The organism is Pseudomonas sp. 02C 26, assembly GCF_002843585.1.
Taxonomy (GTDB): Bacteria; Pseudomonadota; Gammaproteobacteria; order Pseudomonadales; family Pseudomonadaceae; genus Aquipseudomonas; species Aquipseudomonas shirazensis.
Genome location: NZ_CP025262.1, coordinates 112,970 through 574,342 on the forward strand (window position 1 = coordinate 112,970; position 461,373 = coordinate 574,342).

General features: G+C 63.4%; 396 protein-coding genes, 2 tRNA genes, 5 pseudogenes and 2 riboswitches (1 of these 405 running past the window's edge). Of the genes and pseudogenes, 186 read left to right on the forward strand and 217 right to left on the reverse strand.

The window, feature by feature from the left end; all coding sequences use genetic code 11:
- Both CXQ80_RS00535 and CXQ80_RS00540 read right to left on the reverse strand, forming a co-directional pair.
- Entirely contained in the window at positions 1-1,365 is a 1,365-nt protein-coding gene (locus CXQ80_RS00535) for a GTPase/DUF3482 domain-containing protein (RefSeq protein WP_101315410.1), read from the reverse strand.
- Positions 1,358-2,749, reverse strand: coding sequence for a DUF2868 domain-containing protein (locus CXQ80_RS00540; protein WP_178080738.1), 1,392 nt, complete (start codon positions 2,747-2,749; stop codon positions 1,358-1,360). Before CXQ80_RS00540 ends, CXQ80_RS00535 begins: the two co-directional genes overlap by 8 nt.
- 54 nt (positions 2,750-2,803) lie before the next feature.
- Here CXQ80_RS00540 and CXQ80_RS00545 point away from each other — a divergent pair, with 54 nt between their 5' ends.
- Positions 2,804-3,319, forward strand: a complete 516-nt coding sequence (locus tag CXQ80_RS00545) for a dihydrofolate reductase (RefSeq protein ID WP_101315414.1) — start codon at positions 2,804-2,806, stop codon at positions 3,317-3,319.
- Between the two features lie 33 nt (positions 3,320-3,352).
- On the opposite strand, the gene CXQ80_RS00550 is transcribed toward CXQ80_RS00545, so the two are convergent.
- Together CXQ80_RS00550 and ilvD are read right to left on the reverse strand one after the other, a co-directional pair.
- The gene (locus CXQ80_RS00550; RefSeq protein WP_101315415.1) at positions 3,353-4,744 is read right to left on the reverse strand and encodes an L-cystine transporter; all 1,392 of its coding nucleotides are present in this window, start codon (positions 4,742-4,744) and stop codon (positions 3,353-3,355) included.
- Between the two features lie 247 nt (positions 4,745-4,991).
- The gene (gene ilvD / locus CXQ80_RS00555; RefSeq protein ID WP_101315417.1) at positions 4,992-6,833 is read right to left on the reverse strand and encodes a dihydroxy-acid dehydratase; all 1,842 of its coding nucleotides are present in this window, start codon (positions 6,831-6,833) and stop codon (positions 4,992-4,994) included.
- Between the two features lie 491 nt (positions 6,834-7,324).
- Here ilvD and mgtE point away from each other — a divergent pair, with 491 nt between their 5' ends.
- A complete protein-coding gene (gene mgtE / locus CXQ80_RS00560; protein ID WP_101315419.1) occupies positions 7,325-8,380 on the forward strand; it encodes a magnesium transporter in 1,056 nt (351 codons plus the stop codon).
- Positions 8,381-8,434: 54 nt separating this feature from the next.
- Here mgtE and CXQ80_RS00565 read toward each other — a convergent pair whose 3' ends face one another.
- On the reverse strand, positions 8,435-9,631 hold the full coding sequence (locus CXQ80_RS00565; RefSeq protein ID WP_101315421.1) for a class I SAM-dependent rRNA methyltransferase: 1,197 nt from the start codon (positions 9,629-9,631) through the stop codon (positions 8,435-8,437).
- Between the two features lie 252 nt (positions 9,632-9,883).
- Between CXQ80_RS00565 and CXQ80_RS00570 the strand changes: the two genes are divergently transcribed.
- Positions 9,884-10,702, forward strand: coding sequence for an HDOD domain-containing protein (locus tag CXQ80_RS00570; protein WP_178080808.1), 819 nt, complete (start codon positions 9,884-9,886; stop codon positions 10,700-10,702).
- Positions 10,703-10,705: 3 nt separating this feature from the next.
- A complete protein-coding gene (mutM, locus tag CXQ80_RS00575) occupies positions 10,706-11,518 on the forward strand; it encodes a bifunctional DNA-formamidopyrimidine glycosylase/DNA-(apurinic or apyrimidinic site) lyase (protein WP_101315427.1) in 813 nt (270 codons plus the stop codon).
- Between the two features lie 6 nt (positions 11,519-11,524).
- On the opposite strand, the gene ggt is transcribed toward mutM, so the two are convergent.
- From ggt to CXQ80_RS00595, 4 genes are all read right to left on the reverse strand, one after another.
- Complete coding sequence (gene ggt / locus CXQ80_RS00580) at positions 11,525-13,207, reverse strand: gamma-glutamyltransferase (protein WP_371918893.1); 1,683 nt, start codon at positions 13,205-13,207, stop codon at positions 11,525-11,527.
- Positions 13,207-13,458 carry a YfhL family 4Fe-4S dicluster ferredoxin gene (locus CXQ80_RS00585; protein WP_101315429.1) on the reverse strand — a complete coding sequence of 84 codons (252 nt, stop codon included), beginning with the start codon at positions 13,456-13,458 and terminating at the stop codon, positions 13,207-13,209. Before CXQ80_RS00585 ends, ggt begins: the two co-directional genes overlap by 1 nt.
- A gap of 110 nt (positions 13,459-13,568) precedes the next feature.
- Positions 13,569-14,048, reverse strand: coding sequence for a pantetheine-phosphate adenylyltransferase (coaD, locus tag CXQ80_RS00590; RefSeq protein ID WP_101315431.1), 480 nt, complete (start codon positions 14,046-14,048; stop codon positions 13,569-13,571).
- A 126-nt stretch (positions 14,049-14,174) separates the two neighbouring features.
- A complete protein-coding gene (locus CXQ80_RS00595; RefSeq protein ID WP_101315433.1) occupies positions 14,175-15,605 on the reverse strand; it encodes a coniferyl aldehyde dehydrogenase in 1,431 nt (476 codons plus the stop codon).
- A 146-nt stretch (positions 15,606-15,751) separates the two neighbouring features.
- Between CXQ80_RS00595 and CXQ80_RS00600 the strand changes: the two genes are divergently transcribed.
- Together CXQ80_RS00600 and CXQ80_RS00605 are read left to right on the forward strand one after the other, a co-directional pair.
- Positions 15,752-16,417 carry a TetR/AcrR family transcriptional regulator gene (locus tag CXQ80_RS00600; RefSeq protein ID WP_101315435.1) on the forward strand — a complete coding sequence of 222 codons (666 nt, stop codon included), beginning with the start codon at positions 15,752-15,754 and terminating at the stop codon, positions 16,415-16,417.
- A 31-nt stretch (positions 16,418-16,448) separates the two neighbouring features.
- A complete protein-coding gene (locus tag CXQ80_RS00605; RefSeq protein WP_101315437.1) occupies positions 16,449-17,303 on the forward strand; it encodes a sulfurtransferase in 855 nt (284 codons plus the stop codon).
- Positions 17,304-17,315: 12 nt separating this feature from the next.
- Here the strand turns inward: CXQ80_RS00605 and CXQ80_RS00610 are convergent, their stop codons facing one another.
- The 6 genes from CXQ80_RS00610 to CXQ80_RS00635 all read right to left on the reverse strand — a co-directional run bounded on the left by CXQ80_RS00610 (position 17,316) and on the right by CXQ80_RS00635 (position 24,610).
- Entirely contained in the window at positions 17,316-18,308 is a 993-nt protein-coding gene (locus CXQ80_RS00610) for a hydrolase (RefSeq protein ID WP_101315439.1), read from the reverse strand.
- Between the two features lie 61 nt (positions 18,309-18,369).
- Positions 18,370-19,737: a pitrilysin family protein gene (locus tag CXQ80_RS00615; RefSeq protein WP_101315441.1), complete on the reverse strand. Its 1,368-nt coding sequence runs from the start codon at positions 19,735-19,737 to the stop codon at positions 18,370-18,372.
- Positions 19,730-21,052 (reverse strand): pitrilysin family protein, encoded by a 1,323-nt coding sequence (locus CXQ80_RS00620; RefSeq protein ID WP_101315443.1) that lies wholly within the window; start codon positions 21,050-21,052, stop codon positions 19,730-19,732. Before CXQ80_RS00620 ends, CXQ80_RS00615 begins: the two co-directional genes overlap by 8 nt.
- Before the next feature lie 93 nt (positions 21,053-21,145).
- On the reverse strand, positions 21,146-21,748 hold the full coding sequence (rsmD, locus tag CXQ80_RS00625; RefSeq protein WP_101315445.1) for a 16S rRNA (guanine(966)-N(2))-methyltransferase RsmD: 603 nt from the start codon (positions 21,746-21,748) through the stop codon (positions 21,146-21,148).
- Positions 21,748-23,262: a pitrilysin family protein gene (locus tag CXQ80_RS00630; protein WP_101315447.1), complete on the reverse strand. Its 1,515-nt coding sequence runs from the start codon at positions 23,260-23,262 to the stop codon at positions 21,748-21,750. Before CXQ80_RS00630 ends, rsmD begins: the two co-directional genes overlap by 1 nt.
- Positions 23,255-24,610, reverse strand: a complete 1,356-nt coding sequence (locus CXQ80_RS00635; RefSeq protein ID WP_101315449.1) for a pitrilysin family protein — start codon at positions 24,608-24,610, stop codon at positions 23,255-23,257. Before CXQ80_RS00635 ends, CXQ80_RS00630 begins: the two co-directional genes overlap by 8 nt.
- 232 nt (positions 24,611-24,842) lie before the next feature.
- Here CXQ80_RS00635 and ftsY point away from each other — a divergent pair, with 232 nt between their 5' ends.
- The 4 genes from ftsY to rpoH all read left to right on the forward strand — a co-directional run bounded on the left by ftsY (position 24,843) and on the right by rpoH (position 29,036).
- Positions 24,843-26,387, forward strand: coding sequence for a signal recognition particle-docking protein FtsY (gene ftsY, locus CXQ80_RS00640; RefSeq protein ID WP_101315451.1), 1,545 nt, complete (start codon positions 24,843-24,845; stop codon positions 26,385-26,387).
- A complete protein-coding gene (gene ftsE / locus CXQ80_RS00645; RefSeq protein WP_101315453.1) occupies positions 26,384-27,055 on the forward strand; it encodes a cell division ATP-binding protein FtsE in 672 nt (223 codons plus the stop codon). Before ftsY ends, ftsE begins: the two co-directional genes overlap by 4 nt.
- Positions 27,052-28,077 carry a permease-like cell division protein FtsX gene (gene ftsX / locus CXQ80_RS00650; protein WP_101315455.1) on the forward strand — a complete coding sequence of 342 codons (1,026 nt, stop codon included), beginning with the start codon at positions 27,052-27,054 and terminating at the stop codon, positions 28,075-28,077. The genes ftsE and ftsX overlap by 4 nt, the downstream gene beginning before the upstream one ends.
- A 104-nt stretch (positions 28,078-28,181) precedes the next feature.
- Positions 28,182-29,036 carry an RNA polymerase sigma factor RpoH gene (gene rpoH / locus CXQ80_RS00655; RefSeq protein WP_101315457.1) on the forward strand — a complete coding sequence of 285 codons (855 nt, stop codon included), beginning with the start codon at positions 28,182-28,184 and terminating at the stop codon, positions 29,034-29,036.
- 79 nt (positions 29,037-29,115) lie between these two features.
- Here rpoH and mtgA read toward each other — a convergent pair whose 3' ends face one another.
- Positions 29,116-29,826 (reverse strand): monofunctional biosynthetic peptidoglycan transglycosylase, encoded by a 711-nt coding sequence (gene mtgA, locus CXQ80_RS00660; RefSeq protein WP_101315459.1) that lies wholly within the window; start codon positions 29,824-29,826, stop codon positions 29,116-29,118.
- Positions 29,827-29,891: 65 nt separating this feature from the next.
- On the opposite strand from mtgA, the gene CXQ80_RS00665 reads away from it, so the two are divergent.
- The 4 genes from CXQ80_RS00665 to trmB all read left to right on the forward strand — a co-directional run bounded on the left by CXQ80_RS00665 (position 29,892) and on the right by trmB (position 32,142).
- Positions 29,892-30,263 (forward strand): DUF423 domain-containing protein, encoded by a 372-nt coding sequence (locus CXQ80_RS00665; RefSeq protein WP_101315461.1) that lies wholly within the window; start codon positions 29,892-29,894, stop codon positions 30,261-30,263.
- A gap of 102 nt (positions 30,264-30,365) precedes the next feature.
- Positions 30,366-30,566 carry a sulfur carrier protein ThiS gene (gene thiS / locus CXQ80_RS00670; RefSeq protein ID WP_101315463.1) on the forward strand — a complete coding sequence of 67 codons (201 nt, stop codon included), beginning with the start codon at positions 30,366-30,368 and terminating at the stop codon, positions 30,564-30,566.
- A 49-nt stretch (positions 30,567-30,615) separates the two neighbouring features.
- On the forward strand, positions 30,616-31,410 hold the full coding sequence (locus CXQ80_RS00675) for a thiazole synthase (RefSeq protein WP_101315465.1): 795 nt from the start codon (positions 30,616-30,618) through the stop codon (positions 31,408-31,410).
- Positions 31,411-31,419: 9 nt separating this feature from the next.
- A complete protein-coding gene (trmB, locus tag CXQ80_RS00680; protein ID WP_101315467.1) occupies positions 31,420-32,142 on the forward strand; it encodes a tRNA (guanosine(46)-N7)-methyltransferase TrmB in 723 nt (240 codons plus the stop codon).
- Positions 32,143-32,296: 154 nt separating this feature from the next.
- Here trmB and CXQ80_RS00685 read toward each other — a convergent pair whose 3' ends face one another.
- The 9 genes from CXQ80_RS00685 to CXQ80_RS00725 all read right to left on the reverse strand — a co-directional run bounded on the left by CXQ80_RS00685 (position 32,297) and on the right by CXQ80_RS00725 (position 38,880).
- Entirely contained in the window at positions 32,297-32,623 is a 327-nt protein-coding gene (locus CXQ80_RS00685; protein ID WP_101315469.1) for a DUF3392 family protein, read from the reverse strand.
- A 9-nt stretch (positions 32,624-32,632) separates the two neighbouring features.
- Positions 32,633-33,832, reverse strand: coding sequence for a radical SAM family heme chaperone HemW (hemW, locus tag CXQ80_RS00690; RefSeq protein WP_101315471.1), 1,200 nt, complete (start codon positions 33,830-33,832; stop codon positions 32,633-32,635).
- Positions 33,829-34,425: an RdgB/HAM1 family non-canonical purine NTP pyrophosphatase gene (gene rdgB, locus CXQ80_RS00695; RefSeq protein WP_101315473.1), complete on the reverse strand. Its 597-nt coding sequence runs from the start codon at positions 34,423-34,425 to the stop codon at positions 33,829-33,831. Before rdgB ends, hemW begins: the two co-directional genes overlap by 4 nt.
- The gene (locus CXQ80_RS00700) at positions 34,422-34,856 is read right to left on the reverse strand and encodes a DUF4426 domain-containing protein (protein WP_101315475.1); all 435 of its coding nucleotides are present in this window, start codon (positions 34,854-34,856) and stop codon (positions 34,422-34,424) included. The genes rdgB and CXQ80_RS00700 overlap by 4 nt, the downstream gene beginning before the upstream one ends.
- A 27-nt stretch (positions 34,857-34,883) precedes the next feature.
- The gene (gene metW, locus CXQ80_RS00705; protein WP_101315477.1) at positions 34,884-35,504 is read right to left on the reverse strand and encodes a methionine biosynthesis protein MetW; all 621 of its coding nucleotides are present in this window, start codon (positions 35,502-35,504) and stop codon (positions 34,884-34,886) included.
- A gap of 7 nt (positions 35,505-35,511) precedes the next feature.
- Positions 35,512-36,651 carry a homoserine O-acetyltransferase gene (locus tag CXQ80_RS00710; RefSeq protein ID WP_101315479.1) on the reverse strand — a complete coding sequence of 380 codons (1,140 nt, stop codon included), beginning with the start codon at positions 36,649-36,651 and terminating at the stop codon, positions 35,512-35,514.
- An 86-nt stretch (positions 36,652-36,737) separates the two neighbouring features.
- Positions 36,738-37,328: a YggT family protein gene (locus CXQ80_RS00715; RefSeq protein ID WP_101315481.1), complete on the reverse strand. Its 591-nt coding sequence runs from the start codon at positions 37,326-37,328 to the stop codon at positions 36,738-36,740.
- A gap of 10 nt (positions 37,329-37,338) precedes the next feature.
- Positions 37,339-38,157, reverse strand: coding sequence for a pyrroline-5-carboxylate reductase (proC, locus tag CXQ80_RS00720; RefSeq protein ID WP_101315483.1), 819 nt, complete (start codon positions 38,155-38,157; stop codon positions 37,339-37,341).
- Positions 38,158-38,193: 36 nt separating this feature from the next.
- On the reverse strand, positions 38,194-38,880 hold the full coding sequence (locus CXQ80_RS00725) for a YggS family pyridoxal phosphate-dependent enzyme (protein ID WP_101315485.1): 687 nt from the start codon (positions 38,878-38,880) through the stop codon (positions 38,194-38,196).
- A 65-nt stretch (positions 38,881-38,945) separates the two neighbouring features.
- Here CXQ80_RS00725 and CXQ80_RS00730 point away from each other — a divergent pair, with 65 nt between their 5' ends.
- On the forward strand, positions 38,946-39,944 hold the full coding sequence (locus CXQ80_RS00730; RefSeq protein WP_101315487.1) for a type IV pilus twitching motility protein PilT: 999 nt from the start codon (positions 38,946-38,948) through the stop codon (positions 39,942-39,944).
- A 41-nt stretch (positions 39,945-39,985) separates the two neighbouring features.
- On the opposite strand, the gene CXQ80_RS00735 is transcribed toward CXQ80_RS00730, so the two are convergent.
- Complete coding sequence (locus tag CXQ80_RS00735; RefSeq protein WP_101315489.1) at positions 39,986-40,618, reverse strand: C40 family peptidase; 633 nt, start codon at positions 40,616-40,618, stop codon at positions 39,986-39,988.
- Positions 40,619-40,783: 165 nt separating this feature from the next.
- On the opposite strand from CXQ80_RS00735, the gene CXQ80_RS00740 reads away from it, so the two are divergent.
- Positions 40,784-41,203, forward strand: a complete 420-nt coding sequence (locus tag CXQ80_RS00740; protein WP_101315491.1) for a TM2 domain-containing protein — start codon at positions 40,784-40,786, stop codon at positions 41,201-41,203.
- A gap of 71 nt (positions 41,204-41,274) precedes the next feature.
- On the opposite strand, the gene CXQ80_RS00745 is transcribed toward CXQ80_RS00740, so the two are convergent.
- From CXQ80_RS00745 to CXQ80_RS00755, 3 genes are all read right to left on the reverse strand, one after another.
- A complete protein-coding gene (locus CXQ80_RS00745; RefSeq protein WP_101315493.1) occupies positions 41,275-41,964 on the reverse strand; it encodes an SPOR domain-containing protein in 690 nt (229 codons plus the stop codon).
- Between the two features lies 1 nt (position 41,965).
- Positions 41,966-43,702 carry an arginine--tRNA ligase gene (gene argS, locus CXQ80_RS00750; protein ID WP_101315495.1) on the reverse strand — a complete coding sequence of 579 codons (1,737 nt, stop codon included), beginning with the start codon at positions 43,700-43,702 and terminating at the stop codon, positions 41,966-41,968.
- A gap of 123 nt (positions 43,703-43,825) precedes the next feature.
- Positions 43,826-46,045 (reverse strand): primosomal protein N', encoded by a 2,220-nt coding sequence (locus CXQ80_RS00755; RefSeq protein ID WP_101315497.1) that lies wholly within the window; start codon positions 46,043-46,045, stop codon positions 43,826-43,828.
- A 179-nt stretch (positions 46,046-46,224) separates the two neighbouring features.
- Between CXQ80_RS00755 and rpmE the strand changes: the two genes are divergently transcribed.
- From rpmE to CXQ80_RS00770, 3 genes are all read left to right on the forward strand, one after another.
- Positions 46,225-46,440: a 50S ribosomal protein L31 gene (rpmE, locus tag CXQ80_RS00760; RefSeq protein ID WP_101315499.1), complete on the forward strand. Its 216-nt coding sequence runs from the start codon at positions 46,225-46,227 to the stop codon at positions 46,438-46,440.
- Positions 46,441-46,442: 2 nt separating this feature from the next.
- Entirely contained in the window at positions 46,443-47,264 is an 822-nt protein-coding gene (locus CXQ80_RS00765) for a thermonuclease family protein (RefSeq protein WP_101315501.1), read from the forward strand.
- A 180-nt stretch (positions 47,265-47,444) separates the two neighbouring features.
- Entirely contained in the window at positions 47,445-48,713 is a 1,269-nt protein-coding gene (locus CXQ80_RS00770; protein ID WP_101315503.1) for a malic enzyme-like NAD(P)-binding protein, read from the forward strand.
- A 522-nt stretch (positions 48,714-49,235) separates the two neighbouring features.
- On the opposite strand, the gene CXQ80_RS00775 is transcribed toward CXQ80_RS00770, so the two are convergent.
- Positions 49,236-51,686, reverse strand: coding sequence for a penicillin-binding protein 1A (locus tag CXQ80_RS00775; protein ID WP_101315505.1), 2,451 nt, complete (start codon positions 51,684-51,686; stop codon positions 49,236-49,238).
- 160 nt (positions 51,687-51,846) lie between these two features.
- On the opposite strand from CXQ80_RS00775, the gene pilM reads away from it, so the two are divergent.
- The 11 genes from pilM (at position 51,847) to CXQ80_RS00830 (ending at position 67,058) form a co-directional block, all read left to right on the forward strand.
- Positions 51,847-52,743 (forward strand): type IV pilus biogenesis protein PilM, encoded by an 897-nt coding sequence (gene pilM, locus CXQ80_RS00780; protein ID WP_101315507.1) that lies wholly within the window; start codon positions 51,847-51,849, stop codon positions 52,741-52,743.
- On the forward strand, positions 52,743-53,279 hold the full coding sequence (locus tag CXQ80_RS00785) for a PilN domain-containing protein (RefSeq protein WP_101315509.1): 537 nt from the start codon (positions 52,743-52,745) through the stop codon (positions 53,277-53,279). The genes pilM and CXQ80_RS00785 overlap by 1 nt, the downstream gene beginning before the upstream one ends.
- A 32-nt stretch (positions 53,280-53,311) precedes the next feature.
- Complete coding sequence (locus CXQ80_RS00790; RefSeq protein WP_157831725.1) at positions 53,312-54,286, forward strand: pilus assembly protein PilP; 975 nt, start codon at positions 53,312-53,314, stop codon at positions 54,284-54,286.
- On the forward strand, positions 54,207-55,478 hold the full coding sequence (locus tag CXQ80_RS00795; RefSeq protein WP_101315513.1) for a type IV pilus secretin PilQ: 1,272 nt from the start codon (positions 54,207-54,209) through the stop codon (positions 55,476-55,478). The genes CXQ80_RS00790 and CXQ80_RS00795 overlap by 80 nt, the downstream gene beginning before the upstream one ends.
- 4 nt (positions 55,479-55,482) lie before the next feature.
- Positions 55,483-56,001 (forward strand): shikimate kinase AroK, encoded by a 519-nt coding sequence (gene aroK, locus CXQ80_RS00800; protein ID WP_101315515.1) that lies wholly within the window; start codon positions 55,483-55,485, stop codon positions 55,999-56,001.
- A 97-nt stretch (positions 56,002-56,098) separates the two neighbouring features.
- Positions 56,099-57,196 carry a 3-dehydroquinate synthase gene (gene aroB / locus CXQ80_RS00805; RefSeq protein ID WP_101315517.1) on the forward strand — a complete coding sequence of 366 codons (1,098 nt, stop codon included), beginning with the start codon at positions 56,099-56,101 and terminating at the stop codon, positions 57,194-57,196.
- A 15-nt stretch (positions 57,197-57,211) separates the two neighbouring features.
- The gene (locus tag CXQ80_RS00810; RefSeq protein ID WP_101315519.1) at positions 57,212-58,819 is read left to right on the forward strand and encodes an AAA family ATPase; all 1,608 of its coding nucleotides are present in this window, start codon (positions 57,212-57,214) and stop codon (positions 58,817-58,819) included.
- A 374-nt stretch (positions 58,820-59,193) separates the two neighbouring features.
- Positions 59,194-63,639 (forward strand): glutamate synthase large subunit, encoded by a 4,446-nt coding sequence (gltB, locus tag CXQ80_RS00815; protein WP_101315521.1) that lies wholly within the window; start codon positions 59,194-59,196, stop codon positions 63,637-63,639.
- 123 nt (positions 63,640-63,762) lie between these two features.
- Positions 63,763-65,181, forward strand: a complete 1,419-nt coding sequence (locus CXQ80_RS00820; RefSeq protein WP_101315523.1) for an FAD-dependent oxidoreductase — start codon at positions 63,763-63,765, stop codon at positions 65,179-65,181.
- 154 nt (positions 65,182-65,335) lie between these two features.
- A complete protein-coding gene (gene hemE, locus CXQ80_RS00825) occupies positions 65,336-66,400 on the forward strand; it encodes a uroporphyrinogen decarboxylase (RefSeq protein ID WP_101315525.1) in 1,065 nt (354 codons plus the stop codon).
- A 310-nt stretch (positions 66,401-66,710) separates the two neighbouring features.
- Positions 66,711-67,058, forward strand: a complete 348-nt coding sequence (locus CXQ80_RS00830) for a YgiW/YdeI family stress tolerance OB fold protein (RefSeq protein WP_101315527.1) — start codon at positions 66,711-66,713, stop codon at positions 67,056-67,058.
- A gap of 37 nt (positions 67,059-67,095) precedes the next feature.
- Here the strand turns inward: CXQ80_RS00830 and CXQ80_RS00835 are convergent.
- Positions 67,096-68,384, reverse strand: a pseudogene (locus CXQ80_RS00835) (MFS transporter).
- A gap of 74 nt (positions 68,385-68,458) precedes the next feature.
- Between CXQ80_RS00835 and CXQ80_RS00840 the strand changes: the two are divergent.
- The gene (locus CXQ80_RS00840) at positions 68,459-69,346 is read left to right on the forward strand and encodes a LysR family transcriptional regulator (RefSeq protein WP_101315531.1); all 888 of its coding nucleotides are present in this window, start codon (positions 68,459-68,461) and stop codon (positions 69,344-69,346) included.
- Positions 69,347-69,356: 10 nt separating this feature from the next.
- Here CXQ80_RS00840 and CXQ80_RS00845 read toward each other — a convergent pair whose 3' ends face one another.
- The 21 genes from CXQ80_RS00845 to CXQ80_RS00945 are packed head-to-tail and all read right to left on the reverse strand — an operon-like array spanning position 69,357 to position 87,779.
- A complete protein-coding gene (locus CXQ80_RS00845; RefSeq protein WP_101315533.1) occupies positions 69,357-69,803 on the reverse strand; it encodes an excinuclease in 447 nt (148 codons plus the stop codon).
- A gap of 26 nt (positions 69,804-69,829) precedes the next feature.
- Positions 69,830-71,056, reverse strand: a complete 1,227-nt coding sequence (locus CXQ80_RS00850) for a beta-ketoacyl-ACP synthase (protein WP_101315535.1) — start codon at positions 71,054-71,056, stop codon at positions 69,830-69,832.
- A complete protein-coding gene (gene fabG / locus CXQ80_RS00855; protein WP_101315537.1) occupies positions 71,056-71,784 on the reverse strand; it encodes a 3-oxoacyl-ACP reductase FabG in 729 nt (242 codons plus the stop codon). Before fabG ends, CXQ80_RS00850 begins: the two co-directional genes overlap by 1 nt.
- Positions 71,777-72,247, reverse strand: coding sequence for a hotdog family protein (locus CXQ80_RS00860; RefSeq protein WP_101315539.1), 471 nt, complete (start codon positions 72,245-72,247; stop codon positions 71,777-71,779). Before CXQ80_RS00860 ends, fabG begins: the two co-directional genes overlap by 8 nt.
- Complete coding sequence (locus CXQ80_RS00865) at positions 72,244-73,437, reverse strand: beta-ketoacyl-[acyl-carrier-protein] synthase family protein (protein WP_101315541.1); 1,194 nt, start codon at positions 73,435-73,437, stop codon at positions 72,244-72,246. Before CXQ80_RS00865 ends, CXQ80_RS00860 begins: the two co-directional genes overlap by 4 nt.
- On the reverse strand, positions 73,434-73,919 hold the full coding sequence (locus CXQ80_RS00870; RefSeq protein ID WP_101315543.1) for a hypothetical protein: 486 nt from the start codon (positions 73,917-73,919) through the stop codon (positions 73,434-73,436). The genes CXQ80_RS00865 and CXQ80_RS00870 overlap by 4 nt, the downstream gene beginning before the upstream one ends.
- Positions 73,916-74,647: a class I SAM-dependent methyltransferase gene (locus CXQ80_RS00875; RefSeq protein WP_101315545.1), complete on the reverse strand. Its 732-nt coding sequence runs from the start codon at positions 74,645-74,647 to the stop codon at positions 73,916-73,918. The genes CXQ80_RS00870 and CXQ80_RS00875 overlap by 4 nt, the downstream gene beginning before the upstream one ends.
- Positions 74,644-75,891, reverse strand: coding sequence for an NAD(P)/FAD-dependent oxidoreductase (locus tag CXQ80_RS00880; RefSeq protein WP_101315547.1), 1,248 nt, complete (start codon positions 75,889-75,891; stop codon positions 74,644-74,646). Before CXQ80_RS00880 ends, CXQ80_RS00875 begins: the two co-directional genes overlap by 4 nt.
- Positions 75,878-77,035: a sodium:proton antiporter gene (locus CXQ80_RS00885; protein WP_101315549.1), complete on the reverse strand. Its 1,158-nt coding sequence runs from the start codon at positions 77,033-77,035 to the stop codon at positions 75,878-75,880. The genes CXQ80_RS00880 and CXQ80_RS00885 overlap by 14 nt, the downstream gene beginning before the upstream one ends.
- Positions 77,032-79,392, reverse strand: coding sequence for an MMPL family transporter (locus CXQ80_RS00890; RefSeq protein ID WP_371918894.1), 2,361 nt, complete (start codon positions 79,390-79,392; stop codon positions 77,032-77,034). The genes CXQ80_RS00885 and CXQ80_RS00890 overlap by 4 nt, the downstream gene beginning before the upstream one ends.
- Complete coding sequence (locus CXQ80_RS00895; protein ID WP_101315553.1) at positions 79,343-79,942, reverse strand: outer membrane lipoprotein carrier protein LolA; 600 nt, start codon at positions 79,940-79,942, stop codon at positions 79,343-79,345. The genes CXQ80_RS00890 and CXQ80_RS00895 overlap by 50 nt, the downstream gene beginning before the upstream one ends.
- Positions 79,939-80,364, reverse strand: a complete 426-nt coding sequence (locus tag CXQ80_RS00900) for a thioesterase family protein (protein ID WP_101315555.1) — start codon at positions 80,362-80,364, stop codon at positions 79,939-79,941. Before CXQ80_RS00900 ends, CXQ80_RS00895 begins: the two co-directional genes overlap by 4 nt.
- A complete protein-coding gene (hutH, locus tag CXQ80_RS00905) occupies positions 80,357-81,895 on the reverse strand; it encodes a histidine ammonia-lyase (protein ID WP_101315557.1) in 1,539 nt (512 codons plus the stop codon). The genes CXQ80_RS00900 and hutH (CXQ80_RS00905) overlap by 8 nt, the downstream gene beginning before the upstream one ends.
- The gene (locus CXQ80_RS00910; RefSeq protein WP_101315559.1) at positions 81,882-82,820 is read right to left on the reverse strand and encodes a glycosyl transferase; all 939 of its coding nucleotides are present in this window, start codon (positions 82,818-82,820) and stop codon (positions 81,882-81,884) included. Before CXQ80_RS00910 ends, hutH (CXQ80_RS00905) begins: the two co-directional genes overlap by 14 nt.
- A complete protein-coding gene (locus CXQ80_RS00915) occupies positions 82,817-83,551 on the reverse strand; it encodes a glycosyltransferase family 2 protein (protein ID WP_101315561.1) in 735 nt (244 codons plus the stop codon). Before CXQ80_RS00915 ends, CXQ80_RS00910 begins: the two co-directional genes overlap by 4 nt.
- Positions 83,544-85,223, reverse strand: coding sequence for an AMP-binding protein (locus CXQ80_RS00920; RefSeq protein WP_101315562.1), 1,680 nt, complete (start codon positions 85,221-85,223; stop codon positions 83,544-83,546). The genes CXQ80_RS00915 and CXQ80_RS00920 overlap by 8 nt, the downstream gene beginning before the upstream one ends.
- A complete protein-coding gene (locus CXQ80_RS00925) occupies positions 85,220-85,765 on the reverse strand; it encodes a hypothetical protein (protein ID WP_101315564.1) in 546 nt (181 codons plus the stop codon). Before CXQ80_RS00925 ends, CXQ80_RS00920 begins: the two co-directional genes overlap by 4 nt.
- On the reverse strand, positions 85,762-86,016 hold the full coding sequence (locus tag CXQ80_RS00930) for an acyl carrier protein (protein WP_101315566.1): 255 nt from the start codon (positions 86,014-86,016) through the stop codon (positions 85,762-85,764). Before CXQ80_RS00930 ends, CXQ80_RS00925 begins: the two co-directional genes overlap by 4 nt.
- 8 nt (positions 86,017-86,024) lie before the next feature.
- On the reverse strand, positions 86,025-86,297 hold the full coding sequence (locus tag CXQ80_RS00935) for a phosphopantetheine-binding protein (protein ID WP_101315568.1): 273 nt from the start codon (positions 86,295-86,297) through the stop codon (positions 86,025-86,027).
- Positions 86,272-87,084, reverse strand: a complete 813-nt coding sequence (locus CXQ80_RS00940) for a 1-acyl-sn-glycerol-3-phosphate acyltransferase (protein ID WP_101315570.1) — start codon at positions 87,082-87,084, stop codon at positions 86,272-86,274. Before CXQ80_RS00940 ends, CXQ80_RS00935 begins: the two co-directional genes overlap by 26 nt.
- Positions 87,060-87,779, reverse strand: coding sequence for a beta-ketoacyl synthase chain length factor (locus CXQ80_RS00945; protein ID WP_256585649.1), 720 nt, complete (start codon positions 87,777-87,779; stop codon positions 87,060-87,062). Before CXQ80_RS00945 ends, CXQ80_RS00940 begins: the two co-directional genes overlap by 25 nt.
- A 316-nt stretch (positions 87,780-88,095) precedes the next feature.
- On the opposite strand from CXQ80_RS00945, the gene CXQ80_RS00950 reads away from it, so the two are divergent.
- The gene (locus CXQ80_RS00950) at positions 88,096-88,869 is read left to right on the forward strand and encodes a ParA family protein (RefSeq protein ID WP_101315573.1); all 774 of its coding nucleotides are present in this window, start codon (positions 88,096-88,098) and stop codon (positions 88,867-88,869) included.
- Here the strand turns inward: CXQ80_RS00950 and trxC are convergent.
- The 4 genes from trxC to CXQ80_RS00970 form a co-directional block, all read right to left on the reverse strand.
- Entirely contained in the window at positions 88,866-89,300 is a 435-nt protein-coding gene (gene trxC / locus CXQ80_RS00955; RefSeq protein ID WP_101315575.1) for a thioredoxin TrxC, read from the reverse strand. The two genes, CXQ80_RS00950 and trxC, sit on opposite strands and share 4 nt — an antisense overlap.
- Before the next feature lie 171 nt (positions 89,301-89,471).
- Positions 89,472-90,932, reverse strand: coding sequence for a protein adenylyltransferase SelO (gene selO / locus CXQ80_RS00960; RefSeq protein WP_101315577.1), 1,461 nt, complete (start codon positions 90,930-90,932; stop codon positions 89,472-89,474).
- Positions 90,933-91,007: 75 nt separating this feature from the next.
- On the reverse strand, positions 91,008-94,325 hold the full coding sequence (gene mscK / locus CXQ80_RS00965; RefSeq protein ID WP_101315579.1) for a mechanosensitive channel MscK: 3,318 nt from the start codon (positions 94,323-94,325) through the stop codon (positions 91,008-91,010).
- Positions 94,326-94,372: 47 nt separating this feature from the next.
- Positions 94,373-96,115 (reverse strand): potassium/proton antiporter, encoded by a 1,743-nt coding sequence (locus CXQ80_RS00970; protein ID WP_101315582.1) that lies wholly within the window; start codon positions 96,113-96,115, stop codon positions 94,373-94,375.
- A 160-nt stretch (positions 96,116-96,275) separates the two neighbouring features.
- On the opposite strand from CXQ80_RS00970, the gene CXQ80_RS00975 reads away from it, so the two are divergent.
- Positions 96,276-98,429 (forward strand): dermonecrotic toxin domain-containing protein, encoded by a 2,154-nt coding sequence (locus tag CXQ80_RS00975; RefSeq protein ID WP_101315584.1) that lies wholly within the window; start codon positions 96,276-96,278, stop codon positions 98,427-98,429.
- A gap of 36 nt (positions 98,430-98,465) precedes the next feature.
- Here CXQ80_RS00975 and betA read toward each other — a convergent pair whose 3' ends face one another.
- From betA to betI, 3 genes are all read right to left on the reverse strand, one after another.
- Positions 98,466-100,163, reverse strand: coding sequence for a choline dehydrogenase (gene betA, locus CXQ80_RS00980; protein ID WP_101315586.1), 1,698 nt, complete (start codon positions 100,161-100,163; stop codon positions 98,466-98,468).
- A gap of 77 nt (positions 100,164-100,240) precedes the next feature.
- Positions 100,241-101,713: a betaine-aldehyde dehydrogenase gene (gene betB, locus CXQ80_RS00985; RefSeq protein WP_101315588.1), complete on the reverse strand. Its 1,473-nt coding sequence runs from the start codon at positions 101,711-101,713 to the stop codon at positions 100,241-100,243.
- A gap of 30 nt (positions 101,714-101,743) precedes the next feature.
- Positions 101,744-102,409, reverse strand: a complete 666-nt coding sequence (gene betI, locus CXQ80_RS00990) for a transcriptional regulator BetI (protein WP_101315590.1) — start codon at positions 102,407-102,409, stop codon at positions 101,744-101,746.
- A gap of 423 nt (positions 102,410-102,832) precedes the next feature.
- Between betI and betT the strand changes: the two genes are divergently transcribed.
- Both betT and CXQ80_RS01000 read left to right on the forward strand, forming a co-directional pair.
- On the forward strand, positions 102,833-104,836 hold the full coding sequence (betT, locus tag CXQ80_RS00995) for a choline BCCT transporter BetT (protein WP_101315592.1): 2,004 nt from the start codon (positions 102,833-102,835) through the stop codon (positions 104,834-104,836).
- Between the two features lie 167 nt (positions 104,837-105,003).
- The gene (locus tag CXQ80_RS01000; RefSeq protein ID WP_101315594.1) at positions 105,004-109,665 is read left to right on the forward strand and encodes a dermonecrotic toxin domain-containing protein; all 4,662 of its coding nucleotides are present in this window, start codon (positions 105,004-105,006) and stop codon (positions 109,663-109,665) included.
- Positions 109,666-109,668: 3 nt separating this feature from the next.
- Here the strand turns inward: CXQ80_RS01000 and CXQ80_RS01005 are convergent, their stop codons facing one another.
- From CXQ80_RS01005 to gpmI, 4 genes are all read right to left on the reverse strand, one after another.
- Positions 109,669-110,433 carry a divergent polysaccharide deacetylase family protein gene (locus CXQ80_RS01005; protein ID WP_101315596.1) on the reverse strand — a complete coding sequence of 255 codons (765 nt, stop codon included), beginning with the start codon at positions 110,431-110,433 and terminating at the stop codon, positions 109,669-109,671.
- 7 nt (positions 110,434-110,440) lie between these two features.
- Complete coding sequence (locus CXQ80_RS01010; RefSeq protein ID WP_101315598.1) at positions 110,441-111,757, reverse strand: S41 family peptidase; 1,317 nt, start codon at positions 111,755-111,757, stop codon at positions 110,441-110,443.
- A gap of 74 nt (positions 111,758-111,831) precedes the next feature.
- A complete protein-coding gene (locus CXQ80_RS01015) occupies positions 111,832-113,133 on the reverse strand; it encodes a murein hydrolase activator EnvC (protein WP_101315600.1) in 1,302 nt (433 codons plus the stop codon).
- 118 nt (positions 113,134-113,251) lie between these two features.
- Positions 113,252-114,784 (reverse strand): 2,3-bisphosphoglycerate-independent phosphoglycerate mutase, encoded by a 1,533-nt coding sequence (gene gpmI / locus CXQ80_RS01020; protein WP_101315602.1) that lies wholly within the window; start codon positions 114,782-114,784, stop codon positions 113,252-113,254.
- A 204-nt stretch (positions 114,785-114,988) separates the two neighbouring features.
- On the opposite strand from gpmI, the gene CXQ80_RS01025 reads away from it, so the two are divergent.
- From CXQ80_RS01025 to secB, 3 genes are read left to right on the forward strand one after another with little or no spacing between them, the layout of a single operon-like run.
- Entirely contained in the window at positions 114,989-115,402 is a 414-nt protein-coding gene (locus CXQ80_RS01025) for a rhodanese-like domain-containing protein (RefSeq protein WP_101315604.1), read from the forward strand.
- Between the two features lies 1 nt (position 115,403).
- Positions 115,404-115,658, forward strand: a complete 255-nt coding sequence (gene grxC, locus CXQ80_RS01030; RefSeq protein ID WP_101315605.1) for a glutaredoxin 3 — start codon at positions 115,404-115,406, stop codon at positions 115,656-115,658.
- 38 nt (positions 115,659-115,696) lie between these two features.
- Positions 115,697-116,182, forward strand: a complete 486-nt coding sequence (gene secB, locus CXQ80_RS01035) for a protein-export chaperone SecB (protein ID WP_101315607.1) — start codon at positions 115,697-115,699, stop codon at positions 116,180-116,182.
- A gap of 51 nt (positions 116,183-116,233) precedes the next feature.
- Here secB and trmL read toward each other — a convergent pair whose 3' ends face one another.
- Positions 116,234-116,689 (reverse strand): tRNA (uridine(34)/cytosine(34)/5-carboxymethylaminomethyluridine(34)-2'-O)-methyltransferase TrmL, encoded by a 456-nt coding sequence (gene trmL / locus CXQ80_RS01040; protein WP_101315609.1) that lies wholly within the window; start codon positions 116,687-116,689, stop codon positions 116,234-116,236.
- Between trmL and CXQ80_RS01045 the strand changes: the two genes are divergently transcribed.
- A complete protein-coding gene (locus CXQ80_RS01045; protein WP_101315611.1) occupies positions 116,688-117,125 on the forward strand; it encodes a hypothetical protein in 438 nt (145 codons plus the stop codon). The two genes, trmL and CXQ80_RS01045, sit on opposite strands and share 2 nt — an antisense overlap.
- 359 nt (positions 117,126-117,484) lie before the next feature.
- Here the strand turns inward: CXQ80_RS01045 and ntrC are convergent, their stop codons facing one another.
- From ntrC to glnA, 4 genes are all read right to left on the reverse strand, one after another.
- The gene (gene ntrC, locus CXQ80_RS01050; RefSeq protein ID WP_101315613.1) at positions 117,485-118,921 is read right to left on the reverse strand and encodes a nitrogen regulation protein NR(I); all 1,437 of its coding nucleotides are present in this window, start codon (positions 118,919-118,921) and stop codon (positions 117,485-117,487) included.
- On the reverse strand, positions 118,918-120,003 hold the full coding sequence (gene glnL / locus CXQ80_RS01055) for a nitrogen regulation protein NR(II) (RefSeq protein WP_101315616.1): 1,086 nt from the start codon (positions 120,001-120,003) through the stop codon (positions 118,918-118,920). Before glnL ends, ntrC begins: the two co-directional genes overlap by 4 nt.
- A gap of 262 nt (positions 120,004-120,265) precedes the next feature.
- Positions 120,266-120,799, reverse strand: a complete 534-nt coding sequence (locus CXQ80_RS01060; protein ID WP_101315618.1) for a chorismate mutase — start codon at positions 120,797-120,799, stop codon at positions 120,266-120,268.
- A gap of 156 nt (positions 120,800-120,955) precedes the next feature.
- Positions 120,956-122,362, reverse strand: a complete 1,407-nt coding sequence (gene glnA, locus CXQ80_RS01065; protein WP_101315620.1) for a type I glutamate--ammonia ligase — start codon at positions 122,360-122,362, stop codon at positions 120,956-120,958.
- Between the two features lie 502 nt (positions 122,363-122,864).
- Here glnA and thiI point away from each other — a divergent pair.
- Together thiI and typA are read left to right on the forward strand one after the other, a co-directional pair.
- The gene (gene thiI / locus CXQ80_RS01070; protein ID WP_101315622.1) at positions 122,865-124,319 is read left to right on the forward strand and encodes a tRNA uracil 4-sulfurtransferase ThiI; all 1,455 of its coding nucleotides are present in this window, start codon (positions 122,865-122,867) and stop codon (positions 124,317-124,319) included.
- A 127-nt stretch (positions 124,320-124,446) separates the two neighbouring features.
- A complete protein-coding gene (gene typA / locus CXQ80_RS01075) occupies positions 124,447-126,267 on the forward strand; it encodes a translational GTPase TypA (protein ID WP_101315624.1) in 1,821 nt (606 codons plus the stop codon).
- Positions 126,268-126,845: 578 nt separating this feature from the next.
- Here typA and CXQ80_RS01080 read toward each other — a convergent pair.
- Positions 126,846-127,250 carry a YkgJ family cysteine cluster protein gene (locus tag CXQ80_RS01080; protein ID WP_101315626.1) on the reverse strand — a complete coding sequence of 135 codons (405 nt, stop codon included), beginning with the start codon at positions 127,248-127,250 and terminating at the stop codon, positions 126,846-126,848.
- A gap of 183 nt (positions 127,251-127,433) precedes the next feature.
- Here CXQ80_RS01080 and CXQ80_RS01085 point away from each other — a divergent pair, with 183 nt between their 5' ends.
- From CXQ80_RS01085 to CXQ80_RS01095, 3 genes are all read left to right on the forward strand, one after another.
- Positions 127,434-129,884, forward strand: coding sequence for a glycogen/starch/alpha-glucan phosphorylase (locus CXQ80_RS01085; protein WP_101315628.1), 2,451 nt, complete (start codon positions 127,434-127,436; stop codon positions 129,882-129,884).
- A gap of 333 nt (positions 129,885-130,217) precedes the next feature.
- The gene (locus CXQ80_RS01090) at positions 130,218-131,228 is read left to right on the forward strand and encodes a class 1 fructose-bisphosphatase (RefSeq protein ID WP_101315630.1); all 1,011 of its coding nucleotides are present in this window, start codon (positions 130,218-130,220) and stop codon (positions 131,226-131,228) included.
- A 3-nt stretch (positions 131,229-131,231) separates the two neighbouring features.
- A complete protein-coding gene (locus CXQ80_RS01095; protein ID WP_101315633.1) occupies positions 131,232-131,828 on the forward strand; it encodes a DUF924 family protein in 597 nt (198 codons plus the stop codon).
- Positions 131,829-131,881: 53 nt separating this feature from the next.
- On the opposite strand, the gene CXQ80_RS25165 is transcribed toward CXQ80_RS01095, so the two are convergent.
- Both CXQ80_RS25165 and CXQ80_RS25170 read right to left on the reverse strand, forming a co-directional pair.
- Positions 131,882-132,712: a methyl-accepting chemotaxis protein gene (locus CXQ80_RS25165; RefSeq protein ID WP_371918905.1), complete on the reverse strand. Its 831-nt coding sequence runs from the start codon at positions 132,710-132,712 to the stop codon at positions 131,882-131,884.
- 24 nt (positions 132,713-132,736) lie between these two features.
- Positions 132,737-133,774, reverse strand: a pseudogene (locus CXQ80_RS25170) (cache domain-containing protein); the annotation flags it as partial.
- Between the two features lie 222 nt (positions 133,775-133,996).
- Between CXQ80_RS25170 and bamE the strand changes: the two are divergent.
- On the forward strand, positions 133,997-134,251 hold the full coding sequence (bamE, locus tag CXQ80_RS01105; protein ID WP_101315637.1) for an outer membrane protein assembly factor BamE: 255 nt from the start codon (positions 133,997-133,999) through the stop codon (positions 134,249-134,251).
- Positions 134,248-134,820, forward strand: a complete 573-nt coding sequence (locus CXQ80_RS01110; protein ID WP_101315639.1) for a lipocalin family protein — start codon at positions 134,248-134,250, stop codon at positions 134,818-134,820. Before bamE ends, CXQ80_RS01110 begins: the two co-directional genes overlap by 4 nt.
- Positions 134,821-134,824: 4 nt before the next feature.
- On the opposite strand, the gene CXQ80_RS01115 is transcribed toward CXQ80_RS01110, so the two are convergent.
- Positions 134,825-136,189, reverse strand: a complete 1,365-nt coding sequence (locus CXQ80_RS01115) for a formimidoylglutamate deiminase (RefSeq protein ID WP_101315642.1) — start codon at positions 136,187-136,189, stop codon at positions 134,825-134,827.
- Between the two features lie 145 nt (positions 136,190-136,334).
- On the opposite strand from CXQ80_RS01115, the gene hutC reads away from it, so the two are divergent.
- The 15 genes from hutC (at position 136,335) to CXQ80_RS01190 (ending at position 153,820) form a co-directional block, all read left to right on the forward strand.
- Positions 136,335-137,045 carry a histidine utilization repressor gene (hutC, locus tag CXQ80_RS01120; protein WP_178080811.1) on the forward strand — a complete coding sequence of 237 codons (711 nt, stop codon included), beginning with the start codon at positions 136,335-136,337 and terminating at the stop codon, positions 137,043-137,045.
- Positions 137,042-137,614, forward strand: coding sequence for a HutD family protein (locus tag CXQ80_RS01125; RefSeq protein ID WP_101315646.1), 573 nt, complete (start codon positions 137,042-137,044; stop codon positions 137,612-137,614). Before hutC ends, CXQ80_RS01125 begins: the two co-directional genes overlap by 4 nt.
- Positions 137,615-137,781: 167 nt before the next feature.
- Complete coding sequence (hutU, locus tag CXQ80_RS01130; protein ID WP_101315648.1) at positions 137,782-139,455, forward strand: urocanate hydratase; 1,674 nt, start codon at positions 137,782-137,784, stop codon at positions 139,453-139,455.
- Positions 139,456-139,527: 72 nt separating this feature from the next.
- Complete coding sequence (gene hutH / locus CXQ80_RS01135) at positions 139,528-141,060, forward strand: histidine ammonia-lyase (protein WP_101315650.1); 1,533 nt, start codon at positions 139,528-139,530, stop codon at positions 141,058-141,060.
- Positions 141,061-141,215: 155 nt separating this feature from the next.
- Complete coding sequence (locus CXQ80_RS01140; protein ID WP_101315652.1) at positions 141,216-142,619, forward strand: amino acid permease; 1,404 nt, start codon at positions 141,216-141,218, stop codon at positions 142,617-142,619.
- A gap of 15 nt (positions 142,620-142,634) precedes the next feature.
- Positions 142,635-143,840 (forward strand): imidazolonepropionase, encoded by a 1,206-nt coding sequence (hutI, locus tag CXQ80_RS01145; protein WP_101315654.1) that lies wholly within the window; start codon positions 142,635-142,637, stop codon positions 143,838-143,840.
- Positions 143,841-143,850: 10 nt separating this feature from the next.
- On the forward strand, positions 143,851-144,654 hold the full coding sequence (gene hutG, locus CXQ80_RS01150; RefSeq protein ID WP_101315656.1) for an N-formylglutamate deformylase: 804 nt from the start codon (positions 143,851-143,853) through the stop codon (positions 144,652-144,654).
- Positions 144,655-144,679: 25 nt separating this feature from the next.
- Positions 144,680-144,868 (forward strand): hypothetical protein, encoded by a 189-nt coding sequence (locus CXQ80_RS01155; RefSeq protein WP_157831726.1) that lies wholly within the window; start codon positions 144,680-144,682, stop codon positions 144,866-144,868.
- A gap of 165 nt (positions 144,869-145,033) precedes the next feature.
- Entirely contained in the window at positions 145,034-146,005 is a 972-nt protein-coding gene (gene pip / locus CXQ80_RS01160) for a prolyl aminopeptidase (protein ID WP_101315661.1), read from the forward strand.
- Positions 146,002-146,439 (forward strand): D-aminoacyl-tRNA deacylase, encoded by a 438-nt coding sequence (gene dtd, locus CXQ80_RS01165; protein WP_101315663.1) that lies wholly within the window; start codon positions 146,002-146,004, stop codon positions 146,437-146,439. The genes pip and dtd overlap by 4 nt, the downstream gene beginning before the upstream one ends.
- A 263-nt stretch (positions 146,440-146,702) precedes the next feature.
- Complete coding sequence (locus CXQ80_RS01170) at positions 146,703-148,418, forward strand: glucan biosynthesis protein G (protein ID WP_256585655.1); 1,716 nt, start codon at positions 146,703-146,705, stop codon at positions 148,416-148,418.
- Positions 148,411-150,975 (forward strand): glucans biosynthesis glucosyltransferase MdoH, encoded by a 2,565-nt coding sequence (gene mdoH / locus CXQ80_RS01175; protein WP_101315667.1) that lies wholly within the window; start codon positions 148,411-148,413, stop codon positions 150,973-150,975. Before CXQ80_RS01170 ends, mdoH begins: the two co-directional genes overlap by 8 nt.
- Positions 150,976-151,253: 278 nt before the next feature.
- Positions 151,254-152,051, forward strand: coding sequence for a transporter substrate-binding domain-containing protein (locus CXQ80_RS01180; RefSeq protein ID WP_101322924.1), 798 nt, complete (start codon positions 151,254-151,256; stop codon positions 152,049-152,051).
- A 79-nt stretch (positions 152,052-152,130) separates the two neighbouring features.
- A complete protein-coding gene (locus tag CXQ80_RS01185) occupies positions 152,131-153,093 on the forward strand; it encodes an amino acid ABC transporter permease (RefSeq protein ID WP_101315669.1) in 963 nt (320 codons plus the stop codon).
- A complete protein-coding gene (locus CXQ80_RS01190; protein WP_101322925.1) occupies positions 153,086-153,820 on the forward strand; it encodes an amino acid ABC transporter ATP-binding protein in 735 nt (244 codons plus the stop codon). The genes CXQ80_RS01185 and CXQ80_RS01190 overlap by 8 nt, the downstream gene beginning before the upstream one ends.
- Positions 153,821-153,861: 41 nt before the next feature.
- Here the strand turns inward: CXQ80_RS01190 and CXQ80_RS25175 are convergent, their stop codons facing one another.
- From CXQ80_RS25175 to ubiE, 13 genes and pseudogenes are all read right to left on the reverse strand, one after another.
- Positions 153,862-154,734, reverse strand: a complete 873-nt coding sequence (locus tag CXQ80_RS25175) for a methyl-accepting chemotaxis protein (RefSeq protein WP_371918906.1) — start codon at positions 154,732-154,734, stop codon at positions 153,862-153,864.
- A pseudogene (locus CXQ80_RS25180) lies at positions 154,717-155,805 on the reverse strand (methyl-accepting chemotaxis protein); the annotation flags it as partial. The gene CXQ80_RS25175 and the pseudogene CXQ80_RS25180, both read right to left, overlap by 18 nt.
- Before the next feature lie 151 nt (positions 155,806-155,956).
- Positions 155,957-156,829 (reverse strand): methyl-accepting chemotaxis protein, encoded by an 873-nt coding sequence (locus tag CXQ80_RS25185; RefSeq protein WP_371918907.1) that lies wholly within the window; start codon positions 156,827-156,829, stop codon positions 155,957-155,959.
- Positions 156,812-157,873, reverse strand: a pseudogene (locus CXQ80_RS25190) (methyl-accepting chemotaxis protein); the annotation flags it as partial. The gene CXQ80_RS25185 and the pseudogene CXQ80_RS25190, both read right to left, overlap by 18 nt.
- A 100-nt stretch (positions 157,874-157,973) precedes the next feature.
- The gene (locus CXQ80_RS01205) at positions 157,974-158,681 is read right to left on the reverse strand and encodes a 16S rRNA (uracil(1498)-N(3))-methyltransferase (protein WP_101315675.1); all 708 of its coding nucleotides are present in this window, start codon (positions 158,679-158,681) and stop codon (positions 157,974-157,976) included.
- Positions 158,678-159,469: a twin-arginine translocase subunit TatC gene (gene tatC / locus CXQ80_RS01210; RefSeq protein ID WP_101315677.1), complete on the reverse strand. Its 792-nt coding sequence runs from the start codon at positions 159,467-159,469 to the stop codon at positions 158,678-158,680. Before tatC ends, CXQ80_RS01205 begins: the two co-directional genes overlap by 4 nt.
- Positions 159,466-159,882, reverse strand: coding sequence for a Sec-independent protein translocase protein TatB (gene tatB / locus CXQ80_RS01215; RefSeq protein WP_101315679.1), 417 nt, complete (start codon positions 159,880-159,882; stop codon positions 159,466-159,468). Before tatB ends, tatC begins: the two co-directional genes overlap by 4 nt.
- A gap of 3 nt (positions 159,883-159,885) precedes the next feature.
- Positions 159,886-160,170 carry a twin-arginine translocase TatA/TatE family subunit gene (locus CXQ80_RS01220; protein ID WP_101315681.1) on the reverse strand — a complete coding sequence of 95 codons (285 nt, stop codon included), beginning with the start codon at positions 160,168-160,170 and terminating at the stop codon, positions 159,886-159,888.
- 124 nt (positions 160,171-160,294) lie between these two features.
- On the reverse strand, positions 160,295-160,630 hold the full coding sequence (locus CXQ80_RS01225; protein WP_101315683.1) for a phosphoribosyl-ATP diphosphatase: 336 nt from the start codon (positions 160,628-160,630) through the stop codon (positions 160,295-160,297).
- A 1-nt stretch (position 160,631) separates the two neighbouring features.
- Positions 160,632-161,024, reverse strand: a complete 393-nt coding sequence (hisI, locus tag CXQ80_RS01230) for a phosphoribosyl-AMP cyclohydrolase (protein WP_101315685.1) — start codon at positions 161,022-161,024, stop codon at positions 160,632-160,634.
- A gap of 73 nt (positions 161,025-161,097) precedes the next feature.
- Positions 161,098-162,708 (reverse strand): ubiquinone biosynthesis regulatory protein kinase UbiB, encoded by a 1,611-nt coding sequence (ubiB, locus tag CXQ80_RS01235; RefSeq protein ID WP_101315687.1) that lies wholly within the window; start codon positions 162,706-162,708, stop codon positions 161,098-161,100.
- Positions 162,705-163,328: an SCP2 domain-containing protein gene (locus CXQ80_RS01240; RefSeq protein WP_101315689.1), complete on the reverse strand. Its 624-nt coding sequence runs from the start codon at positions 163,326-163,328 to the stop codon at positions 162,705-162,707. Before CXQ80_RS01240 ends, ubiB begins: the two co-directional genes overlap by 4 nt.
- The gene (gene ubiE / locus CXQ80_RS01245; RefSeq protein ID WP_101315691.1) at positions 163,328-164,098 is read right to left on the reverse strand and encodes a bifunctional demethylmenaquinone methyltransferase/2-methoxy-6-polyprenyl-1,4-benzoquinol methylase UbiE; all 771 of its coding nucleotides are present in this window, start codon (positions 164,096-164,098) and stop codon (positions 163,328-163,330) included. The genes CXQ80_RS01240 and ubiE overlap by 1 nt, the downstream gene beginning before the upstream one ends.
- A 124-nt stretch (positions 164,099-164,222) precedes the next feature.
- On the opposite strand from ubiE, the gene CXQ80_RS01250 reads away from it, so the two are divergent.
- Positions 164,223-164,498: a polyhydroxyalkanoic acid system family protein gene (locus tag CXQ80_RS01250; RefSeq protein WP_101315693.1), complete on the forward strand. Its 276-nt coding sequence runs from the start codon at positions 164,223-164,225 to the stop codon at positions 164,496-164,498.
- 98 nt (positions 164,499-164,596) lie between these two features.
- On the opposite strand, the gene CXQ80_RS01255 is transcribed toward CXQ80_RS01250, so the two are convergent.
- Entirely contained in the window at positions 164,597-169,327 is a 4,731-nt protein-coding gene (locus CXQ80_RS01255) for a DUF6543 domain-containing protein (RefSeq protein WP_101315696.1), read from the reverse strand.
- A gap of 200 nt (positions 169,328-169,527) precedes the next feature.
- On the opposite strand from CXQ80_RS01255, the gene CXQ80_RS01260 reads away from it, so the two are divergent.
- Both CXQ80_RS01260 and CXQ80_RS01265 read left to right on the forward strand, forming a co-directional pair.
- Positions 169,528-169,947 carry a phasin family protein gene (locus tag CXQ80_RS01260; RefSeq protein ID WP_101322926.1) on the forward strand — a complete coding sequence of 140 codons (420 nt, stop codon included), beginning with the start codon at positions 169,528-169,530 and terminating at the stop codon, positions 169,945-169,947.
- 10 nt (positions 169,948-169,957) lie between these two features.
- Positions 169,958-170,716 (forward strand): phasin family protein, encoded by a 759-nt coding sequence (locus CXQ80_RS01265; RefSeq protein WP_101315698.1) that lies wholly within the window; start codon positions 169,958-169,960, stop codon positions 170,714-170,716.
- A 121-nt stretch (positions 170,717-170,837) separates the two neighbouring features.
- Here the strand turns inward: CXQ80_RS01265 and CXQ80_RS01270 are convergent, their stop codons facing one another.
- The 14 genes from CXQ80_RS01270 to gshB all read right to left on the reverse strand — a co-directional run bounded on the left by CXQ80_RS01270 (position 170,838) and on the right by gshB (position 184,796).
- Entirely contained in the window at positions 170,838-171,452 is a 615-nt protein-coding gene (locus tag CXQ80_RS01270; protein ID WP_101315700.1) for a TetR/AcrR family transcriptional regulator, read from the reverse strand.
- A gap of 4 nt (positions 171,453-171,456) precedes the next feature.
- A complete protein-coding gene (gene phaC / locus CXQ80_RS01275) occupies positions 171,457-173,139 on the reverse strand; it encodes a class II poly(R)-hydroxyalkanoic acid synthase (protein WP_101315702.1) in 1,683 nt (560 codons plus the stop codon).
- A gap of 87 nt (positions 173,140-173,226) precedes the next feature.
- Complete coding sequence (gene phaZ, locus CXQ80_RS01280) at positions 173,227-174,078, reverse strand: poly(3-hydroxyalkanoate) depolymerase (protein WP_101315704.1); 852 nt, start codon at positions 174,076-174,078, stop codon at positions 173,227-173,229.
- 55 nt (positions 174,079-174,133) lie between these two features.
- Positions 174,134-175,813: a class II poly(R)-hydroxyalkanoic acid synthase gene (gene phaC, locus CXQ80_RS01285; RefSeq protein ID WP_101315706.1), complete on the reverse strand. Its 1,680-nt coding sequence runs from the start codon at positions 175,811-175,813 to the stop codon at positions 174,134-174,136.
- A 352-nt stretch (positions 175,814-176,165) separates the two neighbouring features.
- Positions 176,166-176,543 (reverse strand): gamma-butyrobetaine hydroxylase-like domain-containing protein, encoded by a 378-nt coding sequence (locus CXQ80_RS01290; RefSeq protein WP_101315708.1) that lies wholly within the window; start codon positions 176,541-176,543, stop codon positions 176,166-176,168.
- A gap of 144 nt (positions 176,544-176,687) precedes the next feature.
- On the reverse strand, positions 176,688-178,034 hold the full coding sequence (hslU, locus tag CXQ80_RS01295) for an ATP-dependent protease ATPase subunit HslU (RefSeq protein ID WP_101315710.1): 1,347 nt from the start codon (positions 178,032-178,034) through the stop codon (positions 176,688-176,690).
- Between the two features lie 73 nt (positions 178,035-178,107).
- Complete coding sequence (gene hslV, locus CXQ80_RS01300; RefSeq protein WP_101315712.1) at positions 178,108-178,638, reverse strand: ATP-dependent protease subunit HslV; 531 nt, start codon at positions 178,636-178,638, stop codon at positions 178,108-178,110.
- Positions 178,639-178,932: 294 nt separating this feature from the next.
- A complete protein-coding gene (locus tag CXQ80_RS01310) occupies positions 178,933-180,204 on the reverse strand; it encodes a dihydroorotase (RefSeq protein ID WP_101315716.1) in 1,272 nt (423 codons plus the stop codon).
- Positions 180,201-181,205 carry an aspartate carbamoyltransferase catalytic subunit gene (locus tag CXQ80_RS01315; protein ID WP_101315718.1) on the reverse strand — a complete coding sequence of 335 codons (1,005 nt, stop codon included), beginning with the start codon at positions 181,203-181,205 and terminating at the stop codon, positions 180,201-180,203. The genes CXQ80_RS01310 and CXQ80_RS01315 overlap by 4 nt, the downstream gene beginning before the upstream one ends.
- Positions 181,206-181,217: 12 nt before the next feature.
- Positions 181,218-181,736: a bifunctional pyr operon transcriptional regulator/uracil phosphoribosyltransferase PyrR gene (pyrR, locus tag CXQ80_RS01320; RefSeq protein ID WP_101315720.1), complete on the reverse strand. Its 519-nt coding sequence runs from the start codon at positions 181,734-181,736 to the stop codon at positions 181,218-181,220.
- Positions 181,737-181,787: 51 nt separating this feature from the next.
- A complete protein-coding gene (gene ruvX / locus CXQ80_RS01325; protein WP_101315722.1) occupies positions 181,788-182,219 on the reverse strand; it encodes a Holliday junction resolvase RuvX in 432 nt (143 codons plus the stop codon).
- Positions 182,219-182,788 carry a YqgE/AlgH family protein gene (locus CXQ80_RS01330; RefSeq protein ID WP_101315724.1) on the reverse strand — a complete coding sequence of 190 codons (570 nt, stop codon included), beginning with the start codon at positions 182,786-182,788 and terminating at the stop codon, positions 182,219-182,221. The genes ruvX and CXQ80_RS01330 overlap by 1 nt, the downstream gene beginning before the upstream one ends.
- Positions 182,789-182,857: 69 nt before the next feature.
- Positions 182,858-183,757 (reverse strand): energy transducer TonB, encoded by a 900-nt coding sequence (locus CXQ80_RS01335; protein WP_101315726.1) that lies wholly within the window; start codon positions 183,755-183,757, stop codon positions 182,858-182,860.
- Between the two features lie 85 nt (positions 183,758-183,842).
- Positions 183,843-184,796 carry a glutathione synthase gene (gshB, locus tag CXQ80_RS01340; protein ID WP_101315728.1) on the reverse strand — a complete coding sequence of 318 codons (954 nt, stop codon included), beginning with the start codon at positions 184,794-184,796 and terminating at the stop codon, positions 183,843-183,845.
- Positions 184,797-185,032: 236 nt separating this feature from the next.
- On the opposite strand from gshB, the gene CXQ80_RS01345 reads away from it, so the two are divergent.
- Genes CXQ80_RS01345 through CXQ80_RS01375 form a run of 7 tightly spaced genes read left to right on the forward strand, consistent with a single transcriptional unit; the run spans position 185,033 to position 194,537 of the window.
- The gene (locus tag CXQ80_RS01345; protein ID WP_101315730.1) at positions 185,033-185,434 is read left to right on the forward strand and encodes a PleD family two-component system response regulator; all 402 of its coding nucleotides are present in this window, start codon (positions 185,033-185,035) and stop codon (positions 185,432-185,434) included.
- A gap of 45 nt (positions 185,435-185,479) precedes the next feature.
- Positions 185,480-185,845: a twitching motility response regulator PilH gene (gene pilH, locus CXQ80_RS01350; RefSeq protein WP_101322927.1), complete on the forward strand. Its 366-nt coding sequence runs from the start codon at positions 185,480-185,482 to the stop codon at positions 185,843-185,845.
- Positions 185,842-186,390 (forward strand): chemotaxis protein CheW, encoded by a 549-nt coding sequence (locus tag CXQ80_RS01355; protein ID WP_101315732.1) that lies wholly within the window; start codon positions 185,842-185,844, stop codon positions 186,388-186,390. The genes pilH and CXQ80_RS01355 overlap by 4 nt, the downstream gene beginning before the upstream one ends.
- Positions 186,391-186,400: 10 nt before the next feature.
- Positions 186,401-188,461, forward strand: a complete 2,061-nt coding sequence (locus tag CXQ80_RS01360) for a methyl-accepting chemotaxis protein (protein WP_101315734.1) — start codon at positions 186,401-186,403, stop codon at positions 188,459-188,461.
- Positions 188,462-188,471: 10 nt separating this feature from the next.
- Positions 188,472-193,433 (forward strand): Hpt domain-containing protein, encoded by a 4,962-nt coding sequence (locus CXQ80_RS01365; protein WP_101315736.1) that lies wholly within the window; start codon positions 188,472-188,474, stop codon positions 193,431-193,433.
- The gene (locus CXQ80_RS01370; protein WP_101315738.1) at positions 193,426-193,887 is read left to right on the forward strand and encodes a chemotaxis protein CheW; all 462 of its coding nucleotides are present in this window, start codon (positions 193,426-193,428) and stop codon (positions 193,885-193,887) included. Before CXQ80_RS01365 ends, CXQ80_RS01370 begins: the two co-directional genes overlap by 8 nt.
- Positions 193,888-193,919: 32 nt before the next feature.
- Positions 193,920-194,537, forward strand: coding sequence for a hemolysin III family protein (locus tag CXQ80_RS01375; RefSeq protein ID WP_101315740.1), 618 nt, complete (start codon positions 193,920-193,922; stop codon positions 194,535-194,537).
- Positions 194,538-194,544: 7 nt separating this feature from the next.
- Here CXQ80_RS01375 and CXQ80_RS01380 read toward each other — a convergent pair whose 3' ends face one another.
- The 3 genes from CXQ80_RS01380 to CXQ80_RS01390 all read right to left on the reverse strand — a co-directional run bounded on the left by CXQ80_RS01380 (position 194,545) and on the right by CXQ80_RS01390 (position 197,095).
- Positions 194,545-195,264 (reverse strand): 16S rRNA (uracil(1498)-N(3))-methyltransferase, encoded by a 720-nt coding sequence (locus tag CXQ80_RS01380; protein ID WP_101315742.1) that lies wholly within the window; start codon positions 195,262-195,264, stop codon positions 194,545-194,547.
- Between the two features lie 82 nt (positions 195,265-195,346).
- Positions 195,347-196,753, reverse strand: a complete 1,407-nt coding sequence (locus CXQ80_RS01385; RefSeq protein WP_101315744.1) for an adenosylmethionine--8-amino-7-oxononanoate transaminase — start codon at positions 196,751-196,753, stop codon at positions 195,347-195,349.
- An 81-nt stretch (positions 196,754-196,834) separates the two neighbouring features.
- Positions 196,835-197,095, reverse strand: a complete 261-nt coding sequence (locus tag CXQ80_RS01390; RefSeq protein ID WP_101315746.1) for a hypothetical protein — start codon at positions 197,093-197,095, stop codon at positions 196,835-196,837.
- Positions 197,096-197,227: 132 nt separating this feature from the next.
- Here CXQ80_RS01390 and CXQ80_RS01395 point away from each other — a divergent pair, with 132 nt between their 5' ends.
- The 3 genes from CXQ80_RS01395 to CXQ80_RS01405 all read left to right on the forward strand — a co-directional run bounded on the left by CXQ80_RS01395 (position 197,228) and on the right by CXQ80_RS01405 (position 200,467).
- Entirely contained in the window at positions 197,228-199,102 is a 1,875-nt protein-coding gene (locus tag CXQ80_RS01395) for a flavin monoamine oxidase family protein (RefSeq protein ID WP_101315748.1), read from the forward strand.
- 203 nt (positions 199,103-199,305) lie between these two features.
- Entirely contained in the window at positions 199,306-199,857 is a 552-nt protein-coding gene (locus tag CXQ80_RS01400; protein WP_101315750.1) for a cytochrome b, read from the forward strand.
- Positions 199,858-199,888: 31 nt separating this feature from the next.
- Entirely contained in the window at positions 199,889-200,467 is a 579-nt protein-coding gene (locus CXQ80_RS01405; RefSeq protein ID WP_101315752.1) for a YceI family protein, read from the forward strand.
- Between the two features lie 60 nt (positions 200,468-200,527).
- Here the strand turns inward: CXQ80_RS01405 and CXQ80_RS01410 are convergent, their stop codons facing one another.
- The 4 genes from CXQ80_RS01410 to ahcY form a co-directional block, all read right to left on the reverse strand.
- Positions 200,528-202,444, reverse strand: coding sequence for a DEAD/DEAH box helicase (locus CXQ80_RS01410; protein WP_101315754.1), 1,917 nt, complete (start codon positions 202,442-202,444; stop codon positions 200,528-200,530).
- A 220-nt stretch (positions 202,445-202,664) separates the two neighbouring features.
- Entirely contained in the window at positions 202,665-203,450 is a 786-nt protein-coding gene (locus CXQ80_RS01415) for an ABC transporter substrate-binding protein (RefSeq protein WP_101315756.1), read from the reverse strand.
- 241 nt (positions 203,451-203,691) lie between these two features.
- Complete coding sequence (gene metF, locus CXQ80_RS01420) at positions 203,692-204,537, reverse strand: methylenetetrahydrofolate reductase [NAD(P)H] (protein ID WP_101315758.1); 846 nt, start codon at positions 204,535-204,537, stop codon at positions 203,692-203,694.
- A gap of 147 nt (positions 204,538-204,684) precedes the next feature.
- Positions 204,685-206,094 carry an adenosylhomocysteinase gene (gene ahcY, locus CXQ80_RS01425; protein ID WP_101315760.1) on the reverse strand — a complete coding sequence of 470 codons (1,410 nt, stop codon included), beginning with the start codon at positions 206,092-206,094 and terminating at the stop codon, positions 204,685-204,687.
- A 21-nt stretch (positions 206,095-206,115) separates the two neighbouring features.
- A riboswitch (S-adenosyl-L-homocysteine riboswitch) is annotated at positions 206,116-206,212 on the reverse strand.
- A 179-nt stretch (positions 206,213-206,391) separates the two neighbouring features.
- On the opposite strand from ahcY, the gene CXQ80_RS01430 reads away from it, so the two are divergent.
- The gene (locus CXQ80_RS01430; RefSeq protein ID WP_016489524.1) at positions 206,392-206,793 is read left to right on the forward strand and encodes an acyl-CoA thioesterase; all 402 of its coding nucleotides are present in this window, start codon (positions 206,392-206,394) and stop codon (positions 206,791-206,793) included.
- A gap of 32 nt (positions 206,794-206,825) precedes the next feature.
- Here the strand turns inward: CXQ80_RS01430 and CXQ80_RS01435 are convergent, their stop codons facing one another.
- Positions 206,826-208,061 (reverse strand): sodium:proton antiporter, encoded by a 1,236-nt coding sequence (locus CXQ80_RS01435; protein ID WP_101315762.1) that lies wholly within the window; start codon positions 208,059-208,061, stop codon positions 206,826-206,828.
- Between the two features lie 208 nt (positions 208,062-208,269).
- On the opposite strand from CXQ80_RS01435, the gene CXQ80_RS01440 reads away from it, so the two are divergent.
- Both CXQ80_RS01440 and CXQ80_RS01445 read left to right on the forward strand, forming a co-directional pair.
- Positions 208,270-209,103, forward strand: coding sequence for a DMT family transporter (locus tag CXQ80_RS01440; RefSeq protein WP_101315764.1), 834 nt, complete (start codon positions 208,270-208,272; stop codon positions 209,101-209,103).
- Positions 209,104-209,134: 31 nt separating this feature from the next.
- Positions 209,135-209,521, forward strand: a complete 387-nt coding sequence (locus CXQ80_RS01445; RefSeq protein WP_101315766.1) for an MAPEG family protein — start codon at positions 209,135-209,137, stop codon at positions 209,519-209,521.
- A gap of 151 nt (positions 209,522-209,672) precedes the next feature.
- On the opposite strand, the gene CXQ80_RS01450 is transcribed toward CXQ80_RS01445, so the two are convergent.
- On the reverse strand, positions 209,673-210,824 hold the full coding sequence (locus tag CXQ80_RS01450) for a murein transglycosylase A (RefSeq protein ID WP_101315768.1): 1,152 nt from the start codon (positions 210,822-210,824) through the stop codon (positions 209,673-209,675).
- 115 nt (positions 210,825-210,939) lie between these two features.
- Here CXQ80_RS01450 and CXQ80_RS01455 point away from each other — a divergent pair, with 115 nt between their 5' ends.
- Complete coding sequence (locus CXQ80_RS01455) at positions 210,940-211,386, forward strand: cytochrome c (RefSeq protein WP_101315770.1); 447 nt, start codon at positions 210,940-210,942, stop codon at positions 211,384-211,386.
- A 51-nt stretch (positions 211,387-211,437) separates the two neighbouring features.
- Here the strand turns inward: CXQ80_RS01455 and CXQ80_RS01460 are convergent, their stop codons facing one another.
- From CXQ80_RS01460 to CXQ80_RS01475, 4 genes are all read right to left on the reverse strand, one after another.
- Positions 211,438-211,830 (reverse strand): DUF1090 domain-containing protein, encoded by a 393-nt coding sequence (locus CXQ80_RS01460; protein WP_101315772.1) that lies wholly within the window; start codon positions 211,828-211,830, stop codon positions 211,438-211,440.
- 60 nt (positions 211,831-211,890) lie between these two features.
- Entirely contained in the window at positions 211,891-213,564 is a 1,674-nt protein-coding gene (ligB, locus tag CXQ80_RS01465) for an NAD-dependent DNA ligase LigB (protein WP_101315774.1), read from the reverse strand.
- 145 nt (positions 213,565-213,709) lie between these two features.
- A complete protein-coding gene (gene metK, locus CXQ80_RS01470) occupies positions 213,710-214,900 on the reverse strand; it encodes a methionine adenosyltransferase (protein ID WP_101315776.1) in 1,191 nt (396 codons plus the stop codon).
- Positions 214,901-214,912: 12 nt separating this feature from the next.
- On the reverse strand, positions 214,913-215,914 hold the full coding sequence (locus CXQ80_RS01475) for a metalloregulator ArsR/SmtB family transcription factor (RefSeq protein ID WP_101315778.1): 1,002 nt from the start codon (positions 215,912-215,914) through the stop codon (positions 214,913-214,915).
- Between the two features lie 239 nt (positions 215,915-216,153).
- On the opposite strand from CXQ80_RS01475, the gene tkt reads away from it, so the two are divergent.
- From tkt to CXQ80_RS01540, 13 genes are all read left to right on the forward strand, one after another.
- Entirely contained in the window at positions 216,154-218,151 is a 1,998-nt protein-coding gene (gene tkt / locus CXQ80_RS01480) for a transketolase (protein WP_101315780.1), read from the forward strand.
- 140 nt (positions 218,152-218,291) lie between these two features.
- Positions 218,292-219,353, forward strand: a complete 1,062-nt coding sequence (epd, locus tag CXQ80_RS01485; protein WP_101315782.1) for an erythrose-4-phosphate dehydrogenase — start codon at positions 218,292-218,294, stop codon at positions 219,351-219,353.
- A 12-nt stretch (positions 219,354-219,365) separates the two neighbouring features.
- Complete coding sequence (locus tag CXQ80_RS01490) at positions 219,366-220,529, forward strand: phosphoglycerate kinase (RefSeq protein WP_101315784.1); 1,164 nt, start codon at positions 219,366-219,368, stop codon at positions 220,527-220,529.
- Between the two features lie 32 nt (positions 220,530-220,561).
- Positions 220,562-220,780 (forward strand): hypothetical protein, encoded by a 219-nt coding sequence (locus CXQ80_RS01495; protein ID WP_101315786.1) that lies wholly within the window; start codon positions 220,562-220,564, stop codon positions 220,778-220,780.
- 158 nt (positions 220,781-220,938) lie between these two features.
- On the forward strand, positions 220,939-221,268 hold the full coding sequence (locus CXQ80_RS01500; RefSeq protein ID WP_101315788.1) for an MliC family protein: 330 nt from the start codon (positions 220,939-220,941) through the stop codon (positions 221,266-221,268).
- A 97-nt stretch (positions 221,269-221,365) separates the two neighbouring features.
- Complete coding sequence (fba, locus tag CXQ80_RS01505) at positions 221,366-222,430, forward strand: class II fructose-bisphosphate aldolase (protein WP_101315791.1); 1,065 nt, start codon at positions 221,366-221,368, stop codon at positions 222,428-222,430.
- A 177-nt stretch (positions 222,431-222,607) separates the two neighbouring features.
- Positions 222,608-224,728, forward strand: coding sequence for a bifunctional diguanylate cyclase/phosphodiesterase (locus CXQ80_RS01510; protein WP_101315793.1), 2,121 nt, complete (start codon positions 222,608-222,610; stop codon positions 224,726-224,728).
- Between the two features lie 39 nt (positions 224,729-224,767).
- Complete coding sequence (locus CXQ80_RS01515) at positions 224,768-225,268, forward strand: M48 family metallopeptidase (RefSeq protein WP_101315795.1); 501 nt, start codon at positions 224,768-224,770, stop codon at positions 225,266-225,268.
- Positions 225,269-225,279: 11 nt separating this feature from the next.
- Positions 225,280-225,576, forward strand: coding sequence for a helix-turn-helix domain-containing protein (locus CXQ80_RS01520; protein ID WP_101315797.1), 297 nt, complete (start codon positions 225,280-225,282; stop codon positions 225,574-225,576).
- A gap of 93 nt (positions 225,577-225,669) precedes the next feature.
- The gene (locus CXQ80_RS01525; RefSeq protein WP_101315800.1) at positions 225,670-226,305 is read left to right on the forward strand and encodes a transcriptional regulator; all 636 of its coding nucleotides are present in this window, start codon (positions 225,670-225,672) and stop codon (positions 226,303-226,305) included.
- A gap of 116 nt (positions 226,306-226,421) precedes the next feature.
- Complete coding sequence (locus CXQ80_RS01530; protein WP_101315802.1) at positions 226,422-227,396, forward strand: threonine/serine dehydratase; 975 nt, start codon at positions 226,422-226,424, stop codon at positions 227,394-227,396.
- A complete protein-coding gene (locus tag CXQ80_RS01535) occupies positions 227,393-228,340 on the forward strand; it encodes an ornithine cyclodeaminase family protein (RefSeq protein WP_101315804.1) in 948 nt (315 codons plus the stop codon). The genes CXQ80_RS01530 and CXQ80_RS01535 overlap by 4 nt, the downstream gene beginning before the upstream one ends.
- A gap of 187 nt (positions 228,341-228,527) precedes the next feature.
- Positions 228,528-229,265 carry an ABC transporter substrate-binding protein gene (locus CXQ80_RS01540; RefSeq protein WP_101315806.1) on the forward strand — a complete coding sequence of 246 codons (738 nt, stop codon included), beginning with the start codon at positions 228,528-228,530 and terminating at the stop codon, positions 229,263-229,265.
- A gap of 9 nt (positions 229,266-229,274) precedes the next feature.
- Here the strand turns inward: CXQ80_RS01540 and yccS are convergent, their stop codons facing one another.
- The 8 genes from yccS to putA all read right to left on the reverse strand — a co-directional run bounded on the left by yccS (position 229,275) and on the right by putA (position 244,826).
- Positions 229,275-231,458 carry a YccS family putative transporter gene (gene yccS / locus CXQ80_RS01545; protein WP_101315808.1) on the reverse strand — a complete coding sequence of 728 codons (2,184 nt, stop codon included), beginning with the start codon at positions 231,456-231,458 and terminating at the stop codon, positions 229,275-229,277.
- 60 nt (positions 231,459-231,518) lie between these two features.
- Positions 231,519-232,700: an NAD(P)/FAD-dependent oxidoreductase gene (locus CXQ80_RS01550; protein WP_101315810.1), complete on the reverse strand. Its 1,182-nt coding sequence runs from the start codon at positions 232,698-232,700 to the stop codon at positions 231,519-231,521.
- Positions 232,701-232,773: 73 nt separating this feature from the next.
- Positions 232,774-234,159, reverse strand: a complete 1,386-nt coding sequence (gene dbpA, locus CXQ80_RS01555; protein WP_101315812.1) for an ATP-dependent RNA helicase DbpA — start codon at positions 234,157-234,159, stop codon at positions 232,774-232,776.
- 64 nt (positions 234,160-234,223) lie between these two features.
- The gene (mdtD, locus tag CXQ80_RS01560) at positions 234,224-235,651 is read right to left on the reverse strand and encodes a multidrug transporter subunit MdtD (RefSeq protein WP_101315814.1); all 1,428 of its coding nucleotides are present in this window, start codon (positions 235,649-235,651) and stop codon (positions 234,224-234,226) included.
- A 30-nt stretch (positions 235,652-235,681) separates the two neighbouring features.
- Complete coding sequence (locus tag CXQ80_RS01565) at positions 235,682-237,013, reverse strand: TldD/PmbA family protein (protein ID WP_101315816.1); 1,332 nt, start codon at positions 237,011-237,013, stop codon at positions 235,682-235,684.
- Complete coding sequence (locus tag CXQ80_RS01570; protein ID WP_101315818.1) at positions 237,013-238,455, reverse strand: TldD/PmbA family protein; 1,443 nt, start codon at positions 238,453-238,455, stop codon at positions 237,013-237,015. The genes CXQ80_RS01565 and CXQ80_RS01570 overlap by 1 nt, the downstream gene beginning before the upstream one ends.
- A gap of 31 nt (positions 238,456-238,486) precedes the next feature.
- Entirely contained in the window at positions 238,487-240,289 is a 1,803-nt protein-coding gene (locus CXQ80_RS01575; protein WP_101315820.1) for an acyl-CoA dehydrogenase, read from the reverse strand.
- 583 nt (positions 240,290-240,872) lie between these two features.
- Entirely contained in the window at positions 240,873-244,826 is a 3,954-nt protein-coding gene (putA, locus tag CXQ80_RS01580; RefSeq protein WP_101315822.1) for a trifunctional transcriptional regulator/proline dehydrogenase/L-glutamate gamma-semialdehyde dehydrogenase, read from the reverse strand.
- Between the two features lie 357 nt (positions 244,827-245,183).
- On the opposite strand from putA, the gene putP reads away from it, so the two are divergent.
- On the forward strand, positions 245,184-246,662 hold the full coding sequence (gene putP / locus CXQ80_RS01585; protein WP_101315824.1) for a sodium/proline symporter PutP: 1,479 nt from the start codon (positions 245,184-245,186) through the stop codon (positions 246,660-246,662).
- A gap of 126 nt (positions 246,663-246,788) precedes the next feature.
- Here putP and CXQ80_RS01590 read toward each other — a convergent pair whose 3' ends face one another.
- The gene (locus CXQ80_RS01590) at positions 246,789-247,046 is read right to left on the reverse strand and encodes a hypothetical protein (protein WP_101315826.1); all 258 of its coding nucleotides are present in this window, start codon (positions 247,044-247,046) and stop codon (positions 246,789-246,791) included.
- 167 nt (positions 247,047-247,213) lie between these two features.
- On the opposite strand from CXQ80_RS01590, the gene CXQ80_RS01595 reads away from it, so the two are divergent.
- The 8 genes from CXQ80_RS01595 to CXQ80_RS01630 all read left to right on the forward strand — a co-directional run bounded on the left by CXQ80_RS01595 (position 247,214) and on the right by CXQ80_RS01630 (position 256,302).
- Positions 247,214-248,050, forward strand: a complete 837-nt coding sequence (locus CXQ80_RS01595; protein ID WP_101315828.1) for a 23S rRNA (adenine(2030)-N(6))-methyltransferase RlmJ — start codon at positions 247,214-247,216, stop codon at positions 248,048-248,050.
- Positions 248,051-248,198: 148 nt separating this feature from the next.
- Positions 248,199-249,956 carry a carbamoyltransferase gene (locus CXQ80_RS01600; RefSeq protein WP_101315830.1) on the forward strand — a complete coding sequence of 586 codons (1,758 nt, stop codon included), beginning with the start codon at positions 248,199-248,201 and terminating at the stop codon, positions 249,954-249,956.
- Complete coding sequence (locus CXQ80_RS01605; RefSeq protein WP_101315832.1) at positions 249,940-251,070, forward strand: glycosyltransferase; 1,131 nt, start codon at positions 249,940-249,942, stop codon at positions 251,068-251,070. Before CXQ80_RS01600 ends, CXQ80_RS01605 begins: the two co-directional genes overlap by 17 nt.
- Positions 251,070-251,966 (forward strand): antimicrobial resistance protein Mig-14, encoded by an 897-nt coding sequence (locus tag CXQ80_RS01610; RefSeq protein WP_101322928.1) that lies wholly within the window; start codon positions 251,070-251,072, stop codon positions 251,964-251,966. Before CXQ80_RS01605 ends, CXQ80_RS01610 begins: the two co-directional genes overlap by 1 nt.
- Before the next feature lie 2 nt (positions 251,967-251,968).
- Entirely contained in the window at positions 251,969-253,396 is a 1,428-nt protein-coding gene (locus CXQ80_RS01615) for a PIG-L deacetylase family protein (protein WP_101322929.1), read from the forward strand.
- Positions 253,393-254,349, forward strand: a complete 957-nt coding sequence (locus CXQ80_RS01620) for a glycosyltransferase (RefSeq protein ID WP_101315834.1) — start codon at positions 253,393-253,395, stop codon at positions 254,347-254,349. The genes CXQ80_RS01615 and CXQ80_RS01620 overlap by 4 nt, the downstream gene beginning before the upstream one ends.
- A gap of 29 nt (positions 254,350-254,378) precedes the next feature.
- Positions 254,379-255,146: a hypothetical protein gene (locus CXQ80_RS01625; protein ID WP_101315836.1), complete on the forward strand. Its 768-nt coding sequence runs from the start codon at positions 254,379-254,381 to the stop codon at positions 255,144-255,146.
- Between the two features lie 79 nt (positions 255,147-255,225).
- Complete coding sequence (locus tag CXQ80_RS01630) at positions 255,226-256,302, forward strand: O-antigen ligase domain-containing protein (protein WP_256585665.1); 1,077 nt, start codon at positions 255,226-255,228, stop codon at positions 256,300-256,302.
- A 171-nt stretch (positions 256,303-256,473) separates the two neighbouring features.
- On the opposite strand, the gene CXQ80_RS01635 is transcribed toward CXQ80_RS01630, so the two are convergent.
- Positions 256,474-257,112 (reverse strand): toluene tolerance protein, encoded by a 639-nt coding sequence (locus tag CXQ80_RS01635; RefSeq protein ID WP_101315840.1) that lies wholly within the window; start codon positions 257,110-257,112, stop codon positions 256,474-256,476.
- A 113-nt stretch (positions 257,113-257,225) separates the two neighbouring features.
- Between CXQ80_RS01635 and msbA the strand changes: the two genes are divergently transcribed.
- Both msbA and hldE read left to right on the forward strand, forming a co-directional pair.
- Positions 257,226-259,028 (forward strand): lipid A export permease/ATP-binding protein MsbA, encoded by a 1,803-nt coding sequence (msbA, locus tag CXQ80_RS01640; RefSeq protein ID WP_101315841.1) that lies wholly within the window; start codon positions 257,226-257,228, stop codon positions 259,026-259,028.
- A 127-nt stretch (positions 259,029-259,155) separates the two neighbouring features.
- Positions 259,156-260,577, forward strand: a complete 1,422-nt coding sequence (gene hldE, locus CXQ80_RS01645) for a bifunctional D-glycero-beta-D-manno-heptose-7-phosphate kinase/D-glycero-beta-D-manno-heptose 1-phosphate adenylyltransferase HldE (protein ID WP_101315843.1) — start codon at positions 259,156-259,158, stop codon at positions 260,575-260,577.
- A gap of 183 nt (positions 260,578-260,760) precedes the next feature.
- On the opposite strand, the gene CXQ80_RS01650 is transcribed toward hldE, so the two are convergent.
- The 4 genes from CXQ80_RS01650 to CXQ80_RS01665 form a co-directional block, all read right to left on the reverse strand.
- Positions 260,761-261,723, reverse strand: a complete 963-nt coding sequence (locus CXQ80_RS01650; RefSeq protein ID WP_101315845.1) for a metal ABC transporter ATPase — start codon at positions 261,721-261,723, stop codon at positions 260,761-260,763.
- A 39-nt stretch (positions 261,724-261,762) separates the two neighbouring features.
- Entirely contained in the window at positions 261,763-262,575 is an 813-nt protein-coding gene (locus CXQ80_RS01655; protein WP_101315847.1) for an aldo/keto reductase, read from the reverse strand.
- Positions 262,572-263,747 (reverse strand): FAD-dependent oxidoreductase, encoded by a 1,176-nt coding sequence (locus tag CXQ80_RS01660; protein WP_101315849.1) that lies wholly within the window; start codon positions 263,745-263,747, stop codon positions 262,572-262,574. Before CXQ80_RS01660 ends, CXQ80_RS01655 begins: the two co-directional genes overlap by 4 nt.
- A 76-nt stretch (positions 263,748-263,823) precedes the next feature.
- The gene (locus CXQ80_RS01665) at positions 263,824-264,156 is read right to left on the reverse strand and encodes an SMR family transporter (protein WP_101315851.1); all 333 of its coding nucleotides are present in this window, start codon (positions 264,154-264,156) and stop codon (positions 263,824-263,826) included.
- A 133-nt stretch (positions 264,157-264,289) separates the two neighbouring features.
- On the opposite strand from CXQ80_RS01665, the gene waaA reads away from it, so the two are divergent.
- Positions 264,290-265,561: a lipid IV(A) 3-deoxy-D-manno-octulosonic acid transferase gene (gene waaA, locus CXQ80_RS01670; RefSeq protein WP_101315853.1), complete on the forward strand. Its 1,272-nt coding sequence runs from the start codon at positions 264,290-264,292 to the stop codon at positions 265,559-265,561.
- A 44-nt stretch (positions 265,562-265,605) separates the two neighbouring features.
- Here the strand turns inward: waaA and CXQ80_RS01675 are convergent, their stop codons facing one another.
- Positions 265,606-267,042, reverse strand: a complete 1,437-nt coding sequence (locus tag CXQ80_RS01675) for a TolC family outer membrane protein (RefSeq protein ID WP_101315855.1) — start codon at positions 267,040-267,042, stop codon at positions 265,606-265,608.
- Positions 267,043-267,198: 156 nt separating this feature from the next.
- A riboswitch (TPP riboswitch) is annotated at positions 267,199-267,305 on the forward strand.
- Positions 267,306-267,460: 155 nt separating this feature from the next.
- On the opposite strand from CXQ80_RS01675, the gene thiC reads away from it, so the two are divergent.
- The gene (thiC, locus tag CXQ80_RS01680) at positions 267,461-269,347 is read left to right on the forward strand and encodes a phosphomethylpyrimidine synthase ThiC (protein WP_101315857.1); all 1,887 of its coding nucleotides are present in this window, start codon (positions 267,461-267,463) and stop codon (positions 269,345-269,347) included.
- Positions 269,348-269,493: 146 nt separating this feature from the next.
- Positions 269,494-270,777 carry a putative hydroxymethylpyrimidine transporter CytX gene (cytX, locus tag CXQ80_RS01685; RefSeq protein ID WP_101315859.1) on the forward strand — a complete coding sequence of 428 codons (1,284 nt, stop codon included), beginning with the start codon at positions 269,494-269,496 and terminating at the stop codon, positions 270,775-270,777.
- On the opposite strand, the gene CXQ80_RS01690 is transcribed toward cytX, so the two are convergent.
- Complete coding sequence (locus CXQ80_RS01690; RefSeq protein ID WP_101315861.1) at positions 270,746-271,492, reverse strand: RsiV family protein; 747 nt, start codon at positions 271,490-271,492, stop codon at positions 270,746-270,748. The two genes, cytX and CXQ80_RS01690, sit on opposite strands and share 32 nt — an antisense overlap.
- Before the next feature lie 184 nt (positions 271,493-271,676).
- Here CXQ80_RS01690 and CXQ80_RS01695 point away from each other — a divergent pair, with 184 nt between their 5' ends.
- From CXQ80_RS01695 to CXQ80_RS01735, 9 genes are all read left to right on the forward strand, one after another.
- Positions 271,677-272,294 carry an NUDIX domain-containing protein gene (locus tag CXQ80_RS01695; RefSeq protein WP_101315863.1) on the forward strand — a complete coding sequence of 206 codons (618 nt, stop codon included), beginning with the start codon at positions 271,677-271,679 and terminating at the stop codon, positions 272,292-272,294.
- The gene (locus tag CXQ80_RS01700) at positions 272,285-272,737 is read left to right on the forward strand and encodes a DUF1249 domain-containing protein (RefSeq protein WP_101315865.1); all 453 of its coding nucleotides are present in this window, start codon (positions 272,285-272,287) and stop codon (positions 272,735-272,737) included. Before CXQ80_RS01695 ends, CXQ80_RS01700 begins: the two co-directional genes overlap by 10 nt.
- Before the next feature lie 85 nt (positions 272,738-272,822).
- Complete coding sequence (gene cpdA / locus CXQ80_RS01705) at positions 272,823-273,632, forward strand: 3',5'-cyclic-AMP phosphodiesterase (RefSeq protein WP_101315867.1); 810 nt, start codon at positions 272,823-272,825, stop codon at positions 273,630-273,632.
- A 134-nt stretch (positions 273,633-273,766) separates the two neighbouring features.
- A complete protein-coding gene (locus CXQ80_RS01710) occupies positions 273,767-274,375 on the forward strand; it encodes a YqiA/YcfP family alpha/beta fold hydrolase (protein ID WP_101315869.1) in 609 nt (202 codons plus the stop codon).
- Between the two features lie 34 nt (positions 274,376-274,409).
- Positions 274,410-276,314, forward strand: a complete 1,905-nt coding sequence (parE, locus tag CXQ80_RS01715; RefSeq protein ID WP_101315871.1) for a DNA topoisomerase IV subunit B — start codon at positions 274,410-274,412, stop codon at positions 276,312-276,314.
- Positions 276,314-277,297: an esterase-like activity of phytase family protein gene (locus CXQ80_RS01720; protein WP_371918908.1), complete on the forward strand. Its 984-nt coding sequence runs from the start codon at positions 276,314-276,316 to the stop codon at positions 277,295-277,297. Before parE ends, CXQ80_RS01720 begins: the two co-directional genes overlap by 1 nt.
- On the forward strand, positions 277,294-277,812 hold the full coding sequence (locus CXQ80_RS01725) for a TIGR02281 family clan AA aspartic protease (RefSeq protein WP_101315875.1): 519 nt from the start codon (positions 277,294-277,296) through the stop codon (positions 277,810-277,812). The genes CXQ80_RS01720 and CXQ80_RS01725 overlap by 4 nt, the downstream gene beginning before the upstream one ends.
- Before the next feature lie 10 nt (positions 277,813-277,822).
- Positions 277,823-280,081 (forward strand): DNA topoisomerase IV subunit A, encoded by a 2,259-nt coding sequence (gene parC / locus CXQ80_RS01730; protein ID WP_101315877.1) that lies wholly within the window; start codon positions 277,823-277,825, stop codon positions 280,079-280,081.
- A 173-nt stretch (positions 280,082-280,254) separates the two neighbouring features.
- Entirely contained in the window at positions 280,255-280,965 is a 711-nt protein-coding gene (locus CXQ80_RS01735) for a membrane integrity-associated transporter subunit PqiC (RefSeq protein WP_101315879.1), read from the forward strand.
- Between the two features lie 114 nt (positions 280,966-281,079).
- Here CXQ80_RS01735 and CXQ80_RS01740 read toward each other — a convergent pair whose 3' ends face one another.
- The gene (locus CXQ80_RS01740; RefSeq protein WP_101315881.1) at positions 281,080-282,552 is read right to left on the reverse strand and encodes a histidine kinase; all 1,473 of its coding nucleotides are present in this window, start codon (positions 282,550-282,552) and stop codon (positions 281,080-281,082) included.
- 135 nt (positions 282,553-282,687) lie between these two features.
- On the opposite strand from CXQ80_RS01740, the gene serB reads away from it, so the two are divergent.
- Positions 282,688-283,902, forward strand: a complete 1,215-nt coding sequence (serB, locus tag CXQ80_RS01745) for a phosphoserine phosphatase SerB (protein ID WP_101315883.1) — start codon at positions 282,688-282,690, stop codon at positions 283,900-283,902.
- Positions 283,903-283,994: 92 nt separating this feature from the next.
- Here the strand turns inward: serB and asd are convergent, their stop codons facing one another.
- The 3 genes from asd to CXQ80_RS01755 are packed head-to-tail and all read right to left on the reverse strand — an operon-like array spanning position 283,995 to position 287,259.
- Positions 283,995-284,858 carry an archaetidylserine decarboxylase gene (gene asd / locus CXQ80_RS24885; protein WP_218195357.1) on the reverse strand — a complete coding sequence of 288 codons (864 nt, stop codon included), beginning with the start codon at positions 284,856-284,858 and terminating at the stop codon, positions 283,995-283,997.
- A 9-nt stretch (positions 284,859-284,867) separates the two neighbouring features.
- Positions 284,868-285,677, reverse strand: a complete 810-nt coding sequence (locus tag CXQ80_RS24890) for a rhodanese-like domain-containing protein (protein ID WP_218195358.1) — start codon at positions 285,675-285,677, stop codon at positions 284,868-284,870.
- Positions 285,678-285,723: 46 nt separating this feature from the next.
- Entirely contained in the window at positions 285,724-287,259 is a 1,536-nt protein-coding gene (locus CXQ80_RS01755; protein ID WP_101315885.1) for an HDOD domain-containing protein, read from the reverse strand.
- 130 nt (positions 287,260-287,389) lie between these two features.
- Here CXQ80_RS01755 and motA point away from each other — a divergent pair, with 130 nt between their 5' ends.
- Both motA and motB read left to right on the forward strand, forming a co-directional pair.
- On the forward strand, positions 287,390-288,241 hold the full coding sequence (gene motA / locus CXQ80_RS01760) for a flagellar motor stator protein MotA (RefSeq protein ID WP_101315887.1): 852 nt from the start codon (positions 287,390-287,392) through the stop codon (positions 288,239-288,241).
- 3 nt (positions 288,242-288,244) lie between these two features.
- Positions 288,245-289,267, forward strand: coding sequence for a flagellar motor protein MotB (motB, locus tag CXQ80_RS01765; protein WP_101315889.1), 1,023 nt, complete (start codon positions 288,245-288,247; stop codon positions 289,265-289,267).
- A 98-nt stretch (positions 289,268-289,365) separates the two neighbouring features.
- On the opposite strand, the gene rsgA is transcribed toward motB, so the two are convergent.
- The gene (gene rsgA / locus CXQ80_RS01770) at positions 289,366-290,397 is read right to left on the reverse strand and encodes a small ribosomal subunit biogenesis GTPase RsgA (RefSeq protein ID WP_101315891.1); all 1,032 of its coding nucleotides are present in this window, start codon (positions 290,395-290,397) and stop codon (positions 289,366-289,368) included.
- 186 nt (positions 290,398-290,583) lie between these two features.
- Between rsgA and orn the strand changes: the two genes are divergently transcribed.
- Positions 290,584-291,126 (forward strand): oligoribonuclease, encoded by a 543-nt coding sequence (orn, locus tag CXQ80_RS01775; protein ID WP_101315893.1) that lies wholly within the window; start codon positions 290,584-290,586, stop codon positions 291,124-291,126.
- Positions 291,127-291,220: 94 nt separating this feature from the next.
- Positions 291,221-291,832, forward strand: a complete 612-nt coding sequence (locus tag CXQ80_RS01780; protein WP_101315895.1) for a trimeric intracellular cation channel family protein — start codon at positions 291,221-291,223, stop codon at positions 291,830-291,832.
- A gap of 4 nt (positions 291,833-291,836) precedes the next feature.
- Here CXQ80_RS01780 and queG read toward each other — a convergent pair whose 3' ends face one another.
- Positions 291,837-292,919, reverse strand: a complete 1,083-nt coding sequence (gene queG / locus CXQ80_RS01785; RefSeq protein ID WP_101315897.1) for a tRNA epoxyqueuosine(34) reductase QueG — start codon at positions 292,917-292,919, stop codon at positions 291,837-291,839.
- 65 nt (positions 292,920-292,984) lie between these two features.
- Between queG and CXQ80_RS01790 the strand changes: the two genes are divergently transcribed.
- The 12 genes from CXQ80_RS01790 to CXQ80_RS01845 all read left to right on the forward strand — a co-directional run bounded on the left by CXQ80_RS01790 (position 292,985) and on the right by CXQ80_RS01845 (position 307,367).
- Positions 292,985-293,845 carry an NAD(P)H-hydrate dehydratase gene (locus CXQ80_RS01790; RefSeq protein ID WP_256585675.1) on the forward strand — a complete coding sequence of 287 codons (861 nt, stop codon included), beginning with the start codon at positions 292,985-292,987 and terminating at the stop codon, positions 293,843-293,845.
- Positions 293,833-294,306 carry a tRNA (adenosine(37)-N6)-threonylcarbamoyltransferase complex ATPase subunit type 1 TsaE gene (gene tsaE, locus CXQ80_RS01795; RefSeq protein ID WP_101315901.1) on the forward strand — a complete coding sequence of 158 codons (474 nt, stop codon included), beginning with the start codon at positions 293,833-293,835 and terminating at the stop codon, positions 294,304-294,306. The genes CXQ80_RS01790 and tsaE overlap by 13 nt, the downstream gene beginning before the upstream one ends.
- The gene (locus tag CXQ80_RS01800; RefSeq protein WP_178080739.1) at positions 294,307-295,752 is read left to right on the forward strand and encodes an N-acetylmuramoyl-L-alanine amidase; all 1,446 of its coding nucleotides are present in this window, start codon (positions 294,307-294,309) and stop codon (positions 295,750-295,752) included. It abuts the gene before it with no gap.
- Positions 295,749-297,638, forward strand: a complete 1,890-nt coding sequence (gene mutL, locus CXQ80_RS01805) for a DNA mismatch repair endonuclease MutL (protein WP_101315905.1) — start codon at positions 295,749-295,751, stop codon at positions 297,636-297,638. The genes CXQ80_RS01800 and mutL overlap by 4 nt, the downstream gene beginning before the upstream one ends.
- Position 297,639: 1 nt before the next feature.
- Positions 297,640-298,611 carry a tRNA (adenosine(37)-N6)-dimethylallyltransferase MiaA gene (gene miaA / locus CXQ80_RS01810; protein WP_101315907.1) on the forward strand — a complete coding sequence of 324 codons (972 nt, stop codon included), beginning with the start codon at positions 297,640-297,642 and terminating at the stop codon, positions 298,609-298,611.
- A gap of 93 nt (positions 298,612-298,704) precedes the next feature.
- Positions 298,705-298,965, forward strand: coding sequence for an RNA chaperone Hfq (gene hfq / locus CXQ80_RS01815; RefSeq protein ID WP_060480687.1), 261 nt, complete (start codon positions 298,705-298,707; stop codon positions 298,963-298,965).
- Positions 298,966-298,978: 13 nt separating this feature from the next.
- Positions 298,979-300,280, forward strand: a complete 1,302-nt coding sequence (gene hflX / locus CXQ80_RS01820) for a ribosome rescue GTPase HflX (RefSeq protein ID WP_101315909.1) — start codon at positions 298,979-298,981, stop codon at positions 300,278-300,280.
- A 96-nt stretch (positions 300,281-300,376) separates the two neighbouring features.
- Complete coding sequence (hflK, locus tag CXQ80_RS01825) at positions 300,377-301,570, forward strand: FtsH protease activity modulator HflK (RefSeq protein ID WP_101315911.1); 1,194 nt, start codon at positions 300,377-300,379, stop codon at positions 301,568-301,570.
- Positions 301,570-302,439 carry a protease modulator HflC gene (hflC, locus tag CXQ80_RS01830; RefSeq protein ID WP_101315913.1) on the forward strand — a complete coding sequence of 290 codons (870 nt, stop codon included), beginning with the start codon at positions 301,570-301,572 and terminating at the stop codon, positions 302,437-302,439. The genes hflK and hflC overlap by 1 nt, the downstream gene beginning before the upstream one ends.
- Before the next feature lie 267 nt (positions 302,440-302,706).
- Complete coding sequence (locus CXQ80_RS01835) at positions 302,707-303,894, forward strand: ATP phosphoribosyltransferase regulatory subunit (protein ID WP_101315915.1); 1,188 nt, start codon at positions 302,707-302,709, stop codon at positions 303,892-303,894.
- Between the two features lie 62 nt (positions 303,895-303,956).
- The gene (locus tag CXQ80_RS01840) at positions 303,957-305,249 is read left to right on the forward strand and encodes an adenylosuccinate synthase (RefSeq protein ID WP_101315917.1); all 1,293 of its coding nucleotides are present in this window, start codon (positions 303,957-303,959) and stop codon (positions 305,247-305,249) included.
- A 183-nt stretch (positions 305,250-305,432) separates the two neighbouring features.
- Positions 305,433-307,367 carry a methyl-accepting chemotaxis protein gene (locus CXQ80_RS01845; protein WP_101315919.1) on the forward strand — a complete coding sequence of 645 codons (1,935 nt, stop codon included), beginning with the start codon at positions 305,433-305,435 and terminating at the stop codon, positions 307,365-307,367.
- A 190-nt stretch (positions 307,368-307,557) separates the two neighbouring features.
- On the opposite strand, the gene CXQ80_RS01850 is transcribed toward CXQ80_RS01845, so the two are convergent.
- The 14 genes from CXQ80_RS01850 to CXQ80_RS01915 all read right to left on the reverse strand — a co-directional run bounded on the left by CXQ80_RS01850 (position 307,558) and on the right by CXQ80_RS01915 (position 326,533).
- Positions 307,558-309,123 (reverse strand): iron ABC transporter permease, encoded by a 1,566-nt coding sequence (locus tag CXQ80_RS01850; RefSeq protein WP_101315921.1) that lies wholly within the window; start codon positions 309,121-309,123, stop codon positions 307,558-307,560.
- The gene (locus tag CXQ80_RS01855; protein WP_101315923.1) at positions 309,123-310,136 is read right to left on the reverse strand and encodes an extracellular solute-binding protein; all 1,014 of its coding nucleotides are present in this window, start codon (positions 310,134-310,136) and stop codon (positions 309,123-309,125) included. The genes CXQ80_RS01850 and CXQ80_RS01855 overlap by 1 nt, the downstream gene beginning before the upstream one ends.
- A gap of 135 nt (positions 310,137-310,271) precedes the next feature.
- Positions 310,272-311,330, reverse strand: a complete 1,059-nt coding sequence (locus CXQ80_RS01860) for a glucuronyl hydrolase (protein ID WP_101315925.1) — start codon at positions 311,328-311,330, stop codon at positions 310,272-310,274.
- Positions 311,314-312,492: a CynX/NimT family MFS transporter gene (locus CXQ80_RS01865; RefSeq protein ID WP_101315927.1), complete on the reverse strand. Its 1,179-nt coding sequence runs from the start codon at positions 312,490-312,492 to the stop codon at positions 311,314-311,316. Before CXQ80_RS01865 ends, CXQ80_RS01860 begins: the two co-directional genes overlap by 17 nt.
- Entirely contained in the window at positions 312,489-313,697 is a 1,209-nt protein-coding gene (locus CXQ80_RS01870) for an acyl-CoA dehydrogenase family protein (RefSeq protein WP_101315929.1), read from the reverse strand. The genes CXQ80_RS01865 and CXQ80_RS01870 overlap by 4 nt, the downstream gene beginning before the upstream one ends.
- 3 nt (positions 313,698-313,700) lie before the next feature.
- On the reverse strand, positions 313,701-315,350 hold the full coding sequence (locus tag CXQ80_RS01875) for a class I adenylate-forming enzyme family protein (RefSeq protein ID WP_101315931.1): 1,650 nt from the start codon (positions 315,348-315,350) through the stop codon (positions 313,701-313,703).
- Entirely contained in the window at positions 315,347-317,155 is a 1,809-nt protein-coding gene (locus CXQ80_RS01880) for a CoA transferase (RefSeq protein ID WP_101315933.1), read from the reverse strand. Before CXQ80_RS01880 ends, CXQ80_RS01875 begins: the two co-directional genes overlap by 4 nt.
- A 57-nt stretch (positions 317,156-317,212) precedes the next feature.
- Positions 317,213-317,485 carry a MoaD/ThiS family protein gene (locus CXQ80_RS01885; protein ID WP_101315935.1) on the reverse strand — a complete coding sequence of 91 codons (273 nt, stop codon included), beginning with the start codon at positions 317,483-317,485 and terminating at the stop codon, positions 317,213-317,215.
- A 53-nt stretch (positions 317,486-317,538) separates the two neighbouring features.
- A complete protein-coding gene (locus CXQ80_RS01890; RefSeq protein WP_101315937.1) occupies positions 317,539-317,949 on the reverse strand; it encodes a Mov34/MPN/PAD-1 family protein in 411 nt (136 codons plus the stop codon).
- Between the two features lie 10 nt (positions 317,950-317,959).
- Positions 317,960-319,135 (reverse strand): molybdopterin-synthase adenylyltransferase MoeB, encoded by a 1,176-nt coding sequence (gene moeB / locus CXQ80_RS01895; protein ID WP_101315939.1) that lies wholly within the window; start codon positions 319,133-319,135, stop codon positions 317,960-317,962.
- A gap of 178 nt (positions 319,136-319,313) precedes the next feature.
- The gene (locus CXQ80_RS01900) at positions 319,314-321,833 is read right to left on the reverse strand and encodes an aminotransferase class III-fold pyridoxal phosphate-dependent enzyme (RefSeq protein ID WP_101315941.1); all 2,520 of its coding nucleotides are present in this window, start codon (positions 321,831-321,833) and stop codon (positions 319,314-319,316) included.
- Positions 321,833-324,208, reverse strand: a complete 2,376-nt coding sequence (locus CXQ80_RS01905; RefSeq protein WP_101315943.1) for a thiamine pyrophosphate-binding protein — start codon at positions 324,206-324,208, stop codon at positions 321,833-321,835. The genes CXQ80_RS01900 and CXQ80_RS01905 overlap by 1 nt, the downstream gene beginning before the upstream one ends.
- The gene (locus CXQ80_RS01910) at positions 324,205-325,485 is read right to left on the reverse strand and encodes an MFS transporter (RefSeq protein WP_101315946.1); all 1,281 of its coding nucleotides are present in this window, start codon (positions 325,483-325,485) and stop codon (positions 324,205-324,207) included. The genes CXQ80_RS01905 and CXQ80_RS01910 overlap by 4 nt, the downstream gene beginning before the upstream one ends.
- 4 nt (positions 325,486-325,489) lie before the next feature.
- Positions 325,490-326,533, reverse strand: coding sequence for a class I SAM-dependent methyltransferase (locus CXQ80_RS01915; RefSeq protein WP_101315948.1), 1,044 nt, complete (start codon positions 326,531-326,533; stop codon positions 325,490-325,492).
- Between the two features lie 220 nt (positions 326,534-326,753).
- Between CXQ80_RS01915 and CXQ80_RS01920 the strand changes: the two genes are divergently transcribed.
- The 4 genes from CXQ80_RS01920 (at position 326,754) to CXQ80_RS01935 (ending at position 333,436) form a co-directional block, all read left to right on the forward strand.
- Positions 326,754-327,716 (forward strand): AraC family transcriptional regulator, encoded by a 963-nt coding sequence (locus tag CXQ80_RS01920; protein ID WP_101315949.1) that lies wholly within the window; start codon positions 326,754-326,756, stop codon positions 327,714-327,716.
- Between the two features lie 144 nt (positions 327,717-327,860).
- The gene (locus tag CXQ80_RS01925; protein ID WP_101315951.1) at positions 327,861-330,986 is read left to right on the forward strand and encodes a TonB-dependent receptor domain-containing protein; all 3,126 of its coding nucleotides are present in this window, start codon (positions 327,861-327,863) and stop codon (positions 330,984-330,986) included.
- A gap of 58 nt (positions 330,987-331,044) precedes the next feature.
- The gene (locus CXQ80_RS01930; protein WP_101315953.1) at positions 331,045-331,869 is read left to right on the forward strand and encodes a Slam-dependent surface lipoprotein; all 825 of its coding nucleotides are present in this window, start codon (positions 331,045-331,047) and stop codon (positions 331,867-331,869) included.
- A 73-nt stretch (positions 331,870-331,942) separates the two neighbouring features.
- Positions 331,943-333,436 (forward strand): porin family protein, encoded by a 1,494-nt coding sequence (locus CXQ80_RS01935; protein ID WP_101315955.1) that lies wholly within the window; start codon positions 331,943-331,945, stop codon positions 333,434-333,436.
- 89 nt (positions 333,437-333,525) lie between these two features.
- Here the strand turns inward: CXQ80_RS01935 and CXQ80_RS01940 are convergent.
- Positions 333,526-333,612 (reverse strand) — tRNA-Leu (locus tag CXQ80_RS01940).
- Between the two features lie 80 nt (positions 333,613-333,692).
- Positions 333,693-333,779: transfer RNA gene (locus CXQ80_RS01945), tRNA-Leu, on the reverse strand.
- Positions 333,780-334,048: 269 nt separating this feature from the next.
- On the opposite strand from CXQ80_RS01945, the gene rnr reads away from it, so the two are divergent.
- The 8 genes from rnr (at position 334,049) to CXQ80_RS01985 (ending at position 343,713) form a co-directional block, all read left to right on the forward strand.
- Positions 334,049-336,703 carry a ribonuclease R gene (gene rnr / locus CXQ80_RS01950; protein WP_101315957.1) on the forward strand — a complete coding sequence of 885 codons (2,655 nt, stop codon included), beginning with the start codon at positions 334,049-334,051 and terminating at the stop codon, positions 336,701-336,703.
- A complete protein-coding gene (gene rlmB, locus CXQ80_RS01955) occupies positions 336,700-337,446 on the forward strand; it encodes a 23S rRNA (guanosine(2251)-2'-O)-methyltransferase RlmB (RefSeq protein WP_101315960.1) in 747 nt (248 codons plus the stop codon). Before rnr ends, rlmB begins: the two co-directional genes overlap by 4 nt.
- 258 nt (positions 337,447-337,704) lie before the next feature.
- Positions 337,705-338,127, forward strand: a complete 423-nt coding sequence (rpsF, locus tag CXQ80_RS01960; protein ID WP_101315962.1) for a 30S ribosomal protein S6 — start codon at positions 337,705-337,707, stop codon at positions 338,125-338,127.
- Between the two features lie 28 nt (positions 338,128-338,155).
- Entirely contained in the window at positions 338,156-338,386 is a 231-nt protein-coding gene (gene rpsR, locus CXQ80_RS01965) for a 30S ribosomal protein S18 (RefSeq protein ID WP_101315965.1), read from the forward strand.
- Between the two features lie 33 nt (positions 338,387-338,419).
- Positions 338,420-339,310, forward strand: a complete 891-nt coding sequence (locus CXQ80_RS01970; RefSeq protein WP_101315967.1) for a hypothetical protein — start codon at positions 338,420-338,422, stop codon at positions 339,308-339,310.
- Positions 339,311-339,330: 20 nt separating this feature from the next.
- Positions 339,331-339,777, forward strand: a complete 447-nt coding sequence (gene rplI / locus CXQ80_RS01975; protein WP_101315969.1) for a 50S ribosomal protein L9 — start codon at positions 339,331-339,333, stop codon at positions 339,775-339,777.
- 111 nt (positions 339,778-339,888) lie between these two features.
- On the forward strand, positions 339,889-341,286 hold the full coding sequence (dnaB, locus tag CXQ80_RS01980; RefSeq protein ID WP_101315971.1) for a replicative DNA helicase: 1,398 nt from the start codon (positions 339,889-339,891) through the stop codon (positions 341,284-341,286).
- 129 nt (positions 341,287-341,415) lie between these two features.
- Positions 341,416-343,713, forward strand: coding sequence for a YgiQ family radical SAM protein (locus CXQ80_RS01985; protein WP_101315973.1), 2,298 nt, complete (start codon positions 341,416-341,418; stop codon positions 343,711-343,713).
- 146 nt (positions 343,714-343,859) lie between these two features.
- Here the strand turns inward: CXQ80_RS01985 and CXQ80_RS01990 are convergent, their stop codons facing one another.
- The gene (locus CXQ80_RS01990) at positions 343,860-344,447 is read right to left on the reverse strand and encodes a TIGR00730 family Rossman fold protein (RefSeq protein WP_101315975.1); all 588 of its coding nucleotides are present in this window, start codon (positions 344,445-344,447) and stop codon (positions 343,860-343,862) included.
- Between the two features lie 346 nt (positions 344,448-344,793).
- On the opposite strand from CXQ80_RS01990, the gene azu reads away from it, so the two are divergent.
- Positions 344,794-345,243 carry an azurin gene (gene azu / locus CXQ80_RS01995; RefSeq protein ID WP_101315977.1) on the forward strand — a complete coding sequence of 150 codons (450 nt, stop codon included), beginning with the start codon at positions 344,794-344,796 and terminating at the stop codon, positions 345,241-345,243.
- A 65-nt stretch (positions 345,244-345,308) separates the two neighbouring features.
- On the opposite strand, the gene nadE is transcribed toward azu, so the two are convergent.
- Together nadE and pncB are read right to left on the reverse strand one after the other, a co-directional pair.
- Positions 345,309-346,136 (reverse strand): ammonia-dependent NAD(+) synthetase, encoded by an 828-nt coding sequence (gene nadE / locus CXQ80_RS02000; RefSeq protein ID WP_101315979.1) that lies wholly within the window; start codon positions 346,134-346,136, stop codon positions 345,309-345,311.
- A 3-nt stretch (positions 346,137-346,139) separates the two neighbouring features.
- On the reverse strand, positions 346,140-347,345 hold the full coding sequence (pncB, locus tag CXQ80_RS02005) for a nicotinate phosphoribosyltransferase (RefSeq protein WP_101315981.1): 1,206 nt from the start codon (positions 347,343-347,345) through the stop codon (positions 346,140-346,142).
- Between the two features lie 663 nt (positions 347,346-348,008).
- Here pncB and CXQ80_RS02010 point away from each other — a divergent pair.
- From CXQ80_RS02010 to CXQ80_RS02035, 6 genes are all read left to right on the forward strand, one after another.
- Positions 348,009-349,145, forward strand: a complete 1,137-nt coding sequence (locus tag CXQ80_RS02010; protein ID WP_101315983.1) for a branched-chain amino acid ABC transporter substrate-binding protein — start codon at positions 348,009-348,011, stop codon at positions 349,143-349,145.
- A gap of 154 nt (positions 349,146-349,299) precedes the next feature.
- A complete protein-coding gene (locus tag CXQ80_RS02015) occupies positions 349,300-350,214 on the forward strand; it encodes a branched-chain amino acid ABC transporter permease LivH (protein WP_101315985.1) in 915 nt (304 codons plus the stop codon).
- Positions 350,215-350,216: 2 nt separating this feature from the next.
- Positions 350,217-351,506, forward strand: a complete 1,290-nt coding sequence (livM, locus tag CXQ80_RS02020; RefSeq protein WP_101315987.1) for a high-affinity branched-chain amino acid ABC transporter permease LivM — start codon at positions 350,217-350,219, stop codon at positions 351,504-351,506.
- Positions 351,503-352,378: an ATP-binding cassette domain-containing protein gene (locus CXQ80_RS02025; RefSeq protein WP_101315989.1), complete on the forward strand. Its 876-nt coding sequence runs from the start codon at positions 351,503-351,505 to the stop codon at positions 352,376-352,378. Before livM ends, CXQ80_RS02025 begins: the two co-directional genes overlap by 4 nt.
- Entirely contained in the window at positions 352,375-353,091 is a 717-nt protein-coding gene (locus tag CXQ80_RS02030) for an ABC transporter ATP-binding protein (RefSeq protein ID WP_101315991.1), read from the forward strand. The genes CXQ80_RS02025 and CXQ80_RS02030 overlap by 4 nt, the downstream gene beginning before the upstream one ends.
- Positions 353,092-353,801: 710 nt before the next feature.
- Positions 353,802-354,569, forward strand: coding sequence for an SDR family oxidoreductase (locus CXQ80_RS02035; protein ID WP_101315993.1), 768 nt, complete (start codon positions 353,802-353,804; stop codon positions 354,567-354,569).
- Between the two features lie 48 nt (positions 354,570-354,617).
- Here the strand turns inward: CXQ80_RS02035 and CXQ80_RS02040 are convergent, their stop codons facing one another.
- From CXQ80_RS02040 to CXQ80_RS02050, 3 genes are all read right to left on the reverse strand, one after another.
- Complete coding sequence (locus CXQ80_RS02040) at positions 354,618-355,727, reverse strand: AGE family epimerase/isomerase (protein ID WP_101315995.1); 1,110 nt, start codon at positions 355,725-355,727, stop codon at positions 354,618-354,620.
- Positions 355,728-355,785: 58 nt separating this feature from the next.
- The gene (fabR, locus tag CXQ80_RS02045; RefSeq protein ID WP_101315997.1) at positions 355,786-356,418 is read right to left on the reverse strand and encodes an HTH-type transcriptional repressor FabR; all 633 of its coding nucleotides are present in this window, start codon (positions 356,416-356,418) and stop codon (positions 355,786-355,788) included.
- Between the two features lie 123 nt (positions 356,419-356,541).
- Positions 356,542-356,907: a hypothetical protein gene (locus CXQ80_RS02050; RefSeq protein ID WP_101315999.1), complete on the reverse strand. Its 366-nt coding sequence runs from the start codon at positions 356,905-356,907 to the stop codon at positions 356,542-356,544.
- Between the two features lie 328 nt (positions 356,908-357,235).
- Between CXQ80_RS02050 and CXQ80_RS02055 the strand changes: the two genes are divergently transcribed.
- Positions 357,236-359,299, forward strand: coding sequence for an AsmA family protein (locus CXQ80_RS02055; protein WP_101316000.1), 2,064 nt, complete (start codon positions 357,236-357,238; stop codon positions 359,297-359,299).
- Between the two features lie 60 nt (positions 359,300-359,359).
- Here CXQ80_RS02055 and CXQ80_RS02060 read toward each other — a convergent pair whose 3' ends face one another.
- A complete protein-coding gene (locus CXQ80_RS02060) occupies positions 359,360-359,890 on the reverse strand; it encodes a bacterioferritin (RefSeq protein ID WP_101316002.1) in 531 nt (176 codons plus the stop codon).
- Positions 359,891-359,933: 43 nt separating this feature from the next.
- On the reverse strand, positions 359,934-360,275 hold the full coding sequence (osmE, locus tag CXQ80_RS02065) for an osmotically-inducible lipoprotein OsmE (RefSeq protein ID WP_101316004.1): 342 nt from the start codon (positions 360,273-360,275) through the stop codon (positions 359,934-359,936).
- A gap of 123 nt (positions 360,276-360,398) precedes the next feature.
- Here osmE and CXQ80_RS02070 point away from each other — a divergent pair, with 123 nt between their 5' ends.
- From CXQ80_RS02070 to CXQ80_RS02080, 3 genes are all read left to right on the forward strand, one after another.
- Positions 360,399-361,289: a triacylglycerol lipase gene (locus CXQ80_RS02070; RefSeq protein WP_101316006.1), complete on the forward strand. Its 891-nt coding sequence runs from the start codon at positions 360,399-360,401 to the stop codon at positions 361,287-361,289.
- 78 nt (positions 361,290-361,367) lie between these two features.
- Entirely contained in the window at positions 361,368-361,640 is a 273-nt protein-coding gene (locus CXQ80_RS02075; protein ID WP_101316008.1) for a PsiF family protein, read from the forward strand.
- 71 nt (positions 361,641-361,711) lie between these two features.
- Positions 361,712-362,719 (forward strand): AI-2E family transporter, encoded by a 1,008-nt coding sequence (locus CXQ80_RS02080; RefSeq protein WP_101316010.1) that lies wholly within the window; start codon positions 361,712-361,714, stop codon positions 362,717-362,719.
- A 51-nt stretch (positions 362,720-362,770) separates the two neighbouring features.
- On the opposite strand, the gene CXQ80_RS02085 is transcribed toward CXQ80_RS02080, so the two are convergent.
- Positions 362,771-364,042, reverse strand: coding sequence for an Hsp70 family protein (locus CXQ80_RS02085; protein ID WP_101316012.1), 1,272 nt, complete (start codon positions 364,040-364,042; stop codon positions 362,771-362,773).
- A gap of 164 nt (positions 364,043-364,206) precedes the next feature.
- On the opposite strand from CXQ80_RS02085, the gene cbpA reads away from it, so the two are divergent.
- Positions 364,207-365,169 carry a curved DNA-binding protein gene (gene cbpA, locus CXQ80_RS02090; protein ID WP_101316014.1) on the forward strand — a complete coding sequence of 321 codons (963 nt, stop codon included), beginning with the start codon at positions 364,207-364,209 and terminating at the stop codon, positions 365,167-365,169.
- Between the two features lie 2 nt (positions 365,170-365,171).
- Entirely contained in the window at positions 365,172-365,477 is a 306-nt protein-coding gene (locus CXQ80_RS02095) for a chaperone modulator CbpM (RefSeq protein WP_101316016.1), read from the forward strand.
- A 144-nt stretch (positions 365,478-365,621) separates the two neighbouring features.
- On the opposite strand, the gene CXQ80_RS02100 is transcribed toward CXQ80_RS02095, so the two are convergent.
- The 17 genes from CXQ80_RS02100 to cbiE form a co-directional block, all read right to left on the reverse strand.
- Positions 365,622-366,131: a GNAT family N-acetyltransferase gene (locus CXQ80_RS02100; protein WP_101316018.1), complete on the reverse strand. Its 510-nt coding sequence runs from the start codon at positions 366,129-366,131 to the stop codon at positions 365,622-365,624.
- A gap of 31 nt (positions 366,132-366,162) precedes the next feature.
- Positions 366,163-366,861, reverse strand: coding sequence for an urea ABC transporter ATP-binding subunit UrtE (gene urtE / locus CXQ80_RS02105; protein ID WP_101316020.1), 699 nt, complete (start codon positions 366,859-366,861; stop codon positions 366,163-366,165).
- Positions 366,862-366,911: 50 nt separating this feature from the next.
- Complete coding sequence (gene urtD / locus CXQ80_RS02110; protein WP_101316022.1) at positions 366,912-367,769, reverse strand: urea ABC transporter ATP-binding protein UrtD; 858 nt, start codon at positions 367,767-367,769, stop codon at positions 366,912-366,914.
- The gene (gene urtC, locus CXQ80_RS02115) at positions 367,766-368,845 is read right to left on the reverse strand and encodes an urea ABC transporter permease subunit UrtC (RefSeq protein WP_101316024.1); all 1,080 of its coding nucleotides are present in this window, start codon (positions 368,843-368,845) and stop codon (positions 367,766-367,768) included. Before urtC ends, urtD begins: the two co-directional genes overlap by 4 nt.
- On the reverse strand, positions 368,845-370,332 hold the full coding sequence (gene urtB / locus CXQ80_RS02120; RefSeq protein ID WP_101316026.1) for an urea ABC transporter permease subunit UrtB: 1,488 nt from the start codon (positions 370,330-370,332) through the stop codon (positions 368,845-368,847). Before urtB ends, urtC begins: the two co-directional genes overlap by 1 nt.
- Before the next feature lie 99 nt (positions 370,333-370,431).
- The gene (gene urtA / locus CXQ80_RS02125; protein WP_101316028.1) at positions 370,432-371,697 is read right to left on the reverse strand and encodes an urea ABC transporter substrate-binding protein; all 1,266 of its coding nucleotides are present in this window, start codon (positions 371,695-371,697) and stop codon (positions 370,432-370,434) included.
- 195 nt (positions 371,698-371,892) lie between these two features.
- Positions 371,893-373,296 carry a D-serine/D-alanine/glycine transporter gene (cycA, locus tag CXQ80_RS02130; protein WP_101316030.1) on the reverse strand — a complete coding sequence of 468 codons (1,404 nt, stop codon included), beginning with the start codon at positions 373,294-373,296 and terminating at the stop codon, positions 371,893-371,895.
- 134 nt (positions 373,297-373,430) lie between these two features.
- Positions 373,431-374,795, reverse strand: coding sequence for a PepSY domain-containing protein (locus CXQ80_RS02135; RefSeq protein ID WP_101316032.1), 1,365 nt, complete (start codon positions 374,793-374,795; stop codon positions 373,431-373,433).
- A gap of 49 nt (positions 374,796-374,844) precedes the next feature.
- Complete coding sequence (locus CXQ80_RS02140; protein ID WP_101316034.1) at positions 374,845-376,902, reverse strand: TonB-dependent copper receptor; 2,058 nt, start codon at positions 376,900-376,902, stop codon at positions 374,845-374,847.
- Positions 376,903-376,968: 66 nt separating this feature from the next.
- A complete protein-coding gene (locus tag CXQ80_RS02145; protein WP_256585757.1) occupies positions 376,969-377,421 on the reverse strand; it encodes a DUF2946 domain-containing protein in 453 nt (150 codons plus the stop codon).
- A 25-nt stretch (positions 377,422-377,446) separates the two neighbouring features.
- Positions 377,447-377,929 carry a copper chaperone PCu(A)C gene (locus CXQ80_RS02150; protein ID WP_101316037.1) on the reverse strand — a complete coding sequence of 161 codons (483 nt, stop codon included), beginning with the start codon at positions 377,927-377,929 and terminating at the stop codon, positions 377,447-377,449.
- A gap of 48 nt (positions 377,930-377,977) precedes the next feature.
- Positions 377,978-378,367: a DUF2946 domain-containing protein gene (locus CXQ80_RS02155; protein WP_101316039.1), complete on the reverse strand. Its 390-nt coding sequence runs from the start codon at positions 378,365-378,367 to the stop codon at positions 377,978-377,980.
- Positions 378,368-378,496: 129 nt separating this feature from the next.
- Positions 378,497-379,348: an SPFH domain-containing protein gene (locus tag CXQ80_RS02160; RefSeq protein WP_101316041.1), complete on the reverse strand. Its 852-nt coding sequence runs from the start codon at positions 379,346-379,348 to the stop codon at positions 378,497-378,499.
- 25 nt (positions 379,349-379,373) lie between these two features.
- On the reverse strand, positions 379,374-379,811 hold the full coding sequence (locus CXQ80_RS02165) for an NfeD family protein (RefSeq protein WP_101316043.1): 438 nt from the start codon (positions 379,809-379,811) through the stop codon (positions 379,374-379,376).
- A gap of 127 nt (positions 379,812-379,938) precedes the next feature.
- Positions 379,939-380,658 carry a cobalt-precorrin-6A reductase gene (locus CXQ80_RS02170; protein WP_101316045.1) on the reverse strand — a complete coding sequence of 240 codons (720 nt, stop codon included), beginning with the start codon at positions 380,656-380,658 and terminating at the stop codon, positions 379,939-379,941.
- Positions 380,655-381,749 (reverse strand): cobalt-precorrin-5B (C(1))-methyltransferase, encoded by a 1,095-nt coding sequence (locus tag CXQ80_RS02175; protein ID WP_101316047.1) that lies wholly within the window; start codon positions 381,747-381,749, stop codon positions 380,655-380,657. Before CXQ80_RS02175 ends, CXQ80_RS02170 begins: the two co-directional genes overlap by 4 nt.
- A complete protein-coding gene (gene cbiE / locus CXQ80_RS02180; protein ID WP_101316049.1) occupies positions 381,742-382,953 on the reverse strand; it encodes a precorrin-6y C5,15-methyltransferase (decarboxylating) subunit CbiE in 1,212 nt (403 codons plus the stop codon). Before cbiE ends, CXQ80_RS02175 begins: the two co-directional genes overlap by 8 nt.
- 131 nt (positions 382,954-383,084) lie before the next feature.
- On the opposite strand from cbiE, the gene cobG reads away from it, so the two are divergent.
- From cobG to CXQ80_RS02215, 7 genes are all read left to right on the forward strand, one after another.
- Positions 383,085-384,416 (forward strand): precorrin-3B synthase, encoded by a 1,332-nt coding sequence (gene cobG / locus CXQ80_RS02185; protein WP_371918895.1) that lies wholly within the window; start codon positions 383,085-383,087, stop codon positions 384,414-384,416.
- Complete coding sequence (locus CXQ80_RS02190) at positions 384,409-385,035, forward strand: precorrin-8X methylmutase (RefSeq protein WP_101316053.1); 627 nt, start codon at positions 384,409-384,411, stop codon at positions 385,033-385,035. The genes cobG and CXQ80_RS02190 overlap by 8 nt, the downstream gene beginning before the upstream one ends.
- Positions 385,032-385,766 carry a precorrin-2 C(20)-methyltransferase gene (locus tag CXQ80_RS02195; RefSeq protein ID WP_101316055.1) on the forward strand — a complete coding sequence of 245 codons (735 nt, stop codon included), beginning with the start codon at positions 385,032-385,034 and terminating at the stop codon, positions 385,764-385,766. The genes CXQ80_RS02190 and CXQ80_RS02195 overlap by 4 nt, the downstream gene beginning before the upstream one ends.
- Positions 385,754-387,460, forward strand: coding sequence for a precorrin-3B C(17)-methyltransferase (cobJ, locus tag CXQ80_RS02200; protein WP_101316057.1), 1,707 nt, complete (start codon positions 385,754-385,756; stop codon positions 387,458-387,460). Before CXQ80_RS02195 ends, cobJ begins: the two co-directional genes overlap by 13 nt.
- Positions 387,461-387,554: 94 nt before the next feature.
- Complete coding sequence (locus tag CXQ80_RS02205) at positions 387,555-388,244, forward strand: hypothetical protein (protein ID WP_101316059.1); 690 nt, start codon at positions 387,555-387,557, stop codon at positions 388,242-388,244.
- Positions 388,245-388,304: 60 nt separating this feature from the next.
- On the forward strand, positions 388,305-388,988 hold the full coding sequence (locus tag CXQ80_RS02210) for a hypothetical protein (protein WP_101316061.1): 684 nt from the start codon (positions 388,305-388,307) through the stop codon (positions 388,986-388,988).
- Positions 388,988-389,611 carry a hypothetical protein gene (locus CXQ80_RS02215; RefSeq protein WP_101316063.1) on the forward strand — a complete coding sequence of 208 codons (624 nt, stop codon included), beginning with the start codon at positions 388,988-388,990 and terminating at the stop codon, positions 389,609-389,611. Before CXQ80_RS02210 ends, CXQ80_RS02215 begins: the two co-directional genes overlap by 1 nt.
- Here the strand turns inward: CXQ80_RS02215 and CXQ80_RS02220 are convergent.
- The 14 genes from CXQ80_RS02220 to CXQ80_RS02285 all read right to left on the reverse strand — a co-directional run bounded on the left by CXQ80_RS02220 (position 389,608) and on the right by CXQ80_RS02285 (position 408,164).
- Positions 389,608-390,204 (reverse strand): MarC family protein, encoded by a 597-nt coding sequence (locus tag CXQ80_RS02220; protein ID WP_101316065.1) that lies wholly within the window; start codon positions 390,202-390,204, stop codon positions 389,608-389,610. The two genes, CXQ80_RS02215 and CXQ80_RS02220, sit on opposite strands and share 4 nt — an antisense overlap.
- A 95-nt stretch (positions 390,205-390,299) precedes the next feature.
- Complete coding sequence (locus tag CXQ80_RS02225; RefSeq protein ID WP_101316067.1) at positions 390,300-393,077, reverse strand: hybrid sensor histidine kinase/response regulator; 2,778 nt, start codon at positions 393,075-393,077, stop codon at positions 390,300-390,302.
- 139 nt (positions 393,078-393,216) lie between these two features.
- Complete coding sequence (gene purD / locus CXQ80_RS02230) at positions 393,217-394,509, reverse strand: phosphoribosylamine--glycine ligase (RefSeq protein WP_101316069.1); 1,293 nt, start codon at positions 394,507-394,509, stop codon at positions 393,217-393,219.
- Between the two features lie 172 nt (positions 394,510-394,681).
- Positions 394,682-396,289 carry a bifunctional phosphoribosylaminoimidazolecarboxamide formyltransferase/IMP cyclohydrolase gene (gene purH, locus CXQ80_RS02235; protein WP_101322931.1) on the reverse strand — a complete coding sequence of 536 codons (1,608 nt, stop codon included), beginning with the start codon at positions 396,287-396,289 and terminating at the stop codon, positions 394,682-394,684.
- Positions 396,290-396,368: 79 nt separating this feature from the next.
- Positions 396,369-396,689 carry a DNA-binding transcriptional regulator Fis gene (gene fis / locus CXQ80_RS02240; protein ID WP_101316071.1) on the reverse strand — a complete coding sequence of 107 codons (321 nt, stop codon included), beginning with the start codon at positions 396,687-396,689 and terminating at the stop codon, positions 396,369-396,371.
- Positions 396,686-397,699, reverse strand: a complete 1,014-nt coding sequence (gene dusB / locus CXQ80_RS02245; protein WP_101316073.1) for a tRNA dihydrouridine synthase DusB — start codon at positions 397,697-397,699, stop codon at positions 396,686-396,688. The genes fis and dusB overlap by 4 nt, the downstream gene beginning before the upstream one ends.
- 173 nt (positions 397,700-397,872) lie before the next feature.
- Positions 397,873-399,234 carry a DUF3426 domain-containing protein gene (locus CXQ80_RS02250; RefSeq protein ID WP_101316075.1) on the reverse strand — a complete coding sequence of 454 codons (1,362 nt, stop codon included), beginning with the start codon at positions 399,232-399,234 and terminating at the stop codon, positions 397,873-397,875.
- Positions 399,235-399,263: 29 nt separating this feature from the next.
- Positions 399,264-400,157, reverse strand: a complete 894-nt coding sequence (gene prmA / locus CXQ80_RS02255; RefSeq protein ID WP_101316077.1) for a 50S ribosomal protein L11 methyltransferase — start codon at positions 400,155-400,157, stop codon at positions 399,264-399,266.
- A 165-nt stretch (positions 400,158-400,322) separates the two neighbouring features.
- Positions 400,323-401,678 (reverse strand): acetyl-CoA carboxylase biotin carboxylase subunit, encoded by a 1,356-nt coding sequence (accC, locus tag CXQ80_RS02260; protein WP_101316079.1) that lies wholly within the window; start codon positions 401,676-401,678, stop codon positions 400,323-400,325.
- A gap of 17 nt (positions 401,679-401,695) precedes the next feature.
- Positions 401,696-402,154 (reverse strand): acetyl-CoA carboxylase biotin carboxyl carrier protein, encoded by a 459-nt coding sequence (accB, locus tag CXQ80_RS02265; protein WP_101316082.1) that lies wholly within the window; start codon positions 402,152-402,154, stop codon positions 401,696-401,698.
- Between the two features lie 100 nt (positions 402,155-402,254).
- Positions 402,255-402,707, reverse strand: a complete 453-nt coding sequence (gene aroQ / locus CXQ80_RS02270) for a type II 3-dehydroquinate dehydratase (RefSeq protein ID WP_101316084.1) — start codon at positions 402,705-402,707, stop codon at positions 402,255-402,257.
- Positions 402,708-402,885: 178 nt separating this feature from the next.
- Entirely contained in the window at positions 402,886-404,655 is a 1,770-nt protein-coding gene (locus tag CXQ80_RS02275; RefSeq protein WP_101316086.1) for a protein-disulfide reductase DsbD, read from the reverse strand.
- A gap of 78 nt (positions 404,656-404,733) precedes the next feature.
- Positions 404,734-406,695 carry a methyl-accepting chemotaxis protein gene (locus CXQ80_RS02280; protein WP_101316088.1) on the reverse strand — a complete coding sequence of 654 codons (1,962 nt, stop codon included), beginning with the start codon at positions 406,693-406,695 and terminating at the stop codon, positions 404,734-404,736.
- A gap of 131 nt (positions 406,696-406,826) precedes the next feature.
- Positions 406,827-408,164: a diguanylate cyclase gene (locus CXQ80_RS02285; RefSeq protein ID WP_101316090.1), complete on the reverse strand. Its 1,338-nt coding sequence runs from the start codon at positions 408,162-408,164 to the stop codon at positions 406,827-406,829.
- Positions 408,165-408,409: 245 nt separating this feature from the next.
- On the opposite strand from CXQ80_RS02285, the gene CXQ80_RS02290 reads away from it, so the two are divergent.
- From CXQ80_RS02290 to speA, 4 genes are all read left to right on the forward strand, one after another.
- Entirely contained in the window at positions 408,410-409,477 is a 1,068-nt protein-coding gene (locus tag CXQ80_RS02290) for a DUF2333 family protein (protein WP_101316092.1), read from the forward strand.
- 2 nt (positions 409,478-409,479) lie between these two features.
- Positions 409,480-410,016 carry an NUDIX hydrolase gene (locus CXQ80_RS02295; protein WP_101316094.1) on the forward strand — a complete coding sequence of 179 codons (537 nt, stop codon included), beginning with the start codon at positions 409,480-409,482 and terminating at the stop codon, positions 410,014-410,016.
- A 213-nt stretch (positions 410,017-410,229) separates the two neighbouring features.
- On the forward strand, positions 410,230-410,601 hold the full coding sequence (locus CXQ80_RS02300; protein WP_101316096.1) for a translation initiation factor Sui1: 372 nt from the start codon (positions 410,230-410,232) through the stop codon (positions 410,599-410,601).
- 151 nt (positions 410,602-410,752) lie between these two features.
- Entirely contained in the window at positions 410,753-412,666 is a 1,914-nt protein-coding gene (gene speA / locus CXQ80_RS02305; RefSeq protein ID WP_101316098.1) for an arginine decarboxylase, read from the forward strand.
- Positions 412,667-412,869: 203 nt separating this feature from the next.
- Here speA and CXQ80_RS02310 read toward each other — a convergent pair whose 3' ends face one another.
- Complete coding sequence (locus CXQ80_RS02310; protein WP_101316100.1) at positions 412,870-414,207, reverse strand: MATE family efflux transporter; 1,338 nt, start codon at positions 414,205-414,207, stop codon at positions 412,870-412,872.
- Between the two features lie 178 nt (positions 414,208-414,385).
- Here CXQ80_RS02310 and CXQ80_RS02315 point away from each other — a divergent pair, with 178 nt between their 5' ends.
- Positions 414,386-419,287, forward strand: a complete 4,902-nt coding sequence (locus CXQ80_RS02315) for an alpha-2-macroglobulin (RefSeq protein WP_101316102.1) — start codon at positions 414,386-414,388, stop codon at positions 419,285-419,287.
- 162 nt (positions 419,288-419,449) lie between these two features.
- Here CXQ80_RS02315 and CXQ80_RS02320 read toward each other — a convergent pair whose 3' ends face one another.
- Positions 419,450-419,743, reverse strand: coding sequence for a hypothetical protein (locus CXQ80_RS02320; RefSeq protein ID WP_101316104.1), 294 nt, complete (start codon positions 419,741-419,743; stop codon positions 419,450-419,452).
- Between the two features lie 59 nt (positions 419,744-419,802).
- On the opposite strand from CXQ80_RS02320, the gene pbpC reads away from it, so the two are divergent.
- Positions 419,803-422,163 (forward strand): peptidoglycan glycosyltransferase PbpC, encoded by a 2,361-nt coding sequence (gene pbpC, locus CXQ80_RS02325; RefSeq protein ID WP_101316106.1) that lies wholly within the window; start codon positions 419,803-419,805, stop codon positions 422,161-422,163.
- Between the two features lie 50 nt (positions 422,164-422,213).
- Here pbpC and CXQ80_RS02330 read toward each other — a convergent pair whose 3' ends face one another.
- Positions 422,214-422,621 carry a response regulator gene (locus CXQ80_RS02330; RefSeq protein WP_101316108.1) on the reverse strand — a complete coding sequence of 136 codons (408 nt, stop codon included), beginning with the start codon at positions 422,619-422,621 and terminating at the stop codon, positions 422,214-422,216.
- 52 nt (positions 422,622-422,673) lie between these two features.
- Positions 422,674-422,856: a Flp family type IVb pilin gene (locus CXQ80_RS02335; RefSeq protein WP_101316110.1), complete on the reverse strand. Its 183-nt coding sequence runs from the start codon at positions 422,854-422,856 to the stop codon at positions 422,674-422,676.
- A 286-nt stretch (positions 422,857-423,142) separates the two neighbouring features.
- Here CXQ80_RS02335 and cpaB point away from each other — a divergent pair, with 286 nt between their 5' ends.
- From cpaB to CXQ80_RS02375, 8 genes are read left to right on the forward strand one after another with little or no spacing between them, the layout of a single operon-like run.
- On the forward strand, positions 423,143-424,078 hold the full coding sequence (gene cpaB, locus CXQ80_RS02340) for a Flp pilus assembly protein CpaB (protein WP_101316112.1): 936 nt from the start codon (positions 423,143-423,145) through the stop codon (positions 424,076-424,078).
- An 18-nt stretch (positions 424,079-424,096) separates the two neighbouring features.
- Positions 424,097-425,329 (forward strand): type II and III secretion system protein family protein, encoded by a 1,233-nt coding sequence (locus CXQ80_RS02345; protein ID WP_101316114.1) that lies wholly within the window; start codon positions 424,097-424,099, stop codon positions 425,327-425,329.
- Positions 425,326-426,516, forward strand: a complete 1,191-nt coding sequence (locus CXQ80_RS02350) for a pilus assembly protein (protein ID WP_101316116.1) — start codon at positions 425,326-425,328, stop codon at positions 426,514-426,516. Before CXQ80_RS02345 ends, CXQ80_RS02350 begins: the two co-directional genes overlap by 4 nt.
- Entirely contained in the window at positions 426,513-427,769 is a 1,257-nt protein-coding gene (locus tag CXQ80_RS02355) for a CpaF family protein (RefSeq protein ID WP_101316118.1), read from the forward strand. The genes CXQ80_RS02350 and CXQ80_RS02355 overlap by 4 nt, the downstream gene beginning before the upstream one ends.
- Positions 427,766-428,647 carry a type II secretion system F family protein gene (locus CXQ80_RS02360; protein WP_101316120.1) on the forward strand — a complete coding sequence of 294 codons (882 nt, stop codon included), beginning with the start codon at positions 427,766-427,768 and terminating at the stop codon, positions 428,645-428,647. The genes CXQ80_RS02355 and CXQ80_RS02360 overlap by 4 nt, the downstream gene beginning before the upstream one ends.
- Positions 428,644-429,537 (forward strand): type II secretion system F family protein, encoded by an 894-nt coding sequence (locus tag CXQ80_RS02365; RefSeq protein WP_178080740.1) that lies wholly within the window; start codon positions 428,644-428,646, stop codon positions 429,535-429,537. Before CXQ80_RS02360 ends, CXQ80_RS02365 begins: the two co-directional genes overlap by 4 nt.
- A gap of 11 nt (positions 429,538-429,548) precedes the next feature.
- Positions 429,549-430,220, forward strand: a complete 672-nt coding sequence (locus tag CXQ80_RS02370) for a tetratricopeptide repeat protein (RefSeq protein WP_101316122.1) — start codon at positions 429,549-429,551, stop codon at positions 430,218-430,220.
- Between the two features lie 49 nt (positions 430,221-430,269).
- Complete coding sequence (locus tag CXQ80_RS02375) at positions 430,270-430,530, forward strand: DUF3613 domain-containing protein (RefSeq protein WP_101316124.1); 261 nt, start codon at positions 430,270-430,272, stop codon at positions 430,528-430,530.
- Here the strand turns inward: CXQ80_RS02375 and CXQ80_RS02380 are convergent.
- A complete protein-coding gene (locus CXQ80_RS02380) occupies positions 430,527-431,324 on the reverse strand; it encodes a response regulator transcription factor (protein WP_101316126.1) in 798 nt (265 codons plus the stop codon). The genes CXQ80_RS02375 and CXQ80_RS02380 overlap by 4 nt on opposite strands.
- Positions 431,325-431,420: 96 nt before the next feature.
- Positions 431,421-431,891 carry a prepilin peptidase gene (locus CXQ80_RS02385; protein ID WP_101316128.1) on the reverse strand — a complete coding sequence of 157 codons (471 nt, stop codon included), beginning with the start codon at positions 431,889-431,891 and terminating at the stop codon, positions 431,421-431,423.
- A gap of 75 nt (positions 431,892-431,966) precedes the next feature.
- Here CXQ80_RS02385 and CXQ80_RS02390 point away from each other — a divergent pair, with 75 nt between their 5' ends.
- Both CXQ80_RS02390 and CXQ80_RS02395 read left to right on the forward strand, forming a co-directional pair.
- Positions 431,967-432,410 carry a TadE/TadG family type IV pilus assembly protein gene (locus CXQ80_RS02390; RefSeq protein WP_101316130.1) on the forward strand — a complete coding sequence of 148 codons (444 nt, stop codon included), beginning with the start codon at positions 431,967-431,969 and terminating at the stop codon, positions 432,408-432,410.
- Entirely contained in the window at positions 432,407-435,043 is a 2,637-nt protein-coding gene (locus CXQ80_RS02395; protein ID WP_101316132.1) for a PAS domain-containing sensor histidine kinase, read from the forward strand. The genes CXQ80_RS02390 and CXQ80_RS02395 overlap by 4 nt, the downstream gene beginning before the upstream one ends.
- Here the strand turns inward: CXQ80_RS02395 and CXQ80_RS02400 are convergent.
- The 7 genes from CXQ80_RS02400 to CXQ80_RS02430 all read right to left on the reverse strand — a co-directional run bounded on the left by CXQ80_RS02400 (position 435,028) and on the right by CXQ80_RS02430 (position 441,679).
- Positions 435,028-436,977 (reverse strand): pilus assembly protein TadG-related protein, encoded by a 1,950-nt coding sequence (locus CXQ80_RS02400; protein ID WP_256585677.1) that lies wholly within the window; start codon positions 436,975-436,977, stop codon positions 435,028-435,030. The genes CXQ80_RS02395 and CXQ80_RS02400 overlap by 16 nt on opposite strands.
- Before the next feature lie 126 nt (positions 436,978-437,103).
- Entirely contained in the window at positions 437,104-437,673 is a 570-nt protein-coding gene (locus CXQ80_RS02405; RefSeq protein ID WP_101316134.1) for a DUF4136 domain-containing protein, read from the reverse strand.
- A gap of 20 nt (positions 437,674-437,693) precedes the next feature.
- Positions 437,694-438,326, reverse strand: coding sequence for a DUF4136 domain-containing protein (locus CXQ80_RS02410; protein WP_101316136.1), 633 nt, complete (start codon positions 438,324-438,326; stop codon positions 437,694-437,696).
- Between the two features lie 22 nt (positions 438,327-438,348).
- Positions 438,349-439,098 (reverse strand): methyltransferase domain-containing protein, encoded by a 750-nt coding sequence (locus tag CXQ80_RS02415; RefSeq protein ID WP_101316138.1) that lies wholly within the window; start codon positions 439,096-439,098, stop codon positions 438,349-438,351.
- Positions 439,095-439,400, reverse strand: a complete 306-nt coding sequence (locus tag CXQ80_RS02420; RefSeq protein ID WP_101316140.1) for a MazG-like family protein — start codon at positions 439,398-439,400, stop codon at positions 439,095-439,097. Before CXQ80_RS02420 ends, CXQ80_RS02415 begins: the two co-directional genes overlap by 4 nt.
- Before the next feature lie 60 nt (positions 439,401-439,460).
- Positions 439,461-440,324, reverse strand: a complete 864-nt coding sequence (locus CXQ80_RS02425; RefSeq protein ID WP_101322934.1) for a MaoC/PaaZ C-terminal domain-containing protein — start codon at positions 440,322-440,324, stop codon at positions 439,461-439,463.
- Positions 440,325-440,326: 2 nt separating this feature from the next.
- A complete protein-coding gene (locus CXQ80_RS02430; RefSeq protein ID WP_101316142.1) occupies positions 440,327-441,679 on the reverse strand; it encodes a 3-oxoacyl-ACP reductase in 1,353 nt (450 codons plus the stop codon).
- A 117-nt stretch (positions 441,680-441,796) separates the two neighbouring features.
- Between CXQ80_RS02430 and CXQ80_RS02435 the strand changes: the two genes are divergently transcribed.
- Entirely contained in the window at positions 441,797-443,074 is a 1,278-nt protein-coding gene (locus tag CXQ80_RS02435) for an acetyl-CoA C-acetyltransferase (RefSeq protein WP_101316144.1), read from the forward strand.
- Positions 443,075-443,138: 64 nt separating this feature from the next.
- Complete coding sequence (locus CXQ80_RS02440; protein ID WP_101316146.1) at positions 443,139-443,930, forward strand: helix-turn-helix transcriptional regulator; 792 nt, start codon at positions 443,139-443,141, stop codon at positions 443,928-443,930.
- Positions 443,931-443,965: 35 nt separating this feature from the next.
- Here CXQ80_RS02440 and CXQ80_RS25195 read toward each other — a convergent pair whose 3' ends face one another.
- The 5 genes and pseudogenes from CXQ80_RS25195 to CXQ80_RS02460 form a co-directional block, all read right to left on the reverse strand.
- Entirely contained in the window at positions 443,966-444,733 is a 768-nt protein-coding gene (locus CXQ80_RS25195) for a methyl-accepting chemotaxis protein (RefSeq protein WP_371411600.1), read from the reverse strand.
- Positions 444,734-444,823: 90 nt separating this feature from the next.
- Positions 444,824-446,149 (reverse strand): annotated as a pseudogene (locus tag CXQ80_RS25200) (cache domain-containing protein); the annotation flags it as partial.
- The gene (gene cueR, locus CXQ80_RS02450) at positions 446,088-446,492 is read right to left on the reverse strand and encodes a Cu(I)-responsive transcriptional regulator (RefSeq protein WP_101316150.1); all 405 of its coding nucleotides are present in this window, start codon (positions 446,490-446,492) and stop codon (positions 446,088-446,090) included. The pseudogene CXQ80_RS25200 and the gene cueR, both read right to left, overlap by 62 nt.
- Complete coding sequence (locus tag CXQ80_RS02455) at positions 446,489-448,687, reverse strand: cation-translocating P-type ATPase (protein ID WP_101316152.1); 2,199 nt, start codon at positions 448,685-448,687, stop codon at positions 446,489-446,491. Before CXQ80_RS02455 ends, cueR begins: the two co-directional genes overlap by 4 nt.
- 52 nt (positions 448,688-448,739) lie before the next feature.
- The gene (locus CXQ80_RS02460; RefSeq protein WP_101316154.1) at positions 448,740-449,126 is read right to left on the reverse strand and encodes a hypothetical protein; all 387 of its coding nucleotides are present in this window, start codon (positions 449,124-449,126) and stop codon (positions 448,740-448,742) included.
- Between the two features lie 145 nt (positions 449,127-449,271).
- On the opposite strand from CXQ80_RS02460, the gene CXQ80_RS02465 reads away from it, so the two are divergent.
- Positions 449,272-449,469, forward strand: coding sequence for a heavy-metal-associated domain-containing protein (locus CXQ80_RS02465; protein ID WP_101316156.1), 198 nt, complete (start codon positions 449,272-449,274; stop codon positions 449,467-449,469).
- Positions 449,470-449,620: 151 nt separating this feature from the next.
- The gene (locus tag CXQ80_RS02470) at positions 449,621-450,802 is read left to right on the forward strand and encodes a multidrug effflux MFS transporter (protein WP_101316158.1); all 1,182 of its coding nucleotides are present in this window, start codon (positions 449,621-449,623) and stop codon (positions 450,800-450,802) included.
- Here CXQ80_RS02470 and CXQ80_RS24920 read toward each other — a convergent pair.
- Positions 450,753-450,950 carry a hypothetical protein gene (locus CXQ80_RS24920; RefSeq protein WP_101316160.1) on the reverse strand — a complete coding sequence of 66 codons (198 nt, stop codon included), beginning with the start codon at positions 450,948-450,950 and terminating at the stop codon, positions 450,753-450,755. The genes CXQ80_RS02470 and CXQ80_RS24920 overlap by 50 nt on opposite strands.
- A gap of 521 nt (positions 450,951-451,471) precedes the next feature.
- On the opposite strand from CXQ80_RS24920, the gene CXQ80_RS02480 reads away from it, so the two are divergent.
- Positions 451,472-452,188, forward strand: a complete 717-nt coding sequence (locus CXQ80_RS02480) for a helix-turn-helix transcriptional regulator (protein ID WP_101316162.1) — start codon at positions 451,472-451,474, stop codon at positions 452,186-452,188.
- A 21-nt stretch (positions 452,189-452,209) separates the two neighbouring features.
- Here CXQ80_RS02480 and CXQ80_RS02485 read toward each other — a convergent pair whose 3' ends face one another.
- The 6 genes from CXQ80_RS02485 to CXQ80_RS02510 all read right to left on the reverse strand — a co-directional run bounded on the left by CXQ80_RS02485 (position 452,210) and on the right by CXQ80_RS02510 (position 458,068).
- On the reverse strand, positions 452,210-453,157 hold the full coding sequence (locus tag CXQ80_RS02485) for an adenosine deaminase (protein ID WP_101316164.1): 948 nt from the start codon (positions 453,155-453,157) through the stop codon (positions 452,210-452,212).
- Positions 453,158-453,237: 80 nt separating this feature from the next.
- Entirely contained in the window at positions 453,238-454,593 is a 1,356-nt protein-coding gene (locus tag CXQ80_RS02490) for an 8-oxoguanine deaminase (RefSeq protein WP_101316166.1), read from the reverse strand.
- Between the two features lie 120 nt (positions 454,594-454,713).
- Entirely contained in the window at positions 454,714-455,400 is a 687-nt protein-coding gene (locus CXQ80_RS02495) for an SDR family oxidoreductase (RefSeq protein ID WP_101316168.1), read from the reverse strand.
- Positions 455,401-455,824: 424 nt separating this feature from the next.
- Entirely contained in the window at positions 455,825-456,406 is a 582-nt protein-coding gene (locus CXQ80_RS02500) for a YigZ family protein (RefSeq protein ID WP_101316170.1), read from the reverse strand.
- A 9-nt stretch (positions 456,407-456,415) separates the two neighbouring features.
- Positions 456,416-457,078 carry a TetR/AcrR family transcriptional regulator gene (locus CXQ80_RS02505; RefSeq protein ID WP_101316172.1) on the reverse strand — a complete coding sequence of 221 codons (663 nt, stop codon included), beginning with the start codon at positions 457,076-457,078 and terminating at the stop codon, positions 456,416-456,418.
- A gap of 72 nt (positions 457,079-457,150) precedes the next feature.
- Positions 457,151-458,068 carry a LysR family transcriptional regulator gene (locus CXQ80_RS02510; RefSeq protein WP_101316174.1) on the reverse strand — a complete coding sequence of 306 codons (918 nt, stop codon included), beginning with the start codon at positions 458,066-458,068 and terminating at the stop codon, positions 457,151-457,153.
- Positions 458,069-458,187: 119 nt separating this feature from the next.
- Between CXQ80_RS02510 and CXQ80_RS02515 the strand changes: the two genes are divergently transcribed.
- Both CXQ80_RS02515 and CXQ80_RS02520 read left to right on the forward strand, forming a co-directional pair.
- Positions 458,188-459,534 carry an aspartate aminotransferase family protein gene (locus tag CXQ80_RS02515; RefSeq protein WP_101316176.1) on the forward strand — a complete coding sequence of 449 codons (1,347 nt, stop codon included), beginning with the start codon at positions 458,188-458,190 and terminating at the stop codon, positions 459,532-459,534.
- A gap of 69 nt (positions 459,535-459,603) precedes the next feature.
- Complete coding sequence (locus CXQ80_RS02520) at positions 459,604-461,097, forward strand: CoA-acylating methylmalonate-semialdehyde dehydrogenase (RefSeq protein ID WP_101316178.1); 1,494 nt, start codon at positions 459,604-459,606, stop codon at positions 461,095-461,097.
- Positions 461,098-461,277: 180 nt separating this feature from the next.
- Here CXQ80_RS02520 and CXQ80_RS02525 read toward each other — a convergent pair whose 3' ends face one another.
- A protein-coding gene (locus tag CXQ80_RS02525) for a hypothetical protein (protein ID WP_101316180.1) crosses the window boundary here: on the reverse strand, positions 461,278-461,373 show its end. The gene runs 261 nt beyond the window's last position; 96 of the gene's 357 nt are visible here — the last part of the coding sequence; its start codon lies off the right edge, out of view; it ends in the stop codon at positions 461,278-461,280.

Consider the following 461,373-nt stretch of genomic DNA (forward strand, 5'->3'; position numbering starts at 1 on the left):
TCAAAGCTGCTCGAGCAACTGCTCCAGTTGCTCCTGGCGCTCGGCCTGGTTGAGCCGCGCGCCAGGGTTGAGCGACGACCACTGCGGGTGTGCCCGGGCCTTGTGCAGGGCTTCGGGCAGCTTGCCCTCGCGCCAGGCCTTGTCTTCCCCCGCCTGCAGCTGAATGCTCTGCTGCGCCGCATGGCCGCGGCTGTCCAGGGCCTTGAGAAGCTGCTGCTGACGCAACGCCAGCAGCCGCAGCACAGCGTCATCCACCGTCAATTCCCGCTGGCCCTTGAGCTTGCCGAGCAAGCGCGAGCCGTAGCTGCGTGCGGTTTGCAGTGCGCCGCCAGCGATTGCCCCGGCCAGCGCAGCGGCGCCCAGGGTCAGCCCGCCCACCAGCAAATCAACGCCGGCGCCCGCGGCTGCACCGGCAGCAACGCCGCTGCCCAGGCGCACACCAAGCAGTTTCAAGGTTTCCGGGTTGAACAGATCATCGCCCCAGCGCCCATCCAGCAACGGCAAGTCGCCTGCGCTGGCGTCTTCGCGGCGGAACGCATACAGCTTGAGCAACCCCTCGACACAGCGTTGCTCGCGCTGGCGCACTGCTTGGCGCAGGGCTTCGATCGCCTGCGCTTCGGCCGCCGCTTGGGCCTCGACGCTACGCCGGCAGGCGGCACAATCGAGCAACAGTTCGGCGATCAGGCGCTTGGCGCTGTGCTGGCGGGCCAGACGCTGCGCCTGCTGATCCTCGATCAGCCGTTGCAGGGCGGGACGTGACTCTTCCAGCAACAGCGCGAGGCTTTCATACAGGCGGCGCTCGCCGTCTTCCGGCGGGGCCACGCTATCAAACCGCACCAGTGCATGCAGGCCCAACCGTGCCAGGGCTTCGCGCCATTCCGGCTCGCGGTGCTCGCTGCTGGCGACAAAGTTGAGCACCGGCAGCAGCGGCCGCCCGCAGCTGGCCAGCACTTCCAGTTCATCACGGTATTTGGCCAATACCGGCTCACGGGCATCGATCACGTACAGCCCGGCATTGCTGGCGAGCAACTGGCGCAGCACCTTGGCTTCCTGTTCGAAACGCTGACGGGCTTCGCTGCCTTGCAGAAAGCGCTCGAGCCGGGCTGGGCCATCCAGCCGTTCGCCGGGCCGTTCCAGGCGTTCGAGATAGTCGAGCAGGGCGATGGCATCTTCCAACCCTGGCGTGTCGAACAGGTCCAGCAACGGCTCGCCATCCACCGACAGCCGCGCACCTTCGACGTGGCGGGTGGTGCTGGGGCGATGCGAGACTTCGCCGAAACCGACGTCACGGGTCAGCGTGCGCAGCAGCGAGGTCTTGCCGACATTGGTGTGGCCGACCACGGCCAGTTTCAGCGGCTCAGTCATGGCCTTGCTCCAACCAGTTCAAAGGGGCACTGTCGGCATAGGGCAGGCCGAGGCGGTCGAGGGCTTCGTGCCAGTCGCTCAGGCGCGCGCTGTCCAAGGTCTGCCCGGTAAGCGCCGGCAGCAGCCAGATCCGCGTTGCGCCTGCGTTGCGCGCCAGTTCGGCGAGCAGCGCCAGGCTGCCACGGTCTGGAGAGCGGCGTGGGTCGCAGGCGATGGCCAGGCGGGCCGGCGGGAAGCGGCTGAGTTGCTCAAGCAGCTTGTTGCGCGACTCGCGGCTGTCGAGCAGGCCGGCGTCGCTCACTCCAGCCGGCAACGCTGGCGGCCAGGGGCGTTGATCATCCAGTTCCAGGCCCACCAGCACTGCACCGCTGGCGCTGGCGTCCAGGTGCCCGGCGTGAAACTCCGGCAGTAATTGCGGTGCTGCGTCCTGCACGCCCAGCCGTTCGCTGCTGGGCATCAGCGCTTCGCGCAAGTGCGCATAGCCGGGCAGGCTCACGTCCAGTTGCAGGCGGTTACGGCCCTGGCGCCAGCGCCACAGGCACAGCAGCGCCAGCAGCAGGCGCGGCAGCAGGCCATACACCAGTACCACCCCAAGCAACCAGCTGGCCCAGGCCTGGCGCGCTACATCCAGCGCCGGCAGGGTCGCGCCGCTGGCGCGGATCATCGCTTCGTCCGGCACGGCAAAGCCGAGCAGCGAGGGCAGGGCGCCAAGGGTGTGGGTCAGGGTAATGAACGGCTCGGCGGCGAGCAGGGTAGTTTCCCAGACAAAGCCGTAACGGCGGGTTGCCAGCAATGCCAACAGCATGACTACGGCGGCAATCATCGCCAACAGCCACAGGCCATGCACCAGGGCACCGAGCAACCAGCGGTTGAGGCGCTTACGTTGCAGCAGCACCACCAGCGCCGGCGCCAGGTGCGCGGCCTTGGCGTCGCGGGCGAAGCGCTCGCTCAGCCACAGCCACAGCCGGCCGAGGGTTGCCCCTTGCTCGCCGGCGAACAGCAGGCCGCCTGCCCAGCCGATCAGCATCAGCAGGTTGAGCCCGAGCAGGCTGCCAAGGGCCCAGAACACATTGACCGGGCGTTGACCATCGCCAAGCGCGGCCAGTCCGAGGCCGGCGCCGCTGACTACCGCCAGAATCATCATTGCCAGCAGGGCCAGCCGTGCGCCTTGTTTCCAGTGGCGCAACGCCTCGGCCAGGCCATCGCGTTCGGCCAGCCACAGGGCGCGGGTTTCGATCCGCGCAGCAAGGTCGCCGCCCTGCTGGCGGGCGCGGCGGTTGGCTTCCTGATCTTCCAGAGGGCCGGCGTGTTCCTCGCGCAGGCGGACCGCTTCGGTGAGCCAGCGCTTGTCGAGTGGAGTGGGTGCAGTCACAAGGTCTTCCAATGCACAGGTCAGGGCACAAGCTTAACCCAGCCGCGGTTTGCTATCCTCGTCGGCATGAAGACATCTCTCCCCCTCAGCCTGATCGCGGCCTGCGCCAGCAACCGCGTGATCGGCATCGACAACTCCATGCCCTGGCACCTGCCGGGGGACTTCAAATACTTCAAGGCAACCACCCTCGGCAAGCCGATCATCATGGGCCGCAAGACCTGGGATTCGCTGGGCCGGCCGCTGCCAGGGCGGCTGAACATCGTCGTCAGCCGCCAGCCTGGCTTGCAGCTGGAAGGCGCCGAGGTGTTCCCCTCGCTGGAGCAGGCGCTGGCACGTGCCGAGCAATGGGCGCACGAGCAGGGCGTCGATGAGCTGATGCTGATTGGCGGCGCGCAGTTGTACGCGCTGGCGCTGGAGCAGGGGCTGGTCAGCCGCATGTACCTGACCCGGGTCGAACTGTCGCCGCAGGGCGATGCGTGGTTCCCGGAGTTCGACGCGCAGCAGTGGACACTGGATTCGAGTGAAGCCCAGGCGGAAGACGGCAAGCCTGGCTACCACTTCGAGGTATGGAACAAGCGTTGATAGACAAGGGCCGCGATGCGGCCCTTGTGCGTTTCAGGTGTGGCTCAGCTCGGCGTGCTGGTCATCGTCCAGCACGGCCTTGTCGGTACTCTTGAGCAACTGGCTGGTGACCACGCCTGCGGTCATCGAGCCATTCACGTTCAACGCGGTGCGGCCCATGTCGATCAGCGGCTCGACCGAGATCAACAGCGCCACCAGCTCGACCGGCAGGCCCATCGCCGGCAGCACGATCAACGCGGCGAAGGTCGCGCCGCCACCCACACCTGCGACACCCGCCGAGCTCAAGGTGACGATGGCGATCAAAGTGGCAATCCACAGCGGATCGAAGGTATCGATACCCACCGCCGGCGCCACCATCACCGCCAGCATGGCCGGATAGAGGCCGGCACAGCCGTTCTGGCCGATGGTTGCGCCAAACGATGCGCTGAAGCTGGCGATCGATTGCGGCACGCCCAGGCGCCGGGTCTGCGCTTCGATATTGAGCGGAATGCTCGCCGCACTGGAGCGGCTGGTGAAGGCGAAAGTCAGCACCGGCCAGACCTTGCGCAGGAAGCGCAGCGGGCTGACTCCGGTGGCGGCCAGGATCAGGCCATGTACCACGAACATCAGGCCCAGGCCGAGGTACGACACCAGCACGAAGCTGCCCAGCTTGAGGATGTCTTCGATGTTCGAGCTGGCGACCACCTTGGTCATCAACGCTAGCACGCCGTACGGGGTCAGCTTCATCACCAGGCGCACCAGGCGCATGACCCAGGCTTGCAGGGTGTCGATGGCCGACAGCGCGCGTTCACCTTTTTCGCGGTCATCCTTGATCAGTTGCAGTGCCGCCAGGCCAACGAACACGGCGAAGATCACCACGCTGATGATCGAGGTCGGCTTGGCCTTGGCCAGATCGGCAACCGGGTTGCTCGGCACGAATGACAGCAGCAGCTGCGGGATATTCAGATCGGCGACCTTGCCGGCATAGTCGCTCTGGATCGCCTGCAGCCGCGCCGCTTCGGGGATGCCCGCGACCAGGCCCTCGGCGCTGAGGCCGAACAGGTTGGTCAGCAATACGCCAATCAAGGCAGCGATGGCAGTGGTCAGCAGCAATGTGCCGATGCTCAGCACACTGATCCGGCCCAGCGCCGAAGCATTGTGCAGGCGCGCTACTGCGCTGAGGATTGAGGCAAAGATCAGCGGCATGACGATCATCTGCAACAGCCCGACATAGCCGTTACCGACCAGATCGAGCCAACCGATGGTGGCCTTGAGCACCGGATGCCCTGCGCCGTAGACAGTGTGCAAGGCCAGGCCGAACCCTACGCCCATGACCAACCCGAGCAGGACCTTCTTGGCCAGGCTCCAATCGGTGCGGCGGGTTTGCGCCAGGCCCAGCAGCAGGGCCAGAAACGCCAGCAGATTAAGTGACAACGGCAGGTTCATTACAGCTCCGGGATCGAAAAAGGGGGCGTCGCGTCTGGGCGCGATTGCGAACTCAAATGCTAACAGCTTGAAAACAAACGAATTTATATCTGAATGGAATGTGCTTAGGTCGGTATGGAATAACAACGGCTTCGACGTCGCAATAAACAAACCGTTTCACCTGATGAGCGCTGTCTGAGCGGGCAGGCTGGCTACAGGCGAAAAAAAACCGGCGCACCAGGCGCCGGTCTGTTTTTGCCGAAAAGTCTTACAGCCCGTCGAGCAACGTCTTGTCGCGCACAGCGCCTTTGTCGGCGCTGGTTGCTAGCAGCGCGTAAGCCTTCAGCGCCGTGGTGACTTTGCGCGGACGCACTTCCACCGGCTTCCAGCCCTTCTTGTCCTGCTCGGCGCGGCGGGTGGCCAGCTCCTCATCGCTGACCAACAGGTTGATCGAGCGGTTGGGGATGTCGATCAACACCTTGTCGCCATCGCGCACCAGGCCAATCGCGCCACCGGCAGCGGCTTCAGGCGAAGCGTGGCCGATCGACAGACCCGAGGTACCGCCGGAGAAGCGGCCGTCGGTGAGCAGTGCGCAGGCCTTGCCCAGGCCTTTGGACTTCAGGTACGAGGTCGGGTAGAGCATCTCTTGCATGCCCGGGCCGCCTTTCGGGCCTTCGTAACGGATGATCACGATATCGCCGGCCTGCACTTCATCGGCCAGAATGCCGCGTACGGCGCTGTCCTGGCTCTCGAAGATCTTCGCGTTGCCTTCGAACACGTGGATCGATTCGTCAACACCGGCAGTTTTCACCACGCAGCCATCAAGGGCGATGTTGCCGTACAGCACGGCGAGGCCGCCTTCTTGCGAATAGGCGTGCTCGAAGCTGCGGATGCAGCCGTTTTCACGGTCGTCGTCGAGGGTTTCCCAACGGGTCGATTGGCTGAACGCGGTCTGCGTCGGGATGCCACCAGGGCCGGCCTTGAAGAAGGTGTGCACAGCTTCATCGTCGGTCTGGGTGATATCCCATTTGGCGATGGCTTCTTCCATGCTCGGGCTGTGCACGGTCGGCAGGTCGGTGTGCAGCAGGCCGCCACGGGCCAGCGAGCCGAGGATGCTGAAGATGCCGCCGGCGCGGTGGACGTCTTCCATGTGGTACTTCTGAATGTTCGGCGCAACCTTGCACAGCTGCGGCACCTTGCGCGACAGCCGGTCGATATCACGCAGGTCGAACTGGACCTCACCTTCCTGGGCTGCAGCGAGCAGGTGCAGGATGGTGTTGGTCGAGCCGCCCATGGCGATGTCGAGCATCATGGCGTTTTCGAACGCCTTGAAGTTGGCGATGTTGCGCGGCAGCACCGAGGCGTCGTTGTCGCCGTAGTAGCGTTTGCACAGCTCGACGATGGTACGGCCGGCAGTGAGGAACAGCTGCTCACGGTCGGAGTGGGTGGCCAGGGTCGAACCGTTGCCAGGCAGGGCCAGGCCGAGTGCTTCGGTCAGGCAGTTCATCGAGTTGGCGGTGAACATGCCGGAGCACGAGCCACAGGTCGGGCAGGCGCTGCGCTCGTACTCGGCGACTTTTTCATCGCTGGCGGTAGAGTCGGCGGCGATGACCATGGCGTCGACCAGGTCCAGGCCGTGGCTGGCGAGTTTGGTCTTGCCGGCTTCCATCGGCCCGCCGGAGACGAAGATCACCGGGATGTTCAGGCGCAGTGCAGCCATGAGCATGCCAGGGGTGATCTTGTCGCAGTTGGAGATGCACACGATGGCGTCGGCGCAGTGGGCGTTGACCATGTACTCGACCGAGTCGGCGATGATCTCGCGGCTGGGCAGCGAATAGAGCATGCCGTCGTGGCCCATGGCGATGCCATCGTCGACCGCAATGGTGTTGAACTCTTTGGCCACGCCACCGACGCGCTCAATCTCGCGGGCGACCAGTTGGCCCAGATCCTTGAGGTGCACATGCCCCGGGACGAACTGGGTGAACGAGTTGGCGATGGCGATGATCGGTTTCTTGAAGTCTTCGTCCTTCATCCCGGTTGCGCGCCACAGGGCACGGGCACCGGCCATGTTGCGGCCGTGGGTGGAAGTCTTGGAACGATAATCAGGCATGAAGCACTCCTGGCGGCTGAATCAGGTCAGAAAAAAGGGAAGTGAGCTTCTCTTGTCCTTTGCACCGCAGGCCGGTTGCCACTGGCACGGATGAGGTCGAAAACACTACGGGATCGCCGCAAGCTCGACCAGAGCTCATAAACCCGCCGGGGATGACTGGCGATGAATAGGCCGATTCTACACCGCTGCGGCCGTGAAGGGAGGCCGATGTGCCGGGTGGATATTGGCTAGGCATTGGCCGAACTGTCGTAGGAACCTTCCTAAATGCGCTCGAACGGGCAATTGCTGGCTGACGTGCCCTCGCCAGCTGCCTATTATCGCCGCGCCGCATGTGCGGCTCGACGAGACACACCCTCAATGGACCTTCCCAGTTTTCAGTTCATCACGAACCTGCATTCTGGCACTGAGCGCGCTGGCGCCAGGGCTGCCGAAGGCTTGCACCTGAGAGGGTGAGGGCTGCAGGCGCCCGCGTCGGCGCCTGGAGACAACACATGCACTACTCCCCCGATTATGTAGACGCGCAAGCCAAGCAGCGCCGCGACGCCCAGGCTCGACGTGACCATCTGTTGCAGTCGCAGCGCCATCCTGCCGGCACCGCCGGTGCGCTGATGATCAGCCAGTACTCAAGCCTGGAGAGTGGCTTGAGCGCCAGTCAGGCGATCGACATGCTGCGCCGCGAGGCGGCTGATGCCGAAACCATCTACCAGTCCTATGTGCTCGATGAGCAGCGCAACCTGCTCGGCACCATGTCGCTGCGCGAGCTGATCCTGGCAGCGCCCGATACTGCCATCGAGCAGGTCATGGTCCGCGATATCATCTGCGTCACCGTGCATACCCTGCAGGAAGAAGTGGCGCGGCTGATCCGCCTGCATGACTTGCTGGCAGTGCCGGTACTCGACGATGTTGGCCGGCTGGTCGGGCTGGTGACCTGCGACGAGGCGCTGGATGTGGTGGTGGAAGAGGCTACCGAGGACTTCCACAAAGGCGCACTGATTGCCAATCACGTCGGCAACCTGCGCGATGCCACGCTGGGGCTGCTGTACCGCAAGCGCGTGCTGTGGCTGGTGTTGCTGGTGTTCGGCAACCTGTTCTCGGGCGCGGGCATCGCCGCGTTCGAGGAAACCATCGCTGCGCATATCGCCCTGGTGTTCTTCCTGCCATTGCTGGTCGACAGCGGGGGCAATGCCGGTGCGCAGTCGGCAACCCTGATGGTACGAGGCCTGGCGACGGGCGAAGTGGTCATGGCGGACTGGCTGCGGATGCTTGGCCGCGAGTGCGGCGTGGCCCTGGCGCTGGGTGCGACCATGGCAGTGGCGGTAGCTTCGCTGGGGATGTTGCGCGGCGGTGCGGATATTGCCTTTATCGTCGCCAGCAGCATGCTGGTGATCGTCTTGATTGGCAGCCTGATCGGCATGAGCCTGCCGTTTCTGCTCAGCCGGATCAACCTTGATCCAGCCACGGCGAGTGGGCCGTTGGTGACGTCGGTGGCTGATGCAGTGGGGGTGTTGATCTACTTCGGCATTGCTTCGCAGGTGCTGGATATCTGAGCAGCAGCGATGACAGCGACCAGGCGTCGCTGTCATCGCGCTCAGGCCAGCGGCTTAGCTGTTGGGCAGCAAGCGGCAGGTGATGCTCTTGATGTAGCGGGTTTCAGGGATCGCCGGGTGCACCGGGTGATCAGGGCCCTGACCGCCGCGCTCGAGCAACTGCAGGTTGCGGTCGAGGTGCCGGGCGCTGGTCAGCAGGATGTTGTTGAGGTCGTCTTCGGGCAAGTGCATCGAGCACGAAGCGCTGACCAGAATGCCGTCCTTGTTGAGCAGGCGCATGGCTTGCTCGTTCAGGCGACGGTAGGCGCCTTCGCCGTTTTTCAGGTCTTTCTTGCGTTTGATGAAGGCGGGTGGGTCGGCGATGATCACGTCGAAGCGCTCTTCAGCGGCCTTCAGCTCGCGCAGTGCTTCGAACACGTCACCTTCGATGCAGGTCAGCTTGTCGCCGATGCCATTGAGTGCTGCGTTGCGCTCGACACCGTCCAGAGCAAAGCTTGAGGCATCCACGCAGAACACTTCGCTGGCGCCGAACACGCCGGCCTGCACGCCCCAGCCACCGATGTAGCTGAACAGGTCGAGTACGCGCTTGCCTTTGGCATACGGCGCCAGGCGGGCACGGTTCATGCGGTGGTCGTAGAACCAGCCGGTCTTCTGCCCTTCACGCACCGGGGCTTCGAACTTGACGCCGTTCTCTTCCAGGGCGACCCAGTCCGGCACTTCACCGTAAACGGTTTCGACATAACGCTGCAGGCCTTCGGCATCGCGCGCGGCGGAGTCGTTCTTGAACAGGATGCCGCTCGGCTTGAGCACCTGCACCAGGGCGGCGATCACGTCGTCCTTGTGCTGCTCCATGGTCGCCGAGGCCAGTTGCACTACGAGGATGTCGAAGAAACGGTCGACGACCAGCCCTGGCAACAGGTCGGAATCGCCGTAGACCAGGCGGTAGCACGGCTTGTCGAACAGGCGCTCACGCAGCGACAGGGCTACGTTGAGTCTGTGCACCAGCAGCGATTTGTCCAGCTGCAGCTTGATGTCACGCGACAACAGGCGCGCGCAGATCAGGTTGTTCGGGCTCAGCGCGACGATGCCCAGCGGTTTGCCGCTGGCGGCCTCGAGCACAGCCTGCTGGCCGGCTTGCAGGCCTTGCAGTGGCGTCGCGGCAACATCGATTTCGTTGCTGTAGACCCACAGATGGCCGGCGCGCAGGCGGCGATCGGCATTGGCTTTGAGGCGTAGGCTGGGCAGGGACATGACGTCGCTCCGGAAAAAAGAGCGGGATTATAGCCTGTTGCCAGGCCCGTCGGTGCGGTGGATGACGAAGCGCTGCGGGAGCTGCAAGGGTGGCTGACACCTGGGGTAGCAATCTTGGGTCGTGCTGCAATGATGCAGTGGTTGGTGCGTTGGGGGGCGCCGGGGTTAGAATCGGCTGACCTTATCGAGTATGTACGTATGTCCCAGGAACTCACCGCCGAACAGATCCAGCACGCCTTGCAGGGCATCACCATTCCGCCGCAGCCGCAGATCATGGTCGACCTGCAGTTCGAGCAGTACATGCCCGACCCCGATCTGGAAACCATCGCCAAGCTGATCGCGCAGGATCCGGGGCTGTCGGGGGCCTTGCTCAAACTGGTCAATTCGCCGCATTTTGGCCTGAGCAACAAGATTGGCTCGATCCAGCGTGCGGTCAACCTGCTCGGCAGCCGCTCGATCATCAACCTGATCAACGCGCAGTCGATCAAGGGCGAGATGAGCGATGAGACCATCGTTACCCTCAACCGCTTCTGGGACACCGCCCAGGACGTTGCGATGACCTGCCTGACCCTGGCCAAGCGGGTCGGCATTCAGGCAGCGGACGAAGCCTACACGCTGGGCCTGTTCCACGATTGCGGCGTGCCGTTGATGCTCAAGCGCTTCCCCAACTATATGGAAGTGCTCGAAGAGAGCTACGCGAAAGCCGATGAGCAGACCCGCGTGGTCGATACCGAGAATCGCGCGTTCAACACCAATCACTCGGTGGTGGGTTACTTCACCGCCAAGTCCTGGCGCCTGCCCGAGCACATCAGCGCGGCCATCGCCAACCACCACAACGCGCTGGCGGTGTTCCGCGACGAAACCTCGCGCAATACCCAGAACCAGCTGAAGAACCTCTTGGCAGTGCTGAAGATGGCCGAGCACATCTGCTCGTCGTATCAGGTGCTGGGCAATCAGTCGGTCGATCATGAGTGGAACGCGATCAGCGCGCTGGTGCTCGATTACATCGGCCTGTCCGACTACGACTTCGAGAACCTCAAACAGACCATTCGCGAATTGGGCGGGCGCTGACCGATGCCTGAATTGCCAGAAGTCGAAACCACCCGCCGGGGCATTGCGCCGTATCTTGAGGGCCAGCGCGTCAGTCGCGTGGTAGTGCGCGAGCGGCGGCTGCGCTGGCCGATCCCGGATGACCTCGATGTGCGGTTGTCCGGGCAGCGTATCGTCAGCGTCGAGCGGCGGGCCAAATACCTGTTGATCAACGCCGAGGTCGGCACGCTGATCAGCCATCTGGGCATGTCGGGCAATCTCAGGCTGGTCGAACTGGGTTTGCCGGCGTCCCGCCATGAACACGTCGATATCGAACTCGAGTCCGGGCTGGCGCTGCGCTACACCGACCCGCGCCGCTTTGGTGCGATGCTCTGGTCGCTTGATCCGCTCAAGCATGAACTGCTGCTGCGGCTGGGCCCGGAGCCACTGACCGAGCTGTTTGACGGCGACCGCCTGTTCAAGCTGTCACGTGGGCGGGTGATGGCGGTCAAGCCGTTCATCATGGACAACGCGATCGTGGTCGGGGTGGGCAACATCTACGCCACCGAAGCGCTGTTCGCCGCTGGCATCGATCCGCGCCGCGAGGCGGGCGGTATTTCCCGTGGGCGTTATCTGAAGCTGGCGCTGGAGATCAAACGGGTGTTGGCAGCGGCCATCGAGCGTGGCGGCACCACCTTGCGCGACTTTGTTGGCGGCGATGGCCAGCCGGGCTATTTCCAGCAGGAGCTGTTTGTCTATGGTCGCGGCGGCATGCCCTGCAAGGTATGTGGCACTGACCTGCGCGAACTCAAGCTGGGCCAGCGGGCCAGTGTGTATTGCCCGCGCTGCCAGCGCTGACGCCGCTCAGGGCAGCACCAGTGCCTGGCCAACCCCGCGCGGGTCGCTGGCAGCTTCAACGCTGCCAGCCTGCTTGTTCCAGTACAGCACCTGCTGGTTGCCATAGCTGCGACCAAGATCCTTGAGGCGATAGCCGCGCGCTTCCAGCTGGGCTTGCTCGGCAGCACTGAACGCCCCCGGCTCGTGCTCGACTACATCCGGCAGGTATTGATGGTGATAGCGCGCAGTTGCCGGCCAATCCTGCACCGGTTGGCCCTGTAGAAAGCCCATCATCGACAGCAGCACCATGCTCGGAATGCGGCTGCCGCCCGGCGTGCCAAAGCTGGCGAACTGGGTCGGGCTCTCGATAAAGCTTGGGCTCATGCTCGACAGCGGCCGCTTGCCCGCCGCCACGGCGTTGGCCTGGCTGCCGGCCAGGCCGTAGCTGTTGCTGCCACCTGGGTCGGCGGCAAAGTCGTCCATTTCGTTGTTCAGCACGACGCCGGTGCCGGCTACGGTGAACGCCGCACCAAACGGCAGGTTGACCGAAAGCGTCGCGGCGAGGGCATTGCCCTCGGCATCGATCACTGCAAAATGCGTGGTGTGATCGCCTTCGCGCCAGGCCGGCGCGGGCGGCAGGGCACTGCTTGGGGTGGCTTGATAGACGTCGATACCGTCGGCCAGACCGGTCAGGTAACTGCGTGCCAGGAGCTTGTTGATTGGGTTGCTGACGTAATCGGGATCACCCAGCAGGCCGCGGTCGCGGTAGGCACGGCGCAATACTTCGAGTACATAGTGGCTGCGCTGGACCGGCTCGGCGCTCTGCCACGGCAGGCGTTGGAGCATCGCCAGGCTTTGCGCCAGAGCAACACCGCCGGCCGAGGGCGGTGGGCTGCTGATCAGCTCGCGCTGGTCGGCCAGCTTGAAGCGCAAAGGCTCGCGCCAGACGCTGCGATAGCTGGCCAGGTCGTCGAGGCTCCAGATACCGCCCGCCTGGCGTACACCCGCCACCAGCCGCTGCGCCATCTGGCCGCGATAGAAACCGTCGCGGCCGTGCGCGGCAAGCTGTTGCAGGGTAGCTGCCAGTTCGGGCTGGCGGATCAGTGTGCCCAGTGCCGGCACCTGATTGTCACGCAGGAACAGCCGCGCGCTCTGCGCATCCTCACGCAACGCTGCAAGACGCATCTGCGCCCGGTCGCGATAGACCCGATCAACGGCAAAACCTTCATTGGCAAGGCGAATGGCCGGCGCCAGGCTGTCCTTGAGCGGCAGTTTGCCGTGGGCGTTGGCCAGATCAGCCAGGGCTTGCGGCAGGCCAGGGATGGCAGCGGCCAATGGACCGTTGATCGACAGGCTCGGGCTGAGCTTGCCATCTTTCAGGTACATGTCAGCGGTTGCTGCGCCGGGCGCACGCTCGCGGGCATCGAGAAAACGGTAGGGTGGCGTCTCGCCGGCTTCACGCAGCAGGAAGAAGCCACCACCGCCCAGCCCGGAGCCGTAAGGCTCGACCACGGCCAGCGCAGCGCTGACGGCAATCGCGGCATCGAAGGCATTGCCGCCCTGTTCGAGAATCAAGCGGGCGGCAGCGGTCGCGTCGGCGTGTGGGCTAGCAATCGCAGCGCGGCCAGGCACCTGGGCCTGGGCGGCCGTCGCCAGCAGTGTGACAACCGCACCAAGCGCCGCCCGGCGCAAACCGCGCAGGCTGATCACTAGGCTTTGCCGGTGATCCGCTGATATTTGGCCATCAGCTCGTCGGTGGTTTCCGGGTGCGCTTCATCCAGCGGGATGCAGTCGACCGGGCAGACCTGCTGGCACTGCGGCTCGTCATAATGGCCAACGCACTGGGTGCACAGGTTCGGATCGATCACGTAGATCTCTTCACCTTGGGAGATGGCAGCGTTCGGGCACTCGGGTTCGCAGACGTCGCAGTTGATGCAATCGTCGGTGATGATCAGGGACATGGGGGCTCCGGCCGGGGCTCTGGGCCCGGGCATGTTTCAGACCTAATGGCCGCAATTGTGCCGCAATCGCGCCCGCAGTGCACGCGGGCGCGACGTTCAGGCGCTGCAGATCACTTCTTGAAGCGTTCGGTGAGGGCCTCGGCCACTGCTGGATGAACGAACTTGGTGATGTCTCCGCCCAGCGCGGCGATCTCCCTGACCAGGGTCGAGGAGATGAACGAGTAACGTTCCGAAGGCGTCAGGAACAGGCTTTCAACGTCGGGCGCCAGTTGCCGGTTCATGTTCGCCAGCTGGAACTCGTACTCGAAGTCCGACACTGCACGCAGTCCGCGCAGGAACACATTGGCGTTCTGCTCCTTGGCGAAATGCGCCAGCAGGCTGGAGAAGCCGATGACCTCGACATTGGGCAAGTGGCTGGTGACTTCACGCGCCAGAGCGACCCGTTGTTCCAGCGGGAACAGTGGGTTTTTCTTGGGGCTGGCCGCCACGGCGATGATCACATGATCGAACAGACGCGAAGCGCGCTCGACCAGGTCGCCATGGCCCTTGGTAATCGGGTCGAAAGTACCCGGGTACAACACTCGGTTCATCGCGTCATCCTGGCTGGAGTGCGTTGGGGAGTCGGATGGTAGCGCAGCGACTGCGCCCGGCCAAGTCGCACGGCCTGACCAAGGCACTATAGACAGTCCGGGCAGGGCTTGTCATGCGCGCGCGAGTCAGCGAATGAACAGCTTGTAGACCAGTCGTTGCAGTGCTTTGCCGTACGGCGGATAGATCAGCCGGGCCAGGTTGAGCCGCTGCTTGCTCAGTACTGCCCTGGCGTTGCTGAAGGTCAGGAAGCCGTCGTGACCGTGATAGCGACCCATGCCCGAAGGCCCGACGCCGCCAAAGGGCAGGTCATCCTGGGCAACATGCAGCAGGGTGTCGTTGATGCACACCCCGCCCGAGTGGCTGTGCTGCAGTACCAACCGCTGCTGCGCGCGGTCCTGGCCGAAGTAATACAAAGCCAAAGGCCGCGGCCGCTGATTGATGTAGGCGAGCGCATCGTCGAGCTTGTCATACGGCACCAGCGGCAGCAGTGGGCCGAAGATTTCGTCCTGCATGATCTGCATGTCATCGCTCACATCCAGCAGCAGATGCGGCGGCAGGCGGCGACCTTCGCGGCTTTCATGCGGATACAGGTCTAGCACCTGAGCACCTTTTTCGCTGGCATCCGCGAGCAAGTGCACGAGCCGCTGCAGTTGCTGCGGGTTGATGATCGCGCTGTAGTCGCGGTTGCCGGCGATGCTCGGGTACAGGCGGCGCACGGCCTGTCGGTAGGCGTCGGCAAACGCGCCGACACGATCACGCGGTACCAGCACATAGTCGGGCGCGACGCAGGTCTGGCCGGCATTGAGCAGTTTGCCAAAGGCGATGCGCTCGGCGGCACCGGCCAGGGCCGCGTCGGACGAAACGATGACCGGCGACTTGCCGCCCAGCTCCAGCGTTACCGGAGTCAGGTTGTTGGCCGCCGCCAGCATCACCCGCCGGCCGATGCTGGTGGCACCGGTGAACAACAGGTGGTCGAACGGCAGGCGGGCAAATGCCTGGCCGACCTCGACCTCCCCCAGCACCACGCTGACCAAGTCCTCGGGAAACACCCGCGCCAGCAGCGCTTGCAGGGCGATTCCGCTGGCCGGGGTGGCCTCACTGAGTTTGAGCATGACCCGGTTGCCCGCCGCCAGCGCTCCGGTCAACGGGCCAATGGCCAGAAACAACGGGTAGTTCCACGGCACGATAATGCCGACCACACCCAAAGGCTGGTATTCCACCCGCGCGCTGGCCGGTTGAAAGGCCAGACCGACCTTGCGCCGCGAGGGCCGCATCCAGCGCTGCAGCTGGCGCTCGGCATCGCGCAGGCCTTGCACCGTGGGCAGCAGCTCGGCCAGCAGGGTTTCGTCGGCGCTACGCCCGGCAAAGTCGGCATCGATCGCCTCGATCAAGCGCTGTTGGTCTGCCAGCAGCGCTTCGCGCAGGCTTTTCAGCCATTGCCGGCGCTGCGCGGCAGGGGGCGACGGGTTGCCGGCGAACGCCTGTCGCTGCAGGGCGAACGTCGCTTGCAGGTCGAGGTCGGAATGCACAGGAGGCGCGCTCAGGGTTGAAGACATCACAGGCTCCGCGAGGCCGGACAGGTGCTAGAGCTTGTACTCTAATTCGATCAGGATTTCGACCCGTCAGCAGCCTGCAATCGTGCAACCGTGGCTGGATTGACCGTAAGATGCGGTATCGAACTGCCCGTAACCTGGAGCTGAGCATGGCCCCACGCATCAATACCCGTGAGCGCATCGTGCAAAACAGCCTGGAGCTGTTCAACCAGCAGGGCGAGCGCAGCGTCAGCACCAACCACATCGCAGCGCACATGGAAATGTCGCCCGGCAACCTGTACTACCACTTCCCCAACAAGCAGGCGATCATCGCCGTGCTGTTCAGTCAGTACGAAGAGCTGGTCGACAGCTTTCTGCGCCCGCCCCAGGGCCGCGCGGCGACCGTCGAAGACAAACGCTTCTATCTCAAGGCACTGCTCGCGGCGATGTGGAACTACCGCTTTCTGCATCGCGACCTGGAGCACCTGCTTGAGAGCGATCTGGAGCTGGCGGCCCGCTATCGGCGCTTTTCCCAGCGCTGCCTGGTGCAGGGCCAGGCGATCTACCGCGGCTTTGTCGATGCAGGCATCCTCGCCATGGCGCCGGCGCAGATCGAGTCGCTGACCATCAATGCCTGGATCGTGCTGACTTCGTGGGTGCGCTTTCTCAGCACCACCCGCGAACATTCGGCGCATCTGGGTGAAGAAGCTTTCAAGCGCGGCGTCTATCAAGTACTGGTGCTGGAGCTGGGCTTCGTTACGGCCGATGCGCGCGCTGCCGTCGACGCCTTGTGCGATGAATTTCACATACCTCTCAACCAGGCCCTGGCGCACTGACGCCTTGCTGCCATTCGATCAGGAGATTGCCATGCCCCTCGCGCAGTTGATCACCCCACAGCAGTTGGCCGAGCGTCTGGACTCGCCTCGGCTGGTGATTCTGGACTGTCGTTTTGCTCTGGAGGACGTCGATTACGGCCAGCGCAGCTATGCCGAAGGGCATATCGCCGGCGCGCACTTTGCCGATCTTGAGCGCGACCTGAGTGGCAAGGTGGTCAGGGGACAGACCGGCCGGCATCCGTTGCCGGACCCGCAAAGGCTGATTGAGCGGCTGCGCGAGTGGGGAGTGGACAACGACAGCGAGGTGGTGCTGTATGACGACGGCCCTGGCGCCTTCGCCGCACGCGCCTGGTGGCTGCTGGTGTGGCTGGGCAAGCGCGACGGTGTGGCGATACTCGATGGCGGGCTCAAGGCCTGGCATGCCGCGCAACTGCCGCTGAGCCTGGATCCGCCACCCAAGCGCGAGGGCGGCTTCAGCGGTGAGGCCGATACGCAGCTATTGATCGATGCCGAGGAATTGCTGGCCGAGCTGGACAAACCTGAGCTGACCTTGCTCGACGCCCGCGGCTTGCCGCGTTTTCGTGGCGAAGTGGAGCCGATCGATCCGGTGGCAGGGCACATTCCCGGAGCCAGATGCGCGGCATTCACCGACAACCTAGGCGCCGATGGCCGTTTTCTGCCGGTCGAACAGCTCAAGCAGCGCTTTGCCGAGCAGTTGGCCGGGCGCGCGCCAGAGCAGCTGGTTGCCTACTGCGGCTCGGGGGTGACGGCGTGTCACAACCTGTTTGCCCTGGCGCTGGCCGGCTATCCGTTGGGCCGCTTGTATGCAGGTTCCTGGAGTGAGTGGATCAACGACCCGCAGCGCGGCGTGGCCACTGGCGACTGAGGCCGTGAGCGCTTAACCGCGCTCGGCCAGCCACTGCGGAATGCGCCGCTCAAGGTAATACCCCGGCTTGCGCAGGCTGCCTTCGACAAAGCCTACATGCCCGCCGCGGGCATGCAGTTCGAATTCGGTCTGCGCCGGCAGCTCTTCAGGCGTCGGCAGGCTATGGGTGAACACGAACGGGTCGTCGCTGGCGTGAATGATCAGGGTCGGTGTGCGGTTCTCGCCCAGGTAATAGCGGCTGGATGCTCGCCGATAGTAATCGTGCGCATCGGCAAAGCCGTGCAGCGGCGCGGTGACCTTGCCGTCGAAATCCCAGAACGTGCGCATTTTGCCCAGCGCGCCTAACTGCTCGATCTGGTCCAGCCCCTGCTGCTGGCCGGTGGCGCGAAAGTACTGCTGCTTGTGTTGCACGTAGGCCAGCATCTCGCGCATGAAGTGCGCTTGATAGATTTTCGAAAAACCCAACCCGATGCGGTCGGCGCATTGATCCAGGCGAAACGGCACCGATACCGCGACCGCTGCCTGCAACTGACTGGCGGCGCCGCTTTCACCCAGGTACTTGAGTAGCACGTTGCCGCCCAGTGAGTAACCGACCGCATACAACGGCGCCAGCGGCCGCTGCGCACGCAGGTGCTGGATGATTTCGGCAAGGTCTTCGCTGGCGCCGGAGTGATAGCTGCGCGCAAGCAGATTAGGCTCACCCGAACAGCCACGCCAGTTGACCGCAACACTGGCCCAGCCGAGCGCCTGCAAGGCATGCTGCAAACCCTTGACGTAGGGCGAGCTGGACGAGCCGGTGAGGCCATGCAGGACCACCACTAACGGCGTGTCGAGCTGATGCGGCCCATACCAGTCGAGGTCGATGAAGTCGCCATCGGTCAGCCAGAGCCGCTCGCGACTGCGGGCCAGCTCCGGCAATTTGCGCCAGAGCGGGCCCCACAAGGTTTGCAGGTGAGGGTTGGTCAGGCCGGTGGCCGGGCGGAATTGGGCAGTGTGGCTGGGCATGCTGGGGCGGCTCGTGATGTGCCTGCCTAGAGTGCCATGAAACGGCGCCGCTGTACCTGTGCTATCGGTCGCTGTGTGGCAGCGGCGGCAAGGGCTGCTGCGGTTGGTCCGAGCCCAGGCTGACGGTGACCATGCGACTCAGGTCGAGGTGCTCCTGCAGTGCCTGGCGTGCGCTGCGTGCGCTGACTGCGCTCAACTGCGCCTGGTAGGTGACCAGGTGATCGGCGGGCAGGCCCTGATGGCTGCCTTTGCTCAACAGCTCCACCAGCCCCCTGTTGGTTGCCACCGAGCGTACTAACTGGCCAGACAGCTGCCGACGGCATAGCTCCAGTTCGGCGTTGGTGGGGCCCTCATTTACCATCGCTTCGAGCATGCCCGCGACCAGTTCACGGCTCGCCTCGCGGTATTGCGGGGCGCAGTCCCAGCCGATGGCGAGCACGCCGCCGGCCTTGAGCGGGGATGGCCGGCAGCTGATGTGATAAGTCAATCCGCGACGTTGCCGCAGCTCCTGCATCAGGCGTGATTCGAATCCTGAGCCGAGGACGTCGGCGGCCAGAACCAGCGCCGGATAGTCTGCCTGCGACGGCCGCCCGCTCATGGGTACCGCAAGCAGGAGGGTGTTGTTTGCAGCAGGGGTTGGCACATGTGCGCTGGCGGCGCTGGTGGGCGAAACCGGCGGCAGCTCGGCAGCGGCCCAGCCTTGCGGCAGAGCCTCGGCGAGATGCTCGACCAGCGCCTCGGCTTGCGCCCGCGACAGATCGCCGACGATCGACACCTGCAGATTGTTGGCCGAGTAAGCGCGCTGATGGAAATCACGCAAATCCTGGGCGGTCAGAGCCTGAATGCCCTGCTCAGTGCTACCCAATGGGGTGGCATACGGGTGCCCAGCATACAAGCGGCTGAACAGTTCACTCTGGGCGCGGGTTGGCGCAGCGTTGTAGCGAGAGCTCTGGAATGCCCGTAGTTGCTGCTTGACCTTGACCAGTTGCTGTTCGTCGAAGGCGGGCCGTGCAAGCATCTCGGTAAACAGCGCCACGGCCTGCGCCAACACCACCTCGCTGCTCAGACAGCGCAGCGACAACGAGGCATGCTCCAAGCGGATCTGCGTGCTGAGGATCGCGCCCAATCGCTCTGTCTGTTCGGCAAATTGCTCGGCGTTCAAGCGCTCGGTGCCTTCATCGAGCATATACATCGTCAAGGCTGCCAGCCCGCTGTGTTCGGCATCCACGCTGGTGCCGGCATTGAACCGAACGATCAGGTCAACCATCGGCAATTGGCGCGCCTCGACGAACCGTACCTGGGTGCCATGGCTGGTCTGCCAGGCCTGTACCTCAGTGCGAACCTGTTCGAACTGGCTCAGGTCGATGCCTTCGGCTGAGGACAGGTTGGCGGTAACGGCGGTGGGTGCGATGCTTGTCGAATCAGTCATGGGTTTGCTCCTCTGGCATCATGTAGGTAATGCTCAGTCGATCCCGGGTCAGGTAGCTGAGGGCTGCGTGGCGCACAGCGTCTGCGCTGACCTGCTCGATGGCGTGCTGCTCACGGTCGAGAAACGCAGGGTCGACGCCGATTGCGGCATATCGCCCAATGGCGTCGGCCTGCTGGCTGATCATGTCTCGGCCGAACACCAGATTGGCCAGCAAGCGTGCCTTGGCGCGCTCAAGCTCCGCTTCGCTGGGCGCTGTCTGGGCCAGCACCTGCAGCTCGTCCAACACCACTTCGCCGGCTTGCTGCGGGGTGCCTTGCTGGGGGTTGTTGAACATGAAAAACGACATCAGGCTGTCGCCACGCATCAGGTGCCGGTACTCGGCGCGCATCGCCTGGATCAACTGCCTGCGATTGACAAGTTGCCGATACAGCCGCGAGCTGAGGCCATTGATCATCAGTTCCGGGATCAGGCGTAGTGCGCAGCTCTCTTGCTCATCGACTGCGGTTGCCTGGCTGGGAACGTTGAAGGTCATGATCAAACCCTCGCGCATCTGTGCCAAGGCCACGGTTTGGCTGCGCGGTTGCAATGCAATCGGCCCTGTTGGGCGCGTATTGGATGGCACCTGAGCGCCGACGACAGCGGCAAAGTGGCGCTCGACATACCGGCGCAGGCGCGCCAGATCGATATCGCCCACGACCACCAGTGTCGCGTTGGCGGGCTGATACCAGTTCTGGTACCAACGTCGTGCGGCTTGAGCGGTGAGGCGTTCAACGTCGGCCTGATGGCCGATGACCGGGGTCGCATACGGGCTGCTGCCGTGGGCCAGCAGCCTGTCCCGCTCCAGGGCGATGGCCAGTGGGCTCTGGTCGGTCTGCAGGCGTCGCTCTGCCAGCACGACCTGCACCTCGCGCTCAAAGGTCGACTGCTCGAAGCGCGCAGTGCCCATGGCATCGGCCATCGCTTCCAGTACGATCTCCAGGCGGCTGACAGGCAGCGTTACCGGGAAGCACGTAGCATCTTCGGAGGTGAAGGCATTGGGGTCGCCGCCCAGCAGGGTAAGCAGTTTGGAGTACTGCCCCGATGCCAGTTTGCTGCTGCCTTCGAACATCAGGTGTTCGAGCAGATGCGACAGGCCGGATTGGCCGGCCGGCTCATAGCTTGAGCCGACGTGGTACCACAGTTGCGCACTGACCAGCGGGGCGCGGTGGTCCTGGCGCAGATAGACCTGCAGGCCGTTGTCGAGTTTGAAGCTTTGCAGCGGCGGCTGCGTGAGCACCGTCTGGCTGGCTGACAAAGGGATTGCGGGCGAGGTCATGATTGAAGCGCTCCTGTTCGACGTTAGAACGAAGCAGCTTCAATCAAGCGGGTGACCCACCTGCGTTAATTAATTACGCAGGTGGGCGGGGCGTCAGCCGCGTTGCCACAGTGCGTAATGCACCTGGCCGGTCTTCTTCTCACGGTGCAGGCGCCAACTGGCAGGCATCTGCAGCGAAGACGGCGCTACTTCGCTTTCGGTGTAGATCCAGGCCCGCTCGCGCAGCCACTGGCGTTCTTCGAGCAGGCTGCAGGTGTTGGCCAGCAGGTCCTGATTGAACGGCGGATCGAGAAAGACCACGTCGAACTGCTTTTTCGCTTCGCCATCCAGATAACGCAGGGCGTCGGTCTGGAGGATCTGCCCGCGGGCGCAGCGCAGCAGCTCGAGGTTGTCCTTGAGGTTGCTGACCGCGGCGCCGTTGTTGTCCAGCGCCACGGCATTTTCGGCGCCGCGCGACAGGGCTTCGAGCACCAGCGCACCGCTGCCAGTGAAGGCGTCGAGCACCTGCGCGCCTTCGATGTAGGGCGCGAGCCAGTTGAACACGGTTTCGCGCACGCGATCAGGGGTAGGCCGCAGGCCCGGGCCGTCCGGCACCGGCAGGCGGCGGCTGCGCCACTCGCCAGCGATGATGCGCAGGTGACCCTGGCCTTGGCTCACGCCGGGCTTGGCGCGAGCGGGGGTGGATGGCTTGGCCATTAATGCTCCGGTACGCCAAGCGGCTGCTCGGCGGGTTTGTCAGTAGGCGGCGGCAGCGGTTGCTGCGCGACTTTCGGGCCGACCGTGACGATCACCAGTTTGTCCGCTGCCAGGTGCTTGTTCATGGCGGCCTTGACCTGCTCGACGGTGAGGCTCTGCGACTGCTGCATGAAGTCTTCGAGCCAGGTCAGAGGCAGGTTGTAGAAGCCGATTGCGCCCAGCTGGCCAACGATGCTGGCGTTGCTGGCATTGGACAGCGGGAAGCTGCCGGCCAGTTCGCGCTTGGCATCGTCCAGCTCTTGCTGGGTCGGGCCGCTCTTGAGGTAGTCGGCAAGGATATCCTGAACCAGCTTGAGTGTCCCTTCGCTGAGTTCGGCGCGGGTCTGCAGGTTGATCATGAACGGGCCGCGGACCTGCATCGGGCTGAACACCGAGTACACGCCGTAGGTCAGGCCGCGCTTCTCGCGCACCTCGCTCATCAGCCGCGTGCCAAAGGCGCCGCCACCAAGGATCTGGTTACCCAGAGACAGTGCTGGCCAGTCCTTGTCCTGGCGGTCGATACCCAGCTCGGCGAGCATCAGGTGGGTCTGCTTGGACGGGAAGTCGATGTGGGTCAGGCCCGCTTTCGGTTCGCTCGGCTCGCCCGGTTTGGCCAGCGCTGGGCCTTGCGGCAGCGCGGCGGAAACCTGCGCAGCAATCGCTTCGGCATCACTGCGGCTGAGGTCGCCAACCAGCGCGATCACGGCATTTTTCGAGGTATAGGCCTTGGCGTGGAACGCGCGCAGTTGCTCCAGAGTGATCGCCGGGATGCTCTGCGCAGTGCCGTCACTCGGCTGGGCATATGGGTGATCGCCATACAAGTTGGCGAACAGCGCCTTGCCGCCGATCTTGGCCGGGTTCTGCTTCTCGTACTCAAAACCGGCCAGCAGCTGGTTCTGGATGCGTTTGAGCGCGTCGGCGGGGAAGGTCGGCTTGCCGACCACTTCGGCAAACAGCTTCAGGGCCGGCTCGCGCTTGTCGCTGGCGCTGAGGCTGCGCAGGGTCGCTACCGCCATGTCGCGGTAGGAACCATTGCCGAAGTCGGCGCCCAGGCCTTCGAAGCCTTCAGCGATTGCAGTGACGTCCTTGCCGGCAACACCTTCGTTGAGCATGGCGTTGGTCAGCGTGGCCAGGCCAGCGACGTTACCGTCCTGGCTGCTGCCGGCGGCAAAGGTCACGCGCAGGTCGAACATCGGCAGTTCGCGGGCTTCAACGAACAGCACGCGGGCGCCTTCGGCGGTGTTCCAGCTCTGGATGTTCAGTTCACGCCGGCTCGGCGCCTTGCCGTCCAGTTCGGCCAGCGACTGCAGGGTATTGGCTGGTCTTGCGGCACTGCTGGCAGGCTTGGCATCGGTAGTGGTTGCGGTAGCGGCATCGGACTGCGCCGGGCGGGTCAGCATAATGGTGCCGGCGACTGCCAGGGCAACCGCGCCGAGACCGATCAGGGCGTAGCGTGGAAGGCGGCGATCACTCATGAGCGGACTCCTCGGGCAGTACATGGGCAACGCTCAGGCGTTCGCGGGTGAAATAGGTGCGGGCGGCGTCCTGGATGTCCTGCGGGGTCACTTGCTTGAGCTCGTCCAGTTCGCTGTCGATCAGCTTCCAGGACAGGCCGACGGTTTCCAGCTGGCCGATGGTGGTGGCCTGGCTGCTGATCGAGTCACGGTCATACACCAGCCCGGCGATGACCTGGGCGCGTACACGCTCGAGCTCTTCGGCGGTTGGCGGAGTGGTCTTGAGTTCGTCGAGCAGCTGCCAGATGCCTTTTTCGACATCAGCCAGGGTCTTGTGCTTTTGCACATTCGGCGTGGCCGAGATCAGGAACAGGCTGTCGCCGCGAGTAAACGCGTCGTAACCGGACGACGCGCCGGCGACCAGCTCCTGGCCGCGCTCCAGGCGTGCTGGCATGCGCGCGCTGTAGCCGCCGTCGAGCAGCGCCGAGATCAGCCGCAGGGCATGCACGGTGCGTGGCTCCTTGGCGGTGGCCAGGCCTGGCACGTTGAAGCCGTAGATCAGGCTCGGCAACTGCGTACGCACGTGCAGGGTCAACTGGCGCAGGCCGGGCTCGGCCAGCTCCAGCGGCAGCTTGGACGGCGGCACGGCGCGTTTCGGGATGGCGCCGAAGTACTTCTGCGCAAGGCCTTTGACTTCATCGACGGTAACGTCGCCGACCACCACCAGGGTGGCGTTGTTCGGCGCGTACCAGGACTCGTACCAGTGGCGCAGCTCCTCGACTTTCATCCGCTCCAGGTCCGCCATCCAGCCGATGGTTGGCGTGTGGTAGCCGCTGGCGGGGTAGGCCATGGCGCTGAACAGCTCGAATGCCTTGGCGTTGGGCTGATCGTCGGTGCGCAGGCGCCGTTCTTCCTTGATCACTTCGATTTCACGGCTGAATTCGTCGGCCGGCAGGCGCAGGCTGGCCAGGCGGTCGGCTTCGAGCTCGAACGCGACCGGCAGGCGATCGCGCGCCAGCACTTGGTAATAAGCGGTGTAGTCGTCGCTGGTAAAGGCGTTTTCTTCAGCGCCGAGGTCGCGCAGGATCCGCGAAGCTTCGCCCGGGCCGAGTTTGGCGCTGCCTTTGAACATCATGTGCTCGAGCGCATGGGACAACCCGGTCTGGCCCGGGGTCTCGTAGCTGGAGCCGACCTTGTACCAGATCTGCGAGACCACCACGGGGGCGCGGTGGTCCTCGCGCACGACCACTTTGAGGCCGTTGTCGAGGATGAATTCGTGGGTCGGTTGCGGATCGGCGGCAAGTGCTGCCAGGGGCAGGCAGAGCGTGCTGAGCAGCAGGCCAGCAGCGCGGCGGGCTAGAGCATTCATACGATGATTAACCTGTACGGCGGCCCGCTTCGGTTTAGCGTCAGCAGGCCAGGAGGTGCTAGGATACTGATCCGGTTGCCTGGCGACCATGCCTGTCGCCGTTCTGGCCCGCAGGACCCTACGACAAAACGTTACGCATGAACCAGCCGGATTCAAGATAGTCTGTTCTGCGTGATAGAGAATTCCAGATGCGCCACTAATGGCTCATCGCGACTTGAGATAGCCGTCCTCCATGTTTGGTTCCAACGACGACAAGAAAGCGCCGGCCGAGGCTGGTGAGAAAAAAGGCCTGTTCGGCTGGTTCCGCAAGAAACCACAGCAAGCTGTCGCCGAACAGCCGCAAACCCCTGAAACCCAGGTTGCAGAGCCTGTTGCACCCGTCGAGCAGGCTGCTCCGGTTGCGCCGGCGGCGCTGGCCGAGCCTGAGCCTGTGCTGCTTGAAGCGGCGCCGGTGATTGCGCCGCAGCCGGTTGTCGAGGCTGCGCCTGAACCTGAACGTGAGCCGCTTGCGCCAGCGCCCGTGGCTGAAACTGCACCGCCGGTCAGCAATCTGGTGCTGCCGGTGGCCGAGGAGCCGGTTGCGCTGGTGCCGGACCTTGAGCCAGTTGCGCCACCGGTCATTCCTGTGCGGCCGCTGGTCGAGCCGGTTGCGGTTGAAGTGGTTGCCGAGCCTGAATTGGTTGCTCAGGCTCCTGTACTCGAGCCAACGCCAGAACCAGAGCCACAAGCTCCGGTAGTTGCTGTCGCGCCAGTCGTCGAACCTGAGCCGGCTGTTGTCGCCGCCGCCGTTCTGCCTGCCGTCGTCGAGCCGGCCGCAGCCCCTGCCGTTGCCAGCGAACCTGCCAAGGCCGGGTTCTTCGCCCGCCTCAAGCAAGGCCTGTCCAAGACCAGCGCCAGCATCGGCGAAGGCATGGCCAGCCTGTTCCTGGGCAAGAAAATCATCGACGATGATCTGCTCGAAGAAATCGAAACCCGCTTGCTGACCGCCGACGTCGGCGTCGAAGCCACGTCGGTGATCGTGCAGAACCTGACGCAGAAGGTTGCGCGCAAGCAGCTGGCCGACGCCGACGCGCTGTACAAGTCGCTGCAGGACGAGCTGACCGCGCTGCTGCGCCCGGTCGAGCAGCCCTTGCACATCGACACCCAGCACAAACCCTACGTGATCCTCGTGGTTGGCGTGAACGGCGCTGGCAAAACCACCACTATCGGCAAGCTGGCCAAGAAGCTCCAGCTCGATGGCAAGAAGGTCATGCTGGCTGCCGGCGACACCTTCCGCGCCGCTGCGGTCGAGCAGTTGCAGGTCTGGGGTGAGCGTAACCAGATCCCGGTCATCGCCCAGCACACCGGCGCCGACTCGGCTTCGGTGATCTTCGATGCCGTACAGGCCGCCAAGGCTCGTGGCGCCGATGTGCTGATCGCCGACACTGCTGGCCGCCTGCACACCAAAGACAACCTGATGGAAGAGCTGAAGAAGGTCCGTCGGGTCATCGCCAAGCTGGATGCCGACGCACCCCACGAAGTGCTGCTGGTGCTGGATGCAGGCACCGGCCAGAACGCCATCAGCCAGGCCAAGTACTTCCACCAGAGCGTCGAGCTGACCGGCCTGGCCCTGACCAAGCTGGACGGCACCGCCAAAGGCGGGGTGATCTTCGCCCTGGCCAAGCAGTTCAAACTGCCGATCCGCTTTATCGGTGTGGGTGAAGGCATCGATGACCTGCGCACCTTCGAGGCCGAGCCGTTCGTCAAAGCCCTGTTCAATGAGCGGGAGCCTTCATGATTCGATTCGAACAGGTCGCCAAGCGCTACCCCAACGGCCACGTCGGCCTGCATGAGCTGAGTTTCCGCGCCCGTCGCGGCGAGTTCCTGTTCGTTACCGGCCACTCCGGCGCCGGCAAGAGCACCTTGCTGCGTCTGTTGCTGGCCATGGAGCGCCCGACCAGCGGCAAGCTGCTGCTGGCGGGGCAAGACCTCGGCCAGATCAGCAACGCGCAGATCCCGTTTCTGCGCCGGCAGATCGGCGTGGTGTTCCAGAATCACCAGCTGCTGTTCGACCGCACCGTGTTCAACAATATCGCCTTGCCGTTGCAGATTCTCGGGCTGTCCAAGCCGGAAATCGCCAAGCGCGTTGATTCGGCGCTGGAGCGCGTGGCACTGAGCGACAAGGGCGATTTGTTCCCGGCGGACCTGTCCACCGGCCAGCAACAACGCGTCGGTATTGCCCGTGCCATCGTTCACCAGCCGGCTTTGCTGCTGGCTGACGAGCCTACTGGCAACCTCGACCCGCGCCTGGCGGCCGAGATCATGGGCGTGTTCGAGGACATCAATCGCCTCGGCACCACCGTTCTGATTGCCAGTCACGACCTGGCACTGATCGCCCGCATGCGCCACCGCATGCTGACCCTGCAACGCGGCCGACTGATCGGCGATGGCGAGGCTGGCCAATGAGTACTACCCGCACCCCCAAGGTTTCCGAGCGTGTTGCGCCCAAGCCCGCTGATCCGCAACCAAGCAAGAAACGCGGCGGCAGCGACGACGACGGCCCGGACTTCCGCACCCTGTTCCACGCCTGGCTGGAAAGCCACCGCGCCAGCCTGCTCGACAGCCTGCGCCGGTTGGCCAAGCAGCCGATCGGCAGCTTCTTCACCTGCCTGGTGATGGCCGTGGCCCTGAGCATGCCCATGGGCCTGTCGCTGTTGCTGAAGAACGTCGAGCAACTAGGCGGCTCCTGGCAGCGCGCTGCGCAGATTTCGCTGTACCTCAAGCTCGATGCGGGCAGCAGGGAAGGCGAAGCGCTGCGAGATGAAATCAAAGGCATGTCTGGCGTAGCAGATGCCCAGTTCGTCAGCCGCGAAGAGGCTCTGGAAGAGTTCCAGCAGCAGTCGGGCCTCGGCCAGGCGCTGCGCGAGTTGCCGGACAACCCCTTGCCGGGGGTGGTCGTAGTGACCCCGACCGAAGTCGACAAGCCGGCCCTGGAAGCCTTGCGCCAGCGCCTGGCTGAGCTTCCACGGGTGGATGTGGCGCAGCTGGACCTGGTCTGGGTCGAGCGGTTGGCGGCGATCCTCAAGCTGGGCGATCGTTTCGTCTTTGGCCTGGCCGTGATGCTGGTTTCAGCTTTGTTGTTAGTAATCGGTAACACAATTCGTCTACATATCGAGAACCGCCGCGTCGAGATCGAAGTGATCAAGCTGGTCGGTGGTACCGACAGCTACGTACGCCGGCCGTTTCTGTATATGGGCGCGCTGTATGGGCTGGGCGCCGGGCTGCTGGCCTGGGCGATTCTGGCGTTTGGCCTGAACTGGCTCAACGACGCGGTAATCGGCTTGTCCGGCCTGTATGGCAGTGACTTTGCGCTGGCCGGTGTGCCGGCTGCCGACGGTCTGTCACTCTTGATTGGTGCGGTGTTGTTAGGGTATATCGGTGCATGGATTGCGGTGGCTCGCCACTTGAATGAGCTGGCCCCACGATAATGTTTTTGCGCCATCATTGACGTAAACGGGAACTTGCACGACAGTTTCCGGTCATTTATGGCAGTGCTCACAAGGCACGAATCCAGTGAGTCGGAGGTTCTTGAATGACCACTTCGTTGCAACCTGCCTATGCGTTGGTCCCCGGTGCAAACCTGGAAGCCTACGTACATACGGTGAACAGCATTCCCCTGCTGACGCCCGAGCAGGAGCGTGAACTGGGCGAACGTCTTTTTTACGAGCAGGATGTTGAGGCTGCTCGGCAAATGGTTATGGCCCACCTGCGCTTCGTCGTGCACATCGCACGCAGCTATGCGGGGTATGGGCTGGCGCAAGCTGACCTGATCCAGGAAGGTAACGTCGGCCTGATGAAGGCTGTCAAACGCTTCAACCCGGAAATGGGCGTACGTCTGGTGTCCTTCGCGGTGCACTGGATCAAGGCCGAGATCCATGAGTTCATCCTGCGCAACTGGCGCATCGTCAAGGTCGCGACCACCAAGGCCCAGCGCAAGCTGTTCTTCAACCTGCGCAGCCAGAAGAAGCGTCTGGCCTGGCTGAACAACGATGAAGTGCATCGTGTCGCCGAAAGCCTGGGCGTCGAGCCGCGTGAAGTGCGCGAGATGGAAAGCCGCCTGAGCGGCCATGACATGGCCTTCGATCCTGCTGCTGAAGCGGACGACGACAGCGCGTTCCAATCGCCGGCGCATTACCTTGAAGATCACCGCTACGATCCGGCGATGCAGCTCGAGGACGCTGACTGGAGCGATAACTCCACCAGCAATCTGCACCAGGCCCTGAGCGGGCTGGATGATCGCAGCCGCGACATTCTCTATCAGCGCTGGCTGGCTGAAGAGAAGGCCACATTGCATGAGCTGGCCGAGAAGTACAGCGTATCGGCTGAGCGTATTCGCCAGCTCGAGAAGAATGCGATGAACAAGGTCAAGGCACTGATCGCAGCCTGATCGTCGCAGCAATGAAAAAACCGCCTGGCCCTGATGGGGCAGGCGGTTTTTTTGTCGCTGCTGAACGCCAGCGGCTAATTCAATGGCTGCGGCCTGCCTCAAGCTGCTGCAGGTAGTCGGCGCCGCCCAGCTGGCTCATCTGCCGGCGAATCCAGCCTGCGCGGCTGGCAACATAGGTGCTCGGCCGGCCGGCATTCCACTTCAGCGGGCTGGGCAGCACTGCAGCCAGTTGCGCGGCCTGCTGGCGCGTCAGGCGGCTGGCATCGACGCCAAAGTGGTAGCGCGCTGCGGCCTGGGCGCCAAATACCCCAGGGCCCCATTCGACGCTGTTCAGGTAAACCTCAAGGATCCGCTCCTTGGACCAGAACAGCTCGATCAACGCCGTGAACCAGGCTTCCAGGCCTTTGCGAAACCAGCTGCGGCCCGACCACAGGAACAGGTTCTTGGCTACCTGCTGGGTCAAGGTGCTCGCTCCACGAATATTGCCGCCGCGCTCGTTATGGGCAAACGCTGCCTGAATCGCCGGGATGTCAAAGCCCCAGTGGCTGGCAAATTTCTGGTCTTCACCGGCGATCACTGCAATCTTGAGGTCATCGGATATGCCCTGCCACGGCTGCCAGTCGCGCTGCAGGTCGATCGGCTCGCCACTGAACCACGACTGCACCTTGCGCTCGACCATCAGCGCGGTGCCCGGTGGCGGCACCCAGCGCAGGACCAGAACCAGCACGATACTGCCGGCGGCAAACCAGAGGAGGGCGCGTACGCAGCGACGGATCAGGGATGACAGCATGGCTATGGCTTGGCCGGACCGATGGAACCGGCCATTATACAGACCCCTCTCGAGGAGTCCTCCCCATGCTTCGAAGCTTCCTCATGCTGGCCGCGTTTTTTGCCTTCACCGGTGTCGCCCTCGGTGCGTTTGCCGCACACGGCCTGAAAAACCGCCTGACTGCCGACTACCTGGCGATCTTTCATACCGGTGTGACCTATCAGCTGGTGCATGCCCTGGCGCTGTTTGGCGTTGCCCTGCTGGCTGCGCATCTGCCAGGGCGGCTGGTCGGCTGGGCCGGTTGTCTGTTCGCCGTGGGCATCGTGCTGTTCTCCGGTAGCCTTTACCTGCTGACCCTGACCGGCGTGAGCAAGCTGGGCATGATCACCCCCATCGGCGGCCTGTGCTTCCTTGCCGGCTGGCTGTGCCTGGGCCTGGCGGCGTGGCGGCTGGGCTGACCGGCTGGTCCACAATCGCGACTAATGGCGGCTGTCGCCCTTGGGTTCAGAGGTTGATCGGGGCTAGAATGCGGGCCCCAAAGAACAACGGTGGCCGTGTGCATGCGCATTCAATTGAACGGTGAACCCTACGAAGTGCCTGCCGGTGAGAGCGTTGCCGGCTTGCTCGCGCGGCTGGAGCTGACTGGGCGCCGGGTGGCTGTCGAGCTCAATCTCGATATCGTGCCGCGCAGCCAGCACGACAGCACGCTGCTGAACGAAGGTGATCAGCTCGAAGTGGTGCACGCCATCGGCGGCGGCTAGTCGCCTGACGTTCACCTGCAAGTCCCGCAACCTTTCCAGAGGAACAACGATGAGCAATGTTCGTAGCGACAAGCCCTTCATCCTGGCCGGGCGCACGTTCCAGTCGCGCCTGCTGGTTGGCACCGGCAAGTACCGTGACATGGAAGAAACCCGCCTGGCCATCGAAGCCTCGGGTGCCGAGATCGTCACAGTCGCCGTGCGCCGCACCAACCTGGGCCAGATCCCGGGCGAGCCGAACCTGCTCGACGTGCTGCCACCCGACCGCTACACCATCCTGCCCAACACCGCTGGCTGCTACGACGCAATCGAAGCCGTGCGTACCTGCCGCCTGGCCCGGGAGCTGCTCGATGGCCACAACCTGGTCAAGCTGGAAGTGCTCGCCGACCAGAAGACCCTGTTCCCCAATGTGATCGAAACCCTCAAGGCCGCCGAAGTGCTGGTCAAGGAAGGTTTCGACGTGATGGTCTACACCAGTGATGACCCAATCATCGCGCGTCAGCTGGCAGAGATCGGCTGCATCGCGGTGATGCCGCTGGCGGGCCTGATCGGTACCGGCCTGGGCATTTGCAACCCGTACAACCTGCAGATCATCCTTGAAGAATCCAAGGTGCCGGTGCTGGTCGATGCCGGCGTCGGTACCGCTTCCGATGCCACCATCGCCATGGAAATGGGCTGCGAGGCGGTGCTGATGAACTCGGCCATCGCCCACGCCCAGCAACCGGTGCTGATGGCCGAAGCCATGAAATACGCTATCAATGCGGGTCGTCTGGCTTATCTGGCCGGGCGTATGCCGAAAAAACTGTATGCCAGCGCCTCGTCGCCGCTGGATGGTCTGATCAAGTAAGAGTTTCTGATGACTGAATCGCAAGATACGCCGATCCCCGCTGACGGCGAAGAGCGCCCGCACCGCCGCATCAAGAGTTTCGTGATGCGCGCCGGGCGCATGACCGAAGGCCAGCAACGTGGTCTTGATCAGGGCGCGCCCCTGTTCGTGCTGCCGCTGGCCGACAGCCCGGTCGATTACGACCAGGTATTCGGCCGCTCGGCGCCGCGTACCCTGGAAATCGGCTTCGGCATGGGGCACTCGCTGCTGGAGATGGCTGCTGCCGCACCAGAGCAGGACTTCATCGGCGTCGAAGTCCACCGCCCGGGTGTTGGCGCGCTGCTCAATGGCGTGCTGACCCAGGGGCTGCAGAACCTGCGGGTGTACGACTGCGATGCGATCGAAGTGCTCAACCGCTGTGTCGCGGATAACAGCCTTGATCGCTTGATGCTGTTCTTCCCTGACCCGTGGCACAAGGCTCGTCACCACAAGCGCCGTATCGTCCAGCTGGAGTTCGCCGAACTGGTGCGCAGCAAGCTCAAGCCGGGTGGCGTTTTCCATATGGCCACCGACTGGGAGCCGTATGCCGAGTACATGCTGGAAGTGATGAGCGCCGCGCCGGGCTATCGCAACCAGGCCGAGGATGGCACCTATGTACCGCGCCCCACAGAGCGGCCGATCACCAAGTTCGAACGCCGTGGCGAACGACTTGGGCATGGCGTCTGGGATTTGAAGTTCGAGAAGGTTGACTGATACCGGCGTTGGCTGGATTGGGGGCGCTGTGCGCCCCTTTCGCGACACGAGGCCGCTCCTACATCGACCGCGTGCTCTGGACATTGCGCGCCCCTGTAGGAGCGGCCTTGTGTCGCGAAAGAGGCGCAAAGCGCCCCAACACACGGTCTACACGTCAACCACGACGATCAGCCACCACACCGATCAACACCAGCACCACCAGCAGTACCGGCGCCAGTGCGTAGTTGTTGAACTGGCTGAGCCCCTTGATCACCCACGGCGTGGCATAGATCAACGCCGCACCGCTGCCCACCATCACCAGCAAGGCCATGAATGGTATGCGCAACGCGCCGGCCAGGCCGCCCAGGCGCTGGTCTACCCAACCCTTGATATCCGTGCCGAACAGCACCAGCAGGCAGCCTACCAGCGCCAGCGAGATCTCCGACAGGTTGCTGCGGCTCCAGCGCGACACGGTCGCAAGCAGGTCAAGTACCAGGTCCATGGGTCATCCTTAGGTCAAGAAATACTGCAGCAGGTCATTGAGGAACAACTGGCCGCGCGGTGTTGCAGCCAGCCGATCCGGTTCGACCTGCAAAAGCCCCTTTTGTTCGGCCAGGCGCCGGGCTTCGGCCAGCTGCGCCAGCGGCAGACCGGTGCGGCGGTGGAACAACTCAGCCTCGACCCCATCCGTCAGGCGCAGCGCATTCATCAAAAACTCGAACGGCAGCTCATCCACTGGCAGCAGCTTCTCCCCAGCCTTGTACGGCTTGGCCGGGTTCAGGTAGTCCTTCGGTAGACGCGTCTTCCAGGTGCGCAGGATGCGCCCGTCGGCGAACGACAGCTTGCCGTGGGCGCCGGCGCCGATGCCGATGAAGTCGCCGAAGCGCCAGTAATTGAGGTTGTGCCGTGCGGCGCGATCGGCCTGGGCATAGGCCGACACTTCGTACTGATGGAAACCATTGTTGGCCAGCAGCAACTGCCCGGCTTCCTGGATATCCCAGAGGATGTCGTCTTCAGGCAGCTCGGGCGGCTGGTTCCAGAACACCGTGTTCGGCTCGACGGTAAGCTGATACCAGGACAGGTGCGTCGGGCCCAGGTCGATTGCCTGCTGCAGGTCGCCCAAGGCGTCCTCCAGCGACTGATCGGGCAGGCCGTGCATCAGGTCCATGTTGAAGTTGTCAAAACCTGCTGCGCGCGCCATGTCGGCTGCGCGGATCGCCTCGTCGCCGTTATGAATGCGGCCAAGCTTCTCCAGCTTGGCCGGTTGGAAGCTCTGCACGCCGATCGACAGGCGATTGATACCGGTCTGCCGGTAAGCCTTGAACTTGTCTTGCTCGAAGGTACCCGGGTTGGCCTCGAGGGTTATCTCGATATCGGCGGCAAACGCAATGCGCTGTTCAACCCCCCGCAGCAGGCGGTCCAGCGCAGCGGCGCTGAACAGGCTTGGCGTGCCACCGCCAAAGAAGATCGTGCTGATGGTGCGGCCCTGCACGGCAGGCAGCTCTTGTTCAAGGTCTGCCAGCAAGGCGTCGACGTAGGCTTCTTCAGGCAGATCAGGGCCGGCCTGGTGCGAGTTGAAGTCGCAGTAGGGGCACTTGCGCACGCACCAGGGGATATGGATGTACAGCGACAGCGGGGGCAGCTCCGGCAATGCCAGGCGCGCGCCAGAGGCCCGCGGATGGAGCAGCTGGATCGACGGCTTGTCGGTCATGCCAGGCCCAGACGCTGACGCAGCAGGGCCATGGCGCGGGCGCGGTGGCTGAGCTGGTTCTTCTCCAGCGGCGCGAGCTCTGCGCTCGAGCAGTTGCGCTCGGGCACCCAGAACAGCGGATCGTAGCCAAAGCCATGCTCGCCACTGGCAGCACGCAGGATGCTGCCGTGCCAGAGGCCTTCGCAGAGGATCGGCAGTGGGTCATCGGCATGCCGTACCAACGCCAGCACACAGACGAACTGCGCACCACGTTGCTCATCCGGCACGTCTTTCAGCGCGTCGAGCAGCTTGGCGTTGTTGGCGGCATCGCCCTTGCCATCGGCATAGCGTGCCGAGTAGATGCCCGGCGCGCCGCCGAGAAAGTCCACGGCCAGGCCCGAGTCATCGGCCAGTGCCGGCAAGCCGGAAATGCGCGCCGCGTTGCGGGCCTTGAGAATGGCGTTTTCGACGAATGACAGGCCGGTTTCTTCCGGCTCGACCTGGCTGAATTCGCCGATCGAACGTAGGTGCACCGACTCGCCAAGCATGGCCTGGAGTTCTTTGAGCTTGCCAGCGTTATGGCTGGCCAATACGAGTTGCTGAAGATTGATCATTCGCCTGGGAACACTTCCTGGTTGAAGCTGAAAGAATGGCTGGCGCCGCCGCTGGCAACCGTGAGTTCGAAGATCAGCGTCTGCGCCTGCTCGATTGGGAACTGGGCGAGGTAGCTGACGCCACTAGGGTCGCCGACCTGGCGGAACGTAAGCGCGCTGCTGCGCCCGGTGAGGTCCTTGACGCTGCCGCTGACCATGGCCATGTCCGGCTTGCCGCCCTTGAGCACCGACACGGTCAGCACGCCCTGGTTCTTGCTGCGGATCAGGCCATTGGCAGTGGCAATCGCCGGCTGCAGCATGCTCGAAGTGAAGGCGCTGTAATGCACGGTGACATCCCCGAATACTTCCTTGCGCTGGGCCTTGGCCGCATCGGCAGCCAGCACCGGTTGGGCCATGCACAGGCCGAGCAGTAATACAGCGAGTCGACGCATCGGGCGAATCCTCCAAGCGGTACGGGGTCAGACGGCGATCTGGTGTTCGCTCAGGCTCGGGCTGCTGAGGCGATAGATGCCGATCTCTCCCAACAGATTAGGCCAAACCCGGCCGCCGATGCCATTGCGGTGCAGGCGGTCGACGGCCAGCCGGTCGAGGACCTTGGCATGGTGATCGACGCACAGCTGCTCGAAGTCGGCAAAGGTGCAGAAGTGGATGTTCGGCGTGTTGTACCAGGTGTACGGCATGAAGTCCGAAACCGGCATACGGCCCTTGCTGGCCAGGTACCAACGGCAGCGCCAGTGGCCGAAGTTGGGGAAGGTGATGATGCACTCGCGGCCCACCCGCAGCATTTCGGCGAGGATCCGGTCGGGGTATTCGACCGCCTGCAGGGCCTGGGTCATGACCACCACGTCGAAGCTGTTGCTGGCAAAGTTGCCCAGACCCTTGTCGAGGTCCTGCTCGATGACGTTGACGCCCTTGGCCACGCACGCGGCGATGTTGTCGGCATCGATCTCCAGGCCGTAGCCGGTGACCTGCTTGAGGTCGCGCAACGACGCCAGCAGCTCGCCGTTGCCGCAGCCCAGGTCGAGGACCCGGCTGCCGGCGGGGATCCAGTCTTGGATGATTTCCAGGTCGGCTCTCATGCGGTCCTCAGATGGCGATGCGGTTCATGTAGTTCGAGAAACCCAGCATGTAGCGAGGCGTTGGTATCAGGAAGGCGTCGTGGCCGTACGGCGAGTCGATTTCCAGATAGCAGACGTTCTTGCGTGCGGCCATCAACGCATCGACGATTTCTCGCGAGCGGGCCGGCGAGAAGCGCCAGTCGGTAGTGAACGAGATCACGCAGTAGTCTGCCGTGACGTTGCTCAAGGTTGCCGCCAGATCGCCGCCATGCGTGGCGGCCGGATCGAAGTAGTCGAGCGCCTTGGTCATCAACAGGTAGGTGTTGGCGTCAAAGCGACCGGAGAATTCTTCGCCTTGGTAGCGCAGGTAGCTTTCGACCTGAAACTCAACGCTGTGGAAGTCGTAGTTGAGCTTGTCGCTCTTGAGTTCGCGGCCGAATTTCTCGCCCATCGAGTCATCCGACAGGTAGGTGATGTGGCCGACCATGCGCGCCAGCATCAGGCCGCGCTTGGGGATCACGCCCTGGTCCTGGAACGAGCCACCGTGGAACTCAGGGTCGGTGAGGATGGCCTGGCGGGCAACTTCGTTGAAGGCGATGTTCTGCGCCGACAGTTTGGGCGCGGAGGCGATATCGACGCAGTGGCGGACCCGGTCAGGGTAGGTGATGGTCCATTGCAGGGCCTGCATGCCACCGAGACTGCCACCCACCACGGCGGCCCACTGGTTGATGCCGAGACGGTCGGCCAGGCGCACCTGGCTGTGTACCCAGTCTTCCACGGTGAGCACCGGGAAGTCGGCGCCGTAGGGCTTGCCGGTCAGCGGGTTGACGCTGCTCGGGCCGGTGCTGCCGTTACAGCCGCCAAGGTTGTTCAGGCTGACCACGAAGAAGCGGTTGGTGTCGATCGGCTTGCCAGGGCCTATACAGCTGTCCCACCAGCCGGGCTTGCGCTCGTCGGCACGGTGAAAGCCCGCGGCATGGTGATGGCCAGACAGCGCGTGGCAGATCAGCACGGCATTGCTCGCGCTGCTGTTGAGCGTGCCATAGGTTTCATAGACCAGCTCGTAGCTGGCCAGCGATCGGCCGCAGGCCAGCGCCAACGGTTCATCGAACCGGGCAGTCTGCGGTGTTACCAGACCGACGGAATCTTCGGGAAAGACAGTGGACATCGACCCTGCTCACGCTTGACGGAGGCGTAAGTCTAAAGAGCGCTACCCCCAGCGGCAAGCACAGGCTGCCGCTGGCGGTGCACGGGTCAGATCATTCGCCACAGCTCTTGCGGCATGCCGGCGTAGGCTGCCAGTGGTGGCATCACGAACGACTGGATCACCTGGATCGCCAGGAAGGCAAAGATCGGCGAGATGTCCAGGCCGCCCAGGTTCGGTATCAGGCGGCGGAACGGCGCCAGCACTGGCTCGGCGATCTGGTAGGCGAGCTCGGCAGCCGGGTTGTGGCTGTTGGGCGCAACCCAGGAGACGATGACCATGACGATCATCGCGACCCAGAAGATCTTCAGGAACAGCGAGGTAACGCCAATGATCGCCCACATAAGCAGGTGCAGGATGTCACCGGCGGTGCCGTAGGTGATCATCAGCACAAAAGCCATCAGCAGCGCCTGGATCAGGATCGCCAGCAGCAGCGACGAGGTATCCAGGCCGAAGATGCTCGGCACGATGCGCCGGATAGGCTTGAGCAGCGGTTGCGTGGCGCGCACCGCGAACTGGCTCAGCGGGTTGTAGAAGTCGGCCTTGACCAGTTGCAGCACAAAGCGCAGCAGAACGATCGCCAGATACAGGCTGACCAGGGTTTGCACCACGAAAATAGCGGCGCCAGACAGTGCATTCATCAACAGCTCCTTATTTGCCCAATTGTTCGGCGAGCTCGGCGGAGCGCGTTGCCGCGGCCTGCAGCGCCTGTTCGACGATGGCCTCGAAAGCATTGCCCTGGAACGATTTGATCGCCGCCTCGGTGGTCCCGGCAGGCGAGGTGACCCGGCGGCGCAGCTCAGCGGCATCGACATCACTGGCGACTGCCATGTGCGCCGCGCCGAGGGCGGTTTGCAGGGTCAGCTGGGAAGCGGTTTCGCGCGGCAGGCCGAGCTTTTCGCCGGCAGCGGTCATTGCTTCGATCAGCAGGAAGAAGTACGCCGGGCCGCTGCCGGAGACTGCCGTTACGGCGTCCAACTGCTGCTCGTGCTCCAGCCACAGCGCCGTGCCTACGGCCGACAGCAGTTCTTCGGCCTGCTGACGTTGCTCGGCAGACACCTGCTCGGTGGCGTACAGGCCGCTGACGCCTTGGCGCAACAGGGCCGGGGTGTTGGGCATGCAGCGCACCACAGGGCGCGGGCCGAGCCAGTCTTGCAGGCTGGCGCAGGTGATCCCGGCGGCGATGGAGACGATCAGTTGGCCGTCCTGCAGGTTGGCCTGCAGGCTCTGGCAGACGCTTTTCATGACCTGCGGCTTGACCGCCAGGACGATCACGTCGGCGTCGGCGATTGCTTGAGCGTTGTCTTCGAACACCTCGATTGCGTGCTCGGCGCGAACCCGGCTGCGGGTCTCGGCGCCAGGGTCACTGGCGCGAATCTGCGCAGCGTCCAGACCCTGCGCACGCAGGCCGCCAATCAGGCTGGCGGCCATGTTGCCGGCGCCGATAAAGGCAATACGTGTCTTGCTCATGTCAGGTCCTTAGAAAAAAGTGAGTAAAGCATGGATTCAAGCCTGCCCGTAATCGCGCGCGCCGAACAGGGCGGTGCCAATACGCACCCAGGTCGCACCTTGGCTGATGGCGGCCTCGAGGTCGTGGCTCATGCCCATCGACAGGGTGTCCAGGCCAAGATTCAGGCTGGCCTGCAGCTCGCGCAGTCGGGCAAAGGCAGCCTCCTGCACCGCGCGCTCATCGCTCGGCTCGGGGATGGCCATCAAACCACGCAAACGTAGGCCCGGCAGTGCGGCCACCGCTGCTGCCAATGCTGGCAGCTCAGCCGGGGTACAGCCAGACTTGCTGTCCTCGCCACTGACGTTGACCTGCAGGCAGATGTTCAGTGGCGCCAGCTCGGTCGGGCGTTGTTCGGACAGGCGTTGGGCGATCTTCAAGCGGTCTACCGAATGCACCCAGGCGAAATGCTCGGCAATCGCGCGGGTCTTGTTCGATTGAATGGGGCCGATGAAGTGCCAGGTCAAGGCCAGGTCAGTTAATTCATCTTGCTTGGCCAGGGCTTCCTGCAGGTAGTTTTCACCCACGTCGCGCACGCCGGCAGCGTAGGCTTCACGCACGGCGGCGGCGGGTTTGGTCTTGCTCACGGCCAGCAACTTGATGCTGGCGGGGTCGCGGCCACAGGCGAGCGCTGCGCTGTCGATACGGGCGGCGAGGGCGCCGAGGTGGTCTGCTATGGTGGACATGGAAGAATGCCGGCGGCTCAGTGATCTGCGCCATTCTACCTGCTTGATAGCCTTTGGGGAGTCTCATGGACGTGACTGACCTGCTGGCCCAGGCCGCTGCTGCGGGGGCATCCGACCTGCACCTGGCCGAGGCCGAACCACCACTGCTGCGCGTGGACGGCGACCTGCGCCGACTCGATCTGCCGCCGATGCCTGCCGGCCAACTGCAGCAAAGGCTGGCGCCGCTGTTGGCTGAGCACCAGATGCAGCAATGGCTGGCCGGTGCCGAACTGGATCTGGCGGTGACCCTGAACCAGGGCTGCCGCTGCCGCCTCAACCTGTTTCGCCAGCGTAACGGCCTGGCCGCCAGCCTGCGCTTGATCCCGAGCCATGTGCCAAGCATCGCCGAGCTTGGTCTGGAAGATGTATTGCAAGCTGTTGCCCAGTGCACCGATGGCCTGGTGCTGATCGGCGGGGCAACGGGTAGCGGCAAGTCGAGCACCCTGGCCGCACTGGTCGACTGGCTCAATCGTGAGCGCTCGTTACACATCATCACCCTGGAAGACCCGATCGAAGTTATCCACAGCAGCCAGCGCAGCCTGGTCACCCAGCGTGAAGTTGGCCAGCACAGCAGTGACTTTGCCCAAGGCCTGCGCAGCGCGTTGCGTCAGGACCCTGACGTGATCGTGCTGGGTGAACTGCGTGACCTGGAGTCGATCCGCCTGGCGCTGCGCGCGGCGCAGACCGGGCATCTTGTACTGGCGACCGTGCACACGCGCTCGGCGGTGAGCAGCATCGACCGTATGGTGGAGGTGTTTGCCGCTGACGAGAAACCGCTGGTGCGTACCCTGCTGGCCGACTCGCTGCGCGTGGTCGTGGCGCAGGTGCTGGTCAAACGGCGCGGTACCGGTCGGGTTGCGGCGCGGGAAGTTCTGCTGGCGAACATGGCGGTGCGCAACCTGATCCGCGAGGGACGGTTGGCGCAGATCTACTCACTGATGCAGGCGGGAGGCGCGGCGGGGATGAAGACCATGGATGCAGCTTTGCAACAGTTGCGCGCTGAAGGCGTGATCGAAACGGGGTAGCATCTGCACTGGCCTCGTTGCGAGGCCAGCGCGTGCACCTGTCAGCGCTTGGCCAGGCTCAGCTGTTGATCCTTCGGCAGGACGCGCTTGGCGACTACGTAGTGTTTCTGCCAGTACGGCTTGCTCAGTTGGTCGATGCTGACCGACTTGCCACGACGCGGTGCATGGATGAAGCGGTCGTTGCCCAGGTAAATGGCAACATGATTGACCCGGCGGCTCTTGATGTTGAAGAAGATCAGGTCGCCTGGCTTCAGATCGCCCTTGGCAACCTTGACGCCGTGACCCTGGGCCATGGCATTGGAGGTACGCGGTAAATCGACATCTGCCACGTCGTTGAACGCATATTTCACCAGCCCGCTGCAGTCAAAGCCCTTGCCTGGCGTGCTGCCGCCCCAGCGATAAGGGGTGCCGAGCACATTCACCGCGCGGCTTAGCACGTTGCTGCTCTGCTTGGCGGACATGGCCACAGCCGGCAAGGCGCTGGCAGCATTGCTTGGGCGGGCACGCAGATTGGCCGATTTGGCTGCTGCATGTTTGACCGGTGCATGCTTCACGGTGGCGTTGGTGGTGTAGCCAGTGAAGCCGTTGGGAAGTCGTTGCTCACGATTGGTGGCGTGGGCTGCCAGGGGTAACAAGAGGCAGAGGGTCAGCCATGTCTTGAATAAAGGCGGCATAGATGAAGCTCTTGAAAGATGATTAGGTGATGACGCGCAACTTTATAACAGCTTTTTGCTCAAAAAATGATCCGTTGGTCGACTGCAAGGAACCATGCGTCGGCTTCACATGAAAAAGTCACATTTATTCTGAGAATATTTTTGGCTAAGCCACGAGGGCTAGGAATGAATACTTATCAACAAGGGGCGCCTTATCACGACACCCATAGCAAGGTACTGGGGTACCTTTTGTGGATTTTCGGCTTCCTCGGCGCGCACCGTTTCTACTACGGCAAGCCGATTACCGGGACTATCTGGTTCTTCACTCTGGGCCTGCTGGGCATTGGCTGGTTGATCGACCTGTTCCTGATCCCGGCGATGGACCGCGAGGCAGACATGCGCTTCCAGTCGGGTCGGGTCAACTACAGCCTGGCGTGGGTACTGCTGACCTTCCTCGGGCTGTTCGGCGTGCACCGGCTGTACATGGGTAAATGGATCACGGCGATCATCTACTTCTTTACCGGGGGCCTGTTCCTGCTTGGCATCCTTTACGACTTCTGGACGCTCAACCGGCAGATTTCCGATGTGAACAGCGGCCGGGTCTGACTGATCCGTTCCAGCCTCGATGACGAGCTGAAAAAAAGGCCTTGGCGCGATTCGCGGCAAGGCCTTTTCAGTTACTGACGGGTCTGTCGCTGTTGCAGCAGAAGGTTGCTGAAGCCGGCACCGGCCAGCTGCTTCTGGGCAACCGTGAGTTGTTCACGGTTGCTGAAAGGGCCGACCAGCACCCGGTACCAGGTCTCTTCCTTGACCGTGCCCGACTCGACCTTGACCACCTGGCCGAGCAGGATGATCTGCGCCCGCACCTTGTCAGCATCGGCCTCTTTGCGGAACGAACCGGCCTGGAGGAAGAACTGCGTGGTTGCCGCTGGCTTGATCACCGGCGGTGGCGGCGGCGGAGTCTGCCCGAGCAGTGCTGCCTGCGCGCGCGCTGTGTCGATTTTCGCAGCCTCGGCCGGGGTCACCGGTTGCGCCGGTACCGGCGGAGTTTTCTCCGGCACGGCCTCAGGCGGCACGATCACTTCCGATTCAGGCAGCAAGGTGTAGAAGTCGTACTTTGGCTTGACCGGTACCTGCGGCGTGGCCGCGGTGGTCTTGGCTGCTTCGGCAGTCCTGCCCGGTTTTTGCTGTTCCGGCTTGGCCCGCTTGATGTCATCACCGCCAGGCTCGAGCTTCATCAGGAAGACAATGAACGCGCCAACCGTCAGGCCGACCGCCAGCCAGATCCAACCCGGGATCGGCTGTTTGGCAGGGGCCTGTTGGCGGCTGGCGCCGCGCTTGGGTGCAGGTTTTTTCTTGGCAGCCAACTTACATGCGCTCCAGGGTTTCCAGGCCGAGCAACTCCAGGCCTTGCTTGAGCGTGCGGCCGGTCAGGGCGGCCAGGCGCAGGCGGCTCTGTTGTTGTTCAGCGGTTTCGGCGGCGAGGATCGGGCAGTTCTCGTAGAAGCTGGAGAACAACCCGGCGATGTCGTACAGGTAGCTGCACAGCACGTGCGGGGTACCTTTGTCGGCGACGCTGTTGAGCACTTCGCCGAACTGCGCCAGGCGTGCGGCCAGGTCCTGCTCGTGTGGGGCCTGCAGCACGATCTGGCCGTCGAGCTGGTCGTAACCCTTGCCCAGCTTGCGGAACACGCCCGCGACCCGGGTGTAGGCGTACAGCAGGTACGGCGCGGTGTTGCCTTCGAAGTTGAGCATCAGTTCGAAGTTGAAGCTGTAATCGCTGGTGCGGTGCTTGGACAGGTCGGCGTATTTCACCGCGCCAATACCGACCACTTCGGCGATCTGGCGCAGTTCGTCTTCGGCCAGGCTCGGGTTCTTTTCCTTGACCAGCGCATAGGCGCGGTCCTTGGCCTCGTTGAGCAGGTCGATCAGCTTGACGGTGCCGCCATCACGGGTCTTGAACGGGCGGCCATCGGCGCCGTTCATGGTGCCGAAGCCCATGTGTTCCATCTGCATCGGGTGGCCGACAAAGCCTGCGCGGCGGGCCACTTCAAATACCTGGTTGAAGTGCAGTGCCTGACGCTGGTCGACGAAGTACAGCGCGCGATCGGCCTTGAGCACGTTGCTGCGGTAGCGCACGGCGGCAAGGTCGGTAGTGGCGTACAGGTAGCCGCCATCGGCCTTCTGCACGATCACCGGCAGCGGCTCGCCATCGGCGGTCTTGAATTCCTCGAGGAACACGCACTGCGCGCCCTGGCTTTCGACCAGCAGGCCTTTGCTCTTGAGGTCGCTGATGACGTTGGCCAGATCAGCGTTGTAGGCGCTTTCGCCCATCACGTCGGCCATGCTCAGCTTGACGTTGAGCAGCTCGTAGGTCTTTTGGCAGTGCGACAGCGAGATGTCCTTGAAGCGCGTCCACAACGCCAGGCAGTCGGGGTCGCCGGCTTGCAGCTTGACCACCAGGCCACGGGCGCGGGTGGCGAATTCTTCGGATTCGTCGAAGCGCTTCTTCGCGGCGCGGTAGAAGTTTTCCAGGTCAGACAGCTCGTCGCTGGTGATCGGATTTTCCTGCAGGTAGGCCATCAGCATGCCGAACTGGGTGCCCCAGTCGCCGACGTGGTTCTGGCGGATCACCGTGTCGCCGAGAAACTCCAGCACTCGCGCAACGCTGTCACCGATGATGGTCGAGCGCAGATGGCCGACGTGCATTTCCTTGGCCAGGTTCGGCGCCGACAGGTCGACCACGACCTTCTCGGCCGGACCAGCCTTGCGCACGCCAAGCTGGCTATCGGCCAGGGCAGCATCAAGGCGCTCGGCCAGGGCGGCGGTGTTCTGGAAGAAATTGAGGAAGCCCGGACCGGCGATCTCGACTTTGCTGATGTCAGCGCTGGTCGGCAGTGCTGCGATGAGCTTTTCGGCGAGGTCTCGCGGCTTCATCCCGGCTGGCTTGGCCAGCATCATGGCGATGTTGCTGGCGAAGTCACCGTGGGTCTTGTCGCGGGCGTTTTCCACCTGAATCGCCGGGGTCAGGCCGTCAGGCAGCACACCGTCGGCGACGAGTTGGGTGAGGGCTTGCTGGATCAGCTGGCGAATGGTGTCTTTCATCGGAATCTCTTTTCGACCGCAAGCGCGGCGGAGCGCTTCGATGCGCAGGTGGAAAAACTGAGCATTATCCGTGGCTGAGCCGTGGTTGCCAACCTTTGCGGGTATCAACGGCGCGTCAACAGCTCAGTACAGGTCGACCGGATCGACGTCCAGCGACCAGCGCACCTGACGCCCGCTGGGCATCTGTTCCAGCTCCAGCAGCCAGGCGCTGATCAGCCGGTGCAGCGGCGCGCGGGCGCTGGCCTGCAACAATAGCTGCGCGCGAAAGCGCCCGGCGCGGCGTTCCATCGGTGCCGGCACCGGGCCGAGCAACTCGATGCCCTGGCCGCCCTGTTCGGCCAGCAAGCGCTCGGCGGCGCTGCACGCTTCATCCAGAAACCCTTCGGCCTGGCCCGGCTTGTGCGCTTCGGCGCGCAGCAGGGCGAGGTGGGCGAAGGGTGGCAGGCCGGCGCCGCGGCGTTCGCTCAGGGCCTGTTCGGCAAAGGCGAAGTAGCCTTCTTCAGTCAACTGCACCAGCAGCGGGTGCTCGGCCAGGTGGGTCTGCACGATGACCTTGCCCGGCTCTTCGGCGCGCCCGGCGCGGCCGGCGACCTGCACGATCAACTGGGCCATGCGCTCGCTGGCGCGGAAGTCGCCAGAGAACAGCCCGCCATCGGCATCGAGGATCGCCACCAGGGTAACTCGCGGAAAATGGTGGCCCTTGGCGAGCATCTGCGTGCCGACGAGGATGCTTGGCTGGCCGCGCTGGATGGTGGTGAACAGGTTGTGCATGGCGTCTTTGCGCGATGTGCTGTCGCGGTCCACGCGCAATACCGGGAAGTCCGGGAACAGTACTTTCAGGCGCTCTTCGGCGCGCTCGGTGCCGGCACCCACTGGGCGCAGGTCGACATGCGCGCACTTGGGGCAGCGCAGCGGCAGGCGCTCGTCATAGCCGCAGTGGTGGCAGCGCAGCACGCCGGAACGCTGGTGCACGGTCATGCGTGCATCACAGCGCGGGCAGCCCGACATCCAGCCACAGTCGTGGCACAGCAGTGTCGGGGCAAAACCGCGCCGGTTAAGGAATACCAGCACCTGCTGGCCGGCTTCGAGGGTCTTGCCGATGGCCTGTTGCAGCGGGCCACTGATGCCGCTGTCCAGCGGCCGGCTGCGCACGTCGAGGCGCAGGAAGCGCGGCTGTTTCGCACCCCCGGCGCGGTGGTTCATGCGCAGCAGGCCGTAACGGCCGGTGTGGGCGTTGTGCAGGCTCTCCAGCGAGGGCGTGGCCGATCCGAGCAGAATGGGTACGTTCTCTTGATGCGCGCGTACCAGCGCCAGATCGCGGGCGTGGTAGCGCAGGCCCTCCTGCTGTTTATATGAGCCGTCGTGCTCTTCGTCGATGATGATCAGGCCAGGGTTTTTCATCGGCGTGAACAGCGCCGAACGGGTGCCGATAATGATGTCGGCTTCGCCATCCCGCGCCGCCAGCCAGGCATCCAGGCGCTCACGGTCGTTCACCGCCGAGTGCAGCAGAGCGATGCGCGCATTGAAGCGCTGCTCGAAGCGCGCCAGGGTCTGCGGGCCGAGGTTGATCTCGGGGATCAGCACCAGCGCCTGCTTGCCGGCCTCCAGGGTTTCGCGGATCAGTTGCAGGTAGACCTCGGTCTTGCCGCTGCCGGTAACCCCTGCCAACAGAAACGCATGGAAGCTGCCAAAGCCCGAGCGCACGGCTTCGAAGGCTGCCCGCTGTTCGTCGTTGAGCGGCAGCTCCGGCTGCGCCAGCCAGTGTTCATGGCGGGTAGCCGGGCGTTGCCGGCGCACCTCGAGCTGGACCAGCTGTTTGGCCAGCAGCAGGTCGAGGCTGTCCTTGTTCAGACCCAGTTTACTCAACAGGCTGTGGGCAACGCCGTGCGGGTGCTGCGACAAGGTCTGCAGGGCTTCGCGCTGACGCGGCGCGCGGGCAATCCGCGGGTCGTCCAGGCGCGCGTCAGCGGTGACCTGCCAGAACCGCTCCTGGCGGATTTCGGCTGCTTCGCCCTGGCGCAGCAGCACCGGCAGCGCCCAGCTCAGGGTATCGCCCAGGCTGTGCTGATAGTACTGAGCGGTCCACAGGCACAGCTTGAACAGCGCTGGCGGCAGCGGCGAGGTTGGGTCGAGCAGGGCAATCGCAGGCTTGAGCTTGTCGGCCGGCACCTCACTGGTGGCGCAGACCTCGACCAGGATGCCGATCATCTCGCGCCGACCAAACGGCACGCGGATACGCATGCCCGGGGTCAGCGGCTGGCGGGCCATGGCGGCCGTGGCCCGGTAGTCGAACAGGCGACGCAGGGGCGAAGGCAGGGCAAGGCGCAGGATGACGTCGGACACGCAGAAGGTCTCTGAAGGGCATTTCGGAACAGTTCAGGGCAGCGCCGAGCCTAGCAGACGACGGTCGGTGCGTGCGACAACTTGCGCTGACGCTGCGCTCTGGTATTATTCCCCGCCTAATTACGTGCGGTATTCAACAATAGGTGTTGGGTGGCGGCACGCAGCTCGAGGAAGTGACCATGAAAGAGAATATTCATCCGAACTACGAAGTAGTTGCAGTCACCTGCAGCTGCGGCGCCAAATTCGAAACCCGTTCGACCCTGGCCAAGCCGCTGGCGATCGACGTGTGCTCCCTGTGCCACCCGTTCTACACTGGCAAGCAGAAAGTCCTGGACACCGGTGGTCGCGTACAGAAGTTCGCAGATCGCTTCGGCATGTTCGGTGCCAAGAAGTAAGATTGCGCATGGCGAAGCCCTTGGCTCTCGCGCTGCTGCAACGAAAAGCGTCCCTTGTGGGCGCTTTTTTTATGGCCGCGATTTGTGCCATGCCGGCGCAGGCCTTCTGCCCATTGCCGGTCAAGCCGCAGCAAGTCGCCGTGCGTCAGGTGCTGGATGGCGACACCGTGCGCCTGAGCGATGGCCGCAGCGTACGCCTGATCGGCATCAATGCCCCTGAGCTGGGGCGCAAGGGCCGCCCGAGCGAGCCCTATGCCGAAGCCGCCAGGCAGCGCCTGCAGGCTTTGATCAAGGCCAGTGATGGCCGGGTCGGGCTGGTGCGCGGAGCTGAGGCGAAAGACAAATATGGCCGCACTCTGGCGCATATCTATGGGCGTAATGGCGACAATCTTGAGGCGGTGCTGCTCAGCGAGGGCCTTGGCTTGCACGTGGCCATAGCGCCCAATGTGCGCTTGGCGGGCTGCCAGGATGCGGCCGAGCAGGCGGCTCGTTCTGCTCGCCTCGGGCTGTGGCGGCAATCGCCGGTGCAGCGCGAGAGCGCCCTGCGCCAGTCCGGATTTGCCGTGCTCAGCGGCACCGTGAGGCGTATCGAGCGCAATCGGGGCGGGGTCTGGCTGGACCTTGGCGAACGCGTGGTGATGCAGGTGCCCGCTCGTCTGCAGCGGCACTTCCCGGCGCGCTTCTTCGATAACCTCAAAGGGCGCCAGGTCGAGGTCCGCGGCTGGGTGATCGACCGTTCCCGCAAGGGTGTGATCAAGCCCGGGCAGCGTCGCTGGCTGCTGCCATTGACCGATCCGAGCATGCTCAAACGGGCCTCTGGCTAAAAAATTGTAGACATTAATGCCTGCAATTGTACACACTGAATCCCGCATGCCCCGTGGGTTGTAGCGTAAAGTCGTAGGCCATGGGCCTTGACACATGTGACCGGGCAGTCTTGTCGCCCCCCGGCACTTTGCGTATCCTCGGCGGTCCGTCAGAACAGTAAATAAGCGGAATTGCCCACCATGTCAGACCTGAAAACCGCCGCTCTCGAATATCATGCTCAGCCTCGTCCGGGGAAACTGAGCGTCGAGCTCACCAAGCCAACCGCCACTGCGCGCGACCTGTCCCTGGCCTACAGCCCGGGCGTTGCCGAACCTGTGCGCGAGATCGGTCGTGATCCAGAGCTGGCTTACAAGTACACCGGCAAGGGCAACCTGGTCGCAGTGATCTCCGACGGTACCGCCATTCTTGGCCTGGGTGACCTCGGTCCACTGGCTTCCAAGCCGGTCATGGAAGGCAAGGGCGTTCTGTTCAAGCGTTTCGCCGGTATCGATGTATTCGACATCGAAGTCGAGTCGGAAAGCCCACAGGCCTTCATCGACACCGTGCGCCGTATCTCGATCACCTTCGGCGGTATCAACCTCGAAGACATCAAAGCGCCAGAGTGCTTCGAAATCGAACGCACCCTGATCGAGCAGTGCGACATTCCGGTATTCCACGATGACCAGCATGGCACCGCCATCGTCACCGCGGCCGGCATGATCAACGCCCTCGAAATCGCCGGCAAGAAGCTCGAAGACGCGCAGATCGTCTGCCTGGGCGCCGGCGCTGCCGCGATCTCCTGCATGAAGCTGCTGGTCAGCATGGGTGCCAAGGTCGAGAACATCTTCATGATCGACCGTACCGGTGTTATCCACTCCGGCCGTGAAGACCTGAACCAGTACAAGGCGCAGTTCGCCCACGCTACCGACAAGCGCAGCCTGGCTGATGCCCTGCAAGGTGCTGACGTATTCGTAGGTCTGTCCGGCCCGAATCTGCTGAGCGCTGAAGGCCTCAAGTCGATGGCTGCCAACCCGATCGTGTTCGCTTGCTCGAACCCGGATCCAGAGATCAGCCCGGAACTGGCTCACGCCACCCGTAACGACGTGATCATGGCTACCGGTCGTTCCGACTACCCGAACCAGGTCAACAACGTTCTGGGCTTCCCGTTCATCTTCCGTGGTGCTCTGGACGTTCGTGCCAAGCGCATCAACGAAGAGATGAAGATCGCTGCGGCCATCGCTCTGAAGGACCTGGCCAAGCAGCCAGTGCCTAAGGAAGTCTGCGATGCGTACGGCGTGCAGGCCCTGGAGTTTGGTCGTGAGTACATCATTCCGAAGCCGATGGATCCACGTTTGATTACTCTGGTTTCTGATGCGGTGGCCAAGGCTGCGATCGAAAGCGGTGTTGCTACCCTGCCTTATCCGAAGCACTACCCGCTGAAAAGCGTGGACGATGTGTTCAACGGTTAATAGGCATGGCGTTATGAAAAACCGGCTCTGATGGGGCCGGTTTTTTTATGGCTGGGGTTTGGTTTGCCGCGGCGGCCACACCGCGCAGCTCAACGGCGGTCCGTGTAGGAGCGGCCTTGTGTCGCGAAAGGGTCGCGCAGCGGCCCCGGCTATCTGTGGTTCGCTCACTGTTCCTGTGGTCTTATCCATTTTCTGTGGTGGCCTTACAGGCCCCTTTCGCCCTTACGGCGAGTCACTTTTTTGGCAAACGCCCCAAAAAAGTAACCAAAAAAATGCTTGGCTCCACATCCGGCCCCTGCGCTGCGCTGCGGGGTTCCCTCGCTCCGGTCTTGCTCCCGGGAGGACCGCGCTGAACGGGCCCTCCTGGCCCGCAGCGCTTGACGGGCATCCATGCCCGTCACCTCCCTCCGCAAGACCTGCGCTCGGCCTCCTGAGTCGCCGGTGGATCAAGATCAAAAGCACGCCTCGCTGCGCTGGCGCAGATCAAGAGCTAGGGCCGCTCTACGGCCCCGGCTTTTGGGCTTAGAACAGGTCCATCGGCGCTGATTCGTCCGCTGGCAGCGGGCTGCCAGGCGCTGCGCCGTTGCCCAGTTCATCCACCGACGGCGGCGAATCTTCGGCCTTGAACAGTTCGAAGTAGGCGTTCGGCGTGCTTGGGGTCGCTGCGCGGCCGCTGACCGGATCGACCCGCAGGCTGAGGATGCCTTCAGGTTCGGCTGGAGCGTGGTTGGGTTTGTCTTTCAAGGCGGCGCCCATGAAGCTCATCCAGATCGGTAGAGCCGCAGTGCCGCCGTATTCGCGGCGGCCGAGGGTTTCTGGCTGGTCGAAGCCAACCCAGACAGTGGTCACGTAGTCGGCGTTGTAGCCGGAGAACCAGGCGTCCTTCGATTCGTTGGTGGTACCGGTCTTGCCAGCCAGATCGGTGCGGCCCAGAGCCATCGCCCTGCGGCCGGTGCCGCGCTTGATCACGTCCTGCAGCATGCTGGTGAGGATGTAGCTGGTGCGCGGGTCGATGATCTGTTCGGCGAGCACTGGTGTCTGCGCACTGAACTGGGCGTTGGCGGTCGGCGCTTCGCCCGGCATGCCGCTGCTGCTGATCGGCTGCTCTGGCGCGGCGATGCCGGCCTCATCGCTGCCGCCGCCCTGCGGCACATGTGCAGGGTTGGCAGTAAACAGGGTATCGCCGTTGCGGCTCTCGATGCGCTCGATCAGGTACGGGCTGATCTTGTAGCCGCCGTTGGCGAAGGTGCTCCAGCCGGTGGCAATTTCCATCGGGGTCAGGGTCGCGGTGCCGAGCGCCAGCGACAGGTTGCGCGGCAGGTCCTGCTTGTTGAAGCCGAACTTGGCGATGTAGTCGATGGTGCGGTCGACGCCCATCGCCTGCAGCAGGCGGATCGAGACCAGGTTGCGCGACTTGTACAGCGCTTCGCGCATGCGGATCGGGCCAAGGAAGGTGTTGGTGTCGTTTTTCGGCCGCCAGACCTTGTCCAGGTACTCATCGACAAACACGATCGGCGCGTCGTTGACCAGGCTCGCGGCGGTGTAGCCGCTGTCCAGGGCCGCGCTGTAGACGAACGGTTTGAAGCTCGAGCCCGGCTGACGCTTGGCCTGCATGGCGCGGTTGTAGTTGCTCTGCTCGAACGAGAAGCCACCGACCAGGGCGCGGATCGCGCCGTTGTACGGGTCGAGGGTGACCAACGCACTCTGCGCGCCCGGGACCTGGCTGAACTTGAGCTTGCCTTCATCCAGGCGCTGCACGCGGATCAGGTCGCCGACCTGGGCGACATCGGCAGGCGATTGTGGCGCCCGGCCTTGAGCGTTGGTGTTCAGATACGGCCGCGCCCATTTCATGGTTTCCCAGGCCACGTCCTGCTCTTCGCCGTTGCGGGTGAGCACTTTCAGGCCGGTCTTGTCGACCTGGGTGACGATGGCTGGCTCCAGCCCGCCAAGGGTGCGCTGCTTGCCCAGCTCCTGCAGCCAGGCGGCGTGGGTCTTGCCCGGGAAGCGTGACTCAGGGCCGCGGTAGCCATGGCGCTCATCGTAATCGGACAAGCCATTGAGCACGGCGCTGTTGGCCATGTTCTGCATATCGCTAGGCACCGTGGTGGTCACCCGGAAGCCTTCGGTGTAGGCCTCACTGCCATAACGACCAACCATTTCAGCACGGGCCATTTCGGCAATGTACGGCGCGTTCACTTCCGGGGTCGGCACGTGGTAACTGGCGTTCAGCGGCTCGGCCAGGGCGGTCTCGTAGCTGGTCTGGTCGATCTTGCCGAGTTTGTACATACGCCCGAGGATCCAGTCGCGGCGCTCTTTGGCCCGGGTCGGGTTGGCCAGCGGGTTGAAGCGCGAAGGGGCCTTCGGCAGGCCGGCGATCATGGCCATCTGCGCCAGGCTGACGTCGCGGATCGACTTGCCGTAGTAGACCTGCGCTGCGGCGTCGATGCCGTAGGCGCGGTTACCCAGGTAGATCTTGTTGACGTACAGCTCAAGGATCTCGTCCTTGGTCAGTTCGCGTTCGATCTGCAGGGCCAGCAGGATTTCGTTGGTCTTGCGGGAGAAGCTGCGCTCGCTGGTAAGGAAGAAGTTCTTCGCCACCTGCATGGTGATCGTGCTGCCACCCGTCTGGATATGACCAGATTTGACCAGTTGGGTCGCGGCACGCATCAAGCTGCTCGGATCGACCCCGTAATGGTTGAGGAAATTGTCGTCTTCGGCTGACAGAAGCGCCTGAATGAACTGTGGGGGAATTTCCGCGAAGCGGATCGGCGAGCGGCGCATTTCGCCAAACTCGGCAATCAGCTTGCCATCGCTGCTGTAAACCCTCAGGGGGATCTGCAACTGGATGCTTCTGAGCGAGTCGACCGAGGGCAGGCTGGGACTAAGATACAGAAACGCCCCGCTCAGACCGAGTACGAGGGCACAGATGACTGCGACGAAAGACCACCAGAAGAACTTCAGCAGGCGTATCAAGGCTTTTGAGTGTCCAGGTTGAGAAATGGAGTGCGCACAGGTCCGGCGGACAGGCAAAAACGCTGGGCATTATAAGCAGTTTTCGCCCCATCGGGCGACCGTCGGGGCGACCGGTCGGGCCAATGGCGCGGGCTGACAATCATGGAGCAGGGAGACAGCGATGCTTGGACGCTTGGGCAAGGATGCCGGTTCATTGTTGGGTGTGGAAATAGCCGCCGACTCGGTGCGCATGCTGCAATTGCATAGGCGCCAGGGGGCTGAGCAGGTCGTTGGCTGGGCGTATCAGCCGCTGCCGGGGGCAGTTGGCAATGACTGGGCGCAAGCCCCAGATGCTCTGATAGACGCGCTGCGCTGCGCCTTTGAGCGCTGCGGCAGTCGGTGTGCGCAGGTTGCAGTTGCGCTGCCGGGTGGGGCGACGTTGTGCAAGCTTTGTTGCCTCCCAGCAGGCTTGTCGGCGGCTCAACTGGAGCAGCGCCTGCTGGTCGATGCCGAGCAGATGTTCCCGTTTGCCCTGGAAGACCTGGCGTTGGACTTTCAGGTGCTCGGCCCGGCAGTCGAGCCGGTGGGGCATGTCAATGTGCTGGTTGCCGCTTGCCGCCAGCGCTCACTGGATCAGCTCGAGCAGCTGCTGGAGGCCGCAGGCCTGTGCGCGGTGGCAGTCGAAGTCGACAGCATCGCCCTGCGCCGGCTGGTGCCCGACGGCCAGGCCTTGCTGCGTATCGAGCAGGGCGGGGCAGCGTTACATAGCTGGTCGGCAAGTGGCCTGCCGCAGCGTCAGGAACTGACTTTTGGCGCCCATGAGCCGGACGATGCACGCCTGCAGCGCGTGCTTGAGTTGTGCGCAGCGGCGCTGCCAGGCGAGCACGGTGTGCAGGTGGTCGCGGCCAGCGAACAGGCATCACGCTGGCTACCCGCTTTCGCTGCTCGATTGCCCTGCGATGCGCTGTCGCCGTTGCACGGTCTGGGCTCGGCTGGCCTGAGCAATCGTGCCGAGCTGGCGCGGGTGGCGCCGCACATGGCGCTGGCCTGCGCTCTGGCACTCGGCGGTGCCTGCTGATGCTGCGTTTGAACCTGCTGCCCTGGCGCGAACGGCAGCGGCTGGCAGCGCTGCGACGGTTTCAGCTGGCACTGATTGGCAGCCTGCTGCTGGCGCTCGCCGGCGTGATCATGCTTGACCAGCTGGCGCGCCAGCGTGGTCAGCAGCAACTGGCGGCGATTGCCGAGCGCCAGGCTGACGTCGCCCGACTCGACATCCAACTGCAGCAGTTGAAGGCGGTGCAGGGCAGCCACGCTGATGTAATGGCGCAGTCAGCAGCGCTGCAAGCGCTGCGCAATGGCCAAGACCTGCTGCCGAGGGTGTTCGCTGAGCTGGAGCGGGCATTCGGTGCCAGTTTGCAGCTGACCGAGATGTCCATCCAGGAGGGGCAGTTGCAACTGCTCGGGTTGGCGGCGTCGCCTGCGGTAGTGGCGCAGTTCATCCGCGATCTGCAGCAATCAAGGCAATTCGACGCGCTTGAACTGAAGCATATCCGTGCAGTTGCCGACGGCGATGAGTTCCTGTTGCTGGCACGTCTGTCGGCGCTTGAGCTGTGAGCGGGCCATGGCCTCCCGACTGGCAGCAAGTGGTGAGCAGTTCGCTGCTGGCCAGGCTGGCGATGCTGCTCGTACCGCTGCTGATTGTGGCCAGTGTGGCCTGGCTGATGCGCTTTGAGGGTGTGCAGCGCACCTACCGGATGCAGACGGCAACACTGCAGGCACTGGAGCAGGCGTTCGGGGTCAAGGCGCTAGGCGTGCAGGACTTGCCCGCCGCGCAGGAGGCACTTGCTGACAGTAAGGTGCAGTTGCAGGACGCCCGCTGGCGCTTGGCGGCTGGGCAGGAAATGAGCGACCTGCTCGATCAGTTGGCGCGGTTAGGCCATGCCCATGGGCTGCTGATCGAGCAGGTGGATGTCGGCGAGCCGAGCCAGGCGGCCGGCTACCTGGTCGCGCCGCTGCAGTTGCAGGTGATCGGCAATTACCCGGCGCTGCGGGCATGGCTGGATGACTGGCTGGGTCAGATCCGCCTGCTGCACGTCTCGACCCTGCAGCTTGCCGCAGCAGACCAGCCCGGGATGCTGCGGCTGCGCTTGCACGTGCAGGCCTTTGACGCGGGCCAGCAGTTACCGGCGCCGACCTCGCTAGCGCATGAAGCCGCCAGGCAGCGGGCACCCCAAGCGCAGGTTGATCCATTCCAGGCCTGGTCTGCACGCAGCGCAGCCGATGGTCTGGCCTGGGTGCCGCTGGCTCAGTTGCAGATGGTCGGCAGCCTCGCCCGTGATGGCCAGTATCAGGCTCTGGTGTGGTGGTCCGGGCGTTTGTATCGCGTGCGCGCGGGTGACCCATTGGGTCGCGACCAGGGTGTAGTTGTGCGGGTCGACGAACGGCAGATGGAGGTGCGCGAGCAGGTCTTGCTTGGTGGAGCCTGGCAGGAGCGATCAACCCTGGTTGGGTTACGAAAGCATGTGACGCAAGGAGGCATGGATGAAGCTCGGACAACTGGCAATGCTGCTGGCGACGGTTCTGGCGATGCACGGGGCGCAAGCGAAGACCTATCAGGGTGAACCGCTGTCGCTGAATTTTCAGGATGTTGAAGTTCGCGCAGTGCTGCAGGTGCTGGCCGACTATGCCGGGATCAACCTGGTGGTCAGTGATACGGCAAACGGCAACGTTACGCTGAGGTTGATACAGGTGCCCTGGGATCAGGCGCTGGACCTGGTCCTGCGCAGCAAAGGGCTGGCGAGCCGGCAGGAAGGCAATGTGCTGCTGGTAGCGCCGGCGGCCGAGCTGGCTGGGCAATCCCGCGATGAACGGCTGGGCCGGGAGCTGGACGCCCAGTTGCAGCCGCTCGAACGCGCGTTGTTGCCAGTGCATCACGCCAAGGCAGCGGAGCTGGCCGACTTGCTGCTGGCGACCTTGGCCGACGACGGCATCCTGACCGGGCGCGGCAGCCTGGGTGTCGATGCGCGGACCAACACGCTGGTGGCACATCAACCGGCAGAGCGACTTGCCGAGCTGCGCCGACTGGTCACCGAGCTGGATGTGCCGGTGCGGCAGGTGCTGATCGAAGCACGCATTGTCGAAGCCAACGTCGACTATGAAAAAAGCCTCGGGGTGCGCTGGGGCAAGCCGTTCAGCGGCGCCGAAGGCCGCAGCGGCAAAGGGCTGTTCGTCGATCTCGGCGTGGATCGGCCAACTTCAGCGGTGGGTCTGGGGTTGCTGCGCGGCGACGCCTTGCTGGATCTGGAGCTCAGCGCGATGGAAAAGAGCGGCAATGGCGAAATCATCTCGCAGCCCAAGGTGGTGACCGCCGACAAGGAGACCGCGCGCATCCTCAAGGGCACCGAAGTGCCATATCAGGAAACCAGCAAGAGCGGCGCGACCTCCGTGTCGTTTCGCGAAGCCTCGCTATCGCTCGAAGTTACCCCGCAGATCACCGCCGATGGTCAGGTAATCATGACCGTGCGCGTGACCAAGGACGAGCCGGATTACGTCAATGCACTCAACGATGTTCCACCGATTCGCAAGAACGAGGTCAACGCCAAGGTGCGCGTGGCCGACGGCCAGACCATCGTCATCGGTGGCGTCTACTCGACTACGCAAAACAATGTGGTCGACAAGGTGCCATTTTTCGGTGATCTGCCGTATGTTGGGCGGCTGTTTCGACGCGATGCATTACAAGAGAAAAAATCCGAGCTGCTGGTCTTCCTGACTCCGCGTATCATGAGTGACCAGGCGATTGCTGTGAGTCGTTGATTCTGTGCGAAATTTGATACTTGTAGGGCCCATGGGCGCTGGCAAAAGCACCATCGGACGCCTGTTGGCCAAAGAGCTGCGCCTGCTGTTCAAGGATTCCGACAAGGAAATCGAACTGCGGACGGGCGCCAATATCCCGTGGATCTTCGACAAGGAAGGCGAGCCGGGCTTTCGCGATCGTGAAGAAGCGATGATTGCCGAGCTCTGTGAGCTGGACGGCGTAGTCGTGGCTACCGGCGGCGGTGCAGTCATGCGTGATGCCAATCGGCGTGCTCTGCATGCCGGTGGCCGGGTGATCTATCTGCACGCCTCGGTTGAGCAGCAGGTCGGCCGCACGGCACGCGATCGCAATCGGCCGCTGTTGCGCACCGCCAATCCGGAAGCGACCCTGCGTGCTTTGCTCGAGTCGCGAGATCCGCTCTATCGCGAGATCGCCGACGTGATCGTGGAAACCGACGAACGGCCGCCGCGCATGGTGGTCCAGGATATTCTCGAGCGCCTCGAACAGTTGCCGCCCCGCTAAGCCGGGACTATTCTCGGCCACCAACGCCGAGGCAGGGGTTCAACCTTACCGCGTGTGTCGTCCAGGCGACGCCGCGCTCCAGACATTGTGGGGATACATGCAGACACTTAAGGTCGATCTGGGCGAACGCAGCTACCCGATCTACATTGGCGAAGGCCTGCTGGACCAGCCTGAACTGCTGGCCCCGCACATTGCCGGCCGGCAGGTCGCCATTGTCTCCAACGAAACTGTCGCGCCCCTGTATCTACAGCGCCTGAGCCAGACCCTGGGTGCCTATTCGGTGTTGCCGGTGGTACTGCCGGACGGTGAAGCACACAAGAACTGGCAAACCCTGCAACTGATTTTCGATGGCCTGCTGACGGCTCGCCACGACCGCCGCACCACGGTGATCGCACTGGGCGGCGGGGTCATCGGTGACATGGCCGGTTTCGCCGCAGCCTGCTACCAGCGTGGTGTCGACTTCATTCAGGTGCCGACCACACTGTTGTCCCAGGTCGATTCGTCGGTGGGTGGCAAGACCGGCATCAACCATCCGCTGGGCAAGAACATGGTCGGCGCGTTCTATCAGCCCAATGCGGTGCTGATCGACACCACCAGCCTGAAGACGCTGCCGGCGCGCGAGCTGTCGGCAGGCCTGGCCGAAGTGATCAAGTACGGCCTGATCTGCGACAAGCCATTCCTCGCCTGGCTCGAAGAGAATATGACCGCCCTGCGCGGTCTCGACAACACGGCGCTGACCGAAGCGATTCGTCGCTCCTGCGCGGCCAAGGCCGCGGTTGTGGGCGCCGACGAGCGCGAAACCGGCCTGCGCGCCACGCTGAACCTCGGCCATACCTTTGGCCATGCCATCGAAACCCACATGGGCTATGGCGTCTGGCTGCATGGCGAGGCGGTGTCTGCAGGTACCGTGATGGCGCTGGAAATGTCCATGCGTCTGGGCTGGATTGATCAGGCCGAACGTGATCGCTCGATTCGCCTGCTGCAGGACGCAGGATTGCCGGTGGTGCCACCACAGGAAATGACCCCGGCGCATTTCATGGAGCATATGGCGGTCGACAAAAAGGTCCTCGACGGGCGCATGCGGCTGGTGCTGTTGCGCCAGCTCGGCGAAGCCGTGATTACCGACGACTATCCGCAAGAGATCCTTCAGGCCACGCTGGCAGCGGATTACCGCGCCATTGTGGCCCAGCTTTGAGGTTGTGACAGCGCAATGACCAGTTTGCATGCCGATGAGGCGTTTCTCGACCATTACCAGCTGAGCCACGATCCGTTCGCGCCCCGTGTGCCCGGTTTCAAGTTCTTCCCCGCCCAGCGCAAGCCAGTGCTCGGCCAACTGCATCACCTGGCGCGTTACAGCCACCTGATGCTGGTGGTCACAGGTCCGGTGGGCAGCGGCAAGACCCTGCTGCGTCAGGCGCTGGTCGCCAGCACCAACAAGCAGTCGGTGCAGAGCGTGGTGGTCTCGGCCCGCGGTGCCAGTGACGCGGCCAGCGTGCTCGGCCAGGTGGCTCAGGCGCTTGGCGTGGCGCAGCCGGAAGTGCAGGCGATCCTGTCGCAGGTGGTGCAACTGGCCCTGACCGGCCAGGAAGTCTATCTGTTGGTGGACGATGCGGAACAACTCGACGAGTCGGCACTCCAAGCGTTGCTGGAATTGGCGGCAGGCCTTGCCGAAGGGCGCCCGCACGTATTCCTGTTTGGCGAGCCTTCGCTGATTGCTGGGTTGGATCAGCTCAATGGTGAGGGAGATCGTTTCCACATCATCGAGCTTGAACCCTACAGCGAGGAGGAAACCCGCGAATACCTTGAACAACGCCTGGAAGGCGCTGGCCGCGGTATCGAGGTATTCACGGCCGAGCAGATCGCCGATATCCACGAACATGCGGATGGCTGGCCTGGCAACATCAACCAGGTTGCCCGCGACACTTTGATCGAAGCCATGATCGCCGCGCGCAGCACGGCGAAGCGACCATCCATGGGGTTCAAGATGCCTAAGAAACACGTACTCGCGCTGTCTGCAGTTGTCGTGGTCGCCGTAGCGGCGGCGGTTCTGATGCCGAAGAAAGGCGCTGACAAGCCTGCTACCGACGCACCCGCAGCGCAGGCTCAACTGCCGCTGGGCGAAGGCCAGGCCAACAGCAGCAACCCGGCTATCGAGTTCTCCGGCTCGCAGCCAACACCACTGCCGCTCAATGGCCAGTCGCAACCGGTCATGCGCGAGCCGCTGGCCCAGGCTGCAGGCATGGGTGACGGTGAAGAAGCCAGCCCAGCCGGCAACACCGCATTGCAGCCTGCCAACCCACCAACCGTGACCACCATTGCCCCGCCTGAAGGCGTGCCAGCAGGCCCTGCCGCGGCTCCTGCGCAGCCAATCGCCAGCGCGCCAGCGCAACCGGTTGCACCTGCGCCCAAGCCTGCTCCGGCTCAGCCAGCGACTCAGCCAGCCAAGCCTGTTGCAGCGGCCAAGCCGGCCCCGGCGCCAACCCAGGTTGCCAGCGCCAAGCCTGCGTCGACTGCCGCTGGCGGCAGCGGCAACAGCGCCTGGTACGGCAGCCAGAAAGCCGGCAACTATGTAGTACAGATTCTCGGCACCAGCTCCGAGGCGTCGGCCCAGTCGTTCGTCAAGGCGCAGGGTGGCGACTATCGCTACTTCAAGAAAACCTTGCAGGGCAAACCGCTTTACGTCGTCACTTACGGCAACTTTGCCAACCGTGATGCAGCAGTTGCTGCAATCAAGAACTTGCCAGCGAAGGTCCAGGCTGGTAAACCTTGGCCACGTACCGTCGGCAGCGTCCAACAAGAGCTGACCACGACCCGCTGATACCTTCCGGGCGGCACCACCCCGCCGCCCAGTTGCTGAGCGACTCCTGACTTTCGTCTAGCCTGCTGCGTGTGATCGCGGCAGGCTTTTCTGTCCCAGACTGCCGGCCACAAGCCTCTAGTTGCAGTTCAGGCTGAAACGCTTCAGACTCCGAACCATGCCGTACCACGGCAAATGTTCAAAAACATTCAAAAATGCGACATAAATTTACAACGATTCGTCGTTTGAATTTGTGGGCTTCCCTGTCGCTGTGCAACAATGGTTTCACGTTGCCCCCCGCAAAAAAGCTGGCATTCGACCGGTGTGGATGGTAAGTGGTTGTACTAAAAAGAGATTTGCCTCCGTCGAGGGGCGAACCTGGTGAGAATGTGTCTATGAAAACAGGTCTGTACCATCCCGAAGAATTCAAGGACAACTGTGGCTTTGGCCTGATCGCCCATATGACGGGCGAGCCAAGTCACCACCTCCTGCAAACGGCCATGCAAGCGCTGACCTGCATGACCCACCGCGGCGGCATCAACGCTGACGGCAAGACCGGTGACGGTTGTGGCTTGCTCATGCAAAAGCCCGATCAGTTCCTGCGTGCCATGGCCAAAGAGCACTTTGCCGCCGAACTGCCCAAGCAGTACGCCGTCGGCATGGTGTTCTTCAACCAGGACCCGATCAAAGCCGAAGCTGCGCGGGCCAACATGGACCGCGAAATCATCGCGGCCGGCCTGCAGCTGATCGGCTGGCGCAAGGTGCCAATCGATACCAGCGTGCTGGGGCGTCTGGCCCTCGAGCGCCTGCCGCAGATCGAACAGGTGTTCATCGGTGGTGAAGGCCTGAGCGATCAGGACATCGCGATCAAGCTGTTCAGTGCCCGTCGCCGTTCGTCCGTGGCCAACGCCCACGACAGCGATCACTACATCTGCAGCTTCTCGCACAAGACCATCATCTACAAAGGCCTGATGATGCCGGCGGACCTCGCCGCATTCTTCCCGGACCTGGGTGACGAGCGCCTGCAGACCGCGATCTGCGTGTTCCACCAGCGCTTCTCGACCAATACCTTGCCGAAATGGCCGTTGGCGCAGCCGTTCCGCTTCCTCGCCCACAACGGCGAGATCAACACCATCACCGGCAACCGCAACTGGGCCATGGCCCGGCGCACCAAGTTCGCCAACGACCTGATCCCCGACCTCGAAGAGCTCGGCCCACTGGTCAACCGGGTCGGCTCCGACTCATCGAGCATGGACAACATGCTGGAGCTGATGGTTACCGGCGGCATCGACCTGTTCCGCGGCGTGCGCATGCTGGTACCGCCAGCCTGGCAGAACGTCGAGACCATGGACGCCGACCTGCGTGCCTTCTACGAATACAACTCCATGCACATGGAGCCGTGGGACGGCCCGGCCGGTATCGTCATGACCGAAGGTCGCCATGCGGTCTGCCTGCTCGACCGCAACGGCCTGCGCCCGGCGCGTTGGGTCACCACCCGCAATGGCTACATCACCATCGCCTCGGAAATCGGCGTATGGGGCTACCAGCCGGAAGACGTGGTTGCCAAAGGCCGCGTGGGCCCTGGGCAGATCTTTGCCGTGGACACCGAAACCGGGCAGATCCTCGATACCGACGCTATCGACAACCGCCTCAAGTCGCGCCATCCGTACAAGCGCTGGTTGCGCCAGCATGCCACGCGCATCCAGGCCACCCTGAGCGACGACCAGGGCGCGGCCAGCTACGACGCTGACCAGCTCAAGCAGTTCATGAAGATGTTCCAGGTCACCTTCGAAGAGCGTGACCAGGTGCTGCGTCCGCTCGGCGAACAGGGCCAGGAAGCGGTCGGCTCGATGGGCGATGACACGCCGATGGCCGTGCTGTCGCAGCGCGTGCGTTCGCCGTACGACTTCTTCCGCCAGCAGTTCGCTCAGGTGACCAACCCGCCGATCGACCCGCTGCGCGAAGCGATCGTGATGTCGCTGGAAATCTGCCTCGGCGCCGAGCGCAACATCTTCCAGGAATCGCCTGAGCACGCCTCGCGCGTGATCCTCAGCTCGCCAGTGATCTCCCCGGCCAAGTGGCGTTCGCTGATGAACCTCGAGCGCGAAGGCTTCGAGCGGCAGCTGATCGACCTCAACTACGAAGAAAGCCTGGGCCTGGAAGCGGCCATCCGCAACATCGCCGATCAGGCTGAAGAAGCGGTGCGCAGCGGCAAGACCCAACTGGTGCTGAGCGACCGCTTCATCGCCCCGGGCAAGCTGCCGGTGCATGCCTCGCTGGCAGTTGGCGCGGTGCATCACCGCCTGACCGAGCAGGGCCTGCGTTGCGACAGCAACATCCTGGTCGAGACCGCAACCGCGCGTGACCCGCATCACTTCGCTGTGTTGCTCGGCTTCGGCGCCTCGGCGGTGTACCCGTACCTGGCCTACGAAGTGCTGGCCGACCTGATCCGCACCGGTGAAGTGCTGGGCGATCTGGATGAAGTGTTCAAGTACTACCGCAAAGGCATCTCCAAAGGCCTGCTCAAGATCCTGTCGAAGATGGGCATCTCGACCATCACTTCGTACCGCGGTGCGCAGTTGTTCGAAGCCATCGGCCTGTCCGACGAAGTGGTCGGCCTGAGCTTCAAGGGCGTACCGAGCCGCATCAAAGGTGCGCGCTTTGTCGACCTCGAAGGCGATCAGAAGCTGCTCGCCGCCGAAGCCTGGAGCGCGCGCAAGCCGATCCAGCAAGGTGGCTTGCTCAAGTTCGTCCACGGTGGCGAATACCATGCCTACAACCCGGATGTGGTCAACACCCTGCAGGCAGCCGTGCAGCAGGGCGACTACGCCAAGTTCAAGGAATACACCGCGCTGGTCGACAAGCGTCCGGTGTCGATGATCCGTGACCTGCTCAAGGTCAAGGTTGCCGAGCAGCCGCTGGCGATCGACCAGGTTGAGCCGCTGGAGGCCATCCTCAAGCGCTTCGACTCGGCCGGCATCTCGCTCGGCGCGCTGTCGCCCGAGGCCCATGAAGCACTGGCCGAAGCGATGAACCGCCTGGGCGCGCGCTCCAACTCCGGTGAGGGCGGCGAAGACCCGGCCCGTTACGGCACGATCAAGAGCTCGAAAATCAAACAGGTGGCCACCGGCCGCTTTGGCGTCACCCCGGAATACCTGGTCAATGCCGAAGTGCTGCAGATCAAGGTCGCGCAGGGCGCCAAACCGGGCGAGGGCGGCCAGCTGCCTGGCGGCAAGGTCAACGGCCTGATCGCCAAGCTGCGCTATGCAGTGCCTGGCGTAACCCTGATCTCGCCACCGCCGCACCATGACATCTACTCGATCGAAGACCTCGCGCAGCTGATCTACGACCTCAAGCAGGTCAATCCGCAAGCGCTGGTTTCGGTCAAGCTGGTAGCAGAAGCCGGTGTCGGTACCATCGCGGCCGGCGTGGCCAAGGCCTATGCCGACCTGATCACCATCTCTGGCTACGACGGCGGCACCGGCGCTTCGCCGCTGACCTCGATCAAGTACGCCGGTGCACCGTGGGAACTGGGCCTGGCGGAAACCCACCAGACCCTGCGCGGCAACGACCTGCGCGGCAAGGTCCGAGTGCAGACCGACGGCGGCCTGAAAACCGGCCTCGACGTGATCAAGGCGGCCATTCTCGGCGCCGAAAGCTTTGGCTTCGGTACCGCGCCAATGATCGCCCTGGGTTGCAAATACCTGCGTATCTGCCACCTGAACAACTGCGCCACCGGTGTAGCCACGCAGAACGAAAAGCTGCGCAAGGACCACTACATCGGCACCGTCGACATGGTGATCAACTTCTTCACCTTCGTTGCCGAAGAAACCCGCGAGTGGCTGGCCAAACTGGGCGTTAGCAGCCTCGGCGAGCTGATCGGGCGCACCGACCTGCTCGAAGTGCTGCCGGGCGACACCGAGCGTCAGCAGTATCTGGACCTCAGCCCGCTGCTGGGCAGCTCGCACATCCCGGCCGACAAGCCGCAGTTCTGCGAAGTCGACAAGAACCCGCCGTTCGACAAGGGCGAGCTGGCCGAGAAGATGGTCGAGATGGCCTTGCCAGCGATCCGCGATCAGGCCGGTGGCGAGTTCGACCTCGACATCTGCAACTGCGACCGTTCGATTGGTGCGCGTATCTCTGGTGAAATCGCCAAGCTGTACGGCAATCAGGGCATGGCCGCCAAGCCGATCACCTTCCGCTTCAAGGGCACTGCCGGGCAGAGCTTTGGCGTGTGGAACGCCGGTGGCCTCAACCTGCACCTGCAGGGCGACGCCAACGACTACGTCGGCAAGGGCATGACCGGTGGCAAGGTGACCATCGTGCCGCCTGCTGGCAGCCCGTTCAAAACCCAGGAAAGCGCTATCGTCGGCAACACCTGCCTGTATGGCGCCACCGGCGGCAAGCTTTTCGCTGCTGGTACTGCCGGTGAGCGCTTCGCGGTACGCAACTCGGGCGCCCATGCGGTGGTCGAGGGTACCGGCGATCACTGCTGTGAATACATGACCGGCGGCTTTGTCTGCGTATTGGGCAAGACCGGTTACAACTTCGGCTCTGGCATGACTGGCGGCTTCGCCTACGTGCTCGACATGGACAACAGCTTCTTCGACAAGCTCAACCACGAACTGGTGGAAATCCAGCGCATCAGTGGTGAAGCCATGGAAGCCTACCGTAGCCATCTGGCGCGGGTCCTTGCCGAGTACGTCGAGGAGACTGGCAGCGAGTGGGGGCGTGAGCTCTCGGAAAACCTAGACGACTATGTGCGCCGCTTCTGGCTGGTCAAGCCAAAGGCTGCGACGCTCAAGCAGTTGTTGTCCAGCACCCGTGCCAACCCGCAGTAAAAGCAGCTGCAAGTGGCAAGCCCCAAGCTGCGGCCAAAAGCAGCATGGGGTGTTGCCCGGCTTACGTGATTGTCTTGCGGCGTGCAGCTAACGGCTCGCAGCTGCTGTGAAGAGGTATTGAAAATGGCTGAACGTCTGAACAACGACTTCCAGTTCATCGAAGTTGGGCGCAAAGACCCGAAGAAAAAACTGCTGCGCCAGCGCAAGAAGGAGTTCGTCGAGATCTACGAACCGTTCAAGCCGCAGCAGTCTGTCGACCAGGCGCACCGCTGCCTGGGTTGCGGCAACCCGTATTGCGAGTGGAAGTGCCCGGTACACAACTTCATCCCCAACTGGTTGAAGCTGGTATCCGAAGGCAACATCCTCGCGGCCGCCGAACTGTCGCACCAGACCAACACCCTGCCGGAAGTGTGCGGCCGGGTCTGCCCGCAGGATCGTCTGTGTGAAGGTGCCTGCACCCTCAACGACGGTTTTGGTGCGGTGACCATCGGCTCTGTCGAGAAGTACATCACCGACACCGCCTTCGCCATGGGCTGGCGCCCGGACATGTCCAAGGTCAAACCGACCGGCAAGCGGGTTGCCATCATTGGTGCTGGCCCGGCTGGGCTAGGCTGCGCCGACGTGCTGGTGCGCGCTGGGGTAACCCCGGTGGTGTTCGACCGCAACCCGGAAATCGGCGGTCTGCTGACCTTCGGCATCCCTGAGTTCAAGCTGGAAAAGACCGTGCTGAGCAATCGCCGCGAAGTCTTCACCGGCATGGGGATCGAGTTCCGCCTGAACACCGAAGTGGGCAAGGACATCACCCTCGAGCAGTTGCTGGCCGAGTACGATGCCGTGTTCATGGGCATGGGCACCTACACCTACATGAAGGGCGGCTTCCCCGGTGAAGACCTGCCAGGCGTGCACGATGCGCTGGACTTCCTGATCGCCAACGTCAACCGCAACCTGGGCTTTGAAAAGTCGCCGGAAGACTTCGTCGACATGGCTGGCAAGAAGGTCGTGGTGCTCGGCGGTGGTGACACCGCGATGGACTGCAACCGGACTTCGATCCGCCAGGGCGCCAAGTCGGTCAGCTGCGCCTACCGTCGTGACGAAGCGAACATGCCGGGCTCGCGCAAAGAGGTGAAGAACGCCAAGGAAGAGGGCGTGAAGTTCCTCTACAACCGCCAGCCCATCGCGATTGTCGGTGAAGACAAGGTCGAAGGCGTCAAGGTGGTCGAGACCCGTCTCGGTGAGCCAGACGCCCGTGGCCGCCGCAGCCCTGAGCCGATTCCGGGTTCCGAAGAGATCCTGCCCGCAGATGCGGTGGTGATCGCCTTTGGTTTCCGCCCAAGCCCGGCGCCGTGGTTCGAGCAGTTCGACATCCAGACCGATAGCCAGGGCCGGGTGATTGCTCCGGAGCAGGCGCGCTTCAAGCACCAGACCAGCAACCCGAAAGTGTTTGCTGGCGGGGATATGGTGCGGGGTTCGGATCTGGTGGTGACTGCGATCTTTGAAGGCCGTACTGCGGCTGAGGGGATTCTGGATTATCTCGAGGTCTGACTGATCGCCGGGGCTGCAAAGCAGCCCCATTCCCGCCATCTTGTATACAAAATCGTTTGACCCAAGACACCCAATAGACAAAACGCATGGCCTTGGCCGTGCCTTTTGTGCTGGCGTCTGAGAAAATGCCCGCACTTTTTTTCCGGATGCCGACATGACTGCCCTGAAGAACGACCGTTTCCTGCGTGCACTGCTCAAGCAACCCGTAGACGTCACGCCCGTCTGGATGATGCGCCAGGCCGGCCGTTACCTGCCGGAGTACCGCGCCAGCCGTGCTCAGGCCGGCGACTTCATGAGCCTGTGCAAGAACCCGCAGTTCGCCTGCGAGGTGACCATGCAGCCGCTCGATCGTTACCCACTGGATGCGGCGATCCTGTTCTCGGACATCCTCACCATCCCTGATGCCATGGGCCAGGGCCTGTACTTCGAGACCGGCGAAGGCCCGCGTTTCAAGAAGGTGGTCAGCACCCTCGCTGATATCGAGGCGCTGCCGATCCCTGATCCGCACAAGGACCTTGGCTATGTGATGGATGCGGTCAGCACCATCCGCCGTGAGCTCAATGGGCGCGTGCCGTTGATCGGTTTCTCCGGTAGCCCGTGGACGTTGGCCACCTACATGGTCGAAGGCGGCTCGTCGAAAGACTTCCGCAAGAGCAAGGCCATGCTCTATGACAATCCGCAGGCGATGCACCTGCTGTTGGACAAGCTGGCTCAGTCGGTTACCAGCTACCTTAACGGGCAGATTCAGGCTGGTGCGCAGGCGGTGCAGATCTTCGATACCTGGGGTGGCAACCTGTCGGCGGCGGCGTATCAGGAGTTCTCACTGGCTTACATGCGCAAGATCATCAGCGGGCTGATCCGTGAGCATGATGGGCGCAAGGTGCCGGTCATTGTGTTTACCAAGAATGGTGGCATGTGGCTGGAGAGCATTGCTGATTGTGGCGCTGATGCACTGGGTCTGGACTGGACCTGCGAGATCGGCGATGCCCGCCGCCGTGTCGGCGACAAGGTTGCCCTGCAGGGCAACATGGACCCGACCGTGCTGTACGCCAAGCCTGCGGCGATTCGTCAGGAGGTCGGGCGCATCCTGGCCAGCTATGGCAAAGGCACTGGCCACGTGTTCAACCTTGGCCATGGCATCACGCCTGAGGTTGATCCGGAACATGCGGGTGCGTTCATCAACGCCGTGCATGACCTGTCGGCGCAATACCATCAGTGATCAGTCGCTGAATAAAAACCCGGCTATGTGCCTGACGCTGTTTACCTAAGAATGCCGGGGCTGCTGCGCCGCCCATCGCGACACAAGGCCGCTCCCACAATGCCCGCGCTTGCCCGTTAAATAGCGGCTTACGCGATTGGCGTGGGAGCGGCCTTGTGTCGCGATGGGCCGCAAAGCGGCCCCCATGCAGGCGATGTAGAGCTTAAGTGAACACCATTAGGCCATGTGCCGGGTTTATATTGCGTTAAGCTTAAATTCAGCGATCATCGTTAATCTGGTCCCATCTCAACCGATACAGGACTTGATCACCATGAAAGCTCGCTACCTCGCTCTGATCCTTGCCCCACTGTTCAGCACCGCTGCTCTGGCCACCACCTACACCGGCCCAGGCGCGCAGCCGGTTACCACCGTGGCCGCCGCCAACGATGCGGCTGACGACACTCGTGTGGTCCTGCAGGGCTTCGTTACCAAGAAGCTGGATAACGACGACAAGTTCGAGTTCAAGGACAACACCGGCACCATCAAGGTTGAAATCGACGATGAAGACATGCCTGCAGCTGGCTTCAACGACAAGACCAAGGTCAAGCTGACCGGTGAAGTGGAAAAAAACCTGATGAGCCGTGAAGTGGATGTCGACCTGGTCGAAATCATCAACTGATCGATGACGTCAAAGCGACCGCGTGCAGCCTTTGGCTTCACGCGGTTTTTGGTGCTAGCCGGCTCAGGTGCAGCGCCACCAGCAAGGCCACGGCCAGCAGGCTACCGATGAACAGGCCGATGCCGTTCCAACCGGCCATGTGCCAGAACACCCCGCCCGCAGTACCCGCGACACTCGACCCTGCGTAGTAACTGAACAGATACAGCGAGGACGCCTGGCCCTTGGCCTTGAGCGCACGCCGGCCGATCCAGCTGCTGGCCACCGAGTGCGCGCCAAAAAAGCCGAAGGTGAACACCAGCATGCCGACGATGATCATCGCCAGCGGGCTGGCCAGGGTCATCAACATGCCGCCGGCCATCACCACGATGCTTGCCCAGAACACCTTGCGCCGGCCCAGCCGGTCGGCCAGGGCGCCGACCTGGGCGGAGCTGTAGATGCCCGACAGGTAGACAATCGACAGCAGCCCGACCAGTGCCTGGTTCATGTGATAAGGCTCGGCCAGCAAGCGGTAGCCGATGTAGTTGAACAGGGTAACGAATGCACCCATCAGCAAAAATGCTTCGAGGAACAGCCAGGGCAGGCCGGCGTCGCGAAAGTGCATGACAAAGCCGTTGAGCAGGCTGCGAGGGTTCAGCGTCTGCGGGCGGAAGTTGCGCGACTCGGGCAGTACCTTCCAGAACACCACTGCTGCCACCAGCGCCAGGCCGCCGATGCACAGCATCGCTGTGTGCCAGCTGACGAAGTCGATCAGCACGCCACTGATCAGCCGCCCGCACATGCCGCCAATGGCGTTGCCGCCGATGTACAAGCCCATCGCCAGGCCAATGTGCTGTGGGTGGATCTCTTCGCTCAGGTAGGTCATCGCCACCGCCGCCAGCCCGCTCAGCGACAGGCCGACCAGCGCGCGGGTCGCCAGCACCAGCTCCCAACTTGGCATCACCGCGCTGGCCAGGGTCGACAGGGCGGCGCAGACCAAGGCGAATACCATCACCGGCTTGCGGCCGATGCGGTCGGAGATCGGCCCGGTAATCAGCAGGCCGATGGCAAGCATGGCGGTGGCTACCGACAGCACCAGGCTGCTCTGCGCAGCGTTGATGGCAAACTCCTGCGACAGCAGCGGCATCATCGGCTGTACGCAGTAGAGCAGGGCAAAGGTGGCAAAGCCGCCGCTGAATAGCGCCAGCACAGTTTTCATGAACGCCGGGCTGCCTTTTTCGATCCAGATATCCGGCAGCGGGGCGGCTTCGATCACGTGGGGCGTTGCAGCAGTTTTCACGACGGGTCCCTCAAAAGCGCTGGCCGATGTTGCTGATTGGAAAAAATCATATAGCTGGCTAATGATTAGATCCAATATATTGTTCGACCTGTTTAAGACGTTTAGCGACTCGTTCGGAGCAGCTATGGAATTGCGTCATCTGCGTTACTTCATTGCCGTGGCCGAGGAGCTGCACTTCGGCCGGGCTGCACAGCAACTAGGCATCTCCCAGCCGCCGCTGAGCCAGCAGATTCAGGCGCTGGAGCATGAGTTGGGGGCGCGTTTGTTCGAGCGCACCAATCGTCGGGTCGAGCTGAGCGAGGCCGGGCGCTTGTTCCTCGAGGAGGCGCGGCAGGTGCTGGCACAGGTCGATAAAGCTGCCGACGTCGCCCGCCGTGCACAGTTGGGTGAGCTCGGCGAGATGAAGATCGGCTTCACTTCTTCAGCGCCCTTCACCTCGAAGATCCCCAAGGCGATCCATGCGTTCCGTCAGCGCTACCCGGCGGTGCACCTGAGTTTGAAGGAGATGAGCAGCCGTGATGTTGCGGCGGCGGTGTTCGATGAATCGATCGAAGTTGGCCTGATGCGGCCGATGCCGTTGCCCGACGGCCTGCAGGTCACCGAGCTGTTCCGTGAGCCGCTGGTGGCAGTGCTGAATGCTTCGCACCCATTGGTTGCCGCCAGTGAACAAGGGTTACACATGGCTGATCTGGCCCGTGAACCGTTCGTGTTCTTCCCGCGCAGTTACGGCAGTGGTTTGCATGCACAGTTGCTGGCGCTGGCCCGCCAGGCAGGCTTCAGCCCGCATTTTGCCCAGGAGGTTGGCGAGGCGATGACGATTATCGGCCTGGTTTCGGCAGGTCTCGGCGTCTCGGTGCTGCCAGCCTCGTACCAGCGCATGCGCATCGATGGCGTGGTCTATCGAACGGTGCTGGATGAAGGGGCGGATACCGCCGTGTGGCTGGTCCAGCGCCAGGCTGGCAGCTCGGTGATGGCCAAGGCGTTTGCCGACCTGCTGATCGGCAACGCCTGATGGCGGCGGTTTAGTCGACGCGAGCCAGGTCGCCTTTCAGTGCGACGCCTGCGATCACGGCGCCGGCGTGGCACTCGTAGGTGCTGGCATCTTTGCGCTCGTTCTTCTTGTAGTAGCTGGCGATGTTGGTCACTGCGTTGGCATTGGCCCGGCGCGCAGCGTCCTGCAGGGTCAGCAGGGCCGACTGCAAGGCCCACTCACAGGCACCCTGGTCGGTCTTGTTGAAGGCGTTGGTCTTCTTGTTGGTGACCGCGCCGGGCTGGATCACGCTGACCTTGCCGCGCGGCTGTACACCGGCCAGGTAGAACTTCACCGAACCGTCGAGTTTCTTTTCGGCGAGCATTTGCTGGACGACCTTGTCGAAGGGCAGGTACAGCGCGGTATCGCGTGCCTGGCTGATGCCGGGCAGGGCGCAGAGCAGCAGGGCGGTGGTGGCAGTCCAGGTCTTCAGGCGCATCGGATCGTTCCTCGATCGGGGTGTGTTCAGGGCCAGCGGCGGAATATCAACGAGGTGTTGACGCCGCCGAAAGCGAAGTTGTTGTTCATCACATGCTGGTTGCTCATCCTGCGAAACTCGCCGCGCAGGTAGTCCAGCTCGCCGCAGCGGGGATCGATTTCATCCAGGTTGAGGGTGTGCGCATACAGGTCGCTGTTCATCATCTCGATGCTGAACCACGACTCCAGCGCGCCGCAGGCGCCGAGGGTGTGGCCGAGAAAACTCTTCTGCGAACTGATCGGCATGTGCGGGCCGAACAGGCTGCTGGTGGCCAGTGTTTCGGCAATATCGCCCTGTTCGGTAGCGGTACCGTGGCCGTTGACGTAGCCGATGGCCTCTGGCGCCAGAGCAGCGTCCTCCAGGGCCAGCTCCATGGCCCGGCGCATCGTGCTCTGCTCGGGGCGGGTGGTGTGCTGGCCATCGGCATTGCTACCAAAGCCGACGATCTCGGCGTGGATGCGCGCACCGCGGGCCAGGGCATGCTCGAGCTCTTCGAGCACCAGCATGCCGCCGCCTTCGCCGATCACCAGGCCGTCGCGACCATTGTCGTAAGGACGTGGGCTCAGCTGCGGGGTGTCGTTTTTCAGGCTGGTGGCGTACAGCGCATCGAACACCATCGCCTCGGTCGGACAGAGCTCTTCGGCGCCGCCGGCGAGCATCATCGGCAAGCGCCCGAACTTGATCGCTTCATAGGCATAACCAATGCCCTGGCTGCCGCTGGTGCAGGCGCTGGAGGTGGGGATCAGGCGCCCGGTCAGGCCGAAAAAGATGCTGATATTGGCAGCCGTGGTGTGCGGCATCATGCGCACGTAGGAGTTGGCGTTGAGGCCATCGGCTACCGAGTTGAGCAACATGTTGCCGAATGCCTTGATCTCGTCGGTGCTGCCGGTCGACGAGCCGCAGGCCACGCCCATGCGGCCATCGCGGATGATTGGATCATCGAGCAGGCCGGCATCGGCCAGCGCCTGCTCGGCCGCAGCCACGGCCAGGCGCGATACCCGGCCCATACTGCGCAACTGCTTGCGGGTCCAGTGGCCGGGCACCTTGAAATCGTCGATCGGGCCAGCAAGACGCGTGTTCAACTCGCTGAAGCGATCCCATTCAGCCATGCGCCGGATACCGCTGCGCTGGTTGGCGAAGTGGCCGGCGATGGTCGCCCAGTCGCTGCCCAGGGAGGTGATGCCGGCCATGCCGGTGACGACTACGCGACGCATCAGCACAACCCTCCGTTGACCGCCAGCACCTGGCGGGTGATGTAGGCGGCTTCCGCCGACATCAGGAAATTGACCACGCCGGCGACTTCCTCGGGCGTGCCCATGCGTCCGGCAGGAATCATCTTCATCAGCTCGTCGACCGGCACGTGCTCATCGAGCATGGCGGTGTCGATCAGCCCTGGGGCGACGCAGTTGACGGTGATCTGACGTTTGCCCAGCTCGATCGCCAGCGCCTTGGCCGCGCCGATCACGCCGGCCTTGGAGGCACTGTAATTGACCTGGCCGCGGTTGCCGATCAACCCCGAAACCGAGGTGATGCAGACGATCCGGCCCGGTTTGCGACGGCGGATCATGGGCATGCTCAGCGGATGCAGAACGTTGTAGAAACCGTCCAGGTTGGTCCGCAGGACCTGGTCCCAGTCAGCGTCGGTCAGCGCCGGGAAGGCGCCATCGCGGGTCAGGCCGGCGTTGCAGACCACGCCATAGTAGGCGCCGTGGGTCTCCACATCCTGTTCGAGGATGGCCCGGCAGGCTTCGCGGTCGGCTACGTCGAACTGCAGCACCCGGGCCTGTTGACCCATGGCGTGGATTTCGCCGGCAACGCCATCGGCTTCGGCACGGCCACTGCGGCAATGCAGCACCAGGTCATAACCGGCACGCGCCAGGCGCAGGGCGATCGCTCGGCCGATGCCGCGGCTCGACCCGGTGACCAGGATGGTATCAGTCATGGCAAGGTTCCTCAGGGGCCGCTTCGGTCAGGTAACCAGCGACCTGTGGCGGGCGATAGACATTCAGGCGGGCGCTGGCATGCAGCCCCGGACCGCGCAGGTGACACTCGAACACACCCATGCCGTTGTCGTCTTCCAGCGAGCGCAGGGCGTGGATGTGCAACTCGGCGCCGGCAGGGAAGTGTTCGACATCACATTGGTAGTTGCGCGTGCCGAGAAGAAACCCCAGCTCCACCGGCCGGCCATCGCGACGGGCGCGGCAACCGGCATAGGCGGCAACGCTCTGCGCCATCAGCTCCAGGCCGAGCCAGGCCGGCAGGCTGCCGTCGGCGCGGTTGAACAGGCCGCCAGGGCGCACTGTGCTGTGGGTGTGGATCTGCTCGTCGTCGCAGCTGTCGACCTGATCGATCAGGATCATGTCGCCGGCATGCGGCAGCAGTTCGGCCAGAGGCCAGGCAATCATGGGGTGTCTCCAACAATCAGGCTGACATTGTTGCCGCCGAAGGCGAACGAGTTGCTCATTATCCGGCGTGGCCGCGCCGCATGCATCCGCTGCGTGCCGTCGACCAGATTAAGGGCAGGCAGCCGCGGGTCGGCCTGGCCGTCCCAGACATGCGGTGGCAACTGGCCGTGCGGGTTGTGCTCACTCAGGCTCAGCCAGCAGAAGGCGGCTTCCAGCGCGCCGGCGGCGCCTAGGGTGTGGCCGGTCATCGGTTTGGTCGACGAGCAGGCCAGCTGCGCGCCGAACAGGCCGTGCACCGCCAGGCTTTCCATGGCGTCGTTGTGCTCGGTGGCGGTGCCGTGCAGGTTCAGGTAGTCGATCTGTTCGGGCGCGAGGCCGGCGTTGTTCAAGGCCAGGGCCATGGTTTGCCGCGCGCCGGCGCCGCTCGGGTCAGGCGCTGAAATATGGTAGGCATCGCTGCTGGCGCCAGCGCCGAGCAGGGCCAGTGAAGGGCCATCGGTATTACGCTCTGCGGTCATCAGAAACAGCGCAGCCGCTTCGCCGATATTGATCCCGTCACGGTTCTGCGAGAACGGATTGCAGCGTGCCTGGCTGATCGCCTCAAGGGAGTTGAAGCCGTTCAGGGTCAGGCCACAGAGGCTGTCAACGCCGCCGCACAGCACCGCATCGCAGACGCCCAGCTCGAGCAGGCGCCGGGCGCTGAGCAAGGCCCGCCCGCTGGAGGTGCAGGCGGTGGAAATCACATAGGCCGGGCCGCTCAGTTGCAGCCAGTCGGCAAGGAACTCTGCCGGCGCGCTGAGGGCTTGCTGGTCGTAGCGATAGTCCGGCGGAAACTGCCCGCTCCGGCGCTGCTGGGCGATGGCTGCGCTGCCCTCGGCAATCCCCGAGGTGCTGGTGCCGAGCACCACCGCGATACGCTGCGCGCCGAACCGGGCGATAGCCTGGCGGATTGCCGGCTCGATCTGCATAGCGGCGCTGTAGAGCAATTGATTGTTGCGGCTGTGCTGCGTTGGCAGCGGCACCGCCGGCAGCTCAGCTTGCACCGCGCCGACGGTCGGACAGCGCTCCGGGATCCACCCAGGTTGGGCCTGCATGCCCGAACAGTCACCGGCAAACAGGCGTGCGGCGACCTCAGCCTGGCCACGGCCGAGGGCGCAGGTCAGGCCCAGCGCATTCAGGTAGGCGGTCATGGCAGGCGCTCGCTGGGTAGGGGGCCGACTAGATAACGCAGGCCGTGGGCCAGTTTCAAGTCAAAAGCGCCCGGCGGCCGATAGCTGACCTGCCAACGCTCGCCCAACCAGCGCTGCTGGCCTCCTTCGCGGGCATCCGGGTAGAGCTGCGCCAGTTGCTCGGAGGGGGTCAGAGCAAACAGCAGCGCGGCAAACAGCTCGCGTGCCGGCGGATTGGGTGGCAACAGGCCGTCGGCCTGCCAGTGTTGACCATCGAACAACTGGCGTGCCTGGGGGATACCCAGCAGATCGAGTAGCGACCAGCGCAGTTGGCCGTTCTCGGCCTGCACCACGAGCATCCAGTCCTGGCGCTCGCCGGCCTGCTCGCGCTGCACGTGCAACTGCTGGGGCAACTGCAACTGCGGCATCTGCACGGGCAGCGGCGCGCGGCTGCTGCAGGCGGCCAGCACCAGGCACAGCGTCGCCAGCAGCAGCGCCCTCATGGCTGCACCAGCGGCTTGCGGGCGACCACATTGACCAGGGTTTCTTCGCGCTGGCCTTGCGCGGGCGGCTTGCACAGGCGCAGCCGTTCGAGCAGGCCGAAGTCCTTGGCGCGGCTCCACCACAGGTACGGGTAGGAGACATTGCGCGCGGTGAAGGCAAAGCCCTGTTCGCGCAGCATCTGCAGATAACCCTCGGCACTCTTCTGTACATGCATTGGGTGGCGGAACAGCCAGCGGATCACCCAGGTGTCGATATAGGCTTCGGTGGATTCGGCGAACAGCAGATAACCACCAGGCTTGAGCACCCGCCAGAACTCGGCGAGGGCCTGCTCCTGTTCCACCAGATGGTGGAAAGTCTGATGGCAGAAGACGATATCGACGCTGGCGTCTGCCAGTTGCAGCTGGGCGCAGTCGCTGCCCAGCAGCTCGACCGTAAGGCCCTGGCGCGCAGCTTCGGCGTCGCTCAGTTGCAGGCTGTGCGGGTCGGCATCGATACCGATCAATCGGCCGGGCGCAAACACTCGCTGCAGATGCTTGAACGATTTGCCCTGGCCGCAGCCGGCATCGAGCAGCACCGGCGCCACTGGCAGCGGGCTGTCGAACAACTGGCGCAGGTCGTCGATCGCCACCCGTAGTACGTGATGCTGCCAGGTGTGGCTGCGCAGGAACCAGAAACCAAAGCGAGTTTCTTCGACATAGCTGGCGCTGAGGAACGGAGGCTGACTCATGCCTGGCCCCTCGCGCAAAGCGCCGCCAGCGTCGCCAGCCGGCGGCGTGGTTCAGCCACGAACGGGTTGCGCTCATCCCAGGCGTAGCCAGCCAGAATCGAGCTGATCATGGCGCGAATCTGCGGCGAGCTGCCGGGGTGATAGATCACGTCCTGGAAGCTGCCGTCATACCAACCCTCGACATAGGCGCGGAAGGTATCCACCCCACGTTTGAGCGGCTCGGCAAACTCCCGCTGCCAGTCGACCGCTTCGCCGCGCAACTGGCGGTCGAGCAGGGCGGCAGCCATGCTGGCCGAGCGCATGGCAATGGTGACTCCGGACGAAAATACCGGGTCGAGAAACTCTGCGGCGTTGCCGAGCAGGGCAAAGCCGTTGCCATGCAGGGTTTTGACATTGGCCGAGTAGCCGCCGATGGTCCGCGCCGGGGTGTCCCACACGGCGTTGGCCAAGACCTTGGCCAGGCTTGGCGTCTGCGCCACGAAATGCTGCAGGCAGGCGTCCAGATCGGTCGGCGCTGCAGCAAAGCGCTCGGCGGCCGCGACGACACCCAGCGAGGCGCGACCGTCGCTGAACGGGATGGTCCAGAACCAGATGTCGCGGTGTTCCGGGTGGGTGGTGATAAGGATCTTGTTGCGGTCGAAGCCGGGCAGATCGATGCGGTCTTCGATGTGGGTGAATACTGCCTGGCGCACCGGGAAATTCGACGGTGCTTCAAGGTCGAGCAGGCGCGGCAACACGCGGCCATAGCCGCTGGCATCGAGGACGAAGTCGGCCTGCACTTCGTATTCGCTGGCGTCTGGCCGGCGTGCGCGCAGGCGTGGCTGCGCAGCGCTCATGTCGGCGCTGATGATCTCGTGCTCATAGCGGATTTCCACGCCCTGGGCCTCGGCCTGGTCGGCCAGCAGCTTGTCGAACCGCGCCCGTTGGACCTGGAAGGTGCTCGGCCGGCCCTGGCTGAAGGTTTCGCCGAAATCAAACGCACTGTACTCATCACCCCAGGCAAAGGCGGCGCCGTCCTTGTACTGGAAACCCGCCGCTTCGAGCGCTTCGAGCATGCCGGCTTCTTCGACGAAGTCGATGCAGTGCGACAGCAGGCTTTCGCCAATGGAGAAGCGCGGGAAGCGCTGGCGCTCGATGACCAGCACGTCGTGGCCGCGGCGCTTGAGCAACGCGGCAGCGATGGCGCCCGAGGGGCCAGCGCCAATGACCACGACCTGGTGGTGTTGCAGTTCACAGTTCGGCATGTGGCCTCCTTGGCGGTGTGAGGGAAGTCTGCGGGATGCGATGCAGGCCGGCGAAGGCAGGCATGAGGGTGGCGATCAGGCTCATCAGCATCAGCGCGAAGTACAACGCCGGGCTGATCAGCTGCTGGGTCAGCAACAGATTGAGAAAAACGATTTCGCTGAGGCCGCGGATGTTCAGCAGCAGGCTCTCGCGCCACTTGCTGGCGCCGGCGAACGAGGCGGTCGCCCAGCTCAAACCGAGCCAGTTACCGAGCAGCTTGCTCAGGATCGGCAGCACCAGCAGCGCCAGCAGCTGGATGGCGTCGAAGCCTGCGAAGGCATGCTGCAGGTCGATCTGGACCACGCCGTAGGTGAGGATCAGCGGCACGGCCAGGCCTTGTTGCAGGCGGCGGTTGCTGGCGTCTGGCAGCGGCAGGCGTAGCTGCAGGCCAAGCACGCGCAAGCAGGCCAGGTAGCCAACGCCGAAGATCAGCGCGTTGAGCCGGTAGTGCTCGGCGGCAAACAGCAGTAGCAGGAACACCAGGCCGTATAGACGGGGCGCGCGCAGGCCCAGCCCTCGCAGCACTACCGGCGTCAGCGCCGCCAGCGCCGGCACGGCCAGGCTGCTCGGCTGCAGGCTGCCCTGGCCCATGCCGAGCAACAGCCAGCAGGCCAGGTCGATGACGATCGCGGCCTGCAGCAGGCGCTGGCTGGCGGCTGGCGGGTAGTCGATGGCGCGCAGGTACAGGTACAGCACTGGGATTGCGGTGATGGCGAACACCAGGCCCATGGCCAGGGCGCTGACCCCGCTCAGTTCAAGCAGCCACAGCGCGCAGGCCAGGCCGCAGGCAAACGGCACGGCGAAGCTGGGCAGGGCGATCTTCAATGCTTGCGGGTCGAGGCGCAGCTGCGCGACGTCAGCAAGAATGTGTCCCAGCAACAGGGCAAAGCTGCAGCCGTAGAGGGTCTTCAGCCAGCTCGGGGCGATCAGCTGGGCGCCGTCAAGCTGCCAGTGCGGTTGTACCCACAACAGCATCAGCAGCGGCAGCACCAGCGCGGCCAACAGCAGCTGGCTGACGATAGGGATAAGCCCCAGGCGTTTGCCGAATGCGCTGGCCACGGCAAACAGGGCCAGGGCCATGAGCCAGAACAGGACGATGCTCATGGCTGCACCGCCGGCGTCTCGCGTGCCGCTGCCCACGGCGCCAGCAGGAAACTGAAGATCAACCCGAGGCTGACGGCCATGCCGAAGTTGCTCACCGCAGGCGTCTGCGACAGCGCCAGCAGGCCGAACGACAGCCAGGTGGTCAGAGCCGCCAGCAAGGTGCCGAGCAAGCTCACCGCAGCCCCGCCGATACGCTCGTGCATGAGGATGGCGTAGTCGACGCTGATGGCCGTGACCAGCAGCAGGCCAAACAGGCTGAACAGTGTCAGCGGCTGCCCCAGCCAACCGAGGCTGGCCAGGCTGCATAACGCTGCCAGCAGCGGCAGGGCGACAATGCGCAGCGAACCGCGCAGGCCGAACGGGACTGCCAGCAGCACCAGGATCAGTGCGCAGGACAGCAGCTTGAGCTCGGCGGCGCTGATCTGGGTGGCGGCGAACAGTTGATTGAGTTCGCCGAGCCGGTCGACCAGTTGCACGCCATCCAGGCCGTCGGTCTGCAAGCGCAGCAGGCTGGCTTCGCTCAGGCCTTGCAGACTGACGATGGCGGCGACGCCGGTGGCGTCCTGGCCAAGCCAGAGCGGTCGCCAGGCTTCAGCAAGCGGACCGGCGAGGGCCTGCTCGATGCTCAGGGGCGGCAACGTTTGCAGCTGTTGCAGCTGGGTTTGCAGGCCGGCTTGCGGCACACCGAGTTCAACCAGCGGCTGCCAGTAGTCGCTCAGGTGGGCCAGCGCCTGCCGGGTTTGCGCCTGCTGCTCAGGGCTGGCGACGATCTGCGAGAGGCTCAGATAACCCTTGAGCTTGCCTAGGTCATGCAGCTCGTCGAGCTTGGCCGACAGCGCCTGCAGGCGCTGGAACAGTTGCTCTTGATCAGCCCCGCGCACCAGGTAGAACTGACTGGTTGGCTGGTAGCCGGTGATGCGTGCGACTGCCTGGGCTTGCTCTTGCAGTTGCGGTGGGCTCGCCACCCATTGGCGGATGTCGTTGCGCGTGTCCAGCTGCCACAGCCCAGCGCCGCAAAACAGCAGCACCAGCACCAGCAGCACTGCGCTGGGCACTCTGCGCAACAGCCGCTCGCGCCAGTCGGTGAGGGCTTGCGCGATGCGTAGCGGCCACTGCGCCGGCTTCAGCTCGACCTGGCCCAGCAATGCCGGCAGCAGGCACACCGCGCACAGGTAGGCGCCGATCAAGCCGGCGGCCGAGAACGCGGCAATCTGGGTCAGGGCCGGAAACGGCGTGAACGCCAGCGCCAGATAACCGATGCAGCTGGTCGCCAGGCTCAGGCTCAGCCCTGGCAGGGTCAGGCGTACCGCCGGCCAACTGCGCCATGGCTTGAGGCTCCAGCTCTTCGACAAGTAATGCAGCGGGTAATCCACCGCTACGCCGATCAGGCTCGAACCGAGTACCAGAGTCATCACGTGCATGTGGCCGAACAGCGCCACGCACACCACCGAGCCGAACAGCATGCCGGTCAGCACCGGCACGAACGCCAGCAGGGCCCGCCAGCGACGAAACGCCAGCAGCAGCAACAACAGAATGCTCAACGTCGCGCCACCGCCGACCCAGGTGATTTCGCGGCTGGCCTGCTGCTGGCCGGCGGCCGCGTACAGCAGGCCACTGGCGGCCAGCAACTGGGCGCCTTGCGGTTCGGCCTGGCGGCGGGCGTCAGCCAGCAGCTCGGCCACCTGCAGCGGTAGCTTCATATCGAAGGCAGTGCCCAGGGTGCGCGCCCGCAGCAGCACCCACTGGCGGCCATCGGCCTGCGCGATCAAGGCGCCACTGGCCGTGTCCAGTTCGATATTGACGGGTTTCGGCTGGCTGTTCTGAATACGCCCGGTCAAGCCCAGCCAGTCGTCCTGGGCAGGCACCAGGCTGAACCCGGAAAACGGGTCGAACAGGCTCTGCACGCGCTGCTCGATGAATGCCGCAGGCCGTTCGCGCAGCTGCGCGCGGTCAGCTGCCGAGAGCATCGCCACGCGGCCGGCGAGCAACTGCTCGCGGACCGCGCCGAGGTCTGTCTGCAGGCTCCACTGCACGCGCTCGAACAGTCCGCTGGCCTGCCATTGGCCGGCCAGTTGCTCGGCAAGGGCCAGCGCTTGCTGGCGTTCGGCGTGGCCAACCAGCACCAGTACCTCGCGGTTCAGTGGCTCTTGCACGCGCAGTTCGGCGCGCTTGACCAGGGCGTCTTCGGTGGCGCCCGGCACCAGCGCCATCAGGTCGGCCGACAACGGCGCGCCGCGCTGCCATTGCCAGCCGGCGATGGCCAGCATCACCAGCAGCAGGGCGAGAAAGCCGCGCGGCAACCAGCGTTCAATCGACAAAATCGCTGCGCTCCGTGTCGCTGAGGGCGGCAGCGCCATGGCTGTCGGTCATGCGCAGCAGCGTGCTGTCGCCCTGGGTTTCACTGAGCTGAATCTGTTCGACGAACTGCCCGCCGCTGATGTCGATGCGGGTGAAGATCTGTTTGAGCAGCAGCGAACGCGGGGTCAGTTGCAGCTGCCAGTGCGTGGCGTCACCGCTCAGGCTCAGTTCGAAGTCGCGCTTGAGACCGGCACTGTCGCCTTGCAGCACGGCAAAGAACAGCCGGTTCTGCTCGGCGCCGGCACTGGCGCTGGGCAGGCGCTGCCAGCCGCTCGGATCACGCCGGGCAATGCCGTTGGCGTCGATCCGGTAGTCCTGGCGCAGCGGCGTCTGCAACAGCCACAACAAACCATGCTCGCGGGCCAGCACGAACTGGCCCTTGCTCAGCAACGGCTGGGGTAGAGCGCGCAGGTGCTTTTCCTGAATGAACGGGCCTTTGACCACGGCCGGCGCGCTGAGCTGGCGCTGCAGGTCATCAAGGCTGAATGCTTGCGCCAGCGGGCTGAGCAGGCTCAGGGCAAGGGTGAGCAGTGCACACAGGCGCTTCATGGCAAAACCCTCTGCACGGCGTCGAGCATGACCTGCGGCGAGGCCAGCTGCATTTCGCCGCTGCCGATGTGCACCGCGACCTGCACCGTGCTCGCGCGGGTCATCCGCTCGCCGGTTTCGGCGTCGCTGATCAGGTAATGAATCTTCAAGCGGTTTTCCCACTCGACCAGGCTCGCGCGCACGGTCAAGCGCTGGCCAAAGGTGGCGCCGCGGATATAACGCAGCTGCAGGTCGATCACCGGCCAGGCATAACCGCTCGCCTGCATCTGCACGTAGTTGTGGCCGAGCTGGTCGAGCAGCGCGCAGCGGGCCACTTCCAGGTATTTGACATAATGGCCGTGCCAGACCACATGCATGCTGTCGACGTCGAAAAACGGCACCAGCACTTCAGTGTCGACGTGGATCACTCCCGCACTACGCATGCAGCCTCCAGTGACGTTGGCCGATGCGCAGCAGGCAGTGGCGCAGGTCGGCTTCCAGCGCGCGATCTTCGATCACCGGGACGAACTCGACGAGCAGGGCTTCGTGCATCTGCGCCAGTGCTGGCGGCAGTGCATGGCTTTCTGCCTGGCGGGCACGCAGCCACACGCCCTGGTTCGCCGCCAGCAGGGTCGCAGCGGCAACCTGCTCGGTCAGCTCCAGCACGCGCAGGGCATCGCGCGCAGCGATGGTGCCCATGCTCACCTTGTCCTGGTTGTGGCATTCGGTGGAGCGCGAGAACACGCTGGCCGGCATGGTCAGCTTGAGCGCTTCGGCGGTCCAGGCGCTGGCGCCGATCTGCACGGCCTTGAAGCCATGGTTGATCATCGCCCGCTCGGCCGGGGCGCCCGACAGGTTGCTTGGCAGGCCGTGGTTGTAGCGGGTGTCGACCAGCAGCGCGAGCTGGCGGTCGAGCAGGTCGGCAACGTTCGCCACCAGGGTTTTCAGGCTGTCCATGGCAAAGGCGATATGGCCGCCATAGAAGTGCCCGCCATGCAGTACGCGCTCGGCGTCGCCGTCGATGATCGGGTTGTCGTTGGCGCTGTTCAGCTCGGTTTCGATAAAACCGCGCAGCCAGCCCAGGCTATCGGCCAGCACGCCCAGTACATGCGGCGCGCAGCGCAGCGAGTAACGGTCCTGCAGGCGGTGCAGCGGTGGCAGCGGGGCGTCGATGGCCAGGTCCTGGCGCAACCAGGCGGCGACTTGTGTCTGGCCGGGGTGCGGCTTGGCGGCGAACAGGCGCTCGTCGAAGTGCTCCGGGTTGCCCTGCAGGGCGATCACGTTGAGGGCGGTGATGCGCGTGGCCAGTTGCAGCAGGTAGTCGGCGCGGGAGAAGGCCAGGCAAGCCAGGCCGGTCATCACCGCAGTGCCGTTCATCAATGCCAGTGCCTCTTTGGGGCGCAGCACCAAGGGCTGCCAGCCCAGCTCGCGGTGCACGTCGGCACTACTGCGGCGCTGGCCCTGGTAGCTGACCTCGCGCTCGCCGGACAGGGTCGCGGCGACGTACGACAGCGGCGTCAGGTCGCCGCTGGCGCCGACCGAACCTTCTTCCGGGATCACCGGCAGGATGTCGTGCTCGAGGAACGCGCGCAGGCGCTCCAGCAACTCCAGGCGCACCCCCGACACGCCGTGGCTCAGCGAGCGCAGGCGGGCCGCCAGCACAGCGCGCACCGCCGGTGCTTCGAGCAGGCGGCCCAGGCCGCAGCCATGGAAGGTGTACAGGTGCTGCGGCAGCGCCTCGACATGCTCCAGCGGCACGGCCACCACGCAGGAATCGCCGTAACCGGTAGTGACGCCGTAGATCACCCCTTCCTTGCTCAGCAGGGTGTCGAGAAAGCGCGCGCCACGAGCGATGCGTTCGCGGTAGGCGGCGTCGTCCTGCAAGTGGGCGCTGGCCCGGCGTTCGGCCAGGGCTACAACAGCTTCGATGGCCAGGTGCGACTCACCGAAAGTTACAGGCTCATGCGGATGCATCGTCGTCGGTCTTCCAGAAAGGGTAGAAGTTGAACCACTGCAGCGGCGCTTGGCTGCAGTAGTGCGCCAGGCGTTGCGCATAGCGCGTGGTCCATTCGGCAATCACTTGGTCGCGCTGGCCGCGGCGCCATTGCACACGCTCGGCAAAGGGTTCGAGGGTGACTCGGTAGCGGCCTTGCAGCTTGAGGCAGAACAGCAGGTTGAGCGGGCAGCCAAGGATCCCCGCCAGCAGCCACGGCCCCTGCGGGAATGCGGCGCGGTGGCCGAGGAAATCCACCTCGACGGTGCGCGCGCCATGCAGCGGTACCCGATCACCGGCAATCGCCAGCCATTCGCCGCGCTCGAGCCGTTCGGACAACTGCAGCATCACTGCCGGGTCCAATTCGCTGACCTGAATCAGGCGCAGATTGGTCGCGCCGGCCTCGCCCAGCAGACGGTTGAAGCGCTCGGCGTGGCGGGTGTGCACCAGCACGTTCATGGTCACCTGCTCGCCCAGTTCGGCCAGCGCCCGGCACACTTCAAGGTTGCCCAAGTGGGCGCCCACCAGCATCTGCCCGCGTTCGCCGCGCAATTGCGTGCGCAGTTGCGCTGGGTCGTCGATTTCGATGTCTTCCAGGCGCAGGCGGCCATTCCATACGTCGAGCTTGTCCAGCAGGGCGTCGGCGAACGCCATGAACTGGCGGAACACCTGCCACTGGCTCGGCGGCGGTGTCTGTCCGCCGTTCCATGCGCTGAGCCGTTGCTGGTATTGCCAGGCACTGCGCCGGGCGCGGCGGCCGAACAGGAAGAAGTAGCCGACGATGACGTGGATCAGCGGGCTCAGCACGCGCCTGCCAAGCAGCCGTACCAGCGTTGCGGTCAGCTTCATCAGCCAGAAACTGCCGCGCTCCTGATGCTGTGCCCAGTGCCGCGAAGGAGTAGTCATGCGCGCCACCTGCGCCAGACGATCAGCGGTGCGCGTAGCAGCATGCCGAAGAACAGCTTGGCGTGCATTGTCGAGATCAGCGCGTTGTCGTGCACCAGGCGAAAGTGCGACAGGCCGTCCTGCGGATAGTGCACGCGGGTTGGCAGCCAGCGCATCGGCTGGTTGCGCCAGGCCAGGCGCACCAGGATCTCCGGATCGAAATCCATTCGCCGGCCAAGCTTGACGCTGTTGATCAGGGCCAGCGTGGCAGGCAGCGGGTAGACGCGAAAACCGCACATGGAATCGGGAATCTGCAGCGACAGGCTGTTGATCCACACCCATACATGGGTCAGGTAGCGCGCATACAGACGGCCCTTGGGCACGCTGGCGTCGTATTGCGGATAACCACACACCAGTGCCTGTGGATCATTCTGCGAAAGCTCAAGAAAACGGCCGACGTCGCCCAGATCATGCTGGCCATCGGCGTCTACTTGCAGTGCATGGCTGAAACCCAGCCGCGCCGCTTCGCGCAGGCCGGCCATCACCGCGCCGCCCTTGCCCTGGTTGACGCTCAGGCTGACCAGATAGATGTCCGTTTGAGTGGCCAGCTGTGCCAGCACTGAGGCGCAGGCGGGGCTGCTGGCGTCGTCAACCAGCACGCAGGGCAGCCCGGCGCGCTGCAGGTCGCTGACTACTGCTGGCAGCGCGTGCTCGTGGTTGTATACCGGGATCACTGCGCAAGGCTTATGCATCGACCGTCTCCATCAGAATGCGGCCGCTGGAGCAGGCCTGCCCGGCGCAGGTGTAGGCGAAGTAGAGTTTGCCGCGCTCGCTGTCCCAGCGCAGGCTCAGCAGCACTTCGTCGCCAGGGCGCACCAGTTGCTGGAATTTGAGCACTTCCATGCCGGCAAAGCGGCGCTGGCCCGGCAGTAGTTCGCTGGCCAGGGCAATCGCCCAGTCGACCTGCACCACACCGGGCAGCACCGGCGTTTTCGGGAAGTGCCCGCTGAAGCAGGCCAGGTCCAGCGGCACGTGCAGTGTGAGCAGGTGCTGGTCCTGCTCCTGGCGCTGTTCGAGCAGCTCTGGCTGCATGCTGCGCGGCGCTTGCAGCAGCGCCTGCACCTGGGCCTCGGGCAGCTTGCCCTGGCTGGTCAACGGCAGCTGGCGCAGCAGTCGCCAGCGCCGCGGCAGGGCGACCGCTTCGCAATGATCGGCCAAGTGCCGTCGCAGGCCTTCGATCAACGCGCGTCGGCCCTGATTGCGCAGGGCGTGCAGGCCGCTGGCCGACAACACCAGCAAGGCGCCGAGGTAGGCGCGGCCCTGTTCGAGCATGCCCAGCCGCGCTTCGCTGACCCAGGCATGGCTGCACAGCGCTTGTTCGAGCAGGGGCAGCGATACGCGTTTTTCTTCCAGCTTGACGATCCGGTCGAGCCGGCCGAGCAGGCGCAGGCGCCCGTCGGTGCTGAACTGGACCGCATCGGCCGTTTGCTCGACATGCCCGACGGGCAGGTAGGGTGAGGCAATGCGCAGGGCGCCGTGCGCGTCCTGGCTCAGGTGCACCTCGGCAAAGGGCTGCCACAGGGTGTCGCCCTGACGCCAGGCGATACCGCCGGTTTCAGAGCTGCCGAAGATCTCGGTCGGCCATTGGCCGAGCAACTGCTGCAGGCGCTGGCCGGCTTCGGCGGGCAGGGCGCCGCCGGAGGTGAACACCCGGCGCACGTGGCCCAGCGCTGGCCAGTCGAGGTTGTCACCCATACGTTTGAGCAGGGCCGGGCTGGCCACCCAGGCGAAGTCTGCATGTTCACGGCTGGCCCGTTGCAGGTCTTCGGGGAACGGCAGTTGGCGGCGCTCGAAGCCGCGCCCCGCGCACAGTGGCCAGAGCACGCGGAACAGCAGGCCATAGATGTGCTGGGTGGCGACGCTGCCAATGATCCAGGCATCGCCCAGGCTGGCGCCCCACAGTGCCTGCAGCGCGCTGACTTCATTGGCCAGTTGGCTCAGCTGCTTGTCGATGCGCTTGGGCTCGCCGCTGGAGCCGGAGGTGCACAGGCTGATCGAGCAGGTGTGCGGGTCGAGGTCGGCTGCCGGCAGTGGCTCACCGAGCAGGCTGAGCAATGAATGATCGCCGGCCTGGTCGCTGAGCCACAGGTCGACCTGCTCGCTCCAGCGCGCCCGCGTGGCGGCTTGCAGATCGGCTGGCAGCAACACGGTGACGCCAGCGCGCCAGGCGCCGAGCAGGGCGATCGCCAGCTCGGCGGCGTCTTCCAGGTGCACCGCCAGGCGCTGCACGCCGCGCTGCTGCAGGCCACCGGCGAGGCGCAAGGCCTGGGTGCACAGCTCGGCGTGGTCGAGCGCCGGCGCCTGGGTCACCTGGCGCGGCGCATCCAGCGGGCGCAGCAGGTGGTGAAGATTGATCCAGTTCATGGGCGTCCTCGCACACGTTGTCTTGTCAGCCATTCGCCAGCGAACAGCAGGCCCATCGCGATATAGGCGATCAGGCCGTTGTACAGGGTCCACCAGCTCAGTGGCGCCCACAGGGTCAGGCCCGCTGCGATCAGCCCGTTAAGCAGAAAGAACAGGCACCACACCTGCGTCACCCGGCGGGTGTACTGCACCGCGCGCGCTGGCAAATCAGGCTCTTGCAGGCGTGCCAGGCGCTCGGCCATGGGCATGCCGTGGAGCAGGCTGGAGCCGAACAGGCCGAGCATGAAGGTGCTGATCAGCACCGGGTACCAGCGCAGCAGTTGGGCACTGTCGCTCAGCCCGAGCAGGGCGCAGAAGGCCAACGCCAGCGCGGCCATGCACAGGCTGGCCGGGCGGCGCGGCGCGCTCAAGGCGCGGGCCAGCCACAGGCCACCCAGCAGCAGGGCGAACTGCCACGGGGCAAAGTGCGCCAGGCCGAAATGCACGGCAAACGGGTACAGCACCCCAGCCACGACCAGACCGAGGCCGATCAGGCGTTTCATGCGGCCGGGTTGACCAGGCGGAACACCGCTTCGACCACATCATTGACGGTGCGCACGGCCTTGAACTCTTCGGCGGCGATTTTCTTGCCGGTCTGGCGCTTGATGTGGTCGATCAGGTCGATCGCATCGATGCTGTCGATTTCCAGGTCCTGATACAGGTTGGCGTCCAGGGTTACGCGCTCTGGCTCCAGCTCGAACAGCTCGACCAGCGCATCGCGCAAAATATTGAAGATGTCTTCGCGGGTTTGCATGTGAGTTCTCAGGCGGCGTTGCGGGCAGTGACGAACGCCGCCAGTGCGGCGACGCTGCTGAAATGGTTGCGGGTGTCCTTGGCGTCGGCGTCGATCTTGATGCCATAGCGCTTCTGTATCGCCAGACCGAGCTCGAGAGCGTCCACCGAGTCCAGGCCCAGGCCGTCGCCAAACAGCGGTTGCTGGTCGTCGATGTCGTCCACGGCTATGTCTTCCAGGCCGAGTGCGTCGATGATCAATTGCTTGAGGTCACGGTTAAGGTCTTGCTGTGGATCGCTCATCGATGGCGAGCTCCTTGATGTAGTACTGATGCAGATAATCGTTGAGTGCGCGCGACGCCTTTGGCGCAGGTCCGAGGGCGGCGAACGTTTGTGGGTCGATATCGGCGCCGACACTCAGGCTCAAGTGCACGCGGCGCTGAGGGATGCGGTACCAGGGTTCGTTCTTGGTCAGGGTGGTCGGGCTGACCTTGATGGTTACGGGGGTGATGATCTTCGCACCGCGCAGGGCAATCGCGGCGGCGCCGCGATGAAAGGCCGGCGCCTGGCCGGGCGGGGTGCGTGTGCCTTCCGGGAATATCACCAGCGGCTGGCCATCGCGCAGGCATTGCACGGCGTTGTCGAGCATGTCCATGCTGCCATCGTTGCCCAGGTACTGCGCTTCTCTGACCGGACCGCGGGTGAAGGGGTTGTCGAACAGGCTCTGCTTGATTACGCAATTGCCCTGACGCACCAGACCGATGAGAAACACCACATCGATCAGCGAGGGGTGGTTGGCGATGATCATCTGCCCGGGGCGACCGAGGCGCTCGGCGCCGTCGATCTGGTAGGTAAGCACGCCACTGAACCGCATCACCCGTACGAACTGCCAGAACAGCCAGCTGATGGTGTAGCGCGCGCGTTGACGATGACGCACCACTCCGCCCGGCAGGCAACTGAGCAACGGAAACACCAGCAGGCGCAGGCACAGGCCGCCGAGACCAAACAGGCAAAAGCACGCAGCTGTCGCCAGCAGGCGCCAGTAGTAGTGATCGCGGGGCTTGCTCACGGCTGCCGTTGCCAGGTCCATGACCGCCGCTTCCAGGTATGAGTGAAGCAATTCACGCCGTTCAGTGTGGCCTGCAGCCAGTTCAGGGCATGTGGCAGGGCGGCCGGCAACGACTGCGTGGCTGCCGGGCCAGGGCTCAGTTGCCACTGCTGACCCGGGGTGACCAACAGGCCTAGGGCGTAGGCGAAAGGCACATCGTCGACCCAGGCATCGTAGACCGCCGGCGGCAGTTCTTCGCAGACGATCAGCAGCACCGCCGGCGCGCCCTCCGCCAACAGCGCCGCAGCCTCCAGCAGGCCCTGCTCAAGGCCATCGCCGGCGGCGGCGATGGCGGTCATCTCGCTGGTTTCGCCGCGCAGGATCGACCACAGCCCGATTACCGCGTTGTGCACCGACAGGCTGAACTGGGTCGGCGACAACGGTTGCTGATCAGCCAGGTCACTGAGAATGGCAAAGGTGCGCGGGGTTTCGCCATGACGCGAGGCAAATACCAGCGGCAGTGCCTCGTACCCTTCAGCCAGCGGCCAGCCGACAGCAAAGGCCATGCGCGCCAGATTGCTCAGGCGACGGCGCTGCATGGCCGGCAGGAACGAGACGTCTGGCGACGCCGCTTCACTGCAGCTGTGTCGGCTGCCCTGGGCCCACGCCTGCCAGTCGGCAGGCGTCACCAGGCCTGGAGCCCAGGCACGCCATTGGCTGATATCGAAGGTGATCACGGTGCTTTTTATTCCGCCCTGAAGGACTGCCTTGCCGAGGAATGACTCGTAACAACGACCTGACAGGGTTGGCATATTCGCCGAGTGGCGCGCATTATCACGGCGCCAGCGATGTCTAGCAATTGCTGGTTACATAATCGCCATCAGACAAGTTCATTTACGTTTTGCACAACGCCGACATGTGGTGCAGGCAAATTCCGACAAGCGGTGCAGCCCGCATGTCGGCTGCCGTTTGAGCGGCTTAAGCGAAGTGGCGCTGGCCAATGCACGGGCCTCGCCACATACTCGGGCATTCGTTGATACACGGAGGTCTCTCATGCGGCGCGTGGTATTCAATCAGAAAGGTGGCGTGGGCAAATCGAGCATTGCCTGCAACCTGGCAGCGGTCAGCGCCAACGAAGGCTACCGGACCCTGTTGATCGACCTGGACTCCCAGGCCAACTCGACCCAGTACCTGACCGGGCTGACCGGCGACGACATCCCCATGGGCATCGCCGACTTCTTCAAGCAGAGCCTGTCGACTGGGCCGTTCTCGAAGAAGAACAAGGTCGATATCTACGAAACCCCATTCGACAACCTGCACGTGGTTACCGCCACGGCGGAGTTGGCCGACCTGCAGCCCAAGCTCGAGGCCAAGCACAAGATCAACAAGCTGCGCAAATTGCTCGAAGAGCTCGACGAGGATTACGATCGGATCTACATCGATACCCCGCCGGCGCTGAATTTCTATGCGGTATCAGCGTTGATCGCGGCCGACCGAGTGCTGATCCCCTTCGACTGCGACAGTTTCTCGCGCCAGGCGCTGTACGGCCTGCTGGCCGAGATCGAAGAGTTGAAGGACGACCACAACGAAGACCTGCTGGTCGAAGGCATTGTGGTCAATCAATTCCAGTCACGCGCCAGCCTGCCGCAGCAGATGCTCGATGAGCTGATCGAAGAGGGCCTGCCGGTGTTGCCGGTGTACCTGACCAGCTCGGTGAAGATGCGCGAATCGCACCATGCCAGCCTGCCGCTGATCCACCTGGATCCGCGGCACAAGCTGACCCAGCAGTTCGTCGAGCTGCACGCGTTGCTCGAAGAAAACGCCTAAACGCCCTGGCTGCGCAGCCACTCCAGTAATGAGTGGAGTGGAAATGCGCCAGCCTGACGGCTGATTTCGCGACCGTTCTTGAACAGGATCAAGCTTGGGATCGAGCGGATGCCCAGTTGGCTGGCCAGATTGCGGTTGGCTTCGCTATCGAGCTTGGCCAAACGGCAGCGACCGCTCAGTTGCGCCGCTGCCTGGGTGAAGATCGGCGCGAACGACTTGCACGGCCCACACCAGTCGGCCCAGACGTCCAGCAACAAGGGCAGATCGCCTTTGATCTGGCTGGCGTAGTTTGCCTCGCTCAGATCGAACGGCCGGCTCAGCAACACGGCCTGTTTGCAGCGGCCGCATTTGGGCGTGTCGTTCAGGCGCTCGGCCGGCAGGCGGTTGAGGCCGTTGCAGTGTGGGCAGGGGATCACGAGTGGATCGGACATTGTGACTCCTTATGAATGCGATTCTGACCGGAAATTCTGGGGCTGCTTTGCAGCCCTTTCGCGACACAAGGCCGCTCCTACAGTTGACCGCGTACGTCGGTATTGCGCTGTAGGAGCGGCCTTGTGTCGCGAAAGGGGCGCATAGCGCCCCCCGACGTCCTCAAAAGTTACTCACGACGAGCAACTGATTTCCAGATGCTTGCCCCACTCCGGCGGGCGCTCGGCGTAGGCCTGCATGCCCGGCTGTTCTTCGAACGGCCTGCTCAACACCTGATGCAGGCGGCGCACTTCGGTGTAGTCACCGCCATTGGCCGCTTCGATGGCCTTCTGTGCCAGGTAATTGCGCAGCACGTACAGTGGGTTGACCGCATGCATACGCTCGCGGCGGCCCTCGGCGTTGGCTGGCTCGCGCTCACAGCGGGCCAGATAGGTCGCGCTCCAGGCATCGAAGCCGGCCAGATCGACAAAATCGTCGCGTACTACCTGCAGGGCCGCTGCGGCGGGCTGATCGCCAAGCCGGCGGAAGAACAGCGTGTAGTCGACGCCGCCGCTCTGCATACGTTGCAGCAGGGTTTCGACCAATTGCAGGTCGTCGTCCTCGGCGGTAGTCAGGCCCAGGCGGCGGCGCATCAGGTCGAGGTAGTGGGTCTGGTACAGCGGCAGGAACAGGCCCAGCGCCTGCTTCAGTGCCTCGACCTCGACAAACGGAGTCAAAGCCTGGGCCAGTGCGCTGAGGTTCCAGTGGGCGATGGGCACCTGATTGCTGTAGCTGTAACGCCCCTGATTGTCAGAGTGGTTGCAGATGAAGTTGGCGTCGAAGTCGTCGAGGAAGGCAAACGGGCCGAAGTCGAAGGTGATGCCCAGGATCGACATGTTGTCGGTGTTCATCACCCCATGGCAGAAGCCATAGGCCTGCCAGCGCGCGATCAACTCGGCGTTGCGCTCGACGATGGTCTGGAACATCGCCAGGTACGGTTGCTCGGCGCTGCGGCATTCAGGGTAATGCTGCTCCAGCACATGGTCGATCAGCAGCTGCTGCTGTTCTGGCTGGCGGGTGTAATAGAAATACTCGAAGTGGCCAAAACGGATATGGCTCTGTGCCAGGCGCAGGATCATTGCCGCGCTCTCCTGGGTCTCACGCCACACCGGCGTGCTCGAGCCGATCACGCACAGCGCGCGGCTGCTGGGGATGCCCAAGGCGTGCAGGGCTTCGGAACCGAGGAACTCGCGGATCGACGAGCGCAGCACGGCGCGGCCATCACCCATACGCGAATAAGGCGTTTGCCCGGCACCCTTGAGGTGCAGGTCCCAGTGCTCGCCGGCATCGTTGACTACTTCGCCCAGCAGCAATCCGCGGCCATCGCCCAGACGCGGCGTGTAGCCGCCGAACTGGTGCCCGGAGTAGACCATCGCCCGTGGGTCGGCGTCTTGCCAGGACTGGTGGCCGCTGAACAGCTCGGCAAACAGCGGCAGCGCTGCCTGCGCCGGGTCGAGATCGAGCAGGGCCATCGCCGACTCGCTGGCCACTACCACCCGCGGCTCAGCGATCGGGTCAGGCAGTACCTGAGTGGAGAAGGCATCGCCGAGGCGGGCGAAGCGATTGTCGAAGGTCAGTTGGTCTAGGGCTTTCACGGGCCGGCTCCTGGCATGGCGGACGAGGGCCAGGCCCTCGCCGCGAGTGTGCGGTGCATGCCGGTTTGAGTCCAGTCAGAACGGTTGAGTGCCTTCGGGTTTTGTCCCGTCGCCACCTTCAACGGCGATCAGCTTCTGTTTGTGGCCTTGGGTGTCCATCAGGAACACTTCGACCTGGCGCACTGATATCTTGATGTCGTGGGCCTTGAACTCGCGGCTGATGTAGCGGTTGATCTCGTCCAGGGTCGGGTTGCGGTCGCCGAGGTCGCGCACGTGCATGCGCAACTCGTGATCCAGCGAGCTCTCGCCGAAGTTGAGGAAGTACACCAGCGGTTCTGGGTCTTTCAGCACGCGCGGGTTGTCGTGGGCGCCCTTGAGCAGCAGCTCGCGCACCAGGTCCAGGTCCGAGCCATAGTCGATCCCCAGCTTCAGGGTGACCCGGGTGACCGTATCGGTCAGCGACCAGTTGATCAACTGGCCGGTGATGAAGGTCTTGTTGGGGACGATGATGTCCTTGCGGTCGAAGTCGGTGATGGTGGTGGCGCGGATGCGGATCTTGCTCACCGTGCCGGACAGGTTGCCGATGGTGATGGTGTCGCCGATACGCACCGGGCGCTCGAACAGGATCATGATCCCGGAGATGAAGTTGGCGAAGATTTCCTGCATGCCAAAGCCAATCCCCAGCGACAGTGCAGCCACCAGCCATTGCAGCTTGTCCCAGCTGACGCCAAGGGTCGACAAGGTACTGACGAAACCGACCCCGGCAATCACGTAGGACAACAGTGTGGTGGTGGCATAGGCGCTGCCCTGCGCCAGGTTCAGGCGTGACAGCACCAGCACTTCGAGCAGGCCCGGCAGGTTGCCGGCCAGGGCGAAGGTGATGCCGATGATCACCAGTGCGCCGAGCAGGTCACCCAGGCTGATCGGCACCATGCTGGCGGCGGCGCCGGTACCGCTGGTGTACTCGTAAAGGGTGAAGTTGTTGAGGTAGGCGAACACCGAAAGCAGGTCTGCCCAGACCCAGTACAGGCCACCGATGAAGCCGCCGAGCAGGGCCAGGCGGATCAGGCGCAGCGACTGCTGGTTGACCTGTTCGATATCCAGGGTCGGCTCCTCGACGATCACTTCGCCGTCGAGCCCTTCCTTGCTTGCCTGGCGCTTGCTCAGCGCGCGCTGATAGGCCAGGCGCCGCGCGGCAACCGACAGGCCGCGTACGAACGCTGCCTCGATCACCAGCCAGAACAGCAGCAGGTACAAGGTGTAGATCAAACGGTCGGTGAGTTTCAGGGCGGTGTAGTAGTAGCCGAAGCACACGGCCACGAACAACGCCATCGGCAGCGCCGTGAAGGCCACCCCGACGATCTTGCGAAACAGTGACGTGTCGCGGTGCGCCGGGCTACTCAACAGCAGGCGGCTGAGCAACCAGGCCATCAAGGCATAGCAGGTCAGTACGACGCCGATGCCAAGCACGTCACTGGCCAGCGCCGACGGCTGGTGTTCGGCCACGGCGACCACCCCGACCAGCGCCAGCACCACGGTACCCAGACGCCGCACCCAGCCGCGCAGGAACTGCACCTGCGGCTTGTGCCAGCGGAAATGCACCTCGGCCACGCCGCCCGGCGCGAGAATCCGGTAGGCGGTATAGAAAACCAGCCAGGCCTGGGCCAACTGCCACAAGGCGGCGCTCAGGTTGGCATTCTGCCCGCGTGCATCGACCTGGAGGATGTACGCGCACAGTGCCAGGGCCAGGCTCAGCGGCATCGCCAGCAGCACGTTGATCAGCAGCGCCTGCGGCGTGTGCCACTGGCTGTCACGCTTGAAGTGGCCGATGTCCATGTGCACCTTGCTCAGGCGCTGATACAGATAGCGCCGGCGCCATTGCAGGGCGCCGATCAGCAGCAACAGCGGCACGAACAGCAACGGTCGCAGGCTGAGACCCTGCAGCAGTTCCGTGACGCCCGAACCCCACGGCAGGTTGGCCACCTGATCGATCAAGCGCCCGGGCACGCTGCTCAGCCATTCCCAGTCCAGCGGCTTGTTGCTGGGGATCCAGAACATCTGCTCTTCCAGGGTGGTGCGCAACCCCTGAGCGGTGCTGACCAGCTGCTTCTGGTTCAGCTGCAGGGTGATCGATTCGTTGAGCAATGCCGAAAGCTCACGGTTGAGCCGTTCGAGCAGGTCGCTGCGGGTGATGGCCACTTCCAACAGTGCCTTGCGCAGTTCGGGCGTGACGTCCTCGGCAGGCTGGTTGGCGAGCACGCCATCGACGTAGCTGACGGGGCTGCTCATCTGCTCGCGCTGCTGATTGACCTCGAACTGATACAGGCGGATATCGGCGATCTGGTCGGCCAGATCGCGGTCGAGCTTCAAATGCGGCAGGCTCTGTTTTTGCTTGTAGAGGATCTTGGACAGCAACAGGCTGCCCTTGAGCACGTCGATCTGTTCATCAAGCACCTGATCGGCCTGGGTCAGGCTGTCGAGCTGAGTTTTGGTCTTGAGGTTCTGCTGGGTCAGCTCGTTGAGCCGGTCGGTACTCTTGAGCAGGTAGTCGGAGAGCTTGAGGTTGGCGGCGCTCTCATTGGCCAGCAGGACACTGCCGCCGGACTTCTGCGCTTCCAGCGATTGCTGGGTCACCGCTTGCTGCGACTGCGCAAGGCGTTTGTCGTTGATCAGCGTCTGCAGTTGCTGGATTTCCTGCTCCAGGCGCGCGGTGCGCTCGACCAGCAGGTCATGCTGAGCGCTGCCCAGGTCCTGCAGCAGGCCGTTTCCGGCCAGTTCCTGGCGGCGCAGCAGGGTTTGCGCGTTGAGCGAGGCGAGCTCGGCGGCGAGCTGATTGCGTTGGTCGGCGGAGAGGGCCTTGCCAGCGTCCTTGCCGGACTTGAGGCTGCTGTTGATCTGCTGGATGCGCGTCTGGTTGCTGCTGATCTGCGCTTGCGCCCGTTCCGGGCGGGTCTGCGAACTGATCATCAGGCTGTTGGCATCGGCCAGCGCCTTTTGCAGCTCGCCTTGCAGCGTGCTGCGCTCGCTGAGCAGTTGCTCGAGTTGCGGCACGCTCAGGTTGGCGTAGCGCTGGGTGACTGGGGCCGGCTTGCTCGCCTTGAGCTTGGCCAACTCGCGCTGGGCCTCGCTGGTCAAGCGCGGCGCGTCGGCCAACTGCTGCTTCAGCGCCTTGAGCTTGGCCGCGCTGTCCTGCTGGCTGGCGAGCAGGCTCAGGGTCTGCTCGAGCACTTGCTGCAGGCTCTTCTGGTCAGCCTCGGGCAGCTTGCGCTCGGCGATCTTGTCGAGGCTGTTCTGCACGCTGGCAGTGGTCGGGGCCTCCGCAGCGGTGGCGCCGAAAGAGAGGGACAGGCACAGCCCGAGCAGGGCTGCGCGAAGGTGCACGCGCAGGGACATAAGCAGAGTCTTGTCAGGGGTTCGTGTGATACGAGGCAAGTCGAGGGCTACAGGAACAAGCCCGGGCCGGGGCGAGTTCCTTCGGGGAATTTGACGCCGACTTTGTCGATCTTGTTCCCGTCCATGACTGCGACCGTCCAGATTGTGCCGTGCCATTCGATCTGATCGCCTACTACTGGAGCGCCTCCGACCTTTTGTCGGATGAACTGCGCCAGCGCCATATCGGCGTTCAAACCGTCCAGTTGCAGGCCATAAAGTGCTGCCACCTGGCCCAGTTCGGCATCGCCTTCAAGAACGAAGTCGCCAAAGAAGCGCAGGTCCAGGCCACGTTGTGGCGCCTGGCTGAACAGCTTGCCCAGCGCCGGCAGGTTATGCTCGTGGCCGATCACGCAGAGCATGTCGTCCACTTCGAGCACGGTACTGCCGGATGGGTGCAGCAGCTGCTCGCCGCGAAACAGCGCGGCAATCCGCGTGCCTTCGGGCATCTTCAGCTCGCGCAGGGCGGCGCCGATGCACCACTTTTCTGCGCCGAGGCGGTAGACGAACATCTCCCACTCGCTGGTGATGTGTACCTCCAGCGCCGAGCGCGAGATTGGTGCCGGGTCTGGCGGTACCGTGACCTTGAGCAGCTTGGCCATCCACGGCAGGCTGGTGCCCTGCACCAGCAGCGAGATCAACACGATGAAGAAGGCCAGGTTGAAGAACAGCTGCGCTTGCGGCAGCCCCGCCATCAGCGGGAACACGGCCAGAATGATCGGTACCGCGCCGCGCAAACCGACCCAGGCAATGAAGCCCTTTTCGCGGTCATGGAAGGCCTTGAATGGCAGCAGCGCGGCGAACACCGACAGCGGCCGCGCCACCAGGATCATCCACAGCGCCAGGCCCAGCGCCGGCACTGCAATCGGCAGCAGGTCATGTGGCGTGACCAGCAGCCCGAGCACCAGGAACATGCCGATCTGCGCCAGCCAGGCCATGCCGTCGAGCATGTGCAAAATACCGTGGCGGCTGCGGATCGGCCGGTTGCCGAGCACCAGGCCGCACAGATAAACCGCGAGGAAGCCGCTGCCGTGCAGGGCGTTGGTCAGCGAAAACACCACCAGCCCGCCAGCCACTACCAGAATCGGGTAGAGGCCGCTGGCGAGGTTGATGCGGTTGACCATCTGCAGCATCAGCCAGCCGCCGCCCAAACCCAGCAGGCCGCCGATACCGAACTCTCGCAGCAGGTGAGTGAGCAGGCTCCAGTGCAGGCCGGTCTGGCCGCTGGCGATCATGTCGATCAGGGTTACGGTGAGGAATACCGCCATCGGGTCGTTGCTGCCCGATTCGATCTCGAGCGTGGCGGTGACCCGCTCGTTGAGGCCTTTGCCACCGAGCAGCGAGAACACCGCCGCAGCGTCGGTCGAGCCGACGATGGCGCCGATCAACAGGCCCTGGATCAGGCTCAGATCGAACAGCCAGGCCGCGACCATGCCGGTCAGCGCCGTGGTGATCAATACCCCGACCGTGGCCAGCGACAGCGCCGGCCACAGCGCTACGCGAAAGCTCGCCACCCGTGTGCGCAGGCCGCCGTCGAGGAGGATTACCGCCAGCGCCAGGTTGCCCACCAGGTAGGCAGTCGGGTAGTTGTTGAAAATGATCCCGCCGCCGTCGACGCCGGCCACCATGCCGACCGCCAGAATGATGACCAGAATCGGAATGCCCAGGCGCGATGACAGCGAGCTGACCAGAATACTTGCACCCACCAGCAATGCGCCGATCAGGAACAGGCTGTTGATGGTGCTTGCATCCAAGGGCGGTACTCCGGAGAAACGGGGGGACAGGCGGCGCTGTTACGCAGGTTGCGTGCCAACTGATTCTAACCCGAGGCGCTCGCGGGCTGTAAAGCGTTACCGCATATTGATGCGGCATCCAGGTTGAAGTGCGGGCTCCCATTTGCACAGGCCACCGCGCATGATCCACCCCGACGATATGCCTCTGGCGGACATTGCCCGCCGTTATCTGGGCCAGTTCCCTGACCTGCATGGGCTGGCCCGTCAGGCCGCCGGCCATGTGCTGCGCCGTCAGCTCGGTCACTGGCTCGACCCTGATCAGGTGTTCTGGCATGAGTTCGACAGCGCCAGCAGCAGCCCGCGGACCTACACCGGTTTTTGCCACGGCGGCCCACCGCGGCGCTCGATGAGCCTGACCGAGCTGATGATCCAGCGCTTCAGCCCGGCGCAACAGGCCAATATCGACCAGTTGTCGGTGTACGGCGGCTTCTATCGAGTGGACGCCAGCCATACCGTTTTCGATGAGCGCAACGAGCTGCGTCTGGCGGCCCAGAGCGTGCTGGAGCAGTGTTGGGCGATGGACTTCGCGGCAACCTACCGCAAGCGTTTGGCGCAGTTTCGCGCCGAGCGCGGCGAGGACTTCTGCCTGTTAGCCCGCTCGCGGTTTCTGGCTGTACTCGGCCAGGCTGCACTGAGCAACGATGAGCGGCACGAAATACTCGCGGCCTCGCTGGTCCGCTCGCAGTTGCCAGCGACCCGCAAGGCTCTGCGCCTGTCGTATGGCGACAACCACCTCAGCGGTTGGGCTCGCCTGAGTCTGGGCGGGGTTGCGGCGCGAACCCTGCTGCTGCGTACGTTGCCCAGTGGCAAACGCTGCCTGTATCTGGCAGGCGAGCATGCCGGCATGGTGCTGCTCAACGATGAGCAGACGCTTGAGGCGTGGCTGGTCGAGCAAGCGGCAACAGCGCAGGGGCAGGAGCGGTTGATGAGCGATTTTGTCGGCAGTGACTTGCTGAGCCAGTCGCTGCGCCCGCGTCTGCAGAAGTACCTGGACTTGCTGGCGCGGCCCGATCATACGCTGCTGATCAGCAGCCAGCCGCTGCGCGGAGATGTGTTCGTGCGCCTGCGTGATCAGGCGTTGGTTACCCTGGCCAGTGATGCCGATGAGCGCCTTACCACCAACGCTCAGTTACGCAGGCAGCGCTGGCTGTCGGGGCTGCAAACTGCGGCATTGATCCTGGCGCCCATGAGCATTGCGGGTTGGCCTGTGGCCCTGACAGCGTTGGGCATCGGTGCCGGTTGCCTCGCGCTGCATGTGGACCAGGCCATCAATGGTAAGCGCGAGTGGCGCGCAGCTGCCTGGTGGGCGGTGTTGCTGGATATCCTGTTCATCCTCCTGGACAGCGCACTGATGCGCTCCACCGAGCTGTTTGCTCCAGGTCGGTTACCACCGCCGCGCACGCTCGAGGCGCCGCTGGCGATTGCCGACGACAGCTGGGAAGAGTTCATGCAGCCCGCCGCTGACGCGCTGTTGCTCCGTTCCGATCAAGCTCTGGCCCGTCAGCAAACGGCGCTGGCGCGGGTGCCGTGGGCCGACGCCGGCCAGGTCGATGAGCGCGGGTGGTATCTGGATGCGTTCAGTGAGCCTTACGCGGTCTATCGCGATGAACTCGGCTATGGCGCGCCGGCGATAGCCGAGTACAGCCATGCGCCGCAGCGCTACAACAACCTGTGGCGCGGGCTACCACTGGACGATCGGCTGGCGGTCTGTATCGACCGTAGCCATGCCCTGGCCGAGGCACTCGAGCAGATTGGTCAGCACAGCCCGGTCACCTTGTATCGCGCTGCTTCAGGTATGCGCAGCACCGGTACTGCGGTTTTCCGCAGTGGTCAGGTCGCGGTGGGAGATGTACTGGTGAGTACCGAGTTCACCTCGTTCACCGAGAATCCCTATGTGCTTTGGGAGGTGTTCAACAGCCCTGAGGTGCAGATATCCGGCAGGCCAGCCTTTGATGATGGCGCGGTGGTATACGTGCTGGAACCAGGCGAGCATGTGCGGGCGACACCGGTCGCGGCGTTTTCCAGCAGACCTGATGAGGCTGAGTCGTTGATGCTACCTGGGCGCTATGTCGAGGTCACGCGCATCACCGCCGTCGACAATGCGCGGTATCGCTTTATCGAGGTGCGCCTGAGGGCGCTGGCGCAGCCTCTGCAAGGAGGCCTGGTGCATGATCTGCGTAGTGGCGAGGTGTTTGATCGGGAGGTGCTGGCGCAGCGGTTGGGGGCAGGCGGAGATGATTCATTGATGCGGCGGTTCTTTCCGCTGCCGACGTAACGATTGGGGCCGCAAAGCGACCCCATTTAGCCTGAGTTACGGCTGCTTCACTTCCCGCATCGGCTTGCCTTTGACCGGCGCGCCGTTGGCCACGTAGTACTTGGCGGTGCTGCGCGGCAGCGGCTGGCGGCCACGGATCTTGTCGGAGATTTTCTCGGCGATCATGATCGTGGTGGCATTGAGGTTGCCGGTGATGATGATCGGCATGATCGACGCATCGACCACCCGCAGGCCTTGCATGCCATGCACACGGCCCTGATCGTCGACCACGGCCATCTCGTCGGTGCCCATCTTGCACGAGCAGGACGGGTGGAATGCGGTTTCGGCATGCTCGCGGATGAACTTGTCGAGCTCTTCATCGGTTTGCACGTGGGCGCCCGGGCTGATTTCGCGGCCGCGGTACTGGTCCAGCGCAGGCTGGGCCATGATCTCGCGGGTCAAACGGATACCGTCGCGGAATTCCTGCCAGTCCTGTTCAGTCGCCATGTAGTTGAAGAGAATGCTCGGATGCTGGCGCGGGTCCTTGGACTTGAGCTGAATACGGCCGCGGCTAGGCGAGCGCATCGAGCCCATGTGCGCCTGGAAACCGTGTTCCTTGACGCCATTCGAGCCGTTGTAATTGATCGCCACCGGCAGGAAGTGGTACTGGATGTTCGGCCACTCGAATTCAGGCCGGGAGCGAATGAAGCCGCCCGCCTCGAACTGGTTGCTGGCGCCGATACCGGTGCCGTTGAACAGCCATTCGGCACCGATGGCCGGCTGGTTCCACCACAGCAGCGATGGGTACAGCGAGACTGGCTGGGTGCAGGCGTACTGCAGGTACAGTTCAAGGTGATCCTGCAGGTTTTCACCAACGCCTGGCAGGTCGTGTACCACGGGCACGTCGAGGCTTTCGAGCAGTGCACGCGGGCCGACGCCGGAGCGTTGCAGCAGTTGCGGCGAAGCAATCGCGCCGGAGCTGACGATGACTTCCTTGCGCGCACGGGCTTCCATGCGCTCTTCGCTGTCGCCGACCAGGTAAGTCACGCCGACGGCACGCTTGCCTTCGAACAGGATGCGGTCGCTCAGGGCGTGGGTGACGATGGTCAGGTTGGGGCGCTTCTTGGCCTGGTCCAGGTAGCCGCGGGCGGTGCTCGAGCGACGGCCGTTCTTGGTCACCGAACGGTCCATCGGGCCGAAGCCTTCCTGCTGGTAGCCGTTGAGGTCTTCGGTACGCGGGTAACCAGCCTGTACGCCGGCTTCGACCATGGCGTGGAACAGTGGGTTGTTGCCGGCTTTGGGCGTGGCAACGCTGACCGGACCGTCACCGCCGTGATAATCGTTGGGGCCGATATCGCGGGTTTCGGCCTTTTTGAAGTACGGCAGGCAGTCGAGGTAGGTCCAGTCTTCCAGGCCTGGCAGCTTGGCCCAGCCATCGAAGTCCATGGCGTTGCCGCGGATGTAGCACATGCCGTTGATCAGCGACGAGCCACCCAGGCCTTTGCCACGGCCACATTCCATGCGACGGCCGTCCATGTGCGGCTCAGGATCGGTTTCGTAGGCCCAGTTGTAGCGACGGCCCTGCAGCGGGAAGGCCAGCGCGGCCGGCATCTGGGTGCGGAAGTCGAAGCGGTAGTCAGGGCCGCCAGCTTCGAGCAGCAGCACGCTGACGTTGGCGTCTTCGGTCAGGCGGGTGGCGATGGTGTTACCGGCCGAGCCGGCACCGACGATGATGTAATCGAATTGTTGGGACATGCAAGTACCCTCGTTGTGGCGGTGTCAGGGAGCAAAGCGCCCGCGCCATAAGGCGCGGGCCTAACTACACAGGGTGCTTAGAACACCGAGGTGTAGCCGCCGAGCTCGACCTGAACCGACTTGATGCGGGTGTACTGGGCCAGCGAGCTGACGCCGTTTTCGCGGCCGACACCGGATTGCTTGTAACCACCGACCGGCATTTCTGCCGGCGACTCGCCCCAGGCGTTGATCCAGCAGATGCCGGCTTCAAGCTGGTGAATGATGCGGTGGGCGCGGCTGATGTCGTTGGTGCAGACGCCGGCAGCCAGACCGTATTCGGTATCGTTGGCGCGGCGGATGACTTCTTCTTCGGTCTCGTAGCTGAGGATGCTCATGACCGGGCCGAAGATCTCTTCCTTGACGATGGTCATGTCGTCGCGGCAGTCGGTGAACACGGTCGGCGCAACGAAGGCACCCTTGGCCAGGTCGCCTTCGCTCAGACGCTCGCCGCCGCAGAGGACGCGGGCGCCTTCTTCCTTACCTTTGGCGATGTAGCCGAGCACGCTTTCCATGTGCTGGAAGCTGACCAGCGGGCCGAAGTTGGTGTTCTCGTCTTCCGGGTTGCCAATGCGGATGCGCGCAACGCGCTCTGCGATCTTGGCTTCGAAGGCGGCTTTCATCGGAGCCGGGATGAATACCCGGGTGCCGTTGGTGCAGACCTGACCGGAGCTGTAGAAGTTGGCCATCATGGCGATGTCGGCGGCCTTGTCGAGGTCGGCATCGGCGCAGATGATCAGCGGCGACTTGCCGCCCAGTTCCATGGTGACTTCCTTGAGCGACGAGCTCGAGGCGCTGGCCATGACTTTCTTGCCGGTGGTGGTGCCGCCGGTGAAGGATACTTTTTCGATGCGCGGGTGCTCGGTCAGCAAGGTGCCGACTTCACGGCCGCTGCCGGTGAGGACGTTGAACACGCCATTCGGCAGGCCGGCTTCGGTGTAGATCTCGGCCAGTTTCAGGGTGGTCAGCGAGGTAACTTCCGACGGCTTGAAGATCATCGCGTTGCCGGCCGCCAGGGCTGGCGCCGATTTCCACAGGGCGATCTGGATCGGGTAGTTCCACGCGCCGATACCGGCGGTCACGCCCAGCGGTTCGCGGCGGGTGTAGACGAACGAGCTTTCGCGCAGCGGGATCTGCTCGCCTTCGATGGCCGGGACCAGGCCTGCGTAGTACTCGAGCACGTCGGCGCCGGTGACGATGTCGACGTAACGGGTTTCCGAGTAGGACTTGCCGGTGTCGAGGGTTTCCAGCATGGCCAGCTCATCGTTGCGCTCGCGCAGGATGTCAACGGCACGACGCAGAATGCGCGACCGCTGCATGGCAGTCATCGCGGCCCAGACTTTCTGGCCACGTTCGGCGCTCTCGACGGCACGTTCGACGTCAGCGGCAGTGGCGCGCTGGACGTGGGCGAGGACTTCGCCGGTCGCCGGGTTGATGGCTTCGAAGGTGGCATCGCTGCCAGCGTCGACATAACCACCATCGATGTAGAGTTTTTGCGTTCCGAAACGGGCCATAGAATCCTCGCAAGTGCAGTGTGTGATTGGCTAGCCGCGTTGCGCTCCTGCTAATGAGGCAGTCGCTGCGTGCGATCGTTCAGCCGCCTGGGGCGTTGTATCCAGGGCGTGCTGCTTAGCCAGTTGTAAATCCATGTATTCGTAGGCAATCCGAATTGCCTGCTCGGTATCGAACGCGTCGCCCGAGAGTGCGCCACGCAACCACAGGCCGTCGATCAAGGCTGCCAGGCCACGGGCGGCCTTGCGCGCATGGTAGAGCGGCAGGACGCGGCGAAACTGGCAGCACAGGTTGGAATAAAGGCGGTGATCGTTGATCCGCTGCAACCTGTGCAAGGACGGCTGGTGCATGCTGGCGGCCCAGAAGGCCAACCAGGTTTTCATTGCCGGGCCGCTGACCTGGCTGGCGTCGAAGTTGCCCTCGACGATGACTCTCAGGTGCGCCCGCGGGCTGTCGTCGGTGAGGGCTAGTCGACGGGCGACGGTGCCTTCGCTCAACGCATTCATGAGGTGGCGCATGGTCGCTGCGATCAGGCCGTTCTTGTCCTGAAAGTAGTGACTGATGATGCCGTTCGACACTCCAGCCAAACGGGCGATCAGCGCAATGCTGGCATCTCCCAGACCGACCTGATCGACCGCCTGCAGGGTGGCTTCGATCAACTGCTGACGGCGAATGGGTTGCATACCGACCTTGGGCATCTGGCAAATCTCCTCAGGCCTGCGGGCAGACGACAAGCGGCTGCCTCGGCGAAGGCCAGTCTATTTTGTTTTGATTGAACGTTCAATCAATAAAGAATAAGCTCTGCGACAATTTGTGCCATTGACAGTTGTTTAAGGCTGTCGAGAAGGCATCGATTGGCACCCTAGAAAAACGTGCAACCCCCGGAATACAAGGCGTTGACGGGCATGGGCGCTGCGCGATACAGAATCTGCCGAGCGGTCGCGAGACTGCGCGCAGGGCCCTCGGAGCGGGGCTTGGCTCTGTAGTTGTGCATCGTTTCGCTACGGGATCACGGTTTTCCTGAGTGCTTTTATAACACCTGTCGCAGTGGCATTAATTGACCAATTGCACGGGATTGACTGATTAGCCTCCACCCCAGCACTGCCCGGAGCATTCGTGCAATGAGTTCTGCCTCCCTAACCAAACCCCCCGCCGAGAGGGTCCGGGTCAACAACGTGGTGTTCATCACCTCTGCGCTGCTGATCCTTGTTCTGACTGCCTTGCTTATCGCTGTACCCGACACCGCCGGTGAAGTGCTCAACGTCGCCCAGACCTGGCTGACGCGCAGCTTCGGCTGGTATTACATGCTGGTGATTGGCGGCTACCTGGTGTTCGTCATCGTTCTGGCCTTCTCCAGCTTCGGCAAGCTCAAGCTGGGCGGCAAGGATGACCAACCGGACTTCAGCTACGGTGCCTGGGCCGGCATGCTGTTCTCGTCGGGCATCGGTATCTCGCTGCTGTACTTCGGTGCGTCCGAGCCGCTGGATCATTACTTCAACCCGCCCGAAGGCACCTCGGCCAGCGCAGAAGCGGCGCGCCAGGGCCTGCAGCTGACCTTCCTGCACTGGGGCCTGCACGGCTGGGCGATCTATGCCCTGGTTGGCCTGGCAGTCGGCTACTTCGCCTATCGGCATAACCAGCCGCTGGCCTTGCGTTCGGCGCTGTACCCATTGATGGGCGAGCGCTGGGTCAAGGGCAGCGCCGGCCATGCGGTGGACATTTTCGGCATGTTCGTGACCCTGCTGGGGCTGGTGACCAACCTCGGTATTGGCTCGATGCAGGTTGCCTCGGGGCTTGAGTACCTGTTCGGCATGGCGCACAGCAACACTAACCTGCTGATCGTCATTCTGGTCATGGCGACGGTGGCGACGGTGGCCGCGGTATCGGGTGTGGAAAACGGCATCCGCCGCCTGTCCAACTTGAATATCGTGCTGTTCAGCGGCCTGCTGATCTTCGTCCTGCTGGCCGGCGATACCCTGCACCTGCTCAACGGCTTTGTGCAGAACACCGGCGACTACCTCAACGGCATCGTGCTGAAGACCTTTGACCTGTATGTGTACGAGAACGAAGCGGGCAAGTCCGAGCGCTGGTTGGGCCTGTGGACCGTGTTCTACTGGGCCTGGTGGATTTCCTGGGGGCCGTTCGTGGGCATGTTCATCGCCCGTATCTCCAAGGGCCGCACCGTGCGCGAGCTGGTTGCCGGGGTGCTGCTGATCCCGCTGGGCTTTACCTTGGCCTGGCTGTCGATCTTCGGCAACACCGCACTGGACCTGGTGATGAACCATGGTGCGGTGGAGCTGGGCAAGACGGCGCTTGAGCAGCCATCGATGTCGATCTACCAACTGCTGGAATACTTCCCGGCAGCCAAGATCGTCATCGGGGTGGCGGTGTTCGTCGGCTTCGTGCTGTTCCTGACCCCGGCCGACTCCGGCGCGGTGATGATGGCCAACCTGTCGTGCAAGGGCGGCCAGGTCGACGAGGACGCGCCGCACTGGATGGTGGTGTTCTGGTCGGTGGTAATCACCCTGGTAACCATTGGCCTGCTGCTGGCCGGCAACTTCGCCGCCATGCAGACCATGGTCGTGCTCGCAGGGCTGCCGTTCTCGGTGGTGCTGGTGCTGTTCATGTTCGGCTTGTACAAGGCCATGAAGCAGGACGCGCAACTGGAGCAGGAGCGGGCCGAGCTGGCCGCGCGCGGCCGTCGCGGTTTCAGCGAGCGGCTCAGTGCGATGGAGTTGCAGCCGACCCAGGCGGTGGTTCAGCGCTTCATGGACAAACACGTCAGTCCGGCCCTCAAGGACGCCGCAGCGCAGCTGCAGGCGCAGGGTTTCGAGGTCGAGACCCGCTTAGGCCAGTCGCGCAATATGATGGGCCTGCGGGTGATGATGGAAGAGGGCAACCCGTTCGTCTACGAGGTCAGCCTGGACGGCTACCTGGCGGCGCCCAACGAGGCACAGGTGCAAGGCGAGGCCGATGTGCGCCAACGCTATTATCGCGCCGAGGTCTATCTGCACGATGGTAGTCAGGAGTACGACCTGATGGGCTTCTTGCCGGAGCAGATCGTTCGCGACGTGCTTGATCAGTTCGAGAGCCATCGCCAGGTGCTGGGGCGCGTGTACAGCTAGGACACGTGCGCAGCTTTGCTTGAAACAGGCCTTGTCCATTGGACAGGGCCTGTTTCGTTATTGCGCCAACTGCCTGGTGGCGCAGTGTCGACCCCAGCAATAACTAACACCGGAGCACCCTCCACTACGCGTTAGGTTGAGCCCTTTCTCCTCAGGAAAGTGCCGCCATGCCCAGCAACCCATCCGCAACAGCCTCTGATTTCCACGCCAGCGTAGCTGCTCAATTCGCCAACCGCCCTGGCCTGCGCCAGATCGCGGCTGAGCGGATCATGCAGCTCTTGATCGAACACCATCCCATTCTCAAGACTGCCAGACCTGACATGCATTCAGCTGAAGGGCTGATGCTGATGACACCTGGACTTCCTCTCCGACCGCTGGTCGACCTGGTGCTGCAAGCGCTGATTGACGGCAAGTTGCTGGACTTGTCGCCGGTAGACAACGTTGCCCAGTACTTCTGCCTGGAACCGGGTAGGCGCTTTTATGCGATCGAAGACTCCATGACCACCGGCGAGGGCGATGTCATAAAGCCTGAGCGGCTGCAGACAGCCTTCGATGAACTGGTCAGGCAGTTGCCAGATGACTTCTGTCAGGCCCAGGTCGACTATTGGGCGACTGGCAGCATGGGCGTCGACCACCTGAGCTGGCTGCAGCAACTGCTCAAATCGGCGCTACTCTGCAACTTGCCCTGGCAGGTGTTGGATGAACAGCAGGCGCAGTGCGTGCGCGAGCTGCTGGCACGCGGCAATGTGCCGTCCGGTGTGTATCTGGTGCAGGTCGAACTGGACATTGGCGGGGCTACCTTCAGCGAGACATTGCCAAACCTGCTGATTCAGGCGCAATGGGACGAGCGCGAGTGCCTTCTGTGGTGCGCGCCCTCGGGGATCATCCGTGCATTCGACTCGTTCGACGAGTTTGCTGCTGCGCTTGCCGACGAGCTCGGCGTGCGTTACCGCTTCGAGGCCATGACTTGGCACCGCTTTGCGTTGGAGGGCGACTGCTTTGTGCAGCAGGCGGCAATGTTGCTGGATATTCTCCTGGCGACGCTGTCGCGGCTGCGCCCCGCCTTGCTGGCAGATGTCGGCGCGCTTGAGCAGGCATATGCCTCGCTGAGCGACCCTGCCAGCTTCTTCATCCCGGCCTATTCCAACGTTGGCAGTACCAAACTGATCCTGCCTCCAGGACTGAATAGAGCGTCTTCCGAGGACAGCTTTGCCTACCAGTGTGGCCTGTTCGAGCTGGCCTTGGCGCAGGCTGACTCCGACGGTATCCCTGCACTTGATGGCATTCTTGACCTGCATGGCTACGCCAGCCAGCGTTTGCGTGAGCAGATGTTGAGTGATCATCCGATCGACGCCAACTACTTTGCGGATGACCTGTTGCTGACCCTGAGCGTGGCCAGGGGAGTGCCCGGCGGTGCGGGCGCGGGTGTTGGCGGCGGGGTGGTTGAAACGCGCAAGGTTTCGCTTACCCAGCTTGCCGTAGGCAATTTGAGCTCACTGGCCGGAGCTACCGTGACGGCGATCGAGCATCGGGACGATCAACTGATCATGGACTGGATGAACGTCGAGTACGTCAAGGCACTTATCCAGCGTGTCGACATCGGTGCTCATTATCCGGTGTATGTCGCTGACCGTCTGGATGAGCCGGCCCAGCGTGAGCTGCGCGTCAGTCGTTTCGCTCGTGAATGGCGTTGTTCTTTCCTGTTCAGTGCCTTGCAGGCAAAACTGGCAGGTAGCCTGAGTGAGGCCGCGCTGCAAGCCGTGGTCAATTACTGCCGGGGGCTGGATGACAAGCAGTTGCCAGGCAGCATGTTGATGCCACTTGCATTTCGGCGCGAGCCCAGCAGTGAGCACTACGACCTGGTGCGTGGAATGTATGTGCTGTTTTGCGTCGAGCCTGCCGTGGTTGTGCTATATCGGCCGTTGTATGCATCGCGCTCGGTATGCGAGTTTGCCAGTCTGGATGCGATGATGCAGGCGATTCGTTCCGATACGGCCTTGCAGCAGGACATCCTTGAGTGGATCCTGCCACAGGCTCGAAGCGTGTATGCGCACGGCGGATTTACCGAGCCGCATCTGGGTGTGCCGATCGTCGATTCCTCGCTCCTGCCCGAGCGCGTGCAACCGCCTGCGTTCTGGCCGGAGTTTTGGCGCGTTGATGTCGACGCAAATATGTATGCAGCAAACCGCGACCTGCTGGTGGAGCTGGCTGACCGGCAGAGTGTGTCGAATGCCGAGAGCCGTTGGGCCATTCTGTGTGAAGGTGCCTGGTTGCTGTTCGACCTGATTACCTTGCAACTGCGCGGGCCGGTGGCAGTGGTGGCCTGGATGGTGCAACTGGCCAAGAGCATCGACAATGACCTCACCGCGTTGGCTAAAGCTAGTGCCTTCGGGCGCTCAGCGGCGGTTGTCGACCTGATCCTCAATGCCGGCATGGCGCTGCTGCATGCGCGGTTGCCGCAGTTGCAGGAGCCCGTCCCCGTAGAGCAACCGCCGCTGGATCTGTTGCGCGGGCCGACAATCGCAGGCAACGGTGCATCCACGGCGATGACTCGCCCAGTCCAAGGCAAGGTCTACCTGCCTGGCGAGGTGCTCAACAAGGCCAGCGTGAACCTGGACTTTTCCTTCAGTGGAGGGCAGGGCTTCAATGTCCTGCCTCCTCAACGGCGGCAGGCCTTGCTGGCGATGCGCAGTGCTGTATCGCTCAACGGCATCCAGCCGCTCAGTGCTGGCCCTGAACAAGGCTTGTATATCAAGGATGGGCAGCATTACGTGTCGCTGCGCGGGGACACCTACGCGGTGGCGCTCAGCGCCGAAGGCGCACGTATTGAAGGCCGGGACGGCGCCGTCGGGCCGTGGCTGCTGCGCGAGTTCGGAGCGTGGCGTATCGATGCTCGGCTGCGCTTGGATGGCGGTATGCCGCGTAATCGCGTTCAGCGCCTGCAGGAAACCAAGAAGCAGCAGCTTGCTCTACTCAAGGATCAGGAGAGTGCGCTGGTCGTGGACAGCGAACCACGGCGGCGAGACCTAGAAAAATATATCAGGCAAGAGTTCGAGAACAAGGCGTTGATCCTTGATTTGGAACAGGAGGCATCACTGGACAGCGTTCAAGTAAGCAAGTTGGCGCTGCTCAGGAGCCTTCAGAAGCGCTACAGCGAGCGTGTTGCCGGTGGCTATAAACGATTGATCGAGGTAGACCGCAAGCATGATCGTATTCTGACCGAGATCACTGCCGTCAGGTCCGTTGACCCCGTGCTGGATCAGGTGCTGGACGGACAGCGCAGCGATATTCGGCACAGCCTGGTCGAGAACTGCGCGCAGTACTACAACCGTCTGGCGGACATGATCAACGACGAAGACATTGAGGAGCAAAGGGAGCAGCTGTTGGTCCTCCCGGAAACCGAGGCCGAAATCCAGCACTATCGGGACTTCACCAAGGCGCTTGAGGGCGTGCAGATGTGGGAGCAGGAGTTGATCGAACTGTCCGGGCCGTTCGACGCCCTGCTCGAGGAAACGCTAAAGGACAGCACGATTCATTTCAAATCCGAGGAAGGCGGCAGAGACACCAAGGCTCAGATGCTCAATCGGATCATCGAGGCAAGGCGAGCGAACGCGGTAGACCTTGAATTCCGTATGCTGCAGGACCTTGCCGAGCTTAGTCTGGATCGCCTTGGTGGGGCAGACGAAGCGACCTTGAACGAGTACCAGAACTATCTCAACGGCCCTGCGTTGGCCAGTGCTGGCGCTGCGCACGCCGAGCTGGCGGGTGCGGACCTCGCGCTGAGCGAGCGCCTGGAAGTCCTGAACGGTGTAATGGATGCCTACGAGGAAGCAGCAGGTATGGCCGATTACTTGCTGAGCGTGGGCAAGAAAGTCATCCGAGCGGACAAGCTGCGGCTATACCAGCAGACGCTCGGCAAACTCAAGGATTCGGTCAGGATCGAGATTGCCAGCGACCTGCGTGAACTTGAGCTGGCGGATGTACCGAGGGTGCGTACGCCTCTCTATGCAAAGCGTGGCGGCATACGTCGAGTGGTCCGCACGCACCGTGGCCGAAGCGTTGTGGGAGAGGAGGTGCAGGTCGATGGCGAGTCGGTTATCCAGCAAAGAGATTCCTACTCCAAGGTTTTGAAAACTTTCAGACGCCAGAACAGTGCGTGGGTCGAAGACGCCGAGTCCAACCCGCTCGACAGAGCGTCCCCATCGACGCAAGGGCTTGCCAGTGTCCGCCGACGCGGGCGCACGCTGTTGGGCGAGATGGATTCGGTGGTCAAGATCGCTCGGCGCTATGTTTCATCTGACGAGCCGTTGGGCTTGAGCACGGTATTGGAGCTGCACCGCGAAAAACTCAGAGAGGTGCTCGCAGCACTGCCTCGCAGCGAAGGCGATGCAGCGTTGTATGAAGATCTTGAAACGGGCATCGAGTCATTGCAGGCGACCCAGGATGACTTGCTCAGATCGATCTACTTCAATACCACTCACCCAACGGCACGAGCGCTCAAGTACCTGCACGAGCAGAAACAACTGACTATTGTACGCACCGTCAAACGCAGACCGCTGCCCCGCAACGACTACCTGGATATCTATGAAATCAAGCGGCTGGCCGTGTCCGGACATGGTCGAGGCATTGGCTTGTGGGAGGCGCATTTCCACTACGCCAGCGAGGGCGCAGCTGACCTTGATTTTGTCGCCGGGCACCTAAAAACCTGGGCGCAGCGCGCGTTGGGCCGCGACGCTCAATTACGTGCAGCGCAGAACAGTGAGGTGTTGGAGATCTACCGCAGCAAGCTGACCAAGGCCGATGTGCTCGGCATCATCCCGTTCGAGTAGGCTTCAGCGATTGCTGTAGCGGCCTTGCTTGCCATGTGCAGGCATGGCCAGATTGCTGCGCACGGCGATCATCTGGCGCAGCTCTATCAGTTCGATGCCCTGGCTCTTGAGCCGGGGCATTTCTCTTTCCAGAACCTCCAGCGTTTGTGCGTAGGGGTGGCCAATCAGCACAGCTGAGCCCTGCCTGCGGGCCAGCTCGACGCCTTCACGCAACTGAGCGGTGATGGCTTCGCTGGTGCGCACGTCGTCCAGAAATACATCCCGTGACACGTGTGCAAGGCAGTCTTCCTGCGCCTTGGCGGCAGCCACGGTAGCGGCACTGGTGCGGCTGTCGACGAAGAACAGGTCACGGCGCTGCAACTCAGCCATCAACCAGGCCATGGCAGTTGGCTCAGCGGTCATGCGGCTGCCCATATGATTGTTCACGCCTGCGGCAAACGGCACCTTGAGCAGCGCTGCGTCAAGGCGCCGGGCGAGCTCTTCGGTCGGTAGGCCAGGGTGCCAGGCATATGGGCCGGTGGCCGGGTCCATCGGCATGTGCAGGATTACCGTCTTGCCGGCTTTATGGGCCTGACGGGCGAAGTCACTGGCGTGCGGGGTATCAGGCATCACCGCCATGGTCACCGGGCCGGGCAGGGCAAGGGTGCGCTGGTCGCGCTCGATGCTCTGGCCAAGGTCGTCGATGATGATGCTCATGTAAGCCTTGGCCGGCGCCGCATGGGCGGCGCCGGTCAGCAGGCAGAACAAGGTCAACAGCAGATAACGCATCAGCGGATCATTCGCCCTTGGTGATGTTCAGGCCTTTGAGCAGGCTCAGTGCCTGGCTCAGCTGGAAGTCATCATCCTGCGGGCGCTCTTTGCGCTTGCTGCTGCCGGTCGGTCGGTCGGCGCCGCCGTTGCCGTTACCGAGGTGGCCTTGCAGGTCGGCTTCCTTGAAGTTCTCGGTGTCGGCCTCGGCAGTGAGCTTGGCCTGGCGCACTTCGATATCGGGGACGATGCCCTGGGCCTGGATCGAGCGGCCGTTGGGGGTGAAGTACAGCGCGGTGGTAAGCTTCAGGGCGCGGTCGTTGGCCAGCGGCAGCACGGTCTGCACCGAGCCTTTGCCGAAGCTGTCGGTGCCCATCAGCACACCGCGCTTCTGGTCTTGCAGGGCACCGGCGACGATCTCCGAAGCCGAGGCGCTGCCGCCGTTGATCAGCACCACCAGCGGTACGCCTTCACTGGCGTCGGCCGGGTCGGCCGAGAAGCGCAGCTCGGAGTTGGCGATGCGGCCTTTGGTGTAGACGATCAAGCCTTTGGTCAGGAAGTGGTCGGCCACTTCGACCGCCGACTGCAACACGCCGCCGGGGTTGTTGCGCAGGTCGAGCACGACCCCGCGCAGCTTCTTGCCGTTGTCCTTGCGCAGCTTGGCCAGGGCCTTGCCGACTTCTTCGCCGGTCTTGACCTGGAACTGGGTGATGCGGATATAGCCGTAGCCGCTTTCCAGCAGCTGGCTCTTGACGCTCTTGACCTGAATGACCGCACGGGCGAGGGTCACGTCAAACGGCGTGCCGCCATCGCGGACCAGGGTCAGGGTGATCTTGTCGCCGATCTTGCCGCGCATCTTGTCGACCGCTTCGGTCATGCTCTGGCCACGGGTCGGCGCGCCATTGATCTTGACGATCAGGTCGCCGGCTTCGATGCCGGCACGCGAGGCCGGGGTGTCGTCGATGGGCGAGACAACTTTGACGAAACCGTCTTCCATGCCCACTTCGATGCCCAGGCCGCCGAACTCGCCGCTGGTGCTTTCCTGCAGTTCCTGGAAGTCTTCCGGGCCGAGGTAGGCCGAGTGCGGGTCAAGGTTGCTGAGCATGCCCTTGATGGCGTTCTCCAGCAGGGTCTTGTCGTCCACCGGTTCGACATATGCCGCTTTGATGCGGTCCATGACTTCGGCAAAAGTGCGCAGCTCTTCCAGCGGCAGCGGCGACTTCGCCGTGGCCTCGGGAGCTGGCGTTGCGGCTGGCTTGGCCGGCTCGGCGGCATGGGCCAGGGGCGCGCCGATCGCCAGGGCGACGGTCAGGGCCAGTTGGGTGAGGCGAGGCGAGTGCAGCATGTCGAACGAACTCCTGATCCTGTTGGCGCTCCCGCAGGAGCCTCGGTGCAGCCACCGTAAATAAGTTGAAATGCCTAGCCACGGCACCATTGCGCCGGGTCGCTCGGGCGGCCCTGCTGACGAATGGCAAAGTACAGACCTGCGCTTTCCTGGCCACCGCTGTCGCCCACGGTGGATATGGCTTCCCCAGCCTTGACCACATCACCGGCGCTCTTGAGCAGGCGTTGATTGTGGCCATACAAGCTCAGATAGCCATTACCATGGTCGAGAATGACCAGAAGTCCAGCCCCACGCAACCAATCGGCAAATACCACTCGGCCGCCGTGCACTGCGCGAACCTGGGTGCCACTGCTGGCGCTGATCATCACACCATCCCATTTGGCGCGGGCATCACCACCACGGGCATCACCGAAGCGTGCCAGCAATCGACCATTGACTGGCCATGGAAGTTTGCCCCGCGCTGCAGAAAACGCACCGCCATAGCTGGCGCCATCGCCGGAAACCATCGGGCCGAGGGTGGTCAGGGCCTTTTTCGGTGGCTCGGCCGGCGCCTCGGTTGGGGCCTGGCGTGCGGCCAAGGCCTCCTGCTGGCGGCGTTGTTCGGCTTCACGCTGAGCGATCAGGGCTTTTTGCCGCGCCTCTTCAGCTTCGCGGGCCTGGCGCGCGAGGGTTTCTTCGATGGTCTTGAGCACCTTGCCCAGCTCGGCCTGGTCCTGCTCGCGGGCTTGCAGCTTCTGGTCGCGCTGCTTCAAGTCGCTGTTGAGCTTGGCCAATACCGCCTTGCGCTTGTCGCGCTCGGCTTCGAGCTCCTGCCGGCGGCTGTCGAGGTTGCCGCTCTGGGCGAGCAACTGCGCCTGCTGGCTGGCAATGTCCTTCTCGACATTGGCCAACTGACGCAGGGTCTCGTTGAACACGCGCAACTGCTCCATACGCGCCTTGCTCAGGTAATCGTAATAGGTGAGGGTGCGGGCAAATTTCTCTGGGTTCTGCTGGTTGAGCAGCAGTTTCAGGTATTCCTCGCGGCCGTTGTTCTGATAAGCCGAGCGGGCCTGACTGGCAATCAGGCCTTGTTGTTCAGTGCGGGCGGACTGGAGTTTTTTTTTCTCGGTATCAAGGCGCTCCAGTTCGCCCTCGGTCTTTTTTAGTTCTTGCTGCAGGGCCTCCACCTGCTTTTCCAGGTTACCGATGTCGGTTTCGGTGCTCTTCAGGTCTTTTTGCACACCGGACTTTTCTTCCTGGAGCTTGCCCAGCATCTTCTTGAGCTCGGCGATGTCCTGGCGGGTGGCATCCAGTTGTTGCTGGGTCTGTGCGCGCTCATCGGCAAAGGCCGGGCTGAGCAGGCATGACAGGGCGAGAAGGATCAGGGCGCGGAACATGGAGTGGGCGTACCAGGGATGGAGACTGGCCTAGTATGCCCGCCTGGGCCTGCAAACAAAACGCCCCGCGGCATCTGCAGCGGGGCGTTTGTCTGGAAACAGCGGTGTAGCGGGCGGTTTATTCGACCAGAATCGAAGTCCCGGTCATTTCTGCCGGGATTTCCAGGCCGAGCAAGGTCAGCATGGTCGGTGCTACATCGGCCAGCACGCCGCCTTTACGCACCTTGAGCTGGCGCTTGCCGACATAGATGAACGGCACGGGCTCGGTGGTGTGCGCGGTATGCGCCTGGCCGGTGCTCTCGTCTTCCATCTGCTCGACGTTGCCGTGGTCGGCGGTGATCAGTGCTTCGCCTCCGACTTTGTCCAGGGCATCGACAATGCGCCCGACGCAGGTGTCGAGCGCCTCGACGGCTTTGACCGCAGCGGCAAATACGCCGGTATGGCCGACCATGTCGCCGTTGGCGTAGTTGACCACGATCACGTCGTAGCGCTGCTGCTCGATCGCTTCGACGATGCGGTCGGTGACCTCAGGCGCGTTCATCTCGGGCTGCAGGTCATAGGTCGCAACCTTGGGCGACGGGATGAGAATACGTTCTTCGCCTTCGAACGGCTCTTCGCGGCCACCGGAGAAGAAGAAGGTGACGTGAGCGTACTTCTCGGTTTCGGCAATCCGCAGTTGGGTCTTGCCGTTTTTTGCCAGGTATTCGCCAAGCACGTTGTCCAGGCTGGCCGGGGCGAAGGCTGCCGGCGCGGGGATCTTCGCCGAGTACTGGGTCAGGCCGATGAAGGCTGCCACTTTTGGCTGGCGGGTGCGGGCAAACTCGTTGAAGTCAGGCTCGACGAACACCCGCGACAGTTCGCGGGCGCGGTCGGCACGGAAGTTCATGAAGATCACCGCATCGCCATCTTCGACAGTGACCGCTTCGCCAATCCGCGTGGCCTTGACGAATTCATCGCTCTCGCCGCGCGCGTAGGCGGCCTCAAGCCCTTCCACAGCGGTAGCCGCAGTGTGGTCGGCACTGGAGTCGACGATCAGGTTGTAGGCCGCGGCGACGCGGTCCCAGCGGTTGTCCCGGTCCATCGCAAAGTAGCGGCCGATGATGCTGGCGATGCGGCCCTTGCCCAGTTTGGCGAACGCTGCGTCGACCAGTTCGAGCGACGACTGCGCGCTGCGTGGCGGCGTGTCTCGGCCATCGAGAAACGCGTGCAGGTAGATCTTCTCGGCGCCGCGCTGCGCGGCCAGTTCGGCCATGGCGATCAGGTGATCCTGGTGGCTGTGTACGCCACCGTCGGAGAGCAGGCCGAGGATGTGCACGGCCTTACCGGCGCCGACAGCCTTGTCTACTGCATCGCAGAGCACCGGATTGGTGAAGAACTCGCCATCGCGGATGGCCTTGGTCACCCGGGTGAAGTCCTGGTACACCACGCGGCCAGCGCCGAGGTTCATGTGGCCGACTTCGGAGTTGCCCATCTGCCCGTCAGGCAGGCCGACGTCCATGCCCGAACCCGAGATCAAGCCGTTCGGCTGGGTAGCGCAAAGGCGATCGTAGACCGGCGTCTGCGCGGCAAGGATGGCGTTGTATTCGACGTGTTCGCTGTGCCCGAAACCATCAAGGATGATCAGGACCAGAGGCTTGGGGGTGTTCGTCATCAATCGCACTCACGGTTGCCAGAAGATGATAAAGACCCGATTTTAGGGCAAATGCGCCACCCCAGGCGAAAATTCATCGTGTTTGCCGACTGGCGCTGCAACGTTTGCAGATGAATGCTGCACGCCTGCCCGGCGGGCGGGCTTTGGTGGGCCTTGGCTGCTGTGTATACTGGCCGACATTTTCAATCGCGTGGAACACACCTGATGGTTGCTAACCTGATTACATTTGCCACAAACCACTTCATTCTGGTGGCGATTTTCTTTGTTCTGCTGATCCTGCTGTTGCTCAACGAAATCCGTCGTGGCGGCCAGAGCCTGAGCAACGGCCAGCTGACTGCACTGGTCAACGCCGACAAAGGCGTGGTGCTCGACATCCGCACCAGCAAGGAATTCGCGGCCGGCCACATCGTTGGCGCCCTGAACATCCCGCAAGACAAGCTCGCCAGCCGTATGGCCGAGCTGGAAAAGCATAAAGACAAGACCCTGATCGTGGTCGACAGCATGGGTCAGCAATCCGGTACCCATTGCCGTGAACTGCTCAAAGCTGGTTACACCGCGGCCAAGCTCAGCGGTGGCATTTCCAGCTGGAAAGCCGATAACCTGCCCCTGGTGAAGTGATATGAAGCCCGTCATCGTCTATTCCAGCGACTACTGCCCGTTCTGCATCCGCGCCAAGCAACTGCTGCAAAGCAAAGGCGTGCCGTTCGAGGAAATCAAGGTCGACGGCAAGCCCCAGGTTCGCGCCGAAATGAGCCAGAAGGCCGGCCGTACCTCGGTACCGCAGATCTGGATCGGCAGCACCCACGTCGGTGGTTGCGATGACTTGTACGCCCTCGAGCGCGCGGGCAAGCTCGACAGCCTCCTCGCGGCCTGAGTCACACCGCATTCAACCCATTAGGATTAGGATCAGCCATGACTGAGCAACAGAACAACGGCGCTGCCACTGACGACAACGCAGCACAATTCTCCATGCAGCGTATCTACGTGCGCGATCTGTCTTTCGAAGCACCGAAGAGCCCGCAGATCTTCCGTCAGCAGTGGGAGCCGGCTGTTTCGCTGGACCTCAACACCCGTCAGAAAGCCCTCGAAGGCGACTTCCATGAAGTCGTGCTGACCCTGTCGGTGACCGTCAAGAACGGTGACGAGGTGGCTTTCATCGCGGAAGTGCAGCAGGCCGGTATCTTCCTGATCAAGAACCTTGACCCGGCTTCCATGAGCCACACCCTCGGCGCGTTCTGCCCGAACATCCTGTTCCCGTACGCTCGCGAAACCCTGGACAGCCTGGTAACCCGCGGCTCGTTCCCGGCGCTGATGCTGTCGCCAGTGAACTTCGACGCCCTGTACGCGCAGGAAATGGAGCGCATGCAGGCCGCTAGCGAAGCACCGTCGCTGCAATAAGCACGGCTGCCAGACCGAGAAAAGCGCCCTGTTGGGCGCTTTTTTTGTGGCTCAGAGAAAGCCCTGCTGGCGCCAGGCTTCATACACCGTCACTGCCACGGTGTTGGACAGGTTCAGGCTGCGGCAGCCCGGGCGCATCGGCAGGCGCAGCTTCTGCTCGGCGGGCAGGGCGTCGAGTACTTCGGCCGGCAGGCCGCGGCTTTCCGGGCCGAACAGGAAGGCATCGCCTGGTTGGTAGGCAACCTCGTGAAACGGGTGCGAGCCCTTGGTGGTGAAGGCGAACAGACGCGGCTGGCCGAGGCTTTCCAGGCACGCCGCCAGGCTCTCGTGGCGCTTGAGCGTGGCATACTCGTGGTAGTCCAGCCCGGCCCGGCGCAGGCGCTTGTCGTCCAGCTCAAAGCTGATCGGCTCGATCAGGTGCAAGGCGCAGCCGCTGTTGGCACACAGGCGGATGATATTGCCGGTATTCGGCGGAATTTCTGGTTGAAAAAGGATGACGTGAAACATGCACGGCTCCAAGCGTGAAGATGACGAGCATTCTACCCTCGAACCGGATCAGCGTTCGAAAGCGTTCCCGCGGGTAATGCTGTCGCTGGCCATCGTCGGGGTGATGGTCGGCTTGATGATCGGCCGCCTGACCACGCCTGAAGAGCGTGTGCTGGAGCAGATCGGAGTTGTGCAGGGCGGGCTTGACCTGTGGTTCAACGAAGAGCCAAAGCTGCATGGCGAGAACGTCGAAGGTACGGTGGCGATTGTGTTCGAAGCGAAGGGCAAGGCGCAGCGCGGGCAACTGATGCTGGAGGAGAAGCCGGTCGGCTGGCGTTTGCAGAACAGCGACAAGGGCTTGCTGCTGACGGTGGTGGCCGCGCGCCCCCTGCAGGGCGAATGGAGCGCTGCAGAGGACGCGGGACGTTGGCGTGTGCAGGTGAGGCTGCACGAATAAAAGAGGGGATTCCCGGCCTGCCTGTACCGAGGTCCCCAGAACTTGCTCGACTTGCGAATAAAATAGGGGTCACCCGGCCTGCCTGTACCAGGGCCCCCGAAACTGGTTGTGCAATAGCTATTGCAGGGGGCGTGCCAGGTTTTTTAAACGCTGTGTTTGTTAGGGTTTGCGGGTGATTAGGCCGGGATTTGATGTCGTTTGTGCCTTGCTGCGGTGCGTTGGGCACGATCTCGGTGCATGGTACAGACTGCGCCGATCCGCAACCGAGCGCGGTCCCTGTAGGAGCGGCCTTGCCGGGGCGCCGGACCGGTCGGAAAGGCCAGCGAAGCTGGCCCGGCGTGTAGGGCGTCAAGCGTGGATCAATGATCGTCGCCGTCATCCTCATCGCCGCCGTCGATCTTCATCCCCAGTTCTTTGATCTTGCGGGTCAGGGTGTTACGCCCCCAACCCAGCAACACCGCAGCATCACGCCGACGCCCGGCGGTATGCTTGAGTGCGGTCTCGATCATGATCCGCTCGAAACTCGGCACCGCGCTGTCGAGCAGGTTGGACTGCCCCCGCGCCAACGCCTGATCCGCCCACTGGCGCAGTGCCTGCTCCCAGTTGGTCACCGGCGCAGCATCCTGCGGCAGGTTGAGCAGCTCCGGCGGCAGGTCACCCACCAGCACTTCGCGGCTAGAGGCCATTACCGTGATCCAGCGGCAGGTGTTCTCCAGCTGGCGCACGTTGCCCGGCCACGGCAGGTTGCGCATGAACTCTTCGGTCTCCGGCTTGAGCAGCTTTGGCTCGACCGACAGCTCTTGCGCCGCTCGGCCGAGGAAGTGCCTGGCGAGGGTGGGGATATCCTCACGGCGGTCGGACAGTCGCGGAATATGGATGCGGATCACGTTCAGGCGGTGGAACAAGTCCTCACGGAATTTGCCCGCCTGGACCAGGGTTTCCAGGTTCTGGTGCGTTGCGGCGATGATGCGTACATCGACCTTGACCGGGATATGCCCGCCCACGCGGTAGAACTCACCGTCAGCCAATACCCGCAGCAGGCGGGTCTGGGTGTCGGCTGGCATGTCGCCGATTTCGTCGAGGAACAACGTGCCGCCATCGGCCTGCTCGAAGCGGCCACGGCGCAGGTTGGCAGCGCCGGTGAACGCGCCCTTCTCATGGCCGAACAGCTCTGACTCCATCAGATCCTTGGGGATCGCCGCCATGTTCAACGCAATGAACGGCGAAGCAGCCCTTGGGCTGTGACGGTGCAGGGCGTGGGCAACCAACTCTTTACCGGTACCCGACTCACCGTTGATCAACACGGTGATGTTGGAGTGGCTGAGGCGGCCGATGGCGCGGAATACTTCCTGCATCGCCGGCGCCTCGCCAATGATCTCCGGCGTACGCGTCAGCGTCGGCGCCACATGCAGGCCTTGCTGCTCCTGAGCATGTTGGTTGGCCCGCTTGACCAGCGAGACCGCCTCGTCAACGTCGAACGGCTTGGGCAGGTACTCGAAAGCGCCGCCTTGATAGGAGGCAACCGCACTGTCCAGGTCCGAATGCGCGGTCATGATGATCACCGGCAAGCGCGGATGTTGTTCGCGAATCTGCGCCAGCAGGTCCAGGCCGCTGGCGCCAGGCATGCGGATGTCGGAAATGATCACGTCCGGCTGCTGCCGGGCCAGGCGACCCATGACTCCGTCAGCGCTGTCGAAGCTCTGGGTGGTCATGCCCTCCTGTTGCAGGGCTTTTTCCAGGACCCAGCGGATGGAGCGATCATCGTCGACGATCCACACGGTTTCACTTCGGCTCATGGGGCAGTGGCTCCTTGTTCCAGAGGCAGGAAGATCGAGAAGGTGGTGTGGCCGGCATGGCTCTCACACTCGATCAGGCCCTGGTGCTGGCTGATGATGTTCTGGGTAATGGCCAGGCCGAGGCCGGTACCGTCCGGGCGCCCGCTGACCATGGGATAGAAGAGGGTGTCCTGCAGTTCCGCTGGGATGCCGGGGCCGTTGTCGGTGATCTCGACGCGGGCTACCAGGCGATGACGGATGTGACCAATGGTGAACTGGCGCACGGCGCGGCTGCGCAGGCTGATGCGGCCCAGGCGCAATTCGTTCTGGCTGCTGATCGCCTGCATTGCGTTACGCACGATGTTAAGTACGGCCTGGATCATCTGCTCGCGGTCGATCAATACGTCCGGCAGGCTTGGATCGTAATCACGCACCAAAGTGATGCAGCCTTGGCTTTCGGCCTCGACCAGGCTGCATACGCGCTCCAGCACTTCGTGAATGTTGGTCATCGCCAGCGACGGCAGTTTGTTCGAGCCGAGCATGCGGTCGACCAGGTTACGCAGGCGGTCGGCTTCTTCGATGATCACGTTGGTGTAATCGCGCAGGCCGTCGTTGGGCAGCTCGCGGGCGAGCAATTGCGCCGCGCCACGAATGCCGCCCAGCGGATTCTTTATTTCATGGGCGAGGCCACGCACCAGCATCTTGGTGGTTTCCTGCTTGGACAGCTGGGCCTCTTCCTTGGTGATACGCAACAGCCGGTCACGCGGGTGCACCTCGAGCAGCAGCAAGGTCTGGCCTTGATGCAGGATCGGCGTAACCGCGTAATCGACGGTGATGCTTTGCCCGGTCAGCGAGGTCAGTTGCGCCTCGCGCTTGGTGAACGGGTGCGCCTGTTCAACGGCCTGGCGCAGCGAGTTGAGCGCCTCGGTCGACTCGGTGAACAGCTCGCTGATGAACTGCCCATGACTGCGCTGACCGCTGACCGCCAGCAGCATCTCTGCGGCCGGATTCATGTACTCCAGGCGCAGTTCGGCATTGAGCAGCAGGGTCGCTGTGGTCAGGTTGTCCAGGAGTAGACGGTGCTGCGCATCGCTGATGGTCATGGGGCGTCGTCGACCTCTTTTGGCACATGGGTCGCCCTTGGCTGAGCCAGGAGCGGGCGCGCTGGTGATCCGCGTGATGGTTTGAAAATGCAAGAAACAAACCAAGGCTCCGAAAAGAAGCGCAATTACCGGAAAAAGCCCTGTTCATGCGCTATTGCAGGCCAAAAACTATCGATGAAACGATTCACTTGAACCATATTGGGCTGCATGGCAGAGCAGTAGGCCCCGCCACGCACCAATATAGAGCATCTTGGTCGCGTGCTCAGTCGCAGAGCTGTCCGGTGGCGCGGATCATGCCGGCACGGTGCAGTGCATCGCCTTGGCGTTGCGCCAATGCCAGGGCCAGCTTGCGCGCGCACTGGCGGCTGCGGGTTTGATCGAAAGACGCCAATTGGTGCAGCAGGTCTGTCTGCAGGCCGTCCAGCCGCGGGCGGATGATGCGTTGCAAGTCATGTCGTGGCAGTGCCGGCGCCGCGCCGGAGAGCTGCCATTGCGACAGCCGCGCATACTGCACCAGCTTGTTGGCCTCTATTTGATCATCAAAGAACGCCGCTGCACGCGCAGGGTCAAGGCCATGGCCAGGCGCCGCGTTGCGCACGGCAGCAATGATGGCTTGTTCGCGCTCGGTTGCCTGGACGGGCTGGGCGTTATCCCATTTATGCAGCGCTACCACATCGGCCACGGCCAGTCGCCGCTCGATCAGGTCAAGCAGGGGTGAGAAGGTGGGATCGTCAGAGGTGGCGCTGCAGCCGCTCAGGCCGAGGGCGCAGGCGATGATAAAGGGGGCAAGGCGCATTGGCAGTCTCCTTTTTAGTGGAGGCTGGAAGTGTGCGGTGATGCTGGGGGTGCGCAAGTCGGACGCTTCTGAAAATCCTGTCTGGCGAAACGGAAAACGGCCTCCCGAGGGAGGCCGTCTTCAGTTGATGCCTAGCGACGACAGGCGTCGCTTACATCAGCAGCTGTAGTACAGCTCGTATTCCAGCGGGTGTACGAAGGTGCGCACCTTGATTTCTTCTTCGCTCTTCAGCTCGATGAAGGCATCGATGAAGTCGTCGGAGAACACGCCGCCCTTGGTCAGGAACGCACGGCCTTTATCCAGCTCTTCCAGAGCTTCTTTCAGGCTGCCGCAGACTTGCGGAATGTCCTTGGCTTCTTCTGGTGGCAGGTCGTAGAGGTTCTTGTCGGCAGCATCGCCTGGGTGAATCTTGTTCTGGATGCCGTCCAGGCCAGCCATCAGCAGGGCTGCGAAGGCCAGGTATGGGTTGGCCGACGGGTCCGGGAAGCGCGCTTCGATACGGCGAGCTTTCGGGCTGCTGACGTAAGGAATACGGATCGAGGCGGAACGGTTACGGGCCGAGTAGGCGAGCATGACCGGTGCTTCGAAACCTGGGACCAGACGCTTGTAGGAGTTGGTCGACGGGTTGGTGAAGCCGTTCAGTGCCTTACCGTGCTTGATGATGCCGCCGATGAAGTACAGGGCGGTATCGGACAGGCCGGCATAGCCTTCGCCAGCGAAGGTGTTCTTGCCGTCTTTCCAGATCGACATGTGCACGTGCATGCCCGAACCGTTGTCACCGTACAGTGGCTTCGGCATGAAGGTAGCGGTGCGGCCGTAAGCGTCGGCAACGTTGTGCACGACGTATTTCAGGGCCTGGACTTCGTCAGCTTTCTTCACCAGGGTGTTGAACTTGACGCCGATTTCGTTCTGACCGGCAGTCGCCACTTCGTGGTGGTGAACTTCAACGATCTGACCCATTTCTTCCAGTGCGTTGCACATGGCAGTACGGATTTCGTGGTCGTGGTCGAACGGAGGTACTGGGAAGTAGCCGCCTTTGACGCCTGGACGGTGGCCTTTGTTGCCGCCTTCGATGTCAGCACCGGTCATCCACGAGCCTTGCTCGGAGAAGATCTTGAACATCGAACCGGAGATGTCGGACTGGAACTTCACTTCGTCGAAGATGAAGAACTCAGGCTCTGGACCGGCGAACACGGTGTCACCCAGGCCAGTGCTCTTGAGGTACTCTTCAGCGCGCTTGGCGATCGCACGTGGGTCGCGATCGTAGCCGAGCATGCTCGACGGGTCGACGATGTCGCAGGTGATGATCAGGGTTGGCTCTTCGGTGAACGGGTCGAGCACAGCGGTATCGTCAACCGGCATCAGGATCATGTCGGAGGCTTCGATGCCTTTCCAGCCGGCAATCGACGAACCGTCGAACATCTTGCCGACTTCAAAGAAGTCTTCGTCCAGACCATCACGCGCCGGCATGGTCACGTGATGCTGAGTGCCTTTGGTGTCCGTGAAACGCAGATCAATCCACTTGACGTCATGATCTTTGATGAGTTGAACCGACTTCGACATGTTGTCCTCCGGAGGGTCTAGAGCGCGGTGGGCCGCTGCCCTGGAAAAAGGGTGTTGCTGGGCGCGGATAGTCGGCCAAGCTTACCTGCCTCACAAGAGAGCAAATTGCATGCCAGTGCCCGAAAATGGCGAGTCTGAGATAAAAGTGGGCGTTCAGGGGCACTTATTGGTAGTGGTCCGAGCAAAAGCGCACCTTTTAGATGCGGAAATTGCCAACTGCGCACCAAATTAGTGCGCATCTTTGCGGGGGCGTTTTCTGGAACCTCTTCGCGGGTAAACCCGCTCCCACAGGGATAGCGGTGGAGTCGGGCATTGCACCATCCTGTGGGAGCGGGTTCACCGGGACGCCGGATCGCCGCTAAAGAGCCGGCACAGGCGCGGCAAAATCAATCTCTTGCACTCATCTCAAACCTTTCTGTTCAAAAGTTGGTCAAATCCTGAGCAATTTCCGCTATAATTCGCGCCCCTCATTTTCGGCAGGCCCTGGGCGCGCTGTTTACCCATGAAACTCATCGTCAAAGTCTTCCCAGAAATCACCATCAAGAGCCGGCCGGTGCGCAAGCGCTTCATCCGTCAGCTCTCGAAGAACATCCGCAACGTGCTCAAGGATATCGACCCTGAGCTGAAGGTTGACGGTGTCTGGGATAATCTCGAAGTGGTCACCCGCATCGAAGACGAGAGGCTTCAGCGCGAGATCATCGACCGGCTGTCGTGCACGCCGGGGATCACCCATTTCCTTCAGGTAGAGGAATACCCGCTGGGCGACTTCGACGATATCGTCGAGAAGTGCAAGGCGCATTACGGCCATCTGCTGGCTGGCAAACGCTTCGCCGTACGCTGCAAGCGTGGCGGCCACCACGACTTCACTTCGATGGATGTCGACCGTTATGTTGGCAGCCAGTTGCGCCAGCAGTGCGGCGCCGCCGGTATCGACCTGAAGAACCCGGAAATCAAGGTGCGGATGGAAATCCGCAATCAGCGCCTTTACGTCATCCACAATCAGCATCAAGGTATCGGCGGTTATCCGTTGGGCGCGTTGGAGCAGACTCTGGTGTTGATGTCCGGTGGTTTCGATTCCACCGTGGCTGCCTACCAGATGATGCGTCGCGGCCTGATGACCCACTTCTGCTTCTTCAACCTCGGCGGCCGTGCCCACGAGTTGGGGGTGATGGAAGTCGCTCACTACCTGTGGAAAAAATACGGCAGCAGCCAGCGCGTGCTGTTCATCAGCGTGCCGTTCGAAGAAGTGGTCGGCGAGATTCTCGGCAAGGTCGACAACAGCTACATGGGCGTCACCCTCAAGCGCATGATGCTGCGCGCAGCGGCCAACATCGCTGACCGCCTGCAGATCGACGCGCTGGTCACCGGTGAGGCGATTTCCCAGGTGTCGAGCCAGACCCTGCCCAACCTGACAGTGATCGACCAGGCCACTGACAAGCTGGTCCTGCGTCCGCTGTTGGCCAGCCACAAACAGGACATCATCGATACCGCTTATCAGATCGGCACAGCCGAGTTTGCCAAGCACATGCCAGAATACTGCGGCGTCATCTCGGTCAACCCGACTACCTGCGCCAAACCGCAGCGGGTTGTATATGAGGAGGCCCAGTTCGATATGCAGATCCTGGAGCGCGCGCTGGAACGTGCTCGCTTCATCTCGATCGACCATGTGATCGACGAACTGAGCCAGGACATTCAGATTGAAGAGGTGGCCGAGGCCACTCCAGGCCAGATCGTCATCGACATTCGTCACCCCGATGCGCAAGAGGATCAACCTCTGGTGATCGACGGTATCGAAGTCCAGACCATGCCTTTCTATGCCATCAACAGCCGCTTCAAGCAGCTCGATGGCAACCGTCAGTACCTACTTTATTGCGACAAGGGCGTCATGAGTCGCCTGCATGCGCATCATCTGCTCAGTGAGGGACATGCCAATGTGCGTGTTTATCGTCCGGCATAAACTGCCAGGGCTGTATGGCGGCAGCATCCGCCATCGCCCTCCCGACCCGCGGGCCCGCTGAGCCTTTTACCTTCATATTGGCCGTCTAGAATGGGCGGCAACCGAATCCTCTGATCGAGATACATTTGTGATCGAAAATCTGCGTAACATCGCCATCATCGCCCACGTTGACCATGGTAAAACCACTCTGGTCGACAAACTCCTGCGTCAGTCGGGCACCCTGGAGCGTAACGAGCTCAATGACGAGCGCGTCATGGACTCCAACGACCAGGAGAAAGAGCGCGGTATTACCATTCTGGCGAAAAACACCGCCATCAACTGGAATGGCTACCACATCAACATCGTCGACACCCCCGGCCACGCCGACTTCGGTGGCGAAGTTGAGCGTGTAATGTCGATGGTCGACTCCGTGCTGCTGCTGGTCGACGCCCAAGACGGCCCTATGCCGCAAACTCGCTTCGTGACCAAAAAGGCATTCGAAGCTGGCCTCAAGCCAATCGTTGTAATCAACAAGGTTGACCGTCCGGGCGCGCGTCCTGATTGGGTTCTGGACCAGATCTTCGATCTGTTCGACAACCTCGGTGCTACCGACGAGCAGCTGGACTTCCAGGTCGTCTACGCCTCGGCCCTGAACGGCATTGCCGGTCTGGACCACACTGCCATGGCCGAAGACATGACCCCGCTGTACCAAGCGGTTGTCGACCACGTTCCACCACCTGCTGTTGACCGTGACGGCCCGTTCCAGATGCAGATCTCCGCTCTGGACTACAACAGCTTCCTCGGTGTTATCGGCGTTGGCCGTATCGCCCGTGGTCGCGTCAAGCCGAACACCCCGGTTGTTGCCATCGATACCGACGGCAAGAAGCGTAACGGCCGTATCCTGAAGCTGATGGGTCACCACGGTCTGCACCGTGTCGACGTTGAAGAAGCTGCCGCCGGCGACATCGTCTGCATCAGCGGTTTCGACGAGCTGTTCATCTCCGACACCCTGTGCGACCCGCTGACCGTCGAGGCGATGAAGCCTCTGACCGTCGACGAGCCAACCGTTTCCATGACCTTCCAGGTCAACGACTCGCCATTCTGCGGTAAAGAAGGCAAGTTCGTGACCTCGCGTAACATCAAGGATCGTCTGGACAAAGAGCTGCTGTACAACGTTGCACTGCGCGTTGAAGAAGGCGACTCGGCAGACAAGTTCAAGGTTTCCGGCCGTGGTGAGCTGCACCTGTCGGTACTGATCGAAACCATGCGTCGCGAAGGCTTCGAGCTGGCCCTGGGCCGTCCGGAAGTGATCATTCGCGAAGTCGACGGCGTCAAGCAAGAGCCGTTCGAAAACGTCACCATCGACATCCCAGAGGAAGCTCAGGGCAAGGTCATGGAAGAGATGGGCCTGCGTAAAGGCGACCTGAGCAACATGGTCCCGGATGGCAAAGGCCGTGTGCGTCTGGAATACAACATCCCTGCTCGTGGTCTGATCGGTTTCCGTAACCAGTTCCTGACCCTGACCAACGGTGCTGGCATCCTGACCTCGATCTTCGATCGCTACGCTCCAGTTAAGTCGGGCCACATGTCCGGCCGTCAGAACGGCGTACTGGTTTCGGTTGAAACCGGCAAGGCTCTGACCTACTCGCTGGAAACCCTGCAGGCGCGCGGCAAGCTGTTCGTCGAGCACGGTCAAGAGATCTACAACGGTCAGATCATCGGCCAGAACAGCCGCGACAACGACCTGGGTGTAAACCCAACCAAAGGCAAGAAGCTCGACAACATGCGTGCTTCGGGTAAAGACGAAACCATCGCTCTGGTTCCGCCGGTTCGCTTCACTCTGGAACAGGCTCTGGAATACATCCAGGAAGACGAGCTGTGCGAAGTCACGCCTAAGTCGATCCGTCTTCGCAAGAAGATCCTCGACGAAAGCGAGCGTACCCGCGCTGCCAAGAAAGCCAAGATCTGAGTCCAGATCTAGCTGAATGAAAACGCCCCCGGTCGAAAGGCCGGGGGCGTTTTTTTTAGCGCCTGAACCAGACAAGGTCATGTCACTAGGGTGGATAAGAACAATACCGTCGCGCAACCCGGCAAGACGGTAATGTTGTTCTGTAGTGAGCATTGGGCAACGTGCTAGGGAGGAGAACTGGTCTTCTGCCTTCACAGTCGCTCTGCTGGGGGTGAGCACCGGCGTTGCAGGCTGCTTTATGTGTACCTGGACCACAGAAAAAAAATGCCCCCTGTCAAAAGGCCGAGGCGTTTTGTCTGAGGATTTTGGGGGCGCGCAGCAGCTCCAGGATTTCAGCTTCGCGGCCGATATCGCCGGGCCAGCGCTGCTGGCCTTTCGCGACACAAGGCCGCTCCTACAATTGACCGCGCATGCCGATCGTACGCGGTGCGTGTAGGAGCGGCCTTGTGTCGCGAAAGGGCTGCGCAGCGGCCCCAGATTTCAGTTTAGCGCTGCTGGCTTTCCGACTGCTCCAGCGCCGCAGCGAGCCGCTCAGGAGGGCGGCTTAGGTGGGAGAGGCCGCGACGCAGCCCCGACCATCAGCGCCCAACCACCTTCGGTTTGTACGCGCAGAAGCCCGGCCGTGGGCCGACCTTGGGGTGGTTGCGGCAGGTATCGGGGCGCTTGTCATAAATGGTGCACAGGCGGCTCTTACGATCCAGATAGAGACAGTCATCGTTGCTCATCCGGGTCAGGGTGAAGATCCCCGACTTCTGATTGAAACGCTCGATGATGCCGTCCTTCTGCAGGCGCTTGGCCACGTTCTTGGCCGGCTCGTCCTTGTCGAAGTCATCGACCACGCCAATACGGATCAGGTCTTTGATCTTCACTTCCACCGGCAGCGTGCAGCAGGTCGAATGGCAGCCCCCGCACATATGGCTGGAGTAGCGCTGCCAGGTATCGAGGCGGTCGACTTCAGCCGCGGCAATCAGGGTCGGTTTCATAGTTATAAGGAGCGAATCACGGTGGAGGGGCGCGCGATGATACCGGAGTTGTTCAAATTGTGAACAACCTTTCGCCCGATTATGCTTGTCGGCATGAAAACTGCGAACAACAACTGCCAGCCCCTGTCGAAGGGTCTAGTCTGAACACTCTCCTGCCTTCGCCCACTTGCCCGAGGATGTCACATGTCTCAGCAACCCAAAGCACGTGACGTCGAGGTCACCGAGTTCCGTGCCGCTGTATTGGCCAAGCTGACCTACGCGGTCGGCAAGGACCCGGAGCACGCCTTTGATCACGACTGGTTCGAAGCCATTGCCCTGGCTGCGCGCGACCATATGGTCGATCACTGGATGGACCACACCCGGCAGGCCTACCGACGTAGCCAGAAACGCGTCTACTACCTTTCCCTCGAGTTTTTGATCGGCCGGCTGCTGTACGACAGCCTGAGCAACCTCGGCTACCTGGAAATCGCCCGCGAGGCGCTGGATGGCCTCGGTGTCGACCTTGATCGCATTCGTCTGCTGGAGCCGGACGCCGCGCTCGGCAATGGTGGCCTTGGCCGGCTGGCGGCGTGCTTCATGGAAAGCATGTCGACCCTGGGCATTGCCGCCCATGGCTACGGTATCCGCTACGAGCACGGCTTGTTCCGCCAGGCCGTGGTCGATGGCTGGCAGCAGGAGCAAACCGAGAACTGGCTGGATTTCGGCAACCCGTGGGAGTTCGAGCGGGCCGAGGTGATCTATCCGATCAGCTTTGGTGGTGGCGTCGAAACCGTTACAGCTGCCGACGGCCAGCAACGGCAGATCTGGACCCCTGGCGAAACCGTGCGGGCGGTTGCCTACGATACGCCGGTAGTCGGCTGGCGCGGGTCCAGCGTCAACACCCTGCGCCTGTGGCGTGCACGCGCGCTGGAAGAGCTGCACCTGGAGCGCTTCAACGCCGGTGACCACTTGGGTGCAGTCGCCGAGGTGGCCCGCGCCGAGAGCATCTCGCGCGTGCTCTACCCAGCCGATAGCACCGAGGCGGGCCAGGAACTGCGCCTGCGCCAGGAGTACTTCTTTGTTTCCGCCTCGCTGCAAGACCTGCTGCGCCGGCACCTGAACATGCACAAGAGCCTGCTCAACCTGCCTGATGCGGCGGCGATCCAGCTCAACGACACCCACCCCTCGATTGCGGTGGCGGAGCTGATGCGCTTGCTGGTCGACCAGCATGAAATCCCATGGGACAAAGCCTGGGAAGTAACCGTCGGCACCCTGGCCTACACCAACCACACACTGTTGCCCGAAGCGCTGGAAACCTGGCCGGTGGCGCTGATGGAGCGCATGCTGCCGCGGCACATGCAGATCATCTATCTGATCAACGCCTATCATATCGATGCCCTGCGGGCCAAAGGCCAACACGATTTCGACGTGTTGCGCGCGGTGTCGTTGATCGAAGAAGACAACGGCCGTCGCGTGCGCATGGGCAACCTGGCGTTTCTTGGTTCGCATAGTGTCAACGGCGTGTCCGCGCTGCACAGCAAGCTGATGAAGAGCACGGTGTTCGCCGAGCTGCACAAGCTCTACCCGGATCGGATCAACAACAAGACCAACGGCGTCACCTTCCGCCGCTGGCTGCACCAGGCTAACCCGCAGCTGACTGCGATGCTGATCGAGGCCCTCGGGCGCGAGGTGCTGGATGACGCCGAGGTGCGCCTCAAGGACCTTGAGCCGTTCGCCGAGCAACCGGCGTTTCGCAAGCAGTTCGCTGCGCAGCGGCTGCACAGCAAGCGTGCCTTGGCGAGCATCATCCAGGACCGCGTCGGCGTGACGGTCAACCCCGAAGCGATGTTCGACGTACAGGTCAAGCGCATCCACGAGTACAAGCGCCAGCTGCTCAACCTGCTGCACACGGTGGCGCTGTATCAGGCAATTCGCGCCGAACCGAGCACCGACTGGGTGCCGCGGGTGAAGATCTTCGCCGGCAAGGCGGCCGCCAGCTATCACCAGGCCAAGCTGATCATCAAGCTGTCCAACGACATCGCTCGGGTGGTCAACAACGATCCGACCGTGCGCGGGCTGCTCAAGGTGGTATTCCTGCCCAACTACAACGTCAGCCTGGCCGAGAGCATCATCCCGGCGGCGGACTTGTCCGAGCAGATTTCCACCGCCGGCTATGAAGCGTCCGGCACCAGCAACATGAAGTTCGGCCTCAACGGCGCGCTGACCATCGGCACCCTGGACGGCGCCAACGTCGAGATGTGCGAGCAGGTCGGTGCAGAGAACATGTTCATCTTTGGGCTGACGGCGCAGCAGGTCGAGGCGCGCAAGCGCGCGGGTGACTTTGGTGCCAGTGCAGCGGTGGCCGAGTCGCACCGCCTCAGCGATGTGCTGCACGCCATTCGCAGCGGGGTGTTCTCGCCGGATGACCCGTCGCGCTATACCCAGTTGATCGACTCGCTGATCGACCATGACCGCTTCCTGGTCTGCGCCGACTTCGACGCCTACTGGGATGCCCAGCGCAAGGTCGATGAGCTGTGGCATCAGCCGGAACAATGGTGGCGAGTGGCGGTGCTCAATACCTCGCGGATGGGCTGGTTCTCGTCGGATCGGACCATCCGCGAGTACGCGACCGAGATTTGGAAAGCGTTGGATTGAGCTGACCATGGCAGGGCACCTGGCCGACCGCCGGCCGGTGCCGTGCTGAACTAGACTCCGGTTCGACCGTCTGATCGGCCATGCGGGAGTGTTTGCTCGCTAGGCTTTACCAGTCGCTGTAAACTTGCCGGTGCTCTGGGTTGGGGCCGCTTTGCGGCCCTTTCGCGAAACAAGGCCGCTCCTACAGGGTTGCGTGGATGCGGTTACCCCGCTGTTCTGTAGGAGCGGCCTTGTGTCGCGAAAGGGTCGCAAAGCGACCCCTGTTACGCCAAACCAACGGCATTACTGTAAACTGCCGGGGTTTTTCACCCTCTTTCCCTTTCGGAGCCATACATGTCCCGCGTTACCCTGAGTCGCTATCTGATTGAGCAGACCCGCAGCAACAATACTCCTGCCGATCTGCGCTTCCTGATCGAGGTGGTGGCGCGCGCGTGCAAGGAAATCAGCCACCACGTGTCCAAAGGCGCCCTCGGCGGCGTGCTGGGCAGCATGGGCACCGAAAACGTACAGGGCGAAGTGCAGAAAAAGCTCGACGTGATCTCCAACGACATTCTGCTCGAAGCCAACGAGTGGGGTGGTCACCTGGCCGGCATGGCGTCCGAAGAAATGGACAACGCCTACCAGATCCCGGGTAAATACCCTAAGGGTGCCTACCTGCTGGTGTTCGACCCACTGGACGGCTCGTCGAACATCGATGTCAACGTTTCGGTCGGCACCATCTTCTCGGTTCTGCGCTGCCCGCAGGAATACCTGAGCCAGAACGAAACCCTCAACGAAAACGCCTTCCTCCAGCCTGGCACCGAGCAGGTCGCCGCCGGTTACGCGATCTACGGCCCGCAGACCATGCTGATCCTGACCCTGGGCAATGGCGTCAAAGGCTTCACCCTGGACCGCGAGCTGGGCAGCTTTGTCCTCACTCACGAGAACATCCAGGTGCCGGAGACCACTGCCGAGTTCGCTATCAACATGTCCAACCAGCGTCACTGGGAAGCGCCGATCCAGCGCTACGTCGGCGAGCTGCTGGCCGGTGAGACCGGGCCGTTGAAAAAGAACTACAACATGCGCTGGATCGCCTCGATGGTGGCTGATGTGCACCGCATCCTCACCCGTGGCGGTCTGTTCATGTACCCACGCGATTCGCGTGAGCCGAGCAAGCCAGGCAAGCTGCGCCTGATGTACGAGGCCAACCCGATGTCGTTCATCATCGAACAGGCCGGCGGCGCTGCCACCAACGGTGAGCAACGCATCCTCGACATCCAGCCGGACAGCCTGCACCAGCGCGTTTCGGTAATCCTCGGCTCGAAGCAAGAGGTCGAGCGCGTTACGGCCTACCACAAGGAATAAATCATGCTCGCACCTTGGCAGCCGTTGCTGGAGTGGTGGTTCGGTCCGGGCAAGAGCCCGCAGGCCGTGGCTGACGAGAAGAGCACGCTGTGGTTCGGCAAGCACCATGATGACGAGGCGCGCGAGCGTTTCGGCGCGCTGTGCGAGCAGGCCCTGGCGGGTGGTCTCGAAGACTGGCAGCAAAGCCCGCAGGGCTGGCTTGGCCTGATCCTGCTGCTCGATCAACTGCCGCGCATGATCTACCGCGACACGCCGCGCGCCTTTGAAGGTGACCGGCGCGCGCAGGTGGTGGCCATGCAGGGTTTGCAGCATGACTGGGATTACCAGTTGCTGCCGATCCAGCGGGTGTTCGTGCTGTTGGTGCTGGAACACGCCGAGGTGCTCGACTGGCAGCACCTTAGTGTCGAGCGCTATCGGCAGTTGCTGGACGAGCAACCGGAGGCCAACCGCCGCCTGTTCGAAGGCTTCCTTGACTACGCCGAGCAGCATCAGCGCGTGATCGAGCGCTTTGGCCGGTTCCCGCAGCGCAATCTGCTGCTGGACCGTCCGAGCACCGATGAAGAGATGGATTTCCTGCTCGAGCCGGGTTCACGGTTCTGATGCAGCGCTGAGCGGCTGCCCCATCTGCGTAGGCGAATGGGGCAGCACCCGGCTCAGATTCTGAAACTGCCAACCAACTGTTGCAACCGTTCGACCTGGTGTTCCAGGTCGTTGCAGGCACGCAAGGTGCTCTGCAGGTTGTGCACGCCTTCCTGATTCAGCGTATTGATCTCGCTGATGTCGAGATTGATCGACTCGACCACCGCCGTCTGCTCTTCGGTGGCGGTGGCAACCGACTGGTTCATGCCATCGATCTCGCCGATGCGCTGGGTCACGCTGCCCAGGCGTTCACCGGCCTGGTTGGCAATCCCCACGCTGTGCTCGCTCTGCTGCTGGCTCTGGTTCATGGTGCTGACCGCCATCTGCGCGCCGGCCTGCAGCTCTTCGATCAAACGCTGTACCTGCTGCGCTGATTCCTGAGTGCGGTGGGCCAGACTGCGCACCTCATCGGCAACCACGGCAAAACCACGCCCGGCCTCGCCCGCGCGGGCGGCTTCGATGGCAGCGTTCAGCGCGAGCAGGTTGGTTTGCTGCGAAATGCCGGTGATCACATCGAGGATCTGGCCGATGTTGCTGGTGTGCGAATTGAGTGTCTGGATGTTCTCGCACGAGTCACTGATGCGCGCCGACAGCTGATGCATGGTGCTGATGGTTTGCCCGACCACCTGCTGGCCTTCTTCGGCCAGACCGCGCGCGGCGGTCGAATGCTGCGAGGCGAGCGCGGCGTTCTGGGCGATTTCATGGGCGGCGGCACCGAGCTGATTGATTGCAGCGGCAACGCTGCTGGTGCGGCTCGACTGCTGATCGGCGTTGTTGATCGAGGCGTTGGAGGCAGTCACCACCTGGCCGGCCACGGCATTCACCTGGCCGGTCGCCGAGGCCACTTCGCGGATCGACTCGTGGATACGCTCGACAAAGCGGTTGAACGACTGGGCAAGGCTGCCGAATTCGTCCTGAGCATGGATGGTCAGGCGCCGGGTCAGGTCGCCTTCACCCTCGGCAATGTCACGCATGGCGCGGCCCATGGCGTGCAGCGGCTGCATCAGCACGCGAATCAGCAGGCCGAGCAGGGCAATGATGGCGATGATCGCGATCAGCGTCGCCACGGCTGCCGACGTGCGCAGCTCGCCGAGCATGGCGAAGGCGGCGTCCTGGTCGAGCACCAGCGCGACATACCAGTCGACCGACGAGATGCCGTCGACGTGGGTGAAGTTGATGAACTGCTTGCGCCCGTCGAACTCGACTTCCTTCAGCCCGCTGCTGATCTGCGGCGTGTCGCCAGGGAACAGATCGGCGAGAGTTTTCAGGGCCAGCTCAGGCTTGGGGTGGATCATGATCTTGCCTTCGCCGTTGACGATGAAGGCATGGCCATTGCCATCGAAGTCCAGCGCGTTGATCAGCTTGCTGATGGTCTGCAGGTCGGTGTCGACGCCACTCACGCCGAGCAGGCGACCGCCCTGTTGCACAGGCGTGGCCAGGGTGATCACCAGCTTGCCAGCCGAGGCGGAAATGTACGGCTCGGTGACGATAGTCTGGTTGGCAGCAGTTGCCGCCTTGTACCAGCCACGCTGGCGCGGGTCGTAGTCGGCGGCGCGGTTGCCGGCGGGTACCGATTGCATGCTGCCGTCCTGGCCGCCGAAGTAGCTCAGCTGGAAGTTGTTGGCATACACCGGCAGTGCCAGGGCACGGTCCAGGCTCGGCTTGCCGGGGCCATCGACGGCCACTTGCTGGGCCAGGCTATCGAGCACCTGCACGCGGCTGTCGAGCCAGTTGCGGATGTTGCCTGCAGTCAGGCTGCCCAGGTCCTGCAGCGACGTCTGCGTGTCGCTGCGCAGTGACTGGCGTTGCCGGTAGTCGTTGAACAGTACGAAGCAGGTGAAGGCGACCGCGACTACGAGGGCTGCGGCCAGCAGGATCTTGTGGCTGAACTTGAGATTTTTGGTCATGGCTGAGTCTGCGCGAATGCACGTCGAAGGGCAGGGGGTAGGGCAAGCTGCTGCTCCACTGCTCGTTGTGTCGACTTGTGCGGGTAAAACATGAGTCGTTGGCCGGTCAGACGACCAACGGCCGGCATTTAAGCGCTGCGATCAGGGAACCACGGAGGCTTTTTGCTCTCCAAGGTCTCCACAGGCGCCTCGCCTGATGTCCGTGTCCAGGAGTGTCCCTTCATGTCGTTGCGTTCCCTCGCCCTGTTGTCGTTGTGCGTCGTGCTGACTGCGTGCAGCAAGATCAACCAGGAAAATTACTCCAAACTCAGCGCCGGCATGAACCGCGCGGCGGTCGAACAACTGCTGGGTACACCTACCGAGTGCTCGGGCGCGCTGGGCATGAGCAGTTGCACCTGGGGTGACCAGAACAGCTTCATCAGTGTGCAGTATGCAGCGGACAAAGTATTGATGTACTCCGGGCAGGGCCTTAAATGAGGCACGTGAGTCTGCTGCTTGGGCTGTGCCTGAGCCTGTTGCTGGGCGGCTGCGCCACGGGTAGCCATGACCCGTTGGCGCCGAAGACGGCAGGCGCCGTCGACCTCAAGCGCTATCAGGGCAAATGGTTCGAGCTGGCCCGCCTGCCGATGTACTTCCAGCGCGACTGCGCGCAATCCGAGGCGCATTACAACGCCCGGCCTGATGGCAGCATCGGCGTGCTCAACCGTTGCCGCATGCTCGACGGCCAGTGGATCCGTGCCGAAGGCAGCGCCACGCCGCAGGAGCCCGGGCATACCGACAAGCTCTGGGTCGAGTTCGACAACTGGTTCACTCGCCTGGCGCCTGGTGTGGCCAAGGGCGAGTACTGGGTGTTGTACGTCGACTCGCGTTATCAGACCGCGTTGGTCGGCAGCCCGGACCGCAAGTACCTGTGGATCCTGTCGCGTACGCCGAGCCTGCCGGCCTGGGAGCGCGAGAGCCTGCTGGCCAAGGCGCGTCAGCAAGGCTACGACACCAATCGCCTGATCTGGCGCGTAGCCGACCGCGACATCGCCGCCGCACACTGAGCCCTCAGCCAAGCAACTGGCCGAGCACCTCGGCAAACGCTCGGTTGCTCTCGGCTTCCTGAGCATGGCGGCCCTGGCGCACCACCCACGCGCCGTTGACCATCACGTCGCGGATCTGGCGGTCGCCGCCGGCAAACAGCCAGCGGTTGAGAATGGCGTCGCCTTCGGCAGTAGCGATGTACGGGTCCTCACCGTCGAGCACCAGCCAGTCCGCGCGCTTGCCCACCGTCAACTCGCCGATCGGCTGCCCCAGGGCTTGCGCGCCACCGCTGAGCGCTGCGTCATAAAGGGTGCGGCCAACCATTGGCTGGTCGCTGCGATAGAGCCGATTGCGGCGCTGATCACGCAGTCGCTGGCCGTATTCGAGCCAGCGCAGTTCCTCGACCACGCTGAGTGACACGTGGCTGTCCGATCCAATCCCCATGCGCCCGCCCCGAGCCAGGTAGTCGACCGCGGGGAAGATGCCGTCGCCCAGGTTGGCCTCGGTGGTCAGGCACAAACCAGCTACCGCGCCGCTTTCGGCCATCGCTGCGACCTCGTCCGGCGCTGCGTGGGTGGCATGTACCAGACACCAGCGGCGGTCGACCTCGACGTTTTCATATAGCCATTGCAGCGGACGACGCCCGCTCCAGGCCAGGCAGTCGTCGACTTCCTTTTGCTGCTCAGCGATGTGAATGTGTACCGGGCAGTCCTGCTCGCCGCTGGCCAGCACCGTGGCAATCTGCTCGGGAGTGACCGCGCGCAGCGAGTGGAAGCACAAGCCCAGGCGCTGCGCCGGTTGTGCCGCCAGCACTGGCTTGAGCTGTTCGTGCAGGCGCAGGTATTGCTCGCTGCTATTGATAAAGCGGCGTTGGCCCTCGCTGGCGGACTGGCCGCCGAATCCTGCGTGGCTGTACAGCACCGGCAACAACGTCAGGCCAATCCCGGCGGCGCTGGCGGCGGCACTGATGCGCCGTGACAGCTCGGCCGGATCGGCATAGCGCTGGCCATCGCGATCGTGGTGCACGTAATGGAACTCGGCGACCGAGGTATAGCCGGCCTTGAGCATCTCGATGTACAGCTGGCGGGCGATGACCTGCAGTTGTTCCGGGCTGATCTGGCCAACCATGCGGTACATCAGCTCGCGCCAGGTCCAGAAGCTGTCGTTGGGGTTGCCGGCCACTTCTGCCAGGCCCGCCATGGCGCGCTGGAAGGCGTGCGAATGAAGGTTGGGCATGCCCGGCAGCAGCGGCCCGGCCAGGCGCTCGGCGCCGTCTGCCGAGGCATCGACCTGCAGGCTGGCAAGCTGGCCTTGGGCGTCGACCTCTAGACGGACGTTGCGCGCCCAACCGCTGGGGAGCAGGGCGCGCTCGGCAAAGTACACGGACATGTAAGCATCTTCCTGTTCTTGTAAGCTTGTATATACATATACAGGCGTTTGCCTGCCCGGTAAACTGCGGCAAGCTACTGCTCACTCAAACCGCACAAGGATCAAAGCCGTGCCGACACCTCCTGTCTCCGCGCTGGTTGCCCAGATGGGCGAAGGGCCGGCGCCGCTGTATGCCCGGGTCAAACAGATGATCGTCCAGCAGATCGAAAACGGCAGCTGGCCGCCGCATCACCGGGTGCCGTCCGAGAGCGAGCTGGTCAACCAGCTGGGTTTCAGCCGTATGACCATCAACCGCGCCCTGCGCGAGCTGACTGCTGACGGGTTGCTGGTGCGCATGCAGGGGGTCGGCACGTTCGTCGCCGAGCCCAAGAGCCGTTCCGCGCTGTTCGAGGTCAACAACATTGCCGACGAGATCGCCGGCCGTGGCCATCAGCATAGTTGCCAGGTGATCGTACTCGGCGAAGAGGCCGCAGGTTCCGAGCGCGCCCTGGCGCTGGATATGCGCGAAGGCCAGCGAGTATTCCACTCGTTGATCGTGCACTACGAAAACGGCGTGCCGGTGCAGATCGAGGATCGCTACGTCAACGCCGCGATTGCCCCGGACTACCTCAAGCAGGACTTTACCCGGCAGACACCCTATGCCTACCTGTCGCAGGTGGCGCCACTGACTGAAGGCGAGCACGTGGTCGAGGCGATTCTGGCCGAGCCGGACGAGTGCCGGCTGCTGCAGATCGATGCCGGCGAGCCATGCCTGCTGATCCGCCGCCGCACCTGGTCGGGTCGCCAGCCGGTCACCGCCGCGCGCCTGATTCACCCCGGTTCCCGCCATCGCCTGGAAGGACGCTTCAGCAAATGAGCCAGATGCAGTTGCTACACGCGGCGGATTACCCGCGCATGCCATGGAAGAACGGCGGCGGGTTTACCGAAGAGATCGCCCGCGATGCTGGCGATGGCCTGGATGGATTTGGCTGGCGCCTGTCGATTGCCGATATCGAAGAGTCGGGCGGCTTTTCCAGCTTTGCCGGGTACCAGCGGATCATCAGTGTGCTGCAGGGGGATGGCATGCGTCTGGTGGTCGACGGCCAGCTCAGCCGGCCGTTGCTGGCGTTCGATGCGTTTGCCTTCGGCGGCGAGAGCCAGGTTCAGTGCAAGCTGCTGGGCGGGATGATCCGCGACTTCAACCTGATCTACGCGCCGCAGCGCTATCGGGCGCGGTTGCAGTGGTTCGATGGCACCAGCCGCCTGTATAGCTCGGCGTCGACGCTGTTGCTGTTTGCCGCTGGTAGCCAGGTTGAAGTGCAGATGGCCGAGCGCGAGCTGCAGCGGCTTGGGTTGTATGACTGTTTGCGCCTGGAGGGCAACGACGGGTTGCTGGAGTTGGACGTGCAGGGGCGGTTTTGCCTGATTGAATTGATCACGGTTTGAGATTGCCGGGGCGCCGGACCGGTCGGAAAGGGGTGCGTAGCGCCCCCGGCTATCTAACGGCGAGCTCCGAATAATTTGGTTGTCCATGCTTGTACATACAAGTAAAGGTGTGTTTGTATATTACTCATCGACACCCCGCCGTCGGATGACCGCAAAGGACCTCTCCCGTGACTGACAACAACAAATACCGTGACGTAGAAATCCGTGCCCCACGTGGCAACAAGCTGACCGCCAAAAGCTGGCTGACCGAAGCGCCGCTGCGCATGCTGATGAACAACCTCGACCCACAAGTGGCCGAGAACCCCAAGGAGCTGGTGGTGTACGGCGGCATCGGCCGTGCTGCGCGCAACTGGGAGAGCTACGACAAGATCGTCGAGACCCTGACCCGCCTGGAAGACGACGAGACCCTGCTGGTCCAGTCGGGCAAGCCGGTGGGCGTGTTCAAGACCCACAGCAACGCCCCGCGTGTGCTGATCGCCAACTCCAACCTGGTGCCGCACTGGGCCAACTGGGAACACTTCAACGAACTGGATGCCAAGGGTCTGGCCATGTACGGCCAGATGACCGCAGGCAGCTGGATCTACATCGGCAGCCAGGGCATCGTCCAGGGCACCTATGAAACCTTCGTCGAGGCCGGCCGCCAGCATTACAACGGCAGCCTCAAAGGCAAGTGGGTGCTCACTGCCGGCCTCGGCGGCATGGGTGGCGCACAGCCGCTGGCCGCAACCCTGGCCGGTGCCTGCTCGCTGAACATCGAGTGCCAGCAGAGCCGTATCGACTTCCGCCTGAGCAGCCGTTATGTCGACGAACAGGCCAGCGACCTCGATGACGCCCTGGCGCGCATCGCCAAATACACCCAGGAAGGCAAGGCGATCTCGATTGCCCTGCTCGGCAACGCTGCCGAAATCCTGCCTGAGCTGGTCAAGCGTGGCGTGCGCCCGGACATGGTTACCGACCAGACCAGCGCCCACGACCCGCTCAACGGCTACCTGCCTGCTGGCTGGAGCTGGGAGCAGTACCGCGACCGTGCGCAGACCGACCCGGCGGCAGTGGTCAAGGCCGCCAAGCAGTCGATGGCGGTGCACGTCAAAGCCATGCTCGACTTCCAACAGCAAGGCGTGCCGACCTTCGACTACGGCAACAATATTCGCCAGATGGCCATGGAGGAGGGCGTCAGCAATGCCTTCGACTTCCCCGGTTTCGTTCCGGCCTATATCCGCCCGCTGTTCTGCCGCGGCGTAGGTCCGTTCCGCTGGGTGGCACTGTCGGGTGACGCCGAAGACATCTACAAGACCGACGCCAAGGTCAAGGAGCTGATCGCCGACGACGCCCATCTGCACCGTTGGCTGGACATGGCCCGTGAGCGCATCAGCTTCCAGGGTCTGCCGGCGCGGATCTGCTGGGTTGGCCTGGGCCAGCGTGCCAAGCTCGGCCTGGCCTTCAACGAGATGGTCCGCAGCGGTGAGTTGTCGGCACCGATCGTGATCGGCCGCGACCACCTCGACTCTGGTTCGGTGTCCAGCCCCAACCGCGAAACCGAATCGATGCAGGATGGCTCCGACGCCGTGTCCGACTGGCCGCTGCTCAACGCCTTGCTCAACACCGCGAGCGGCGCGACCTGGGTGTCGCTGCACCACGGCGGCGGCGTTGGCATGGGCTTCTCGCAGCACTCGGGTATGGTCATCGTCTGTGATGGCAGCGATGAAGCTGCCGAGCGTATTGCTCGCGTACTGACCAACGACCCGGGCACCGGCGTCATGCGCCACGCCGATGCGGGCTACCAGATCGCCGTTGACTGCGCCAACCAGCAGGGCCTCGATCTGCCGATGATCAACGGCTGATCAGCCGCCGCCGACAACGCCGATACTGAATAACAAGAAGGGGCCTGCGGGCCCCGCCAATGGAGTAGCGAAGTGACCGAACTGACCCTCAAGCCCGGTACCCTGACCCTGGCCCAGCTGCGCGCCATTCATGCCGCACCCGTCAAGCTGCGCCTGGACGACAGCGCGGGCCCGGCGATCGATGCCAGCGTCGCTTGTGTCGAGCAGATTCTCGCCGAAGACCGCACCGCCTACGGCATCAACACCGGTTTCGGTCTGCTGGCCTCGACCCGCATCGCCCGTGAAGACCTCGAGAACCTGCAGCGTTCACTGGTGTTGTCGCACGCCGCCGGTATCGGCGCGCCGCTGGACGACGCTCTCGTACGGCTGATCATGGTGCTCAAGATCAACAGCCTCAGCCGTGGTTTCTCCGGCATTCGGCGCAAGGTCATCGATGCGCTGATCAGCCTGGTCAACGCCGAAGTCTATCCGCACATTCCGCTGAAAGGCTCGGTCGGCGCCTCCGGCGACCTCGCGCCGCTGGCGCACATGTCACTGGTGCTGCTCGGCGAGGGCAAGGCTCGATACAAGGGGCAGTGGCTGGAAGCTAACGAAGCACTGGCTGTGGCCGGCCTCGAACCGCTGACCCTGGCCGCCAAAGAGGGCCTGGCCTTGCTCAACGGCACCCAGGCGTCTACCGCTTATGCCCTGCGCGGCTTGTTCCACGCTGAAGACCTGTTTGCCGCCGCGATCACCTGCGGCGGCCTGACCGTCGAAGCCGCGCTGGGCTCGCGCTCGCCGTTCGATGCGCGCATCCATGAAGTGCGCGGCCAGCGCGGCCAGATTGACGCCGCGGCCTGCTACCGTGACCTGCTCGGTGACTCGACCGAAGTGTCGCGCTCCCACGAAAACTGCGGCAAGGTCCAGGACCCGTACTCGCTGCGTTGCCAGCCACAGGTGATGGGCGCTTGCCTGACCCAGTTGCGTCAGGCCGCGGAAGTGCTGGCGATCGAGTCCAACGCTGTCTCCGACAACCCGCTGGTGTTCGCCGCCGAAGGTGATGTGATTTCCGGCGGCAACTTCCACGCCGAGCCGGTGGCCATGGCCGCTGACAACCTGGCCCTGGCGATTGCCGAGATCGGTTCGCTGAGCGAGCGTCGCATTTCGCTGATGATGGACAAGCACATGTCCCAGCTGCCGCCGTTCCTCGTCGAAAACGGTGGGGTCAACTCCGGTTTCATGATCGCCCAGGTCACCGCCGCAGCATTGGCCAGTGAGAACAAGGCGCTGTCGCACCCACACAGCGTCGACAGCCTGCCGACCTCGGCCAACCAGGAAGACCACGTGTCGATGGCGCCGGCAGCAGGCAAGCGCCTGTGGGAAATGGCCGAGAACACGCGTGGCGTGCTTGCCATCGAATGGCTCGGTGCCTGCCAGGGCCTGGACCTGCGCAAGGGCCTGAAAACCTCGGCCAAGCTGGAGCAGGCGCGCCGCGCCCTGCGTGCCAAGGTTGCCCACTACGAGCGTGACCGGTTCTTCTCGCCGGATATCGAAATGGCCAGCGCGCTGCTGGCCGAAGGCACGCTGACCGGGTTGTTGCCGGCTGGAGTATTGCCAAGCCTGTGAAAAGCTGGGGGCCTGCTGCGCAGGCCTTCGCGGGTGAACCCGCTCCCACAGGATTTGCAGCGCCGCCGTAACCTGTGGGAGCGGGTTCACCCGCGAAGGGCCGCAAAGCGGCCCCCAACGCGCTAATCCGTCCATAAAAATAAAAGGGACGCAGCATGCAACAATCTCAAGGTCTAAAACGCGGGCTGACGTCCCGCCACATCCGTTTCATGGCGCTCGGCTCGGCGATCGGCACCGGGCTGTTCTATGGCTCTGCCTCAGCCATCCAGATGGCCGGCCCAGCGGTACTGCTGGCCTACCTGATCGGTGGCGCCGCCGTGTTCATGGTCATGCGCGCGCTCGGCGAAATGGCCGTGCACAACCCGGTCGCCGGCTCCTTTGGCCAATACGCCAGTACCTACCTGGGGCCGATGTCCGGCTTTGTGCTGGGCTGGACCTACGCCTTCGAGATGATCATTGTCTGTATCGCCGACGTGACCGCCTTCGGTATCTACATGGGCTTCTGGTTCCCTGAAGTGGCGCGTTGGATCTGGGTGCTGGGCATCGTCTTCCTGATCGGCGGGCTCAACCTGTGCAACGTCAAAGTGTTCGGCGAGATGGAATTCTGGCTGTCGCTGCTCAAGGTCGGCGCGATTGTCGCGATGATCCTCGCCGGGCTTGGCATCATGGCCTTCGGCATGGGCCAGGTCGGTAGTGGCTCGGCGGTCGGCGTGAGCAACCTGTTCGAGCATGGCGGCTTCATGCCCAACGGCATTGCCGGGGTGATCGCCTCGTTTGCCGTGGTGATGTTCGCTTTTGGCGGTATCGAAATCATCGGTATCACTGCCGGCGAAGCGAAAGACCCGCAGCGTGTCATCCCCAAGGCAATCAATGCCGTGCCGCTGCGTATCCTGCTGTTCTACGTGCTCACCTTGTTTGTCTTGATGAGCCTGTACCCCTGGCCGCAGATCGGCAGCCAGGGCAGCCCGTTCGTGCAGATTTTCAGCAACCTCGGGATAGGCTCGGCCGCTGCCGTGCTCAACGTGGTGGTGATTTCTGCGGCAGTCTCGGCAATCAACAGCGACATCTTCGGTGCCGGCCGCATGATGTACGGCCTGGCGCAGCAAGGCCATGCCCCGCGTGGCTTTGCCCAGTTGTCCAAGCATGGTGTGCCGTGGCTGACGGTTGTGGTGATGGGCGCGGCGCTGCTGATCGGCGTGGTGCTCAACTATCTGATCCCGGAGAACGTGTTCCTGCTGATCGCCTCGATCGCCACTTTCGCCACGGTCTGGGTCTGGATGATGATCCTGCTCACTCAAGTGGCGATGCGCCGCAGCATGAGCCGTGAGGAAGCAGCCAAACTGAAGTTCCCGGTACCGTTCTGGCCCTATGGGCCGCCCCTGGCGATTGCCTTCATGGTGTTCATCTTTGGTGTGCTCGGCTACTTCCCGGATACTCAGGCTGCGTTGCTGGTCGGGGTGGTGTGGGTGGTGTTTCTGGTCGCGTCCTACCTGCTCTGGTGCAAGCCGCGTGCAGGTCAGGGTCAGTTGGCCGAGCAGCAGGCCGAGCTGCACCGCTAGTAACGGAGGAAGTGTATGGCAACGTTATGGCAGCACTGCCATGTGGCAAGCATGGTCGGCGGCAGCTATTCGATCATCGAGGATGCGGCGATCATCACCCGCGCCGGTCTGATCGAATGGATCGGCCCACGCGCCGAGCTGGCGCCACAGGCCGACCTGGAGACGGTCGATCTGGGCGGTGCCTGGGTCACCCCGGGGCTGATCGACTGCCACACCCATGCGGTGTTTGGCGGTAACCGCAGTGGCGAGTTCGAGCAGCGTTTGCAGGGTGTCAGCTATGCCGAGATTGCCGCCCAGGGCGGCGGCATTGCCAGCACCGTGCGTGCCACCCGCGCGGCCAGCGAAGAGCAGTTGCTGGCCAGCGCTCGGCAGCGGGTCGAGGCGTTGATGCGCGATGGGGTGACCACCCTTGAGATCAAGTCAGGCTACGGCCTGGACCTGGCCAACGAGCGCAAGATGTTGCGCGTGGCCCGGCGTCTGGGCGAAGCGCTACCGCTGACCGTGCGCAGCACCTGCCTGGCCGCTCACGCCTTGCCGCCGGAATATGCCGGGCGCGCCGATGACTACATCCAGCACATCTGCGATGAGCTGCTGCCAGCGTTGGCCGGCGAAGGCCTGGTCGATGCGGTCGATGCCTTCTGTGAACACCTGGCGTTCTCGCCGGCGCAGGTCGAGCGGGTGTTCATCAAGGCCCGCGAACTGGGCTTGCCGGTCAAGCTGCATGCCGAGCAGTTGTCATCGCTGCACGGCTCCAGCCTGGCTGCCCGTTATCACGCGCTGTCGGCCGATCACCTGGAGTTCATGACCGAAGACGACGCCATTGCCATGGCCGCGGCGGGCACCGTCGCGGTGCTGCTGCCGGGCGCGTTCTACTTCCTGCGCGAAACCCAGCTGCCACCGATGGACGCGCTGCGTCGGCACGGGGTGAAGATCGCTCTGGCCAGCGACCTCAACCCCGGCACCTCGCCTGGCCTGTCGCTGCGGCTGATGCTCAACATGGGCTGCACGCTGTTCCGCATGACCCCTGAAGAGGCGCTGGCCGGGGTTACTACGCATGCCGCCACGGCACTGGGCCTGGGCAGCACTCACGGCACGCTGGAAGCCGGCAAGGTCGCCGACTTTGTCGCCTGGCAGATTGAACGCCCGGCCGACCTCGCGTACTGGCTGGGCGGCGACTTGCCCAAGCGGGTAGTGCGCGGCGGTGTGCAATCAACTTTTTGAGCGAGGCCTCATGGACAACGTATTGAGCTTTCACCAAGGCCGCCTGCCGCTGCTGATCAGCATGCCCCACGCCGGCCTCGGTTTGACCGCCGCCGTGCGCGACGGCCTGGTCGAACAGGCGCGCAGCTTGCCCGATACCGACTGGCATATCCCACGGCTGTATGACTTCGCCCGTGAACTGGGTGCCAGCGTGGTCGCCGCGGAGTACTCGCGGTTCGTCATCGACCTCAATCGGCCAGAAGATGACCAGCCGTTGTATGCCGGGGCCACCACCGGGCTGTTTCCGGCCACCCTGTTCGACGGCGAGCCGCTGTTCGTTGCCGGCCTTGCGCCGTCTGCGGCGCAGCGGGCGGAGTATCTCGAGCAGATCTGGCGCCCCTACCACGACACCCTGCGCGGGGAACTGGCGCGTCTGCGTGAAGAGTTCGGCTATGCACTGCTGTGGGATGCACATTCGATCCGCTCGCACATCCCGCACCTGTTCGACGGCAAGCTGCCGGACTTCAACTTCGGTACCTTCAATGGCGCCAGTTGCGACGCGGCACTGGCCGAGCAACTGCAGCGCACCTGCGCCCAGGCAGCGGGCTACAGTCATGTGCTCAATGGACGCTTCAAGGGCGGGCACATCACTCGTCACTACGGTGCCCCGGCCGAGCATGTGCACGCAGTGCAGCTGGAGCTGGCGCAGTGCACCTACATGAACGAAACCGAGCCGTTCGCCTATCGTGAAGACCTGGCCCAGCCAACTCAGGCAGTGCTGCGCCAGTTGCTCGAAGTGATGCTTGCCTGGGGGCAGGCGCGGTACGCGCGCTAAACGCGCACGGCGCAGGGCTGTGCAGTTGCTCGAGACCAGGCAGGCGCAGGTTTCACTCGGGCGCGGACGCCTGGTAAGCCTGCACTCCAGCGGCGGCGTCGCGCCGCAGGTATTTCAGATTGCCGTGCTGGTCGTGCACGCTGATGACGATGTTGTAGCCCTGCGCTACGGCGGCTTGCTGGGCCGCATCGGCCATCAGCAGGGCGACATGTAGGATTTTCTTAGGGTGTTTCCGGCTGTTGAAAGAGTGGGTCGCTACCCTGAAGGCGGCAGCACTGCGCAGGTGGCGCAGACTGTTAGCGTGTGTTGCCGATGCGCCCTGACATGATTCGGGTTTATGATGGCGGCAGCCGAAGAATAGCCCTTCATGGAGTGCGCAATGCAGACCCTGTACCCGCAGATCAAACCTTACGCCCGTCACGATCTGGCCGTGCAAGCGCCGCATGTGCTGTATGTCGACGAGAGCGGTTCGCCAGAAGGTCTGCCGGTGGTGTTCATCCACGGTGGTCCGGGTGCCGGCTGCGACGCGCAGAGCCGCTGCTATTTCGACCCGAACCTGTACCGCATCATTACCTTCGATCAGCGCGGCTGTGGCCGCTCCACCCCGCACGCCAGCCTGGAAAACAACACCACCTGGGACCTGGTCGAGGACATGGAGCGTATTCGCGAGCACCTGGGCATCGACAAATGGGTGCTGTTCGGCGGCTCATGGGGCTCGACCCTGGCCCTGGCCTACGCACAGAAGCACCCCGAGCGCGTGCACGGGCTGATCCTGCGCGGCATCTTTCTCGCCCGCGCCCAAGAGATCCGCTGGTTCTACCAGGAAGGCGCCAGCCGGCTGTTTCCTGACTACTGGCAGGACTACATTGCACCGATCCCGCACGACGAGCGTGGCGATCTGGTCACGGCCTTCCACAAGCGCCTGACCGGCAACGATCAGATCGCGCAGATGCACGCCGCCAAGGCCTGGTCGACCTGGGAAGGCCGCACCGCCACCCTGCGGCCCAATCCGCTGGTGGTCGATCGCTTCTCCGAGCCGCAGCGTGCACTGTCGATTGCCCGTATCGAATGCCACTATTTCACCAACGATGCCTTCCTCGAACCCGATCAGCTGATCCGCGACATGCCCCGCATCGCCCACCTGCCGGCGGTTATCGTGCATGGCCGCTATGATGTGATTTGCCCGCTGGACAACGCCTGGGAGCTGCACCAGGCCTGGCCCAACAGCGAGCTGAAAGTGATCCGCGACGCCGGCCACGCCGCGTCCGAACCGGGTATCACCGACGCGCTGGTGCGCGCCGCCGACCAGATGGCCCGGCGCTTGCTGGACCTGCCGTTGGAAGAAGCGTGAAGGCCCTGCTGCAGCGCGTGCAGAACGCCCGCGTCGAAGTTGCCGGCGAAGTGGTCGGTGCGGTCGAGCAGGGCTTGCTGGTATTGGTGGCGGTCGAGCCTGCAGATACGCGCGAGCATGCCGACAAACTGTTGCACAAGCTGCTTAACTACCGGGTGTTCAGTGATGCCGATGGCAAGATGAACCTGTCGCTCAAGGACATTGGCGGCGGCTTGCTGCTGGTGTCGCAGTTCACCCTGGCGGCCGATACCCGTAGTGGCATGCGCCCGGGCTTCTCGACCGCCGCGCCACCTGCACTTGGCGCTGAATTGTTCGAGTATCTGATGGGGCAGGCGCGGGCGTCACACGACGATGTAGCCAGTGGCCGTTTTGGCGCCGATATGCAGGTCCATCTGGTCAATGATGGCCCCGTAACATTTATGTTACAAATCTGAGGCGAAATAACCGCTTGTTTGTACAAAACAAGAGGGTTTTGACGATAAATAGTTGTTGCCGCCTGATGCGTTGTCACGCGGCCTGCTAGATAATCGCGCGGCTGTAGGGACCTGCGTTCGCAGGTTCGTTGTACCAAGACTTGAGGACTGTCTGGAGCCGTTTGGGGAATCATTGAGCCCTTACGGGGTCCGAACAGTGCTCGCCAACCCGGCATTTGTAGCTGGCCGTTGGTTTCATGATCTGTTTTCGGCGAGGGTTGCTCGTGATTGTAAGTCCCCGTAATGCACCAAAGATCCCCGGCAATCGGTTGCGTACCGCCCTGGCGGCTGGCGTGGCCTTGGTCGGCCTGCTGAGCGCGGGTCAGCTGTGGGCATTCAACCTTGACGATGTCGCCGCCAAGGCGAAGGATCTGGCCGGTCAGAAGTACGAAGCACCGAAGAGCAATCTGCCGGCGGTGTTCCGTGACATGAAGTACGCCGACTACCAGAAGATCCGCTTCCTCCAGGATAAAGCCGAGTGGGCTCAGGACAAGACCCCGTTCAAGCTGTCGTTCTATCACCAGGGCATGCACTTCGACACGCCGGTGAAAATCAACGAAGTCACTGCCTCCAAGGTTGAAGAGATTAAGTACGACGCCAGTCGTTTCGATTTCGGCGACGTGCCGCACGACGCCAAGACCGTGGAAAACCTCGGCTATGCCGGTTTCCGCGTGCTCTACCCGATCAACAAGGCTGACAAGCAAGACGAAATCATGACCTTGCTTGGCGCCAGCTACTTCCGCGTAGTCGGTAAGGGCCACGCCTACGGCCTTTCTGCACGTGGCCTGGCCATCGACACCGCGCTGCCGTCGGGTGAGGAATTCCCGCGTTTTACCGAATTCTGGGTCGAGAAGCCCAAGCCTGCCGACAAGCACCTGGTGATCTACGCCCTGCTTGATTCGCCGCGCTCCACCGGTGCCTACAAGCTGACCGTACGCCCGGGCAACGACACCATCGTCGACGTCAAATCGCGCATCTACCTGCGTGACCACGTCAGCCGTCTGGGCGTTGCACCGCTGACCAGCATGTATCTGTTCGGCCCTAACCAGCCGTCCAAAGTGCTCAACTACCGCCCAGCCCTGCACGACTCCGAAGGCCTGGCGATCCATGCAGCCAATGGTGAATGGCTGTGGCGTCCGCTGAACAACCCGCGCCACCTGGCCGTGAGCAACTTCAGCGTGGAAAACCCGCGTGGTTTCGGCCTGATGCAGCGCCACCGCGCCTTCAGCGACTATGAAGACCTCGACGACAACTACCAGAAGCGTCCAAGCGCCTGGATCGAGCCGCAAGGCGACTGGGGCAAGGGCACTGTCGATCTGGTCGAGATTCCGACCGCAGATGAAACCAACGACAACATCGTTGCCTTCTGGAGCCCGGAAACCCTGCCTGAGCCAGGCCAGTCAGCGGATTACAACTATCGCCTGCACTGGACCATCGACGAGGCCAAGTTCCAGGCCCCTGATCTGGGTTGGGTCAAGCAGACCCTGCGTTCCACCGGTGACGTCAAGCAGTCCAACCTGATCCGTCAGCCGGATGGCAGCGTAGCCTTCCTGGTCGATTTCGCAGGTCCCGTGCTTGCCGCTCTGCCTGAAGACAGCACCGTGCGCAGCCAGATCAGCGTTGGCGACAATGCCGAGGTGGTCGAGAACAACCTGCGCTACAACCCGGAAACCAAAGGCTGGCGCCTGACCCTGCGGTTGAAGATCCAGGATCCGAAGAAGTCCACCGAGATGCGTGCAGCGCTGCTGCAGGACGTCCCGGTAGAAGCGCCAAAACCGGCCAAGGACAGCAAGCATGCCAAGGCTGCGGCCAAGCATGCCAAGGCTGAAAAGCCTGCCGAGCAACCTGCTGCAGACGCGGCAGCCACCCCTGCGGCCCCGGCCACCACCGAAAAAGTGTTGACCGAGACCTGGACCTATCAGTTGCCTGCCGATGAGTAATTCGAACCTACGGCCAGTCTCGGTTGCCGAGTATCTGGCCCACCTGCCCCTGAGTGACGAGCAGCGCGCGCAACTGGCCGACTGCAACTCATTCAGCGAGCTGCACCAGCGTCTGGCGGCCGATCCGGCCGCCGGCTCTGCCGAGGCGTCGGTGGCTGCCCGCCTGACCGTCGGCAGTGCCGGCGAAATGGAAGAGGCCGAGATGCTCGGCGTTGACAGCAATGGCAACCTGAGCCTGAAGATCGCTCCGCCGATTACTCGCACCCGGGTGTTGCCAGAGCCATGGCGGACCAATGTGCTGGTGCGCATGTGGCGGCGCATGACCGGCCGCCCCAACGCCCCGCAACCACCCCAGCGCGAGCTGCCGGCGGCACGCTGGCGCTGGGTCGGCTCGATGCGCCGTTACATCCTGCTGACCTTGATGCTCGGCCAGACGATTGTTGCTGGCTGGTACATGAAGGGCATCCTGCCGTACCAGGGCTGGTCGTTCGTCGACCTTGACGAAGTGTTCAGCCAACCGCTGTGGGACACCGTGGTGCAGGTCTGGCCGTATGCCTTGCAGACCTCGATCCTGATCCTCTTCGGCATTCTCTTCTGTTGGGTTTCGGCCGGCTTCTGGACCGCCTTGATGGGCTTCCTGGAGTTGCTCACCGGGCGCGACAAGTACAAGATTTCCGGCAGCAGTGCCGGCAACGAGCCGATCGATGCCCAGGCGCGTACTGCGCTGGTCATGCCGATCTGCAACGAAGACGTGCCGCGGGTGTTCGCCGGCCTGCGCGCGACCTTCGAGTCGGTCGCCGCCTCGGGCAACCTCGACCGCTTCGACTTCTTTGTACTCAGCGACTCCAACGATCCGGATATCGCCGTGGCCGAGCAACAGGCCTGGCTTGAAGTGTGCCGCGAGGCCAAAGGCTTTGGCCGGATCTTCTATCGCCGCCGCCGCCGCCGCGTCAAACGCAAGAGTGGCAACCTCGACGACTTCTGCCGTCGCTGGGGCAGCGAGTACAAGTACATGGTCGTGCTTGACGCGGACAGCGTCATGAGCGGTGAATGCCTGAGCAGCCTGGTGCGCCTGATGGAGGCCAACCCGGACGCCGGTATCATCCAGACCGCGCCCAAGGCGTCGGGCATGGACACCCTGTATGCGCGTCTGCAGCAGTTCGCTACCCGCGTGTACGGCCCGCTGTTCACCGCTGGCCTGCACTTCTGGCAGCTGGGCGAATCGCACTACTGGGGGCACAACGCGATCATCCGCATGAAGCCCTTTATCGAGCACTGCGCGCTGGCGCCGTTGCCGGGTAAAGGTGCCTTTGCCGGCGCGATCCTCTCCCACGACTTCGTCGAAGCAGCGCTGATGCGCCGTGCCGGCTGGGGTGTGTGGATTGCCTATGACCTGGACGGCAGCTACGAAGAATTGCCACCCAACCTGCTCGACGAGCTCAAGCGTGACCGTCGCTGGTGCCACGGCAACCTGATGAACTTCCGCCTGTTCCTGGTAAAAGGCATGCACCCGGTGCACCGCGCGGTGTTCCTGACCGGGGTGATGTCGTACCTGTCCGCGCCGTTGTGGTTCTTCTTCCTGGTGCTGTCGACGGCGTTGCTGGCGACCAACACCTTGATGGAGCCGCAATACTTCGTTGAGCCGTTCCAGCTGTACCCGCTGTGGCCGCAATGGCACCCGGAGAAGGCCATTGCGCTGTTCTCCACCACGGTGGTGTTGCTGTTCCTGCCCAAGCTTTTGAGCATCATCCTGATCTGGGCCAAGGGCGCTACCGAATTCGGTGGGCGCTTCAAGGTGACCGTGTCGATGCTGATCGAGATGCTGTTCTCGATGCTGCTGGCGCCGGTACGGATGATCTTCCACACCCGCTTCGTGCTTGCCGCGTTCCTCGGCTGGGCAGCGACCTGGAACTCGCCGCAGCGTGATGACGACTCCACGCCGTGGAGCGAAGCGGTGCGTCGGCATGGTCCGCAGACCCTGCTCGGTGTGGCCTGGACGGTGCTGGTAGCCTGGCTCAACCCAAGCTTCCTGTGGTGGCTGGTGCCGATTGTTGGTTCGCTGATGCTGTCGATTCCGGTATCGGTGATTTCCAGCCGCGTGGGCCTCGGTCTGCGCGCCAAGGACGAGAAGCTGTTCCTGATTCCTGAGGAATACGCCACGCCAACCGAGCTGCTCGCCACTGACCAGTACACCCACGAGAACCGTTGGCATGCATTGAACGACGGCTTCGTGCGGGCTGTGGTCGACCCGCGGCAGAATGCGCTGGCCTGCGCCATGGGCACTGCCCGGCATGGCCAGTCGGCGGCGATCGAGGCACTGCGTGAAGAGCGCATCGCCAAGGCGCTGGAAGTCGGCCCGGCCGCGCTGGATGGCAATACGCGCCTGGCGCTGTTGAGCGACCCGGTCGCGCTGTCGCGTCTGCACGAGCGGGTCTGGGCTGGCGAACATGCAGCCTGGATCGACGCCTGGCGCAGTTCGATCAACAGCGATCCGCATTCGCCGTTGTTGCCGTTGCATCCCGAGGGTGATGGGCAGCCGACGTTGGTCGGCGCCTGATACAACCCTGAGGGCCGCGCTGCGGCCCTTTTCGCGACACAAGGCCGCTCCTACAGGCAGCGCCATCCCGTGTAGGAGCGGCCTTGTGTCGCGAAAAGGGCGCAGAGCGCCCTCCAGGGCCGCCGAGATACGCATTCTTTTTGGCCAACAAAGTCCCCCCCAGCTCTAGGTCCCCGGCCGCGCATGCGTTAGCATCGCTTCCGGTATTCCGAGCAGGCCAGTACGGCCGTGCCAACAATAAGATTCGTACTCTTTCTTTGCTAGGGGACTTGGTGATGATGAAGAAATACCTGTCGCGACTGCTGGTCGGCGTCACGGCGCTGGTCGCGGTGACTGCGGCCCAGGCCGGCGCCATCGACGATGCGGTCAAGAGCGGCACCCTGCGGGTCGGTATGGACCCTACCTACATGCCGTTCCAGATGACCAACAAGCGTGGCGAGATCATCGGCTTTGAAGTCGATATCCTCAAAGCCATGGCCAAGTCCATGGGCGTCAAGCTGGAGACCGTCTCCACCGCCTACGACGGCATCATCCCGGCTCTCCTGACCAACAAGTTCGACATGATCGGCAGCGGCATGACCCTGACTCAGGAACGCAACCTGCGCCTGAACTTCAGCGAACCGTTCATCGTGGTCGGCCAGACCCTGCTGATCCGCAAGGAGCTGGCGGGCGAGATCAAGTCGTACAAGGACCTGAACAGCGACAAGTACCGCATCACCTCCAAGCTCGGCACCACCGGCGAGATGGTGTCCAAGAAGCTCATCAGCAAAGCCAAGTACCACGGCTATGACAACGAGCAGGAAGCGGTCATGGACGTGGTCAACGGCAAGGCCGATGCCTTTGTCTACGACGCCCCTTACAACGTGGTGGCGGTCGAGAAGGCCGGCGCTGGCAAGCTGCTGTTCCTCGAAGAACCCTTCACCTACGAGCCACTGGCATTCGGCTTGAAGAAAGGCGACTACGACAGCATCAACTTCATCAACAACTTCCTGCACCAGATCAAGCACGACGGCACCTATGATCGGATCCACGACAAGTGGTTCAAGAACAAGGACTGGCTCAAGGAAATGGAATAAGGGCCCAGGCCACAAGCCCAGGCTTTGACCCCCGACGCGCAGGCAAACCCTGCGCGTTCGCATTTACGGAAGTACCCACGTGATCAAACACAAGAAAGCCCAGTGGCCCTGGCACGGGCTGACCGCGCTGGTGCTGGTCGGTCTGGCCATCAGCCTGTACCTCGCCACGTCGATGATGGCCTACGAGTGGCGCTGGAACCGCGTCCCGCAGTATTTCGCCTATCAGGCTGAAGAAGCCCAGCGCGCCGCCAGCTATGGCACGGTTGCCGAGGTCGTAGTCCAGGGCGACAACGCACGCGTTACCCTCAAGGGTGAAGACGGCGAGCAGCAAGTGCTGGACGTGGTCAAAGACAGCCTGCAACTGAGCCGCGGCGATGACGTTGCCGAAGGCGACCAGATCGGTGTCACCCGCCATTGGGCGGCCGGGCCGTTGGCCTGGGGCCTGTGGACCACGCTGTGGCTGTCGGTTGTGTCCGGGGCGCTGGGCTTGGTGATCGGCCTGTTTGCCGGGCTGTGCCGGTTGTCCAACAACCCGACCCTGCGCGATCTGTCGACGGTCTACGTCGAGCTGGTACGCGGCACGCCATTGCTGGTGCAGATCTTCATCTTCTATTTCTTCATCGGCACGGTGCTCAACCTCTCGCGCGAGTTCGCCGGGGTGGCCGCGCTGGCGCTGTTCACCGGCGCCTACGTGGCCGAGATCGTGCGTGCCGGGGTGCAGTCGATTGCCCGTGGGCAGAACGAAGCCGCGCGCTCGCTGGGCCTGAATGCCAGCCAGTCGATGCGCCATGTGATCCTGCCGCAAGCGTTCAAGCGGGTGTTGCCGCCGCTGGCCGGGCAGTTCATCAGCCTGGTCAAGGACACCTCGCTGGTCTCGGTGATCGCCATCACCGAACTGACCAAGAGCGGGCGCGAGGCGATCACCACCTCGTTCTCGACCTTTGAAATCTGGTTCTGCGTGGCAGGGCTGTACCTGCTGATCAACCTGCCGCTGTCGCACCTCGCCAGCCGGCTCGAGCGGAGGCTTGCGCAAAGTGATTGAAGTCCGTGATCTGTTGAAAGTGTTCGACACCCGCGGCCAGATGGTGCGCGCGGTGGATAACGTCAGTACCGGTGTAGCCAAGGGCGAAGTGGTGGTAGTACTGGGCCCGTCGGGCTCGGGCAAGTCGACCTTCCTGCGCTGCCTGAACGGCCTCGAGCACTTCGATGCCGGCCACGTGTCGATCAACGGCATACCGCTGGCCGACCCGAAAACCGACATCAATGCTTATCGCCGCGAAGTCGGCATGGTCTTCCAGCACTTCAACCTGTTCCCGCATATGACCGTGCTGGAGAACCTGTGCCTGGCGCAAAAGGTCGTGCGCAAACGCAACAAGGCCGAGCGTGAGGCCAAGGCACGGGCGTTGCTGGACAAGGTCGGGATAGCCGAAAAGGCCAACGAATTCCCGTCGCGGCTGTCCGGTGGCCAGCAGCAGCGCGTGGCGATTGCCCGCGCATTGGCGATGGAACCGAAGGTGATGCTGTTCGACGAGCCGACCTCGGCGCTCGACCCGGAAATGGTCGGCGAGGTACTCGACGTGATGAAGACCTTGGCCAAAGAAGGCATGACCATGGTCTGCGTGACCCATGAAATGGGCTTTGCCCGCGAAGTGGCCGACCGCGTGCTGTTTTTCGATCATGGCAAGTTGCTGGAAGATTCGGCACCGGCGGCGTTCTTTGATTCGCCCAAAGACCCGCGCGCTCAGGCTTTCCTGCGCCAGGTGCTGTAAGCGCAGGGCCCGTCGCCAGCCGGACTGGCGACGGGCTCGGGTTACAGGCTGAAGCGACCGACCATGCTGCGCAGTTGCCGGCCCAGCTGCTCCAGCTCGCCGCTTGAGGCGGCGGTCTGCTCACTCGCCGCGCTGGTCTGATCGGACACATCACGTACGCTCAGCACGCTGCGGTTGATCTGCTCGGCGACCACGCTTTGCTCCTCGCTGGCAGTGGCGATCTGCTGGTTCATACCCTGAATATTGGACACCGTCTGGGTGATCTGGCCCAAGGCATCGCCGGCTTTGCGGCTCAGCTCGACGCTGCGCTCGGTGAGCTGCTTGCTGTCGTCGAGCAGTTGCGTGACCTGATCGGTACCGCTGTGCAGGTTGTCGATCAACTGCTCGATCTCTTCGGTCGACTGCTGGGTTCGTTGCGCCAGGCCGCGTACTTCGTCGGCAACCACGGCAAAGCCACGGCCCGCCTCACCAGCTCGCGCTGCTTCGATGGCGGCGTTCAAGGCCAGCAGGTTGGTCTGGACCGATACTGACTTGATCACATCCAGAATACTGCCGATGCGCTGGCTCTCAGCCGCGAGGTGGTGCATGGCCTCCAGGCAGTGGTCCATCTGCGCGGCCAGCTGCTCGATCTCAGCCACGGCCAGGGTCACTACCGCATCTCCCTGTTGCGCCTGCTGATCGGCACTGGTGGCCGCCTGTGCAGCGTGCTCGGCGTTCTGCGCGACCTCCTGCACGGTGGCGCTCATCTGGTTCATGGCCGTGGCGACCTGGTCGGTATCCTCCTTCTGCTGGTTGATCCGTGCCTTGGTGTCCTGGCTGGCGACAGCCAGTTGCGAGGCAGCGCTGGAGAGCTGGCCGACGCCCTGATCGATGCCGCCGATCAGCTCGCGCAGGCTCACGGTCATGTCGCGCATGCTGGCCTGCAGCTGGCCCAGCTCGTCGCGCCGCTCAACCGTGTCCAGCTGGCTGAGGTCGCCGCGGGCAATACGCGCGGCCTGGGCCAGGGTCTGGCGCAGGGGCTGGATGATCTGGCCGGTGATCAACCAGGCGGCGATTACCCCGACCACCAAGGCCAACAAGGCGACGCTGGTCAGCAGCGAGCGGTCTTCAACCGCCTCATGGTCGCGCTGCTCGATCTTCTGCTTGGCCAGGGCAACGCTGGCGGCGCTCAGCTGGTCGCCGAGTTTCTCCATGTTGTCGTGCAGTTGCTCCACCTCGATCGCAGCGCTGCGGTACTGCTCGAGGCTGCTGCGATAGCGCGCCAGCTCGGTGCCTGGCCGCTCCCTCAGGGCGCGCGGCAGGCCCAACGGTGCAAGGGCACCGCGCAATTGCGCAAGCGTACTGTCGGCGGCGGCCAACGCCGAGTCGCCGACCTTGGCGAAGGCCTCCAGCGGCGAGTAGGTATAGGCCGGCAGCAGGCTTTGCTGGTTGGCACCCTCGACATGCCGCGAAAAGCTGTCCATGAGGCTGATCAGGTTGCTCTGTTGGCCATCGGCCGAGAGCTTGAGCAGGGTCTGGTTCTGCAACTCGTCGATGGCCTCACCCAGCGTGTGTTCCTGCTGCTGCATACCGACGCGCAGCTGGCCGCGTTTGGCCACGGCTTGCTGGAGCAGGCCGAAGTCTTCGCGCAGGCGCCTGAGCTGATCCAGTTTTTGCGTGAGCAGCTGGCGTGACTGGTCGACTGAGCTGCGTTGCTGGAGGGTGGCGAGCATGCTCTCGAGCTGCTCGATGATGGCGCTGATGCGCGTCCTGCTGGTCTCGTCGGCGAGCACCCGGTAGGTGATCCGCTCTGCGCGCAAGTCCTTGCTCAGGTCATTGATACGGGTGATTTCGCTGAGCTGTTGCGAGCGACTGATGGCGCCGTCGAGGGCGTTCCAGCCACTTATTGTGGTGGCCAGGGTAAGCAGCAGCACCACGCTGAAGCCCAGCGCCAACTTGAGCCTGACGCTCAGGTTGCCGAGCGTGCGATTGATAAAGCCGAACATGGCATACCTCCGTCCATTCAAGATGACCACGGACTGTGGCCATGCCTGCTCATCGGCGCGGAGGTTGTAGGACTTGACCTGCAAATCCTGTAGGAAAGTTCACTGCGCTGCCTAGGAAAATTCCTAGGCCGCACGCAGTTCGGCTGCTCGTCTAGAGCCGGAAGCGCCCCACCAGGCTCTGCAGGTGGGTGCCCAGGCGCGCCAGCTCGACGCTGGAGCTGGCGGTCTCTTCACTGGCTGCCGAGGTTTGGTCGGAGATATCGCGCACGTTCATCACGCTGCGGTTGATCTCTTCGGCGACCGCGCTCTGCTGCTCGGCGGCAGTGGCAATCTGCTGGTTCATGGCCTGGATCGACGACACCGTGCGGGTGATCGTCTCCAGCGAACCGCCAGCACGGCGGGTCAGCTCGACGCTGCTCTCGGTCAGGTCGCGGCTGGCGTCCATCACGCTGGCTACACGCTGAGTACCGCTCTGCAGGCCGGCGATCAGCGCTTCGATCTCTTCGGTCGACTGCTGTGTGCGCTGGGCCAGGCTGCGCACTTCGTCGGCTACTACCGCAAAGCCGCGCCCGGCCTCACCGGCGCGGGCGGCCTCGATGGCGGCGTTGAGGGCGAGCAGGTTGGTCTGCTGAGCCACTGCCTTGATCACATCGAGCACGCTGCCGATCTTGTCGCTTTCGCCCTTGAGCTGATTCATCGCTTCGCTGGAGTTGTTCACCTCGCTGGCCAGACGCTCGATCTGAGCGATGGCTTCGCCGACCACGCGATCACCTTCACGGGCCTGCTGGTCGGCTGCCAGGGCCGCCTCGGAGGCCTGTTCGGCGTTGCGCGCAACTTCATGTACGGTGGCGGCCATTTCGTTCATGGCGGTGGCGACCTGATCGGTCTCGACCTTTTGATTGTTGACCCCGGCGCTGGTCTGCTCGGTGACTGCCGACAGCTCTTCAGCCGCACTGGCGATCTGGGTGACGCCGTCGCCGATACCGCCGATCAACTCGCGCAGGCTCACGGTCATGCGCTGCATGCTGGCCTGCAACTGGCCGAGTTCATCGCGACGGTCGATCTGCAGGTTCTGGCTGAGGTCGCCGCTGGCTACCCGTTCGGCTGCGGTCAGGGTGTAGCGCAGTGGCACAACAATCTGGCGGGTGATGGCCCATGCCGCGATCAGGCCGAGCAACAGGGCCAACGCGGTGGCGCCGGCGAGCAGGGTCTTGGCTTGCTGGGTGCCCTGGTCGCGCACCTCGGTTTGCGAACTGGTCATCTGCTTGCTGGTGTCGATCAGCACAGCGCCTTGCTCGGTCATGCGCTGCAGGGCCTGCGCGGCGGCGGTCTGGGCACTGGCAAACTGATTGACCGCATCGCGGTAGGCGGCCAGCGCTGTGGAGGCGTCATCCAGCCCTGCGGCATATTCAGCCGGCAGCTTGGTCGGCAGCGCCTTGAGCACGGCCAAGGCCTGGTCGATGGCCGTTAGAGCGGTCTGTTGGAATTCAGGTTTACCGCTGTAGGTGTAACCGCGCACCTGGAAGCGTGCCTGCTGCAGCAGGGCGCTGACCTCGACCGCGTGTTGGTACTGGTTGACATCGCCGGCCGCTAGCAGGCGCTGCTGGACCTGGCTGATCAGCGCAGCGGCCTTGTCGGCACTGTCGCCGAGCACGCTGCGGCTGGCATCGCGTCGCTGGCCGGCCTGGCGGATGTCAGCAAAGGCTTGCTGGTATTGACGCACCGCCTCACGTTGCTGCTCCAGGCGCTGTAGGTCGGCAGGTTGCTCAATTTGGCCGAGCATCAATTGCACCTGACGGTCCAGGTTGCCCAAGGCTGTTTCCAGCGCGGCGACGCCTTTCTCGTCGCGGTCACGCTCATATTGCTGGCGAGCGATGCGCAGTTCCTGGGTGTACTGATGGATCACCGAGATGTTGCCCAGCGTGTCACCGCGCGAGGTAACGCCGTTGATGCCGGACCAGCCGGTCAAGGTGATTGCCAGGGTCAGCAACAGGACCAGGCCAAAACCAAAGCCGAGCTTGCGGCTGACACTCATATTTCCCAGAGACTGGGCAACCCACTGGAACATGTTCGACTCCCCCGGCGTTGGCGCTGCAGATTTTTTCTTGTGCTGCTCAGGGCATCGGCCTTGGCTGGGGAAACTTGACGGAAAAGTTCTGACCGATCAGTCAGAAAATGCGCGAGAGCAGGGCAGTGACGGCGGTCTCGACCCGCAGGATGCGTGCACCCAACTGCACCGGTTGCAGGCCTGCCTTGGCCAGCAAGTCGACTTCATAGGGGATCCAGCCGCCTTCCGGGCCGATTGCCAGGGTGACCGGCTGCTGCACGGCGCGAGGGCAGGCCGGGTAGTCGCCGGGGTGGCCGACCAGACCCAAGGTGTCGGCGGCGATGGCCGGTAGCCGGTCTTCGACGAACGGCTTGAAGCGCTTCTCGATGATGATTTCCGGCAGCACCGTGTCGCGCGCCTGTTCCAGGCCGAGGATAAGGTTTTCGCGGATTGCCTCGGGGGTGAGAAACGGCGTTTGCCAGAAGCTCTTCTCGACCTTGTAGCTGTTGAGCAGGATCAGCCGTGGCACGCCGAGGGTGGCGATGGTCTGAAACAGCCGGCGGAGCATCTTCGGCCGCGGTACGGCGAGGATCAGGGTCAACGGCAGCTTGGCCGGTGGCTGCTGATCAAAGCTGACCTGCAGCTCCGCTTCGTGCCCCTCCAGGCGAACCACGCTGGCTTGGCCCATCAGCCCGTTTATCTGACCCACGCGCAGGTTGTCGCCCACTGCAACGCGATGAATCTCCTGCATGTGGGTGAAGCGCCGATCAGCCAGCACGACGCGGTCGGCCGCGATGAAGTCGGCCTGTTCAAGCAGCAGCAGGTTCATGGCTGGGTCGCTGGCGGCTGGTCTTCCGGATCGTCGGCAGCGGGTTCATCGAGCGGGCCACGCTTGCGGATCAGGCCACCACAGAGCACGCCGATTTCGAACAGCAACCACATCGGCACGGCCAGCAGGGTCTGCGAAAAGATATCCGGCGGAGTCAGGACCATGCCGACCACGAAGCAACCGATGATCACGTAGGGGCGGATCTTGCGCAGGTATTTGACGTCGACCACGCCGATCCACACCAGCAACACCACCGCCACCGGGATCTCGAAGGCCACGCCAAAGGCGAAGAACAAGGTCATGACGAAGTCGAGATAGCTGGCGATGTCGGTCATCATCGACACCCCTTCCGGGGTGGCGCTGGCGAAGAAGCCGAAGATCAGCGGGAATACCAGGAAGTAGGCGAAAGCCATGCCGGCATAGAACAGCACGATGCTTGAGACCAGCAGCGGGATCGCTATGCGTTTCTCATGGCGATACAGGCCCGGTGCGATGAAACCCCAGATCTGGTGGAGGATCACCGGGATCGCCAGGAACAGCGAAACGATCATGGTCAGCTTGAACGGCGTCAGGAACGGCGAGGCCACGTCAGTGGCGATCATCGTCGCGTTGGCCGGCAGGTGGTCGCGCAGCGGCGCCGAGACCAGGGTGTAGATCTGCTGGGCAAACGAGAACAGCCCGGCAAAGATCAGGAAGATCACCGCGATACAGCGCAGCAGGCGTGTCCGCAGTTCGGTCAGGTGCGAGACCAGCGGCATCGGCTGGTCGTGGTCCGGTCTATCGCTCATGGGGCTCGTGGCGTCTGGGGCGGCTCAGGGATGGCGGCCGGGGCAACAGGCGTGCTCGGCTCGGCGGGCACTGCAGTAGGGGCCTGCACGGCGGCTGGTGGCTCTGCCAGCGGCACGGTCGGCGCGCCAGCGTCTACCGGCGGTTGGGCTGGCTTGGGTGGCTCTGCCTGTGGGTTGAGAATGCGCCGGGCCTCCTGCTCCATCGACAGGATGTGCTCGTTGTGCAGCTGACGGCGGATGTCGTCGGCGCCGATTTCGCGCTCGACTTCCATCTTGATGCTGTTGAAGCTGCGCTTGAGCCGGCCAATCCACAGCCCCGCCGTACGCGCGGCGCCGGGCAGGCGCTCGGGGCCGAGCACCACCAGGGCGACCAGGCCGACGAGCAGCAACTCGCTGAAGCTGATGCCGAACATGGGTCAGTCTTTCCGCTGCTGCTCTTGGACCGGCTGGGCCTGGCCCTCGAGGGTGGTGTGCGGTTGAGTCAGCGGCGCTGTGGTATGCGGCTGTTGGGTTGGCGGCACTGGCTGCACCGGCGGCGGGGTCTGCTCGGCAGGTTTGTGCTCTTCATCGCTCATGGCCTTGCGGAAGCCCTTGATCGACTCACCGAGGTCACCACCGAAGTTTTTCAGCTTCTTGGTGCCGAACACCAGGACCACCACGACCAGCAGGACGATCCAGTGTTTCCAGTCAAAAATACCCATTTTGTACTCCTGAAAAAGGTGTGTCGGCTTCGCCAATACGCTCCTTGTACAGGAGCGGCCTTGCCGGGGCGCCGGATCGGTCGGAACAGGCTGCAAGGCAGCCCCATCAATCAGTGCATCACTATCAGGCCGAAGGCTGCCGCGCTGCCTTCTCATCATGCCCGGACAAACCAAAGCGGCGGTCCAGCTCATCCAGCACCGCCTGCGGATGTTGCCCCAGTGCCGAAAGCATCACCAGGCTATGGAACCACAAGTCAGCCGTTTCGTAGATGACATCACTGCAGTCGCCGCTGTGCGCAGCGTCCTTGGCAGCAATAATGGTCTCGACCGACTCTTCACCGACCTTTTCGAGGATCTTGTTCAAACCCTTGTGATAGAGGCTGGCAACGTAGGAGCTGTCCGGGGCCGCGCCTTTGCGGGCCTCCAGTACTTCGGCAAGACGGGTCAGGGTATCGCTCATGTCAGTGGCCTGCGCGGTAAATTGCATCGGGATCTTTCAAAACCGGGTCGACGCTGACCCATTGGCCATTTTCGAAGACGCGGTAGAAGCAGCTTTCGCGGCCGGTGTGGCAAGCGATCTGGCCCAGCTGCTCGACCATCAGGATGATCACATCGGCGTCGCAGTCCAGGCGCATCTCGTGCAGCTTCTGCACATGGCCGGACTCCTCACCCTTGCGCCACAGCTTGCCACGCGAGCGCGACCAGTAGATAGCACGGTTTTCGGCGGCCGTCAGAGCCAGCGCTTCGCGGTTCATCCAGGCCATCATCAGCACCCGACCGCTTTTATGGTCCTGGGCAATTGCCGGCACCAGGCCATCGCTGTCCCACTTGATCTCGTCCAGCCAGTCTTTCATCGTCGACTCCAAAACCGGGCCCGCTTCGCTATCGGGCCTGTTGCATTAGTGTGCCAGCCAGCAGCGTGGCTGGCTATCGGCGTACCACCAGGTACAGCCCGGCGCTGAGCATCAGCCAGGCCGGCCACGCCGCTGGCGCACCCAGGCTGACGGCGCCCGTGGCAAGGATGGCGCCACCAGCGAGCAGGCCGGCACCGAGCAGGCGCAGCGCCCATTGATCACCGTTACGACGGCGCTGGGGCATCTGCGGGTCGTGCAGGTGCGGTTGCGACAGGCGCTCGAGCAGGTCGCGGGTCATGTCGGCCAGGTGCGGCAGTTGCTCGGCCTGACTGTAGATATTGCCCAGTACTGCCTTGGGGCTCATGCGCTCGCGCATCCAGCGCTCCAGAAACGGCTTGGCCGTGCTCCACAAGTCCAGATCCGGGTACAGCTGACGGCCCAGGCCTTCGATGTTGAGCAGAGTCTTTTGCAGCAGGACCAGTTGCGGCTGGACTTCCATGTTGAAGCGCCGCGCGGTCTGGAACAGGCGCATCAGCACCTGGCCAAACGAGATGTCCTTCAGCGGCTTCTCGAAGATCGGCTCGCACACGGTGCGGATCGCGGCTTCGAATTCATTGACCTTGGTATGCGCCGGGACCCAGCCGGAGTCGATGTGCAGCTCTGCTACACGGCGATAATCACGGCGGAAGAAGGCGATCAGGTTGCGCGCCAGGTAGTCCTGGTCTTCGGCGGTGAGGCTGCCGACGATCCCGCAGTCGATGGCGATGTACTGCGGGCTCCATGGCTTGACCGTGCTGACGAAGATGTTGCCTGGGTGCATGTCGGCATGGAAGAAACTGTCGCGGAACACCTGGGTGAAGAACACCTCGACGCCACGCTCGGCCAGCAGCTTCATGTCGGTGCGCTGGTCGGCCAGGGCCACCATGTCGGTGACCGGCACGCCATAGATGCGCTCCATCACCAGCACCTTGGGCCGGCACAGGTCCCAATACACTTGCGGCACGTACATCAGATCGGAGCCTTCGAAGTTGCGCCGCAGCTGGCTCGAGTTGGCCGCCTCGCGGAGCAGGTCGAGCTCGTCATAAATGGTTTTTTCGTAGTCGCCGACCACTTCCACCGGGTGCAGGCGGCGGGCATCGGCGGACAACCGCTCGGCGCCCTTGGCGATCAGGAACAGCCATGCCAGGTCCTGGGCGATGATCGGCTTGAGGCCAGGGCGCACCACCTTGACCACTACCTCTTCGCCGGTCTTCAGGCGTGCGCTATGGACCTGGGCGACCGAGGCCGAGGCCAGTGGCTCGACGTCGAAGCGGCTGAACACTTCGCTGACCTTGGCGCCCAGTTGCGCTTCGATCAGCGCCACTGCTTGTTGCGGGTCGAATGGCGGTACGCGGTCCTGCAGCAACATCAGCTCGTCGGCGACGTCGCTTGGCAGCAGATCGCGGCGGGTCGACAGCAACTGGCCGAACTTGATGAAGATCGGACCCAGGTCCTGCAGCGCCAGGCGCACCCGTGCGCCTCGGCTGAGCGGCGAGGGCTTGCGTGGCAGCCAGCGCCAGGGCATGAGCAAACGCAGGCTCATCAGCCACCAGGGCAGCGGTTGCTCGAACAGAATGTCATCGAGGCGGTAGCGAATCACTACACGCTGGATACGAAACAGGCGGCGGACGGCGAGCAACTTCATGCGTTATCGCTGGTATCAAGGGATCGGGCAAGGCGGCGGATGCGCGCCTCGAGGCGTTCGACATCGACCTTGACGCGGTCGAGCTCGCTGAATGCGGCCTCGGCTTCGCGGCGGCCGACCAGGGTACGGGATTCTTCGGCAAGGTACTCGGAGAGGTTCTGGCCGAAGCGCGCCAGGCCCTGCCGGGTCCAGCGTGCACGCAGGCGTAGGTGGCCGGCGAGCAGGGCGGTGGGCACCGGGCCCAGCCAACGCGACAGCTCGTACTCCCAGTCCAGCTCGAGGTCTTGCAGCACGGCCACCAGGTCGAGCAACACGGCGCTGTCACCGTGCAGCTGCACCTGCGGGCTGTGCAGTACAGCGGTCTTGTCCTTGGCCAGGGCCAACTGGACCAGGCTACTGGCCGGTGCGCGCAGGGTGCAGTCGGCCTCGCTTTCCCAATGCGCAGCCAGCAACAGGCCATCTTCATCGGGCAGGATGTACAGCTGCAGGGCCGGCTGCAGACAGTCGATGGCGATCACCTTGCCTTCCAGCGCGGCCAGCCGCGGCAAGGCCGTGCTGTCCAGACGCAGGACGCGGTTGAGGCCATGCTCGACGCTGGCGAGCAGCCCGGCCAGCAACATCAGGGTTTGATCCCCCGGTGCACGGCGACGATACCGCTGGTCATGTTGTGATAGGTGACGCGGTCGAAACCGGCATCGACCATCATCGCCTTCAACGTTTCCTGATCGGGGTGCATGCGGATCGACTCGGCCAGGTAACGGTAGCTTTCCGAGTCATTGGTGATCAGCTTGCCGGCCAGCGGCATGAAGGCGAACGAGTAGGCGTCGTAGGCCTTGGACATCAGCTTGCTGGTCGGCTTGGAGAACTCCAGCACCAGCAGGCGACCACCGGGCTTGAGTACGCGCAGCATGGAGCGGATGGCATCGTCCTTGTGAGTGACGTTGCGCAGGCCGAAGGCGATGGTCACGCAGTCGAAGTGGTTGTCCGGGAACGGCAGCTTTTCCGCGTCGGCCTGGACGAATTCGATGTTGCCGGCCACGCCACGGTCGAGCAGGCGGTCACGGCCGACCTTGAGCATCGACTCGTTGATGTCGGCCAGCACGACCTGGCCAGTAGGGCCGACCAGGCGCGAGAACTTGGCTGCCAGATCACCGGTGCCACCGGCGATATCCAGCACCCGGTTGCCACTGCGCACACCGGACAGCTCGATGGTGAAGCGCTTCCACAGGCGGTGCATGCCGCCCGACAGCACGTCGTTCATCAGGTCGTATTTGGCGGCTACGGAGTGGAAAACCTCGGCGACTTTCTTCGCTTTCTGGCTTTCTGGCACATCTTTGTAGCCGAAATGAGTGGTGGGTTCGGCGTGTTCGCCTTTGCGCTGGTCGTTCATATCGCATCACCGGAAAAAAGTATCGCCATTCTAGGGGCAATGGGCGGATTTGTCTTGGCGGGGTGTGCCCTCGGGCAGGGGCGGGCATAATGGCGCCATTGTCTTTATATCCAGGATTGCCCGCATGACCCAGATCAGCGTTGAACGCAAACACGCCCTCGGCCGCGAAGCCGCCCGCGCCAAGGCCGAGGCGCTGGTCGACAAACTGACCCGCGAATATGGCCTGGAAGCCAACTGGCAGGGTGATCGGGTCGAAGTTTCGCGTAGCGGCGCCAAGGGCAGCGTCGAAATCGGCGACGATCTGATCCGCGTTCAATTGAAGCTGGGCATGATGATGTCGATGATGAGCGGCACCATCAAGGGCGAGATCGAACGGGCATTGGACAAGGCCCTGGCCTGAGCCTCCAGTCTTGAGGCATGTGCCGCCTCTGCGGGAGCGGCCTTGCATCGCGATGGGCTGCGCAGCCGTCCCAGTACAGCTGCGCTCAGTGAGGCGTGCTAGGGGGCGGCAAACGGGAACAGGTCTTCGATCTGCTCCAGGCGTAGATCCCCGCGGTAGATGCGCACCCGCTCTGCCGGGTTGACTGTGCGCTGCAGTTGTTCTTCCCGGCTCATCGCGCGTGGCTCCCAGAACTTCAGGTGGCCTTTGGCAAACGCGCGTGGCGCGGCTTGTGCGCTGGAGTAATGGAAGTGCGCTTCCCATAGCTGCTGGTGCGGCGTCGTGCGGTTGATGGCGTAGACATCCAGGTAATCCTTGTCCTTTAGCCGTTTACGCAGCGTGGTCGGCACGCGCTGGATCTGTACCTCGCCTTGCGCCACCAGAAAGTGCAACGCCTGGCTGTCAGGGTGGCGGGTATCAAGGTAGGCCTGCGTCAGCAGGCGGCGCTTTTCACTTTGCATTTGCCCGATGGCCTCACGCAGTTGGGTGGCAAGCGCCTGCTCTTGGCCGGCTTCAAGCTGCGTGGCAATGCCGTCCATGTCCTGGATGTGCCAGTCCAGCAGGTCGGCGAGGCTGTTGGGCTCGTTCAGGTAGCGGGCGGCCAGTGCGAGCCTGGCGTCCTTGCGCGCCAGCAGGCTTGAGCCAACACGGCGCAGGTAGGCGGTGCCGGGTGGGGTAGGCGCTGTCACTGGCGCCTCGTCCCATTGGCCGTCACGCTGCTCGTAATGGCTGACCGCCTGGTCGGTGAAGGGATCATGCTGGATAGCTTGCGTACCTTGCTCGTTCGGCTCGGCGAGCAGCGGCTTGCCGCGAGAGGTGCGGATCAAACGGCGGTTGCCCGGTCGTTCCCTGTGGGTCATCGGCACAACTGGCGGCGTGGCGCCACTGTCGTTGTCGCGCAGGGTGTTGCTCAATTGCTCGACGGTCAGTGCTTCCAGTTGGGAAAGCTCGCGGATGTAGTCCTCGACCCTGGGCTTGTCCACCGCAGGCTCGTCGAGCGACAACAGTTCGTGGGCCTTGCCTAGCGAGGCCCGGTATTCGCGCAATGCGTTGTCCAGCACCTCCACCCGCTCCGCAGGTTCCAGGGCGGTGCCTTCGAGGCTGTCATGGCTGAGCATGGCCTGATGAAAGTCACTGCTGCGAAGACCCGCCTGCAGGCGCAGCACTGCTTCAAAACTCTCGGGCTCCAGACGCGTCCTGTCGATCACCAACTGGGCGAGATCGCTGAAGATCTGTCCACGCACGATGAGGGTCGAATAGGTGCGATACGCAACCGCCTTGCTCATCTTTTCCTGTTGGTTCTCGAACTGGATCCGGTGGTCGGCGTAGATCATGCGGATGTTGGCGTCGAGCCTTTCGCTGACGGTGAGCATACGCTGGTGGGTGGTGAGGGCCTCGGCGACAGTGCGGCGAAACGTGGTGGCAAATTCGATCTCGGCTGGCTCGACAGGAAGGCGTGCGAGCTCCCGTGATTGCTGACTGAGAGAGTCGTAATCGGTCAGCTCCAGTAACCGATGATAAAGGTACTGATCGTTGTTTATTGATTGCTCGTACCATTGATTGAGGGCCCGACGGGCGCGAGCCTCAGGGTCCATACGCTGGTACTGCGGTTCGCCGAGTTCAGTGAAAAGCGCAATATTGGACTCGATCAGCACGGCCTGTTTCTCGAAAATGGAGGCCATTATTCCGAGGATGGGGCGGTGTTGCTTGCGCTGCCCATGCAGGTTTTCCAGACGGATGCGCAGATCATCCGGGAGCGCTGCGCGCGCATCAGGCGGCAGTTTTTCCATGTCGCTTCGAAAAGCTGCGGCTTCTTGATCATAGGCGCTGAGCAACTGCGCATTGCGTTCTGCGAGCGGCGCCAGCTTGGTCAGCTCGCTGTCGTTGTTGCGGCGACGCTGCTGCAGCGCGTTGAAATGGTCCACTTTCTCTGCGACCGCCTGGCGCCTGCTTTTCGGCATCCCGCCGGCCAGCCTCAGGTCAAGCCGCCACTCGCCGTTCCAGCGGGTGATCCAGGGGCCCTGGGCACGTTCTCGATCAGGCAGGTAGTAACCGTCCGGCGCGCCGCCCCACTGTCCCGACCACTCACTCTGGTTCTGCTCGGGGCCGACGATGCGGACACCGGCAAAGGTCTCCTGGACTTCGTAGGGCTCGTGGTCGAGCGCCACATAGTGACGTTCATTCACCTTGAACAGGCCGCGCAGGCGGCCGTGCGGCTCGGCGCTGTGCCCGGCGAGGGAGATCCTTGCGCGCAGGCCGGCCAGCGTCTCACGTTGCGCCGCGGTCAAATGGCCAAGGCCTTGCCCACCCTGCCAACCACTCACCCGCAAAGGTGCCGGACGGCCTTGTTCGACGGGTTCCTGCCAGGGCGCCGGAGAGGGTTCCTCACGGTTGAGCGTGGCGCCGGGTTCGTGCGGTCTGGGCCCTTCGAGACGTGGCTTGAGCGGTGTGGACAGTGTGTCCGGTTGCGCCCCGCTGGCATGACCGTGAACCAGCAGCATGGCCAGGTTGGTCAGCACGTCAGTGACAGCCAGGGCCTTCTCTTCAGGCGTACCCCGCTCCAGCGCGGCGAGGTCATCCTTGAGTGCCACCAGGCTGATGATCAGCCAGGCCACTGACGCGGCTGGACCGCGTAGCACCGATGCGACCGTGTTGAAGGCGAGCCAGGCCAGTTGACTGATCAGTGCCCAGCGTTGTTGAGCGTTGGAGACGCTTTGCCTGGACGCCAGCACCAGCAGGGCCTTGCCGCGGGCCTGGAACATGTGCTGGTCAAGATCGCCCTGCCAGGCGCTGAAGCGCACCCTTGCCGGCTGGCGCAATCGACTCAGCAGTGCATCCAGCATGTCTGCAAGGGCCAGCAGGTGCGCCAGTTCAGACAGATTGCGGTGCAGGTGCGGTCGCTGGAAGCCACCGTCTTCATAGATCGCGCGAGCGTCGTCGTCCATCCAGTCCAGCATGTCTTGCTGCAGGGGCTGATCGGCGAGAACGCTGTCCATCAGATGCTCGAGGTCGTCGAATTCGCGTACGACCTGCTCGTTGCAAAGCGCCCGGTAAAGCACCCAAGGCCCGTTCGCCTGGAGCCGGATCAGGAACATGCCCTGGACCTCATTGGCCGCAGCCGCTTGCGGCGCACAGAGAAATGCCAGCGGGGCCATGGCGTGGACGCTGGACCGATCCCCGGGCCGGTCACAGAAATCGGCCAGCGCCTGCCAGCTGCGGTCCCGCAACTGGCCAGCGATCTTCGCCTGGAGGGCTCCGAGCAGCAGATGGCTGCGCCATTCGCGGGCGTGCAGCCGCACCCGGTGGGCCGTGTTGCGGGCATCCTGCAGCGCGGCGTTGACGTACCCCGGGTAGCGCCCGCCGATGTCGACTGTCCGTATCAACCTGTCGACATACTCAGGCGTCAGCCATTGAGGCGGTTGCGAGCCGTCGGCCAGAAGAATGCCGGTCACCGCTTCATGCTCGCCGACCTGCAGGCGGGTAATGGCCAGCGCGGTGAGCGACTCGGTTCTGAGGTATTGAAGATCGAAGGTCAGCGAAGAGGTCTGCACCCTTTGGGCAATGCTCGCCAGCACCTGGTCTGGCTGTAACAGCCTCCCCTGGGGATGATCCGCGTGCATCTGTTCACGCAGGCAGCGTGAGGCGTATTGGTTGAGGTCTTCGATATCACCCCACGAGGTCTCGCCTTTGGCCAAGGCCTGGCTGGCGGCTAACTGGAGCAGGGCCGTCTGGTACTGGAAACGATCGCCCGCGCTGGCCTGGGCCAGCCAGCCCGGTACTTCGATGGTGGGTTGGGCCGCTGGCGGCCACGGCTGATCGAGGAAGCCGGCCGCAGGGTCACTGAGCAGGCTCAGCGCCGCTTCCAGTTCACGCGGGGTAGCGATATCGGCCAGTCGCAGGCGGCCAATCTCATCGAGGATGCCATTGAGCAGCTGGCGGGCCTGATGTGCGAACGCATCCTCCTCCAGCGGCGCCTTCGCCCACACCATCGATTCGAAGTGATACCGCTGTGCCAATTCGTCGCGCAGGGCGCAGGCGAAGGCGGACAGGTCGTGGTAACCGTGCACGGTGCCGGTGGGCTTGCACCAGAGCAGCAAGTCACGATCGGCGTGGCGTGCACAGAGCAACGTGCTGCTGAGTGAGAGGCAGTGCTCGACCCCCGCGCTGTTCAGCCTGACCTGCAGGGCATGGCACACCAGGCCATCGCTGCGCCCCTCGAGCAAGCCGTACAGCACGCTCTTCTCGGCGTCGCCGAGGCCCTGGCGCTGGATGTTGGCCAGCAGGTTTGCTTTCAATAACTGTTGCATCCAGCGCAGAGCGGAGATTTCCGAATCGCCTTCGAGGGCGTTCCAGAAACCGATCTGGGCTTGCTGGAAGCTGTCGATCACGCAGGCCAGCAGGGCGTCGAAATCCTGGTTGAGGTCGGCCATGCGCAGATCGATCTCTGGCTGGCCTGGCCCGGCTTGCTGCGGGTGAAACACCTGTCCCGTTGCCAGGCTGAGCTGATCGGTCGGCGCCAACGCCATGCGCTTTCCGCTGAGCAGGTGGGCGATCAGCGTGTCGACCAGCGGGCTTTGCCCAGGCCCTGCGCCGGGGGCTTGGGCGTGGATAATGTTGAAGCCTTCGAGCGATTCGAGCTGAGGGTAGCTGGTACGAATCCACGGATAGCGCCTGGCAAGCGTCTCCAGACCTTCGTGGGCAATGACCTGGCGCAGGCTGGGGCGGTTGGCGAAGCGCGCCGCGACGAGGCGTTGGATCGAAGCGACGGGCGTTGGGGCGGCAAGCGGCATGGTACAGGTCTCCAATGCGAAAGGAGCTTGTACGCTGGGTCAGCGGCGGTGGTGGCCTGCGGTAAATACATCAAACGTGGGCCTGGTCGTTGCGGTTGCGTCGCTTAGGGTGAGAATTCTAATTTTTCTGCATACCGTTGTGCTCAAGCCCGAAGTCCGTGGGCAGTTCCTCCATCCCCTATGAGCGAGAGGTGCAGAGCATGGCCAAGATCAATCTGAAGAAAAAAGACGACGCCCAAGGCACGCTGGACGAAGTGCGTAACTATGCGCGCAGAGTCTGGCTGGCAGGCCTGGGCGCCTATGCCCGAGTCGGCCAGGAGAGCACCGACTACTTCAAGGAGCTGGTCAAGGCTGGCGAAGGCGTCGAGAAGCGTGGCAAGAAAGTCATCGACAAAAAGCTCGATGCCGCCAACGAGCAGATCGATGAAGCCGGTGAAGAAGTCAGCCGCGTACGTGGCAAGGTTGAAGTTCAACTCGACAAAATTGAAAAAGCTTTTGATGCGCGTGTCGCGCGTGGCTTGAATCGCCTCGGCATTCCGTCTAAACATGACGTTGAGGCGTTGTCCATCAAGTTGGAACAACTCCACGAGTTGCTCGAGCGTGTCGCGCGCAAACCATAAGGAGAGCAGGATGGCTGGCAAGAAGAATATCGATAAAGAAGGCGGCTCCTGGATCGGCGGAATCGAGAAGTACTCCCGCAAGATCTGGTTGGCTGGCCTGGGTATCTACTCCAAGGTCGATCAGGACGGCCCCAAGCTGTTTGATTCGTTGGTCAAGGACGGCGAAAAAGCCGAGAAGCAGGCGAAGAAGACCGTTGATTCGGCGGCTGATGAAGCCAAGTCGGCAACCTCTTCGCGCGTTGCCGACGTCAAGGAGCGCGCGCTGGGCAAGTGGGGCGAGTTGGAAGAAGCCTTCGACAAGCGCCTCAACAGTGCTATCTCGCGCCTCGGTGTACCGAGCCGCAACGAGATCAAGGCGCTGCACCAGCAGGTCGACACGCTGACCAAGCAGATCGAGAAGCTGACTGGCGCGTCGGTGACGCCGGTGTCCAAGGCGGCCGCGAGCAAATCTGCTGCAAAACCGTTGGCCAAAGCAGCCGCCAAAACCGCCGGCGCCAAGCCTGCAGGCAAAACGGCAGCCGCCAAACCAGCGGCTAAAACCGCAGCGGCCAAGCCTGTAGCCAAGCCGGCGGCCAAGTCTGTAGCTGCCAAGCCTGCGGCGAAACCGGCAGCGGCCAAGGCAGCGGCAGCGAAGAAGCCTGCGCCGAAGAAAGCGCCGGCCAAACCGGCAGCCAGCGCCGCTCCGGCCGCTACCGCAGCACCCGCATCTGCAGCGGCTACGGGCAGCAGCACGCCGTCGGCACCAACGGGTACCGATACCCTGATCTGATAACGCGTCGTCTTCTTCGCGGGCGAGCCCGCTCCCACAGGTACAGCGCCGATCAGCAGCTCAGCGCAGGCTCCGTGGGAGCGGGCTTGCCCGCGAAGGCCCCAACGCCGGAACCTCAGGTCTACCCCTCCAGATACCGCACCGCCAACTGCTCCGCCGCCGCCCGCGCCTGTGCTTGCAGATGCGGCGCCACCAGCATCATCACCTGATACACCACCACCCCGACGTCGGCCGCGCGGCCGATCACGCGCTGATAGTCCAGCGAGAACATCAGGGTCATGGTGATCTGCTCGACCAACTGCCCCAACGCCTGAGTATCGCTGGTGACCTGTCCGTGCGCCTTCAGGCTGGCCAGCAGCGCCGCCAGGGTGCGTTTGATCGCATTGATCAGGCTGCGCATGCCGCGGGCCAGCTTGGGCAGGCGCCCGGTCAGGTTCGACAGGTCCTGAAAGAGGAAACGGTACTGGGCCATGCGCTCGACGATCAGGTGCAGGAACAGCCAGTAGTCCTCGGCGTCCAGGCGCACGTCCAGCGGCGGATCGAGCAGCGGCATCAGGGCCTCTTCGAAGCGCTCGAACAGGCCGTTGACCAACGGCTCCTTGCCGTGGAAGTGGTAGTACAGGTTGCCCGGGCTGATGCCCAGCTCGTTGGCGATTTCCAGCGTCGACACATTCGGTTCGCCCTGCTGGTTGAACAACTGCAGGGCACATTCAAGGATACGGTCACGGGTCTTCATCGAGTCAGCGCACCAATACGTAAGTGCCAGGTGCCGGCGCCAGGGGTGGATAGGTGGTGTTGCCCAGGCTGCTGCGCGGAGCCTTCAGCGGCCCCGAGCGCTGGCCGATCCACTCCAGCCACAGTGGCCACCAACTGCCTTCGCTGCGCTTGGCATCATGGAACCAGGCGCGCGGGTCGCTGCTCAGGCGCGGGTTGTCGAGGTAGTAGGCCTTGGGGTTGCCGGGCGGGTTGATGATGCTCTGGATATGGCCGCTGTTGGCCAGCACGAAGCGTTGCTTGCCGCCGACCAGCAGCGCCGAGCGGTACACCGCATCCCAGGGCGTGATGTGATCGTTGCTGCCGGCGACATGAAAGCTGTCCAGCTCGACCTGCTTGAGATTGATCGGCGTGCCGCACACCTCCAGGCCATCGGCGTGGGCCAATGGGTTGAGCTTGAAAAAGTCCAGCAGGTCGCCATGCAGGGCTGCCGGCAGCCGCGTGCTGTCGGCGTTCCAGTAGAGGATGTCGAAGGCCGGCGGGGTCTTGCCGAGCAGGTAGTTGTTGACCCAGTAATTCCAGACCAGATCGTTGGGCCGCATCCAGGCAAAGATCCGCGCCACTTCAGCGCCGTCGAGCACGCCGCGCTGGTAGGAGCGGCGCTTGGCGGCTTCGACTGTCTGCTCGTCGGCAAACAGGCTGGCCGGGCTGTCGAACTGGCTGTCGAGCAGGCTCACCAGATAGGTCGCGCTGCGCACCTTGCGCAGTTGCTTCCTGGCCTGCAGATGGCCTTGCAAGGCCGCCATGGTCAGGCCGCCGGCGCAGGCGCCGAGCAGGTTCGGGTCGCGGTTGCCGGTAATGCTGCGGCAAGCATCGAGCGCTTCCTCCAGCGCCTGCACGTAGCTCGACAGGCCCCATTCGCGGTGACGCGGTTCCGGGTTACGCCAGCTGACCATGAACACCTGCAGGCCGTTCTTGAGCATGTACTGGACGAAGCTGTTGCCGGGGCTGAGGTCGAAAATGTAGTACTTGTTGATCTGCGGCGGCACGATCAGCAGCGGCCGCGCATGCTGTTGCTCGCTCATCGGCTGGTACTGGATCAGCTCCAGCAGCTCGTTGCGAAACACCACCGCGCCGGGCGTGTTGGCCACGTTGCCACCCACGGCGAAGGCGCTCTGGTCGACCTGGCGCGGCATGCCGTCGTTGTGGCGCAGGTCGTCAAGCAGGTGGCCAAGGCCGCGCAGCAGGCTCTGCCCGCCGGTGTTGAGCAGCTCTTTGACGGCCAGCGGGTTGAGCAGCGAGTTGCTCGGCGCCAGTGCGTCGTTGATCTGGTTGAGCAGAAACTGCGCGCGGGCGCGATCATCTGCCGACAGTGAACTGTGCTCGATCCACAGCCGCGATTGTTTCTGCCAGGCCAGATACGCCTGCAGGCCGCGTCGGTACAGCGGGTTGTCCTGCCAGGTCGGGTCAGCAAAGCGGGTGTCACGCGGGTGCGGCTGTAGCGGCGAATCGCCGAGCATCACCCGGCCCAGTTGGCTGCCCAGGGCGAGCAGGTGGCGGGCGGTGTACAGCGGATCGCGCAGGCCCTGACGGCCAACCTGGCGCAGTGTCGAAATCAGGTCGCGACCGCGCAGGCCGGTGATGGCGTTCTGCACATTCATCACCGTGACCGGGGCGGGTGAGTTGCCTTTGGCCGGCTTTTCTTGCATGACAACACTCCCTCGTTGTGATGGCGTCGGTTGCACCAGCGCGGTCGCGGCGTCACTGCCCGGCCAGCGCCAGATGCACAGGTGTAGCTAGGTGCCGCTGGCGGGGCGCGGGTGCATCCGTGCGCGCTGCCGTTCCTGCTCGAGAAACTTCATGATGATCGGCGCCACCGCTTCGGCCCGGGTAATCAGGAACAAGTGACCGTCGTCGATGATGTGCAACTGGGCGTTGGGGATGCGCCAGGCCAGCAGGCGCATGTTGATCAGCGGAATCAACGGGTCATCGTCACCGGCCAGCACCAGGGTCGGCTGGCTGATCTTGTGCAGCCAGTGAATGCTGGTCCAGCCAAGGCCGGCGAACAGTTGCCAGTAATAACCGAGCTTGCCGCCCGAGCGCACTTTTGCGGCATGCCGGGCAGCCAGTTCCGGGTCGCGGCGAAACGCGCCGCCGTAGATCAGCGGGGCGATACGTATCACATGGGATGGCTGCACATAACGCCGCGGGCTGGCCATCATCCACAGCACCTTGGGCTTGCCCGGCACCATCACCGCGCCGGCCGCCGTGGCCGCCAGCACCAGCTTCTTGCAGCGCTCGGGGTAATCATGGGCGAATTGCTGGGCGAGGGCGCCGCCCCAGGACACGCCGATGACGTTGACCTGGCCGTAGTCGAGGTAGTCGAGCATGCGCGCGGTCAGCTTGGCCAGGCCAGGAAAGCGATATGGCTGGCGCGGCGTCGATGAGCCGCCCACACCGGGCACGTCGAAGGCAATTACCTCGAGGTCCGGGTCAAGCGCCTCGATGAATGGAAACACCAGCTCAAGGTTGGCGCCGATGCCGTTGAAGATCAGCAACGGCGTCAGGTGCGGTTTGCCTGGGCGAACCGCCGTGCGGATGGACTGGTCGTCCAGCTCGACGGTGCGAAAAACATAGGGTTGCGGCATGCGCGAAACTCTGTGAGGAACGAAGCGCCACGGCGCTAGGCCGTGGCGGTCATGCTCAACGTTCGTGAACGTAGGTGCCCGGTGCAGCTTCGCCGGCGACATAGGCCCGATTGCCCAGCCGCGCTGGGGCTTTTTTCAGCTCGCCCGCACGCTCGCCGAGCCAGGCTTGCCAGTGCAGCCACCAGGAGTCGGCGTGCTTGATGGCGTTTTCCTGCCAGGCCAGCGGGCTGTCCGGGCGATCTTCACCGGTCATGAAGCGCGCCTTGGGATTGCCTGGCGGGTTGAGGATGCTCTGGATGTGGCCGCTGCTGGACAACACGAACTCGATCTTGCCACCGAACAGATGCGCCGAGCGGTAGCAGGCCTGCCACGGCGTGATGTGGTCGGCGGTGCCGGCCAGGCTGTAGATATCGCACTTGACCTGCTTGAGGTCGATGGCCGTGCCGCACACTTCCAACGCTTGGGGGCGGGTCAGCGGGTTGTTCTTGAACATCTCGATCAGGTCGCCGTGGAAGGCCGCCGGCAAGCGCGTGGTGTCATTGTTCCAGAACAGGATGTCGAACACCGGCGGCTCGTTGCCAAGCAGGTAGTTGTTGACCCAGTAGTTCCAGATCAGGTCATTGGGGCGCATCCAGGCAAACACCTTGGCCATGTCGCTGCCTTCGAGTACGCCGGCCTGGTAGGAGTGGCGCTTGGCTGACTCCAGGGTCTGCTCGTCGACAAACAGCGCGACCTGGTTGTCCATGGTGGTGTCGAGCACGCTGACCAGCAGGGTCAGAGCGTTGACCTTGTTCTCGCCGAGCGCGGCGTAGTGGCCGACCAGCGCGGTGCAGGTGATGCCGCCGGAACAGGCCCCAAGCATGTTCAAGTCCTTGCTGCCGGTGATCGCCAGCACCGCGTCGACCGCTTCCTTGAGCGCATCGATGTAGGTCGACAGGCCCCATTCGCGCTGGGCCTTGGTCGGGTTGCGCCAGCTGATGATGAAGGTCTGCTGGTGCGAGCGCAGGCAAAAGCGCGCCAGGCTCTTGTCCGGGCTCAGGTCGAAGACGTAGAACTTGTTGATCTGCGGCGGCACCACCAGCAACGGCCGGGCGTGCACTTGTTCGGTGATCGGCCGGTACTGGATCAGCTCGAGCACGTCGTTGCGAAACACCACTGCGCCTTCGCTGGTGCCGAGGTTCTTGCCCACTTCGAACGCGTCCTTGTTGACCTGGCTGGGCATGCCGCCATTGCTGACCATGTCCTTGGCGAGGTTGGACATGCCATCGAGCAGGCTCTTGCCGCCGGTTTCGAAGAAGCGTTTGACCGCTTGCGGGTTGGACAGGGTATTGGTCGGCGACATGGCCTCGGTCATCAGGCCGATGACGAACTGGCCGCGGCTGATGTCCTGTGGCGACAGGTCGCTGGTGCTGATCCAGTCGTTGAGCTCCTGGCGCCAGGCCAGGTAGGTCTGCAGGTAGCGTCGGTACAGCGGGTTTTGTTGCCAGGCTGGATCATTGAAGCGGCGGTCGTCGCCGGCCGGTTGCAGGCTGGACTTGCCCAGCAGCACGTTTTTCAGTTCCAGGCCAAAGTGGGCGACGTGCTTGGCGCTGTGCAGCGGCTGGCGGATGGCCTGGCGCAACACCGTACGCGCCGTGCTGAGCAGATCCTTGCGGCGAATGCCGATGATCGGGTTCAGGCCCAGGGTGTTTTCCGAGGCCTGGCGCTGCAAGTCATCGTTGTTCTTGTTACTCATCTACGACGCTCCGTTGTCCTGAGACGAGTACCGGCTGGCTGAGGCAGATACACAGCACATGCCGGTACAGATCGCTCGGGTGACCAGTGATAAGGAACAGCGCTGCGGCGAGCGGATGCGTAGTGGTGATGAGCTGCGGGGGATTCTGCGTGTGAAGACAGCCTGCTTTCGCTCGCGACCTCTACAACAACCGGCTCGGCCCTGCTTGGCTGAATGCAATGCAGGGAGCTTGCCAGCTCCATTGGTTACCCGACTTTCATGTATTGCGCAAGACAGCCCAAACCCTGGCTGGCATCAAGCCATTCAAGCAGAGCAAATTAGAAAATGCGCTCTAAACATGACAATCCTTGCGCTAGAGCATCAGCTTGACCACAGATTCGGCAGGATCGCGGGATTTGCCGGCCTTGCGCAGCTCGTCGAGATAGTCGGCCCACAGCTCGGCCTGACGCAGGCTGAGTTGTTCGAGGTATTCCCAGGTGAACAATCCGCTGTCATGGCCGTCGTCGAAGATCAATTTCAGTGCATATTGGCCGGCCGGTTCCACGCCGATGAGGCCGACGTTGATCTTGCCGAATTGCAGGATGGGTTTGCCGTGGCCCTGGACCTCGGCGGAAGGCGAGTGCACCCGCAGGAATTCGGCGGGCAGCTGGTAGACCTCGCCGGGGGCGTAGGTCAGGGCGAGGGTTTTCGAGGCTTTGTGCAGGTTGATCGCGGTTGGGAGGCGGGGCATGGGTCGGGATCTCTTTCGGAGCTGAGGGCCATGGGGGCCGCTCCGCGACCCTTTCGCGACACAAGGCCGCTCCTACAGGGGACCGCGATGTCTGTAGGAGCGGCCTTGTGTCGCGAAAGGGCTGCGTAGCAGCCCCCAGCAGTCTTACAGAATATACCGAGACAGATCTTCGTTCTGCGCCAGCTCACCCAGATGGCCGTTGACGTACTCGGCGTCGATCCGGATCGGCGTGTCGTCATGCGCGCTGGCCAGGTCGCCAGCACTGAACGAAACCTCTTCGAGCAGACGTTCAAGCAGGGTGTGCAAACGACGCGCACCGATATTTTCGGTCTTCTCGTTGACCTGATAGGCAATCTCGGCCAGACGCTTGATGCCGTCGGCCGCGAACTCGATGGTGAGGCCTTCGGTCTTGAGCAGCTCGCGGTACTGTTCGGTCAGCGACGCGTGCGGCTCCTGCAGGATGCGCTCGAAGTCTTCCGGGGTGAGCGCCTTGAGTTCGACGCGGATCGGCAGACGGCCTTGCAGCTCGGGTACCAGGTCGCTCGGCTTGCTCAGGTGGAATGCACCGGAGGCGATGAACAGGATGTGGTCGGTCTTGACCATGCCCAGCTTGGTGTTGACCGTGCAGCCTTCGATCAGCGGCAGCAGGTCGCGCTGTACGCCTTCACGGGAGACATCGGCGCCGCCGACATTGCCGCGCTTGGCCACCTTGTCGATCTCGTCGATGAACACGATGCCGTGCTGCTCGACCGCTTCGAGGGCCTTGGCCTTGAGCTCTTCTTCGTTGACCAGGCGGCCCGCTTCTTCTTCGCGGACCATCTTCAGCGCTTCCTTGACCTTGAGTTTGCGCGACTTGCGCTTGCCCTTGCCCATGTTGGCGAACAGGCTCTGCAGCTGGTTGGTCATCTCTTCCATGCCGGGCGGAGCGGCGATGTCGACGCCCATGCTCTCGGCTACTTCGATCTCGATTTCCTTGTCGTCCAGCTGGCCTTCGCGCAGGCGCTTGCGGAACAGCTGACGGGTGTTGGTATCGCTGCTCGACGGCGCGGCTTCTTCGGCAAAGCTGCTGGCGCTGCGGGCCTGTGGCAGCAGTGCATCGAGTATCCGGTCTTCGGCGGCATCTTCGGCGCGGTGGCGCACACGGATGATTTCCTGCTCACGGAACAGCTTCAACGCAGCGTCGGCGAGGTCGCGAATGATCGACTCGACGTCGCGGCCAACGTAGCCGACTTCGGTGAACTTGGTCGCTTCGACCTTGATGAACGGCGCGTTGGCCAGCTTGGCCAGGCGACGCGCGATCTCGGTCTTGCCGACGCCGGTCGGACCGATCATCAGGATGTTTTTCGGGGTGACTTCAGCGCGCAGCTCAGCCGGCAGCTGCATGCGCCGCCAGCGGTTGCGCAGGGCAATGGCGACGGCGCGTTTGGCGTCGTCCTGGCCGATGATATGGCGGTTGAGTTCGTGGACGATTTCGCGGGGGGTCATGGACATGATCTATTCGGTCCTCGGGCACAGTAATCAGTGTGGAAAAGTCCCGCGCTGAGCGGGACGCCAGAACAACTGATCACTCGGCCAGGTCCTGCTCCTCGATAGTCAGGTTGTGGTTGGTGAACACGCAGATGTCACCGGCGATGTGCAGCGCGGTTTCGGCGATTTCGCGAGCCGACAGCTCAGTCTTGTTCAGTAGTGCGCGGGCAGCGGCCTGGGCGAAGGCGCCGCCGGAACCCATGGCGATCAGGCCGTCTTCTGGCTCGACCACGTCACCGTTGCCGGTGATGATCAGCGAGGCGTCTTTGTTGGCCACGGCGAGCATGGCTTCGAGGCGGCTCAGGGAGCGGTCGGTGCGCCATTCCTTGGCCAGTTCGACGGCGGCGCGAACCAGGTGACCCTGGTGTTTTTCCAGCTGGCCTTCGAAGCGCTCGAACAGGGTGAAGGCATCGGCAGTGGCCCCGGCGAAGCCTGCAATGACCTGACCGTGGTACAGGCGGCGGACTTTTTTCGCGTTGCCTTTCATCACGGTGTTGCCGAGGGATACCTGGCCGTCGCCCGCCATGACGACTTTGCCGTGGCGGCGGACTGAAACGATGGTAGTCAAGGGAGAGTCTCCACGCAGCGGGGCGAAAATGCCTGATGCAGACTCATATGGGGGGAGGGGGGAAAGATTTCAACCTTGGCGGATGGATGGTTGGCTTCAGGGCTAAGCGATGCCCGATGGGGTACGCGGTCGGCGTAGGAGCGGCCTTGTGTCGCGAAAGGGTCGCGGAGCGGCCCCATATTTTCAGCTTCGCCGCCGACATCGCCGGGCCCACTGTGCGGGCCTTTCGCGACACAAGGCCGCTCCTACAGATCGCGGTGTTCGCGGTCGGTGCAGGAGCGGCCGCGCCAAGCCTCAGGCTTCGTGGCAGATGTGGCCGTCCACCAGCGTATAACGCACCGCACTCGGCAGGCAGTGGCCGATGAACGGGCAGTTGTCGCCGCGCGACAGCCAATGCTCACCGGCCACGGTCGAGGCCTTTGGATCAAACAACACCAGATCCGCCGCACCGCCAACCTTCAGCTCACCTGCCGGCAAGCGCAGTGCCTGGGCAGGCCCGCTGGTCAGTCGCGCAAGCAAGGTCGGCAGATCCAGCAGGCCATCCTCGACCAGCGTCATCGCCAACGGCAGCAACAGCTCGACACTACTGATACCAGGCTCGGTAGCGCCAAACGGCGCCAGTTTGGCATCGCGCTCGTGCGGCTGGTGATGGCTGGAAATCGCCTGGATCACCCCCGACTTGACCGCTTCACGCAGGCCATCGCGATCCGCCGCGGTACGCAGCGGTGGCTGCACGTGGTACAGGCTGGAGAAGTCGCGCAGCGCTTCGTCGGTGAGGATCAGCTGGTACAACGCTACGTCGGCTGTGACCGGCAGGCCCAGTGCCTGCGCCTGGGCAATCAGGCGGGCGCCGCGGGCGCTGGTGATCTGGGTGAAGTGCGCACGCACGCCACTTTGCTCGACCAGCAGCAGGTTGCGCGCCAGGGCGACGGTTTCGGCGCTTTCCGGGATGCCGGGCAAGCCGAGGAAGCTGGCCATCGCACCTTCGTGGGCCAGCCCGCCGAGGGCCAGGTCATGGTCCTGGGAGTGGAACACCACGGTCAGGTCAAAGGTGGCGGCGTACTCCAGCGCGCGCGCCAGGGTGCGGTTGTTGGGGATCTGCTTCAAACCGTTGCCAAATGCTACGCAGCCGGTATCACGCAGGGCCACCAGCTCGGCCAGTTGCTCGCCTTCAAGCCCCTTGGTCAGGGCGCCGATCGGGTAGACCTTGCTGTTGCCGGCTTCACGGGCACGGTCGAGTACCAGCTCGGCCACTGCCGAGGTGTCCAGCACCGGCTTGGTCTGCGGTGGGCAGCACAGGCTGGTGACGCCACCGGCGACGGCTGCGCGGGTTTCGCTGGCGATGTTGCCCTTGCGGCTGTAGCCCGGCTCGCGCAGGGCGACGTCGAGGTCGACCAGGCCCGGTGCGGCGACCAGGCCGTTGGCGTCGATACTGCGGCTGGCGCTGAAACCGGCCGGGGCGGCGCCGATGGCGACGATCTTGCCCGCTTCCAGGTGCAGGTCGCTGATGCTGTCCAGGCCGCTAATCGGATCGATGACCCGGGCGCCAAGAATACTGATGCTCACAGGGCGTGCTCCTGGTCCAGTTGTCGTTGCGTGTTCTGCCCGCTCATGGCCATCGACAGCACCGCCATGCGCACGGCGATGCCGTAGGTGACCTGGTTGAGGATTACCGAATGTTTACCGTCGGCGACTGCCGATTCGATCTCGACGCCGCGGTTGATCGGCCCCGGATGCATGACGATGGCATCCGGTTTGGCCCCGGCCAGGCGCGCCGTGGTCAGGCCGAACAGGCGGTAGAACTCGCCTTCGCTGGGCAGCAGGCCGCCGGCCATGCGCTCACGCTGCAGGCGCAGCATGATCACCACGTCGACGTCCTTGAGGCCTTCGGCGAGGTCGGTGTAGACCTTCACGCCGTACTGCTCGATGCCCACCGGGATCAGGGTTTTCGGGCCGATCACGCGGATGTCCGGGCAGCCCAGGGTCTTCAGCGCGAGCATGTCGGAGCGGGCCACCCGCGAGTGCAGGATATCGCCGACGATGGCTACCGAGAGGTTCTCGAAGCTGCCTTTGTGGCGGCGAATGGCGAGCATGTCGAGCATGCCCTGGGTCGGGTGCGCGTGGCGGCCGTCGCCACCGTTGATCACGGCAACGTCCGGGCACACGTGCTCGGCGATGAAGTGCGCCGCGCCCGAGTCGGAGTGGCGCACGACGAACATGTCGGCGGCCATGGCCTCAAGGTTGCGCAGGGTGTCGAACAGGGTCTCGCCCTTGCTGGTCGAGGAGGTCGACACGTTCAGGCTGATGACGTCGGCCGACAGCCGCTGGGCCGCCAGCTCGAAGGTGGTGCGGGTGCGGGTGGAGTTTTCGAAGAACACGTTGCACACGGTCTTGCCGCGCAGCAACGGGACTTTCTTCACTGCCCGGTCGCCGACTTCAAGAAACGAGTCGGCAGTGTCGAGAATCTCGGTGAGCAGTTCGCGGGGCAAACCATCAAGCGAGAGGAAGTGGCGCAGCTGGCCCTGATCATTGAGCTGCAGCGGGCGCTTGGCGTCGAGTGGCGTCATCGCGGGGGACTCTTAAAGGGCGGAAGCGGTAGCAAGGTCCTGGCGCTCGAGGGCGAGCGGGGCCGGGCCGGTCAATTTTACCCGCTCATGGGCTGCCAGTGACAGCGTGGCGCCGAGCACGTTGGGCCGGATCGGCAGTTCGCCGGCATCCAGATCGAGCAGGCACACCAGGGTGACGCTGGCCGGGCGGCCATAATCGAACAGTTCGTTGAGGGCAGCGCGAATTGTGCGCCCGCTCATCAGCACGTCATCGACCAGCACCAGGTGCTGGCCTTCGACCTCGAACGGCAGCTCGGAGGGGCGCACTTGCGGGTGCAGGCCGTTCTGGCTGAAGTCGTCGCGATAGAACGACACATCCAGGGTGCCCAGCGGGCTGCTGTCGGCAAGCTCCTGCTGCAGCGCCTGAGCGACCCACACACCACCGGTGCGGATGCCGATGAAGCGCGGCTCGGCAATGTTGCGGCGGGCCAGGTGGGCGCGAAGGTCGACGGCCATCTGCCGGATCAACTCGGTGGGGTTGGGTAGGCTCATTGCGTGCTCCTCGGGGCGCCGGCAGACCCGGCGGCAAAGCGAAAGGTGGAATCAGTGACCGGTATTGGCCTCCAGCCAGCCCTGCAGGAGCAGCGCGGCGGCGATGGCGTCGACCGGGTTGTCGCGATAGGTGCCGCGCTGACCGCCACGGGCCATGCGCTCGCCCTTGGCTTCGAAGGTGGTCAGGCGCTCGTCGTGGGTGTGCACCGGCAGGTTATAGCGGCCGTGCAGGCGGTTGGCGAACTTCTGCGCGCGGGCGCTCATCTCGCTGGGGGTGCCGTCCATGTTCAGCGGCAGGCCAACGACGATGGCGTCGGGTTTCCATTCCTTGATCAGCTTTTCCACCTGGGCCCAATCCGGAATACCGTCCTGGGCACGCAGGGTGCACAGCTCGCGGGCCTGGCCGGTGATGACCTGGCCAACCGCGACGCCGATCTGTTTGGTGCCGTAGTCAAAGCCCAGCAGCAGGCGCACCTCGGCCATCAGGCGTGACCTGCCTGGCTGGTCAGCAGGCTGAGGTTGATGCCCAGCGACGCTGCTGCCGCACTCAGGCGCTGGTCGCTGGCCAGGCTGAAGATGATTTCAGGGTCGAATGGGCAGTTGAGCCAGGCGTTGTCGGCAAGTTCGGCCTCCAGCTGGCCGGCTTCCCAACCCGCGTAACCGAGGGTGATCAGGCTCTGCGCCGGGCCTTCGCCGTTGGCCAGGGCAAACAGCACATCCTGCGAGGTCGACAGCGACAGGCCTTCGAGCTCGATGGTGGCCTCATAGCTGCGCTCGCTGCTGTGCAGAACAAAGCCGCGGTCGGTCTGTACCGGCCCGCCGATGTAGATCGGTACTTGCAGGGTACTCAACGGCGGTTCTTCGTCCGGGCGCAACTGCTCGAGGATGTCTGCCAGGTTGAGTTCCTGCGGCCGGTTGACCACCAGGCCCATGGCGCCATTGGCGTTGTGCTCAACGATATAGGTCAGGGTCTGGGCAAAGTTCGGATCGGCCATGTGCGGCATGGCGATCAGGAACTGATGCTTGAGGTAACTCGGAGTGAGGTTTTTCATGGGGGTAGTGTGGCGCCAGGCGACGCCAGCTTCAAGCTGCAAGCTGTGAGAAAAAACCACTGACGCGGTTTAGTTGCTCGACAGCCGGTCGCCGCGGGCAAAGCGCCAGGTACGAATGATCTCCAAACGGTCGAATTCGGCCAGATCACCGGTAAACGGCGCGAACGGCGCGGCAAGGCGAACGATGCGCTGCGCGGCCTGATCCAGCAGCGGTTGGCCGGACGACTCCAGCACCAGCACCTCGAACAACGAGCCATCGCGGTTGATCGAAACCATCATGCGCAGGTTGCCGTAGATCTGCTGGCGACGGGCTTCGTCGGGGTAGTTGAGGTTACCGACCCGCTCGACCTTCTTGCGCCATTCCTCTTTGTACCAGGCACCTTTGTCGCGCATGGTCGAAGCCGCGTTCAAACGATGGATCTTGGGCCGCTTGGCATACAGCTGCTGCTCGTTGGACAGCTCGGCTTCAAGGCTGGCGATCTGGCTCGACAGCTGCGAGCTGTCAAATTCCGGGGTCGCCGCAGGAGGCTTGGGCTGGGCCTTGGTTTCCTTGGGCTTGGGTTCGACCTTCTGCGCCTTGGCTGCCGTGGTGGCGACCGCGGCCTTCTGCGGAGCAGGTGGCGTTTCGCGCTTGGCGGCCGGCGGAGGCGTGACCTTGTTGATCTTGCTGTCCTGAAACGGCGCCAGTTCAGTGGTCTTGGGCACCGCCTTCTTGTCCAGGGTACCGCTGCCTTGCTGGTTGTCCTGGGCCTGGAAGTCGGCCTTCTCAGGCGCTTTCTCGCTCTTGAAGGTTGCCAGGGTGATATCCATGGTGTGGCGGATTTCACTCGGCTTGACCACCGTGAAGCCGACCCCGAGGATCAGCGCCAGGTGCACCAGGGCAGCCAGAAACAAGGTAAAGCCAAGCCGGTCCACCGGGCGAACGCGGGGTGGCAGCAGGTCGGCAGGGATGTCAGCGGGCAGCGTCATCGGGTATCCAGCAATCGCCAGGCGGGGCAGCAGGTCAAAGGACCGGCATCATACCGCACTGAGCGATTGCGCTTCGCGTCGGTGGTCAGCGCGCCTTCAGCTTGCGATCAATGGCGTCCATCAACTGCACGCCGATCTGGGTGCCGTAGGCGTTGTCGATTTCGCGGATGCAGGTCGGGCTGGTCACGTTGATTTCGGTCAGATGCTCGCCGATCACGTCCAGGCCGACGAACAGCAGGCCCTTTTCGCGCAGGGTTGGCCCGACCTGGGCGGCGATCCAGCGGTCGCGCTCGCTCAGTTCGCGCGCTTCACCACGGCCGCCAGCAGCCAGGTTGCCACGGGTTTCGCCGCTGGCCGGGATGCGCGCCAGGCAGTACGGCACCGGCTCGCCGTCGATCATCAGGATACGCTTGTCGCCGTCCTTGATTGCCGGCAGGTAGGCCTGCGCCATGATCTGCTGGGAGCCAAGCGCGGTCAGGGTTTCGAGGATCACCGACAGGTTCGGGTCACCGACCCGGTGGCGGAAGATCGAGGTGCCGCCCATGCCGTCCAGCGGCTTGAGGATCACATCGCCATGCTCGGCGGCAAACGCACGGATGATGTCCGGGCGGCGGCTGACCAGGGTCGGCGGGGTGCACTGCGGGAACAGTGTGGCGAACAGCTTTTCGTTGCAGTCGCGCAGGCTCTGCGGGCGATTGACCACCAGTACCCCGGCAGCTTCGGCCTGCTCCAGCAGGTAGGTGCTGTAGACGAACTCCATGTCGAACGGCGGATCCTTGCGCATCAGGATCACGTTGAGGTCGCTCAGCGGTGCGTCGATTTCAGCCTCCAGCTCGAACCACTTCTCGGGATTGGCGAATACCTGCAGCGGGCGCATCTTTGCCCGCGCCACGCCTGCGCTCTGGTACAGGTCCTGCTGCTCCATGTAGAACAGCGTCCAGCCGCGGGCCTGGGCTGCCAGCAGCATGGCCAGCGAACTGTCCTTTTTGTAGGAGATGGACGCGATAGGGTCCATGACAATCCCGAGGCGAACGCTCATGGGGGAATTCCTCTTGGCGGCAATTGGCCGCGATGGCAATAGATAAAGTGGCTCAGGGTGGCGCCGCGCGCGCCGTCGGTCAAGGGGGCGGCGATGGCAAAGGCTGTCAGGATGCGTGCAGCTTCAAGCTGCACGCTATAAGCTGCTGGTAAATGCGCACAGTCGCTGGCGCAGCGCTTTTTCCGGGCGCGTGAACCTTGTACTGTGCGGCGCAACGTCATTGTCGGTAGGCGATTATGGAACAACCCCTGAAGGTGATGGTGATCGACGATTCACGCACGATCCGCCGCACTGCGCAGCTGCTGCTGGGTGAGGTCGGCTGTGAAGTGATCACCGCCAGCGACGGCTTTGACGCGCTGGCCAAGATTGTCGACCATAGGCCGCGGATCATCTTCGTCGACGTGCTGATGCCGCGTCTGGACGGTTACCAGACCTGCGCCGTGATCAAGCACAACAGCGCCTTCAAGGACACCCCGGTGATCCTGCTGTCGTCGCGTGATGGCCTGTTCGACAAGGCCCGCGGCCGCGTCGTTGGCTCTGATCAATTTTTGACCAAACCATTCAGCAAAGAAGAATTGCTTGAGGCGATCCGGGCCCATGTGCCGGAATTTGCCGCTCAGGCGCAACCTGCATCCTGACCGCGCCTGGCATGGCGGCGGCACTTTCCTTCAATGGGGAACAGCATGGCCCGAGTTCTGATTGTCGATGATTCGCCGACAGAGTTGCACAAACTCACCGCGATCCTGGAAAAGCATGGCCATGAGGTGCTCAAGGCCGACAACGGCGCCAACGGCGTGGCGCTGGCCCGCCAGGAAAAGCCCGATGTGGTCCTGATGGACATCGTCATGCCCATCCTCAACGGCTTTCAGGCAACTCGCCAGCTGAGCAAGGACGCCGCTACCAGCGGCATCCCGGTAATCGTCATCACCGCCAAGGACCAGGAAACCGATCGGGTCTGGGCGGCGCGCCAGGGCGCGCGTGATTTTCTCATCAAGCCGGTCGATGAAGACTCGCTGCTGGCCAAGCTGAAAGCGGTGCTCGACATTTGACCACCCGCCGCGCCTCGCTGACTGCGTTCGAGCTGCTGCTCGACATCGATCGCCGCTGCCGTCTGCTGGAGGCCGATCAGCCGTCGCAGGACAGCCGGCTGCAACAGTGGAGCGGGATTGGCTTTCGCGTTGCCGAGCAGTGGTTCGTGGCGCCCATGGTCGAAGTCGCCGAAGTCTTGCGCGAGCCGCGCAGCAGCCGCGTCCCCGGCGTGCAGCCGTGGGTATGCGGGGTGGCCAACCTGCGTGGGCGGCTGTTGCCGGTGATGGACCTGAGCAGTTTTTTTGGCCTTGGGCCACTGCCGCCAGGCAAGCAACGGCGGGTGCTGGTGCTGGATCACGAGGCACTGTTTGCCGGCTTGCTGGTCGATGAGGTGCTGGGGTTGCAGCACTTCAGCCTGAGCAGCCTTGAGCTGTCGCCACCGCAGCCGTTGCTGGCGGCGGCGACGCCGTTTGTGCAGGGCCATTTTGCCCGTGAGCACAACTGGGCCATCTTCAGCCCGCTGGCCCTGGCCCAGGCGCCGGGTTTTCTTGATGTAGCGTTGTAGAGGATCGACCGTGAACAAGCCTGTCAGCCCCGTCACTCCACCGGCCGTGACCCCGCGCGTGCGCAGCAGTGCGCAGATCACCGTGCTGTTCGTGGTGCTGATCCTGTCGATCATCCTGCTGTTCGCCAACTTCGCCTACCTCAACACCCAGTCCAATTACGACAAGCAGTACATCGGCCACGCCGGTGAGCTGCGCGTGCTGTCCCAACGTATCGCCAAGAACGCTACCGAGGCCGCTGCCGGCAAGGCCCTGGCTTTTCGCCTGCTGTCGGATGCGCGCAACGACTTCGAGCGGCGCTGGGGCTACCTGCGTGAAGGTGACAAGGCCACCGCGCTGCCGGCAGCGCCAGCCAAGGTCCGCGATGAAATGGAAGCGGTGCGCCAGGACTGGGAGACGCTGCGCAAGAACACCGACGTGATCCTCGCCAGCGAACAGACCGTGTTGTCGCTGCACCAGGTCGCGGCAACCCTCGCCGAGACCGTGCCGCAGTTGCAGGTCGAATACGAGAAGGTGGTCGAGATCCTCCTGCAAAGCGGTGCCCCCGCCGCGCAAGTGGCGGTAGCCCAGCGCCAGTTGTTGCTGGCTGAGCGGATTCTGGGTTCGGTCAACACCGTGCTGGCCGGCGATGACTCGGCAGCGCAGGCGGCCGATGCCTTCGGCCGCGATGCCAGCCGCTTTGGTCAGGTGCTTGAAGGCATGCTCGGCGGCAACCCGGCGATCCAGGTCACTCGGGTCGAGGACGCCGATGCCCGCGCGCGGCTGGCGGAGATTGCCGAGCTGTTCCAGTTTGTCTCCGGCAGTGTCGATGAAATCCTCGAAACCTCCCCCGAACTGTTCCGCGTGCGCGAAGCGGCGAGCAATATTTTCAGCCTGTCGCAAACCCTGCTCGATGAAGCCTCGCACCTGGCCAACAGCTTCGAGAACCTGGCCAACGGGCGCACCCTTGATACCGTTGGCGGCTACGTGCTCGGCTTGCTGGCGCTGGCCTCGATCATCCTCATCGGCTCGGTGATGGTCCGCGCGACCAATCGCCAGCTGCGCGAAACCGCGGAAAAGAACGAGCGCAACCAGCAGGCAATCATGCGCCTGCTCGACGAAATCGAGGAACTGGCCGACGGCGACCTGACAGTGACGGTGTCGGTCACCGAAGACTTCACCGGGGCCATCGCCGACTCGATCAACTACTCGGTGGACCAGCTGCGTGACCTGGTCACCACCATCAACCACAGCGCCTTGCAGGTTGCCGCCGCCGTGCAGGACACACAGAACACCGCACGCCAGCTGGCCAAGGCCTCTGAGCAGCAGGCCGAGCAGATCAGCGAAGCCTCGGTGGCGGTGGGCGACATGGTCGAGTCGATCGACCGGGTGTCGGCCCACGCCTACGAGTCGGCCAAGGTCGCCGAGCGTTCGGTGGCCATCGCCAACAAAGGCAACGAGGTGGTGCACAACACCATCCACGGCATGGACAACATTCGCGAGCAGATCCAGGACACCGCCAAACGGATCAAGCGCCTGGGTGAGTCGTCTCAGGAGATCGGCGACATCGTCAGCCTGATCGACGACATTGCCGAACAGACCAACATTCTCGCCCTCAACGCAGCGATTCAGGCCTCGCTGGCCGGTGAAGCCGGCCGCGGTTTTGCTGTGGTTGCCGACGAAGTCCAGCGTCTGGCCGAACGCTCGTCGTCGGCCACCCGGCAGATCGAGGCGTTGGTGCGGACCATTCAGACCGACACCAACGAGGCGGTCATCTCCATGGAGCAGACCACCGCCGAAGTAGTCCGCGGAGCGCGTCTGGCGCAGGATGCCGGGGTGGCTCTGGCGGAAATCGAAGGCGTCTCGCAGACCCTCGCCGAGCTGATTCACAGTATTTCCGATGCCGCCCAACTGCAGACCTCTTCAGCCGGGCAGATTTCCCACACCATGGCTGTGATCCAGCAGATTACCGCGCAGACCTCGAGCGGCTCCGGCGCCACCGCCGACAGCATTCGCCACCTGGCGCGGATGGCCAGCGAGATGCGCCGCTCGGTTTCCGGTTTTACCTTGCCGGCCCCGGCCGAACCCCGCTGAGGAGTAACCCATGGCCTCGGCAGCAGTAAGCCCCGAACGTCACGACACGGTCGCCCTGGCCTGGACCAAGGCGCCCATTCTCGATTGCCTGGCCCAGGCCCGGCAGGCGCTTGAGCGGTTTGCCGGCGACCCTACGGAGCTGGCCACGCTGGCGCTGTATGTGGATAACCTGCACCTGGTCCACGGTTGCCTGCGCATGCTTGAACTGCGCGGGGCGACGCGCCTGGCCGAAGAACTCGAGCTGCTCGGGCGGGCCATGGCCGACGGCCAGATCAGCCCGCGCGGCGACTGCCTCGGCGCGATGTTCCGTGGCCTTGAACAGCTACCACCTTACCTTGAGCGCCTGCGCGGCGCCCGCCACGACCTGCCGCTGGTGATGCTGCCGTTGCTCAATCGCCTGCGTGAGTGCCGTGGTGTCGAGCCATTGGCCCAGGGCAGCCTGATGGGTGAAGCGGCGCAGCGCCTGGCCGGTGCTGCCGACCTGGCTGACCTGGACCTGTCGCTGGGCAACTGGCGCGAGCAACTACAGGCTGGCCAGGGCCGCGATGCCCTGCGTTCGGTGGTGGCGGCGCTGTGCGATGACCTGATGCGGATCAAGGACTGCCTCGATCAGTTTGTCCGAGGCGAGCAATCGCGCGAGCAACTGGACGCCCTGGTCGCGCCCTTGCGTCAGGTCGCAGACACCCTGGCAGTGTTGAATTTCCAGCAACCGCGGCGGGTCATCATCGATCAGGTGCTGGCGTTGCAGGCTCTGGCACAGGATCAGCAGAGCGTCGACGATGCGCTGTTGATGGACGTTGCCGGGGCCCTGCTGTACGTCGAGGCAACCCTCAATGGTATGGTCGGCCCGCTGGAAGAAAGCGGCCAGGGCAGCATGCCCGGCTCGGACATGGCGCACATCCGCCACGTGGTCCTCAGCGAAGCGGTGTCGGTGCTGCAACAGGCCAAGGACCTGATTGGCGACTGCCTCGAATCGGGCTGGCCACGTCAGCGTCTGCAAGCCTTGCCGGGGTTGTTGCAGCAAGTGCGCGGTGCACTGGCGATGCTCATGCTGCCTGCTGCCGCCGAGCTGTTTGCCGGTGCCGCAGGCTATGTGCAGGGCTGGCTGGCGCATCTGGAGGAAGAGCCACAGCTGGATGAACTGACCCACCTGGCCGATGCGTTGTGTGCCGGCGAATGCTATTTGCAGTGGCGGGTGGCTGATCCTCTGGCCGACGCCCAGCCGTTCATCGACATGGCCAGGTCCAGCCTGACGGCGCTTGGCGTGAACTGTGGGCATGGCGCACTGGCCGATGAAGGCGAGGAAATCGACGCCGAGTTGCGCGAGGTATTCCTTGAAGAAGCCAACGAACTGCTGCCCGAGATCGAACGCCACTGGCTGCGCTGGCGTGCCGACAACAGCCTGCGCGAGGCGCTGATCGAAGTGCGCCGGGCTTTGCACACGCTCAAGGGCAGCGGCCGCATGGTCCGCGCCGAAGCTCTGGCGGAGCTGGCCTGGGGCGCCGAGCGGCTGATCAACCGGGTGCTCGAAGGCCGGGTCGGCCTGGCCGGGCAAGGCCTGGTCGCCTTGCAGCAGGCTTTCGTGCGCCTGCCGGACCTGCTCGCCGACTTCGCCGTGGGCCATTTGCCGCCGCTGGCCGAGGTCGAGCATCTGGTCAGCCAGTTGCACGCGCTGGCCGTCAACGAAGCCCCTGTCGCGGCGGGGCTGGATGGGCTTGATCCGCAGTTGCTGGAGATCTTCCGTAACGAGGCGCAAGGCCATCTGGCCAGCCTCGAGGCGTTTCTGCTCGCTGCCGACAGCCATGGCACGCCGGTCAGCGACAGCTTGCAGCGCGCGCTGCACACGCTCAAGGGCAGCGCCGCCATGGCCGGGGTGATGCCGATCGCCGAGCTGGCCACGGCCTTCGACCGGCTCGCACGGGAATACCGCAGCCATGAGTTGCGCCTGCAACAGACCGAACTCGACTGGCTGGAAGCCGCCCACGCGCTGTTCCATCTGGGCCTGGCGCAGCTGCACAGCACACCGCTGGCGCCCATCGCCGGCGCCGCCGAGTTGATCGAACAGGTTGGTCAGGGCGTCGATGCTCAGTTAGCGGCACTGCACGACGAATCCTCGGCCAATCGCCGTAGTCGGCGTGACCCGCAGCTGATCGCCAGCTTTCTGGCCGAGAGCATGGACATTCTGCTCGATGCCGAGTCGCTGCTGGCGCGCTGGCAGCAGCAACCGCAGCAGCGTCAGGAGCTGGAAACCCTGCTCGACGAACTGACCAATCTCAGCCACGGCGCGAACCTGGCCGACCTCTGGCAAGTGGACGAGGTCTGCGAGGCGCTGCTCGATCTGTACGGTGCGGTGGAAGAGGGCAGCCTGGTCGCCGACACGCGCTTTTTCAATCAGGCCCGCCAGGCCCACGACGTGCTGATCGACATGCTCGACGAAATTGCCGCCGGGCAGGAAGTCAGCTCGCGCAGCGAGTGCGTCGACGGTTTGCGCGCACTGCTCGATCAAGCGCTGGCGCCCGATGGCACCGGCCTGATCGGCCGTGATGGGGTCACGCCGCTGCCGCCCCTCGAATATGCGCAAGTAGTGCAGCCAGCGCTGCTCGAAGCACCGCCCGAGCCAAGTCAGGCTCCGGCTACTGTAGAGCCTGTTGAACCCGCCGAAGCGGCGGACAGCCCAGGTGATCAGGAGCTACTCGAGGTGTTCCTCGAAGAAAGCTCGGACATCGTCGAAAGCTCTGCGGCAGCGCTGGACCGCTGGCAGGCCGACCCGCGCAGCAGTGTCGAGGTCGAGACCCTGCTGCGCGACCTGCATACGCTCAAGGGCGGCGCGCGCATGGTCGAAATCGCCGCGATCGGCGACCTCGCCCATGAGCTGGAATTTCTCTACGAGCTGCTTGCCGCTGGCCGCCTGCCGCCGACCGCAGCGCTGTTTGCCCTGCTGCAGAACTGCCACGACCGCCTGGCGCACATGCTCGATGCGGTGCGCCTGGGCGAGCCGCTGCATGCGGCCACGGCGCTGATCGACTACATCCGCAACTTCAGCAGCGCGGCGTTGACCGACAGCGCGGCCGCGCCGGCCATCGCCAGCGAAGCGGCAGTGCCCGCTGAACCGGCAGCGGTTGCCCCGGAGCGGGCGCCGGGCGATATGGTCAAGGTCGATGCCGAGCTGCTCGATGATCTTGGCAACCTGGCCGGCGAGCACGCGCTGATCCGCGGCCGTATCGAGCAGCAGGTCAGCGACGCCCAGTTCGCCCTCAGCGAGATGGAAACCACCCTTGAGCGCATGCGTGATCAGTTGCTGCGCCTGGAGATAGAAACTCAGGCCAGCAGCGCCAGCCGTTATCAGGCTGAAAGCGACAGCTATGACGATTTCGATCCGCTGGAAATGGACCGCCATTCACAGTTGCAGCAACTGTCGCGGGCGCTGTTCGAATCCGCCTCGGACCTGCTCGACCTGAAGGAAACCCTGGCTCAGGGGGCGCAGGAAGCCCACGGCCTGCTGCAGCAGCAGGCGCGGGTCAACAGCCAGTTGCAGGAGGGCCTTACCGCTACCCTGATGGTGCCGTTCGAGCGCCTGGTGCCGCGTTTGCAACGTGTCGTGCGGCAGGTCTCCAGCGAACTCGGCAAGCAGGTCGAGTTGGTGGTCGGCAATGCCGAGAGCGAGCTAGACCGCAGCGTGCTGGAGCGCATGGTGGCGCCGCTTGAACACATGCTGCGCAACGCCGTCGACCATGGCCTGGAGTCGCGCGAGGCGCGCCTGGCTGCCGGTAAACCTGAGCAAGGTACGATCCATCTGAATCTGCTCCACGAAGGCGCCGACATCGTTATCGAGATGAGTGACGACGGTGCCGGGGTGCCGCTCGCGGCGGTGCGCGACAAAGCCATCAAGCGCGGCCTGCTCGATCCGCGCGCGCGCCTGAGCGACCACGAAATCCTCCAGTTCATCCTCCGCCCCGGTTTCTCGACGGCAGAAAAGATCACTCAGATTTCCGGCCGCGGGCTGGGCATGGATGTTGTTCATGAAGAGGTCAAGCAGCTCGGCGGCGCCATGAGCATCGCTTCCAGCCCCGGCAAGGGCGCGCGCTTCCAGATCCGCCTGCCATTCACGGTGTCGATCAACCGCGCCTTGATGGTCCACCTGGGTGATGAGCAATACGCCATTCCGCTCAACACCATCGAAGGCATCGTCCGCGTGCCGCCCAGCGAACTGGCTGCCTGCTACCAGCTGGATACGCCGAGCTACGTGTATGGCGGCCACGCCTACCAGCTGCGCTACCTGGGCGAGTTGCTGCAAAGCGGTGTTGCCCGGCCTGGCCTGCTTGGCCAGAGCGTGCCGCTGCCGGTGATCCTGGTGCATTCGCAGGAAGCGTCGTTCGCGATCCAGGTCGACAGTCTGTCACCCAGCCGCGAGATCGTGGTCAAGAGCCTCGGCCCGCAGTTTGCTGCAGTGCCGGGGCTGTCCGGGGCAACCTTGCTCGGTGACGGTCGGGTGGTGCTGATTCTCGATCTGCTCGGCCAGCTCCGCGGCCAGCAACGGCGTCTGGCCCGGCTGCCCAGTGGCGATGTACATCAACAGCGGCAGTTCGAGGCCGCGCCTCGGCAACGATTGGTGATGGTGGTCGACGATTCGGTAACGGTGCGCAAGGTCACCAGCCGCTTGCTCGAGCGCCACGGCATGAGCGTGCTGACCGCCAAGGACGGCGTTGATGCCATGGCCCTGCTGGCAGAGCATCGGCCTGACGTACTGCTGCTGGACATCGAAATGCCCCGTATGGATGGCTTTGAAGTGGCCACGCGGATTCGTCAGGACCAGCGCCTGAAGGACCTGCCGATCATCATGATTACCTCGCGCAGCGGCCATAAGCACCGCGACCGAGCCATGGCCATCGGCGTCAACGAATACCTGGGCAAGCCGTATCAGGAGTCGCTGCTGCTGCAAAGCATTGCCCACTGGAGCCAAACCCATGCTTGAACATATCGCCGGCCAACGCAGCAGCCTGACCGGCCTGCTGCTGCCCCTGGGTGATCGGACCCTGGTTCTGCCGAATGTGGCTGTGGCAGAGTTGATCGGCCAGCGTGCGTTGTCTTGTCAGATCGGTGAGCCAAACTGGCACCTGGGCTGGCTCGACTGGCGCCAGCAACGCTTACCGCTGATTGGTTTCGAGGCGGCCTGTGGCGGCCAGACGGTGTGCGGCGCGCGCGCGCGGATTGTCGTACTCAATGCGTTGGGTGATACCGGCCTGCGCTACCTGGCGTTGCTGCTGCAGGGCATCCCGCGGGCGTGCAAGCTGGACAGCCAGCTCAATTATGTCGACGTGCCGTTGAACGCGCTGGAGCTGGCGGCGGTCCAGGTAGGCGAGCAAGTAGCGCGGGTACCGGACCTGGTCGCGCTGGAGCGGATGGTGCGCGAGGCGGCGCTGCGCTGAAACCCGGAACTAGCGAGGAGGTCTTTGACTGCATGTATTACGGTGAACGCTTCAATGCCTGGACGCACCTGGTCGGTGCCATCTTGGCTTTCATCGGTGCCAGCTGGCTGATCATCACCGCCGGCCTGCAAGGCGACCCATGGAAGATCATCAGCTTCTCGATCTACGGCGGTACCCTGGTGCTGCTATACAGCACCTCGACCCTGTACCACAGCACCCGCGGCCAGGCCAAAGTGATCATGCGCAAGCTCGATCACCTGTCGATCTACCTGCTGATTGCCGGCAGCTACACCCCGTTCTGCCTGATCAGCCTGCGCGGCCCGTGGGGCTGGAGCCTGTTCGGGGTGGTCTGGGGGTTGGCGGTGATCGGCATGCTGCAAGAGATCAAGCCGCGCTCGGAAGCGCGGATTCTGTCGATCATCATCTACGCGCTGATGGGCTGGATCGTGCTGGTAGCGGTCAAGCCGCTGCTGCAGACTTTGGGCACTGCCGGTTTTGCCTGGCTGGCGGCCGGTGGTGCGTGCTACACCATCGGCATCATCTTCTTCGCCTATGACAGCCGCTTTCGCCACTGGCACGGCATCTGGCACCTGTTCGTGATTGCCGGCAGCCTGCTGCACTTCATCGCCATCAGCTTCTACGTGCGCTGAGCAGCAGTTAAAAATCGCCCCACAGCTGCTGCGCTACTGCGAGCGCCACTACCGGCGCGGTTTCGGTACGCAGCACGCGTGGGCCGAGGCGCGCGGCATGGTAGCTGGCGGCCTTGGCCTGCTCGACCTCGGCGTCGGTCAAACCGCCTTCAGGGCCGATCAGAAACGCCAGCCGCTCGGGCCGCTGGTGACTGGTCAGCGGCTCGGCGACCGGGTGCAGCACCAGCTTCAGGTCAGCCTCGGTTGCCTTCAGCCATTCGGCCAGGGTCAATGGCGGATTGATCAGCGGCAGGGTCGAGCGGCCGCATTGTTCGCAGGCGCTGATCGCCACCTGGCGCCAGTGCGCCAGACGCTTGTCGGCGCGTTCGTCCTTGAGCCGCACTTCGCAACGTTCGCTGACGATCGGGGTGATCTGGTTGACGCCCAGTTCGGTGGCTTTCTGGATGGCCCAGTCCATCCGCTCGCCGCGCGACAGGCCTTGGCCGAGGTGCACGTGCAGGCTTGAGTCGGCCTGGCCGGGCAGAGCCTGGTCGAGGCTGACGCGCACGCTCTTCTTGCCCACTTCAAGCAGCTGGCCGAGGTACTCCTGGCCACTGCCATCGAACAGCTGCACGGCATCGCCGGCGGCCATGCGCAGCACGCGGCCGATGTAATGGGCCTGGGCTTCGGGGAGGTCGTGTTCGCCGATGGACAGCGGGGCGTCGATAAAGAAGCGGGACAGTCTCATGGTTCTGCTCTGGAATTAGGGAAGACACATACACCTCGGCGGCGGGAGAGCCCGCCGCCGACGCCTGCTGCACGGGCTGTGCTCAGCCCGGATCGCGAAAGTCGGGGTGGAAGTTCTGCGGCACGGCCACGCTGATGCTGTCGCGGGTGGCGATATCGATGCCCTCGGTGGCCACCTCGGCAAGGAAGTCGATCTGCTCGGGGGTGATCACATACGGCGGCAGGAAGTACACCACGCTGCCCAGCGGGCGCAGCAGGGCGCCGCGGGTCAGGGCATGTTCAAATACCTTGAGGCCGCGCCGTTGCTGCCATGGATAAGCGGTCTTGCTGGCTTTGTCCTCGACCATTTCGATGGCCAGGGCCATGCCGGTCTGGCGCACTTCGGCCACATGCGGGTGATCGACCAGGTGTGCAGTGGCGCTGGCCATCCGCGCTGACAGGGCCTTGTTGGCCTCGATGACGTTGTCCTGCTCGAAGATATCCAGGGTTGCCAACGCGGCAGCGCAGGCCAGCGGGTTGCCGGTGTAGCTGTGCGAGTGGAGGAATGCGCGCAGGGTCGGATAGTCGTCGTAGAAAGCCTGATAGACATCATCGGTGGTCAGGCAGGCCGCCAGCGGCAGGTAACCGCCGGTGAGGGCCTTGGACAGGCAGAGGAAGTCCGGGCGGATGCCGGCCTGCTCGCAGGCGAACATCGTCCCGGTGCGGCCAAAGCCCACGGCAATCTCGTCGTGGATCAGGTGCACGCCATAACGGTCGCAGGCTTCGCGCAGCAGCTTGAGGTACACCGGGTGGTACATGCGCATACCGCCGGCGCCCTGGATCAGCGGCTCGACGATGACTGCCGCGACAGTGGCGTGATGCTCGGCGAGGGTCTGCTCCATGGCCAGGAACATCGTCCGCGAGTGCTCCTCCCAGCTGACCCCTTCAGGGCGCAGGTAGCAGTCCGGGCTGGGCACCTTGATGGTGTCGAGCAACAGCGTCTTGTAGGTCTCGGTGAACAGCGGCACATCGCCCACCGACATCGCTGCGATGGTTTCACCATGGTAGCTGTTGGTCAGGGTGACGAAGCGCTTCTTGCCGCTCTGGCCCTTGTTCAGCCAGTAATGGAAGCTCATCTTCAGCGCGACTTCGATGCACGACGAGCCGTTGTCGGCGTAGAACACTCGGTCCAGCCCGGCTGGAGTCATGGCTACCAGGCGCTCGGACAGCTCGATCACCGGCTGATGGCTGAAGCCAGCCAGGATCACGTGTTCGAGCTGGTCGACCTGGTCCTTGATGCGCTGGTTGATGCGCGGATTGGCATGGCCGAACACGTTGACCCACCACGAACTGACGGCGTCCAGGTAACGCTTGCCTTCGAAGTCCTCGAGCCACACGCCGTCGCCGCGCTTGATCGGGATCAGCGGCAGCTTTTCGTGGTCTTTCATCTGGGTGCAGGGGTGCCACAGGACCTTGAGGTCACGTTGCATCCACTGATCATTGAGGCCCATCGGCACTTCTCCTGGCGGCACGGCTTGGTTTGACCGCACAAGCCTAAGCAAAGGTGCCGGCCACCACAACCGTGATCAGGCTCAATGGTGCACAACGGGCTGCCAGCTCAGGGCCGGGATGTGCACGGTGCCGGCGTGGGTGGTGGAGATGGTCAGGGTGCGAAATGGCCCCAGCAGCATCTGGCGGGTGGGCGAACTGGCATAGTGACCAGGCACGATTTCGGTGCCGGCCAGGCCTGACAAGGTCAGCCAGAAAGTATTGGTGCTGTTGCATGGCTGAAAGTCCCGCTGCGGTCGTCGACGCCACTGTCCGACGAAATCGACGCTGCTGGCTACTGACAAAAATGCCAGTTGCGCAAGCGGCTTGGCATCGCCCTGCTGGCAGGGTGCCCACGGGTGACGTATTCTTAGCGCAATTTTCTCGGGGCTTCTTTCCCGTTTTCATCGACCTGTTTTCAACCGGAGTTTGCCGACATGGCTGCTGCTTGGGTGCGCCTGTGCGCGTTGGTATTGATCGGATTTTCCAGCACCTCGGCGCTGGCGCAGGACAAGACACCCACGGCAATCGTCGTCGGTGGCGGCCTGGCCGGCTTGACGGCTGCCTACGAGCTGCAGAACAAAGGCTGGCAGGTCACGCTGCTGGAAGCCAAGGCGGGCATGGGCGGGCGCTCTGGCCTGGCCACCAGCGAATGGATCGGCAACGGCAAAGCCCAGCCGGTACTCAACCAGTACCTGGATCGCTTCAAGCTCGATACCTTGCCGGCCCCTGAGTTCGTGCGCACGCCCGGCTACCTGATCGATGGCGAATACTTCAGCGCAGCTGACCTGGCCGTCAAGCAGCCGGCAACTGCCGAAGCGCTCAAGCGCTACGAGAAAACCCTCGACGATCTGGCCCGCTCGATCGACGACCCGCTCAACCCGCAGGCCAACAGCACGCTATTCGCCCTCGACCAGATAAACGTCGCCAACTGGCTCGACCGTTTGCAACTGCCCGCCACTGCGCGGCAATTGATCAACCAGCAGATTCGCAGCCGTTATGACGAGCCTTCGCGCCTGTCGCTGCTCTATTTCGCCCAGCAGACCCGTGTCTATCGTGGCGTCAGCGACCGTGACCTGCGTGCTGCGCGCCTGCCTGGCGGTAGCCCGGTGCTGGCTCAGGCCTTCGTCAAGCAGCTGAAAACCATCAAGACCAACGCACCGGTTACCGCGATCGTCCAGGACAAGGACGGCGTTACCGTCAAGGTCGGCGCTGTCGGCTATCGCGCCGACTACCTGGTGATGGCGGTGCCGCTGCGGGCACTGGCCAAGATCCAGATGACCCCAGGCCTGGACAACCAGCATATGGCTGCGATCAAAGGCACCAACTATGGCTGGCGTGACCAGATACTGCTCAAGTTCAAGCAGCCTGTGTGGGAAAGCCGGGCGCGGATGTCGGGTGAGATCTTCAGCAACACCGGCCTGGGCATGCTCTGGATCGAGCCGGCGCTGAAAGGTGGTGCCAACGTGGTGATCAACCTGTCGGGCGACAACGCCCGTCTGTTGCAGGCCTTTGGCGACAAGCAGATGGCCGACCAGGTGCTGATCCGCCTGCATGCGTTCTACCCGAAGGCGCGCGGCGCATTTACTGGCTATGAAGTGAAGCGCTACAGCGCGGATCCTGGTACTGGTGGTGCCTATCTGGCATATGGCCCGGGGCAGATCAGCAAATACTGGCGCCTGTGGGAGCGCCCTCTGCAGCGCATCAGCTTCGCTGGTGAGCATACCGACGCGCTCTACCCAGGCACGCTCGAAGGCGCCCTGCGCAGCGGCCAGCGTGCTGCCGGCCAGGTGCAGGACCTGCTGGCAGGCAAGTCGTTTGATCCGGTCAAGGCCGTGCCTGTGGCGGCCGCTGCCGCAACCGGCGCCGCAGCGGCCAAGGGCGGCTTCTTCTCCAATCTGTTTGGCGGCGGCGACAAGGCGGCCAAGGCGGACAACGCGCCAACCAAGGACGAGCCGGCCAAGGCCAAGGACGCCGAGCCAGCCAAGCCTGGCTTCTTCTCGCGCCTGTTTGGTGGCGCAGAAGAGCCTGCAGCCAAGCCGGCACCTGTGGCCAAGGCTGCGGAAGTTGCACCAGTAGCACCGGCGCCTGAACCAGCGCCAGTGGTTGCGCCGGTACCGGAGCCTGCGGCCAAGCCTGCACCGGTCAAGCCTGCGGCAAGCAAGGCCGCACCAGCCAAGCATGCGCCTGCGCATAAGCCAGCTGCCAAATCGGATGCCGCGAAGAAAGCCGCAAACAAGCCTGCGCAAGCGAAAAAGGCTCCCGCCAAGGCCGAGCCGGTGAAGAAACCGGCGACCAGCAGCCAAGGCTGATTGAACCAACACCCCCAAGGGCCGCATCGCGGCCCTTTCTTATTCTGCGAGCGTATCGGGCTGGTCTAGGGTTAATGTTTCCTTAATAACCGGTCGAGAGAATAAGCATCGATTAATTCGATCTACCAAAGCAATTTTTTCCGCTTTTATTCGATACGTTTCGCGCTAGTCTGTACGCAGCTTCAAGGGAGAGCGCCGCCAACATGCAAGTACGCAATTCATCAACTCGCTACGGCCTGGTCAGCATGGTCATGCACTGGGGTGTAGCGCTGGCAGTCTTCGGGCTGTTTGCCCTGGGCCTGTGGATGGTCGATCTTGACTACTACGACCCGTGGCGCAAGGCCGGCCCGGATCTGCATAAAAGTATTGGCCTGGTGTTGCTGGCGGTAATGCTGCTGCGGGTGCTGTGGCGTTTCATCAGTCCGCCGCCGGCAGTGCTGGCCAGCCATGACCGCTTCACCCGAGTTGCAGCCAAACTGGGCCACCTGGCTTTATATGCAGGGCTGTTTGCGGTCATGATCGCCGGGTACCTGATCTCTACCGCCGATGGCGCGGGGATCTCGGTGTTTGGCCTGTTCGATGTGCCGGCATTGCTCAGCAACCTGCCCGACCAGGCTGACACCGCTGGCGTGATCCATTTTTACCTAGCCTGGGGGCTGGTGATTTTCGCCGTCCTGCATGGCCTGGCAGCACTGAAACACCACTTTATCGACCGTGACGCGACCCTGACTCGTATGCTGGGCCGCAAAGCTTGACCCTCAACCTCAATTGCAAGGAATCGAAAGGATGTTGAAAAAGACTTTTGCCGCTCTGGCGCTCGGTACCGCTCTGTTCGCCGCTGGTCAGGCCATGGCTGCTGACTACAAGATCGACAAGGAAGGCCAGCACGCGTTCGTTGACTGGAAGATCAGCCATTTGGGCTACAGCTTCATCCACGGTACTTTCAAAGACTTCGACGGTAGCTTTACCTGGGATTCGGCCAAGCCTGAAGCCAGCAAGATCAACGTCGACCTGAAGACCGCCAGCCTGTGGTCGAACCATGCCGAACGTGACAAGCACATCGCGAGCAAGGACTTCCTGGACGTCAGCAAGTATCCAGAGGCCAAGTTCGTCTCCACCGCAGTCAAATCGACCGGTGACAAGACCGCTGATGTGACCGGCGACCTGACCCTGCACGGTGTGACCAAGCCGGTAACCTTCAAGGCTACCTTCAACGGTGAAGGCAAGGATCCATGGGGCGGCGAGCGCGCCGGCTTCAACGCCACCACTACCCTGAACCTGAACGACTTCGGCATCAAGGGCCCAGGCCCAACCTCGCAGACGCTGGATCTGGATATCAGTGTTGAAGGCGTGAAGCAGAAGTAATCAGCCGCAAACGAAAAAGCCGCCCATCAGGGCGGCTTTTTCATGTCTGCATAACCGTAATCAGCGATTACGGGTCAGCAGGGCCGGGCGCTCGCCACGCGGGCGGCTCGGCAAGTCTTCCAGCTGCTCAGGCGTTGGGTAACGCTCGAGCTTGGATTCCTTGCGGATGATCACTGGCTGGCTTTGCGATTCACGCGGGTTGCGTACTGCTGGCTCTTGACGAGCGCTGTCGTCACGGGCTGGGCGGTTACGGCCCGGGTTGCCGTCGCGACGGCCACCACCAGCGTTGCTGCCGTTGTTGCTGCGTGGGCGCTTGTCGCCAGCACCCTGACGTGGCTGGCCGCTGCCGCCGTTGTTGCTGCGGCCTTTTGCTGGCGCACCGGCACCGCGAGTGCCGCTGCCTTGGGTTTGGCCGGCACCAGCTGCAGCGCCTGGGCGACGGTTGCGGCCTTGGTTCTTGCCATTCTGGTAAGGGCTGACGTAGTCGGCCTTGTTACCGAAGTTATCCACGTCGTCGTCGAGGAACGCTTCCGGGTCACGGTTGCCGTTGCCATTACCGTTGGCTGGCGCCGATGCTTCGCGGCGCTCGCCCTGTGGCTGGCGCGGCTTGTTCTCACGTGGCTTGCGCGGCTGCTGCTGGCGCTCACCTGCAGGCTTGTCGGCCGGCTTTTCAGCGGCGCTGCTCTGCTTGGCGCGGCCTTTGTCCTTGCCCTTGTCCTTGCGTCCGCCGTTGCTGTCTTTGCTGGCGTCGCTGCGCGGCTGGTTACGACCACCGCGGCCGTTGGCCTGCGGGCGCTCACGGACTTCAGGCTTCTCGACTTCGACGGTGCTGGCGTCAAAGCCCATCAGATCGCCGTCCTGGATCTTCTGGCGAGTGACGCGCTCGATGCTCTTGAGCAGTTTCTCTTCGTCCGGGGCAACCAGCGAGATGGCTTCACCTGAGCGACCGGCACGGCCAGTACGGCCGATGCGGTGCACGTAGTCTTCCTCGACATTCGGCAGCTCGAAGTTGACCACGTGCGGCAGCTGGTCGATGTCCAGGCCACGCGCGGCAATGTCGGTTGCGACGAGGATGCGCACTTCGTTGGCCTTGAAGTCGGCCAGGGCCTTGGTGCGTGCGTTCTGGCTCTTGTTGCCGTGGATCGCTGCAGCCGGCAGGCCGTGCTTCTCAAGGTACTCGGCCAGGCGGTTGGCGCCATGCTTGGTGCGGGTGAAGACCAGCACCTGTTCCCACGCACCGAGGGTGATCAAGTGCGCCAGCAGGGCACGCTTGTGGCTCGCCGGCAGGCGGTAGACGCGCTGTTCGATACGCTCGACCGTGGTGTTCGGCGGCGTGACTTCGATGCGCTCGGGGTTGTGCAGGAGCTTGTCGGCGAGGTCGGTGATGTCTTTGGAGAAGGTCGCCGAGAACAGCAGGTTCTGGCGCTTCGCCGGCAAACGGGCGAGGACCTTCTTGACGTCATGGATGAAGCCCATGTCGAGCATGCGGTCGGCTTCATCGAGGACCAGGATTTCGACGCGGGACAGGTCAACCTTGCCTTGGCCGGCCAGGTCGAGCAGGCGGCCAGGGCAGGCCACCAGTACGTCGACGCCTTTGGCCATGGCTTGAACCTGTGGGTTCATGCCGACACCGCCGAAGATGCAGGTGCTGACCAGGCTGAGGTCGCGTGCATACACTTTGAAGCTGTCGTGCACCTGAGCCGCCAGTTCGCGGGTCGGGGTCAGCACCAGTACCCGCGGTTGACGCGGGCCGTGGCGCTGGGATTTGTCTGGGTGGCCGCCCGGGAACAGACGCTCCAGGATCGGCAGGGCGAAACCGCCGGTTTTGCCAGTACCTGTCTGTGCGGCGACCATCAGGTCGCGACCTTGCAACACGGCGGGGATGGCCCGCTGTTGCACTGGGGTAGGCTCGGTGTAGCCCGCTGCTTCGATAGCGCGGACAAGTGCCTCGGAGAGACCGAGGGAAGCAAAGGACATGGGCAATCCTGTTCTGGTGGGGGCTAGGCCCTATAGGGTGATCTGCCTGGCGCGACGGGCATCTGAGGGATGCGATCGCGTCCGGTCCAGCTTGGTGTCCACTGCGCATCAGAGAAACATCGGGCCTGCGCTGTAGAGCGCGTTGGCGATGATCGAGATGCCTGGATGAAGACCGAGCGTCCGGGCGTGAGCCTGGCGGGAAGGCCCGAGTATAACAGAGCTAGCGAAGTGTGCTGCGTTCCTGCTGCTCAACGGCGCCAGGCAGCACTCCAAGGTCGTCTTCGAAGCGAGCGATCATCTGCACGTAGGCGGGTTCTTGCTTGAAACGGCGCAGTTCGTCGGCAAACGAGCGAGCCAGTTGTTCGCGCCCGGGCTTGCGCGCAAGACCCAGATACTGGTTTTGCCGATCGATCAGCAGCGGCAACTGTTCGATTTGCTGCTGCAGCCCCATCTGCCGGCGCAGATAGCGCCCGACGCGACTGTCGGTGACCAGCAGATCGATGCGGCCGAGCATCAGTTTGCCGAAATTGGCCTCGTGAGTGGGCGCCGGCTCACGTTTGAACAATGTCGACTGATTGAATGCCGCGCCATAGTCGTAGCCCGGCGAGGTGCCGAGGGTCAGCCCGGCGAGGTCCTCCAGTCGCTTGACGGCGCGGTGCTGGCCGTGTCTGCCGAGCAGAACGAACTCCACTGCGGACAGGGGTTCGTCCGGGAACACCATGAACACCTTGCGCGCATCATTCTGGAAAATCCCCAGCACGCCATCGGCCTGGCCCTGCTCGACCATCGCCAGGCATCGCTTCCACGGCATGAATTCCCAGTCGACCTGCACACCGAGGCGCTTGAACACCTCGCTGGCAACCTCGTACTCGATACCCTGCGGCTGGCCGTTGTGTTCGTAGACATAAGGCGCCCAGTCATCGCTGACCACGCGCAGGCGTTCGGCCTGAGCCGAACAGCTCAGGCAGACAAGCAACAGGCAGAGTAGGCGGGGCAGAAGCGACATGGCGTGAGAGTACGCCGTCCATCGGGCGATGAACAGTGAACGGGGCTTGTACAAACGCTGATAGTTGTAAACACCTGGGTGCCGTTCACAAACGCCTGTAGGAGCGGCCTTGTGTCGCGACAGGGCCGCGCAGCGGCCCCAGATTTTCAGCTTCGCCGCCAATATCGCCGGGCCAGCTACGCTGGCCTTTCCGACCGGTCCGGCGCCCCGGCAAGGCCGCTCCTACACAAAGCAGATCGCGTTAGCGTGGCAGCTTGAGGTTGTTCCAGATCGCCAGGCTCGGTTCGGCCTGGTTCAGGGTATAGAAGTGCAACCCAGGTGCGCCGCCTTGCAGCAGTTGTTCGCACATGTTGCTGATCACTTCTTCGCCAAAGGCCTGGATGCTCGCGCTGTCGTCGCCATAGGCTTCCAGTTGCTTGCGGATCCAGCGCGGCAGTTCAGCACCACAGGCGTCCGAGAAGCGCGCCAGCTTGCTGTAGTTGGTGATCGGCATGATGCCGGGCACTACCGGGATATCCACGCCCATTTTCTGCACGCGTTCGACGAAGTAGAAATAGCTGTCGGCGTTGAAGAAGTACTGGGTAATGGCGCTGTCGGCACCGGCCTTGACCTTGCGCACGAAGTTGCTCAGGTCGGCTTCGAAGTTCTGCGCCTGTGGGTGCATCTCGGGGTAGGCGGCAACTTCCAGGTGGAAGTGATCGCCGCTTTCCTGGCGGATGAACTCGACCAGGTCACTGGCGTAGCGCAGTTCGCCCGAGGCCATGCCCATGCCCGACGGCAAATCACCGCGCAGGGCGACGATCCGCTTGATGCCGGCAGCCTGGTATTCGCTGAGCAAGCCGCGCAGATCGGCCTTGGAATCACCGACGCAGGACAGGTGCGGTGCGGCGGCGACTTTGACTTCATGTTCCAGCTGCAGCACGGTGTTAAGCGTGCGGTCGCGGGTCGAACCGCCAGCGCCGTAGGTGCAGGAGAAAAAATCAGGATTGTAGCCAGCCAGCTGGCGAGCAACGGCCATCAGCTTTTCGTGACCGGCTTCGGTCTTGGTCGGGAAAAACTCGAAACTGTAACGGCGTTCTTCGGACATCGTTCGTTCCTCATGCAGCCAACGCCAGTAGCGCGCCTTCAGCTGCAATCTGCAAGTAAAAGCCAGAGCGGTGAAGGCCGGTCTGGCTTGGCGTCATTCAATTGCATGGACTGCCCGCGGCAAGCATGTCTGCCGCGGGCCACTCGCTTAGTAGCGGTAGGCGTCCGGCTTGAACGGGCCTTCGACGGTGACGCCGATGTATTCGGCCTGCTGCGAGGTCAGCTGGGTGACCACGCCGCCGAAGCCACGGACCATTTCCAGAGCGACTTCTTCGTCGAGTTTCTTCGGCAGCACTTCAACGGTCAGACGCTCGGCTTTCTTCTCGGCCGAGAGGTCAGCGAACTTCTGCCCGAACAGGAAGATCTGTGCCAGCACCTGGTTGGCGAACGAGCCGTCCATGATCCGGCTTGGGTGGCCAGTGGCGTTGCCCAGGTTGACCAGACGGCCTTCGGCCAGCAGGATCAGGTAGTCGTCGTTCTGCGGATCGAAGTCGCCAGCGCCGGTGCGGTGAATCTTGTGCACCTGCGGCTTGACCTCTTCCCATGCCCAGTTCTTGCGCATGAAAGCGGTGTCGATTTCGTTGTCGAAGTGGCCGATGTTGCACACTACAGCGCGCTTTTTCAGCGCCTTGAGCATGTTCGCATCGCAGACGTTGACGTTACCGGTGGTGGTCACGATCAGGTCGATCTTGCCCAGCAGAGCCTTGTCGATGCAGGCTTCGCTGCCGGTGTTGAGACCGTCGATGAACGGCGAAACCAGCTCGAAGCCGTCCATGCAGGCTTGCATGGCGCAGATCGGGTCAACTTCGGAAACCTTGACGATCATGCCTTCCTGACGCAGCGACTGGGCCGAGCCTTTGCCGACGTCACCGTAGCCGATGACCAGCGCCTGCTTGCCCGACAGCAGGTGGTCGGTGCCGCGCTTGATAGCGTCGTTGAGGCTGTGACGGCAGCCGTACTTGTTGTCGTTCTTGCTCTTGGTGACCGAGTCGTTGACGTTGATCGCCGGGACTTTCAGCTCGCCCTTGGCCAGCATGTCGAGCAGACGGTGAACACCGGTGGTGGTCTCTTCGGTAACGCCGTGGACGCGATCCAGAACCTGTGGGTACTTGTCGTGCAGCAGCTGGGTCAGGTCGCCGCCGTCGTCGAGGATCATGTTGGCATCCCATGGCTGGCCATCCTTGAGGATGGTCTGCTCCAGGCACCACTCGTACTCTTGCTCGGTCTCGCCTTTCCAGGCGAATACCGGGATACCGGCAGCGGCGATGGACGCAGCGGCCTGGTCTTGCGTGGAGAAGATGTTGCAGGACGACCAGCGCACTTCGGCACCCAGGGCAACCAGGGTTTCGATCAGCACGGCAGTCTGAATGGTCATGTGGATGCAGCCGAGGATTTTCGCACCCTTGAGCGGTTGCTCTTCGAGGTACTTGCGGCGCAGGCCCATCAGTGCCGGCATTTCCGATTCGGCGATGATGGTTTCGCGACGGCCCCAGGCGGCCAGGGAGATGTCAGCGACCTTGAAATCGGTAAAACCAGCAGGCGTGTTTACAGCGCTCATGAAGAGCCTCCATTCGTAGTGTGCGAATGGGCGCCGTTGTGCGTTGAGCGTCCACTTGAGCGGACAACGCCCCATCCGAGCCTGACAGGTCGAACCTGCTGCAGCGCCCCTCGGACAGGTGGCGGGCATGGCACCGCGGCGGGTGGCCATGTTAAACGGCGCTGATTATAGCCGGGCAGGGCGATCAGGCCCAAGGTTTTCTGTCGATTAATCGCGACGATAGTCGATGACCAATGGAGCCCTGCGGCAGGCTCTGCCATCATGACTGCACGTTAGCCAAAGCTGGTAGGAGCAATGATGAACTTCCACACCCGCAAATGGGTAAAACCCGAAGACCTCAACCCCAATGGCACTCTGTTCGGCGGCAGCCTGCTGCGCTGGATCGACGAGGAAGCGGCGATCTACGCCATCGTTCAGCTGGGTAATCAGCGAGTGGTGACCAAGTACATCTCGGAGATCAACTTCGTCAGCGCCTCGCGCCAGGGCGACATCATCGAGCTGGGCATTACTGCCACCGAGTTTGGCCGCACCTCGATCACCCTCAAGTGCGAAGTGCGCAACAAGATCACCCGCAAGAGCATCCTCACCGTCGACAAGATGGTCTTCGTCAACCTGGGTGACGATGGCTTGCCGGCTGCGCATGGGCGCACTGAGATCAAGTACGTGCAGGATCAGTTTCCCGACTCTGCCGTCGAGTGATTTTTCGGGGCCGCCAAGCGGCCCCGACATTCTCAAGGCTGAACGCTAACCTTGCTCACCACACGACCAATGCTCAGACCCTGAATCAGGATCGACGACAGCACCACGATGTAGGTGATCGACAGCAGCAAATCACGCTCTTCACCCAGCGGCAACGACAACGCCAGCGCCACCGACACGCCCCCACGCAAACCACCCCAGGTCAGCACGCGAATGGTGCCCTGCGGCACGCTGCGCCAGCGCCGCAGCAGCAGAATTGCCGGCGCCACCGTGAGCAGGCGCGACATCAGCACGGCTAGGGCCAGCACCGAACCGGCGGCCAGGTGCATCCAGTTGAACGGCAGCAGCAACAGCTCCAGGCCGATCAGGGCAAACAACAAGGCATTGAGCATGTCATCGATCAGTTCCCAGAAACCGTCCATGTAGCGCCGGGTCATGTCGTTCATGGCCAGGTTGCGGCCCATGTTGCCGATGATCAGGCCGGCCACCACCATCGCGATCGGTGCCGAGACATGCAGCTCGTAGCACATTGCCGAGCCGCCGATGACCAGCGCCAGGGTCAGCATGACCTGGACCTGGTATTGGTCGATGCTCTTGATCATGCGATAGGTCGCATAGCCGATCAGGCCGCCGAAGGCGATCCCGCCGATGGCTTCGCGGGCGAACAGCAGGGCGGTCTCGGAGATACTTGGCGTCTCGCCCAGCTGGACGATGCCGAGCAGTACCGTGAACACCACCACCGCCGTGCCGTCGTTGAACAGCGACTCGCCAACGATGGTGGTCTTCAGCGGCTTGGAGGCGTTGGCCGTACGCAGCGCGCCGAGCACGGCAATCGGGTCGGTCGGCGATATCAATGCGCCGAACAGCAGGCAGTAGATCAGGCTGACGTGCCAGCCGAACATGGCGAACACCCAGTGCGCGAGAAAACCGATGACCACGGTGGCGATAAGCACGCCGATGGTCGCCAGCAGGCCGATCGGCCAACGGTAGCTGCGCAGATCGCTGAGGTTGACGTGCAGGGCGCCGGCAAACAGCAGGAATGCCAGCATCCAGTGCATCAGCAGGTCATTGAAGTCGATCTGGTTCATCAAACCTTCGACGCGTTCTTCCAGGCCCGGAAAGCCGATCAGGCTCAGACCCTGCAGAATCAACGAGAACAGCAGCGCCGTGACCATGACACCGATGGCTGGCGGCAGGCCGATGAAGCGATAGTTGACATAGGTGAGGAGGGTGGTCAGGCAGATAAAAGCGGCAACAAGTTCAAGCATCCCGAATCCTGTAAAAAGTGGCTTCCAAGTCGGACCCGAATCGCTCGGGTCACGGGTTTGATGGTCCAGCAGGGGGTGTGGGACACACTCTATGACCAGAAATGTCCGAATCGTTCAAAATATGTACAAGGGCGCCCTGGCCCTGTCCGCTGCGTAACCCGCTATATTGTGCCGACCTCTGAGTCTGAGCCCTCCAAGGAAACCTCGCGTGCTGGCAACCGTTCTTGTTCTTGTCGCAGCCCTGTTGCATGCCATCTGGAACACCCTGGTCAAGTTCAGTGGCGAGCGGCTGCTGGTGATTGCCAGCATGGACTCGGTAGCGTTGCTGTTCGCTGTGGTGGCTGTGTGGTTCGTCGATTTCCCGCCTGGCGAAATCTGGCCCTGGCTGCTGGTTTCGGCGCTGGCCCAGCAGATCTACCGGGTCTTGCTGATCAAGGCCTATCGGGTCGGCGACCTTGGTCTGGTTTACCCACTGATGCGCGGTTTGTCACCGCTGGTGGTGCTGGGTCTTACTCTGGCGTTTGCCGGCGAGACCCTCAGCGGCCAGCAGATCATCGGCATCTTGCTGATCCCCTGTGGCATGGCCTGCCTGCTCTGGCAGGGCGGTGGCGGTGCGCGTTTGCCATGGTCGATGTTGCCGGTAGTGGGGCTGATCGGGATGTGTATCGGCTGCTACACCTGGTTCGACGGCCAGGGCGTGCGTGCGTGGGGCAAGCCCTGGGATTATCTGGTGTGGCTGACCTTGCTCAGTACCTGGCCGTTTCCGCTGCTGGCCGGCGTTGCCCGGCGTGCACCGTTCGTGCAGTTCTGGCGTAATCAATGGCGGCTGGGCCTGGCGGTCGGTGTTTGCGTGCTGGCCAGCTACGCTCTGGTGCTGTGGGCGATGCACCTGGGGTCGGTGGCCGAGGCGGCGGCGTTGCGCGAGATCAGCGTGATTCTGGTGGTGCTGCTGGGCATGCGCTACCTCAAAGAACCTTTCGGCGGGCCGAGGCTCTTAGCTTGCGGGCTGGTGCTGGCAGGCATGCTGGTGATGAAGCTCTGAATCCAACTCTTTTGAACAAGGAATTCTGTCCATGACCGTTGCCCTGTGGTGCATTTTGATCGCCATGATCCTGCCGCCGCTGTGTGCGCTGATCGCCAAACTCAGCAGCGGCCGTTTCGGCATGCAGCACAACCATGACCCGCGGGCGTTTCTGGACACGCTGTCAGGCCTGCCACGCCGCGCCCATGCTGCCCAGCAGAACAGCTATGAAGCCTTCCCGGCCTTTGCGGCGGCGGTGCTGGTGGCGGATATCGTCGGCAACGCCGAACAAGTGACCCAGGATGTGTTGGGGGTGATGTACATCACCAGCCGGTTGCTGTTCATCATCTGCTACCTGGCCGATTGGGCGATATTGCGCTCGATAGTGTGGTTTGCCGGTTTGGCATTGATCGTGGCGTTTTTTGTAGTCTCGGTTTGACCGAGCGACTTACGCCGACCGTGTAGGAGCGGCCTTGCCGGGGCGCCGGACCGGTCGGAAAGGCCAGCAGAGCTGGCCCGGCGATAAACGCGGCGAAGCATAAATCGTGGGGCCGCTGCGCAGCCCTTTCCGACAGGCGGAGGCGATGGTGTCAGGGGACTTTGGGTAGCTCAGGCAATGGCTGGCCTTTGGGCCAGAGCATCCAGATCTGCCCTTGCTGCTTCATGTTGCCGGCCAACTCACCGGCTTGCGGCCCGGTACCCCAGAACAGGTCGGCACGTACTTCGCCGGTGATCGCCCCGCCGGTATCCTGCGCGCCGACCGGGCGCACCACGGGTGAACCATCCGGGCGGGTGGTCGACAGCCACAGCAGGCTGCCCAGTGGGATCACCTTGCGATCGATGGCGACGCTGTACCCTGCGGTCAGCGGTACGTTCAACGAACCGCGCGGGCCTTCGTTGCTGTCCGGCCGGGTGCTGAAGAACACGTAACTGGGGTTGCTCGCTAGCAACTCCGGTACCCGCTGCGGGTTGGCCTGGGCCCAGGCGTGAATCGCGCCCATGCTGACATCTTCTTTCTTCAACTGGCCTTGTTCGATCAGCCAGCGGCCGATCGGCCGATACGGATGACCGTTCTGATCGGCATAACCCAGGCGTAACTGGCGCCCGTCTTCCAACTGAACCCTGCCAGAGCCCTGAATCTGCAGGAATTGCAGGTCCATCGGGTCCGTCAGCCAGGCCTGCACAGGTGCGTTGACGCCATCACGGTAGATGGTTTCCGAGGTGTCATAGGGCTTGAGCACGCGGCCTTCCAGGCGCCCGCGCAGGCGCTTGCCCTTGAGCTCAGGGTAGATACTCGCCAGATCGACCACGATCATGTCCTGCGGCACGCCGTACACCGGCACCTGGGCCGCCGCAGTGCGGGTCAGGCTGCCAGGGTAGACCGGCTCGTAATAACCGGTGATCAGCCCGGTGGCGTTGTTCTCGGCCGAGCGCAGGCCGTACACCTGCAGGTTCTGCTGGAGAAACGCGCGGGCCTGGGCGGCATCGTCAGGAATGCGCAGCGCCGCCTCGCAGGTCGCTGCCCAGACCGCATCGCGCTTGAGCTTCTCGCAGCCGACCCGCCACGCCTGAAAGCCCGCCAACAGATCAGCATCACTGACGCTGGGCAGATCTTTCCAGGTGGCGGGAGCATAGGTGGCAATGGCGTGCGGTTCAGGCTTGGTGCTGTCACCGCCGTTGCAGCCGGCCAGCAGGGCCAGGGCTGGCAGCGCCCAGGCGAGCTGGCGCAGAGCAGATTTCATGGTTGAATCCTTGAGCGGGCAGCGGCGTGGCTGCCCCTGTTTTCTGTAAGGGTATTGGTCTTTGTCGAGCAGGCGAGGATACTGTCGGCCCTCTTCCGATGCCAATGTGACCGTGATGTTCAAATGTTTCACCGTGCTGCTGGTAGCTAGCCTGGCCCTGCTGGGCTGCGACCGTGTCGATCCTAATTCACCGCTCGGGCAGCGCAAGGCGATCTTCAAGCAGATGCTCACCACCAGCGAAGACCTTGGCGGCATGCTGCGCGGACGCTTGCCGTTCGATGGCGACAAGTTCGCTGCCGGCGCCATCAAGCTCGATGGTCTGGCGCACGCCCCTTGGAAGCATTTTCCGCAGGCTCAGGATGGCGGCGACAGCAGTGCGCGGGCCGAGGTCTGGCAGCGCCAGGCGCGCTTCGAGGAGCTGGCCCGGCAACTGGAAGGCGTGACCGGTGAACTGGTTGCCGCGAGCAGCAACAAACCGCTGCACGCAGCGCAGTTGCAAGCACCTACGGACAAGGTCGAAGCGGCCTGCAAGGCCTGCCACACCGAATTTCGTAACCACTAGGCCGCGCTGACGCCGGCAGCGCGCTCACGGTTCAGTGTGGCGTCGGAGTGGTTACTTTTCCAGATCGTCGAGCGCTTCCTGCAGCTCCTTTTTCGATTCGGCAAGCTTGTCTTTACGCTTGTTGATCTTCTCGGAGTCGCCGCGCTTCATGGCCTTGTCCAGATCCTTGGTACGCTTGTTCACCTCGTGACGCGCATCCAGCACCTTCTGCTCGCGCTCTTTGCGCAGGCTGCTGTCGGTGCAGTTGGCAGTCACTTCGCTCAGGGCTTTTTCCAGACCAGCCTGCTGGTTGCTGTTGCCGTGGGCACGTGCCTGCTCGATCTGTTCGCTGATCGCTTGCTTCTTGGCGGCGCAACCTTTGAGCTCGGTCTGCTCGGCAGCCAGCGCGCCGTGGGCAGTGAGGCCAAGCAAGGCGGACAGGGCGAGGGTAGAGAACAGTTTCATCGGGGGCTCCATTCGGGTGCAGGGCAGCGAAAAGGGAAATGCTGCCCTGATCCGGCAAAATTAGAAACCCTTGATTTTGTGATGGCGTAACTGCGCGGCCAGTAATTGCACTGCGTCGTCATTGAAAAATGCCTGCAACTGCTCGGCACGGCCGTTGCCGATGCCGGGTTCCTGCAGCCATTCTCGTGCGGTTTTGCTCGCCAAGGTCTGCCAGTCAGGGCCTGGCTCAAGGCGACGCGGCGCAGGCATCCCCAGGCCGTGTAGCCAGCGCTGGAAGGGTTGCTGGCGCGCTTGGGTGAACACCTCGAGCAGCTGTTCGGCACGCGTTTCAGCGATGCCCGCAACACCCAGCAACTGCTCCCGGTCCAGGTTCAGCCAATCGTCCAGCGTACTGACCAGGCCGCTGTCGACCAACTTAGTCCAGGTTGCCGCGCCCATCCCAGGCATGTTCAGGCCTTGCTTGCCGCCCAGCCAGTGCAGACGGGCGACAAACTGCTGGCGACAGGTGGGGCTGTCCTGCCAGCAACTGAGCGAATGGTAGCGGCCCTGTTCCGGGACCTGTACCGGCGCACGCCGGCTGCTGCGCTGCACCACGGACTCCAACCGCGGAATGGTCAAGCCGGCCAGGCTTATTGCCACCTGATCGCCTGCACGGATGTCCAGCGCTTGCCAGCGTGCCAGCGACCCGAGGCTGACCTGACTGACCTGGCGATCATCCAGCTGCAGCGGTTTCAGCTGTAACAGAGGCGTGATGCGCCCGGTGCGGCCAACCTTGAACTGCACCTCGTGCACTTCGGCCAGTGCCTGGCGCAGCGGATACTTCCAGGCTGCAATCCAGTACGGCGCATTGGCCTGCCAACGCTCTGCGGCGGGGCGCTGATCCTGGCGCAGGATCACTCCGTCAGTAGCGAACGGCAGGGCTGATCGATACCAGTGCTGGCGCCAGTGAGCGGCCTGCTCGAAGGTATCGATGGCGACGCTGTACTGCTGGCTGTCGCTGAAGCCTAGTGCAGTCAGTGCACTGAGCCGTTCTGCCTGTGTAGCTGGGCCCTCGGGCCAATCCCAGACGAATAGGCCGATATCCGCGCCCAATTGCGCGCTGAGCTGCTTGCGCGCCATCAGGCCGGCGACACTCCCGCGGGCGCCGCGCCCACCGGCGGCTGCCTGCACGTGGTTGTCCAGGCGCAGGTACAGCTCGCCCTGCAGCGCGAGATCAAGGGCGCGTGGCAGTTCGCGCTGGATGCCCGAAAGGTACGGCAGGTGCCGGCTCCAGTCATGCCCATGGACGCCGTCACCGCGGCTCAGCAACTGCACCAACCGACCTTGTCGGTAAACCAGCGAGACCGCCACACCATCGACCTTGGGCTGAATCCACACGGCCTGTTTACCGCGCAGCCATTGTGCGGCGGCCTGCTCATCACGCAGCTTGGCGACGCCGGTATGAACAGTCGGGTGCGCCAGCGGGCCGCGCGCGCTGGCCAGCGGGTCGTCACTGGCATTGATGGCAAAGCACTGTTGCAGGTCCAGCAGGCGCTGCCGGCTTTGGTCGTAGAGTTCATCATCGACCAGCGCGATACCTTGGCGATGGTAGTGGTCATCCCACGTTGCCAGTGACTGGCGCAACTGTTCGACCTCTTGTTGCGCCCGCTCGCCAGGCCAGGCGGGACAAGCGGCGGCCTGAGCACCCGAGAGGTACAACAGCGGCAGCAAACACAGCAGCAGTTTAAGCATCATGGCCAGCATCCTTGCCAGGCGATTCGGAACCCTCAGCCTAAGCGCGCAAGCGGATCAACGCTGGGCCAGTTTGTCAGGCGATATGTCACAAAAAAGCCCCTGTCGATTACTCGGCAGGGGCTTTCGTTTGTGGCTGTAAGAAAGCTTACAGGCCAGCAGCGTCCTTCAGCGACTGGGCGCGGTCGGTGCGTTCCCAGGTGAAGGTGGTGAAGGTGTCGTCACCGACGGTTTTCTGCGCAGGGGTACGGCCGAAGTGACCGTAGGCCGCAGTTTCCTGATACATCGGGTGCAGCAGGTCGAGCATGGTGGTGATTGCGTAAGGACGCAGGTCGAAGCACTCACGCACCAGCTGGACGATCTTGGCATCGGAAATCTTGCCGGTACCAAAGGTATTCAGCGAGATCGAGGTCGGCTGAGCAACACCGATGGCGTAGGACACCTGAATCTCGCAACGCTCGGCGAGGCCGGCAGCCACGATGTTCTTGGCGACGTAACGACCGGCGTAGGCCGCCGAACGGTCAACCTTGGATGGATCCTTGCCGGAGAATGCGCCGCCGCCGTGACGGGCCATGCCGCCGTAGGAGTCGACGATGATCTTGCGCCCGGTCAGGCCGCAGTCGCCCACTGGGCCGCCAATGATGAACTGGCCAGTCGGGTTGATATGGAACTGGGTGTCCTTGTGCAGCAGTTCGGCAGGCAGGGTGTGCTTGACGATCAGCTCCATGACGGCTTCTTTGAGGTCTTTTTGCGAGACTTCAGGGTTGTGCTGGGTCGACAGCACCACGGCGTCGATACCAACAACCTTGCCGCCTTCGTAACGGCAGGTGACCTGCGACTTGGCATCCGGACGCAGCCACGGCAGCAGGCCGGACTTGCGCGCTTCGGCCTGGCGCTCGACCAGACGGTGCGAGAAGCAGATCGGTGCTGGCATCAGCACGTCGGTTTCGTTGCTGGCGTAGCCGAACATCAGGCCCTGGTCGCCGGCGCCTTGATCTTCAGGCTTGGAGCGGTCAACGCCCTGGGCGATATCGACCGACTGCTTGCCGATGATGTTCATCACCGCGCAGGTCGCGCCATCGAAGCCGACGTCGGAGCTGTTGTAGCCGATGTCGACGATGACGTCGCGCACGATCTGCTCGAGGTCGACCCAGGCCGAGGTGGTGACTTCGCCGGCAATAATGGCAACACCGGTCTTGACCAAGGTTTCGCAGGCCACACGGGCGAACTTGTCCTGGGTGATGATGGCGTCCAGGACCGCGTCCGAAATCTGGTCGGCGATCTTGTCCGGATGTCCTTCAGACACGGACTCGGAGGTGAAAAGGGAATATTCGCTCATCTCGACGGGTTCCTAAAATTTACCGATGGTGATGTCGCCAGCCGTCCGCTGAAAATGGCGGACCTGGATCTGGAAACCGTTACGCAAGCCCACATACAGGCTGTCTCCGAGAGCCAGCCCTGCTGCCCGGGCCCAACGGGCCAGGTCATCCTGCTCAAAGCCCAGCCAGAGATCGCCGCAGGCCTCGCGGGCCCAATGCTGATCATGGCTGCACAGTTCGGTGACCAGCAGGCTGCCGCCTGCCTTTACCCGTTTGGCCAGCAGGCGCAGGGCCTGGGCCGGATCGCTGAAATGGTGCAAGACCATGTTCAGCACTACGCAGTCGGCTGTCACATCCGTTGCACCCAATGCATCGGCCAACTGCAGGTTTACATTACTCAAGCTTTCTCGTTCACAGACCTGGCGCGCCAGCTCGAGCATGGTCGGGCTGTTGTCCATCGCCGTGACGCTGGCAAAGCGCCGCGCCAGGTCGGGCAGAAAACCACCGTCACCCGGGCCGACTTCAAGGGCACTGGCGTCAGCGCCGAAGCTGAGTTTGTCGAGCAGTGCCAGCAGGCTCTCGCGGTATTGCGGCAAGCCGGCGATCAAGTCCTGCTGGGCACGAAACTTTTCTTCCACACGCAGGAAGAAGTCCTGGCTGGTAGCGGCCCGGCGCTGTTGCACCTGGGCAATGCGCGCCTGCACTGCGGCCGGCAACGCGAGGTCGTCGACCTCTTCAAGCAGTGCCGTATGCAGCCGGCCACCGGGGCGCAGGCTGTCGGGCAGGGCGCGCCGGTAGAAGATGGCGTTGCCTTCGCGGCGTGTGGCCACCAGTTCGGCCTGGGCCAGCACCTTGAGGTGATGACTCATGCCGGACTGGCCGACGTCGAAGATCTGCGCCAGCTCGAGCACGCCGAACGAGTCACTGGCCAGCGCGCGCAATACATGCAGGCGCAGCTCGTCGCCGCTGGCTTTGCATAAAGCTGCCAGGTCGTCGCTGCGTTGCAGGGCCAATGATTGCGCGGGAAGATTCATAGCGCGGCAGTCTAGACAGGCAAGGTTGCCCTCGCAAGGGCAATATCAAAAAGTTTTGATATTGGACGATGGATGGCCCGAGTCAGTCCGAACCACCGTCTATTCTCGCGAATCGCTCATCAATCACAGGAAAAACACCCAACTGCGACCATCCGTCATTGCCCCGGAGCCGACTGTGGGGGAAAATGGTCGTCTTTTTTGCGCTTCATTACTTATTCAAGCCCCCAGGAGACTTAGCGATGCCCAGCCGTCGTGATCGTGCCAACGCCATTCGTGCCCTCAGCATGGATGCCGTGCAAAAGGCCAACAGCGGCCATCCCGGTGCCCCAATGGGCATGGCGGATATCGCCGAAGTGCTTTGGCGCGACTACCTGAAGCACAACCCGAGCAACCCGAGCTTCGCCGACCGTGACCGCTTCGTGCTGTCCAACGGCCACGGCTCGATGCTGATCTATTCGCTGCTGCACCTGACCGGCTACGACCTGTCGATCGAAGACCTCAAAGGTTTCCGTCAGCTGCACAGCCGCACCCCGGGCCACCCGGAGTTCGGCTACACCCCAGGCGTCGAAACCACCACCGGCCCACTCGGCCAGGGTCTGGCCAACGCGGTCGGCTTCGCCCTCGCCGAAAAAGTCATGGCGGCGCAGTTCAACCGTGACAGCCACAACATCGTCGACCACAACACCTACGTGTTCCTCGGCGATGGCTGCCTGATGGAAGGCATCTCCCATGAAGTCGCCTCGCTGGCCGGCACTCTGGGCCTGAACAAGCTGGTCGCGTTCTACGACGACAACGGCATCTCCATCGATGGCGAAGTCCACGGCTGGTTCACCGACAACACCCCGGCACGCTTCGAAGCCTACAACTGGCAGGTGATCCGCAACGTCGACGGCCACGATGCCGAAGAAATCAAGATGGCCATCGAGACGGCGCGCAAGAGCGATCGTCCGACCCTGATCTGCTGCAAGACCATCATCGGTTTCGGTTCGCCGAACAAGCAGGGCAAGGAAGACTGCCACGGCGCACCGCTGGGCAATGACGAAATCGCCCTGGCCCGCAAAGAGCTGAACTGGAACTACGGCCCGTTCGAAATCCCGGCCGACATCTATGCCGAGTGGGACGCCAAGGCCGCCGGTGCCAAGGCCGAAGCCGAGTGGAACCAGCGCTTTGAAGCTTACGCCGCTGCTCACCCAGAGCTGGCTGCCGAGTTCAAGCGGCGGATGGCCGGTGACTTGCCTGCCGACTTCTCGGCCAAGGCTCAGGCCTACGTCAACGAAGTTGCTGCCAAGGGTGAAACCATCGCCAGCCGCAAGGCCAGCCAGAACGCCCTGAACGCCTTCGGCCCGCTGCTGCCCGAGTTCCTCGGCGGTTCGGCTGACCTGGCCGGCTCCAACCTGACCTTGTGGAAAGGCTGCAAAGGCGTCGACGCCGTTGATGCCAGCGGCAACTACGTGTTCTACGGCGTGCGCGAATTCGGCATGACCGCGATCATGAACGGCGTCGCCCTGCACGGCGGCCTGGTGCCTTACGGCGCGACCTTCCTGATGTTCATGGAATACGCCCGCAACGCCGTGCGCATGTCGGCTCTGATGAAGCAGCGCGTCATCCACGTCTACACCCACGACTCGATCGGCCTGGGCGAAGACGGTCCGACTCACCAGCCAATCGAGCAGCTGACCAGCCTGCGCAGCACGCCGAACCTGGACACCTGGCGCCCGGCCGATGCGGTCGAGTCGGCGGTTTCCTGGAAGCACGCACTGCAGCGCAAGGACGGCCCGTCGGCGCTGATCTTCTCGCGTCAGAACCTGCAGCATCAGCAGCGCGATGCGCAGCAGATCGCCGACATCGAGCGCGGCGGTTATGTGCTCAAGGACTGCGCTGGCGAGCCTGAGCTGATCCTCATCGCTACCGGTTCCGAAGTCGGTCTGGCCGTGCAGGCGTTCGACCAACTGAGCGAGCAAGGCCGCAAGGTCCGCGTCGTCTCGATGCCATGCACCAGCGTGTTCGATGCCCAGGACGCCAGCTACAAGCAGGCTGTGCTGCCGCTTGAAGTCGGTGCGCGGATCGCCATCGAGGCTGCCCATGCCGACTTCTGGTACAAGTACGTTGGCCTTGAAGGTCGCGTCATCGGCATGACCACTTACGGCGAATCGGCTCCGGCCTCGGCGCTGTTCGAGGAATTCGGCTTTACCCTGGAGAACATCCTCGGTACCGCTGAAGAGCTGCTGGAAGACTGATTCATCCTGAGCGAGGCGAGGGCGTTGCCCTCGTTTTCGCGACTCAAGGCCGCGCCTACAAGTTATTGCCTGTGCAGTATCTTGTAGGCGCGGCCTTGTGCCGCGACGGTCAATGATCATCCTGTGTTAGCGAGTCCTGCATGTCTCAAGGTCGCCCTTACAAAGTTGCACTCAACGGTTACGGCCGCATTGGCCGCTGTGTCCTGCGCGCGCTGGTTGAGCGGGGGGCTGCTGCGAGCTTCGAGATCGTTGCCTTGAATGACCTGGCCGATCAGGCCAGCCTGGAATACCTGACACGCTTCGACTCCACCCATGGCCGCTTCCCCGGCGAGGTCAAGGTCGATGGCGATTGTCTGCATATCAACGGCGACTGCGTGCAGGTGTTGCGCAGTGCCACCCCGGAAGGCATCGACTGGGCCGCGCTGGAGGTTGACCTGGTGCTCGAATGCACCGGTGCCTACAACACCCGCGCCGATGGTCAGCGCTTTCTCGACGCCGGCGCGCCACGGGTACTGTTCTCGCAGCCTATGGCCAGCGAGGCCGACGTCGACGCCACCATCGTCTATGGCATCAACCAGGCTTGCCTGAGCGGTGCCGAGCAGTTGGTGTCGAATGCCTCCTGCACCACCAACTGCGGCGTGCCGCTGCTGCGCGTGCTGGATCAGGCGTTCGGCATCGAGTACGTGCAGATCACCACCATTCACTCGGCGATGAACGACCAGCCGGTGATCGACGCCTATCACCATGAAGACCTGCGCCGCACCCGCTCGGCGTTTCAGTCGGTGATCCCGGTGTCCACTGGTCTGGCGCGTGGCATCGAACGGCTGCTGCCGGAACTTGCCGGGCGAATTCAGGCCAAAGCGGTGCGTGTGCCCACTGTCAACGTGTCGTGCCTGGACATCACCCTGCAGACCGCCCGTGACACCACCGCTGCCGAGGTCAACCAGGTGCTGCGTGATGCAGCCCTGAGCGGCCCGCTGCGAGGGCTGCTGGCCTACACCGAGCTGCCGCACGCCAGCTGTGATTTCAACCATGACCCGCATTCGGCCATCGTCGATGCCAGCCAGACCCGCGTTTCCGGCCCCCGCCTGGTGAACCTGCTGGCCTGGTTCGACAACGAATGGGGGTTTGCCAACCGCATGCTCGACGTTGCTGATCATTTCCTGCACGTCGTCCACCAAACCCGCAGCAAACAGCCCTGAAGGACTGCATTCATGACCGTGTTGAAGATGACTGACCTCGACCTGCAAGGTAAGCGCGTACTGATTCGCGAAGACCTCAACGTGCCTGTCAAAGACGGTGCGGTTGCCAGCGATGCGCGTATCCTGGCGGCGCTGCCGACCATCAAGCTGGCCCTGGAAAAAGGCGCCGCGGTAATGGTCTGCTCGCACCTCGGTCGGCCAACCGAAGGCGAGTTTTCTGCCGAAAACAGCCTCAAGCCGGTGGCTGACTACCTGAGCAAGGCACTCGGCCGTGAAGTACCGCTGGTGGCCGATTATCTCGACGGCGTTGATGTTGCCGCCGGTGAGCTGGTGCTGTTCGAGAACGTGCGCTTCAACAAGGGCGAGAAGAAAAACGCCGACGAGCTGGCGCAGCAGTACGCTGCCCTGTGCGACGTATTCGTGATGGATGCGTTCGGCACCGCCCACCGCGCCGAAGGCTCGACCCACGGCGTGGCCAAGTTCGCCAAGGTTGCCGCTGCCGGCCCGCTGCTGGCTGCTGAGCTGGACGCACTGGGCAAGGCCCTGAAAGCGCCTGCCAAGCCAATGGCTGCCATCGTTGCCGGCTCCAAGGTGTCGACCAAGCTCGATGTACTGAACAGCCTCAGCAGCGTCTGCGACCTGCTGATCGTCGGTGGCGGCATTGCCAACACCTTCCTCGCCGCCGCTGGCCACAAAGTCGGCAAGTCGCTGTACGAGCCTGACCTGGTCGACACCGCCAAGGCCATCGCCGCCAAGGTCAACGTGCCGCTGCCGGTCGACGTGGTAGTGGCCAAGGAGTTCGCCGAGAGCGCCGTGGCTACCGTCAAGCTGATCAGCGAGGTTGCCGACGACGACATGATCCTCGACATCGGCCCGCAAACTGCCGAGCAGTTCGCCGAGTTGCTGAAGTCGTCGAAGACCGTGCTGTGGAACGGCCCGGTCGGCGTGTTCGAGTTCGATCAGTTCGGTAACGGCACCAAAGTACTGGCCCAGGCCATTGCCAGCAGCGACGCGTTTTCCATCGCGGGCGGTGGTGACACCCTGGCGGCCATCGATAAATATGGCGTTGGCAGCGATATCTCCTACATTTCTACCGGTGGCGGCGCGTTCCTCGAGTTCGTCGAGGGCAAGGTTCTGCCTGCTGTGGAAATCCTGGAACAACGAGCCAAGGCCTGAGCATGAAGGCGCCTGGCGCAGGGAGCGAGCGGATGCTCAAGCAATTGCCGGTGATGATCGTGGCCTGTCTGTTGGGCGCCTGCTCCAGCGGGCCGGCTGCCGATGACGAGCCGTCGCAGGCGGTGCCGGGCGGCTGTTACCAGTCGCAGTGGCAGGCCGAGACGGTGCCGGTGATCAACAAGCGGCTGGGTCCGGACGGGCTGGAAAAGTACGACGACGAGCACCAACGCAAGGCGCCCGGTTGCCCGTGATGGGTTGGCGGGCAACCTAAACTGGGTTTTGTGGTCTTGGATTAGGGGCCGCTTCACGGCCTTCGCGGTTAAACCCGCTTCCACAGACGTGCACCGAACCTGTGGGAGCGGGTTTACCCGCGAAGGGCCGCATAGCGGACCCATAACGAGGGTTTCGGATGAAAGCGCTATTGGCCCTGATGGCCCTGGCGACACTGGCAGGCTGCTCACTGCTGCAGCCGGCACCGGCTGCGCCGACAGACACCTGGACACGCTGGGTCTGTGATACACAGACCGAAGTATCCTGGCGTTTCGCCGATGCCAGCCAGGACTCGGTCGATGTCCGCCTTGGCGGTAATGACCAGGTCTACCGGCTCAAGTCCGAGCCGGGCGCCTCTGGCGCGCTGTACAGCGATGGCGTTCTGGCCCTGCATCTGCGCGGCGAAGAAGGCCTGGTGTACTGGGTAGCAACCAACGATCTGATAGGGCGGGGCTGCAAGGCACCGTGATGGCCGGGGCGCTTCGGCGGCCCACATAACATGAACAGCAACCGCCCTATGGCAGGTTTGCACGAAACAACGACGCTTGTCGGGAGAGAGATACACAATGGCACTCATTAGCATGCGCCAGATGCTGGACCACGCCGCCGAGTTCGGTTACGGCGTTCCAGCTTTCAACGTAAACAACCTCGAGCAGATGCGCGCCATCATGGAAGCCGCCGACAAGACCGACTCTCCGGTCATCGTGCAGGCCTCGGCCGGTGCTCGCAAATACGCCGGTGCACCCTTCCTGCGCCACCTGATCCTGGCGGCAATCGAAGAGTTCCCCCACATCCCGGTGTGCATGCACCAGGACCACGGTACCAGCCCTGACGTTTGCCAGCGCTCGATCCAGCTGGGCTTCAGCTCGGTGATGATGGACGGCTCGCTGGGCGAAGACGGCAAGACCCCAACCGACTACGACTACAACGTCCGCGTCACCCAGCAGACCGTCGCCATGGCCCACGCCTGCGGTGTTTCGGTAGAAGGCGAGCTGGGCTGCCTGGGTTCGCTGGAAACCGGCATGGCCGGTGAAGAAGACGGTATCGGCGCCGAAGGCGTGCTCGATCACAGCCAGATGCTGACCGATCCGGAAGAAGCCGCCGACTTCGTCAAGAAGACTCAGGTCGACGCCTTGGCCATCGCCATCGGCACCAGCCACGGCGCCTACAAGTTCACCAAGCCGCCTACCGGCGACGTGCTGGCAATCGACCGCATCAAGGAAATCCACAAGCGCATCCCCAATACCCACCTGGTGATGCACGGTTCTTCCTCGGTACCGCAAGAGTGGCTGGCGATCATCAACCAGTACGGCGGCGACATCAAAGAGACCTACGGCGTACCGGTTGAAGAAATCGTCGAAGGCATCAAGTACGGCGTGCGCAAGGTCAACATCGACACCGACCTGCGCCTGGCCTCTACCGGTGCCATGCGTCGTCTGATGGCGACCAACCCGAGCGAGTTCGACCCACGCAAGTTCTTCGGCGAAACCGTCAAGGCCATGCGTGACGTGTGCATCGCCCGTTACGAAGCCTTCGGCACCGCCGGCAATGCCTCGAAGATCAAACCGATCTCCCTCGAAGGCATGTACCAGCGTTACCTGAAAGGTGAGCTGGCTGCCAAGGTCAACTGATCAGGGCTGGATGCTTGAAAAAACCCGCAGCGATGCGGGTTTTTTTATGTCTGCGAGATGACCGTTAGTCGGCATGGGAAACTAAATTCGGTGATAGCGTTCTGATTCCATTGCACCCCGCCAACTGCGGTCTAGAGTAGACGGGTAGGAAGCAGTCGCTCTTACAAGAGAAGCAGCATGGATGAAGCTCAACCCACTGCAACGGACGGCAAGTCCGTCTTGCTGGTTGTCGACGATTACCCAGAGAACCTGATCAGCATGCGCGCCCTGCTGGCCCGTCAGGATTGGCAGGTATTGACTGCCTGTTCGGGCACCGAGGCGCTCGGCGCGCTGCTCCGGCATGAAGTCGACCTGGTTTTGCTCGACGTGCAGATGCCCGAGATGGACGGCTTTGAAGTCGCCCGCTTGATGCGCGGCAGCCAGCGCACTCGACTCACTCCAATCATTTTCCTGACTGCCAACGAGCAGTCGCAGGATGCCGTGCTCAAGGGCTACGCCGCCGGCGCCGTGGATTATCTGTTCAAGCCATTCGACCCGCAGATCCTCAAGCCCAAGGTGCAGGCCCTGCTCGAGCAGCAGCGCAACCGACGCATGCTGCAGCGCCTGACCCGCGAGCTTGAAGCGGCGCGGGCCTTCAATGCCTCGATCCTGGAAAACGCCGCCGAAGGCATCCTGGTGGTGGATGAGAGCGGCACCATCAGCTTTGCCAATCCGGCGATTTCAAGCCTGCTGGATACCCCGGTGCAGGTGCTCCAGGGCGCCCACGTGCTTGACCTGCTGCAACTGGCGACACCAAGCCTGTGGCGCGAGTCGGACTTCTTCAAGGCGTACCAGCAACGGCAGATCTTCCGCGTGCACGATGCGCAGTTGCGCACCGCCGACGGGCAACTGGTGCCGGTGGCGTTGTCCTGCGCGCCGCTGCCGAGCGAGCAGCACGCCATGGTAATTACCCTGCTGGACATGTCAGTGGTGCGCAGCCTGCATCAGCAGCTGGAACAGCAGGCGGTCACCGACCCGCTCACCGGCCTGCTCAATCGGCGCGGCTTCTACCAGGCTGCCGAAGCTGCGCTGCTGCGCAACGAGCACTCGGAGAAGGTCCAGGCACTGATGTACATGGACCTCGATGGCTTCAAGCGGATCAATGATTCGCTCGGGCACGAGGCAGGCGACGAGATCCTGCACTGGGTCGCGTCTCAACTGAAGGATTGCCTGGGCAGCGAGGCGCTGCTGGCACGGATGGGCGGTGACGAATTCACCGCTTTGTTCGACGGCCTGCCGTATCCAGAGCTGGCCGGACGCTTCGCTGAGCGGGTGCTCGAACGCCTGTCGATCACCCACCAGGTAGACGGGGTGGATGTATCCCTGGGCGTCAGCATTGGTATCGCCACCTATCCCGACTGCGGCGGCACTTTCGAGGGCCTGTTGCGCGCGGCGGATACGGCGATGTACGCCGCCAAGCATGCCGGCCGTCAGCAATACCGGTTTTACGATCAGGAATTGAACGGCCGTGCGCGGTCGCGGCTGATGCTCGAAGACGGCGTGCGCAGCGCCATCGAGCAAAAGGACTTCAGCCTGGTGTTCCAGCCGCAGGTGGCGTTTGCCGATGGCCAGCTGCGTGGCTTCGAGGCGCTGCTGCGCTGGCAGCACCCCAGCGTCGGTGATGTACCGCCGGGCTTGTTCATCCCGTTGCTGGAAGAGACCCGGCTGATCAGCCGCCTGGCCAGCTGGATCTACGATCAGGGTGCTGCCCAGCGCAAGGCTTGGCGCGCGGGCTTTGCCGATTACCTGGTACTGGGGATCAGTCTGAGCCGGGTTCAGTTCGCCATGCCAAATCTGGTCGATGAATTGCAGGCGGTGATCCAGGCGCACGGCTTGCGCCCGGCGCAGCTTGAGGTCGAGGTGGCGGAAACCTCGCTGATGTACAACATCGACGCCGCAGTGAAGCAGCTCAACCGCCTGCGTGAGCTTGGCGTGCGAGTAGCGCTGGACGACTTCGGCGCCGGCGGCTGTTCGCTGCGGATGATCCGCGATCTGCCCATCGACACGCTCAAGCTTGACCGCCATCTGGTCGCGCGCCTGCCCGACTCGGCCAGCGATGCGGCGTTGGTGCGCAGCGTCATTGGCCTGTGCGCCGACTACGCGATCACGGTCATTGCCGAAGGCGTGGAAACCGAAGCCCAGGCGGCCTGGCTGAAGGCGCACGGCTGCTGTTATGTGCAGGGCTTTTTGGTGGCACGGCCGATGACCGCTGCCGATGCGAGCGGCTTTCCATTGTTTTTCCACTGGCCCGGGCAATGATTGGCTAGAATCGCGTGTGCTTTTATCGACCGCCGTGCCATGACCGACCTACGTTACCTGCAAGCCTACCCACCGCACCTGCAAGAGCAGGTGCGGCAGATGATCGCCAGCGACCGCCTGGGCGAGTACCTGCGCCAGCGCTATCCCGCCCGTCACCAGGTGCAGAATGACAAGGCGTTGTACGCCTACGCTCAGGAACTGAAGCAGAGCTACCTGCGCAGTGCGCCGAACCTTGACAAGGTGCTGTTCGACAACCGCCTCGACCTGACCCATCGCGCCCTGGGTCTGAACACGGCTGTGTCGCGGGTGCAGGGCGGCAAGCTCAAGGCCAAGAAAGAAATCCGCATCGCGGCCTTGTTCAAGGACGCCGCGCCCGAGTTTCTGCGCATGATAGTCGTGCATGAGCTGGCGCACCTGCGTGAGCGCGACCACAGCAAGGCGTTCTACCAGCTCTGCCAGCACATGGAGCCGGATTACCATCAACTGGAATTCGACCTGCGCGTTTACCTGACCTACCAGGAACTGCCCAATCAATCCTAAGGACCCCGAGCATGGAAGTGAGCAAGACCAAGAGCAGCTTCTACCGCCGCCTGTACGTCGCCTGGCTGATCGACAGCCAGACCGCCGCCAGCGTACCGGCCTTGACCGAAGCCACCGGCATGCCCCGGCGTACCGCTCAGGACACCATCGCTGCGCTGGCCGACCTCGACATCATCTGCGAATTCGAGCAGGAGAGCGGCGCCCGCAACCATGCCGGGCAGTACCGCATCCGCGACTGGGGTGCGATCGACAAGCAGTGGATCGGCGCGCATCTGGCGCACATCCGTAAGGTGCTGGGCTACCCCTGAATCATCTGCAGCGGGTCGCTCGCGGCCGCTGCACTTTCCCTGCCTGTCGCGCCTGGCTTAGCATGGCGCGCTTTACCCTCAGGAATGCTTGCGATGTCTGCACCCCGGCCGGCGCTCAGCCCCCGCTTCAGCAACTACGCCGCCATGGCCGATGGCGTCGCCACGCTGCTGTTTCCGCATGCTGAAGTGGTGGTGCATGACCTGCGCAGCCAGAACATCGTGCACATCGCCAACAATATCTCCAAGCGCCAGTTGGGCGACGACTCGGCGCTGCACGACTTGCCCGCCGACCTCAATGGCGCCACCCGCCTGGGTCCGTACGAAAAGCTCAACTGGGACGGCCAGAAAATTCGCTCGATCAGCAGTGTGATGCTCGATGACAACGGCCAGCCCGAAGCGCTGCTGTGCATCAACTTCAACGTATCGCTGCTGGAGCAGGCCAGGCAGGCGCTGGATGTGTTCTTCCAGGCCAGCCGCCTGCTGCCGCAACCTGAAGTGCTGTTTCGTGATGACTGGCAGGAGCGCATCAACACCTTCATGCACAGCTGGCTGGCCGAACGTAGCCAGAGCCTCAACACGCTGGAGCGCGAGCATAAGCGCGAGCTGATCGAGGCCCTGCATGGCGAAGGGGCGTTCCGCGGCAAGAGCGCTTATGACTATGTGGCCAACGTGCTGAACATGGGCCGGGCGACCGTCTACAAATACGTGAAGCTCGCTCGCGAAAGCTGATCACCTGTCGACCTGCTCGCTGGTGCTTGCGCGACGTGGAAATAAAATCTATCGTAGATTTAATTTCCATATGAGCGCGCTGCCTGGGTAGCGCTCTGTCACCGAGAGCATTACCGATGATCGACGACCAAGCACTGGGCTCCCTGCAGCAGGCCATCACTGAAGCACACACCGCGCTGCGCCCGCAGGTCGCGGTCACGCCGATGACCTTGAGCAGCCGCCTGAGTGCTTTGAGCGGCTGTGAGGTTTACCTCAAGTGCGAGCACCTGCAGCACACCGGCTCGTTCAAATACCGCGGTGCCAGCAACAAGCTGCGCCTGCTTGACCCGGTCCAGCGCCAGCGTGGCGTCATCACCGCGTCCTCTGGCAACCACGGCCAGGGCCTTGCCTTGGCCGGCCAGGCACTGGGCGTGCCGGTCAGCGTCTACACCACCACGCAGGCCTCCAGCTATAAGCTGGAAGCAATGCGCGCACTGGGCGCCGAGGTCATCAGCCTTGATCTCGATCCGCTCGGTGCCGAACTGGAAGCCGGGCGCCAGGCGCAGTTGCAAGGCAAACCGTACGTGTCGCCGTACAACGACTACCAGATCATCGCCGGTCAGGGCACGGTCGGAATGGAACTGTTCGAGCAGCAGCCGGAGCTGGATGCGGTGTTCGTGGCTGTGGGCGGTGGTGGTCTGATTAGCGGCATTGCAGCGGCCCTGCATGGCCTGTCGGCGAAAACCCGCATCGTTGGTTGCTGGCCAGCCAACTCACCGGCCCTGCATGCCTCACTCGCAGCAGGGCGGATCATCGAGGTCGACGAGGAGGAGACTATTTCGGATGGCACCGCCGGCGGCGTCGAACCCGACAGCGTTACCCTCGGCCTGTGCCAACGACTTTTGAGTCAGCGCGTGTTGGTCAGTGAGGCGCAGATCAAGGCTGCCATGCGTGAGGTGGCCGCCAGCGAGCGCTGGATCATCGAGGGCGCCGCAGGCGTGGCGATGGCCGGCATGCTGGCGCTGGCCGAGGAGTATCGCGGCAAGAAAGTCGCAGTCGTGCTGTGCGGCCGCAATATCGTGCTGGAGAAATACCTCGAGGCTATCGCATGAAGGTCTACGAGCTGCCGGCGATCATGGCCGCGCTGGATGCCCATCAGGCCATGTGCGCCATCGAACTGGGCTTTGTCGCTTATTCCGCAGGCCGGGTGCAGGTGCCACCGGTGCAGGCATTCGGCTTCCCTCAGGCAAATGGCGACTGCTGTATCAAATCGGCCTATGTCGAGGGCAGTGAGACCTTCACGGTCAAGGTTTCCACTGGCTTCTACAGCAACCCGCAGCAGGGCTTGCCGAGCAACGACGGGCTGATGCTGGTGCTCAGTGCCAGCACCGGCCAGCCGTTGGCGCTGCTGGCGGATCAGGGTTGGTTAACCTGCATGCGCACCGCCTTGGCTGGGCGCATCGCGGCACGGTTGCTGGCGCCGAACCGGGTCGAAGCGATCGGCATCCTCGGCACCGGCATGCAGGCGCGCTTGCAGCTGGAGCAGTTGCTGGCAGTCACCGCCTGCCGCGAGGTGCTGGTGTGGGGTCGTAGTGACGCCGCGCGGCGCGACTACAGGGCGTTTGCCGAGGCGCTGGGCTGCACGGTGCGCTGTGTCGAGCAACCGCGGCTAGTGGCCGAGGCGGCCAACCTGCTGGTCTGCGCCACGCCTTCCCGCGAGCCGCTGCTGCAACGTGAATGGCTGCTGCCCGGCAGCCATATCACCGCGGTTGGTGCCGATGCACCAGGCAAGCAGGAACTGGCGGTGGAGCTGGTCGCCAGTGCTCAGCGGATCATTGTCGATTCGCGCCGCCAATGTAGCCAGTACGGCGAGGTGTCTCATGCGCTCAAGGCCGGTTTGATAGCCCCAAGCCAGCTGAGCGAACTCGGCGAGATGCTGGCAGGGCACGCGACCGGGCGCGAACACGACGGGCAACTGACTCTCGCCGATCTGACCGGCGTTGCGGTGCAGGATGCGCAGATTGCCCGCTGCGTGCTGGAGGTGCTGCAACGCTGACCAATTGGGCCTCGCAACGAGGCCTGATTATTGCTTCGGCAAGTAATCTGCCGGCTTGGCCAAAATAGAGGCCATTTGACATCATTGTCCGCTGTCGGCAGTCCCGCGGATCTGTATTCTGCTCGGTATGACGGAGCACATGTTACCGTCATCCGCGGGAGCCCCCCATTGCCAAAAGGATTCGTGCATGCGGCCACTGCTGTGCCTTGCCGGGCTGTTGCTGGCGTTGCTGGCCTCGCCTGCAGCTGCAGAGCAAAAACTGCGTCTGGTTGCCGACAGCTGGCCGCCGTTCACCGACGCCAGCCTGCCCGGCGGTGGCCTAGCGACCAGCCTGGTGACCACGGCGCTGACGCGCGCAGGCTTTGCCAGTGAATACGAAGAAGTGCCCTGGGCGCGTGCGTTGAAAGGGTTGGGCGAAGGACGTTACGACGTGCTGGTCAACGCTTGGTACAACGAGTCGCGCACCCAGATCGGGCAGTTTTCCAGTGCCTTTCTGAGTAACCGCATTCGCCTACTCAAGCGTCAGGGTGAGGCCTTCACTTATCAGCGCCAGGCTGATCTGTACCCCTACAGCATCGCCGTGGTGCGCGGTTATGCCTATTCGCCGAGCTTCGACGATGACAGCCGCCTGAGCAAGGTACAGGTGCGCAATTTCTCCTCAGCTGTGCGCATGCTGGCGGCCGGGCGGGTCAAGCTGGCAGTGGAAGACGAGTACGTCGCACGTTACAACCTGCAGCGCGAGCCGCAGCAGGTGCGTGACTCGGTCAGTTTTGTCGATCCGCCGCTGGGTGAGAACAGCCTGCACATTCTGGTCAGCTTGCAGCACCCGCAACATCGGCAGATCGTGCAGCGCTTCGAGCGCGCCATCGCGGCCATGAAAGCCGATGGCAGTTATCAGCGCCTGCTGCGCCAGCATGGCTTCTAGAACCTTGGCTCAGCTCGGCGCCCCTTCCTTGATCAGGTGCGCGGCCATAGTCCGCAGCGGGCCGAGCTGGCGGCAGATCAAGGCCAGCTGCGTCTGCACCAGGCGCTGATGCTCATCCAGCTCTTCCGGCATCTGCTCGAGGGCATTGGCCAAGGCTTCTTCTTCATCACTGTGAATCGCCACCGGCAGGCGCGCAGCCAGGCCGTTGGCGATCTGGTCGAGGCTGTTGGCCAGGCTGACCCCGGCACCGTCGATCAGTTGCTCGTGGACCTCTGGCGGCAGCGCCGTATCGCGGTGCGCACCTAGTCCTGACAGGTAGCTGAGCAAGGTGTGCGAGAGCACCAGGAAGCGGAAACCGACATCGGCCTCCTTACGGAAGTGGCCAGGCTCCATCAGCATGTTGGCCAGAGTGGTCGACAGCGCTGCGTCAGCGTTGTGCGCATTGCGCCGGGCCAGGCGATAGGCGAGGTCGTCGCGTTTGCCGTACGCATACTGCTGCATGATCTGGCGCAGGTACTCGCTGGCGCAGGTCAAAGTATTGGCCAGCACCTTGTTCAGCCGCCGCCCCTGCCAGTCGGGCAGGAACAGGAACACCGCCAGAATGGCGATCAGGCTGCCGACCAGGGTATCGAACAGGCGCGGCAGGAACAGGCCGTAACCGTCGCCGATCTGGTTGAAGCAGAACAGCACCATCAGCGTGATTGCCGCCGTGGCCAGGGTATAGCGGGTGGTGCGGTTGACGAAGAACACCACCCCGGCAACCACTGCGAACAACGACTGCACCACCGGGTTAGGGAACAGATCGAACAACGCCCAGCCGACCGTCAGGCCGATCGCCGTGCCGAAAATCCGCTGCACCAGCTTGCGCCGCGTCGCGCCATAGTTGGGCTGGCAGACGAACAGCGTGGTGAGGATGATCCAGTAACCCTGGGTCGGGTGAATCAGATGCACCATGCCATAGCCGATTGATAGCGCCAGCGGCAGGCGCAGGGCGTGGCGGAACAGCAGCGAAGTCGGCGTCAGCTGCGTGCGCAGGCGGCCCCAGACGTCCTTGAAGTTGCGCGGCGAGCGGTCCAGCAGGCTGCTGTCACTGGCATCGGCAAGGCCGTCCGGGTTGCTGGCGTCGGCGAGCAGGCGGTCCAGCGTGGCGAGGTTGCCGGCCAGCGCCCGCAGCGAGCGCAGCAGGCCGCGCCAGGCTGGGTTGCTCTGGATGCGCAGGTGTTCCAGGGAGGCGTGCAGGTCTTCCAGCGCCTCGGCAAAACCGCTGCCGTAGACGAACGGCTGGCGCATGCGGATCGATTCCGACAGCTGCTGGCAGGCCGAGCCTTGCTGGCGCAACAGGCGCTGGCAGCGGAACATCACGTCGCTGTGGAAAAACGCCTCGGCCAGGGCGTTGTACGGATAGTGCGAGGCACTCACGCGCTCGTGAATGTCCTGGGCCAGGAAATACAGCTTGAGGTAGCGGCTGACCTTGGAGTTGGGTTGGCTGTTGCCGACCCGGTGCAGGATGATCTCTTTGGCGGCGTTGAGGGCTGCGACCACCTTGCCGTTCTGCTGGGCCAGCTCCAGCCGTCGCGATTCCACTTCAAGGTTGCGAATTGGCTCGAACAGGTTGGCCTTGAGCTTGAGGTAGCGGCCCAGCTCGTAGAACAGCTTGGCCAGGCTCTGCTGCACCGGCTGATTGGAGAACAGCGCCTGCCACAGCACCGACAGCAGCCCATACCAGGCAGCGCCTGCCACCAGCAGCAACGGCTCGTGCCAGAAGTCGGTGACCTCACCGCCGCGCTGGTCGACGCCGATCATGGTGTACACCGAGAGGATCAAGGTCGCCGAGGCAATCGCGCCATAGCGCTCGCCCAAGGCGCCGAGCATGGTCAGGCAGAACGCCGCCAGGGCCAGGGCGAAGGCAAAGATCCAGGGGTAGGGGAACAGCAGCTCGACCGACAGCGCGGCGATGGCAAAACAGGCCAGGGTCACCAGCAGGGCGCTGAGGCGGCCCTGCCAGCCGTCGTCGGTCTCGGCCAGGGCGCTGGCGATGATCCCCAGAAACAGCGGGATCAACAGCTTCATTTCATCTTGATACCAACACAAGGCCATGCTGCCGGTGAGGGCGATGGTCACCCGGATGGCATAACTGAACTTGTCCTGGCCCCACAAACGACGCAGAGAATGACGAAACGAGCTCGATGACATAGTGGCCTGCTGGCAGTGATCGATGAGAACCTTTCAGGGCATTGCTGAAAGGATTCTACATTACACGAACTGCGCCGCGGCGTTGGCAGAAGCCCAGGCCCACTGGAAATTAAATCCGCCGAGATGGCCGCTGACATCGAGCACTTCACCGATGAAATACAGCCCAGGGCTTTTCAGCGATTCCATGGTCTTGGACGACACTTCGCGGGTGTCGACGCCGCCCAGGGTGACCTCGGCCGTGCGATAACCTTCGGTGCCGGCCGGCACCACCTGCCAGCAGGCCAGCTTGTCAGCGATCTGTGCCAGCTCGGCCGGGGTGTACTGCTTCATCGGCTTGGATTCGAACCACTGCTCGGCCACCAGGTTTGCCAGCTTGCGCGTGAACACCTCGCCGAGCACGGTCTTCAGCTCGCTGTTGGCGCGCTCGATTTGCTGGCTTTGCAGCCAGTCCAGCGCGTCACGGTCAGGCAGCAGGTTGATCTCGACGCTGTCGCCGGCCTCCCAGAACGAAGAAATCTGCAGAATCGCCGGGCCACTCAGGCCGCGGTGAGTAAACAGCAGGTTCTCGCGGAAGCTGCTGCCGTTGCAGCTGGCGGTGCAGTCCAGCGAGGTGCCCGAAAGCTCGGTGCACATGGCCTTAAGCTGCGGCTCGGTGATGGTGAACGGCACCAGCCCGGCACGGGTTGGCAGCAAGGTGTGGCCGAACTGGCGCGCCACCTGGTAGCCGAAGCCGCTGGCGCCCAACGTCGGGATCGACAACCCACCGGTGGCGATCACCAGCGACTGGCAGGCGAACGGGCCGGCGCTGGTCTGCAGCCGATAACCCTCGGCGGTTTTCTCGATGGTCTCGATGCTGGTGTCCATGCGCAGGTCCACCCCGGCAGCGTCGCATTCAGCCAGCAGCAAATCGAGGATGTCGCTGGACTTGTTGTCGCAGAACAGCTGACCGAGCTTCTTCTCGTGATACGGCACCTGGTGCTTGGCCACCAGTTCGATGAAGTCCCACTGGGTATAGCGGGCCAGCGCCGATTTGCAGAAGTGCGGGTTGTTCGAGAGGAAGTTGCTCGGCTCGGTGTACATGTTGGTGAAGTTGCAACGCCCGCCACCCGACATGAGGATCTTCTTGCCCGGTTTGTTGGCATGGTCGAGCAGCAGCACGCGGCGGCCACGGTTGGCGCTGAGCTGAGCGCACATCAGGCCGGCGGCGCCAGCGCCGAGGATGATCACGTCGGTGGAGTGCACGGGAGTTACCTGGAATCAGTTGAACAGAAGGTGAGGCCAACCCTGCGCCGCCGGCACAGGGTTGCTGCAGATATCAGAGGATCCGCACTCTCAGCGCGCGGCCCTTGATCTTGCCGCTGTTGAGGCGCTGCACGGCCTGCTTGGCCAATGCTCGCTCGACCGCGACCAAGGCCTGGAAGTCGAAGATGGCGATCTTGCCGACCTGCTTGCCAGGGATGCCGGCGTCGCCGGTCAGTGCACCGAGGATGTCACCCGGGCGCAGCTTGTCTTTACGCCCGGCGCCGATGCACAGAGTGACCATTACCGGCAGCAGCGGCTCGCCGCCCTGGCTCTTGAGGTTGTCCAGCTGTTCCCAGCGCAGGGGGCGCTTCTGTTGCTGCTCGATGGCCTGGGCGCGATGGCCTTCGGCGGGAGCGACCAGGCTGACGGCGACGCCCTTTTCGCCAGCACGGCCGGTACGGCCGACTCGGTGTACGTGGATTTCGGCATCACGCGCCAGTTCGACGTTGATGACCATGTCCAGGCCGTCGATATCCAGGCCGCGCGCGGCCACGTCGGTGGCAACCAGCACCGAGATGCTACGGTTGGCGAACATCGCCAGCACCTGGTCGCGGTCACGCTGCTCCAGGTCGCCATGCAGCGCCTGGGCAACGATGCCCTTGGCGGTCAGGTGGTTGACCACTTCGTCGCACTGCTGCTTGGTGAAGCAGAACGCCACGCACGATTCAGGGCGGTAGTGCGCGAGCACGCGGGTCAGCGCTTCAAGGCGCTGCTGCGGGTCGATCTCGATGAAGCTCTGCTCGATCTGGGTTTCGCTGTGCAGCGCGTCGACCTTGACCTGCTGCGGCTTGCGCATGAAGTCAGCGGCCAGTTGCTCGATGCCGCTCGGGTAGGTGGCCGAGAACAGCAAGGTCTGCCGGCGCGACGGGGTCTTGCCGATGATCGCGGCAATGGCGTCGAAGAAGCCCATGTCGAGCATGCGGTCGGCTTCGTCGAGCACCAGCGTGTTGAGCCCGTCGAGGACCAGCGTGCCCTTGTCCAGATGCTGCTGAACCCGGCCCGGAGTGCCAACGATGATGTGCGCGCCGTGCTCCAGCGAGGCGATCTGCGGGCCGAGCGAAACCCCACCGCAGAGGGTCAGGATCTTGATGTTGTCTTCCGCCCGGGCCAGCCGGCGCAGTTCTTTGGCCACCTGGTCAGCCAGCTCGCGGGTCGGGCACAGGACCAGTGCCTGGCAGCCGAAGTAGCGCGGATTGAGCGGATTGAGCAAGCCGATGCCAAAGGCGGCAGTCTTGCCGCTGCCGGTCTTGGCTTGGGCGATCAGGTCCTGGCCACGCAGGATCACCGGCAGGCTCTGGGCCTGGATCGGGGTCATCGCGGCATAGCCGAGCGCCTCCAGGTTGGCCAGCATGGCGGCAGACAAGGGCAAAGAGGCAAATGCGGTGGATTCGGTGGTCACGAGGCGGGCCTGGGTAGCAAAGCGAAAAATGCCCGATAGTCTACCAGCCTCGTGGCCATTCCCCCTAAGGTTCGATCTCGGCTTCCGGACGACGGGCACGCCTGCCGTCGCTTGGCGCCAGTTGCAGGAAGATCGCCGCTGCCAGCATCGACATCAGGCCGATGGTGAAGAAGGTCAGCTGGAAGGCCCCCAGCACGCTCTCAACGCCATCGCCGTTACCAGCCGCGGTGAAGCCGCCGAGCAGGGCACCGGCACAGGCCACGCCCAGGCTCAAGGCCAGTTGCGCAACCACCGAAAGCAAGCCGTTGCCGCTGCTGGCGCTGGCATCGTCGAGATCGATCAGAGTCACCGTGTTCATCGCGGTGAACTGCAGCGAGTTGACTGCACCGAGCAACGACAGTTGCACCAGCAACAAAGCATACGGCGTCTGCTCATCGACCAGGCCCAGGCTCGCCAGGAGGATGCCCAGCAGCACGGTATTGCCGGTGAGGATGATGCGGTAGCCGAGCCGCTCGATCAGCGGCCGTGCTACCGACTTGGCAACCATCGCCGCTGCTGCCAGAGGGATCATGCTCATGCCGGCCTGGGACGGCGAATAGCCCAGGGCGATCTGCAGCAGCAGCGGCACCAGAAAGGGCAGGGCACCGCTGCCCAGACGGGCGAACAGGTTGCCGAGAATACCGATGGCGAAGGTGCGCACGCGGAACAGGCTGGGCGAGAACAGCGGCTCGGGATCGCGCCCGGCGCGCAGCCAGTAGGCCGCCAGGCAAGCCATGCCGGCAAACAGCAGCAACATCACCCGCAGGTGCGGCATGTGCAGCTCGCCCAGGCCTTCCATGGCAATGGTGATCAGCACCATCGCTGCACCAAACAGGAGGAACCCTGGCGTATCGAAGGTCGTGCGCTCGCTGCCGCGCAGGTCGGGGATGAACTTCCATACCGCCCAACAGCCCAGCGCACCCACCGGCAGGTTGAGCAAGAAGATCCAGTGCCAACTGAGGATTTCTACCAGCCAGCCACCGACGGTCGGCCCCAGCAGCGGGCCGAGCAGGCCGGGGATGGTGATGAAGCTCATGATCCGCACCAGCTCTGAACGCGGGTAGGCGCGCAGCACCACCAGCCGCCCGACCGGCAGCATCAAGGCACCGCCCAGGCCCTGAATGATCCGCGCCCCGATGAGGAAACCGAGGCTGTTGGCCAGGGCGCACAGCAGTGAGCCAAAGCTGAACAAGAGGATCGCGCTGAAGAAGATCCGCTTGGTGCCAAAACGGTCGGAGATCCAGCCCGAGGCCGGGATCAGCAAGGCCACGGTGAGCATGTAGGCGATGATCACCCCTTGCATGCGCAGCGGGTCTTCTTCGAGCGAGCGCGCCATCGCCGGCAGCGCGGTGTTGAGGATGGTGCCGTCGAGTGACTGCATGAAAAAGGCAATCGCCACCACCCACGGGATCCAGCGGGCGGTGACAGGGTCAAGCGGTGCGCGATCGGTCATGGCGGCCTCAAATCCTTCCAGGCGGCGGTGTTACAGAGTCAGGGTCATCGCTTTGACCAGTGCGCCCGGCAAATGACTCGATCCGGTTTGCCGTTGGCCGTAGGTGCTGGTCGAAAGGATCAGCTCACGCTCGGCGGTCAAGGCTTCGAGCTGCTGGCCGAGCAGGTTGTACAGGGTGTCGTCGAAGCGCATGGTGCTGACCGGCCCCTGAATCTCGCCGTTCTCGACCCAGAAGGTGGCAAAGCGGGTCAGGCCGGTCATCCGTGCTGCTGGCAGGTCAGAGTAGTTCAGGTACCACAGGTTGCTGATGTACAGGCCGGTGCCCAGGCGCTGGAGGATGTCGGCGGTGGCCAACTCGCCCGGTGCCAGGCTCAGCGCGCAGGGCGACTCGTAGCTGTCGGCGCCGTTGGCGGCCAGCTTGAACTCCGCTGCGCTGCGGGCACTGACCAGGCGCTGCAGGCCGCGACCCTCGGCGATCAGTTGCAGGTCCTGGCGCTGCGAACCTTCGTCGGAAAACGCCGGGCTCAACGAGCCACTGACCTGCTCGCTGATACTCACCAGCGGGCTCAATTGCGCATCGCCGCTGTACAGCCGCTGCAAGGCGCTGTTGCCGGTGGCCAGTGCCTGCGCGGAAAAACCGCCCCAGCAGAGCATGCCGGCGATTTCATCCATGGCCGCTGGCGCCAGGTAAGCGCGATAGCTGCCGGGCTTGAGCAGCACCCCAGGCAGGCCCAGATAGGCCAGTTGCTCGCGGGCCAGGCGCAAACGCTCGACAAAGGCAGCAGCGTCCCAGCTCTGGCCGGCATAGTTGGCTTTGACTGCCTCGCCGTTGGCGTGGAACAGGCTCCAGTCGAAGTTGAAACTGACCGCTTCATGCCAGCCAAACGCCCCGAACGAACTGGCAAAGCCGCGGCAGATCGGGCCGGCGGCGTAGATGCCGACCAAATCCAGTTCGGCAGCTTCGCGCTCGACCAGCGCCAGCACCTCGGCTGGGTCCGGCAGCGCCTGTTGTTGCAGGCTGTGCGAATGCCAGGCGCTGTCGTCCAGGCTCAGGTACGGGTCGACGGCCAGCAGCGGCAAGGTCTGGCGCAATTGCTTGAGGGCATCGTGCAGGCGCTGCTGGTCAAGCTCGGCATCGCCACACAGGGTGAACTGCTGCTCGGCCTGGCGGCCATTGTCGACCAGCCGCAGTTGGGCGCTGGCCTGGCTGACCACACCGGCCTGGCGCACCTTGGCATGGTTGTAACGAATGAACTGCGACTGCTCGGCGCTGAAACCGAGGGTGAACTGCTCGCCGTCGCGCAGGGCTACACGCAATGTTTGCAGCAGCTGCTGGAATTGCTCCTGGGGTGTGGCGCGCATCAGGCGTCTCCTCCGAATACATCGATCTGGCTGAACACACAGGCCGGCGACGCATGGCCGACCCGCACCACCTGATTGGGCTCGCCCTTGCCGCAGTTGGGGGTGCCGAGTACCTCGAAAGTGCTGCGGTCGCCGACTGCCGACAGGTCGCGCCAGAATTGCGCCGAAATACCGCGGTAGTTAGGGTTCTTGACCACGCCCTTGAGTTGGCCGTCTTCGATCAACTGGCCCCACTCGCAGCCAAACTGAAACTTGTTGCGCGCATCGTCAATCGACCACGAGCGGTTGGTGCGCATCAGGATGCCCTGCTCGATACCGCCAATCAGCTGCGCCAGCGACTGCTCGCCGGGTTCGATATTGAGGTTGGCCATGCGGTCGATCGGCGCGCGGTTCCAGCTGCAGGCGCGGCTGTTGGCGACGCCATCAAGCCCGGAGCGGAACTGCGACAGCGCGCCCCCGAGCGGGCGTAACAGCTTGCCCTGACGGATCAGGAACTGCTTGCTGGCTGCCGTGCCGTCATCGTCGTGGCTGTAGCTGGCCAGCTCTTCGGCGATGGTCGGGTCGAAGGTCACATTGAGTAGGCTCGAGCCATATTGCAGCTGGCCGAAGTCGCTGGCTTTGACGAAACTGGTACCGGCGTAGTTGCGCTCGTCGCCCAGAATTCGGTCCATCTCCAGCGGGTGGCCGATCGACTCGTGGATCTGCAGCATCATCTGGTCAGGCATCAGCAACAGGTCGCGCTTGCCGCTCGGCGTGTTGGGCGCCAGCAACAGTTGCAAGGCCTGATCGGCAACCTGCGTCGCGGCACCGATCAGACCGCAGCGCTCGATGATCTCGAAACCGCCCTGCTGGCCAAAATTGTCCCGGCCCAGGCTGCGGCTCTGGCTGTCCTGGCCGTCGCTGGCAGTGACGCCCATGCCCGGGAACAAAAAGCGCTGGGCGTGGCGCAGTTCGGCGCCGGCCGAGTTCAAGTAGGTCTGCTCGACTTCGCTGATACCCAGGCTCGCCTGCCAATCGACCAGGCGGTTGTCCGTCGGCACGCTGGCCGATTCGGCGGCGAGCAGGCCCAGGCAATCGGCCAGGTTCGGCAGCGGCTGAATGAAGTTGGGGGAGACATGGTCATGGCGCTCGCTCGGCACCGTTTGCGTGGTCAAATCCAGCAGGCTGTGCCGGGCGATCTGCCGGGCCAGCGCTTCGGCCTGCTCCAGCGCCCATTGCAAGCCGCTCTGCGAGAGGTCGGCGGTGGCCGCGTAGGCCTCAACACCGTTGATGCGCACGGTGAGCATGGCGCCTTCGTCCTGATTGAAGAACGGCGGCTGGGCAACATTGCGGCGCACCGCCAGGCCTTGATAGGACTGCTTGACGTGGCGCAGCGAAAACACCTCGGCCGTACTGCGCAGCGAGGCAAAGCGCTGACGCAGCAGGGCGCTGGAATCGAACATGGGCAGAACTCCGTGAACGCGGCGGCTCCCCCTAGAACCACCCTTCGTGCATGCTCAGGCAAGTGTCATCGCGGGCCTCGAGCAGTGCCAGCTCAGTATGGCAGCCCGGTACTTCCCAAGTCAGGAAATAACGCGCCGCCTGCAACTTGCCACGATAGAAGTGGTGGTCGGCCGCCGCGCCGTTGACCAGCCCGCGCTCGGCATGCAGCGCCTGCTCCAGCCAGCGCCAGCCAATCACGCAATGGCCAAATACCTTGAGGTACAGCGCCGAGTTGGCCAGCGCAGTGCTGACCTTGCCCGCCGCCATATCGCCAAGCAGCGCCAAGGTCACCGCCTGCAGCCGCTTGACCAGTTGCTCAAGCGGCTGGCGCAGGTCATCGAGGGCAGGGTGATGGCTGGCGCGCTCGGCGGTTGCGGCGATCAGGCGGATCAACTGCTTGAGCCCGGCGCCGCCATTGTGCACCAGCTTGCGGCCGAGCAGGTCGAGCGACTGGATGCCGTGGGTGCCTTCATGGATCGGGTTCAGGCGGTTGTCCCGGTAGTACTGCTCGACCGGATACTCGCGGGTGTAGCCGTGACCGCCGAGGATCTGGATCGCCAGCTCGTTGGCCTTGAGGCAGAACTCCGAGGGCCACGACTTGACGATCGGCGTCAGCAGGTCGAGCAATGCCTGGGCCTGCTGGCGCTCGCTGTCGCTGGGCGCGGTGTGGGTATCGTCGAACAGCCGCGCTGCATACAGGCCCAGATCGAACGCACCTTCGACATAGGCCTTCTGCGTCAGCAACATACGCTTCACGTCACTGTGAGCGATGATCGGCACTGCCGCGCTGAGCGGATCCTTGTTGTCCGGCAAACGCCCCTGTGGCCGCTGGCGCGCGTACTCCAGCGAGTACAGGTAGCCGGCATAGCCGAGCATCACCGCACCCATGCCGACGCCGATCCGCGCCTCGTTCATCATCTGGAACATGCAGGCCAGGCCCTGGTGCGGCTGGCCCAGCAAATAGCCCACGCAGTTGCCCTGGTCGCCAAAGTTAAGCGCCGTCGAGGTGGTGCCGCGCCAGCCCATCTTGTGGAACAGCCCGGCCAGCAGCACATCGTTGCGCGGGCCCAGGCTGCCATCGGCATTGGCCAGGTACTTGGGCACGATAAACAGCGAAATGCCCTTCACCCCGGCGGGCGCGTCCGGCAGCTTCGCCAGCACCAGATGGACGATGTTCTCCGACAGCTGATGGTCGCCGCCGGAGATGAAGATCTTGTTGCCCTTGATCCGGTAACTGCCATCGCCAGCCGGTTCGGCGCGGGTGCGGATATCCGCCAGTGACGAGCCAGCATGGGGTTCGGTGAGGGCCATGGTGCCGAAGTAGCGCCCCTCGATCATCGGCTGCAGGAACAAGCGCTTCTGCTCATCGCTGCCGAAACTCTCGATCAGGTTGGCGGCGCCCATGGTCAGAAACGGGTAGGCCGTAGTGCCCGCGTTGGCTGCCTGGAAGTGCGCGAAACAGGCTTGCGAGAGCAGGCTCGGCAACTGCATGCCACCGACCTCGAAATCGCGGTTGGCATTGAGGAAACCCGCCTGCAGAAAGGCATCGACCGCAGGCTTCACCTCGGCAATCAACTCGGCCCGGCCATCGACGTAGCGCGGTTCATTTTCGTCGGCCTTGCGGTTGTGCCCGGCGAAGTACTTCTCGGCGATGGTGCGCGCAGTGGCCAACGCCGCATCGAAGGTTTCCCGGCTGTGCTCGGCGAAGCGCGGGCGCTGGGTCAGGGCCTCGGCGTCGAGTACTTCGTAGAGCTCGAAAGCCAGGTTGCGGGAGCTGAGCAGGGTTTCGGACATGCTGGCGGGTCCAGTGGTGAGGGGCTTAAGGCGAGTCTAGGAACTAGGAGTGGGGGAGGCCAGCATCATTGATTGAGGTGATGGTGTGGGGGAGGGGTGGCGAATTGCGGCCACTAAGTGCATGTCACGGGCTTCTGGAGCGGCCTTGTGTCGCGATGCGCCGCGCGGGCGGCGCTGGATCTTGAGAGCGCTCCCCGCAGTCCCCATTTCCTCGAAGGGCTTCACATGACTTGAGCGCGCTGGCCAAGGCGCTGATGGATGATGCCGAGTTGGGGATGCGGCGGTGATTGCGCTGGCGGTGCGCCAACGGCCAGCTATTGGACGTGGTTTGGTGTAACTGCTGCTGATGTCGGGGCCGCTTCGCGGCCCTTTCGCGACACAAGGCCGCTCCTACAGGGACCGCGTCCAGTTGGCATAGGCGCGCCAGACGCCTCGCCCGCCGCCATGCGCGGTACTGTAGGAGCAGCCCCAATACAGGCGACGCCGACCTGGAATCAGGCGATGCAAGTGGCAGCAAGTTGTATCTGAAAGTCATAAAAAAGGAGAGCCGAAGCTCTCCTTTTTGGTTACTGCCGTGTCGGTGTCAGCCGATCGTCATCAAGCTCGCGTTACCCCCCGCCGCAGCGGTGTTGACGCTCACGGCGCGCTCGATCACCAAACGCTCCAGGGCAATCTGCTGATCGCCGCTGGACAGCCCGTGCACACCGACAATCGCCCCGGCGCGCTTGGCTACCTGCTCGCACACGGCGCGCAGTTGGTCCGAGTGGCCGTGGTGGATAACAGCATCGAACGCTACTTCATCCTTGGTCCAGTCGGCCACCAGCTTGACCTTGCCTTGCAGCTCTTTAGGCAGGCGCGCACGCAGGCTCTTGGCCGGCTCGCCGTCGACGCATACCGCCGAGCTGCCTACAGCCAGTACTGCAGCCAATTGAGCCAGCAGGTCAGCTTCATTATCTGCCAGGCACAGCACATGCTCGCGCGGCAGGATGGTGTAGCTGTTGCGCTCGCCGGTCGGGCCCGGCAGCAGGCGGGTGATGCCGCTCTGTGATTGCTCTGCGAACTGCTCGCAGAGGCTGGCCAGGTCGCTTAGCTGGTTGCTTTCGGCCCAGGCTTTAAGGCTGTGCAGCGGCTTGATCAGTTGCTCGCGCAGGACGCTGTCGACCTTGCTGGCAGCATCGGCCTCCTTGAACTGGCGAGCCACGGCGTCGACCGGACGGGTTGAGAGCAGCCGGTACAGGTACAGCGGGCCGCCGGCTTTCGGGCCGGTGCCGGACAGGCCTTCACCACCGAACGGCTGCACGCCGACCACGGCACCGACGATGTTGCGGTTGACGTACATGTTGCCGGCGTTGACGGTATCCACAACCTTGGCGATGGTTTCGTCGATGCGGGTGTGTACGCCCAGGGTCAGGCCGTAGCCGGAGGCGTTGATCTGCTCGAGCAACTGGTCGAGGTTGCGGCGGTTGTAGCGCACTACGTGCAATACCGGGCCGAAGATCTCGCGCTTGAGTTCGTCGAAGCTGTCCAGCTCGATCAAGGTCGGCATGACGAAGGTACCGCGTTTGCACTCGGCAGCATCGGCGATGGCCACCTGATACACGGCGCGGCCTTTTTCACGCATGGCCTGGATGTGCTTCTCGATGCCAGCCTTGGCTTCGGCGTCGATCACCGGGCCGATGTCCACCGAGAGGCGTTCCGGGTTGCCCTGGCGGTTTTGCGCCATGGCGCCCTTGAGCATTTCAATGACGCGGTCGGCGGAGTCCTCCTGCAGGCACAGGACGCGCAGGGCAGAGCAACGTTGACCGGCGCTGTCGAACGCCGAGGAAACGACGTCGATCACCACTTGCTCGGTCAAGGCCGACGAGTCGACGATCATCGCGTTCTGCCCGCCGGTTTCGGCGATCAGCGGGATCGGCCGGCCTTGGGCGTCGAGGCGGCCAGCGATATTGCGTTGCAGCAGGCGGGCGACTTCAGTCGAGCCAGTGAACATCACACCTTTGACCCGCTCGTCACCGACCAGACCGGCGCCGACGGTTTCACCGCGGCCTGGCAGCAGTTGCAGCACACCTTCAGGGATGCCGGCTTCAAGCATCAAGCGCACCGCTTGCGCAGCGATAAGCGGAGTTTGCTCGGCAGGCTTGGCCAGCACAGGGTTACCGGCAGCCAAGGCCGCGGCAACCTGGCCGCTGAAGATCGCCAGCGGGAAGTTCCACGGGCTGATGCACACCACCGGGCCCAGTGGGCGGTGGGCGTCGTTGCTGAAGTTGTTGCGGGCCTGTACTGCGTAGTAACGCAGGAAGTCCACCGCTTCGCGGACTTCGGCAATGGCGTTGGCGTAGGTCTTGCCGGCTTCACGCACCAGCAGGCCCATCAACGGCTGGATCTCGGCCTCCATCAGGTCGGCGCTGCGCTCGAGGATCGCTGCACGCTCGGCTGGCGGCGTCGCTTGCCAGATCGGCGCAGCGTTCAGCGCGCACTGGATGGCGTTGTCGACATCAATGACGGTGGCTTCCTGCACATGACCGACGACGTCGCGATGATCGGACGGGTTGATCACGGCTGCCGCCACTTCCTGGCTGCTGGCGCAACCCAGCATTGGTGCGGCTTTCCACTCGGTGTGAGCGGTTGCCAGCAACGCGCAGGACAGCGACGCCAGGCGATGTTCGTTGGCCAGGTCGATACCGGCCGAGTTGGCCCGCTCGCTGCCATACAGGTCACGCGGCAGCGGGATGCGCGGGTGCGGCAGGCCGATGCTGCCTTCCTGGGCCGCCATTTGCTCGATATTGGCGACCGGGTCGGAGACCAGCTCTTGAATCGAAATCGAGTGGTCGGCAATACGGTTGACAAACGAGGTGTTGGCGCCGTTTTCCAGCAGGCGTCGCACCAGATAGGCCAGCAGCGTCTCGTGGGTACCGACCGGGGCATACACCCGGCACGGACGGTTCAGCTTGCCATCGGCAACTTTGCCCACCACTTGCTCGTAGAGCGGCTCGCCCATGCCGTGCAGGCACTGGAACTCGTACTGGCCCGGGTAGTAGTTCTGCCCGGCAATGTGATAGATGGCCGACAGGGTGTGGGCGTTGTGGGTAGCGAACTGCGGGTAGATGGCTTCTGGCACCGACAGCAGCTTGCGTGCGCAGGCGATGTAGGAAACGTCGGTGTACACCTTGCGGGTGTAGACCGGATAGCCTTCCAGACCTTCGACCTGGGCGCGCTTGATTTCGCTGTCCCAGTAGGCGCCCTTGACCAGGCGGATCATCAAGCGATGGCGGCTGCGCTTGGCCAGGTCGATGACCGAGTCGATCACGTACGGGCAACGCTTCTGATAAGCCTGGATGACAAAGCCGATACCGTTCCAGCCAGTCAGCGATGGCTCGAAGCACAGGCGCTCGAGCAGGTCCAGCGACAGCTCGAGGCGGTCGGCTTCTTCGGCGTCGATGTTAAGGCCGATGTCGTACTGCTTGGCCAGCAAGGTCAGCGACAGCAGGCGCGGGTACAGCTCGTCCATCACCCGCTCGTATTGCGCGCGGCTGTAGCGAGGGTGCAGGGCGGAAAGCTTGATCGAGATGCCCGGGCCTTCATAGATGCCGCGGCCATGGGAGGCCTTGCCGATCGAGTGGATCGCCTGCTCGTAGGAGGCCAGGTACTTCTGTGCGTCATGCTCGGTGAGTGCGGCTTCACCGAGCATGTCGTAGGAATAACGGAAGCCTTTGGACTCGAAGCGGCTAGCGTTGGCCAGGGCTTCGGCGATGGTTTCGCCGGTGACGAACTGCTCGCCCATCAGGCGCATGGCCATGTCGACGCCCTTGCGGATCATCGGCTCGCCGCTCTTGCCGATGATGCGCGTCAGCGACGAAGTCAGGCCGGATTCGTTGTGGGTCGAGACCAGCTTGCCGGTCAGCAGCAGGCCCCAGGTTGCTGCGTTGACGAACAGCGACGGGCTGTTGCCCAGGTGCGGGTGCCAGTTGCCGGTGCTGATCTTGTCGCGGATCAGCGCGTCGCGGGTGCCTTTGTCGGGGATGCGCAGCAGGGCTTCGGCCAAGCACATGAGTGCAACGCCTTCCTGCGACGACAGCGAAAACTCCTGCAGCAGGCCCTGAACGATACCGGCACGACCGCTGGCGCTCTTCTGGTTACGCAGCTTCTCGGCGATGCCCGAGGCGAGCTTGTTGGTGGCTTCGGCCTGGGCAGTGGTCAGGCGCGCCTGCTCCAGCAGCATCGGCACCATTTCCTGCTCGGGACGACGGTAGGCCGAAGTGATGGCAGCACGCAGTACCGATTGCGGCAGGATGCTTTCAGCGAACTCGAGGAAGCATTGATGGCTATGCTCAGGCTGTACCTCGCCGGCGTCGTCACTGAGGTTGGCACCATGGCCATTGATTTCGTGCAGGGTCGCGCCACCCTCGAGCTTCTCCAGGTAATTGAAGATAGCCTGCTTGATCAACCAATGCGGCGTGCGGTCAATCGACTGCGCAGCTGCCTTGAGTCGCTCACGGGTAGGGTCATCGAGTTTGACCCCAAGGGTGGTCGTCGCCATTTCTTATCCTCATTATTGCCACGTGCTGTGGCTTTAGCTGAGGCCAAGATTAGCGCTAGCCCATTGCGGGTGCAACCTGGTGCAACCCGTTTTTTTATAGTTTGAGGTGCAACTCGTCTGGCGCGTGGTTTCAGGACGTCGCGCTGCTCGATTATGGTGCGTTTTCCCTTGATAAACGCGGCGTTTGCGACAAAAGTGTCTAAAAGCGACGTTTTGTGTGTAAACACATTTCAGGGTGCAACTGGCAAATGAAAAATGGTTGCACCCGGTTCATGTTGTTGCATAGCATGCGCCGCCTGGGTGCAACCGCTTTGTCGGCAGGTTGCATGAAATAAAAACAAACGCCAGGGCACAACCATGGGCAATCCACTGACGATCACCTTCGTGGTCTACATCGCAGCAATGGTACTGATCGGCTTCGCCGCCTATCGCTCCACCAACAACCTTTCCGATTACATTCTCGGCGGACGTAGCCTTGGTAGCGTTGTCACCGCGCTGTCCGCAGGTGCCTCCGACATGAGCGGCTGGCTGTTGATGGGCCTGCCAGGCGCCATCTACATGTCCGGCTTGTCCGAAGCCTGGATCGCCATCGGCCTGACCGTTGGTGCCTACCTGAACTGGCTGTTCGTGGCCGGCCGTCTGCGTGTGCAGACCGAGCACAACGGCGACGCGCTGACCCTGCCGGACTACTTCGCCAGCCGCTTTGAAGACAAGAGCGGCCTGCTGCGGATCATCTCCGCGGTAGTCATCCTGGTGTTCTTCACCATCTACTGTGCCTCCGGCATCGTGGCGGGGGCTCGCCTGTTCGAAAGCACCTTCGGCATGTCGTACGAAACAGCGCTGTGGGCCGGCGCTGCTGCGACCATCGCCTACACCTTCGTCGGTGGGTTCCTGGCAGTGAGCTGGACCGACACCGTGCAGGCCTCGCTGATGATCTTCGCGCTGATCCTGACGCCGATCATCGTGCTGATCTCGACGGGCGGCTTCGACACCACCTTCCTCGCCATCGAAGCGCAGAACCCGGCCAACTTCGACATGTTCAAAGGGGCGACCTTCATCGGCATCATCTCGCTGATGGGCTGGGGCCTGGGCTACTTCGGCCAGCCGCACATCCTCGCGCGGTTCATGGCTGCCGAGTCGGTCAAGTCGATCGCCAATGCTCGTCGCATCTCCATGACCTGGATGATCCTGTGCCTGGCCGGCACCTGCGCCGTTGGCTTCTTCGGCATCGCCTACTTCTCCGCGCACCCTGACCTGGCGGGCCCTGTTACCGAGAACCATGAGCGTGTGTTCATCGAACTGGCGAAAATCCTGTTCAACCCGTGGATTGCCGGTGTGCTGCTGTCGGCCATTCTGGCGGCGGTGATGAGTACGCTGAGCTGCCAGCTGCTGGTCTGCTCCAGTGCGCTGACCGAAGACTTCTACAAGGCTTTCCTGCGCAAGAATGCTTCGCAGGGCGAGCTGGTATGGGTCGGCCGTCTGATGGTGTTGGCCGTGGCGCTGATCGCCATTGCCATGGCTGCCAACCCTGAAAACCGCGTGCTGGGCCTGGTGGCCTACGCCTGGGCTGGTTTCGGTGCTGCCTTTGGCCCAGTGGTGTTGATTTCGGTGCTGTGGAAGGGCATGACCCGTAACGGCGCGCTGGCGGGTATCGTGGTTGGCGCCCTGACCGTCATCCTGTGGAAGCAGATCGACACCTGGGGCCTGTACGAAATCATCCCGGGCTTCCTGCTTGCCAGCATCGCCATCCTTGTGGTCAGCAAGCTGGGCAGCCCGTCGCAGGCGATGGTGCAGCGTTTCGAGACTGCTGATGCGGCGTATCACGCTGACAAGTAACCCTTTTGCCAGCAGTCGGTTTTGCTGCTGACTGCCTGGTTGTGATCCGCTGGGCGTTGGCCCGGTAAAAGCAAGCGGCCCGAACAATCAGATTGTTCGGGCCGCTTGCTTTTCAGTGAAGGCTGCTTACAGCGAGAACTTCACTCGGGTTGCTTCAAATGCGTTTGCTTCCCTTGGGCGGATCAGGGCGTCGTAATCGCCAGGAGCGTAATCATTGAGGTTCACCGACCACTTTGTGCTTTGCGAGGATGCTACGACCAGGTTGTCGACCGTGCCATCGGGCTTGGTGACTTCGAGTACAGCGGTGTACGGCACATTGGCGATACCGAGGTCGCCGTGTACCAGTGGTGTTCCGGTGTTGTCGAACGTGATGGAGGCTTTCATGTCAGGTACTCCTTGTTAGTGGAAGCGCTAGATTGAACTCCATGCCTGAGGTGAAGAACGGGGAATGGCTACCTGAGATGGGGTGAGGTGGGTGGGATGAACTGTGCCGCCCGGACCTGACTCCGCCGGTCTTACAAGGTAAACTTGCCACCCCCGCAGGAGTTGCCATGAACTATCGTCACGCCTTCCACGCCGGCAACCATGCCGACGTTCTCAAGCACATCGTGCTGACCCGCCTCATCGCCCTGATGTCGCGCAAGGAGCAGCCGTTCGCCTATATAGACACCCACGCCGGCCTTGGTCTGTACGACCTGCAGGGCGATCAGTCGACCCGTACCGGTGAATACCTTGAAGGTGTTGCACGCTTGTGGAATCGCGATGATGTCCCGGCGATGGCTGCCGACTACCTGCGTGTCATCAAGCGCCTGAATGCCGATGGCGAATTGCGCTACTACCCTGGGTCGCCAGAACTGGCTCGCCGCCTGATGCGGCAGCAGGACCGGGCGTTGCTCAACGAGAAGCACCCTGAAGACGGGCCGCTGCTTAAAGAAAACATGAAAAAAGACCCGCGCGTGGTGGTGCACCTGGGTGAGGGTTGGCATGTGCCGCGGGCGTTGCTGCCGGTGCAGGAAAAACGCGCAATCATGCTGATCGACCCCCCATTCGAGCAGGCTGACGAGCTCAAGCGCTGCACCAGCTCGTTGAAAGAGGCGATTGGCCGCATGCGTCAGACCGTTGCTGCCATCTGGTACCCGATCAAGGACCAGCGCTCGCTCACCCGTTTCTACCAAGACCTCACCAGTACCGGCGCGCCGAAGCTGCTGCGGGTCGAGTTGTACGTGCACCACCAGGACAGCCCGCAGGGGCTGAACGGCTCTGGCCTGGCCATTGCCAACCCGCCGTGGGGCCTGGAAGAGGAGCTCAAGGAGCTGCTGCCTTGGCTGGCCAGGGAGCTGGCGCAGACCGCTGGCAGCTACCGGATGGACTGGCTGATCGCCGAATAAGCCACTGCTGCACCCCTGCAGATTTGCCGCACCGTCGCCCCCACAAGGGGCGGTGTGTCTTTCTCGTTTGCGTTATAATCCCGCCTTTTAGCCGCCACCCGCCCATGAGGCCGCTGGCGCATCTCTACCGAATGAAGAGGCTAGACCCTTGGCATTGACGATTCTTGGCCTGTCCGGCGCCCTTAGCCATGACCCTTCCGCGGCCCTGTACATCGACGGCAAGCTGATTGCCGCCGCCGAAGAAGAGCGCTTCGTGCGTGACAAGCATGCGAAGAACCGCATGCCCTACGAATCGGCGAAGTTCTGCCTGGAGCAGGCCGGCATCAAGCCGTCGGACGTCGATGTGGTCGCCATACCCTTCGCCCCGATCAGCCTGTTCGGCAAGGCCCGCTGGCACTATGCCAAACGCTACTGGTATGCCCCGGACCGCGCCCTCGACGCGCTGCTGATGGGCAACCGTCGCTACAAGCGCTATCGCAACAAGATCGTATGGTGCCTCGAGCAACTGGGCTTCGATCCGAAAAAGATCAAGATCGAGCCGGTCGAGCACCACCTGGCGCACGCCTCCAGTGCTTACCACTGCTCGGGCTTTAAAGAAAAAACCGCGATCCTCGGCATCGATGGCAAGGGCGAATACGCCACGACCTTCTTTGGCTACGGTGAAAACGGCAAGATCCACAAGATCAAGGAGTTCTTCGATCCGGACTCGCTCGGCGGCCTGTATGGCGCGATCACCGAGTTCCTCGGCTTCGAAATGCTCGACGGCGAGTTCAAGGTCATGGGCATGGCGCCATACGGCGATGCCAGCAAATATGACTTCTCGCGCCTGGCCAGCTTTGAAAACGGCGAACTGGTGATCAACACCGAATACGCCAACGTCATCGGCCTGCGTCGCTATAAAGAAAAGGGCAAGGGCTTCTACTTCTCGCCAAAACTGATCGAGTGGCTGGGTCCCAAGCGCGAAGGCGATATCGCCGACGAGCCGTACATCCACTACGCGGCGAGCATGCAGGCGCTGTTCGAGAAGCTTGCGCTGCAGATGATCGACCATTACCTGGGCGACATCCTCAAGCAGACCGGCAAGCTGGCCTTCGCTGGCGGCTGCGCGCTGAACGTCAAGCTCAACCAGAAGATCATCGCCCGCCCGGACGTCAAGGAGCTGTTCGTGCAGCCGGCCTCCGGTGACGCCGGTACTGCGGTCGGCGCTGCTGCCTACGTGTCGCACGCCCGTGGCGTCCCGGTCGAGAAAATGGAACACGTCTACCTCGGCCCGTCGTACTCCAACGAAGATGTGATTGCCGCCTGCGCTCGCCATCCGAGCCAGCCGCAGTGGCGCAAGCTGGACAACATGCCCGAGCAGATCGCCAAGATCATGGTCGATGGCAACCCGGTGGCCTGGTTCCAGGGCCGTATGGAATTTGGCCCGCGCGCGCTCGGTGGCCGTTCGATCATCGGCTGCCCAAGCGTTGCCGGGGTTGCCGACCGGATCAACCACCAGATCAAGTTCCGCGAGCGCTGGAGGCCTTTCTGCCCGTCGATGCTCGACACCGTTGCGCCGCAGATGATCAAGATCGATCACCCTGCGCCGTTCATGACCTTCACCTTCGAAGTGTCGGATGAATGGAAAACCCGTGTACCGGAAGTGGTCCACGAGGACGGCACTTCGCGTGCCCAGGTGCTCAAGCGCGAATACAACCCGCGCTACTACGACATGATGAAAGCGCTGGAAGACCTGACCGGCAACGGCGTGTCGCTGAACACCTCGCTGAACCGTCGTGGCGAACCGATGATCTGCTCGCCGACCGACGCCTTGAACATGTTCTTCGGCTCGGACCTGCAGTACCTGATCATGGAAGACATCCTGGTCGTGAAGGATGGCGCTGCGCCTTATGACCAGCCGCTCTGAACCGCGCATTCTGCAGTTCTGCCATGGTTATGACGGGCCGTTTCTCGACTGCGCCCGTCAGTACGCCAGCCTGTTTCAGGGGCGCGGTTATCAGGTCACCACGGTGTTTCTCACCGGCAAGGCCGATCCGCAGGTAGCCGCGGGCTGTGCTTCGGACGAAGTGCTGTTTCTCGAATTCAGCTCCAAGGCCGTGCGCGGCCTGAAGCTGGGGGCGATACGTGCGCTGCGGCGGATCGCTGCCGAGCGCAACTTTGCCCTGTGCATCGCCCACCGCTTCAAGCCGATCTATGTCGCCTTGCTCGGCACCGATCTGCCGGTGATCGGCGTGCACCACGCGTTCGGCGACTATCAGCGCAACAGCCGCCGGCTTTTCGCCAATCTGTTCCGCCAGCGCCTGAGCTTGCTCGGCGTGTCCGACGCGGTGCGCGATGATATGCGCCGCTGCCTGACGCAGTGGCCGGCCGAACGTATTCAAACCCTGTACAACCGCATCGACGTCGATGCACTGCAGGCCAGCCTGGTGCCGGCTGCGGAAGCTCGGCGCGTACTTGGCCTCGACCCACAGGCGTGGATTGTCGGCAATGTTGGCCGTCTGCACCCGGACAAAGACCAGGCGACCTTGCTCAAAGGATTTGCCCAGGCGCTGCCGAATCTGCCTGCCGGTGCTCGCCTGGCGATCCTCGGCACTGGCCGCCTGGAGCCACAGCTCAAGGCCCTGGCGGTCGAACTGGGTATTGCTGCTCAGGTCGACTTTCTTGGCCAGGTGGCGGATGCGCGGCGCTACTTCAAGGCGTTCGATGTATTTGCGCTGAGCTCGGACCACGAGCCGTTCGGCATGGTCCTGCTGGAGGCTATGGTCGCCGGCGTTCCGGTATTGGCCACGGCCTGTGGCGGTGCCCGCGAAGTGGTCGAGGGCGTTGGCATGCTGTTCCCGCTGGGCGATGCCGGGCAGTTGGCCCAGGGCCTGGAACATATGGCCAGGCTGGACGACCAGCAGCGTCAGGCGTGTGCCGAGCACATGCTGCAACGCTTGCGCGAGCGCTTCAGTGACCAGGCCGTCGCCGAGACCTTCTGGCAGTTGCCGCAAGCACAGGCGTTGGCGGTGCAGCCGTGATCTTCAACCGCATCCCGGCTGTGCGCGAGCGCGGCTGGAAAGTCATCGATGCCGCCGCCTATGCCGAGACCTGGCAGCGCTTCGGCGGCAGCGTCGCGACCCATCCGCGGGTGCTCGAGCAGTTGGCTGAGCTTGCGCAGATCCCGGTCCGCTATCTGGGGTGGGAGCAGGGCGGTGATTTACAGGCGGCCATTCCGACCTGGGGTCGCCACCTGGCATTGTCCAAGGACGTACTCAAGCGTCACGGCAAAAAGGGTCTGTTCGACCTGGGCAATGCCGAACTGATTCTGCCGGCGTCCAGCACTGCCGAGGCGCCGCTGCGGCATGCCGGGCGCTACCTGTCAGAGCTCAACCACGGGCGCTTCAGCGGCCTGCAGGCGCAAACTGAACAGTTGGCCATGGCCCGCGCGCCGGAAGACCTGTCGAAGAAGTTTCGCTACAACCAGCGCCGTGAACTGCGCCTGTTGGAAGAAGCCGGCGGGCAGGTGCAGCCGATCAGCGATTTTACCTCGGCGCAGATCGCCAGCATGTATTGCGACCTGTTCCAGCGCCGCTGGGGCTTCGCCGCCACCGGCGCGCAGCATATGCCTGAAGTGCTGGAGCGCCTGCGCGAGCTGTTGATCGGTTCGGTGGTATTGCTTGAAGGTGTACCGATTGCCATCCAGCTGATCTACCGTGTCGAGGCCCCAGAGTGGGTCAGCGTCGAGTACGTCAACGGCGGCGTCGACCCCGAGACCAAGGCGTTCAGCCCCGGTAGCGTGCTGAGTTTCCTCAATACCCAGGCCGCCTGGGAAGATGCCCGCGCGCGCAACAAGGCCCTGCGATTCTCCTTCGGTCGTGCTGACCGGGAGTACAAGGAGCGTTGGTGCACGCCGGTGCCGGTGTATCAGGTCTGACCATGAGCGCACGTAAGCAGCAGTTACTCAATCGTCATCGCAAGCGCAAACGGCTGGTTGTGTTGGTGCTGTTGTGCGTTCTGTTGCTGTCGGGCTTGTGGCTGTGGTGGCTGCCGCCGGTACTCGCGCTGCTGCTGTGGGTCGGCCATGAAGCCTGGTTTTCCGATCACCTGTTCTACGTGGCCGCCAGTGATTACGAGTACGACCTGCAAGGCTGCGCGCGCTACCCGCTGCACAGCCGCGACGGCCTGCTGACGCTGCCTGCAGATTGCGTACTGGATGCCAGCCAGACCCTGCTGCTGCGGGTGCAACTGCGCGCCAGCTTGCTGGGTCGGCTGCTTGACCCTGCCGTTGTCATCGAAGGCGGCAACGCCGACAAGCAAAGCTTCGAGCGCGGCGCCAAGGGCGTGCGCTACCTCAATCTCAGTGGTCAAGAGGCTGCATTGGCAGCTGGGCAACTGCGTTTGCGCGGGCGCCACTGCCGGCTGGCAGCTGAAATGGAGCTGCTGGTTATCGGCCACGCCGACTACCTTGCCGGCACCCTGATGGTGATCGCGCCGCATGCCGATGATGCCGAACTGGCGGCCTTTGCAGCGTATGCCCAGGCCGAGCAGAGCTGGATCGTCACCCTGACCGCTGGCGAAATTGAAAATGAGTACTACCGCGACACACTGGCCCTGGACACCGTGCAGGCAGCCCGGCTCAAGGGCGAGCTGCGCAGTTGGGACAGCGTCGCCGTGCCGCGCTGGGCCGGGGTGCCATCGGCGCAGAGTGTGCAGCTCGGGTACTTCTGCATGCAATTGAGCGCGATGCAGGCCGATCCGCAGGCAGTAGTGGCGTCCCGTGAGGCCGACCTGGGCGACACGCGTCCGTTTCGCCGCTTCAACGAATGCACCCTTCAGAGTGATGCACACGGTCAGCCGACCTGGCAGGCCCTGGTGGCTGACCTGTGCGAGCTGATCGAGCGCGCGCGACCGGCCACCGTAGTGCTGCCGCATCCGCAGCTCGACCCGCACCCCGATCACGTCTGCGCCCACGACGCACTGCGCGAGGCGCTGGCCGCGTGCCGGTGGCAGCCGCAGACCCTGCTGCTGTACGCCAACCACCTTCATGACAACGACCGCTGGCCGATGGGCGAGGCGGGTGACGGCGTGGCCTTGCCGCCGTTGTTCGAGGCGCAGCCGGGGATGTGCCCGTGGGCACTGCAAGTCTCGCCTGAGCGACAGCGGCAAAAGGCCATGTCTTTGGCTATGATGCACGACCTGCAGCCGCCGGCGCCGCTCAAAAGGCGGGTTCGGCGCCTGCTGCAACAGTATCTGGCTGGTCGCCGTTGGCCGCTATTTGGTAAAAACGAGTTCTTCCGTAAGGCAGTGCGTCGCCACGAACTGTTTTGGGTCGAGACACTGGTCGACAAGAGTAAACCACAGTGAAAGTCCTGTTTCTGGTCCAGAAAGAGCAGCGCGCCATCCTTGATCGGCTGTATGAAGGCATCGCCGCCAGTTGCGAGTGTGATATCCGCTGGCTGACCGACGCCGAACAGGACGACCTGCGCGGTTACTTCAAGCAGCATGTGCAGGTCGAACAGTACGACCGCATCCTGTTCTTCTTGCGCTTCAAAAAGGAGATCCGTCAGGTTCGCTTCATCAGCCAGATACCCAATCTGGTCATCCTCGAGCACGATGCCTACCAGAACTACATCCCCTGCAAGTACACCGGCAAGTTCAGCGCGCATTACCGCCGCCTGCCGTGGGCGCGGGTGATCACCTCTGGTGCGGTGGTCACCCGCCGTCTGCAGGACGAAGGCTTTGACGCGGTGTTCGTGCCCAAGGGCTATGACCAGGCGCTGCTGCGCAACGAGAACCGCGAGCGCGATATCGAACTGGCGTTTGTCGGCAGCCTGCGCAGCGTCGCCTATTCCGGGCGCAAGGCCATGCTCGACTCGTTGGCCGAGGTGGAAAACCTGGTCATCACCCGCACCAAGTCCGGCGAAGAGTACAGCCAGACCCTCAGCCGCATTCGCTACTTCGTCAGTGCCGATGTCGGCATGGGCGAGTACATGATCAAGAACTTCGAAGCCATGGCCTGTGGCTGTGTGCTGTTCGCCTACGACCAGGGTGATGAAGAAAACCGCGCCCTGGGCTTTGTCGACATGGACAACATCGTGCTGTACCGCGACCTTGCGCAATTGCGCGAAAAACTCGCGGTGCTGCGTGCCGACAGCGCCCTGGCCGAGCGTATTTCCCGCAATGGCCAGGCATTGGCAGAGCAGCGCTTCAGCTTCCACGCCATCGGCCAGGCGATCGTCGAGGCCATGCGTCCCCCTTTGCGTCAGCGTGACAACCCGGGCCCGTGGCAACGTCTGTGTCGCGCCCTGGGTCTATAACGCCCGACCCTAAACCATCGAGGACAACCATGCTTTTCAGTGAAAGCAGCGAGATCACGCTGATGGTGACCAGTTGCGGTCGGTTCGATCTGCTCAAGCGCACGCTCGAGACCTTCGACCGCTTCAACACCGCGCCCATCCGCGAGGTGTTCATCACCGAAGACGCCGGCGACGAAGCCGTGCGCGAGTGCATCCCCGAACACTGGCGTGCGCACACGACCTTTATCATCAACAACCCGAAGCTGGGCCAGTTGCGTTCGGTTGACGCCGCGTACGCGCAGATCAAGACGTTCTGGGTGTTCCACTGTGAAGATGACTGGGCGTTCTACCGCCCGGGCTTCATCGAAGACTCCATGGCCCTGCTTGAAGCCGATCCACAGGCCTTGCAGGTCTGGCTGCGCAGCTTTGCCCATGACCTGCAGGTGCATAGCCCGTATGTGTTCCTGCACGAGCGTCAGGTGCACGCCGGCATCCCGTTCTACCAGCTGGGTTCGAACAAACCGGAATGGCAGGGGTTCTCCTTCAATCCGGGCCTGCGCCGGCTGGCTGATTACCAGGCGCACGCGCCGTATGCTTCGCATTCGGGCGAGAAGAGCCTGTCGCGGCTGTATGCCGACGCCAACCGCTACGCACTGATTCTTGAGAACGACGCTGTATTGCACACCGGTTTCGGTGAGCACGTGGAAATGCCCGAAGAGAAGGTCAAGAAGCTTCGGCGCAAGCGCATGGAGCGCATCAAATTGATGGCTGCGCTCGTTATTGGACTACTGGTTGGATGGGTATTGAAGGATGTTTGAAAAAATAGGCAAGGGGGGCGCGGTAAGCAGGCAATACTTCGCTGCGGCAGTGATCATATTCCTGCTCAGCTATGTGCTGATGGCGTCTTCGAAGTGGACCAACAATATTTTCTACGCGTTTGTTGCGTTGCCTGGGCTGGTGTTCCTGATCAAGGAGCGTGGCGCAGGGTTGTTTTCGCACAAACTGAGCTGGGCCTGGGTGGTGTTTCTGCTGTGGTTCCTGGTGCCGGCGGCGATAGCCGGGGATGGCCAGTTCTATAAGCACATCCTCTACGTGGCGTTGTTTGTGTTCATCGTCGGCGGTTTGCTCAATCCTGAGTTCTTCCGCTCGGAAACGTTCGGTCGGGCGCTGTTCTGGGTCATTTGCCTCTACATTTATGCCTGCGCCACGTATGGCTACCAGACGGGCGAATTCCGCTTTGGCGGGCGTGTAGGGATTCTGCCAGCGCGCTTGGAAAACGTGATCTATGCCAGTATCTGGCTGTTCTGTGCGCTGGCCCTGGCCATGCCTGCATGGGTGCGTAATCGCCGCTGGATCGAGGCATTTGCAGCTGTAGTGCTGTCGGTGGTTGCGGTCAGTTTTGTGCTGCAGACACGTACAGCGCTGGTGGGTGCGGCGTTCCTGTTCAGCGCTTGGGCGTGCTACGCGCTGTGGCGCTTCCCGCGCGTTGCCGGGCCTTGGCTGCTGGCGTTCGCCGTGATGGGCGGCATCGTGCTGTGGGTGATCAAGGATGCCCAGTGGTTCCATAACCTGTTTGCTCGCGGCGATTCATATCGGCTCGAGCTGTTCCAGGTGATGGTTGGCGAATGGGCCAACTGCGGGTGGTTGCTGGGTTGCGGGGTGGAGTTCCACACCGACAAGCTGCTCAGCGGGGTGATGGTCATTCAGCATCCGCATAACATCTTCGTCGCGATGGGCTTGTACACCGGTGGCGTTTCGCTGGTGCTGTTCCTGGTCGTCATGGCCATGACCCTGATCGAAGCGATTCGCCTGCGCGATCCGTGGGGTATGTACCTGGCGTGCGCGCTGGTGATGCTCAATTTCGATGGCAGCAAGCTGATCGGCAATCCGGATGAGCTTTGGCCGCTGGTGTTGTTGCCGGCAGCGATGGTGTTGGGCAGGGTTGTCCAGCAACAACAGCGCTCGCGCTGGTAACAGATCAGAAGCTTGCGCGATCCCTGTAGGAGCGGCCTTGTGTCGCGAAAGGCCCGCAGAGCGGGCCCGACGGCTTCAGCATCGCCGCTGACTTCGCGGGCCAGCTACGCTGGCCTTTCGCGACACAAGGCCGCTCCTACAGGTCGCGGTGAATTCAAGGTTTGCGCGGTTTCAGGCCAGAACCCTGGTCAGCTCTTCGCGGCTACACAGCTGCTGGGCGGCCAGGTAGCCGTCGACAAAGCTGCTGTCGCCGGCGTCGAGTAGCCACTGGCGATCCTGCGGATAGCGCAGCATGTGCTTGAAATTGCGCAGCCGCTGCGATTTGCGCAGCGGCCGGCGGAAGATGCGCAGGTCGGCGATGTCGATCAAGCCCAGCTCACCCTCAGGCGTGAGCACCACATTGCCCATGTGCGCCGAGCGGAAGTACACCCCGCGCTCGTGCAGAATTGCAATGAACCGGCCCAGCTGCGCACGCAGTTGGTCGTGATCGGCAGGCTGTTCAAGCACCTGACGCAAGGTCTGCCCAGGCAGTGGCGCATAGTGCACGGCATCGCGCTCGATTGCGCCAATACGGTATACCGCCTTCACCACTGGACACGGAATCTGCCGCTCCTGCAAGTGCCGACAGTTGTCGGCAAAGCGCTGCGCATACGGATACCATGCAGCAGAGCTGAGCAGGCGCTTGCGACGAAACAGTTTGAGCATGCTGCCATCGGCCAGGCGCAGGACCTTGTCGCCGGTGCCGTCGGCTTCGAGCACAGTGGCGCCTTCGCGCAGTGCGAGATAATGTGCCTGTTCAAGCGCTTGCATCAAGTCTCCAGAGTGTGGCCAAGGGCAGGGCAGCCGCCTATCTTACCTGCAGCAGGCGGTCGGCAACACCGCGTGTGGTATAATCCCGACTCTTTTTCACCCGACGGATTGTCATGACAGTTCCCGAATCGTCCGCGCCCTCGAGCCTGAAGATCTATTTCCGCCTGCTCAGCTATGTGAAGCCCTATCTCGGCATCTTCATGCTCAGCATCCTCGGCTTCGTGATCTTTGCTTCGACCCAGCCCATGCTGGCCGGCATCCTCAAGTATTTCGTCGACGGCCTGAGCGATTCTCAAGCCGTGCTGTTCCCCTCCGTGCCGTACCTGCGCGACCTGAAACTGCTGCAGGCAGTGCCGCTGCTGATCATTCTGATCGCCGCCTGGCAGGGCCTTGGTTCGTTTCTGGGTAACTACTTTCTGGCCAAGGTCTCGCTGGGCCTGGTCCACGACCTGCGCGTCGAGCTTTTCAACAAGCTGCTGGTGCTGCCCAACCGCTATTTCGACAGCCACAACTCGGGCCACCTGATCTCGCGCATCACCTTCAACGTGACCATGGTCACCGGTGCTGCCACCGATGCAATCAAGGTGGTGATCCGTGAAGGCCTGACGGTGGTGTTCCTGTTCGCCTACCTGCTGTGGATGAATTGGAAACTGACCCTGGTGATGTTGGCGATCCTGCCGATCATCGCGGTGATGGTCAGTACTGCCAGCAAGAAATTCCGCAAGCAGAGCAAGAAGATCCAGGTCGCGATGGGGGATGTGACCCATGTCGCCTCCGAGACCATTCAAGGCTACCGTGTGGTGCGCAGCTTCGGTGGCGAAGCCTACGAGCAGCGCCGTTTCAACGCGGCCAGCCAGAGCAACACCGACAAACAGCTGCGCATGACCAAGACTGGCGCGCTGTACACGCCGGCGCTGCAATTGGTGATCTACACCGCCATGGCGTCGCTGATGTTCCTCGTGCTATTCCTGCGCGGCGACGCTTCGGCCGGCGATCTGGTGGCCTACATTACGGCTGCTGGCCTGCTGCCCAAGCCGATTCGTCAGCTTTCGGAAGTCAGCTCGACCATCCAGAAAGGCCTGGCCGGCGCCGAGAGTATCTTCGAGCAGCTCGACGAGCCTGCCGAAGTGGACGCTGGCACGGTTGAAAAGGACCGCGTCGAGGGTCGTCTGGTGGTGCGCAACCTGAGCTTCACCTACCCCGGTACCGAGCGCCAGGTGCTGAACGACATCAGCTTCACCGCAGAGCCTGGGCAGATGATCGCCCTGGTTGGTCGCTCCGGCAGTGGCAAGTCGACTCTGGCAGCGCTGATCCCGCGCTTCTATCACCACAGTGAAGGGCAGATTCTGCTCGATGGCGTGGAGATCGAAGAGTACAAGTTGCGCAACCTGCGCCGGCATGTCTCGCAGGTCACCCAGCACGTCACCCTGTTCAACGATACCGTCGCCAACAACATTGCCTACGGCGATCTGGCTGGTGCGCCGCGCGAGGCCATCGAGGCTGCCGCCGCCGACGCCTACGCCAAGGAATTCGTTGATCAGTTGCCCAAGGGCTTCGACACCGAAGTCGGCGAGAACGGTGTGCTGTTGTCCGGCGGCCAGCGCCAGCGCCTGGCGATTGCCCGGGCCTTGCTGAAAAACGCCCCGCTGCTGATTCTCGACGAGGCCACTTCGGCGCTCGATACCGAGTCGGAGCGGCACATCCAGGCCGCGCTGGATCATGTTATGCAAGGTCGCACCACGCTGGTCATCGCCCACCGCTTGTCGACCATCGAAAAGGCCGACATGATCCTGGTCATGGACCAAGGCCGTCTGGTCGAGCGCGGTACTCACGCCGAACTGCTCGAGGCTAATGGCCATTATGCCCGCCTGCACGCGATGGGCCTTGATCAGCCAGAGAAAGTCGATATCACCTGAGTCGGCTGTTGCGGGGCCGATCCGGCCCCGATTGTCACCGGAATTGTCCAGGCCGGCTTGGCGCTAAAGCCATCGTCTGGCCTGTGCTAATATCCTGCCCCTGTTAATTTTTGCATATGGGTTGCCCATGAAGTTGTCCATGCCGAGTTTCGATCAAGCCCCGGTGTTGGTGGTCGGCGATGTCATGCTCGACCGCTACTGGCATGGTGGTACTTCACGTATTTCCCCGGAGGCGCCGGTGCCTGTGGTCAAGGTCGAACAGATCGAAGACCGTCCCGGCGGCGCGGCCAACGTGGCCTTGAACATTGCCGCCCTGGGCGCGCCGGCCTCGCTGGTCGGTGTGACCGGCCAGGACGAGGCGGCCGAGAGCCTGAGCAACAGCTTGCAGGCTGCGGGCGTACGCTCGATCTTCCAGCGCATTGCCCACCAGCCGACCATCGTCAAGCTGCGGGTCATGAGCCGTCATCAGCAACTGCTGCGCATCGACTTCGAAGAACCGTTCGCCACCGACCCGCTGTCATTGGGTGTCGAGGTTGAAAAGCTGCTGGATGGGGTCAAGGTGTTGGTCCTGTCCGACTACGGCAAGGGCGCCCTGAAAAACCACCAGAGCCTGGTCCAGGCGGCGCGTGCCCGCGGTATTCCGGTATTGGCCGACCCCAAGGGCAAGGACTTCTCGATCTACCGCGGCGCGAGCCTGATCACGCCCAACCTGAGCGAGTTCGAAGCCATTGTCGGCCGCTGCGTCGATGAAGCCGACCTGGTCGGCAAAGGCCTGCAATTGATGCAGGAGCTGGATCTGGGTGCATTGCTGGTGACCCGTGGCGAACATGGCATGACCCTGCTGCGCGCCGACCACCCGGCGCTCCACCTGCCGGCCCGGGCCCGTGAAGTGTTCGACGTCACCGGTGCCGGCGACACGGTCATCTCGACCCTGGCCGCCGCTATCGCTGCTGGCGAAGACCTGCCCCATGCCGTGGCCCTGGCCAACCTTGCCGCCGGCATCGTGGTCGGCAAGCTCGGTACCGCGGCGATCAGCGCCCCTGAACTGCGCCGTGCGATTCAGCGCGAAGAAGGTTCGGAGCGCGGCGTGTTGACCATCGAACAGTTGTTGCTGGCGATCGACGATGCGCGCGCGCACAACGAGTCGATCGTGTTCACCAACGGCTGTTTCGACATCCTTCATGCCGGCCACGTGACCTACCTGGAGCAAGCCCGCGCTCAAGGTGATCGTCTGATCGTCGCCGTCAACGACGACGCCTCGGTCAGTCGCCTGAAGGGTCCTGGCCGCCCGATCAACAGCGTCGATCGGCGCATGGCAGTTCTCGCAGGCTTGGGCGCCGTCGACTGGGTCATCAGCTTCCCGGAAGGCACTCCAGAAAACCTGCTCAGCCAGGTCAAGCCTGATGTGCTGGTCAAAGGTGGCGACTACGGCATCGATCAAGTGGTCGGCGCCGACATCGTTACCAGCTACGGCGGGACGGTGAAAGTGCTCGGCCTTGTGGAAAACAGCTCAACCACTGCAATAGTGGAAAAGATCCGCAAGAACTGAAAAAGGGCCGCTTAGCGGCCCTTTTCATTCTCGGCATGCCCCGATCCCCTGTAGGAGCGGCCTTGTGTCGCGAAGGGGGTGCGAAGCGCCCCCCAAATTTCAGCTCCGCCGCCGACATTGCTGGGCCCGCTTTGCGGGCCTCTCGCGACACAAGGCCGCTCCTACAAAGAGCAGTCCGCGTAACTATTTATGCAGCGAAGTCCGCGCCCGAGCCAGCAGAGCCCGCGCCTTGCCCGTCAGCCGCTGCAACCGCGAAGCCGGCCTAGGCTCCACCAGCCCCTGCTGGCGCAGCCAATCCTTCCAGCGCACTCGCTCATCACGCACCACCCAGCCTTCCTGCCGGGCAAAACTCTCGGCCAGCCAGATCCCACGGGTACTGGCCGGCACCAAGGTATCCTTCTTCAGCGTGAACAGCTCGGCCGTAGGCCGCCCATCCACCAACGGCATCAAGTACAGATCAGGCCGCTTGCGATTAAGCCGCGCCACCAGTTGATCCCCTTCCAGCCGCTCATCCACATGAAACAGACTCAACGACTTGGCCTCCCGCGGCACCTGCAAGCGCAAGTCATAGATCAGCTGCAACGACGCTGTAGGCAAATGCACATAGGCCCGCGGCTGTTCGATCAACACCAGATTGCCCGACTGCACCGGCCGCGCCGCCGTCGCCTGTGAGGTCAGCACAAACGGCAACGCCTCCCGATAATGCAGCGCCGCCGCGTAGGGCGCGGGCAACCAGGTATCGTTGAAGCGCCCGCCCAGCCAGCCCTCTGGCGTCTCCAGCAGGCACTCTTCGGCTACCTCCTGAATCGCGGTATGCAGCGGCAGGTTCAGCTCCTGCGCCGGCACATATCCGGAAATCAGCTTGAGCACCACATCGCCACGGTCTTGCCGGCGCTGACGCACCAGCACCCAGTATTCGCGGTTCTGCCACTGCAGCGTCAGCCGCACCGACACGCCCAGGTTGGCCAGCTCAACCACGAAGCGCTCGCTGTCGGCCACCTGCACCGCCTTGCGTCGTTGCAGGGTCTGGGCGAAGTTCAGCGGCATGCCGATAGTCTGATAACTCAGGCCCTCGGCAGTGGCTTCGACATGCAGCGGCAGCGTTTTGAAGTTGCTCGGGTTCTTGCGGATCAGCGTGCGTGCCACGAGGCTCCTCCTTGCGCTTGTGTAGCCGTGCCAGCGGCCTTATTGCTGCCTCAAGATACGGGCAACGGTGGCCACGTTATGGGCCAGATGCAGCGGGTTGATGGTGCCGACGATAGCACTGCTCACGCCTGGGTGGGCAAACAGCAGCTCGAAGCTGGCCTGTACCGCATCCACCCCCGGCGCCAGGCAGACATGCCCGCTGGCCAGGGCCTTCTTCACCAGAATGGCTTTGCCATGCTCGGCGGCGTAATCCAGTACCGGGCGTTCGGTTTGCTCATTGAGGTTGTAGGTAACCATCGCACAGTCACCCTCCTGCAACGCCTTTAGTCCACCTGCGGCGGTCTTGCCAGACAAGCCAAAACCGAGAATCTTGCCTTCCTGCTTGAGCGCGGCGAGGGTCTGGTAGACCTCTTCCTGCTCGAGGATCGCCAGGTCATTACCATCTGAATGGACCAGCACCAGCTCGATTCGATCCGTTTCAAGACGCTTGAGGCTACGTTCGACCGAACGCCGGGTGTGCGCGGCAGAGAAGTCGAAGTGCGACTGGCCATCGTTGAACTCTTCACCTACCTTGCTGACGATCACCCACTCGTCACGCTGACCGCGCAGCAGCGGCCCGAGGCGCTCTTCACTGCGACCGTAGGCCGGCGCGGTATCGATCAGGTTGATCCCCAGTTCACGCGCCTGGGCCAGCAGCATGCGTGCCTCGTCGTCGCCTGGGATGGTGAACCCGGTGGGGTATTTGACGCCCTGATCACGGCCCAGCTTGACCGTGCCCAGGCCCAGCGGCGAAACCATCAGGCCAGTGCTGCCCAGCGCTCGGTGCAGGTCATGCAGATCGGGCAGGCTCATGGCAGCAGTTGCTCCCAGGCCGGTACGCCGAGCGCAGGCCGGGGCAGGCCGGACAAGTCAGGCTTGGCTTGAGGGCGAATACCATCGCGGTCGAGCTTGGCCAGCACGTGATCGGCGAAGTCCGGCGCCAGCGCCAGTTTGGTCGGCCAACCCACCAGCAGGCGCTGCTCTTCGGCGAGGAAGGCGTTGTCCGGCCGCACCTGGCCAGACTGCGCTGGCTCGGCTCGATCAACCCGCAGGGTGGCCCAGCGCAGCTGGCTTTGATCTACCCATGGCAACAGGCTGGCGACTTCTTTCTGCGCGGCAGCGATCTGCGCCGCTGGCTCGCGGGCAACGCCATCGGCTTCAGCCAAATCACCACCCAGGTACCACACCCACTGGCCATCCGCGCCGGGATGAGTGGTGACCGTGATGCGCGGCTTGGGCCCACCGCCGAGGCAGTGCGCGTACAAAGGCTTGAGGTTGGGGCCCTTGGCCAGAACCATGTGCAACGGTCGGCGCTGCATGGCCGGTTGGTCCAGGCCGAGGGCCTGAAGCAGCTCGGCGGTGCCACCACCGGCGCTCAGCACGATGCGCTGGGCGTGAATCTCGCGCCCGTCGACACGCAGGCCGACCAGTTCATCGCCTTCGCGCAACGGCTCGATCTGCTCGCCGGCGAGCAAGCTGTCACCGGCCAGCGCAGCGAGGTTGGCGAGCAGGCTGGGCACGTCGATGACCAGCTCGGCGAGGCGATAGACCTTGCCTTTGAAGGCGCGGTCTTGCAGGGCAGGCGGCAGTTGTTCGCCCTTGACCTGATCGACCCGGCCGCGCATGGCCTTGCTGGCAAAAAAGCTGGTGACATTGCCAAGCAGGCCGCCCGGCGACCACAGGTAATGTGCATCGGACAACAAGCGTACCTTGTCCAGGTTCAGCTCGCCGCTGCCGGCCAGCGCCTCGCGCCAGCGCCGCGGCATGTCGGCGATCGCCTCGGAGGCGCCGGTCAGGCTGCCGTGCAGAGCGTACTTGATGCCGCCGTGGATGATCCCCTGCGACTTGATGGTCTGCTCGCCGCCCAGGCTTGCGCGTTCCACCAGCACCGTCGAATAGCCCAGGCGCTGCAGCCGGGCATTGAGCCAGAGGCCTGCGACCCCGGCGCCGACGATCAGTACGTCAGTGGAAATGGCAGATGGCATGCGGGCACCTCAAAGACAGGGACAGGCCAGCAGTATACAGGCTGATGTCTTTGCCGTTGACCGCGCAACGCAGCGGTCAGTGCCCGCTGCTGTTGGAAAATACCTGAATGACCACCACGCCGCCGACGATCATGGCCATGCCGAGCACGGCCGGCAGGTCCAGTTTCTGCCCATAGATGAGCCAAGCGGCGATGCTGATCAGGACGATGCCCAGCCCCGACCAGATGGCGTAGGCAATACCTACCGGAATGCTGCGTACCACAAGGGTCAGCATCCAGAACGCCACGGCGTAGCCGGCGATCATCAGCAACAGCGGTAGCGGCGTACTGAGGCCTTTGACCGCCTTCATCGAAGCGGTGGCGACGACCTCGGCGCAAATGGCGATGGCCAGATAAACATATGCGTTCACGCTGCATTCCTCGATTGATTGGCGGCCATTCTAGGCGATCCTCTTGCCAGCTTTCACACTATGTCCGCCGCTTTTATGGCTTGGGCGGACATGGGCAGGCCTTTTCAGGCAGTTCCTAGTAAACTGCGCCGCCATGAATAGAACCCTTTATACCCTGCTGTTTCACCTGGGCCTGCCGCTGGTAGCGCTGCGCCTGTTCCTGCGTGCGCGCAAGGCGCCGGCCTACGGCCAACGCGTCGCCGAGCGCTTTGCCATCAAGCTGCCGCCGATGCGTCAGGGCGGCATCTGGGTGCATGCGGTGTCGGTCGGCGAGAGCATCGCGGCGGCGCCGATGGTGCGCGCATTGCTCAAGGCCTATCCCGAGCTGGCGATCACTGTAACCTGCATGACCCCTACCGGTTCGGAGCGGATTCGCGCGCTGTTTGCCGATGAACCACGCATTCAGCATTGCTACCTGCCGTATGACCTGCCCTGGGCGGCGGCGCGCTTTCTCGACCATGTGCGGCCGCGGCTGGGCGTGATCATGGAAACCGAGCTGTGGCCCAACCATATCCACCAGTGCGCCAGGCGCGGCATCCCGGTGGCGCTGGCCAATGCGCGCTTGTCGGCGCGGTCGGCGCGCGGCTATGGCCGCTTCGCCAAACTGACCCGGCCAATGCTCGCCGAGATGAGCCTGATCGCGGCGCAGACCGAAACCGAAGCAGAGCGCTTTCGTAGCCTCGGCGCGCGGCCTGAATGCGTGCAGGTGACCGGCTCGATCAAGTTCGACCTCAAGCTCGACGAACAGCTGCTGCCCCGTGCCCGCCAGTTGCGCGAGCAATGGCAGGCCAGCCAACGCCCGGTCTGGATCGCAGCCAGCACCCATGAAGGCGAGGATGCGCAGGTGCTGGAGGCGCACCGCCGCCTGCTGCAGGTGCATGCCGATGCGCTGCTGATTCTGGTGCCGCGTCACCCTGAGCGGTTCAACGCCGTGCATGCGTTGTGTGCTGAACAGTTCGCTACCGTGCGCCGTTCCAGCGCCGAGTTGGTCACCGACGCAACCCAGGTGCTGCTCGGCGATACCATGGGCGAACTGCTGTTCCTCTATGCGCTGGCAGACATCGCCTTCGTCGGCGGCAGCCTGGTGCCAACAGGCGGGCACAACCCGCTGGAGCCGGCCGCGCTGGCCTTGCCGGTGATCAGCGGCCCACACGTGTTCAACTTTCTCGATATCAGCGCAATGCTGAAAGATGCCGGCGCGTTGCACTCAGTTGACGACAGCCAGGCATTGGCCGCCGCCGTGCAGCGGCTGGTCGAGTTGCCGCAGGACGCCAAGCGCATGGGCGAAGCGGGCAGGGCGGTGATGCAGGCCAACCAGGGCGCGTTGCAGCGCTTGCTGGATGGCCTGGCTCGGCTGCTGGGCTAGCGATAGATCGCGGCGCCGGGCGAGCCCGGCGCCGCAGTCGCAGATCAGGGCCGGCGTTCGAAGTTCTTCGCCGCCGCTGCTGCCAGATCCGGTGGCAGGAAGTCCTTGTCCGGGTTGTAATCGGCTTTCAGATAACGGCCCAGGTCGGACAGGTCCTGCGGGCTCAGGGTGCCGGCAGCCTGCTTCAGGCGCAGGTTATCCAGAATGTAGTCGTAGCGGCTGTTGTTGTAGTCACGCACCGAGGTGTACAGCTGGCGTTGCGCATCGAGCACGTCGACGATGTTGCGGGTGCCGACCTGATAACCGATTTCGGTCGCCTCCAGCGCACTCTGGTTGGAGATGATCGACTGCTTGCGCGCCTGCACCTGTTCAACGTCGGTATTCACCGCGCGGTGCAGGTTGCGGGTGTTTTCCACCACCTGGCGGCGCAGGCTTTCGCGCTGCTGCTCGCTCTGGCTCAAGCGCTGATAGGCCTCGCGAACTTGCGAGCTGGTCAGGCCGCCGCTGTATAGCGGGATGTTCAACTGCAGGCCGATGCTGGTCTGTTCGACGTCGCCGCCGTAGCGCACGCCGGGCTGCGGCGCCGGGTTGGAGAAGCCCAGCGCATCGTTGTCACCCTTCTGGTAACGCGCCACCGCGTCGACCGTCGGGGCATGCCCGGCCTTGCGCTGGCGCAAGGTTTCTTCGGCGGCATCGACAGCGTAGTTGGTCGCCTGCAGGTTGAGGTTCTGCCGTGCGGCGGTCTCGACCCAGGCCTTGGCATCGTTGGGCATAGGCACCTGGATCGGCAGGCTGTGGACCACGCCCTGCAACGAGCCATAGTCGCGGTTGGTCAGCGTTACCAATGCCTCGAAGGCATCTGCTACCTGGCGTTCGGCGATGATCCGGTTGGCCCGCGCCGTGTCGTAGCTGGCCTGCGACTGGAGCACGTCGGTCTTGTCCGACAGGCCGACGTCAAAGCGCTCGTTGGACTGATCCAGCTGGCGCTTGAGGGCGGCTTCCTCGGCTTTGGTCGAGGCCAGATTGTCTTGTGCGCGCAGTACCGAGAAATAGTTCTCGGCGGTCTGCAGAATCAGGTTCTGCTCGTTGGCCGACAGCTCCAGCGCCGCCTGCTCGTTGACCGCTTCGGCGGCTTGCAACTGGAACCAGCGATCGGCGCGGAAGATCGGCTGCGATAGGGTCGCGCTCCACGAATTGCCGCTGCGATTGGAGGTGATCGCCGGCTCGTCGAGCTTGGTGCGGGTGTTCATCATTTCGGCACCCGCCGACAGGTTCGGCAGCAGCCCGGCGCGGGCCTGCGGCACGATTTCGCGGCGTGCGCCATAATCGGCGCGGGCAGCGGCAAGGTCGGCGTTGTTGCTGGCCGCTTCCTGATAGACGCTGATCAGGTCGGTCTTCACCGGCGCGGGCAGGTCAGCCGCCCAGACCACTCCGTTGGACGCACAAGACACGGCAACCGCCAGTGAAAGTTTGCGCAGCATAGGGCAATCCTTGTACGAGTTTTAATTACTGAACCGTTGAGTATCGGTGCGCCAGTGTAAGGCTGTGCACGGCCGGCAACAATCGCTGATTGGCGCCTTTGATCGCCGCGCTGCAAGCACCCTTGGCTTTGCGCGCAACTCCAGTCTAGACTGCGCATGTTCTTGTCGGGGTGCCTTGATGCAAAGGCTGAGATCGGAAGTTTCCGGATCCCGTTGAACCTGATCAGGTTAGCGCCTGCGTAGGGAACAAGATTTCTCGCTTTCCCGGCGAGTCTCTTGTGTCAGGTCCGGGATTTGTCGAGCAGCGCAGCCGCGCATTGGCATTCCAGGTATCCGGCACTGCATCCATCAAGGGTGTGTCCGCGTCATTCAGGTTCTCCCCGACATTCCGCCGCTAGGAAGCTGTCTGGAGCCTGTGATGAGCAAACAAGAAAAAGCGATCAACCTCAGCGAATCGGCGCAAGTCGATCAGCAGTCTGTGCAACCCTTCACCCGTTCGCGCAAAGTGTATGTCCAGGGTTCGCGCCCGGATATCCGTGTGCCCATGCGCGAAATCAGCCTGGATGACACCCCTACCGACTTTGGCGGCGAAGCCAATGCGCCGGTGCTGGTGTACGACACCTCAGGCCCGTATACCGACCCTGCTGTCAGCATCGATGTTCGCAAGGGCCTGGGCGATGTCCGCTCGGCCTGGATCGACGCGCGGGGCGACACCGAACGCCTGGAGGGCCTGAGCTCGAACTTCGGCCAGCAGCGCCTGAGCGATGCCGAGCTGACCAAGCTGCGCTTTGCCCACGTGCGCAATCCGCGCCGGGCCAAGGCCGGCGCCAACGTTACGCAGATGCACTACGCGCGGCAGGGCATCATTACTGCCGAGATGGAATACGTCGCCATCCGCGAAAACATGAAGCTGCAAGAGGCCCGCGCTGCCGGCCTGCTTGAGCAGCAGCACGCCGGCCACAGCTTCGGCGCCAGCGTGCCCAAGGAAATCACCGCAGAGTTCGTTCGCGACGAAATCGCCCGTGGTCGCGCGATCATCCCGGCCAACATCAACCACACCGAACTCGAACCGATGATCATCGGCCGTAACTTCCTGGTGAAGATCAACGGCAACATCGGCAACAGCGCGCTGGGGTCGTCCATCGAAGAAGAAGTGGCCAAGCTGACCTGGGGCATCCGCTGGGGTTCGGACACGGTCATGGACCTCTCCACCGGCAAGCACATCCATGAAACCCGCGAGTGGATCATCCGCAACTCGCCGGTGCCGATCGGCACCGTGCCGATTTACCAAGCGTTGGAAAAGGTCGGCGGCGTTGCAGAAGACCTGACCTGGGAGCTGTTCCGCGACACCTTGATCGAGCAGGCCGAGCAGGGCGTGGACTACTTCACCATCCATGCCGGCGTGCTCCTGCGCTACGTGCCGCTGACCGCCAAGCGCGTCACCGGCATTGTCAGCCGTGGTGGTTCGATCATGGCCAAGTGGTGCCTGGCGCATCACCAGGAGAACTTCCTCTACACCCATTTCGATGAAATCTGCGAAATCATGAAGGCCTACGACGTCAGCTTCTCGCTCGGCGACGGCCTGCGTCCGGGCTCGATTGCCGATGCCAACGACGCCGCCCAGTTCGGTGAGCTGGAGACCCTGGGCGAACTGACCAAGATCGCCTGGAAGCACGACGTGCAGTGCATGATCGAAGGTCCCGGCCATGTGCCGATGCAGTTGATCAAAGAGAACATGGACAAGCAGCTGGAATGCTGCGACGAGGCGCCGTTCTACACCCTCGGCCCGCTGACCACCGACATCGCGCCGGGCTACGACCACATCACCTCGGGGATCGGTGCGGCGATGATCGGCTGGTTTGGCTGCGCCATGCTCTGCTATGTCACGCCCAAGGAACACCTCGGCCTGCCGAACAAGGATGACGTCAAGACCGGCATCATCACCTACAAGATCGCCGCCCACGCCGCCGACCTTGCCAAGGGCCACCCCGGCGCGCAGATCCGCGACAACGCGCTGTCCAAGGCGCGCTTCGAGTTCCGCTGGCAGGACCAGTTCAACCTTGGCCTGGACCCGGACACCGCTCGTGCCTACCACGACGAGACCCTGCCCAAGGAGTCGGCCAAGGTCGCTCACTTCTGCTCGATGTGCGGGCCGAAGTTCTGCTCGATGAAGATCACCCAGGAAGTGCGCGAGTACGCTGCCAATCAGCGTATCGAGGCGGTCGACATGTCGGTCGAGGAGGGCATGCGCGAGCAGTCCGAGCGCTTCCGTCAGACCGGCAGCCAGCTGTACCAGAAGGTGTGATGCAACTGGGGCTGCTTTGCAGCCCTTCGCGGGTAAACCCGCTCCCACAGGTTTAGGCGGCGCTGCAAAACCTTGTGGGAGCGGGTTTACCCGCGAACGAGCGCGAAGCCCTCGCATCTCCACAATAACTCCGGCGAGCATCAACTATGACCACCCCCAGCAACTTCTCCCCCGATCATCCGATCCCCGCCAGCCAGCGCCTGTTTGGCGGGCGGGACCTGTTTGTCCTGTGGTTCTCCCTTGGCACTGGCTTGATGGTCCTGCAGGTCGGCGCCATGCTCGCGCCGGGCCTGGGCCTGGCCGGCGCGATGCTGGCAATCGTGCTCGGCACTGCGGTTGGCGTGCTGCTGCTGGCTGCCGCCGGGGTGATCGGCAGTGACACCGGCCTGTCGGCCATGGGCACCTTGCGCTTGAGCCTCGGCCGGCACGGCGTGCGCCTGCCGGCAGTGCTCAACTTGCTCCAGCTGATTGGCTGGGGCTCGTTCGAAATCATCGTCATGCGCGACGCCGCCAGCCTGCTCGGCGCGCGGGCGTTCGGAGCCGATAGTGCCTGGACCAACCCGCTGCTGTGGACGCTGTGCTTTGGCGCGTTGGCAACGCTGCTGGCAATCTGCGGCCCGCTGACCTTCGTGCGCAAGATCTTGCGCAAGTGGGGTATCTGGCTATTGATCGGCGCCTGCCTGTGGCTGACCTGGAACCTGTTTGCCAAGGCCGATCTGGGCGCTATCTGGCAGCGTGCCGGCGATGGCTCGATGTCGCTGGCAGTCGGTTTTGACATCGTCATCGCCATGCCGCTGTCGTGGTTGCCGTTGATTGCCGACTATTCGCGCTTCGCCCAGCATGCGGGCCGCGTGTTCAGTGGCACCGTGCTCGGTTATCTGCTTGGTAATGCCTGGCTGATGAGCCTTGGCGTTGCCTACACCCTGGCCTTTGCGCCAAGCGGTGAGGCCAATGCCCTGCTGCTGGCGCTGGCCGGCGCCGGCTTGGGTATCCCGCTGTTGTTGATTCTGCTGGATGAGACCGAGAACGCTTTTGCCGATATCCATTCCGGCGCGGTCTCCACCGGCTTGCTGCTGCCGATCAAGGTCGAACACCTGGCCCTGGCGATCGGCCTGCTGTGCACGCTGATCGCCTGCCTGGCGCCGCTGGCCCAGTACGAGAACTTCCTGCTGTTGATCGGTTCGGTGTTCGCGCCGCTGTTCGGCGTGGTGCTGACGGACCACTTCGTGATCCGTCAGCGCCAGTTGCCGACCCGTGTCGACGGCTTGCACTGGCAGGCGCTGCTGGCCTGGGCGGTGGGCGTCGCGGCCTATCATGGCATTGCCAATCTGGCCCCGGAGGTCGGTGCAACCCTGCCGGCATTGGTGCTGGCAGGGCTGCTGTACGGGCTATTGAGTGTCAGCCGCGGCCGGGAAACAGCTCAGGCTTGATCACGCCATTCAGGCGCGGGTAGGGGATTTTCAGCTCGATGTGGCCCATGGAGTAGGGCGCGATGGCATACACCTCGTACTTCACCACGACCGCACCGTAGGTCAGGGCGATGTGCGGGGACTTCTTGAACGGCCAGGTCTTGACGAATTCGGCGTCCTTGTCCATGCCGGTGCTGATCATCCAGGCGCGGTGCGACTCTTCGACGGTTTTCCAGAAGGTGTCTTCCTGGCCTGGCACCAGCATGTCCTGCAGGGTCAGGACCTTGTCCTGCTTGCGCGAGTAGTTGATGAACGCGCGGCCGGGCATGCCGTGGGCGCCACCACTGTCGAGGTAGCTGGACAGCTCGATGATCACCAAGCCGTCATGCTGTTCACGTACCTTGGCTTGCAGGTAGCTGCTGTTGCGCTTGTCGGCGCTGGCCAGGTACTGATCCTCGTAGGCCTTGAGCGAGGTCGGCGCGCTGCTGCGGGCGTTGTCGGTGGTCAGTTGCAGCAGGCGGCTTTCGACGATGGCGTCGAGCTTGGGCAGCGCCGGGAAGTGCACGGTGTCGATGTTCACCAGCGGGCAGTCGCTGGCACTGCAGCCCGGCTTGACGTGCTCCCAGGCATCGCGCTTGACCTCGAGTGGGGCCCGGTAATTGGGCGCGAACAGGCTCTGGCAGGCGCTCAGTGCCACCGCCAGCACAGCCACGGAAGTCAGTTTGACTAGCGTCATGATGATCCTTGCAGAACTTGGATAGTCGGCCTTGGACCGTCGGCAAAGCCGTCGGTTCGCCACTAAGCTAACAGACATGACGCCCCCGCTTCCAGCAGCCTGAACGGTCAACGGAAAGGGGTGAAACCCGGTCAAACGCAGAGTAGGATGGCGCGATGCGGTAGTTGAGGTAATGAGGATTTCCATGACAGACACGTCCAATTCGGTGCCCAAGACGGTTGAGATCGTCAAGCGCGAGAACTGCTTCCAGGGCTTTTACAAGCTCGACAAGCTGCACCTGCGCCATGAGCTGTTCGCCGGCGGCATGAGCCGTGAGATCAGCCGCGAGCTGTTCGTGCGCCACGATGCAGTGTGCGTGCTGCCGTACGATCCGCTGCGCGACGAGGTGGTGCTGATCGAGCAGTTCCGCGCTGGCGCCATGGGCAAGGTGGCCAATCCCTGGCTGATTGAAATGGTCGCGGGCCTGATCGACAAGGACGAGCAGCCTGAAGAGGTTGCCCATCGCGAAGCCGAAGAAGAAGCCGGCCTGACCTTCTCGGCCCTGTGGCCGATGACCCGCTACTTCCCATCGCCGGGCGGCAGCGACGAGTTCGTGCATCTGTTTCTCGGCCGCTGCGTCAGCGAAGGTGCCGGCGGCTTGCATGGGCTGGAGGAAGAGGGCGAGGATATCCGCGTGCGCGCCTGGTCGTTCGAGGACGCCCTGCAGGCGGTACGTGACGGGCGCATCTGCAACGCGGCCAGCATCATCGGCCTGCAATGGCTGGCGCTGAACCGCGACGAAGTACGGGGGATGTGGAAGTGAACCTGCTGCGCGAGCGTTATCGGGTCGATCTGGTCGGGCTGCAAAGTGCCTGCGAGGCCAACTACGCTCGCTTGATGCGCCTGCTGCCGGACATGCGTACTACCCAGAGCTCGCGGCGCATCGGTATGACCCAGGGCGACCAGATGCTTGGCGTGCTGGTGCTGGACGTGCTACTGACGTGCCCATACACCACCACCCTGCGCGTGCGTCAGGAACATAGCCTGCCCTGGCTGCCGGTGCCGCAGTTGGAAGTGCAGGTGTACCACGATGCGCGCATGGCCGAAGTAGTCAGCGCCGAGCATGCACGGCGCTTTCGCAGCATCTACCCGTACCCCAACGAAGCCATGCACCAGCCCGACGAGAAGGCCCAGCTCAATCTGTTTCTCGGCGAATGGCTGAGCCACTGCCTGGCCTGCGGCCATGAACTGGCGGCAGTCCGCTGAAAATGTCATGCGAGTCGGCTTCGCCGGCTTGCGTGAAAGCTGTCAGCGGCGATAATCGCGCAGAACTCGCTCGAGGAGACGGCCGTTGCCGCAGCCCAACCATCCCCACGCACCGATCAATGTCGTGCAACTGACCGACGCCCATCTGTTTGCTGATCCGGCGGGCACCCTGCTGGGCCTGAATACCCGCGGCAGCCTGCAGCATGTGATCGACCAGGTGCATCGCGAACAGCCTGCAATCGACTTGCTGCTGTGCACCGGCGACCTGTCGCAGGATGCCAGCGCGACGGCCTATCGCGCCTTTGCCGAGATGACGGCGACGCTGCGCGCGCCAGCCCGCTGGCTACCGGGCAACCATGATCAGGCGCGAGTGATGGCCGAGGTGGCGCAAGGTACGGATTTGTTGCAGTCGGTAACCGATGTGGGCAACTGGCGCATCATCATGCTCGACTCGGCAGTGGTGGGCGCGACCCATGGCCTGCTCGCGCCGGCGCAGCTTGCCGTCCTCGATCAAGCCCTGAACAGTGCCCCCCAGCGCCATTGCCTGATCTGCTGTCACCACCAGCCGGTGGACATCGGCTGCGCCTGGATGGCGCCGATCGGCCTGCGCAACAGCGATGAGTTGCTCCAACGGGTGCAGGCTCACCCGCAGGTGCGCGCGGTGCTCTGGGGGCATGTGCACCAGGCCTTCGAGCAGGCGCGTGACGGCGTGCGCTACATGGCCACACCGTCGACCTGCATCCAGTTCGCCCCGGGTAGCGTCGACTTCAAGGTCAGTGAAGAGTTGCCGGGATACCGCTGGCTGCGCCTGCATGCAGACGGTCAGCTGGAAACAGGCGTAGAGCGGGCGCTGGATTATGTGCTGCAGCTGGATTTCAACAGCCCCGGTTATTGAGCGCGCAGCCCCCAGCGACCTTGAACAATGTCTTACGAAAATCCCGAAGCAGCGCCAATGCTCGGCGAACACGCTACACTGCGCGTCCCTGCGCCCCAACTGGCGGGCGCGCCGCAGCAGACACTGGGGGCAGCATGTCGGGTTCCATCCTTTATATCCACGGCTTCAACAGCTCGCCGCTGTCGACCAAGGCGCGCCAGCTTGAGGCTGTGATGCAGCAACTGGGCCTGGCTGGCCAGTTGCGCATCCCCGCGCTGCACCATCATCCGCGTGAGGCGATTGGCCAGCTCGAAGCCGCCATTGCCGAGCTGGGCGCGCCCTTGCTGGTAGGCAGTTCGCTGGGCGGCTACTATGCGACCCATCTGGCCGAGCGGCATGGCCTCAAGGCACTGCTGATCAACCCGGCGGTAGCGCCGCACCGCTTGTTCGACGGCTACCTGGGCACCCAGCGCAACCTGTATACCGATGAGCCCTGGGAGCTGACCCTCGACCACGTGCAGGCCCTGGCCGAGCTCGAAGTGGCGCCGCCAACCGACGCCGCGCGCTACCAGGTGTGGTTGCAGACCGCCGATGAAACCCTCGACTACCGCCACGCCGCTGCCTACTACCAGGCCTGCGCGCTGCGTATCGAAGCCGGTGGCGACCACAGTTTCCAGGGCTTCACCAAGCGCCTGCCGGCGTTGCTGGCTTTTGCCGGCATTGCCCGCGAGCAATATGCGGCGCTCGATTTTTCTGTATTTTGATTTTTCGCATTCACCAGACTGACGACGAGAACCCATGGCCAACCCCAGCGCTAGCGCCTATAACGCCGACGCCATCGAAGTCCTCTCCGGCCTCGATCCGGTGCGTAAACGGCCCGGTATGTACACCGACACCAGCCGGCCCAACCATCTGGCCCAGGAAGTCATCGACAACAGTGTCGACGAAGCCCTGGCCGGCCACGCCCGCTCGGTGCAGGTCATCCTGCATGCCGACCACTCGCTGGAAGTCAGCGACGATGGCCGGGGCATGCCGGTCGACATCCACCCCGAAGAGGGCGTCTCGGGTGTCGAACTGATCCTCACCAAACTGCACGCCGGTGGCAAGTTCTCGAACAAGAACTACCAGTTCTCCGGTGGTCTGCACGGCGTTGGTATCTCGGTGGTCAACGCCTTGTCGACCCAGGTTCGGGTGCGGGTCAAGCGTGACGGCAACGAATACCAGATGACCTTCGCCGACGGCTACAAGGCCACCGAGCTGGAAGTGATCGGTACGGTCGGCAAGCGCAACACCGGTACCAGCGTGTATTTCAGCCCTGATCCGAAGTACTTCGACTCGCCGAAGTTTTCCATCAGCCGCCTCAAGCATGTGCTCAAGGCCAAGGCCGTACTGTGCCCGGGCTTGTCGATCAGCTTCGAAGACAAGGCCAGCGGCGAGAAAGTCGAGTGGCACTACGAAGACGGCCTGCGCTCGTACCTGGTCGATTCGGTCAGCGACTTCCTGCGGCTGCCCGACGAGCCGTTCTGCGGCAGCCTGGCCGGTAACAAGGAAGCGGTCGACTGGGCCCTGCTGTGGTTGCCCGAGGGCGGCGACAGCGTGCAGGAAAGCTACGTCAACCTGATCCCGACGGCGCAAGGGGGTACCCACGTAAACGGCCTGCGCCAGGGCCTGCTGGATGCCATGCGCGAGTTCTGCGAGTTCCGCAACCTGCTGCCGCGTGGGGTCAAGCTGGCGCCGGAAGACATCTGGGAGCGGATCAGCTTCGTCCTGTCGATGAAGATGCAGGAGCCGCAGTTCTCCGGCCAGACCAAAGAGCGCCTGTCCTCGCGCGAGGCGGCGGCGTTCGTCTCCGGCGTGGTCAAGGATGCCTTCAGCCTGTGGCTCAACGCGCACCCTGAACTGGGTATGCAGCTGGCGGAGCTTGCCATCAGCAACGCGGGTCGCCGCCTCAAGGCGAGCAAGAAGGTCGAGCGCAAGCGCATTACCCAGGGCCCGGCACTGCCCGGCAAGCTGGCCGACTGCGCTGGCCAGGACCCGATGCGCTCCGAGCTGTTCCTGGTCGAGGGTGACTCCGCCGGCGGTTCGGCGAAGCAGGCGCGAGACAAGGAATTCCAGGCCATCCTGCCGCTGCGCGGGAAGATCCTCAATACCTGGGAAGTCGACGGCGGCGAAGTGCTGGCCAGCCAGGAAGTGCACAACATCGCCGTGGCCATCGGTGTCGATCCGGGTGCCACCGACCTGTCGCAGCTGCGCTACGGCAAGATCTGCATCCTCGCCGACGCCGACTCCGACGGCCTGCACATCGCCACCTTGCTCTGCGCCCTGTTCGTGCAGCACTTCCGGCCGTTGGTCGAGGCGGGCAACGTCTACGTCGCCATGCCGCCGCTGTACCGCATCGACCTGGGCAAGGAGATCTACTACGCCCTCGACGAAGCGGAGCGTGACGGCATTCTTGACCGTTTGGTCGCCGAGAAAAAACGTGGCAAGCCGCAGGTCACCCGCTTCAAGGGCCTGGGTGAGATGAACCCGCCGCAGTTGCGCGAAACCACCATGGACCCGAACACCCGGCGCCTGGTGCAGTTGACTCTGGATGACGTCGAGGCCACCTGCGAGCTGATGGACAAGCTGCTGGCGAAGAAGCGCGCCGGTGATCGCAAGAGCTGGCTGGAAACCAAAGGCAACCTGGCTGAGGTCATGGTTTGATTGTTCGGTTGCTTGCCGCAGTACTGGCCCTGGTCGCTTTGCCGAGTCTGGCGAGCGACTGGCCGGAGCTGAAGCTGAGCAGCGAGCACGCCATTGACGGTATGCCCAGCGGCAACCTCTCGGGCCTGGCGATGTGCCGTGGCGCGCTCTGGGGTGTATCCGACCGCGATGACGACCGGATCTACCGCTTCGAACAGCGCGATGGCGCCTGGCAGGCCGAAGCGATGCCCTTCAGCGCGCCGCCGGTGCCTGACAGTGGCTTGCCATTAGGCTTGAAGGTGCGCAGTTGGGCGGTCGCCGCAGTGCGCGGTGGTGAATTGGACTTTGAAAGTATCAGCTGCGATCAGGCGGGTAACTTCTACTTGGTCAGCGAATCCCATGCGGCGGTGCTGCAGCTGCCGCTGCAAGGTGAGCCGAACTGGTTGAAGATCGACCCGTTGATGGTTGGCCGGGCGCGTGCCAGCGGCATGCTGCTGCGCTTCAATGGCTTGTTCGAGGGGGTGGTGATCAACCCGGCGGGCGATCGTCTATGGCTGGCCGCCGAACGGGAACGGCGCGGCCTGGTTGCCTTGCAACGCCAGCAGTCGCTGTGGACCTGCGTGCGCAGCTGTGTGCTGTTCAGCGAGGCTGGGGTCGAGATGCAGCCGCCGCAAGTGGACAAGCCGCGGCCGGTGTCGCGCGATTTTGCCGACCTGGCGCTGTATGCCGGCAAGCTGTTTACCCTGGAGCGTAATGCCTACCGGGTATGCCGGCGCGACGTGGACAGCGGCGCCGTCGAGCGCTGCTGGTCGTTTGCCGCCGATGCGCTGACCGAGGCGCGCCGCTATGACCAGCTGTTTGGCGTCGCCGAAGCCTTGATCATCGCTGATCAGGGCGCCTGGATTGGCGTGGACAACAACAACGGCGCCCGCGGCGATGGCGAAGTACGGCCGGTCGTCTGGCGCTTTGCTGCGCCACAAGGCGGCTGGAGTGGCAAACCATGAGCCAGCCGGCCGGCAAGCGCGCGGGCAGGGTGCTGATGATTCTCGCCTGGGCGGCGGCGATGTTTCTTGCCACGCGTTTTTTTGGCGCCTGGGAGGATCAGCAGCGCAACCCCAATGCGCAACCCGAGTCGGCCCATGGCGATGGTTTCATCGAAGTTCGCTTGCTGAGCAATGGTCAGGGCCACTTCGTCGCCGACGGCGCAATCAACGGCCAGACCGTGCACTTCATGCTCGACACCGGCGCGACCGATGTCGCCATCCCCGAGTCGCTGGCCAAAGGCCTTGAGCTGCAACGCGGTGCGCCTGTGCTGGTGAGTACCGCCAATGGCCGCACTGAAGGCTACCGGACCCGTCTGGACAGCCTGCAACTGGGTGATATCCGCCTGCAGGGCGTACGCGCCCTGGTGGTGCCCGGCCTTGACGGCACAACCGTGCTGCTCGGCATGAGCGCCCTCAAACAACTTGAATTTACCCAGCGCGGCGGCAGCATGCTGTTGCGCCAGAACCTGAAATGACGAGGCCCGCATGAGCGACTCACTGGAACTCAGTCTCGACGGCGTCGAGCGCCGTTCCCTGGCTGACTTCACCGAACAGGCCTACCTCAACTACTCCATGTACGTGATCATGGACCGCGCCCTGCCGCATATCGGCGACGGCCTCAAGCCTGTGCAGCGGCGCATTGTCTATGCCATGAGCGAGTTGGGTCTGGATGCCGATTCCAAGCACAAGAAGTCGGCGCGTACCGTCGGCGACGTGCTCGGCAAGTTCCACCCGCACGGCGACTCGGCCTGCTATGAAGCCATGGTGCTGATGGCGCAGCCGTTCAGCTACCGCTATACCCTGGTCGACGGCCAGGGCAACTGGGGTGCGCCGGACGATCCGAAGTCGTTCGCGGCCATGCGTTATACCGAGGCGCGCCTGTCGCGCTACTCCGAAGTGCTGCTCGACGAAGTCGGCCAGGGCACGGTCGACTGGGTGCCCAACTTCGACGGCACTCTGCAGGAGCCGTCGGTTCTGCCGGCGCGGCTGCCGAATATCCTCCTCAACGGCACCACCGGTATTGCTGTGGGCATGGCCACCGATGTGCCGCCGCACAACCTGCGCGAAGTCGCCAGCGCCTGTGTGCGCCTGCTCGACGAGCCGAAAGCGACCATCGAGCAGCTGTGCGAGCACATTCAAGGCCCGGACTATCCGACCGAAGCCGAGATCATCACGCCGCGTGCCGACATCTTGAAGATGTACGAGAGCGGCAAAGGCTCGATCCGCATGCGTGCGGTGTACCGCGTCGAGGATGGCGACATTGTCGTCACCGCCTTGCCGCACCAGGTTTCCGGGGCCAAGGTGCTCGAGCAGATCGCTGCGCAGATGCAGGCCAAGAAGCTGCCAATGGTGGCTGACCTGCGCGACGAGTCCGATCATGAGAACCCATGCCGAATCGTGATCATCCCGCGCTCCAATCGGGTCGATGCCGACGAGCTGATGCAGCACCTGTTCGCCACCACTGATCTGGAAAGCAGCTACCGGGTCAACGTCAACATCATCGGCCTCGATGGCCGGCCGCAACTGAAAAACCTGCGGCTGTTGCTGCAGGAATGGTTGCAGTTCCGCGTCGGCACCGTGCGCCGGCGCCTGCAGCACCGCCTGGACAAGGTCGAGCGGCGCCTGCACCTGTTGGACGGCTTGCTCACGGCGTTTCTCAACCTGGATGAAGTTATCCACATCATCCGTACCGAAGAGCACCCCAAGCAGGCGCTGATTGCCCGCTTCGAGCTGACCGAGATCCAGGCCGAATATATCCTCGAGACCCGCTTGCGTCAGCTGGCTCGCCTGGAAGAAATGAAAATCCGCGGTGAGCAGGACGAACTGCTTAAAGAGCAGGCCAAGCTGCAAGCCCTGCTGGGTAGCGACGCCAAGCTGAAAAAGCTGGTGCGCAGCGAGCTGATCAAAGATGCCGAGAAGTATGGCGACGACCGTCGCTCGCCAATTGTCGAGCGCAGCGAAGCCAAGGCACTCTCGGAAAACGAGCTGATGCCGACCGAGCCGGTCACCGTGGTGCTTTCGGAAAAAGGCTGGGTGCGTTGCGCCAAGGGCCATGACATCGATGCCACCGGGCTTTCCTACAAGGCCGGTGACGGCTTCAAGGCCGCTGCGGCGGGGCGCTCCAACCAGTTTGCCGTGCTGATCGACTCCACCGGGCGCAGTTATTCGGTGGCCGCACATACGTTGCCCTCGGCCCGTGGCCAGGGCGAGCCGCTGACCGGGCGGCTGACACCGCCGCCGGGGGCGACCTTCGAGTGCGTGCTGCTGCCCGAGGACGACGCCCTGTATGTGGTGGCCTCCGACGCGGGTTACGGCTTCGTGGTCAAGGGCGAAGACCTGCAGGCCAAGAACAAGGCCGGCAAGGGTTTGCTCAGCCTGCCCAACGGTGCCAAGGTGATCCCGCCGCGGCCGGTGAGCAACCGCGAGCAGGACTGGCTGGCAGCGGTGACCACCGAAGGCCGCTTGCTGGTGTTCAAGGTCGCCGACCTGCCGCAGCTGGGCAAGGGCAAGGGCAACAAGATCATTGGCGTACCGGGCGACCGGGTTGCCAGTCGCGAGGAGTACGTCACCGACCTGGCCGTCATCAGCGAGGGTTCGACCCTTGTATTGCAGGCTGGCAAGCGTACCCTGTCGCTCAAACCAGATGATCTGGAGCACTACAAGGGCGAACGCGGTCGGCGAGGCAGCAAGCTGCCCCGCGGCTTCCAGCGCGTCGATGGGCTGCTGGTGGAAGCTTCGAGCTAACCAGGCGAGTCGTCTGAACCGGCACTTTCGGCGTTGTTCGCGGCGGAACTACTGGAGTCGGACGACCTTTTCGCGGATGATAGTCGCTCGCGGCGCCGGCGTGGCCGAGCGCCCCAAAGACTCTACATGTGTATCACTGCGGTGTGCCGAATGGCTGCCACCTGGATGGGATGATGAAATTTCCGCGCTTTCCATTTGCGCTGTTGATGACCGGCCTGCTGGGCCTGGGCGGGTGCAGTGTGCACCAGCCGGTTGCCCTGTATCAGCTGGACAGTGGTGAACCTGGCCAGCCTTCGCAGAGTGCCGGTATGGCTGTGGTGCTTGGCCCGGTTTCGGTGGCTGACTACCTGCAGCGCGAGACCTTTTTGCAGCGCCAGGCAGACGGCAGCCTGACTTCGGCGACGGACGGTCGTTGGGCGGGCAGCCTGTCTTCGGATATTGACCAGCTGCTGGTGCGCCAGCTGGCCTGGCGCCTGGACAGCCAACGGGTGGTGCTGGCGCCGGCGAGCAGTGGTTTTGCGCCGGACGTGCAGGTGCTGCTGTCGATCACTCGGCTGGATTCGGGCAAGGATCAGCCGGCCATTCTGGATGCACAGTGGCGCCTGCTGGATCGCCGCGGCAACGTGCGTGACAACCGCATAGTGCACCTTGAGCAACCGCATGAGGGCAGCGAGTCTTCCCAGGTGCAGGCGCAAGGGCAGTTGTTGCAGAAGCTGGCCGAGCAGTTGAGCAACGCGGTCAAGCCGCTGGCCAATCAGCCGGCCCTGGCTGAAGAAACCCGCAAGAAGCCGGCGGCGCCAGTGCAGGTCAAGAAGACCCCAGAGAAGTCGAAGATCCCGATTGCTTCGCCGGTGCGTACCGATATGGAAGTGTTCAGGTTCTGAGTTTGAATTGAGGCGCTTGCAAAGGCCGCCCCTGCAGAAATCTGTGGGGGCGGCCTTTTTGTTTATGCGGGTTGTGGGAGCGGGTTCACCCGCTCCCACAGGGTGGACCAATCCTCAGGCCCGGCGCTCGTGCATGCGCGCCAGTTGCCGCTCCAGCATCGACGGGTACGGCTCCATCAACCGCTCGACACAGCATGCACCCTCAGGGCTGGCAATCGGGCGGATGCGGGCGCGTTGGCGGACCAGCGCATCATCGGTGATCTTGCGCTCGACCAACAGCAGGTTGCGGCTGTGCTGCGACAGGGCCAGGGCATCCTGGGCTTTTTCGGTCATCAGCAGATCGACCTGCTCGAGTCCTTGCAGGTCATCACCCACGGTCAGCCCCAGTTGCAGCTGCAAGGTGATGCCGCTATCGGCCACTTCGATCTGCAGGGCATGGCCCAGGGCGCGCAGCAGCTCGCCGCAGCAGATGGCATTGGTCAGGTAGTCTTCACCCGTCTCGCGGCTGTGGAACAGCAGCAGGGTGCTGCCGTCGGTCAGGGTGAAGGTTTCACCTTCATACAGCGAAGCAGCCTGCTCGAGGCAGTCGCGATAACGCTCGAGCAGCTCGGTCAGGCGCGTGCGCGGCAGGCGGCGCAGTTGCTCCTGCGAACCCAGCTGTACGGCCAGTACGGCGCTGTACTGCGGTTCGGTCGAGACGGGCGCGGCCACAACCGGCTTGGCGCTGCTTTGCTCGACGTCGATCAGGCCGGCAAAGGCTTCATCGTCTTCCTCATCCTGCTGGGCAATAGCCCGGCTGCGGGCAGCGACACTGGTGGTTGCCGGGGCGTGATCAAGGTCGGCGAAGTCATGCTCGTCGTCGTGCTCTTCCTCTTCTTCCGGCTCAGGCGGCGGCGGTGGCGCGAGGCGGGCATGCAACTGACGGGCAAGGTCGCCGATCTCGTCCTGACGATCGATGGCCGGGGTGTACGGGTGCGGATCACGCAGCCAGACCCGCAGCTGCAGCAGCGGCGTGGAGATGTAGCGGCCCAGGCGCAGGCTCAGGGTCAGGGCCAAGACCAGCAGGATCCCCGCCAGAATACCCATGCTCTGCAAGCTGATCAGCATCGGTTGCTGGAACTCGCTCATGTCCAGGCTGATGCGCAGTTGCCCGGCGGTCACGTCCTGAAAGGTGATCTTGGTCTGGTACAGGCCTTCGGCTTCACCCAGCAGGGTGTTTTTCGGGCGCTGACCGGCCTCGGCGAGGATGCGGTTGTCGACGCTGTAGATGGCGGCGTGGGCCACCAGCGGGTTCTTCACCAGATTGCCCAGCAGCACGTTGAGGCTGAGGATGTCGTTGGACACCAGCAGTTCGGTCGCCGAGGTGGCCGTCTGGATGGTCAGGCTCTGCCCCAGGGCGTCCGCCTGCTCATGCATGGCCTGCTTGAACTGCAGGCCCATCACGCAGGCATAGATCACCAGCGCCATGGCCACCAGGAAAATATTGGTGCTGGCGATACGCAATGCCAAGGGTACGCGGCGTTGGCGCAGAGCATGGAACAGCATCAGGAAGAAGTTATCGGATTTAACTGGCGTGGGCCGGTTCACAGAGCGCGGCTCTTTATGACGAGAAAGTGCTGCGCAGTATAGCGACCCGGCATTTGTCGGCAAAGTGCAAGTGGCGCCCGATAGTCACCGAAAGTCGGTAGAATGCGCATTTTTCATCGAAGTCGGAGCCAGGTTGTGCGCGAAATCGTTCTGATCAACATCACCGGTGAAGACCGCCCAGGTCTCACTGCCGCCATCACCGGCGTCCTGCTCCAGGGCGGTGTGAACATTCTCGACATCGGCCTGGCCGTGATGCACGGCACTTTGTCGTTCGGCATCCTCGTCGATATCCCGGATAACGAAGTCGCCACGCAGTTGCTGCACAGCGTGCAGAGCAAGGCCCACGAGCTCAATCTGCAGGCACGCTACACACCGATTTCCGAGGCTGACTACCAGCACTGGGCCGATGGCCAGGGCGACGCCCGGCAGATTGTCACCTTGCTCAGCCGCAAGGTCACCCCCGAGCAGCTGCAGCGGGTCAGTGCGATCATCAGCCAGTATGGCCTGACCATCGAGCGCATCGAACGCCTGTCGGCGCGGGTGGCGCTGAACGCCGACAGCGAGCACGGCAAAGCGTGTCTGGAGATTTCTGTGCGCGGCGAGCCGAGTGATGCTCAGGCCCTGCGTGCCGCGTTCTTCACGTTGTCTGAAGAGCTGGCCGTGGATATCGCCTTCCAGAAGGATGACCTGTTCCGCCGCAACCGCCGGCTGGCGGTGTTCGACATGGATTCGACGCTGATCGAAGCCGAAGTCATCGACGAGCTGGCCAAGGCCGCCGGCGTCGGCGAGCAGGTTTCCGCCATTACCGAGCGGGCCATGCGCGGCGAGCTGGATTTTCGCGCCAGCTTCAAGGAGCGCATGGCGTTGCTCAAAGGCCTGGACGTTAAGGTACTGGACGAGATCGGCGCATCGCTGCGCTTGACCGAGGGCGCCGAAAACCTGTTCGCCGAGCTCAAGCGCCTGGGTTACAAGACCGCCATCCTGTCCGGTGGCTTTACCTACTTCGCCAAGCAGGTACAGGCGCGGCTGGGTATCGACTATGTATTCGCCAACGAACTGGAAGTGGTCGACGGCAAGGTCACAGGCGTGGCCATCGAGCCAATTGTCGATGCCCAGCGTAAAGCTGACCTGTTGCAGGAGCTGGCCAGCAAGGAAGGCCTGCAACTGGCACAGACCATCGCTGTAGGCGACGGCGCCAACGATCTGCCCATGCTGTCGCTGGCAGGGCTGGGCGTGGCCTTCCGCGCCAAACCACTGGTGCGCCAGTCGGCCAAACAGGCGATCTCGACCCTTGGTCTGGATGGTGTGCTGTATCTGCTCGGCTTGCGCGACCGCGACGCTCGCGGCTGATCTGAGGCTGTAAGGGGCCGCTTTTGCGGCTCCGACAAACTAAAAGGCCCCGCATGGTTTGCGCCATGCGGGGCCTTTTATTAGGCGGCGGATCAGACTGCGGTCGGCACTGCCAGCAGTTCACCCATGCGCACGGCAGAGCCGGCACCGAGGCTTTCAGCCCACTTCACCTGCTCCGGGCCAAACAGCACGATGGCAGTGGAGCCCAGCTTGAAACGGCCCAGTTCGGCGCCTTTTTCCAGGTGGATCGGTGTGCGGCTGGCTTCGTCGTAGCGGAAGGTCTTCAGCTCACGCTTGGGCGGCGTGACCAGCCCGGCCCAGACGGTTTCGATCGAAGCCACGATCATCGCCCCGACCAGCACCACGGCCATCGGCCCGCGCTCGGTATCGAACAGGCAGACCACGCGCTCGTTGCGGGCAAACAGCTCCGGTACGTTTTCGGCAGTGGTCTGGTTGACCGAGAACAGCCGGCCTGGCACGTAGACCATCTCGCGCAGGGTGCCGGCCAGCGGCATGTGCACGCGGTGGTAGTCCTTCGGCGACAGGTAGATGGTGGCGAACTCGCCGCCCATGAACGGTGCGGCCAGCGCCGGATCGCCGCCGAGCAGCTCCAGCGCGCTGTAACCATGGCCCTTGGCCTGGAAGATGCGGCCGTGCTCGATCGGGCCGAGTTGGCTGACGGCGCCATCGGCCGGGCACAGAATGGCCCCTGGAGTTTCATCCAGCGGGCGCGCACCTGGCTTCAGGGCGCGGGTGAAGAAGGCGTTGAAGTGCTCAAAGGCGCTGAGGTCTTCGACCAGTGCTTCGGACATGTCGACCTGATAACGCTTGGCGAACCAGGCGGTGAAGGCATTCTTGAACCAGCGTGCGCGGCACTCGGCAACGCAACCGGCCAGGCGTGACAGCAGATGGTGCGGCAGCAGGTACTGACTGATGATGAACAAACGCGATTTCATTGAATTTCCTTAAACCTCTACGGGCGTGTCCGGATGGTTGCCCCATTCGCCCCACGAGCCGGCGTACGCCTTGACCCGGGGGTAGCCGAGGGACTTGGCCACCAGATAGGTAAAGCCTGAACGGTGATGGGTCTGGCAATGGGTGATCACTTCCTTGTCGGGGGTGATACCCAGATTTTGCAGGATCTCGGCCATGTCCTTGCGGATGCGCAGGTGGTCATTCATGTCCATGCCTGCTGTCCACTCAAAGTTGACGGCGCCGGGGATGTGCCCGCCTTTGGCCGCGAGCACTTTCTCGCCCCGGTATTCACCCGGCGCGCGAGCGTCCCAGATGGCCAGGTCGGCAGCGCCGAGGCGGCTCTGCAGGTATTCGCGGGTGGCGGTCGGCTCGTCTTTTATGGTCAGGCTGACCGAGCCGGTGGCGCTGGCGGGCGTCTCGGTCGACAGCTGATCAGCCGGCCAGGCCTGGATACCACCGTTGAGGTAGTGATACTGCGCATGACCGATGACATCCAGCAGCCAGATGAAACGCCCGGCCCAGCCACCGCCTTCGTCGTCGTAAACCACATAGACGGCATCGTCACGATGGCCGAGTTCGGCGAACAGCTTTTCCAGGTCGGCGCGCGCCGGCAGTAGCCCAGGCGCCGGCGGTTGGCCCAGCTGGGTACGCTTGGGGTCGACGAAGCGCGCACCGGGTACGTGGCCACTGCCATAGCGGTTGGCGCTGGTCAGGTCGACCACGATCAGCGCGGGCGAGCCCAGGCGTGGCAACAGGTCTTGCGCTTCGATAACCAGCGGCAAGCCGGAAAAATCAGTCATCCACAGTCTCCAGGTGGAACGCGAGGGGGCGATTGTAGCGTAAGGCTCAGCTACTGCGGGTGGCGAAGGTAGCCAGAGCGCGCTCGATACACTGCGCGGTCTTGCCCAGTGCCTGCACGCTGACGTCGGCCAGCGGGCGGCCCGCCTGATCGGCAAGCAGCAGCATGATTACCTGGCCATTGACCGCCAGCGAGCGCAGCAGCAGGTGCTCGCTGGGGAACAGGGCATTGATCGGCGCTGGCAGCAGGGCGGCGAACTGGGCGTGGTTGTCCGGCGTCAGGCGCAATTGCCCGGCCTGACTGGTCAAGCGTTGTAACAGTTTGTTCTGTTTGACTGCCAGGTTCAGTGCAGCTGCTTCCTTGGGCAGGCCAGCAGTCTGCTGCACGCGCAAGGCATCAGTGGCCTTGTCGTAGGTCAGCAGCAGTACCCGCTGCATGCCGCAGGCGAGCAGTGCATCGCGGGCGTGGGTAGCCAGGTGCACGGCATTGCTGAAGCGGCTGGGCTGGGCCAGCATTTCGGCGCACAGCGAGCGCCAGCGCTCCAGGTTTTCTGCAGGCGGCGGCGGTGGTGTGAGCATGTCCGGGTGCGGACGGCGCTGCTGCCATGGCCAGATCAACGCTTCGGCCGGGTGGAACAGGGCGTGGCGGGCGTGATGGCGGGCACTCGCTGCGGCTTGCTGGTGAACCTGCTGCTGGACGTCGTCCAGCGAGGTCTGCAAATACAGCGCGGTCAGCAGTTGCCAGCGCAGCAGGTGCGGGTTGTCCCAGCCGACTTGCGCCGCCAGTGCTAGGCCGTTGGCCAGCAATACGGTGTTGGCCGGTTGGTTGAACCAGCGGCGCAGGCCTGGTTCTTCATCCAGCCGATGCTGCTGCTCGAGGCTGTCCGTCTCGCGGGCAATGTTGAATACCTGAGCCAATTGTTCGCGTTCGCTGGTAAGCAGGCGGTAGCCCTGGGTTACCCACTCCGGCAGGCGCCAGTGCAGGGCGACCGCCTGGCACAGCTCCATCAGGCGTACGCCAAACAGCTCGATCTCGACCTCGGCAGCGTTTTCGCCCTTGTGGATAACCCGCAGCTCCCAGGTGTCGAGCAGCTTGGGGTAGGTCACGGCCATCGGCCACAGCGGCGACAGGAACAGCAGGCTGCCCCAGTGAATCTCCTGCCACAGCCGCGCCAGGCGGCTGGCGAACAGGCCACTGGCCTGCTGCGCGGCATGCTGGCTGATCAACAGAAACTGGCGCAGTACCGGCGGGATGTCATCGCCGGGCAAGGCCGGCAGGCGCGCCAGCAGCTGTGCGCTGCGCTCAAGTCCGAGGCGATTGAGGGCAACTTCGAGGCTCTCGGCCGGCTCGGCCTGGCTGGCGTTGGCCGAGTGATTGGCCTCACGCATGACCGACAGCACCAAGGCGGGGCTGTCCTGCATCAGTTCGGCGATGTCGCGCAATGACCGACGGTTGTCATTGATGGCCGCCATTACCCGGTCGTGGCTTTCCTTGGGCACGGGCAGGCGCACGTCATCCAGCAGTTTTATCCAGCGGTCTAAAGTGCGTGGCGTCTGACTTGGTACCTTGGTTTCAATTGGCATTTTGACATCAGTCCGAACTGGCTTTTCACTTGGAGTGGCTATAGTCTGGCGCAGTTCTGCCGATAAGTAGAAGAAGAGTTTTCAAGCTCCCGTCCCCGACCCTGACCTCGACTTCAAGTGCTTTGAACCTATGGCTAAAATTATCGGCATCATCGTCGTCTTCGCGAGCGTGATCGCAGGCTACGTGCTTTCCCACGGCAAGATTGCGGCGCTGATCCAGCCGTTCGAAGTGCTCATCATTGGCGGGGCTGCGTTTGGCGCGTTCCTGCAGGCCAACCCTGGCTACATGACCATGCACGTGATCAAGAAGTCGATGAAGATGTTCGGCTCACGTTTCACCCATACCTTCTACCTGGAGGTGTTGGGCCTGGTCTACGAGATCCTCAACAAGAGCCGCCGCGAAGGCATGATGGCGATCGAAGGCGATATCGAAGACGCCTCGGCCAGCCCGATCTTCGCCAAGTACCCGGCAGTGCTGGGTGATGAGCGCATGACTGCGTTCATCTGCGACTACCTGCGCATCATGTCCACCGGCAACATGGCTCCGCACGAGCTCGAAGGCCTGTTCGACATGGAGCTGCTGAGCCTCAAGGAAGAACTCGACCACCCTTCGCACGCGGTCACCGGGATCGCCGACGGCATGCCTGGCTTCGGTATCGTTGCGGCGGTACTGGGTATCGTCGTCACCATGGCCTCGTTGGGTGAGGGCGACCAGGCTGCCATCGGCATGCACGTAGGTGCGGCGCTGGTGGGTACCTTCTTCGGTATTCTTGCTGCGTACGGTTTCTTCGGCCCACTGGCTACCTGCCTGGCTCACGATGCCAAGGAAGAGGTCAATCTGTACGAGTCGATCAAGGCGTCGCTGGTGGCTTCGGCCTCGGGCATGCCGCCGTCACTGGCCGTGGAATTCGGGCGCAAGGTGCTGTACCCCAAGCACCGTCCGAGCTTCGCCGAGCTGGAACAAGCAGTTCGCGGTCGCTGATTCATGGAAAACAATCAGCCGATAATCATCAAGCGCGTCAAGCGCTTTGGCGGCGGTCACCATGGCGGCGCCTGGAAGATCGCCTTTGCCGACTTCGCGACGGCGATGATGGCGTTCTTCCTGGTGCTGTGGCTGATGTCGACGGCCACCCCAGAGCAGAAGATCGCCATCGCCGGCTACTTCAAGGACCCGATCGGCTTCTCCGAAAGCGGTACGCCGTATGTGATTGACCTGGGTGGCTCGCCGGAGCTGGCGCCGGACAAGACCATCAACCCTGAGGTGAAGTCCGAGCCGACTCCCGACACCAGCGTGCAGCTGGACAAGGATCAGGTCGAGACCATGGCCGAGCAGGTTGAAAAGGAACGCCTGAACCTGCTCTTGCAGGAGCTGCAGAACAAGGTCGAAGAAAACCCGCAACTGCAGAAGTTCAAGGATCAGATCCTGTTCGAGATCACCCAGGACGGCCTGCGTATCCAGATCATGGATGCCGAGAACCGGCCGATGTTCGATATCGGCAGCGCGCGTTTGCAGCCGTACTTCGAGGACATTCTGCTGGCCATGGCCGACACCATCAAGGCGGTGCCGAACAAGATCAGCGTCAGCGGCCACACCGATGCCAAGGCCTATGCCGGTAGCGGTGACTACGGCAACTGGGAGCTGTCGGCCAACCGTGCCAACGCTGCGCGACGTGCGCTGGTGGCGGGTGGCTATCCGGATGATCAGGTGGCGCGGGTGGTGGGTTATGCCTCGTCGTCGCTGTTCGATCGCAAGAACCCGTTCAACCCGGTCAACCGGCGCATCGATATCATCGTTCTGACCAAGAAGGCCCAGCGCAATATCGAGGGCGAGCAGGGCACTCCGGATGCACCGCCGGCATCTGACGCACCCGCGGCGCCAGGCTCGGCAGCGCCAGGTGTAGCAGCGCCCGCTGGTGCCGGCGAGGCGCCGATGCAGCCGCGTGAGCTACGGCAGAAGCTCAATATCTTCGAGGACGGTACCTTGAAGATGGACGAGCCGAAGGAATAACCGCCTGCGGCACAGCAAAAAAGGGCCGCAATGCGGTAATGCCAGTCAGTTAGGCCGATTGGGGCTGCAAAGCAGCCCCGACTTACCTGCCCCAGCTGTTAATAGCTGTCTTCGGTCAGGCTGGCGATGATCGAGCGGTAGCTGTGCATACGCTGTGGCTTGATCCGGCCTTCGTCCAGCGCTTTAAGCAAGGCGCAGCCTGGCTCGCGGTCGTGCTTGCAGTCGCGAAAGCGACAGGTGCCGAACAGTTCGCTGAACTCGATGAAGCCGGCTTCGACATCATCGCGGCTGACGTGCACCAGGCCGAATTCACGAATACCGGGGGAGTCGATCAGGTCACCGCCGTTGGGGAAGTGATAAAGCCGCGCCGTGGTGGTGGTATGGGTACCCTGGCCAGACCACTCGGACAGATCACCCACCCGCGTGTGCGCCTGCGGCAGCAGGCTGTTGACCAGCGACGACTTGCCGACACCGGACTGGCCGACAAATACGCTGACGTGGCCATCGAGCATTTTTTGCAGCTGCTGCATGCCGTCGCCGTGGTGCGCCGACACCTCCAGCAGGGGGTAGCCCAGGTCGCGGTAGACCTCGAGCAAGGCATTCAGCGCCGGTGCGTTTTGCTCGTTGATCAGGTCGGCCTTGTTCAGCAACAGCAACGGGCGAATGCCGGCGTGCTCGGCGGCGACCAGGTAGCGGTCGATCAGGTTGGCGTGGGGCTCAGGGGCGGGGGCAAAGACGATCACGATCAGATCGACGTTGGCGGCTACCGGCTTGAGCACGCCCTGGTTGTTGGGGCGGGTCAGCTCGGTCGAGCGCGGTAGTTGCGCGACGATGACGCCGATGCCCTGGTTGCCTGCTCGCCATACCACGCGGTCACCGGTGACCAGTGCAGGCAGGTTGGCGCGCAGGTGGCAGCGGAAGATCTGGCCAACTGTGTCGCCGTCCTGGGCTTCGACTTCGACTTGGACGCCAAAGTGGGCGATGACCAGGCCGAATTGCTCGGGTCCGAGGTCGCCGCCTTCCAGTTCCTGCAAGACGTGCTGCTCGCGTTTGGCGGCGCGTTCGGCGCGTTCGCCCTGGATTTTTTCGATGCGCCAGTTTTGGCGGCGGTTGAGCTGGCGTTTGGCCATGAATGTTCCGTGGTGGCTTGCGGTTGGAAAACGGCTGACAGTTTAGCATGCTCCTGTTGTGGCCTATTCGTTAACCTTGGTTGGGGCGGTGCCTGTGGAATCGTTGAACACAGTGAATTAGCGAGCAAAGCCAATTACCCGGTCGGGCCACTAAGCTACTATGACGGCCTATCTCAGGAGCCTTTCATGGACAACACACAGAACCTGATCTGGATCGATCTGGAAATGACCGGTCTGGATCCGGACAGCGACGTCATCATCGAGATGGCGACCATCGTTACCGACAGCAACCTCAACACCCTGGCCGAAGGCCCGGTGATCGCCATTCACCACAGCGATGAAATGCTGGCGCGCATGGATGAGTGGAACACCCGAACCCACGGCGGCTCGGGCTTGACCCAGCGTGTGCGTGACAGCCGTATCAGCATGGCCGAAGCCGAGGCCCAGACCATCGCGTTTCTGCAGCAGTGGGTGCCGAAGGGCAAGTCGCCGATCTGCGGCAACAGCATCTGCCAGGACCGGCGCTTCCTGTACCGCCACATGAAGTCGCTGGAAAGCTACTTCCACTACCGCAACCTCGACGTTTCTACCCTCAAGGAACTGGCTGCACGCTGGGCCCCTGAGGTGCGCGACAGCTTCCAGAAGGGTGGCACCCACCTGGCGCTGGACGATATTCGCGAGTCGATTGCAGAACTGCGCCACTACCGCGAACACTTCATCAAGTTTTAAGCGTGCTGCGCCGGCTGACGATAGTCGGTGCGCCCCCTTCTGGTGCGGGGTGCAACTGGGTAGACTGCGCGCCTTTCTCGCACGGACTCGCACCATGTTGCTGATGCTCTACCTCGTCGCTATCACCGCCGAAGCCATGACCGGGGCCTTGTCCGCCGGCCGTCGCGGCATGGACTGGTTCGGTGTGGTGCTGATCGCCTGCGTGACGGCGCTGGGTGGTGGCTCGGTGCGCGACGTGCTGCTGGGGCACTATCCGCTGACCTGGGTGAAACACCCCGAGTACCTGGTGCTGACCAGCTTTGCCGCACTGCTGACGATCTTTATCGCGCCACTGATGCGCCATCTGCGCTCGCTGTTTCTGGTGCTCGATGCGCTGGGGCTGGTGGCGTTTACCCTGATTGGCTGCATGACTGCGCTGGAGATGGGCCAAGGCCTGCTGGTGGCGTCGATCAGTGGGGTGATCACCGGGGTCTTCGGCGGGATTCTGCGCGATATCTTCTGCAACGACATCCCGCTGGTGTTTCGCCGCGAGCTGTATGCCAGCGTGTCGTTTGCGGCGGCGTGGTTCTATCTGGGCTGCGTGCACTTCAATCTGCCGGCCGAGCAGGCCACGCTGCTGACTCTGTTTGGTGGTTTTCTGGTGCGTTTGCTGGCGATCCGCTTTCACTGGGAAATGCCCAAGTTTCACTATAACGACCAGCAGTAGTCACTCAGCTCGCTGGCTGCGCCTGCCGTTCTGCGTGCTGGGCCAGCGCCCACTCGACATGCTCGCGGACCAGTTCGGACGGGTGCTCGCGGCGTGCCTGCAGCGCCTCCAGCACCGGAATGGTCGACGGTGCGTTGCCCAGCCCGACGGCCAGATTGCGTAGCCAGCGTTCGTAGCCGGCGCGGCGCAGCGGCGAGCCTTCGGTATTGCCCAGAAAGGTCGCCTCATCCCACATGAACAGTTCGGCCAGGCCGGCATTGTCCAGGCCGTGACGCGGCTTGAAGTCGTTTTCCTGGGTGGGGCGGGCGAAGCGGTTCCACGGGCAGACGATCTGGCAGTCATCGCAGCCAAACACCCGATTGCCGATCATCGCGCGCAGCTCGACCGGGATCGCCTGCTTCAGCTCGATGGTCAGGTAAGAAATGCAGCGCCGTGCGTCGAGTACATACGGGCCGACGAAGGCATTGGTCGGGCACACGTCCAGGCACGCCTGACAGCGGCCGCAGTGCTCGCTGGTCTGGGCTTCATCCACCGGCAGCGGCAGGTCGACGAACAACTCAGCCAGAAAGAAGTAGCTGCCGGCCTTGCGGTTGAGCAGCAGGGTGTTCTTGCCGATCCAGCCCAGCCCGGCCTCCTGCGCGATGGCTTTCTCCAGCACCGGCGCGCTGTCGACAAAAGCACGAAAGCCGAACGGGCCGATGTCTGCCTGAATGCGGTCGGCCAGGTGCTGCACGCGTTTGCGCACCAGCTTGTGGTAGTCGCGGCCCAGCGCGTAGCGCGACACGTAAGCTTTTTCCGGCTGTGCGAGCACCTGCGCCATGCGCGTATCGCCGGGCAGGTAGTCCATGCGCAGCGAGATCACCCGCAGTGTCCCCGGGATCAACTGCTCGGGGTGGGAACGTTTGCTGCCATGCGCGGCCATATAGTCCAGCTCGCCGTGATAGCCGGCGGCAAGCCAGCGCTCCAGGTGCTGTTCATGCTCGCCCAGGTCTACACCAGCGATACCGACGTGGGCGAAGCCGAGTTCGCGGCCCCAATCCTTGATCGATTGGGCCAGCGCGGCGAGGTCAGGAATACAAACGGACATGGATGGGCAAGGCATTACAGGCTCAGGTGCGTATAATTCTGCCAGACATCGGAGCCTTTGACCCCATGCCCCAGACCAAACACCCCGACAACGCGGTAAAAACCCTCAGCCGAGGCAACCTCGCCCGGCTGCCGGCGCGCCGTGCAGACGCGCACAAGACCGATTTCGGCCATGTGCTGGTGGTCGGTGGCGACCTCGGCACCGGCGGCGCCGCGCTGCTCAGTGGCGAGGCCGCGCTGCGCTGTGGTGCTGGCCTGGTCAGCATCGCCACGCGCCCTGAGCATGTTTCAGCGGCGCTGACCCGGCTGCCCGAGACCATGTGCCTGGGCGTGTCATCGGCCAATCAGTTGATCGAGGTGCTGGCCCGCGCTTCCGTGTTGGTGGTCGGCCCCGGGCTTGGCCAGGCCGCATGGGGGCGCAGCCTGCTGTCGGCTGTGGCCAACAGCGATGTGCCGCAGGTGTGGGATGCCGATGCGTTGAACATGCTCGCCAGCAGCCCGTTGGCCGTGCCCGGCGCGAGCATCCTCACCCCGCACCCAGGGGAGGCGGCGCGCTTGTTGGGGATTTCCACCGAGGCGGTGCAGGCTGACCGTGCCGGCGTTGCGCGCAAGCTGGCGCGCAGGTACGCCAGCATCTGCGTGCTTAAAGGCGCGGGTACTCTGGTGGCTGATCCGGACGGACAGTTGGCGTTGTGCCAGCGAGGCCACCCGGCGATGGCCGGTGCAGGGCTGGGCGATGTGCTAACTGGTGTGCTTGGCGCATTGCTGGCGCAGGGTCTGGATGGCTGGTCGGCGGCATGCCTGGGCGTGTGGCTGCATGCCTGCGCTGGCGAGCGCCTGGGCGTGAAGGGCAGGGGACTGGCAGCCAGTGATCTGCTGCCGGTCATTCGTGAATTATTGGAGGAGCATTCAGCGTGTCAGGTGTAACCCTGTTTCTGCCCGACGAAGAAGCCACTGTGGCCTTCGGCGCGCGACTGGCCGAAGTGACCGGCGGTCATGGCGTGATATTTCTCGAGGGTGACCTCGGCGCCGGCAAGACCACCCTGTCGCGTGGCCTGATCCGTGGCCTGGGCCATACCGGGCCGGTCAAGAGCCCGACCTTTACCGTGGTCGAACCCTACGAAATCGGCGATGTGCGGGCGTTTCACTTCGACCTGTACCGGCTGGTCGATCCGGAAGAGCTGGAGTACCTGGGCATTCGCGATTACTTCGAAGGTGACGCCCTGTGCCTGTTCGAATGGCCCGATAAAGGTGCGGGCGTTTTGCCAAAGCCCGACCTGACCATTACCATAAGCCCGCAAGCGGGCGGACGCTCGCTTAACCTGTTGCCGCAGGGCGCTCGTGGCCAAGCCTGGTGCACCGCGCTGGCCAACAAAATTCAACAGTAAATGGGGTTAGGTATGCGCATACGCGCACTGGTCGTCGTTGTCGGTCTGCTGCTCAGCGCAGTGACTGTCAACGCTCTGGCCGCCACACAAGTAAAAAGCATGCGTCTGTGGCGCGCGCCGGACAACACACGACTGGTGTTCGACCTCTCCGGGCCCGTGCAGCACAGCGTGTTTACGCTGAGCGCACCGGATCGGCTGGTTATCGATATCAATGGTGCGACCCTCGGCGCGCCGCTCAACGTGGCCACCTCCAACACCCCGATCAGCAGTGTCCGCTCGGCGCAACGCACGCCGACCGACCTGCGCGTGGTCATCGACCTGAAAAAGGCCGTCACCCCGAAAAGCTTCGTTCTGGCGCCCAATGCCCAGTATGGTAACCGCTTGGTGGTCGACCTGTACGATCAGGAAGCCGACGCCATCGCGGCCACAACGCCGACGCCCGCGCCGACGCCGGTGCAGCCGCCGGCCACCACGCCGGCCATCCCGGTAACGCCGACCCAGCCGGCGATCAAACTGCCGCCAGCACCGAGCGGCAAGCGCGATATCGTGGTTGCCATCGACGCCGGTCACGGCGGCGAAGACCCGGGCGCTTCCGGCTCGCGCGGTCAGCACGAAAAAACCATCGTGTTGCAGATCGCTCAAGAGTTGCAGCGCCAGATCAACAGCGAGAAAGGCTACCGCGCCGAGCTGACCCGTACCGGCGACTACTTCATCCCGCTGCGCAAACGCACCGAGATCGCCCGCAAGAAGGGGGCAGACCTGTTCGTTTCGATCCATGCCGACGCCGCGCCGTCGAAGGCCGCCTTTGGTGCTTCGGTGTTCGCTTTGTCTGACCGCGGCGCTACCTCGGAAACCGCGCGCTGGCTGGCCGACACAGAAAACCGCTCCGACCTGATCGGCGGTGCCGGCAACGTCAGCCTCGACGACAAGGACCGCATGCTCGCCGGGGTTCTGCTCGACCTGTCGATGACCGCTACGCTCAGCTCCAGTCTGGATGTCGGGCAAAAAGTGCTGGGCAACATGGGCCGCATCACCTCGCTGCACAAGCGCCGGGTCGAGCAAGCGGGCTTCATGGTGCTGAAATCGCCGGATATTCCGTCGATCCTGGTCGAAACCGGATTTATCTCCAACGCCAACGAAGCCGCCAAGCTGGCTACCAAGAGCCACCAGCAGGCGCTGGCGCGCTCGATCCACACCGGCTTGCGCCAGTACTTCCAACAGAGCCCGCCGCCTGGCACCTACATCGCCTGGCTGCGTGACAGCGGCAAGATTGCCCAAGGCCCGCGTGACCATACCGTGCGTCCGGGTGAAACCTTGGCGATGATCGCCGTGCGTTACCAGGTCAGCGTGGCTGCCCTGCGCAGCAGCAACAGCCTGAAAACCGATGAGCTGAAGGTCGGTCAGCATCTGGATATTCCGGGTACCACCCTGGCGTCGCAGCAATGACCGGTGGTTCGCGCATCGAGCTGCTCAGCCCGCGACTGGCCAACCAGATTGCCGCCGGCGAAGTAGTCGAGCGACCTGCCTCGGTAGCCAAGGAGCTGCTGGAAAACAGCCTCGACTCCGGTGCCCGGCGCATCGATGTCGAGGTCGAGCTGGGTGGCACCAAGCTGCTGCGTGTGCGTGACGACGGCAGCGGCATCTCCCCGGATGACCTGCCGCTGGCCCTGGCCCGTCACGCCACCAGCAAGATTCGCGAGCTGGAAGACCTTGAAGGCGTACTCAGCCTGGGCTTTCGGGGTGAAGCACTGGCGTCGATCAGTTCGGTTGCGCGGCTGACCCTGACCTCGCGCACCGCCGATGCCAGCGAAGCCTGGCAGGTCGAGACCGAAGGCCGCGACATGACCCCGCGGGTACAGCCTGCGGCGCACCCGGTCGGCACCTCGGTAGAAGTGCGCGACCTGTTCTTCAATACCCCGGCCCGGCGCAAGTTCCTCAAGGCCGAGAAAACCGAATTCGATCACCTGCAGGAAGTTATCCGTCGCCTGGCACTGGCACGCTTCGATGTCGGCTTCCACCTGCGTCACAACGGCAAGAGCATCCTCAGCCTGCACGAGGCCGCCGATGATGTGTCGCGGGCGCGGCGAGTCGGCGCGATCTGTGGTCCGGGCTTTCTTGAGCAGGCGCTGCCGATCGACGTCGAGCGCAACGGCCTGCGCCTATGGGGTTGGGTCGGCTTGCCGACCTTCTCGCGCAGCCAGGCTGACCTGCAGTACTTCTTCGTCAACGGCCGGGCGGTGCGCGACAAGCTGGTGGCCCATGCGGTACGCCAGGCGTATCGCGACGTGCTGTTCAACGGCCGCCATCCGACCTTTGTGTTGTTCCTTGAGCTGGAGCCGAACGGCGTCGACGTCAACGTGCACCCGACCAAGCACGAAGTACGCTTCCGTGAAGGGCGTACGGTTCACGATTTTCTCTACGGCACCCTGCATCGCGCGCTGGCCGATGTGCGCCCGGAAGGTCAGCTGGCCGCCCCTGCCGCAGCCGCCGAGCTGGTGCGTGCTGGTGGCCAGCTGGCTGGCGAGTTCGGCCCTCAGGGCGAGATGCGCCTGGCCACGCCTGTGCTCGAACAGCAGCAGCCTGCTCCAGCCGGCTCCGGCTCCGGCGCTGGTGCGGGTTACCAGTACCAGTACACGCCGCGCCCCTCGCAGCCACTGCCCGTGGCCGAAGCGCAGGCCGCTTACCGCGAATTCTATGCGCCGCTGAACAGCGCCGCGCCGGTCGCGCTGCCCGACGGCCAGGGCGATATTCCGCCGCTGGGCTACGCCATGGCGCAGCTCAAGGGCATCTACATCCTTGCCGAAAACGCCCAAGGCCTGGTGCTGGTCGACATGCATGCCGCCCACGAGCGGATCATGTACGAGCGGCTCAAGGTGGCCATGGCCAGCGAAGGCCTCAGTGGCCAGCCGCTGCTGGTGCCGGAAACCTTGGCGATGAGCCAGCGTGAAGCCGATTGCGCCGAAGAGCATGCACAGTGGTTCCAGCGCCTCGGCTTCGAGCTGCAGCGGCTAGGCCCGGAGACGGTCGCGATTCGCCAGATCCCGGCGTTGCTGAAACAGGCCGAAGCCAATCGGCTGGTGCAGGACGTGCTTGCTGACCTGATGGAATACGGCACCAGCGACCGCATCCAGGCGCACCTCAACGAGCTGCTCGGGACCATGGCCTGCCACGGCGCCGTGCGCGCCAACCGGCGCCTGGCGATCCCCGAGATGAACGCCTTGCTTCGCGACATGGAAAACACCGAGCGCAGCGGCCAGTGCAACCACGGCCGACCGACCTGGACCCAGATGGGCCTGGACGATCTGGACAAACTCTTCCTGCGCGGTCGGTGACATGAGCAGCAAACCTCCAGCGATCTTCCTCATGGGCCCGACTGCGGCGGGCAAGACCGATCTCGCCATCGAGTTGAGCAAAGTGCTGCCCTGCGAGCTGGTCAGCGTCGATTCGGCGCTGGTCTATCGCGGCATGGACATCGGCACTGCGAAACCGTCGAAAGACATCCTGGCGGCGTACCCGCACCGCTTGATCGATATCATCGACCCCGCCGAGAGCTATTCCGCGGCGCAGTTTCGCAGCGATGCCCTGGCGGCCATGGCCGAGATTACCGCACGCGGCAAGATCCCGCTGCTGGTCGGCGGCACCATGCTCTACTACAAGGCTTTGCTTGAAGGCCTGGCCGACATGCCGGCGGCTGACCCGGCCGTGCGCGCCGAGCTGGAAGCCCAGGCCAGCGCACTGGGCCTGGGCGAATTGCACCGGCAGTTGGCCGAGGTCGATCCGGTGTCGGCGGCGCGCATCCACCCCAACGACCCGCAGCGCTTGATCCGAGCGCTGGAGGTGTATCGGGTGAGTGGTGAGAGCATGACTGCCCACCGCCAGCGCCAATCAGCCGAAAGTAGCGGCGCAGACGCAGGCGCGGCCGGCCATTTGCCCTATACTGTGGCCAGTCTGGCGATCGCTCCTGCAGATCGTCACATTCTGCATGAGCGAATTGCGTTACGATTTTCACAGATGCTGGAACAGGGCTTCATCGATGAGGTCCGAGAGCTGCGAGCCAGAAGTGACTTGCACGCCGGGCTGCCGTCTATACGGGCAGTGGGCTATCGGCAGGTCTGGGATTTCCTAGACGGCAAGCTAGATGAGAATGAGATGCGAGAACGCGGTATCATTGCGACTCGCCAGCTGGCCAAGCGGCAGTTCACCTGGTTGCGCGGTTGGTCCGACGTGCACTGGCTGGACAGTCTGGCCTGCGACAATCTGTCCCGCACCTTGAAATACCTTGGGGCCATCTCCATATTGAGCTGAGTCCCTGCTAATTGCCGTCTACTCTTGCGAGTGGGCGGCGTAATCATAGAATTTTCTCGTTTTTTATTATTTATCCTTACAGGAGTGCGGCATATGTCAAAAGGGCATTCGCTACAAGACCCTTACTTGAACACCTTGAGAAAAGAAAAGGTCCCGGTTTCGATCTATCTGGTCAACGGGATCAAGCTGCAGGGCTCGATCGAATCTTTCGACCAGTTTGTAGTTCTATTGAAAAACACCGTCAGCCAAATGGTCTACAAACATGCCATTTCGACTGTCGTACCTGCACGTCCGGTTCGTCTGCCAAGCCCGTCCGATTCCGAGAACGGTGACAGCGAGCCAGGCAACGCCTGATTAGGAGCCTGCATTGTTCTTTGAGCGCCACGGTGGTGGTGAACGAGCGTTGCTCGTTCACTTGGAAGGTCAGAACCCTGAGGCGCGCGAAGACCCGCAGGAGTTCCAGGAACTGGCCCTGTCGGCCGGTGCTGAAATCGTCTTGCTGTCTACGGTGACACGGCATCAGCCCAGTGCCAAATTCCTGATTGGCAGTGGCAAGGTCGAGGAGTTACGCGACCTGGTCAGTGCCGAGCATGTCGATCTGGTGATTTTCAATCACACCCTCACGCCCAGTCAGGAGCGTAACCTCGAACGTGTGTTCGAGTGCCGCGTGCTTGACCGTACCGGGCTGATCCTCGATATCTTCGCCCAACGGGCGCGTACCCATGAAGGCAAGCTGCAGGTCGAACTGGCCCAGCTTGAGCACATGAGCACGCGGCTGGTACGCGGCTGGACTCACCTTGAGCGGCAAAAAGGTGGTATCGGCCTGCGTGGTCCGGGGGAGACCCAACTTGAAACCGACCGGCGCCTGTTGCGGGTCCGCCTGCGGCAGATCAAGGCGCGCCTGGAAAAGGTCCGCAGCCAGCGTGAACAAGCGCGGCGCGGGCGCAGACGTGCGGACATCCCGTCGGTGTCGCTGGTGGGTTATACCAACGCCGGCAAGTCGACCCTGTTCAACGCCCTGACCCAATCCGACGTGTACGCGGCCGACCAGCTGTTCGCCACCCTCGACCCGACCCTGCGCCGCCTGCAACTCGACGACCTGGGGCCGATCGTGCTGGCCGATACCGTGGGCTTCATTCGCCATCTGCCGCACAAGCTGGTCGAGGCATTTCGGGCTACGCTCGAAGAGTCGAGCAACTCCGATCTGCTGCTGCACGTGATCGACGCCCATGAGCCAGAGCGCATGGAGCAGATCGAGCAGGTGCTGGCGGTATTGGGCGAGATCGGCGCAGAAGGCTTGCCGATCCTCGAGGTCTATAACAAACTCGACCTGCTTGAAGATGTCGAGCCACAGATCCAGCGCGATGCCGATGGCAAGCCGGAACGGGTCTGGGTGTCGGCACGTGATGGACGTGGCCTGGAGCTGGTTGGCCAGGCAATCGCCGAGTTGCTGGGGGATGATCTGTTTGTCGCCACCCTGCGCCTTGATCAGCGTTTCGCTCGCTTGCGCGCGCAGCTGTTCGAACTGGGCGCGGTGCAGAGCGAGGAACATGATGAAGAGGGCAGCAGCCTGCTCAGCGTGCGCCTGCCGATGATCGAGCTTAATCGCCTGGTCAGTCGTGCCGGCATCGAGCCGCAGACGTTTATCGCGCAACACACTTTGCAATAAATGCCCGTCGAGGTCGCCGGGCAGCCGTGACAGGCATTCTGTAGCATTGGACGGCGCGCCGTGGGCGCGTCTTTGCTTTATCAGATGGAGAGCGCTATGGCTTGGAATGAGCCGGGTGGCAACTCGAAAGACCAGGATCCCTGGGGCGGTCGCCGTGGCGGCGGCGGCAGTGGTGGCGGTGGCGACAAAAAAGGCCCACCTGATCTCGACGAGGCCTTCCGCAAGCTGCAGGACAGCCTGAACGGCATGTTCGGTGGCGGCAAGAAACGCGGCGGTGGTGACCGCAATATCGGCAAGGGTGGCGGTTACGGCCTGCTGGGCATAGGCCTGGCGGTGTTGGCTGCGATCTGGCTGTACAGTGCCGTGTACGTGGTCGACGAGCAGGAGCAGGCGGTTGTGCTGCGCTTCGGCAAGTACTACGAGACCGTGGGTCCAGGCCTGAATATCTATTTCCCGCCGATCGATCGCAAGTACATGGAAAACGTGACGCGTGAGCGTGCGTACACCAAGCAGGGGCAGATGCTCACCGAAGACGAGAACATCGTCGAAGTGCCGCTGACCGTGCAGTACAAGATCACCAACCTGCAGGACTTCGTGCTCAACGTCGACCAGCCGGAAGTGAGCTTGCAGCATGCGACCGACAGTGCCCTGCGTCACGTGGTCGGCTCGACCTCGATGGACCAGGTGCTGACCGAAGGTCGTGAGCAGATGGCCGTGGACATCCGCGAGCGTCTGCAGCGTTTCCTCGACACTTACCGTACCGGTATCACCGTGACTCAGGTCAACGTACAGAGCGCGGCAGCCCCGCGTGAAGTGCAGGAAGCCTTCGACGACGTGATCCGTGCCCGTGAAGACGAGCAGCGTGCGCGCAACCAGGCCGAGTCCTACGCCAACGGCGTGGTGCCAGAGGCCCGTGGTCAGGCGCAGCGCATCATCGAAGACGCCAACGGCTACCGCGATGAAGTCATTGCCCGCGCCAAGGGTGAAGCCGATCGCTTCACCAAGCTGGTCACCGAGTACCGCAAGGCGCCGGACGTAACCCGTCAGCGTCTGTACCTGGAGACCATGCAAGAGGTCTACAGCAATTCGAGCAAGGTCATGGTGGCAACCAAGGACGGGCAGAACAACCTGCTCTACCTGCCGCTGGACAAGATGGTTGAAGGCGGTCGCAACACGTCGGCTTCTGCCGGCAGCAGCAGCGCGTCGCCGTCGGTCAACGACGCAGCCGTGCGCGCAGCGCAGGACCTGCAACAGCAACAACAGGCACTGCGTACTAGGGAGAGCCGCTGATGAGCAATAAATCGCTGATCGCCCTGATCGCCGCAGTCGTGCTGGCTGTCGTGGCCTGGAACAGCTTCTACATCGTGTCCCAGACCGAACGTGCGGTACTGCTGCAATTCGGTCGTGTGGTTCAGGCTGATGTTCAGCCCGGCCTGCATGTGAAGATCCCGTACGTCAACCAGGTGCGCAAGTTCGACGCGCGGCTGATGACCCTGGACGCACCGACGCAACGCTTCCTGACCCTGGAAAAGAAAGCGGTAATGGTCGACGCCTATGCCAAATGGCGGGTGAAAGATTCCGACCGTTTCTACACCGCAACCTCGGGCATGAAGCAGATCGCCGACGAGCGTCTGTCGCGACGTCTGGAAAGCGGCCTGCGTGACCAGTTCGGTAAACGCACCCTGCACGAAGTGGTATCCGGTGAGCGTGACGCACTGATGGCTGACATCACTGCATCGCTGAACCGCATGGCCAACAAGGAGCTGGGTATCGAAGTGGTCGACGTTCGCGTCAAGGCCATCGACCTGCCGAAGGAAGTCAACCGCAGCGTGTTCGATCGTATGAGCACCGAGCGTGAGCGTGAGGCCCGTGAGCATCGCGCCAAAGGTAACGAGCTGGCCGAGGGTATCCGTGCGGATGCCGACCGTCAGCGTCGGGTACTGCTGGCCGAAGCCTATCGTGAATCCGAGGAAACCCGCGGTGATGGTGACGCCCAGGCGGCCGCCATCTACGCTAAGGCCTACAACCAGGATGCGGATTTCTATTCGTTCCACCGTAGCCTGCAAGCGTACCGTGCGAGCTTCTCGAGCAAGAGCGACGTGCTGGTCCTGGATCCGAAGAACGAGTTCTTCCGGTACCTGGACAAGAGCAAGCCGTAAGCGACAAGGCCCCGCCTGGCAGGTAAAACTGCCGGCGGGGTGCATCCCGAAGGAAAAGGGGTGTATGATGAGTCAGCCGGGAAATTTCCCGGCTTTTTTGCGTCTGCAAGGTTGATTGGCTCGCATTGGGTCAGCCCGGCGCTAGTAATTCGAGGGTGTTGGTACGGCGGTAGCGCTGGGATTAGTGCTGCCTGTTGTTGTGTGCCAATGCCTGTATTCACGGCTCGCCTATGGGTTGGCCGCTCGGACCAAAGGGGAAAAGGCGTAATGGCAACGGTAGACCGCTGGCTGCTGCCAGATGGCATCGAGGAAGTACTGCCACCTGAAGCTGCGCGCATTGAAGTCGCGCGGCGGCAGGTGTTGGACCTGTTCCAGAGTTGGGGTTACGAACTGGTCGTTACTCCGCATATCGAGTACCTGGAATCGCTGCTCACCGGTGCCAGCCAGGACCTCGACCTGCATACCTTCAAGGTGGTTGACCCGCAGTCCGGTCGGCTGATGGGCTTCCGTGCCGATTTCACCCCGCAGGTAGCGCGCATCGACGCCCACACCCTGCGCCGTGAAGGTCCGAGCCGCCTGTGCTACGCCGGTAGCGTGCTGCATGCGCAGCCGCGCCAGCTGTCTACTTCGCGCAGCCCGATCCAGCTCGGCGCCGAGCTGTATGGCGATGCCAGCCCGACCAGCGATGTCGAAGTCATCAGCCTGATGCTGGCCATGCTGCGCCTGGCCGATGTGCCGGACGTGCATATGGACCTTGGCCACGTCGGTATCTACCGTGGTCTGGCGCGTGCTGCCGGGTTGTCCGGCGATGTCGAGCAGCAGCTGTTCGATGCGCTGCAGCGCAAGGCCCGCGATGAAGTGTACGCACTGACCGCTGACCTGCCGCAGGACCTGGGCGGCATGTTGCGTGCCCTGGTTGAGCTGTGCGGTGGCCGTGAAGTGCTGGCTCAGGCGCGTGTGCGTCTTGGCCGTGCCCCGGCCAGCGTCCTGGCTGCGCTGGATGACCTGCTGGCGATCGCTGATCGGTTGGCAGCGCGCTTCCCGGAGCTGCCGCTGTACTTCGACCTCGGCGAGCTGCGCGGCTACAACTATCACACCGGTGTGGTGTTCGCGGTGTTCGTGCCTGGGGTCGGTCAGTCGATCGCTCAGGGCGGTCGCTACGATGACATCGGTGCCGACTTTGGCCGGGCGCGTCCGGCCACTGGTTTCTCCACGGATTTGAAGACCCTGGTCACACTGGGGCGAGCGGAGGTCGTATTGCCTTCTGGCGGCATCTGGATGCCCGACAGCGGCGACGCGGCCCTCTGGCAGATGGTCTGCCAGTTGCGCAACGAGGGCCAGCGAGTGGTCCAGGCATTGCCTGGCCAGCCGCTGAGTGCTGCCCTCGAGGCGGATTGTGATCGGCAATTGATTCAGCAAGAAGGGCGTTGGCAGATCCTGCCTCTGACCCATTGAGACAGCTCGCGCGGCCCGCATCAGGGTCGGCAACCAAGTTTGCGTGAATGAGGACAAGTGTTATGGGTAAGAATGTCGTCGTCCTGGGCACCCAATGGGGTGATGAGGGCAAAGGCAAGATCGTTGATCTGCTGACCGAACATGCTGCCGCCGTAGTGCGCTACCAGGGCGGTCACAACGCCGGCCACACGCTGGTGATCAACGGTGAAAAAACCGTGCTGCACCTGATTCCGTCGGGCATCCTGCGCGAAGGCGTGCAGTGCCTGATCGGCAACGGTGTAGTGGTTGCACCGGACGCCTTGATGCGGGAAATCACCAAGCTCGAAGAGAAGGGTGTACCGGTGCGTGAGCGCCTGCGCATCAGCCCGGCTGCACCGCTGATCCTGTCCTACCACGTAGCGCTGGACCAGGCTCGCGAGAAGGCACGTGGCGAAGCCAAGATCGGTACCACCGGTCGTGGTATCGGCCCGGCCTACGAAGACAAGGTCGCTCGTCGTGGCCTGCGCATCGGTGACCTGTTCCACCGTGAGCGCTTCGCTGCCAAGCTCGGTGAGCTGCTGGACTACCACAACTTCCAGCTGGTCAATTACTACAAAGAGCCGGCCATCGACTTCCAGCAGACCCTGGACGAGTGCATGGCCTACGCCGAGCAGCTCAAGCCGATGATGCTCGACGTCACCGCCGAGCTGCACAACCTGCGTCGCGCTGGCAAGGACATCATGTTCGAAGGCGCCCAGGGCTCGTTGCTGGACATCGACCACGGTACCTACCCGTACGTGACCAGCTCCAACACCACCGCCGGCGGCATCTCCACCGGTTCCGGCGTTGGCCCGATGTACCTGGATTACATCCTCGGCATCACCAAGGCGTACACCACCCGTGTCGGTTCCGGTCCGTTCCCGACCGAACTGTTCGATGACACTGGCGCAACCCTGGCCAAGCGTGGCCACGAGTTCGGCTCGACCACCGGCCGTGCCCGTCGTTGCGGCTGGTTCGATGCGGTCATCCTGCGTCGCGCCATCGACGTCAACAGCATCTCGGGCATCTGCCTGACCAAGCTGGACGTGCTCGACGGTCTTGAAACCATCAACATCTGTGTGGGTTACAAGAACGCCAACGGCGCAGTGCTCGAAGCGCCTTCCGACGCCGACAGCTACATCGGCCTGGAGCCGGTGTACGAAGAAATGCCGGGTTGGAGCGAGTCGACCCTGGGTGCCAAGACTCTCGAAGAGCTGCCAGAAGCGGCGCGCGCTTACATCAAGCGCATCGAGGAGCTGACCGGCGCGCCGATCGATATCATTTCGACCGGCCCGGATCGCAACGAGACCATCGTGCTGCGTCATCCGTTTGCCTGATTAGCCTGCCAGGCTGATCCAGCGCCGCGTTCCCGCAAGGGAGCGCGGCGTTTTTTTTGCACACGTTGTATCGTCGGTGAATAAACTTGGCGTTTATGCCTGCTGCGACGGCACAACCCTTGCTGTAAGAATGCCCTTGTCGATGCCATCAAAATAGTGGCGCCAGAAACACGAGGGTTCACCGTGTCTGCCATTCTTTCATTGTTACGAAGCCGCCTGTTGCGGCCTGTGTTTGTTGCCTTGGGTATCGCCCTTTTGGTGCAGGTGCTGGTGGCGGTTGCGCTGACCCGGAGCACAGTGACGGCCCTTGAGGCTGATCTCGGCGAGCGTCTGGGCAGCGACAGCCGCAAGCTTGCGGGTGAACTGGAATTGGCCGGGCAGGACGTCCGCGCCGGCCTTGAAGGCCTCTCCAGCAGCACTCGGCAGCGTTTGAGCAGCGGTTTGTCGACGCGCCTGCAAAGCGAACAGCAGCAATTGCGCGCCACCCTGGAGAAGAACCTCAAGGACTCGGCCAATGACATGGCCGAGTTGCTCGCCTCGGTTGCCCCGCGAGCGATCTGGGACAACGACGTGCCGGTGCTCTCCGACTTTGCCCGCCGTGCCCAGCGCAATCCCAATGTATTGTTCGTGATCTATGACGATGCTCAGGGCCAGCACCTGACGCGCTACCTCAACCGGCAAAACCCGATCAACCAGGCGCTGATGGACAAGGGCGAGGGTGAGCGGGCGCTGGACAAAGTGCTCAACGCTGCGCGCAAGGACCCTTCGGTGTACTTCGTCGAAGCACCGATCAGCCCCAACGGTGCCGAGATCGGCAAGGTGCTGATGGGCGTTTCCACCGCATCCGTCGAACAGGAACTGAAGGCCCTCGATGCACGCTTCGCGGCATTGATCGGCAGCAGCGAGCAGTTGGTCGGCGACAGCCTCGGGGCGGCCGCCGCAGACAGCGGCAAGGCCCTGCGTGCGCGTCTGGAAGCTGCGCAGAACAGCGCCACCGCGATGCAGGCCAACACCGCCGAAACCGTCCGCGATGCGGCCGCCGAGCTGCGCTGGCGGATTGGCCTGGGCCTGGTGCTGGTGGGGCTTGGCGTCCTGCTGGTAGTGGCAGTGGTACTCGGCCGGCGCGTGGTCAACAAGCTGCGCCTGCTGATTGCGGCACTCAATGACCTGGCTGCGGGCGACGGTGACCTGACCAAACGGGTCAGCCTCGACAGCCGTGATGAAATCGGCGACATGGCGGCAGCGGTCAACCGCTTTGTCGACAAGCTGCAGCCGATCGTCCGCGAGGCGGGTGAAGTCGCCCAGCGCACCGGCGTCGAAATCGGTGTCATGACCCAGCGCAGCGCCGGTGCCGACGCTGCCGCAGCCTTGCAGCGTGACGCTGTGGCGGCCAGCTTGCGCGACCTGTCCGGCATGGCCGACGAAGCCCAGGCCGAGAGCCATGCGATGCAGGCTGCCTTGCAGCAGGTGGTCGACATCCGCCAGGCCACTGACGAAAACAGCCGCACCTCGACCCAGCTTGCTGGCTTGATCGAAAACCTCGCGGGCCAGGTCGATGCCGGCTCGCAGGTGATCGAGCGGCTGGCCAAGCAGAGCGAACAGATCGAGGTGGTGCTGACGGTAATCCACGGCATTGCCGAGCAAACCAACCTGCTCGCCCTCAACGCGGCAATCGAAGCCGCCCGTGCCGGCGAGACCGGGCGTGGCTTTGCGGTGGTGGCCGACGAGGTGCGAGCGCTGGCGAGCAAGACCCAGAGTTCGACCGGGGACATTCAGGCGCATATCGTTGCCCTGCAGCAAGGCGCCAAGCAGGCGGTGGCAACCATCAGCCAGGCCGGGCGCCAGGCCAGCGAAGGCTTGCTGGTGCTGCGTGATAACGAGCGCCGCCAGCAATCGGTGCAGGCCGCCGTCGAACAAGTGCATGCGGCGATTGGCCTGGCGACCCGTGCTGCCGAGCAGCAGGCACACGGTGCGCAAGCGGTACGTGGCAGGGTCGAGACGATTCATGCCCAGGCCGAGCGCTCGGCCGAGGTGGTGATGCAGACGACCGCCAGCGGCAAGGTGCTGGATGATCTGGCGGCGCAGCTGCGCGCCAGCCTTGGCCAGTTCCGGGCGTAAGAGTCATCCCTTTCAAGGTGCACGTGTAGTGAGATCGTAGGGGGCCGCTACGCGCCCCTTTCGCGACACGAGGCCGCTCCTACGGGGTCCGCGCTAGTCGATCATGCGCGGTCTGTAGGAGCGGCCTCGTGTCGCGAAAGGGGCGCGCAGCGGCCCCAGCAAACTCACGACAAGCGCAATTTCAGAAACCTCAGGCCCGGTTCAGGTACATCCGCGTGGTCAGCAGATACACCGGCAGGCCCGAAACCACGATCAACAGCGCGGCATAGGGCGCCGCCGCGGCGAACTCGACGTTGGCGGTGTGGGCCCACACTTCAGTTGCCAGGGTGGTCATTCCGGTCGGGCTGAGCAATAGGGTCGCGGTCAGCTCTTTCATGGCATCCAGGAACACCAGCGCAAAGGCCGCTGCCAACGCCGGGAAGATGATCGGCAGAGTCACCCGGCAAAACGCGCTGAAGCTGCTCGCGCCCAAGGTCCGGGCCGCCTCTTCAAGCGTCGGCGAGGCCTTGTTCAGCGCCGTGCGCACCGGCGCCTGGGCCAGTGGCAGGAACAGCAAGGCATACGCCAGCAGCAACAACGCCGTGGTCTGGTACAGCGCCGGCACGTAGTGCAGGGCAAAGAACACCAGCGTCAGGGCAATCACCAGGCCCGGCAGGGCATGCAGCAGGTACGGTAGGCGCTCGGCCCAGATCGCCAGGCGGCCCTTGTAGCGCACCACCAGGAAACTGATCGGCAGTGCCAGCACGACGCAGAACCCGGCGCCGCCCAGCGACACCGACAGCGAGGTGAGCAGCGCCTGGCTGATCTCGCCCACAGGAAACGCTGCCGACGAGCCGACACTCAGCCAGTAGCCGAGCATCGCCAGTGGAATACCACTACCGAGCACCGCCAACGCCAGGCAGAACAACTGGCCGACAGCCGTGAAGCTGCCCAGCTTGATCGGCTGCGCCCGCCGCGCCACACCCTGGCCAATGCGCACATGGCGCGCCTTGCCGCGCACGCGCAGCTCCAGCGTGAGCATGATCAGGCACAGCGCCAGCAGCACTGCCGAGAGCATCGCCGCGTTGGCGTTGCTGAACTCCAGTTCGAACTGCTGATAGATCGCCGTGGTGAAGGTCTGCAGGCCAAGAATCGACAGGGCACCGAACTCGACCAGCATGTGCAGCGCGATCAGCAAGGCGCCACCGAGCATCGCCGGCCACAGCAGCGGCAGGGTGACCTTGCGATACACCCCCCAGCGGCTGCAGCCGAGGGTCCTCGCCGACTCTTCCAGCGAGCTGTCGACATTGCGCAAGGTCGCCGCAACCGGCAAGAAGATCAGCGGGTACTTGGACAGTGCCATGATCATGATTGCCCCGCCCAGGCCCTCGAAGTCCGAGCTCAGCGATACCCAGGTAAAGCTGCTGACAAACGACGGCACGGCAAACGGCAGGCACAGCACCACGCCCCACATGCGCCGCCCTGGCAGGTCACTGCGCTCCAGCAGCCAGGCCAGGGCCAGGCCGAGCACCATGCACACGGCGGTGACGCCAACCATCAGCAGCAGGGTATTGCGCAGCAAGCCCCAGACGAACGGCCGCCAAAGCAGATGCAATGCCTCCTGCCAGCCGGCTTCCCAGGCTTTCATGGCGACGTACAGCAACGGCAGCAAGCTCATCGCCACCAGAAACAGAACCGGCAGCAGCACCCAGATCGATGGGCGCTTGCGGCGAGGCACGAAACGCGCCTGGGCCGCTTGGGGCAGGGCGGCAGTCATCAGAGCAGACCGACCTCACGTTCCAGCTCCAGGGCTTCCTCGGCATTGCCCAGGTCGGCGGGGGTGATCTGCGGCGGGCGCAGCTCTTCGAACGGCTTCAGGCCGCGGTCCGAGACCATGCCTTTGTGCAGCGGGTATTCCGCGGTGGTCTGGGTGATCACGCGCTGGCCTTCTTCGCTGGCCATCCAGTTGAGCAGTGCCTGGGCTTCCTTGGGATGCTTGCTGGCTTTCACCGCGGCAGCGCCCGAAATGGTCACCAGGCCGCCGGCATCGCCATCGGCCAGGTAGTACAGCTTGGAGTCGAGCTTGCCGCGCTCGCGCTCAAGCGCGTACCAGTAGTAGTTGTTGACCAGCACCGCGGCGACTTCGCCTTTTTCTACGGCCTTCAGCGCGACCATGTTGTTGGTGTAGGTCTTGCCGAACGCCTTGAGGCCGGTCAGCCATTCTTCGGCCGCTTCACGGCCGTGCATTTTCAGGATGGCGACCGCCTGCTCCTGGAACGCGCCGCTGGTGGGCACGAAGCCGACGCGACCGTCCCACTCAGGGTCAGCGAAGTCCATGACCGATTGCGGCAGGTCTTTCTCGTCGATTTTCTTCGGGTTGAACACCACCACGCGGGTGCGCGCAGTCACGCCCATCCAGGTGCCGTTGCTGGCCACGTATTCCTTGGGCAGCATGTTCAGGGTGGCGTCGTCGATCTTGGCCAGCAGGCCGAGCTCGCCGAGGTTGTTCAGCGGTGGCGACTCTTCGGTATAGATGACATCGGCGGGCGAGCGGTCGCCTTCTTCGATGATCTGGCTGGCCAGCTGGTTGCTGCTGCCCTTGCGGATATTGATATGGATGCCGGTCTTGGCCTCGTAGGCCTTGGCGATGGCTTCGCCGATTTCCTTGTGCTGACCGTTGTACAGGGTCAGGCTGACCGGCGCGTCTGCCATGGCGGCCGGTGCGCCAATCACCAGGCTCAGAACAGCGGCGGCCAGGGTGCGCATCAGCGGTTGCGGACGGATCGTCATGCGGGTACTTCCTCGCTTACGGCTACATATTTGGAAACAATGGTAAACGAAATCGTTTCTCATGTGGCCGAGTGACGAGAAATTCATGGGCGGTCTAGCGGCTGACCAGCGCTGCGCGCCCTGATCCGGTGGTACTCACCAACCGGCAATGCCGCCGCGTAGTGCCAACACCTGATCCTGAGCGATCAGCGCTTCTAGCAGGAAATAGCTCGCACAGGCTGATTCGACCAGTTGCTCCTGATCTGGCCCGATTCGGTACAAGTGGCCGACGAAGCAGCCCTGCTGCACCGGAGCGGACAGCAGCGTGGCAAGTTGCCGGCAGGCCTGCTCGCGCCAGTGGTTCAACCCCGGCAGGCACTGCCACAAGCGCAGCAGCGCCAGCGACGCAATCGCTACCGCGCAGGGGTCGGCCTCTTCGGCCTTGAGCGTGCCTTGGCCGGCAGCCAGGCCCCAGCGCCGGATCCAGTACTCACAGGCCTCGCGTGCCGGCTCGGCATAAGCCCCGCCGTATAAGCCGACCGCTTCTGCCAGACCGAGCATGGCCCAGGCCTGCCCACGCGCCCACTGCCCGGCCGGGCCCTGCACGACCCAGCCTTCGGCGTGCCAGCGGGCATGGCTGGCCCACGCGCCAGACCCGCTCCGCAACGTGCGCAGGCACAACTGCAGGTGGCTGCGGGCCATGGCCATCTGCTCGGGATCGCGCTGCAGGTGCATCAGCGCCAGGGTTGGTGCCAAGGCGTCGATATCCAGGCTCAGCTGGCCTTTTTCGCCTGCGCCCATGCCGGGGCCCAGCGGCCAGCCGCCGAGGTCTGGGCGATAATCCCGGGCCAGGGTATTTGCCGCGCGGCAAGCCAACTGGCGTGCGTCGTTGGCTGCGCTCAGGCGGCCGCCAAGCGCGGCGCCGTACCAGAATACGAAACTGCGATTGACGCTCGGTTCGTCCAGTTGAGCGGCCAGTTGCCGGCTCCAGAACGAGGCCTGGTCGAAGTCCTCACTAAGCTCGGTGAGTGCCGCACGGCGCCACCACAGCGCCGCCCAGAAGCCGCCAAGCCAGGAGCCGCGGCGGGACAGCTTCCACTGTTTTTCCCGCGCCAGGCGGTACAGTGGAAATTGCTCACCGCACTGGCGTGAAACCGCCTCCAGCTGCTTGAGCAGTGCGTTGATCGTGGCGTGGCGTTTACGCTGTTCCGGCATGCTTGCAGGCCTCCTCGGCACGGCGCGCACGGTACAGGCTGCGGCACAGCGCAGCCCCTGCGCAGAGGGCGACGAGCAGCAACGACCACGCTGCAGAAAAACCACCTGGCTGGCGCAGCAGCAGGCCGAATAGCGGTGGGCCGAGCGCGATACCGCCAAAGAACCCCAGCGACAGCATGCCTGCGCTGCTCGCTGCAGCGCCGAAACGTGGCTCGCGCAACAACATGCTCATCGCCACCGCATTGCTCGCCACCAGGCTCAGGCCCATACCGCTCACGCCTGCCCACAGCGGCCAGTGGCGCCCCGCTGTGGCCTGCTGCATGGCCAGCAGCGTGACCAAGGCAAATAGGAACAGCCCGCCCAACAGCACTGTTTCGTCCTTCAGGCCAGCGGCCAGTGGGGTCAACAGCAAGCGCGAAAGGATGCCCATCAGACCAAACACACTGACCATCAGGCCGATGGCGGCAGGATCGACGCCAAGGCTGTTGGCATACACCCCGAAATAGCTGATGAAGCCCGACAGGCACAGCCCGGCGCAGGCCTGAATCGCCATCAGCCGCAGCAGCCAGCCGTTGCTTCTGATCAGGCGCAGCGGTGGTTTTGGCCCTGCCGCCGGCGGCGGGATGCGCAAGGGCACCAGCAGCGCCAGCAATACCGCCAGCGGCACCCAGCAGGCCAGTGCCAGACGCCAGCCGAGCCAGGCGCTGAGGGGCGGCAAGGCCAGCCCGGCGATCAGCGCCGATGCCTGCACGCCAGCCTGCTTGAGGCCCACCAGCGTGGCCTTGGGTGCATTGGCAGTGAGGGCGATGGCCTGGTTGGTAGCGGGGTTGGCCAGCGCCTGGGCAATGCCACAGAACAGCAGCGCGATGACCACGCCAGTGAAGCCAGGCAGCACCGCCATCAGGCTGAACGACAGCGCCACCAGCAGGAACAGCGCCATCAAACCTGCGCGCGAACCGATCCGCTGCACCAGCGTGCCAGCCCATGGCGACAGCACTGCCGCCAGGCCAAAGGCACTGGTGGTCAGCCAGCCCAACTGATCACGGCCGATACCGAGTTCGGCGATCAATTGTGGTCCGAGCACGCCGAGGGCGTAGAACACCATCATCGGCAGGCCCATGGCGCAGATCAACAGAACGGCCAGTGGCGCGTGCTTGCTCATGGCGCCACCTTGTCCAGGCTCAGCGACGGCGAGCGGTAGTCGAAAGTACGACCCGGCGCGGTAGCGCTGAGCAGGTCGCGGCCGAGGTTGCTGATCAGCGCGTCGTCGGTGCCATCAAGGATGTGGGTCGTGCGCGCACAGCGATAGATCCCGGATAAAGGCGACAAGTCACTGAGGCCCTCGGCGCCCATGATCTGCACTGCCGAATCGACCGCAGCGGACAGTGCCTCGGATGCCGCCAGCTTGGCCAGGTTGACCTCGATGGCATTGGCCTGGCCACGATCGAACTTGTCGGCAGCATCTTCGAGCAGGCCACGGGCCGCAGCGATATCGCGAAACACTCGGTAGACCCGCGCGCGCACCAGCTGCTTGTCGGCCAAGCGCGCCAGCTCGCCGCGGGGCGAATGCACCCGCTTGCAGAGGTCGTCGAAACAGCGCTGGGCCAGGCCCAGCCAATGCGCAGCGCGCAGCAGGCGGCCAAGGCCGAGCCGCTGTTGCATCAGCGCGATGCCCTGGCCGGCTTCCCCGAGCACATGCTCAGGCTCGACGCGCACGTCCTTGAACAGCAATTCGCCCTGGCCTTGCTGACGCCCAAGCAGGGCCAGCGGGCGCACCCACTCGAAGCCTGGGCTGTCGGTGGCGACCAGCAGCATCGACAGCGACTGCTGCAGCGGGCCATCGGCAGTGCGCGCGATAACAGTGGCGAAGTCGGCCCGGCCGGCCCGGCAGATGAACCACTTGCGGGCGTTCAGCGTCCAGTGATCGCCCTGCCACTGGGCGTGGCTGGTCATGGTTGCCGGGATCGAGCCGATGCTGTCCGGCTCGGACATGGCGTAACACGGCACCCGCTCACCGCGCAGCAACGGCAGCAGATAGCGTTCGCGTAGCTCGGCGTTGGCATGGCGGCTGAGCATGTAGGCGTCGAGGCTGGCATCGCCGCCCAGAATCGCCGGCGCGAACTCGCTGCGGCCCTCTTCAGCTGCGATGGGCAGATACTCGCGCAGGGTCAGCGGCCGTCGACCATCAGCGTGCGGGTAGAAATTACCGAATACCCCGGCGGCCTTGGCTTGGTCCTGCAGGCTGGCTGCGAGCGTGGCGGCGGCCGCATTACAGGCGCCCAGCTCAAGCTCGCGCGGCAGAATGTGCTGCTCGACGAAGTTGCGTACGCGCGGCGCGAGTTGCAGCTGGTCAGGATTGATTGGCATGGCTCAGCCCACCTGCCGTGCGGGTTCGGTGAGCCCAGCGGCATCTTCGGCAAGCGCGCGCTTGTCGATCTTGCCGGCAGGGGTCAGTGGTAGATGGCGGTAAAAGCGCAGGTACTCTGGGAGCTTGTTGACCTCCAGGCCCTGCTCGCGCAAAAAGCTGCTGATGTCAGCCAGGGCGAAGCGCGGCGCACCGTCGCGCAGGGTTACGCACAGGCACACGCGCTGCCCCAGGTCGGGGTCTGGCACCGCCACGCAGGCCACGGTGACCACATCAGGGTGAGCCATGACCAGGCCTTCGATCTGTACCGGGCTGATGTTGGCGCCGCCGCGGATGATGATGTCTTTCTTGCGCCCTGCCAGCACCAAGTAGCCCTGGGGGTCGATAAAGCCGAGGTCGCCAGTCTTGACCCAACCCTCCGCATCCCGGTAGCGCTCGTCGAGCTCGGGTGCGTTGACGTACTGCATCGGGCTCAGCGGTCCGCGCGCGGTGATCTCGCCGACATCGCCCTGGGGCAGCTCATGGCCGAGGTCGTCGACAATGCGAATTTCACATACCGCAGGGTTCGGTTTGCCAACGCTGCCCAGCACCACCTCGATGGGGTCGTCGAGGGTGTTGTGGCAGTTCACGCCGTCGGCCGAGCCATACAGGCTGATGAAGCCGCAGCCGAAGTTTTCCGTGCAGCGCAGCACCGTCGCTTCATCGATCAGCGAGCCCCCGCAGATCAATCCGCGCAGGCTGGACTTGTCGATGTTGGCCAGGGCGGGGTCGGCGGCAATTCGCTGAAGCATGGTCGGCACGCCGAGAATGAAGCTTGGGCGCAGTTGCTCGATCGCCTTGATCGCTTCAGTGACGTCGAAGCGTGGTAGCACCACCAGCGATCCGCCCAGCCAGCTCAGTACACCAAAGGTTGCGGTCGAGCCGAATGACGAACCCAGCGGAACCAGGTACAGCCCGCGAAATGCCGCGCCGTCGTCGCTGATACGTTGCAAAAACCGGCCGCGGCCCCCCACCAGCGCATTGTGTGAATAGGCTACCAGCTTGGGTTCTGACTCGGTGCCGGATGACACCAGCAAGCGTACCGGCGAGTCTGGGCAGACTGCGCACAGGCTGGCCAGCGCCAATGGCGGCTGGGCGAGCAGCGCGTCCAGCGTCGACCACCCGGCGCGCGGCGCGCCATCGACGATCAACACCCGCAACGAGAGCAGGGTCGGGCGCAGCGACTCGATCACTTCGCACAGGTCGATGTCGGCATAGCTCTGCGGCACGATCACTGCACGCGCATCACAGCGGCGCACCATGGCCTGGATATCGAGCTTGCCGCGTCCTGGCGGGAACGGCGCGACAATGGCGCCCAGCGCGGCCACCGCCAGGTCAATGGCACAGCAGCGCCAGCTGTTACTCAGCTGATAGGCGACCACGTCGCCGGCGACGATGCCCGCCTGACGCAAGCTGTTGGCCAGGCGCAGGGCGGCGTCGAGCAGTGCGGCATAGCTGATGTTGCCCTCTGGCGACAACACGGCAGCTTTGTCAGGTGCTTGCGCAACCCGCGCGCGGAACAGGCTGAATACATCCTGATTGGGGTAGCTGCCGTCTTCAGCCCAGCGGCGGCGGGTATGCAAAGGGACCAGGTCGATGATGCCGGCAGTATTCATGTGAAACTCCACGGAGATTGGACAGATCGATAGGCGCGTTGGCCCAGGCTTGGCGCCAGGCGCGGGTCGGCAGCGAGTACGGCAAGGTCTTGATGGGCGATGCTGGCGGGGACGCCGGCTTGTTGGCAGGCATCCAGCCAGTTTTCGCCGCTGGCGTCAGCCAAGCGCTGCGGCAGGTGCCGTGGATCAGGCTCGGCACCCAGCACTTGGGTCAACGCCTGGTACTGCTGGCGGGTCTGGCAGTCGATCGCGAGCAAGCCATCGGCGGTGGCGAACACACCTTGCAGCAGGCTTGTCGCAAGCGCGCCGCTGTCGCGGTCGAGCAGCAGGTCGGCAGCGCCTAGCAGAGAGCTGTGCAACTGGCTGCCGTGGCCATGCAGCTCACGTTCGAGCAGCGCGGCGCAGATCCCTTGGGCGCTGATGACTCCGCCGAGGACATCGAGTGCGGTAAACAGCGTACCGCCCCGTGTGCCGGAAGCGCTGGCAACGCGTGCTGCTACCCCTGACCAGGCTTGCACGGTGAAGTCGGTGCCCGGCGCGTCGACCTGCGCTGCACCCCAGCCGCCGGCATAGGCGTGTATCAGAGACGGTTGGCTGGCATGCAGGTCAGCTGCATCCAAGGCCAGCTCGGCAGCCTTGCCCGGGGCCCAGTTGTGCAGGAAGACGTCGGCGTCGGCGCACAGTGCATGGATCTGCGCACGGCCTTGAGCCGACTTGATATCCACTTCAATCACCTGCTTGCGATGGTTGAGGGCATCGAAGCGCACCGAGCAGCCGTCGGCGCAGGGCGGCATGCTGCGCAGTGGATCACCGCCTGGCGGTTCGAGACGGATCACTTCGGCGCCAAGCAGCGTCAGCAGATGGCCGGCCAGCGGGCCTTGGATCCGGCGGCACGACTCCAGCACGCGAATGCCTTGTAGCGGCAGCGTGGCGGGTGCCTGGCGTGGGCCGGGCACGGCGGCGGGGCCGTGCTGAATCTGCCAGGGCGCAGCCGCACTGGCCGGGTAATCGGCATCGGCGTAGCGCTGCGCCGGGCTGCGCAGCACCACCAGCGCCACGCCGCAGTCTGCCGCCATCGCCTGAATACGGGCCAGCGGCAGCCGTGCCAGGGCGTCCAGGCACTCGGCCGGCATCGGCGCGACCGCGCGGGCATAGCGCAACAGAAACTGCTGCCAGGCCCGACCGGCAATCGCATCGCTGACCTGCAGTGCAGTCCAGAAACGGCGCCACGGTTGGCTGTCGAGGGTTTCCAGCTCGAACAGCACACCCTCGGCGGAAACGAACGGTGGCCGGGCAAGGGCGTCATCCTGGCCTGGCAGCAGCTGTTCTGCCTCGTCGGCAGCGGTTGCGCCGGCGAGGTACTGGCCGATGCTGAGCAGGGCGCCGCCGGCCGGGGCCAAGCTGACATCAGTGAAGGCGCCGCCGCGCAGTTGGCCAACGGCGGCGGCCAGAGTGCCTTGCCAGGCCAGTGCGGCGTTGATGCTGGCGAGGTAATTCACGCCCAGAGCCTGCGGCCTGCCACTGGCGCGGCCGTGCACCGACATGAGACCACAGGCGGCCTGGAGCGTGAACTCGGTAGACAGCTCCAGAGGCAAGGCGGGCAAGCCCACCAGGCGGGTCTGGAGCGGACGTAGATCGGAATGCAGCAGTTGCAGGGCCGGGCTGTCAGGCTCAGGCTGGCTGTCCTGGTGGCGCAGGCCCAGGCACTCACCGTGGCGCGCCAGTGCCGCGCTCAGGCTCTGCCACGCGGGCAGGCAGGCGCCGCTGCGCCAGGCGAAGCCGCCTTGTTGCAGAATACGGGACATGTGGGGGTTACCTTGGAGTAGGGCGGTGGTGCCAGGGACTGCGTGCTGGAGCCGATTTCAGCCGCCGGCCACGGCCGGCAGCACGGTAAGGCGGTCGCCTGCGGCGATCACTGTGGCGAGGCCGTCGGCGAAGCGGATGTCGTCATCGTTGACGTAGATATTGACGAAGCGGTGCACCTGGTCGTCGTGCACCAAGCGTCCCTTGATGCCTGGGTAACGTTGGTCGAGCTGGTCGATCAGCTGGCGCACTGTCTCGCCTTGCGCTTCGACTTTTTTCTGGCCTTCGGTAAGGGGACGCAGCAGGGTTGGGACCATGACTGAAACCGACATGTGACTCTCCTTGAAAGGGTGCTGTTGGGTCAGCCATGTGTGGCTGACCGGGTTCATTCCTGGATGGCCAGGTGTTCTTCGAAAACCCGCCCGGCGACGATGCGAAAGCTGCGCAGTGCGTGCCTGGCTGCGGGCCAGGTCGAGACGATCAGGTAGTGCAGCTCAGGGTCGCTGGCGTGGGCGATGTCATCGCGGCTCGGCCAGGCTTCGCTGGCCGTGTGCGAGTGGTAGATCACCCGGCATTCCTCATCACGCTCGTCGAGTTCGCTCCAGACCCGCAGTTGCTCGCGCGAGTCGAAGCTGAACCAGGTCGGCGAGGCCGCCTGATTGCGCATCGCGACAACGCGATGGGCCAGCGCCGAGCCGCTGGCGGCAGCGACCAGGCCGCAAGCCTCGAGCGGGTGTTCGGCAGCGGCGTGGCGACAGATCTGCTCCAACGCCTCGCGGGTAATGCACAGTGGCATGGCTGCGCCCTCAGTAGCTCGGCAGCGCCGGGTCGACTTCGCGCACCCAGGCCAGTACGCCACCGTCTAGATTGCGCACCTTGTCCAGCCCCAGCTTGCGCAGGTCACTGGACACCGCCTGCGAGCGCACCCCCGATTTGCAGGTGACCACCAGGTCAGTGTCGCGGCCAAAACGCTCGACGATCTGTGCGGCCAATTCGGCGGTCTTGGGCATCAGCAGGGCGCCGTCGATGTGCACGATGTCCCACTCGGTCTGTTCGCGCACGTCGATGATCACCGGTGCCTTGCCGGCGTCCTTGAGCGACTTCAGTTGCAGGCTGCTGATCAGCGGCACGCTGTGGTCGTGATCAGGCTTTGCCTGACCAAGACCACAGAACGCCTGGTAGTCGCTCAGGGCGGTGACCGCCTGGCGATCACGCAGCGGTCGGATGCGCAGTTCGCGATAGCTCATCTCCAGCGCGTCGTAGACCATCAGGCGGCCCAGCAGCGGCTCGCCGATACCGGTCAGCAGCTTGATCGCCTCAGTACTCATGATTGACGCGATGGCTGCGCAGAGCACGCCGAGCACGCCGCCTTCGGCGCAGGACGGTGCCAGCTCGGGCGGTGGAGGCGCTGGATACAGGTCGCGGTAGTTGAGCCCACGGCCGTCCGGGGCATCCTCCCAGAACACCGAGGCCTGGCCTTCGAAGCGGAAGATCGAGCCCCATACGTAGGGTTTGTTGGCCAGGATGCAGGCATCGTTGACCAGATAGCGCGTGGCGAAGTTGTCGGTACCATCGAGGATCAGGTCATAGCGCGAGAACAACTCGACGGCCATCTCAGGTTCGAGCCGGTCATTGTGGGCAATGACCTTGACCAGCGGGTTGAGCCGGGCAATCGCCTGGCGGGCGCTCTCGACCTTGAGCTCGCCGATGCTGTCGACGGTGTGAATCACCTGGCGTTGCAGGTTGGATTCGTCGACCCGGTCGAAATCGATCACGCCCAGGGTGCCAATGCCGGCAGCAGCCAGATAGAGCAGAGTCGGCGAGCCCAGGCCGCCAGCACCGATCACCAGCACCTTGGCGTTTTTCAAGCGGCGCTGGCCGATCACTCCGAGGTTGGGGATCAGCAGATGACGGCTGTAGCGGTTGATTTCTTCACGCGTGAGCTCGGCACCGGGCTCGACCAGCGGCGGTAGGGTGGTCATATCGCTTTTTTCCATTCAGTAGATACGAACTGGAACCATTTTCAATTGTGCTGGGGGTGGATTCAATCCACTCAAGGAGGGCTTTTGTATGAGCCTGGGTGAAAAACCTATGCAGAGCGCTGAAGCGCTGCGGCGGCCGCCTGCGCACCTGCTGTGCACTGCGGCCGCCGCGCCTGATTCATGACTCGAAGGTCGCCAGGTCGGCGCAGCTGCTGGCAAACGCCTGCAGGAAACCCTCTGCTTCAGCCATGCTCAATACCAGCGGAGGCTGGATGCGCATCACCCGGTTGTTGTTGGCGGTGACGAAGGTGAGGATGCCGTGTTCCTCTGAGAGTTTGGTCATCAGGCGCAGTACGAACATGTCTTCCAGGCTCTGCTCGAGCTCGACCATGGCCGCCTGCAGATGCTGGCGAGCCTTGCTCGAAAGCATGCGGTAGGTGGCCGCCGGCTGCCCCGGAATCCGCCCTGCCATCTCCCTGACCAGTGCCTCGATGGCGCCGCTCATGTCGTTGTGAAACTCGATCGCCAGCATCAGCCCGCGGCCGCGCACCGCCTTGATGAACGGGTAGCGCGCGGCCACCTGCTGCAAGCCTTGCTGCAGGTGCGCGCCGACCCGTGCGGCATTGCCGGTGAGGTCCTCCTGCTCGTGCACATCCAGCGCCGCCAGTGCCGCGGCTGCCGCGAAGTTGTTGCCGCCGAAGGTCGAGGTGTGCAGGGCGAAGGTGTCGATGTCACCATAGGCGCGGCGCCACACCGCCGCGCTGGCCAACGTCGCGCCGATCGGGACGAGGCCGCCGGACAGCGACTTGGACAGCACCATGATGTCTGGCGCAGTAGCCTCCCAGTCGCAGGCGAAACGTTTGCCGGTGCGGCCCAGACCGGTCTGGATCTCGTCCAGAATCCACAGGCAGTCGAACTCGTCGCACAGTGCACGCACCCCGGCCAGATAACCTTCAGGCGGCAGGATCACGCCCCCTTCACCCTGAATCGGCTCACAGATGAAGGCCGCGACGTCGCCCTTGGCCAGCCGTTCGCGCAGGGCTTGCAGGTCACCGAACGGCAGGCTGTCGCAACGTGGCAACAACGGTTCGAACGGCGTACGGTGCTTGGCCCGGCCGGTCACTGACAGCGCGCCGAGGGTCTTGCCGTGGTAGCCGTTGTCGCAATACACCACGCAGCGCTTGTCGCTGGCTGCCAGGGCCAGCTTGAGCGCGGCCTCGACCGCCTCGGTGCCGGAGTTGCTGAAAAACACCCGGCGCAAATCGCCGGGCGCGAGCTCAGCAAGGCGCTTGGCCAGCAGGCTGGTGTGCAGCGGCGCCGACGAGTACTGGATGAAGGTTGGGAACTGCTCTTGCAGATAGCGCTGCAGAGCCTGGCTGATCGCTGGATGGTTGTGTCCCGCATTGAGGCAGCCGTAGCCGGCGACGAAGTCCAGGTAGCGGCGACCGTCCAGGTCGGTCAGCCAGCAGCCTTCGCCGTGGCTGAACACCCGTTCGATGTGGTTGAACCGATAGAACTCACGCAACACCGGATTGATGTGTTCGCCAAAGCTGTTGAGCACTTCCCGGCGCAGGCTCAGTGGGTCATCGCGGCTGTCACTGGCGCGCACCGGCCGCTGGCCATGATGGTGGCGGCGCAGGCGAGCGAAGTCATCGACGCCGAGGGATTCGCCGTCGCTGGCCATCGGCGAAGGCGTGAAGCCATGACGCGCGGCGATCTCGCCGATTTCGAGGACCTTGTCCACCGGCAGCTCGCGACCAATCGAGAACGCTTCGGCGCGGCCTTCGAGGGCAAGGATAATGGTTTCGGCCAGGCAGCCGTTCATGCTGCGTTTGGGCTCAAGGCCCATGGTGCGCATGCCCAGATGCACCGCCTGGCTGGCCGAGACCAGACCGCCGTCGACCAGCAGAATGTCGCTGCGGGAATGGGCAACGGTCATGACGTCCTTGGGCAGTGCGGCATCGATCACCACGGAGCCTGGCAGCAGCCGACGCGGGTCGATCAGGCCACCGCTGGAGGTCGCTGCCACGTAGAAACGCACATTCGCATAGCAGTCTTCGACGCTGTCATGCAGGCTGACCTGGGCGTGGTAGCGGGCCGGCAGGAACTCCAACTGTGCCTGTGCCTGGCGCGGGCTGCCGCGGTGCACCAGGCGCAACCGGCAGCCTTGCTCGGCAAGCAGGCGTGCCACGGCCAGGGCGATCGAACCGGGGTAGCCGAGGATCGCCACTTCGGCGTTCTCGGCGGCTACGCCGACCAGTTCGAGGCTGTCCAGCAGATTGATGTAGGCGGCGTAGGCAGTCAGCGAATTACCGGTAGTGACAGCTACGTCGGCCTGCTCCATGGTGGCTACGCCGCGGTTGCCGACAATCGCTGTGAAGCCGCCCAGGCCAACCAGCTCGGCGCCTTCGGCCTTGAGCGTATTGACCCCCTGCAGCACCCGTTCGGCGATGGCGCGGGGCTGGCGTAGCATCTGCTCGGCGGTCAATGGCATGAACTGGAGGATCCCCGAGCACTCGGCACCGCTGGCGCTGACGATGCGGCCGAAGTCGACGAACGGCACCAGGTTGCGCTGGCACCAGCGTGCGCTGCTGTAGCCCCAGGCTTGTTCGCCCAAGGTACGTTCAAGCATGTCGACCAGCTTGACCTGATGCAGCAGGCCGGTGGAGGTGGGGTGAGCAATGAATCCGAATTTCATCAGAGGGTCTCTGTGTTGAGGCGGCTCCAGGCCGTTTCGGAGACCAGGCTCAAGCCATCGCCTTCCGAATTGTGGCCAAGCCAGACGTCGAAGAAGTTGAGCCGGCCAGGGGTGGTGAGGGCCTGGCGCAGGGTGGTCGGGCAGAACTGCAGGAGGCGAGCGCGGCACACGCTGATAGGGCCGAAAGCCTGCTCCTGCCAGAGTGGGCCGTCGGCAACCGGCACATTGACCTGAGCGGCGCCGTGGCAGGCGTAGCGTTTATCCAGGTAGGTCTGGATCATCGACAGCACGCCATTGGCCAGGTACATCACGGTGACGTTGCGTTGGCTGCCATCGGCGCTGCCGGCCAAGGACATTGCCAGGCGCTGTTCGATGTCCGGCACCAGTGCCCGCGCGCCGTCGCCGATGAAGGCGAGCACGTGCTGGCGGTTATTGACGGCGATGTAGGGTAGCGACATCAACGCATCGCCCATCAATGCCCGGCCGTACCAACCGGAAAAGCCAGCATCGGTGCGGGGCAGGTTGCGCATCGCCGAGATGCTGCAGCGACCGACGTCATACACGCCGGTGTAGCGATAACCGTCTGCCTCGATCAGTTCGGCCAGCAGCTGGCCAAGCCGGTGAAAGAAGAAGTTCGGCGTCATCGGCAAGGTTTCGATCTGGTCGCTTGGCAGCGCCTCGCGGGTGCGTTGCAGCTGTTGCAGGCGCTCGCGCCGGGCCTTGAGCAGCGCTGGCGGGACTGCCAGGTGCTGTTCCAGATAATCAAGCAGGGTGGTCAGCGGCAGGTCCACCGCCAGCTCGGTGAAAGGCGCAATGTGCTCGCGGCGCCGGTTGACCTGAGCGATGTGGAACAGGCGCTTGAGGCGGCCCTCGGAGTAGGGCGTGGCTGACTGGTCGATCTTGCTTTTGATGAAAAATAGCCAGGGCTTGCCATGCTCGGTCTCGGGTTGTTCGAGGAAGGCATGGATGCGCCGGCTGAAGCCGTACATCGACAGCGGGCCAAGATAGTTGAGCACCGGCTCCTGATCGGCATAGGCGGTGACGCTGCCAGGCGCGATGATGCTGTCGGCCAGCGCGATGCCACTGCGTTGGGCCAGGGCCATGACCCGCTGGCGCTCGCACTCGGTCAGCCTGCCGCACTGCCAGAGGATGCCTGCGGGTTCGTTGTTGAGTACCTCGAGCACCTGCGCCAGGGCCGCCTGCTGGCCAGGGTCAAACGATTGTGCAGGCGTTGCAGTAGCTGCCAGGTGTTGCTGTGGGCCGGTGTCGACTCGCGATTCGAGTACCGCCTGGGTGGCGAACAGGAAGGTCGGCGCGGGTTGCCCGTCAAGCGCGGCAAAGGCGGCCTCAACGCAGCTGCGCGATTGCTCCGGGCGCTGGATGAAACGCTGCCACAGGCCGCGTGCGGCAATCACCTGATGACCGTCGTTGTCGTTGTCCACAGTGCCCTGGAAGGCGTACCAGACGCTTGCCGCCGAGTCGGCGCAGATCACCAGCCCCGGCGCCCCGGCACGCTTGAGGTTGGCCAGCGTGCCGCGCATCTCGTCGAGCATCCCCGAGGTCATCACGATCACGTAGGCGCGTCGGTACAGTTGCCAGCCGGCCATGGCGCTGACGGCCAGGGCGTGCTCGTTGCTGGCGGTATGGAAACCACAGCCACTACCCTTGAGCAGCGCGCCCATGGAGTCGATGAAACCTGCAACCATGGAACCGGTGAAGAAGTGGCAGTCCCATTGCCCGGCCCAGCGGGCGTTCATGCGTTGCTGGATATCCCGGGCCAGTGCCACCGGTTCATTGGATTGCAGTGTGGTGCGGGCCAGCAGGCGGTTGAAGTAGGCGTGCTCAAGGTGATCGACAAATAGCCGCAACAGATCAGCCCGGCGCAGCGCCTGGTCGGCGTGTGGCACCCTCAGCAGGCGGTTGCCGCCAAGCCGGTTGAGCCAGTGGCCAAGATCGTCTGCGTTGCACAGCAGCAGCGCAGAGCTGGGCGAACGTTTGGCTTGGGGCTGGGCTGCGAGAAGTTCGAGCAATGGGTCGCTGGCTGGTTGCGGCGCCAGCTGGCGCGTATCGAACAGCACATAATCGCTGTCGCTGGCATGATCGCTGTGCAGGGCCGAGCGTGCCGCCTCGGCATTGCCGAATACCTGCAGATCCAGATACAAGCCATGGCTCTCGGCATGCTCGCGAACGTACGCCTGAGCCTGCTCGGCGACCTGGCGGTACAGGCACTGTGGGTCGTTGTCCGGCCATGACTGGCTGGCGGCGGGAGTCTCTTGGCCTAGCCAGTGGTTGAGCCGATCCAGCACAGCTTGCACATCGTCGCGCAGCGCGCTGTCGCCGCTGACCAGGCAGATGCCGACGGTTTGCTGCTTCATGCTTTGCCCTCGCTGATGCCGCGAGCCAGGCCCGCTGCGGTGTGACGCTCGCTCGCCAGCACAGCGGCGGTGCTGCCGGCGATGCTGTGACGCACCCGCCAGGCCAGCAGCAGCGCCACCAGCAGACCTGCGCTGAGGCAGGCCAGCATGCCGTGCTGGCCCAGCCGATCAAGCAGCAGCCCGGCGGCAACCGGCACAGCCAGACGGCTGATGACAAACAGGCTGGACTGCAGGCCGTAGTCGCTGGCAGTGTTGCCGCGACGGCTGAAGCACAGGGTCAGGCCGAACATCAGCGCGGACACCGCGCCCATGCTTGCCGCGAGCAGCAGCACGCTGGCGGTCAGCCAGGCAGGCCCCAGTCGCAGCCATACGCTGACGGTCAACAGCAGCAGCGCCAGCAGGGCGGCGAGCAGGTAGCACAGGATCGCCCGGGCCGTGCCAAGCACCGGTATCAGCCGGCCAAACAGCAGGCTCGATATGGCGCCCGTGGCGCCGCCGGCGATTCCCACCAGCCAGGCTACCTGTTCCATGGCCATGCCCTGATCAAGCATCAACGGCTTGAGGTACAGCCAGGCGGCGCCGATGAACGGGAACGCGCTGAGCAACACCCAGCTCCATTGGCGTGCACCGGGCTGAGCGAAGAAACTCATCCACTCGGCGACCAGGCCAGGTGGCTCGACAGGTTCGCTGGTAGCCGCCTGTGCCCGTTTGCGCAAGACCAGCAATGGCAGCAGGCCCAGCACCAACGCAGCGGCCATCAACAGAAACGGCGCCTGCCAGCCCAGCCGGGACTGAACCAGCAACATCGCGCCACCACCTACGATCGCGCCGATGAACAATGCCGCCGAGCGAATGCTGCCGGCGCGCAGCTGTTCGCTGCGTGGCAGCCACTGCACGGCCAGGGCGTTCAGCGGGATGTCCATCCAGGTGGCGATGATGCTGATGGCGAAGGTCATGGTGAACAGCCCCAGACGCTGTTCGATCAAGTCATGCCGACCAATCAGCCAATACAGGGCCAGCAGCAGGGCGCCGAGCAACAGCATCCAGTGCACCAAATGTCCGTTTCCCAGGCGCATCCGCTGTACCGGTACGGCGAGCAGGAACTTGAACACTGCCGGCAGCCCAGCCAGTTGAAACAGGCCGATCTCGGTGCCACTCCAGCCGTACTGGCGCATTACCAGCGGCATGCCGAACATCAGGTAGATGCTGGGCACCGCCAGTGCCAGGTTGAGCCAGCCAAACAGCAGTTGCAGGCCGGCGATTCGAGTGCGATTCATCACGTTATCCCTGAGGTCTGCGAGCGATGACGGCGTTCACCGGGGTGACCGGAAAACGCAGCCCGTTGAGTTGCTGTACCGCGCTGAAGCCTGCGCCCTGAAGCAGGTGCGCCATTTCACCCTCGGCCAGTACGTGGCGCCCTTGCAGGCGCATGTGCAGGTAGTACGGCAGGACCTGCGCTGCCGCGTCGCGCTCGCTGGGCACCTCGGCCTGGCAGCACACCAGCAGCCCGCCGGGGCGCAGGGCGGCGTGCAGGCGGCGCAACATGGCGGGCAGGTTGTCGACAAAGTGCAGCACCGACGAGCACCAGATCAGGTCGAAGCCGCTGCCGATGTCGTCGTGGTTGAGGTCGCCGCCAAGCGCCTGCAAACGCTCGCCAAGCCCGGCGCGCTGGATGTTGTCGTCCGCCACGGCGGCCGCCTCGGGGTACTCGAAGACCACTCCGGTCAGGTTCGGCAAGCGTTCGGCGAGTGCGATGGCGACCAGCCCCGGCCCCCCGCCGAGGTCGAGCACACGTTCCAACTGGGCGCATTCGGGCAGGCGCTCGATCAGCGCGCAGGCCAACTCGGTGGTGACTGCGCGTTGCTCCTGAGCGATCTGCAGGCGAGCGGCGTTGGCCCAACTGCGAGCGATCGCCTGCGGGCTGGCGGACGGCGTCGCCATACCGCTGCGCAGGTAGTCGCCGAGCTGGCTGCCGGTCTGGCGCAGTACCTGATGGCGGAACAGCAGGGCATCGCCGCAGTAGTCGTCGGCCTCGGCCCGCAGGTGGCGTTCAGCGGTGGGCAGGTTGCGATACAGCGCAGGCTGCTGCTCGTTGCGCTCGAGCAGGCCCTGGCACCACAGCAGCTCCAGCAGATAACTGGTGGCTTGCTGGTCCAGTGCCAGCGCCTCTGCCGTGTGCCGGGCACTGGTGAACTGGCGCAACTGATCGAACACGCCGTACTCAAGGGCTACCCGCAGGGCATCGGCGCCAAGGCCGCCCAGTTGCAGGTCCCAGCAGGCCTGGAGGGGGTGACTGCTACGCAGGTCCTGGTAGTTGCAATTCATCGTTCACCCGCTGGGTTGCTCAGGTGTACGCGGCAGCAGTGTGGCTTCGCAGATTGAGGCACGGTAACTCCCTGTAGTGGCCGCTTGTATCAAACGAAACAAGGCATGGCCGAATCACTGATAAAGGTGATATATATTAAATGAGAATCATTCAGTATAAGTATGCGAGTCGGAGCCGTTCCTATGCGACGCGAGCTCGCGGACCTTCAGGGAAGTCAGCATGAGCACATTGAAAGGGAGTTGCCGTCTCGGTCTGGATCAAGCGCGCGAGCGCAGCGTGTTGGCTGATGGGCGCCTGCGCATGCAGCTGAGCGAGGACCTTGGCCAGTGCCACTCCGAGCTGTTGCAGTTGGAGCGGGGCCTGTCGCTGGGGCGCTTGCACTACCACCCGCTGCGGCCCTTGATCGAAGAGACCTGCGGCCCGCATGACGGCCATGTGATGGTGGTGACGATTGGCTTGCAGGGTAAATCGGGGTTCACTGGCAAGGATGGCAACCACCTCGCTTTCGAGGCTGGCCACACCACCATCACGGCGTTCAAGGCGACCCCCGGCGAGCGCCGCTATCAGGCCAATCAAACCGCCTCGCAGCTGCGCCTGGTGATCGATGAGCAGACCCTGTGCAAGTACGTCGGCGAGGAGCGGGCGGCGCAGGTGCTGGGTACCGGGCATCTGCATCGCCTCGACTTTCGCCCAAGCTCGCAAGCCGCGCAGGCGCATGCCGCGGCGTTGGTGCGCTACCTGCAGCCAGGCCTGCTGAACCCGGCCAACCGCCTTGATCTGCACATCCATACGCTGAGTCTGTTGGCCGAACAGTTCAATCTGCTGGCGCCGCAGGACAGCATCAGCTCGGCGCTGAGCAGCAGCGACGTCGAGCGCATCGAGCGCGCGCGCAACCTGCTCTGCGAGCAGTTGCATCAGCCTCTGACGGTCGAGTACTTGGCCACGGCGGTGGGGATGAACGAGCACAAGCTCAAGGAGGGTTTTCGTCACCTGTTCGACTCGACCCCGGCGCGCATGCTCCTGGACATGCGCATGCGCAAGGCGATGACCCTGCTCGAGTCCGGCCAGCAAGTGGCCCAGGCCGCCTGGCAGGTGGGCTACAAATATCCGAACAATTTCACCGTGGCTTTTACCCGCTACTTCGGCCGGGCGCCGAAGTCGATTTTCGGCAAGAAGCGCTAGCGACGTGGTCGGGCTGTGCGCATAGGTTTTTGTTGTTTTCGCATATCAATCTAAACGAGATTCATTTGCATTTATCGTTAGTATCACTGCGCCGCGATTCAGCGGCCATGAAACTGCCATGTCACGATAAATACAGGTCTCGCCATGTCTTTGCTCACCCCACCGCCATCGCCAATGCGCCTCAAGCCATTGGCGTGGTCGATCCTGCTGACACTGTCCAGCCCCGCAGCACTGGGCGAGGAAAACGCCCCAGGAGCTCAGGCGTCCACGCCGAATATGGGCGCCATCGAGATCGAGCTGCCGGCAGGTTTCGAGGATGAGCTGAGCAGGCCAGGTACTTCGCAGCAGGGCCTGCAGGTGCTGGAAGCGTTGGAGGTCAAAGGTGAATGGGAGGACCAGACCGAGAAGGGCGAGAACGACGTTTACCGCAAGGACGTCTCCAACGTTTATGTCGGCAAGGAAGATATCGAGCGCTACAAGGGCACCAGTGTTGGTGACCTGTTCAAGGGCTTGAATGGCGTCTACAGTGGCGAGTCACGCAACAGCGGCGCGCTTGATCCGAACATTCGCGGCATCCAGGGCGAAGGTCGGATTCCGGTCACCGTGGATGGTACCGAGCAATCGACCTCGGTGTGGCTGGGCTCGGCAGGGGTCTCCAACCGCAACTACGTCGATCCGAACATGATCGGCGGCATCTCGGTGGAGAAAGGGCCATCGCTGACCGCTGGGGTCAAGAGTGGCATCGGTGGCTCGGTGGAGATCCGCACGCTGGACGCCGAGGATATCGTGCGGCCAGGCGAGACCTATGGACTCGAGCTCAAGAGCGAAACCGCCAGTAATTCGGTAGCGCCCAATGAAGACGGCATGCGCAGCTTCGGCCGCGACTACCGCGATATCGAAGGCGCGTATACCGGCGGCACTTCCGTTTATTTCGCCAATGGCGGCGGCACCCGTTACACCCCGCATACCGACTCACGGGCGAATGATTTCGACTTCGAGGACAATGCCTACCGCATTGCCGCAGCGACCCGCCAGGACAATTTCGACCTGCTTGGCGCTTACAGCTATCGCAAAAAGGGGAACTACTTCAGCGGCAAGAAGGGCAGCAAGCGTTACGAATCCGAAAGCGGTTATGAGGGCGTTACAGCGGAAAATGCGCCGGTAGTGGGCGACACCTCTGCCAACTACCTGGCCAGCTTCTACAACCCGGGTGGCGAGGTAGCGGGCACGTCCAACGAGATGCGCACCACGCTGCTCAAGGGCACGCTGTACTTGCCTGATGAGCAGCGCATCAAACTCTCTTACATGCACAGCGATCTCGAGTTTGGCGAAACCATCCCTTACATGATCAACGAGGTCATCAAGCAGGTCCCCAGTGGCAGCAATTTTGGTTTTCAGCTGCCTTACAGTGAAGTCAAGCAAGACACGTTTTCAATCAATTACAGCTGGAGCCCTGAAGATAATCGCTGGGTCGACCTCCAGGCTGGTTTCTGGCTGACCAAGAGTGACTCCAAGCGCTACCAGAATGGCGAGCAGATATATGCCATCAATGGTATTGACGGTAGGGGCGATGCCGCCTGGGACAACTATGTGCAGTGTCGCTACAGCCTGTTCGGCTGCAATGGCGATAGCGCCATGCCGGACAAGTTAGCCAATACCGACGGGCGCTTCAACTTGTTCTCGCGCGCGCTGCAAGTGACCCAGCACGACCGTTGGGGGGTGACACTGGGTAATAAAATGCAATTGACAGACAGTTGGATGCTGACGCTGTCCGGGGACTTCAGCAAAGAAAAACTGGAGCAGGGCAACAATCTCGATCAAGAGAGTGGTGGTGTGGTTGCCTACGCCATCAACTACTTGGGGCCGCGCGGCGGCAGGCGGGAGCAGTATAACTTTAGTTTTAATAACGAGTGGGCTGCAACGCCGTGGTTGACGTTTACGGCGGGGGCGCGTTACAGCGATTACAACTCGTTCGATACGACGCTGGATGAGAATCGCAAAGGGCAAGTTGAAGGTTGGGGTGTTAACAGTTATCAGACCATCCGTGACTTTGGATATGTCAAGCTGCTCAGCGACGAAGAGGCCAAAAATTATGAAGCCTCGGTGAGGGACATGGTGGAGAGTTGGGGGTTGGACAACCCAGCTGAAATTGAGGAAGCTGTTGCCGGCGAACTGGCGAATGCTACTGTAGATGGAGTTTATTACGGTCCCGTCGAGGTGGCGCAGGTTCCGCTCAAAGGCACGCGGTTGGACAGCAGTGCAAATCCATTCACCAACGGCACCATTAACTTTAGTGAACAGGTAGCCAATGCTCAAGGCAGTGGCCGCACGGTTGCCCGTTATTTGAAAGCACCCTCAAGCGGTGGGGTATACCAGCAGATACCCGAGGATGAGCGTTGGGCCAAGCCGAAGAAACGCAGAGACAGCGCTTGGGCGCCGATGGCAGGGGTGACCCTCAAGCTGAGTGACAGTGCCAGGGTGTACGCAAGGTATGTCGAGTTCATTCGCTTTCCCACAATCTACGAAGACACTCAAGCGTTCTCGGGTAGCCGTTCAAGCATCACATCCAATCAGCCGAGTCCAGAACATGCGTATAACTGGGAAGTCGGTTACGTTCAGGACCTGCTAGGGTTTGTACCCGAGTGGAGGAACGCGGATTTTCGCATCAATTATTACAAGAGTGAGATCAAGGATTATATCGACAGGGATTTTTCCTACAATATTATCCAGTACGAAAAAAAGCTGCTGTCAGGCATCGAGTTGCAAACACGCTTTGATACCGGTAAGTATTTCAGCAGTTTTGGTGTCAGCTATCGACTGGATCAGCGCCTGTGCGACAAAGACATGGCCAGCACCGTTGATCCCTATTATGGGCGGGTCAAGGAGTGTGTAACCGGTGGCTTCCCGACGACGTTCTCCAGGACCAGCTTGCAGCCTCACTATTCTTTGAACCTGGACAGCGGCATGCGCCTGTTCGATGAGCGCCTGGAGATCGGCGCACGCATGGTCTATCACAGCAGCGCGAAGAACAAGGAAGAGGCTAAGTGGATCAAGCAGAATCTTGATATGGTCAAAGGCATCAATCAGCCTTACGAGTGGCACCCTATTTGGGTATTCGATACGTATGCGACGCTGCATATCAATAAGAATATTGATGTCGACTTCGGCGTCAACAATATAACCAATCGATATTATCTTGACCCGTTGGCGCGCACGGTCATGCCAGCGCCCGGGCGCACGCTCAAGATGGGGCTGACTGCACGTTTCTAGATTTTTTGCTGTTTTTTGTAAAACAGCGTTGTTCATAAACTATGACAAGGAGAGTGTTGTGAAAAAACTATTTGTAATGACAGCGTTGTCGTTGGTGACCTCCGGTGCATTTGCCGCTACGGTCAGCGGTGGTTCCTCTTCGACTTATGTGCAGGCACTGCCTTCGAACTTGATGGCAGTAGGCACAGCGGGTATCGCTATGCCAACGGTAGCCGGCGCGACCGCGAACACCTCAGCCGTTGTCAGCTTCAAGGCAGGGCCTATTGCTCAAACCAATGCGCTTCTCAGCGGCTATGGCACCACCTCGGCGCTCATCACCAACCCCGGTACAGGCGTAGTTACCTCGCAGACCTGGAAAAACAAGGCTGCCTACAATACTGAGGTTTATGCCTATCGCCAGATCGCAGCGCCGTCCCCCGGCTTCCCGCAATTCGGCGGTGAAGTCATCGCCAAGGTATCGGGTGCCGAGGTGTACTTCGGCGAGTGGGCGCCAGCCAAGAGCGGTGCTCAGCCGACCAACAGCACTGACCTGAACCTGTCGCATGCCAACCGTACGGTCTGGTTCGTTGGCGAAAATCCAACTACCAGCATGCCGGCCTTGGTCAATGCCAAGTACAACGTCGTGGGCATCAACCAGTACAACCCAGGTACGGCCGCCGGCGTGACCAGTGGTGTGCTGACCGCCAACTATGGCAGCGGCTCCGGCACGCTGGCGGGTAGCGTAGGATCTATCAACTTCGCGGGCACTACCATCGCAGCCAATGGGTCATTCGCTCGTTCCAATCAGATCAAAGGCCAGTTCTACGGCAACAACGCCGAGGCCCTGGCGGGTATCTACACCAGCGGCACCACCAAAGTCGCCTTCGGCGGCGCCAAGCAGTAATACCCCTGTGCAACGGAGGGGGCGCTGCGGCGCCTGCCTCCCACTTTTTGTCCCTGTCTCTGGATCGATCACCATGCTGCCGTCCATGCGGGTGCACGTCGCCCTGCTGTGTCTCTCGACCTTGTTCTCCCCCGTACTGCTGGCCGACGATGACGACACCCGTCTGCTGCTGAACAAGATTGACCGCCGCGCCGAGGCGCGGGAGCGGGCCAACCTGGGCGCACCGGACCCGGCCGAGAATGACGCATCCTTGATCACCATCGAGGGGCAGACGTACAACGTGCAGAACAGCCTCGCAGACCTCGGCCCGGCTATCTATGTGTCGATCAACCTGCAGCAGTGGAGCAAGGTGCGCCAGTTTGTCGAGCGCTACCGGCAACTGCCCGGGCACGAACAGGCATTGGTGGAAATGGCCGAAGGCCTGATCGATCGCCAGGCGCGCAGGTACAAACAGGCGATCGCTCACCTGCGCCGCGCCGATCAACTGCAGCCCGGCTTCGTCCGTGCCCGTCTGGAGCTGGCGCGTACGCTGTTCGAAGACAACCAGACCGCTGAAGCCGAAGCGTTGTTCGCTGAGGTCGCCAGTGCTGAAGTGCCCGAGGCGGTGCTCGAAGTGCTTGGTCAGTACCGCAGTGCCATCGACAGCCGGCGCGAGTGGCACGGCTCGGCATCGCTGGGGTTTGGCTACAACAGCAATATAAACCAGGGCAATGGCATGCTCACCACCACCCAGGTATGTACGATCTTCTTCGAGTGCTTTGATTACTCGCGGCAGATGCCCAAGCCGATCAAGTCAGCCAGCACGGTCTATGACATGGCTGCCGAGCGGCGCTTTCAGCTGGCTGGTAACCACCACCTGCTGGTGCGCGGGCTGAGCTATGGCAACAGCTATGACAAACATAGCGAAACGCAGGAGAACCAGACCTGGTACGACGACAACACCAGCGTGCTCTACGCCGGCTACAACTTTCAGAGCGCGCTCAACGATGTGTCGCTGACGCCGTTGTTCGAAAACTACTACAGCGACCACCACACCAAGTACCAGGCCAGCGGCGTACGCGGCGAATGGAAGCACAACCTGAGCAAGCGTCTGCAGCTCAGCCTGCAGCTGCAGAACAAGCACTTTCGCTTTCAGGGTGAGCAACGCGATTATTTCGATGACTACGACGAGCGGCAGGTCGGTACTTCGCTGTCGTACATGCTCGATCCACGGACCCTGGTATTTACCGGAGTGACCTATACCCGGCGCAGCCAGGACGCCGCCAGTGCCAGCAATCGCGAGTACCTGGCCAGCCTCGGCGCCTATCACAGCTTTGATGTCGGGCTGAATCTGAGCGTCGTCGGTCTCTACCGCAAGACCCGTTACGACCAGCCCGATGCGTTTCTCGGCGGCTTGCGCAAGGATCGCCAGCAGATCTATATCGCCACGCTCAGCGTTCCGCGGCTGGCGTTCGCTGGCGTGGTACCGAGCCTGTACGCCAAACGCACGGTGACTGACAGCAGCATCGACTGGGCCTATGCCTATCGCCAGACCGAAGTGGCGCTGAAATTCGAGAAGAGTTTTTGAAGGAGGAGGGCTGCTCAGGCCGGTCATGGCGGGGCATACCAAATCGCAGGCAAGAAAAAACCCACTAGCAAGCTAGTGGGTTTTTAATTTGGTGCCCAGGAGAAGACTCGAACTTCCACGACCTTGCGGTCACTGATACCTGAAACCAGCGCGTCTACCAATTCCGCCACCTGGGCAAAGCTTTACATCTACAGCGTACTGCGATGAATCTCTTGCTGAATCACAGACAGACCTGCTATCTATGCTTCGAAATATTTGGTGCCCAGGAGAAGACTCGAACTTCCACGACCTTGCGGTCACTGATACCTGAAACCAGCGCGTCTACCAATTCCGCCACCTGGGCACACTGTCAAGATTAGATGATGCTTTACAACATCCCTTATCTCAACTACAACGGCGGTGTCCGTCGTTGTGGTGCGCACTATACGGACGCCATTGGGGGCTGTAAAGCCCTCGTATCAAAAAAAAAGTAAAAAACTCAACACGTTGATTCTGTTGAGCTTCCCTCGCCAACAAGACTGTCAGACGGGGGCTGTCCAACGACGACATTTCCGGTTTCAATAGGCCTATGCCAAACTTCTACTCTATATATACCAAGGTGAACCCCTCCTGATGGCCGATTGGCAATCCCTCGATCCAGAGGCCGCTCGCGAAGCGGATAAATACGACAACCCTATTCCCAGCCGTGAGCTGATCCTGCAGCGCCTTGCCGATCGTGGCGAGCCAGCCGCGCGCGAGGAGCTGGCCGCAGAGTTCGGCCTGCTCGAAGAAGACCAGATCGAAGCCCTGCGCCGCCGCCTGCGCGCCATGGAACGTGACGGTCAGCTGATCTATACCCGGCGTGGCACCTATGCCCCGGTAGACAAACTGGACCTGATCTGCGGCCGCGTGTCGGGTCACCGCGATGGTTTCGGCTTCCTCATCCCGGATGATGGCAGCGCTGACCTGTTCCTCAGCCCGTCGCAGATGCGTCTGGCGTTCGACGGTGACCGTGCCCTGGCACGGGTTTCCGGTACTGACCGTCGTGGTCGCCGCGAAGGTGTGCTGGTCGAGATCATCTCCCGCGCCCATGAGAGCGTGGTTGGCCGTTACTTCGAAGAAGGCGGCATCGGCTACGTAACCCCGGACAACCCCAAGATCCAGCAGGAAGTGCTGGTCACTGCCGGGCGTAACGGTGGCGCCAAGATCGGCCAGTTCGTCGAAATCAAGATCACCCACTGGCCAACGCCGCGGTTCCAGCCGCAGGGTGATGTGGTCGAGGTGATCGGCAACTACATGGCGCCGGGCATGGAAATCGACGTTGCCCTGCGTAGCTACGACATCCCGCACGTGTGGCCGCAGGAAGTGGTCAAGGAAGCGCGCAAGTTCCGCTCCGAAGTCGAAGAAAAGGACAAGGAACGGCGCATCGACCTGCGTCACCTGCCGTTCGTCACTATCGACGGCGAAGACGCCCGTGACTTCGACGACGCCGTCTATTGCGAGCCGCAAGGCAAGCTGCGGCTGTTCTCCGGCGGCTGGCGCCTGTACGTGGCGATTGCCGACGTGTCCAGCTACGTGCGCCTGGGCTCGGCCCTGGATATCGAAGCGCAGCAACGCGGCAACTCGGTGTATTTCCCTGAGCGGGTGATCCCGATGCTGCCCGAGGAGCTGTCCAACGGCCTGTGCTCGTTGAATCCGCACGTCGATCGCCTGGCCATGGTCTGTGAAATGACCATCAACAAGTCCGGGCAGATGGTCGACTACCAGTTCTGCGAGGCGGTGATCCACTCCCATGCACGGCTGACCTACAACAAGGTCAGCAGCATGCTCGAGCACTCGCGCACCCGTGAAGGCAAGGCTCTGCGCGATGAGTACAGCGAAGTCGTGCCGCACCTGAAGAACCTGCACGCCCTGTACAAGGTCCTGCTGGCGGCGCGCCATACCCGTGGCGCGATCGACTTCGAGACCCAGGAAACCCGGATCATCTTCGGTGATAACCGCAAGATCGAAGAAATTCGCCCGACCGTACGTAACGAAGCGCACAAGCTGATCGAAGAGTGCATGCTCGCGGCCAACGTTGCGACCGCTGCGTTCATGCAGAAGCACGAAGTGCCGTCGTTGTATCGTGTGCACGACGGCCCGCCACCGGAACGTCTGGAAAAACTGCGCGCCTTCCTCGGCGAGCTGGGTTTGTCGCTACACAAGGGCAAGGAGCCTTCGCCGAAGGACTATCAGGCCCTGCTGGCGAGCATTTCCGGGCGGCCGGACTTCCACCTGATCCAGACGGTGATGCTGCGCTCGTTGAGCCAGGCGGTGTACAGCACCGACAACAATGGCCACTTTGGTCTGAACTACGAAGCGTACACCCACTTCACTTCGCCGATTCGGCGTTACCCGGACCTGCTGGTGCACCGTGCCATTCGCAGCGTGATCCGCTCCAAGATCGACACCCCGCACGTCAAGCGTGCCGGCGCCGTGGCAATCCCCAAAGCGCGCATCTACCCGTACGACGTTGCCACCCTGGAACAGATGGGCGAGCAGTGCTCGATGACCGAGCGGCGCGCCGACGAGGCCACCCGCGATGTGGTCAACTGGCTCAAGTGCGAGTACATGAAAGACCGCGTGGGCGAAGTCTTCCCGGGCGTGATCACCGCTGTGACCGGTTTTGGTTTGTTCATCGAACTGACCGACATTTACGTCGAAGGTCTGGTCCACGTCAGCGCGCTGCCGGGCGACTACTACCACTACGACGCCGTGCATCATCGCCTGTCGGGCGAACGCACCGGTCGCAGCTTCCGCCTGGGCGACACGGTTGAAGTCAAGGTCATGCGGGTCGATCTCGACGAGCGCAAGATCGACTTCGAAATGTCCGAAGCCACCGTCAATGCGCCGGTTGGCCGCAAGCAACGTGGCACCGCCGAGACGGCGCCGGCGGGCAAGTCCGCGCCGGCAGGCAAAGGTGCTGGCACGGGCAAGCGTGACGTGAAGCAGGACAGCAAGCGCGAGGCCACGTCGCAAGCCAAGCCAGAAACCAAGGCCGAGCCAGCACCGCGTCGGCGCAAGAATGAAAGTTCGGATGCCTACTTCCCGAGCGATGCCGTGCAGCGCAACGCCGAAGTCCGCAAGAGCCGTGAAGTGAAAAAAGCGCTGATGGGCGAAGCCCGCAATGCGCCGACGGCAAGCAAGTCCGGCAAAAGTTCGAGCAAGTCCGCCAGCGACAAGCCAAGCAAACACCGTAAAGGGCCGTCCAAGTCCGGCGCGCCACGCAAGAGCAAGAACAAGTCATGAGTCAGTTGGAAAAAATCTACGGCGTGCACGCCGTGCAGGCGCTGCTGCAGCACCATCCCAAGCGGGTCAAGCAGATCTGGTTGTCGGAAGGGCGCAGTGAGCCGCGTCTGCAAACCCTGCTGGCTCTGGCCGCAGAAAACCGCGTAGCGGTCGGCCAGGCCGAGCGTCGCGAGATGGACGCCTGGGTTGAAGGCGTGCATCAGGGCGTGGTGGCTGAAGTCAGCCCGGCGCAGGTGTGGGGCGAGTTGATGCTCGAGGAGTTGCTCGAGCGCACCGAAACCCCGCCGCTGATTCTCGTGCTCGATGGCGTTACCGACCCGCACAACCTCGGCGCGTGCCTGCGCACCGCCGATGCTGCCGGTGCCACCGCAGTGGTGGTGCCCAAGGACAAGTCGGCGACCCTGACTCCGGCTGTGCGCAAGGTTGCTTGCGGCGCTGCCGAGGTGATCCCGCTGGTCGCCGTGACCAACCTGGCGCGTACCCTGGAGAAGCTCCAGCAGCGCGGCCTGTGGGTGGTCGGCACTGCCGGCGAAGCCGACAAGGAGATCTACCAGCAGGACCTGACCGGTCCGCTGGTGGTGGTCATGGGTGCTGAAGGCAAGGGCATGCGTCGTCTGACCCGTGATCATTGCGACTTCCTCGTGAAGCTGCCGATGGCTGGCAGCGTCAGCAGCCTGAACGTGTCGGTGGCTACCGGTGTGTGCCTGTTCGAAGCCGTACGTCAGCGCCAACTGAAGCGCTGATCCAGTCGTCTGCAGCGATCCCGGCGTAGCTATTTGCCCGCCGGGATCAGTCTGTACCCTGGCGATTTGGGCAGATCCCTGCCGCTGTTCAAATAATCGCCAATCACCTTGCTTGTGCGTGCCGCCTTCTCTACAATTGCGCCCCTTGCCCAGCAGGCAGGCGCGCATGTGCCTTCTGCACAAGGCAAGTCATACAGTGTCATTCACTCCTTGTCTGACCAGATTCCCTGGCAGGCTTCTAACCCGTAAGGAGCATTCATGCGTCATTACGAAATCATCTTTCTGGTCCACCCGGATCAGAGCGAGCAAGTCGGCGGCATGGTTGAGCGTTACACCAAGCTGATCGAAGAAGATGGTGGCAAAATCCACCGTCTGGAAGATTGGGGCCGTCGTCAACTGGCCTACGCAATCAACAATGTTCACAAGGCTCACTACGTGATGCTGAACGTTGAGTGCACTGGCAAGGCCCTGGCCGAGCTGGAAGACAACTTCCGTTACAACGATGCCGTGATCCGTAACCTGGTCATCCGTCGCGACGAAGCCGTTACTGGCCCGTCCGAGATGCTCAAGGCCGAAGAGAACCGCAGCGAGCGCCGTGAGCGTCGTGAACGTCCTGAAGCTGATGGCGCCGATGGCGACGACAGCAATGACAGCGACGCCAGCGATAGCGCTGACGAGTAATCCACGGACCTTTTGAGGAGCCTATTACATGGCACGTTTCTTCCGTCGTCGTAAATTCTGCCGCTTCACTGCTGAAGACGTGAAAGAGATCGACTTCAAAGATCTCAACACCCTGAAAGCTTACGTATCCGAAACCGGCAAGATCGTTCCAAGCCGTATCACCGGTACCAAAGCTCGTTATCAGCGTCAGCTGGCTACCGCTATCAAGCGCGCCCGCTTCCTGGCCCTGCTTGCCTACACCGACAGCCACGGCCGCTGAGGCCTGGCTTTCGACAAGTAGCAAGGGATAAGCATGCGAGCGTTGGCTGATTTCATCATGCGCGGTCGCGTGCAGGCCGCTGTAGTAGTGGCCGGTTGTGCGGCATTGCCGCTGTTGTTCTGGTTGTGTGCCGCCGCTGGGAGCCTGGTGTTCCTGCGGCGCGGTTTCAAGGACGCTTCCTCGGTCATCGTCTGGGGTATTTTGCCGGCGTTGGTCTGGTGGGTCTTCGGCGAGCCGCGCACCTTGATGGTGTTGCTGGGTGCGCTGGGGTTGGCTGCGCTGTTGCGCGCCGGGCATTCCTGGAACCGGGTGCTGTTGTCCAGCATTGCACTGGGCCTGTTGTATGGCCTGATTCTCAGTTCGGTGTTCCGTGAACCGATTGAAGCTCTGGCGCGAGCGCTTGAAAAAGCCCTGCCGCAGATGCTCGACGGTCTCTACCAGCAGTTATCGGTAGAGGAGCAGGCACGCCTTGGGAGTCTTGTCGTACCGGTGCTCAATGGCCTGATTGCGGCTTTGCTGCAGGTTGTCAGTGTGTTGTCCCTGATGTTGGGGCGCTACTGGCAGGCCTCGTTGTACAACCCGGGAGGTTTCGGCCGCGAGTTTCAAGCGGTACGGATTCCCTTGGTGCCAACGCTGGTATTGCTGGGGTGCATGGTGTTGGGTCCGAACCTCGGTTCTGCCCTGGCGCTGCTCACGCCGCTTTGCAGCGTACCGCTCATGTTTGCCGGGCTTGCCCTGCTGCACGGGTTGGTGGCACAGAAACGTCTGGGCAGATTCTGGCTGGTCGGGTTGTACGTGACGCTGGTGCTGTTCATGCAGCTGACTTATCCGCTGCTCGTGGTCCTGGCCATTGTCGATAGCCTGGTTGATTTTCGCGGTCGCAAGTCGCCTCAGGGTGACGATTCCGCGAACGGTGAAGGTTAAAAGTTAAGAGGTTTTACCAAATGGAACTGATCCTGCTGGAAAAAGTCGCTAACCTGGGCAACCTGGGCGACAAAGTTAAAGTTAAAGCCGGTTACGGCCGTAACTTCCTGCTGCCGTTCGGCAAGGCCACTGTTGCCAATGCCGCCAACGTCGCTGCGTTCGAAGAACGTCGCGCCGAGCTTGAAAAAGCTGCAGCCGACAAGAAATCTTCGGCTGAAAGCCGTGCTGCCCAACTGGCCGAGCTGGAAGTGACTATCACTGCCACCGCTGGCGACGAAGGCAAGCTGTTCGGTTCGATCGGCACCCACGACATCGCTGATGCCCTGACCGCCTCCGGCGTTGAAGTGGCTAAAGCTGAAGTTCGTCTGCCGAACGGCACCATCCGTAACGTTGGCGAATACGACGTAGCCGTGCACCTGCACAGCGACGTTGAAGCCACCGTTCGCGTGGTTGTCGTTGCAGCCTAAGCTGTAGCACTCGGCTGGCTCCTCGTGGGCTAGCCGGTTAACATTGGGCGCGGCTCTGCTTTGCAGGCCGTGCCCTTTGTTTTTCTCATCACCCAGAATTCTATTGTGGCCATGAACGAGATCACCCATCCAGAACAGCTCGACCTGCAAACCGCCGCGCTGAAAGTGCCGCCGCATTCCATCGAGGCCGAACAGGCCGTGCTCGGTGGTCTGATGCTGGACAACGAAGCCTGGGAGCGGGTGCTGGATCAGGTCTCGGATGGCGACTTCTACCGGCATGACCACCGCCTGATCTTCCGTGCCATCCACAAGCTGGTTGACCTCAACCAGCCGTTCGACGTGGTAACCCTGCACGAACAGCTCGACCGCGAAGGCCAGTCGAGCCAGGTCGGCGGCCTGGCGTATCTGGCCGAGCTGGCCAAGAACACCCCGTCGGTTGCCAACATCAAGGCCTATGCGGCGATCATTCGTGAGCGCGCCACGCTGCGCCAGCTGATCAGCATCAGCACCGATATCGCCGACAACGCCTTCAACCCGCAAGGGCGCAACGCCGCCGAGATTCTTGACGATGCCGAGCGGCAGATCTTCCAGATCGCCGAGGCGCGGCCCAAGACCGGCGGGCCGGTCGGGGTCAACGACCTGCTGGCCAAGGCCATCGACCGCATCGACACGCTGTTCAACTCCGACAGCGACATCACCGGTATCTCCACCGGCTACACCGACCTGGACGGCAAGACCAGCGGCTTGCAGGCGGCCGACCTGATCATCGTTGCCGGCCGACCGTCGATGGGGAAAACCACCTTCGCCATGAACCTGGTGGAAAACGCCGTGCTGCGCAGCGACAAGGCGGTGCTGGTGTTCTCCCTCGAGATGCCAGGTGAATCGCTGATCATGCGGATGCTCTCGTCGCTGGGTCGCATCGACCAGACCAAGGTGCGTTCCGGTCAGCTTGATGATGACGACTGGCCGCGGTTGACCTCGGCGGTCAACCTGCTCAACGACCGCAAGCTGTTCATCGACGACACCGCCGGCATCAGCCCTTCGGAGATGCGCGCACGGACCCGCCGCCTGGCCCGCGAACACGGCGAGATCGGCATGATCATGGTCGACTACCTGCAGCTGATGCAGATCCCGGGCTCCAGTGGTGACAACCGTACCAACGAGATTTCGGAGATTTCCCGCTCGTTGAAAGCCCTGGCCAAGGAATTCAACTGCCCGGTCATTGCCTTGTCGCAGTTGAACCGCTCGCTGGAACAGCGCCCAAACAAGCGCCCGGTCAACTCCGACTTGCGTGAATCGGGTGCAATCGAGCAGGACGCCGACGTGATCATGTTTGTCTACCGGGATGAGGTCTATCACCCCGAGACCGAGCACAAGGGCGTCGCCGAGATCATCATCGGCAAGCAGCGGAACGGTCCGATCGGGTTTGTCCGCCTGGCGTTCATCGGCAAGTACACCCGCTTCGAGAATCTCGCCCCGGGGGCGTACAACTTCGACGACGACGAGTAACAGCCGGCGGTGCTGCTGCGCCGCCCGAGCCCCTCATCATGAATCCGACCATTACCGTCGGATTTGATCAAAATTTGTGCTATATTCCGCGCCCGCGATTTCCCTGCACACCAAGAACCGGTCACTGACATGCACGCAGCCAAACCACTTTACGACTATCCCAAGTACTGGGCCGAATGCTTCGGGCCAGCGCCTTTCCTGCCGATGAGCAGGGAGGAGATGGATCAGCTCGGCTGGGATTCCTGCGACATCATCATCGTGACCGGTGATGCCTACGTCGACCATCCGTCGTTTGGCATGGCCATCATCGGCCGCCTGCTCGAAGCCCAGGGCTTCCGGGTCGGCATCATTGCCCAGCCGAACTGGCAGTCCAAAGACGACTTCATGAAGCTTGGCGAGCCGAACCTGTTCTTCGGCGTCGCGGCCGGCAACATGGACTCGATGATCAACCGCTACACCGCTGACAAGAAGATGCGCTCCGACGATGCCTACACCCCTGGTGGTCTGGCCGGCAAGCGCCCTGACCGTGCCAGCCTGGTGTACAGCCAGCGCTGCAAGGAAGCCTACAAGCATGTGCCGATCGTGCTCGGCGGCATCGAGGCTTCGCTGCGCCGCATCGCCCACTACGATTACTGGCAGGACAAGGTCCGCCATTCGATCCTGATCGACGCCTGCGCCGACATCCTCCTGTTCGGCAACGCCGAGCGTGCGGTAGTTGAAGTCGCGCAGCGCCTGTCCAACGGCGAAACCATCGAGCAGATCACTGACGTGCGCGGCACCGCCTTCGTACGCCGCGACACCCCGGCCGGCTGGTTCGAAATCGACTCGACGCGCATCGACCGTCCGGGCAAGGTCGACAAGATCATCAACCCGTACGTGAATACTCAAGACACCCAGGCCTGCGCCATCGAGCAAGCCAAGGGCGAGGTCGAAGATCCGAACGAAGCCAAGGTGGTGCAGATCCTCGACAGCCCGGGCATGACCCGCGACAAGACCGTGCTGCGTCTGCCCTCGTTCGAGAAGGTCCGCAATGACCCGGTGCTGTACGCCCATGCCAACCGCGTTCTGCACCTTGAAACCAACCCGGGCAACGCCCGTGCGCTGGTGCAGAAGCACGGCGACGTCGACGTCTGGTTCAACCAGCCGCCGATTCCGATGACCACCGAAGAAATGGACTACGTGTTCGGCATGCCGTATGCCCGTGTGCCGCACCCGGCCTACGGCAAGGAGCGCATCCCGGCCTACGAGATGATTCGCTTCTCGGTGAACATCATGCGTGGCTGCTTTGGCGGCTGCACCTTCTGCTCGATCACCGAGCATGAAGGCCGCATCATCCAGAACCGCTCGCACGAGTCGATCCTCAACGAGATCGAGGAGATGCGCGACAAGGTGCCGGGCTTCACCGGCGTGGTCTCCGACCTTGGCGGGCCGACCGCCAACATGTACCGCATCGCCTGCAAAAGCACCGAGATCGAGAAGCACTGCCGCAAGCCGTCGTGCGTGTTCCCGGGCATCTGCGAGAACCTCAACACTGACCATACTTCGCTGATCGAGCTGTACCGCAAGGCCCGTGCCTTGCCGGGGGTAAAGAAGATCCTGATCGCTTCGGGCCTGCGCTACGACCTCGCGGTCGAGTCGCCGGAGTACGTCAAGGAACTGGTCACGCACCACGTCGGCGGTTACCTGAAGATTGCCCCGGAGCACACCGAGCGTGGCCCGCTGGACAAGATGATGAAGCCGGGTATCGGCAGCTACGATCGCTTCAAGCGCATGTTCGAGAAGTACTCGAAAGAAGCGGGCAAAGAGCAGTACCTGATCCCGTACTTCATCGCCGCGCACCCGGGCACCACCGACGAGGACATGATGAACCTCGCCCTGTGGCTCAAGGGCAACGGCTTCCGTGCCGACCAGGTGCAAGCGTTCTACCCGTCGCCAATGGCCTCGGCCACGGCGATGTACCACTCGGGCAAGAACCCGCTGCGCAAGGTCACCTACAAGAGCGAAGGCGTCGAGATCGTCAAGAGCGACGAGCAGCGTCGGCTGCACAAGGCATTCCTGCGCTACCACGATCCGAAAGGCTGGCCGATGCTGCGTGAAGCACTGGAGCGCATGGGCCGCGCCGACCTGATCGGCCCGGGCAAGCACCAGTTGATCCCGCTGCATCAGCCGCAGACCGACGGCTACCAGAGTGCACGGCGCAAGAACTCCACGCCGAGCGGCAGCCACAAGGTCGGCAAGGAACAGAAGATCCTCACTCAGCACTCCGGGTTGCCACCGCGCGCCAGTGACGGCAGCAAGCCGTGGGACAAGCGTGAGAAGGCCAAGGCCGAGGCGTTTGCGCGTAACCAGCAGGCGGCCAAGGAGCGTAAGGAAGCGGCCAAGGGCGGCGGCAAGAAGAAGCCGCGTCAGCCAGCGGTTCCGCGTTGATCTGAAGGTTGATGGGGCCGCTTTGCTGCCCTTTCGCGACGCCAGGCCGCTCCCACATGGTCAGCGCCGCCTTCGAGGCGTGCACCGGATCTGTGGGAGCGGCCTTGTGTCGCGAAAGGCCCGCGCAAGCGGGCCCAGATGCACGGTCAGTCAGGTGCGCGATCGACCCACTTGGGCACCACCGGCGCGACGAATTCATCCATCCCGTCCAGCAGCGCATCCGCCTGCTGCCCGAGCAACAGCATCGCCCGGTGCTGCGGCCGCACAAAACCTTCTTCGACAATATGGTCGAGGAACCCGCCCAGCTTGGTATAGAAGCCGTTTACATCGAGCAGTCCCAGCGGCTTGGCGTGGTAGCCCAGTTGCCCCCAGGTCCACACCTCGAACAACTCCTCAAGCGTCCCCAAGCCACCCGGCAGGGCGATGAAGGCATCGCTGAGCTCGGCCATGCGCGCCTTGCGCGCGTGCATGCCGTCGACCACTTCCAGCCGGCTCAGGCCCTTGTGGCCAACCTCGGCGTCCAGCAGGCTCTGCGGGATGATCCCGACCACCTCACCGCCGGCCGCCATCGCCGCGTCGGCAACCACGCCCATCAGGCCGACCGCGCCGCCGCCGTAGACCAGGCGTAGGCCACGCCGGGCAATCGCTTCGCCGAGGGCAACGGCCGCTGCGCGGTAGGCGGGGTTGGCGCCGATACTGGCGCCGCAGAACACACAAACGGAACGTACAGGCATTGCTTATCTCCCTTTACAGACGTCCAAGGGTAAAGCGCATGCCTGTCGCTTCCAAGATCGGATTTATTCGGGACGGGAAAACTCGCAGGCCGCGCCAGTGGTGCCATGGGCGTAAGCGGCGAGCAGGCTGTTCATCAAGCTACCAAGGGACATGTCGTTTGCTCCTAAATGAGAGGTTGTCCCATCGTCGGTTATGCAGGCATGATGTGCACTTAGATTGGTTGTATACAATCCATAGAACAAATTTACTGGCTGCCAGCCGAACACTGCCTTGATGCATATCAGGCACGCTCGTTCCGCTTTCAGGCAGACTCGCAATTGATAAACCCTGCCAAGGAGATTCACGATGTTTGCGAAAGCTGTAGCGGTATCCCTGCTGACCCTCGCCAGCGCTTCTGTGTTTGCAGCCGAGTGCGCGGTGACCATTGATTCGACTGACCAGATGTCCTACAACAGCAAAGAATTCACCGTCGACAAGAGCTGCAAAGACTTCACCGTGACCCTGACTCACTCCGGCAACCTGCCGAAGAACGTCATGGGCCATAACCTGGTGGTCAGCAAGACTGCCGACATGCAGGCCATTGCCACCGAAGGCATGACCCAAGGCATCGACAAGGGTTACCTGAAGGAAGACAACGCCAATATCATCGCTCACACCGCGATGATCGGTGCGCCAGAGAAAGAAACCAAGGTCACCTTCGACACTTCCAAGCTGGAAGCTGGCGGCGACTACAGCTTCTTCTGCACCTTCCCAGGCCACATCTCGATGATGAAAGGCAAGGTCGTGGTCAAGTAAGCCACGCCACACAAAAAGCCCGGCCGCGATCAACGTCGCGGTCGGGCTTTTTTTATCGCCGCCGATTACGGCGCGAACGGCAGCTCGCGCTTGTGCTGAGTCTTGCGGTAGGTGCTGACGATGATATCGAAAGCATGCTGGTCGACAGGCTTACCGTGCAGGAAGGCATCGATCTGCTGGTAAGTGATGCCGTGCGCTGCTTCATCTGGCTTGCCTGGCTCAAGGTCTTCGAGGTCCGCGGTCGGTACTTTCTCGACCAGTGACTCAGGCGCACCAAAGGCACGAGCAATGGCACGTACCTGGTTCTTCACCAGGCCGCTGAGCGGCGCCAGATCACAGGCGCCGTCGCCGAACTTGGTGAAGAAGCCCATCACCGCTTCGGCCGCATGGTCGGTGCCGATCACCAGGCCGCCACGGGCGCCAGCGACGCTGTACTGGGCCACCATGCGCATGCGCGCCTTGATGTTGCCGACCACGAAATCGACCATGGCCGGTGCGCCGTCCTGCAGCACATCGACCTTGCTCTTGAGCCCAAGCACGGCGGGAGCGATGTCGATGGTGTGCACTTCATCGGCCTTGATCACATCCAGGCAGGCCTGCGCGTCGTGTTCGTCGTGCTGCACGTTGTACGGCAGACGCACGGCGATGAAGCGATAGCCGTCATCGCCGCTGCTGGCGCGCAGTTCGTTGACGGCGCGCTGGGCGAGCAGGGCGGCGGTCAGCGAGTCGACCCCGCCACTGATGCCCAGCACCAGGGTCTTGAGCCGGGCGTTGGCCAGGCAGTCCTTGATGAAGGCCACACGCCGGGCAATTTCGGCTTCGAGCGCGGCGGCATCGGCGAATGGCGGCTGCACCTTGAGCTGCTGCGCGATCTCTTGCTGAACGGCTTGCATGGGTTACTCCTTGTGGGCAACTTTGAATACGTGACGCAGGTAGGCGACGAAATTTTCATCGCGGCACTGCGTCTTGGCGGCCTCGTCGGAAATCTTCGCTACCGGCGAGCCATTGCAGTCGGTCATTTTAAGCACGATGCTCATTGGCGCTACCCCCGGCAGGTCGCAGGTGAGGTTGGTGCCGATGCCGAAGCTGACATTGATGCGACCACGCAGGGCACGGAATATCTGCAACGAACGCGGCAGGTCGAGACCGTCGGAGAACACCAGGGTCTTGGTCATCGGATCGATGCCCAGTTGCTGGTAATGGGCGATAGCCTTTTCCGCCCAGGCCACCGGCTCGCCGGAGTCGTGGCGTAGGCCGTCGAACAGCTTGGCAAAGTACAGATCGAAATCATTGAGGAAGGCATCCATGGTGATGCAATCGGTCAAGGCGATGCCGAGCAGGCCGCGGTACTCGCGGACCCAGCAGTCGAGCGCGGCGATCTGGCTGTCGATCAGGCGCGGGCCGAGTTGCTGGTGGGCCATCAGCCATTCATGGGCCATGGTGCCCAATGGTCTGATATCCAGTTTCCATGCCAGATCGACATTGCTGGTGCCGACGAAGCGCCCCGGGAAGTCATCGCGCAGGACCCGCACGACTTCTTCCTGGACGCGGCTGGAGAAGCGCCGCCGGGTGCCGAAGTCGGCTACCTGCAGTTCGGCCAGTTCGTCCTCGCTGGCGTTGGCCCTGAGCCAGTCGAACTTGCGGTAGAGCTGATCGCGGGCAGCCGCCAGCTGCATATGCGGGTGCAGGTGACGGTTGCGCACCTCGCTGATCAACGCCAGCAGCGGCACCTCGAAGAGGATCACATGCAGCCACGGGCCTTTTAGACGCAAGCACAGCTGATCGTCTTCGATGCCCAGATGGACATAGCGCAGGTTGAAGCGGAACAGGCGCAAAAAGCGCAGAAAGTCTGGCTTGAGAAAGCTGATGCGCTCAAGAAACGCCAGCTGGCCGTCGTCCAGGGTCAGCTCGCTGAGCAGCTCGATCTGGCGGCGAATCTCGCCCAGATAGGGGCGCAGGTCTTCGCCGTTGCGGCAGCGAAACTCCCACTCGACATCAGCATCGGGATAGTTGTGCAGCACCGCCTGCATCATCGTCAGCTTGTAAAAATCGGTGTCGAGCAGGTTGTGCACGATGCGCTCAGAGAATGCGCTCTCGCTCATTGAAAGCTCCAGGTCGGCGGCGCTCGCTGAAACGGCGCAAGCGCGCGGGAATGGCGATCATTGTGCCAGCCTTTGCGCTTCACAGGGCACTCACAGTTGACCGCACTACCTTTACCTCGCGCGGAGCCTCTGTAGGAGCGGCCTTGTGTCGCGAAAGGCGTGCGCAGCGGGCCCGGCGATTTTGCGGTGCAGCACAAATGCTGGGGCCGCTACGCGACCCTTTCGCGACACAAGGCCGCTCCTACCCCTGACCGTGTCGCGGCTGGTGCGGGCAGGCTTCGCGCAGCCCTGCAACGGGGCTGTAACTGCCAAAACCCGGACGTTTTCGCGCGCAGCGACTAGCCTTGAAACAGTGCCCCCGTAGCAGTCGCGCACCAGCGGTGTGCACTTCGGTGACGTCGACAGTTACCGGCAGGTTGCACGTTGACACTGGTGCTGGTTGCAATGATGGCACTGCTCGGTTGCGCCTATATTGGAGGAATGGTGGCGCCCGCTTCGTTGTAGACGGTTGCACGCTCAATGAACGATGCCCGGCGCCGGCCTCCAGACGGCCAGCCAGGCGTGTTTGCTCGAAATGCAAAGTCAGTGGCACGGCGCTTGCTCTGATCAGCAAGCAGAACGTTGTAGTGCCAACCAAAAAAAAGACTCTAGGAGCACCACCTCATGTCGCAGACGTTTTACAAGAAAGGCTTCCTGGCTCTGGCCGTGGCAACGGCACTGGGTGTTTCTTCGTATGTTCAGGCCGACATCAAGATCGGCGTCGCGGGGCCAATGACCGGGGCCAACGCAGCGTTTGGCGAGCAGTACATGAAAGGTGCGCAGGCTGCGGCCGACGCGATCAACAAGGCCGGTGGGGTCAACGGCGAGCAGATCAAACTGGTAGCCGGCGATGACGCCTGCGAACCGAAACAGGCCGTAGCGGTAGCCAACAAGCTGGTCGACCAGGAGAAAGTGGTTGGCGTGGTCGGGCACTTCTGCTCGTCCAACACCATCCCAGCCTCCGAGGTGTACGACGAGGCCGGCATCATCGCGATCACCCCAGGCTCGACCAACCCGCAGGTCACCGAGCGGGGCCTGTCGGCCATGTTCCGCATGTGCGGGCGTGACGACCAGCAAGGCATCGTTGCCGGCGACTACATCGTTGATGTGCTCAAGGGCAAGAAGGTCGTGGTGCTGCACGACAAGGACACCTATGGCCAAGGCCTGGCCGATGCGACCAAGGCGCAGCTGGAAAAACGCGGCGTAAAACCGGTGCTGTATGAAGGCCTGACCCGCGGCGAGAAAGACTTCAGCGCGGTGGTCACCAAGATCCGTGGCGCCGGCGCCGATGTCGTCTACTTCGGCGGCCTGCACCCGGAAGCCGGTCCGCTGGTACGTCAGCTGCGTGAAGCCGGCCTGAAAGACGTCAAGTTCATGTCCGATGACGGTATCGTCACCGACGAACTGGTCACTACCGCAGGCGGCGCGCAATACGTCGACGGCGTGTACATGACCTTCGGCGCCGACCCGCGTCTGCTGCCAGACAGCAAGGCGGTAGTGGATCAGTTCCGCAAGAACGGCACTGAGCCTGAAGGCTACACCCTGTATGCCTACGCCTCGGTACAGGCCCTGGCTGCTGCATTCAATGGCGCCAAGTCGAACAAGGGCGAAGACGCCGCCAAGTGGCTCAAGGCCAACCCGGTGCAGACCGTCATGGGCGAGAAGACCTGGGACGCCAAGGGTGACCTGAAGATCTCCGACTACGTGGTCTACCAGTGGGATAAAGACGGCAAGTACCACCAGCTGGAAAAACAAAAATAACAACGGCGCAAGGCCCGGGCACAGACTCGGGCCGACGCCCAGGCGGTATCTGTCTTTATCCGTAGATCTGCACCTGTGCTGCACCACGCGGGCCGCCTGACGGCAGCCCCGCTGTGGCCAGCGCAGGGGCGATCTCACTCAGCGAGATTGCGTTATGGATGGTATTTTCCTGCAGCAACTGGTCAACGGCCTGACCCTCGGGTCGGTCTACGGCCTGATCGCCATCGGCTACACAATGGTCTATGGCATCATCGGCATGATCAACTTCGCGCACGGCGAGGTGTATATGATTTCCGCCTACCTGGCGGCAATCAGCCTGGCATTGCTGGCTTATTTCGGTGTCGAATCCTTCCCGCTGCTGATGCTCGGCACGCTGCTGTTCACCGTGGTCGTGACCGGTGTGTACGGCTTCACCATCGAACGTATCGCGTACAAACCCCTGCGTAACTCCACCCGCCTGGCGCCGCTGATCAGCGCTATCGGCATCTCGCTGATCCTGCAGAACTATGCGCAGATCAGCCAGGGCGCTCGCCAGCAAGGCGTGCCGACCCTGCTCGAAGGCGCGCTGCGGGTCGAGGTTGGTAGCGGCTTCGTGCAGCTGACCTACACCAAGATCTTCATTCTGATTGCTGCCTTTGCCGGCATGGCCCTGCTCACCTACGTGATCAAGTACACCAAGCTTGGGCGGATGTGCCGCGCCACCCAGCAAGACCGCAAGATGGCCTCGATTCTGGGTATCAACACCGACCGAGTGATCTCCTACGTATTCGTCATCGGTGCGGTCATGGCCGCCCTGGCTGGCGTGTTGATCACCATGAACTACGGCACCTTCGACTTCTATGCCGGCTTCATCATCGGCATCAAGGCGTTCACCGCCGCGGTGCTCGGCGGCATCGGTTCGCTGCCTGGAGCCATGTTGGGCGGGATCATCCTGGGCATCTCCGAATCACTCTTCGCCGGCCTGATCAACTCCGACTACAAGGACGTGTTCAGTTTCTCGCTGCTGGTGCTGATCCTTATCTTCCGGCCACAAGGCCTGTTGGGCCGCCCGCTCGTGGCTAAGGTGTGAACATGTCTGCTGCCAATTCTGCTTCTTCCGGTTTTGATATCAAACGCAGCCTGATCGAGACCATCGTCGCCGGCCTGCTTGCCCTGATCGTGTTCGGCCCGGTAGTCGGCGTGGTGCTCGATGGCTATACCTTCAACGCCGAGCCCGCCCGTGTGGCCTGGCTGGTCGGCGCGGTGATGGTCGGGCGCTTTGTGCTCAGCCTGTTCTTCCAGAGCGGCACCGGCCAGCGCATGCTGCAGGGCTTCGACAGTGGTGGCTCGGGCGTGCATGTGCTGGCGCCGGACTACAAGTCGCGGCTGCGCTACATCATTCCGGCGCTGATCGTGATCGCCATCGTGTTCCCGATCTTCGCCAACAAGTACCTGCTGACGGTGGTGATTCTCGGCCTGATCTACGTGTTACTGGGCCTTGGCCTGAACATCGTAGTCGGCCTGGCCGGCTTGCTCGACCTTGGCTACGTGGCGTTCTATGCCATCGGCGCCTACGGCCTGGCGCTTGGTTACCAGTACCTCGGCCTGGGCTTCTGGACGGTGTTGCCGCTGGCCGCCATTGCAGCGGCACTGGCCGGCTGCATATTGGGCTTTCCGGTGTTGCGCATGCACGGCGACTACCTGGCGATCGTGACCCTGGGCTTTGGCGAGATCATCCGCCTGGTGCTGAACAACTGGCTGTCCTTCACCGGCGGGCCGAACGGTATGCCGGCGCCATCACCTACCTTCTTCGGCCTGGAGTTTGGCCGCCGGGCCAAGGACGGCGGGGTGCCGTTCCATGAGTTCTTTGGTCTGGACTACAACCCCAACGTGAAATTCCTGTTCATCTACATCGTGCTGTTCCTGGTCGTGCTGGCGGTGCTGTACATCAAACATCGGCTGACCCGGATGCCGGTTGGCCGCGCCTGGGAAGCGCTGCGCGAAGACGAGATCGCCTGCCGCTCGATGGGGCTTAACCACGTGCTGGTGAAACTCTCGGCATTCACCCTGGGCGCTTCTACCGCGGGCCTGGCGGGGGTGTTCTTTGCCACTTACCAAGGCTTCGTCAACCCGTCCTCGTTCACCTTCTTCGAGTCGGCGCTGATCCTCGCCATCGTGGTGCTGGGCGGCATGGGCTCGACCGTTGGCGTGGTGATTGCGGCGTTCGTGTTGACCGTGGCACCCGAGCTGCTGCGCAGCTTCTCGGAATACCGCGTGCTGCTGTTCGGGGTACTGATGGTGCTGATGATGATCTGGCGACCGCGTGGGCTGATCCGGATCAGCCGCACCGGGGTAGTCCCGCGTAAAGGAGTGGCGCCATGAGCGACGAAGTCATTCTCTCGGTCGAACACCTGATGATGCAGTTTGGCGGCATCAAGGCATTGAGCGACGTCAGCCTGCAGGTCAGGCGCAACCAGATCTTTGCCTTGATCGGCCCCAACGGCGCCGGCAAGACCACCGTGTTCAACTGCCTGACCGGCTTTTACAAGGCCAGCGGCGGGCGCATCCAGCTCAACCTGCGCGGTAACCAGACCGACGTGATCCAGTTGCTGGGCGAGCGCTTCCAGCCCAGCGACTTCGTGTCGCCGGCGCGTTTTGCCAGCCGCGTGTACTACAAGATGTTCGGCGGCACCCACCTGGTCAACCGCGCCGGGCTGGCGCGGACCTTCCAGAACATTCGCCTGTTCAAGGAAATGTCCGTGGTGGAGAACCTGCTGGTGGCGCAGCACATGTGGGTCAACCGCAATCTGCTCGCTGGCGTGCTCAACACCAAGAGCTACCGCAAAGCCGAAAGCGATGCGCTGGACCACGCTTTCTACTGGCTCGAAGTGGTTGATCTGGTCGACTGTGCCAACCGCCTGGCTGGCGAATTGTCGTACGGTCAGCAGCGCCGCCTGGAGATCGCCCGGGCCATGTGTACCCGGCCCAAGATCATCTGCCTGGACGAGCCGGCCGCCGGCCTCAACCCGCAGGAAACCGAAGCACTGAGCCGGATGATCCGCGTGCTGCGCGACGAGCACGACATCACCGTGGTGCTGATCGAGCATGACATGGGCATGGTCATGAGCATCTCCGACCATATCGTCGTGCTCGACCACGGTACGGTGATCGCGCAAGGCGCACCGCAGGAAATTCGCCACAACCCGACGGTGATTGCCGCCTACCTGGGTGCAGATGAAGAGGAACTGGTATGAGTGCACCCATTCTCGAGCTGAAGGAGCTGGACGTGTTCTACGGGCCGATCCAGGCCCTGAAAAAGGTCTCGATGCACATCAACGAGGGCGAGACGGTCAGCCTGATCGGCGCCAACGGTGCCGGCAAGTCGACGTTGCTGATGTCGATCTTTGGCCAGCCACGGGCAGCATCCGGGCAAATCCTTTATCGCGGCACCGACATCACCCGCAAATCGCCGCACTTCATCGCTTCCAACGGCATTGCCCAATCGCCGGAAGGGCGCCGGGTGTTCCCCGACATGACCGTCGAGGAGAACCTGATGATGGGCACCATCCCCATCGGCGACAAGCATGCCAGCGAAGACATGCAGCGTATGTACGAGCTGTTTCCGCGGCTCAAGGAGCGCCGCAGCCAGCGGGCCATGACCATGTCTGGCGGCGAGCAGCAGATGCTGGCAATCGCCCGCGCGCTGATGAGCCGGCCCCAACTGCTACTGCTCGATGAGCCATCGTTGGGCCTGGCGCCGATCGTGGTCAAGCAGATCTTTGCCACCCTGCGCGAGCTGGCCCAGAGCGGCATGACCATCTTTCTGGTGGAGCAGAACGCCAACCATGCCTTGAAGCTGTCGGACCGCGCCTATGTGATGGTCAACGGCGAGATCCGCATGACCGGCACCGGCCAGGAGCTGTTGGTCAACGAGGATGTGCGCAACGCCTATCTTGGCGGCCATTGATGGTCAGGGGCCGCCATGCGGCCCCTTCTTTCAGCAAATGTGGACAACTTGTCGCACACCGTTGATTCCGCTTCTTCGAATCCCTCGCCAAGCCCTTGTTTGCATAGGTAGAAACTTGTCCACGGATCGTGTGGAACTGCCTGTGGACAACATGGTGGCACTCTGTTGCAGCCCTTTGTAATCAAGGCTTGTAGAGGTTTGATCATATTTTGATCAATGCCCTTTGGATACCTGTAACGGCGCCCTGATTAGCCCTGCAGCGGACGGATTTCGCGCCTGATCAATCTGTGGATAACTCTGTGCAAAAGCCTTGGACAGACTGCTGCAAGTGGCAGCTAGCATGGCTTTGCTCGACTTAACCTTTATAGGGTGCACGCTGACCCTGTAGGAGCGGCCTTGTGTCGCGAAAGGGCTGCGTAGCGGCCCCACGATTTAGGCAACGGCGCAGAACTGCTGGGGCCGCTACGCGACCCTTTCGCGACACAAGGCCGCTCCTACAGAGACCGCGTCTAAGCTGGTTGCAAGTTGCCCCCAATCGGTGGGGAAAGCCCTGTGGATAACATGCGCATAGCCTGCACCGAGCCTTATACGGCAAGGCTTTGCGCAATGTGTACGTTTTTTGACCAGTCGCTTAAACGGCTTGCTGGCTGGGCCGGCCACGGGCATGCTTCAAGGCCTGCCGACGACACCCCATTGCGAAGGAGAACAGCATGACGTCTACCGTATTCATCACGGGCGCCACTTCCGGTTTCGGCGAGGCCACCGCCCGCCTTTTTGCTGACGCAGGCTGGAAGCTGGTCCTGACCGGCCGCCGTAAAGAGCGCCTGGATGCGCTGTGCGCCGAGTTGTCGGCCAAGACCGACGTGCATGGCATCATGGTCGACGTGCGCGACCGCGCGGCAATGGAGCAGGCCATCGCCAACCTGCCGCCGGCGTTCGACAAGCTGCGCGGGCTGGTCAACAACGCAGGCCTGGCACTGGGTGCAGACCCTGCGCAGAAGTGCGACCTGGACGACTGGGACACCATGGTCGACACCAACATCAAGGGCCTGATGTACACCACTCGCCTGCTCCTGCCGCGGCTGATCGCTCATGGTCGTGGCGCGTCGATCCTCAACGTGGGTTCGGTGGCGGGTAACTATCCATACCCTGGCAGCCACGTCTATGGCGGCACCAAGGCGTTTGTCGGTCAGTTCTCGCTGAGCTTGCGCTGCGACCTGCGTGGCACTGGCGTGCGGGTCAGCAACATCGAGCCAGGCCTGTGCGAAAGCGAGTTTTCGCTGGTGCGCTTCGGTGGCGATCAGTCCAAGTACGATGCAACCTACGCTGGCGCCGAAGCGATCCAGCCGCAGGACATCGCCGAGACCATCTTCTGGATTCTCAACCAGCCGGCGCACATCAACATCAACAGCCTTGAGTTGATGCCGGTGAGTCAGGATTGGGCTGGGTTCTCGATCGATCGCTCGCGCAAAGGCTGAGCGCAGCAACGGGGCCGGCCTGCGGCCCCTTGGTGCGACGCGTAACCGTCAGGCCAGCGCGTCCAGCCCTTGCAGGCAGGTCGCCAGGTGATAGGGCGTGGTCGACGGCATGTCGTGCCGGCTGACCGCGCCGGTGGCGTCCAGGCATTCGCGCCAGCCGCCTGCATGCAGGAACTTGTCCTCCAGCGAGCGTAGCTGTTGCAACAGCTGCTGCTCACTGCCCGGGCGCAATGCCAACGCGCGCAGGTATTCTGCCTTGGCCCAGATACGCTGGGTGGGGTCGAGCACCTTGCCATTGATATCCAGGCTGGCGAGTACCGCCGCATCGATCACGCCATGGCGCTCGGCGTAGTCAAAGCCACGGGCGATCGACCCATGCAGCGCGCTGCTGTTGAGCAGCGGCGATGTTTCGAGCAGGTAGAACCACTCGAACTGATGACCAGGTTCGAACCAGTTATCCACAGCGCCGCGCGGTTTTTCCAGCATCAGGCCGTGCTCGGGCTCGATGAAGTGCGTTTGCAGCGCCTCACACAGTTGCAGCAACGCTTGCTGCACGTCCTGATCGTCGCGTACTGCGAGGGTTTGCAGGAAGGCTTCGGCCAGGTGCATCTGCGGGTTTTGCAGCGGTCCGCTGCCCAGGTCGGCCCAGTCTTCGCCCAGGTTTGCTTCATACAGGCCATCGTCGCGCGCGAAGCGTTCGGCTACCACTTCCAGCGCTGCGTTCAGTGTGGCTTCGACCAGCCCCTCCTGCACCTTGCCCCAGTAATGCGCGCAGGCGAACACGATGAACGCATGGGTGTACAGGTCCTTGCGCCGGTCCAGCGGCTTGCCGGCGGCGTCTACGCTGTAAAACCAGCCGCCGTGTTCGGCATCGTGGAAGTGGCGCTGCAGCGAACGGAACAATGCTGCAGCGCGCTCGGCGGCGCCGGCTTGCTCGATACGGCTGCTGAACAGGTACAACTGACGCGCGACGGCCATCGCCCGGTAGCGCTGCACGGGCAGTGGCTGGTGCTGTTCATCGAGGGCTTCGAAGGGCAGGGCTAGTTCGTCGTTCCAGCCTGGGCCTTGCCACAACGGCACGATGCGTTCAGCGAAGTGCTGACGGAAGCGCTCGAGGCGGGTGCTCAGCTCGGGCAGGGTAGGGCGGGGGTCGGACATGGCAACGCTCGTCGCAATCGGGCAGGGCGCCATGATAGCAGCTAGCGGCCAGGCGCCGTCAGCCAGGGGTGCTCAAACCCTGCCAGTGGCGTGCACCGACAAAGATGAAACGCAGCTGCTGGGTGATCTTCTCCTGCGCGCTGAGCGGCTGGGCGGTGTGCGGGTCAGGGCTGTCGATCAGCTCGGGCAAGGTGGCGAACACGGTCTTGACCACCAGGTCGGCCATCACTTCCAAGGCTGCCGCATCAAGGTGCTTCCAGCGCGGCATCAGGCCGAGGTCAGTGGCAAGGTCGGAACTGATGTGCTGGCGCAGGCGAGCGATGGCCTGGCGCACCGGCTGCGAGCCGCCGTACTGCTCGCGGGCGAGAAACAGGAACTGAGTGCGGTGCGCGGCGACCATGTCGAGAAAGATGCGTACCGAGGCATCGGTGATGCCACCCATTTCAAATTCGTTTTGCCGCACCAGGCGGATCGCGTGGCGGAAGGTCGCGTCGACCTCTTCGACCAAGGCCAGCCCGAGCGCGTCCATGTCGGGGAAGTGCCGATAGAAACCGGTGGGCACGATGCCGGCGGTCTTGGCCACTTCACGCAGGCTGATGCTGCCAAAGCCACGGCCGCTCTCCATCAACTGGCAGGCAGCGTCCAGCAAGGCTTGACGGGTCTGGAGCTTCTGTTCGGCGCGAGGCAGCATGGGGCAGGCTTCTGTGGCTGTACGACGGGGTTATTCTGGATAAAAAAACAAAGCCCGGTCAATGGACCGGGCTTGGAGGGTAGCAGGCGCAATATCGAGGATCGACCTTTTCTGCCATGGCAATCAGCTCACACGGCTGAGTTCAAGCAGACGATCCGAGCCACCTTCGGCTACTCGGCCACTGCGCTCGATCAGACGGTCCGAGCCACCTTCGGCAACACGGCCACTGCGCTCGATCAGACGGTCCGAGCCACCTTCAGCGACGCGGCCACTGCGTTCGATCAGGCGATCAGAGCCTCCTTCGGCGACACGGCCACTGCGTTCGATCAGACGGTCCGAGCCACCTTCGGCAAGGGTGTTCAAAGGCTGCACGGCGGCCGCGTCGCTGGAGCGCGATTCGGCGGTCAGGTGCTGCTCCTGACCAGGCAAGGCGAAGGCACTGGTGGCCGAGATGGACAGGGCAAGGCTAAGCAGTAATTGGCGTTTCATGATCAGGGCGCTCCTCTGGAGGGCTGGAAAGTGGGTACGAAGCCAATGCTACCCGCCGCACCGCCAGAGAAAAGTTCATAAGGATAATGGTAACAATCGACAGGATTGATACTGTTGCAGCAGCGGCTCTAGCCCAGGCATTTCGGCTCCGCGCGCATGCCACTGAGCAGCTTGGTAACCAGTCAATCTCACGGCAAAGCTGATGAGGTCGTCAGAAAATTCTTGGCTAGAATGCGCCATGGATTAAACCCAGCGGCTTTTCATCAGTCCCACTTGTTAAGTGTCACCGTCGTGGCGCCATGAGCCATGCAGTCAGGAGAATCACGCAATGACGCGCCCCGCCAGAATCATCACCTGGACCCTCGCCACACTGATCACCTTGCTGGCGATCCTGGTGGTGGTGATCGCCACCTTCGACTGGAACCGCGCCAAGCCGCTGCTCAACGAGAAAGTCTCCGCCGCCTTGCAGCGACCGTTCGCCATCAACGGCAACCTCGCCGTCAAATGGCGCACCGAGCCTGAAGAAGGCGGCTGGCGCGCCTGGGTGCCGTGGCCGCACTTCATTGCCGAGGACCTGACCCTGGGCAATCCGGAGTGGCTCAAACAGCCGCAGATGGTCGGCCTGGAGAAGGTCGAATTTCGTCTGTCACCGCTGCCGCTGATCTTTCAGCACATTGTCATCCCACGCATCAACCTGACCAAACCCAATGCCAGCCTGACCCGCCTGGCCGATGGCCGCGCCAACTGGACGTTCGATTTCGGGCCAAAGGATGAAAACGCCGAACCGTCGAAATGGGTGCTGGATATCGGCGCCATCGGTTTTGATCAGGGCAATGTCAGCTACAACGACCAGATCCTCAAGGCCGACATGAAGGTGCAGATCGACCCGCTGGGCAAGCCAATCCCGTTCAGCGAGATCGTCGGCAAGGCCCGCGCCGAGAAGAGCGCCGGCGCCCAGGACTACGCTTTTGGCCTCAAGGCCAGCGGCCGCTACAAGGATCAGCCGGTGTCCGGCACTGGCAAGATCGGTGGCCTGCTGGCGCTGCAGGACGCCAGCCAGCCGTTCCCGTTGCAGGCCGACGTGCGTATTGCCGACACCCATGTGGTGGTCGCCGGCACCCTGACCGACCCGCGTAACCTGGGCGCGCTGGACCTGCGCCTGAAGCTGTCCGGCGCTAGCCTTGGCAACCTCTACCCGCTGACTGGCGTGACCCTGCCGGACACACCTGCGTACTCCACCGACGGCCATCTGCTGGCCAACCTGCACGCTGCCGAGGGTGCGCGGTTCAGCTATGAAGGTTTCAACGGCAAGATCGGCGACAGCGACATTCATGGCGATCTGGCCTTTGTCGCGAGCAAGCCGCGGCCCAGACTGAGCGGCAAGCTGGTCTCCAATCAGCTGCTGTTCAAGGACCTTGCGCCGTTGATCGGCGCTGACTCCAACGCCGAGCAAAAGGCCCGTGGCGGTGCCAGCAAGCAGCCAGGCGACAAAGTGCTGCCGGTCGAAGAGTTTCGGACCGAGCGCTGGCGGGCAATGGATGCCGACGTCAGCTTCAGCGGCAAGCGCATCGTGCACAGCTCCAAGTTGCCGTTCAACGACCTGGCCGTGCACCTGATCCTCGATGACGGCCTGTTGCGCCTGCAGCCGCTGCGCTTTGGCGTAGCCGGGGGCAATCTCGCCGCCAACATCCGCCTGGATGGCCGTAACGTGCCGATGCAGGGCCGGGCCCGGCTGACCGCGCGTGGCTTCAAGCTCAAGGAACTGTTCCCAGGCTTTGCGCCGATGCAGACCAGCTTTGGCCAGCTCAACGGCGATGCCGATATCAGCGGCCGTGGTAATTCGGTTGCGGCGCTGCTCGGCACCGCCAACGGCGACATGCGCATGCTGATCAACGATGGCGCGATCAGCCGTGAGCTGATGGAACTCGCCGGCCTCAACGTCGGTAACTATGTGGTCGGCAAATTGTTCGGCGACAAGGATGTGCAGATCAACTGCGCGGCCGCCGATGTCGGCATCAAGGACGGCCTGGCGAGCACACGCGTGTTTGTCTTCGATACCGAGAACGCGATCATCTATGTCGATGGCACGGTCAACTTCGCCAGTGAGCAGCTCGACCTGAAGGTCACCCCGGAGTCCAAGGGCCTGCGCCTGTTCTCGCTGCGCTCGCCGCTGTATGTGCGCGGCAAGTTCGTCAAACCCAGTGCTGGTGTGCAGGCGCTGCCGCTGGCCCTGCGTGGCGCCGGTATGGTTGCCCTGGGCGTTGCGATTGGCCCGGCAGCAGGGCTGCTGGCGCTGATTGCACCGGGTGACGGCGAGCAGAATCAATGCACGCCATTGCTTGAGCAAATGAAAGCCGGCAAGGCGCCGGCTGAGGTCAAGACGAAGAAGTGAGGCGGGTTCGTTATCGGCCTCTGCACCGCAGGTTGCGGGCAGAGGCCAGAGGCTAGCGAATCACAGACCCTTGAGCAGGTCGGCCATGTCGTCGGCGTGCTCTTCTTCCTGGGCCAGGATGTCTTCGAAGATGCGCCGGGTGGTCGGGTCGCTCTCGCCGATGTACTGGATGATCTCGCGGTAGCTGTCGACCGCGATGCGTTCAGCCACCAGGTCTTCCAGCACCATCTCCTTCAGCGAGTTGCCCGCGACGTACTGCGCGTGGGAGTTCTTGCTCAGGTTGTCCGGATTGAAGTCCGGCTCGCCGCCCAGCTGGACAATACGCTCGGCCAATTTGTCGGCGTGTTCGGCTTCCTGGGTGGCGTGCTCGAGGAACTCGTCAGCTGCTGCTGCCGCCTTGATCCCGCTGGCCATGAAGTAGTGGCGCTTGTAGCGCAGTACGCAGACCAGCTCGGTTGCCAGCGACTCGTTGAGCAGCTGGATGATCTTCTCGCGGTCGGCGCTATAGCCTTCGGTCACGGCGCCGTCTTCAACGTGCTGGCGGGCGCGTTCGCGCAAGGTGTGTTTATCGGTCAGTTCAACGTTGCTCATGCTTATCTCCGAGATATCAGGGTTGTCAGGGCTTCAGGAAGACTCAGGCGCCAGTTGCGGCTTTCTTGTCTTCTTCTCGTTGTTTGCAGGTCTTGAAGCCTTTGGCATCGACGTGGCCGGTGGCATCGAAGCGCACGTAGTAGGGCTGCTGATGGCCATCACGGTTGAGGATGTAGTCGTTGCAGGTGCCGCCGTTGGGCAGGTCAATGACCATCGACGGGCTGCCACCGATGGCGATTACCTTCTGCATGGTCATGCCGTTCTCGACCTGCTTGACCAGCGGCTCGTCGCGGTAGGTAACGTAGTCCACCGGGTTTTCCGGACGGCTGCCGCAGGCGGCCAGGGTTGCGCTGGCCAGAAGGATTGCCAAAGTCTGTTTGTACATGGTCCCGCTCCTTGCTCAGGGTGTGTGCAGGATTGGAACCGCAGCGCGGCTCAGGAGTTCGATTGTGGCTGTCATCTACCCCGCGTTAGTGTTGGCGCACGGCCAAACCCGAGGAGAACGGCAATGAAACAGGATCTGGCGACGCGATACCCGGTGGTGCTGGTGCCGGGCATGCTCGGTTTTGTCCGGCTGCTGGTTTATCCCTACTGGTTCGGCATCGTGTCGGCGCTGCGCCGCGGCGGGGCCAAGGTCTATCCGGTGCAGGTGTCGCCGCTGCATTCCAGCGAGGTGCGTGGCGAGCAGCTGTTGGCGATCATCGAAGACATCTGCCAGCGCAGCGGCGCCGCCAAGGTCAACCTGATCGGCCACAGCCAGGGCGCACTCAGCGCGCGCTATGCCGCTGCCAAGCGGCCAGACCGGGTTGCCTCGGTGACATCGGTGGCCGGGCCCAATCACGGCTCGGAGCTGGCCGACCACCTCGAACGCACGGCGCCCGGGCACTCGCTTAAAGGGCGTGTGCTGCGCGTCGTGTTGCACGGCCTGGCGCGGTTGATGGGCTGGCTGGAAACGGGCTGGCGCCGTGAGCGGCTGCCGATCGACGTGCACGCGTCGCATCAGTCGCTGACCTGCGCGGGTGTGGCGCTGTTCAACCAGGCTTATCCACAGGGCCTGCCGCAGGAGTGGGGCGGCGAGGGCGCCTATGAGGTCAATGGCGTGCGCTACTACTCGTGGTCGGGCACGCTGCAGCCAGGCCTGACCGACCAGGGCCGCAACCGCTTTGACGGCAGCAACCGCTTCTGTCGCCTGTTCGCCCGCAGCTTCGTCCGCGAGAAAGGCCAGTGCGACGGCATGGTCGGGCGCAACAGTTCGCACCTGGGCCAGGTGCTGGGCGATGACCACCCGCTGGATCATCTGGACATCGTCAACCAGTCACTTGGTGCGGTGGGCAAGGGGGCTGAGCCGGTGCGGCTGTTTACCGAGCATGCCGCGCGCTTGAAAGCCGCGGGGCTCTGATGGCGCTGGCACGCGAAAATAGTTGGCTACACTCAGGCTTGGATCCGTGCATTGGGCGCGGAACAAGGAGACCACTCCATGAAGCGACTGCAAGCGCCATTGCTGGTATTGGGCATGTTGATCTGCGCGCAGGGCTTTGCCGCCACCGCCCAGCAGGAAAAGATGAAGAGCTGCAACGCCGACGCCACTGCGCAGACCCTCAAGGGTGATGAGCGCAAGGCATTCATGAGCAAGTGCCTGAAGGTCACCCAGCAGGAGAAAATGACCCGCTGCAACGCCACCGCCACCGAGAAGACCCTCAAGGGTGACGAGCGCAAAGCATTCATGAGTACCTGCCTGAAGAAGAAATGAGCTGTATCTATGTTTGCGCGCCGAAGGCTGGCAGACTGCGATTCTTTTCTGCTGTCTGCCCCTGAGGCTGTATGACTTTCACCCCTCGCCAGGTCACCCTGGCCAGCTGGATCATCGTCTTTGCCGGCCTGTTGCTGGCCCTGCCGCTGAAGTTGTTGCCAAGCCTGCTCGCCGGCCTGCTGGTGTTCGAACTGGTCAATATGCTTACCCCGCGGCTACAGCCGATCATTGCCGGGCAGCGCGCGCGCTGGCTGGCGGTGGCGTTGCTGGGCACGCTGGTGGTGATCAGCCTGACGTTGCTGATTGCGGGCGCGTTCAGCTTCTTACTGCATGAAGCGGAGAACCCTGGCGCCTCGCTGGACAAGTTCATGCTGCTGGTGGAGCAGGCGCGTAGCCAGTTGCCACCGTTCATCGAAGGCTACCTGCCGGCCAGTGCGGCCGAGTTCAAGGTGGCGATTGGCGAATGGCTGAGAAGCCACCTCGGTGAGTTGCAGCTGGTTGGCAAGGGCATGGCGCACATGTTCGTCACCCTGCTGATCGGGATGATCCTCGGTGCCATCGTTGCCTTGCAGCGCATCCCCGATATCTCCCGGCGCAAGCCACTGGCAGCGGCGATGTTCGAACGGCTGGCGCTGCTGGTGCAGGCGTTTCGCAATATCGTCTTCGCCCAGATCAAGATCTCGCTGCTCAACACCTTCTTCACCGGGATCTTCCTCGCAGTGGTGCTGCCGCTGTTCGGCGTACACCTGCCGCTGACCAAGACCCTGATCGTGCTGACCTTCCTGCTCGGCCTGCTGCCGGTGATCGGCAACCTGATGTCGAACACGCTGATCACCATCGTCGGCTTGTCGCTGTCGATCTGGGTGGCGTTGGCGGCGCTGGGCTATCTGATCGTTATCCACAAGGTCGAGTACTTCCTCAACGCGCGGATCGTCGGCGGCCAGATCAGGGCCAAGTCGTGGGAGTTGCTGCTGGCGATGCTGGTGTTCGAGGCCGCGTTCGGCTTGCCGGGAGTGGTGGCCGGGCCGATCTATTATGCGTATCTGAAAAGTGAGCTGCGCCGCGCCGAGCTGGTGTGAGGGGCAGGCCTGACAGCACGCGCTAACGCGCTGCCAGGCTTGCGCTGAGGCTTACAGCGCGCCGTAACGCTTGCGCGCTTCGATCGCCAGGCCGCTGCCGATGCTGCCGAAGATATTGCCTTCGACGTGGCGAGCATTGGGCAGCATCGCCGCAACGCTGTTGCGCAGCGCCGGGATGCCGCTGGAGCCACCGGTGAAGAACACCGTGTCGACCTGGCCCTCAGTGACGCCAGCCTTGTTCAGCAATTCGCTGACGCTGCCGCGGACCCGTTGCAGCAGGCCGCCAATGGCGTCTTCGAACAACCCGCGGGTCAGCTCGACGGTCAGTTCCGGTTCGACCCGGCGCATGTCGATCTGGCGGCTGGGCTGGTCGGTCAGCTCGATCTTGCTGGCCTCGATCTCCATCGCCAGCCAGTGCCCGGCACGCTGCTCGATCAGCTTGAACAGACGATCGATGCCCAGCGCGTCTTCGATGTCATAGCGCATGTTGCCCAGCGCCAGCTGTGATTTCTGCGAATACACGGCGTTGATGGTGTGCCAGGTGGCCAGGTTCAAGTGGTAGCTGGTCGGCATCAGCGCACCGCTCTTCATCTTGCTGCCGTAGCCGAACAGCGGCATCACGCCTTGCAGGCTCAACTGCTTGTCGAAGTCGGTACCGCCAATGTGCACACCGCCGGTGGCGAGAATGTCACTCTGGCGCTCGGCCAGATGGTGGCGATCGGGCGACAGGCGAATCAGGGTGAAGTCGGAGGTACCACCGCCGATATCGACGATCAGTACCAGCTCTTCGCGGCTGATGCCGGACTCGTAATCGAAGGCCGCAGCAATTGGCTCGTACTGGAACGACACGTCCTTGAAGCCGATCTTGCGCGCTACGTCGGCAAGGGTGTCTTCGGCTTCCTGGTCGGCCGCCGGGTCATCGTCGACGAAGAATACCGGGCGGCCCAGCACGACTTGCTCGAAGCTGCGGTCGGCGTCGGCTTCGGCGCGTTTTTTCAGCTCGCCGATGAACATCCCGAGCAGGTCCTTGAACGGCAGGGCAGTGCCGAGCACGCTAGTGTCGTGCTTGATCAGCTTGGAACCGAGCAGGCTTTTGAGCGAGCGCATCAGGCGCCCTTCGTAGCCTTCGAGGTATTCGTGCAGGGCCAGGCGGCCGTACACCGGGCGACGCTCCTCGATATTGAAGAACACCACCGAGGGCAAGGTGATCTTGCCTTGCTCGAGGGCGATCAGCGACTCGGCACCCGGGCGGTGCCAGCCGACCGTGGAGTTGGAGGTGCCAAAATCGATGCCCAGGGCACGGGCCGGGGATACGTCGGACATGGACAATTTACTTCCGGAGGCAAAACGGCCGCGCAGTTTATGCCCTTTGCCAGCAGAATCAAGACCAGTCGTCTGCTCCACGGCAACCCCAAACCGCCCTTGAAAGGCTATGCTTGGTCCCTATCTTCAGATGCAACACGCAAATTCACACTGGTGATCCATAGATGGACTTCAAAGACTATTACAAGATACTCGGCGTAGAGCCCACCGCGGACGACAAGGCGATCAAGGCCGCGTACCGCAAGCTGGCCCGCAAGTATCACCCCGATGTCAGCAAGGAGCGCGATGCCGAGGACAAGTTCAAAGAGGCCAACGAGGCCTACGAAGTGCTTGGTGACGCGCAGAAACGCGCTGAATTCGACGAGATCCGCAAGTATGGCGGCCAGCACGGCCGGCCGTTCCAGGCCCCGCCCGGCTGGCAGGGTCGCGGCGCTGGCGCGGACAATGGTTTCGAAGGCGGCGACTTCTCCGACTTCTTCAGCTCGATCTTTGGCGCACGTGGCGGCAGCCCGTTCGGACGCGGACAGCAGCAACAGCAACGCAGTGCGGGCAGACGAGGGCAGGACGTGGAACTGGAGCTGGCGGTTTTCCTTGAGGAAACCCTGAACAAAGAATCCAAGCAGATCAGCTTCCAGATCCCGCAGACCAACGCCGCCGGGCAGCGCACCGGGTTCACCACCAAGACCCTCAACGTCAAGATCCCGGCCGGGGTCACCGACGGCGAGCGCATCCGCCTCAAGGGCCAGGGTGCGCCAGGGGTTGGCGGTGGTGCCAATGGCGACCTGTTCCTGACCATTCGCATGGCGCCGCATCCGCTGTTCGATGTCGAAGGCCATGACCTGATCATCACCGTGCCGCTGGCGCCGTGGGAAGCTGCACTGGGCACCAAGGTCGCGGTACCGACCCTGACCGGCAAGATCAACCTGACCATCCGCCCCGACAGCCAGAGCGGCCAGCGCCTGCGCGTCAAAGGCATGGGCTTGAGCAACAAGCAGGGCGAGCGCGGTGATCTGTACGCGCAATTGAAGGTGGTCATGCCGACCCAGTCGGACGACGCTACCCGTGAACTGTGGGCCAAGCTTGCCGAGAAGGCCGCGTTCAACCCGAGGACTCAATGGAGTAGTTGATCATGAGCAGCACCCTGATCGTTCAACTGGACATGCGCACCCTCTGCCAGGAAGCCGATATCACGGCTGACTGGGTGATCGAAATCGTCGAGCACGGCATTGTTCAACCATCGGGGCGAACGCCGGACGACTGGCTGTTCGACGACCGCGCGCCGGTAACGCTCAAGCGCGCGGTCAAGCTGCATCAGGAGCTGGAACTGGAGTGGGAAGGCGTGGCGCTGGCGCTGGAGTTGCTGGAAGAAGTGCAGCACCTGCGCAGCGAGAACAGCATGCTGCGCCAGCGTTTGGGGCGGTTTACCCAGATGTGATCCGCCGCAGAACTATCGGCTGGCGCGTACCTGTAGGAGCGGCCTTGTGTCGCGAAAGGCCCGCAAAGCGGGCCCGGCGATGTCAGCGGCGGAGCTGAAATTTTTGGCGCCGCTGCGCGACCCTTTCGCGACACAAGGCCGCCCCTACAGGTGCGCGGGGTTCAGGATCAGCTGCATGAAGGTCAGGTCCAGCCAACGGCCAAACTTGATGCCGACCTGCGGCATCTGCCCGGTCACAACGAACCCCAGCCGCTCATGCAACCGCACCGACGCTGCATTGCCGCTCTCGATCGCAGCCACCATCACATGCTTGCCGCTCTCACGCGCACGCTCGATCAGTGCCGCCATCAGCAACGGCCCCAGGCCCTTGCCGCGTTGATCATCGCGTACATACACCGAATGCTCGACGGTGTGCCGAAAACCCTCGAATGGGCGCCAGTCGCCAAACGATGCATAGCCCAGCACGCCGCTGTCATCGGCTACCACCAGAATCGGATAGCCCTGCTCAGCCCGCGCCGCAAACCAGGTCTGGCGGTTGGCCAGGTCCACCGGGGTCTCGTTCCAGATCGCCGTGGTATTGCGCACGGCATCGTTGTAGATGGCGAGAATGCCCGGTACATCAGCAGCCTGGGCATCGCGAATCGGGTAGCTCATGACAACGTCTCGCAGAAGGATTGCCTGCAGATTAAATGGTTACCAACCCGCGCACACCTTCAGCCTGCATGTTTTCGCCACGGCCCTGCTGGATGATCTCGCCGCGGGCCATCACCAGGTACTGGTCGGCCAGTTCCTCGGCAAAGTCATAGAACTGCTCGACCAGCAAAATGGCCATGTCGCCGCGGTCCGCCAGCTTGCGAATCACCGCGCCGATTTCCTTGATCACCGACGGCTGGATGCCTTCGGTAGGCTCGTCGAGGATCAGCAAGCGTGGCCGGCTGGCCAGGGCACGACCGATGGCCAGCTGCTGTTGCTGGCCGCCGGACAAGTCACCGCCACGGCGCTGCTTCATCTGCTCGAGCACCGGGAACAGTTCGTAGATAAACGCCGGCACCTCCCGCGCCTCGCGGGCCGGGAAACGTGACAGGCCCATCAGCAGGTTTTCTTCAACGGTCAGCCGGGCAAAGATCTCCCGCCCTTGTGGCACATAAGCGATGCCGGCATGCACCCGTTGCTGCGGCTTGAGCGTGGTGATCGGCTGGTCTTCCCAGTGCACGCTGCCTTCCCGCGCCGGCACCAGCCCCATCAAACAGCGCAGCAAGGTAGTCTTGCCGACCCCATTGCGCCCGAGCAGGCAGGTCACTTCACCGATCTTGGCCTCGAATGACAGGCCACGCAGGATATGGCTGCCGCCGTAGTACTGATGCAGGGTATCGATTTTCAGCATGTGCAAATCCTTGAGCGCAACGGTTGGCGCGGTCTGTTGGCAAACAACGATCAGCGGCCCAGGTAAACCTCGATCACCCGCTCATCCGCCTGCACCTGCTCCAGCGAGCCTTCGGCCAGCACGCTGCCTTGGTGCAGCACGGTGACGTGGTCGGCGATGCTGCCGACAAAGCCCATGTCGTGCTCCACCACCATCAGCGAATGGCTGCGCGCGAGGCCCTTGAACAGCTCGGCGGTGAACTCGGTTTCGGCATCGGTCATGCCTGCCACCGGCTCATCGAGCAGCAACAGTTGCGGCTCCTGGACCAACAGCATGCCGATTTCCAGAAACTGTTTTTGCCCGTGCGACAGCAGCCCGGCCTGGCGCTGGGCCAAAGGCAGCAGGCGCAACTGGGTCAACACTGAGTCGATGCGCTCGCGCTGCTCGGATGACAGCCGCGAGGCCAGGCTAGCCCATACCGACTTGTCGGTCTTGAGCGCCAGTTCGAGGTTTTCACAGACGGTCAGCGCCTCGAACACCGTCGGCTTCTGGAACTTGCGACCTATGCCGGCCTGGGCGATCTGGTATTCGCTCATGCGGGTCAGGTCGAGGGTGTCGCCGAAAAACGCCGTGCCGGTGTCCGGGCGGGTCTTGCCGGTGATCACGTCCATCATGGTGGTCTTGCCGGCACCATTGGGGCCGATGATGCAGCGCAGCTCGCCAACCCCGATGTACAGGTTCAGCGCATTGAGCGCCTTGAAACCATCGAAGCTGACGCTGATGTCTTCCAGGCTCAGCACCGTGCCGTGACGCACATCCAGGCCTTTGCCGCGGCGCTGGCCGAGGCCGATCGCATCGCGCCCGGCGCCGATCTGGTCGAATACCGGTTCGAGCATGAATTCCGGGTGTACCGGTGGGATGCCTCTCATGGCTGGTTCCTTTTCTTCAACAGGCCGACCACGCCTTTGGGCAGGTACAGGGTGACGATGATGAACAGCGCGCCGAGGAAGAACAGCCAGAACTCCGGGAAGGCCACGGTGAACCAGCTCTTCATGCCATTGACCAGGCCCGCTCCGAGCAGTGGCCCGATCAACGTGCCGCGTCCGCCCAGTGCTACCCATACGGCAGCCTCGATGGAGTTGGTCGGCGACATTTCACTGGGGTTGATGATGCCCACCTGCGGTACGTACAACGCCCCGGCCAGGCCGCACAGCACGGCGCTGAGCACCCACACCAGCAGCTTGAAACCGCGCGGGTCATAGCCGCAGAACATCAGCCGGTTTTCCGCATCACGCAGTGCCGTCAGCAGGCGGCCGAACTTGCTCTGGGTCAGCCGCCAGCACAGGTACAGGCTGGCCAGCAGCAGGCCGACGGTGAGCAGGAACAACACCGCCCGGGTGCCTTGCGCGGCGACGTCGAAGCCGGCAATGGTGCGGAAGTTGGTGAAGCCGTTGTTGCCGCCAAAGCCGGTTTCGTTACGGAAGAACAGCAGCATGCCGGCGAAGGTCAGCGCCTGGGTCATGATCGAGAAGTACACGCCCTTGATCCGTGAGCGGAAGGCGAACCAACCGAACACCAGCGCGAGCAGGCCCGGAGCCAGCACTACCAGACACAGCGCCCAGGCGAGATGCTGGGTGCCGGCCCAGAACCATGGCAGCTCGGTCCACGACAGAAAGGTCATGAACGCCGGCAGGCCGTCACCCGCCGCCTGGCGCATCAGGTACATGCCCATGGCGTAGCCGCCGAGGGCGAAGAACAATCCATGCCCCAGCGAAAGCATGCCGGCGTAGCCCCACACCAGGTCCAGCGCCAGCGCGACAATGGCGTAACAAAGGATCTTGCCGACCAGCGTCAGGGTGTAGGCCGACACCTGCAGCGAGTGCTCTGCCGGCAGCAACGACAACAGCGGCAAGGCCAGCAAAAGCAGGACAACAACGATGCCGATGGCCAGCGACAGGCGCGGCCCGGCCTTTTGTGCGGCGGTGACAAGCAGTGGCTGGTTCATCAGTCGATTACCCGTCCCTTGAGAGCGAACAAGCCTTGCGGGCGCTTCTGAATGAACAGGATGATCAGCGCAAGGATAAGGATCTTGCCCAGCACCGCACCGATCTGCGGCTCGAGCAGTTTGTTGGCGATGCCCAGGCCGAACGCGGCCCACAGCGTGCCGGCAAGCTGGCCGACGCCACCGAGTACCACCACCAGGAACGAGTCGATGATGTAGCTCTGGCCAAGGTCCGGGCCGACGTTGCCGACCTGGCTCAGGGCCACCCCGCCAAGGCCGGCGATGCCCGAGCCAAGGCCGAAGGCGAGCATGTCGACGCGGCCGGTGGAGACCCCGCAGCAGGCAGCCATGTTGCGGTTCTGGGTGACCGCGCGCACGTTCAGCCCCAGCCGGGTGCGGTTGAGCAGCAGCCAGGTCAGCAGCACCACCGCCAGGGCAAAGCCGATGATCACCATGCGGTTGTAGGGCAGTACCAGATTCGGCAGCACTTGAATCCCGCCGGACAGCCACGCCGGGTTGGCTACCTCGACGTTCTGCGCGCCGAACAGCAGGCGGATCGCCTGGATCAGGATCAGGCTGATGCCCCAGGTCGCCAGCAGGGTTTCCAGTGGGCGACCGTACAGATGACGGATCACTGTGCGCTCCAGCGCCATACCGACCCCGGCACTGACGGCAAACGCCACCGGCAGGGCGATCAGCGGGTAGAACTCGATGGCGCCTGGCGCGTAGCGCTGCAGCAGTACCTGGACCATGTAGGTGCTGTAGGCGCCGAGCATGAGCATCTCGCCGTGGGCCATGTTGATCACCCCAAGCAAGCCGAAGGTGATCGCCAGGCCCAGTGCTGCCAGCAGCAGGATCGAGCCCAGCGACAGGCCGCTGAAGGCCTGCCCGAGCAGTTCACCGATCAGCAGCTTGCGCTTGACCTGGGCCAGGCTGGTTTCGGCGGCGGTGCGCACGGCGGCGTCGGTCTCGACACCGGGCTGCAACAGCGCTTCAAGACGGGTGCGGGCCAAAGGGTCGCCGGTTTCGCCGAGCAGACGCACGGCGGCCAGGCGTACCGAGGGCTCGCTGGCGACCAGTTGCAGGTTGGCCAGGGCCAGGCCCAGAGCGGCATGCACCGCTGGGTCTGACTCATTGGCGAAGCGCCGGTCGAGAAACGCCACCTGTGCCGGCTGGGCGCTGCGTTGCAGTTCGCCAGCCGCGGCCAGCCGCACGCGGGCGTCATCGCTGAGCAACTGATGGCTGGCCAGGGCATTGTCGATCAGGCCGCGCAGACGGTTGTTCAGGCGCAGCTTGCGCGTGTCGCCGTCGGCGATCCGGCCTTGTTTCAGCGCGGTCAGCAGCGCCAGCCGCGCAGGCTCTGGCTGGGCTGCCCAGTCCTGCAGCAGGCGGGCCTGGTCTGCGGGCTTGGCAGCGTAGAAGAGGTCGCCCTCGCTGGCCTGGGTTGCCAGCGGCAGCAGCAGGAGCAGGGCGAGCAGGAATCTGAGCATTGGTTGATCCTGTTGTGTCAGGGGGAGGCGAGGGCTGCGCGCTCGATCGCGACACAAGGCCGCTCCTACAGGAAAGGGCCGCAGAGCGGCCCCCGTCACTTAGTTACCCTTCACCGCATAATCCGGACGCTTGTCGTTGCCAGGAATGAACGGGCTCCACGGTTGCGCACGCAGGGGCTGCTCGGTCTCCCAGACCACACTGAACTGACCGTCATCCTGGATCTCGCCGATCATTACCGGCTTGTGCAGGTGGTGGTTGGTCTTGTCCATGGTCAGGGTGTAGCCCGACGGCGCGGCAAAGGTCTGTCCGGCCAGCGCTTCGCGGACCTTGTCGACATCGGTGGACTTGGCCTTCTCGACCGCCTGCGCCCACATATTGATACCGACATAGGTGGCTTCCATCGGGTCGTTGGTCACCGCCTTGTCGGCGCCCGGCAGATTTTTTGCCTTGGCGTAGGCCTTCCAGTCCGCGACGAACTTCTGGTTGACCGGGTTATCCACCGACTCGAAGTAGTTCCACGCCGCCAGGTGGCCGACCAGCGGCTTGGTGTCGATACCGCGCAGCTCCTCTTCGCCCACCGAGAACGCCACTACCGGTACGTCGGTGGCCTTCAGGCCCTGGTTGGCCAGTTCTTTGTAGAACGGCACGTTGGAGTCGCCGTTGACGGTGGAGATCACCGCAGTCTTGCCGCCGGCAGAGAACTTCTTGATGTTGGCGACAATGGTCTGATAATCAGCGTGGCCGAACGGCGTGTACACCTCTTCTATGTCCTTGTCGGCCACACCTTTGCTGTGCAGGAAGGCCCGCAGAATCTTGTTGGTGGTGCGCGGGTAGACATAGTCGGTGCCGAGCAGGAAGAAGCGCTTGGCGCTGCCGCCGTCTTCGCTCATCACGTATTCCACCGCCGGGATCGCTTGCTGGTTAGGCGCCGCGCCGGTGTAGAAGACGTTTGGCGACATCTCTTCACCTTCGTACTGCACCGGGTAGAACAGCAGCCCATTGAGCTCCTCGAACACCGGTAGCACCGACTTGCGCGACACCGACGTCCAGCAGCCGAACACCACCGCGACCTTGTCCTGGGTCAGCAACTGGCGGCTTTTCTCTGCGAACAGCGGCCAGTTGGAGGCCGGGTCGACCACCACCGCTTCGAGCATCTTGCCATTGACCCCGCCCTTGGCGTTGATCTGGTCGATGGTCATCAACGCCATGTCCTTGAGCGAGGTCTCGGAAATGGCCATGGTCCCCGACAGCGAATGCAGGATGCCGACCTTGATGGTCTCGGCGGCCTGGATACTCCAGCTCAGGCCCATCGCCGCAATCGATGCGCTAAGGGTAAAGGCCTTGATCAGACTGCGACGCTTCATGTGCTCTCTCCGCTGAGTTTTTTATGCTGTTGGCGACTCTGCAGGAGACATTGCAAGCGCTGTGCCCGCTTTTCGGACACGGCCAAAGCCCCGGTTTCCGGGGCTTTGCGGGGGAAGGGAGGGGTTGTTGGGTCCAGCTTGGTGCTGGCGCCCGAGGCGTGCACGGTATTGGGGCCGCTGGGCGGCCCCAAGCAGTCAGCGGTCCAGTGCAGCCCGCGGCTGGCGCTTGCTGCGCACGAACTGGTAGGTCACTGCCAGCAGCAGGAACCAGATCGGCGTCACTACCAGCGCCGAGCGGGTGTCGGCCTCAAGGCTGAGCAGCACCAGAATCGCGGCGAAGAACACCAGGCACACGTAGCACATGAAGCGCCCGCCGGGCATCTTGTAGATCGAGCTTTGATGCAGCGCCGGGCGCTGGCTGCGGTACTTCAGGTACGACAGCAGGATCAGTGTCCAGACGAACATGAACAGCACCGCCGACACCGTGGTCACCAGGGTGAAGGCTTCGATCACGTTCGGCACCAGGTAGATCAACACCGCGCCCAGCAGCAGGCAGGCGCAGGAGAAGAACAGACCGTTGGCCGGGACCGCGCGGCGCGAGAGCTTCTCGAAGGCCTTCGGTGCATCGCCTTCCTGGGCCAGACCGAACAGCATGCGGCTGGTGGAGAACACGCCGCTGTTGGCCGACGAGGCGGCCGAGGTCAGCACCACGAAGTTGATGATGCTGGCCGCAGCAGGCAGGCCGGCGAGGACGAACAGCTCGACGAACGGGCTCTTGCCCGGCACCACGTCGCGCCACGGCGTTACTGCCATGATCGCGATCAGGGCCAGCACGTAGAAGACGATGATGCGGATCGGGATCGAGTTGATCGCCCGCGGCAGGGTGCGCTCCGGGTCTTTCGCTTCGGCGGCGGTGGTGCCGACCAGCTCGATACCGACAAAGGCGAACACGGCGATCTGGAAACCGGCGAAGAAGCCCATCAGGCCATGGGGGAACATGCCGTCATCGTTCCACAGGTTGGCCAGCTGCGCAGTGCTGCCAGTGGGCGACTGGAAGCCGGTGATGACCATGTACAGGCCGGTGGCGACCAGGCCGAGGATGGCAACGATCTTGATCAGGGCGAACCAGAATTCCATCTCGCCGAACATCTTCACCGTCACCAGGTTCAGTGACAGCAGCAGCGCCACGCAGCTCAGCGCCGGGATCCACTGCGGCAGGTCAGGGAACCAGAACTGGGTGTAGGCGGCGATCGCGACCACGTCGGCGATACCGGTGACGACCCAGCAGAACCAGTAGGTCCAGCCGGTGAAGTAACCGGCCCAGGGCCCGAGCAGGTCGGCCGAGAAGTCGATGAAGGACTTGTAGTTGAGGTTCGACAGCAGCAGCTCGCCCATCGCCCGCATGACGAAGAACAGCATGAAGCCGATGATCATGTAGACGAAGATGATCGACGGGCCAGCAAGGCTGATGGTCTTGCCCGAACCCATGAACAGGCCGGTGCCGATGGCGCCACCGATGGCGATAAGCTGAATGTGGCGGTTGCTCAGGTTGCGTTGCAGATGCTGATCATCTGGCTCGGGGGTGGAGGTCACGGTCATTGGCTGCATTCCATTATTGGTTCAGTCTTTTTTTGCTAGCCGAGTAGGCTAACACGCCCGTTCCAGATCGGGGCGTGACAGATCGACACGAGTTTTGCGTGGCAGCCTGGGGCCGCAAAGCGGCCCCGGCTCTCTCAAGCCCGAACCACCATCCGCCGCCTCACCACGCAACGATCAACCACCCACATCACCAGCATCGACACCCCCACCAACGGAAACGCGACGCCCAAGACCAGCATCACCACTGTCGCCGTCTTCCACCGCGGCAAATCATGGCGCAGCGGCGGCACCCCCAGGCCACCCTCGGGCCGGCGCTTCCACCACATCACCAGACCGCTCACCGAACCGAGCAGAATCATCAGGCACACCAGCAAGATCACGATCTGGTTGAACGCGCCAAACATCTTGCCCTCATGCAGCATCACGCCCAGCTCAGTCGCGCGGGCGACCGGGCTGTAGTCCTGCCAGCGCACATCGGCCAGCACCTGGCCGGTGTACTGGTCGACATGTAGGGTGGCGTCGTTGCGGGGATCATCAGCAAACACCGCAATGGTAAACACGCCGTCGGCGGTGGTCGGCAGAGTGATGCTGTAGCCGGGCTCGACCTCGCGGCTGCTGGCAATGTCCTCGACCTGCTGCAGGCTGACCTGCGGCGCCGCTGGCTTGCTCGACATCATGTGGTGCCCGGCGTGTTCGGCATGGGCGCCGGACTGCGGCATCGGCGTGTTCTCCATCGCCCACGGCACGGTCTGCCGATGCGCCTGGTTGAGCACCCGCGCCTGCTGGTCCGACTTGGGCACGTCATTCCACATCGCCGCCGGGAAGCGGTTCCACAGATCGGCATACTGCTTGCCCCACAAGCCAGTCCAGGTCATGCCGCTGAGCAGCATCAGCAGCAACAGCGCCGATCCCCAGAAGCCGCTGACCGCATGCAGGTCGCGCCACAGCAGCCTGCCGCGCGAGGCAAAGCGCGGCCAGAGCACGCCGGCACTGCTGCGCCCGCGCGGCCACCACAGGTACAGCCCCGACACCACCAGCACAATGCCCCAGCCAGCGGCCAGTTCCACCAGCCGGTCGCCGACGGTGCCGACCATCAGCTCGCCATGCAGGGCACGGGCGATGGCCTGCAGGTTCTGCTTGGCGTCCTGCTCACCGAGCACCTTGGCGTTGTACGGATCGACGAACACGTTCAGCTCACGGCCGCCGTCATGCACCACGAATTGCGCGCTGCGCTCGCTGTTCAGCGGTGGCAGGTACTGGCCGACGTGGCCCTGTGGATAAGCCTGCTGAACCTGCGCCAGCAGCGCGTCGGCGTTTTGGCGATGGTGGCCGCCTTCGACCACCATCAGCTCGCGGTACATCAGCGGGTCGAGCTGTGGCTTGAACAGGTAGATGATCCCGGTGAGCGCCAGCAGAATCATGAATGGCGCAACGAACAGCCCGGCATAGAAGTGCCAGCGCCAGGCCAGGTTATAGAAGGAAATACGCGGTCCGCCCATGGAACCTCCCATCAGAGGGGCGCGGTCATGGCCGCGCCCGTTGTAATTGTCAGAAGCTGAGATCGACTTTGGTCCAGAAGGTCCGGCCAGGTTCAGGCACCGGCTGCGGATCGTTCGCCGGGTAACCAAAACCGGCGTTGCCGGCCAGGTTCAGGTGCTCGGCGTAAGCCTTGTCGAACAGGTTGTCGACGCCGGCGCTGAGCTTGAGATTGCGCGTGACCTTGTAGGCGCCGTTGAGCGAGAACACGCCAAAGCCTGCGCTTTTTTCATAGTCCTTGCCGACCACATTGCCCTGATTTTCAGCGACGCGGTTCTGCGCCGAGACCAACCGCCACAACGCCCCGGTGCTCCAGTTGTCCTGGCTGTAGGTCAGGCCCAGGCGGCTTTCCAGTGGCGGCATCTGCGGCAGTGCCTTGCCGTCGCTGCTGTTTTTGCCCCAAGCGTATGCCAGGGTCGCATCGGCCTTCCAGTTTTCCGACAGCTTGTACGCCGCGCCCAGCTCGCCGCCCATGATCCGCGCATCGATGTTCTGCGCCTGGGTGGTGCTCATGCCCATCATGCCAGTCTGGTAGTCGAACAAAATGTAGTCGCGGATCTGCCCGACATAGCCCGAGGCCCAGGCTTGCAGGCGCTCGTCACGGTACTGGATGCCGAAGTCGAGCTGGGTGGTTTTCTCCGGTTTGATCGCGTCGAAGGCGTTGCGCGCACCGGCCGGGCCGTCGGCCGAGAACAGCTCCCAGTAATCCGGGAAGCGTTGCGCATGGCCAAGGCCGATGTAGGTGGTGGCTGACAGCGCGCTGAGGTCATGCTCATAGCGGACAAAGCCGCTGGGCAGGGTATCGGCGCGAGTGTTGCCGGCGGTGGCCTGGTCGCTGCGCAGATCGCGCGCCGAAGCGCGGTCAAGGCGGGCACCGCTGATCAATCGGTCTTCGCCGCTCGCGTACCAGGTCAGCTCGGCGAACGCGCCGTAGTTGTGGAACTCGGCATCCTTGCTCCACGGCTGGCCACGGTGCGCGTCGACGCCCATGCCGCTGCGCTGGCGGTGCTCGCTGCTTTGCGCATCGATACCGTTGATCAACTGCACATCGGCCCAACGCCAGGTGGCCTTGATCCGCGCGCCGAGGGTGCGCCGGTCGACGTTGGCGACCATCGGCATGCCCATCATGCCGCTGCCGGACGGGGTGCGCAGGCTGTAGTTGTCCATCACGTGGTCGGCGTAGTTGTAGTAGACCTGCGCCTCGATCTTGTCGAGTACCTCGCCGAGGTTGGATTTTTCGAAGCGCAGGCCCAGGCTTTCGCGCTTGAACTGCGAGCCGTCCATGCCGCGCCCGGCGTAACGAGCTTCGCCGTCACCTTTGCCGGCGGTGAGCTCGAGCAGGGTGTCGGCATCCGGCGTCCAGCCGAGGCTGACGTCGCCGTTCCACTTGTCCCAGCGCGACGGCACGCTGTCGCCGTTGCCGTCGCGGTAGTCATCCGAGCGTGACTGGTTGCCGACGAAGCGCGCATACGCCTCGCTGTTGCCGGCGGCGACGTCGAGCAGCTTGTCGAAGCGGCCATTGGAGCCGGCCAGCAGGCTGGCGTTGACTCGGCTGCCAAGCTCGCCGAACTGCTCCGGCTCGCGTTCGAAGAGGATCGTCCCGGCCGAGCCGCCGGGGCCCCAGATCACAGTTTGCGGGCCTTTGATCACGGTAAGGCGGTCGTAGGTTTCCGGCGAGATGTACGAGGTTGGCGCGTCCATCCGGTTGGGGCAGGCGCCGAGCATCTGGCCGCCATTGGTGAGGATGTTCAGGCGCGAGCCGAACATGCCGCGCAACACCGGATCGCCGTTGGTGCCGCCAGCGCGGATCGCCGAGAAGCCGGGGATGGTCTTCAGGTAGTCGGCACCATCACTGGCCGGTACTGGTTGGCGCGGGTCCTTGGGGTTGGTGACGATGGTCAGCGGCGAGCTGGGGGCGACGGCGGTGATTACCGTCGGGCTCAGCTCGGCGGCGTCGTGGCCAACATGGCCGCTGTCGGCGGCGATAGCCAAGGGGCTCAGCAGCGAGCCGCAGAGCACGGCGATAGTGCCGCGCAGGGAAAGGGTGAAAACGGGGATGCAGCCGGACATAGTGATTCCAGTCGATCAGTCGAATATGAGCGCACAGCCTCCTGGCTGCGTGCGGTCAATGGATGTTCAGACGTAGATCGACTGGGCAGGTGGCGCCCGGCTGCGGGCGCCGGGGAAAATCGCCTGGCGCGCGTGGCCGTGGCGGGTGGCGCTTGGCGGGGGCGGGGCAGGTGGAACGCGGCTGGCGTTGAGCGGGCTGAAGCTCTGCGGCAGCGCCGGGCAGTTGAACAGCAGGGTGCAATAGCCACACTTGGCCCACAGCGCGTGCAGCTCGGCGTCATCGCTGTGGTTGTGGTGGTGCTTGCTGTCGGCGTGGGCATGGCTGGCGGGCATGGGCATGTTCATGGCCATGTCGCTGGACATGCTCATGCTGATGCCCGTGTGGTGCTCCATCGGCATCGACTGAGAAATCAGCGGCCCGATGAAGATCATCCACATGGCAAACAGGCTCAGCCAGCCGCCACCGGCGCGCCTGCGAGCAGGGCGGGTGGTACGGCGGTAGCTGTGTTTGCCCAGCACGTTCACGGCTGGCGCCTGTCAGCGGTCAGTGCGCGTGTTGCTGTTGCGGCTGGTCGGCCGGCGGCTGCTTCTGGACAGCCACCTGCACGGTGATGTCGCCGGCTTTCTCGAAGTGCAGGGTCAGCGGGAAGCGCTTGCCGTCGGTGAGCAGGCTGCGGTCCTTGGGCTGCATCAGCATCACGTGGTAGGCGCTGGGGGCGAACAGCAGGTCCTTGCCGGCGGGGATGGTCACGCCGTCGACCTGCTGCATTTTCATCAGGCCTGCTGCGTTCATGGCGTGCTCATGCAGCTGCGCGTCATCACTGATCGGGCTGTCGACGCTGAGCAGGCGGTCGTCGCTGCTGCCACTGTTGTGCACGGTGAAATACGCCGCCACGTTGGGCGCATTGGGCGGCAACTGCAGCGACCACGGGTGGGCGATGTGCAGGTCACCCTGAGTGTATTCATGGGCATTGGCGAATGCGCCAGGCAGCAACAGGGCGGCCACGACGAGGGCTTGCTTGAGCATGGGGAAATCTCCGATCTGGACAGGTTCAGGGCGCGGGGCGGCTGTAACTCAGGTCAGAGGAGAGGCGCGCGGATTGAGCGCAGGCCATAACTGGCGCGGCGTCGGTTGGTAGCTGGCAAGAATGCTCGCAGTGCCGTTGTCCATGGCGACAGGGCTGTGCAACTGCGGCGGATGCCCAGGCAGGGCCAGCAGCGTCAGGCCGCCCGAGCAACACCAGCAATGTTGCATGCTCGCGTGCTCGTCGCCTTGCGGGCCGAGGTCGATCTTGGCCAGCGCCTGCACTGCCGGCGTGGGCTTGACGCCCATGCTGGAGCAGAACGCCCCCCACAGCAGCTGCTCGGCCGCGCTTTTCGGCGCAGCGGAAGACAGCGGCATGGCCAGCAGATTGAACAGCACTGCAAGGCAGGCGATCCAGGCGATGGGCCGACGTGGGGGCATGGAGAGATCCGGTCAGGAATCGTGGTGGCTATTGTAAGGCGCAGTATAGGTAAAAATACCCCGGTGCGGTGAAGTGCCGCAGCTGCGCCTGTGCAATGGCCGCCCTGACCTGAGCGGGGCGGCGGTGTATCAGGCCTTGCGCCCGAGCAGCCCGCGCACTGTTTCTTGCAGGTCGGCCGGCAACACCACGATCTTGGAATTGTTGCTCGCAGCGAGGGTTTCCATCGCACCGATGTAACGCTCGCCAAGCAGGTACATGGCCGGAGTGGTTTCGCTGCCGACCGCCTCGCGCACCAGGGTAATCGCTCGGGCCGAGGCTTCGGCCAGGTTGATCTGCGCTTCTGCGTCGAGCCGAGCCGACTGCAGACGCGCTTCGGCTTCCAGTACGGCCGCTTGCTTGGCACCCTCGGCGCGGGTCACGTCGGCTTTACGCTCACGCTCCGCGGCGGCCTGACGTTCCATCGCCAGCTGCATGTTCGGCGACGGCTTGATGTCCTGGATTTCTACCGAGCGCACGGTCACGCCCCAGTCTTCGGTCTGCTCGGACATCGCTTCGCGCAGGCGCGCCTTGATCTGCTCGCGGCTGGACAGCGCTTCGTCGAGGTCCATGGCACCGACGATCGCCCGCAGCGAGGTCATGGTCAGGCTGGTCACGGCAAACGAGAAATTCTGCACGCCGTAGGAGGCCTTCTGCGGGTCGATTACCTTGGCGAAGCACAGTGCGTTGGCGACGATGACGGCGTTGTCCTTGGTGATGATTTCCTGTTGCTGGACATCGAGGATGATGTCCTTGGTCGGCAGGCGATAGGCAACCACGTCCATGTACGGGATGAGGATGTTCAGGCCGGGCTTGAGCGTGCTGTGGTAGCGGCCCAGGCGCTCGACGATCCACTCCTCGCCCTGGGGCACGATGCGCACCCCTTTGAATACGGTGATCAGAACAAACAGTGCCAGGCAGGCGACGACGATTAGGCTGGTCATGGTGCAGCGTCCTTTAAGTACGGATTCAGGCCCGGGTGATCCGGGCGGTGTTGCCTTCGATGGCGGTCAGGCGCACACGCTCGCCGGCGGCGATGTCACTGTCGGCGATGCACACCCATTCCTCGTTGCCGAGGATCGGCTTCTGGAAACGCACCCGGCCCTTCTGAAACTCCGAGACGGCCACGGTAAGCAGGCCGACCTCGCCGATCACGCTGTCGGCAGTCCAGCGCACGTCGGGGTTTTTCCGGCGAAACAGCTTGAACCAGAGCAGGGTAGTGGCCGACGAGAACAGCACCCACAGCAGCACCTGGCTGTCCAGTTGCAGGCTGGGTGCGATCAGGGCGATCAGCGCCACCAGCACGGCGCCGATGCCGAACCAGAGAATGAAGAACGTGGGCAGGACCAGTTCAAGCAGGACCAGGGCAACGCCGAAGACGAGCCAGATCCACCATTGCATTTCCATATGGGTGGCCTTCCAGGAGGGGAATGCGCAGTTTACGGCAGATGGCCGGATGGCGGCCATTAAGGCGGTTCCTAAAGCTGTGCAGGAAATCTCTCTACCAGCCTGCCCGCTGGCGCCAGCAGCGCAATCAAAGCCCCAGCGCGGCCAGCAAGGTGTCTACCTGAGCAAACTCACGATCCACTGTCGGCAGTAGTGGGCGCTTGAGCACCAGCACCGGTATGCCCAACTCGCGGGCGACCTCGAGCTTGGGCTCGGTGGCGACGCTGCCGCTGTTCTTGCTGACCAGCACGTCGATCTGGCGGCGGGCGAACAATGCGCGCTCATCCGCCAGGGCGAATGGCCCGCGGGCGGCGATGACTTCGCAGCGGTCATTGCCCGGGTAGCTGTCGAGGGCACGCAAGGTCCAGAACTGCTGCTCGGGTATTTCGTGCAGATGAGCCAGGGGCTCGCGGCCCAGCGTGAACAGTGGCCGGGCAAACGGCGAGAGGGCCGTGACCAGCTCGGCCCAGTCCGCCACCTCGCGCCAGTCATCTCCCGGCTGGGGCTGCCAGGCCGGGCGGCGCAGTGCCCAGCAGGCCACACCGGCACTGCGCGCAGCCTGCGCGGCATTGGCGCTGATCTGCGCCGCATAGGGATGGGTCGCGTCGATCAGCAAGCTGATGCCGGCTTCGCGCAGGTACTGTGCCAGGCCCTCGGCGCCACCATAGCCGCCGACCCGTAGCTGGCAGGGCAGATCCTGCGGCACGCGGCCGACGCCGGCCAGACTGTAGACATGCTGCGGGCCCAGCCGCCGGGCAATGGCCAAGGCTTCGGTAACACCGCCAAGCAGCAGAATCCGCTCGCTCATTGCACACCCGCCCGGCCGACGATGCCGCCCTGGCGGTCGATGGCAAACACCTCGACCTGCACCTGCGCCGGCACCACGCTGCAGGCAAAGGCGCGGGCATGGGCACACACTGCGTCGCCCAGCGCGATGCCTGCGGCATGCGCCAGGGCCAGCGCCTGCTGGCTGGTATTGGCGGCGATGATCGCCTGCTGCAGCGACTGATCGGCGCCCAGCGCTTGAGCCCAACCGGCCAACTGCGGCAGGTCGATACTGGAATGACGGCTGTGCAGGTCCATGTTGCCCGCAGCCAGCTTGCTGATCTTGCCGAAACCGCCGCACAGGCTCAGGCGCGCCATCGGCACCTTGCGCAGGTGCTTGAGCACCGCACCGACAAAGTCGCCCATCTCGATCAGGGCGATTTCCGGCAGGTTGTAGACCTGGCGCATGGTGTCTTCGCTGGCATTGCCGGTGCAGGCAGCGACGTGCGTGTAGCCGTTGCTGTGGGCGACATCGATGCCTTGCTGGATCGAGGCGATGTAGGCCGCGCAGGAGAACGGCCGGACGATACCGCTGGTGCCGAGAATCGACAGCCCGCCGAGAATGCCCAGGCGTGGGTTCATGGTTTTCAGGGCCAACTGATCACCGTCACGCACGTTCACCGTGACCTCGAAGCCGCCGCTGTAGCCACAGTCGTTGGCCAGTTGCTGCAGGTGCTCGCTGATCATCCGCCGCGGTACCGGGTTGATGGCCGGCTCGCCGACCGCCAGCACCAGTCCGGGCCGGGTTACGGTGCCGACACCGACACCCGCGACAAAACGTACGCCGGGCGTGGCGAGCAGGCGCACCTGGCTGTAGAGCAGGGCGCCGTGGGTCACGTCGGGGTCGTCGCCGGCGTCCTTCAAGGTGCCGGCCTCGGCGCAGTCGCCGTTACGCCTGCAGAACTCCAGGCGCATCTGCACCACCTTGCCCTTGGGCAGGGTGATGTGCACCGCGTCGGCGTCGGCACCGCTCAGCAGCAGGCGTGCGGCGGCGAGGCTGGTTGCCGTGGCGCAGCTGCCGGTGGTCAGGCCGCTGCGCAGGGGCGCGGGTTGTTCGCGAGTTTCTTCACGCATCCAGGGCTTTCACTACGTCGAGCAAGGTGATCGGCAAGGCCTGGCGCCAAGTGTCGAAGTTGCCCAGCGGTTGCGTGTGGGCAATGTGGATGCGGGTCAGCTCGCCGCCGTGCGCTTCGCGAAACTGGGCAAGGGCCATTTCGCTTTGCAGGGTGACGGCATTGGCTACCAGCCGGCCACCGGGGCGCAGGCGCTCCCAGCACAGGCCGAGCATGCCTTCGCCGGTGACGCCACCACCAATGAAGATCGCGTCGGGCCGCTCCAGTTCGGCCAGCGCCTGCGGTGCCTTGCCGCGGATCAGGCGCAGCCCCGGCACGCCAAGCGCGTCGCGGTTGTGCTCGATCAACGCTTGCCGGCCTGCATCGGCTTCGATCGCCAGGGTGCGGCAGCTGGGGTGGGCGCGCATCCACTCGATGCCGATCGAGCCACAGCCGGCGCCGACATCCCACAACAGCGCGCCGGGTTGCGGTGCCAGGCGGGCGAGGGTGATCGCGCGAACATCGCGCTTGGTCAGCTGGCCGTCGTGTTCGAAGGCCGAGTCCGGTAAACCGGCAGCAGGTGACAAGCGCGGTGTGTCCGCTGCAGCCTGGCATTCGATGGCGACCACATTCAACGCAGCCAGCTGACTGTGTGGCCAGTCTTCGGCCGTGCCTTGCACATGACGTTCCTGCGGCCCGCCAAGGTGTTCGAACACCTGCAAGCGGCTCGGGCCGAAGCCTTTGTCGCGCAGCAGCGCCGCGATCTGTGCCGGGCTGTCGCCATCGTTGCTCAGCACCAGCAGGCGCAAGCCGGTGTAGCAGTAGGCGTTGAGTGCGGCCAGCGGGCGGGCGACCAGCGACACGACCTGCACCTCCTGCAGTGGCCAGCCCAGGCGCGCAGCGGCCAGGGCGCAGGACGATGGCGCCGACAGAACCCGCAACTGCTCGGCTGGCACCTGCCGCGCCAGGCTGGCGCCGACGCCGAAGAACATCGGGTCGCCGCTGGCCAGTACGCATACCGGCTCGCCGCGCAGCGCCAGCACCGGTTCCAGGCTGAACGGGCTCGACCAGGGCAGTTGCTCGGCGCTGACACAGTGCGGCAACAGCGCTAGCTGGCGCGGGCTGCCGAAGATCCGCGAAGCCGCCAGCAGGGCACGCCGGGCAGGTTTGCCCAGGCCGCTGAAACCGTCTTCACCGATACCTACAACTGTCAGCCAGGGGGCCATCTGCTTCCTCATCAAGCTTGAGTGGGCCACAACGGCCGCAAATTCACACGATCTTCGACCGCCGGTTTTTCATGCCGTCGAGCAAAGCAGGCATAATACCGCGCCTTCTACACTCAAGCGCACTTTGACGATTGCCGGATGCCTTCTTGAACCCGCCCCTTGACCCTGCCGTTTCGCCCCGCCCCTCGGCCTGCCCGGGGTTGTGGCGCATCGTCGCCGCCCGCGATGGCGGCATCTGCCGGATCAAGCTGCCGGGTGGCCTGCTGCTGGCCGATCAGGCCGACGCTGTGGCCGAGGCTGCCGAGCGCTTTGCCGGCGGTGTGATCGAGGCTACCAACCGGGGCAATCTGCAGATTCGCGGGGTCGGCGCGCAGCACGCCGCGCTGATCGAGCATTTGCTGGCGGCTGGCCTTGGCCCGCGCCAGGCGGCTGGCGACGATGTCCGCAACCTGATGCTGAGCCCGCTGGCCGGGCGCGATCCGGCCATGCTGCTGGATACCCGGCCGCTGGCCGGGCAGATCCTCGAGATGCTCGAAAGCACGCCGCATCTGCATCAACTTTCGGCCAAGTTTGCCGTGCAGTTGGATGGCGGTGAGCACTTGGCCATGCTCGAACACCCGCATGACCTGTGGCTGTCGCCGCTGCAACTGGAACAGCAGACCTGGCTGGCCTTCGGTCTGGCCGGTTGCCCAAGCACCGATCAGCCGCTGGGCGCGGTGCCGTTGGGCGCTGGGCTGGCGCTGACCCGGGCGGTGCTGGAGCGCTTTCTCGAGCTGGCCAGTGCCGAGCAGTCGCGCATGCGCCAGTTGCTGCAGACCTGCCCGGTCGAGCATTTCATCGAAGGCCTCGGCATCGAGCTGCGGCGCGACCCGCCAGTGCTCCAGTGGCGACGGGCCAAGGCCTGCGCCAACTGGCTCGGGCCGCTGGCGCAAGCCCAGGGCACTGCGCTTGGCGTTGCCCCACCGCTGGGCCGCTTGACCCCGGCGATGCTGCGTGGCGCCGCCCAGGTAGCGCGCGTCAGAGGTGACGGTGAATTGCACCTGAGTCCCTGGCAGAGCCTGGTGTTGAGCAGCATCGCAACAAGTCAATTGCAGGCCGCCCAGGCCCAGTTGCAGGCGTTCGGCCTGGTCTGCTCCAGCCGCGAGCCACTGGCACGAGTGACCGCCTGCAGCGGCGCAAGCGGTTGTGCCAAGGCACTGGCCGAAACCAAGGCCGATGCTGTCCAGCTCGCCGCGCTGATTGCGCCAGGCGCACCGGCCAGCGTGCACCTCAGCGGCTGCCCGCGTTCCTGCGCTGTGGCCCATGTCGCCCCGGCGACCTTGCTGGCCCGTTCGCCGGGCCGCTACGACCTTTATTTGCGTGACGCGCAGCAGCCCGGCTTTGGTGCCCTGCGCGCGACCGACCTTACCTTGAAAGCAGCAGGCGCCATGCTCGACCTGCCCACGGAGCACCTTGATGATTGACTACATTCGCGATGGTCAGGAGATCTATCGCAATTCCTTCCGGATCATCCGCGAGGAGGCCCGCCTGGAGCGGATTCCTGCCGATCTGGAAAAGCTCGCGGTGCGGGTGATTCACGCCTGCGGCATGGTCGAGGCAATCGATGGTCTGCAGTTCTCCGCGGGTGCCGGCGCTGCCGGGCGCGCAGCGCTGGCCAAAGGCGCGCCGATCCTGTGTGACGCGCACATGGTTGCCGAAGGCATCACCCGTGCGCGGCTGCCAGCCAACAACCAAGTGATCTGCACCCTGCGCGATCCAAGTGTGCCGGCACTGGCCAAGGAGCAGGGCAACACCCGTTCGGCAGTGGCCCTGGAGCTGTGGCGCGAACACCTGGAAGGCAGCGTGGTGGTGATCGGCAATGCACCGACGGCGCTGTTCTACCTGCTTGAGATGATCGACGCGGGCGCGCCGAAACCGGCGCTGATTCTCGGCTTCCCGGTGGGCTTCGTCGGTGCGGCCGAGTCCAAGGCGATGCTCGCCGCCGACAGCCGTGGCGTGCCGTTCGTGATCATGCAGGGCCGTCTGGGCGGTAGCGCAATGGCCGCCGCCGCCGTCAACGCGCTGGCCACGGAGGTCGAATGATGACGCCACGCGGACGACTGCTTGGCCTCGGCGTTGGCCCTGGCGACCCGGAACTGATCACCGTCAAGGCCTTGCGCCTGCTGCGCGAGGCGCCGGTGGTGGCTTACTTTGTGGCCAAGGGTAAGCGCGGCAACGCCTTCGGCATCATCGAAGCGCATTTGCAGGCGCAGCAGACCTTGCTGCCACTGGTGTATCCGGTCACTACCGAAGCGCTGCCTGCGCCGTTGTCCTACGAACAGGTCATCAGTGATTTCTACGATGAGGCCGGCGAGCAAGTGGCCGCGCATCTGGACGCCGGGCGTGATGTAGCGGTGATCTGCGAAGGTGATCCGTTCTTCTACGGATCGTACATGTACCTGCACGACCGCCTGGCGCAGCGCTATGACGCCGAGGTGATTCCTGGTGTCTGTTCGATGCTCGGTGGCGCCTCGGTGCTCGGCGCGCCGCTGGTCTACCGCAACCAGACCCTGACCGTATTGTCCGGTGTGTTGCCTGCCGAAGAGCTCAAGCGGCGGCTGGCCGACGCCGATGCGGCGGTGATCATGAAACTGGGGCGCAACTTCCCCAAGGTGCGCCAGGTGCTGGCCGAGTTGGGCCTGGACCAGCGCGCGCTGTACGTTGAGCGTGCGACCATGGCCAATCAGAAAATCGTTGCGCTGGACGCGGTCGATCCGCAGTCTTCGCCCTACTTTTCGCTGATCATCGTGCCGGGTGAAAAATGGCAGGGCTGAACCTACGCAAAGCGCCGGCCATCATCATCCTCGGCCAGGCCAGCCTGGCTACTGCGCAGCGCCTCCAGCAACTGTATCCCGAGGCCAGCATCCATGGCCTGAATGGCCGGGTCGCGGGCGCCGACAGTGGCTATGAGTCATTTGGCAGCACCTTGCGCGAGCTGTATCTGCAAGACACGCCGATCATTGCCCTGTGCGCCGCTGGCATCGTCATCCGCAGCCTGGCCAGCGTGCTCAGCGACAAGGATGTCGAGCCACCGGTACTGGTGGTCGCCGAAGATGGCAGTGCCGTGGTGCCGTTGCTCGGCGGCCTCGGCGGGGTCAACGTGATGGCGCGCGAGATCGGCGCGGCGTTGTCGGTCGCTGCCGCGATCACCACGAGTGGTGAACTGCGTTTCGGCACCTGCCTGCTCAATCCGCCGGTTGGCTATGCCTTGGCAGACCTGGAGCAGGGCAAGCGCTTTGTCTCCGACCTGCTGGCCGGTCAGAGCGTGCGTATCGAGGGTGATGCGCCGTGGCTTGCGCAGGCGCAACTGCCCGCCGATGCGGCAGCGCAACGAACCATTCACGTGGGCTGCGAAGCGCGCCCCGCCAGCCGTGACGAACTGCTGATCCATCCACGTTCGGTGCTGGTCGCCGTCAGTGCCGAGTCTGCCGAGCTTGCCGAACACGTGCGCGCGGCCCTGCGCGCGGCCAATATTGCCGAGCCAGCGCTGGCGTGCCTGCTTGCCAGTGACCAGCACATGGCCCTGCCGGGCCTGCACCAGGCGGCGCAGCAACTCGGTGTCGCACTGCGCTTTGCCGCGCCGGCAGTGAGCCTGGCCGAGATGGTCGAACAGAGCGTGCCTGGCGCCCGCTTGAGTGAACACTCGGGGTTGTTGGTGGCAGTTGCCAGCGCGCCCATCGACCCTGCTCAGGTCGGTCGCGGTCGTGGCCGGCTGGCAGTGATCGGCCTCGGCCCCGGCGCCGCCGAACTGATGGTGCCTGCAGTCAAGCGCGAACTGAGCCTGGCCGAGGATGTGCTCGGTTACGAAACCTACGTGCGTATGGCTGGCCCGTTCCGCCCGGATCAGGTGCTGCACAACACCGACAACCGCGAGGAGATGCAGCGCGCCCGGCATGCCTTTGAGCTGGCCGCACAGGGCCGTTCGGTCGTGGTGGTGTCGTCGGGTGATCCCGGCGTGTTCGCCATGGCCGCCGCCGTGCTCGAGGCCTTGCACGAGTCGACCGACCCGGCCTGGCATCAGGTCGATCTGCAGATCCTCCCAGGCGTATCGGCATCGTTGGCGACCGCTGCTCAGGCCGGCGCGCCGCTGGGCCATGACTTCTGCGTGATGTCGCTGTCGGACAACCTCAAACCCTGGTCGATCATCGAGACACGCCTGGACCTTGCCGCCCAGGCTGATCTGGTGCTGGCGTTCTATAACCCGATTTCGAAAGCCAGACCCTGGCAATTGGGTGTAGCGCTGGACGTCGTGCGCCGTCATCGCTCAGGCGCTACGCCGGTAGTCCTTGGTCGCGATATTGGTAGGCCAGGGCAGACGCTGCGCGTAGTCACACTGGCCGAACTGCTGCCAGAAATGGTCGACATGCGCACCATGGTGCTGGTCGGGTCTTCGACAACCTGCACATTGCCGCGTGCCGACGGTGGCACCTGGGTCTACACCCCGCGGTGGTACCCAGCGGCCAACTGAGATGTTGAGGAAATCCTTCAGCGCTGCTTCCCCGAAGGCCTGCGCATAGGGTGGTAATCCCTGAATCACAGGGGCTACCACCAAGGATTTATTCATGTCTGACAGCAACGATATTGCGAGCACCAACACTGCCGTCCTGGTTCAGGATTCACTGCTCGCCTGCGGTGCCGGGATGACCCAGCAAAGCCGTAACGACGTCAAGAATGCCTTCCACTTCGCCACATTGGTCGCCGATAAACTGTATGACCCACAAATTCAAAGTAAGGCCTGGTACGACCAGTTTCTGAAGGCCATGCAGGATTGCGGGTTTGTCGCCGCGCGCCGCAGTTTCGAGCTCGAAACGGCATCTTCGGTAACGGTTACCGTCGGCGCAGTGGTGTTTCGCGTGATGTCCGCTGCCGGTGCTGCTGCGCTGGGCGGGCCTGTTGGTGAGGCGTTTAGCAAGCTGGCCCAGAAAGCGATCGACAAGCTCGGTTTGATCGATAGCGAAAAGCGCATCTTCATCAGCGATCGAAAGAATAAGCGCAGCGGCATGGTCGGGCTGGGTGCGTGCATGGAAACGCCTGAAGGTGAGGTGGTGCTGGTGATGAGCTGCGTCAACGCCGCAGCGCCCGAGTCCAACACTGACCTGCTCGGCGTGGAATGGAACATTACTTCCTCGGAGTACTACGCCGGCAGCGCGGTGTTGTCGTTCAACCGAATGATCTACGACCGCGTACGTGAGCACATCGAGACCAAGCTCGGCGTGCGCAGTGTTGAAGACATTCTCGAGTACGAGATCTGAGCAGGCTGACGGCGACATGCTTCGCCGTCATTCCAACGACTTGCAGGCAGCAGGCACCCCATGCAAATACAGAATCACGCCCTGGTGCTGGTCGCCGGGACAGTGTTGTTGATTGATCCACAGATCAGCCCATCGCAGCGTCAGGTAGCCATTGATAGCACGCTCTACGCGCAGCTGGTCGCGAACAAACGTGCGGGCAGTCGCTTTACCGAGCCGACCACCTGGGACCGCGCTTATCGAGCAGTGTATGCAGAGCTGGGCTGGCTCGTGACCAGTCAGGCGCACGATGAGCAGATTGTTCCGGGCGTCGCCGGGCTGGCCATCTCTCCAGCGCTTCAAGCGTGGTTCGGGCAGGCAGGCATCGATGGCGGTCAGGTCTTGCGCAGCGTCTTCGAAAGCTTGCGCGAGCACCCATATGGGCTGCGGCAGCTGCAAGGTTTCATCCGCTCGGACACTGCAGACGGGCATTTGGCAAAGCTGGAAATCGGCCTGATAGAGGCGGACATGCGTCTGCATCTGTGCAGCCTGAGCTGGCAGTCCACGGCCGCTGTCGAAGCAGCCGAGCAGCCCAGCCTGAGCGAAATCGCGACGTTGCCGGCCGAGGTCCAACTGCGCTGCCTCTCACTGCTGTGCGACGCGCAGTCCTTTGAAACAAAACGCAGCCAGTTACGCATGTTGGTGGACAAGAAACAGCATGAACACGGCTATGTGCTCGAACTGCCCACGCAGAACAGGAGGATGTAATGGCAAATACCCAAGCAGCGGTAATCGGCTCGTCGATCGTGAGCTTCCTGCCCGGTCTTGATAGACAGCAGTGCGACGCGGTAAAGACGGCGGTTGCCTTGGCCGAGCGCGCCACCCTGAGCGTGTTCAATGAGGGTCTGGTCGAGGACTGGTTGAGCTACTTTCGTAACCAGCTAAAGTTCATGGGGTGGGATGCGGTTGCGCCAGAGGACATACATTGGCCGACGGATCAACGGTCAAAGCTGGTGGACAAAGCGCTTCAGACCATTGCCGCCACGGCAGGTGAGCACTTTGCCAAGTCCACCGATCTTGCCCTGCGCCGGTTGATGGCCAGCCCGGCCACCCTGGGTACCTTCGAGCGACAGGCCGCCGAGCGACAGTGCCTGCAATTTCTTCCTTGTTCGCCGGCCGGTAACGGTCGAGTCGACATGGTGCTGTACTTCGAGACTGACAAGAAGACTCGCTTCGCGACCGGCTTCATGGAGCGCAAGCGTAGCTACCAGAAAGTCTCTGCCGAGCTGGTGCGGTTCAATGTCCGAGCATTCATGGACACGCACCTGCCCAAGGTTCTTGCCAGAACGGTAGAGCAGGCGCGACTGAGTATCCACGAGTATCAGATCTAGTTAAGCAAGTAGCCCTTGATCCCGGTAAAGATGATCTGCGCAGCCAGGGCACAGACGAACAGCCCCATCAAGCGGCTGACGATCTGCAAGCCCTGGTCACCCAGGATTCGTTCGATACCGTGCGAGAGGTACAGCACCAGGCCGACAGTGAAACTGGCCAGAGCAATACTGACGATTGCCAGTAGCTTGTCATCCCAGTGCGGCTGGCTGACGCCCATCACCAGCAGCGCACCGATGGTGCCGGGGCCGACGGTCAGCGGGATGGTCAGCGGTACGATGGTTACGTCCTGCTGTACGTTGTCGCTCTGCACCGCCGGCTTGCCCTGGGCCATGCTCAGCGCAGAAATGAACAACACACTGCCGGCACCGATACGAAAGGCGTCGGCAGTGATGCCGAACACGCCGAAGATCACCCGGCCAAACAGGTACAACAGCACGCTGGCAATGAGCACGGCAATCGCCACGCGCCAGGCCAGCTGCTTGCGCTCCTTGCTGGAGTGGCCGCGGGTCAGGCTGATGAAGCAGGACAGCACGAAGAACGGGCTGTAGAGCACGAGCATCTTCAGATAAACGCTGAACAACTCATGAAGCATGGCCAGGATCCATGGCGAAGGGAGGGGTGCGGCAAGTGTATCAGCCGCTCAGGCGGTGGGTTTGAGCTTTGCCCGGCTGCGCTCAGCGCTGCCGGTCATGATGCATCCACCTCAGCGGCTCTCGCCTCGCGCTGCCCGGCCCAGTACTGGACCAGTTCGCGCAGTTGCGACAGCTCTACCGGCTTGGCCATGTGGCCGTCCATACCGGCCAGGCGTGCACGTTCCTTGTGCTCGCTGAGGATGTGGGCGGTCAGCGCGACAACCGGCGTGCGCTGGCGCTGGTTGGCCGCCTCCCACTCGCGCAGGCGAATGGTCGCTGAGAATCCATCCAGCACGGGCATCTCGCAATCCATCAAGACCAGATCGTAGCGACGAGCCTGCATGGCCTGCAGGGCCTCCTCGCCATTGCTGGCGGTATCAGGTTCGAGGTTGAGCTTGCCGAGCATGCCGCGGATGACCTTGGTCGAAATGCTGTTGTCTTCGGCAACCAGCACGTGGAAGTCGGCTGGAACTTCCAGTGTCGCCGGCGGCATGCCCAGCGCGACCGGCGGCGTGGCCTGCTCACGTCCGCGCTGGGCCAGCTCTTCAGCGAGGGTGGTTTTCAAGGTGTAGCCGGCCACCGGCTTGGCGAGGATGCGCTTGACCCCGGCGTTGCGCGCGATGACCTTGCTCGGGGCGTTGCTGATGCCGGTCAGCATCACCACCAGGATGTCGTGGTTGAGGCTTGGGTCTTCCTTGATCTTGGCTGCCAGTTGCATGCCGGTCATGCCGGGCATGTTCTGGTCGAGCAGGACCGCGTCGAAATAGTCGCGCAGGTGCGCCTTGGTGCGCAGCAGGGCGAGCGCTTCCTTGCCCGACGGCACGGCACTGACATTCATCCCCCAGGCACTGCATTGCTGCACCAGGACCTTGCGACAGGTGTCGTTATCGTCGACCACCAGTACTCGTGCGTCACGCAGCGGGCCGTCCAGGTCGGCCGGTGGCTGCTCCAGACGTGACGGGTCGAGCGGCAGGGTCAACCACAGGGTGTTGCCCATGTTGCTGCTGCTCTTGATGCCGAATTCGCCCTGCATCAGACCAATCAATTGTTTGGCGATCACCAGCCCGAGATGGCCACCGAGCTTGTTGCTGGAAAGAAACTGATGGCTGTGTAGCTCGGCCTGCAGCAAGGCTTCGCGCTCGGCCGGTGGCATGGCACTGCCGCTGTCTTGGACGGCAATGCGCAAACGCGGCAGCTCGCCGCGTTGATCCAGTGCCACCACCAGCAGGATTTCGCCCTGCTCGGTGTTTTTCAGCGCGTTTTCCAGCAGGCTGGAAAGGGCCTGACGCAAGCGCGTGGGGTCGCCGCTGATGACCCGCGGGACTTGCGGTTGGGTAAAGCTGATCAGCTCGATGTTGCGTTGTTCGGCCTTGGCCCGAAAGATATTCAGGCAGTCTTCGATCAAGGCGTTGAGGTCGAACTGCACATCGTCCAGCTCGATCTGCCGCGACTCCAGCTTGGAGATGTCGAGGATCTCGTTGATCAAGGTCAGCAGCTCGTTGCCGGCGCTGTGGATGGTCTGCACGTAGTCGCGCTGCTTGACCGACAGCGGCGTGCCCAGCAACAGCTCGGTCATGCCCAGCACGCCGTTCATCGGTGTGCGGATTTCATGGCTGATCTTGGCCAGGAACTCGGCCTTGGCGTTGAGCTCGGCGTCGCTGGCTGCCAGCGCGCGGCTGGCACGGAAGCGGTCCTCATTGATGCGTCGCAAGCGTTCACTCACTGCCAGGTTGAGCAGCAGGCCGCTGCTTACCGTCAGTGCCAGCAGAATGCACAGCAACCATGGCGTCGGCGTGCGGGTCAGGCCGAGCAACGCTGGCAGCAACACCAGCCCGCCGAGGTTGTACACCAGCATCGCCAAGGCGAACAAACGTGCCGGGCTGTAGCCCTTGTACCAGTGATAGCTGCTGACCAGCAGCATGCTTGCGCTGCCAATCGCGAGCAGGGCGTAGGTCATCAGGTTGAGCGGCAGGGTGTCGACGAACAGCAGGATCAGGCTACTGACGCCAACCAACAGCATCTCGCCCTGCAACAGCCGATTCAGCCGCGGCGAATTGCCGGTACTGAAAAAGTGCTGGGTGAAGTACAGACCGGCCAGCCCGGCCATGACCAGGGTCAGGTAGGCGGCAGGCGTTTGCGCACTGTGCCAGACGTGCCACCAAGGCCCGCTGAGGTTGAGCAGGATCAGCGCGCTGAGCAGCATCAGGCCGTGGTAAAGGGCAAGAATCAGGGTGGTGCTCGAGCGCACGTAGAGGAAGCGAATCACGTTGTGCAGGATCAGCATGACCAGACCGCCGAACAACAGGCCGAACAACAGCAGCAAGTGTTGGTCGCCCGCAGCCTCGGCAGCAGACAGCAGGCTGATGGCTGGGCGCAGTTGGTGTTCCGAGACCAGGTGCAGGTAGACGTCCAGTGGCTGGCTGCTGTTGGGTAAAGTCAGCAAGTGGTCACTGCCGAGCAGGGTCGGCTCGCTGCCGGTGTTGGCCTGCGGACCATGGTGGCGCTGGCGCAGCAGTTTGTCACCGTTGAGCACGTACAGATCGAGGCGGGACAGGTCGGGAGCGAAGATGCGCAGCAGGCGTTGCTGGTCATCCGGTTCCAGCCGGTAGTGCAGCCAGAGCGCTTGATCAGGCTCGGCAGCCTCCAGCTCGTTGAGCTGGAGGGGACTGAATTGGTTGCGGTAGCGTTCGGAGCGTACGTCGCTCAGTTGCAGGTTGGCCTGTTCATCGAGCAGCAGCGACCAGCCACCACCTTGCTCGGCCGAGGCCGGCGGCAGGCAGAGCAGGGTCAGCAAGCTGACGAACAGGGCAAGGGCAATCCGAAGCCGACGCAAGACGAGATCCTTTCTTAGCGGGTGTGGCGAAGCACAACTATGCGCGGCGGGTGAAGGCGAACGCAAGGCCCATCGGCATCCTGTCGACGAGCCGAAGGCCGTGCACCAAAGGGCGTCACGGCCATTCGCCAAAGCGCTGTTACTGCGCTTCACCACGCTCGCGGGCAATGGCCCGGTAGCCGATGTCGGTGCGGTAGAAGCTACCGTCCCAGCTGACGTCCTTGGCCAGGCGGTAAGCCTGTTCCTGGGCCTGGGCGACGGTCTGACCGAGGGCAGTGGCGCACAGCACGCGGCCGCCGTTGGTCACGACCTGGCCGTCCTGCAGCGCAGTGCCGGCATGGAAGACCTTGCCTTCCAGCTTGGCCGCAGCGCCGAGACCGTGAATGGTAGCGCCCTTGGCGTAGTCGGCCGGGTAACCGCCGGCAGCCAGCACGACACCCAGGCTTGGCCGCGGGTCCCATTGTGCTTCGACCTTGTTCAAGGCCTTGGCGAAGGCGGCTTCGATCAACAGCACCAGGCTCGACTCCAGGCGCAGCATGACTGGCTGGGTTTCCGGGTCGCCGAAGCGGCAGTTGAACTCGATCACCTTGGGGTTGCCGGCCTTGTCGATCATCAGCCCGGCGTACAGGAAGCCGGTGTAGACGTTGCCTTCGGCGGCCATGCCGCGCACGGTCGGCCAGATCACCTGGTCCATCACCCGCTGGTGCACTTCGGCGGTAACCACCGGGGCTGGCGAGTAGGCGCCCATGCCGCCGGTGTTCGGCCCGCTGTCGCCGTCGCCGACGCGCTTGTGGTCCTGGCTGGTCGCCATCGGCAGCACGTTTTCACCGTCGACCATGACGATGAAGCTGGCTTCTTCGCCGTCGAGAAACTCTTCGATGACGACCCGCGAACCTGCATCACCAAAGGCGTTACCGGCGAGCATGTCGCGCACGGCGTCTTCGGCTTCCTGCAAGGTCATGGCAACGATCACGCCTTTGCCCGCAGCAAGGCCGTCGGCCTTGATCACGATCGGCGCGCCGACCTTTTGCAGGTAGGCCAGGGCTGGCTCGACTTCGGTGAAGTTCTGGTAATCCGCGGTAGGGATCTGGTGACGGGCCAGGAAGTCCTTGGTGAACGCCTTGGAGCCTTCAAGCTGGGCAGCGCCCTTGGTTGGGCCAAAGCAGTCGAGCTTGCGGCTGCGGAACAGGTCGACGACGCCGGCAACCAGTGGCGCTTCCGGGCCGACGATGGTCAGGTCGACGTTCTGCTCGGCGAAATCGGCCAACTGCTCCAGAGCGGTCACCTGGATGTCGACGTTCTCGCATTTGGCTTCGGTGGCGGTGCCAGCGTTGCCTGGGGCGACGAAGACTTTTTCGACACGTGGGTCCTGGGCAACTTTCCAGGCCAGGGCGTGTTCACGGCCGCCGTTGCCGATGATCAAAACTTTCATGTCTAAAACCTCGAAAACTGTTTAGCCCAGACGCCTCTTTGTAGGAGCGGCCTTGTGTCGCGAAAGGGTCGAGGAGCGACCCCAAAATTGGCGATGATGCACTAATCCTGGGCCCGCTGTGCGGGCCTTTCGCGACACAAGGCCGCTCCTACAAGAGCGCGGTCGGCAGAAATTAGTGGCGGAAGTGGCGCATGCCGGTGAACACCATGGCGATGCCGGCTTCGTCGGCAGCAGCGATCACTTCAGCATCGCGCATCGAACCACCTGGCTGGATCACTGCAGTGATGCCGGCCTTGGCAGCGTTGTCGATACCGTCGCGGAACGGGAAGAACGCGTCCGAGGCCATGACCGCACCTTGTACCTGCAGGCCAGCATGCTCGGCTTTGATGGCAGCAATGCGTGCCGAGTTGACGCGGCTCATCTGGCCAGCACCGACACCGATGGTCTGGCGCTGCTTGGCGTAGACGATAGCGTTGGACTTGACGAACTTGGCAACTTTCCAGGCGAAGATCAGGTCGTGAATTTCCTGCTCGCTCGGCGCGCGCTGGGTAACGATCTTCAGATCGTCGGCGCTGATCATGCCGATATCGCGGCTCTGCACCAGCAGGCCACCGTTGACCCGCTTGAAGTCCCAGCCAGCGCTGCGCTCGGCTGGCCACTCGCCGCACTCGAGCAGACGCACGTTCTGCTTGGCGGCTACTACGTCACGGGCAGCCTGGGAGATCTTCGGCGCAATGATCACTTCAACGAACTGACGCTCGACGATGGCCTTGGCAGTCTCGCCGTCCAGTTCGCGGTTGAAGGCGATGATGCCGCCAAAGGCCGACTCGGTGTCGGTGGCGTAGGCCAGTTCGTAGGCCTGACGAATGCCGCCTTCGTTTTCCGGAACCACGGCAACGCCGCACGGGTTGGCGTGCTTGACGATCACGCAGGCCGGCTTGACGAAGCTCTTGACGCACTCGAGGGCGGCATCGGTGTCGGCCACGTTGTTGAACGACAGCTCTTTGCCCTGCAGCTGGGTGGCGGTAGAGATGCTCGCTTCGCCCTTGTTCGCTTCAACGTAGAACGCCGCGTTCTGGTGCGGGTTCTCGCCGTAGCGCATTTCCTGGGCTTTGACGAACTGGCTGTTGAAGGTGCGCGGGAACAGGCTGCGGTCGGAAGTCGACAGGGTCTCGGCAGCCTGGTTCACGGTGCCCATGTAGTTGGCGATCATACCGTCGTAGGCGGCGGTGTGCTCGAACGCCTTGAGCATCAGGTCGAAGCGCTGAGCGTAGGTCAGGCCACCGGCCTTGAGGCTTTCGAGGACCTGGCCGTAGTCACCGGCGTTGACCACGATGGCCACGTCCTTGTGGTTCTTGGCTGCCGAGCGAACCATGGTCGGGCCGCCGATATCGATGTTCTCGATTGCGGTCGGCAGGTCGCAGCCAGGCTTGGCGATGGTGGCTTCGAACGGGTACAGGTTGACTGCCACCAGGTCGATTGGCTTGATGCCGTGCTCGTTCATGATCGCGTCGTCGGTGCCGCGACGACCGAGGATGCCACCGTGGATTTTTGGATGCAGGGTCTTCACCCGGCCGTCCATCATTTCAGCGAAGCCGGTGTAGTCGGCCACTTCCACCGCGTCGACGCCATTGTCCTTGAGCAGCTTGTAGGTACCACCGGTGGACAGGATCTCGACGCCGAGCTGTTGCAGCTCGCGAGCGAATTCGAGGATCCCGGTCTTGTCGGAGACGCTGATCAGGGCGCGGCGGATCGGCAGGCGGGTAGTCTGGTCGGTCATTTCGGATTCCATAACGCGGTGGAGTCAGCAAAAAAGGCGCCTCCTGCGGGAGCCGCCTTTTCTGATTGGGATTCTGGCCTTAGAGCAAATCGTACTGCTTGAGCTTCTTGCGCAGGGTGCCACGGTTGAGTCCGAGCATCTCGCTGGCTTTGGTCTGGTTGCCCTTGACGTAATTCATCACACTTTCGAGCAGCGGCGCCTCGACCTCCGAGAGCACCAGGTTGTACACGTCCGTGACGGAGGCGCCTTCGAGGTGGGCGAAGTAGTTGTGCAGCGCCTTCTCGACGCTGTCGCGCAGGGTCTGGCCCTCCTCGCTCGGCGTATTCAGGTGCTGCTTGAGGTTGGCGTTGTCGCTCACGGGCGTTGTTCCACTCACTAAAGTCTCGGTCATCATCGTCATGCGGCCACCCCTTGTTCGTCCTTTGTTTCAAGGCTCTGTCGGCATTCGGAGAAAAACTCGCGAACGTTGGCGCATTGCGCGTGTGTCTCATCCAAAGCGTTGAACCGGGAGCGGAACTCCTTGCCGCCGGGTCGGGTTGCCAGGTACCAGCCAACGTGCTTTCGGGCGATACGTACGCCCATTACATCGCCGTAGAAGGCATGCAGCGCGGCCAGGTGCTCCAGCAAAATGCGTTCAACTTCGTCCAGCCCTGGCGCCGGCAGGTATTCACCGGTCTGCAGGTAATGCTCGATCTCGCGGAAGATCCACGGCCGGCCTTGGGCAGCACGGCCAATCAGCAGGCCGTCGGCACCGGTGGCATGCAGCACCGCCCGGGCTTTTTCTGGCGAGGTGATATCGCCATTGGCAAAGACCGGGATCGACACTGCCTGCTTGATTGCAGCAATGGTGTCGTACTCGGCTTCACCGGTGTACAGGTCGGCGCGTGTGCGGCCATGCACCGCAAGCGCCTGGATGCCGGCCTGCTCGGCAATTTTTGCCACGTTCAGGCCGTTCTTGCTCGAACGGTCCCAGCCGGTACGAATCTTCAGGGTCACCGGGACATCCACTGCGCCAATGACGGCATCGAGGATCTCGCTGACCAGCACTTCATCTCTCAATAAAGCAGAGCCTGCAGCTTTGTTGCAGACTTTTTTTGCCGGGCAACCCATGTTGATGTCGATGATCTGCGCGCCGGCCTCGACATTGGCCCGGGCCGCCGCCGCCATCATCTGTGCATCACCCCCGGCGATCTGTACCGAGCGCGGCTCGGGATCACCTTCATGGATGCGGCGCAGACGTGACTTGCGGCTGTCCCACAGGCTCATGTCGCTGCTGACCATCTCCGACACCACCATGCCTGCGCCCAAGCGCTGGCAAAGCGTGCGGAAAGGCTGGTCCGTAACCCCGGCCATAGGCGCAAGGATAAGGTTGTTGCGAAGCGTATATGGGCCGATGCGTACCGCCGACATAGGTGTTCCCTGTTGTGGGGCCGAATCATTGAGGTCAAAAAGGGTGGGCATAATACCCGCTCTGGATGACTGGATAAAGGTCAATTTGGATAAAATCTGAACAGCTGCGGCCTTATGCCTCGCAGTTCTGGACAAGCTGCAGGCGCCGGTAAACCGGCGTCTGCAGGCAATTGTCACTCCGGCGAGCGGAAGCTCAGGCTGTAGTTGACGGCCTTGGGGCCCGGGTCGAGGATATCCAGGGCGATATGGATAGGCGTCTGGCTGGGCATTTCGCCGCGCCCGGCCAATTCACCGGAGAGGTACTCGCTGGGTTTGAAGCGACGACTGGCAATCGACTGGCCGTTGAGGTCGGCAAAGCGCAGTTCCAGCAATGGGAACGGTTGGGCAAACGGCGCGCGGTTGTAGATGATCGCGTCGACGATCAGGGCGCCCTTGAAGTCCGGATGGCTGCGCACCACCAGGTTGCTGCTCTTGATCCGGGCAATGTCGACCCGGGTCGGCACCTTGCAGCCCAGCGTCGGGCACAGTTGCTGGAACCACGGCCGGTACTGGTCCTGGCGAGCCATTTCGTCGAAGTGGAACCACACGTATTGAAAGGCCAGCAAGCCGGCGGCAAGCAGGGTCAGCGTGCCCCACAGCAAGCGCTTGCCCCAGTTGACCTGGGGTTTTTGCCAGTCCAGCTGGAGCGGGTCGTCGACCACATCGATCAGCGGCTCCTTGCGCCGGTTGGCGCGGCTGTTCAGGCCCGGTTCGATACGCTCATCGAGCGGCTGCTCGAGTTCCTGGTCGTGGGCGTCCAGCGCTGACAGGTTTTCCTTGCGGCGGCCATCATCGAACGCCGACAGGCCGCTTACAACCGTGTCATGGTCGTCGTCGGCGGCCAGAGACTCGCGGCTCAGCGCTTCGGCTGCGGTCAACGGCGCGCCCAGCGTGGGCTGCTGGCGGCTGGGTTGATCGTCCGGGTCAAGCACCAGGCCAATGCTTGGCTCGGTGCGCTCGCGGGGCGATGGCTCGTGCTCGAAGGCTTCCTGCTCAAACGGCTCTTGCTCAAGCGCTTCGGGCTCGATCAGTGGCGGCTCGAGGACCAGCGGTGAAGGCTCGCTCAGAGGCTCGTCGGTGGCGTTACCGAACGGGCGGCCGACGTCTTCGTCCGGGTCGTGCACCTCGCGCACCGCCTGCAGGGCATCGCTGCGCGCCTCGCTCTGGCCTTCGCTGGCCCGATCGCGACGCTCCAGATTGGCTAATGCCTGGTCCAGGTCGATTTCGTCAAAGGCCTGAGCGCTGGCCTGCCAGTCGTCCTGGCTCGGCGCCGGCCCAGCAGGCGCTGGTGCTTCGACCGGGGTAGCCAGCTCCGGCTGCGCAGGCGCCGTCTCGGCAGTGGCTACGCGGTTTTGCTCGAGCAGTTGCTTGGCGGCGTTGAACACTTGCAGGCACTGGCCGCAGCGAACCACCCCGCGGGCCACGCTCAATTGATGATGCGTGACGCGAAAGCTGGTCTGGCAATGCGGGCACTGGGTGACGAAACTGTCGGTCATGCGGCGATCCGGGGGGGCTGTGCAGGTAATTATTTCAGGCCTGCCGAGCGACGGCGGCCACTGATGCGAACCCAGCCGTCGCGGACGACGATCGGGTCCAGGTCAAAGTCTGCAGCATAGGCGGCGGCGACTTCTTCACCCTGTTCGGCGAGGATTCCCGATAACGCCAGCAGGCCGCCCGGTCGTACCAGGCCCGACAACTGCGGCGCCAGCGAGACCAGCGGGCCAGCCAGAATGTTGGCCACCAGCACGTCGGCCTGCATCGCCGGCATGTCTTCAGGCAGGTACAGCGGGAAGCGCTCGGCTTCGATACCGTTGCGCCCGGCGTTGTCGCGCGAAGCTTCCAGCGCCTGCACATCGATATCGGTACCGACCGCTTCGCGCGCGCCCAGCAACAGCGCAGCGATGGCCAGAATGCCCGAGCCACAGCCGAAGTCCAGTACCTGCGCGTCAGCCAGTTGCTGGCCGTCGAGCCACTCCAGGCACAGCGCGGTAGTCGGGTGGGTGCCGGTGCCGAACGCCAGGCCCGGGTCGAGCAGCAGGTTGACTGCTTCCGGCTCAGGGGCTGCGTGCCAGCTTGGCACGATCCACAGACGCTGGCCAAAACGCATGGGCTGGAAGTTGTCCATCCAGCTGCGCTCCCAGTCCTGGTCTTCGATGACTTCAGCCTGATGCTCGGGCAGCTCGGCGTTGGTCAGCAGGCGCAGGTGAGCGAATACCTGCTCAGGCTCAGCGTCGGCTTCGAACAGGGCCAGCAGGTGGGTGTGCGACCACAGTGGCGTGGTGTTGAGGTCCGGCTCGAAGATCGGCTGGTCTTCGGCGTCCATGAAGGTTACCGAGACAGCGCCTACTTCGAGCAGGGCATCTTCGTAGGTTTCGGCTTGTTCCGGGCTGATGGCCAGACGTACTTGCAGCCAGGGCATGGCGGGTACCTTAAAAAATCTGTGGGGGCAGCGACTGGGCTGCGCGAAGTAGGGCAGTTTACTTCAGTGTGTGCGGTTTGTGCGCGTGGCGAGGCAAGCGAGGCACGAGCGGCAATAAAAAACCCCGGCACAGGGCCGGGGTTTGTTCAGCGCATCACTTCAAGATCAATCCTGGTTGGCCAGTTTGTGCTCGAGGTAATGGATGTTGACGCCACCTTTGCAGAAACCTTCATCGCGCACCAGGTCGCGGTGCAGCGGGATGTTGGTCTTGATACCGTCGACCACGATTTCGTCGAGGGCATTGCGCATGCGCGCCATGGCTTCGTCGCGATCCTTGCCGTAGGTGATCAGCTTGCCGATCAGCGAGTCATAGTTCGGCGGAACCGAATAGCCGCTGTACAGGTGCGAATCGACCCGCACGCCATTGCCGCCTGGGGCATGGAAGTGCTTGACGGTGCCTGGGCTCGGGATGAACTTGCGCGGGTCTTCAGCGTTGATCCGGCATTCCAGCGAGTGGCCGCGGATCACCACGTCATCCTGAGTGAACGACAGCTTGTTGCCAGCGGCGATGCTGAGCATCTCCTTGACGATGTCGATACCAGTGACCATTTCCGAAACCGGGTGCTCGACCTGAACACGGGTGTTCATTTCGATGAAGTAGAAGCGGCCGTTCTCGTAGAGGAACTCGAACGTGCCGGCACCACGGTAACCGATGTCGATGCACGCCTTGACACAGCGGGCGAAGACTTCCTGACGCGCTTGCTCGTCGATGCCCGGGGCCGGCGCTTCTTCGAGAACCTTCTGGTGACGGCGCTGCAGCGAGCAGTCACGGTCGCCGAGATGGATTGCCTGGCCCTGGCCGTCGGACAGCACCTGGACTTCCACGTGACGTGGGTTGGTCAGGAACTTCTCGAGGTAGACCATCGGGTTGCCGAACGCAGCACCGGCTTCGGTACGGGTCAGCTTGGCCGACGCGATCAGGTCTTCTTCATTGTGCACCACGCGCATGCCGCGACCACCGCCGCCGCCAGCGGCTTTGATGATCACCGGGTAGCCGACTTCACGGCCGATGCGCAGGGCTTCTTCTTCGTCTTCCGGCAGTGGGCCGTCGGAGCCTGGTACGGTCGGTACACCAGCTTCGATCATGGCTGCCTTGGCCGAAACCTTGTCGCCCATCAGGCGAATGGTGTCGGCTTTCGGGCCGATGAAGGCAAAGCCGGACTTCTCGACCTGCTCGGCGAAGTCAGCGTTCTCGGCGAGGAAGCCGTAGCCTGGGTGGATGGCGGTAGCGCCAGTCACTTCGGCGGCAGCGATGATCGCCGGGATGTGCAGGTAGGAATCCTTGGACGACGCAGGGCCGATGCAGACCGATTCGTCCGCCAGACCCAGGTGCATCAGCTCACGGTCAGCCGTGGAGTGCACAGCGACGGTCTTGATGCCGAGCTCTTTGCAGGCCCGCAGGATACGCAGGGCGATTTCGCCACGGTTGGCGATCAGGACTTTTTCCAGCTTCGCAGACATCGTTGGCTCTCCGAGGATCAAACGACGGTGAACAGCGGCTGGTCGAATTCAACCGGCTGACCGTCTTCCACCAGGATGGCGTCGATGACACCGCCGATTTCGGCTTCGATGTGGTTCATCATCTTCATCGCTTCGACGATGCACAGGGTGTCGCCTTTCTTGATGCTCTGCCCGACTTCAGCGAAGTTCGGCGAGGTCGGCGATGGCTTGCGGTAGAAGGTACCGACCATTGGCGAACGGACCACGGTGCCTTTGAGCACTGGCGCGGCGTCGGCAGCAGGGGCGGCAGCGGCAACCGGAGCAGGCGCAGCTGCTGGAGCGGCGGCCATCGGTTGTGGCGCGAAGTACTGCTGAGCAGCTGGGGTCTTGCTGTGACGGCTGATGCGAACGGACTCTTCGCCTTCCTTGATCTCCAGTTCGTCGATGCCGGACTCTTCCAGCAGTTCGATCAGCTTTTTGACTTTACGGATATCCATTAATCAGCAACTCCCAAGGTTTGGTCGGGGACGTAAATTGAAAACGTGTCGAAAACGTTTCTCTATGACCTCGGCCCGCAGGGGCCAAGGCCTTGTTTCATCAGGGCTGTGCGCTTGCAGCCAGCTGTTCCAGAGCTGCCTCCAGGGCCAGTCGATAACCGCTGGCGCCGAGACCGCAGATCACCCCTACCGCAACATCGGAGAAGTAGGAGTGATGCCGGAACGGTTCACGCTTGTGCACGTTGGACAGGTGCACTTCGATGAATGGGATGCTCACCGCCAGCAATGCGTCACGTAATGCGACGCTGGTGTGGGTGAAAGCAGCCGGATTGATCAGGATGAAATCGACGCCTTCGTCGCGCGCGGCGTGAATCCGATCGATCAGCTCATACTCGGCATTGCTCTGCAGGTACTGCAGATGGTGGCCTGCGGCACGGGCACGCTGCTCCAGATCCTGGTTGATCTGGGCGAGGGTGGCGGCACCGTAATGACCCGGCTCGCGGGTACCGAGCAGGTTGAGGTTGGGGCCGTGCAGCACCAGTAGGGTAGCCATCTGCGGGTTCCTTGGTCTTGTAGGGCAATACGACATGCGCGGCGACTATGCCGCAAAGCGAGTAGGTGTGTCCAGTTCCCGGCAATAGCCAGCACGTTGCCCGAGATTCGCGCAAAGTATGTGACCAGATGTTTAAATTTGGTCACCGCAGGCTGCGAACAGCGCAGTCAGCAGGAAGTTATAGCCCGAGTTGGCCGCGTACGCGCGTGAGGATCTGTGCAAAATCGCCGGCGTTTATTTCCCCAACCACACGATCGCTGCTCATTTCGCTGCCGTTTGCGGCAAAGAACAGCAGTGCCGGCGGGCCGAACAAGCGATAGCGGTCGAGCAGGCTGCGCTGCTCGACATTGCTCTCGGTGATGTCGAAACGCAGCAGCTTGAAGGCGCCCAACTGCGCCTGCACCTGCGGTGCGCTGAGCACCTCATGTTCTATCACCTTGCAGCTGATGCACCAGTCGGCGTACCAGTCGAGCAGCACCGGTTGGCCGGCGGCCGAGGCCGCCGCCAGGGCTGCGTCGAGCGCCGCCGGAGTGGTGATGGTCTGCCATGCGTCGGCGCTGACTGCGCCTGCAGAAGCGGCTGGAGCCGCGCTGGGCAGTGGCCGCAGTGGGTCACCCTGGCCGCTGAGGGCGCCGTACCAGCACGCCAGGGCGTACACCAGCAAGGCCAGGCCGGCCAATTGCGCGAGACGCTCGCGTGGCGTTTTCACCACCAGCTCAAGGGCGCCGAGGAACAGCGCTACGCCCGCCGCGAGCAGGCCGATCAGGAGCAAAGTCAGCGGCCCGGGCAAAACCCGGCTGAGCAGGCCGATAGCCAGACCCAGCAACAGCACGCCGATGGCATTCTTGACGGTGTTCAGCCACGGCCCACTCTTCGGCAGCCAGGCCGCGCCGCCGGTGCCGATCAGCAGCAATGGCGCGCCCATGCCCAGGCCTAGGGCGAACAGTTTCAGCGCGCCGCCCAAAGCGTCACCACTGGCGCTGATGTACAGCAGGGCGCCGGCCAGTGGCGCCGACACACAGGGTGAAACCAGCAGGCTGGAGAGCACGCCGAGCACCGCGGCACCGAGCAGCGAGCCGCCTTGGGTGCGATTGGCCACGCGGTCCAGGCGATTGCTCAGGGCTTGCGGTAGCTTCAGCTCGAACAGGCCGAACATGGCCAGGGCAAACAGCACGAAGAACAGCGCAAACGGCACCAGCACCCAGGCCGATTGCAGCCGCGCCTGCAGGTTCAGCCCCGCGCCAAACACGCCCATCAGCGCGCCGAGGGTGGCGAAGCACACCGCCATCGGCAGTACATAGGCCAGCGACAGGCTGAAACCACGCCAGCCGCCGACCTGACCGCGCAAGACCACACCCGACAGGATCGGCAGCATCGGCAGTACGCAGGGGGTGAAGGTCAGGCCGACACCGGCGAGGAAGAACAGCAGCAACGCTTGCCAGTCCCAGCCGGGCGCGCTGCTTGGCGAGCTGGCTGCACCAGCCGCATCGATGGCAATCCTTGCGGTTTCCGGCGGATAGCACAGGCCTTTGTCGGCGCAGCCCTGGTAGCCCACCAGCAGGGTAAAGCCGCGGTTGTCAGCGGCAGGTCGCGGCACGACGATATCGAGCACGCCGTGATACACCTCGACATCACCAAAAAACTCGTCGTGCTTGGCCTCACCGGGCGGAATCTGCGCCGTGCCCAGAGCTACATCGGCAGGCTCGCTGCGGAACTGGAAGCGGTGGCGATAGAGGTAGTAACCGTCGCTGGCGACGAAACGCAGGGTGATGTTCTGCGCATCACTGCTGACCAGGCTCAACTTGAACGCTTCATGCACCGGCAGGAAGTCGCTGTTGTTACTCAGGGCAGAGGCACCGAGCGTGGCACTGGGGCGGTTGTCGAGCAGGCCAGCGGCGAAAGCCGGGCTGGCCAGCAGCAGAAGCAGCAGGAAAAACAGGCGGCGCATGGCGGACTCGCGAGGTCGAACGTGGGCGCATGATAGCGGACTTGGCGGGCATTGGGGGCGCCCGCCCGGCGCCCTTGTTTAAACGCGGAATGCAGCCACTGCAGTGTTCAGCTCGCCGCCCAGCTTGAGCAATTGCTCGCCTTGTTCACGGCCTTCGCCGATGCGCTGCAGGTTGTCTTCGCCCAGTTGGTGAATGCGCTCGCTGTGGTCGCGGATGTCGCTCACGGCGCCGGTTTGTTGCGCCGTCACATCGGCGATACGCCCAGCGGTGTCGGCGATGGTGCGGATTGCCGTGACGATTTCATCCAGAGCGCCATCTGCCGTCTGCGCCTGGCTGGCAGTGGCCTCGGCATGCTCGAGCTGGGTGCGCATGCCATTCACCGAGTCGCGCGCGGCCAGTTGCAGGCGGTCGATCAGTGCCTGGATTTCGCCGGTAGCGCCAGTTGTGCGCTGCGCCAGCGAGCGCACCTCATCGGCGACCACGGCAAAGCCGCGGCCCATCTCGCCGGCGCGAGCCGCTTCGATTGCGGCGTTGAGCGCCAGCAGGTTGGTCTGTTCGGCAATCGAGCGAATCACCGTGAGCACACCGCCGATGGTCGCCGACTCCTGTGCCAGTTGTTCGATCATCTGCGCGTTGCCCTGGACTTCATCAACCAAGGTACGCAGACCGGACAGGCTCTGGCCGATCACCCGCTGACCGTGCTCGACGGCACTGCCGGCCTCGCGACTGGCCTGGGCCGCAGCGCTGGCATCGCCTGCCACTTGCTGAATGGTCGCTTCCAGCTCGCCCAGGGCATCGCGGATCTGCGCGGTGTCACCGGCCTGGCGTTCGGCGCCTTGGTGCAGGCCGCTGCTCATGCCGGCCAGGGCATGACTGCTGCCAGCAACCTGCTCGGCGTTGGCGCGCAAGGTCGCCACCAATTGCACCAGATACTGGCGCAGGTGGTTGAGCGAATCTTCGATGTCGTGCAGTTCGCGGTTGGTGTTGCCCAAGGAGATGGGCTGGGCAAAATCGCCCTCGGCCCAGCGTGACAGTGCTGGTGCAAGGCTGCCGAGGGTTCCCGCCAGGCGCCGCTGGAGGCTGTCGATGAGCAGCGCGATGAACAGAATCAAGACGATCATCACGCCCTGAATGATGCGCACCTCGGCGGCGATGCTGGCGTGTTGCGCGCGTACCTGCGGCTCCAGCCCGGCAATCGCTTGCTGCACCGCCTCGAGCCGCTCGCGGGTGCTGTTGGCCAGGGTTGCGCGCTGATCGATCTGTTCGCGGGTGCGCTGCAGTTCGGCGCGATAGCGGCTGAGCAGGCTCTGCAGATCGCGCTTGAGGGCCACGGCGACGTCTTCGCGCTGCTCGCTAGCCTGGCTTTGCAGGCCCATCAGCGCGGCGAAGTCGTCAGCGCCGGACTCGGCCGCGCGGGTCACACCCAGTAGCGGCAATGCTGCAATCTGCTCGGCCTGAACACGTACCTGCTGCAATTCGCGTTCGACTTCTTCAGCCAGCTCGGCGCGCCCACTGCTGACCAGCTTGTCGCGGGCCAGCGATAAACGGCCCAAATGCACCGCTGCGTCCAGCAAGGGCGCCAGGTAGCGCTGGGCCTGCTCGCTGGTGCTACCTTGGGCGTAGCCAGCCAGCTGTTCGAGAGTGCCGCCCAGTTCGCGTTCGGCCTGCAGCAGCAAGGCTTGCGGATCACCCGCCAGCTTGCCGGCGGCCAGTAGCTGATTGCCGGTGAATGCCTGCAACTCGCCGAGGCTGGGGCGCAGTTGCTCGGCCAGAGCTTCGGGCCAGTCAGCAAGCGCTGCCTGCAACTGCTGGTTGCCCTGCACAGCGGCGGCGTGGCGTACGGCGTCGCCGCTGGCCAGGTAGGCCTGGGTATCGCGCTCGATATGGTTCTGAAACTGCTGCGACAAGCCCAGATAGCGTTCCATCAGCAGATAGGGGCGCTCCAGCGCTCGTTGTGACCACCACAGGGTTGCGCCCAGGGCAATGCACACGGCAACGAGCAACAGGGTATTGAAATTGGTCAACCACTTCAGGCGCATGGCGCAGGCTTCCGGCAGCGTGGAGAGAGGTAGGTGCCTGAAGTTATTGCGATTGCATGACGGGGTGATGACGGAGGAGGGTGCTGCGCTGGACAATTGTGGCCTTTTGCCTTGATCGGGCCTGGCGCTGTTTACGCGGGGTCTACCCGCACCACGCAGTTGCGCCCGGCATGCTTGGCCCGGTACAGCGCTTCGTCAGCGGCACTGGCCATGCTCAGGGCATCGTGCGCTTGATCCAACTGCACCACGCCGGCGCTGAAGGTGCAGTGCAGGTCATGGGGTTGGGCCGGATAGATGATCTCGGCAAAGCGCCGGCGGATCTCGTCGAGCACCTTGTAGGCCGCGCTCAGCGGCGTATTGGGCAGCACAATGGCGAATTCCTCACCGCCGTAACGGCCGATGTAATCGGTCTTGCGCAGGCGTTGCTTGAGGAACAATGCCAGGCTCTTGATCACCCGATCGCCCATGGGGTGGCCGTGGCGGTCGTTGATCTTCTTGAAGTGGTCGATGTCGAGCATGGCAAAGCTCAGCGGCTGCTGTTCGCGGCGGGCGCGGAAGCTGCAGTCTTCCAGCAATTGCAGGATATGCGTGTGGTTGTACAGACCGGTCAGGCTGTCGCGGACCATCCTCGCCTTGAGATGACGCGCGCGCACGGCGCGGTTGCGTACCGTGGTCAGCAGCTGGCGTGAACGCACCGGCTTGGTCAGAAAATCATCACCGCCTTCGCTCATGGCATCGAGCTGCTTGTTGAGATCGTCCTCGGCCGACAGGTAGATGATCGGCACGCTGACATAGCGGTCATTGTGGCGGATCACCTTGGCCAGCTCCGGCCCGGTACAGTCGGGCATATAGAGGTCGAGGATGATCAGGTCGGGCTGGAAGTCAGCCAGCTCGGCCATGGCGCGGATCGGCTCGGTCAGGCTGCGGGTGATCATCCCGGCGCTGTTGAGCACGCGCTCGGTATGCAGTGCCTGGGTACGCGAGTCGTCGATGATCAGTACTCGAAACGGGTCGTACTGAGTGGCGTTGGTCAGCATCTCGACCTTTTCCAGCAGGCTCGATGCTTCCAACGTACCGGTCATGAACGCCTGGCCACCGGCGCGCACGGCGGCCAAGCGCGTCGGCGTGTCGGTTTCGTGCAGGCTGAAGAACAGCAGCGGCACAGCCTGATCCAGCCCCAGCTGGGCCTGCGCCGCCAGCAGCAGGCCACAGCCCGGGCCGCTGAAGTCGACGTCCATGACTATCGCCGCCGGCAAGCGCTCGCGCATCGCCGCGCAGAACGCCTCGGCAGTGGCCAGTGCGTGCACCCCCAGGCCAAAGAATTCCAGCTGCTGCGCCAGGCGTTCGGCGCGGTCATGATCCTGCAGCAGGATATACACCGGTTTGCGCAACGGCGGCAGCGGCACCTCATCGACGTGATCGCTGCTGCGCTTGGCGCGCTCGTGGCTGGGCTGTGGTGACTGGATCATGGCTGACTACTTATTATGGGGGAATGCAGCTTCGATGATGGCTGTATGCTAGCACCACTTCTGCAAGCTGCGCGTGTGCCAGGTCAACATTGCGTCTGGTCCTGTTATTCAGTTGCTGACCGCCCGGTCGCTTATGCGCAAGCCGGTGTCTGCTTTATAGTGGGTCGATGTGGGCTTGCCGTGGCACCCTGACCGTAGCCTGAGGTCCAAGCTCTGAACCGTCGTGACTGATTAAGGACAATGCCATGCTGGACTGGAAAAACCGTGAGGCCACTGCCGAGCCTCGTGAGCGGCCCGACTCCCGTCGCGCCGCCGCCCGTAGCTACTTTGGCGGCCTCTGGAGCCGCGCTCTTGGGGTTGTGATCGGGCTGTACCTGCTGGTCTGTATCGGCCTTGGCTGGTACTGGAGCCAGGAGCCTGACCTGTTCCCGGTGCAGCAGAATGCCCAGGCCAGCGCCGAGCGCAGCGGGCAGAAGATGGTCATTGGCTACACCACCGTCGAGACGCTGAAAACCGTTGCCGCCACCCTGCTCGACAAGCCGGGCGGTTACATTTCCAACGACCGCTTCCCACCTGGGCTGTGGATGGACAACATGCCGAGCTGGGAATATGGCGTGCTGGTGCAGGTGCGCGACTTGTCGCGGGCACTGCGCAAGGACTTCGCCCGTTCGCAGTCGCAGTCGACCGAAGACGCCGACCTGGCCAAGGCCGAGCCGCGCTTCAACTTCGACAACAAGAGCTGGATCCTGCCATCGAGCGAGTCCGAGTTCTCTGAAGGCATCAAGTCGCTCGAGCGTTATCAGGCGCGTCTGGCCGCAGGCGACAAAGGCGCGATCTTCTATACCCGTGCCGATAACCTGAACAACTGGCTGGGTGACGTAGCCACCCGTCTGGGTTCGCTGTCGCAGCGGCTGTCGGCCAGTGTCGGCCGGGTCAAGCTGAACAGCACCCTGAAGACTGAAACCGTGGTGGCTGGCCAGGTGCCGCAGCTTGACGAAGAGCTGGTAGAAACACCATGGATGCAGATCGACAACGTCTTCTATGAAGCACGCGGTCAGGCCTGGGCGCTGTCGCACCTGCTGCGCGCCATTGAAGTGGACTTCGCCGACGTCCTGGCCAAAAAGAACGCCACGGTTAGCGTGCGCCAGATCATTCGTGAGCTGGAAGCCTCGCAGGAAGCCCTGTGGAGCCCAATGGTGCTCAACGGTAGCGGCTTCGGCATGTGGGCCAACCACTCGCTGGTGATGGCCAACTACATCTCGCGCGCCAACGCTGCAGTGATCGACCTGCGTCAGCTGCTGTCGCAAGGCTGAGCATGACCATCACCCCAGCCGAGGCTGCCCACCGGGCGGCCTCGGACCTCGAACTGATCGCCTGGGTCGACGAGCATGATCAACTGCTCGGCGCCATGCCGCGTGCACAGCTGCGTGAGGCAGGGCTGATCGGCCGCTGCACGTTCATTCTGCTGTTCAACAGCGCCGGCTTGCTCTGCATCAACCGCCGCTCCCTGAGCAAGGCGGTCTACCCGGGGTACTGGGACGTGGCCGCTGGCGGCATGGTGGCGACCGATGAGAGCTATGCCGAATCGGCGGCCCGCGAGCTGGCCGAGGAACTCGGGGTGACCGGCGTCGAACTGCGCTTTCATGAGCGGTTCTATTTTGACCAGCCGGGCAATCGGCTCTGGTGCGGCGTGTTTTCGGCGGTCTGGGACGGGCCGTTACGCTTGCAGCCGGAGGAGGTCAGCGAGGCGCGTTTTGTCAGTCTGGCGCAGGTCGACGACGAGCGTCAGCGCTTGCCTTATTGCCCGGATTCACTGGTTGCGCTGCAGCGCTATCAGGCAGGCTTGAGCTAGTCTGCGGCCAGGAGCCTGCGTAAGGTCGTAAAACCTGCGCAAAATGGCGCAATCCAGTACTTAGCAAGCGGCGCAATTATCGTTACACTGCGCGCCCTTTTCGGGCTGTCGCAGCTTTTGCGTCAGTAGCGCCGCCCCTGCCAGAGTGGGGCTTCGCGGTCGGCTCCAGGCAACGGAATCGACCAGTTTTTGTCCTCAGCAAGAGGAACAAAAGTGGCCAAGAAAGCTTCTTCCTTTTCCGCCTTGAGCGGTCTCGTTTATTCCACCGATGCCGGTCGGCACTGCCCCGACTGTGGCCAGCCGGCGGACGCCTGTATCTGCAAGCAGCAAGCCATCCCCGAAGGTGACGGTATTGCCCGTGTGCGCCGCGAAAGCAAAGGCCGCGGCGGCAAGACGGTGACCACCATCAGCGGTGTGCCGTTGGCGCTCGAACCCTTGAAAGAGCTGGCTGCCAGCCTCAAGCGGCGTTGTGGCACCGGTGGCGCCTTGAAAGACGGCGTTATCGAGATCCAGGGCGACCACGTCGAGCTGTTGCTGGCAGAGCTGACCAAGCAAGGCTTCAAGGCGAAAAAGTCCGGTGGTTGAATCACCAGGCGATTTTTTCCCCCGAGCTTTCTAAACTCGATTCCGTAACCAGGGTCTACCCCTGGCATGGACGAATCGTCATTTTTCGCTTTTACACTGCCGTCGCCTTGTCGCCAAGGCAGTGTCTTCGACTTATCTACAGGGGACTTGAATGTCCGTACGACGCACACGCAAAGACGATGGTAGCCAGTGGACCGTGGCCGACAGCCGCAGTGTTTATGGCATCCGCCATTGGGGCGCTGGTTATTTCGCCATCAATGAAGCCGGGCGCGTCGAAGTGCGCCCCAACGGCCCCGACAGTGCCCCCATCGACCTCTTCGAACAGGTTGACGAGCTGCGCCAGAGTGGCCTTTCGCTGCCACTGCTGGTGCGTTTCCCGGACATCCTGCAAGACCGCGTCCGCCAGTTGACCGGCGCTTTCGACGCCAACATCGCGCGCCTGGAATACCAGAGCGAGTACACCGCGCTGTACCCGATCAAGGTCAACCAGCAGGAAGCGGTGGTCGAGAACATCATCGCCACCCAGAACGTATCGATCGGCCTTGAAGCCGGCTCCAAGCCAGAGCTGCTGGCGGTGCTGGCGCTGGCGCCGAAGGGCGGCACCATCGTCTGCAACGGCTACAAGGACCGTGAGTTCATCCGCCTCGCGCTGATGGGCCAGAAGCTTGGTCATAACGTATTCATCGTTATCGAAAAAGAATCCGAGGTCGCCCTGGTGATCGAAGAGGCTGCCGAGCTCAAGGTCAAGCCACAGGTCGGCTTGCGCGTACGCCTGTCGTCGCTGGCGTCGAGCAAGTGGGCCGACACCGGCGGTGAGAAGTCCAAGTTCGGTCTGTCGGCGGCGCAGCTGTTGTCGGTGGTCGAGCGCTTCCGCGCTGCCGGGCTGGACCAGGGCATCCGCCTGCTGCACTTTCATATGGGTTCGCAGATCGCCAACCTGGCCGACTACCAGCATGGCTTCAAGGAAGCGATCCGTTATTACGGCGAGCTGCGTTCACTGGGCTTGCCGGTCGACCATATAGACGTTGGCGGCGGCCTTGGGGTCGACTACGACGGCACCCACTCGCGCAATGCCAGCTCGATCAACTATGACATCGACGACTACGCCGCCGTCGTGGTGGGTATGCTCAAGGAGTTCTGCGATGCGCAGGGCCTGCCGCATCCGCACATCTTCTCCGAAAGCGGCCGTGCCCTGACTGCGCACCACGCGATGCTGGTGGTGCAGGTGACCGACGTCGAGAAGCACAACGACGAAGTGCCGACCATCGACAACAAGGAAGCCCTGCCCGAGACCGTGCAATGGCTGGTCGACTTGCTCGGCCCAACCGATATCGAGATGGTCACCGAGACCTACTGGCGTGCCACCCACTACATGGGCGACGTCGCGGCGCAGTATGCCGACGGTAAACTCACCCTGTCGGAAAAGGCCCTCGCCGAGCAGTGCTACTTCGCCGTGTGCCGCCGCTTGCACAACTCGCTCAAGGCCCGTCAGCGCTCGCACCGGCAGGTGCTCGACGAACTCAACGACAAGCTTGCCGACAAGTACATCTGCAACTTCTCGGTGTTCCAGAGCCTGCCGGATACCTGGGCGATTGGCCAGGTACTGCCGATCCTGCCGCTGCACCGCCTGGACGAAGAGCCGCTGCGCCGCGCCGTGCTGCAGGACCTGACCTGCGACTCGGACGGCAAGATCAACCAGTACGTCGACGAGCAGAGCATCGAAACCAGCCTGCCGGTGCATGGTATCAACGAGGGTGAAGACTACCTGCTGGGGATCTTCCTGGTCGGTGCCTATCAGGAAATCCTCGGTGACATGCACAACCTGTTCGGTGACACCGACTCGGTGAACATCTACCAGAACGCCGACGGCAGCGCCTACCACGCCGGGATCGAGACCCACGACACCATCGAGGACATGCTGCGCTACGTGCACCTGTCGCCGGAGGAGTTGATGACTCACTACCGCGACAAGGTCGCCAGCGCCAAGATCACCGCCCGCGAACGCACCCAGTATCTGGATGCGCTGCGGTTGGGCCTGACCCGGTCTTCGTACCTGTCGTCGTAATGTACAAAAGGGGCCGCTAGCAGCCTTTGCTGCACCTGAGACTTTGGGGCCGCTGCGCGACCCTTCGCGGGCAAGCCCGCTCCCACAGGGCTGTATGTGACCCCTGTGGGAGCGGGTTCACCCGCGAAGGGCCGCAGAGCGGCCCCAGCTGCCCTAGTGGATATGGTCATCCTCGAATTGGCCGTTGAAAAGATCGCCCTAAATCACCCCAACCACCGCCCCTCTCGCTGCATCCGCCAGCCAACCCACCCCAGCGTCACCCCGCGCAACGCCATGAACCCAAGAAACGCCAGCCACAATCCATGATTGCCATACCCGCTGGCCATCCACGCCAACGGCGCCGCCAGCAGCAAGCTCAGCAGCATCGCATTGCGCATCTCACGCGCGCGGGTCGCGCCGATGAACAGGCCGTCGAGCAAGTAGCTCCACACGGCAATCAGCGGCAGCACTGCCAGGTACGGCAGGTACGGATAGGCCGCCTCGCGCACGCTGGCGATGTCGGTTTGCAGGTTGATGAACAAATGCCCGCCGAGCAGAAACAGCCCGGCAAAACCAATACTGACAATCAGCGACCAGCCGCCGGCGACTACCAGCGAGCGGCGCAGGGTCTGCCGGTCGCGGGCGCCGATGGCGTGACCGCACAGCGCTTCAACCGCATGGGCGAGCCCGTCGAGGGCATAGGCAGTCAGCAACAGGCCATTGAGCAGCAGGGCATTGGCCGCCACCGTCGCTTCACCGAGGCGTGCGCCTTGCACCGTCAGCAGCAGGAACACCAGCTGCAACGCCAGGCTGCGCAGGAAGATATCGCGGTTGACCGAAAGCAGCGGCCGCCAGGCCTGCCAGCGGCGCAGTGCCGCCCAGGCGAGCTGCCCAGGATAGCGGCGTAACGCCGGTCGGGTCAGGGCCAGGCCGAGCAGGGCGGCGCTCCATTCGGAAATCACCGAAGCCCGCGCCGAGCCAATCACGCCCCAGTCCAGGCCCAGCACGAACCACAGATTGAGCGCGATGTTGAGCAGGTTGGTGGTCAGCAGGATCGCCAACGGCGCGCGCGCGTTCTGCGTGCCGAGAAACCAGCCGACCAGAGCGTAACTGGCCAAGGCTGCCGGCAAACCGAGCAACCGAGTGTGGAAGAAATCTTCGGTGGACTGATGCAGCGCCGCACTTGGGTTGATTACCTGCAACGCCAGTTGGCTGAAGGGTAGTGCCAACACCCCGATCAGCGCGGCAAAACCCAGTGCCAGCAGCAATCCCTGCACCAGCACTTGGCGTAGCGCCGCGCCATCGTTGCGCCCGGCGGCCTGGGCGGCGAAACCCGTGGAGCCCATGCGCAGGAAGCCCATCAAACCCACCATGAAGGTGAACAAGGTCGCGCCCACGGCCACCGCGCCGAGCTGATGCGCATGCGGCAGGTGGCCAATCACCGTGCTGTCGACCAATGCAACCAACGGCACCGAGATGTTCGAGAGGATCATCGGTGCGGCCAGCGCCCAGACCTTGCGGTGGGTCAGGCGGTGGCGCCAGTCGGCGGACAGCGGGGGCATACGGACTCCTGTTGCGATCAAGGCTGAGATTGGCGGGGCGCCGCCGAGGCTATTCTAGCGAGCTGCCCGGCCGCCCGTGCGAACAAGCTCGCAGTTACCACGCGACAGCAGGTAAGCCGCTGGCCGTTGCGCTATAGTTGCAGGCCTCAAGAACACGCTGCCCAAGAGTCTTCTCTCCATGTTCAACAAAGGATTGTTGCTGGCCTGCGCGCTGGCATTGCTCAGTGCCTGTGATTCCTCGTCGAAGGACACTACTGCCGCTGTCGAAAAGCCTGCGGCAACTGCGCCGGCCGAAGCCAAGGCCGCCAAACGGGAAGACCCGGCAGTGCTCGCCAAGCGCTACGCAGGCCGCGAGCTGACCGTGCTCGATGTCTCGGAAACCCAGCTCGACGGCGCCAGCGCGCTGTCGATCAGTTTCTCGGCGCCGCTCGATGCCAAGCAGGACTTCGCCAGCAAGGTGCACCTGGTCGACACCGTCAAAGGCAAGGTGGACGGCGCCTGGGAGCTTTCCGACAACCAGATGGAATTGCGCCTGCGCCACCTTGAACCGCAGCGCAAGCTGGTGCTGACCCTGGACAAGGGCCTGCTCGCGGTGAATGGCAACAGCCTGGCGGCCGAGTCGGTCAGCCGCCTGGAAACCCGCGACATGCAGGCCACCATCGGCTTTGCCAGCCGAGGCTCGTTGCTGCCGACGCGCCTGGCCGAAGGCCTGCCGGTGATTGCCCTGAACGTCGACAAGGTTGATGTCGAGTTCTTCCGCATCAAGCCGGAGATGCTCTCGACCTTTTTGGTCAACTGGGGCCGCAACAGCAGCCTGTACTACTACCAGTCCAAAGAAACCCTGGACATGGCCGAGTTGGTCTACGGCGGGCGCTTCGACCTCAACCCTGCCCGCAACACCCGCGAGACTGTGTTGCTGCCGATTGCCGGGATCAAGCCACTGCAGGAGCCAGGCGTATACTTGGCGGTGATGCGTGCATCTGGCACCTATGACTATTCCCAGCCAGCAACCCTGTTCACCCTGAGTGATATCGGCGTCTCGGCGCACCGTTACCGTGACCGCCTGGATGTGTTCGCCCAGGCACTGGAAGGCGGCAAGGCGCTCAGTGGCGTCAACCTTGAACTGCACGACGACAAGGGCAAGCTGCTGGCTCAGGCCAAGACCGACAGTGATGGCCATGCCCAGCTGCCGATCACCGACAAGGCCGATACCCTGATCGCCACCCAGGGCGTGCACACCACTCTATTGCGGCTCAATACCGCCGCCCTCGACCTGGCCGAGTTCGACATCACCGGGCCGCAGGCCAACCCGCTGCAGTTCTTCGTGTTCGGCCCGCGTGACCTCTATCGCCCGGGCGAGACCGTGCTGCTCAATGGCCTGTTGCGTGATCAGGATGGCAAGCCGGTCAAGGCGCAGCCAGTCAGCGTCGAGGTGCGCCGGCCAGATGAGCAGGTCAGCCGCAAGTTCGTCTGGGAGGCCGATGCCAATGGCCTCTATCAATATCAGCTGCAACTGGCGAGCGAGGCTCCGACCGGTCGCTGGCAGTTGCTGCTCGATCTCGGCGGTGGCCGTAAGCAGGTTTTCGAGATCCTCGTCGAAGACTTCCTGCCCGAGCGTCTGGCGCTTGAACTCAAGGGCAGCGCCACCCCGCTGAGCCCCGAGCAGACCGCGCAGATCAAAGTCAATGGCCGCTACCTGTATGGCGCCCCGGCAGCGGGCAACCGCCTCAGTGGCCAGGCCTACGTGCGGCCGCTGCGTGAAGCAGTGCCGGCGTTGCCCGGCTACCAGTTCGGGTCGATAACCGAAACCGAGCTGAGTCAGGATCTGGAGCTGGACGAAGTCACCCTCGACCAGGCCGGCAAGGCCACCATCGACATCGAAAGCCGCTGGAGCGAGGCCCGTTCGCCGCTGCAGTTGAGTGTGCAGGCCAGCCTGCAGGAGTCCGGCGGCCGACCGATTACCCGCCGCCTTGAGCAACCGATCTGGCCGGCCGAGCGCCTGCCTGGCCTGCGCGGTTTGTTCGACGGTGAAGAAACCGATGGCGATGGCCCGGTCGAATTCGAAGTGCTGGTAGCCGACCGCAACGGTGCCAAGCTGGCCGCCGACGACCTCAAGGTGCGGCTGATCCGCGAGCGCCGCGACTACTACTGGAACTACTCGCAGAGCGACGGCTGGAGCTACAACTACAACGAGAAGTACCTGACCCAGAGCGAAGAGACCGTCAGCGTCAAAGCCGGCTCCACCGCCAAACTGAACTTCCAGGTCGAGTGGGGCCCGTACCGGGTCGAAGTTGAAGACCCGCAGACCGGGCTGGTGTCCAGTGCACGCTTCTGGGCCGGTTACCGCGCTCAGGACAATGCTGAAGGCGGCGCGGTGCGCCCGGATCAGGTCAAGCTCGCCCTGGACAAACCGTCCTATGCCGACGGTGCCACGGCCAAGGTCACGGTCACGCCGCCTGCAGCCGGCAGCGGCTACCTGATGATCGAATCCAGCGATGGGCCGCTGTGGTGGCAGGAAATCGACGTGCCCGCCGAAGGCAAGACCTTCGACGTGCAGTTGGACAAGAAGTGGGCGCGGCATGACCTGTACATCAGTGCGCTGGTGATTCGCCCAGGTGAGCGCAAGGCCAACGCCACGCCAAAACGCGCGGTCGGCGTGCTCCATCTGCCACTGGATCGGACCGAGCGCAAGCTGGCTCTGACCCTGCAGACGCCCGAGAAGATGCGTCCCAAGCAGCCTTTGACGGTCAAGTTCAAGGCTACCGCTGCCGACGGCAGCGTGCCTAAACAGGTGCATGTGCTGCTCAGCGCAGTGGATGTCGGCATCCTCAATATCACCGACTTCAAGACCCCTGATCCTTTCGCCAGCCTGTTCGGGCGCAAGGCCTATGGTGCTGACCAACTGGATATCTATGGCCAGTTGATCGAAGCCGGGCAGGGCCGTCTGGCCAGCCTGGCCTTTGGTGGTGACGCCGCGCTGGCCAAGGGCGGCAAGCGGCCCAATACCACGGTGACCATCGTTGCCCAGCAGAGCCTGCCGGTGACCCTCAACGACAAGGGCGAGGGCGAAGCAACGGTCGATATCCCCGACTTCAACGGTGAACTGCGGATCATGGCCCAGGCCTGGAACGACGAGCAGTTCGGCATGGCCGAAGGCAAGACCGTGGTCGCCGCGCCGCTGATCGCCGAGCTGTCGGCACCGCGCTTCCTCGCCGGTGGTGACCGCACCAGCCTGGCGCTGGATCTGGCCAACCTGTCCGGGCGCGCTCAGCAGCTGACGGTCGAACTCAGCGGCGAAGGCCAGTTGAGCCTGGCGGCCGGCAGTCAGCAGAATGTTGCCCTGGCCGAGGGCCAGCGCAAGACGCTGATGATCCCGGTGCAGGCCTTGGGCGGTCTCGGCCAGGGCACCCTGCGCGTGCGTGTCAACGGCCTGCAACTGCCGGGTGAAGCCGCCAGCAGCTTTGAGCGTGAGTGGAAACTGGGCGTGCGCCCGGCTTATCCGGCGATGCTCAAACACTACCGCGTGGCACTCAAGGATCAGCCGTGGAGCCTGCCGGAGAGCGATCTGGCTGAGTTCGAGCCGGCCGGTCTTGAGGCCAGCCTGGCCCTGTCGAGCCGGCCGCCGCTGAACCTGGCCGAGCAGATCCGTGCGCTCGAGGCCTATCCCTATGGTTGCCTGGAACAGACCACCAGCGGCCTGTACCCGTCGCTCTATGCCGATGCCGAAAGTCTCAAGCGCCTCGGCATCAAGGGCGAGCCTGCCGATGTGCGCAAGCGCAAGATCGAGATGGGCATCGAGCATCTGTTGGGCATGCAGCGCTACAACGGTGGCTTTGGCCTGTGGAGCTCCGACAGTGAAGAAGAATACTGGCTGACCGCCTATGTCACCGACTTCCTCCTGCGTGCTCGCGAGCAGGGCTATGGCGTGCCGGCCGAAGCGCTGAAAAAGGCCAACGAGCGGCTGCTGCGGTACTTGCAGGAGCGCAATATGATCGAGGTCAACTACAGCGACAACGCCGAGCACACCCGCTTTGCCGTGCAAGCCTACGCCGCCTTGGTACTGGCGCGCAGTCAGCAGGCGCCGCTGGGTGCCCTGCGCGCAGTGTTCGAGCGCCGTAGCGATGCCGGTTCCGGTCTGCCGCTGGTGCAGTTGGCGGTGGCACTGGACAAGATGGGCGACAAGCCACGTGCTCAGCAAGCGCTGCAAGCGGGCCTGGCGATCAGCCGCGGCAAGGGCTGGATGGCCGACTACGGCAGTGCAGTGCGTGACCAGGCGTTGATCCTCGCCTTGCTCCAGGAAAACAACCTGGCCACCAATCAGGTCGATCAGCGCCTGTTTGCCTTGTCTGACGAACTGGCCGCCAACCGCTGGTTGTCGACCCAGGAGCGCAATGCGCTGTTCCTCGCGGGCCGCGGCCTGCTGGGTAAACCTGAAGGCAAGTGGCAGGCGCGGCTGGACAGCGCCGGCGAGGTGCGCGAGTTCAACAACGTCGAATCGGGGATGAAGCTCGAAGGGCCGTTACTGGCATCGCCGCTGACCTTGCAGAACCAGGGCAGCGACACCCTTTATCAGCAACTGACCCTGTCCGGTTACCCGCGCCAAGCGCCGCCGGCCAGCAGTAACGGTATGGAGATCCGCCGCGAGTACCTGGGCATGAACGGTCAGCCGCTGGATCTGCGCAATCTGCGTAGCGGTGAGCTGGTGCTGGTGCACCTGGCCTTGCGTGCTTCGACCCAAGTGCCGGACGCACTGGTGGTTGACCTGCTGCCGGCGGGCCTTGAGCTGGAAAACCAGAACCTGGCGCAGAGCGCAGCCAGCCTGGACAACGCCAGCAGTGCGGTGAAGGAATGGCGCGAGTCGATGCAGAACGCCAGCGTGGTGCATCAGGAGTACCGTGATGACCGCTATGTCGCTGCCCTGAAACTGGACAGCTACGGCACCACCCATCTGTTGTATCTGGCACGTGCCGTGACCCCGGGTACCTACCGGGTGCCGCCGCCGCAGGTGGAGTCGATGTACCGGCCCAATCTGCAGGCGGTGGGTGAGAGTCAGGGGGATATGACCGTCAAGGGCCGCTGAGGCGGGCTTTGTGCCTGGCTCGAGATCGCTGGGGCTGCTTTGCAGCCCTTTCGCGACACAAGGCCGCTCCTACAAGGACCGCGCCGCCCGGGCGTCACGCGCTCTGTGTAGGAGCGGCCTTGTGTCGCGAAAGGAGGGCGCAGCCCTCCCGGCAATCTCCAGTCAATGAATGATCCAGCTCATGACCCACAAGCCGAGCACCAGCCAGATGATCCCGGCGATGATCGAGGCCCGCATGAACGCGCGGATTGCCGAGTACAACAGTAGCAAACCGACGATCAAGGCGAGGATGCTGACCAGCGAGGTATCCATGCCCAGCGTGCGCGCCAGCCCGTCGATGAAATTGCCGCCGGCATTGGCCAGCAGATTGAACAGCCCGCTCAAGCCATCGACAATGAAGCGGATCACCGCCCCCAGTGCCTGCCCCAGCCATTCAAAAAAACCTTCTACATGCATAGTCGCGTCCTGATGATCATTCCAAGGCTTTGGCCATTACCTGGCCAGGTCGGTTCCCCATGCCAAGCTTAATACGCCCGCGCCATCGTGCGCTGCGTGTATTGCAAACCAGTATTGCCGGTGCACTGCTGCTGGTCGGCCTGCTCTGGCTGGCCGATCGCATCTGGCCGTTGCCGATGCCGACCGACGACCTTGCCCGGGTGGTCCTGGCCGAGGACGGTACGCCGCTGTGGCGCTTTGCCGATGCCGATGGCGTATGGCGTTATCCGGTCAGCCCCGATGAAGTGTCGCCGCTGTACCTGCAAGCGCTGCTGACCTACGAAGACCGCTGGTTCTATCGCCATCCCGGGGTCAACCCGCTGGCCCTGGCGCGGGCTGCCTGGCTCAACCTCAGCGGCGGCCGCGTGGTGTCCGGCGGCAGCACCCTGTCGATGCAGGTAGCGCGCCTGCTCGATCCGCATGAGCGGACCCTGGCTGGCAAGTCGCGACAACTGTGGCGCACGTTGCAGCTGGAATGGCACCTGTCGAAGCAGCAGATCCTGCAGATCTACCTGAACCGCGCTCCTTTCGGCGGCACCCTGCAAGGGGTGGCGGCGGCTAGCTGGGCTTATCTCGGCAAGTCACCGAAACAGCTCACGCCAGCCGAAGCCGCCTTGCTCGCGGTGCTGCCCCAGGCCCCCAGCCGGCTGCGCCCAGACCGTCATCCGCAGCGTGCGCAGCAGGCCCGCGACAAGGTCTTGCAGCGCCTCGGCGAGTATCAGGTATGGTCGGCTCAGCAAGTCGCCGAAGCCCGAGAAGAGCCGTTGCTGCTCGCCCCGCGGCAGGAGCCGGCACTGGCGCCGCTGCTGGCCCGCAGGCTGAACACGGCGAACAGCCCGCCGCTGATCCGCACCACCCTGGATGCCTCGCTGCAGCGCCGGCTCGAAGACTTGCTGCTGGGCTGGCGCGCACGCCTGCCGGAGCGCACCTCGGCGGCGATTCTGGTGGTCGAGACACAAACCATGGCCACCCGTGCCTACATCGGCTCGATCGACATCGGCGATGCCCGCCGCTTTGGTCATGTCGATATGGTGCACGCCCTGCGCTCGCCCGGCTCGACCCTGAAACCGTTCCTGTATGGCATGGCCCTGGACGACGGCCTGATCCATTCCGAATCCCTTCTGCAGGATGTGCCGCGGCGCTATGGCGACTACAGGCCGGGCAACTTCTCGATGGGTTTCAGCGGCCCGGTGTCAGCCAGCTCGGCGCTGGCGTTGTCGCTCAACCTGCCCGCCGTGCAACTGCTCGAAGCCTACGGCCCCAAACGCTTTGCCGCGCAGATGCGCATGGCTGGTATGCCGTTGATACTGCCGCCACTGGCCGAGCCCAACCTGTCGCTTATCCTCGGTGGCGCCGGCAGCCGGCTGGAAGATCTGGTCGGCGGTTATGCAGCCTTGGCCCGGGCCGGGCAGAGTGCCCAGGTACGCTTGCAACCGCAGGATCCGCTGCTCGAACGGCGGCTGTTGTCGCCCGGTGCGGCGTGGATCATCCGGCGGATTCTCAGCGGCCAGGCACGGCCCGACCGCGATCCGCACGCCGAACTGGTGCAGCGCCCGCAACTGGCCTGGAAGACCGGCACCAGCTATGGCTTTCGAGATGCCTGGTCGGTCGGGGTCGGCCCGCGCTACCTGATCGGGGTATGGATCGGCCGCCCGGATGGCACCCCGGTGCCTGGCCAATTCGGCCTGGCCTCGGCGGCGCCGCTGATGCTGCAAGTGCACGACCTGCTGAGCAACCGCGACAGCCAGCGCGGTATTCGCCCACCGGTGGAGCAGGTGCCGGCGTCGGTCGGGGTGGCCGCGATCTGCTGGCCGCTCGGCCAGCCCATGCCGCGCCAGGACGCCAACTGCCGGCGCCAGCGCTTCGCCTGGACCCTCGACGGCACCACGCCGCCGACCTTGCAGGCGGCAGACCAGCCGCTCGGCCTGGGCCTGCGCGACACGGTCTGGGTCAACCTGCAGGGGTTGCGCGTAGATGCCAGTTGCCCAGGTGCCACGGCGCAACAGATCGCGCTCTGGCCTGCGCCACTGGAACCTTGGCTGGCGCGGGTCGAACGGCGCGCGGCCCGGCTGCCGGCAATTGACCCGAGCTGCCCGCCGCAGGTGCCCGCCAGCGCGCCGCCGCTGTCGATCGTCGGCGTGCGCAACGGCGACAACCTGCGCCGCCCAAGGACCAGCAGCGAGCCGTTGCAACTCTATGTCTCGGCACTGGGCGGTGGTGGCCAACGCTGGTGGTTCCGCAACGGCCAGCCGCTGGGCGAAACGTCCGGTCAGGACAGCCTGCTGGTGCGCTTTGAGCAGGTCGGGCGGGTCGAACTGAGCGTGCTCGATGAAAGCGGCGAGACGGCGCGGGTGGAATTTCAGGTGGATGCCGGTGGCTGAGGGCTGATCAGCGTGCCGTACGGGTCATCGAAGGTATATCGGTCGCGGCGCTAGCCGACCGACTGCATGCGTGGCTTGGGGAACAGGTTATCCAGGGTTTCCAGCAGGCGGGCGTGATAGATCGGCTTGCGGAACAGGTCCAGCACATGCAGGCGCAGCAGGTCGCTGACATCGTCCATATCGGCATGCCCGGACATCACGATCACCGGCAGGTGCTGGCGTGCCGTGTGATCGCGCAGGCGTTTGATCAAGGCGATGCCGTTCTCCTCGGGCATGCGCAGGTCGGTGATCACCAGAGCCATGTCCGGGTGCTGTGTGAGCAGCACCAGCGCGGCCTTGACCGAGTTGGCGGTATGGCAGGTGAACCCCTCGTTCTCGAGTAACTCGGCCAGCTCCAGCAGGGCCTCTTCCTCATCGTCGACCAGAAGAATCTGTTGACGCAAGGAAGAAGTCAGCATGGAACGCTCCTGGTCGCTTGAGAGTGCGCAGCAGAATTGAGGGTTGGGCCACTCAACGGGTAATTGCAGTCTGGATGGTCGTCATCAAGGCCGTTACCTGGGTCGATATCGGCGTGACGAACGCCGCCAGCGCTACGGCCACCATCGCCGCGATCACTGCGTACTCGATACCCGAGGCGCCGTCCTTGCTTTCGATAAAGGTTTTGCAGCGGGTATAGATCTTCAACAGCAACATGGCACATCTCCTTGCGCGGTGGGCGCCGGTGGCGGGGCGGCGTGCAGTGATACCCCTTTGCCATCAGAGCATCGTCAAACTGTGCAGACCTGCAAATGTAAGAAGGCGTTAACTACAAAGTATTAGGTTTGAACAGCTGCGCTAAACCCCTGTTTTTGTTAAGCGTCAATTTGCCGGCTGCAAATCTCCCCCCGTATTCATGGCGAAATAGCCGCTCTGCGCTACCGTGCAATAGCGAAATAGTTACTTTTGGCCATCATGGTTTTCCAGGGACAGGAGAGCGTTAATGAGCAGTCGCTTGACCATGATCCTCGCCGGTCTGTTCCTGCTGGCAGCACTGCTCGCCGGCTATTGGGGGCTGATGCTGAGCCGCCCGGCCGAGCCTGTCTCCGCACCGCCGGTGGTCGAGACCAGTGCACCGCCAGTTGCGGCGCCGGCGCCCTTAGCCGTGCCGGAGCCTACGCGTTTCCCCATCGTGATCATGGCTCGGCAGGTCCCGGCCAACACCCCACTCACCGCTGAAGATGTGCTGATCGAGCGATTGCAGGTAGTCCCTGCTGGCGCCTTCAGCCAGCTCGACCAAGTGCTCGGGCGCAGCAGCGCGCGCCCCTTGCCGCAGGGTTTGTGGCTGGATGAACAAAGCTTTCAGAGTGGTGGCCCGCTGGCGCGGATGATCCGTCGACATGAGCGCGCCGTCGCCCTGGCGGTAGACGATGTGATCGGTGCGGCAGGGCAGTTGCGCCCGGGGGATTACGTCGATGTGCTGCTGTTTCTGCGCGAAGAAAACAACAACCCACAGGCGTCGGCGCAAGTCGTGCTGCCCGCGCTGCGGGTGCTCAGCGTCGGTGACCAGACCGGCCTGGCCAATGACGGCCGACCTGCGCAAAGCGCCGATGAGCAGCAGGCGCGGCGCGATGCGCTGGGCACGGGTGGCACGCGCACCGTGGCCCTGGCCGTGCCCGAGGCGCTGGCCAGTCGGCTGATGCTCGCCGCCCAGGCCGGCACCTTGCGCCTGGCAGTGCGCAGCGCCGATGAGCAGCTGCTGGCCGGCTACTGGGCCGAGCGCCAGGCCGAGTCGCAGTTGCAAAGCGCCAACCGCGAGCTGTTCCGGTTCAGTCAGTTGTCGCAGGTGCCGCCAGCCAAGGCCGCGCCCAGCGGCGCTGTGGCCGGCATGCAGATTATTCGTGGCGCCCACAACCAAGCGCCAGCAGACACCCCCTGACCCAGCAAGGATGCAGCCATGGGTAGTTCCTCGCGGTTATTCACTCCGTTGTGCCTGGCGTTGACGCTGCTCGGCGCCGCGCCTTGTGCGCAAGCGGCTGACAAAGGCTGTGCCGCGGTGGCCGAGTTGCCCTCGGTGATCGAGATGGACCAAGGCCTGCAGCAGGAGCTGCGTCTGCCGCTGGCCATCAGCCGGGTGGCCGTCGGCGAACCCAAGGTGGCCGACGTGCAGGCCAGCGGCCCGCGCGCGGTATTGCTGACGGCGCTGGCGCCTGGCAGCACCAGCCTGATGCTGTGGACTGCCTGCGCGGCGACGCCGCACCGGGCGATGTTGTTCGTCAAAGGCAGTGCCTCGGTGGACATGGCGCTGCCCTCGCAGGATGAGCAACTGCCGATCCAGGTACAGGCCGACATCCGCTTTGTCGAAGTGCATCGCAGCAAATACAAGGAAGCCGGCGCGCGGTTGTTCTTCAGTGGATCGAACAACAGCCTGATCGGCTCGCCAGGCAGTGTGCCGGGCGTCAATGTCTCGCCGGGCAACGTGCCGGTGGCGCGGCCGCTGATCCCGCTCAACGACAATGTCTTCAACATCGTTTGGGGTGGCGGCAGCAGCCGCTTTCTGGCAGCCATCAGCGCGCTGGAAAACAGCGGGTTCGCCTACACCCTGGCCCGTCCCAGCCTGACCGTGCTCAGCGGCCTGACCGCAAGTTTTCTCGCCGGTGGTGAAATCCCCATCCCGGTGCCGAGCGCCGGCAGCGACAACGTGTCGATCGAGTACAAGGAGTTCGGCGTGCGTCTGGCGCTGACGCCTACGGTGATCAGCCGCGACCGCATCACCCTCAAGGTGGCACCCGAGGTCAGCGAGCTGGACTACAACAATGCCGTGAATATCGCCGGTACCTTGGTGCCTGGGCTGAGTGTGCGGCGTACCGACACCAGCATTTCGCTGGCCGATGGCGAGAGCTTCATCATCAGCGGGCTGGTCAGCAGCAATACCCGCTCCTCTGTAGACAAGCTGCCAGGACTCGGCAACCTGCCTGTGCTTGGTGCGTTCTTTCGTCAGTCGGCACTGGTGCGTGAAGAGACCGAACTGCTGATGATCGTCACCCCCCATCTGGTCCAGCCCCTGGCCGCCAACGCCCGACTGCCGGAGCTGCCCGGCGAAAGTCTGCGCAGTTACGACCCCAGCTGGGGCCGCTTGTTTTTCATGGAAAACGGCAACTTCGACGGCCGTAGCGGGTTATCACGATGACTGACAGCCTCAACCAGACCTACCTGGCGATCACCCGCAATGAAGAAGACCTGCACTGGTTGCAGGGCGCCTTGGCACCGCTCGGCCAGGTCATCGGCGCCAGCGGCGGCAGCCTCGATGAACTGCTGGCACTGGTCGACGTGACCTTCAGCAACCTGGTGTTCATCGGCCTGGACCGTGAGCAGTTGGTCAACCAGTGCGCGCTGATCGAAGGCGTACTCGAGGCCAAGCCGATGCTGGCCATCGTTGCCCTTGGCGACGGCATGGACAACCAGCTGGTGTTGCACGCCATGCGCGCCGGAGCGCGTGACTTCGTTGCCTACGGCTCGCGCTCGAGTGAAGTTGCCGGGCTGGTGCGGCGCCTCGGCAAACGTCTGCCGGCGGTGTCCAGCAACCCCAGCCTGGGCGGCCTCACTGTGCTCTATGGTGCTCAGCGCGGCGCTGATGGGGCCTTGCTCACCACCCATCTGGCGCGGGTAGTCCAAGACAGCGGCCAGCAGACCCTGCTGCTCGACCTGGGCCTGCCGCGTGGCGACAGCCTGGCGCTGCTCGGGCTGGAAGCCTCGTTCTTTTTTGGCGACGCCTTGCGCCACCTGCGGCGCCTCGACACCTCATTGATCGACAGCGCCTTCAGCCGTGACAACAGCGGTCTGCGCATTCTGGCCTACGCCGACACCGACGAGCCCTTGCGTAATACCAGCGCAGCCGAGCTGTACATGCTGCTCAGCGCCCTGCGCCAGCACTTTCAGCATATCGTCGTCAACCTGACCGGGCAGGCCGACAGCGAAGCCCTGCGCACCATCATCAGCCACTGCGACAAGCTGATCGTGTATACCGACCAGAACATCCTCGACTGCCGGCGCAACCTGGACGTGCTCGATCAATGGCGCGACCGCGGCATCAAGCTGGAGCACGCCAGCCTGCTGGTCGACTGCTACCTGCGTAACCTGGCGCCGGATGCCGATGCCCTGGCCAAGCGCTATGGCTTACCGCTGCTCAAGGCACTGCCGTACAGCCCGGAGCTGCGCCTGAATGCCAAGAATCAGGGCTTGAGCCTGTTCGAGCTGGCCCCGCGCGAGGCCCTCACGCAAGCCTTGCACAGCCTTGGCGAGCGCCTGGCGCATCGCTCCGAGAGCCTTGAGCGACCGACCCTGACCTGGCTGCGCCGCCTGTGGTGGAGCAAATGAGCGGCGACGAACTGTTCGGCGGGCCACGCCATGCTGCAGCTGAACCGCAGGCGCTCAAGCGCGCCCTGCACCGGCATGTGATCGACAGCATCGAAGACAGCGGCCGTAGCCTGCTCGAAGGCGCCCGGCCGGCGCTGACCCAGTTCGTCTACGAGCAGGTCGGCGACTATGTCGCGCGCCTGCGCCTGGCCCTTTCGCGTTATGAAATGGAGCGCATGGCCGAGGAACTGGTCGATGAGCTGACCGGATATGGCCCGCTGGAGGTGCTGCTGCGCGACCCCAGCGTGACCGAAATTCTGGTCAACGGGCCGCACCGGGTATTTGTCGAACGCGCCGGTTTGCTGCAATTGACCGACCTGCGCTTCATCGATGCGCAGCATGTCGAGCGGGTCATGCAGCGTATTCTTGCGCCACTCGGGCGGCGCCTGGATGAATCATCGCCAATGGTTGATGCGCGCCTGCCGGATGGCAGCCGGGTCAACGCGATCATCCCGCCGGTGGCGCTGGATGGCCCGTGCCTGTCGATTCGCAAGTTTCGCAGCGACATGCTCAAGGGCGCCGACCTGCTCGCCACTCGGGCCATCGACCAGGCCATCTTCGACTTCCTCGAACGGGCGGTGGGCCGGCGCTGCAATATCCTCGTCAGCGGCGGTACCGGTACCGGCAAGACCACCCTGCTGAATATCCTCAGCCAAATGATCGCACCGCAGGAGCGTCTGGTGACCATCGAGGATGTGGCCGAACTGCAATTGCATCACCCCCATGTTGTGCGCCTGGAGACGCGCCCGCCGAATGTCGAAGGGCATGGCGAGATCAAGTCCAGCGAGCTGATCCGCAACGCCCTGCGCATGCGCCCGGACCGCATTCTGCTTGGCGAGATCAGGGGCGGCGAAGTGCTCGACGTGCTGACCGCGATGAACACCGGGCATGACGGCTCGATGAGCACGGTGCACGCCAACACCGCTCAGGACGCCTTGCTGCGGCTGGAGACGCTGGTCGGCCTGAGTGGTCGGCAGATTGCCGAGAAGACCCTGCGCCAGATGATCTGCGCCGCGCTCGACGTGGTCATCCAGCTGACCCGTCTGGCCGATGGCCGGCGCTGTGTCAGCGAGGTGCTGGAAGTGGTCGGGGTGCGCGACGACGTCTACGTCACCAACACCCTGTTCCGCCTCGACCGGCGCGGCGGCGATGTGTTCCTGCGCGATGCGCCGAACCCCGCCGGGGCCAAGCTGCGCAACGACGGTGCGCTGTGAGCGGGGCGCTGCTGCTGGCCCTGTCGCCCCTGCTGCTGGGGGTGGCACTGCTGCTGTTGCGCCAGGGCCTGTACAAGCGCGGCGAAGAGCGCACCTTGCTGCGCCTGGGCCGCGCCTTTCGCGCCGTGCACAGCAGCAAGGCCCGCCGTGACTGGTTTGATCCACTGCTGCAACGGGCAGGTTTCGACACCGCGCAGTTCAACCCCAAGCCGTGGCTGCTGGGCTGGCTGGCCGGGGTGATCGTCGCGCAACTGGCAGCGGGCTGGACGGCGGCACTGATGCTTGCGCTGAGTGTGCCTGTGCTGGGTCGGCTGTACCTGAGCTGGCGTTATCGGCGCCGGGTGCGTTTGATCATCGAGCAACTGCCCGGCCTGCTCGACTACAGCGTGCGCAGCCTCAAGGCCGGCCGCACGCTCAATGACGCTGTGCTCGGCGGTATCGATGGTACGCGCGAGCCGTTGCAGTCAGCCATGCAGCGGGTGCGCCGCAATGTGCGCCTGGGGGTGAGCCTGGACGTTGCCGTAAGCGAGCTGGCCGAGCTGTATGACCAGGCCGAGTTGCGCCTGTTTGCCATGGGCCTGCGCATCAATCAGCAGTACGGCGGCAATGCCAGCGAGCTGATGGAAAACCTGATCAAGTTGATCCGCGAGCGTGAGCAGGGCGCACGCCAGCTCAAGGCAATGACCGGCGAAACCCGCGTGACGGCATGCATTCTCGGCGCGCTGCCGCTGACCATGGTCGGCTATTTCTTGCTCGGTAATCCCAGTTACCTGCTGGGCATGTGGCGCGACAGTCAGGGCCAGATGCTGTTGTTGCTGGCATTTGCCCTGCAGTTGCTCGGCTGCCTGGTGTTGTGGCGCATGATGAGGAGCCTGTGAGCGCGGCCTGGCTGCTGTGCGCGCTGTGCCTGTTGGCCGGCTGCGGGCTGCTGGCTGCGCAGTTGCTGCGCCGGCTGCGCACGCGCTTGCTGATTGCCCGGCGCTTGCAGGGCCAGTTGGCGCGGCAAGAACGTTTTGGTGACTGGCTGCAATGGCTGGGTAGCAGTGGCCTGGGCCGGCGCCTGCAAAAGCTCGATGGCGAAACCCAGACCTTGCTCGATCGCCTGGGCTGGCGCCGCAGCCGCCAGCGCGCACTGTTTGCGGCGGTGCAACTGGGTCTGCCGCTGCTGGCGGTGGTGCTGGCGCTGCTGCTGCAGCATGGCGTGGACGGGGTTTGGGCTGGTCATTGGCTGGTGCTGCCGCTGTGCGCGTTGGGCCTGGGTTATCTGCTGCCCAAGCGATTTCTGGCGGTGGCCGCCGCGCGTCGTCAGCAGCGGATCGCCCACGAAATCAGCTTGCTGATCCCGTTGCTACGCATCCTCTTCGAGACCGGGCTGACCGTCGAGCAGGCGCTACGGGTGTTGAGCCAGGAAGGCCGCACGCTGGTGCCGCAGATCAGCGAAGAGTTGCGCATGATTCTGCAGCGGGTCGACTCCGGCCTGACCCTGGCTGGCGAGCTGGAGAAAACCGCTAACCTGCTGGCCGTCGACGAGTTCAGCGACACCTGCGTGATTCTGCGCCAGCTGCTGGTACAGGGCAGCGGCGCGTTGAAGTCACTGCTGGCACTGAAAACCCTGCTCGATGACCGGCGCCTGACATGCCTGCAAGAGCGTGTATCGAAGATGTCGGCAAAGATGTCGGCAGTGATGATGGTGTTTCTGTTCCCGGCCTTGCTGATCGTGCTGGCGGGGCCGGGTTTGACTGCGTTGGCACGGGCATTGGGCTCGTGAGGGGAGGGCTGATGAAGCGATTGATGGTACTGCTGGGCGTGCTCGCCCTGAGTGGATGCGCCGGGCAAGCGCCTGGCGGCCTGGCACAGATGCTCGGCAGTGGCGGTTGCGCCAAGCCGGACGCTGACCAGCAACTGGCGCTCAACCTTGCCGATGAAATGCTCAATGAAGGCCGCCCGCACGCGAGCCTGGCGCACCTGCAGGAGCTGCCTGACAGCCTTGCCCAGGTGCGCCTGCGCAAGGCCAAGGTGTCGCGCCTGCTTGGTCGCAGCGAAGCCGAGCCGTTGTACCGCAGCCTGCTCGGCGGCTGCCTGGCGGCCGAGGGCGAGCATGGTCTGGGCCAGTTGGCCTCGGCCCGCGGTGATGATGTGCAGGCGCTGCAGAACCTGCAGCGTGCCGTGCGCCTGGCACCGACCGATGAAAAGGTGCGCAATGACCTGGGCGTGGTGCTGATGAATCTGGGCCGGCATGAACAGGCCCGCTTCGAGTTTCTCACGGCGCTGGAGCTCAAGGACGACAACCAGTTGCCGGCAGTCAACCTGGTGACCTTGTCGCTCCTGCAGGACAACTGGCAGCAGGCGGCTGATCTGGTCGCTCGATTGCGCCTCAAGCCGCAGCAGTTCGCCGAGGCCCAGGCGCGGGCCAAGCAATTGCAGGCCATTGCGCGGGCGCCAGTCAGCTGATCGCCAACGCCAGCGGCGCTGGTAACCGGCCTATATGGAGACAGTCGTCATGCTCAAATCGTTGATCCTGCTTGCCTGCATCGCCTTCCCAATTGACGCGTTGGCGGCTGAAACAACCTATCCGCCGCCGGCCGAGACTGCCACCGAAGCACTGCTGCGGGTGCAGTCGAGCAATCAGCAGGCGTCGAGCAGGCCCCAGCAGCAGACTGCTCGCGAACGCGACCAGTCCATGCAGCGCTGGCTGGACAGCTACAAGTATCAGATCCCGGACTTCTTCCGCTGGGAGAAGGTCAGCTCCGAGAAAAACTAGTGGGTCGTGAAGCGCTGGTGCAGTGGTGACATACGCGGCGTCAGGGCCAGCGCCAGCTGGGTGCGGTTGTGCATGTGGGTCAGGCGCAGCACCTGCGAGACGTACAGCTTTACCGTGTTCTCGGTGATGCCCAGCTCGCAGGCAATCTGGTAGTTGGTCTTGCCCTTGCTCACCAGCTTGGCCACTTCCATCTGCCGTGGCGACAGCTTATCGAACACTGCCGGCAGCTCGCCCTCGCTTTCCGGCGCATCGCCAGCGCGGCGGTGCACACCCTGGCCACGGGCCTTTTCCAGGTCCTGATAGAGGTCATCGATCGAGTCGGCCAGATACTGCAGACGCTCATTCAACGTGCCCAGCTCGCGGAAGTTGCGCCGCCGCTCCAGCAGGGTCTGCTCCAGCCGGCGTACCCCCGTCAGCAACTCGTTCAGGTCCATTGGTTTCTGGTAGTAGTCAGCAAAGCCTTCGCGCAGGGCGCGGATGACGTCCTGCTTGTCGGCGCGGCCGGTCAGCATGATCGCCTCGAACATGCGCTGGCGCCCGGCCTGCTCCTTGAGTGCGCGCATCAGTTCGATACCATCTCGTTCTGGCATGTGCAGGTCACTAAGGATCAGGCCGATGCCATCGTCGGCCTGGAAACGCTCCAGCGCCTCAGCCGTCGAGTGAGCGGCAAAGCAGACATAGCCTTGCTCCTCGAGAAACTCACATAACTCTTCGACGATTATCGGCTGGTCGTCGACTACCAGTATTTTTACCTCGCTTACCGATTTGCTCACGATCAACTCCCTGTTCAACATGTGCCGCTCCAATGCAGACCTGCTCGTCCTATAGAAAGTAGGCTGACCTCGTGATTATGTACAAAGGCTGTACAACTTATGCGACAGCAGGTCGCGCTATTGGATCCATACAGATGCCAGGAGGAAGCCGACCAGCACGTAAGGGGCAAATGGCTGCTTGTCGCCAACCTGTTCGGCGAGGATCTGCAAGCGTTTTTTCACTTTGGGATTGAGCAGGCTCCACAACCGCCGACGTGTCAGCAGCCAGAGCAACACAGCCACGCCGGCGCCGATGAAGGTGCCGAGTACGTAGTAATGACTGGTGGCCAGAGCCAGGGCGCCCATCAGCTTGACGTCGCCCGCGCCGAAGCGCCCGAGCATATAGCCGGGCAAGGTCAACAGCATGACGATGGCCAGGGCCCAGCCGGCTTCACTGGCATCGGCGCCGATCCAGCTCTGGCCGGTGGCGAACAGCCAGGCCAGGGCGCAGGCAGCCACGCCCAGGGTGAGCGTGTTGGAAATCTGCCGTTCACGGACATCCTGTTCAGTACACAAGGCCAGCCACATCAAGACAACTATGCTGTGCATTGGCAAATCGCCATCCCTATTCGTTGAACACTTCTATGCTCAGAGGCAGGTTTCATAGTCAGGGTAGACGCGAACATGCAAGCAGGCCCGGCGGGACGGCAAAAAGGCGCAGCAGCCATCGAATTTGTCGCTGTATTCATGGTGTTTTTTGCAGTGTTCTACGGGCTGGTCAGCTATGCGCTACCGATGCTCATGCTGCAATCGTTCAATCAGGCCAGCAGCGAGGCGGTACGCCGCTGTGTGGCCCTCGACCCCACCAGTGCCTCGTATGCCACTGATGTGCAAAACGTTGCCCGGCAGGCCATCGACCAGCAACTGGCGTGGATGCCGGCGGCGCTGGGCTTTCGCTCGGCCACCGATGCCCAGGTCAGCCTGGCGGCGAACAAGCTGCTGACGGTGACCATCGACTATCCCCGTGAGCGCCTCACCGCGTTGGTGCCGGTGCTGCGCTTGCCCTTGATCGGCGAGGTGCCACGCCTGCCGACGCGGCTCAAGGCCGAAGCGAGCCTGCAATTATGAGCGGCCTGTTCGATCGTTGGCGCACGGCGGCCGAGCCGGCCGCAGACTATCACCCACCGCTGCCGATCGGCCTGCAGGTCTGGCTGGACGATCAAGCGCGGGTATTGCGCCTGGGCGGCCCGCTGCGCAGCGTGCTCGCTTTGCCCGCGCCGGGCGCTGGGCGACTGCACGATTACCTGCAGCGGCGCAGTTGGCTGGTGATCGAAGGGGCGCCGGCCGATTGGCAAGGGCAGCCACTGGACCTGGATTTTCATGGCGTGCTTGGCCAGCCATTGCACACCCGCGGCTGGCTGCTGCGCCAGAGCGAGGGCTGGATGCTGCAGCTGTTCGATATCGGTGACCTGCTGCACGAACACGCCAGCACGCAGCAGCAACAGGTCGAGCAGCAGCTTGCAGCCGATATCAGCCGTGCCCTGCGCGACTGCAGTGAAGCGCATCTGCAGCAAACCGTCAGCGAACAACTGCAGCGCCTGGCCGAGCACTGGCAAGCGGCCTCGCTGCAGTTGTTACTCTGCGACGATCAACGGTGGCGCAGCTACGCCCGCAGTGACGCAACCTGGCCCTGGCCTGACCCCAGCCGTTTGCAGCCGTGGTTGGCGCAGTTGCCCGCGCAGGGCTTGCTCGATGGCCCTGCGTCTGCCGAGTTGCAGGCGCTGTGTGCCGACCCCGGCCTATGCCTGCTGCCTTATCGGCAAGGGCCGCAGGTGCAAGCCTGGCTGCTGTGCGCCGGTGTCGCCACGCCGCTGCACGGCGAGCCAGCACAGGCCCTGATGCAGGCGCTGCTGCAACCGCTGCTGGGCCACCTGCACCACGCCCGCAGCGTGCATCAGGCGCGGCATCTGCAGCAGCTGCAGCAGCAGTTGGGCGCGGGTTGGTGGGAGTGGTCGCTGAATGGCCCGCTGCAGCTCGACCCATGCCTTGCCGCCAGCCTTGAGCTGCCTGCGCAAGTGAGCCTGGAGCAATGGTTGGCGCGGCTGCATCCGGCCGACCGCGAACCGCTGCAGTTGGCGCTTGAGCAAGCCTGGGCGGGCCGCGAGCTGAGTGTGAGCCTGCGCCTGCCGGGCACTGACGCACCGCGTTGGTTGCATTGGGCAGGGCAACTGCAGGGCCGCCAGTTGCGCGGCTTCATCCTCGACGTCAGTGCGCTCAAGGCCCAGGAGCTGCAAACCAGCGCCGCGCGGGCCCGGCTGGAAAACCTGATCGCCAGCTCGCCGGCAGTGATCTATGTGCAGCGCTGCAGCGACGGCGCGCTGCACAGCGAATTCTTCAGCGCCAGCTTGCAGCCCATGCTTGGCTGGGCGGCCGACAGCGAGCAGGCGCGCCAGCCTGGCCTGGCCGTGCACCCGGATGATCATGCGCTGTGGCTGCAACGCACCCGCGACCTGCTGCGCGAGGGTCAGGCCCGCTGCCGCGTGCGCCTGCGCGACAGCCGCGGCGGTTATCACTGGATTCTTGATGAAGCGCGCTTGCTGCGTGATGACCTCGGCCAGCCGCTGGAAGTTGTCGGCCTGTGGCTGGATGTCAGCGAGGCCACCGAAGCGGCTGAGCGCGTGCGCCAGAGCGAAGAGCGCTATCGGGTGCTGGTAGAAGACTCGCCCGCGATGATCTGCCGCTACCGGCCTGACCTGAGCCTGATGTTCGGCAACCGGCCACTGGCCGATTACCTGCAATGCACGCCGGAGCAACTGGTAGGGATGGATCTGGGGCAGTGGTTGTCGCCGGCGCAGCGCGCAGCGTTTGTCGAGCGGCTGCGGCAGCTGACCCCGGAGCAGCCGCTGAGCAGCAGCGAAATCTGTCTGCAGCTGCCCGGCCGCGAGCACGCCTGGTGGATCTGGGCCGACCGCGGCCTGTTCGACGAGCACGGCCAACTGCTGGAAATCCAGGCTGTCGGGCGCGACAACACCGAAGTGCGGCGCAGCCAGCAGCAACTGCTGCAAGGGGCCAAGATGGCGACCTTGGGTGAACTGGCGACCGGCCTGCTGCACGAGATCAATCAGCCGCTGAATGTCATCCGGATGGCCACCGTCAACACCATCAAGCGAGTGGAAAGCGGCCTGGCCGAAACCGACTACCTGTTGGAGAAGCTGCGCCGGATCGAAGCGCAGACCGATCGCGTGGCGCGGCTGGTTGACCATATGCGCGTGTTCGGCCGGCGCTCGGAGGTAGAGCGCGAGTGGTTCCCGGCCTGGGCCGCAGTGACTGCTGCGGTGGCGTTGCTCGATGAAGGCCTGCGCGGCAAAGGCGTGAGCGTGCAGGTCAGCGTGCCAGCTGAGCAGCCGCAAGTGCTTGGCCATCAGGATCAGCTCGAACAGGTGGTGATCAACCTGCTGGTCAACGCCCGCGATGCATTGCTTGGGCTGGGGCGGCGCGACGCGGCGATCAGCCTGCACCAGAGCCTTGAGCCGGGCAGCGTAGTGCTGTGGGTGCAGGATAACGGCGGCGGCATCGATCCCCAGCTGCATGAGCGCATCTTCGAACCGTTCTTCACCACCAAGCCTGCCGGCGTCGGTACCGGCCTTGGCCTGTCGGTCAGTCATGGCATCGTCAGCGCCATGGGCGGCAGACTGCAGGTGAGCAATCAGGGCGACGGTGCCTGTTTCTGTATTCGCCTGCCATGTCACAGCATCAGCTGAGCGCGGCCCCCGGCGCAGGTCAGGTTGGCGCCCACGGCCGCGTTGTTGAGGTCGATCCCGAGTACCTTCAGCAGGGCGTTGACCAACGGATCGAGGAGGGGGCTGAGCAGGCTTTTGATCACTGGCTCCAGCAGCAGCTTGACGCCGTCGAGCAGGCCGGCGGTCAGCACCAGAATGTCGCCCAGGGCGCTGTTGCTGGTGGGCTTGTAGGCCTCCAGATGAATCCCCATGAGGGTGTCGCTGAGGCTAGCGACCACCAGGGTGTCCGCCAACGGCAGATATGCCGGCGCCAGGCCGATGTTCGGCGGTTCGCTGCTGGCTTTGAACAATAACGGCAGGTCCAGCGGGCCGCTGCCGAGAACCTTGCTGTTGACCCGCACACCGATGCCGCCACCGGCATACGGCACCCGGGTGCCGCACGAGGGCGGCAGGATCAGCAGGCGGCTGCAATAGTTGGTACCGATGTCGATCAGCGGCAGCGCCTTGACTGCTGTGGTGCCTTGGGTGAAGAAAGTCTCAGGGGTATCGAATTTGCCAACCGCGATTTTTACCGCTGATTTGCGCGACGCTGTTTTCAGGCTCTTGGGTGAGCAACTGAACGCATCCGCCGCAGTGGGCGTGAGCATCGCGCTGGCCTCGGCCACTTCCAGGCCGATGTCGATGTGCAGCTTGTCTTCGAGCAGTTTGATGTCGCTGACCTTGCACGGTATCCCGAGCGCGCAGCCTACCGATTGCAGCGTGCCGGACAGATTGAGGCTGAGCAGATTGTTGAGGATATTGGTCAACGGCGCCGCCAGGTCGAGCACTGCATTGAGCAGCCCGGCGATGCCACCCAGCAGCGGCAGGTCAAGGGAGATCAGGGCCCGGATCTGCGCAGTGTGAACAGCCAGTTGATCCTTGCTCGGGTCGCCGATTGCCGAGATCTGCTGCGGCTCGATCACCTTGATGCGCACGCGGCCGTTGAGCAGCCCCAGTACGCTGAGCGGCAGATCGGCGGTTACCGCGCTGTCCCTGGCGGCCAGCTGGATCACCCCCTGCACCAGTTGCAGCAACTGGACGTTCGCATCCAGGCCGGCTTGGGCGGTGCCGTTCTTAATGTTCAGCAGTTCGCCCAGATTGAGCAGGGTACCGTTGGCGCTGCCGGCCGCCAGATTGCCCAGATTGGTCACTACATCCACTGCAGCGCCGCCTTGCTGCAAGACCTTGGCGGCGGCGTTGAGTAACTGGCTCAGGGTGGCGTCGGCGTTGAGCAGTTGCTGGTAGTCGCCGGCATTGACCTTGAGGTCGATGGCCAACTGATCGAGGTATTTGAGCAGGTTGATGTCTGTGTCGGCGATACCCTGCCAGCCGGCGAGGCTGAGCTGCGCACTACTGCCAAGCGCACTCAACAGGCCGTTGAGCAAGCTCGACTGACGCGAATCCAGGTTAACCAGGGTAGTGCGAATGCGCAGCATGGCCTGGGCGGGGAGGGGCTTGGCCGCCACGGCGCTGGCGCGCAAGGTCGAGGTGGCTGGCAGCTGGCCGTTGCGCACCAGCGCGAACACGCCGCCGGCAATGCTGGTAGTGACCGTATGGCTGACATCAACCTTGATCACTTCGGCACGGGCATTGTTGCTGGTAAAGGCGCGCACGCTGTTGGCGCCGGTCTGCAGGTAGCCACAAAGCGCCTGCAGCGGATCCTCCGGCAAGTGGCCGTTGCGGGTCGCCGCAGCGCGGGCAATGGCGCTGGCTTGTGGGCCGCTGCCCGTGCACACGGCGGATTGGCCGGCGGCTTCCAGCGCCGCCATGTCGGCAATCCGCTGCAACTTGCGTTGCTCAAGATAGAGTCTGCCGCTGTCGACTACCAACAACAGAAACAGCAACGCCAGGCCGAGCGTCATCGCCGCCATCAGGCCGATTGCGCCGCGTTGGCGCAGGGCAGAACGCGTACCCACAGGCACTCCTTTGCCGACCTTCAGCCATGCAGCGTGGCGGCGGTGTCAGGAGTGTAGTCAAAGTGATGGCGAGTTGCCTTGATGGCAGCGCGTGATGCGCCACAGGCGAACCTGTGGCGCTCAGGGCTATTTGGCGCGGCCTGGTGGATACTGGCTGAGGACCTGGTCGACGGTCTTCTGAATCGCCTGGTTACGCTCTTCCGGGCTTGGCGGGTAGCGGTTCATGATCTGCTCGGCGCTGCCGCGCCAGACCAGCTTGTCATCGCGGCCGTCGAACATGTCGACCTGAATGGTCGCGACCTTGTAGTCGACGTTGCGCGTTTCGTTGTACATCGGCCCGCCCCAATAGCCACCCCAGTAACCGCCCCAGCCGCCGCCATAGTTGGTGGTGATCTGCTGCTGGCGCTGCTCGACGATCAGGTAGACGCGCAGTTTGAGGTCTGCGCGAGCGTTACCCTGGGCCAGGCGCAAGCCGCGTTGATCGAGCTGCTGCTCGACCGCCTGGCGAATCCGCTGTTCAGTGAGGTCGCTCTTGATCCGTGGATCGTCCGGGCGGTATTGCAAGGCCGGCTCCTGCCAGGCCCAGGTGCGATAGCCGGCAAAATCGCGACTGGCGTCGAAATCCTGCTGGACGTTATTGCTCGAACAGGCGCCGAGCAGCAACGCCAGGGACAACACAACGAGACTGCGCAGCATGGTGGTTTCTCCGTTAAGCGTTAACTGGGAGGATAGCCGTTGAGTGCCTTGTGCACGGATTCGCGCAGAGCGCTCTCGCGGTCGCGTGGTGAGTCGTTGTCGGCGCCGCTTTCGGCGCTGGCGCTCCACACCGGCTGACCATCACGGGCATCGAAAAAGGCGATGTGCACCACCATCACCTCAACCTGGTAGGTGCGCACGATCGGCACGCTGCCGTACGCGCCGTAGCCGTTGCGGTAGCCGCCATAACCAATGCCGCCATACGGTGCGCCACCGTAGTAAGGATCGTAGTCGTAATCGCGGACCTGGCGCAGGCGTCGCTCCAGGCGCAGGTCGGCGCTGACCAACAGATCCGCCTGGCCATTGTGCGCCGGGCGCAGCCCGTGCTGATCGAGCGCGCCGCTGACGGCATCGGCCAGTTGCGCGGGGTCGGCGTTGGCTGTGCCGCTGGGCAACTGACCATTGCGCCAGCCCCAGCTGCGGTAGCGGCCGTAGTCGCGTGGCGCGCTTGGGTAGGCGCTGCGATCAAAGGTGGTCGCGGCACTGGCCGGGGCGGGCGGGATCGGCTTGCCGCTGGCCACATACGGGTTGGTGCCCTGGCACGCGGCCAGGGCGAAGGGCAGCAGGGCCAGGCAGACAAGACGGTTGAGCATGGTTCCTCCTGGCGCGGTGCAGTCAGAGCGGGCGGCAGACCCAATGCAGGTAGCGGCCCAGGCCGGCGAAGCTTGGGTGGCGGCGGTGAGCCAGCTCCATCTCGAGCAGGTCGAGCAGCTCGGCCTTGTCCTGGAAGTCCTTGGGCATGTAGTCGTGGAACACGCGAACGCCACTTTCAGTTTCGACCGCCCACAGGCCTTCAAGTTGCGCGCGCAGTTCGCGCGGATCAAGTGGTTTCTGCGGGGTCAGGCTCTGCTTCTCGCCGGCCAGGTGATTGCTGCGCAGCTTGCGGAAATGGCCCTTGAGCAGGTTGCGGTAAACCAGTGCATCGCGGTTGTAGAATGCCAGCGATAGCCAGCCACCCGGCGCCGTCAGTTGATGCAGCACCGGCAGAATGGTCTCGGGTTCGGCCAGCCACTCGAGCACGGCATGGCACAGCACCAGGTCATAAGGCTCGGTTAACTGGCCAAGCAGATCTTGCCAGGGGGCCTGGATGAAAGTCGCGGTCTGCCCGGCTTCGGCAAAGCGGGCCCTGGCGCCATCGATCATCGGTGCCGCCGGCTCGGCGAGGGTCACCTGATGCCCGCGCTCGGCCAGCCACAGCGCCATGTGGCCAAGGCCGGCGCCGATGTCGAGAATACGCAGCGGGCGATCGGGCAAGGCTTCGGCGAGGTCGGCTTGGAGCACAGCCAAGCGGATGGCACCTTTGGCACCGCCGTAGATTTTTTCTGCGAAGCGCGTGGCCAGGTGATCGAAATGACGGTCGTTCATCGCGCGAAGCGCCTTTCGCTGTCGGCCAGCTTGGCCCGCACCACCTGGTCCATGTCCAGCCCCAGCTCGCTGCACAGCAACAGCAGATAGAGGACCACGTCGCCGACCTCCTGGCCGGCATGGGCGAGTTGCTCGGGGGCGAGCTGGCGCGACTGGTCTTCGGTCAGCCACTGGAAGATTTCTACCAGCTCGGCCATTTCCACGCTGGCGGCCATGGCCAGGTTTTTCGGACTGTGAAAGCCGCGCCAGTCGTTGTTGTCGCGGATCTGGTGCAGGCGTGTGGTCAGTTCTTGCAAGTTCATCGGGGCTCTCCTAATGGCGCATAGCTTCCGGCCAGCCCCGACGTAAAGCAAGTTTGCCGATCAGTTCGGCGCAATCGGCTGCCAGCGGCCCAGCATGTGCAGCAGGTCAGCGTGGCCATCCAGGCGCAGCTCGCCTTGCGCGCCGGCAGCACTGGCGCTGAGCACTACCTCCGACGGCAAACGTACCGGTTTGAGAAAATCCACTTCGAACACATAGCCGGCCGCCGGCAGGTGCCCGGCCAGCGCAGCCATGGCCATGGCCTTGCTCCACATGCCATGGGCGATCGCCTTGGGGAAGCCGAACAGCTTGGCGGTTGGCGCACTCAGGTGGATCGGGTTGTAGTCGCCACAGATCTTGGCATAGCGCCGGCCGATATCGCTATCGGCGTACCAGCGGGTGACCTCGGCCAGCTCACTGGCGAGCTCGGCCTCGACCGGCTCACTGGCCGCTGCTTCAAGCTTGAGGCCGCGCACCAGCATGCGACTGGTTTCGCGCCAGAGCAGGCCGAGGCCGTCTTCGGCTTCGGTGATCAGTTCGAAGGTGCCGCCCTTGGGGTGGGGCTGCAGGTTGTCGGCATACACCGCGAAGTGCAGCCCGTCGATGGCGCCGAGCGGGCGCAGTACCTGAATGCTGTTGTGCAGGTGAACCAGCCCCAGCAGCGGGAAGGGGAAATCTGCCGCAGTCAGCAGTTGCAGTTGCAGGGTGAAGGCCATTACATGCGGATAGGTGGCCGGCAAGCGGCCGTTGTCGGTGAAGTGACACAGCCGGCGATAGGCCGCGAGATTGTCAGGCTGCACCCGCAACTGGCAGCGCAAGCCGCTGGTGGGTAACTGGTCGCCGCTGATCTTGCGTTTGCTCAAGGCCCGCAAGTACAGGCTGGCGCTGGAATCGGGGCAGTGCAGGTCTTGCCATTGGCGCGTCATGCTCATGCTCCCATCAAGGCCTGGCCACATACCCGCAGGGCCTGGCCGGTGACTGCGCCGGAGCCGGGCTGGCTGAGCCAGGCAACCGCTTCGGCAACGTCTTCCGGGCGCCCGCCCTGGCCCAGCGAACTCAGACGCCGGCCAGCCTCGCGCAGGCCCATCGGCATCGATGCGGTCATGTGCGTTTCAATAAACCCAGGTGCTACGGCATTGATGCTGGCGCCGCGGCTGGCCAGGATAGGTGCCCAGGCCTGGGCCAGACCGATCAGGCCGGCCTTGCTGGCGGCGTAGTTGGACTGGCCGCGGTTGCCGGCGATGCCGCTGACCGACGCGAGCAGGATGATCCGCGCGTTGTCGCCGAGCGCGCCGGCGTCCAGCAGTGCCTGGGTCAGCACCTGCGGCGCCTTGAGGTTGACTGCCATGACTGCGTCCCAGTAATCCGGAGTCATGTTGGCCAGGGTCTTGTCGCGGGTGATGCCAGCGTTGTGCACGACGATGTCGATACCTTCGGGCAAGCCTGCCAGCAGCTGCTCGGCGGCATCACTGGCGCAGATATCCAGCGCCAGGGCGCGGCCACCCAGGCGTGCCGCGAGTGCTTCGAGGTCCTGGCGGGCCTGCGGCACGTCGAGCAGGGTCACCTCGGCGCCATCTCGAGCGAGGGTTTGCGCAATGGCCGCGCCGATGCCACGGGCAGCGCCGGTGACCAAGGCGCGACGCCCGGCCAGCGGGCGGGTCCAGTCCTGTACCTGGCTGGCGCAGCCTTGGAGGCGCAACACCTGGCCAGAAATAAAGGCGCTCTTGGGCGACAGGAAGAAGCGTAATGCGCCTTCCAGCTGCTCGTCGGCCTCTTCGCTGACATACAGCAACTGCGCGGTGGCGCCGTTGCGCAGCTCTTTGCCCAGCGAGCGGCTGAAGCCTTCCAGCGCGCGTTGGGCGACGCTGGCCAGCGGATCGCCGAGGCTCTCCGGAGCGCGCCCAAGGATGACGACATGGGCACTTGGCGCCAAGCTGCGTAGCAGCGGCTGGAAAAACTCGCGCAACTGGCAGAGCTGATCGCTGTCGGACAAATGGCTGGCGTCGAACACCACAGCCTTGAGCTTGGGCCCTAGGCCCGCTACCCAAGGCTGCGCTTGCAGCCCATCGCCGGCAAAGCTGTAGAGTTCGTCGGTGAGCCGAGCGGCAATGGCTTCGACCCGATTGGCCAGCGGCCCGCCGCCCAACACCAGCGCGCCCTCGACCGGGCGCAGGCGGCCAGCCTGCCAGCGCTCCAGCGGTGCTGGTTGCGGCAGGCCGAGGGCGTCGACCAGACGACGGCCCAGGTTGGAGTTGGCGAAGCCGAGGTAGCGGTCAGTCATTGCGGGTCTCCCGTAAGGCAAGCATGCAAGTGTGGACCAAGTTTATGTAACGGTCGTTCGACCGGGTTAAAAACACCTAGTCTGTACGGATCAAATTGTTTCAGGAGGAATAACCGCATGCGTTCATCTCGCCGGGTCGCAATTCTGGGCGGCAATCGAATCCCGTTCGCCCGCTCCAATGGCGCCTACGCCAAGGCCAGCAACCAGGCGATGCTAACCGCTGCCCTCGAAGGCCTGCTTGAGCGCTACCGTTTGCACGGGCTGCGCCTGGGTGAAGTGGTCGCCGGGGCGGTGCTCAAGCATTCACGCGACATGAACCTGACCCGCGAATGTGTGCTCGGCTCACGCTTGTCGGCGCAAACCCCGGCCTACGATATTCAGCAGGCCTGTGGTACCGGCCTCGAGGCTGCTTTGCTGGTGGCCAACAAGATTGCCCTTGGGCAGATCGACAGTGGCATTGCCGGTGGCGTCGACACCACCTCGGATGCGCCGATCGCGGTCAGTGAAGGCTTGCGGCGGATTCTCCTGCAGGCCGGTCGTGGCAAAAACCTGGCCGAGCGCTTGAAACCGTTTCTGCAATTGCGCCCGGCCGACCTCAAACCGGCCTTGCCGAGCATTGGCGAGCCGCGTACCGGGTTGTCGATGGGTGAGCATTGCGAGCGCATGGCGCAGACCTGGCAGATCAGCCGCGAGGCCCAGGACGAATTGGCCCTGCACAGCCACCAGAAGCTGGCTGCAGCTTACGCCGAGGGTTGGCACGATGACCTGCTCACGCCCTACCTGGGCTTGAGCCGCGACAACAACCTGCGCCCGGAGCTGAGCCAGCAGCAGTTGGCCAAATTGAAGCCGGCGTTCGATCGCAGCGGCCTCGGCACCCTCACTGCCGGCAACTCGACGCCGTTGACCGACGGCGCCTCGCTGGTGCTGCTGGGCAGCGAGCAATGGGCAGCCGAGCAAGGCCTGTCGGTGCTGGCCTATGTGGTCGATGGCGAGAGCGCGGCGGTGGACTTCGTCAAAGGTCAGGAAGGCCTGCTGATGGCGCCGGTGTATGCCGTGCCGCGTCTGCTGGCGCGCAATGGCCTGAGCTTGCAGGACTTTGACTACTACGAAATCCACGAGGCGTTTGCCGCCCAGGTGCTGTGCACGCTCAAAGCCTGGGAGGATGACGAGTATTGCCGCACGCGGCTGGGGCTGGACGCGGCGCTGGGGCCAATCGACCGCAGCAAGTTGAACGTCAAAGGCAGTTCGCTGGCAGCGGGGCATCCGTTTGCCGCAACCGGCGGTCGGGTGCTGGCGAACATGGCCAAGCTTCTGGCAACGGCCGGCAAGGGTCGCGGTTTGATTTCGATCTGCGCGGCGGGCGGCCAGGGCGTGACCATGATCGTCGAGCGTTGAGCCTGGGCTGGCTGCTCGGGCAAACCTGTTAGGCTTGTCTGATCAGAACAACTAGATTGACACCATGCCGAGCAACGGACAACTGACCGCCCCGCGCCCTATCCCTACGCTGGAGCGCCTGCCACGCCCCGTCTATGCCCGCGCCGAGAGCCTCGGCGCCGGCTCATGGACCACTCGCCATCGGCATGACTGGGTGCAGTTTTCCTACGCCATCAGTGGAGTCTTGAGCGTCTACACCAGCGACGGCAGCTACTTCGCCCCGCCGCAGTGGGGCGTGTGGATCCCGGCTGATCTCGAGCACGATGTCGCCACCTCGATGCAAGCCGAGATGCGCAGCCTGTATGTGCGCCGCGATGCCTGCCCGTGGGCCAGCGCGCAATGCCGGGTACTTGAAGTCACGCCCCTGGCGCGCGAGCTGATCAAGCAGTTCTGCCTGCTGCCTGCGCATTATCCAGAGGAAGATAGCGCAGAGGCGCGCTTGGTCGCGGTGCTGCTCGATCAGTTACGCGGGCTGCCGGAAGTCGGCTTCAGTTTGCCGCTGCCGCGTCATCCTGGCCTGCTGCGCTTGTGCAACCAGCTGATTGCCGCGCCGGATCAGACGCAGACCCTGCAAGACTGGGCGCTGCAGTTGGGCTGTTCGGAGAAGACCGTGATGCGCCTGTTGCAGCGCGAGACCGGCCTGAGCTTTCGGGTATGGCGTCAGCGCATGCGGCTGCTGTCATCCCTGGCGTTGCTGGAAGCCGGGGAGAGTGTCACCGAAGCGGCGCTGGGCTGTGGCTATGACTCAACCTCAGCTTACATCGCCGCGTTCAAGCAGATGTTCGGCGTGACCCCAGGCGAGCTGCGCCTGCTCTGACGACGGTTGGCCAAGAGCAGGCGCGGGCCGGCTGATCAGGTGCGGAAGCGGCGGACCAGGCTGTCCAGCTCGTTCGACAGGCCAGCCAGGCTCTCCGAGTCCTGCCGCGCGGCCTGGGCCAGTTCTGCCACCAACTGCGCATCACCGTGGATCTGGCTGATGTGCCGGTTGATGTCTTCCGCGACCTGATGCTGCTCTTCGGCGGCGGTGGCGATCTGCGTGTTCATGTCGCGGATCACGTCGACCGACTCACGGATCTGGCCAAAGCTGTCGCGGGCCAGGCCAATCCGGCTGACCGACTGCTGCGAGACATCCAGGCTGGCGTGCATCTGCTGGGCAACTTCAGCGGTGCGACTGGCGAGGTTGCCGAGCAGGCCGTCGATTTCGGCGGTGGAATCTGCCGTGCGCTTGGCCAGCGCGCGGACTTCGTCGGCTACCACAGCAAAGCCGCGGCCTTGCTCGCCGGCCCGGGCGGCTTCGATGGCGGCGTTGAGGGCGAGCAGGTTGGTCTGCTCGGCAATCGAGCGGATGGTGCCCAGAATCGACTGGATCGCGTTGCTGTCACGCTCCAGTTGCTGGATCGACTGCGCTGATTGCTCGATCTCCTGGCTCAGGCGATCAACGCTCTGCACCGCGGCATCGATCTGCTGCTGACCTTCACGCGCCTGCTGCTGGCCGCTGTCGGCCGACTGCGCCGCCTGGCTGCAGGAGCGGGCGACTTCGTTGGCGGTGGCGACCATTTCGTGGAAGGCGGTAGACACCATGTCCACTGCTTCGCGCTGACGCCCGGCCGCTTCGGCCATGTCGTTGGAGACGCGCGTCGAGCTGCTGGAGGTGCTGAGAATCTTGCCGGCGGCAGCGCCGATATGCTGGATCAGGCTACGAATCGCGCCGAGGAACTGGTTGAACCAGCCGGCCAGTTGCGCGGTTTCGTCGCGGCCGCGGACTTCCAGGCTGCGGGTCAGGTCGCCTTCGCCTTGGGCGATGTCTTCCAGGCCGCTGCTGACGCTGTTGATCGGGCGCACGATGAGCTTGGCGAACGCGGCACCGACGATTGCGAACAACGCGGCCAGGACCAGCGCAATGGTGCCGATCAGCCAGGTCAGGCGGGTGGTGGTCTGCATTACCTCGCCTTCCTGGATCAGGCCAATGAAGGTCCAACCGAGGGTTTCATCCGGGTAGATGTTGGCCATGTAGCGCTCGCCATTGATCTCGACTTGCACCAGGCCCTTGCCGGCCTTGGCCAGCTCGGCGTAACCGCCGCCAAAGCTGCTCAGTTGCTTGAAATTGTGGCTGGCGTCGCGTGGGTCGACCATCACGTTGCCGTTGTTTTCCATGAGGATCAGGTAGCCGCTGTCGCCCAGCTTGATCTTCTTGACGATTTCGGTGAGGCCGTTCAGCGAGACGTCGATGTTGACCACGCCGCCGGGGCTGCCCAGCTGGTTGGTTACCGTGCGCACGGTGCTGACCAGCACGGCATCATCGGCGGCCCAGTAGTAGGCGCCGGTGCGGATGGTCTTGCCGGGGTTGGCCATCGCCAGTTGGTACCAAGGGCGCTGGCGCGGATCGTAATTGACGAACTTCTGCCCGGCCGGCCAGCCGACGTAGCCGCCGTCGGCGACCCCGTAGGACAGGTAGGCGTAAGCCGGGTGGGCGTCGGCCAGGCGGGTGAAGAAGTCGAGCACCTTGGCGTCTTGCTCGCCCAGGGTGTAGGACGGGTTGGCGCTGGTGTACTTGTTCAGCTCGCTGCCGGTGGCGGCAACCATTGGCTGCGCGGCCATGTAGTTGACGTTCTGGTCGATGCCCTGGAAGAAGATGTTCATCGCATTGCTGACCTGGCGAATCTCTCGGCTGCTGTTGTCGAGAAAATCATCGCGGGCCTCGCCGCGCAGGTTGACCACTACCAGGGTAGCCACGAGGACGATGGGCAAGCCGGCAATCACGGCAAACGCCCAAGTCAGTTTTTGTTTGATGTTCATCCACGCTCCCGGAGTATTTTTTTTATCGACGCATGAAACAGGCACTTCAGGGCATCGGCAGCGTGGGCGATTTATAGAGGTCAAATCCCTGTATTTATTGGCCGACGTCGCGTTTGGCGACGATTCGGTCGTGATTGGGCTAATACGGCATACCAAAACTGGGCAGGGCAGTGTGGTCTTAGCTACAGCAGGCTTTGCCGCTGGCCAGATCCTTGAGGATCGGGCAGTCGGGGCGGTCATCGCCGTGGCAATCGGCAACCAGTTGGCTGAGAGTGTCACGCAGGCTGACCAGCTCTTCGATGCGTGTGTTCAGCGCAGCGATGTGCTCGTTGGCCAGGGCTTTGACATCGGCGCTGGCGCGTTCACGGTCTTGCCACAGAGTCAGCAGCCTGGCGACTTCCTCCAGAGAAAAGCCAAGATCGCGTGAGCGCTTGATGAAGGCCAGGCTGTGCAGGTCCTGCTGTTGGTAGAGGCGATAGCCGCTGTCGCTGCGTTGCGCCGGTTTGAGCAGGCCGATCGACTCGTAATAACGGATCATCTTGCTGCTCAGCCCGCTGAGGCGGGCAGCCTGGCCGATATTCATGGTGCCTCCTGCTGGTCGTTGTCGGGTTTCCAGGTTTTCAGCCACAGCGCATTGCTCACCACGCTGACGCTCGACAGGGCCATGGCGGCGCCCGCCAGCACCGGGTTGAGCAGGCCAAACGCGGCCAACGGGATGCCGACGAGGTTGTAGATGAAGGCCCAGAACAGGTTCTGGCGGATCTTGGCGTAGGTCTTGCGACTGATTTCCAGGGCTGCCGGCACCAGCCGCGGGTCACCGCGCATCAGGGTAATGCCGGCGGCCTGCATGGCGACATCGGTGCCACCGCCCATGGCGATACCGATGTCGGCGGCGGCCAGGGCCGGGGCGTCATTGATACCGTCACCGACCATAGCCACCACGCCGTCGCGTTTGAGCACGGTCACGGTAGCGGCTTTGTCGGCCGGCAGTACTTCGGCGTAGACATCCTCGATGCCCAGCGCGTCGGCGACCACCTTGGCACTGCCGCGGTTGTCGCCGGTCAGCAGGTGGCTGCTGACGCCTCGCGCGCGCAGACTGCGCACGGCCTCTGCGGCACCGGGCTTGAGGCTGTCACCAAAGGCCAGCAGGCCGAGCACCTGCGGCTGCGGTGCCTGTTCGATCAGCCACGACAGGGTGCGGCCTTCGGCTTCCCAGGTCTGTGCTTTGCCTGCAAGCTCGCCGGGTTGCAGCTGGCTGTCTTCGAGCAAACGCCGGTTGCCGAGGGCCAACTGGCGTTGCTCGACCACGCCGGCGATGCCGCGCCCGGTCAGTGACTGGCTGTCGCTGACGGGCGGCACGTCCAGGCCATGTTCGCTGCAGGCGCCGAGCACCGCTTTGGCCAGCGGGTGCTCACTGCCCTGTTGCAGTGCCCCGGCCAGACGCAACAAGTGCGCTTCATTGGCAACGGCGGCCAGGCTGTGGACAATGCGCGGGCTGCCTGAGGTCAGCGTACCGGTCTTGTCGAACACCACGCGGTTGACGGCGTGGGCGCGCTCCAGCGCTTCGGCATCCTTGATCAGAATGCCGTGGCGGGCGGCCACGCCAGTGCCGGCCATGATCGCTGCAGGCGTCGCCAGGCCAAGCGCACATGGGCAGGCAATTACCAGCACGGCGACGGCGTTGATCAAGGCGGTTTCCAGCGGTGCGCCATACCACCACCAGCCGAGCAGGGTAATCAAAGCGATCACCAGCACTGCCGGGACGAACACCTGGCTGACCCGGTCGACCAGTTTCTGAATCGGCGCCTTGGCCGCCTGGGCATCCTCGACCAGGCGAATGATCCTCGCGAGTACCGTTTCGGTGCCGAGTGCCAGGGTGCGTACCAGCAATTGGCCTTCGCCATTGATGGCGCCGCCGGTGACCGGGTCGCCGGGGTGCTTGGGTACCGGCAGGCTCTCGCCGCTGATCAGCGCCTCGTCGGCGTGGCTGCTGCCTTCGATGACTTCGCCGTCGACCGGGAAGCGCTCGCCGGGTTTGACCCGGACCAGATCGTGCAGGCGCAGTTGGCTGATCGGCACATCCTCCTCACGCCCATCGAGCACGCGCAGGGCGCGCTCCGGGCGCAGCGCCTCGAGGGCGCGGATGGCGCTGGCGGTCTGGCGTTTGGCGCGGCTTTCGAGATATTTGCCGAGCAGCACCAGGGCGATGACCACTGCCGAGGCCTCGAAGTACAGGTGCGGCTCTACCCCTAGCGGAGCATTGGCCCATTGATACAGGCTCAGGCCGTAACCGGCACTGGTGCCGAGCGCAACCAGCAGGTCCATGTTGCCGGCGGCTGCGCGCACGGCTTTCCAGGCCGCTCTGTAAAAACGTGCGCCGAGGATGAACTGCACCGGCGTAGCCAAGGCAAACTGCGCCCACGCCGGCAGCATCCAGTGCACGCCGAACGGCTGCAGGAGCATCGGCAACACCAGTGGCAGCGCCAGCAGCACCGCAGCGGCCACGGCCAGGCGCTCATTGCGCAAATGGCGCTGGGCATCATCAGGGTCGGGCGCAGCAGCATCCGGCATGGATGCTTCGTAGCCGGCCTGACGTACAGCCTCGACCAACGCAGGCAGGGTTTGCGCTGGAGCTTCGACACGGGCAGTCTCGGTCGCCAGGTTGACGCTAACCTGCGCCGCGCCGGGCACCTTGCGCAGGGCGCGCTCGACACGCCCGGCGCAGCTGGCGCAGGTCATGCCGCTGATGGGCAGGTCAAAAACAGTGGATGCAGACATGGCTGGCCTCCTTGGACAGGCCTGCAGCATCAACCCTGCCACAGGGGCAAGGTCAATAGTCCAGGCTGGCTCGGGTCAGGTGCAGGCCGCTGTGGTCCATGGCGATGCGATACTTGTTGATCTGTCCGGCCTGCAGGGTCAGGCGCTGATTGTGCTGGTTCTCCAGGCCAGGGTTGCAACCGGGGGCTTGCCCCGGCAACAGGCGCAAGCGGATATCCACCGGGCCGGGCGGCAGGTTGAACGAGGTCGATTGTTCCTGGAACAGGCGACCGGACAGCTGGTCATTGAGGTACACGCCGATCTCGCAGGTGGTCGCCACCTCGAGCCGCTCGCGCGAAATAATCAGCACGCTGTAGTCCGAGTTGCCAGCGGCGCTGGCCGCAGGCACCACGGTCAAAGCGGCGAGCAAGCCGACAAGGCTCAGTGCTGGCCTGATCATGAACAATCTCCTGCTTCATAAACTGTCAAAGGCGCAGCTTGGCTGAGCCAGGCGCGGATTGCCAGTCCGGCCGAGGACGGCATAACTTGACCTTGACCCGATGGCAAGCTTGAAACTGTGGCAAACCCACGAAGGAGACTGACCAATGCAAGTTTTCAATGTACAAGGCATGACATGTGGCCACTGCGTCAAAGCAGTGACTGCGGCGGTACAGGGGCAGGATGCTACGGCCAAGGTAGAGGTGGATCTGGCTGCCAAGCAAGTGACCGTCGACAGCCAGTTGGCCAGCGAACAGATTCTTGCCGCCATTCGTGAGGAAGGCTACGAGGCGCAATCGGCCTGACGACGCTGGAGTGTCGCGGTGCCGGTGATCGAGCATGCTGCTGGATGTCACCGGTGCCGCTTCTGGGCAGGGAATTGTCACAAAGGTTTTCGCCAGAATCCGCCTTTGCAGTTAGACTTGGCAGCTTGCTTAGCCTGCTAATGGATTCCTGATGAACCTGCGTTACGTGCTGATTCTCGGCGCCTTGAGTGCGTTCGGGCCGCTGGCGATCGACTTTTACCTGCCAGCATTCCCGGCCATGGCTCAGGCCTTTCTGACCGACGAAAAACACATCCAGACTACCCTGGCCGCGTACTTCCTTGGCCTGTCGCTGGGCCAGTTGGCCTACGGCCCGGTAGCCGATCGCTTTGGTCGGCGCATCCCGCTGCTGTTCGGAGTGACCTTGTTCACCCTGGCCTCACTGGCCTGCGCTTATGCGCCCAATCTGGATACGTTGATTGTCGCGCGCTTCGTCCAGGCCTTGGGTGGCTGCGCGGGGATGGTGCTGTCACGGGCGATTGTCAGCGACAAGTGCGACCCGGTTGCCTCGGCCAAGGTCTTCTCGCAATTGATGCTGGTGATGGGCCTGGCGCCGATTCTTGCGCCAATGCTTGGCGGCGTATTGGTCAACCTGGCTGGCTGGCAGTCGATCTTCCTGGCCTTGAGCCTGTTCAGCGCAGGCTGCCTGCTGGCGATCAGCTTCGGCTTGCCCGAGAGCATGCCGGCGGATATGCCGCGCCAGCCGCTGTCAGGGGCGTTTCGCCAATACCTGCGGCTGTTTGCTGACCGAGTGTTTATCGGCCACGCGTTGACCGGCGGCACCGCCATTGCCGGCATGTTTGCCTACATCGCCGGCTCGCCGTTCGTGTTCATCAAGCTATATGGGGTACCGGCCGAGCATTATGGCTGGCTGTTCGGTGCCAACGCAGCGGGTTTCATTCTGATTGCACAGGTCAATGCACGGTTGTTGGCCAAGCGCGGCCCGGCAGTATTGCTGGGGCGAGCAGTGTGGTTGTACCTGGCGGCGGCGCTGACCCTGCTCGGCGTGGCGGCGTTGCGGCCGACGCAATTGTGGCCCCTGTTGTTGCCGTTGTTCGTGTGCATCGCCAGCCTGGGCTGCATCATCCCCAACGCCTCGGCGTTGGCCATGAGCGGTCAGGGCAACCGCGCAGGCAGCGCGTCGGCATTGATGGGCTGCCTGCAGTTCAGCGTTGCCGCTGGCTCGGCGGCGCTGGTCAGCTTGCTGCATGATGGCAGTGCGGTACCAATGGCCATGGTGATCAGCCTGTGCGGGGCTCTGGTGGTCAGTGTCGCGACGCTGACTCGGCGCTTGCAGGCCAGGCGTCAAGGCTGAACGAGTGAGGGGCCTGCAGGCGCTTCTGCAATGTTGCGACAAAGGCCCGCGCTTCACGCTCACTGCGAAAGCTCACCACGTGCTGGTCGAGCCGAACCTGCCAGGGGCAGTTGGGGTGACGTTCAGATGTACTGACGACGATCTTCATCGCATACCTCCACAGAACAGGTGCCGATTTAGTCTAGCGCTGCTGCCCCCAAGTGCCACCAATCCTTGAGTCGCTTCGGACTGACGGTCGCCTGTGGACCTTTCCCACAAGCCCTGTCTAGTTGTGCTGAGGCGCAACCACAGTGGATCCTTCGCTTTTGTTTGCCATATTTGCGGAAAGGCGCTGTCGGCAGCGTCTGAGGATATTTCTCTTTTCAGCTCGCGTTAAGGGCGCTTGTGGCTTTGGCTAGACAGGCTTGCGCCTGCTGGGTGGTTCTGGCCGGCCAGGTCTGCCCTGCTGGTGAATGCGTCGAGGGTCGCCCCACCCACCGCTTTGTCCGGTCTGTAGAGGAACCGGGAAGCGCTATCGCGGGACTTTGCCCGGCTTATACTGGCCCCAGCAGCCAGCGCCAGCGAGAGGGACTTCCCTGCCAGGGAATGCTATGCCAAGACCGTAAGCAGGTCAGCGCGCTGGCGTGTTTGGCCAATGGACCCAGACATGATTCAGCAGGGAGTTACCTTATGAAAGCAGTCAGCAGTATCAGCCAGATCGCCAGCCTGATGGCCGACCCCAAGCGCAGCGCCATGTTGTGGGCGTTGATCGATGGCACGCCCCGCCCCGCCGACGAGCTGGCGGTGATGACCGGCGTGAGTTCGTCTTCAGCGTGTGCGCATTTGTCCCTGCTCTCCTCGGCAGGCTTGCTGCGGCTGGAAGCCCGTGGCCGCAAACGCTATTTCCGTCTGGCGACGCCTGCTGTGGGGGCGGCGGTCGAGGCGTTGGCCAGCCTGCATCTGAATGATTTGCGCCCGCGGGTAACCCAGGTCAAACCGCTGCAGGTGCCACTGTCGATGCGCCGTGCGCGCCTGTGCAATGGGCATATGGGCGGTGAGCTGGCGGCTGAATTGCTGCAACGAATGGTCACTGCCGGCTGGCTGGAGGGGTACGACGGTGAGCTGCGGGTGAGTTTTGCAGGTCGCACGCAGTTGGCCAATGTCGGCGTGTACATCGAGGCCTTGGCACAGCGGCCACTGAGCAACTGTGTGATCTGTCACTGCAATGAGTGGAGCGATCAGGGGCCGCATCTGGGCGGAAGCCTGGGGCAGGCCTTGCTGACGTTGTTCCTGCAGTCGGGCTGGCTGCAGGAACAGGACGGTGCGCGCGGGCTGCAGATATCACCGCTGGGTATCCAGCAGATCAATCGTATCGCTCGCGCAGAGCCGTCCTTGCTGGTGGGTTGAGCTGCCGGCAACCGTTGCCGGTCAGGCCAGGCGAGCGTCCAGGCTGTTCTGCGCCAGGCGCCGAGCTTGATCCTCGGTCATGCCCAAATGGGTGTGTAGCGCGTAGAAGTTCTCGGTGACATAACCGCCGAAGTAGGCCGGGTCGTCGGAGTTGACCGTGACTTTGACGCCACGCTCAAGCATCTCGAGGATGTTGTGCTGGCCCATGTGTTCGAATACGCAGAGTTTGGTATTGGATAGCGGGCACACCGTCAGCGGGATCTGCTCATCAATGATGCGCTGCATCAGCCGCTCATCTTCGATGGCGCGTACGCCGTGGTCGATGCGCTTGATCTTGAGCAGGTCGAGGGCTTCCCATATGTACTCGGGCGGGCCTTCTTCGCCGGCGTGGGCTACTGCGTCAAAGCCTTCGCTGCGGGCGCGCTCGAATACGCGCTGGAACTTGCTCGGCGGATGGCCTTTCTCCGAGCTGTCCAGACCGACGGCAATGAACGCATCGCGGAACGGCAGCGCCTGGTCGAGGGTTTTTTGCGCTTCTTCTTCGCTGAGGTGGCGCAGGAAGCTGAGGATCAGCCCGCTGCTGATGCCCAGTTGCTCACGGCCATCCTTCAGTGCTTTGCTCAGGCCGGCCATGACCACTTCGAAGGGGATGCCCCGGTCAGTGTGGGTCTGCGGGTCGAAGAACGGTTCGGTGTGAATAACGTTCTGCGCCTTGCAGCGTTGCAGGTAGGCCCAGGTCAGGTCGTAGAAGTCCTGCTCGGTACGCAGGACATCGGCGCCCTGGTAATAGAGGTCGAGAAACTCCTGCAGGTTGTTGAAGGCATAGGCGCCGCGCAGGGTTTCTACATCCGCCCAGGGCAGGGCGATCTTGTTGCGTTCGGCCAGGGCGAACAGCAGCTCGGGCTCGAGCGAGCCTTCCAGGTGCATGTGCAGTTCCGCCTTGGGCAAGGCGTTCAGCCAGTCGTACATGTGTGTGATCTCGATCAGGAACGGTTGTCGCCATTCTACAGGGCCAGGCCGGGCAATGCGCCCGGCCTGGCCTGCGCATATCAACCGGCGATCAGTTGCGCTGCGGCCTGGCGGTGGTCGGCGATCAGGCCTTTGACGTCAAGGCCTTCGATCTGGCCGTCAATCACGCGCCATTTGCCGCCGATCATGACCCGGTCGGCACGGTCGGCGCCGCACAGCAGCAGTGCCGACAACGGATCATGGCTGCCCGAGAAGCGCAGCTCGTCGAGCTTGAACAGGGCCAGGTCAGCCTGTTTGCCAACCGCCAGCTGGCCAATGTCGCTGCGCCCCAGCAAGTGCGCCGAGCCACGGGTGGCCCAGCCCAGGGCGCGTTCCGGGGTGATCTGTTCGGCGCCATAGCGCAGCCGTTGCAGATACAGCGCCTGACGCGCTTCGAGGATCATGTTCGAGGCATCGTTGGAGGCCGAGCCATCGACGCCGAGGCCAACCGTGGCGCCGGCAGCTTCCAGATCCACCGTGGGTGCAATCCCCGAAGCAAGACGCATGTTCGAGCTTGGGCAATGGCAGATGCCGGTACCGGCAGCGCCGAGGCGGGCGATTTCGTCGGGGTTGAAGTGGATGCCGTGGGCCAGCCAGGTGCGCGGGCCCAGCCAGCCGACGCTGTCCAGGTAATCCACTGTACGCAGGCCAAAGCGCTGCAGGCAGAACTCCTCTTCATCAAGGGTTTCGGCCAGGTGGGTGTGCAGGCGCACGTCCAGCTCTGCGGCCAATTCGGCACTGGCGCGCATGATTTCCGGGGTTACCGAGAAGGGTGAGCAGGGCGCCAGGGCGATCTGGATCTGCGCGCCTTCGCCACGCTCGTGGTAGCTGTGGATAAGTCGCTGGCTGTCGGCCAGGATCACCTCGCCCTGTTGCACGGTCTGCTGCGGCGGCAGGCCGCCGTCGTCTTCGCCCAGGCTCATCGAGCCGCGGGTCAGCATGGCGCGCATGCCCAGCCCGCGGACTGCTTCGACCTGTACATCAATGGCGTTGTCCAGGCCCTGCGGGAACAGGTAGTGGTGGTCGGCGGCGGTGGTGCAGCCCGACAGCAACAGCTCGGCCAAGGCCACTTTACTGGCCAGCTCGAGCTTGGCCGGAGTCAGGCGTGCCCAGACCGGATATAAAGTCTTCAGCCAGGGGAACAGCGGCTGATTGACCACCGGCGCCCAGGCGCGGGTCAGGGTTTGATAGAAGTGATGATGGGTGTTGATCAGACCAGGCAGGATCACGTGCTCACGGGCGTCGAACACCTGTGAGCAGGGGATGCTAGGGCTTTCGCCCAGGGCCAGCAGTTGCACGATTTTGCCGTCTTCGATAACCAGCCCGCCGCGCGCGTCGCTGTCGTTGGCGGTGAAGATGGCAAGGGGGGATTTCAACCAGGTACGGGTCGCAGGCATGGTGCCGGCTCCTCTGAAAGTGGGTTCAGGTAAGCCAGCTCAGTTTTGCCCTGTCTGCTGATCCAGGTTCGCCGCGGGGGCGAGGCGTCGAGTCTACTGCCTCGCCCTGCAGCTTTCAATTCACCAGACCAATGGCTCGCCCTTGTAATTGATGAAGCGCAGGCCGCCATTGCCGCTGTGCGCCTTGATCTGCTTGAGCATGCCGCTGGTACTGGTGAACACGTCGATTTCAGCGTTTTCTCCGCCCATTGCAGTTTTCACCCAGCCCGGGTGCATGGCCAGCACGGCGAGGTCGGGGCGCTGCAGTTCGCCGACGTAGCTGTTGATCATCGAGTTCAAGGCGGCCTTGCTGGCCTTGTACAACGGAATCTCGCCGCCATCAGGGATGCTCACGCTACCCAGTACCGAACTCATGAAAGCCAGCACGCCGCTGCCTTCGCGCAGTTGCCCGGCCAGGCGGCGGGCGATGCGGATCGGCGCCACGGCATTGGTCATGAACAAGGCGCCGATCTGCTCTTGGCTGACCGCTTCCAGATCCTGCGGCAGCGGTCCCATGACGCCAGCGTTGACGAACAGCAGATCCAGCGTCTCGCCGTGCAGGCGCTGCTTGAGGCTGTCGAGTTGAGCGGTGTTGTTGATCTCGAGGGTTTCGATGTGCACGCCGACAATGCTGCCCAGGTCGCCCGGGTTGGCCTTGTCGCGAACGGTGGCGATTACCTTCCAGCCATCTTCGTGCAGGCGCTGCACCAGGCCAAGGCCCAGGCCTCGTGAGGCGCCAATGATCAGGGCGGTCTTGGTTGCGGTCATTTCTGTACTCCTTCAGAGGTAGCGCATGCCGGGCAGCCATCACCAGAGCTGCCAGCGTAGTCGCTGCAGTTTGCCAGCGTGTGGTAGCCGATGCACGGTTGTGCAAAAAATGATCAGCAGGCTACGGGCCTTGCGCCGTCAGGGCCGGAGCCAGTGGCTAACGGTTTATCCACAGGCTGCTCCACAGTATTTGTGCGCAAGCGGGCGGGCCAGGTTTTGCCTGCCGGCGGCCGAATTGTCATTGCAGGCTGGGGATAACTTACTGTAATGCGGAGCTTTTCAGCGCTGTCACGAAACTGTGATCAAAATATGATCAATGCTCTGCGCGCCTTGTAATTCGGGGCCTGGGTCGGACTGCCCCAAGCTTATCCACAGGCAGGCGCACAGTAGTTGTGAGTAATGTTTCAGCGGTTTTATCCATGACTTACGCGCTGAGGACAATTCTGCCGCGGCTCAGGTCGGCAAGTTGCTGCTGCAGTGCCGGCAGATGGCTGGGCCCGATAGCCAGCCGCAGATCTACACCATTGGCAGTGAACTGTTCATCCAGAACCAGCCCGTCAACGTCAGCCAGACGCAGTTTGACCAAGGCCAATTCGCTGAAACTGCAGCTGCAGGTGTATTCGCTGCGCTGCACCAACAGACGCTTGGGCGCCTGTTGCAGGCATTTGTTGGCGCCGCCGCCATAGGCCCGGGCGAGGCCGCCGGTGCCTAACTGGATACCGCCGTACCAGCGGATCACCAGTACCACCACCTGATCGCAGTCCTGCGCCTCGATCGCGGCGAGGATCGGCCGGCCGGCGGTGCCGCCGGGTTCGCCGTCGTCATTGCTGCGGTATTGCCCGCCGATTTTCCAGGCCCAGCAGTTGTGGGTGGCGGCGAGGTCGCTGTGGCGCTCGATGAAACTCTGCGCTTCGGCAGGGCTGTTGATCGGGCCGGCGAGGGTGATGAAGCGGCTCTTGCGGATCTCTTCGCGAAACTCGCAGAGGTCGAGCAGGGTAGATGGCATAAGTCCGGGTCAGGCGGGCAGTTGGATGCCGCAACCTTTGAGAATGATGTGGATAAGATTGTTGCTGGCGTCTTCCATGTCCTGCTTGGTCAGGCGGCTGCGGCCGGTAACCTGGCAGATCTGAGTGGAAAAGTCGGCGTAGTGCTGGGTGCTGCCCCAGAGCAGGAAGATCAAGTGCACCGGGTCGACCGGGTCCATCTTGCCGGCGTCGATCCAGGCCTGGAACACAGCGGCACGGCCGCGGAACCACTCACGGTAATCGGCGCTGAAGTATTCGGTCAGACACTGACCACCGCTGATCACTTCCATGGCGAAGATCCGTGAGGCCTGCGGGTTGCGCCGCGAGAACTCCATCTTGGTGCGCAGGTACTGGCTCAGCGCCTGGCCTGGGTCATCATCAACGCTCAGGGCGTTGAAGGTGCTGTCCCACAGCTCGATGATGTTGCTCAGCACGGCGATATACAGGCCGAGCTTGTTGGTGAAGTAGTAGTGCAGGTTGGCCTTGGGCAAGCCGGCCTTGAGTGCGATGGTATTCATGCTGGTGCCCTTGAAACCGTGGCGGGCAAACTCGTCTTCGGCGGCCTGGATGATCGCCTGCTCGTTCTTTTGGCGAATGCGGCCGGCGGGCTTGCCCGAGGCGGAGAGGCGATGCGCTGGGACTTCTAGGGTCATGGACGGTTCCGAACGGGCTGAGGCAACGGGATTGTCCGACAGATTACCTGCCTGTGCCGAAGTGACAAGCCTTTAGCGTGTGGCAGCAAGGCTTTCAAGGAAGCTTTCCAGTACCAGGTTTGGCCGCCGGCCTTTGCGTGTCACCCAGTTCAGGCTCAGGTCGTAATGGCGCTGCGCAGGTTTCAGGGCCCGCAGGCGGCCTTGTTGCACCCAGGTGCTGGCGTAATGATCGGGCAGGTAGCCGATGTAACGCCCGGTCAGGATCAAGAACGCCATGCCCTCGCGGTCGGACGCGCTCGCCGTGCAGTGCAGCGCCTGATAGTGCGCCTGGATTTCACCGGGCAGGCGGAAGGTCGGCGCGATCGCATCCTGGCTGTTGAGCCGCTCGTCGTCGATCTTGTGGTCGTCGGCATAGAACAGCGGGTGGCCAACGGCGCAGTAGAGCAACGACCGCTCGCTGTACAGCGGCTGGTACTCCAGGCCCGACAGCGGGCTGGCCTGCGGCACCACGCCAACATGCAGGCTGCCATCGAGCACGCCTTGCTCGACTTGACTGGGGGCGATCATGCGGATCTGGATGTGCACGTCCGGGCCGCGGTCCTTGAGCTCGGCCAGGGCATGGGTGATGCGCATGTGCGGCAGTGTCACCAGGTTGTCGGTCAGGCCGATATTAAGCTCGCCGCGCAGGTGTTGGTGCAAGCCGTTGACCTCGGTGCGAAAGGTCTCGATGGCGCTCAGCAGTTGCAGGGCCGAGTGGTATACGTCGCGGCCTTCCTCGGTCAGCGAAAAACCGGCGCGGCCGCGTTGGCACAGGCGCAGGCCGAGGCGCTGCTCAAGGTCGCTCATTTGCTGGCTGATCGCCGAACGGCCGATGCCCAACACGTTCTCCGCTGCCGAAAAACCGCCGCACTCGACCACACTGCGGTAAATCTTGAGCAGGCGGATGTCGAAGTCGCTGACTTGCGCAAGTGGATCGGGGCGTCGGCTCATTAGTTTAGTCCACTGCTAACTGAAGATTTGAAAAGTAGGCTTTTCCAGACTTTATCGCCGTGCCAATTTAGCTGCAACAACATCCATCGTTGCCTATTCGTTTGCCGAGGAACCGCCCGATGAACATGCCCGAAACCGCGCCTTCCGGTATCGCTAGCCAGCTCAAGCTGGACGCGCACTGGATGCCGTACACCGCCAACCGTAATTTCCAGCGCGATCCGCGCCTGATCGTTGCCGCCGATGGCAACTATCTGGTCGACGACAAGGGCCGGCGCATCTTCGATGCCCTGTCTGGGCTGTGGACTTGCGGTGCCGGGCATACCCGCAAGGAAATCAGCGAAGCGGTCGCGCGCCAGGTTGGCGTGCTCGACTATTCGCCGGCATTCCAGTACGGCCATCCGCTGTCGTTCCAGCTGGCTGAAAAGATTACCCAGTTGACTCCGGGTGATCTGAATCACGTGTTCTTCACCAACTCCGGTTCCGAGTGCGCCGATACCGCGCTGAAAATGGTACGTGCCTACTGGCGCCTGAAAGGCCAGGCGACCAAGACCAAGATGATCGGTCGCGCCCGTGGCTATCATGGGGTGAACATCGCCGGTACCAGCCTGGGCGGCGTCAACGGCAACCGCAAGATGTTCGGCCAGCTGCTCGATGTCGACCACTTGCCGCACACCGTGCTGCCGGTCAACGCCTTCACCAAGGGCTTGCCGGAAGAGGGCGGGATCGCCCTGGCCGACGAGATGCTCAAGTTGATCGAGCTGCACGATGCCTCCAATATCGCTGCGGTGATCGTCGAGCCGCTGGCTGGCTCGGCGGGTGTATTGCCGCCGCCGAAGGGTTACCTCAAGCGCCTGCGTGAAATCTGCACCCAGCACAATATTCTGCTGATCTTCGACGAAGTGATCACCGGTTTCGGCCGCATGGGCGCCATGACCGGTGCCGAAGCGTTCGGCGTCACCCCGGACTTGATGTGCATCGCCAAGCAGGTCACCAACGGCGCCATCCCTCTCGGCGCAGTGGTTGCCAGCAGCGAGATCTACCGCACCTTCATGAATCAGCCGACGCCTGAGTACGCTGTGGAATTCCCTCACGGCTACACCTACTCGGCGCACCCGGTGGCGTGCGCTGCCGGCATTGCGGCGCTGGACCTGCTGCAGAAAGAGAACCTGGTGCAGTCAGCCGCCGAGCTGGCGCCGCACTTCGAGAATCTGCTGCATGGCGTCAAAGGCACCAAGAATATCGTCGACATCCGTAACTACGGCCTGGCCGGCGCGATCCAGATCGCGGCACGTGACGGCGATGCCATCGTGCGTCCTTACGAAGTGGCGATGAAGCTGTGGCAAAAAGGCTTCTACGTGCGCTACGGCGGCGACACCCTGCAGTTCGGCCCGACCTTCAACACCCAGCCGCAGGAGCTCGACCGCCTGTTCGACGCGGTGGGCGAGACCCTCAACCAGATCGATTGATCTGTCTGATTTTGACGGCAGGCGTGCACCGGCGCGCCTGATCCTTCCTTCCTGTTTCTGGAGTTATGCATGAGCATTGTTCAGCACCTGATCAACGGCGAACTGGTTTCCAAGGGCGAACGCACCGCCGATGTCTTCAACCCGTCTACCGGTCAGGCCGTACGCAAGGTCGAACTGGCCAGCCGTGCCACCGTGCAAGAGGCGATCGATTCGGCCAAGGCGGCCTTCCCGGCCTGGCGCAACACCCCGCCGGCCAAGCGCGCCCAGGTGATGTTCCGCTTCAAGCAGTTGCTTGAGCAGAACGAAGCGAAGATCTCGCAGATGATCAGCGAAGAGCATGGCAAGACCCTGGAAGACGCTGCCGGCGAACTCAAGCGTGGTATCGAGAACGTCGAGTTCGCTTGTGCCGCCCCGGAAGTGCTCAAAGGCGAGTACAGCCGCAACGTCGGCCCGAACATCGATGCCTGGTCGGACTTCCAGCCATTGGGCGTGGTTGCCGGTATCACTCCGTTCAACTTCCCGGCCATGGTCCCGCTGTGGATGTACCCGCTGGCGATCGCCTGTGGCAACGCGTTCATCCTCAAGCCGTCCGAGCGTGATCCAAGCTCGACGCTGTATATCGCCCAGCTGCTGCTCGAAGCTGGCCTGCCCAAGGGCATCCTCAACGTGGTGCATGGTGACAAGGAAGCGGTCGATGCGCTGATCGAAGCGCCAGAGGTGAAAGCCCTGAGTTTTGTTGGCTCGACGCCAATTGCCGAATACATCTATGCCGAAGGCACCAAGCGCGGCAAACGTGTACAGGCTCTGGGCGGCGCCAAGAACCACGCGGTGGTGATGCCGGATGCCGACCTGGATAACGCGGTCAGCGCGCTGATGGGGGCGGCGTATGGTTCTTGCGGCGAGCGCTGCATGGCCATTTCCGTCGCAGTATGCGTGGGTGACCAGGCAGCCGATGCGCTGATCGCCAAGCTTGAACCGCAGATCCGCGCGCTGAAGATCGGCGCTGGCACTTCCTGTGGTCTGGACATGGGGCCGCTGGTAACTGCTGCGGCGCGCGACAAGGTACTTGGCTATATAGATGACGGCGTTGCCTCGGGTGCCAAACTGGTGGTCGATGGTCGTGACCTGCGTGTTGCAGGCTGCGAGGATGGCTACTTTGTCGGCGGCACGCTGTTCGACAATGTCTCGCCAGAAATGCGCATCTATAAAGAAGAGATCTTCGGCCCGGTGCTGTGTGTGGTGCGCGTCGACAGCCTGGAGCAGGCCATGCAGTTGATCAACGATCACGAGTATGGCAACGGCACCTGCATCTTTACCCGTGACGGCGAAGCGGCTCGGCTGTTCTGCGACGAGATCGAAGTGGGCATGGTCGGTGTCAACGTGCCGCTGCCGGTACCTGTTGCATATCACAGCTTCGGCGGCTGGAAGCGTTCGCTGTTTGGCGACCTGCATGCCTATGGCCCCGACGGCGTGCGCTTCTATACCCGTCGTAAAGCCATTACTCAGCGCTGGCCGCAGCGCAAGAGCCATGAAGCATCGCAGTTTGCCTTCCCTAGCTTGTAACTGGGGCAGGGTATGAGCGGGGAGGCCTTTGGGCCTCCCCGTTTTGTTTGTGCTTTGTGAGCCCGAAGGGCCGCTTTTGCTTAATGTTATGCAATTATGAAATAACGGTTGACGGGTTTCTGTAAGCGCTTATAATGCGCCCCACTTCCAGCGTAGTTGGAACGGAAAACTCCTTGAGATTCAATGAGTTAGAAGTTTCAGAGATGCTTCAAGGGCTTCGATCGAAAGATCGTCAGCGGTGAAAAAGGCAGTTGACAGCAGGTTGTAATGCTGTAG

Coding starts and splice junctions, on each gene's coding strand:
- cbiE (WP_101316049.1), bottom strand. CDS start 382,953: ATGGCCCCCTGGCTGACAGTTGTAGGTATCGGTGAAGACGGTTTCAGC.
- CXQ80_RS01240 (WP_101315689.1), bottom strand. CDS start 163,328: ATGTTGCTGGCCGGGCTGCTCGCCAGCGTCGAGCATGGCCTCAACCGC.
- prmA (WP_101316077.1), bottom strand. CDS start 400,157: ATGCCCTGGCTGCAAGTACGTCTGGCCATCAGCCCGGAACAAGCCGAA.
- CXQ80_RS01260 (WP_101322926.1), top strand. CDS start 169,528: ATGGCCAAGATCAATCTGAAGAAAAAAGACGACGCCCAAGGCACGCTG.
- CXQ80_RS02440 (WP_101316146.1), top strand. CDS start 443,139: ATGCCGAGCAACGGACAACTGACCGCCCCGCGCCCTATCCCTACGCTG.
- CXQ80_RS01015 (WP_101315600.1), bottom strand. CDS start 113,133: ATGTTCCGCGCCCTGATCCTTCTCGCCCTGTCATGCCTGCTCAGCCCG.
- CXQ80_RS00735 (WP_101315489.1), bottom strand. CDS start 40,618: ATGCCGCCTTTATTCAAGACATGGCTGACCCTCTGCCTCTTGTTACCC.
- CXQ80_RS02430 (WP_101316142.1), bottom strand. CDS start 441,679: ATGACTGACCGCTACCTCGGCTTCGCCAACTCCAACCTGGGCCGTCGT.
- CXQ80_RS01595 (WP_101315828.1), top strand. CDS start 247,214: ATGAACTATCGTCACGCCTTCCACGCCGGCAACCATGCCGACGTTCTC.
- CXQ80_RS01635 (WP_101315840.1), bottom strand. CDS start 257,112: ATGCAAGCGCTTGAACAGGCACATTATCTCGCACTGCGCGAAGGCGCC.
- CXQ80_RS02140 (WP_101316034.1), bottom strand. CDS start 376,902: ATGTCCGGCTGCATCCCCGTTTTCACCCTTTCCCTGCGCGGCACTATC.
- CXQ80_RS02420 (WP_101316140.1), bottom strand. CDS start 439,400: ATGAACTTGCAAGAACTGACCACACGCCTGCACCAGATCCGCGACAAC.
- urtC (WP_101316024.1), bottom strand. CDS start 368,845: ATGAACCAGCCACTGCTTGTCACCGCCGCACAAAAGGCCGGGCCGCGC.
- hflK (WP_101315911.1), top strand. CDS start 300,377: ATGGCTTGGAATGAGCCGGGTGGCAACTCGAAAGACCAGGATCCCTGG.
- CXQ80_RS01115 (WP_101315642.1), bottom strand. CDS start 136,189: ATGTCCGTGTACTTTGCCGAGCGCGCCCTGCTCCCCAGCGGTTGGGCG.
- hldE (WP_101315843.1), top strand. CDS start 259,156: ATGAAGTTGTCCATGCCGAGTTTCGATCAAGCCCCGGTGTTGGTGGTC.
- CXQ80_RS02510 (WP_101316174.1), bottom strand. CDS start 458,068: ATGAGCCGACGCCCCGATCCACTTGCGCAAGTCAGCGACTTCGACATC.
- CXQ80_RS02025 (WP_101315989.1), top strand. CDS start 351,503: ATGAGCGACGAAGTCATTCTCTCGGTCGAACACCTGATGATGCAGTTT.
- CXQ80_RS01290 (WP_101315708.1), bottom strand. CDS start 176,543: ATGCCCCGCCTCCCAACCGCGATCAACCTGCACAAAGCCTCGAAAACC.
- hemE (WP_101315525.1), top strand. CDS start 65,336: ATGACTGCCCTGAAGAACGACCGTTTCCTGCGTGCACTGCTCAAGCAA.
- betI (WP_101315590.1), bottom strand. CDS start 102,409: ATGCCCAAGGTCGGTATGCAACCCATTCGCCGTCAGCAGTTGATCGAA.
- proC (WP_101315483.1), bottom strand. CDS start 38,157: ATGAGCAAGACACGTATTGCCTTTATCGGCGCCGGCAACATGGCCGCC.
- nadE (WP_101315979.1), bottom strand. CDS start 346,136: ATGCAAGCCGTTCAGCAAGAGATCGCGCAGCAGCTCAAGGTGCAGCCG.
- CXQ80_RS01090 (WP_101315630.1), top strand. CDS start 130,218: ATGTCCCGCGTTACCCTGAGTCGCTATCTGATTGAGCAGACCCGCAGC.
- CXQ80_RS00870 (WP_101315543.1), bottom strand. CDS start 73,919: ATGAGGGCGCTGCTGCTGGCGACGCTGTGCCTGGTGCTGGCCGCCTGC.
- CXQ80_RS02155 (WP_101316039.1), bottom strand. CDS start 378,367: ATGCCCCCACGTCGGCCCATCGCCTGGATCGCCTGCCTTGCAGTGCTG.
- CXQ80_RS02175 (WP_101316047.1), bottom strand. CDS start 381,749: ATGCGTGAAGAAACTCGCGAACAACCCGCGCCCCTGCGCAGCGGCCTG.
- CXQ80_RS00535 (WP_101315410.1), bottom strand. CDS start 1,365: ATGACTGAGCCGCTGAAACTGGCCGTGGTCGGCCACACCAATGTCGGC.
- dnaB (WP_101315971.1), top strand. CDS start 339,889: ATGAACGAGATCACCCATCCAGAACAGCTCGACCTGCAAACCGCCGCG.
- CXQ80_RS01915 (WP_101315948.1), bottom strand. CDS start 326,533: ATGAATTGCAACTACCAGGACCTGCGTAGCAGTCACCCCCTCCAGGCC.
- CXQ80_RS01840 (WP_101315917.1), top strand. CDS start 303,957: ATGGGTAAGAATGTCGTCGTCCTGGGCACCCAATGGGGTGATGAGGGC.
- CXQ80_RS02320 (WP_101316104.1), bottom strand. CDS start 419,743: ATGCATGTAGAAGGTTTTTTTGAATGGCTGGGGCAGGCACTGGGGGCG.
- aroQ (WP_101316084.1), bottom strand. CDS start 402,707: ATGGCTACCCTACTGGTGCTGCACGGCCCCAACCTCAACCTGCTCGGT.
- thiI (WP_101315622.1), top strand. CDS start 122,865: ATGAAACTCATCGTCAAAGTCTTCCCAGAAATCACCATCAAGAGCCGG.
- CXQ80_RS25195 (WP_371411600.1), bottom strand. CDS start 444,733: ATGGCCGAAGCGGCCGGGCGTCAGCGCGAAGCAGTGGACATGGTGTCT.
- ubiE (WP_101315691.1), bottom strand. CDS start 164,098: ATGAACGACCAGCGCAAAGGCGAACACGCCGAACCCACCACTCATTTC.
- hutI (WP_101315654.1), top strand. CDS start 142,635: ATGGCAACGTTATGGCAGCACTGCCATGTGGCAAGCATGGTCGGCGGC.
- hutC (WP_178080811.1), top strand. CDS start 136,335: ATGGGCGAAGGGCCGGCGCCGCTGTATGCCCGGGTCAAACAGATGATC.
- pilH (WP_101322927.1), top strand. CDS start 185,480: ATGGCCCGAGTTCTGATTGTCGATGATTCGCCGACAGAGTTGCACAAA.
- CXQ80_RS01535 (WP_101315804.1), top strand. CDS start 227,393: ATGAAGGTCTACGAGCTGCCGGCGATCATGGCCGCGCTGGATGCCCAT.
- CXQ80_RS02375 (WP_101316124.1), top strand. CDS start 430,270: ATGCTCAAATCGTTGATCCTGCTTGCCTGCATCGCCTTCCCAATTGAC.
- CXQ80_RS00850 (WP_101315535.1), bottom strand. CDS start 71,056: ATGCGTCGCGTAGTCGTCACCGGCATGGCCGGCATCACCTCCCTGGGC.
- CXQ80_RS01925 (WP_101315951.1), top strand. CDS start 327,861: ATGTCTTTGCTCACCCCACCGCCATCGCCAATGCGCCTCAAGCCATTG.
- CXQ80_RS01875 (WP_101315931.1), bottom strand. CDS start 315,350: ATGAATACTGCCGGCATCATCGACCTGGTCCCTTTGCATACCCGCCGC.
- hutG (WP_101315656.1), top strand. CDS start 143,851: ATGGACAACGTATTGAGCTTTCACCAAGGCCGCCTGCCGCTGCTGATC.
- CXQ80_RS01790 (WP_256585675.1), top strand. CDS start 292,985: ATGCCCCAGACCAAACACCCCGACAACGCGGTAAAAACCCTCAGCCGA.
- CXQ80_RS02220 (WP_101316065.1), bottom strand. CDS start 390,204: ATGCTTCATGAGTTGTTCAGCGTTTATCTGAAGATGCTCGTGCTCTAC.
- CXQ80_RS02075 (WP_101316008.1), top strand. CDS start 361,368: ATGAAGCGACTGCAAGCGCCATTGCTGGTATTGGGCATGTTGATCTGC.
- glnA (WP_101315620.1), bottom strand. CDS start 122,362: ATGTCGAAGTCGGTTCAACTCATCAAAGATCATGACGTCAAGTGGATT.
- trmB (WP_101315467.1), top strand. CDS start 31,420: ATGACTGAATCGCAAGATACGCCGATCCCCGCTGACGGCGAAGAGCGC.
- dusB (WP_101316073.1), bottom strand. CDS start 397,699: ATGTCGGCGGTACGCATCGGCCCATATACGCTTCGCAACAACCTTATC.
- CXQ80_RS01365 (WP_101315736.1), top strand. CDS start 188,472: ATGGCCTCGGCAGCAGTAAGCCCCGAACGTCACGACACGGTCGCCCTG.
- CXQ80_RS00550 (WP_101315415.1), bottom strand. CDS start 4,744: ATGAACCTGCCGTTGTCACTTAATCTGCTGGCGTTTCTGGCCCTGCTG.
- CXQ80_RS02285 (WP_101316090.1), bottom strand. CDS start 408,164: ATGATCCAGTCACCACAGCCCAGCCACGAGCGCGCCAAGCGCAGCAGC.
- CXQ80_RS01265 (WP_101315698.1), top strand. CDS start 169,958: ATGGCTGGCAAGAAGAATATCGATAAAGAAGGCGGCTCCTGGATCGGC.
- CXQ80_RS02385 (WP_101316128.1), bottom strand. CDS start 431,891: ATGCACAGCATAGTTGTCTTGATGTGGCTGGCCTTGTGTACTGAACAG.
- pbpC (WP_101316106.1), top strand. CDS start 419,803: ATGCCAAGCTTAATACGCCCGCGCCATCGTGCGCTGCGTGTATTGCAA.
- CXQ80_RS01125 (WP_101315646.1), top strand. CDS start 137,042: ATGAGCCAGATGCAGTTGCTACACGCGGCGGATTACCCGCGCATGCCA.
- CXQ80_RS01910 (WP_101315946.1), bottom strand. CDS start 325,485: ATGAATCGCACTCGAATCGCCGGCCTGCAACTGCTGTTTGGCTGGCTC.
- CXQ80_RS00935 (WP_101315568.1), bottom strand. CDS start 86,297: ATGAGCGATCCACAGCAAGACCTTAACCGTGACCTCAAGCAATTGATC.
- betB (WP_101315588.1), bottom strand. CDS start 101,713: ATGGCCCGTTTCGGAACGCAAAAACTCTACATCGATGGTGGTTATGTC.
- mgtE (WP_101315419.1), top strand. CDS start 7,325: ATGCACTACTCCCCCGATTATGTAGACGCGCAAGCCAAGCAGCGCCGC.
- CXQ80_RS02165 (WP_101316043.1), bottom strand. CDS start 379,811: ATGGAAATGCAATGGTGGATCTGGCTCGTCTTCGGCGTTGCCCTGGTC.
- argS (WP_101315495.1), bottom strand. CDS start 43,702: ATGAAAGACACCATTCGCCAGCTGATCCAGCAAGCCCTCACCCAACTC.
- CXQ80_RS25175 (WP_371918906.1), bottom strand. CDS start 154,734: ATGCGCGACATGACCGTGAGCCTGCGCGAGCTGATCGGCGGCATCGAT.
- CXQ80_RS01630 (WP_256585665.1), top strand. CDS start 255,226: ATGGCGTCTTCGAAGTGGACCAACAATATTTTCTACGCGTTTGTTGCG.
- CXQ80_RS02170 (WP_101316045.1), bottom strand. CDS start 380,658: ATGAGCGAGCGGATTCTGCTGCTTGGCGGTGTTACCGAAGCCTTGGCC.
- CXQ80_RS00795 (WP_101315513.1), top strand. CDS start 54,207: ATGAAGCTCGGACAACTGGCAATGCTGCTGGCGACGGTTCTGGCGATG.
- speA (WP_101316098.1), top strand. CDS start 410,753: ATGTCCGTACGACGCACACGCAAAGACGATGGTAGCCAGTGGACCGTG.
- CXQ80_RS02380 (WP_101316126.1), bottom strand. CDS start 431,324: ATGTTGAACAGGGAGTTGATCGTGAGCAAATCGGTAAGCGAGGTAAAA.
- urtD (WP_101316022.1), bottom strand. CDS start 367,769: ATGAGAGGCATCCCACCGGTACACCCGGAATTCATGCTCGAACCGGTA.
- CXQ80_RS01890 (WP_101315937.1), bottom strand. CDS start 317,949: ATGCCACTGTGCATTACCCGCGAGGCGTTGGAGCAGATCTGTCGCCAC.
- motB (WP_101315889.1), top strand. CDS start 288,245: ATGGAAAACAATCAGCCGATAATCATCAAGCGCGTCAAGCGCTTTGGC.
- CXQ80_RS01575 (WP_101315820.1), bottom strand. CDS start 240,289: ATGTCCGAAACCCTGCTCAGCTCCCGCAACCTGGCTTTCGAGCTCTAC.
- CXQ80_RS02470 (WP_101316158.1), top strand. CDS start 449,621: ATGAACCTGCGTTACGTGCTGATTCTCGGCGCCTTGAGTGCGTTCGGG.
- pncB (WP_101315981.1), bottom strand. CDS start 347,345: ATGAGCGAGAGCGCATTCTCTGAGCGCATCGTGCACAACCTGCTCGAC.
- urtE (WP_101316020.1), bottom strand. CDS start 366,861: ATGCTGAAAATCGATACCCTGCATCAGTACTACGGCGGCAGCCATATC.
- CXQ80_RS01330 (WP_101315724.1), bottom strand. CDS start 182,788: ATGAAAAACCTCACTCCGAGTTACCTCAAGCATCAGTTCCTGATCGCC.
- coaD (WP_101315431.1), bottom strand. CDS start 14,048: ATGAACCGAGTGTTGTACCCGGGTACTTTCGACCCGATTACCAAGGGC.
- CXQ80_RS02415 (WP_101316138.1), bottom strand. CDS start 439,098: ATGAACGACCGTCATTTCGATCACCTGGCCACGCGCTTCGCAGAAAAA.
- purD (WP_101316069.1), bottom strand. CDS start 394,509: ATGAAAGTTTTGATCATCGGCAACGGCGGCCGTGAACACGCCCTGGCC.
- mdtD (WP_101315814.1), bottom strand. CDS start 235,651: ATGACCGATCGCGCACCGCTTGACCCTGTCACCGCCCGCTGGATCCCG.
- CXQ80_RS01380 (WP_101315742.1), bottom strand. CDS start 195,264: ATGAGACTGTCCCGCTTCTTTATCGACGCCCCGCTGTCCATCGGCGAA.
- CXQ80_RS00910 (WP_101315559.1), bottom strand. CDS start 82,820: ATGACTACTCCTTCGCGGCACTGGGCACAGCATCAGGAGCGCGGCAGT.
- CXQ80_RS00610 (WP_101315439.1), bottom strand. CDS start 18,308: ATGCCCAGCCACACTGCCCAATTCCGCCCGGCCACCGGCCTGACCAAC.
- accB (WP_101316082.1), bottom strand. CDS start 402,154: ATGGATATCCGTAAAGTCAAAAAGCTGATCGAACTGCTGGAAGAGTCC.
- CXQ80_RS00565 (WP_101315421.1), bottom strand. CDS start 9,631: ATGTCCCTGCCCAGCCTACGCCTCAAAGCCAATGCCGATCGCCGCCTG.
- fabG (WP_101315537.1), bottom strand. CDS start 71,784: ATGACTGATACCATCCTGGTCACCGGGTCGAGCCGCGGCATCGGCCGA.
- CXQ80_RS02370 (WP_101316122.1), top strand. CDS start 429,549: ATGAAGCGATTGATGGTACTGCTGGGCGTGCTCGCCCTGAGTGGATGC.
- CXQ80_RS00585 (WP_101315429.1), bottom strand. CDS start 13,458: ATGTCCCTGATCATCACCGACGATTGCATCAACTGCGACGTCTGCGAA.
- CXQ80_RS01095 (WP_101315633.1), top strand. CDS start 131,232: ATGCTCGCACCTTGGCAGCCGTTGCTGGAGTGGTGGTTCGGTCCGGGC.
- CXQ80_RS00675 (WP_101315465.1), top strand. CDS start 30,616: ATGAGCAATGTTCGTAGCGACAAGCCCTTCATCCTGGCCGGGCGCACG.
- CXQ80_RS00810 (WP_101315519.1), top strand. CDS start 57,212: ATGACCAGTTTGCATGCCGATGAGGCGTTTCTCGACCATTACCAGCTG.
- CXQ80_RS01140 (WP_101315652.1), top strand. CDS start 141,216: ATGCAACAATCTCAAGGTCTAAAACGCGGGCTGACGTCCCGCCACATC.
- rplI (WP_101315969.1), top strand. CDS start 339,331: ATGGAACTGATCCTGCTGGAAAAAGTCGCTAACCTGGGCAACCTGGGC.
- osmE (WP_101316004.1), bottom strand. CDS start 360,275: ATGTACAAACAGACTTTGGCAATCCTTCTGGCCAGCGCAACCCTGGCC.
- mscK (WP_101315579.1), bottom strand. CDS start 94,325: ATGTCCCTGCGCGTGCACCTTCGCGCAGCCCTGCTCGGGCTGTGCCTG.
- CXQ80_RS01250 (WP_101315693.1), top strand. CDS start 164,223: ATGACCCAGATCAGCGTTGAACGCAAACACGCCCTCGGCCGCGAAGCC.
- secB (WP_101315607.1), top strand. CDS start 115,697: ATGACTGAGCAACAGAACAACGGCGCTGCCACTGACGACAACGCAGCA.
- orn (WP_101315893.1), top strand. CDS start 290,584: ATGGACAACACACAGAACCTGATCTGGATCGATCTGGAAATGACCGGT.
- CXQ80_RS01475 (WP_101315778.1), bottom strand. CDS start 215,914: ATGAATCTTCCCGCGCAATCATTGGCCCTGCAACGCAGCGACGACCTG.
- hfq (WP_060480687.1), top strand. CDS start 298,705: ATGTCAAAAGGGCATTCGCTACAAGACCCTTACTTGAACACCTTGAGA.
- CXQ80_RS01430 (WP_016489524.1), top strand. CDS start 206,392: ATGAACTTCCACACCCGCAAATGGGTAAAACCCGAAGACCTCAACCCC.
- cpaB (WP_101316112.1), top strand. CDS start 423,143: ATGAGCAGTCGCTTGACCATGATCCTCGCCGGTCTGTTCCTGCTGGCA.
- CXQ80_RS00700 (WP_101315475.1), bottom strand. CDS start 34,856: ATGCGTCGACTCGCTGTATTACTGCTCGGCCTGTGCATGGCCCAACCG.
- grxC (WP_101315605.1), top strand. CDS start 115,404: ATGAAGCCCGTCATCGTCTATTCCAGCGACTACTGCCCGTTCTGCATC.
- hflC (WP_101315913.1), top strand. CDS start 301,570: ATGAGCAATAAATCGCTGATCGCCCTGATCGCCGCAGTCGTGCTGGCT.
- pilM (WP_101315507.1), top strand. CDS start 51,847: ATGCTTGGACGCTTGGGCAAGGATGCCGGTTCATTGTTGGGTGTGGAA.
- gltB (WP_101315521.1), top strand. CDS start 59,194: ATGAAAACAGGTCTGTACCATCCCGAAGAATTCAAGGACAACTGTGGC.
- CXQ80_RS00635 (WP_101315449.1), bottom strand. CDS start 24,610: ATGAATGCTCTAGCCCGCCGCGCTGCTGGCCTGCTGCTCAGCACGCTC.
- CXQ80_RS02355 (WP_101316118.1), top strand. CDS start 426,513: ATGAGCGGCGACGAACTGTTCGGCGGGCCACGCCATGCTGCAGCTGAA.
- phaZ (WP_101315704.1), bottom strand. CDS start 174,078: ATGCCGCAACCCTATGTTTTTCGCACCGTCGAGCTGGACGACCAGTCC.
- ilvD (WP_101315417.1), bottom strand. CDS start 6,833: ATGCCTGATTATCGTTCCAAGACTTCCACCCACGGCCGCAACATGGCC.
- CXQ80_RS02150 (WP_101316037.1), bottom strand. CDS start 377,929: ATGCTCAAGCAAGCCCTCGTCGTGGCCGCCCTGTTGCTGCCTGGCGCA.
- CXQ80_RS00845 (WP_101315533.1), bottom strand. CDS start 69,803: ATGCGCCTGAAGACCTGGACTGCCACCACCGCCCTGCTGCTCTGCGCC.
- betT (WP_101315592.1), top strand. CDS start 102,833: ATGAGTTCTGCCTCCCTAACCAAACCCCCCGCCGAGAGGGTCCGGGTC.
- CXQ80_RS02495 (WP_101316168.1), bottom strand. CDS start 455,400: ATGACCGCAACCAAGACCGCCCTGATCATTGGCGCCTCACGAGGCCTG.
- CXQ80_RS00975 (WP_101315584.1), top strand. CDS start 96,276: ATGATCCACCCCGACGATATGCCTCTGGCGGACATTGCCCGCCGTTAT.
- hemW (WP_101315471.1), bottom strand. CDS start 33,832: ATGACCGACAAGCCGTCGATCCAGCTGCTCCATCCGCGGGCCTCTGGC.
- CXQ80_RS01870 (WP_101315929.1), bottom strand. CDS start 313,697: ATGCCAATCAATCCTGACCAGCTGCAACTCGCGCCGCGCGTACGCAAC.
- CXQ80_RS01570 (WP_101315818.1), bottom strand. CDS start 238,455: ATGTTCGATTCCAGCGCCCTGCTGCGTCAGCGCTTTGCCTCGCTGCGC.
- azu (WP_101315977.1), top strand. CDS start 344,794: ATGTTTGCGAAAGCTGTAGCGGTATCCCTGCTGACCCTCGCCAGCGCT.
- CXQ80_RS00545 (WP_101315414.1), top strand. CDS start 2,804: ATGAAGACATCTCTCCCCCTCAGCCTGATCGCGGCCTGCGCCAGCAAC.
- CXQ80_RS01515 (WP_101315795.1), top strand. CDS start 224,768: ATGACCGACCTACGTTACCTGCAAGCCTACCCACCGCACCTGCAAGAG.
- accC (WP_101316079.1), bottom strand. CDS start 401,678: ATGTCTGCGAAGCTGGAAAAAGTCCTGATCGCCAACCGTGGCGAAATC.
- CXQ80_RS01625 (WP_101315836.1), top strand. CDS start 254,379: ATGCTTTTCAGTGAAAGCAGCGAGATCACGCTGATGGTGACCAGTTGC.
- CXQ80_RS02480 (WP_101316162.1), top strand. CDS start 451,472: ATGAAAGCAGTCAGCAGTATCAGCCAGATCGCCAGCCTGATGGCCGAC.
- CXQ80_RS00875 (WP_101315545.1), bottom strand. CDS start 74,647: ATGAGTCAGCCTCCGTTCCTCAGCGCCAGCTATGTCGAAGAAACTCGC.
- CXQ80_RS01590 (WP_101315826.1), bottom strand. CDS start 247,046: ATGAAAGCCTCCATCACGTTCGACAACACCGGAACACCACTGGTACAC.
- CXQ80_RS01690 (WP_101315861.1), bottom strand. CDS start 271,492: ATGACGCTAGTCAAACTGACTTCCGTGGCTGTGCTGGCGGTGGCACTG.
- CXQ80_RS00615 (WP_101315441.1), bottom strand. CDS start 19,737: ATGACTGATTCGACAAGCATCGCACCCACCGCCGTTACCGCCAACCTG.
- CXQ80_RS00920 (WP_101315562.1), bottom strand. CDS start 85,223: ATGAACTGGATCAATCTTCACCACCTGCTGCGCCCGCTGGATGCGCCG.
- CXQ80_RS01565 (WP_101315816.1), bottom strand. CDS start 237,013: ATGCGCGCCACACCCCAGGAGCAATTCCAGCAGCTGCTGCAAACATTG.
- aroB (WP_101315517.1), top strand. CDS start 56,099: ATGCAGACACTTAAGGTCGATCTGGGCGAACGCAGCTACCCGATCTAC.
- parC (WP_101315877.1), top strand. CDS start 277,823: ATGAGCGACTCACTGGAACTCAGTCTCGACGGCGTCGAGCGCCGTTCC.
- phaC (WP_101315702.1), bottom strand. CDS start 173,139: ATGCAAGAAAAGCCGGCCAAAGGCAACTCACCCGCCCCGGTCACGGTG.
- CXQ80_RS01905 (WP_101315943.1), bottom strand. CDS start 324,208: ATGAAGCAGCAAACCGTCGGCATCTGCCTGGTCAGCGGCGACAGCGCG.
- tatB (WP_101315679.1), bottom strand. CDS start 159,882: ATGTTCGGCATCAGCTTCAGCGAGTTGCTGCTCGTCGGCCTGGTCGCC.
- epd (WP_101315782.1), top strand. CDS start 218,292: ATGTCTCAAGGTCGCCCTTACAAAGTTGCACTCAACGGTTACGGCCGC.
- CXQ80_RS24920 (WP_101316160.1), bottom strand. CDS start 450,950: ATGAAGATCGTCGTCAGTACATCTGAACGTCACCCCAACTGCCCCTGG.
- CXQ80_RS02350 (WP_101316116.1), top strand. CDS start 425,326: ATGACTGACAGCCTCAACCAGACCTACCTGGCGATCACCCGCAATGAA.
- CXQ80_RS01415 (WP_101315756.1), bottom strand. CDS start 203,450: ATGTCGCTTCTGCCCCGCCTACTCTGCCTGTTGCTTGTCTGCCTGAGC.
- CXQ80_RS02070 (WP_101316006.1), top strand. CDS start 360,399: ATGAAACAGGATCTGGCGACGCGATACCCGGTGGTGCTGGTGCCGGGC.
- CXQ80_RS02080 (WP_101316010.1), top strand. CDS start 361,712: ATGACTTTCACCCCTCGCCAGGTCACCCTGGCCAGCTGGATCATCGTC.
- mutM (WP_101315427.1), top strand. CDS start 10,706: ATGCCTGAATTGCCAGAAGTCGAAACCACCCGCCGGGGCATTGCGCCG.
- CXQ80_RS01460 (WP_101315772.1), bottom strand. CDS start 211,830: ATGAAACTGTTCTCTACCCTCGCCCTGTCCGCCTTGCTTGGCCTCACT.
- CXQ80_RS01525 (WP_101315800.1), top strand. CDS start 225,670: ATGTCTGCACCCCGGCCGGCGCTCAGCCCCCGCTTCAGCAACTACGCC.
- CXQ80_RS00685 (WP_101315469.1), bottom strand. CDS start 32,623: ATGGACCTGGTACTTGACCTGCTTGCGACCGTGTCGCGCTGGAGCCGC.
- CXQ80_RS00925 (WP_101315564.1), bottom strand. CDS start 85,765: ATGAAACGCCTGATCGGCCTCGGTCTGGTCGTGGCTGGGGTGCTGTAC.
- CXQ80_RS01110 (WP_101315639.1), top strand. CDS start 134,248: ATGAGGCACGTGAGTCTGCTGCTTGGGCTGTGCCTGAGCCTGTTGCTG.
- rpsR (WP_101315965.1), top strand. CDS start 338,156: ATGGCACGTTTCTTCCGTCGTCGTAAATTCTGCCGCTTCACTGCTGAA.
- phaC (WP_101315706.1), bottom strand. CDS start 175,813: ATGAGTAACAAGAACAACGATGACTTGCAGCGCCAGGCCTCGGAAAAC.
- CXQ80_RS02405 (WP_101316134.1), bottom strand. CDS start 437,673: ATGCTGCGCAGTCTCGTTGTGTTGTCCCTGGCGTTGCTGCTCGGCGCC.
- CXQ80_RS00595 (WP_101315433.1), bottom strand. CDS start 15,605: ATGTCTTCAACCCTGAGCGCGCCTCCTGTGCATTCCGACCTCGACCTG.
- rlmB (WP_101315960.1), top strand. CDS start 336,700: ATGAGTCAGTTGGAAAAAATCTACGGCGTGCACGCCGTGCAGGCGCTG.
- CXQ80_RS01455 (WP_101315770.1), top strand. CDS start 210,940: ATGTTCAAATGTTTCACCGTGCTGCTGGTAGCTAGCCTGGCCCTGCTG.
- CXQ80_RS02215 (WP_101316063.1), top strand. CDS start 388,988: ATGGCAAATACCCAAGCAGCGGTAATCGGCTCGTCGATCGTGAGCTTC.
- rsmD (WP_101315445.1), bottom strand. CDS start 21,748: ATGGCCAAGCCATCCACCCCCGCTCGCGCCAAGCCCGGCGTGAGCCAA.
- CXQ80_RS01660 (WP_101315849.1), bottom strand. CDS start 263,747: ATGCCATCTGCCATTTCCACTGACGTACTGATCGTCGGCGCCGGGGTC.
- trmL (WP_101315609.1), bottom strand. CDS start 116,689: ATGTTTCACGTCATCCTTTTTCAACCAGAAATTCCGCCGAATACCGGC.
- asd (WP_218195357.1), bottom strand. CDS start 284,858: ATGAAATCGCGTTTGTTCATCATCAGTCAGTACCTGCTGCCGCACCAT.
- CXQ80_RS00605 (WP_101315437.1), top strand. CDS start 16,449: ATGCCCCTCGCGCAGTTGATCACCCCACAGCAGTTGGCCGAGCGTCTG.
- CXQ80_RS01375 (WP_101315740.1), top strand. CDS start 193,920: ATGTATTACGGTGAACGCTTCAATGCCTGGACGCACCTGGTCGGTGCC.
- CXQ80_RS01540 (WP_101315806.1), top strand. CDS start 228,528: ATGCGGCCACTGCTGTGCCTTGCCGGGCTGTTGCTGGCGTTGCTGGCC.
- glnL (WP_101315616.1), bottom strand. CDS start 120,003: ATGACCATCAGCGATGCGCAGCACCGTCTACTCCTGGACAACCTGACC.
- CXQ80_RS02160 (WP_101316041.1), bottom strand. CDS start 379,348: ATGACCAGCCTAATCGTCGTCGCCTGCCTGGCACTGTTTGTTCTGATC.
- CXQ80_RS01205 (WP_101315675.1), bottom strand. CDS start 158,681: ATGAACCTGCTGCTGCTTGAACAGGCCGACTTCATCGCGGCCGACCGC.
- CXQ80_RS00785 (WP_101315509.1), top strand. CDS start 52,743: ATGCTGCGTTTGAACCTGCTGCCCTGGCGCGAACGGCAGCGGCTGGCA.
- CXQ80_RS01005 (WP_101315596.1), bottom strand. CDS start 110,433: ATGCGTTATCTGCTGTTGACCTTGTTCTGCCTGCTGACCGGCGCCGCC.
- gshB (WP_101315728.1), bottom strand. CDS start 184,796: ATGAGCGTTCGCCTCGGGATTGTCATGGACCCTATCGCGTCCATCTCC.
- CXQ80_RS01605 (WP_101315832.1), top strand. CDS start 249,940: ATGACCAGCCGCTCTGAACCGCGCATTCTGCAGTTCTGCCATGGTTAT.
- ftsX (WP_101315455.1), top strand. CDS start 27,052: ATGAGTACTACCCGCACCCCCAAGGTTTCCGAGCGTGTTGCGCCCAAG.
- CXQ80_RS01800 (WP_178080739.1), top strand. CDS start 294,307: ATGGGGTTAGGTATGCGCATACGCGCACTGGTCGTCGTTGTCGGTCTG.
- CXQ80_RS01495 (WP_101315786.1), top strand. CDS start 220,562: ATGCTCAAGCAATTGCCGGTGATGATCGTGGCCTGTCTGTTGGGCGCC.
- CXQ80_RS02250 (WP_101316075.1), bottom strand. CDS start 399,234: ATGACCGACAGTTTCGTCACCCAGTGCCCGCATTGCCAGACCAGCTTT.
- CXQ80_RS01675 (WP_101315855.1), bottom strand. CDS start 267,042: ATGCTGCGCAAACTTTCACTGGCGGTTGCCGTGTCTTGTGCGTCCAAC.
- CXQ80_RS00725 (WP_101315485.1), bottom strand. CDS start 38,880: ATGTCCACCATAGCAGACCACCTCGGCGCCCTCGCCGCCCGTATCGAC.
- CXQ80_RS02335 (WP_101316110.1), bottom strand. CDS start 422,856: ATGTTGCTGTTGAAGATCTATACCCGCTGCAAAACCTTTATCGAAAGC.
- CXQ80_RS02390 (WP_101316130.1), top strand. CDS start 431,967: ATGCAAGCAGGCCCGGCGGGACGGCAAAAAGGCGCAGCAGCCATCGAA.
- hslU (WP_101315710.1), bottom strand. CDS start 178,034: ATGTCCATGACCCCCCGCGAAATCGTCCACGAACTCAACCGCCATATC.
- CXQ80_RS01880 (WP_101315933.1), bottom strand. CDS start 317,155: ATGTCCCGTATTCTGCAACAAGGCGGCTTCGCCTGGCGCAGCGGCGCC.
- ligB (WP_101315774.1), bottom strand. CDS start 213,564: ATGATGCTTAAACTGCTGCTGTGTTTGCTGCCGCTGTTGTACCTCTCG.
- CXQ80_RS00730 (WP_101315487.1), top strand. CDS start 38,946: ATGGACGTGACTGACCTGCTGGCCCAGGCCGCTGCTGCGGGGGCATCC.
- CXQ80_RS01400 (WP_101315750.1), top strand. CDS start 199,306: ATGCAAGTACGCAATTCATCAACTCGCTACGGCCTGGTCAGCATGGTC.
- CXQ80_RS00930 (WP_101315566.1), bottom strand. CDS start 86,016: ATGCAAACCCGCGAAGACATCTTCAATATTTTGCGCGATGCGCTGGTC.
- CXQ80_RS01395 (WP_101315748.1), top strand. CDS start 197,228: ATGGCTGCTGCTTGGGTGCGCCTGTGCGCGTTGGTATTGATCGGATTT.
- cbpA (WP_101316014.1), top strand. CDS start 364,207: ATGGACTTCAAAGACTATTACAAGATACTCGGCGTAGAGCCCACCGCG.
- CXQ80_RS02500 (WP_101316170.1), bottom strand. CDS start 456,406: ATGCCATCTACCCTGCTCGACCTCTGCGAGTTTCGCGAAGAGATCCGC.
- CXQ80_RS01405 (WP_101315752.1), top strand. CDS start 199,889: ATGTTGAAAAAGACTTTTGCCGCTCTGGCGCTCGGTACCGCTCTGTTC.
- CXQ80_RS02345 (WP_101316114.1), top strand. CDS start 424,097: ATGGGTAGTTCCTCGCGGTTATTCACTCCGTTGTGCCTGGCGTTGACG.
- gpmI (WP_101315602.1), bottom strand. CDS start 114,784: ATGACGAACACCCCCAAGCCTCTGGTCCTGATCATCCTTGATGGTTTC.
- queG (WP_101315897.1), bottom strand. CDS start 292,919: ATGTCCGTTTGTATTCCTGACCTCGCCGCGCTGGCCCAATCGATCAAG.
- hutH (WP_101315557.1), bottom strand. CDS start 81,895: ATGCATCCGCATGAGCCTGTAACTTTCGGTGAGTCGCACCTGGCCATC.
- CXQ80_RS00900 (WP_101315555.1), bottom strand. CDS start 80,364: ATGCGTAGTGCGGGAGTGATCCACGTCGACACTGAAGTGCTGGTGCCG.
- CXQ80_RS01060 (WP_101315618.1), bottom strand. CDS start 120,799: ATGCGCCTTGCCCCCTTTATCATCGCCTGCGCCCTCGGCCTGAGCGGC.
- moeB (WP_101315939.1), bottom strand. CDS start 319,135: ATGACCACCCTACCGCCGCTGGTCGAGCCCGGTGCCGAGCTCACGCGT.
- CXQ80_RS02455 (WP_101316152.1), bottom strand. CDS start 448,687: ATGTCTGCATCCACTGTTTTTGACCTGCCCATCAGCGGCATGACCTGC.
- mdoH (WP_101315667.1), top strand. CDS start 148,411: ATGAGTAATTCGAACCTACGGCCAGTCTCGGTTGCCGAGTATCTGGCC.
- CXQ80_RS00665 (WP_101315461.1), top strand. CDS start 29,892: ATGCTTCGAAGCTTCCTCATGCTGGCCGCGTTTTTTGCCTTCACCGGT.
- CXQ80_RS02505 (WP_101316172.1), bottom strand. CDS start 457,078: ATGACCCTAGAAGTCCCAGCGCATCGCCTCTCCGCCTCGGGCAAGCCC.
- rnr (WP_101315957.1), top strand. CDS start 334,049: ATGGCCGATTGGCAATCCCTCGATCCAGAGGCCGCTCGCGAAGCGGAT.
- CXQ80_RS00865 (WP_101315541.1), bottom strand. CDS start 73,437: ATGACCGCCTACCTGAATGCGCTGGGCCTGACCTGCGCCCTCGGCCGT.
- CXQ80_RS02465 (WP_101316156.1), top strand. CDS start 449,272: ATGCAAGTTTTCAATGTACAAGGCATGACATGTGGCCACTGCGTCAAA.
- yccS (WP_101315808.1), bottom strand. CDS start 231,458: ATGTCATCGAGCTCGTTTCGTCATTCTCTGCGTCGTTTGTGGGGCCAG.
- CXQ80_RS02425 (WP_101322934.1), bottom strand. CDS start 440,324: ATGACGCGCCAATGGCAAGACCTGCACTGCCCCGATTCCAGCGCCAGC.
- bamE (WP_101315637.1), top strand. CDS start 133,997: ATGTCGTTGCGTTCCCTCGCCCTGTTGTCGTTGTGCGTCGTGCTGACT.
- CXQ80_RS02315 (WP_101316102.1), top strand. CDS start 414,386: ATGTTCAACAAAGGATTGTTGCTGGCCTGCGCGCTGGCATTGCTCAGT.
- CXQ80_RS02095 (WP_101316016.1), top strand. CDS start 365,172: ATGAGCAGCACCCTGATCGTTCAACTGGACATGCGCACCCTCTGCCAG.
- CXQ80_RS01520 (WP_101315797.1), top strand. CDS start 225,280: ATGGAAGTGAGCAAGACCAAGAGCAGCTTCTACCGCCGCCTGTACGTC.
- CXQ80_RS01270 (WP_101315700.1), bottom strand. CDS start 171,452: ATGAAGACCCGTGACCGTATCCTTGAATGTGCCCTGCAGTTGTTCAAC.
- CXQ80_RS01000 (WP_101315594.1), top strand. CDS start 105,004: ATGCCCAGCAACCCATCCGCAACAGCCTCTGATTTCCACGCCAGCGTA.
- CXQ80_RS01510 (WP_101315793.1), top strand. CDS start 222,608: ATGGATGAAGCTCAACCCACTGCAACGGACGGCAAGTCCGTCTTGCTG.
- CXQ80_RS00710 (WP_101315479.1), bottom strand. CDS start 36,651: ATGTCCACTGTCTTTCCCGAAGATTCCGTCGGTCTGGTAACACCGCAG.
- CXQ80_RS02035 (WP_101315993.1), top strand. CDS start 353,802: ATGACGTCTACCGTATTCATCACGGGCGCCACTTCCGGTTTCGGCGAG.
- CXQ80_RS01500 (WP_101315788.1), top strand. CDS start 220,939: ATGAAAGCGCTATTGGCCCTGATGGCCCTGGCGACACTGGCAGGCTGC.
- CXQ80_RS02485 (WP_101316164.1), bottom strand. CDS start 453,157: ATGTACGACTGGCTGAACGCCTTGCCCAAGGCGGAACTGCACATGCAC.
- CXQ80_RS00630 (WP_101315447.1), bottom strand. CDS start 23,262: ATGAGTGATCGCCGCCTTCCACGCTACGCCCTGATCGGTCTCGGCGCG.
- CXQ80_RS01025 (WP_101315604.1), top strand. CDS start 114,989: ATGGTTGCTAACCTGATTACATTTGCCACAAACCACTTCATTCTGGTG.
- CXQ80_RS01450 (WP_101315768.1), bottom strand. CDS start 210,824: ATGAAATCTGCTCTGCGCCAGCTCGCCTGGGCGCTGCCAGCCCTGGCC.
- miaA (WP_101315907.1), top strand. CDS start 297,640: ATGAGCAGCAAACCTCCAGCGATCTTCCTCATGGGCCCGACTGCGGCG.
- CXQ80_RS02205 (WP_101316059.1), top strand. CDS start 387,555: ATGTCTGACAGCAACGATATTGCGAGCACCAACACTGCCGTCCTGGTT.
- cytX (WP_101315859.1), top strand. CDS start 269,494: ATGACCACCCCCAGCAACTTCTCCCCCGATCATCCGATCCCCGCCAGC.
- CXQ80_RS02310 (WP_101316100.1), bottom strand. CDS start 414,207: ATGCCCCCGCTGTCCGCCGACTGGCGCCACCGCCTGACCCACCGCAAG.
- CXQ80_RS01855 (WP_101315923.1), bottom strand. CDS start 310,136: ATGACGATCCGTCCGCAACCGCTGATGCGCACCCTGGCCGCCGCTGTT.
- motA (WP_101315887.1), top strand. CDS start 287,390: ATGGCTAAAATTATCGGCATCATCGTCGTCTTCGCGAGCGTGATCGCA.
- CXQ80_RS02085 (WP_101316012.1), bottom strand. CDS start 364,042: ATGTCCGACGTATCCCCGGCCCGTGCCCTGGGCATCGATTTTGGCACC.
- putP (WP_101315824.1), top strand. CDS start 245,184: ATGGGCAATCCACTGACGATCACCTTCGTGGTCTACATCGCAGCAATG.
- parE (WP_101315871.1), top strand. CDS start 274,410: ATGGCCAACCCCAGCGCTAGCGCCTATAACGCCGACGCCATCGAAGTC.
- metK (WP_101315776.1), bottom strand. CDS start 214,900: ATGAGCGAATATTCCCTTTTCACCTCCGAGTCCGTGTCTGAAGGACAT.
- CXQ80_RS25185 (WP_371918907.1), bottom strand. CDS start 156,829: ATGCAGCGCATGACCGTGAGCCTGCGCGAGTTGATCGGCGGTATCGGC.
- CXQ80_RS01755 (WP_101315885.1), bottom strand. CDS start 287,259: ATGCCAATTGAAACCAAGGTACCAAGTCAGACGCCACGCACTTTAGAC.
- CXQ80_RS01735 (WP_101315879.1), top strand. CDS start 280,255: ATGAAATTTCCGCGCTTTCCATTTGCGCTGTTGATGACCGGCCTGCTG.
- CXQ80_RS01410 (WP_101315754.1), bottom strand. CDS start 202,444: ATGTCCTTTGCTTCCCTCGGTCTCTCCGAGGCACTTGTCCGCGCTATC.
- rpsF (WP_101315962.1), top strand. CDS start 337,705: ATGCGTCATTACGAAATCATCTTTCTGGTCCACCCGGATCAGAGCGAG.
- CXQ80_RS02055 (WP_101316000.1), top strand. CDS start 357,236: ATGACGCGCCCCGCCAGAATCATCACCTGGACCCTCGCCACACTGATC.
- CXQ80_RS01315 (WP_101315718.1), bottom strand. CDS start 181,205: ATGACGCCACTCGACGCCAAGCGCCCGCTGCAGCTCAATGATCAGGGC.
- msbA (WP_101315841.1), top strand. CDS start 257,226: ATGACAGTTCCCGAATCGTCCGCGCCCTCGAGCCTGAAGATCTATTTC.
- CXQ80_RS00770 (WP_101315503.1), top strand. CDS start 47,445: ATGTCAGACCTGAAAACCGCCGCTCTCGAATATCATGCTCAGCCTCGT.
- CXQ80_RS01385 (WP_101315744.1), bottom strand. CDS start 196,753: ATGGGCCTCAATGATCAGTGGATGCAACGTGACCTCAAGGTCCTGTGG.
- rsgA (WP_101315891.1), bottom strand. CDS start 290,397: ATGGCCAAACGCCAGCTCAACCGCCGCCAAAACTGGCGCATCGAAAAA.
- CXQ80_RS02290 (WP_101316092.1), top strand. CDS start 408,410: ATGCTGGACTGGAAAAACCGTGAGGCCACTGCCGAGCCTCGTGAGCGG.
- ubiB (WP_101315687.1), bottom strand. CDS start 162,708: ATGAAGTTGCTCGCCGTCCGCCGCCTGTTTCGTATCCAGCGTGTAGTG.
- fis (WP_101316071.1), bottom strand. CDS start 396,689: ATGACGATGATGACCGAGACTTTAGTGAGTGGAACAACGCCCGTGAGC.
- CXQ80_RS01045 (WP_101315611.1), top strand. CDS start 116,688: ATGCACGGCTCCAAGCGTGAAGATGACGAGCATTCTACCCTCGAACCG.
- CXQ80_RS02050 (WP_101315999.1), bottom strand. CDS start 356,907: ATGAAACGCCAATTACTGCTTAGCCTTGCCCTGTCCATCTCGGCCACC.
- fba (WP_101315791.1), top strand. CDS start 221,366: ATGGCACTCATTAGCATGCGCCAGATGCTGGACCACGCCGCCGAGTTC.
- CXQ80_RS02275 (WP_101316086.1), bottom strand. CDS start 404,655: ATGCGCCGCCTGTTTTTCCTGCTGCTTCTGCTGCTGGCCAGCCCGGCT.
- CXQ80_RS01710 (WP_101315869.1), top strand. CDS start 273,767: ATGTCGGGTTCCATCCTTTATATCCACGGCTTCAACAGCTCGCCGCTG.
- CXQ80_RS02030 (WP_101315991.1), top strand. CDS start 352,375: ATGAGTGCACCCATTCTCGAGCTGAAGGAGCTGGACGTGTTCTACGGG.
- CXQ80_RS01180 (WP_101322924.1), top strand. CDS start 151,254: ATGAAGAAATACCTGTCGCGACTGCTGGTCGGCGTCACGGCGCTGGTC.
- CXQ80_RS24890 (WP_218195358.1), bottom strand. CDS start 285,677: ATGACTGATTTTTCCGGCTTGCCGCTGGTTATCGAAGCGCAAGACCTG.
- CXQ80_RS02490 (WP_101316166.1), bottom strand. CDS start 454,593: ATGCCTGCGACCCGTACCTGGTTGAAATCCCCCCTTGCCATCTTCACC.
- CXQ80_RS00890 (WP_371918894.1), bottom strand. CDS start 79,392: ATGGCGCTGCCGCCCTCAGCGACACGGAGCGCAGCGATTTTGTCGATT.
- CXQ80_RS01335 (WP_101315726.1), bottom strand. CDS start 183,757: ATGACGCTGCCCGCTGACATCCCTGCCGACCTGCTGCCACCCCGCGTT.
- CXQ80_RS01255 (WP_101315696.1), bottom strand. CDS start 169,327: ATGCCGCTTGCCGCCCCAACGCCCGTCGCTTCGATCCAACGCCTCGTC.
- CXQ80_RS00940 (WP_101315570.1), bottom strand. CDS start 87,084: ATGGACCTGGCAACGGCAGCCGTGAGCAAGCCCCGCGATCACTACTAC.
- CXQ80_RS00895 (WP_101315553.1), bottom strand. CDS start 79,942: ATGAAGCGCCTGTGTGCACTGCTCACCCTTGCCCTGAGCCTGCTCAGC.
- CXQ80_RS00880 (WP_101315547.1), bottom strand. CDS start 75,891: ATGCCGAACTGTGAACTGCAACACCACCAGGTCGTGGTCATTGGCGCT.
- CXQ80_RS01990 (WP_101315975.1), bottom strand. CDS start 344,447: ATGCCTGTACGTTCCGTTTGTGTGTTCTGCGGCGCCAGTATCGGCGCC.
- CXQ80_RS01835 (WP_101315915.1), top strand. CDS start 302,707: ATGGCAACGGTAGACCGCTGGCTGCTGCCAGATGGCATCGAGGAAGTA.
- fabR (WP_101315997.1), bottom strand. CDS start 356,418: ATGCTGCCTCGCGCCGAACAGAAGCTCCAGACCCGTCAAGCCTTGCTG.
- CXQ80_RS00620 (WP_101315443.1), bottom strand. CDS start 21,052: ATGACCTCGCCCGCAATCCCTTTGTCAGCCAGCCAGACGGTGCTCACG.
- CXQ80_RS01885 (WP_101315935.1), bottom strand. CDS start 317,485: ATGTCGGTTTCAGTCATGGTCCCAACCCTGCTGCGTCCCCTTACCGAA.
- CXQ80_RS01865 (WP_101315927.1), bottom strand. CDS start 312,492: ATGAGCAAGCACGCGCCACTGGCCGTTCTGTTGATCTGCGCCATGGGC.
- CXQ80_RS02010 (WP_101315983.1), top strand. CDS start 348,009: ATGTCGCAGACGTTTTACAAGAAAGGCTTCCTGGCTCTGGCCGTGGCA.
- ruvX (WP_101315722.1), bottom strand. CDS start 182,219: ATGGCCGAGGTGCGCCTGCTGCTGGGCTTTGACTACGGCACCAAACAG.
- metF (WP_101315758.1), bottom strand. CDS start 204,537: ATGTCCGAAGAACGCCGTTACAGTTTCGAGTTTTTCCCGACCAAGACC.
- CXQ80_RS01900 (WP_101315941.1), bottom strand. CDS start 321,833: ATGAAATTCGGATTCATTGCTCACCCCACCTCCACCGGCCTGCTGCAT.
- rpoH (WP_101315457.1), top strand. CDS start 28,182: ATGACCACTTCGTTGCAACCTGCCTATGCGTTGGTCCCCGGTGCAAAC.
- CXQ80_RS02190 (WP_101316053.1), top strand. CDS start 384,409: ATGATTGACTACATTCGCGATGGTCAGGAGATCTATCGCAATTCCTTC.
- putA (WP_101315822.1), bottom strand. CDS start 244,826: ATGGCGACGACCACCCTTGGGGTCAAACTCGATGACCCTACCCGTGAG.
- CXQ80_RS01010 (WP_101315598.1), bottom strand. CDS start 111,757: ATGCTGCACTCGCCTCGCCTCACCCAACTGGCCCTGACCGTCGCCCTG.
- CXQ80_RS01970 (WP_101315967.1), top strand. CDS start 338,420: ATGCGAGCGTTGGCTGATTTCATCATGCGCGGTCGCGTGCAGGCCGCT.
- CXQ80_RS02460 (WP_101316154.1), bottom strand. CDS start 449,126: ATGATCAGGCCAGCACTGAGCCTTGTCGGCTTGCTCGCCGCTTTGACC.
- ahcY (WP_101315760.1), bottom strand. CDS start 206,094: ATGAGCGCTGTAAACACGCCTGCTGGTTTTACCGATTTCAAGGTCGCT.
- CXQ80_RS01920 (WP_101315949.1), top strand. CDS start 326,754: ATGAGCACATTGAAAGGGAGTTGCCGTCTCGGTCTGGATCAAGCGCGC.
- CXQ80_RS02100 (WP_101316018.1), bottom strand. CDS start 366,131: ATGAGCTACCCGATTCGCGATGCCCAGGCTGCTGATGTACCGGGCATT.
- tatC (WP_101315677.1), bottom strand. CDS start 159,469: ATGAGCGATAGACCGGACCACGACCAGCCGATGCCGCTGGTCTCGCAC.
- CXQ80_RS00715 (WP_101315481.1), bottom strand. CDS start 37,328: ATGAATGCACTGTCTGGCGCCGCTATTTTCGTGGTGCAAACCCTGGTC.
- CXQ80_RS01725 (WP_101315875.1), top strand. CDS start 277,294: ATGAGCCAGCCGGCCGGCAAGCGCGCGGGCAGGGTGCTGATGATTCTC.
- waaA (WP_101315853.1), top strand. CDS start 264,290: ATGAATAGAACCCTTTATACCCTGCTGTTTCACCTGGGCCTGCCGCTG.
- CXQ80_RS00885 (WP_101315549.1), bottom strand. CDS start 77,035: ATGAGCATCGTCCTGTTCTGGCTCATGGCCCTGGCCCTGTTTGCCGTG.
- urtB (WP_101316026.1), bottom strand. CDS start 370,332: ATGCTCAGATTCCTGCTCGCCCTGCTCCTGCTGCTGCCGCTGGCAACC.
- betA (WP_101315586.1), bottom strand. CDS start 100,163: ATGTCCCAACAATTCGATTACATCATCGTCGGTGCCGGCTCGGCCGGT.
- mutL (WP_101315905.1), top strand. CDS start 295,749: ATGACCGGTGGTTCGCGCATCGAGCTGCTCAGCCCGCGACTGGCCAAC.
- CXQ80_RS01615 (WP_101322929.1), top strand. CDS start 251,969: ATGAGCGCACGTAAGCAGCAGTTACTCAATCGTCATCGCAAGCGCAAA.
- CXQ80_RS01655 (WP_101315847.1), bottom strand. CDS start 262,575: ATGAGCCTGCCCGATCTGCATGACCTGCACCGAGCGCTGGGCAGCACT.
- CXQ80_RS01780 (WP_101315895.1), top strand. CDS start 291,221: ATGTTGCTGATGCTCTACCTCGTCGCTATCACCGCCGAAGCCATGACC.
- ftsY (WP_101315451.1), top strand. CDS start 24,843: ATGTTTGGTTCCAACGACGACAAGAAAGCGCCGGCCGAGGCTGGTGAG.
- cycA (WP_101316030.1), bottom strand. CDS start 373,296: ATGACCGTGACCTCCACCCCCGAGCCAGATGATCAGCATCTGCAACGC.
- CXQ80_RS00830 (WP_101315527.1), top strand. CDS start 66,711: ATGAAAGCTCGCTACCTCGCTCTGATCCTTGCCCCACTGTTCAGCACC.
- CXQ80_RS01985 (WP_101315973.1), top strand. CDS start 341,416: ATGCACGCAGCCAAACCACTTTACGACTATCCCAAGTACTGGGCCGAA.
- CXQ80_RS02015 (WP_101315985.1), top strand. CDS start 349,300: ATGGATGGTATTTTCCTGCAGCAACTGGTCAACGGCCTGACCCTCGGG.
- cueR (WP_101316150.1), bottom strand. CDS start 446,492: ATGAATATCGGCCAGGCTGCCCGCCTCAGCGGGCTGAGCAGCAAGATG.
- CXQ80_RS02295 (WP_101316094.1), top strand. CDS start 409,480: ATGACCATCACCCCAGCCGAGGCTGCCCACCGGGCGGCCTCGGACCTC.
- CXQ80_RS01435 (WP_101315762.1), bottom strand. CDS start 208,061: ATGCTTGAACTTGTTGCCGCTTTTATCTGCCTGACCACCCTCCTCACC.
- CXQ80_RS01220 (WP_101315681.1), bottom strand. CDS start 160,170: ATGGGTATTTTTGACTGGAAACACTGGATCGTCCTGCTGGTCGTGGTG.
- CXQ80_RS02395 (WP_101316132.1), top strand. CDS start 432,407: ATGAGCGGCCTGTTCGATCGTTGGCGCACGGCGGCCGAGCCGGCCGCA.
- rpmE (WP_101315499.1), top strand. CDS start 46,225: ATGAAAGAGAATATTCATCCGAACTACGAAGTAGTTGCAGTCACCTGC.
- CXQ80_RS01860 (WP_101315925.1), bottom strand. CDS start 311,330: ATGCCGGAACAGCGTAAACGCCACGCCACGATCAACGCACTGCTCAAG.
- hisI (WP_101315685.1), bottom strand. CDS start 161,024: ATGAAAGACTGGCTGGACGAGATCAAGTGGGACAGCGATGGCCTGGTG.
- pyrR (WP_101315720.1), bottom strand. CDS start 181,736: ATGAGCCTACCCAACCCCACCGAGTTGATCCGGCAGATGGCCGTCGAC.
- CXQ80_RS02060 (WP_101316002.1), bottom strand. CDS start 359,890: ATGAGCAACGTTGAACTGACCGATAAACACACCTTGCGCGAACGCGCC.
- ftsE (WP_101315453.1), top strand. CDS start 26,384: ATGATTCGATTCGAACAGGTCGCCAAGCGCTACCCCAACGGCCACGTC.
- CXQ80_RS01445 (WP_101315766.1), top strand. CDS start 209,135: ATGACCGTTGCCCTGTGGTGCATTTTGATCGCCATGATCCTGCCGCCG.
- CXQ80_RS00860 (WP_101315539.1), bottom strand. CDS start 72,247: ATGATTGCCTGGCCTCTGGCCGAACTGCTGCCGCATGCCGGCGACATG.
- CXQ80_RS01850 (WP_101315921.1), bottom strand. CDS start 309,123: ATGACTGCCGCCCTGCCCCAAGCGGCCCAGGCGCGTTTCGTGCCTCGC.
- urtA (WP_101316028.1), bottom strand. CDS start 371,697: ATGAAGCGTCGCAGTCTGATCAAGGCCTTTACCCTTAGCGCATCGATT.
- CXQ80_RS02040 (WP_101315995.1), bottom strand. CDS start 355,727: ATGTCCGACCCCCGCCCTACCCTGCCCGAGCTGAGCACCCGCCTCGAG.
- mtgA (WP_101315459.1), bottom strand. CDS start 29,826: ATGCTGTCATCCCTGATCCGTCGCTGCGTACGCGCCCTCCTCTGGTTT.
- ntrC (WP_101315613.1), bottom strand. CDS start 118,921: ATGAGCCGAAGTGAAACCGTGTGGATCGTCGACGATGATCGCTCCATC.
- CXQ80_RS00600 (WP_101315435.1), top strand. CDS start 15,752: ATGGCCCCACGCATCAATACCCGTGAGCGCATCGTGCAAAACAGCCTG.
- metW (WP_101315477.1), bottom strand. CDS start 35,504: ATGAGAGCCGACCTGGAAATCATCCAAGACTGGATCCCCGCCGGCAGC.
- CXQ80_RS00820 (WP_101315523.1), top strand. CDS start 63,763: ATGGCTGAACGTCTGAACAACGACTTCCAGTTCATCGAAGTTGGGCGC.
- CXQ80_RS01085 (WP_101315628.1), top strand. CDS start 127,434: ATGTCTCAGCAACCCAAAGCACGTGACGTCGAGGTCACCGAGTTCCGT.
- CXQ80_RS02515 (WP_101316176.1), top strand. CDS start 458,188: ATGAACATGCCCGAAACCGCGCCTTCCGGTATCGCTAGCCAGCTCAAG.
- livM (WP_101315987.1), top strand. CDS start 350,217: ATGTCTGCTGCCAATTCTGCTTCTTCCGGTTTTGATATCAAACGCAGC.
- CXQ80_RS00840 (WP_101315531.1), top strand. CDS start 68,459: ATGGAATTGCGTCATCTGCGTTACTTCATTGCCGTGGCCGAGGAGCTG.
- CXQ80_RS02135 (WP_101316032.1), bottom strand. CDS start 374,795: ATGGGCGGACCGCGTATTTCCTTCTATAACCTGGCCTGGCGCTGGCAC.
- CXQ80_RS01935 (WP_101315955.1), top strand. CDS start 331,943: ATGCTGCCGTCCATGCGGGTGCACGTCGCCCTGCTGTGTCTCTCGACC.
- CXQ80_RS02210 (WP_101316061.1), top strand. CDS start 388,305: ATGCAAATACAGAATCACGCCCTGGTGCTGGTCGCCGGGACAGTGTTG.
- CXQ80_RS01080 (WP_101315626.1), bottom strand. CDS start 127,250: ATGAAACCGACCCTGATTGCCGCGGCTGAAGTCGACCGCCTCGATACC.
- CXQ80_RS00915 (WP_101315561.1), bottom strand. CDS start 83,551: ATGCATAAGCCTTGCGCAGTGATCCCGGTATACAACCACGAGCACGCG.
- pip (WP_101315661.1), top strand. CDS start 145,034: ATGCAGACCCTGTACCCGCAGATCAAACCTTACGCCCGTCACGATCTG.
- CXQ80_RS01370 (WP_101315738.1), top strand. CDS start 193,426: ATGCTTGAACATATCGCCGGCCAACGCAGCAGCCTGACCGGCCTGCTG.
- rdgB (WP_101315473.1), bottom strand. CDS start 34,425: ATGATCAATCTTCAGCAACTCGTATTGGCCAGCCATAACGCTGGCAAG.
- CXQ80_RS01345 (WP_101315730.1), top strand. CDS start 185,033: ATGGAACAACCCCTGAAGGTGATGGTGATCGACGATTCACGCACGATC.
- CXQ80_RS02330 (WP_101316108.1), bottom strand. CDS start 422,621: ATGCTGACTTCTTCCTTGCGTCAACAGATTCTTCTGGTCGACGATGAG.
- CXQ80_RS02195 (WP_101316055.1), top strand. CDS start 385,032: ATGATGACGCCACGCGGACGACTGCTTGGCCTCGGCGTTGGCCCTGGC.
- thiC (WP_101315857.1), top strand. CDS start 267,461: ATGAGCAAACAAGAAAAAGCGATCAACCTCAGCGAATCGGCGCAAGTC.
- tkt (WP_101315780.1), top strand. CDS start 216,154: ATGCCCAGCCGTCGTGATCGTGCCAACGCCATTCGTGCCCTCAGCATG.
- CXQ80_RS02410 (WP_101316136.1), bottom strand. CDS start 438,326: ATGCTCAACCGTCTTGTCTGCCTGGCCCTGCTGCCCTTCGCCCTGGCC.
- CXQ80_RS02280 (WP_101316088.1), bottom strand. CDS start 406,695: ATGCGCCTGAAGTGGTTGACCAATTTCAATACCCTGTTGCTCGTTGCC.
- CXQ80_RS00950 (WP_101315573.1), top strand. CDS start 88,096: ATGCGGCGCGTGGTATTCAATCAGAAAGGTGGCGTGGGCAAATCGAGC.
- CXQ80_RS01695 (WP_101315863.1), top strand. CDS start 271,677: ATGACAGACACGTCCAATTCGGTGCCCAAGACGGTTGAGATCGTCAAG.
- CXQ80_RS01490 (WP_101315784.1), top strand. CDS start 219,366: ATGACCGTGTTGAAGATGACTGACCTCGACCTGCAAGGTAAGCGCGTA.
- CXQ80_RS02520 (WP_101316178.1), top strand. CDS start 459,604: ATGAGCATTGTTCAGCACCTGATCAACGGCGAACTGGTTTCCAAGGGC.
- purH (WP_101322931.1), bottom strand. CDS start 396,289: ATGACCGACCAGACTACCCGCCTGCCGATCCGCCGCGCCCTGATCAGC.
- thiS (WP_101315463.1), top strand. CDS start 30,366: ATGCGCATTCAATTGAACGGTGAACCCTACGAAGTGCCTGCCGGTGAG.
- cobJ (WP_101316057.1), top strand. CDS start 385,754: ATGGCAGGGCTGAACCTACGCAAAGCGCCGGCCATCATCATCCTCGGC.
- CXQ80_RS01530 (WP_101315802.1), top strand. CDS start 226,422: ATGATCGACGACCAAGCACTGGGCTCCCTGCAGCAGGCCATCACTGAA.
- CXQ80_RS02435 (WP_101316144.1), top strand. CDS start 441,797: ATGCGTTCATCTCGCCGGGTCGCAATTCTGGGCGGCAATCGAATCCCG.
- trxC (WP_101315575.1), bottom strand. CDS start 89,300: ATGTCCGATCCACTCGTGATCCCCTGCCCACACTGCAACGGCCTCAAC.
- CXQ80_RS01225 (WP_101315683.1), bottom strand. CDS start 160,630: ATGAGCGATACCCTGACCCGTCTTGCCGAAGTACTGGAGGCCCGCAAA.
- CXQ80_RS00740 (WP_101315491.1), top strand. CDS start 40,784: ATGAATACTTATCAACAAGGGGCGCCTTATCACGACACCCATAGCAAG.